The following is a 461,373-nucleotide window of genomic DNA, read 5'->3' as shown; positions in this document are numbered from 1 at the left end:
CCGCGCTTTGCATGGATTGCAGAATAGACATCAGGTCCATCGGCGTTGCCCCCAGGGCGTTCAGGGCGCGCACCACGCTGTTCAGGTTGGCGCTGGAGCGAACGCTCTGCAGTGACCCGCCGCTCTGGCGCATATCAATCTGCGTTTGCGGTGTCACCACGGTCTGACCACCACCAAATGGCGTGTTCGGCTGGCTCACGTTCGCGGAGCGGTTTACCGTCACGGAGAGGTTACCCTGCGCGACGGCACAGCTGTCCAGCGACACTTCCCGGTTCATTACGACTGAGCCGGTACGGGAGTTGATGATCACCTTGGCATCCTGTACCGGAACGTTCACTTCCATATTCTGGATATCTGCCAGCATGCGCACCTGGTTGCTGCTGCCCGTGGAGGTACGGATCTGCACGGTACGCGCATCCAGCGCCGTTGCATTACCGTAGCCGCGGCTGCGGTTGATGGTATCGGCAATTTGCTGCGCCATCGTGAAGTCTTCATTATTGAGCTGCAGGTTAATGGTATTGCCCGCGCCAAACTGGGTAGGCAGTTCACGCTCAATGATCGCACCGTTGGTGATACGTCCACCGTTAAGCTGGTTCACCTGCACGCTGCTTCCGCCTGCGGATGCACCCGCACCGCCGACCAGAATGTTACCCTGCGCCAGCGCATACACCTGGCTGTCGACGCCCTTCAGCGGGGTCATTAGCAGCGTACCGCCGCGCAGGCTTTTGGCGTTACCCATTGAGGAAACCACCACGTCAATGGTCTGCCCCTGACGCGCGAACGCCGGGTAGGACGCGGTGACCATCACCGCAGCCACGTTTTTCAGCTGCATGTTGGTTCCCGCCGGCACGGTAATGCCGAGCTGGGAGAGCATGTTGTTCAGGCTTTGGGTCGTGAAGGGCGTCTGGGTCGTCTGGTCACCGGTACCATCCAGCCCCACCACCAGGCCATAACCAATCAGCGAGTTCTCACGCACGCCCTGGACGCTGGTGAGATCGCGAATACGGTCAGCCTGGGCAAAGGTTGCCACCAGCGCGAGCGCCACGGCGAAGATCGATTTAAACATGGGTCACCTCGCTTACATCGGCGATAAATTAAGGAAGAAGCGCTGCAGCCAACCCATATTTTGCGCTTCATTGATATAGCCGTTACCGACGTACTCAATGCGCGCATCCGCCACCTGGGTGGACGGAACGGTGTTGGTGCCGCTGATGGTGCGAGGGTTAACCACGCCCGAGAAACGAATGAATTCAGTGCCCTGGTTGATGGCGATCTGTTTTTCACCCACAACGTGTAAGTTGCCGTTAACCAGCACCTGGTCAACCGTGACCGTCAGCGTGCCGCTGAAGGTATTGCTGGCGTTCGCGCCGCCTTTACCGTTAAAGGTGTTGCCGCCAGAGGCATCGACATCAGCACGCGCATTGCCAAACAGGCCCTGCAGATAGCGCGGTACGGTATCGAAGCCAAAATTCGTTTTGCCATCGCGGCTGGCATTCGCCGACGAGCTTTTGCTCGCGCTGACGTTTTCCTGCAGCACAATGGTCAATGTATCGCCGACATTACGCGGGCGGCGATCTTCAAACAGCGGCTGATAACCGTAATTAATCGGCTGCGCGGTCTGGAAAATGGAGCCGTTTACCACTGGCGCTGGGCCAGGAACGGGTTGGGCAGTCGTCGCACCCTGGACCAATGGTTTAGACGGGATCAAAGCACACCCGCTGAGGGTGACAGCCAGAACAGTCAGTATCGGATAACGAAACGCCGCGTTTTTTTGCATTGCCTTCATCTTCGAAAACAGGGAGCCGGTGCGGCGTTTACCGCACCGGACTACACCTTAGAGTTGCGTCAGTTTCTGCAGCATCTGATCGGTCGTCGACACTGCTTTACTGTTAATTTCATACGCGCGCTGGACCTGGATCATATTCACCAGCTCTTCCGCGACGTTCACGTTGGAGGTTTCAACATAGCCCTGATACAGCAGGCCCGCGCCGTTCAGGCCCGGGGTGCTCTCATTTGGCGTACCGGAGGATTGCGTTTCGGTGTAGAGGTTCTCACCAATGCTTTCCAGACCGGTGTCGTTCATGAAGGTGGTCAGGTTAAGCTGTCCAACCTGAACCGGCGCGGCCTGTCCCTGCTGGGTTACGCTGACCACGCCGTCACGTCCGATGGTGATGCTCAGGGCATTCGCCGGAATGGTGATCGCAGGTTGAACCTGGAAGCCGCCCGCCGTTACCAGCTGGCCGTTCTGATCGACCTGGAACGAGCCGTCGCGGGTATAGGCAGAAGTCCCGTCAGGCAGCTGCACCTGGAAGAAGCCCTGACCTTTGATCGCCACGTCTTTGCTGTTGTTGGTCTGAGACAGGTTGCCCTGGCTGTGCAGACGCTCGGTGGCGACCGGACGAACGCCGGTACCGATCTGCAGGCCTGACGGCAGCGTCGTCTGTTCAGAAGACTGCGCACCCGGCTGGCGGATGGTTTGATAAAGCAAATCTTCGAAAACGGCGCGCTGACGCTTGAAACCATTGGTGCTCACGTTTGCCAGGTTGTTGGCAATCACGTCCATATTGGTTTGCTGGGCGTCCAGGCCAGTTTTCGCGATCCATAAAGAACTGATCATAAGGAGTCCTGTTAACTCATAGCCAGAAGTTGGTTAGCCTTGCCCGCGTTTTCATCCACGCTGCTGATGATCTTCATCTGCATTTCAAAACGGCGGGCGCTGGCGATCATGTCGCTCATGGCGGCTACCGGCTTAACGTTGCTGCCTTCCAGTACGCCCGACATCACGCGAATGCTCGGATCGGCCTGTAACGTGGCACCGCGCGTCGCCTGAGCCGCCTGGGTCAGACGAAACATGCCGTCGTCGCCACGCTGTACGTCTTTACCTTCCGCTTTAACCAGCTTCAGACGTCCGACGGGCGCAACGGTATTGGCCGGATCGCCCGGGTTCAGCGCCGAAATGGTGCCGTCCGCGGCGATAGTCAGCTCCGAGCCTTCCGGCACGGTCAGCGGACCCGCTTCACCCATTACCGGGTGACCCTGAATCGTCAACTGGCCCGTCGCGCTCACCTGGATATTCCCGTTACGGGTATAACCTTCGCTGCCGTCCGCCGTTTGCACCGCCAGCCAGCCGTCCTGCTGCAGAGCAACGTCCAGCGGGCGTGAGGTGTAATCCATCTGCCCTGGCGTCATATCTGCGCCAGGGGTCGATGCGGTGACCAATGTACGGGTGGGCAGGGAGAGCCCTTCCACCGGGACCGCGCGCAGCGCATTAAGCTGCGCGCGAAAGCCCGGCGTAGAGGCGTTTGCCAGGTTGCTGGCGGTAACGGCCTGCTGATTGAGCGTCTGGCTTGCCGCGCCCATCGCGGTATATATTGCGTGATCCATTGCGCTTTCCTGTTAGCCGCTTAACGCAGGTTAACCAGCGTGTTGAGGATCTGGTCCTGGGTTTTGATGGTCTGCGCGTTCGACTGATAGTTACGCTGCGCGACGATCATGTTCACCAGTTCTTTACTCAGATCGACGTTTGAGGCTTCCAGCGCTCCGTTGGTCAGCGTGCCGAAGTTACCGCTTCCGGCAGTACCCAACAGCGCCACGCCGGAGGACTGCGTGGCAGACCAGACGTTGTCACCTTCAGATTTCAGACCTTCGTTGTTGGCGAAGTTTGCCAGCACGATCTGGCCCAGAACCTGGGTCTGTTCGTTGGAGTAGTTACCGACCACAGTGCCGTCGTCATTGATTTGGTAGCTCACCAGGTCGCCTGGTTTAAAACCATTCTGGCTGGTCGCGACGATATTGTTCGCACCGGTGTTCTGCTGCATGGAGTTAGCAAAACTCATGGCGAAGGTCGCTGGCGTCGCACCTGGGATGGTCGCGGTAGTGATGTTGATATTTCCACCGCCGGTCAGCGTACCGTTATTATCGAAGGTCAGCGTGGTGGCCAGTGCCGCCGTGCTGCCTGCGACGCTACCGTCCTGGGCATACACTTTCCAGGAGTTAGCAGGGGTCGCATCTTTGACGTAAAACAGGTTCATGTTATGCGCATTACCCTGGCTATCAAAGACGGTCACCGTACCTTTTTTGTTGTACGTGTCCGGGTTAGCCGGATCAAAGGCGGTGGTCGGTGCGGTATCGGTGGAGTTCAGGTTAATCTGCTGAGAAGCCGTGGTGGTGGACTTCGCGGCCATCAACGTGGTCGGGATATTAATGGCTTGTGGGTTCGCCCCGGTCTGAACCGTTGATGGCGTCCCGGCAACCGGATAACCGGTTAACTGCATCCCCTGCATGTTCACCAGGTTACGGTTTTCGTCCAGCTTGAACTGGCCGTTACGGCTGTAGAACACCGAGCCGTTTGCATCGACCATACGGAAGAAACCGTTCTGGCTAATGGCAACGTCCAGACCGCGACCGGTATTGGTAGTAGTACCGTCGGTAAAGTCCTGAGTGATGCCTGCGACCTTCACGCCGAGGCCGACTTTGGAACCGGCAAACATGTCTGCAAAGGAAGCAGAACCGGATTTAAAACCATAGGTCGCGGAGTTGGCGATGTTGTTGCCAATGACGTCCAGGTTGGTGGCCGCAGCATTCAGGCCGCTGACCGCTTGAGAAAAGGCCATGACTTACTCCTGATAAGTGTTAAGGCTTAGATAATCTGCCGAACTTCGTCGAGTGTGGTGGTACCAGAGGTACCCAAATCCAGTTTGTTGCCGTCGCTACCTTTAATTACGCCCTGGACCAGTGCGAACTGCAGCGGCTGTGCCACCAGTTGGGTGGTCCCTTTACTGGCGCTGATTGCCACTTTGTAGGAACCGTTCGGCGCTTTGGTGCCGTCGGTCAGTGTGCCATCCCAGGTAAAGGTGTGAACGCCCGCCTTCAGTTCACCAATTTCGATGGTGCGAACCACCGCGCCGGTTGAGTCGGTGATCGTCGCGGTCACTTTGTCAGCCGGCTGCTGCAGTTCAACGCCAAACGGCGTGGTGGTCGTGGTGGCATTGCCATCGGTGGTGCTGGTGCCCGCCAGGATCGTGGTACCCGGGATCATCACCCCGTGACCAATCAGGCTTGCCGCCTGCAGAGACTGGGCGCTGTTAATCTGCCCTGAGACGGAACCGAGGGTGGTGTTCAGTTTCTCAATGCCGCTCACGGTACTGATCTGCGCAAGCTGCGTGGTCAGTTCGTTGTTCTGCATTGGGTTAGTCGGGTCCTGGTTCTTAAGCTGAGCCACCAGCAGCGTCAGAAAGCTGCCCTGAAGATCGGCGGCGTTACTCCCCGTCAGGGAGTTAGAACCTGTCGAACTGTTCGTGTTGCTGACGCCCGAGTTCGTAGGATCATTCACATTTACGGCGATGGACATGCATGTCTCCTTTACTGGCCGAGAGTGAGTGTTTTGAGCATCATGCTCTTCACGGTATTAAGCACTTCGACGTTGGCCTGGTAGCTACGGGAAGCCGACATGGAGTTCACCATCTCACCCACCACATCCACGTTCGGCATTTTCACGTATCCGCTGGCATCCGCGAGCGGGTTACCTGGCTCATACACCAGCCTGTCCGGCGCCTGGCTCTCTACCACTTCCGAAACCTTCACGCCGCCCGTCGCCGCGCCTGGCGCAGCATCGACCTGAAAGACAACCTGTTTGGCACGGTAAGGCTGCCCGTCAGGTCCGGTCACGCTGTCGGCGTTCGCCAGGTTACTGGCGGCCACGTTCAGACGTTTGGACTGAGCGGTTAACGCCGAACCGGCAATATCAAAAATATTCAGCAAGGCCATCTATCAGTTGCCCCCCTGCAGGACGTTCATCATGCCTTTGATTTGTCCGCCGAGTACGGTCAGGCCCGTCTGGTATTTCAGGCTGTTGTCGGCAAACTGTGTACGCTCCCGGTCCATATCCACGGTGTTACCGTCGAGTGAGGGCTGATCGGGAATGCGATAAAGTAAATCGGTCGCTGGCGCGGTCATCGCCTGAGCAGGAATATGGCGAGAGGATGTCATGGCGAGTGCAACACCCGTTCCTTCGGCACGTCCACGCTCCATCACCTTTTTGAGCTCACTGGAAAAATCAATATCGCGCGCCTGATACCCCGGCGTATCGGCGTTCGCGATGTTGGCGGCTAAAATCTCCTGCCGCTGGGCGCGTAAATTGAGCGCTTCCTGCTGAAAACGTAACGCGGCGTCGAGTTTATCGAGCATGTCTCCTCCGCTGATGGCAAAATTTCAGTTCACAGCTTAAATCTCACCCGGTCTCCCCTATCGACGGAATAAGCGCAAAATGCGTCGCTATTTATTCCGTTGATGCAAAACCACTGCAGGTAGAATTCACTCAACTCTGGAAACGGTGGAACTTGCGATGCAAACGTTAAAACGTGGCCTGGTGGCGACTTTCTTGCTGTTTAGCCCTCTGGTGCAGGCTGAGGGTTTACAGGAGCAGTTAACGACCTTTTTTGCTGAAAAACTGGCAGGCTTTAGCGATGACGTTAACGTTAGCGTGCGCACGCCACCGAATCTGTACCCGACGTGTGACCAGCCGTCATTCAGCGTGGTGGGGTTCACCAGGCTGTGGGGAAATGTGAACGTGCTGGCACGCTGCGCCAATGAAAAACGCTATTTACAGGTTGCAGTTCAGGCGACGGGCAATTATGTTGTCGCCGCCGTGCCCATTGCGCGCGGCAGCCTGCTGCAGGCAAACAGCGTGACGCTGAAACGCGGGCGTCTGGATCAGTTGCCTCCACGAACCATGCTGGAAATAAATCAGGCACAGGATGCCGTCAGCCTGCGCGATGTCGCACCCGGCCAGCCGATACAGCTCTCGATGCTGCGTCAGGCCTGGCGGGTAAAAGCAGGCCAGCAGGTGATGGTCGTGGCCAACGGAGAGGGCTTTAGCATCAACAGTGAAGGGAAAGCATTAAACAATGCCGCGGTGGCGCAAAACGCCCGCGTCAGAATGTCTTCAGGCCAGGTGGTGAGCGGAACCGTCGATGCTGATGGGAATATTCTGATTAACCTATAATCTTTTTAAAGATTTCGCGGCGCTTGCCGATAAATATTCAACTAATGATGATGTCAGGCGCAAACGCCGCGAACCCTCGATGAGGACAACACTATGAGCATTGATCGTACATCAGCCCTGAAGCCGGTAAGCGCTGTACAGCCTCGCGAAACGAATGACGCTGCTCCGCAAAAAGCGCGTCTGGAGAAGCCGTCAACGGCCAACAGCACCAGCGTGACCCTGAGCGACGCTCAGGCAAAACTGATGCAGCCAGGCAGCAACGATATCAACATGGAACGTGTTGAGGCGCTGAAAACGGCTATTCGTAACGGTGAACTGAAAATGGATACCAGCAAGATCGCTGATGCCCTGATTCAGGAAGCACAGAGTTTCTTACAGAGTAACTAAGCGTATGAGTCGACTGTCAGAAATACTGGATCAAATGACGGTTGTCCTGAACGACCTGAAAACGGTAATGGACGCTGAACAGCAGCATCTCTCTTCCGGTCACATCAACGGCAGCGCGCTGCAGCGTATTACTGAAGACAAAAGTTCGCTTCTGGCGACGCTGGATTATCTGGAGCAGCAGCGCCGCGCTGAGCAAGATCCTAAGCGCAGCGCCAATGACGATATTATTGAGCGCTGGCAGACCATTACTGAAAAAACCCAGCACCTGCGCGATCTTAACCAGCACAACGGCTGGCTACTGGAAGGTCAGATTGAGCGTAATCAGCAGGCGCTTGAGGTGTTGAAACCGCATAAAGAAACCGGACTGTACGGTGCGGATGGTCAGACAGCGACTGCGCGCATTGCGGGTGTTAAAAAGATTTCGATTTGATGCATAAGCGACAAATCATGCAGCGGGGAGCACCATAAGGTGAACTCCCCTTTTGGCGTTTATGCCGTACGGCGGGCAAACTCTTTCACTTTGAATCCCAACACGGCGAGCGTGGCAAAGTAAGCCACTACCCCAACGCCCACCACGGCCATCAGCCGCATCAGACGGTAGGGCATGGTACCCAGGGACCACTCCGGCATCACGTACAGCATGCCCAGTAACGCGGCAGACATCACCAGTACCGCAACGATCAGACGCACGAGGAAGCTTCCCCAGCCCGGCTGCGGCGTGAAAATATCCTGCTTACGCAGCTGCCAGTACAGCAGCCCGGCATTCAGACAGGCCGCCAGACCAATCGATAATGACAGACCTGCATGCTTCAGCGGGCCAATAAACGCGAGGTTCATCAGCTGCGTCATAATCAGCGTTACAATAGCAATTTTCACCGGCGTTTTGATGTCCTGACGCGAGTAGAAGCCCGGCGCCAGCACCTTGACGACGATCAGCCCCATCAATCCGACCGAGTAGGCAATTAGCGCGCGCTGCGTCATGGCGGCATCAAAGGCGGTGAATTTCCCGTACTGGAAGAGCGACACCGTCAGCGGTTTGGCCAGAATTCCCAGCGCCACTGCGCTTGGCAGGGCCAGCAGGAAGCAGAGACGTAAACCCCAGTCCATCAGGCGGCAATACTCATCGTGATTGCCGCTGGCAAAGCTTTTCGACAGCGACGGCAGCAGGATGGTCCCCAGCGCCACGCCCAGCACCCCGGACGGAAACTCCATCAGACGGTCTGCGTAGTACATCCAGGAAACCGAGCCGGACACGAGGAAAGAGGCAAAAATGGTGTTGATGATAAGCGAGATCTGGCTGACGGAGACGCCAAGAATGGCGGGCCCCATCTGCTTAATGACGCGCATCGCCCCGGCATCTTTGAGATTAATGCGCGGCAGCACCAGCATGCCAATTTTTTTCAGATGCGGCAGCTGATAGGCCAGCTGCAGCACCCCGCCCACGGTGACCGCCCAGGCCAGCGCCAGCACCGGCGGGTTGAAGTGCGGCGCGGCGAACAGAGCAAAACCGATCATGCTGACGTTAAGAAACGTCGGCGCAAACGCCGGGACAGAGAAGCGGTTCCAGGTGTTCAGGATCGCTCCCACCAGCGAGGCCAGCGAGATCAGCAAAATATAGGGGAAGGTAATACGCAGCAGCTGCGAGGTCAGGGCAAATTTATCTGCCGTATCGGCAAAACCGGGCGCGGTCACCATTATTACCCAGGGCGCTGCCAGCATCCCGATGACGGTTACCACAGCCAGGGCCAGCGTCAGCAACCCGGAGACATACGAAACAAATACGCGCGTCGCGTCTTCACCCTGCTTGCTTTTATATTCCGCAAGGATAGGAACGAACGCCTGGGAAAATGCCCCTTCAGCAAAAATACGGCGCAGGAGGTTCGGCAATTTAAACGCGACGAAAAAGGCGTCCGTTGCCATCCCTGCACCAAAGACCCTTGCCACAATGGCATCACGCGCAAAACCAAGCACGCGGGAGAACATGGTCATCGAGCTGACGGCTGCCAGCGATTTTAATAAGTTCATTAACGTGAATTTCCAGAACCATACGGATTTGTAGACCGGGTAAGCGTAAGCGCCACCCGGCAAAGCCAACAAGCGGCGCTTAGTCTAACCCGATTTCAACGAATTACTATCCGCAGATGTTACAGCGAGTTATTCACTCATGGCGTCGCGCCAGAGCCTTTCCACAATGCGCTGCGCCATAATGGCCTGCTCGCCGGACGTTTCAGGAACCGTCTGATTTTGCACACAGGTAATAAAGTGACGGGCGCATCCTGCAAAACCGCGCTGCTCCAGCGTACTCTGCCAGCCGGGTACCGGGAGCGCCACCACGCCGCTCCCCTTCTCCTCGCGCCACTCACGCATGTCCGTAATGTCGACCAGCGCGCCGTCGGTCACCGCCTGCACGGATTCACGCTGGCTACCGGCCCGACGGTGCATGCTGGTGGTCACCTGAAGATGCTCAACGGAAAAGTGGTGTTCCGCATAGACCATCTGCCCCTGATCGTTTGTCAGCAGAGTGCCGCTTTTCAGCTGTGCATTGCCGTCCGTCAGCCATAACGCCGTATCCACAACGTGAAGATAATCATCCAGCAGGGTAAAGCGCAAATCGTTCGGCCCGACGCTGTCGGTGCGGTGCTTATCCATCCGCAGCGAGGCAAGCGTGCCGGACTGCGCCTTAAGCTGCTGATAAAGCGGCGCGAAGCGGCGGTTGAAGCCCACCATCAGCGTCAGCTTTTTGCGCGCGGCAAGCTCAATCAGCCGTTCCGCGTCCTGAACATTTTCAGCCAGCGGTTTATCCACGCAGACGTGGACATCCGCGTTGAGCAGCTCGCTCACCACCTGATAGTGAGTTGCCGTTGAGGTATGGACAAAGACCGCATCGCACTCGCGGGCCAAATCCGGCAGGGAAGCGGCATACGGAATACGCCAGGTTTCGCAGATACGCTCTGCCTTTTCTCGGGTGGGTGACCATGCCCCTTGCAGGGTCCAGTCCGTCGCCGCACCTAAAACCGGTAGCCAGGCTTTTTGCGCGATACCGCCCAGCCCCACTACGCCTACGCGTAATTTTTTCACCGTTAATCTCCCAGATGTGCCAGCAATGCATCCAGACGCTGTTTCAGTCCGGCGACCTCTTCTTCCAGCGCCTCCACGCGGGCAGCCAAATCGTCATTTCCATCAGGAACATCGGTGATAATGGAATTAACTGAAATATCAATTTCACCGCTGAAGAGATGCATATAGCGGCTTTCACGCTTGCCCGGCTCGCGCGCCAGACGCACCACGTAAGGGCCGTCGTCACGTGAGGCCAGCCCTTCCAGGACCTGTTCAACTTCCTGCATATCCGCGAACTCGTGCATGCGGGAGGCTCGCGTGCGCAGCTCGCCCGGCGTTTGCGCCCCACGCAGCAACAGCGTGGTGATGACCGCCACTTCCGCACTGCTCAGCTTCAGGTCACCAAATTCGGAATTACAAAACCGCTGTTCGTATTTGGTGACGCGGTTGCCGAAGCCGCTGACGGTGCGCAGATAGTGGCGTTTTACCAGTGCATCCAGCACGTCCTGAACGTCATGCTCGCTCAGGTTCATGACCGGCTCGCGGTTGGTCTTCTGATTGCAGGCCATGGTCACGGCGTTGACGGAGAGCGGATACTGCTCCGGCGTGGTGACCTGTTTTTCGAGTAAGCACCCAATCACGCGCGCTTCTGTACCGTTTAGCTGATACTTCATCTTTTCTCCTTAACGACCTGCAGTCCAGTCCCGGGTGGTTAATGCCGTCAGAACGTGGTCGCGCCACTCTCCGTCTATCAGCAGATAGTCTTTGGCATAACCCTCTTTCTCGAACCCTAAACGCGCCAGCAAATTCCCGCTGCGCTGATTATGCGGCATATAGTTCGCCATAATGCGATGGATATGTTGCGTGCGTTGCATGTAGCGGATCGCCACCGTCAGCGCCTCATACATTAGCCCCTGCCCCTGCCATTTCTGGCCAATGGAGTAGCCCAGGTAACAGGCGTGAAACGATCCGCGCACCACGTTTGAAAAATTGGCGATCCCGATAATTTCTTTCTCTTCAGGATCCAGCAGCGCGAAATAAAACGCGCTGCCCTGCTTATGAAATTCCGTAATCATGCTGAGGCGCGCCTGCCAGCCGGAAGGGTAACAATGGCTCTCATCCCGAACGGGTTCCCAGGGTTTTAAAAACTGGCGATTCTCGGCGTAATAATCCGCCAGACGCCAGGCATCACGCTCATGCACCAGACGAACGACCAGCCTGTCCGTTGTCAGACGCACTTTTGGCACATTACTGCGATAGCCAAACATCGATACCACTCCTTCCCGTCACTTCTGCTGACCCATTAGCTTTACTATACCTGCGCCGGTGCCGTCTGTGAAAACAGTGACATACCATTTTGCCCGCTTTTCACATTTTTCGATGAGAACTCTCTATCAAAGCGCGCTTTTGATAAAAAAATATTGTCACGTGCAGGGGTGGGAAAAAACGCAGCGACACCGCAGAATGTTAGCGTGCTCACCATCCTATTTTCCCTGGAGGGAAAATGTCCCGCGTATCACAGGCCAGGAGCCTGGGTAAATATTTCCTGCTGGTCGATAACATGCTGGTCGTGCTCGGCTTTTTCGTCGTTTTCCCCCTCATCTCGATTCGCTTCGTCGATCAAATGGGCTGGGCGGCGCTGATGGTCGGTATCGCGCTGGGGTTACGTCAGTTTGTTCAGCAAGGCCTGGGCGTATTTGGCGGTGCCATCGCCGACCGCTTTGGTGCTAAACCGATGATCGTCACCGGCATGTTGCTCCGCGCGGCAGGCTTTGCCACGATGGCGATTGCCCAGGAGCCCTGGCTGCTCTGGTTCTCCTGCTTCCTCTCCGGTATCGGCGGTACCCTGTTCGATCCACCGCGCACCGCGCTGGTGGTGAAGTTGATTCGCCCGCAGCATCGCGGCCGTTTCTTCTCGATTCTGATGATGCAGGACAGTGCCGGAGCGGTTATCGGTGCGCTACTGGGAAGCTGGCTGCTGCAGTATGACTTCCGTCTGGTCTGTGCGGCTGGCGCGGTGCTCTTTATCCTGTGCGCGCTGTTTAATGGCCTGTTCCTGCCGGCGTGGAAGCTGTCGACGGTTAAAGCACCTGTCCGGGAAGGACTTGGCCGCGTCCTGCGCGACAAGCGTTTTGTCACCTATGTACTGACCCTGACGGGGTATTACATGCTTGCGGTGCAGGTCATGCTGATGCTGCCGATCATGGTTAACGACATTGCGGGTACCCCTGCTGCCGTTAAGTGGATGTACGCCATTGAAGCCGCACTTTCCCTGACGCTGCTCTATCCGATTGCCCGCTGGAGCGAACGGCGTTTTCGTCTGGAACATCGCCTGATGGCCGGCCTGTTTCTGATGACGCTGAGCATGATGCCGATCGGCCTGGTGAACTCTCTCCAGCAGCTGTTTATGCTGATTTGCACGTTCTATATCGGCTCTATCATCGCCGAACCTGCCCGTGAAACGCTGAGCGCCTCACTCGCGGATGCGCGCGCCCGCGGCAGCTATATGGGATTCAGCCGGCTGGGGCTGGCCCTTGGCGGCGCATTAGGTTACGCCGGTGGCGGCTGGTTGTTTGATGCCGGTAAAGCGTTACATCAACCCGAGCTCCCCTGGATGATGCTCGGCGCGGTAGGTTTTATGACGCTCCTTGCCCTGTGGTGGCAGTTCAGCCCGAAACGCAGCGCGAGCGGCATGCTCGAACCCGGCGCATAGCCGTTCCCTCGGGCGGGAACCTGTCTCGCCCCACTTCTCAGTTTTTTCTGCTGGTTTCTGCCATTTCACACTGACATACTGGCGTAACAGGACAGAAGCGCCGATTTTTCGTTGAGGAACACTATGAAGAAAATTGTTTTTGCTGCTGCATTAATTGTCAGCGGTCTGCTGGTTGGCTGTAACCAGCTCACGCAATATACCGTCAGTGAACAGGAAATTAATCAGGCGCTGGAAAAACATAACAATTTTTCTAAAGACATTGGCGTGCCGGGGCTTGCGGACGCGCATATCGTGCTCACGAATCTGACCAGCCAGATTGGGCGGGAAGAGCCAAACAAAGTCACCCTGGCCGGTGATGCGGACCTTGATATGTCATCCCTCTTTGGTAATCAGAAAGCCAACATCAAGCTCAAGCTGAAGGCCCTGCCCGTTTTCAACAAAGAGAAAGGGGCGATTTTCCTGCAGGAAATGGAAGTCGTCGATGCGCAGGTTTCGCCGGACAAGATGGCGCCGGTTCTGCAAACCCTGATGCCCTATCTGAACCAGTCGCTGCGTAACTACTTCAACCAGCAGCCCGCATACGTCTTAAGTGAAGACAAAAGTAAGGGTGAAGCCCTGGCGAAAAAATACGCAAAAGGCATAGAGGTGAAACCGGGAGAAATTATCATTCCTTTCACCGATTAACCTGAAGGGCGCTGCGGCGCCCTTTTTTTTACGGAAAAGTGTGCAAACGAAAACGTTTCCGCTTATGATTTGTGTCCGGCAAAAACAGCCATCCTTATGACTGATTCCTGACAAGCCGGAGCTTCCATGACTGCACAACCCCAGGTTCTTAAAATCCGCCGCCCTGACGACTGGCATATCCATCTGCGTGATGGCGATATGCTGAAAACCGTCGTGCCTTATACCAGCGAAATTTATGGCCGCGCGATTGTTATGCCTAACCTGGTTCCGCCAGTCACCACCGTCGATGCCGCGATTGCCTACCGCCAGCGCATTCTTGATGCCGTACCCGCGGGTCATGATTTTACCCCGCTGATGACCTGCTATCTGACCGATTCACTGGATCCGAACGAAGTGGAGCGCGGTTTTAACGAAGGCGTATTCACGGCGGCGAAACTCTACCCGGCGAATGCCACCACCAACTCCAGCCACGGCGTCACCAGCATTGATGCCATCATGCCGGTTCTGGAACGCATGCAGAAACTAGGCATGCCGCTGCTGGTCCATGGAGAAGTGACGCATGCCGAGATTGATATCTTCGACCGTGAAGCGCGTTTTATCGAAACCGTGATGGAGCCTCTGCGCCAGCGTCTTCCCGCACTTAAGGTGGTCTTTGAGCATATCACCACCAAAGACGCAGCAGAGTATGTGCGTGACGGCAACGAACTTATCGCCGCCACCATTACGCCACAGCACCTGATGTTTAACCGTAACCACATGCTGGTGGGCGGGGTGCGCCCTCACCTGTACTGTCTGCCTATCCTCAAGCGCAACATCCACCAGCAGGCGCTGCGCGAGCTGGTTGCCAGCGGGTTCTCCCGCGCGTTCCTTGGCACCGATTCCGCGCCTCACGCCCGCCATCGTAAAGAGGCGAGCTGCGGCTGTGCAGGCTGTTTCAACGCTCCAACGGCACTTGCCAGCTACGCGACCGTATTTGAAGAGATGAACGCCCTGGAACATTTCGAAGCGTTCTGCTCCCTCAACGGCCCGCGCTTCTACGGCCTGCCGGTCAATGACTCCTTCATTGAACTGGAGCGTAAAGCGAGCCACGTTGAGGAGTTCATTGCGCTGACGGATGACACGCTGATCCCATTCCTGGCCGGTGAAACCGTAAACTGGACGGTAAAACGTTAAAAAACCGAAGCCCCTTGTTGTCAAACCCATAATATACCTGTATAAATAAACAGTATATTACACAGGGGGCATTTATGCGTATTGAAGTCACCATAGCCAAAACTACCGTTCTGCCTGCCGGCGCGCTTGATGCCCTGGCAGGCGAACTATCCCGTCGTATTAACAACACTTTTCCCGACAACGCGGGTGCCGTAACGGTGCGTTACGCCGCGGCAAACAACCTGTCCGTCATTGGCGCTGCGAAAGAAGATAAAGATCGCATCAGCGAGATCCTGCAGGAAACGTGGGAAAGCGCAGACGACTGGTTCATCACTGATTAACACTGCTCCCTCATTGTGTTTTTTGCCGGGTCGCCCCGGCTTTTTTTCGTCTGAACATTCTGGAAGTTCAAATTAATTCGGTATCTTCTTTAAGAATCGTGAACAAGATGGTGTTTTATTGTTCGAACAATCCTAAAAAGCAGAAAAATGTGTTGCCAGCTGTTTATTTTTCCCTTCGGAACCCTTATTACTTGATATACTGAAGATGCTTTCAGAAAAACATGCATTGAACCTCAGAGCCGTTGTCTTCTAACACGCATTAAGGGGGTTATAATGGAAAAGAATAGTGAAGTGATCCAGACCCATCCACTTGTTGGCTGGGATATCAGTACCGTAGATAGCTACGATGCGCTGATGCTGCGTTTGCACTACCAGACCCCGAATCAACTCAACCGTGAAGAAGCGGAAGTTGGACAGACGCTGTGGCTAACAACAGACGTCGCCCGTCAGTTTATTTCTATTTTAGAAGCAGGTATTGCAAAAATAGAATCTGGCGACTATCAGGAAAATGAGTATAAGCGGCACTAACCGTATGCCCACTTTTCACTCAACAGGCACCCTCGCGGTGCCTTATTTATTTCTCCCTTGTCTAACCCCGCGTTGTTAATTACTCTGCTAATAAAACGTAAGTTTACGAGACGCATATGAGATACGACTTAATCATTATTGGTAGCGGCTCCGTGGGTTCCGCCGCCGGCTATTACGCAACGCAGGCAGGTCTGAACGTCCTGATGATTGACGCCCATCGTCCTCCCCATGCGGAGGGGAGCCATCATGGCGACACCCGCCTCATACGTCATGCGTATGGTGAAGGCGAGCGCTATGTGCCGCTGGTGCTTCGCGCCCAGACGCTGTGGGACGAGCTGGCGAAACAGACCGAAGAGCGTATTTTCGAGCGTACCGGGGTTATTAATCTTGGCCCGGCTCATTCGGAATTTCTCGCCGGCGTCGAACGCAGCGCGAAAGCCTTTAATCTTGAGGTTGAAAAGCTGGACGCGGCGGGCATTACGGCGCGCTGGCCTGAAATTACCGTCCCGGACGATTATACTGGCCTCTTTGAAGCCAACTCCGGCGTGCTGCATTGTGAAACGGCGATCAAAACGTGGATTGACCTTGCCGCAAAAGCCGGCTGCGCGCAGCTGTTTAACTGTCCGGTGGATGCCATCACGCATGACGCTGATGGCGTTACGGTGACCACCCTTGACGGCGAATACTCAGCGTCCCGCCTGCTGGTCAGTGCAGGAACCTGGGTCACGCGCCTGCTGCCGGACCTGCCGATCCAGCCGGTGCGCAAGGTCTTCTCCTGGTTCCAGTCGGATGGCCGCTACAGCGCGCAGAATAAATTCCCGGCCTTCACCGGGGAATTACCGAATGGCGATCAGTTCTACGGTTTCCCTTCCGAGAAAGACGCGTTGAAAATCGGTAAACACAACGGTGGCCAGGTTATCTCCTCTCCTGAGGAGCGTAAACCCTTCGGCGCCTTCCCACAGGATGGCTCAGAAGCCTTCACGTTCCTGCGTAATATTCTTCCAGGCGTCGGCGGCTTACTGTATGGCGCGGCCTGTACCTACGACAATACGCCGGATGAAGACTTTATCATTGATACGCTGCCTGGACATGACAACACCCTGCTTATAACCGGGCTGAGCGGTCACGGCTTTAAGTTTGCTTCCGTGCTGGGTGAAATCGCCGCCCAGTTTGCCCAGGGTATCACGCCGCAGTTTGATCTGGCGCCCTTCTCCCTCTCGCGTTTTAACGGATAATCGCCAACGGGCTCCGGACATCGGGGCCCGTTTCATTCACACTGCTATTGCGGAGCGTTATGCGCAGGATCGTTACCTTTCTTATGAATAATATTCGCGAGCATTTTATGCTCTATCTCTTATTGTGGGCGCTGCTGGCGATTATTGATTTTGTTTACATTGTATTTTATTGAAAAGCCACATTGACAATAATTGACATTAACTTAGGCTTATTGAAAATCTCAATTTCATCTTGCACGAAGACATTGAATTACCTTTATCGATCCTATTCAAAAGCGCTGAAATAAATAAAATAAAAATCAATATACATTTATTTCAGTTGCAATATCACGACTTCCCGTTCATTTTTACCCTTCGGTTTATTTGAAAATGGACATTCTGATGCAATTGCGTAACTCCTCCCGGCGCTACGGAATAATATCCATAAGTTTGCACTGGATATTTGCTATTGCCGTCTACGGTATGTTTGGACTTGGGCTCTGGATGGTCACGCTCAGCTATTACGATGGCTGGTATCACCAGGCGCCGGAGTTACATAAAAGCATCGGTGTTCTGCTGATGCTGGGGCTGGTTTTTCGCGTGGTCTGGCGACATATTTCCCCGCCGCCCGTAGCGCCGAAAACCCACGGTAAAATGACCCGCCTGAGTGCCGTTGCGGCGCATATCGCGCTCTATGCGCTGCTCTTCGCCATCCTGATTAGCGGCTACCTCATCTCGACGGCTGACGGTAAGCCGATCAGCGTCTTTGGTATATTTGACGTCCCGGCAACGCTCAGCGATGCGGGCGCGCAGGCCGACACCGCAGGGGTTGTTCACCTCTGGCTTGCCTGGAGCGTCGTGATCCTGTCCGTGCTGCACGGGCTGGCCGCCCTCAAACACCACTTTATTGATAAAGACGATACGCTAAAGCGCATGCTTGGCCGCTCGTCCGTTGACTCTGGAGTATAAAATGAAAAAACACCTGCTGGGTATCGCACTGGGTTCTCTGTTATTTACCACCGGTTCCGCGGTGGCGGCTGATTATAAAATTGATAAAGAGGGCCAGCATGCTTTCGTCAATTTCCGTATTCAGCATCTGGGATATAGCTGGCTGTACGGGACCTTTAAAGATTTTGACGGCACGTTCAGCTTTGACGATAAAAACCCTGCCGCCGATAAAGTCAATGTGACAATTAATACTAACAGCGTCGACACGAACCATGCTGAACGTGATAAACACTTGCGCAGTGCGGAATTCCTGAATGTGTCGAAATTCCCCCAGGCCACCTTTACCTCTACGGACGTGAAGAAAGACGGTGATAAGCTCAATATTACCGGAAACCTGACGCTTAACGGCGTAACTAAACCGGTCACCCTTGATGCTAAATTAATTGGTCAGGGGGACGATCCCTGGGGCGGGAAACGTGCAGGTTTTGAAGCCGCAGGTAAAATTCATCTGAAAGATTTCAACATCACAACGGATTTAGGCCCGGCGTCGCAGGATGTTGAGCTGGTTATTTCGGTCGAAGGGGTTCAGCAGAAGTAATCATTGCGCCCGGCACGGTGAACACCTGCCGGGCGTTATCATTATTCCGGGTCGGGGATACCCAGTTTGGTATTCAGACGGCCGCGTGATTTATTGAAAATCTTATTGCCGTTTTCACGTCCAGCGCGACGACGACGCTGCTCTTCTTCCGGCAGGATGCTCTCTTCACTGCACAGTTCGCTACAGCAGCCGTTAAACTTCTCGGCGCAGGCCGGGCACTGAATGAACAGCAGATGACAACCGTCGTTTTTACAGTTGGTATGGGTATCGCACGGCGCGCCGCACTGGTGGCAGTGGGCAATCACGTCTTCGGAAATACGCTCCCCCATACGCTCGTCAAAGACAAAGTTTTTCCCGATAAAGCGTACCGGTAAACCCTGCTCGCGGGCGCGGCGGGCGTACTCAATAATGCCGCCTTCAATGTGCCAGACCTTATTAAAGCCGTTGTGCTTCATCCACGCGCTGGCTTTCTCACAGCGGATACCGCCGGTGCAGTACATAACGATTTTTTTATCTTTATGTTCCTGCATCATCTTAACCGCTTTCGGCAGCTGCTCGCGGAAGGTGTCGGCCGGGATTTCCATCGCGTTCTCGAAGTGCCCCACTTCATATTCATAGTGGTTACGCATATCAATGAACACGGCATCCGGATCGTCCAGCATTGCATTCACTTCCGCAGCCTTCAGGTATTCACCGACATCCGCCGGGTTAAACTCAGGGTCGTCAATGCCATCCGCCACGATGCGTTCACGCACCTTCATGCGCAGCACCCAGAAGGATTTCCCGTCATCATCCAGCGCAATGTTCAGGCGTACGCCGTTGAGGGCCGGGTCGAACTGATAAAGAGAGTCCCGGAAGGCGTTCACTTTGCTTTCCGGTACGCTAATCTGTGCATTAATGCCTTCGCGGGCAAGATAGACGCGTCCGAAGACGTTCAGCGCCGTGAAAGCCTGATAAAGCGCATCGCGGGTCGCCTGCGGATCGTCGATGGTGAAATATTTGTAGAATGAGATGGTCGTGCGCGGTTCGGTTTCAGCCAACATACGCGCTCTTAACATCTCATTCGATACGCGGTTGTGTAACACTGGCATGGTGTACAGTCCTGGAATCGTTAGAGAGAATGAAAAATCGGTCGGCATCATATAGCAAACAAAACCAATTTACATCCACACAATTTACGCTACATTTCACACACCCTGATTAATCAGGCATAACAATTGCTGTATTCGTGCACGTTTCGAAAGTAGATATTTTGGCTATGTCTCAAAAAATGAGACACTAGCAAAACAGGACGTTTGAACACAGGACAGACATGACCCAGTTACCAAAATTTACTGCTGCGCTTTTGCATCCCCGCTATTGGTTGACCTGGCTTGGCATTGGCTTTTTATGGCTACTGGTACAGCTTCCCTACCCCGTTATTTTCCGGTTGGGCAAATCTCTGGGCCGTTTCGCGCAACTCTTTATGAAGCGCCGCGCCAGAATAGCGTACCGCAACCTTGAGCTGTGTTTTCCGCAGATGAGCGAATCAGAACGTCACGACATGGTGTCGAAGAATTTCGAATCCGTCGGGATGGGGCTGATGGAAACCGGTATGGCGTGGTTCTGGCCGGACAAACGCATGGCCCGCTGGAGCGAAGTGGCGGGAACCGGCATGGAGCCGGTGCATACGCTTCAGGCCAATAAGACGGGCGTTCTGCTGATCGGCGTCCATTTTCTGACGCTGGAAATCGGGGCGCGTATGTTTGGCATGCAGGCACCGGGCATCGGCGTTTATCGTCCAAACGACAACCCGGTCATCGACTTAATCCAGACCAACGGCCGCATGCGCTCCAACAAAAGCATGATCGACCGTAAAGATCTGAAGGGCATGATCCGCGCGCTGAAGTCCGGTGAAGTTGTCTGGTATGCCCCAGACCACGACTACGGTCCGCAATCCAGCGTATTTGTCCCCTTCTTCGCCGTTGAAGAGGCTGCCACAACCACCGGCACCTGGATGCTGGCGCGCATGTCCAAAGCCGCCATCGTGCCGTTTGTTCCCCGCCGTAAGCCGGATGGTTCGGGCTACGAACTGATCATGCTGGAGCCGGAGCTCGCGCCGCCGCTTGACGATGCAGAAACCACCGCGCGCTGGATGAACGGCATTGTCGAGAAGTGCATCATGCGCGCGCCGGAGCAGTATATGTGGCTGCACCGCCGCTTTAAAACCCGCCCAAAAGGCACGCCGTCCCGCTACTGATTTTCAGCATGCGGTCCTTCGGGCCGCATGCTGTTTTAGCTTTAAAAGCGCCTCCTCATTGCGGCAATCATAACCCAGGCGCATAATTAGCAGGCTTATTACTCTATGCCTCAGGTGCTCTGCACCTCATTATGCGGATTGTTATGTCACCCTCAGATGCCCCCATAAACTGGAAGCGTAACCTCACGGTTGCGTGGCTTGGCTGTTTCCTCACCGGCGCGGCGTTTAGCCTGGTCATGCCTTTCCTGCCGCTCTACGTCGAACAGCTGGGCGTAACGGGCCACAGTGCGCTCAATATGTGGTCCGGCCTGGTATTCAGCATCACGTTTCTCTTTTCCGCAATTGCTTCACCCTTCTGGGGCGGCCTTGCCGACCGCAAGGGGCGAAAAATCATGCTGCTACGCTCGGCGCTGGGGATGGCGATTATCATGGCGCTGATGGGCATGGCGCAAAACGTCTGGCAGTTTCTGATCCTGCGCGCGTTGCTGGGCCTGCTGGGGGGATTTATTCCCAATGCGAACGCCTTGATCGCCACGCAAATTCCTCGCCATAAGAGCGGCTGGGCGCTGGGGACGCTCTCAACCGGCGGCGTGAGCGGTGCCTTATTGGGCCCGCTGGCCGGTGGATTACTGGCGGATAGCTACGGGCTGCGGCCGGTCTTCTTTATCACCGCCAGCGTGCTTTTCCTCTGCTTTATCGTGACTCTGCTCTGTATTCGTGAAAACTTCACGCCCGTCGCCAAGAAAGAGATGCTCCACGCCAGAGACGTGCTGGCCTCGCTTAAAAACCCCAGACTCGTGCTGAGCCTGTTTGTGACGACCCTGATTATTCAGGTCGCAACCGGTTCGATTGCTCCTATCCTGACGCTGTACGTTCGCGATCTGGCAGGCAACGTCAGCAATATTGCGTTTATCAGCGGGCTAATTGCCTCCGTGCCCGGCGTGGCAGCACTGATTAGCGCCCCGAGGCTCGGGAAACTCGGTGACCGCGTTGGGCCGGAAAAGATCCTGATCTGTGCGCTGGTGATTTCCGTCCTGCTGCTTATCCCCATGTCGATGGTGCAATCCCCCTGGCAGCTGGGCGTTCTGCGCTTTTTACTGGGTGCCGCCGACGGGGCGTTACTGCCCGCCGTGCAGACCCTGCTGGTCTACAACTCCACGAACCAGATTGCCGGACGTATCTTCAGCTATAACCAGTCGTTTCGCGACATCGGTAACGTCACCGGACCGCTTCTCGGGGCTGGGATCTCCGCCAGCTTCGGTTTTCGCGCCGTCTTTATCGTGACGGCTGGCGTCGTGTTGTTCAATGCTATTTATTCGTGGTTCAGTTTATCCCGCGCGTTACGGCCCGTGACGGAATAAGACGAACGCCTGACGGCTTATTTTCGCATTCATACTTGCACAATCTGATATTCAGCTATTCTTTCCCTAAAACCATCTGAAAAACAGGGAGACACCGATGACCATGTACGCCACGCTGGAAGAAGCTATTGATGCCGCTCGCGAAGAGTTCCTCGCCGACAACCCCGGCGTTGAGGAAGAAAATGCTGACGTGCAACAGCTTAATATCCAAAAATACGTTCTGCAGGATGGGGATATTATGTGGCAGGCCGAATTCTTTGCCGATGACGGTGAAGAAGGGGAATGTTTGCCGGTCCTGAGCGGTGAAGGTGCGCAGGCCGTCTTTGATGGCGATTATGATGAAATCGAGCTACGGCAGGAGTGGCTGGAAGAAAATACCCTGCACGAGTGGGATGAGGGCGAATTTCAGCTCGAGCCGCCGCTGGATACGGAAGAAGGTCAAACCGCAGCCGACGAATGGGACGAGCGTTAATTTACGTTATTCGTACGGGCCGTGGCTGGCATCGACGGGCAGCAGCAGCGTGTCGAAAATCAGCGAGAACGGCAGATCGAGCACGGTCAGGTAGCGCCATGCGGAGTCGCGGACGTCCCACTTCACGCCCGGGTAGTACTGATTTCCGTGGCCTTGCCCTGGAATGGTGCGACTGATGATACTGCCACAGCCGCTGAGCAGGCATGCCATCATGACGACGATGATTATTCTCATGAGTAACCTCTAAAAAAATACCGGCGATTAAGCCGGTATTTTATCTGGCGGGTAGCGCTTCGCTTACCCGCCCTGCTTAACAACTTACTTCGCCTTCAACGCCAGCGGATTCAGCTTCAGTTCTTTATAGTAGTTTACCCACGAAGAGTATCTCTCCGGAGCGGACCACACCCGATAGTGAAGTCGCGCCATCGTGACCGGGTCGCTCAACAGCACCAGACGACGGTCGCGGTTGAGTTTTTCCGGGGTCTCGTTCAGCGCTTGCTCAACGTGACGATCGCGGGCAATCTCCAGCACGTGGCTGGCACGGTGACGTGCCGTCGCCATTGCCGTTGCCAGTGCGTTGAATGACGGGTTAAACACGGCGTGCATAAAGCCGTCATCCAGCGAGCGATTGCGGTTCTGCTCAAGATAGGTGTCGGTATCCACCAGCACCTGCGGCGGGGAGTACTCTTCCGGGATCAGGAACAGCTTCCAGCGTTTCGTGCGCAGCCCTACCGTTGAACGGCTGGAAATGACGGACACAAACGGCGACAGGATCAGCGAGAAGACAATCGGTGCCAGCCAGAACAGGAAGCGCAGATCCAGCCAGGCCATCCCGGCCGCCCACACCAGACCCAGCAGCAGCTGAGAACCGTGGCGCATGAAGGCTTCGCTCCATGGCGTGGAATCGTCATCACGCTGCGGTGAGTTCCAGACCACTTCCCAGCCCAGGAACGCACTGACCACAAACACGGTGTGGAACAGCATACGCACCGGTGCCAGCAGCACGGAGAACAGCACTTCCAGCAGCAGTGAAAGGGTCACGCGGAAGAAACCGCCGTACTCTTTCGAGCCTTTGCACCAGATCAGGATGATGCTGAGCAGCTTAGGCAGGAACAGCAGCACCATGGTGGAAGCAAACAGCGCAATCGCCAGCTCGGGACGCCACTGCGGCCACACCGGGAACAGCTGGCGCGGCTGCAGGAAGTATTGCGGCTCCGTCAGGGCATGGACGACCTGCAGCGCGGTCGAGAGCGCGAGGAACATAAACCATAGCGGTGCGGAGAGATAAGACATCACGCCCGTCAGGAACACCGCACGGTGAACCGGGTGCATCCCTTTTACCAGGAACAGGCGGAAGTTCATCAGGTTACCATGGCACCAGCGGCGGTCACGCTTGAGCTCGTCCAGCAGGTTCGGCGGCAGCTCTTCGTACGATCCCGGCAGGTCGTAAGCAATCCAGACGCCCCATCCGGCACGACGCATCAGCGCCGCTTCCACGAAGTCGTGCGACAGAATAGAGCCGGCAAACGAACCCTCACCCGGCAGCGGCGCCAGCGCACAGTGCTCAATGAACGGCTTCACGCGGATAATGGCGTTGTGACCCCAGTAGTGCGATTCACCCAACTGCCAGAAGTGCAGACCCGCCGTAAACAGCGGCCCGTAGACACGGGTGGCGAACTGCTGGCAGCGCGCATACAGCGTGTCCATACCGGACGCTTTTGGCGAAGACTGAATGATGCCCGCATTCGGGTTGGCTTCCATCAGACGCACCAGACCGCTCAGGCAGTCACCGCTCATGACGGAGTCAGCATCCAGCACGACCATATAGCTGTACTGGTTACCCCAGCGACGGCAGAAGTCATCGATGTTACCGCTTTTACGCTTCACACGACGGCGGCGGCGACGGTAGAAGATCTGCCCTTCGCCCTGCACTTCTGCAATCAGCTCCATCCACGCTTTTTGTTCTGCCACGCAGATATCCGGGTTGTAGCTGTCGCTCAGGATGTAAACGTCGAAATGCTCCGCGTTGCCGGTGGCCTTGACGGACTCCCAGGTCGCGCGCAGGCCCGCAAACACGCGGTCAACGTCTTCGTTACAGATAGGCATAATCAGCGCGGTACGGTGCTCAGGATTGAGGGCTTCATCCCCGACCGTTGACGCTGAAATGCTGTATTTGTCACGCCCCATCAGCAGCTGCAGGAAGCCCATCAGCGCGGTCCAGAAACCGGCCGATACCCAGCAGAAGAGGACAGCGAACAGCAGGAGGATGCCGCTCTGCAGAATATACGGCAGGAGCTGCATGAAGGAGACCCAGAGATCCTGGCCCATCATGTCCGTTGGGTTGATAAACGCCCAGCCCTGGTAAGGCAGGATGGTTTTCATGTACCAGGTCGCGACGACCGTCTGCGCCAGCGTCAGAAGCAGCAGGATGTAGCGACGGATGGTCCCCACGGTACGCCATTTCTGTTCGGACGCCTGCTCTTCTTTCGTCAGACGTGACAGATAGCGCGGCGTCACATCGCGCCCGCGCAGGCGATCCCAGAAGCGACCAACCGGGTTGGTGCGCCATGGATCGGGGAACATCGAGGAGCGCGTAGCCTTCGGCATCGCCTGAAGCTGATCGCGTCCTTCGTCGTCTTTAATCAACTGCCCTTCTGCCAGCGAGTCCGGCCATGCCTGCTCCAGACGCGCCTTTACTGACCCGAGCGGCGTATCATCATCACGGGAAAACTGACGATGTTCACCATCCAGCGCGGTGTGAACCGCGCGGATGTCGCTCTTAGGCAGCGCCGCTTTCTCAATATCCGTCAGCGGCATGGCATCAATATATTCAGATGTATTATTCATTGGCAGGTAGCTGGTAGCTCCAGGTTTCACTCAGCGGCTGATCGTTACTGACCAGCGCAGCACGCATTTCAGTGGTCTGTTTCGGATCTTTCACTTTCACGCGCAGGGTCAGGCGCCAGCCTTTGGTTACCGGGTTGTAACGCACGGCGTTCTCAACGATTTCACCGTTATCACCGATGCTGGCCTGAGCGGTAACCGCAGTATCCGGCGACAGTTTCTTCATATCCTGGCCTGCGAAGTCCACGACGAACGCCACGGTACCGTCAGGCTGACGGATAAGATTAGACTGCTTCACATCACCCGTTGAGCGGCGAGTCTGCATCACATACGCGTTATCCGGCGCATGCAGCTTATCTTCGTCGCGGCTGAAGGTAATGGTGTACTTGAAGTTCATCTCTTTACCGGCTTCCGGCAGCTGATCCGGCGTCCAGTAAGCGACGATGTTATCGTTGGTTTCGTCGTTGGTTGGAATTTCAACCAGCTCAACCTTACCTTTACCCCAGTCACCGTTTGGCGTGACCCAGGCGCTTGGACGCTGGTCATAGCGGTCGTCCAAATCTTCAAAGCGGGAGAACTGACGACCACGCTGCAGCAGGCCGAAACCTTGTGGGTTTTCCATCGCGTAGCTGCTAACGGCCAGATGTTTAGGGTTATTCAGCGGACGCCAGATCCACTCGCCGTTACCGGCATGAATAGACAGACCGTTGGAGTCGTGCAGTTCCGGGCGGAAGTTGGTTGCCGGCGACGGCTGGTTCGGCCCAAACAGGAACATACTGGTCAGCGGCGCAACGCCCAGTTTGCCCACTTTATCACGCAGGTAAACCTTGGACTGCACGTCAACTACCGTGTCGCGACCCGGCATAATCACAAAGCGATAGGCGCCGGTTGCACGCGGGGAATCCAGCAGCGCATAAATGGTCAGACGTTTGTCCGTTGGTTTTGGACGTTCAATCCAGAACTCGCGAAAACGTGGGAACTCTTCACCTGATGGCAGCGCGGTATCAATGGCCAGTCCGCGCGCAGAAAGCCCGTACACCTGTCCCGCGCCAATCACGCGGAAATAGCTGGCGCCAAGCATGCTGACGATTTCGTCGTTTTTATCTTTGCTGTTGATCGGGTAAAGCACCTTGAAGCCTGCGAAGCCCAGGTCTTTCACCGTATCTTTGTCGTGTTGCACATTGCCGAAATTGAAGTAATCCGGGCTGTATTTGATCTTACGTACCGCTGTCGCCGTCACTTCATTGATGGCAACAGGCGTGTCGAAGTACATACCCTGATGATAAAATTCAAGCTTGAACGGGGTCTTAATATTGCTCCAGTACGCTTTGTCGTGATTGAACTGGATCTGCTGATAGTCCGCATACTTCATGTCGCGGAAAACGGAGGGCAAGTTACTTTTCGGCGCTTCGTAGCTCTTGCCTGCCATCGATTTTGCCTGTTTTGCGACATCGTCGATGTTAAAGGCCAGTGCCGATGAGGTATACAGTGATAACACTACTGCAGCACCTAACCAACGCATTTTCATCATCTGTGGTTTATGTTTCATAATAAGTAAGCACTTCCCCCTTTGTGTGCTTATATCGATCCGATCCATTTTAATGGAAACTCAGGCAATCCGACAACATTATCACTGCTTTGTTCAGCTGCTGGCTCATGGAATAAGCAAATGAAAGAACCCGCTATTCACTTTGCGTGCTTATCCTGGAGACAGGGTGTCGGTCTTGGTGTAGGGTTGCCTTCGAATGTAACCATTATGAGTCTTAGGGATAAGACGAAAAGTCTGAGAATGCACAAAGTTATATGAGCACATCACCAACAGAACGTGAATATTTCCTCGACTCGATCCGGGCATGGCTGATGCTATTGGGGATCCCGTTTCACATCTCACTGATTTACTCCAGCCACACCTGGCATGTTAATAGTCAGATGCCCTCCTGGTGGCTGACGCTGTTTAATGACTTTATTCACGCCTTCCGTATGCAGGTGTTTTTTGTCATATCCGGCTATTTCTCTTACATGCTGTTTCTGCGCTACCCGCTCAAACGCTGGTGGAAGGTGCGCGTGGAGCGAGTGGGGATCCCCATGCTGACCGCCATTCCGCTGCTGACGCTGCCGCAGTTCATTATGTTGCAATACGTCAAGGGCAAGGCGGAGAACTGGCCAAATCTGTCCCTGTACGAAAAGTACAATACGCTGGTCTGGGAGCTGGTGTCTCACCTGTGGTTCCTGCTGGTCCTGGTGGTGCTCACAACGGTCAGCATGTTTATTTTCAGCCGCCTGCGCCATCATTTGAGTCATAAAGCCGACACCTACTTCGCCAACATCACGATGGGCAAACTGACGGTGCTCTTTTTGCTGCTCGGGATCGCCTATGCCGCCGTGAGACGAACCCTGTTTATCGTCTATCCGCCGATTTTGAGCGATGGGTTGTTTAATTTCGTGGTCATGCAATCGCTGTTCTACATTCCGTTCTTTTTAATCGGCGCGCTGGCCTTTATACATCCGAAACTTAAATCGCTGTTTACCACCCCGTCACCGTGGTGCGCGCTGGGGGCTACTCTCGCGTTCGCGGCCTATCTGCTGAACCAGCGCTACGGCAGCGGCGACGCCTGGATGTATGAAACGGAAAGCGTGATCACCATGCTGCTGGGCTTGTGGATGGTGAATGTGGTATTCGCGCTGGGCCACCGTTTGCTGAACTTCAAGTCCAGCCGCGTGACCTACTTCGTTAACGCATCGCTGTTTATCTATCTGGTGCATCACCCGTTGACGCTGTTCTTTGGGGCTTACATCACCCCACATATCGCCTCCAACACGCTGGGCTTCTTTACCGGCCTGGTGTTTGTGGTGGGGATTGCAATCCTGCTCTACGAAATCCATCTGCGGATCCCGCTCCTGCGTTTCCTCTTTTCAGGAAAACCACAGGCGAAAGCATCATAAACAACGCGGCGCACAAAGTGCGCCGCGTTTGCTTCAGGTGTCCAGTTCCTGCCCGCGCTGGGTCAGCAGCCGTTGATAAAGGTGCGTGGTTTCTTCATCAAAACAGACAAAGATAACTTTCTCCGGCATCGGTTTTAACGACAGATAGCGGTAAACAGTTTCGACGGCAATCGTTGCAGCGGCCGCTTTAGGGTAGCCATACACGCCGGTGCTGATAGCCGGAAACGCCATGGTTTTGTAACCGTTGTCGGCGGCAAGCCGCAGACAGTTTCGGTAAGCCTCTTCCAGAATACTCGCTTCGTGCCGATCGCCGCCGTGCCATACGGGGCCTACGGCGTGAATGACCGCTCTGGCAGGCAGGTCACCCGCGAGCGTAATCACCGCATGACCGGGAGGACATTCGCCCTGTTGTTGCCGTACGGTTTTACAGGCTTCCAGCAGCTGTGGGCCAGCCGCCCGGTGAATAGCCCCGTCCACTCCGCCCCCTCCCATCAGGGATGGATTGGCCGCATTGACGATGACGTCGACGTGCATTGTCGTAATATCACCATGGATAACTTCTATTTGCGGTTTCATAAAGCCCCTCTGCAACCCGCCTTTTTTGTAAGTGTATCGCAGTGGCGTCAGGGAGAAAAAACTATCAGAAAAAATCCTCTTCCGCCCAGGGACGGAAGAGTGAGCATTAGCGATACTGGATTTCGACAACTGCGAGCGTTTTTTCAGGATTAAGGTATTTCATGCTCAGCGTCGCCAGGTTTGAATCAGACGCCTTGCCGTTGAGCGCCTCTTCATAACTGACCATACGCGTTTGCATACGGTTATTTTCAGGGCATGACATGGCAAACTGTCGCTGTTGCGGTGTGACTTCACAGGGGTCTGCGACAATAGCACCGCGAAAATGAATCACACCGCCCTCAGCAAAGGTGGCTGAATATGCAGGGAAACTAAAAGCAGAAACGATCAGGCCCAGACCCGTCAAGAGCTGAGCGAAAGAGTTCTTCATTACAGGTACTCCTCAATGAAAATCGTCCTTGAGGGGTAAACGCGCTTCATTTATGACAAACGAAGTCTCACGTTAAGGAACATAATGACTTGCTCCCTGATATCAGCATAGCTCAACGGTACAGCCCCGCCACATTCTCAACTAATTGATTTAGCGAATAATTATAGCGAGCGCTCCGCTGGCGACCACTGCTGTGATAGATGAAGCGATTTACCATCAGAAACGGTGACAACGATTTTTACCGTGTCGCCTGCATGAATATTTAAACTCAACCGCATCAAATCAATCGTCTGATTAGCGGGGATAAAAAGTGTGTTTTGCTGTCGGGAAGAACTTTGTCCCCCCTGCCCTTCCCGCACTGAGACAATCTGGACCTGACAATCACACGGTTCCGTCAGCATGACCTGTGGAATAATGGTGGTCATATTTTCCTGCTGGGACGTTTTAAAGGTTATCTGACTGGAAAGTGCCGCAAGGAGAATTAAGGTATTCATGATGAACTCCCGAAAAAAAACAGGGCGCACGCCCTGTTTTTTTGTAGCACAGATTTCAGTATTAATACTGATAAGCTGATGCGTGGTTACCTAAACCAATCTGGGTAACGTTGACAGTAGAATTAGAGGCAGTTTGGTCAACAAGTGCACCGTTAAATCCACCGTACTGGCTCACATTCATCGTGGAGTCGTGACTGTTCCACTGATCAAGTGTTGCGCTGTTGGCAAAACCATTCTGGGTCAGAGAAATGGTGCTGTCATCGGAACCTTGTCCAACATCCGCGCCATTACCGCCACCACTCTGGCTAATAGACAGAGTTGAATTTCTGGCATTAGTCTGCAAGGCGACAGCTGAGTTACCGCCACCGCTCTGGTAAATATTCAGGGTTGAATTTGGGCCATAGCCGCCATGACCATGACCGTGTCCATGGCCCCAGCCACCTTGATCAATAAGACCGGCCATAGCACTACCAGAAACTACGATTGCTGCAAGAGCTGCCACTTTGATAAATTTCATGGTAAAACCCCCATCGGATTGATTTAAGTCGCCGCGAATAACTAACGTTGAATAACGCGAATGGCCATTTGCGACTGTTTTTGCACTACAACTGCGGTTTTCTGTGTACCGTACTGCGTGATGCTTGCTCTATTACCCGACCCTTTCTGGATAATTTTCGCACTATTTCCAAATCCGTCTTGCGTAATATCAGCATCATTCGCGAAGCCGCTCTGAGCGATATACGCAAAATTATAAGTCCCTGATTGATCAACTTGCGCCCTGTTACCTGACCCATCCTGGGAAACGATGGACAGTAATTTTGAACCGCCCTGGCGAACCTGCGCATCATTTAATACGCCCTGCTGACCAATAATGGCTGCCTGATTTAATGACAAACGGCTTAATTCATTAACCGCAAAGTTATATTCAGCGTTAGCCAAATCTGTATTCGCTGCGGCTACAAACCCAGGCACCCCCAGTAATGTAAACATCATAAATAACGATGTGTTTTTCATGTTGTCACCCTGGACCTGGCTATTTTAAATTTCCATCACCGTATAGCTATGGCTTCATGTTAGAACGACTTGTATTTTGTTAACGCGTCGTTACGGTGAAGAGTATGTCCGCTGAAACATTTTAAATATCTCACCCGCGCGGCTTATTTTTATTTATCAGGTCACCACAAAGTCGTAATTTTCAGAAAAAATCACTTTAATCAGGCCAGCTTATTTTTTTATAACGCATTTCCTTAAAGCGGGTTGTACAACAGGGGAAAGGCTGTCCACGCTTCTTCCCGCGTTGTTTAAACGTAACGGCAGCAGAACATTTTTTCTCATCACGTGACACGAGACCTGTTTTCTTAAGCTCAAGCCTCGCTCATTAGAGGACTTAGAAATAATCAGTAACTCATACTTGATTAATGTGATTAAAAAATATCAAATAATGTTAATAATCAATCAAATAAAAATATTTGTATGATTTTTAAAATCTGTGCATCTATATTTATGTGTACAACTTTTTTATCAAATCCCGCCATTCAACACGACGTCATTTTACAAGTTAATATTGATTATTACATTTAGTTACATGTTTAACACTTGCTTTAAACTTCGTAAAAGCTAGATTGAAATTAGATGTACGAAATTGGTTTTATATTTACCTCCCTGCGGAGGTTATGGTTTGTTTCTACACACAGCAGTGCATCATCTGTCAGTATTTCTGGGGTCCTCTTTTAAACAGGAGGACGGCTGCCAGGTGCCAAAAAAAGTGGGGTTTCATCATGTATAATGAAGTCCATAGTTTACATGGTCATACATTACTGTTGATCACAAAACCTTCTTTGCAAGCGACCGCTTTATTACAACATTTAAAGCAAAATTTATCACTGAACGGGAAATTGCATAATATTCAACGTTCTTTCGATGATATTGCACCTGGCAGCATCATTCTTTTCGATATGATGGAAGCTGATAAAAAGCTTATCCATTACTGGCAGGATACTTTAAGCAGGAAAAACAATAATATCCGCGTGCTATTATTGAACACGCCTGACGAGTACCCGTTCAAAGATATTGAAAGCTGGCCGCATATCAATGGCGTTTTCTACGTCACTGAAGAAGAAAATCGGGTGGTAGATGGCCTGCAAGGTATATTGCGCGGAGAGTGTTATTTTTCGCAAAAGCTTGCCAGCTATCTCATCACGCACTCCGGAAACTATCGCTACAACAGTTCAGAGTCAGCGCTGCTCACGCACCGCGAGAAAGAGATCCTGAACAAATTGCGCATTGGTGCTTCAAATATTGAAATCGCCCGTTCGTTATTTATCAGCGAAAATACGGTAAAGACTCACCTTTATAATCTTTTCAAGAAGATAGCTGTTAAAAACCGAACTCAGGCGGTTTCATGGGCAAACGATAACCTCAGGCGTTAATCATATGAAGCGCACCTTGAGTTGGATTGCCGCAGCGGGCTTTCTGCTCGCTGCCGGGAACCTGCAGGCCGTCGAGGTCGAAGTTCCTGGATTGTTAACAGACCATACTGTCTCATCGGTCGGGCACAATTTTTACCGTGCTTTCAGTGATAAATGGGACAGTACCTATACCGGAAATATAACAATCAACGAGCGGCCCAGTGCACGATGGGGAAGTTGGATAACAATAACGGCTAACCAGTTCGTTATATATCAAACATTTTTATTCCCCACGAAAATAGACTTCGATAAAAACGTAGCCTTAGCGCTGGCACAATCAGAAGACGCTATTAATCGCCTGCAAATAGATAAAGCCCTATTAAGCACCCGCGATTTAGCAAAAGACGAGTTCTAGCGAACCGATATCCGGAGGCTGTCATGCGTATTGCATATGCAGTTGTTTCGATAATGCTGATAACCCCTATAAGCTGGGCCGGGAATATGACGTTTCAGTTCCGTAACCCCAACTTTGGCGGTAACCCTAACAACGGCGCGTTCCTGCTGAATGAAGCTCAGGCGCAAAACTCCTATAAAGATCCCAGCTTTAAGGATCTTGGCGTGGATACACCCTCCGCGCTGGATAACTTCACTCAGGCTATCCAGTCGCAGATTTTGGGTGGTTTGCTGACCAACATTAATACCGGCAAACCCGGCCGAATGGTGACGAATGACTTTATTGTCGACATCGCTAACAGGGATGGACAGCTCCAGCTGAACGTTACCGATCGTAAAACCGGAAAAACCTCCACCATTCAGGTTTCCGGCCTGCAAACTAACTCAACTGACTTCTAAACAACCACAAAATAAGGACAACGATCATGCAGCGCTTCCTGATATTTGTTGCAGTGTGCTTATTGAGCGGTTGTTTAACTGCTCCACCTAAAGAAGCTGCAAAACCAACATTAATGCCTCGGGCCCAGAGTTATCGTGATTTAACGCATTTACCTTCCCCTACGGGGAAAATATTTGTCTCCGTGTACAACATTCAGGATGAAACCGGACAGTTCAAGCCTTATCCGGCAAGTAACTTCTCCACGGCAGTGCCGCAAAGCGCCACCGCCATGCTGGTTACCGCGCTCAAGGATTCGCACTGGTTTATTCCTCTGGAACGCCAGGGGTTACAGAACCTGCTGAATGAACGGAAAATTATTCGTGCCGCACAGGAAAATGGCACCGTCGCGGACAATAACCGGACGCCTCTGCAATCGCTGGCGGCGGCAAACGTGATGATTGAAGGATCGATTATTGGTTACGAAAGTAACGTTAAATCGGGCGGTGCGGGTGCACGTTACTTCGGTATCGGCGCAGATACCCAGTATCAGCTCGACCAAATCGCCGTAAACCTGCGTGTAGTCAACGTCAGCACGGGCGAAGTGCTCTCTTCGGTGAATACCAGCAAAACCATACTGTCTTATGAAGTGCAGGCCGGGGTGTTCCGCTTCATCGATTACCAGCGTTTGCTGGAGGGTGAAATCGGCTACACCTCTAACGAACCGGTTATGATGTGCCTGATGTCAGCCATTGAAACCGGCGTGATCTTCTTAATCAACGACGGTATCGATCGCGGGCTGTGGGATCTGCAAAACAAAGCAGACGTGCAGAACCCGATACTGGTGAAATACCGCGATATGTCAGTACCTCCGGAATCCTGACAGGAAGCGTATAAAAAAGGCGAGATACCTATCTCGCCTTTTTTTATTCACTCACCGCAGTGATGTTTTGCGCTTTGTCCCGCCGGGATGCCAGCCAAAGACCGCTGTTTTTCATGGCATAGCCAAACAGCAACCCCAGCGCCAGTGAAGGGACAACCAGCTTCCAGTCACCCTGCCCTGCAAAGGTCGCGCACGCTCCCATAAAGGTGCCCGGCACAAACGAAAGCAGCAGATGCTTAGCCTGAATGCACATCAGGAAGGCGACGACGCCCGTCATGATATACCCCAGCATCTCCAGATGCGGCGCCAGCGCGCTGCCTTTCATGATCACCAGCGCCCAGATAACACCGCTCATCAGCGTGCAGCCTGAAATAAACAGCCCTTTGACGCCGCCCTGCGGGCAGGCGAAGTAGGCCGTGCAGCCGAGGAACCCGGCCCAGCTGAGCAATCCGAGAGACACGGCCACCCAGCCCCACAGCCCGGAGAGAATGCCCGTCGTTAATGCGATACAAAGTAATATGTTCATGGTGCGCATCTTAGCAGAAGCGCACCATGGAAATGAGATCATCCGCACATTACGTGCAAATCAAAATGAGACGTTGCAGAATTTATGTGATCTAAATCACTCCTCATTCTCTTCTTCCAGCTCATCCCACATCGCCGCGATCGCGTCGCGGGTCAGCGGAGCCAGCGTTCTCCAGAATGGCGAGGTGGCATGCGCTTCGACCTTACCCAGGAACGTCCCGACCCACGGCAGCAGATACGTTTCGAACAGGGTTTCGATGGCTTCGTTCTCATCATCTCCGGCGTTGTCTTCGATCCAGGATGCGGCCAGCAGCAGCGTACCGATATGGTCCGCAGGCGTATCGGTTAGCGGCATACCGCGGGTGGAGAGGAAAGCGCGGACTTCCGCTTCCGTTGCACCTTCCTGCCAGGCAGAACGGTATGGCGACACGCGGCACTCATCACCGACGAACAGCGCATTGTAATCCGTCGCAATCTGCTGCATATCGCAGCTTTTTTGCAGACGTTCCAGTAAATCATCCTGTTCCAGCGGCCAGTTCTGCGCCAGCTTACCTTCACGAATTAACGTAAAGAGCGGCACCAGCAGCGGGTCTTGCGGCTGGCGATAATAGAGCGTACCCAGCACGCGACAAAGGATGGAGAACTCATTCATTTTTTTATTCCATTACACAATTAAAGATCGGCAAATTCGGCAATCGGCTCCATTCCGCGCGACTCGAGGAAATCGAGCATGCGGCGCGGGGTCACGTTCAGGATTTGCGCTTCCGGGAAGTTAACGTCATTCAGTACTTTCAGGCACTCGCTGAAATCACCCAGCGTAAACGCGGTATGGGAATCTGAGCCCAGCGCCACCATGCCGCCCGCATCGCGAACGGCGGCCGCCACTTCGCGGCAGTTAGCTTCACTGCCCTTACGCGAGTGAACAAAGGAGGAGTTGTTAATCTCCAGCGCCACGCGATGCTGCGCAGCCGCCTGCGCCACAGCCTGAATATCAATCGGGTACTTCGGGTTACCCGGGTGGCTAATAATATGCACATTGCCGCTGGCAATAGTGGCAATCATCGCCGCAGTGTTGGTCTCTTTATCCTGGGGCGCAAAGACCGGCTCGTGAAAACCGGCAAGAATCAGGTCAAGGGAGGTCAGCATCGGGCCGGTGCAGTCGATCTCACCGTCGGTATTTTTGATGTTCGCCTCAATGCCGCGCAGTATCCCAATGCCGTCCACCAGACGTGGCCAGATCCGCATATTCACAAAATGCCAGTAGTGCGGCGCATCCGCCATGTCCGGGCCATGATCGGTGATCGCAAAAAGCGTGATGCCTTTGAGCTTCGCCTGGGCGATATAATCATGGAGGTTGCTATACGCGTGGGTACTGGCGACGGTGTGCATATGCAGGTCAACGGGATACATCTCTCTCTCCTCTGCGGTTTTTTCAAAGGATAGCAGTTATCAGCGGCGAATATTAGCAAAAACCCGGCGAACGCCGGGTTTCCGTTAGTAACCTCGTTGTCTGTCGACCTGCCCGGTCACCGGGTTGCCCTTTTCCATTTCACTGATGGTATGCGATATATACGCCACCGCTTCAGCCGGACGCGTCACGGCGGCCACGTGCGGGGTCATCGCCACGCGCGGGTGCGCCCACAACGGGCTTTCCGCCGGCAGCGGCTCGCGGCTGTAGACATCCAGCATGGCACCTTTTAGCTTTCCGCTGTCCAGCGCCTTCAGCAGATCGGCCTCGACCAGATGCACCCCGCGCGCCAGGTTCATCAGGTAGCTCTCATCGGCTAACTGGCCGAGCAGGGCTTCATTGATGATCCCCACCGTTTCCGCCGTGTTTGGCAGCAGGTTGATGAGCACGCGCGTGCCGTTCAGAAAGGCCGGGAGTTCATCCGTTCCGGCAAAGCTCTCCACGCCCGGATAATCTTTGCGGCTGCGGCTCCAGCAGCGCAGCGGGAAACCCCACGGGGCGAGGGCTTCAGCCACTTTTGAGCCCAGCACGCCGGCGCCGAGAATGCCGATGGTAAACTCATCGCGCTGGTAATCCGGCAGCGGCTCCCAGTGGGCCTGCTGTTTAAAGGCCTGATAATCGTCGAAGCGGCGGAACCAGTGCAGCACCTGGCTCACGGCATACTCCTGCATCTGCTGGCCCATCCCCGTATCTTCGAGGCGGAACAGCGGAATATTGTCAGGCAGCATTTCTGGATGCGCTTTCAGTTTACTGAGTATCGAATCCACGCCGGCTCCCAGGGCAAAAACGGCCTTCAGCTTACGGCCCTGCAGCATTTCTACCGGCGGATGCCAGACCAGCGCGTAGTCAGCATGTTCGTTATCACCGCGCTTCCACTCGCGAACGCGTGCGCCGGGTAACGCCGCCGTAAGCGCCTTGATCCAGTAAGCCGTATCGAACGTGGGGTGATAAAAGAGTATATCCATAGTCATTCCTGCCTTTTATTGCGCTGATTTATTTTGCTTTTTAACTGGATTGTCAGCATAACAAATTTATTGCGCGTCTGTGTTGCTGATAAAAAAGGCGCTTTCAGCACATTTAAGAATCAGGTTGCCTGAAGTTTGTCTAAACGCGCTAAATTACTGAAAAAGTGAGTTGACGGCAGTTCGGCTTTTCCTTACATTAGCGCCCGTCCCGGTAACAACGGGATGACAATATGGTGAGGTGTCCGAGTGGCTGAAGGAGCACGCCTGGAAAGTGTGTATACGGCAACGTATCGGGGGTTCGAATCCCCCCCTCACCGCCATATTTAAAGAAGAGCTCGCATGAAAATGCGGGCTTTTTTTTTGCATGTTGTACACATGCAGGGGGGATGAGAATCCCCGACCGGGGTTCGACAACTGGCGACAGCCAGTTGGACAGACTGAGAGCGTAGCGAACAGGCTGCCCGCAGGGCGAGCGAAGCGAGTCAATCCCCCCCTCACCGCCATATTTAAAGAAGAGCTCGCATGAAAATGCGGGCTTTTTTTTTGCATGTTTTACACATGCAGGGGGGATGAGAATCCCCGACCGGGGTTCGACAACTGGCGACAGCCAGTTGGACAGACTGAGAGCGTAGCGAACAGGCTGCCCGCAGGGCGAGCGAAGCGAGTCAATCCCCCGGCGCTATATGCAGCTCGGTGCGGCCTGAGCCCCTCACCCTGCCCCTCTCCCCAGGGGAGAGGGAAGTGCTACTCCTCCACCATCTTCGCATACTCTTCCGTCAGAAAATCCACCAGCGTTCTGACGGACGGCAGTAAACCGCGTCTGGAGGGATAAACGGCGTGAATCACTTCCCGCCTCGGTTCCCACGCCTCAAGCAGCCGAACCAGCTCCCCCGATGCCAGCTGATCCTTCACCATCAAAATCGGCAGCTGCACCACGCCGATGCCTGCCATCGCAGCTTCCCGAAGCGCGAGCATATCGGTGGTGATCAGCCGGGGATAATAATGGATCTCCGCTCTGGCGCCGCCGGGGCCGGACAGTTCCCATTTATGGATATGTTTACCCTCATTCATGCTTAGTCCGGGCCAGGCGCTGAGTTCAGACGGGGCAACCGGTTCTCCCATGCGTTGAATCAACGCCGGACCGGCGACCAGACAATGGCCCCTGTCAGCCAGCACCCGTAACACCAGGTCGCTATCATCAAACGGCCGCGGGCGCACGCGGATCGCGATATCCACCCCCTCACCCACCAGGTCAACCCGCCGGTTAGTCGCCTCGAGCTGAAGATTGATCCCGGGGTAGCGCGCCATAAAACGCGCCAGCATCGGGCCAACGTGGACATGCAGCAGCGTTATTGGGCATGTGATCCTGACGATGCCCCGCGGTTCAGCCTGCAGCGCCGCCACGGCTTCCTCCGCGGCCTCCGCTTCCACCAGCATCGCTTTACAGTGCTGATAGAAGGTCTGCCCGACCTCGGTCACCGTGAACTGTCGGGTTGTTCTCTGGATAAGCCGCACGCCAAGGCGCTCTTCAAGCTGCGCTATCCGGCGGCTTAGCCTGGACTTGGACAGGTCAAGCGCCCTTCCCGCCGCCGCAAAGCCACCGTACTCGACCACCTTCACAAACCAGACAAAGTCATTGAGATCCTGCATAAATCCTCATCGTTCCATTTTCAGAACAGTGAATGCCATTTTCACTATCTACCGGGATATTAATGCTGAATATAAGCTAATTACATCAACAGAACATCAGGAGTTAATCATGAAAAACGTAACAGGCGTTTATACCGCTCCTCGTCAGCACTGGGTTGGCGATGGTTTCCCGGTACGTTCAATGTTCTCTTATCAGACGCACGGCGAGCCGCTCAGCCCGTTCCTGCTGCTGGACTACGCGGGCCCATACACCTTTCCGGCAGATGGTGCGAAACGCGGCGTAGGCCAGCACCCTCACCGCGGTTTTGAAACGGTCACCATTGTCTATTCCGGTGAAGTGGAGCACCGCGACTCTACGGGCGAAGGCGGCGTAATCGGCCCCGGCGACGTGCAGTGGATGACCGCAGGCGCAGGCATTTTGCACGAGGAGTTCCACTCCAGCGCGTTCTCGCAGAAGGGCGGGGAACTGAAAATGATGCAGCTTTGGGTCAACCTGCCGGCGAAAGACAAGATGGCGACGCCGGGCTACCAGAGCATCACGAAGGACGCGATCCCGGTGGTAACGCTACCGGACAACAGCGGCACCCTGCGGGTGATTGCCGGCCGCTACGACACGGCTACCGGCCCGGCGCACACCTTCTCGCCGCTGAACGTCTGGGATATCACCCTGAATCAGGGCAGTCACGTCACGCTCAATCAGCCCGAAGGCTGGAGCACAGCGCTGGTTGTGCTTGAAGGCAGCGTCTCGGTGAACGGTACGGCTCAGGCGGGTGAAGCCCAGCTGGTCGTCCTGAGTCAGGAAGGCCACAAACTGCACCTGGAAGCCAGCAGCGATGCAAAAGTGCTGCTGATGGCCGGCGAGCCGCTGAATGAACCTATCGTGGGCTACGGCCCGTTTGTGATGAACAGTAAAACCGAAATTAACGAAGCCATTCGTGATTTCAACTCCGGCCGCTTCGGCCAAATCCGATCGTAATAAAGGAGAAGAAAATGTCTACACCTGCGAACTTTAATGGCGCACGTCCGGTTATTGATGTGAACGATGCGGTGATGCTTCTTATCGATCACCAGAGCGGCCTGTTCCAGACCGTTGGCGATATGCCAATGCCGGAACTGCGCGCCCGTGCGGCAGCGCTGGCAAAAATCGCAACACTAGCGAAGATCCCGGTGATCACCACCGCGTCCGTTCCGCAAGGGCCGAACGGACCGCTTATTCCGGAGATCCACGCCAACGCGCCGCATGCGCAATATGTTGCCCGTAAAGGCGAGATCAACGCCTGGGATAACCCGGAGTTTGTGGCGGCGGTAAAAGCGACCGGACGCAAGACGTTGATTATTGCAGGCACGATCACCAGCGTCTGCATGGCCTTCCCGTCGATCAGCGCGGTGGCAGACGGGTATAAAGTCTTTGCGGTGATTGATGCCTCCGGTACCTACAGCAAAATGGCTCAGGAGATCACCCTGGCGCGCGTGGTGCAGGCCGGCGTAGTGCCGATGGACACGGCGGCGGTAGCCTCTGAGATCCAGCGGACGTGGAACCGTGAAGATGCCGCAGAGTGGGCTGAGGTATACACCCACATCTTCCCGGCTTACCAGCTGCTGATTGAGAGCTACGGCAAAGCGCAGGAAGTGGTTAAAAACAGCGAAGTGCTCGATTCACAGCGTTAATCCCCTGCTCCACGGCGTAAAAACCGTGGAGCTGATTATTGCTTAACCGAACAGGCACTAAAGCTGAAAATATGCTTGACCGTGTTAGCGCAACTCCCTATAGTAGCGCCCCGTTGCCCCCCAAGCGGTCAGGCAGCAAAACAATATGGTGAGGTGTCCGAGTGGCTGAAGGAGCACGCCTGGAAAGTGTGTATACGGCAACGTATCGGGGGTTCGAATCCCCCCCTCACCGCCATATTTGAGATGAGAGCTCGTACGAAAGTACGGGCTTTTTTCTTTTGGATCGCCACCAGGGGATTCGCCCCCTGGAACTCCCGCGTTCTTCATGCCTGGTGGCGCTGCGCTTACCCGGCCTACGGTCAGGGTTTTTGTAGGTCGGGTAAGCGCAGCGCCACCCGACATTATGCCAGCACAAAAAACAAAGCCCGGTTTCCCGGGCCTTGAACACAACAGCAAACTCAATAATACGCTTGCAGCGTGCGCTGACAGAGCGCCGAGCGCACGCAGTCATCTTTGGTGAAGCGTACCACCCCAATCATCTCATCTTCCTCAAAACGTGACATGGCGTCGCTCAGTCCGGATTTCACGCCGGACGGCAGGTCACACTGGGTAATATCGCCGTTAACGATAACCGTCACGTTCTCCCCGAGGCGCGTTAAAAACATCTTCATTTGCGCAGCGGTCACGTTCTGAGCCTCGTCAAGAATGACGACCGCATTTTCAAATGTACGTCCGCGCATATAGGCGAACGGCGCGATTTCCACCTTGCCAATCTCTGGTCGCAGGCAGTACTGCATAAAGGATGCGCCCAGACGTTTCACCAGTACGTCATAGACGGGCCTGAAGTACGGGGCAAACTTCTCCGAAATATCGCCGGGCAAGAAACCGAGATCTTCATCAGCCTGCAGTACCGGACGGGTAACAATAATGCGCTCCACGTCCTTATGGATCAGCGCTTCCGCCGCTTTAGCCGCGCTAATCCAGGTTTTCCCGCATCCGGCTTCACCGGTTGCAAAGATGAGCTGTTTACTCTCGATAGCATTCAGGTAGTGCGCCTGAGCCTCATTGCGCGCCACAATTGGAGAATTATCACGGCTGTCTCGGGCCATGCCAATTGCTTCTACGCCACTCATCTGCACAAGCGAGGTGACCGATTCTTCTTCACGCTGTTTATGGCTACGTGAATCCCGTCTCAGCACACGTTTTGCTTCGCGACGAGCTTTGATCACTGCTTTTTGTCTTCCCATGGATAGCACCTTGAGTTGTTGGTATTCATCACACGCGCCAGCTTCGGCACGATTATGCGCACGAACATCAGAGGGTTGGCTTCCTTGTAAGCCATTGCTTGCTTTATCGGATGACGATACGGAACAGCTACGCGCACCGTTCTGCACGTCGGTCGAATCAGATTCTTGAGGAAGGGGGGAGAATTTAGTGGTGAGGAAATCGCTGCCGGAGTCTGAGCCTCCGCGCCGGGTGCTGCGGTTGTTATATTTACCTTGTCCAGTACAGGACGCAACCATTCGCGATCTCCATAGTGATACAGCATCACTGCCGGGAACTACCGCTGTCTTATCTTAAGTACATCAGGAGTTATCATAAATGCAACATTTATTTTACCTGAATGCAACTTTTAAGACTGCCCCTACAGTTGAAATCAGTCTCATATAGAAATATTACAGAAATATAACAGCAGGATAGTCATATGAAAAAATAATGTCCCCGCGTACGGTTGCGGGGACAATTATCAGGCTTCAATAAGACCCTGAGCGAGATACGCGTTGCTGTCGCGCACGCCTGGCAGGGCGAAGAAATAGCCGCCGCCGATAGGTTTAATGTACTCTTCCAGCGCTTCGCCGTTTAAGCGCTTCTGCACGGTCAGGAAGCCTTTTTCCAGATCGTGCTGATAGCAGACGAACAGCAGCCCCATATCGAGCTGGCCGGCGTTGGTCACCCCGAGGGAGTAGCTGTATCCGCGGCGCATCATCAGGCTGGACTGCGTCTCTTTGGTGCGCGGGTTGGCCAGCCGAATATGGCTGTCCAGCGCAATCACATCGCCGTTCGGGTCGCTGGCGTAGTCGGGTACGTCATGCTCGTTCTTCATGCCGAGCGGCGCGCCGCTTTGCTTATCGCGACCGAAGATCGTCTGCTGCTCTTTGAGCGGCGTACGGTCCCAGAACTCGACGTGGAACTGAATGATCCGCACCGCCTGATAGCTTCCCCCCACCGCCCATGCCGGTTCGCCCTGATTTGCGGTTACCCACACCACGTCTTTCATCAGTGCAGCATCGCTGCTATCAGGATTAGCGGTACCGTCTTTAAAGCCCAGCAGGTTCACCGGCGTCTCTTTCCCCTTGCTGCGGGCGGCATGGTCAGAGATAAACCCTTCCCGCTTCCAGCGCACGCTCAGCAGATCCGGCGTGTGCTTGATGATATCGCGAAGGGCGTGGATCACCGTGTCCTGAGTATTGGCGCAAATCTGCAGGAGCAGGTCGCCGTGGCAGAGGGCGGCGTCCAGCGAGTCGTTCGGGAAGCGCGTCATTTTTTGCAGCGCTTTCGGCTTCTGTTTTGCCAGGCCGTAGCGTGCATCAAACAGCGACTCACCCAGCGAAACGGTAATGGTCAGGTTATCCGGGGCGATAAACGGCCCCAGAATGCCGGAGTCCATCGGCGGCAGGCGCGGGTTCGGCGTATCGGGCGCCGGTCCGCCGGCGGTGAGAAACGCGATGCGCGTCGTCAGCAGGCGGAACAGGCGCGCCAGATCGGCTTTATCGCTGGCCAGCGAATCAAAGGCCACCAGCATCATCGACGCCTGCTGTGGCGTCAGTATGCCCGACTGATGCTCGCCATAAAACGGCTGCGTCTCCATGCGGGCATTAGGTGACAGCGTGCCGGGCGCGCTTTGCGGCTTCGCCGCATGCGCTACCGGACACCCGCCAGCCAGAGCAAGCGCGCCACCCAGCGCCCCCACCCCTTTTAACAATCGACGACGTGAAGGCTCAATCGCGTCGTTCTCACTATGCTTGTTCATCGTGCTTAGTCCAGACCCAGTACGCCACGCAGCAGAGAGAGATCTTCCGCCAGGGCGGTAATTGGGCCTTTCAGCGCGTTACGGTCGGCATCGGTCAGCTTGTCGTAAGTTTCAAACCCGTCTTTGGTACGGTACTTCGCCAGAATGGTGTCGACTTTTTTGAAGTTGGCATCCACTTTAGCCAGCAGTTCACCGTTCTCTTTCTGCAGCTGAGGACGCAGCAGGTTCACAATTTTCTGCGCGCCGTCGACGTTAGCCTGGAAGTCCCACAGGTCGGTATGGCTGTAGCGATCCTCTTCGCCGCTGATTTTGCTCGCGGCCACTTCTTCAATCAGACCGGCCGCGCCGCCCACCACTTTTGACGGCGGGAAGGCCAGCTCGCTAATACGCTTTTGCAGCTCCAGCACGTCGCTGTTCAGCTGATCGGCATATTTCTCCATTCCTTTGGTGGAGTTGTCGCCAAACAGGGCTTTTTCCAGTCGGTGGAAGCCGGTAAATTTCGGATCGGCGGCTTTCTGCTCGAAATCATCTTCGCGGGCATCAATGCTGCCATCGAGGTCAGAGAACAGCTCGGCAATCGGCTCGATACGCTCGTAGTGCTGACGGGTTGGCGCATAGAGGGATTTCGCTTTTTCGATGTCACCGGCTTTCACCGCATCGGTGAAGACTTTGGTGCCCGCAACCAGGTCCGCCGTCTCTTTGGTGACGTAGGCTTTATAGGCGGTGATGGCCTCGCCCAGACTCAGCAGCGCTTCGCCCTTCGCGGCATCCTTCGTGGCGTTGCCCTTGACGATCAGCTTACCTTTCGGATTGGTCAGCAGGCCGCAGGTCATGTCGTATTCACCCGGCTGCAGGTTGGCGGTCATCTTCTGGCTGAAGCCAGGGGCGATGTTTTCACGCTCTTCCACCACCATTACGCCTTTGAGGATCTCCCACTCCAGCGCCTTCTGGCTGTGGTTCTGGATGATAAACTGGGTTTTGCCGCTGTTGACCGTGAGGGTCATCGGCTCGCACTGTTTATCATTGACGGTCACTTTGACCTGAGGAACATCAGCGCCCCAGGCAGAGAATGAAGAAGCGAACAGCGCGGCAATGCCTGCGCATAACGCACTACGACGGAACTGAATTGCCATGACTCTTCCCTTTAAAAGTATGTTGTAACTAAATCAACTATTATGGCGTAACGCGCGACGCCTGCGTGCCGGCACGCGGCGGCATGGCAAACAGCACCAGCGCCGGAACCAGATAAATAAAGTACATCGCCACTTCGCTGACGCTCGGCGTTTCCTGATAGCCGAAGATACCTTCAAGCAGGGTGCCGGTCAGTGAGTGCGTAGAGAGAACGTTGCTGAGGTCGAAGGCCACGTCCTGGAAATGGTTCCACAGGCCCGCTTCATGGAAGGCGCGGATCGCCCCCGCCGCCAGACCCGCAGCCACCAGCAGAATAAACAGGCTGGTCCACTTGAAGAAGGCGCCCAGGTTCAGGCGAATACCGCCCCAGTAGAGCAGGAAACCGAGCACCACCGCCGTGGCAAGCCCCAGCATCGCACCCAGCGGTGGCCAGATCCCCACATCCTGCTGAAACGCCGCCAGCAGGAAGAAAACAGACTCCAGGCCTTCACGCGCGACGGCGAAAAAGACCATCATAATGAGCGCCCAGCCGTGGTTATTGCCCTTTTGCAGCGCGTTATCCACCGCCTGCTCCAGCTGCACCTTCACGTTGCGCGAAACCTTACGCATCCAGAACACCATCCAGGTAAGGATCGCTACCGCAATCACGGCGACGATACCCTCAAACAGCTCCTGCTCTTTCTGCGGGAATTCCCCGGTGGTTTCGTTGATGAGGATACCCAGGCCCAGGCAGAGCGCCGCGGCGAGAAATACCCCGACCCACATGACGCCAATCCAGCGCCCGCGCTGGGTTCGCTTCAGGTAACTGGCGATGAGGCTAACGATAAGGGCGGCTTCGAGCCCTTCACGTAACATAATGAGAAATGGAACAAACATGCCGACACCTTAAATGTTTATCGCGGTCAACTGATGCAAAGAAAGGTAAATTCTTGTGATAGTGATTATCATTACGGCAGAAAGAAACACAAGCGAAATATGTGGGGTTTTGATGACGAGTTGTAAACGCCCAGCCTGATAATAGTTACCTACGTTACGTTCAAGTTTATAAGTTATAACGAAAATGCCCATTTACGCTGATTCAGGGCTGTGGCTAAATGTCCGCCTCAAACACCTGGTGAAAATAAATTATGTTTAAAATTGTCCATTTCCTGCTGGCGCTGGTCATTATTCTTGCGCTTGCCTGGCTGGTGAGTTTCGACCGCCGAAAAATTCGCATTCGTTTTGTTTTACAGCTGATTGTCATAGAAATTGCCCTGGCGTTCTTTTTCCTGCACGCCGAAAGCGGGTTATTCCTGATTAAATACGTCTCGGGATTTTTTGAGTCGCTGCTTAAATTTGCCGGCGAAGGCACCAATTTCGTCTTTGGCGGAATGGGGGAAAAAGGGCTGGCGTTCATTTTCCTCGGCGTGCTGTGCCCGATTATTTTTATTTCCGCGCTGATTGGTATTCTTCAGCACTGGCGAATTCTGCCGATTTTTATTCGGGTAATCGGCACGCTGCTGTCAAAACTGAACGGTATGGGCAAGCTGGAATCCTTTAACGCGGTGAGTTCGCTGATCCTCGGCCAGTCGGAAAACTTCATTGCCTACAAAGGCGTGCTGGGCGATCTCTCCTCTCGTCGTCTGTTCACCATGGCGGCCACGGCGATGTCGACGGTCTCCCTGTCGATTGTCGGCGCGTATATGACCATGCTCGACGCCAAATTTGTCGTCGCGGCGCTGATTCTGAACATGTTCAGCACCTTTATTATTCTCTCCGTCATCAACCCGGCGCGCCCGGAAGCGGAGCCGGATATCCGGCTTGAAAAACTGCATGAATCGCAGAGCTTCTTCGAGATGCTCGGCGAGTATATTCTGGCCGGTTTTAAAGTGGCGATGATTATTCTGGCGATGCTGATTGGCTTTATCGCCCTTATTAGCGCCGTTAACGCCCTCTTCTCCAGCGTATTTGGCATGAGCTTCCAGCAGATCCTGGGCTATGTATTTTATCCCCTGGCGTGGCTGGTGGGGATTCCGCTGAGCGATGCCTTAAACGCGGGCAGCATTATGGCAACCAAACTGGTGGCGAATGAATTTGTGGCGATGATTGAGCTGCAAAAAATAGCGCATCAGATGTCCCCGCGCGGGCTGGGTATTTTATCCGTCTTCCTGGTGTCGTTCGCGAACTTCGCCTCCATCGGCATTGTGGCCGGAGCGATTAAGGGGCTGAACGAACAGCAGGGGAACGTGGTATCGCGTTTCGGTCTGCGTCTGGTATACGGCGCGACGCTGGTGAGCCTGCTGTCGGCGAGCTTTGCGGGGTTGGTGCTGTGATGTAATGCCCGGCGGCGCTTCGCTTGCACGGGCCTACGATACAATAACGGCGGGTTATCCCGCCGTTTTTATTAGAACTGCACGCACACCGGCTGGTCGACGCGCATCACCGACTCCTGCGCGAAGCGGGACTTATAAATCCCGCGCAACGCTTCGATGTTCTTCTCGCTCTGCGCATCTTTTCCGTGGATCAGCATCAGCGCTTTGCTGGGCTCGCGCGCCACTTTTCCGTCGTTCCCCAGCCACTGCCCGCGCGCGTCAAATACCGTTAAGCCATCGCGAAAGCGTGGCGTCACGTCCTGGTCAACAAACTGCTGCCATTCGTTGCCGGTAATCTGCGCCCCGGCCGGACGATTCAGTCCGAAATAGAGCGTGGTCTGCTGCATCTGGTTTTCCGCTTTGCAGGTTTCCACCGCAGCGTGCTGCGATGGCGCGGTGCAGCCAGCCAGCATCAATAATGCCGCCGCCATTAACCCTGTTTTGATTATCATGTCTCGCTATCCTCATTGTTATAAGCACAGCGATATCAACGTAAATTGCAGAATTTAGCAAGAGAGGTTTATTCCCTCTCCCCTGCGGGGAGAGGGTTAGGGTGAGGGGGAAATTATTCAGGCTGCAGCTTAGACGGCGGCGCGGAGTGGTAATGCGCGTCTGCTTCAGCAAAGCGTTTCTGCATGGCGGCAGACGGCGCTTTACCCAGCAGGCTGAAGACCACGATGCCAATGCTGCCGAAGATGAAGCCAGGGATGATTTCGTACAGGCCCAGCCAGGCGAACTGCTTCCAGACGATAACGGTCACCGCACCGATAATCATCCCCGCCAGCGCGCCGTTACGGGTCATACGTGACCACAGGACGGAGAACAGCACCACCGGACCAAATGCCGCACCAAAGCCCGCCCATGCGTAGCTCACCAGACCCAGCACGCGGTTATTCGGGTTGGCCGCCAGCGCGATGGCAATCAGCGCCACCACCAGCACCATAAAGCGCCCTACCCAGACCAGCTCTTTCTGGCTCGCGTTTTTACGCAGGAAGGCTTTGTAGAGGTCTTCGGTGATTGCGCTGGAGCAGACCAGCAGCTGGCAGCTCAGGGTGGACATCACCGCCGCGAGGATCGCGGAGAGCAGAATACCGGCAATCCACGGGTTAAACAGAATCTGCGCCAGCTCGATAAACACGCGCTCGGCGTTCTGATTCACCGCGCCCGCCTGCGCGGGGTTATTGCTGAAGTACGCAATACCGAAGAAGCCTACCGCACACGCGCCCGCCAGACACAGAATCATCCACGTCATGCTGATGCGACGCGCATGGACGATGGTATGGTGAGAATCCGCGGCCATAAAGCGTGCCAGGATATGCGGCTGACCGAAGTAGCCCAGGCCCCAGCCCATCAGCGATACGATGGCGACAAAGTTCAGCCCTTTCAGCATGTCGACGTTTTCGATGCTCTTCTGCTTGATCACTTCCAGCGAATCGCCAAAGCCGCCAACGGTAAAAATCACAATCACCGGAGTCAGGATCAGGGCGAAAATCATCAGGCTCGCCTGCACGGTGTCGGTCCAGCTGACGGCCAGGAAACCGCCCACGAAGGTATAGAGGATGGTCGCCGCCGCACCGGCCCACAGGGCGGTTTCATAGCTCATGCCGAAGGTGCTTTCGAACAGGCGCGCGCCGGCCACGATGCCGGAGGCACAGTAGATGGTGAAGAACAGCAGGATAACCACCGCAGAGATAATGCGCAGGATGCGGCTGTTATCCTCAAAGCGTCCGGTGAAGTAGTCCGGCAGCGTCAGGGCGTTATTGTTGGCCTCGGTATGCACGCGCAGACGGCCCGCCACCAGCTTCCAGTTGATCCATGCGCCCACGGTCAAACCGATGGCGATCCAGCTTTCGGAGATACCGGAGATGAAAATCGCGCCCGGCAGCCCCATCAGCAGCCAGCCGCTCATGTCCGATGCGCCCGCAGAGAGTGCGGTGACCATCGGGCCTAAACTGCGTCCGCCCAGAATGTAGTCGTCAAAGTTTTTCGTTGAACGCCACGCTAAAAACCCTATCAGGATCATGCCAAAGATATAAACGAGAAATGTCACCAGCATCGGTGTGCTAATTGCCATTCAAATTCTCCAAAAGTGTCGAGCGACAACCGTCCGGGTTGCCTTGTTATATAATCACCGGAACGAGGTGACGGTATCTTGTGTTTCGGTTGGGCGCGCTATCCTGCCGTATGCGCCTTCCGCTGACAAACGATTTAACACTGCATTTACATCAATTTCATCCCTGGTTTGATACGAGTTTCCTATAGGTTGCACTCGCTCACGCTTTTGCGGGTTGCACCTTTTAAAAGTGTTAACTCCCGCATAAAAACAGGCTTCCCGTACAAATGTCAGCGCGTTTTTCCAGCTAACCATTCTTTAACAATCCATTCATTTCATGGGTTGCAAACCAGGTCACATTTAACACGGTTGCACAAAGTTGCAACATGGTGGATATTTCACGCTAACGACCAAACACGATCAAAGAACAACAGGAGCTTTGGCATGGGTATGACCACCATGGGGGTTAAGCTGGATGACGCAACCCGCGAACGGATTAAGACTGCAGCAACCCGCATTGACCGCACGCCGCACTGGTTAATTAAGCAGGCGATTTTTAACTATCTCGAAAGACTCGAGAGCGATGAGGGCCTGCCGGAGCTGCCTGCCCTGCTGGCCGGCGCGGCCAATGAAAGTGAGGAGACCCCGGCCGCTGGCGACGAAAACCACCAGCCGTTCCTCGAATTCGCCGAGCAGATCCTGCCGCAGTCCGTCAGCCGTGCCGCCATTACCGGCGCATACCGTCGCGCCGAAACCGACGCCGTACCGATGCTGCTGGAACAGGCCCGCCTGCCCGAGGCGGTTGCCGCCCAGGCGCACAGCCTGGCGTACCAGCTTGCCGACAAGCTGCGCAATCAGAAAACCGCGACCGGCCGCGCCGGCATGGTTCAGGGCTTGCTGCAGGAATTCTCCCTCTCGTCACAGGAAGGCGTAGCGCTGATGTGCCTGGCGGAAGCGCTGCTGCGTATTCCGGATAAAGCCACCCGCGACGCGCTGATCCGCGACAAGATCAGTAACGGCAACTGGCATTCACACATTGGTCGCAGCCCGTCGCTTTTCGTCAACGCCGCGACCTGGGGCCTGCTGTTTACCGGCAGACTGGTCTCGACCCATAACGAAGCCAACCTCTCCCGCTCCCTGAACCGCATTATCGGCAAGAGCGGCGAGCCGCTGATCCGCAAAGGCGTGGACATGGCGATGCGCCTGATGGGCGAGCAGTTTGTGACCGGGGAAACCATTGCCGAAGCGCTGGCGAACGCCCGCAAGCTGGAAGATAAAGGTTTCCGCTACTCCTACGACATGCTGGGCGAAGCGGCCCTGACCGCCGCCGACGCGCAGGCCTACATGGTCTCTTACCAGCAGGCGATCCACGCTATCGGTAAAGCGTCCAACGGTCGCGGTATTTATGAAGGCCCGGGCATCTCCATTAAGCTCTCCGCCCTGCACCCGCGCTACAGCCGCGCGCAGTACGACCGGGTGATGGAAGAGCTCTACCCGCGCCTGAAGTCCCTGACCCTGCTGGCGCGCCAGTATGACATCGGCATTAACATCGACGCCGAAGAGGCCGACCGCCTGGAGATCTCCCTCGATCTGCTGGAAAAACTGTGCTTCGAGCCGGAGCTGGCGGGCTGGAACGGCATCGGCTTCGTGATCCAGGCTTACCAGAAGCGCTGCCCGTTCGTCATTGATTACCTGATTGACCTTGCAAGCCGCAGCCGTCGCCGCCTGATGATCCGTCTGGTGAAGGGCGCCTACTGGGACAGCGAAATCAAACGCGCCCAGATGGAAGGTCTGGAAGGCTATCCGGTGTATACCCGCAAGGTTTACACCGACGTCTCTTACCTCGCCTGTGCGAAAAAGCTGCTTGGCGTGCCGAACCTGATCTATCCGCAGTTCGCCACCCACAATGCCCACACCCTGGCGGCAATCTACAGCCTGGCGGGACAGAACTACTATCCGGGCCAGTACGAGTTCCAGTGCCTGCACGGCATGGGCGAACCGCTGTACGAGCAGGTCACCGGTAAAGTGGCTGACGGCAAGCTGAACCGTCCGTGCCGTATTTACGCCCCGGTGGGAACCCACGAAACCCTGCTGGCATACCTGGTGCGTCGCCTGCTGGAAAACGGCGCGAACACCTCCTTCGTTAACCGCATCGCCGACACCACGCTGCCGCTGGACGAGCTGGTCGCCGACCCGGTGCTGGCCGTAGAGAAGATGGCGGCGCAGGAAGGCCAGATTGGCCTGCCACATCCGAAGATTGCCCTGCCGCGCGAGCTGTATGGCGCAGGCCGCGTCAACTCGGCGGGTCTGGATCTCGCCAACGAACACCGTCTGGCGTCGCTCTCCTCTGCCCTGCTCAACAGCGCGCTGCAGAAGTGGCAGGCGAAGCCGATCCTGGAACAGTCCGTTGCTGACGGCGAAATGCAGCCAGTCATTAACCCGGCGGAGCCAAAAGATATCGTCGGCTACGTGCGTGAAGCCACCGAAGCGGAGGTGGATCAGGCGCTGGACAGCGCGGTGAATAACGCCCCTATCTGGTTCGCCACGCCGCCGCAGGAGCGTGCCGCCATTCTGGAACGCGCCGCGGTGCTGATGGAAGATCAGATGCAGTCGCTCATCGGCATTCTGGTGCGCGAAGCGGGTAAAACCTTCAGCAACGCCATCGCCGAAGTGCGCGAGGCCGTCGATTTCCTGCACTACTACGCCGGTCAGGTGCGCGATGATTTCGATAACGAAACCCACCGTCCGCTGGGTCCGGTCGTCTGTATCAGCCCGTGGAACTTCCCGCTGGCGATCTTCACCGGCCAGATTGCCGCCGCGCTTGCAGCAGGCAATAGCGTGCTGGCAAAGCCGGCAGAGCAGACCCCGCTGATTGCCGCACAGGGCATCAACATTCTTCTGGAAGCCGGCGTGCCTGCGGGCGTGGTTCAGCTGCTGCCGGGCCGCGGTGAAACCGTCGGCGCCAAACTGACCTCCGATAACCGCGTGCGCGGCGTGATGTTTACCGGCTCAACCGAAGTGGCCTCTCTGCTGCAGCGCAATATTGCCACCCGTCTGGATGCGCAGGGTCGCCCTACTCCGCTCATCGCGGAAACCGGCGGCATGAACGCCATGATCGTTGACTCCTCCGCGCTCACCGAGCAGGTGGTGGTCGACGTGCTGGCCTCCGCCTTCGACAGCGCCGGTCAGCGCTGCTCCGCCCTGCGCGTGCTGTGCCTGCAGGACGACGTGGCCGACCACACGCTGAAGATGCTGCGCGGCGCGATGGCCGAATGCCGCATGGGCAACCCGGGCCGTCTCACGACCGACATCGGGCCGGTGATCGACGCGGAAGCCAAAGCCAATATCGAAAACCACATTCAGGCCATGCGTGCGAAAGGCCGTCCGGTGTTCCAGGCGGTGCGTGAAAACAGTGAAGATACCCGCGAATGGCGTACCGGCACCTTTGTGCCGCCAACGCTGATTGAGCTGGCGAGCTTCGACGAGCTGAAAAAAGAGGTCTTCGGCCCGGTACTGCACGTGGTGCGCTACAACCGCAACAACCTGAACGCGCTGATTGACCAGATCAACGCCTCCGGCTATGGCCTGACGCTCGGGGTGCATACCCGTATCGACGAGACCATCGCACAGGTCACCGGCAGCGCCAAAGTGGGCAACCTGTACGTTAACCGCAACATGGTCGGCGCGGTCGTGGGCGTGCAGCCGTTCGGCGGCGAAGGCCTTTCCGGCACCGGTCCGAAGGCGGGCGGTCCGCTCTACCTGTACCGCCTGCTGGCGAACCGTCCGGAGAACGCGCTGGGGGTCACCCTTGCACGCCAGGACGCGAACTATCCGGTGGATGCGCAGCTGAAAACCGTGCTGACGCAGCCGCTGGAAGCCCTCATCACATGGGCGGAAAAACGTCCTGAACTGCGTAGCCTCGCGCAGCAGTACGGCGAGCTGGCGCAGGCAGGCACGCAGCGTCTGCTCCCGGGGCCAACCGGCGAGCGCAACACCTGGACGCTGATGCCGCGCGAGCGCGTGCTGTGCGTGGCGGATAACGAGCAGGACGCGCTGGTGCAGCTGGCCGCAGCTATGGCAACCGGCTGTGAAGTGCTGTGGCCGGAAGATGCGCTGCACCGCGATCTCGCCAAACAGTTGCCGAAAGCGGTTTCTGCCCGCATTCACTTCGCCAAGGCCGATGCGCTGCTGGCGCAGCCGTTTGATGCGGTGATCTACCACGGTGATTCCGACCAGCTGCGCGAACTGTGCGAGCAGGTTGCGGCCCGCAGCGGTGCCATCGTTTCCGTGCAGGGCTTTGCGCGCGGGGAAACGAACCTGCTGCTGGAGCGTCTGTACGTTGAACGCTCGCTCAGCGTCAACACCGCGGCGGCAGGCGGTAACGCCAGCCTGATGACAATAGGCTAACGCTGTGCTAATAAGGCTCCGGAGACGGAGCCTTATTTTCTTGGGGAGTGTATGAAACGATATCTTATCGCAGGCGCAGCACTGCTGCTGAGCGCCAGCGCGCTGGCCGACGAGTGCGACAAGGCGACCACCCAGCTTGAACTGAACACCTGTAGCGCGCAGCAGTACCAGGCTGCCGATAAAAAGCTCAACCAGACGTATCAAGCCGCCATCAAGCGTGCGGCAGCCCCTCAGCGCGACCTGCTGAAAAAAGCGCAGCAGGCGTGGATTGCCCTGCGCGACGCGGACTGCGCGTTTATCGGTTCGGGTACGGAAGGTGGCAGCGTTCAGCCAATGATTGTTAACCAGTGCCTGGCGGAGAAAACCGCGGAGCGCGAAGCGTTTCTGGCCTCGCTGATGCAGTGTGAAGAGGGCGACTTAAGCTGTCCTCTCCCGCCGGGCTGACGAGGCACGGAACTATTCCCTCTCCCCTTGGGAGAGGGTTAGGGTGAGGGAAACTAACGCACGCGGATCCCTTCGATAATCATCCGCTGCACGTTTTCCAGCGTGCTGTGGAAAAACGCCTCGTCCTGGAGCGTTTTACCGGTCACCGCCTCAACCTGGGCCGCAAAATCAGCGTAATGCTGGGTGGAGGCCCAAATCATAAAGATCAGATGATGCGGATCGACCGGGGCCAACTTTCCGCTGGCGACCCATCCGGCGATAATGGCCGATTTATCGTCCACCAGCTGCTTTAAATCTCCGGTGAGCTCCGCCTGCAACAAGGGCGCGCCCTGCAGCATCTCCAGACAGAACAGCCTAGATGCCTGCGGGTAATCGCGCGACACCTCCAGCTTCAGGCGAATGTACTCTTTGATCGCCACCAGCGGGGCCAGCTCTTCGCGAAACGCCTTGAGGGGTGCCAGCCAGATATCAAGGATCTGCTGCATCACCGCAATATAGAGCGCTTCTTTCGACGGGTAATAGTAGAGCAGATTGGTTTTGGACACCCCGGACTGCTCCGCCACTTGCTCCAGGCGCGTGCCGTGAATACCAAACTGTGAAAAAGTCTCCAGTGCCGCGCTGAGGATGGCCTGTTTCTTGGCGCTCACGGCCTGCGAACGTTTACCCGGTGTTTTCACTGCGCCTTGTGTCATTCCCGCTCTCCTTATTCTGCGTTGCCCTCAGCATAGCAAAACCCCCGTCTCGCCACGATATCCTGCACTCCAATCGCGCATGAGTGCCTGTTTTCTGTGCAATGTTTTTGACCATTTAGTCCACTTTTACACGCATCAACTCACCAACCTCTGATTAACACACTAATAACACTGCCATTTTCAAAAGTGGCACTGCCTTTGCAAAAACGTATTCACCTGCAATGTAGTGAAGAGAGGTTCGTGATGAAAATTGGCGTATTTGTACCCATCGGCAACAACGGCTGGCTAATCTCGACCACCGCACCGCAATACATGCCCACCTTCGAGCTGAATAAGGCTATCGTGCAAAAAGCGGAGCACTACCACTTCGACTTTGCGCTCTCAATGATCAAGCTGCGCGGCTTTGGCGGCAAAACCGAATTCTGGGATCACAACCTGGAGTCCTTCACCCTGATGGCCGGGCTGGCCGCGGTCACCTCGCGTATTCAGATTTACGCGACTGCCGCCACCCTCACCCTGCCTCCGGCCATCGTGGCGCGCATGGCCTCGACCATCGACTCCATCTCCGGCGGGCGCTTTGGCGTCAACCTGGTGACCGGCTGGCAAAAGCCGGAGTACGAGCAGATGGGTCTGTGGCCGGGTGACGACTACTTCTCGCGTCGCTACGACTACCTGACCGAATACGTGCAGGTCCTGCGCGACCTGTGGGGCACCGGTAAAAGTGACTTCAAAGGTGACTTCTTCACCATGAACGACTGCCGCGTCAGCCCGCAGCCGTCAGCGCCGATGAAGGTGATTTGCGCCGGGCAGAGCGACGCGGGAATGGAATTCTCGGCCAAATACGCCGACTTCAACTTCTGCTTCGGTAAAGGCGTGAACACGCCTGCCGCCTTCGCCCCGACCGCCGCGCGCATGAAAGAGGCCGCCGACAAAACCGGGCGCGACGTGGGCTCCTACGTGCTGTTTATGGTCATCGCCGACGAGACCGACGACGCCGCGCGCGCGAAATGGGAGCGCTATAAGGACGGTGCCGACGAGGAGGCCCTGAGCTGGCTCACCGAGCAGAGCCAGAAGGATACCCGCTCCGGGGCAGACACCAACGTGCGCCAGATGGCCGACCCGACCTCCGCCGTCAATATCAATATGGGTACGCTGGTCGGCTCGTACGCCAGCGTCGCCAGAATGCTCGACGAAGTGGCGGCCGTTCCCGGGGCGGAAGGCGTCCTGCTGACCTTCGATGATTTCCTCACCGGCGTGGAAACCTTCGGCGAGCGCATCCAGCCGCTGATGCAGTGCCGCGCCCACATCCCTGCCGTTACCAAGGAGGTGGCGTAATGACAACCCTTAACGCTCGCCCGGAAGCCATTACCTTTGCGCCAGAGCAGAGCGCGCTGATCGTAGTGGATATGCAAAACGCCTACGCCAGCCAGGGCGGCTATCTTGACCTGGCGGGGTTCGACGTCTCCGCCACCCGTCCGGTGATTGAGAACATCAACACCGCCGTTGCCGCCGCGCGCGCCGCGGGCATGCTCATCGTCTGGTTCCAGAACGGCTGGGACGACCAGTACGTCGAGGCTGGCGGCCCCGGCTCGCCCAACTTCCACAAGTCGAACGCCCTGAAAACCATGCGCAAGCGGCCCGAACTGCAGGGCAAGCTGCTGGCAAAAGGCGGCTGGGACTATCAGCTGGTGGACGAGCTGGTTCCGCAGGCGGGCGATATCGTCCTGCCGAAACCGCGCTACAGCGGCTTTTTCAACACGCCGCTCGACAGCCTGCTGCGCAGCCGGGGCATTCGCCACCTGGTGTTCACCGGCATCGCCACCAACGTCTGCGTGGAGTCGACCCTGCGCGACGGCTTCTTCCTCGAGTATTTTGGCGTGGTGCTGGAAGACGCGACTCATCAGGCCGGGCCGGAATTTGCCCAGAAGGCGGCCCTGTTCAATATCGAAACCTTTTTTGGCTGGGTCAGTAACGTCAATGATTTCTGCGACGCCCTGACTCCCCCGCTCGCCCGTATCGCCTGAGGAGACACCTGATGCCAAAATCCGTAATCATTCCGCCGGGCACCAGCACGCCCATTGCCCCGTTTGTCCCCGGCACGCTCGCCGACGGCGTGGTGTATGTCTCCGGCACGCTGCCATTTGATAAAGACAACAACGTGGTGTTTATCAACGACCCAAAGGCGCAAACCCGCCACGTGCTGGAGACGATCAAAACCGTGATCGAAACGGCGGGTGGCACGATGGAGGATGTGACCTTCAACAGCATCTTTATCACCGACTGGAAAAACTACGCCGCGATTAACGAAATCTACGCCGAGTTCTTCCCCGGCGATAAGCCGGCCCGGTTCTGCATTCAGTGCGGGCTGGTGAAGCCTGAGGCGCTGGTTGAGATCGCCACCGTTGCGCACATCGCGAAGTGAGGCAGCCATGAAACTCTCCATCTCTCCGCCCCCGTATGATGGCGCGCCCGCGGTGGTCCTGATTGCCGGTCTCGGCGGCAGCGGCAGCTACTGGCTGCCCCAGCTCTCCGTGCTGGAACAGGAGTATCAGGTGGTCTGTTATGACCAGCGCGGGACGGGCAATAACCCGGACACTCTGCCGGAAGGTTACAGCCTTGCCCAGATGGCGGACGAGCTGGCCCGGTCGCTGGCGGATGCCGGGATTGCCCGCTACAGCGTCGTGGGCCATGCCCTGGGGGCGCTGGTGGGCCTGCAGCTGGCTCTCGACAGGCCTGATGCCCTTACCGCGCTGGTGTGCGTCAACGGCTGGCTGACCCTTAGCGCACACACGCGCCGCTGCTTTCAGATCCGCGAGCGCCTGCTGCATTCCGGCGGCCCGCAGGCGTGGGTCGAGGCGCAGCCGCTGTTTCTCTACCCGGCAGACTGGATGGCGGTCCGCGCCCCCCGTCTGGAGGCCGAAGAGGCCCTGGCGCTGGCCCATTTTCAGGGAAAAAACAACCTGCTGCACCGGCTCAGCGCCCTGAAAAAGGCCGACTTCAGCCGCCATGCCGCGCGCGTCCGCTGCCCGGTACAGATTATCTGTTCCGCCGACGACATGCTGGTGCCGTCCGTCTGCTCGTCCGAGCTGCAGGATGCGATCCCGCACAGCCGCAGCGCGGTGATGCGCCAGGGCGGGCATGCCTGCAACGTCACCGAGCCGGACATTTTTAATACCCTGCTGCTGAACGGGCTTGCCAGCCTGCTGCACAGCCCTGAACACGCTTTATAAGGAGCAGTAATGAGCGAAGCCATTAATCCCACCGCGCGGGAGACGCTGTTCACCGGCGCACGCACCCACAACAGCTGGCTGGATATGCCTGTCAGCGACGACGCGCTGCGCGAGATCTACGACCTGATGAAATGGGGGCCAACGTCCGCCAACTGCTCCCCGGCGCGGATAGTGTTTGTGCGAAGCGCAGAGGGAAAAGAGAAGCTGCGCCCGGCGCTCTCCAGCGGCAACCTGGAGAAAACGCTCACCGCCCCGGTCACAGCCATTGTCGCCTGGGACGGTGAATTCTACGAGCGCCTGCCCGCGCTGTTCCCGCACGGCGATGCCAGAAGCTGGTTTACCACCAGCCCCGCGCATGCCGAAGAGACGGCCTTTCGCAACAGCTCGATGCAGGCCGCCTACCTGATCCTCGCCTGCCGTGCCCTGGGGCTGGACACCGGCCCGATGTCGGGCTTTGACCGACAAAAAGTCGACGACGCCTTTTTCACCGGCACCACGCTTAAAAGCAATCTGCTGATCAACATTGGCTACGGCGATACAACCAAACTGTACGGACGCCTGCCGCGTCTGGACTTCGACGATGCCTGCGGGCTGGCGTAAAGGAGCGATCGTCATGACACCGGATAAACAAACCTTTCGCGACGCCATGGCCTGCGTCGGCGCGGCGGTCAATATCATCACCACCGACGGCCCGGCGGGGATGGCAGGCTTCACCGCCAGCGCGGTGTGCAGCGTCACGGATTCACCGCCCACTCTGCTGGTGTGCCTGAACCGCGGGGCGTCCGTCTGGCCAACGTTTAGCGAAAACCGCACCCTTTGCGTGAATACCCTGAGCGCCGGACAGGAGCCGCTGTCCAATCTGTTTGGCGGGAAAACGCCGATGGAAGAACGCTTTGCCGCCGCCCGCTGGCAGACGGGCGACACGGGCTGCCCGCGGCTGGAGGACGCGCTGGCCTCGTTTGACTGCCGCATCAGCCAGGTGGTGAGCGTCGGTACCCACGACATTCTGTTTTGCGACATTGTTTCGATTATTCGCCACCCCGCGCCGCAAGGGCTGGTGTGGTTTGACCGCGGCTACCACGCGCTTATGCGACCCGCCTGTTAACCCGCCTTAAGGAGACAGACCATGTTCGGATTTCCCCACTGGCAGTTGAAATCGACCTCCACAGAAGCAGGCGTGGTCGCGCCGGATGAACGCCTTCCGCTCGGGCAGACGATGGTGATGGGCGTGCAGCACGCGGTTGCCATGTTTGGCGCGACGGTGCTGATGCCGATGCTGATGGGACTCGATCCCAACCTCACTATTTTGATGTCAGGCATCGGCACGCTGCTGTTCTTTTTTGTCACCGGCGGGCGCGTGCCCAGCTATCTTGGCTCCAGCGCCGCCTTTGTCGGCGTGGTGATTGCCACCACCGGGTTTACCGGCCAGGGGCTTAACCCTAACCTGAGCGTGGCCCTCGGCGGCATCATCGCCTGCGGCCTGGTGTACACCCTGATTGGTCTCGTGGTGATGAAGATCGGCACGCGCTGGATCGAACGCATGATGCCCCCCGTCGTGACCGGCGCCGTGGTGATGGCGATAGGCCTGAACCTCGCGCCGATTGCGGTGAGGAGCGTCTCCGCCTCGCCGTTTGAAAGCTGGATGGCGGTAATCACCGTGCTGTGCATCGGTCTGGTGGCGGTCTTTACGCGGGGGATGATCCAGCGGCTGCTGATTCTGGTCGGGCTGATCGTTGCCTGTCTGGCTTATGCCCTGCTGGCGAACGTTTTTGGCCTCGGCAAGCCCGTTGATTTTACGCTGCTTCATCAGGCCGCCTGGTTCGGCCTGCCGAAGATCACCTCCCCCACCTTCAACACGCAGGCGATGATGCTTATCGCGCCCGTCGCCGTTATCCTGGTGGCGGAGAACCTGGGCCACCTGAAGGCCGTAGCGGGAATGACCGGACGCAGCATGGACCCGTACATGGGCCGCGCGTTTGTCGGTGACGGTCTGGCGACCATGCTCTCGGGATCGGTGGGCGGCAGCGGCGTCACCACCTATGCCGAAAATATCGGCGTGATGGCGGTAACCAAGGTCTATTCCACGCTGGTGTTTGTGGCGGCGGCGGTGATGGCGATGCTGCTCGGCTTCTCACCGAAGTTCGGCGCGCTGATCCATACCATTCCGTCACCGGTTATCGGCGGCGCATCGATTGTGGTGTTTGGGCTGATCGCCGTGGCCGGGGCGCGCATCTGGGTGCAGCACCGCGTCGATCTCAGCCAGAACAGCAACCTGATTATGGTGGCGGTCACGCTGGTGCTGGGCGCAGGCGACTTCGCCCTGACGCTGGGCGGATTCACGATTGGCGGGATTGGCACGGCGACCTTTGGGGCAATTCTGCTGAACGCCCTGCTGAGCCGCCGGGAAGCGACCGCGCCGCAGGGCGAGGTAGTGCATCAGGATTCGTGATTTAACGTCGCGCTGTCATCTCCTGGCAGCGCGTTTTTCTTACGCTTGAGCTTCAACTCGCTCACCAGCACTCCGGCAACGATAAATGCCGCGCCGACGAGGGCCAGCAGCGGCAAACGCTCGCCGGCGAGTCGCCCGAAAATGCCTGCCCAGACCGGCTCACCGGTGTAGATCACCGTTGCCCGCGTCGGCGACACGCTGCGCTGCGCCCAGTTCATAGTAACCTGAATAATGGCGCTAAAGATGCCCAGCCCCAGTGCGACCACAACCAGCCCGGTGGACATAGGCGGTACGGACTCGCCTGCCGGCACCATCGTCGCAAACGCCACCAGCGACGCCGTGGCGAGCTGCACCACCGTCACGCGCTTGACGTCCACCTTGCCCGCCCAGGCGCTGATCAGAATAATTTCCGCCGCAATGGCTATCGCCCCTACAAGGGTAATGATCTCGCCCGGCCCCAGCGCCAGCAGGTTGTTTTCCGGCCCGGCCAGCAGGATCAGGCCGATAAACGCCAGCACGATCCCGATGCAGGACATCAGCCCCGGGAGCCGCCCCAGGCACAGCCATTGCAGCAGCGGCACCAGGGGCACATACATGGCGGTGATAAACGCAGATTTACTGCTGGAGATGGTCTGTAATCCCCAGGTCTGCAGGCTGTAGCCCATCGCTATCGCCACCCCAATCGCTACTCCGGCCTTGAGCTCTTTTAGCGTCAGCCCGCGCAGGGTTTTAAGCGATATCAGCGCCACGGCAATCGCCGCCGTCGCAAAGCGCAGGCCGACAAAGAAGAAGGGATCGCTCAGGGTCACCGCGTACTGGACGGCCAGAAACGTCCCGCCCCAGAACATGGTGATGAGAATCAGGATGGCTTCCTGCGGCTTAACGGAGAATTTGAAACGGGAAACAGACATGCGGCACTCGCAGTTAACAACAATTCTCTAGTGTGCGTTGCCTTTGGTTACAGTTCAATGTTGCAGAAATAAAAAAACCGCCGGGATATCCCGGCGGCAGGGGTTCAACCCGGCGTGTTACTTGCTGCTGCCGTGGCTGTTTTTACCCCCTTTCTTGCCAGCTTCAGATGCGCGTTGCGGGTCATTCTTGAAGTTGCCCCCGCTATGCTGGCCACCTTTACGGCCTGCTTCTGATGCTCTTTCACGGTCTTCTGCGAAATTACCTGAACCACCACGATGGTTTGCCATCTCTAACCTCCAGAATGTGAAACATTAGACATCATATTGCATTCAGTAAAAGAGGATTCTTTCACCTCGCGACACAAGGGCAGTGCCTTTATCTGCGCCGCGTGAAACTAAGCTTAGTGGAATGCCGCTATCCGGCAAGCCGCAGGTAATATTCTGCAACATGAACTCAGTCTTTCGGGTGAGATAACGCGTCGGTGATTCATAAACCTTTCTTATCGTTTTAAAAATCCGCCGCCGAAAAGTTGTTTCATTTTGCTACAAAGCCTTTTGGTTACCATATTGTTATAAATCAAAGAAATGGCGTTCATTTTTGCAGTCTGGCCGTGATGACATATCTTTAAATGAGCGCAGCGATCCGCTGTCAGAAAAAAACCAACGAGGAGTGAAGCAAAATGGCAAAAGTTCTGGTGCTCTATTATTCCATGTATGGACACATTGAAACCATGGCTCACGCGGTAGCAGAGGGTGCAAACAGGGTGGACGGCGTAGAGGTTGTGGTGAAGCGCGTACCGGAAACCATGCAGGCTGAAGCCTTCGCGAAGGCCGGGGGGAAAACGCAAAATGCCCCGGTTGCCACCCCGCAGGAACTGGCTGACTACGATGCGATCATCTTTGGCACCCCAACCCGCTTCGGCAATATGTCCGGCCAGATGCGTACCTTCCTCGACCAGACGGGCGGCCTGTGGGCCTCAGGCGCGCTGTACGGTAAACTCGCCAGCGTTTTCAGCTCCACCGGAACCGGCGGCGGCCAGGAACAGACAATTACCTCCACCTGGACTACCCTTGCTCATCACGGGATGGTGATCGTGCCGATTGGCTACGGCGCACAGGAGTTGTTTGATGTGTCTCAGGTACGTGGCGGCACGCCGTACGGCGCAACCACCATTGCCGGCGGCGATGGCTCCCGACAGCCGAGCAATGAAGAGCTCGCTATCGCCCGTTACCAGGGTGAACACGTCGCGGGCCTCGCCAAAAAACTGAACGGCTAACCCAACAGGAGGACAAGCATGCCAACTCAAGAATCTAAAGCCCACCACGTGGGCGAATGGGCAAGTTTACGCAACACCTCTCCGGAGATCGCCGAAGCCATTTTTGAAGTCGCGAAATATGACGAGAAACTGGCAGAGCAGATTTGGGAAGAAGGCAGCGATGAAGTGCTGGTGCGCGCCTTCGAAAAGACGGACAAAGACTCGCTCTTCTGGGGCGAACAAACCATCGAACGTAAAAACGTCTAAGCATTTCCCCCCCGCCATGCGGGGGGGCTCTCTTATTTCGCCGCGTTGTTCATGACCGCATTGAATTTATCGACGGGACAGAAGCCGTTCGCATCTACCGGACAGTCTTTCAGCTCCAGCGTCACGCGCTGCGCAGGCGACTGCAGCGACAGCACGCTGGCGTTACGCAGCTGCTCCGAGCTCTGGTAGACATACTCAATTTTCATCAGCTCGCGGTTGGCATTTTTGTCATGCCAGCGCTGGAAGACAATCTTGCCGCCAATCGGGGTACGTTCCTGCTGGTCATGCAGCTGATACGGTTTGAAATCCAGAGCGGTGAGCAGGGAAGCAATGTTCGAATCATGCCCCACCAGCAGTGTGATCTTAGGCGCTTTCACCTGCTCGGTGACCAGGGTTTTATCAATGTACTTCACCAGCGGTTTCGCCACGTTTTGCGCCACTTCGGTAGAGGTAAACAGCGAGTCCTGATAGCCGTTCTTCAGCTTCGACAGCACGCGCCACTGCTGGTCGGTCTTGATTTCGCCCCAGGCCACCTGGTCGGCCGGGAAGCCTTCGTAATACTGCAGCGTGAACGCATCCACCAGCGAGTTACCCACCTTCAGCGGTCCGGATACGCCGGGCTCTTTTTCATAGTCGGCGCTGAAGGTATCCTTCGCGTCCGCCAGCGAGCAGACCTTTTTCTCTTTACACGACGGCGACTCCGCGTAGTTTGTCATCTGCTCCAGCAGCTTATAGCTGTCTGCAAGCTGCATTTTCTGCCGCTCGGCCTCCATCGCCTTCAGCGCTTTGTCGCGGAATTCAGGGGAGTTATCGGTAATCACCGGGTTAAACGTCGGGTCCATGGTGCCCATTTTTTCCTGATGGTGCACGGGAACGTCGCAGCCCGGGAACGCGCCGGTAATGAAGAACTGCGCGGTGGCGACGGTGCGCTGCAGGCTGTTGGCGTAGGCATAAACGCTATCCGCTGGAGGACATTCTCCGGTGGTTACCATTCCCTGCTGCGCCAGCCACTCTCGCATGTAATGGCCCATATAGACTTCCAGCACGCCGCCTTTGGTGGTGAGCTGACCGCCCGGCACTTCCCACTCCGGCCATTGCTTCGGCGTGGACTGCTCCAGCACGCTGCCGTTATTGGCGAGCGGCGCGCGCAGGTTGTGACGGCTCATGATTAAAACTTGCTCCAGCTGATATCCATCTGGCGTCTCCTGCGCCTGTGCGCCAAAGGTCACTGAAAGGGTACCTGCGACTGCAACTGCGAGTAGTGCTTTTCTCATCCCTTATTCCTCACGCGTTTTATTGTTGCGACGAGTGTGACACATTCGTGACAGTTTTTTCGGGAAGCATTTCTCAAACTGATGATTAACGTGCTTACGGTGTGTGCCAATTAGTTTTATAATAAAACCATACCCTACCGGAGAATTGACCGTGAAACGTACCCGCCTTGAAGAGAGCACCTGCCCCGTCGCCCGTTCGCTGGATATCATCGGCGACTGGTGGTCGCTGCTGATCGTGCGCGACGCGCTGCGCGGGATTAAACGCTTCGGCGAGTTCCAGAAAAGCCTCGGTATCGCAAAAAACATGCTGACCGCGCGGCTCAAGCTTCTGGTTGATGAGGGCATCCTCACGCTGCGCCCCGCCTCTGACGGCAGCGCCTGGCAGGAGTACGTCCTGACCGATAAGGGACGCGCCCTGCAGACGGTGCTGGTTGCCCTGTCGCAGTGGGGCAATGAATTTTTGTTCGCTGAACACGAATGCGGCACCGTGCTGGTCGACGCCGAACAGCGCAAACCCCTGCGCAAGCTGGCACTTATCGCCGACGACGGGCGCGAGCTGACGCCTGAGCAGATCGTGGCAAAACTCCCCTCCTGATCGCGCCCGACGGCAAAAGCACAAAATGGCCACCAAAATGGTTGCATTATAAAACCAAATAGCAGAGAGTTTATTAAGTTTCATATTGAAACCAAATAACCCACTCAGCTTTGAGGTAACACACGATGACTACGCAAATCACCACCGCCCTGATTACGGGTGCCTCTTCCGGAATTGGTGCCGTTTATGCCGATCGTCTTGCCGCACGCGGGGTCAACCTGGTGCTGGTCGCCCGTCGTGAGGAACGGCTGCAGGCGCTGGCCGCCGAACTGCGCGAACGCTATGGCGTGGTGGTCGATGTTCTGGTGGCCGATCTGACGGATGAAGCCGGGATCCGCGCCGTAGAAGAAGAGCTCCGCAGCAATACCGCCATCGATACGCTGGTTAACAACGCGGGCACCGCGCAGATGGCGCCGTTCCTCGCGGGTGATGTGGCCCAGCACCAGGCGATTAACACGCTGAACACCACGGCGCTGATGCGCTTAACCTACGCTATCCTGCCGCGCCTGGCGCAGAATAACCGCGGCACGCTGATCAATATTGCGTCCGTGCTGGCCCTGCACGTGCGTGCGGGCAGCGCGCTCTACAGCGCCACCAAGGCGTGGGTGCTTAGCTTTACCCGCGGGCTGCAGGAAGAGTTTGCCGAGAGCAATGTGCGCATTCAGGCCGTGCTGCCTGCCGCCACCGCGACGGAGATCTGGAGCCATTCAGGCGTCACGGTGAACGATCTGCCGGAAGGATCGGTGATGACCACCGACGATATGGTGGATGCGTCGCTGGCGGGTCTGGATCAGGGCGAACCGATCACCATCCCGCCGATGCATGACGCCGGCCTGTGGGATCGCTACGAAGCGGCGCGCCTTGAGCTCTTTAACAGCGCGCGCACCGGCATTCCGGCACCGCGCTACGTGAAACGGTAGCCTAACGCTCCAGCTGGTCGCCGTACTCACTCATCCAGGCGGCCAGCGGAGAAAGCGCATCCTGAAGGGTTAGCCCCAGGTCGGTTATCTGATACTCCACGCGCGGCGGGATCTCCGGATAGACCGTCCGCGTCACCAGCCCGCGCTGTTCAAACAGCCGAAGCTGCTTCGTCAGCTCTTTTTGCGTAATCGGCGCTGCCGCCCGCAGCAGATCGCCAAAGCGAACGGGCGTATTGAACACAATCAGGCGATAGAGAATAGGGATCGCCCATTTACCGGAAATCAGGTTCACAAACTGCGTCATCGGGCAGGTATACGCCTCAGATTTTTTTTCGCAGGCCACGTCCAGCATTTCTGCCATAGCACACCTCTTGCCTCGTTAGTATCCATTTGGTACCTGGTTTCCTTTCGATACTAACGTTTCTATAGTGCTTTCTCCAGAGACATTTCAGGAGAAAAACATGGGTCGTTTAACAGATAAATATACGCTGATTACCGGCGGCACCAGCGGCATCGGTCTTGCCACCGCGCAGGCGTTCATCGCCGAAGGCGCACGCGTTGCCGTCACCGGGCGCAACCCGGACACCCTCGCCGAAGCAGAGCGCATTCTGGGCGATAAGGCCTGGGTGATCCCGGCCGATGCGGGAGATATTGCGTCGCAAAAAGCGCTGGCGGAGACCCTCGCCGCCCGCTGGCCGCGCCTGGACGCGGTGTTTCTCAACGCCGGCGACGTGACGCACGCCCCGCTGGAAGCGTGGCAGGAGGATGTCTGGGATCGTCTGATGGGCATCAACCTGAAGGGACCGTTCTTTTTAATTCAGGCGCTGCTGCCGCTGCTGAATAATCCGTCCTCGGTGATCCTCTGCGGCTCCGTCAGCGCGCGCATCGGCCTGCCCACCAGCAGCGTATATGCCGCGAGCAAGGCCGCCCTGCTGTCGCTGGCGCGTACGCTGTCGGCGGAGCTGCTGCCGCGCGGGATCCGCGTCAACGGCCTGAGCCCCGGCCCGGTGGAAACCCCGGCCTTTACCAAAACGGGCTTAAGCGAGGAGGCGCTTAACGCAATGATGTCAGAGGTCATTAAGCTGGTGCCGCTCGGCAGAATGGGCTCGACGACGGAGCTGGCAAAAGCCGCGCTCTATCTGGCCTCCGACGAGTCCAGCTTCACGGTGGGCACGGAGCTGCTGGTGGACGGCGGGATGGGAAGTCTGTAACTCAAAAGGCGCTGATGCCGGTGACAATGCCGACATACAGCGCCGCCCAGACGGCGGCAGAGAGCAGGCTAACCCCGTAAACCTTCGCCACACTGAGCCTGAGCATGCCTGCCGCCAGCGGCACGATATAGCGCAGCACCGCCAGGAAGCGCGCGGTGAACAGCACCAGCACACCGTTTTTTTGCAGCTGATGCTGCACCCGCAAAAATTTACCGGCGTGCTTTGCGGTGAAGCGGGTCACCCATCGCGTGTGCCCCATCCGCTGACCGATGTGGTAGTTTAGCCCCGATCCCACCGTTGCCCCCATCACCACGGCCAGCCACGCCAGCGCCGGATGCATGCTCGCCTGGCTGACGGTGATGCCCGTCAGCAGCATCACCGAGGCGGGAGGCAGCACGGAGGAGATCAGCACCGTCGATTTACTCAACGCCATCATAAATAACAGCGCGAAAAGATGTGCCGGATAGAGCGCAAAGTGATTCAGCAAAGTATCAAGCCACGTCATTTACCCTCCCCCGATGTAAATATCACTCTTCATTTAAAATGAATTAACTTAAATAAACCCTCAACATCTTATTAATAAGATTCTTCTAAACCGTTCTTAAACATTATTTAAATTTCCGAGCGGCAAAATTAATTAAGCGTATTATCCCTCTCGTTTTACAACGATCTCGTTATGGCGAGGCTCCTGTACAAATACACGTTATCGCTCTGGTGGGTTCGAGAGAACCGGCACAGGGTAAAACAGGCACTGTCGAATCAAGGCTTTGTCAGTATAACTTCCCTCGCGGGATACGGTGTACAGTGCTGAACCCAGGACGTGGGGATCTCCTCTTCGACATGCCCTGTCTTGCTCGCCCCTGAGAGATTTTATTATTCAAAGGGAATTCACTATGTCTTACGCTATTCATAACCAAAACCTGGCATTCAATGACAGCGCTATCGCGCAATATATGAATACCGATTTTATCGTCCTCGATATTTCATTATGCGTGGCGCTGGCGCGCGAGCAATTCTTCGAAAAATTAAAAGACGATGATATCCCGTCGCATATTTTTATTGAAGACAATGGCCGCCTGGCGGGCATGATTGCCGTGCGCAAACTGCTGCAAACCGCCGATACGGTACAGCCGGTGAAATCGCTGATGATTTCGCAGTTTTTGCAGGTCAAACCGGAGGATGAGCGTGCCGATGTCGCCGGACTGCTGGCGCACGGCGGCGCGGATGTGGTGCCGGTGGTCACCCACGGCAAGCTCGTCGGCTGCCTGACCGAGCGCGAGATCGCCCATCTTCTGGAAGATGACGTCACCGAAGATGCTCAACTTCAGGGTGCAACGCTGCCGCTGGAAAAGCCGTATCTGGAAACCAGCGCCTTTAGCCTGTGGAAAAAACGCTCCGTCTGGCTGCTGCTGCTGTTTGTCGCCGAAGCCTATACCAGCTCGGTCATTCAGCATTTCGAGGAGGCGCTGGAGTCCGCCATCGCGCTGGCGTTCTTTATTCCGCTGCTGATCGGCACGGGCGGCAACAGCGGAACGCAGATCACCTCTACGCTGGTGCGCGCCATGGCGCTGGGGGAAGTCCACCTGCGCGACGTCGGACGCGTGCTGCGTAAAGAGATGACCACCTCGCTGATGATTGCCGTCACGCTCGGTATCGCCGGGTGTATTCGCGCCTGGATGATGGGTATCGGCCTGGAGATCACGCTTATCGTCAGCCTGACGCTGGTGTGTATCACGCTCTGGAGCGCGATTGTGTCGTCCGTGATCCCGATGGTGCTTAAGCGCTGCGGCATTGACCCGGCGGTCGTCTCCGCGCCGTTCATCGCGACGCTTATCGACGGTACCGGGCTGATTATCTACTTTAAAATCGCGCAATATACGCTGGGGCTGGAGTAATCCTGCGAGCACCTCTTTCCTGCGATTGAGGTGCTCACTGTGCTACACATCACCCAGTTGATGCGCAATCTCGCGCAGCTGCTGGGCCAGCGCCTGGAGGTTTTTTCCCTTCTCCCCTTTCGGCCCGGTAGACTGTCGCACCACCAGACGGGCAGGTAAAATCGAGGACATGCGCAGGGCACTCTCTTCGCCGCTGTCCAGAATGCGGCGCACCGCCTCTTTACCCTGCAGATCTAGATCGAGTGAGACCGTCGTCAGCGCAGGGTAGAAGAACGAGCTTTCATAGGTATCATCGTAGCCAATCACCGACTTCTCGCCCGGAATGGAAATCTGCTGCTGGTGGAACGCGCTCAGTACGCCCAGCGCCATCTGGTCGTTTGCCACCAGCACGGCGGAAAACTGCGGCGTTTCGCGCAGCATCTGCAGCGCACCGGCATACCCGCTCTGCGCATCCCAGTTGCCGCGGATCACCGAGGCAGGCTCCAGCCCGTAACCCTTCAGGGTTTCGATCCAGCTTTTTAGCCTCAGCTGTGCCGACACAGAGGACTCCGGCCCTGCCAGCAGGGCGATGTCGCGATGGCCCAGCTCGTAAAGGTATTTAACGCTGGCGCGGGTCCCGTCCGCCGGGTTAAACGAAACGTTAAACACGGAGCTGTACGGGTCGACGTCCAGGAAAAGACAGACGATATCGTCGTTGTCGGCAGCAATTTTCTGCGCCTCTTCGGCCTCCAGCGGCACGTTAATGATCACCTTGCTCACCAGCTGGGACTTCAGCTCGTTGATAGAATCTTGAATGCTTTGGTTGACGTTCTCATCGATCATCGAGATCAGCACCTGGTATCCCTCCACGTTCGCATAGCGTTTTACCGCTGCGGCCACCTGAGAAGGCGCGTGCAGAGCCAGCGAAATGGTCACCAGCCCGACGGTCTGACTCTGCTTGCCGACCAGCTGCTGGGCCAGACGATTCGGCACATACCGCAATAACGCTATGGATTTCTCCACCTTGTGACGCGTGGCTTCGGATACATTGGCAGATTTATTCAGTACCCTGGACACGGTCTGATAGGAGACGCCCGCGTGGCGTGCGACGTCCTCTAACGTTGCGCTTTTCGACTTCATGGTCCGGTTCCTTATGTTGTTATGCGCTGATTGTAACAGGGGCGCTGATAAAAAACGCTTACCGCCCTCATCTCGCGGGCACAACACATCAAAAAAGTATGACGCTCACAATGCCACAATTTGTGGCTCAGCTCATCACTCGTAACAAAATAGTCTATTTTATTTGCAGTTAATCACACATTTAGGATCGTGTAATTGCCAGAAAACAGGTTTAGGCATTTTATGACAGCGGATTTGTGAACGTATTACAAAACAATAAGAGGGTTACAATGAACACGACGATCCGCTCTGTATCCGTTGCGTTGGCTGCCGCGCTGGCATCTCCATCGCTGCTTGCCGCGTCTTCGGTACCGATTGATTTTCATGGCTATCTTCGCTCCGGCGTGGGCGTCTCACGGGATGGTGGGATGGAGGAGTGGCAGAAGAACAAAATTGGCCGTCTGGGTAACGAAGCCGATACCTACGGCGAGCTGGAGCTGGGCTCAGAGGTCTACAAAAAGAACGACGTAAGCTTTTATCTCGACAGCATGGTGAGCATGGTGTCTGACGGTTCAAACGATAATGAAACCACCTTTGGCGACGATGCCCAGTTTGGCCTGCGTCAGCTTAACCTGCAGATCAAGGGGCTCATTCCGGGCGATCCCAACGCGGTGATCTGGGGTGGGAAGCGCTATTACCAGCGACACGACCTGCATATCATCGACACCAAATACTGGAATATCTCGGGATCCGGTGCAGGTATTGAGAACTATACGCTCGGCCCCGGCGCGGTCTCCGTGGCGTGGATCCGCGGCGATGCCAACGACGTGGACTACCGCGTTGACGGTGATAACGACGTGAACATCAACTATATCGATCTCCGCTATGCGGGCTGGAAACCGTGGGCAGGCGCCTGGACCGAAGTCGGCATCGACTACGCCATGCCAAACCCGACCAACAAACAGAAAGAGTACGGCGGGCTGTACGAGGCCGATAACGGCGTGATGGTCACCGGTGAGATCAGCCAGGATATGTTTGGCGGCTATAACAAGCTGGTGCTGCAGTACGCCAATAAAGGTCTGGCCCAGAACATGGTGTCACAGGGTGGCGGCTGGTACGACATGTGGAACTATGTGAACGATGCCAGCGGCTACCGCGTGATCAATACCGGCTTAATTCCCATTACCGACAAGCTCTCTTTCAACCACGTGTTGACCTGGGGTTCAGCGGACGATACCACGCAATATACCGATAAATCGCGCCTGATTTCACTTGTCGGCCGCGCGCAGTACCAGTTTACCGAGTATGTCCGCCTGATTGGCGAAGTGGGTGGTTTCTACCAGAAAGACACCTACACCGACGGGTCTGACTACAAGCAGAGCGGCGAGAAATATACCATTGCCCTGGGCCTGGCCGATGGCCCTGACTTTATGTCGCGTCCGGAATTGCGCGTGTTTGCTTCTTACCTGAATGATTCCGAAAAAGGGAAATCCTTCGAGGACGGCACGGCCAACAATACCTGGAACTTTGGTGTGCAGGTCGAAGCCTGGTGGTAAGTCTTCATTTTTAAAATGCGTTAATCATTATTGTATCTCCAGCTAATTGCAGCGTATATCTCTGCTCAGGGATAGCCATTACTTTGGCTATCCCTTTTTTATATTTACTGATTAAAATGTTCGTCTAATAATTTCCGTAATGTATCAGACTGCCTGCCGAATATAGCGTGCACCTGCTGACCGATAATAATCACCCCCAGCGCCCCCTCATTCTGTAACGCCTGTGAATCGACCTTATTTAAATCTTTTACCGTCACGCGCAGGCGAGTAATACAGGCTTCGACGTGCTCGATATTATCGTCGCCGCCAAATGCCGGAATTAAACGCTGGGTAATTTGACTGTCCATAATACGCCTCTCTGTTATGCAGATAAAAAAATGCCTGCTCGGGGAGCAGGCGTTTTGTGCTTTTTTGCCCGGGCGGTGCAGTCTGATGCCCTCACCCCACCCCTCTCCCACAGGGAGAGGGAGAAAATCAACTACGCTTTACGCCTGAGCACCCGACAGTCCCACGGCAGCAGCACGGTATCGCCCGCTGCGGCGGCATCGGTTATGCAGTCGGTATACCCTTGTGGCAGCGTGATGTACTGCTGCTGTGCCGTGTAGTTCTGCACAAACACCCAGGTGGTTTCGCCATCCGTGCGCGCCGTGGCAACCACGCCCGGCGGGAGTTCACCCTCGATGGCGCACGGCAGCGCCAGTTCGCTGATAATCCCGGCAAAGAAATCGCGCTGGAACGGCAGATCGTTGCGCGAAGCGACGTGCCACGCCTTGCCTTTCCCAACGCGGTTGACCGTTACCGCAGGGCGACCGGCGTAGAAATCATCGCGGTAGGTCGCCAGCACCTGTGCGGACTCCACGTGGATCAGCTCGCATAAATGCCGCACCTGATACGGCCCCTGCAGGCCCGCCGCATTGCCCGCCAGCCCCTGAATCAGGTTGCGCTCCCCCTCGCCCAGGCAGTCGATCTCTTCCGCCCAGATGCCCAGAAGCTTGCGCAGCGGCCCGGGGAAACCGCCCAGATGACAGAGATCGGTCTCATCCACCACGCCGGTCCAGTAGGTCGTCACCAGATGCCCGCCATTGGCCACAAAGGCTTCTGCCCGCTCGGCAAACCCTTCGCGTACCATGTAAAGCATCGGGGCAATCACCAGCGCGTAGTGGCTCAAATCGCCGTCAGCGTCAATGACGTCCACCGCGATGCCTTTTTCCCAGAACGGACGATAGTGCTCGTTGACGGTTTTTTCGTACTCCATTCCCATATTGCGCGGACCTTCGGCATCGTCCAGTGCCCAGCGGTTTTGCTGGTCAAAGATAATGGCCACGCGCGCGTCGGTGCGGCACCCCACCACCTCAGGCAGACGCGCCAGCATCTCGCCCAGACGCGTCACTTCACGCCCGACGCGGGTATCCAGATGCCCCACGTGGTCGATCACCGCACCGTGGAATTTCTCCACCGACCCGCGGCTTTTACGCCACTGGAAGTACTGCACCGAATCCGCCCCGTGCGCCACCGCCTGCATCGACGAGAGGATATGCATCCCCGGCTTTTTCAGCTTGCTGGTTGGCTGCCAGTTGGTGGTGCTCGGCGTCGACTCCATCAACACGAAGGGCTTACCGCCCTTCAGGCTGCGCATCATGTCGTGATACATGGCGGTGTAGCAGGCAAGCGCCGTTTCGTCTTTCTCCCTGTGCCACATCGGGTAGCTGTCCCAGGAGATAAAGTCGATCGCCTTCGCAAGCTGCCAGTAGTCGTAGTCGTAGAAATACTCCATAAAGTTGGTGGTCACCGGCAGTTGTGCATTGGCGGCCTTCAGCGGCGCCACCTCATGCTGGCAAAAATCGGTGACCTGCGCGGTATTGAAGCGGCGCCAGTCGAGATTCAGGCCGTGAATCGACACTTCCCCCTGCGGCGCGGGGGACTCAATCTGCGACCAGTCGGTGTAGGTATGGCTCCAGAAGGTGCTCCACCACGCGTGGTTCAGCGCGTCGAGGGTTTTGTAACGCGCCTTTAGCCAGTCGCGGAAGCGTTCCTGGCACAGGCTACAGTGACATTCGCCGCCGTACTCATTGGAGATATGCCAGCCCAGCACCGCCGGATGGTGTGAATAACGCTCCGCCAGCAGGCGGTTAATGGTGAAGGTCTTCTCGCGGTACACCGGCGATGACATACAGTGGTTATGCCGTCCTCCGTGCAGCGCGGGCACGCGGTTGCGCCCGACGCGCAGCACCTCAGGGTATTTTTGCGACATCCACGCCGGACGCGCGCCGCTTGGCGTCGCCAGGAAAATATGAATACCTGCCGCATAGAGTTTTTCAATAATATTATCCAGCCACGCAAAATCATATTCCCCTTCACGCGGCTCCAGCTTTGCCCAGCTAAATATGCCCACCGACATGACATTGCATTTCGCCTGCTGCATCATGGCAATATCTTTTTCAATAATACCGGGATAATTCTCCCACTGCTCCGGGTTATAGTCGGCGCCATGCAATAATGCCGCGACCTTTGGGCTTAAAGGCGCAAATTTATTCATATTAAAAACGTCCTGAATGAAGATAAAATTATTTAAATACTGTTATTGACGGCAGCACTTTTCCCTGGCAATCAAATAACGCCTGATTCTCGCGGGCATTCCCCTCTTTCCATTCGTCATGGATATATTTCATGCCGGTTTTGGTGGCCCACGTGGTGCCCGGAACGGCAATCCAGGTCGGTTCCCAGTAAAAGATGCCCTTGCCGCGATGGTCCGGAACATCAATAACGGACTGCATTAAATCGTGAATATAATCGTACTGGCCCTGAACGGTGCCCGGATAGCCGCCGTCTTTTTCTTCTTTCGGCTGGAAGCTGTTCTCGGCGTTATCGCAGTTCTCCAGTGTGTAGCCGTAGGCCGCTTCCACCACAATCACGTCTTTGTTATAGCGCCTGCTGATGTCATCCATGTTGGCCTTCAGCGCGCTAATGGGGCCGTTCCAGTAGGTGTACATCGACAGGCCGATGATATCGAACGGCACGTCGCGCTTCGTGATTTCATCAAACCACCAGCGGAAGGTGTCATTTTTGGTGCCTTCGGCCAGATGGAGCATGATTTTCACCTGCTCGCCATCGGTCAGATTCTCTTTTAGCCCGCCAATCGCGGCGTTGAGCAGCCCGGCCAGGCGGTCAAATTCGCCGCCGCCCTGCCCCCAGCTTTTCCCTTCCGGCCACAGCATGCCGCCGTTAATTTCGTTTCCTATCTGCACCATGTCCGGCAATATGCCCTCTTTCTTAAAGCGGGCGATCGTGTCGCGGGTATAGTCATGAATAGCCGTTTTCAGCTGCGGGTAGTCCATCTTCTCCCAGGCTTTTGGCTTGAACTGTTTGCCCGGATCGGTCCAGAAATCGCTGTAGTGGAAATCAAGCAGCAGCTTCAGGCCCTGCGCCTTTACGCGCTTCGCCAGCGCGAGGCTGTTTTCGAGATTATTACTGCCGCCGCCGTAGGTGTTGCCGTCGGCATCCTGCGGGTCTACCCACAGGCGCAGGCGCACGGTGTTCACGCCGTTAGCTTTGAGGATCGCAATCGCGTCCTGCTGCTGGCCGCTCTGGTTATAAAATTTGACGCCGTGTTGTTCGGCTTCCAGCAGCGTCGAAATATCCGCGCCCTTGATAAAGTCCGCGGGCATGGCGTTAAAAGGACGCGTTTGCACCCCGTCCGCAGCAAACGCGCTCGCGGCCAGGCCACATGAGAGGCAAACGGCAAGTAAAGCAGGTTTGAGTCTTTTCATGATTATCCTTTGGTACTCCCGGAGGTCAGGCCGGAGACGAAGTATTTTTGTAATGCCAGATAGAGGATCGCTACCGGCACCGCAATCAACACCGCGCCTGCCGCGTAGGTGGTGTAGCTGGCACCCATTTTTTGCGCCACCAGGTTATAAAGCCCGATGGGTAAGGTGTATTTGTCCGGGGTGCGCAGAATGGTGCTGGAGAGGATGAAATCCCCCAGCGGCCCGGTGAAGGAGAACAGCGCCACCACCGCCACAATCGGCTTCGAGAGCGGCATGATAATTTCGATGAAAATCCGGAAGTTGCTGGCCCCGTCCATGCGCGCGGATTCATCCAGATCTTTCGGAATGGCGTCGAGGTAGCCTTTCATCAAGTAAGTGTTCATCGGGATCATGCCGCCCACGTAGATCAACACCAGCGCCAGATGGCTGTTGATGAGGCCCAAAAGCTGCGACAGCACGAAGATGGCAATCAGTGCCGAGAACTGGGGGATCATCTGCAGGAGCAGGAACAGCATCAGCCCGTTCTGGCGTCCCTTAAAGCGAAAGCGCGAAAAGGCATAGGCGGTAAAGCTGACGCTGATTAAGGTCAGCACCATGGTCAGGAAGCTGATTTTCATCGAGTTCCAGTACCAGGTCATGTAGTTCACCTGGCCGTTGAACAGGTCGGCGTAGTGCTGCACCGAGAAGTTCTCGGGAATAATTGAGGAGCTGAGCAGGCTATTACCTGCGTTAAACGACGCGCCGACCGTCCACACCAGCGGGTAGATGATAATCGTCGACACCAGCACGATAACCAGCCAGGAGAGCGAGAGGCGTACCCACTTCTCACGTTTAATACTTTGTGATTGAGCCATTGTTACGTTCCTTACGCCATGTCGTCATTTTTGAACGATTTCGTGGCGCGGAACTGCCACAGCGCCAGGCCGACGACAAAGATCGACAGCAGGATAGTGATGGTCGCCGCAATCGCATATTGCGAAGAGGACATCGTCAGTTTATAGATCCACGACACCAGGATATCCGTCCCACCCGCATTCGACCCCACCACCGCCGGACCGCCGTTATTAAACAGGTAGATGATGTTGAAGTTATTGAAGTTGAAGGTGTATTGGGTGATCAGAATCGGCGCAATAGAATAAAGCACCAGCGGCAGCGTGATGGTGCGCAGCTTGGTCGCGCTGCTGGCCCCGTCCATGGTGGCGGCTTCGTACAGATCGTCAGGGATCGCCTGCAGCACGCCGGTGGTCATGGCGAAAACAAACGGGAAGCCGAGCCAGGTCTGCATCATAATCAGCGCCGTTTTGGTCCAGAACGGATCGGTCATCCACGCTTTTGGCGCGATGCCGAAGAAGGCCAGTATGGCGTTGTTGATCACCCCAAAGGAGTCGTTAAACATTCCGGCAAACACCAGAATGGTGACAAAGCCCGGCACCGCCCAGGGCAGAATAAAGATGGTGCGGATTAGCGGCTTAAAGCGCAGATCTTTCTGGTTCACCAGAATAGCCAGCAGCACGCCCACGGTACACTGCAGCGTGGTGGCGAGCAGCGTCCAGACCACCGTCCACTGCAGGACGTCAAAGAAGGTTGAGCGCCAGATGGAGAGCGTGAAAATATTGATGAAGTTCTTAAACCCAACCCAGTCCACCAGCTTAGCCGGCGGCGTGTGGTAGAGGTTGTAGTTGGTAAAGGCGATGGCAAAGCCGAAGAGGATCGGGAAAACCACCACAAACACCAGCAGGATAAAGCCGGGGGTGATCATCAGATACGGAAAGCCGTCGCTCAGCAGCATCTGATACTGCTTGCGCACGCTGTTTAGCCGTAAGCCTTCATCGCGTTTTCGACCGTTGACCCAGGCATCGCGCATCGACAGGTAATACACCATCACGCCAAATGCGGCGATCAGTACGCTAATGATCCCTTCTGCCAGCAGGAAGATGGAGTTATCCCGCGGCACTTCCTCCCCCAGCGTCACCAGCCCCCACAGCCCTTCGCGCAGAAAATCGGCAAATACGCCGATAAAACTGGCCAGCAGCACAAGGAAGACGATCCCTTTCAGCCACTGACGATGGTAGAACTGGCCGAAGCCGGGGATGACCGCCAGCAGCAGGCCGGTCCAGGCGTGACGCCCGGCCCCGTGCGGTCTGGCAAAATTTTCCGGGATGATACTCACAGACAACTCCTTTCAATAAAACGGGAGAGCGGCCTCCCGTTCTGCGACGTCAGAAAATTACTGGTTGCTGGCCTGCATGGCTTCGATTTGCATCTGGACCTGTTTCTCTGCGCTGTCCAGCGCGGCTTTGGGATCCTGTTTGCCGGTCAGGCTCAGCTCCAGCGCGGCGTTGGCCGGCCCCCAGACTTCGCCCATTTCAGGAATGCCCGGCATGGCGGTGGCGCGCGCCGCCTGCACCGCGACGGCACTCGCTTTTTCATCGTTTTTGATAACCGGATCGTCAATCATTGCGGTCAGCGGCGGGATCTCGCGCGTGGCGATGTAGCGCGTTTTCACGTACTGCGGCTGATTGATGAATTCGATAAATTTCTGCGCCAGGGCTTTGTCTTTGCTCCACGTGGAGACAACGTAGCCTTTCACGCCGAGGAAGGAGCTCATCGGCTTGCCGTCCGGCAGCGTGGGCAGCGGCGCCACGCCGTAGTTGATGCCTGCCGCTTCATACGGCTGGAACGCCCACGGGCCGTTGATGACGGCTGTCGCTTTCTTCTCGGTGAACAGGGAGTCGATAGCGTTCAGGCCGTTATCACCGACTATACCGGCCGGGAAGATCCCGTCGGCGTAGAATTTTTTCAGGTACGTCACGGCTTCTACCGCGCCCGGCTTGTTCAGGCCGACGTCGCTGGCGTTATAGCCGCCCTTGTCGTTTTGACCGAAGATGTAGCCGCCCATCGGGGAGATCGCCCCCCAGCTGTAGTAAATCTGGTCGAACTTGGCGAGCAGGCCGTACTGGTTTTTTGCGCGCTGCTGTTTCGAAAAGTCATACCAGTCCTGCAGCGAGTTGAGCGGCTTGTCGATGAGGTCTTTGTTGTAGATCAGCACCAGCGTCTCAACCGCTTTCGGCACGCCGTAGAGGGCGTTATCCATTTTGAAGGCGTTAATCGAGGCCGGGGTGTACTGTTCGGTCTGCTTAGCCTCCAGATTCAGGGGGGTCAATAATCCTTGCACGACGGCGCCGCCCAGCTGATCGTTAGGAATAACCAGCACGTCCGGGCCAATGCCCGCCGGGCCGTCCAGGCGCAGTTTTTCCAGCTGCTGGGCGTAAGGGGTTTCCTGCACGTTGACCTTAACGTCGTACTGTTTTTCAAAGTCCGCGACCGCATCTTTAATACCGGACGACTTCTTGATGTCTTCCCAGACGTTAAGCTGCGCGGTGGCATGTACCTGCACCGCGAGCGTAGAGAGGATCAGAGCGGCAAGTAGGTTCTTTTTCATTATCAACCTCATGTGAAGGTATAACAATTTTATGGTTGTTATGACATTTAATGCCTTATCTGCCGCATTCAGAACTCCGTAAAATCAGATGCTGCACGTATGACATCAAATATCTTTGGTTTGGTATACGCTACCCTTCACATCATGATAACTCTACAAAAAACTGTAAGTTGTGTGATCGTCATAACATTAATGGAAAATCTGTATAGGGCGCATGAATGCTGGAAGTTATAGTCAATCCAGACAAATTGCACCGTCCAGCTATGTTGAATCATTTTGTTATACGTAAAACATAGACAGCGGTTTACTCGGGGAACACTGATGTCAAACATACAGTTGAGGAACGTCACCAAGCGCTTTGGCGACACCGTCACCTTGCACAACGTGAATCTTGAAATTGAAGACGGGGAATTCGCCGTCTTTGTTGGCCCTTCCGGCTGCGGTAAATCGACCATGCTGCGCATGATTGCCGGTCTGGAGGAGATTAGCGAAGGTGAAGTCTTAATCGGTAATGAGGTGATGAATGACGTCGCGCCTTCCCACCGCGGCGTGGCGATGGTCTTTCAGTCCTACGCGCTCTATCCGCATATGACGGTGGCCGAAAACATGGGCTACGGGCTGAAGGTGAATAAAGTGCCGAAAGAACAGATCCGCCATCAGGTCGAGATGGTCGCCAAAACGCTGCAGCTCTCCCACCTGCTGGACCGCAAGCCTAAACAGCTCTCCGGCGGCCAGCGCCAGCGCGTCGCGATTGGCCGCGCTATCGTGCGGAACCCGCGCGTCTTTATGTTCGATGAGCCGCTTTCCAACCTGGATGCCGAACTGCGCGTGGAGATGCGCCTGCACCTCGCCCGCCTGCATCAGGAGCTGAAAACCACCATGGTGTATGTCACCCACGATCAGATTGAGGCCATGACGCTGGCCGATAAAATTGTGGTGATGAACTACGGCAAAGTGGAGCAGATGGGCGCGCCGATGGAGCTCTATTACAAACCGGCGAATAAGTTTGTCGCCGGGTTTATCGGCTCTCCGAAGATGAACTTTCTGCCGGCGACCGTTGAGGCCTGGCAGCCGGGCAAGCTCACCGTCAGATTGTCGCAGCAGAAGTCGCTCACGCTCGCGATAACCACCACGCCGCTGCAGCCGGGCAGCCAGGTTACGCTGGGCATCCGTCCGGAGCATTTAACCACTGACCTTCACCGCGGCACGCGGCTGGAATTTAGCTGTGAAGTGGTGGAGCGGCTGGGGAACAATACTTACCTGTTTGGACAATGCTACGGCCATGACAACGTGAAGATCTTGCTGCCGGGCGACGTGAAGTTTGCGCCCTGGCAGAAGATAGACGTGGCCTTCGACGATCGCCACTGCATGGTCTTTGACGAGCAGGATGTCCGGGTGAGCGCGGATATCGAAGATGCGGTGCGTTCGGTGGCTTAACGCGCGCCACCGTCAGCCAGCTTTCTCACCGCCCGCCCAAACGCCTCAATCGCCAGGGCAACATCCTCAGCCATCACCGATTCCGCCGGATGGTGGCTGATGCCCCCTTTGCAGCGCACAAACAGCATGCCGACCGGCCAGCGTTCTGCCAGCGCGATGGTGTCATGCCCGGCGCCGCTGGGCAGCGATAACGAACGCCCTTGCACCGACGTAACGGCGTCCCCCAGCAGATGCTGCAGGCGCGCATCGCACGGCGTGGCGGCGATCCGGTAATACTCCTCGGCGCCGAAGCTCATCCCGCGGCGGGCGGCTATCGTCTGCGCCTGCGCCAGCAGTTCCGCGAGCAGCACGTCAAGCGTGGCATCCTGCGGGCCGCGAATATCCAGCGAGAGCGCAACCTCGCCGGGGATCACGTTGACCGCACCGGGCAGGCAGCGCAGTTCACCCACCGTCGCCACCAGATTGCCGCCCCGCTGTCGGGTGGTATTTTCGATCAGCACCATCCACTCGGCAGCGGCGGCCAGGGCATCCTTACGGTGATTCATCGGCACGGTACCCGCGTGTCCGGCTTCCCCGGTGAAGCGGCAGCTGAGGCGGCGCGCGCCGTTAATGGCCTCCACCACCCCCAGCGCCAGCCCTTCCTGCTCCAGACACGGTCCCTGTTCGATATGCAGCTCCAGACAGGCGCTGAAATCGTTCTGATGGCGTGCCGCCAGCGCCACGCGAGCGGGGTCGAGCCCGGCCTGCACCATCGCCTGCGCCACGCTGATGCCACCGGCATCACACGTCTCCAGCCAGCCCTGCGGCCAGGTGCCCGTAATGCCCCGGCTGCCTAGCAGGGTGATCCCAAAACGGGTGCCCTCTTCGTCGCCAAACCCGACAATCTCGATCGCCTGGGCCAAATGCCGCCCCTGCTGGTGCAGGCTGTCCACCACCTCAATGGCGGTGAGCACGCCGAGCATGCCGTCGTAGTGCCCGGCATTGCGCACGGTATCGAGATGCGAGCCGAGCAGCACCGCCTGCGCCCCTTCCTGCGCGCCCTCATAGCGTCCACAGATATTGCCCACGCTGTCCTGCCAGACGGTCATTCCCGCCTGGCGCATCCACTCGCCGACCAGCTGGTTGGCCTGCAGATGCTGCGTGGAGAGATATACCCTCGTCAGCGCATCCGGGGTTTCGCTGATGGCGGCCAGCGCGTCGGCACGCGCCATCACCCGTTCTGCCGCCGGGTTCATTGCGGCGTCTCGCGGCGATAGTGGTCCCACGCGGCCTGCATGGCGGCACCCTGCGTGGTGGTGAACTTAAGGTAGTTCAGCACCGACTCCAGCGCGCTCAGGGTGGTCATCACGCAGTCCTTGCGCGCGTTATAGCCCATGGTGCCAATGCGCCACACCTTGCCGTGCAGCGGGCCAAACGAGGTGCCGATTTCAATCCCGAAATCCTCCAGCATCAGCTTGCGCACCTGGTCGCCGTTGACGCCCTGCGGTATGACCACGCCCAGCACGTTGTTCATCTTGTGCTTCAGATCGCCGAAGGTCTCCAGCCCCATCGCCTGAATGCCCTTCAGCAGCGCATCACCGTGCAGCTTGTGGCGGGCGATGCCGTTATCCAGCCCTTCCTGCAGGATCAGCCGCGCGCATTCGCGGGCGCCGAACAGGGCGGTGGTGGCTTCGGTGTGGTGGTTCAGGCGCTCCGGCCCCCAGTAGTCCATCACCATGCCGAGATCGAAATAGTTGGAGTAGATCATCTCCTCGTCGCCGTCGCGGTGGGCGTCGGTGCGAATGCCTTCCTCAACGCACTTGCGGCGGCGGATCGCCTCCTCCATGCGCGCGCTCAGGGTGATCGGCGACGTGCCCGACGGGCCGCCGAGGCACTTCTGCATCCCGGCCGAGACGGCGTCCAGCCCCCAGGCGTCGGTCTCCAGCGCGTTGCCGCCGAGCGACGCGGTGGCGTCGGTGTAGAACAGCACGTCGTAGCGGCGGCAGATGGCCCCAAGCTCCGCGAGCGGCTGCAGCATGGTGGTGGAGGTGTCGCCCTGCACGGTCAGCAGCAGGCGCGGGCGAATACGCTTAATCGCATCCTCAACCTGGTCCGGCGTGAACACCTCGCCCCACGGCACCTCAATGGTATGCACCTCCGCGCGGCAGCGGCGGGCAATTTCGCACAGCAGGTGACCGAAGCGGCCAAAGACCGGCACCAGCACCTTATCTCCCGGGCGAATGGCGGAGACCAGGACGGCTTCAATTCCCGCGCGGGAGGTGCCGTCCACCAGCATCGTCCAGCGGTTCTCGGTGCGGAACACCCCGCGGTAGAGCGCCATCACCTCATTCATGTAGTGGGTCATGGCCGGATCGTACTGACCGATCAGCTGACTCGACATGGCGCGCAGCACGCGCGGGTCGGCGTTGATCGGGCCCGGCCCCATCAGCAGGCGCTGGGGCGGATTGATTTGCGGAAATTGTGCGATATCCATTGTTAAGTCCTTATCAGTTGAGGCCGCGCACGGAGGAGATGAACTGCTTCAGTTCCGTGGTCTGCGGGTTGGCGAACAGCGTTTTGCTGTCGCCCTGCTCCCAGACTTTCCCCTGGTGCATAAACACCACGCGGTCGCCCACTTCGCGGGCAAAATTCATTTCATGGGTAACAAGTATCAGCGTCATCCCCTCGGCGGCCAGCTGCTCCAGCACCTTGAGCACTTCGCCCACCAGCTCCGGGTCAAGCGCGGAGGTGATCTCGTCACAGAGTAAAACTTTCGGCGACATGGCCAGCGCCCGGGCAATCGCCACGCGCTGCTGCTGGCCGCCGGAGAGGCTCGACGGGTAGTAATCCAGACGGTCACCGAGGCCGACTTTTTCCAGCATGCGCTGCGCCAGCTCGCGGCATTCGGCGGCGCTTTTCTTCAGCACCCGACGCGGGGCCAGCATCACGTTTTCCAGCGCCGTCATGTGCGGGAACAGGTTGAAGCTCTGGAACACCATCCCGACCGAGCGGCTGATTTCACGCGCCTGAGAATCCCGGTTGGTAATGGTCATGCCGCCGAGCTTGATGCTGCCGTCCTGATACCCTTCCAGCCCGTTGATGCAGCGCAGCAGCGTGCTTTTGCCCGATCCGCTGCGCCCGATAATGGAGATCACCTGGCCCATGTCGATATCCAGATCGACGCCCTTGAGCACGTGGTTTTCGCCGTAGTACTTCTGCACCTGATTAATGGTGATGAGAGGCATTGAATTTCGTCTCCAGATAGCGGCTGTAGCGCGACAGCGGATAACACAGAATAAAGTAGCCGAGCGCCACCAGCGCAAAGACCTTAAACGGCTGATACGTCACGTTGGTCAGCATGGTCCCGGCCTTGGTCAGCTCGATAAAGCCGATGATCGACGCCAGCGCGGTGCCTTTGATCACCTGCACGGCAAAACCGACCGTCGGGGCGATGCCGATGCGCAGCGCCTGCGGGGCGACCACGCGAAACAGGGTCTGGCCAAAGGTCAGCCCCAGACAGCGCGACGCTTCCCACTGCCCTTTTGGCAAGGCGCGAATACTGCCAAACCAGATGTCGAGCAGAAACGCGCTGGTGTAGAAGGTTAACGCCAGCGAGGCGGCGGTCCACGGCGAAACGTCGATGCCGAACAGCGCCACGCCAAAGAAGGCCAGAAACAGCTGCATCAGCAGCGGCGTGCCCTGAAACAGCTCAATGTAGCCCCGGATGATGTGCTTCACCGTGCGTCCGCCCGTCAGGCGCAGCAGCAGGAGCGGCAGCGTCACCAGCGCGCCGCCGACAAATGCCACCAGCGACAGCAGCACCGTCCAGCGCCCGGCCAGCAGCAGGTTGCGAATAATGTCCCAGTCGGTAAAAGTGGTCATCATGCCTGTACCCCCAGCCATTTGCGTCCTGCCGCCATCATCAGCTGGCGCAGGGTAATCGACAGCGCCAGGTAAATGCCGGTGGTCACCAGATAGACCTCAAAGCTTAAAAACGTTCTGGACTGGATCAGGTTGGCGGCAAAGGTCAGCTCTTCATACGAGACCTGCGACACCACCGACGAGCCGAGCATCACGATGATGCACTGGCTCACCAGCGCCGGGTAAATGCGCTGCAGCGCGGGCGGCAGCACCACGCGGATAAAGGTCTGCAGGCGGGTCAGCCCCAGCACGCGTCCGGCTTCCCACTGCCCTTTCGGCGTGACCTGAATGCCCGCGCGGATAATCTCGGTGCTGTACGCGCCGAGGTTGACGACCATCGCCAGCAGCGCCGCTTCCCCCGCCGTCATCTTCAGCCCCAGGTTCGGCAGGCCGAAGACGATGAAAAACAGCTGCACCACAAACGGCGTGTTGCGGATAATCTCCACGTACGCGCCCCAGATCCGGCTGTACCACGTTGGGCGCGCGCTGCGGATCGCTGCCCCGAAAATGCCTGTTGCCAGGCCGCCCACGGTCGCCATCACCGTCAGCTGAATAGTGACCCACAGCCCCGCCAGCAGCTCCGGCCAGTGCGGCCAGAGCGCGGAAAAATCAAGTTGCTCCGTCATCGGCTCAGGCGCCAAGGTTGGCCGGCAGCGGAGCCTTCAGCCACTGCTCGGACAGGCCGTTCAGCGTGCCGTCCTTAATGCCCTGCTCAATCAGCGCGTCCACTTTTGCCTTCAGGGCCGGTTCGTTCTTCTTCAGGCCAATAAAGCACGGCGAGTCTTTCAGCATAAAGCTCGGGACCGGGGCTTTAGCCGCGTTCTGGCGCGAAATGGCCGCCACCACGAGGTTGCCGGTTGCCACGTACTGCACCTGGCCGGAGAGGTAGGCGGAAAGCGTGGTGTTGTTGTCTTCGTAGCGCTTCACGTCCGCGTCTTTCGGCGCCAGGCCGGTCAGCACCATGTCCTCCACCGCCCCGCGCGTCACGCCGATGGTTTTTCCGCTCAGCGCGGCGGCATCTTTCAGCTCGGCACCTTTCGGGCCAAACACGCCGAGGAAGAACGGCGCGTAGGCGCGGCTGAAGTCGATCACCTTCTCGCGCTCCGGGTTTTTACCGAGGCTTGAAATGACCAGATCCACCTTATCGGTTTGCAGGTACGGCACGCGGTTGGCGCTGGTCACCGGCACCAGCTGCAGCTTGAGCTTCATCTGTTTGGCCAGATAGCGCGCCATGTCGATGTCATAGCCCTGCGGCTGCAGATCGGTCCCCACCGAGCCAAACGGCGGGAAGTCCTGCGGAACGGCAATGCGGAGGGTGCCGCGCTTCTCGATATCCTGAAGCTGGTCTGCCTTCGCGGGCAGCTGTGTGAAGAGACATGCGGCCCCGGCCAGTGCAATCAACAATTTTTTCATGGTGCTTCCCCGTAACGTTAACATGAAACAAAAGATTCTTTGAATGTGATTTTGCAACTAATGTGCCAGATAAGGCGAAGCGGGGGAATATTCTTGTAAAGCCTGATAAAACGCGCACGAGGCGATAATGCTCTCCATTTTCGCCCCGCCTGGTTGCACCATTTCAATGCAAAGCACCAGCCTGATGCCCCATTATCGTTGTTCGAGCTCGTCCAGCTGCTGGTAGAGAGAGGCAATCTCGTGAATGCGCGGACGGCCTTTATCGAGGATCTCATGCAGAAAAGCGTTCGCCAGCAGATTGATCAGGCTGTTGACCGAGGAGTAGCTGTCATAGGCCGAGACGCTGTCCAGCGGGGCGCACAGCCGCCAGCTCGCCAGCGGAAACAGGCTGTGGGCCTGCGGCTCGCACATCAGCAGCACCGGAATGCCGCTGCTCTGAAGCTGCTGCATCAGCGGCCGGATAATGCGCGGGCGGCGGCGAAAGGCCATCATCACCACCAGATCGTCCGGCGTTAAATCCACCAGCTCCTCGCTCAGGCTCTGCCCCGGCTGCGGCAGGACCAGCACCTGACCGCGCGCCTGCAGCAGCTGCTGGCGCAGGTGCAGCGCCGCCGGATAGGCGTTACGCATGCCGATAATGACGATGCGCCGTGCCTTCACCATGCAGGCCATGGCGTCGGCAAACTGCTGCGCATCGAGGGCATTGACCCACTGGGTCAGGTTCGCCATCTCTTGCTTATAGTGGCGTGCCAGCAGCGTATTGCCCTGCACCGCATCGCGGTTATCGGTGAGCGGCATCCCGCTCTGGCGCAGGGTGCGCAGCTCGTCGCGCATGTCCTTATATTTCTCATAGCCCAGACGCTTAAACAGACGGCTGACCGTGGCTTTCGACACCCCGCTCAGCTGCGCCAGCTCGGCGCTGTTGTAGCTAATCAGGTCGTCAAAATGATCGAAAATAAAATCCGCCACCCGCTGCTCCTGCGGCGACAGCGACGGGTATTGTGCCTTCAGACGTTCATCCAGTTGTTCCATAGCGCCTCTGTAACTTTTGTTTCACCACATTGTACCTTTCATTATATGTGCCAGTTTACTGAAACTTTTCTTTCAGAACTGGAACAGCTTTTGCAGCGCCTTGTGACCTTCAGGGTTATGAGGATTCTCTATGCACAGTAATGTCTCCACACGCGGGATGGCCGTTGCGCCCCACCATCTTGCCAGCCAGAGCGCGCTGGCGGTGCTGCGCGAAGGCGGCAGCGCGATAGAGGCGATGGTGGCGGCTGCGGCCACCATCGCCGTGGTTTATCCGCACATGAACGGCCTCGGCGGCGACGGCTTCTGGCTTATCGTTCCCCCGCAGGGCGACCCAATCGCCATTGACGCCAGCGGCGCGGCGGGCTCTCTGGCTACCCTTGACGCCTACGGTGATGTAGCGCAAATACCCCATCGGGGTCCCCGCGCGGCGCTGACCGTCGCCGGAACGGTGAGCGGCTGGGACGAGGCGCTTAAGGTCTCGCGCGAGATGACCGGCAAGGCGCTGCCGCTGGCCCGCCTGCTGGCCGACGCCATTGAGTACGCGCAAAACGGCACGCCGGTCACGCCGTCTCAGGCCCATGCCACGGCGAGCAAATTCGACGAGCTGAAAGATATCCCCGGTTTTGCGGAAACCTGGCTGGTAGACGGTAAGCCGCCAGAGGTTGGCAGCCGCTTTTATCAGCCGGCCATGGCGTCTACCCTGGCGCGCCTTGTGGAAGACGGTCTGGATAGCTTCTATCGCGGCCCGCTGGCAGACGTGCTGGCACAGGGCATGGAGACGCTGGGCCTGCCCGTAACGCGGGACGATTTACACGCGCACGCTGCCCGGCGCACCGCGCCGCTGGGGCTACAGCATCAGCAGGGTGAGATCTTTAACCACGCCCCGCCGACGCAGGGGCTGGTCTCGCTGGCGATACTCGGCATCACCGATCGTCTGAACATGGCGGAGGCCGACGATGCCGACATCATTCACCGCATCGTTGAAGCCACCAAGCTGGCCTTTGGCCTGCGCGATGCCCACATCACCGACCCGCGCGTGCTGAAAACCGATATTCAGGGCCTTCTGGACTCCGCATCCCTTCAGGCGCTAGCCGACAGGGTTGACGACGGCCGCGCCGCCCCGTGGGGCAGCGGCAAAGGCCCCGGCGATACGGTGTGGATGGGGGTGATGGATAACAGCGGGCTCGCCGTGTCGTTTATCCAGAGTATCTATCACGAGTTCGGCAGCGGCGTGGTGCTGCCCGATACCGGTATCGTCTGGCAGAACCGCGGCGCGTCTTTCAGTCTCGATCCCAATCATCTTTTAGCCCTCGCGCCGGGCAAACAGCCCTTCCACACCCTGAACCCGGCGGCGGCGCGTCTTAAGGACGGGCGCGTGATGGTCTACGGATCGATGGGCGGTGACGGACAGCCGCAAACCCAGGCCGCGCTCTTTACCCGCTACGCGATCCAGGGCGTGCCTTTACAGGAAAGCGTTTCCCGCCCGCGCTGGCTGCTGGGTCGCACCTGGGGACAAACCTCGGACACGTTAAAGCTTGAAGGGCGCTTTAGCGCTGAGACGGTCTCGCAGCTCCGCGCGCGGGGACATGAGGTAGAAATGTTCCCGGACTTCAGTGAAGCGATGGGCCACGCGGGCGCGATTGTCCATCACCCCAACGGGCTGTTTGAAGGGGCATTTGACCCGCGCAGCAACGGCGCGGCCGCCGGATTCTGAGGAGAAAAAATGACGACACAACAACCCGACTGGCAGGCATATCTTGCGCAAATGGAGTCCGTGCTCGGCGTGACGCTGGACGATGCCCGCCGCGCCGAGCTGCAGTTGCAGTTCAGCCGCATTGCCGCCCTGGCCGCCCCGCTGATGGCGCTGCCGCTCGATGACCGTCTGGAGATCGCAGGAGTATACAAAGCATGAGGCTACACGAGATGAGTATTGGCGACATTCAGCAGGCGCTCAGCGCAGGCGAGCTGAGCGCCCGCGAGATTGCTCGCCAGACGCTGGAGGCAATTGCGCGCGTTAACCCGCAGATCAACGCCTGGACCGCCGTGACGGAAGAACGCATGCTCGCCGAGGCCGAGAGCATCGACACCCTGCGCCGCGAGAAGCGCCCCCTCCCGCCGCTGGCGGGCGTGCCCTACGCGGTAAAAAATCTGTTCGACGTTGCCGGCCATACCACCCTCGCCGGGGCCAAGCTGTTCAGCCAGCGTCCTGCCGCAGCCGCTGACAGCTTCGCGGTGCGCCAGCTGCGCAGCGCGGGCGGGCTGCTGAGCGGCATGGTGAATATGGACGCCTACGCCTACGGCTTCACTACCGAAAACAGCCACTACGGCACGACGCGTAACCCGCACGATCTGGCGCGGATTGCGGGCGGCTCGTCGGGCGGTTCGGCCGCCGCCGTGGCCGCCGGGCTAGTGCACTTTTCGCTCGGTACCGACACCAACGGCTCGATTCGCGTCCCGGCCTCCCTGTGCGGCATCTATGGCCTGAAGCCCACCTTTGGTCGCCTGTCGCGATCCGGCAGCCATCCGTTTGTCGCGAGCCTGGATCATATCGGTCCCTTTGCCCGCCGGGTGTGCGACCTGGCGTCCGTGTACGACGCGCTGCAGGGGCGTGACGGCAGCGACGGTTTTCAGGCTGAGCATCCGCGCGAGCTGACGCGCCCCCTGCTCGACCGCGGCCTTGACGGCCTGCGCTGCGCGCTGCTCGGCGGCTACTTCACCACCTGGTGCGACGCGGATGCCAGAGACGCCGTGGCGCGGGTGGCGAAGGCGCTCGACGTGCAGGATGAGCTGCAGTTTCCGGACGCCGAGCTGGCGCGCTCGGCAGCGTTTATCATCAGCGCCTCCGAAGGGGGAAACCAGTACCTGCCCGCGCTTCGCCGCGAGCCCGAGCGTTTTGAGCCGCACTCCCGCGAACGGCTGCTGGCAGGCGCAATGATCCCCTCCGCCTGGTACATTCAGGCCCAGCGGTTTCGCGCACACGCCCGGCAGGCGTTTAAAACCCTCTTCGCGCAGGCCGACGTGCTGATCGCCCCGGCAACCCCGTGCAGTGCGACGCTGGCGGGTGAGCAGACCATGGAGATTAACGGCCAGCCGCTCCCCATTCGCGCCAGCATGGGGATGCTGACCCAGCCGATATCCTTTTTGGGCCTGCCCGTGACCACCGTTCCGCTGCGCACCGCCCAGGGTGCGCCGATTGGCCTGCAGCTGATTGCCGCGCCGTTTAACGAACAGGCCTGCCTGCGCGTCGCGCGCGCGCTGGAGGAGAGTGGAATCACCGATGCCCGCCCGGCGGAGGTGGCCGCATGATGAATCACGATGACATTAACCTGCCGTGGGTGGTTGCCGAGGTGACGGCCGCGTTTTACCGCTATGAAGACGCGCTGGTGAGCAACAACGTTGCGGTGCTGGACGAGCTGTTCTGGCACGACAAAAACACGGTGCGTCTCGGGGCGGGTGAAAACCTGTACGGGATTGATGAAATCCGCGCCTTTCGCGCGGCGCGCCCGTCCGCCGGGCTACAGCGAACGCTGCGCCACACCGTCATCACCACCTTCGGCGAGGATTATGCCGTGTGCAGCACCGAGTTTACCCGGGAGGGCACGGAACGCATTGGCCGTCAGCAGCAGACGTGGGTGCGGTTTGCCTACGGGTGGCGCATCGTGGCGGCGCAGGTGAGTTTGATGGCATAGTCGTAGGCCGGGTAAGGCGCAGCCGCCACCCGGCAAAACACGGCACAATTATTTCTGAAACGGATGCACTTCCCGCCAGTGGTCGGCAATCTGCTGGCGGGTACAGACCCACACCCGCTCATGCTGCTGCACGTAATCCAGGAACCGCTGCAGCGCGCGAAAACGCCCCGGCCGCCCGAGCAGGCGGCAGTGCATGCCGATGGACATCATCTTCGGCGCGCTTTCCCCCTCTTCGTACAGCACGTCAAAACTGTCCTTCAGATACGTATAAAACTGCTCGGCGGTATTAAACCCCTGCGCGGTGGCGAAGCGCATGTCGTTTGCATCCAGCGTGTAGGGCACAATCAGGTGCGGTTTGCGAGTGCCGTCGCTGCAGGCCACTTCCGTCCAGAAGGGTAAGTCGTCGCCGTAGTAGTCGCTGTCGTAGTCGAAGCCGCCGTACTCCACCACCAGCTGACGGGTGTTGGGGCTGTCGCGACCGGTGTACCAGCCCGTCGGCGGCTTGCCGAACAGGTCGGTCAGAACGTGTACCGCTTTGTGCAGGTGTTCGCGCTCCTGGCTGATATCCATGTTCTGATAGTGGATCCAGCGCCAGCCGTGGCTGACCACGTCGTAATCCGCCGCTTTGATCGCCTCGACGATCTCCGGGTGACGCGCCAGCGCCATCGCCACGCCAAAGACCGTCAGCGGCAGGCCGCGCTTTTGAAATTCACCGTGGATCCGCCAGAATCCGGCGCGGCTGCCGTATTCGTAGAGGGAGTCCATCGACATGTGTCTGTCCGGGTAGCTGGCCGCGCCGATGATATCCGACAGGAACTGCTCCGACCCGGCATCGCCGTGCAGAACGTGGTTTTCCGCCCCTTCCTCATAATTGAGCACAAACTGCACCGCGATGCGCGCCTGATTCGGCCACCGCGCGTGCGGCGGGTTTCCCGCGTAACCGCGCAGATCCCGCGGGTAATCCTGTTCAAAATGCGCCATAGCCACCCCTTAATTTAAAATGGATTTAATGCCTGAAATTGTCCGCTTAACGCTTTTTTCTCCGGGAAGGCCAGATCCCCGTGCTTGCTGGTGGAGAGCCCCAGCGCCACCAGCGATTCCACCATCTTCACCGCCGCGCTGACGCCGTCGATCACCGGCACGCGCAGCTCGCGCGTCAGCTCCTGCGCCAGCGTCGCCATGCCGCCGCAGCCCAGCACGATGGCGCCGCAGCCATCCTCTTTCAGCGCCTGTATACAGCGCGCGCGCACCTTCTCCTGCGCCAGACCGCTGCCGTCTTCCAGCGCCAGCACCGGGAGATCGATAGCGTGCAGCGCCGCGCAGCGATCGTGAAAGCCATATTGGTGCAGCAGATGACGAGCAATAATCAGCGTGCGCGGCAGCGTGGTAACCACCGAAAAGCGCGTCGCCACCAGCGTCGCCATATGCATGGCGGCTTCCGCAATCCCTACCACCGGCCCCTGCGCCAGCTCGCGCGCCGCCAGCAGGCCCGGATCGCCAAAGCAGGCGATGACGTGACCGTCCACGCCCTGCTCTCTGCCAAGCCTGACCTGTTCGAGAACCCCCACGGCGGCGATGGCCTCATCAAAGTGGCCTTCTATAGACGGCACGCCCGCGCTCGGGCAGACCGTGAGAATTTCCGTGCCCGGCGCCGCCACCGCGCGGGACGCCGCGCCGATGGTTTCCGTCATCGCGAGGCTGGTATTGGGGTTGATCACTTGTATACAGACAGACATTACGACTCCTTGTGGCCGGCAAACAGCCGGGCAAAATCAGGCAGGCACTCGCCCGCCCGCTCGAAGCAGAGGCTGGCGACGATATGTTCAAAATGGTGCATTAAGGCATCGCTGAGCGGCTGAAGCGCCTTCTGGCGCAGCAGATCCACAAGCTGTTCGTGATCGTTGCAGCGGCAGCCCTGACGCCACGGTGCGCCCCAGGTGGCAATCACCAGCGAGGAGCGCTGGCTCAGGCTGGTCACCATCTCCGTCAGCACCTGGTTGCCGGAGATGGCCTGCAGCTGAATGTGAAAATTAGCGGAGTGGCGAATGGCCGCCGGGCCGTCGTACGCCTCGTGCGCCTGCTGCTCCTGGCGAATAATGGCCTCCAGCGCGGCAAGATGCGGCGGCTGACAGTGCGCCAGCACGTCCGGCAGGTTGGCAACCTCCAGCAGCGCGCGGGTGCGGAAGATGTGCTGCGACTCTTCGACCGTCGGGCTGGCAACGTGTGCACCACGTTTGGGCGTTAAGGTGACCATTTGCACAGCCGCGAGTCGTTGAAGCACCTTGCGGATGCCCGTGCGGCTCACGCCAAAGACCTCGGCCAGCGCCTCTTCCGGCAATTTACTCCCCGGCAGCAGCTGATGTTCGACAATCGCGGTCATTAGCGCCTGAAAGATCGATTCGTCTTTGTCATGCAGCTCTGGCGCGGCCTGCAAGGCATTTATGTTGTTCATTAACCACTCCGTCTTTTACCTTTCATTATCGAATCGTATACATAAAAATAAAATATTGCATACAAAATTTATTATTTTGGCCTGGATCCTGCAACACCGTTTGCACTCCCACTCAACGGGTTTTCATTCACAGGAGCAGGTTTCATGCCAAACAGTCAAAACGCGCAGCAGGGTACGGCCGCTGATTCCGGTGCGGTTTACAGCCCACGTCTTTGCAATGAGGATCTGGCGCCGACGCGTGACCAGAACTGGAGCTGGTACAACATCTTTTCGTTCTGGATGTCGGACGTCCACAGCATGGGGGGTTACGTTGTCGCCGCGAGCTTCTTTACGCTCGGGCTGGCAAGCTGGCAGGTGCTGCTTTGCCTGCTGGTGGGGATTTGCATCGTGCAGCTGTGCGCCAACCTGGTGGCCAAACCGAGCCAGATGGCGGGCGTGCCTTATGCGGTGATCAGCCGTCAGGCGTTTGGCGTCTTCGGGGCCAATATTCCGGCAGTGATCCGCGGGCTGATTGCCTTCGCGTGGTATGGCATTCAGACCTATCTGGCCGCCAACGCCCTGATGCTGGTGGCGCTGAAGTTCTGGCCGTCGCTCTCTTCGCTTACCACCGGCGCGTTCCTGGGCCTGTCGCATCTGGGCTGGATCTGCTTTGCCATTATGTGGGTCCTGCAGGCGATGGTCTTCTGGCACGGCATGAGCGCCATTAAGCGCTTTATCGATATCGCCGGTCCGGCGGTCTACGTGGTGATGCTGGCCCTTGCAGGCTGGATTGTATACAAGACCGGTTTTGACGGCATTTCCTTCACCCTCGCCAGCAAATCCCTGAGCGCGGGCGAGCAGACCTGGCAGATGATCACCGCGACCGCGCTGGTGGTTTCTTACTTCTCCGGGCCGCTGCTCAACTTTGGCGACTTCTCCCGCTACGGCAAAAGCATGGGCGAGATCCGCCGCGGCAACCGCTGGGGCCTGCCGTTTAACTTCCTGCTGTTCTCGATTGTTACCGTGGTGATTGTCTCCGGTACCCAATCGCTGTTTGGCCGCATGATCACCGACCCGATTGAAACCGTCAGCCGCGTGGGTAACGATCTGGCGGTGGCGATTGGCCTGCTGACGATGATCACCGCCACCATCGGGATCAACATCGTCGCGAACTTCGTCTCCCCGGCGTTTGATTTCTCTAACTGCTCGCCGCAGAAAATCAGCTTCCGCACCGGGGGCATGATTGCCGCCGTTGGCTCAATTCTGCTAACGCCGTGGAACCTGTTCAACTCGCCGGAGCTTATCCACTACACCCTCGACGTGCTCGGGGCCTTTATCGGCCCGCTGTTCGGCATTCTGATTGCCGACTTCTACCTGATTAAACGCGGCAAGGTGTCGGTCGACGATCTGTTCGACGACACGCCAAAGGGCAAATACTGGTACCGCAACGGCTTTAACCCGAAAGCCATTGGCGCGCTGCTCCCGTCCGTTGCCGTGGGTTTGGTGATCAGCTTTATCCCGGCCCTGCATGAGGTGGCGAACTTCAGCTGGTTCATCGGCGTCTTCCTCGGCGGCATGACCTATCGCTGGCTGGCGCGGGAAGATCGCGAGACGGCAGGCGCGACGTCGTTCAGCTCCCGCGTGGCGACGCAAAAAGAGTAACCCCCTCCCTTTGGGCCGCAGCTTATCTGCGGCCCGTTCATTCTGGCACCGTTCTTGCTGCGCCTTATCACTCCGTGATGTACACAATAAGGCAGGAACCATGATGGATTACCAGACAGCGATCCGCGGCGCATTTTTTGACATTGCCCAGGCATGCGACAGCGCAGACGAGATTGCCCGGCACGCCCGCTATCTTGAGGACGGGGTGCTGTTTATACAGAACGGAAAAATTCTGGCGCACATGGCGTGGCAGGAGGGCGAGCAGTATCTTGACCCTCATAAAGGCTATACCGACCTGCGCGGTAAGCTGCTGCTGCCCGGCTTTGTCGACACCCATGTTCATTACCCGCAAACGGAGATGATCGGCGCCTTTGGCGAACAGCTGCTGGAGTGGCTGACCACCTACACCTTTCCGGTGGAGAGCCAGTTTGCCGATGAAGCCTACGCGAAAGAGATCGCCGAATTTTTCATTCAGCAACTGGTGAGCAACGGCACCACCACCGCGCTGGTGTTTTGCACGCTGCATCCGGAATCGGTCGAGGCGCTGTTTACCGAAGCCCTGCGCCTGAACATGCGACTAATCGCCGGCAAGGTGATGATGGACAGACACGCGCCGGACTACCTGAGCGAAGACGCGAAGCAGAGCTACCGGCAGACGCGGGCGCTGATCCAGCGCTGGCACCACCGGGGGCGGCTGGGCTATGCCATTACCCCGCGCTTTGCCCCGACGTCATCCCCCGAGCTGCTCGCCGCGGTCAGCCTGCTCAGAGAGGAGTTCCCGGATACCTGGCTGCAGACCCATCTGAGCGAAAACCCCAACGAAGTGGCCTGGGTGAGCGATCTCTGGCCGGAGCACGAGCGCTATCTGGACGTGTATCACCACTACGGCCTGACCGGCGAGCGCAGCGTATTTGCGCACGCGATCCATCTTCACCACAGCGAGTGGCAGTGCCTGCATGACACCGGTTCGGCGGTGGCGTTTTGCCCCACCTCTAACCTGTTTCTCGGCAGCGGGCTGTTTCGCCTGCCCGCCTGCTGGCAGCACGGGGTGCGGATGGGCATCGGCACCGACGTCGGTGCGGGCACCACCTTCAGCATGCTGCGCACCCTGGGGGAGGCCTACAAGGTGGGGCAGCTCCAGAGCTACCGCCTGCGCGCCAGCGAGGCGTTTTACCACGCCACGCTGGGCGGCGCGCGCGCGCTCAGGCTCGACGATAAGATTGGCAACTTCGCGCCCGGCAAAGAGGCGGATTTTGTAGTTATCGACCCCGACGTGACGCCGCTGCAGCGCCTGCGCAATCGCCGCTGCAAGGATATTTACGAGCAGCTTTTTGTGCTGATGACCCTGGGCGACGAGCGCAACATCAGCGAGACCTGGGTCAACGGCGAGCGGGTATGGTCAACTGCCCCGGTAGGTTGACCACCCGCCGGGCGCAATCACAAACGGCAGGTGGAAGTGCTCGTCTGCCGTTTCTCCCGTCATAAAATCAATTTGCGCGCAGGGGTAGAGCGTGTCGCGACCGGTGTCGCGAAACCACGCGCCAATCTCCGCCACCAGCCGGTAACGGCCTGCGGGCAGAGAAGGAACAAACGCGGGGATGCGCCCCTGCGCGTTGGTCACGCCCGTGGCGAGCGTCTTCCCCTCCTGTTGAAGATGAACCGTCACACCCTGCGCCGGTTTGCCCGTCGAGATATCCAGAATATGCGTGCTTAACGTACTCATTCGCTAATGACTCCTTCCAGCCGTAGCAGCGTAATTTCCCGCAGCTGTTCCAGCGCGGCACGGACTTCCTGCGCGTCGCTGTTCTCCAGCCGCGCGTGCAGCGCCTGCAAAATGTCCTCACCGCTGCGGCCTTTCGCGCGAATCAGAAAAACCCGTCCAAAGCGGGCTTCATAGCGGGCATTGCCCTCGCGCAGCGCCTGCGCAAGGGCGGCATCGCGGTCATTCACCTCGCCCTGTTCCTGGCGCGACAGCGCCGCCTCTGCCCCTGCACCCGCGGGCTTTTCTCCGATGCGCGGATGGGCGCTCAGGGCTTGCGCTAGCGCCGCGTCGTCCCAGCGCTGCGTCAGGGCCTGCGCCGTAAGGAACAAGGCGTCCCGGCTTGGGTAAGGCCGCCCGCGCACCAGCGCGTCGGCCCAGCCCGGGATCGCCACGCAGGGGTGGAGCAGCGCCACCGCGTCGCCGTCCGGAAGATGATTAAAGTCGTGCAGTGCGATCATAGCGTCTCCTGTGTTGTCCTTTCCCGGGTCGTTGCACAAAGCACGCCACTCTTGCCGCAGGGGTGAAACAGTTGATTCCGGATGGGTAAACCGGAAATTTTTGATTCATAAAAAGGCACGCTCACCGCGTTTGCGCACCTTAGCAGTGCAAATGCCTCTCCCACAACGCCGTTTTACCGGCTCTGCAGCCTGGTACGCAAATTGCTGAATGACGTTACACCCTGCAAAAGGAGAGAAGCATGAGAGCAATCGTCATTGGCGCGGGTATTGGCGGCCTGAGCGCCGCCGTCGCGCTGAAGAAAGCCGGCATCGACTGTACCGTATTCGAAGCCGTAAAAGAGATCAGGCCCGTCGGGGCGGCCATCTCCATCTGGCCTAACGGCGTGAAATGCATGCAGCACCTCGGCATGGGCGACATCATCGAGACCTACGGCGGGCCGATGCGCTTTATGGCCTACAAGGATTACCGGCGCGGCGAGACCCTGACCCGCTTTAGCCTTGCCCCGCTGGTTGAGCGTACCGGAGGGCGTCCCTGCCCCGTCTCGCGCGCTGAACTCCAGCGCGAAATGCTGGACTTCTGGGGTCGCGACAGGGTGCAGTTCGGCAAGCGCGTGGAACACGTTCATGAAGACGACGCGGGCGTGAGCGTGACCTTTACCGACGGCACCACGGCAACCGGTGATTTTCTGATTGCCGCTGACGGCAGCCACTCGGCTGTTCGCCCTTACGTGCTGGGCTATACCCCGGAGCGCCGCTACGCCGGTTACGTCAACTGGAACGGGCTGGTGAAGATTGACGAAGAGATCGCCCCGGCGCACCAGTGGACCACCTTCGTTGGCGAAGGTAAACGCGTGTCGCTGATGCCCGTCTCCGGCGGGCGGTTTTATTTCTTTTTTGACGTGCCGCTGCCTGCTGGCCTGGCGGAGGATCGCACTACCCTGCGCGCCGACCTCACGGGCTACTTCCGCGGGTGGGCGCCGCCGGTGCAAAAGCTTATCGCAGCGCTCGATCCCGAGACCACCAACCGCATTGAAATCCACGACATTGAGCCGTTCGACAGCCTGGTGCGCGGCAACGTCGCCCTGCTCGGCGATGCCGCGCACAGCACCACGCCGGATATCGGCCAGGGCGGCTGTGCGGCGATGGAAGATGCCGTAGTGCTGGGTCAATGCCTGCGCGAAAACCACAGCGTGACGCTGGCGCTGCGGCAGTACGAAGCGCTGCGCTGCGACCGGGTGCGCGACCTGGTGCTGAAGGCGCGTAAGCGCTGCGACGTCACCCACGGCAAAGATATGGCCCTGACGGAAGCCTGGTATCAGGAACTTAAAGAGGAGACCGGAGAGCGCATCATCAACGGTCTGCTCGACACCATTCAGGGCGGCCCGCTAGGCTGAACGAGGGATAACAATGAAAAAAGAACCGACGCCACCCGCCCACTGCACGTTTGAGCCAGAGGACTGGCTGCGCCTGGCGAAATGCTGGCATCCGGTCGCGCGCGCCTGCGACATCGGCCCGGCACCGGTTAAGGCGACCCTGCTGGACGAACAGCTGGTGATTTACCGGATCAACGACCAGGTCGTGGTCGCCCGGGACGTCTGCCCGCACCGCGGCGTGCCGCTGACGCTCGGTTTTCACGACGAGCACGGCATTATCTGTCCCTATCATGGCTTACGCTTCGGGGAGGACGGGCGCTGCAACCGTATTCCGTCCAGCCCCGACCAGCCCGTTCCGGCGAAGCTGAACCTGATTAACTATGCCGTGGAAGAGCGCTTCGGCCTGATCTGGACCTGCCTGGCGTTTGACCCGGACAATCCTGCACCGCTACCGACCATGCCGCACTGGGATGACGACGGATTCCAGCAGATCAACTGCCCGGCGTTTGAGGTAAATGGCTTTGCCGGACGCCAGGTGGAAGGGTTTCTGGACGTGGCGCACTTTGCCTGGATCCACACCGATACCTTTGCGGATCCGGATAACCCGATCGTGCCGGCCTACCAGCCGCAGGAGACGCCATTCGGCTTCGTGGCGGATTACTGGAGCTCGGTGAGCAACTACCCCGCCAGCTCGGACGTGCAGGCGCCAGAAGGTTTCCAGTGGTTACGCCACTTTGAAATGCACCTGCCGTTTACCGCCACCCTGACGATTCATTTTCCTGGTGAATCCCGGCTGGCGATCATGAACGCCGCGTCGCCCGTTTCATCACGCGTGACCCGCATGTTTGCCCCTATCGCCCGCAATTTTGACCTGCATATTCCGGTGGAGGATGTCCATGCCTTTAACCTGCGCATCTTTGAAGAAGACCGCCTGATGGTCGAAACCCAGCGCCCGGAAAACCTGCCGCTGGATCTCACCCTGGAAGCCCATATCCCGGCGGATAAAAGCTCGATTGCCTACCGGCGTGGGCTGAAGAAGATGGGCTTTGGCGAGTTTTTCCTGGTCTGACGGAGGCACGTGATGAGCACTATGTTGAGCGTTATCGTTGACGGGCTGTGGCGCGAGGGCGATAAATCCCTCGCCGTCAGGCTGGTGGCCGACAACGGCGAAGCGCTGCCGGCGTGGCAGCCCGGCGCGCACGTTGACGTGCACCTGCCCTGCGGGCTTATTCGCCAGTACTCCCTGACCGGGGCTTGCGAAGATGAGGGCTATCTTATCTGCGTGGGGCGGGAAAGCGCCTCGCGCGGCGGGTCGCGCTACGTGCACGAGACGCTGCGTCCCGGGCAGAAGCTTATGATATCGGCTCCGCGCAACCTGTTTCCGCTTCGCCAGGCAGAGCGGGTTTTGCTGCTGGCGGCGGGGATTGGCATTACGCCGCTGTATGCGATGGCCCTGCAGCTGAGGGCCGCCGGAACGCCGTTTACGCTGCACTACTATGTCAGAAACCGGCAAAATGCGGCGTTTGCCCGCGCGCTTTCCGGGTGCGATGCGTGCGTCATCCACACCGACAGCCCGCGCACCGCGCTGGCCGGGCATATCCCGATGGCTGAGGCGGGGCTTCACGCCTGGGTCTGCGGACCCGCAGGGTTTATGGAAAAAGTGCGTGAAGTCGCCACGGCGAAAGGTTGGGATGACGACCGTCTTCACAGCGAGGCGTTTCAGCTCGCAGCCCCTGCCGCAGGCGGTGAATCCGGCGAGATCTTTACGGTCAAGCTGGCCTCCACCGGGGAGCGCTGGCCTGTGCCTGCCGATAAAACCATCGCCCAGGTGCTGCAGGAACATGGCGTGGAAGTTCCCCTCTCCTGCGAGATGGGGATCTGCGGAGCCTGCCTGACGCCGGTGATCGACGGCGTGGTGGATCACCGGGACAGCGTGCAGTCGGAGGCGGAAAAAAGCGCGACGGAGCAGCAGGTGGCGCTGTGCTGCTCGCGGAGCCATTCGGGGGAGCTGGTGATCGGGCTGTAAACCACCTGCACAGTCTTTCTTGCCGGGTGGCGCTGCGCTTACCCGGTCTACATTGCGCAGATTTTTCAATTGGTTGCACGTTTTATTGTAAGCCCGTGCAAGCGTAGCGCCGCCGGGCGAAACTCACAAATCGCATTTTGCCAGCCCGAAAACGGGCTCGCTATCCTGCCACGCGTACTCAATATGACTGGCCTGCTCGCGCGCCAATGCTGCATTGCCCTGTAATCGCGCCGCCAGGGTAAAGGCAAAATCAAACACGTTGCCCAGCCCACGGCCGCTTAGCAGATTGCCGTCCTCCACCACGTCGGCATCGACGTAAATGCCATCGCTGACCGTTTTCCACAAATCGCCGGAGCAGACATAGCGGCGCCCCTTGAGCAGTCCGTTGCCCCCCAGCACGCGGGCGGCGGCGGAGCAAATCGGGCAGATATATTTGCCCGCTTCATCATGGCGGCGAACGAAGGCGATCGCCTCCGCGCTTTTCGCCAGGTTGGCGCTGCCTTCCGGGCCGCCCGGTAACACTACGGCGTCAAAGGTTCGATCGAGGCTGGCCTTCAGGGTGCTATCCGCCATCATTGAGATGGCGTGATAGCTCACCACTTCGCGACCCTCGCCGCAGGCAATCGTCTGCACCGCAATATTCAGGCGGCGCAGGATATCGATGGTGACAATCGCTTCCCCCTCTTCAAACCCGGGGGCTAATAGCACGGCTACGCTTTTCATCTTGCTCTCCATGGCTTCAGGGTTACCAGTACGGGTGCCAAATCTGTCGCAGACGCGCCAGCAGCTCTAAATAGAAATAGTCCCCCCAGCTACAGCACTGATCGACGCCCTTACCGCTGCCCATATGGTAAACCGAGTGCTGCAGCAGCCCTTCGGTCGGATCGTCGTCGTGAGCAAGGTAGTTATCGGTCAGCGACAGCGCAATACGCAGCGCCATCTCTTCATAATACGCGCGGTTTGCGTCGAGCGTCGGCAGCGCCTTCACCAGCTCCAGCAGGCCGCAGGCGGCAATCGCCGCCGCTGAACTGTCGCGCACGGCGTCGGTACCGAGCAGCGCCAGATCCCAGTGGCAAACGTCATCTTCCGGCAGGCGGTTGAGGAAGTAATGCGCCAGGCTGCGCGACAGCTCAACCATCTGCTTATCGCCGGTGTGCTGATAGCTGAGCAGGAAGCCGTAAATGCCCCATGCCTGGCCGCGTGACCAGCACGAGGTATCGCTGTAGCCCTGATGGGTGTTGCCAAAGCGCGGCTCGCCCGTCTGCACATCCATATACCAGGTGTGATAGGTCGAGGCATCTTCACGCACGATATAGTTCGCTGCCTGCCCGGCGTGAGCCGTCGCCGCCTGCGCATAGCGCGGATCCCCGGTCTGTTCGCTGGCCCAGTACAGCAGCGGCAGGTTCATATTGCAGTCGATGATCATTCGCCCCTGCTGCTCCGGGTCGTTTAAATCACCCCATGCCTGAATAATTCTGGCCGTCGGGTTAAAGCGCTCCATCAGGCGATCGGCAGCCAGCAGGGCCGACCGGCGAGCGGCTTCGTTGCCGGTGAGCCGCCAGGCGCTGATGCAGGAGAGCGAATAGAGGAACCCGAGATCGTGCGTTGCGGTGTCGATACGCTGCTCAATGCGCCGGGCGAACGACGGTAAATAGCGCTCGGCGGCTTCACGATAGTGCGCTTTGCCGGTCATCTCCCACGCCAGCCACAGCTGGCCAGGCCAAAAGCTGGTGGTCCACTCCACGTTTTCGGTGCGCGGCCAAACGCCCTTCTCGCAGGCTTCGCCGGGGAACTTATCGCCGAAGGCGACAATATTGTTGTCGAGCTTGCGCGTCACGCGGCTCAGCGCCGCTTCCAGCTTCTGGCTCAGCGCCAGGCGATCGACCTGATGCAGTTCGATTGGCCGCAGCGCTTCGGTGATAACAGATTTGGTCATAACAACTCCTGAATTAATGTTTGGCCGGTTCAACCGGGGCGGTATCTAAAGCCGGAGCAAAGGGCCGTGAGGCATCGCGCGTCGACTGGCAGCGCGACAGCGTAAAGGCGGAAATCAGCGTAAATATCAGGGCGCAGCAGCCCATCAGCAGATAGGTATGCTCAAAGCCTATCCTGTCGTACAGGTAGCCGGCAGGCGGAGCGACCACAATCGAGCCAACGTAAATCATCGCCTGGTAGCCCAGCAGGTACATCGTGGCGTTAACCCGACGGTGGAAATGTTCGGCGATGTATTTGAAGACCGAAATCAGCAGCAGGGCGATCTCGACGCCATAAAACGGTTTGATGATGGAGATAACAATCGGGTCGCTGGTCAGTCCGGAGGCGATCAGCCGTGCTCCGACCACGCAGCCGCAGAACAGCAGGCCGCGCTTCGCGCCGTAGTGGTTCACCAGCCACGGGATAAACATCATCATTACGAACTCCATCCCCGACTGGACGGTGCTCAGGTAGCCGTACCAGGCATTTCCCTGCTCTTTGGTGGCGAAGAACGACACGAAGTAGCGCGGGAACTGCTGTTCGGCGATAAACATCATCCACGCCACACCGGCGACGTAGAGGCTGAACATCCAGAATTTGCGGTTTTTCAGCAGCATCAGCACATCGGCAAAGACGATCTTATTAGCGGAAATAACGTTGTTATTGCGCAGCTGCTCATCGCCGATTTTGAGGCTCATCAGCACCAGCAGCATCAGCACCGAGGTACCGCTGCTGAGCAGAAAGTTGGCCAGCGGCGTGAAGTTAAACAGCAGCCCGGAGACCGAAGCCGCCATCGCCCAGCCCAGCGAACCCCACATTCTGATGCGGCCAAACTCCAGCCCGTACAGGCGGCTAAAGCGGTCGGCGTAGGATTCAGACGCCGCCACCCCGGCGTACCAGCCCAGGCTCAAATACAGCGCGCCGAGGATAATTCCCGCCATCGCGTGGCTTTGCAGCAGCGGCTGGTACGCCAGCGCGAAGAACGGCGCCATCAGCGCAGAAATGGCGCAGACAAAATAGAGCAGCCACTTGCTCATGCCGATTTTGTCCATGATGTAGCCGTACACCGGCTTCAGGACCACCGCGAAGACGCCGTTGATGGCGAACACGCTGCCGATGGTGACGCTGTCGAGCCCCACTTTCTGGCTCAGCCACAGGGCGTACAGGCCAAAGCTGGATGACCAGGTGAAGAAGTAGAGAAAAATAAAGGTACTCATTTTGTACTGCGCGGCGCGTACGGACGATGATGTGCTCATAGCGATGCCTCCGGGGCCAGAACGAGCGTTGTTTCCTGTCGTGCCGTCACGAAGCGTACCGCGTCATCGCTCGTGAAGGCCTGCGGGCAGCATTGCGGATCGAAGTCGGCGGCGTTTCCCGCCCACACCGCGCTTATTAACACATGCGTGCCGGGGTCGAGTTCGCCGCGCAGCAGCGGCACCGCCGCGCGCTCGGCGAACAGCAGATTGCTGTTTGGCGGCGTCAACACCGTCTCGCCGCGGCGGGCGTGCGGATGTAAACAGAAGATGGCCGATACGTCCCGGGCATTGCGTAACCAGCAGGCGCCGTCACTCTCGTGTGCCTGCGGCGGCGGGCGGTTCGCCAGGCTAAAGCCCCCCTCCGCGCAGTCCAGCGCGCGCCGGGTATTGATGCGATGGACGCGCAGCTGCCAGTCGCCCAGCGCCAGCAACCAGCTCTCAATCACCACGTCGCGCCACGGCAGCCAGAGGCTGTAAATGGTGCCGTCAGCGGTGACCACGTGCTGGCATTCGCGGCGGCCACGCCAGTAGTTGTCCTTTTCGGCCAGCAGCAGCATCGAATCAGGCGCGGCATGGTTCAGGCCGTAGCGCCCGCGTTCAATGGTGAAGCCAAAGCGGGTGGAATAGGCAAACTTGCAGTATTTCGCTTCGGTATTCACAAAGTTGTTCAGCTCCAGCTGGCCGGAAGTCAGCATCCACAGGTGATCGGCCTGATGCACCACCACCTGATCAGCGTGGGCTATCGTGTGCTGCGCGGGCAGCGTTGGCAGCGGCAGCTCAGCCGCCTGCCAGAAGGCATCGCCCTCATCTAATGCCAGCACCAGCAGGGTCTTCAGGCCCCAGTACGGCGAACCCGGCGCGTTGTAGTCTTCCGCCATCGCCAGATTCGGGTAGCTGTAGCCAACGCTCAGCACGCCGTCGCGGTCGAATATCGGCTGCTTCAGCCACCAGCGCAGATGGCGCAGGACAATGCCCTTGATCACGCCGGGCGAAAAGACCTCCAGCCCGGCGAAGGCCGCCGCGCTCCAGAACGCCGCCCCGGCAAAGCGGTAGGTCAGGCTACGGCCAAACGGGATCGCCGCGCCGTCTTCGGCAAAGAAATGGATGAAGTCAGAGGAGAAACGCGCGGCCCGCTGACGCAGCGTTGCGCAACGCGTTGGATCGACATCGACCATGAGCTTCGCGTAAATCAGGCCATAGAAATGGAAGCCCATCGAGATGTAATAGTCGCGCGGCCGGCCCGGGCCATCGGAGTACCAGCCGTCGCCGAGATAGTAGTGCTCCATGGCAGCAAAATGGTCTTCCAGCGCCTGTTGGTTGGTGGGCATGCCGCAATAATGGAAGCCGACCTGAACCAGAATCGGAAAGAAGTGCCAGTTGTTATCGGGGATCTCCTGGGTCTCGCACTGCTTTAGCCAGCGCCATAAATTCGCTTTTTCCGTCTCAGTGAAGTGTGCCAGTACGGTTTCGCCCGCCAGCGCCAGCAGCAGCCCGTAGGCCGCCATCTCGACAATTCGCTGGTCGTAGGGCGCGACGTCGCCCCAGTAATCGGCGTGCTGCGGATTGGTGCCGTTTTTTATCGCCTGTAAATAGAAAGTGAAGCGCTGCGGCTCACTGCCGCCGGCCAACAGCGGCGTCACGCCCCACAGCAGGCGGGAAAAGGTTTCCATACTCGCGACCTGCTGGCCGTAGTGAGCGGTAAAGTTCGCTAAATCAATGCGGCTGGCGTCATTTTTAAAATAAGGTGCCACCGCGTTCAGCATGTCGTTGACCAGCCGTTTCACCTCTTCCCGGCTTTTCAGTGGATTGTCCAGCTTAATGTTTTCAGGTTGCACAGGGTCCTCCCGCATTACACGAGGGTAGAGATAAGTTATTGTTATTAGGCTTTTTTAAAGCCAGGCGTGCGACGTCTGAATGAAGAGTAACTGCTTTTATTCCCGGCGCTGAGTGAGCAGACTCACAAAATTAAACCGCCATTTCATTTTTACTGGATTTTGTCGATCGGGAGGGGGATAAATTACAAATGATGGCCTAAAAATTTAAATCTGTTGTCCTGGAGGCAAAATGGGTGAAACGCAGCTGCTGGAACGCATTACGCTCGATCGGCAGGCCATTTCTTTTAACCGCATGTACACCACCAGCGCGATTTACTACCACTGGCATCAATGTGTTGAATTACTCTATATTTCCAGCGGCTACGGCATCGTGGTGGTGGATAATCAGCACTACACCGCCCGTCCGGGGCGATTATTTATCTTCCCGCCCTTCCGTCTGCACAAAGTGCAGGTCGATCATAGCGAGAAAAACCCCTATCACCGCACCACCATGCACATTGAGCAATCGGTCGTCGAAAGTGCGCTCAGCGCCTTCCCGCGCCATCAGGCCCGGTTCGCCGCGCTGGCCGCCAGCAATATGCCGGCGCAAATTTACGATCTCAGCGAGCACGCGGCGTTTATCGAGAGGATCCTTGAACAGTATCAGCGCCTGGAGGGCAACGAGCAGACCGTGGCCTGCGAGGTGGCATTTCTGGTGATGCAGCTCATGACGTTTCTGCCCGAGCAGCCGCTGCCCTACCCGCCGCGCCAGCAGACCGTCGCCTCGCGGATTATGAGCTGGGTCGAAGCCCACTATGCCAGCAAGTTTTCGCTCGACCAGCTAGCCCACGACCTGGGGCTTTCGCGCAGCTATACCTCACGAATTTTCCGCCAGCAGACCGGCGGTAGCATCCACGAATATTTGCTGACCCGGCGGATAAAAAGCAGCTGCGATCTCTTGCGTTACAGCGATGAGAGTATTGACGCCATTGCGCTGGCAGTCGGGTTTAGCGAGGTGACCTATTTCATTACCTGCTTTAAAAAGATGATGCGCCAGACGCCGCTGCAGTATCGACGAAGTCACCTCAGCGCCAGAACGTCCTGTTGCCGTAGTTGAACGTCATTAACAGATCGAGTGGGTTTTCTGTGCATAAAAAAACCCAGGTCGCATAACGACCTGGGTTTCAAATTTGGCGGAAGCGTAGAGATTCGAACTCTAGAACCCTTTCGGGTCGCCGGTTTTCAAGACCGGTGCCTTCAACCGCTCGGCCACGCTTCCAAAGTGAGGCGCACTATAAACATCTATTAGCGCCTTGTAAAGCAGGAATTTTTCTATTTTTACCCACAGGCGTTTGACTGCGCAAAAAGTCACCCGGTCGCGTCTCCGGCCCCGCCTGCGCTCTCTTGTACATACCGTAACACAGCAACGCTCATCCTTTTAAATCGCTCTGGTATAGAATGCCCGAAAAAATAAACGGCCATTTGTTGTGTAATTGTTGTAAATCTGATTACCCACAGATTGTAGAAATTACTGCCATGTAGTCTTACTGGTTGATGATGAAAATCAAAAATACGCTTTGCTTACATATCCTGATGGCGACCCTGGCCATATTGTTTCTCTGTGTTCATCCGTTAGTGACGAGCGTCAACCCACCGCTCACCTTCCAGCCGCTGATTAAATCAATGGCGGGCACGCCTAAAGAACAGGCGGAAAAAATTGCTACCATTTCTCATGCCTTAGAAGGAAATGCTATTTTCTTCATTGGCGCCTCTGAGGTTGCCACCTCAGAAGATGAACATTACGCAGTATATAATTACTTTAATAAGCAATTGCATAAACCCGTTGTGGCGTATGGCGATGCGTTTGTTGATGACGAAACGCAATTTTTACTGTTCTCACGTTTTAAAAATAGCCTTAACGCAAACAGTAAAGTTGTTTTACTTCTGGCGCCCGACAGTTTTTATTCAAAAGGTCTGCCCCCTGCTATCTATGCAGATAATTTCCCGGACTCTGTTTTTAATCCTCTGATGAAGGATCCGCAGGCGCGCCCGTTACTGGTTAATTATTTAAAACATATTGATGCGAAAGAGATAAGCCATTTAACCTTTGGCCAAATGCGCGTCTTTGGCTGGCACCCTGGTCTGATATGGGACGAACTGAGTTTCCAGTTTGCCAACGTCTGCACCCTGATTAAAAACGACTGGCTGGCCCTGCTCCACGTAACGCCCGCGACGGTACGGCCCTGGCCGCAGCAGTCAACAGCCCACATAGCGCCTGACTGGGATAAAGAACTGGCGAACGCGCGCGCGTTAAATAAAAAACGCCAGCAGAGCGCGTCCACCCTGTGGATGGACAAAGCGATTTACGAAGAGGACGGTAAGCCGCAGCAGTGGGATGACACGCCGGTGGTGCCTGCGCAAATCGCCGCGTTCCGGAAAACCGTCCAGCTGCTGAAAGCGCGTCACGTACAGGTCATTGCTATCGTCGACCCGGTCAACCCCTGGGCGCTTTACAATACCGATACCTTCCGCCCGGTGGATAAGCAAATTGAAACCATTCTGGAAGACAACCAGATCCCTTATTTAGATATGTACGCAATGCCTTATCAGAACGGCTGGAACTGGGATCGTTTGCACCCTTCCGAACTGGCCTGGGTTCCCATGATTCGCTTTATTGCACAGAGCTTTAAATAATGAAAATTGCGATCCGTCTTTTTTTCCTTTATCTCCTGCTGGCGATCACCATCGTCGCGTGGACCTCTGTTGATGACAGCATGAGCATGCAGCTGCACTTTGAATATCAAAAGTTCTGAGGCCGAATGATGTACAGCTCAGGCATGTTTTTTGTCTATTTATTTTCATCCGCGCTGGCGTTTGCGCTGGTTAATCGCGTATTGCGTCATCGCCTGACCGGGTTGTCGGCGCTGTCGGTAATCACGGCGTTCGGCTGGGGTTATATATTTCAGGGGGATTATATTGTCCCCGCGGCCGTTTTTATCACCTTTTATATGCTCGCGACCTTTAAAGAGAAAGGCTGGTTAAAAACCTGGCAGGCAATCTTTTTAACGCTGCTGCCCTTATTTTTAGTAAAGCTGCATTTAAATAACCACTGGGGAATGATCGGCCTCTCATTTATGACGTTCCGCGCGGTGGACGTATTGCTCTATCGCAGTAAAAAAGAGGGGCAGAATTTCCTGCACTATTTCTGCTATCTGTTTATGCCCTTTATTATCCTGGCCGGCCCCATGTACCGCTGGCGGACATGGATGAGCGACGTCAGCAAGCCCGTATTTTCCCTTAACCGCGAGCAGTTTTTGGAGGCGCTAGAGCAGATCGTTACCGGCATTATCCAGAAGTTCCTGTTTGCCATGCTTGTCGATACGTTCGTTGTGCAACCGTGGAGCCATAAGCCGTTTACGCTGGCCGTGGGCGTGGTGATGTCGATTGCCTATAGCGCCTACCTTTACTTTGATTTTGCGGGTTACAGCAATATGGCCATCGGTGCAGGCCGCCTGTTTGGGCTGAACATTCCGGCAAACTTCAATATGCCTCTTCTGGCAAAGAACCCGCAGGATTTCTGGCGCCGCTTCCACATCAGCCTGTCTGAATGGCTGCGCGATGTGGTCTTTATGCCGGTGTACATGAACCTGATGAAGTTCAACTTTTTCCGCCAGAACAAAACGCTGGCGCAAAATACCGGTATTTTTTGCACCCTGTTCTGCATGGGCGCCTGGAATGGCCTGGAGCGCCATTACGTCATCAGCGGCGCGCTGTTCGGCGCGATTTCCGTCGCGCATAACATGCTGCTGTGGTCAGCCAAACGCAGCCCGGCGTTACACCGTGGATTGCAGTATCCGGCTGTCGCATTTTTGGGGCGAATTCTGACGCTGGGAAGCGCCGCGGGCTCCCTTTACATCTTCAGTGGAATGTCACCTCTATGAAAAATCACTCCGATCTTCAGGAACTGCAGGATTTCTTGCGTGCGGCATTATGCGACCCGGCCTGTCCGCAGCAGCTGGCCATCAGCGGCAGCGACGAAACCTTAAGCTGGCTGCAGCTCTGCGCAGCCGTCACGGACTGGGCGCAGCGCTATCGGCGTTGCCCGGCTGCTGCAGGTACGCCGGTCGTCTTGTACGGGCACCAGCAGGCCGAATTCGCCGTGGCAATTTACAGCTGTCTGCTGCACAACATTCCGTACATCCCGGTGGACTGCATTTACCCGCAGGAGCGCCTGCGCGAGATCTGTCATCTGGCCAATGCCCCTTACTATTACGACGTCGCGACCCGGCAGTTCATCGCCACCGGTGAAGCGGGCAAGGTGCTTGAGGAGCAGGATCTGGCCTATATCATGTTTACCTCAGGCAGTACCGGCAAGCCTAAAGGCGTACAGATTGGACGTGAAAGCGTATGGCACTTTATGAAATGGGTCAGCCGGGACTTTTCACTGCCGGAAAAACCGGTGCTGATGAACCACGCGGTGTTCAGTTTTGACCTTTCCCTGATCCCTTTACTGGCGAATCTGGCGATGGGTGGGCACATCGTGCTGAACGCCAAAGACGCTATTCAGCAAGCGAACTGGCTGGCACGACTGAAAACCAACGCGGTCTCCGCCTGGGTTTCCACCCCTTCTTTTGCCTACCAGCAGCTGCTGTCCCCGCAGTTCAACAGTGCGTATTTGCCGGCGCTCAACGTATTTATCTTCATTGGTGAAGTGCTCAATAAAGCGCTGGTTAAACAGTTACGCCGCCGTTTCCCGCTGGCCAAAATCATTAACTCCTATGGCCCAACGGAAGCGACCATCGCAACAACCGTCGTTGAGATAACGGACGAGATCCTCAACAGCGACAGCGCCGTGCTGCCGGTGGGGGTCATGATGCCCGAAAGTAAAATGGAAATTTCTCCAGAGGGTGAGCTGATTATCTGGGGTAAAAACGTTATGCGCGGCTACCTCGGCCTGCCGCAGGAGAATGCGGCAAAATTACTGCACCGCGAAAATGAAGCGTTTCGCGGCTACCGGACCGGCGACCTGGGGTATGACGCGGGGCTCATCTATTGCCAGGGGCGCAACGATAGCCAGGTCAAGCTGAATGGCTACCGTATTGAAATCAACGAGATCGAAAACCGCCTGCTGGCCATGTCCGGCATCAGCGAAGCGGTGGTTCTGCCGCTGATGAAATCCTGCGGCAGCTTGCTGCGCATTGCCGCGTTCTGCGTGACGGAGCTGCCACCGGATACGATCAAAACCTCGCTGTCGAAGGTGGTTCCGCACTACATGGTGCCTTCACAAATTATCGTAAAAGACGCTTTGCCGCTGAATCCTAACGGCAAAATTGACCGCAAGCTGCTGGACGCTTACGCCCGCACACATTAACGACCCCAGGAAAAATTATGGAACAAGAAATTCTCGCCCTGTTCGAAAAAGTGTTATCCCGTAAGGTAGGGTTTCACGATGAGCTGATTGCATCCGACATTCTCGACTCCATCCTGGCGGTCGATGTGGTGCTGGAAGTGCAGGACGTTTACGGCTGTATGATCCCGCCAACCGACGTGGCGACGGTGCTGAAAACCCCGGCGGACCTCGCCCGCTATATCGAAGAAAACCGCTGACCCGCTCTGCGGGCTCTGGAGGATCGCTCCCGAGCCCGTCATCCGTGCTCCCCTCAGGCCTTAATTTCACGAAAATGAAACCGACTGCTTTAACTATTTCACCTACACTTTAGGGGTACTGTCGGTACGGGAAACATAAAAAAGCCAACTTAATTAAGGCATTACTGATTCGCCGTGCGCTCAGCCGGCGCTCGTTTTGTCTTTAACAGAGGAGTCTGCGGTATGGCATTCGTAACAACGAAAGACGGCGTCAACATTTACTACAAAGACTGGGGCCCTAAAGAGGCTCAGCCTATTGTCTTCCACCACGGCTGGCCGCTGAGTGCCGATGACTGGGATAACCAGATGCTCTTCTTCCTTGCGGAAGGCTATCGCGTTATCGCTATCGATCGCCGCGGTCATGGACGTTCGGATCAGGTGAGTGAAGGGCATGATATGGATCACTATGCGTCCGATGCGTCGGCGGTTGTTGAAAGCCTGGACTTACGCAATGCCGTGCACGTGGGCCACTCCACCGGCGGCGGTCAGGTCGCCCGCTACGTGGCGAAGTACGGGCAGCCGCAGGGGCGCGTCGCCAAAGCGGTACTCGTCAGCTCCGTCCCGCCTCTGATGGTCAAAACCGACGCTAACCCTGGCGGCACGCCCGTCGAGGTTTTCGACGGCTTCCGCAAAGCGCTGGCGGCTAACCGCGCCCAGTTTTACCTCGACGTCGCCAGCGGTCCTTTCTACGGGTTTAATCGGGATGGGGCAGACGTTTCGCAGGGTACGATCCAGAACTGGTGGCGTCAGGGAATGATCGGCAGCGCCAAGGCCCACTATGAGGGGATTAAGGCGTTTTCAGAAACCGACCAGACGGAAGATTTGAAAACCATCACGGTTCCCGTTCTGGTGATGCAGGGCGACGACGATCAGGTCGTGCCGTATAAGAACGCCGCCCTTCTGCAGGACAAGCTGCTGGCGAACAGCGTACTGAAAATTTATCCGGGCTTCCCGCACGGGATGCATACCACCCATGCGGATACCATCAACGCCGACATCCTGGCCTTTATCCGCTCATAAACGTCGCGTTCAACGCCACCCAGAGGTGGCGTTGTTTATTACCTCTTAGCGCTTCTGCGCAACCAGTTGGATCATGTTGAAATAGGCCCCGGCGCCCGCGTCCATAATGGGCACCATCATCTCCTGGGCTATCTCGCATTGCATAAACTCATCCCACGCCTGCTGGCAGGTGTCCATTTCCCGCACGGTGGTCAGAATCGCACCGGGCTCTTTTTCCCACAGCGCTTTCCACCAGCAGAGCGGATAGAAATACCACTCCGGGGTCCAGAAAGGTTTAACCACCTCCGGGAGATGCGTTTCGCTGTACTCTCCGATAAACCCGGGAACGGCAACCGCAATATGTCCTCCGGGTTTCAGGAAAGGTAGCAGCATGCCCAGCATGGCGTCATTGTTGCCAAAGTATTGCCAGGCATCCACGCTGACGATCAGGTCAAAGTAGTCATGCGCAAAAGGGATCGCTTTTGTGGCATCAACCAGAAGCGGAAAGATTTTCCCGTCCAGACCCCGTTCACTGAAGCGCGCCGCATTTTCACCCGGCGTAATCCACAGATCGGCGGCAAACACCGTGGCGTCATATTTTTCGGCGAGCAGGATAGAAGAGATCCCTTTCCCGCAGCCGAGATCGAGAATGCGCATCCCGGGAGTAATTTGCAGTTGAGCAACCAGCTCCTCGGTAAGCCGCATGGCGTTTGGGCCCATCATGGTGTCGAGCAAAAAAGCGCGGTCATAGCTATCTGTGTAAGGTGTATTCATCACTGCTCCTTAGCGATTATCCAGCTGGGCGCGAACGTTGTTCAGCCCGGTGGTGTTGATGCGGTAAGGCTGCCCGTTCACGGATCGGATCAGCTTTTTAGTACGGAGTTTTTTGAAGACGTTAAGCGTGCAGTCGCTCAGCACCACCCCTTCTCGGGTATAGCACTCAACGGACGTGACGCGGCCAGAACTGTCGCGGACGTGCTCAATACGTCCACCTTTGGCGAGAACGTGTAAGGTACGTTGTTCCTGACGGGATAAATTCATACTGGAAAACCTGTGTAATCATCATGCGTAAAAACGTGCCCACACCCAAAGGTGCGTGCGTAAGGTTTAAGCGCAGCGATAACCAGTCCGTCCTGAAGAGGGCGGGAAACTGATTATCTGATGAAAACATTCTCCAGCATCAAAGCCTCGGTAAGAGATGAATAGATATTTACGCGGTGAATGATAACGCCTGGTTTTTACAGGGGAATAGCGGGAGGTTAAAAGTGTGATCTGGATCGGTCCGTGAAATCGTCTTTACTCCCTTTTACTGCCAGACTGGGGCATCTTACTGAACGCTGACTGGAGCTTTTTAATGCCTGACTATACCGTGGTTGAAACCGTCCCCGCTGCGGAGGCCTTTTGCCGCCTGCGCGAAATCTCGGGTCTTAGCCCTCGCCCGCTGGAGGCGGCCCGAAAAGCGCTGCCCGGCAGCTGTTATGGCATGCATATTCTGTTTGAGGGTAAACCGGTGGGTATGGGGCGAATCGTAGGGGACGGTGCGTTGAATTTCGATATTGTCGACGTCGCCGTCGATCCCCTTCATCAGGGGAAAGGGCTCGGCAGAGTCATTATGGAAACGCTGGTTGCCTGGCTGGATAACCATGCCTGTAAAGGGGCGTACGTTTGTTTAATGGCGGATGTGCCCGAGCTTTATGCAAAATTTGGTTTTACGCTGGTTCGCCCGGCAAGCGAAGGAATGGCCAGAGTCTGGTGAAGGGTAAATCCGCGGTAGGACAAAAAGAAAAACCCCAGGTTCACGAGTAACCTGGGGTTTATATCTGGCGGAAGCGCAGAGATTCGAACTCTGGAACCCTTTCGGGTCGCCGGTTTTCAAGACCGGTGCCTTCAACCGCTCGGCCACACTTCCTAAGTGAGGCGAACTATAAACACCTCACCGCGCGCTGTAAAGAGTCGCGCCATTCGTTCGCTGTAAAAATAGTCAAAACGTGTTTAATCGGTTGAACTGACGACACATCGACGATTTTATCAGCACAGGCTTAGTGCTTTTTAATGTACATGTCCTTCGTGAAATAGTACCCCAGCTTATCCGGCGTAAATCCGCCCACCCACGGTTTTACCAGGTGCGTGCGGACGTAGTGATAAACCGGAATGGCCGGCACATCGCGTCCCAGCAGATCTTCCGCCTGCTGGTAGTACTTACCCCGTTCCTCGGCTGTTTTGGCTTTTGCAGCATTCACCAGCGCCCCGTCGTATTCCGGATTGCTGTACTGGCTGGTATTTTCGCTGTCGCCGGTGCGGAAGTTGTTCAGGAAGGTCGCCGCGTCGTCATAATCGGCAATCCAGGCGTAGCGCACCGCATCGAAGTTGTGGGTATGCATGGTGTCCAGCATGGTTTTCCACTCCTGATTCTGCAGCTTTGCCTCCACGCCAAGGTTTTTCTTCCACATGGAGCTGGCAGCAATGGCGATACGCTGGTGCGATTCAGAGGTGTTATAGAGCAGGTTGAAGCTCAGAGGATGGCTGGCGTTATACCCGGCCTCGTTCAGCAGCTTTTTCGCCTCAGCGATACGCTTGTCCAGCGGCCAGCTGGCGTAATCCGGGTTCTGTAGCTTAACGCCGCCGATATCCGGCTGGCTGATGAGCCACGCTGGGCGCTGCCCCTGCCCTAAGACTTTCCCGGCAATGATGTCTTTATCCAGCGCCATGTTCAGCGCCTTACGCACGCGCGCGTCGTTGAACGGCGGCCGGGTAGTATTGAATTCGTAGTAATAGGTCGCCAGCTGCGGAGAGACATCCAGCTGGCTGCCCAGGGTTTTCTTCAGCTGAGCAAACTGGTTAATCGGCACCGTATACACAATATCAATCTCGCCCGCTTTGAAGCGGTTCACGTCCGAGGCCTCGGACGTGATGGGCAGATAAGTGACCTTGTTAATCACGGTATGCGCGTTATCCCAGTAGCGCGGGTTACGTTCCGCCACAATGCGTTCGTTGACCACCCACTGCGACAGCTTGTACGCCCCACTGCTGACGAAATGCTCCGGCTTGGTCCACTTATCGCCGAAACGACCAATCAGCACTTTATCCACCGGCACCAGCGACGGGTGCGCCAGCATCGCGAGGAACGCGGCGTTTGGCTGGGTGAGCGTCACTTCCAGCGTGGTGTCGTTAATCGCTTTTACGCCCAGCGTGTCGGGCGCTTTTTTCCCCTGAGCGATATCGGCCGCGTTGGCGATATGCATGTTGCCCGGATAGCTCGCGTACGGCGAAGCGGTTTTCGGGTCGATCAGGCGCTGCCAGCTCCAGACGACATCCTCTGCGGTAATCGCCGTGCCGTCGCTCCAGGTGATGCCCGGGCGCAAATGGAACGTCCAGACGGTGTTGTCCTTGTTCTCCCATTTTTCTGCCAGCCTCGGCTGGACTTCGCCTGCCGGGGATACGCTCACCAGCCCTTCGAATAAATCACTGATAATATTGAATTCGACATCGCTTTCGACTTTGTGCGGGTCGAGCGAGGCCGGTTCACTGCCGTTATTCCTGACCAGTTCCTGCTTATCGGCCAGCGCGGTTCCTGCCGGCACGTTCGCCGCCCAGGCTGCCGTGCTGGCGCACAGGATCCCGGCAGTGAGTAAAGAGAGCGTAAAGTGAGTGCGTGCTTGTGGTTTCATTTCCTTCGCCTTATTGTCTGTTTTATGACGATCCGGAAATAACTCTTAGCGCCCGAACGGTAATAACGCAATATTTTTCAGTAACCTATAAGAGCTTGATCTGGTAAATACTTTTAAACCGCTGTTCATCCTGGTGAAATGAACTTTCGCAGAAGAAACCACCACCTCCGGCGCTAAGGTGCTGAGTAAAGATGGGTAAAACCACTTTGAGACTGACGCGCCGTTTCCTATTCTTTCCGTTAATTACATCTGTCATAAGAGAGTGACTCATGGATCGTATAATTACTTCTTCGCGCGACCGCACATCGCTACTCAGCACCCACAAGGTGCTGCGCAATACCTATTTCATGCTCAGCCTGACGCTGGCATTTTCAGCGATCACCGCAACCGCCAGCACCGTGCTGATGCTACCATCCCCGGGGCTGATCCTGACGCTGGTGGGCATGTACGGTCTGATGTTCCTGACCTACAAAACCGCTGACAAACCGGTCGGTATTCTGTCTGCGTTTGCCTTCACCGGCTTCCTGGGCTACATCCTGGGGCCAATGCTGAACGCGTATCTGTCTGCCGGAATGGGCGATCTTATCGGTATGGCGCTCGGCGGTACCGCGCTGGTGTTCTTCTGCTGCTCGGCCTACGTGCTGACCACGCGTAAGGATATGTCCTTCCTCGGCGGCATGCTGATGGCGGGTATCGTGGTGGTACTGGTGGGTATGGTGGCAAACATCTTCCTGCAGCTGCCGGCCCTGCACCTGGCGATTAGCGCCGTGTTTATTCTGATTTCTTCCGGCGCGATCCTGTTCGAAACCAGCAATATCATTCGCGGCGGTGAGACGAACTATATCCGCGCCACCGTGAGCCTTTACGTGTCGCTGTACAACATCTTCGTCAGCCTGTTGAGCATCCTGGGCTTCGCCAGCCGCGATTAAGCCGACCAGCTGAAACAAAAAGGAGAATGCCGCTGGCATTCTCCTTTTTTTATGCCCTACTCGCCCCGGCAAATATAGGTAGGGTATCGCCGGTCCTGAATCAGCCACACGGAAGGCGCAAGCTCAGAGATCGTCAGGTAGTAGCGTGCGGTCGGATACGCGAAGCTACCCCACTGTTCATCCGGCGTATTGTCATTGTGCCTCCGCCAGGTTTTGGTGTAGCTCAACACAATGACCTTATCATCGTCCCGCTGCTCCCAGGTAAAATCCACATCCCTGTCAACGATCAAGTTTTGTCCGCCAGCCCTTGCCGCGCCTTTATAGCTGGTCACTCCTGTTCCATCGCGATGAAAATAGAACTGGGCAACGGCATTGACCTTCACTTCACTGGCCTTTCCCTCATTGCGCGTAAAGTTAAATTCCGTACCGCAGGCCAGCACATCCTTTTTAACCGTACACCCGGAATAGTAAAACAGCGCCAGGGCACCACCGATCAGAACACCGCCCAGCCCAAAAAGAAGTTTTATTTTCATTTTTGTGCCCCGCTTTTATAACGTATGGTCTTACACAGGCTGGATTGGCTGGCCGGGCAGGCGCCAATGAACACCTCATCTGCTGCGGAAATAGAAAAACGGGCGCTGAAATAATAAATGTCGTATTCCTCGCGTTCGCACGCCACGTTACTGGCCTCCAGCCGCTCCGCTAATTTCGATAACACCAGCGGTCTTCCGTGATCGTTAATAATCCAGATGCTGCAACGCGCGATTTTTTCCTTAACCGGCTTGAGTTTCGCCGGAACGAAAATCCCCTGCTGGCGGCTAAAGTAGAGGGGCGTCCCCAGCACAGCGACGATCAATACGGCCACAATCACCCATTTTCTCATGGACGCGCGTCGAGACTTTACCTCTTGTGGAACGGACGAGAGCTGAGGAGCGGCGGATTGACTATTCTCTCCGGGTTGAAAAATCACATCGGCCTCAAAACGGAATCCGTAACGGGGCACGGTCACGATAAATTCGTGCCCTTCCCCCAGAGACTGGAAGCTTTTACGTAATTCGCTAACCGCTTTATTGAGGTTATTTCCCGATGGCGTAAAGCCAAATTCCTCCCACACCCGAGCGATTAATTCCTCCCGACTCAGGTCGCGTCCTTTGTGTTTAATAAATTCCTGCAAAAGCCGAACGGCTGGCGCCGAAAGCGTTAATACAGTTTCTGGTTGTCCAACAAGACTTATTGCATGTGCTTCAGGATCGAATAACAACGAATTATTGCATATAAAAAACATCTTTTATTCTCGGCTGTTACCGCATGCTTTTTTATCCCTGGTACATCGACATGAAAACCGCCTCCTGATCTGCTTATTTTTTCATCAGAAGGAATTTTCTTACCATCCCTGGTCACGGTATTTTCGCTTAACTATACAACCTTAAAGCCAGAAAATCAGGATAAAAACCTGTATTTAACGAGTTAATTAATACAAATTTTCACAAACCGCTGTTCTGGTTAAAGTTTCCCTGCCCTGAAGCGATACGAAAGCAGACGGTGACCTGGTGTTAACGCGCCGCCGAAGAACTCAGAGCAGGCAGACTGAATGTGAAACAGAAAAATAGAGTGAACGTGAAAACAGCCTTTTATGTCGCCGCGCTGTCATTGCCATTTTTCTCAGAAATGACACTGGCCAACATGAGCGTGTACCCCATGGAACTTAACGTGGATAAGTCCGGTGCGGCGCAAATTAAGGTGGCTTCGAAAACGGATGATATTCAGTTCATTCGGGTGAGGCAAAAGAAAATTCTTAATCCCGGCACCGCCCAGGAAAAAGAGATTGATGTGGCCTCGTGGAAAGAAGGCGGCGTTGTTGTCACGCCCGAAAAATTTGCCCTTGCGGCAGGCGCAATGCGCGTGGTTCGTCTGGTATCGCTAACGCCACCGGAAAAAGAGACCACCTGGCGCGTCTATTTTGAAGGCGTTAAGCAACCCGACAGCATTATTCCGGGCAAGGCAGAAACCCCTGCAGCGACGGCGACGCTGGGCGTCAATGTCATTTGGGGTGCCTTGATCCACCTGGCGCCAGAAAAAAGCGTGGTTTCACTGTCGTTTGACCCTCTCAGGGGAACGATAAAAAACAACGGCACGCTGCGCGTGCCGCTTAGAGAGATTGGTTTTTGTGATGCAAATTCATCGTGTAAATGGATTAAAGAGGACGCGACGATTTATCCGGAGACCGAGCGGAAATTAAAAACGCTCACGGCGATACAAGGCCAGAAATATAAATTCCGCTACTTCAACTGGGTGAATAAAACCGCTGAAGAAGCTGATTTACCCGTCGTGCATTAACACGACGTCAATGTAAAACCCCATGTGGGTTGTTTAAAGAGCCAGGGTGCTCATTTGTAAATATGGAGATATCAATGCGTAAGTATTTTAAACCCCTGATGATTGTTGCCGCGATGACCGCGTCCGTTAGCGCGCTGGCAATTCAAAAAGACATTACCGTTAACGCCAGCGTTGATTCACAGCTGGATATGACCCAGGCCGATAACACGCCGCTTCCGGCAAGCATCGATATGCAGTACCTGCCGGGTCGTGGTCTGGAAAGCTACCGCCTGAATACCAAAGTATGGTCTAACTCCGCCACCAGCAACGTGAAAGTCCGTCTGGTGAGCGCCGCGAAGCTGGCGAACGCTGACGGCGCTGAGACCATCCCTATGACGGTGAAGCTGGGCGATAAAACCCTCACCACCGCAGATGTTGAATATACCGGTACTGAACTGTTCCCGGGGAGCATTGAAAACGGCTCAGCGGTACTGCCGCTGACCATTTCTCAGACCACCAAAGGCATTCTGAAAACCGGTCAGTACAGCGGCGTAGTCAGCCTGATGCTGACGCAGGCGACCACCACGGAAGGCGGTGCGTAACACCACAGCACCTAAGGAATAACGTCAGAGGGTGCCCACCCTCTGACGTCAGGATGATGTCGAGGCTCGTTCATGGCGTTTCACAGAAATACTCTCCTCTTTGTTGCTTTGTTACCCGCATCCATCCAACTCGCCTGTGCCGGGATGGCCGTCCCGCCGGGTTTTGAAGATCTGGCGAAAACGCAGCGCCTGTGGACCGAGGTGAACCTCTACGGCGAATCGCTTGGCCTTTTTGAAACGGATATCACGCTTGAAACGGTGAGTTTTGTCGCGCCTGACACCGTGGTTGCGGCCATCAAACGCCGCTTCAATGACGATCCTGCCCTCGTTGCCACCGTGTCAGCCGCGCTGGCCGTTCCGCTTGCCCGTAACGGCAACCTGGCGTGCAGCAGCAACGGCTCCGCAGCAGGATGCGATTACATAGACACCGACCGCGCGGCCATTATCTATGACGAGAATAACGCCCGCATTGGCCTGTTTCTGGACAAGAAATTTCTGCCTAAGCCGACATCGGACAACCAGTGGTATCAGCCCACGCAGGACACCGAAAATGCGCTGATCCATCAGCAGAATATTAATTTTGTTGCCGACAGGGATTATCAGTCAGCCACCGTGCAGGGCAATGGCGCGCTGGCGCTCACGCAGGACGGCTATGTTAACCTCGACTGGACCTGGCTTGGGCAGCGTTCAAGGCACCAGCAGGAACAGGAGATCACCGTCAACAACGCCTGGTTCCGACAGGATATTCTGCGTCAGTACTACGTCCAGGCCGGCGAGATGGATACCCGCGATCTGTTCAGTAATGCCGGCGGAAATATCAACCTCAGCCAGCTGCCGCTGGGCAAGATTCGTGGTCTGCGCACGGGTTCAACGCGGGCGTGGATCAATCCGGTGCAGCAGTCTAAGGGAACCCCTGTCACCGTGCTGCTTTCCCACGACGCGCGTATTGACGCTCGCCGCGGCAATCAGCTGCTGGCGAGCTTCTACCTGAATGCCGGGGCGCAAACCCTGGATACGCGATCGTTCCCGGACGGGAGCTACACCGTGACGCTCTCCATCTATGAAAATAACCGGCTGACGCGCACCCAGCAGGTGCCGTTTACCCGAACCGGCATTACGCCATTTGACCGCGTCGAGTGGTTCCTGCAGGCGGGCGAAACCGACAATAGCGATCGGAACGAAGAACGCAGCGCGGTTGCGCAGGCGGGCGTACGTGTGCCCGTCACCCCGACGCTGGCGCTGACCAGCGGTGCAACGATAAAGAAGAACCAGCGTTTTCTGGAAAATGCGCTCGACTGGAGCCGGGGCTTCAACGCAGGCCCGATCGACGGCGTGCTGAGTACCCGGTTTAGCTACCTTTACGGCAGCGAAGGTCAACGCGGCAATATTCAGCAAATCAGCTACAACGACGGCTTTTCGCTGAGCCTCTACCGCAACGCGCTATCAGCGGAGAACTGCAACACCCAAAGCGCGGGGTTTGACGCCGTGAACGGCTGCTATCGCACCCTCTCGGTGATGTTCTCCGTTCCTGTTGGCGCCTGGTATGCGAGCCTCGGGTATTCGGATAACCGCAATGAAGGACGGTACGTTTCACGCCGGGAGCTGCCGGACAGCGACGATCGCCACGATGCGGGTTTGCCGTGGGAATCAGTCTATATGTCCCGCACGCGCACGCGCGCCTGGCAGGGTGGGCTGAGCAACGCGTTTAGCACCCATGGCCTGAACATTAACAGCAGCATTAACCTGTTCATGCGTAACGATGACTCCCGGGAAGGCAGGGATAAAGGTGGCTACCTGAGCGTGAGCCTGTCCATGGCGCATAACCGTCAGGGCGATGCGTCAAGCTACACCTCCCTGGGCGCAACGTGGCAGCACCAGCAGCGCGAAAAAAATCAGCTGAGCTACAACGTGGCGCATAACTGGTATGCCGATGCGCGCGGGGAAAATGAGTATGGCCTGAGCGCGTCGGGCATTAACAGCGATTCGCTGAACGCCTCAGCCTATACGCGCCAGGGCGGACGATACGGCAACGGCAGCCTGACCGTGAGCGATGCCTGGGATCGTCAGGACAACCGCCATACGCTAAGCAGCAGCGGCAACTACAGCTCGACCCTTGCGCTCTCGCGCTCTGGCCTGTGGCTGGGCCGCTGGAGCGACGGTCGTCCCGCTTCAGCCGTCGCGGTTAACGTTGCCACACCGGAAGATTCTCAGGATCCGAGCGTCGCCGTGTCGCTGGATAACGGCGGCAGCGCAGACATTCCGGGCAACAGCCGCGCGCTTTTCGCCGTGCCGGGCTATCAGCAGACAACGTTGACGATAAACGAATCGCTGGATGTCTCGCGGGGAGCCAGCAGCGAAATTACGCAGGGCTCAGGCAGCAGAACGCTGTTTATGGTGCCGGGCAAACTGCTGCGTCGGGATGTGCAAACCTCCGCCAGCTACACCTGGCTCGGCCAGTTAACCGACGAGCGTCATTTGCCGTTTATCGGCGGCGTGCCGCTGAACGTGAACGGCTGGAGCGACCTTGGCAACGGCGGGTTTAGCGCCCAAAGCGACGCCCTGCTGCATAACCTCTACCTGGTGCGTCAGCAGCAGTTTTATCAGTGCGCGCTGAACGTGAAGAGTATGCGCGACGTCGTGCGCTACGTCGGGTCGATCCCCTGCCGGGAATTAACCTTCTCCGCCCTGCCGGATGCCGTCCAGCAGCAGGCGCAGCTGATGCTGGCCGGACGAACGACCCCAGCCAGCCCGACCGCCATGAACGCCGACAACCTCACGAAAGGGAAATGATGTGATTAAGCACCTCTTTATTTTACTGTTTTTAAGCCTGTGGGCCGGCCAGACGCTGGCGGGCGCCCCCGCGGGACGCAACACCAGCGCGGGGATCAGCTTCGACCGTACGGCACCGCCAGCGCGTTTTGATATCTGGCTTCATGAATCGGGCGGCTATGACGCTGCCGACCCGCAAAAGTGGGGCCGCAATACCCTGACCTGTCAGTCCCGGACCGACACCACGTACGGGGCCTGCATGACCGCCCCGGTTTGGTTCTCGGCGAACCCGGCCGCGCCCTATGCCATCAATTTACGTTTTACGCATTCCCTCACCGGCAAGACGGTGGATATCAAGGTGTATGGCGATCACTACATGTTTATCAACAATAGAGTGTTCACCTTTGCGAGCTTTGTCACGGGAGGGACGGCGGACATTCCGAACTGGAACAGAGAGCCCTACTTCGATTTCTATATCGTGAAAAGCGAGCTGGATAAGCTCGCCCTGCCGGGGATCTGGACCGCAACGCTGAAGCAGGACCTGCGTCAGTGGGGGAGCGCCGACTGCGGCGGGAACTTCAATGACGTGAATGTTGGCTGTCCTGGCTATCTTACCATCGCCAGGTGGCAGGCCAATATTCGCATTGAGGTGGTCGACCCGGGTAATCAGCAGATCTATCTGCCGGCCTTTCCGCACTCAACGCCCGTCGTTAACCTCAACCTGACCAACTTCCCGGGGCGTCCCGGGGGCAGCGAGATCCAGGGGGAAAACTCGCTGGATATGTGCCTTTACGACGGCAAAAACAGTACCAGCACCCGCGCCTATCTTCGCTTTGAGGATGACGGACTCCCCTCAGCGGATCGTGCCGAAGGCGCGTTTTCTATCAGGCGGCGCGGTGGAAGCCAGACCGACGCGCGGGATCGACTCGATTATCGGGTCTCCGTCACTAATCCCATCACAGGCGCAACCGAAACCGTCGCGAACGGTAAAACCCTGGTCTGGCAAGGTACCCACGATCCGCAGTATCTGCGCCAGGTCGTGCTGCCCGGCGGGCGCGAGAGCGTACTGTGCATTCCTGCACCTATTATCCTGAAAACCCCTGCGTTTGCCGCCAGCAGCAAAAACGCGGGTGACTACACCGGCACGCTGCGCGTTATCTATACGCCCAGCACGTTATAACGAGGTCATCGTGAGTTACGCCATTCTCGACAATAATCGATTTTACGCCGAGGGGTTGCGCTATGCGCTGCTGCGTCGGGGCGTTCAGTTAGAGATCCAAAGCGACACCGTAAAATGGCAGCCAGCGCTGCTTACCCGTCGCGTGCTTGTCATCCGCTGCCGCTTTTCCGTAGCGGCAACGCATCAGTCGCTGATCAACATTTTGCTCAGGCTGGAAGCCGCCCGCTGGAAAGGGAGTCTTTATCTGGTGTGCAACGAAAAGGGGTGGGCGCTGGCGACGCATTTACGCAAGCGTTTCGGTACGTTAACCCTTTATATCATCGATGACAGGATCGCCGTTGCGGATGCGGCATATCTGCTGGCCAAAGAGCCCCGCCGCGTTCGAAGCCTGGACTGCTGCCTTACCGTGCCTGAATTCAACGTGCTCGATCTCATGCTGACCGGGTTGCCGGTACGCCACATTGCCATCGTGACGCACATGTCAGAGAAACAGGTTTCATCCCATAAGTGCAACGCGCTGAAGAAGCTCAACGCCAACAATCTGCTGCAGCTGCTCCTGTAGGCCGCGGTTTATCCTGAGGCCGCTTTTTTGCTACACTGTCGCCGATTTTTTCACACACGACAGAAGACTATGTTCATTTTTGCAGGCCAGGAAATTGAGACCGATAGCGAAGGCTATCTGAAAGATACGACGCTCTGGAGCGAACCGCTGGCGGAGAAAATCGCGGAAAACGAAGGGATTGCCCTTTCTCCCGAACACTGGGAAGTGGTGCGTTTTGTCCGTGAGTTCTATCTTGAATTCAACACCTCTCCGGCCATCCGCATGCTGGTCAAAGCGATGGCCAATAAGTTCGGTGAAGAGAAAGGCAACAGCCGCTATCTCTATCGTCTTTTCCCGAAGGGTCCGGCAAAACAGGCCACCAAGATTGCCGGCCTGCCTAAGCCGGTGAAGTGCATTTAATAGCGAATACCGAAGTTCATGTATTCCCGACCGGGTTGATGCGGTTCCGTGAGGACCTTATCAACCCGCGCGCTGCGCGGCCCACCCGCTTTCAGCCACGCCACCAGCTTGTCAACCTGCTCCGCTTCGCCACAGGCGACCACCTCAACGCTGCCGTCATCCCTGTTTCGCGCGTATCCCGTTAGCCCAAGCTCAATCGCTTCGCGCTGGGTACTGTAGCGGAATCCGACCCCCTGAACGACGCCGTGAACCCAGGCGATGGTGCAGACTTTAGACATATTTCTTCTCCTTAACGTAGCGTTTTCGGCAAACAGCCATAGTGTTGCCGGAAGCGGGCGGTGAAACGAGAGCTGGAAAGATACCCACATTGTAATGCGATTTCGCCAATCGGTAATCGGGTTGACTGCAGCTGTGACAAAGCAACGGCCATTCTCACCTCCTCCACAATCTGGCGAAAACTCTGCGACTCTTCACGTAGCCGTCTGCGCAGCGTCGACACGCTCAGGGCCAGACGGCTGGCGACATCCTGCGCGGTCCAGGCTCTGGCGGGCGACAGCAAAATAAACTGTCGCACCTGCTCGGTCAGGTTATTGTTTCGCTCAATAAGCAGCGGACCTGCCGCGCCGTCATGCAGCAATGCCAGCAAAAGCCCGAAGGCCTGATGCTTTTGCAGCGCCTCCGGTAAATCCTGACGCACGGCGTGCAGCAGGTTATCCCACATAAACGCCAGCCCCTCGCTCAGCGGGGCGCAGAGCGAATGCAGCGTCGTGCGCGGCCAGGATTTCAGGTAATGCGCTTTGAACTCGGCAACAATTTCCGGCGATAACATCAGCAAGTCCGAGTGAAACAGACCGTTTGCAGGCTGGTTGATAATCTCCATCGCCGTATTGGCAGGGATAATGATGAGCTCATCCCGGGTTGCCACCAGGCGGTTGTCGTCCTGCACAATCACCTTACTGCCGTGAGTGATGTGACAAATCGCCGGAAAAAAGAGTTTAACCTGGTGCAGGCGATGCATTTTGCTGGCACTCACTTCACCCGCAGTGAGATGTTTATGTCGAAAATGAAACTCCTGCACCCCGCCATCCTTATCTGCTGTAGGTTGCTGTTAACTGAGCCTTTGCCAGAACGTGACTGTTGAGCATAAAGCCGACCAGCGCGCCGCTGGCATTTTTATCGACGGGCAGTTTATCCACGTCCAGCGCCCAGACGGTAATCTGATAGCGGTGAGGCTCATCCCCTGCGGGGGGACATGCGCCGCCGAATCCAGAATACCCGAAATCATTACGCCCCTGCACAACGCCTGGGGGTAATTTTTCGCCGTTCGGGTTACCCGCATCAGCGGGCAGCATCTGCGTCTTCACGGGAATGTTGGCTACGGTCCAGTGCCACCAGCCGCTGCCGGTAGGCGCATCCGGGTCATAGACCGTGACGGCAAAACTTTTCGTACCGGCGGGCGGATTGGTCCATGCCAGCTGCGGTGAGGTATTCCCACCGTGGCAGCCAAATCCCTCAAACACCTGCCGTTGCGGTAACCGCCGTTCGCCGGAAATATCCTGACTGGTCATGCTGAAAGGCGTTGTGGCTAAAACCTGAAAACTCATCGCCGCGAGAGCGGCTATTGCCATTACACTGCGTTTTTTCATGGGGATTTCCTTTGCTGAACCGGAAGTCCACTGTATATCCTGCCGCAGTACCGTAATGTGCCTAAGCGATTTGATTTTGTGCCGAAACGCTCAACGGCATCCGCAGATGATTGCGCCTTGCTGAATGTGGTAATCTACGCGCCATTTCCTGAAACCGACAGAACAGCAAATTATGAGTGTACGTTTAGTGTTAGCCAAAGGGCGCGAGAAGTCATTACTGCGCCGTCATCCCTGGGTCTTTTCCGGCGCAGTTGCCCGTATGGAAGGCAAAGCCAGCCTCGGTGAAACCATTGATATCGTTGACCATCAGGGGAAATGGTTAGCGCGAGGCGCTTACTCGCCAGCGTCCCAGATCCGTGCCCGCGTCTGGACCTTCGATAAAGATGAAACCATCGATATCGACTTCTTCGTTCGCCGCCTGCAGCAGGCGCAGCAGTGGCGCGAATGGCTGGCAAAACGCGACGGGCTGGACAGCTACCGCCTGATTGCCGGTGAGTCCGACGGTCTGCCGGGCGTCACCATTGACCGCTTCGGTCACTTCCTGGTGCTGCAGCTGCTGAGCGCCGGGGCGGAGTATCAGCGTGCCGCGCTGATTAGCGCGCTGCAAACCCTGTTCCCGCAGTGCGCCATTTACGACCGCAGCGATGTGGCGGTGCGCAAAAAAGAGGGCATGGAGCTGACGCAAGGCCCAGTGACCGGCGAACTGCCGCCTGCCCTGCTGCCGATTGAAGAGCACGGCATGAAGCTGCTGGTGGATATTCAGGGCGGGCATAAAACGGGGTATTACCTCGACCAGCGCGACAGCCGTCTGGCTACGCGTCAGTACGTTGCCGACAAACGCGTGCTGAACTGCTTCTCCTATACCGGCGGTTTCGCCGTTTCAGCGCTGATGGGCGGCTGTGCCCAGGTTGTCAGCGTGGACACCTCGCAGGAAGCGCTGGACGTGGCAAAACAGAACGTCGAGCTCAACAAGCTGGACTTGAGCAAAGCCGAGTTTGTTCGCGATGACGTCTTCAAGCTGCTGCGTAAATATCGCGATGGTGGCGAGAAGTTCGACGTCATCGTGATGGATCCGCCAAAGTTTGTGGAAAACAAAAGCCAGCTGATGGGCGCCTGCCGCGGGTATAAAGATATCAACATGCTGGCCATCCAGCTGCTGAACCCGGGCGGGGTTCTGCTCACGTTCTCCTGCTCCGGCCTGATGACCACAGATTTATTTCAGAAAATCATCGCCGATGCCGCAATAGATGCTGGCCGTGATGTACAATTTATAGAGCAGTTCCGTCAGGCCGCCGATCACCCGGTGATTGCTACCTATCCGGAAGGGCTCTATCTGAAAGGGTTTGCCTGTCGCGTCATGTAACTTGAAAAGAGAAATATTGCCCGCACATAACGTGTAAGTCGTATTTCCCGGGAGGTGACTATGATTGCCAGCAAATTCGGTATCGGCCAGCAGGTCCGCCACACTTTGCTAGGGTATTTGGGTGTGGTCGTGGATATCGACCCGGAGTATTCCCTTGATGAACCGTCAGCAGACGAGCTGGCGGTGAACGCAGAGCTTCGCGCCGCGCCCTGGTACCATGTGGTGATGGAAGGTGATGATGGACAGCCCGTCCACACCTATCTGGCCGAAGCGCAGCTAAGCAGCGAGCTGCAGGAAGAGCATCCGGAGCAACCCACGATGGATGAACTTGCTCAGACTATCCGCAAACAGTTACAGGCCCCGCGCCTGCGCAACTAAGCGTGTAAAAAAAGCCCGATGAACGGGCTTTTTTTTATTACTTCGCCAGCCCCAGTCGGGGGATATCGATCGCCGGACAGCGATCCATGACGACGTTCAACCCCGCATCCCGCGCCAGCACGGCGGCCTGCTCGTTAATCACGCCCAGCTGCATCCACAGCGTTTTCGCCCCTACGGCGATAGCGTCCTGCGCCACTTCCCATGCCGCCTCGGAATTGCGGAAGACATCGACCATATCAATTTTTTCCGGCACCTCAGCGAGCGTGGCGTAACCCTGCTGGCCCAGTAAGGTTTTCCCCGCCACTTTTGGCGACACCGGGATAACGTGATAACCCTGATCGAGAAGGTATTTCATCACCCGATAGCTTGGACGATCGGGTTTGTCGCTCGCGCCCACCAGCGCAATGGTGCGCGTGGATGTCAGAATCTCGGCAATATCGTTCTCTTTCATGGTTTTCCTCCTGGCTTTTTTAAAAGTGTACGCCAAACCGCAGATCTCAACCATCCATCCCATACAGATGTATGAGGGCAAAACGGCGAAATATGTCTATATGTTAGTAAACGTGATTATCGAAAAATTTAGATACATTAATGCGGCGACAGGATTTCTGACGGGAGCCTTCTATGAAAACCGGTATTGCCACTGCTCTGATTGCGTTAGTGATGCCGGCCTGCGTTTTTGCGACCACGCTTCGGCTCTCTACCGACATCGATCTCCTGGTTCTGGACGGAAAAAAGGTCTCCAGCTCGTTATTGCGCGGTGCAGACAGCATTGAGCTGGATAACGGGCCGCATCAGCTGGTATTCCGGGTAGAAAAATCGATCGGGCTGGCTAATCGTGAGCAAAGGATATATATCTCCCCACCGCTGATTGTCAGCTTTAATACCCGGCAAATCAGTCAGGTGAACATTACCCTGCCTCGACTTGAAACGGAGAAAGAGTCTGCGGCCTTTGACGCTGCGCCGCGCGTTGAGCTGCTGGATGGCGATGCAATGCCGATTCCGGTAAAGCTGGATATTCTGGCGTTGACGACCTCACCGAAAGGCGTGGATTACGAGGCCGCGACACAGTCCTACAACAAAGCGGGTAAACGCGCCTCGCTTCCGCAGTTTGCCACCATGATGGCTGACGACAGTACGCTGCTATCCGGCGTGTCTGAGCTGGACGTTATTCCTCCCCAGTCCCAGACCCTGACGGAACAGCGCCTCAAATTCTGGTTCCAGCAGGCCGATCCCGATACGCGAGCCCGGTTTTTACAGTGGGCAAAACAACAACCTTCATCATAAACCACATTTTTTACGCCTTACTCTTGCAGCGTCAGACGGTTCCCGTCATCGTGTAGTCAGTTAACCTGATGGATATGATTATGGAACTGACAACACGCACGCTGCCGGAACGCAAACACATTGCTCTGGTTGCGCACGATCACTGTAAACAAATGCTGCTTAACTGGGTTCGCCGCCATCAGCCTTCGCTGGAAAAGCACGCCCTGTCGGCGACCGGCACAACCGGTAACCTGATCCAGCGCGAAACGGGTCTGGAGGTGAATGCGATGCTGAGCGGCCCGATGGGCGGCGATCAGCAGGTAGGCGCGCAGATTTCCGAAGGAAAGATTGATGTGCTGATCTTCTTCTGGGACCCGCTGAACGCGGTGCCGCACGATCCGGATGTCAAAGCGCTGCTGCGCCTGGCGACGGTGTGGAATATCCCGGTGGCGACGAACCTGTCGACGGCGGATTTCATCATCGAATCGCCTCAGTTTAACTCACCGGTTGATATTCTGATTCCGGACTATCAGCGCTATCTTTCCGACAGATTGAAGTAGCTTTTTTTGCCGGGTGGCGGCTACGCCTTACCCGGCCTACCCATCCTTGCCCGGCGGCGTTATGGCTTCCGCGCCACCGGCACATCAATACTCTTCAGAATATCGACAAACGCGGATGGCTCCTCTTTATTAAACAGCAGCCACACGCGATGCCGCGCGCGGGTCATTGCCACATACAGCAAACGCCGCTCTTCGGCATCCGGGAAGTCTTCCGGCACCGGCAGCAGGGCCTGCTCCATGACCGACTCACGGGCCGGAGCCGGGAAACCGTCGCTGCCCTCTTTCAGCCCCAGCACAATGACATAGTCGGCCTGCTGCCCTTTGCTGGCGTGAATGGTCATAAACTCAAGCTGCAGCTTTGGCCAGCGGGTGGCGGCTTTTTCCAGCGCCGCGGGTTTGAGGTGGTGATAACGCGCCAGCACCAGGATACGTTCATCAGGCTTCGCATAGCCGCTGAGCTTGTCCAGCAGCGGCTCCAGCTGGTCATCCGCCAGCAGGGTGACGGCTTTTTTATCTCCCGGCCGCAGGCTATTGAGCGGCTTTGCCAGCTGATGCGGGTTCTGCTGGATAAAGCGGTTGGCGATTTCCCCAATCCGTGAGTTGAAGCGGTAGGTGGTATCCAGATCGCTGCGATCCCCTTCGCCAAAATAGTGGTGAAACGCGGTCGTCAGGGAGAGCTGCGCCCCGCTGAAGCGATAGATGGCCTGCCAGTCGTCCCCAACCGCAAACAGCGACGTATGTTTATTTTGCGCCCGCAGCGCCGAGAGCAATGCGGCACGCTGCGGAGAGATATCCTGGAACTCATCCACCAGAATATGTTTCCACGGGCTGACAAAACGCCCCTTCTCAAGAATGATAATGGCCTGATGGATCAAACCGGAGAAATCAACGGCATTTTCCGCTTTCAGCGCGGTTTTCCAGGCCTTCAGCAGCGGTGCCATCAGCTTGACCCGCTTCGAAAACAGATCGCGGATCTCCTCCGGCGCGCCCTCAATCATCTCCGCCTGCGATCCGCCGTGCATTCGCATCAGGCTGACCCAGCGGTCAAGCCGCGAGCCTAACCGACGCGCCAGCTTGTCATCCTGCCAGAAGCTGCCCTCTGGCACCTCCCAACTGAGCTCCTCCTCCAGCCACTGCCGCCATCCTTTCGCCTGCGCCTTTTTCTCACTGCACTGCTGGCGCCACGTTTTGATAAACAGAGCCTGCCGCGCCTGCGTGTCGTTTTCCAGTTTACTGATGGAAGGTACTTTTTTACTGCCCTGCTGAATAATGTGCAGCGCAAGCGCGTGGAAGGTCCTGGCGGTGATATCCCGGGTGTGCAGGCGTTCCTGAATTCGTTCGTCCATCTCCTGAGCTGCCTTGCGGCCAAAGGCCAGAAGCAGGATTTGATCGGCGACCGCTTCCCCGGTCGTCAGCAGCCAGCCTGCACGCGCCACCAGCACCGACGTTTTACCGCTACCGGCACCCGCAAGCACCAGCAGGGATTGCTCGCCGTTAACCACCGCGCGCGCCTGGGCCGGGTTAAGCGGTGAAGATTCCACCGTACTGAAAAAATCGGCGTATCGGGTGAGCATGGCGTCCGTCCACGCCTGATTGTGGGCAAGCCGGCTTTTATCCCTGTCATTCAGCCAGGCCTGACACTGGCGCCAGGCATCGCGACAATTGTCAAACTCATCGAGACGCGTCACCGATAACGGCAGCGCCGCGAGCGCCTGCCTGATTTTTTGCTGTAACCCGGAGGTCTGCTGGCGGGTCAGCCACGCGTGCTGCGCGTTGCTTTGCGCGATATCGTCCAGCACCTGTTGCAGCACCTGGGCGGCAATGACGCTCATGTCCTGGCTCCACTGCTGCCAGAGCGCGTTCAGGTGGTGATGAAAACGCTGGGTTTCCGCCCACTCGGTGCCGTGAAGACGCACGACTTTATCGTCAGGCAGAACGAACTCCAGCTCGCCCCACACCAGCCCGCGTTTGCAGTGGATAGCCAGAAGCTGATTAAACGGAATAAGGTATTCGTGGCGTTCTCCGGAGACTTTCACCCCGGCATTAAGGAGAACAACCCTGTCGTAAGGGTGTTGCGCCAGGCGTTTGCCTAACGAAGTTGCTTTCAGTTCCATGTCCCGCCAAATCCACGAAGAGATAATTTACCTGACAGTTTAACTGCCAGTTTTAAGGTGCTCCAGCCTAAAAAAACGTTACAATCATTGGGCGTTAATTTTATCGAAAGGAAGTGAGGGTTTATGCGTACCGTTCTGAATGTGTTGAATTTTGTGCTGGGCGGTTTTGCCACCACCCTTTCCTGGCTTTTTGCCACGCTGGTGAGCATCGTCCTGATTTTCACGCTTCCCCTGACCCGTTCCTGCTGGGAAATCACAAAACTCTCCTTGATCCCCTACGGGAATGAAGCCATCCACGTTGACGAGCTGAATCCGGAGAGCAAAAACGCCCTGATGAACACGGGCGGGACCCTGCTGAACATTCTTTGGCTGATTTTCTTCGGCTGGTGGCTGTGCATCATGCATATTTTTGCGGGTATTGCGCAGTGCATCACGATTATTGGTATTCCGGTGGGGATCGCAAACTTTAAGATCGCCGCTATCGCTCTTTGGCCCGTCGGGCGCAGGGTTGTTCCGGTAGAAGTGGCTCAGGCGGCGCGTGAAGCAAACGCGCGTCGTCGTTTTCAGTAAATAAGGACTGGCCGCGTTTATGCTAAGCCCACTGCTTCGCCGTTATACCTGGAATAGCACCTGGCTTTATAACGTCAGGATATTTATCGCGCTTTGCGGCACGGTTGCCCTGCCCTGGTGGCTGAATGATGTCAAACTCACCATTCCGCTTACGCTGGGGGTGGTGGCCGGGGCGCTTGCGGACCTGGACGATCGTCTGGCCGGGCGTTTACGTAACCTGGTCATTACGCTCATCTGCTTTTTTATTGCGTCAGCTTCCGTTGAGCTGCTTTTCCCGTGGCCCTGGCTGTTTGCCCTGGGTCTTACGCTCTCAACCAGCGGGTTTATTTTGCTGGGCGGCCTTGGGCAGCGCTATGCCACCATCGCGTTTGGCGCATTGCTGATCGCCATCTATACCATGCTGGGCGTGTCCCTTTACGACCAGTGGTACCAGCAGCCGGTTCTGCTGTTGCTGGGCGCCATCTGGTATAACCTGCTGACGTTAACCGGACATCTTATCTTCCCGGTTCGCCCCCTGCAGGATAACCTTGCCCGCAGCTTTGAGCAGCTAGCCCACTATCTGGAACTGAAGTCCCGGCTGTTCGACCCGGATATCGAAGAGGAAAGCCAGGCACCGCTCTACGATCTGGCGCTGGCAAACGGTCAACTGGTCGCCACCCTTAACCAGACAAAAGCCTCTCTGCTTACCCGTCTGCGCGGCGATCGCGGTCAGCGCGGAACGCGACGGACCCTACACTACTATTTTGCCGCGCAGGACATTCATGAACGCGCCAGCTCCTCACACGTTCAGTATGCCGCCCTGCGCGAGAAGTTCCGCTACAGCGACGTGATGTTCCGCTTCCAGCGCCTGCTGTCCATGCAGTCCCAGGCGTGCCAGCAGCTCTCGCGCTCCATTCTGCTGCGCACGCCCTATCAGCATGACCCGCGCTTTGAACGCGTATTTAGCCATCTTGACGCGGCCCTTGACCGCGTTCAGGCCAGCGGAACGTCGCCGGAAAACATCAAAGCACTGGGATTTCTGCTCAATAACCTGCGGGCGATTGATGCTCAGCTGGCGACCATTGAGTCCGAGCAGGCAATGGCGCTTCCGGGCAGCGAGGTGGACAATCAGCTTGCTGATGACAGCGTGCACAGCGTTAGCGATATGTGGCTACGGCTGAGCCGCAACTTTACGCCGGAGTCGGCTCTTTTTCGCCACGCGGTGAGAATGTCACTGGTGCTGTGCGTGGGTTATGCCTTTATTCAGATAACCGGGCTGCATCACGGCTACTGGATCCTGTTGACCAGCCTGTTCGTCTGCCAGCCGAACTATAACGCTACGCGGCATCGTCTTGCGCTGCGTATTATCGGCACGCTGGTCGGCGTCGCGATTGGGCTACCTGTGCTCTATTTCGTGCCCTCCATTGAAGGCCAGCTGATTCTGATCGTGATCACCGGCGTGCTGTTCTTCGCGTTTCGCAACGTGCAGTATGCGCATGCCACCATGTTCATCACGCTGCTGGTGCTGCTCTGCTTTAACCTGCTGGGTGAAGGGTTTGAGGTCGCCCTGCCCCGCGTGATCGATACCCTGATTGGCTGCGCTATTGCCTGGGCTGCGGTCAGCTTTATCTGGCCGGACTGGCGTTTTCGTAATTTGCCGCGCGTGGTAGAGAGGGCGATGAACGCCAACTGTCGCTACCTTGACGCCATCCTTGAGCAGTATCATCAGGGCCGCGATAACCGTCTGGCATACCGCATAGCACGTCGCGATGCGCACAACAGCGACGCAGAACTGGCCTCTGTTGTCTCTAACATGTCAACGGAGCCTCGCGCCACGGCAGAGATACGTGAGACCGCTTTCCGCCTGCTTTGCCTGAACCATACCTTCACCAGCTATATTTCGACGCTGGGTGCCCACCGTGAGAAACTCACCAACCCCGGTATCCTTAACCTGCTGGATGACGCCGTCTGCTATGTCGATGACGCGCTTCATCACCGACCAGCCGATGAACCACGCGTTCAGCAGGCTCTGGATGAACTGGCTCAACGCATTGCGCATCTGGACCCGGGAAACGACAGCAAAGCGCCGCTGGTTCTGCAGCAAATAGGCCTGCTCATCGCTTTGCTGCCTGAAATTTGCCGGCTGCAACAGCAAATCGCTACCTGGAAGAGTGATTATCCTGCGGCTCAGGCAGCCCATTAAACCACTCCGTCAGCTCCCGGCGAATGCCTGCCGGGAGCGCCGCCTCATGCAGGCCTTCAATAGCCCCTTCAAGTGCGAAGAGCACTTTAATACTGAGCGCTTTATTTTTAGCCCGCATTTTCAGCCAGCTTGCCCTGGCACCCAGCGTCCGGAGTGTTTCTTCATTGGTAATGCCTGCTTCAAAAAGCAAGACTTCAAGCTGAAACGTCAGGTTCGGCAGATCCTTAAGCCGGTTTCGTTGATGGCGCAGGTAGCGCTCTTTTCTTGCTGCACTGAGCGCGAACGAGGAGAGCTGGAGCAGTCGCTCCCTGTCCTGCCATAATCCGTCATCCACGCGATAGTAATTGAGCAGCACCGGACGGCCTCGCTTCATCAGCGTCAAAAAAGAGGCAGCACTTTTTACACAGTACTTCGCACTCTCCTCACAGGCGCGAAGATAAAGCTCGCCATCTGACACCATGGCAAAAACTGCATCATCCACCGCCAGGGTGTAGCCGCCAAACAGCGCCCGATGATGAATTTCGCCCAGCGGAGAGAGGTATTCTTGTGATTTATAAATCCGTTCATAAGATATCTTTTTCATGATATTTCCTTTTAAAATCATTCACTAACAACGAAATTTCTTACTAGCGGATCCGTTAGCAGGAAAATAGGCAACTTATCGCCGTTGAGCAAGATGATTTTTCGACGGGCATCAAGATTGAATGAATTTTGCGAGTCGCTTTCCGAAAATGAGGTTGATCTTTATGCATACAGGGGTTACTGTATATCCATACAGTAACTACAGGGCTGGAATGAATATGCACACTTCAGGCTATGCAAATCGCGCAACCTCTCTCTCTTCTGCCGCAGGCAATGTCGCGCAGAATTCCGTCGAGCGTGTTTCCACAGGGCTTATCAGTGAAGTGGTTTACCGTGAAGACCAGCCCCTGTTGACGCAGCTTCTGCTGTTGCCGTTATTACAACAGCTCGGTCAGCAATCGCGCTGGCAGCTTTGGCTTACGCCTCAGCAAAAGCTGAGCCGTGAGTGGGTTCAGTCCGCTGGCCTGCCGCTGACGAAGGTCATGCAAATTAATCAACTCTCGCCTTGCGACACCGTTGAGTCGATGATCCGCGCTTTACGCACCGGAAATTACAGCGTGGTGATTGGATGGTTATCGGAAGAACTGACGGAAGAGGAACATTTCCGTCTGACTGAAGCGGCCGAAGAAGGGAGTGCGATCGGGTTTATTATGCGTCCAGTTCGATCGGATTCTTACCGCAGAGGACAACTTTCTGGGCTAAAAATTCACTCAAATTTGTATCATTGAGTGAAATTAAGATTTTTCCTGGAATTTTTTTTGACCTCAGGATGCGGTTTTAGTTCCCGGCCTCAAAATTGCGGCAAGGCTTGTCTGGTGCGGTTCTCCTTAATTTTATTGCACAAAATTCGTTCACGAAATGTTAAATAATAGGTATACGGAACTTTTTTTTTCATATGCCTGACGGACTTCACACTTGTAAGTTTTCAGCTACGTTGTAGACTTTACATCGCCAGGGGTGCTCGGCCTAAGCCGAAGATATCGGTAGATTTATATTTGACCACGCCCCCCGGTGAAGGATTTAACCGTGATTCTCTCTTGAGACTTTCATGGCGAATTTTGGATGATAACGAGGCGCAAAAAATGAAAAAGACAGCTATCGCGATTGCAGTGGCACTGGCTGGCTTCGCTACCGTAGCGCAGGCCGCTCCGAAAGATAATACCTGGTATGCAGGTGGTAAACTGGGCTGGTCTCAGTTCCACGACACCGGCTGGTACAACAGCGCAAACAACAATGATGGCCCGACTCACGAGAGCCAGCTTGGTGCAGGTGCGTTCGGTGGCTATCAGGTTAACCCGTATGTTGGTTTTGAAATGGGTTACGACTGGTTAGGTCGTATGCCATACAAAGGCGACACCGTAAACGGCGCTTTCAAAGCACAGGGCGTTCAGCTGACCGCTAAACTGGGTTACCCAGTAACTGACGATCTGGACGTGTACACCCGTCTGGGCGGCATGGTATGGCGCGCTGACTCCAGCAACAGCAACGCTGGCGACGACCATGACACCGGTGTTTCCCCAGTATTCGCTGGTGGCGTTGAGTGGGCTATGACCCGTGACATCGCTACCCGTCTGGAATACCAGTGGGTTAACAACATTGGTGACGGTGCTACCGTTGGCGTTCGTCCAGACAACGGCATGCTGAGCGTAGGTGTTTCCTACCGTTTCGGCCAGCAGGAAGATGCAGCACCAGTTGTTGCTCCAGCGCCGGCTCCAGCTCCAGAAGTACAGACCAAGCACTTCACTCTGAAGTCTGACGTTCTGTTCAACTTCAACAAAGCTACTCTGAAACCAGAAGGCCAGCAGGCACTGGATCAGCTGTACACCCAGCTGAGCAACCTGGATCCTAAAGACGGTTCTGTAGTGGTTCTGGGCTTCACCGACCGTATCGGTTCTGACGCTTACAACCAGAAACTGTCTGAGAAACGTGCTCAGTCTGTTGTTGATTACCTGATCTCTAAAGGTATCCCAGCTAACAAGATCTCCCCACGTGGTATGGGCGAATCTAACCCAGTTACTGGCAACACCTGTGACAACGTGAAAGCTCGCGCTGCACTGATCGACTGCCTGGCTCCAGATCGTCGCGTAGAGATCGAAGTTAAAGGCATCAAAGACGTTGTAACTCAGCCAGCGGCATAAGTTATCGTCTTATAAAAAAACCCCGCAATGCGGGGTTTTTTATTGTCTGAAGAAAATAAAAATCTACTTTTTACCCAACAGAGCCTGAAGATCGTTCTTCAGTGTCGACATCTGGTTGGCGTACTTCTCTTTATGTTCGGCATCCTCAATCAACTGCACGATAGTTTCAGACAGCGTTTTGCCACGGCGTTGCGCCAGCCCCGCCAGGCGTTGCCAGACAACGAACTCCAGATCGATTGATTTTTTGCGCGTGTGCTGATGCTCAGCGTTAAAATGCCGTTTGCGTCGCGCGCGGATAGTTTGCTTCATCCGGTTTAACAGCGCTGGATTGATGTGTTTTTCAATCCAGCCGTTAACCTGTACCGGTTCATTTTCGAGGGTCAGCAAAATATCCACGGCCTCTTGCGCAGCGCTGGCTTCGATGTAGCAGGTGATCAGCTCCCCTTCACGGTGCTTTTTGACCAGGTACTTCCATTTCCAGCCGCTTTCGAGATTTTCCAGTTGTTGATATTTCATTGCGATCTCAGTGTTACCACGTAACTCTGTTCAGAATATCAGTTTTTTAGCAATCTGCTGAAAAGAAATCATATCCTGTGGGTGAATGCAGCCAATCCCCCTCTTGAAATCCCCAATCCTGCTTGGGTAGAGCCCCCCGCTTACGGTATACTCCACGCTTTTACATCTGACTAAAAAACATCAACTTTGACCATTACGAAACTTGCATGGCGTGACCTTGTTCCGGATACCGAAAGTTATCAGGAACTGTTTGCACAGCCAGATCTCGCAAAAGAAAACGAATTCATCCTTAGCGATACGCAGCCACGTTTGCATTATGCGCTGGAGCAGGTGTTAAGCCCGTGGGCAACAGCGCCCTTCATGCTGCTCAAAGCCCCGGAAGAAGCGGAATACCTGACGCTGCTTGGGAACGCCGTGCGCCAGCTGCAGCCGGAATCGAACGCAGTCTATGGCGGCCAATATCGTATCGCGGGACATGATGTCACTTTCGAACCATCCGCTCAGGCTGATGGCCGTTTTGCCGCTAAGGGCGAGGTGATTACCGCTAACTGGGTCGAGGCTGAACAACTCTTTGGTTGCCTGCGCCAGTTTAACGGCGAACTGTCGCTGCAGCCGGGGCTGGTACATCGTGCAAATGGCGGTGTCCTCATCATTTCATTGCGCACTCTGCTCTCGCAGCCGCTGCTGTGGATGCGTCTGAAAACCATCGTACACCAGCAGCGTTTTGACTGGGTCGGCTACGATGAGTCTCGTCCTCTGCCTGTCTCTGTTCCGTCTATGCCGCTGTCGCTGACCGTCGTGTTGACAGGTGACCGTGAATCTCTGGCGGACTTCCAGGAAATGGAGCCGGAGCTGGCTGAGCAGGCGGTGTATAGCGAATACGAAGACAACATCCAGATTGCCGATGCCGACGATATGGCGCAGTGGTGCCAGTGGGTGATGGCCGTTGCTGAACGTTTTGCATTGCCAACGCCAGCGGCTGACGCCTGGCCCGGCTTGATTCGCGAAGCGGTGCGCTATACCGGTGACCAGGAAACGCTGCCACTCTGCCCGCTCTGGATTGGCAAACAGCTGCGTGAAGTGGGCGTTATCAGCGGTAACGGTGCTTTCAGCGGAGAACAGCTCACCCAGATGCTGGCTCAGCGAGAGTGGCGAGAAGGCTATCTTGCTGACCGAATGCAGGATGAAATTCTGCTGGAACAAATTCTGGTAGAAACCGAAGGCGAACGTGTGGGGCAGATCAACGCCCTGTCGGTGATTGAATTTCCTGGCCATCCGCGCGCGTTCGGGGAACCGTCCCGAATCAGCTGCGTTGTACATATTGGCGACGGTGAGTTCACCGATATCGAACGGAAAGCCGAGCTGGGCGGAAACATTCATGCGAAAGGCATGATGATCATGCAGGCGTTTTTGATGTCAGAGCTGCAGCTCGAGCAACAGATCCCCTTCTCTGCCTCGCTGACGTTTGAGCAGTCCTACAGCGAAGTGGATGGCGATAGCGCCTCTATGGCAGAGCTGTGCGCCTTAATCAGCGCCCTGGCGGAAGTGCCGATCAATCAGAACATCGCCATCACCGGTTCGGTGGATCAATTCGGTCGTGCTCAGCCAGTAGGTGGCCTCAACGAAAAAATTGAAGGTTTCTTCTCCATCTGTCAGCAGCGCGGTTTAAACGGCAAGCAGGGTGTAATCATTCCTGCTCCCAACGCACGCCATTTAAGCCTTAGCCAGGATATTCTGGATGCCGTTGAACAGGAACAATTCGCCATCTGGGCCATCGAAGGAATTGAGGATGCACTACCCTTACTGACAAACCTGGTATGGGATGGCGAAGGGCAGACCACCCTGATGCAGACTATCCAGGAGCGAATTGCTCAGGCGACGCAGCAGGATGCTCGTCATCGTTATCCATGGCCGTTACGCTGGTTGGGCTGGTTCAGTTCGAACTGATCGGACTTGTTCAGCGTACACGTGTTAGCTATCCTGCGTCCTTCACTAAAATAAGGCTTATTGAGAACATGGTAGATAAACGCGAATCCTATACAAAAGAAGATCTTCTTGCCTCTGGTCGCGGTGAACTGTTTGGCGCTAATGGCCCTCAGTTACCGGCCCCGAACATGCTGATGATGGACCGTGTCGTGAAAATGACCGAAACCGGCGGCAACTTCGATAAGGGTTACGTAGAAGCAGAACTCGATATTAACCCGGACCTGTGGTTCTTCGGTTGCCACTTTATTGGCGATCCGGTAATGCCTGGCTGTCTGGGCCTCGATGCAATGTGGCAGCTGGTTGGCTTCTATCTGGGCTGGCTGGGTGGTGAAGGTAAAGGTCGCGCGCTGGGCGTGGGCGAAGTGAAATTCACCGGCCAGGTTCTGCCTACAGCGAAGAAAGTGACCTATCGTATTCACTTCAAGCGCATCGTTAACCGCCGTCTGATTATGGGCCTGGCGGATGGCGAAGTGCTGGTAGATGGTCGTCTGATCTATAGCGCGAGCGACCTGAAAGTGGGTCTGTTCCAGGACACTTCCGCGTTCTGATACTGCTTTCGAGACCCCGGAAAGGCGAAACCTCCGCAATGCGGAGGTTTCTTTTTTTAAAGAGACGTTATCAGGCTATGAGTGCCCTGTCGCCGATGGCTTCTCGCCAGCCTCCAAGCCATTGTGACCTTTGATTTATCGTCTGATAAGGACACATTTCTTTAGAACGTCCAGCGATGCCGGCCTGATAACCACGTTGATGAGCCCGTTCCAGGCGATCTCGTTTCTGTCTCTTCATGCCTCGTTTCCCTCATTCTTTTGTCTGGTGGAAAGAAAACAGTGTCTGCACTAAATGCACAGGCACAGATAACGAATACCCCGAATTAGTCGCATCGTCAATGTTCAAAATTCATACGGGTGTCATATTTGTGAGCTAGCCGGAAGATCATTTGTACAAAAATTGTGATGCGGCACAAGTAACGAACTGAAGTGAAAACGAAAAAAAAACCGCAATCAGCGACAGTCCAATTGCGGTTTTTGATGATGAATTTTACTTATGGCAGCCGGGAAATTTCCCTTGCGATACTGGCCGACTCCTGTGCCCAACCCTGAGCCAGCACTTTCACCATTTCGTCATAGCCATCTTTCTGCTGTTTGAGTTCCAGATGGAAAGGACGCTTAATCAGCTGTCCCTGATGATTCAGCAACCACTCTCCGCTGATCACCACCGCACCGTCATAGCGGCCGTGGAAGCCCGTTACCGTGACGTTCAGCGTATCCTGATCGTTGCCCAGCGGCTGCGAAGCGACAACCCAACCCGGAAGCTGGCTGCCCAGATTGGCCACCAGCGTGTTGCGCAGCTGCTGATCCAGCGGGCTGGCCCACAGATTGTTCGTCGCAATCACGTATTTAACGTCGCTGGTCTGATAGACCACACCGTTTCCTGCCAGATAATCCGGCACGGCAACCTGTTCAACCCACAGCTGACGGTTTCCCTGGCTGGCCGTGCTTTGTCCACTGCTCTGGGTAGCCACGGGCAGCTGATAGTAGCTCTTGTTATCTACACCTGAACTGCACGCCGTTAACAGCAGAGCGCCAACCATCACTAGCCATTTATTCATTCTTTTGCCCTCTTCGGCTCAGGATCCTTTTTATCTTTCGCTTCGAACACCAGCGCGTTGCTCTTCTCGTTGAGCGTTTTAAGAACTGGCTGCAGTTCACGCAAGACCTGATCGAGACGCTGCATATCCGCCACCATCTTGTTGTATGCCGCTGAGCCTGGCTGGAAGCCTTGCATACTGCGGTTCAGTTCACGCAGCGTTTTCTGCATGTCCTGCGGCAGCTGCTGCATACTCTGGCTTGCCGTGATCTTGTTGATGTTATCCAGCGTGGTTTGCAGACGGCGCATCGTTGCCTGGCTTTCGCTCAGCGAGTTCGTCGCTGCTTCAATCATCGGATTCAGTGGCAGATTGTTAATCTTATCCAGTGTTTCCATCAGACGCTGCTGGATCTGGGCCAGACCACTGCTCACCGTTGGGATAATTTTGTAACCACCAAATTCACGGATACCGGTAATCGGCGGCGCTTTTGGATAGAAGTCCATATCCACATACAGCGCACCGGTCACCAGGTTGCCAGTTTTCAGCGACCCGCGCAGCCCGCGTTCCATCAGTTGGGTGATATGGGTGGCAATATCCTGATTTTCGCCAATCTGATTAAGCAGACGCTCCGGCTCAATACGGATCAGTACCGGAATGCGGTAATCATCATCCAGCACCTGTTGAAGCCCCGGAACGAAGAACGGAACTTGTCCAACCGTACCGAGACGAATGCCGCGGAACTCAACGGGCGCCCCCGGCTGCAGGCCGCGAACCGAGTCTTTAAAGAACATCAGGAAATCAACGTGATCGGTATAGAGCGCATCCTGAATGCTTCGCTGATCGTCAAACAGGCGGAAAGCGGTGTTCTCAGCAACCGGCTGCCCCAGATCCAGTCCTTCCGGCACGTCAAAGCTGACGCCGCCGCCAAACAGCGTGGTCAGCGAGCCCATTTCAACGCGCATGCCTGCCGAGGTCAGATCCACCGCAATACCGCTATCTTTCCAGAAACGGACGTTGCTGGTGACCAGGCGATCGTTTGGCGCATTAATGAAGAGCTGATAGCTGATCGCACGTTTCTGCGGATCGAACGTGCTTTTCTCAACCGATCCGACGCGGTAGCCGCGGAACAGAACCGGATCCCCCGCCGTGAGCTGGCCCGCTTTTTTGCTGTCGAGGATCACGCGGATACCCTTAGCGTCAGGCGGTGCGAGCGGCGGTGAATCCAGAAGCTGGTATTTAGCTGGCTGGTTACCCTTAGCGCCTGGCTGCAGCTCAATGTAGGCGCCCGACAGCAGCGTCCCTAAGCCGCTAATCCCTTCGCGCCCTACCTGCGGTTTAACCACCCAGAAAACCGAGTCGCCGTGCAGCAGTTTTTCCATGCCGGCATTAAGGCGCGCCTTAATCTCCACATGGGTTAAATCGTCGGTCAGGGTTGCGCTTTCGACCACGCCCACATCCACGCTACGGCTTTTGATGGTCGTTTTACCGCCCTCAATCCCCTCGGCATTGGTGGTAATAAGCGTGACTTCCGGTCCCTGATGGCTGTAGTGATAAAACAGGATCCATGCACCAATCAGCGCCGTCACGATGGGGAAAATCCACACCGGTGACCAGTTCTTGACCTTCTGCACTTTCGCCTCTCCACTCTTATTTTCCATGCTCTTACTCTTCCTCATGGCTTGATTCAGGCTCTCGATCCCACGATAAACGAGGGTCGAAGGTCATGGCCGCAAACATGGTCATAATCACGACCAGCGCAAACATTAAAGCCCCCATCGCGGGATAAATACTCATTAAACCGCCCATCCGCACCAGCGCAGAGAGAACGGCAATAACAAACACGTCAATCATTGACCAGCGTCCGACAAACTCGACAACTTCATAAATCAGGTGCATGCGTTCGCTGTCGCGTTTTCCGTGGCCTTTCGCATCCCAACAGAGCCAGGCGATCGCGATCATTTTTAAGGTTGGCACCATAATACTGGCGATGAAAATCACGCCGGCGACCGGATAGGATCCCTCGCCCCACAGCAGTATCACCCCGGCGAGGATCGTCGAGGGCATTTTGTCGCCGAGCAGATCGGTAATCATGATCGGCAAAATATTGGCCGGCAAATACAGCATGATGGACGTGACCAGCAGCGCCATGGTCCACTGCAGACTATTTTTACGGCGCACGTGACCTTTGGTTTCGCAGCGCGGACACACGTCGAGATCGGCAGGCAGCACGGCAGTACAGCACGGGCAGGAGCGCAGTCCCTGACGAATACCCGGTACGCCGACTTTCACCGTTTGCGAAAGCGTGGGAGCCGGGGCGATATCGTCCCACAGCCAGCGCCGGTCCACGCACTGGAATGCACGCAGCTGGAGGACACAGTACAAACACCAGGGAATAAAGCTACTGCCGATCCCCACGTCACCGTACGCCATCAGCTTCACGAAGCTGACCAGAATACCCGCCAGGAAAATCTCGGCCATCCCCCAGCTTTTGAGCTGAAAAAGGATACGCGCGAGTTTGATTTTGAGTGACGACGGCATCCTGACGCGGTTTACCAGCATCAGGATAACGACCAGGCAAAAAGCCGGGACTATCTGGACGAAGAGCAGAAAAAAGGTGCCAAGGCTGGCGTAATCTTCTGAGAACATCACGCCCGGGATTTCGAGCAAATCGACCTGGCTGGTCATTCCTCCCACCTTCATATAGATGAACGGGAAGAGGTTGGAGAGCAGCAGCATGAATAATGCTGCCAGAGCGTAAGCAGTGGGACGCTGCCTCGGCACGTCCCACTCGGTTGTCAACGTTGCGCCGCAACGTGGGCACAGGGCTTTATGTCCGTGACCAAGCTCTGGCAACGCCACGAGCATATCGCATTGCGAGCATAATATATGCCTGTCGGCATGGTGCTGGTCACACATATTTTATCCCTGCTTATGCGCCGTTTTTCAGAGACTCAAGGTACTCCCAGCGCTCAAAGGCTTCCTCCAGGGCTTTTTCAGCCGCGGACAGTTCAGCCAGTACTTTTTGAGTATAGTCATGCGATTGGGTAAAGAATGACGCATCGGCAACCTGTTTTTGCAGGTCCTCAAGCGCCGCCTCCAGCTCTTCAAGACGCTGCGGTAGCCCCTCCAGTTCGCGCTGCAGGTTATAGCTTAGTTTAGCCGATGTTTTCTTGACAGTTTCTGCTTTTGTTACAGCAGGTTCGGAACTTATTTTGGACTTTGACTGTTTCTGCGCCAGAGACTGCGACTGCTGCCCTTTTGCATCGTGATAACCGCCCACGTATTGGCCAATTCTGCCCTCACCTTCGAAGATCCAGCACTCGGTCACGGTGTTATCAACGAACTGGCGATCGTGGCTGACCAGCATCACGGTCCCCTGATAACCGTCAATCAGCTCTTCCAGCAGTTCCAGCGTTTCGACATCCAGGTCGTTCGTTGGTTCATCGAGGATCAGCAGGTTGCTTGGCTTCAGGAACAGACGCGCCAGAAGAAGACGATTTCGCTCACCGCCTGACAGCGCGCGCACCGGCGTCATTGCACGTTTCGGATGGAACAGGAAGTCCTGAAGATAGCCCAGCACATGGCGAGGCTTACCGTTTACCATGACCTCCTGCTTACCTTCGGCGAGGTTATCCATCACCGTTCTGTCCGGATCCAGCTCCGCACGGTGCTGATCGAAGTAGGCCACTTCGAGTTTCGTGCCGCAGTGAATGCGCCCGCTGTCGGCCTGAAGCTGGCCGAGCATCAGCTTCAACAGCGTGGTTTTACCGCAGCCGTTCGGGCCAATCAGAGCGATTTTGTCTCCGCGCTGGACCTGTGCCGAGAAGTCTTGCACCAGCACTTTGCCGTCAACCTGGTAGTTAACGTTTTCCATTTCGAAGACAATCTTGCCGGAGCGGGAGGCTTCTTCAACCTGCATTTTGGCGCTGCCCATCACTTCACGGCGTTCGCTACGCTCGCGGCGCATTGCCTTCAGGGCACGCACGCGTCCTTCGTTACGGGTGCGACGGGCTTTGATGCCCTGGCGGATCCAGACCTCTTCCTGCGCCAGCTTGCGGTCGAATTCCGCATTCTGCAGCTCTTCCACGCGCAGGTTTTCTTCTTTCTCCAGCAGATACGTATCGTAATCGCCAGGATAGGTGACCAACTTACCGCGATCGAGATCGACAATGCGCGTCGCCATGTTGCGAATAAACGAACGGTCGTGAGAGATAAAGATGATGGTGCCGCTGAAGGTTTTCAGGAACCCTTCCAGCCAGTCAATCGCTTCGATATCCAGGTGGTTCGTCGGTTCGTCGAGCAGCAGCACTTTCGGCCCGCTGACCAGCGCGCGGCCCAGGGCCGCTTTACGCAACCAGCCGCCGGAGAGCGCGGACAGTTCCATATCCGGTTCCAGACCGAGCTGCGCCAGCACTTCATTAATGCGGTTTTCAAGTTGCCACAGACCGTGGTGATCGAGCATCTCCTGCACTTTCGCCAGTTCGTTAAGGTTCTTGTCGCTCGGGTCAGTCATCACCAGATGCGAAATCTCGTGATAGCGCTTCAGGTATTCGGCCTGCTCAGAGATACCTTCCGCCACGAAATCGTACACGCTGCCGGTCACGTGACGCGGAGGATCCTGCTGCAAACGGGAGACAATCAGATCCTGCTCGTAAACAATACGCCCGTCATCCAGGCCCTGTTCGCGGTTGAGGATCTTCATCAGCGTCGATTTACCCGCGCCATTACGGCCTACCAGACAAACGCGCTCGTTATCTTCGATATGCAGCTCTGCATTATCGAGAAGCGGTGAGTCGCTGAAAGAGAGCCACGCGCCGTGCATACTAATTAAAGACATTTATTTTTCCTTTCAGACCGCGGTAATCAACCAGCAGTTATGAATTTGACGGTTACGGGCAAAGTCCTGAGACAGCGTTTTTTGGCTGATTTCTTGTGCTTTCAGTCCCAGGGCGGCTAAGCCGTCATGATCCATACGGAAACCGCGTTTGTTGTTCGAGAACATAATGGTGCCGCCTTTACGCAGCAGGCGCTTCAGGTCGGTCATCAGGCGCAGGTGATCGCGCTGCACATCAAAGCTGTCTTCCATACGCTTGGAGTTAGAGAAGGTCGGCGGATCGATAAAGATCAGATCGAACTGCTCGTCGGTATCACGCAGCCAGCCCAGCACGTCGGCCTGCATCAGACGATGCTGACGCCCGGTTAAGCCGTTAAGGCGCAGGTTGCGCTCCGCCCACTCCAGATAGGTGCGGGACATATCCACCGTGGTGGTGCTCCGCGCCCCGCCCAGACCCGCATGCACGCTGGCGCTGCCGGTATAGGAGAACAGGTTGAGGAAGTCTTTGCCCTTGCTCATTTGGCCGAGCATGCGGCGAGCAATACGGTGGTCGAGGAACAGGCCGGTATCAAGGTAGTCGGTCAGGTTTACCCACAGGCGGGCGTTGTATTCGCCCACTTCGATAAAGTCACCCTTCTCGCCCATCTTCTGATACTGATTTTTCCCTTTCTGACGCTCGCGGGTTTTCAATACCAGCTTGTTTGGCGCGATACCGAGTACGGCGATGGTCGCCGCAATGACGTCCAGCATGCGCTGACGCGCTTTTTGCGCATCAATGGTTTTCGGCGGGGCATATTCCTGGATCACTACCCAGTCCGCATAGCGGTCAACCGCCACGTTGTACTCCGGCAGGTCAGCATCGTACAGGCGATAGCATTCAATTCCTTCCTGCTTCGCCCATTTCTCATATTTCTTCAGGTTCTTGCGAAGACGGTTGGCGTAATCTTCCGCCACGCCAGATGGCTTGCTGTCCGCCGCTTTCTCCGCCAGATGGTAGTTTTTCTGCACGCAGTCCAGCGGGCCATTTTTCGCCTTAAACTGGCGATCGGCACGCAGCTGCAGGCAGCTCAACAGTTCCGGTGAGGCGCTAAACAGGGAAAGATTCCACCCGCCGAAATAGTCTTTCATGTTGCGGCCCAGCAGGCTGTGCAGGGCAATCAGCGCAGGCTCGCTGTCCAGACGCTCGCCGTATGGCGGGTTGCTGATCACGGTACCGTACGGGCCTTTTGGCAGCGGGTTGGTCAGATTCGCCACGTCTTTCACCTCGAAGGTGACCAGCTCGCCGATGCCCGCACGGCGGGCGTTGCTGCGCGCGCGTTCAATCACGCGAGGGTCGCTGTCCGAGCCGTAAAAATGGGAGGTGTACTCCGCCAGGCCTTTACGCGCGCGGGTCTGCGCATCGTCTTTGACCTCTTTCCAGAGTGCTTCATCGTGCTGCGCCCAACCTTTGAAGCCCCAGTGCCCGCGGTGCAGCCCCGGCGCGCGGTCGGTGGCGAGCATGGCCGCTTCGATCAGCAAGGTACCGGAACCACACATTGGGTCGAGCAGCGGCGTGCCCGGCTGCCAGCCGGAGCGCATCACAATGGCGGCGGCCAGGGTTTCTTTGATTGGCGCCATACCGGTGCGATCGCGGTAGCCGCGCAGGTGCAGACCCGCTCCGCTCAGATCGAGGGAAATACTCGCGGTATCGCCGTTGAGCCAGACGTTGATACGCAGATCGGGATTTTCACGATCGACGTTTGGCCGTTCTTTATTTTTACGGGTAAAGCAGTCCACAATGGCGTCTTTGACGCGCAGGGCGCCGTACTGGCTGTTGCGGATCTCATCGTTCACGCCGTTGAAATGCACCGCAAAGGTGGCATTCGGGGTGAAGATCTCTGTCCAGTCGATCATCTGTACGCCGGTATACAGGTCAAGGTCGCTATAGACCTTGCATTCCTTCATCGGCAGCATGATGCGCGACGCCAGACGGCTCCACATCAGGCTCTGGTAAATAAGCCGCGTGTCGCCCTCAAAATGGACACCACCCTGAACTACCTGGCACTCTTGCGCGCCCAGGGCTTCCAGTTCAGTTTTTAACAGCTCTTCCAGCCCACGGGCCGTACTGGCAAACAGAGAATTCATATCGTCACTTTTACTCTTAGAAAATTGTCGCGCATTATAGCTAATATGGCGTGTATGTCATAAAGTTGAAGGCTTATTTTCATTCGAGGGACTGTGCAGTGGCGACGTTATCCAGGCTTTTTATTCATCCGGTGAAATCCATGCGCGGCATCGGCGTCTCTCACGCCCTGGCCGACATGAGCGGATTTGCCTTCGATCGTATTTTTATGGTCACCGAGCCGGACGGTACGTTCATTACCGCACGCCAGTTCCCGCAGATGGTTCGCTTTACCCCTTCCCCGCTTCATGACGGTTTGCACCTGTCCGCACCGGACGGTTCCAGCGCGGTGATCCGCTTTGCTGATTTTGCGCCTGTCGATGCGCCAACGGAAGTGTGGGGCAATCATTTTACCGCGCGCATCGCCCCGGAGGAGATTAACCGCTGGCTCAGCGGCTTCTTTTCCCGCGACGTGCAGCTGCGCTGGGTTGGGCCTGAGCTGACGCGCCGCGTTAAGCGCCATGACGCGGTTCCGCTCTCGTTTGCCGATGGCTTTCCCTTCCTGCTGACTAACGAAGCCTCACTGCGTGATTTACAAGGCCGCTGCAAAGCCAGCGTGCAGATGGAACAGTTCCGTCCCAATATTGTGGTGACGGGTGCCGACGCCTGGGAAGAAGACACCTGGAAAGTGATCCGCATCGGCAGCGTCATTTTCGACGTGGTGAAGCCTTGCAGCCGCTGTATCTTTACCACCGTCAGCCCGGAGAAAGGGCTGAAGCACCCTTCCGGCGAGCCGCTGAAAACGCTGCAGTCATTTCGTACCGCGCAGGACAACGGCGACGTCGACTTCGGTCAGAACCTTATTCCGCGCTCCAGCGGCGCGATCCGCGTCGGTGATGAGGTAGAGATCCTTGCCCGAGGGCCTGCAAGGGTGTACGGCTCAGGTCAGGAGGAGGAGTTCGTTGACGTTGAGACGCCGGTCAGCTCGGCGGTCGATATTCACTGGCAGGGTAACGTCATTCGGGGGAATAACCAGCAGGTGTTACTTGAGCAACTGGAACAAGCGGGGATCCGCATACCCTATTCCTGTCGCGCGGGGATCTGTGGCTGCTGTCGAATCAAGCTGGTAGAGGGCGAGGTCAGTGCGCTGAAAAAATCAGCGATTGCAGAAGACGGGACTATTCTGTGCTGCAGCTGTATTCCAAAAACATCGGTACAGCTGGAGGCTTAAACGGCCTGTTCCAGGCTAAAGGCATCCACGCGAAGCTGGGGCTTCAGCCTGTCGTTCATCACCTTAATGGCATCTCCAAGCTGCATCGTCCGCCCGGCAATCGTCACGCCGGGCTGGGCCAGCAAACAGAGCGCAGCATTTTCGCCAGGCTCTACCACCAGCAGGCTCACCTCTTCTGCCGTATCGCTCAGATTTACGCTGGCCGCATCGCCCGTTGCCGGGGTCCAGCTCAGCCCGTGCGCAAGGAAATGCCAGCTTTTGGGCATTTGCGGTTTCAGAAAACGGATAGCCACCAGGGCATTTAATACCAGTTCGGCACGCTGCTCTTTAGAGAGAACCAGATCGCGGCATTTTTCCTCAAAGGAGAAATAAAGCGCAGCGTCATCAACGCAAAAGCCTGACGGGGAAAACGCGTCCGGGGTAAGCATTCGGCGAGCAAAACGAGAGCGAAACAACATGCCATTGGCTAAATCGAGCATCATTCGATCATGCTCTTCGCAAAAATACCAGCGCCAGTTATCGTCAGGTTTAATTCGCATGTTTCTCTCCCGTCCCCGAAACGTCCTGTACTAAAAATGTCCTGTTCGCCGCTTCGTTTATAACACCATTAATAAAAGACTATAATGTCTAAATAAGCAACAGTGACGGAATATAAAACAACCAGGGCTGGAAATAAAGCCCTGGTTGTCTGATTAGGAGAAAAGATTAGATATGAGTAACGATTTCTTTAATCAGCTGCGGCCCTTTAAAAATAAAGCCGGAATAGATTTGTACCAGTGACGCACCCGCCGCCATCTTCTCGCGTGCAGCAATCACGGAGTCAATGCCGCCAACGCCAATAATCGGCAGACGCCCGTTTAATTCCGCAGACAGTGCGCGAATAATTTCGGTGCTTTTTAATTGTACCGGACGACCGCTTAACCCACCCGCTTCGTCACAGTTTTTCATTCCCTGAACGAGAGAGCGATCGAGCGTGGTATTGGTTGCAATTACGCCATCAATATTATGGCGAACTAAACTGTCGGCAACCTGGATCAATTCTTCAGCAGAAAGATCCGGGGCGATCTTAACCGCCACCGGAACATATTTATGGTGGATCGCCTGCAGCGCATTTTGTTTATTTTTAATGGCGCTCAGAAGATCGTCCAGCGCTTCGCCATATTGCAAGGAGCGCAGACCTGGGGTATTGGGTGAGGAAATATTCACCGCAATATAACCGGCATAGGCGTAGACTTTTTCCATACAAATCAGGTAGTCATCTTTACCCTGCTCAACCGGCGTATCTTTATTTTTGCCAATATTGATGCCTAATATCCCATCGAAATGCGCTTTTTTGACGTTCTCAACAAGATGATCAACACCGTGGTTGTTGAAGCCCATCCGGTTGATCAGCCCTTCGGCCTCGACCAGGCGGAACAGGCGCGGCTTGTCATTTCCCGGCTGCGGGCGCGGGGTGACGGTACCGATTTCGATGGAGCCAAAGCCCATCGCGCCCAGGGCGTCAATGCACTCGCCATTTTTGTCCAGACCGGCCGCCAGACCCAGCGGGTTTTTAAAGGTCAGACCCATGCACTGCACAGGTTTTTCCGGCACATTCTGACGCACCAGAGCGGCCAGCGGCGTTCCGGTAATGCGACGTAATTGCTGGAATGTAAATTCATGAGCGCGCTCAGGGTCGAGCTGGAAAAGGGCTTTACGAACGAAGGGGTAGTACATGAACTCTCCTGGATTCCCGGTGTGCAAACCGGGAGGGGATTATGGGCGATCCCGGCGCGAAAGGGAATTGACCTGCGGCAAAAAAAGCAGCGTAAAACGCAAACGTTTACCTGTCGGGATACTTCTTATGCTGTTTTTCGCATTTTAATTGCAGATAAATCATTTAGTGGAATAACCGCGCGGTGTCACACTCCTGAAAATTGTTATGAATGTTAGATAAAAGCAAACAATTGGTTATAAGGAGGAAGTATGCGCGTCATTACCCTGGCCGGAAGTCCACGATTCCCTTCGCGTTCCAGCGCCCTGCTGGAATATGCCCGTGAAAAGCTCAATGCCCTGGATGTGGAAGTGTGCCACTGGAACCTGCATAACTTCGAACCTGAAGATCTGCTTTATGCCCGTTTTGACAGCCCGGCGCTCAAAACCCTCATTGAGCAGCTTAAAGGCGCTGACGGCTTAATTGTGGCAACGCCTATTTATAAAGCCTCTTTTTCCGGTGCGCTGAAAACCCTGCTTGACCTGCTTCCCGAACGCGCACTGGATGGCAAAGTGGTGCTGCCCCTTGCCACAGGCGGCACGGTGGCCCATTTACTGGCGGTGGATTATGCCCTGAAGCCGGTCCTGAACGCGCTGAAAGCACAGGAGATCCTCCACGGCGTCTTCGCGGATGACTCCCAGGTCATTGACTATCAGCACAAGCCTCACTTTACGCCAAATCTGCAAACCCGCCTCGATAACGCCCTGGAAACCTTCTGGCATGCCCTGCACCGCAGGGATATCCAGGCTCCGGCGTTTGGTCAGCCTCAAGGAGTCGCTCATGTTTAAAACATTAACCCGCATCGGGCTGGCAGGTTTGATGGCGCTTACGTCGCTGGCCCACGCCGCAGATACGGCACCTGAAAGTTTACGCATTGGCTATCAGAAAGGCAGCGTGAGCATGGTGCTGGCAAAAAGCCACCAGCTTCTGGAAAAACGCTTCCCGGACACCAAATTCTCCTGGGTTGAGTTTCCCGCTGGCCCCCAAATGCTGGAGGCCCTGAACGTTGGCAGTATCGATATCGGCAGTACGGGCGATATTCCGCCGATATTCGCCCAGGCCGCCGGAGCGGACCTCGTCTACGTCGGCGTTGAGCCGCCCAAACCGAAGGCTGAAGTGATTCTGGTCCCTGAAAATAGCGACATTAAAAGCGTCGCCGATCTTAAAGGTCATAAAGTCGCGTTCCAGAAAGGTTCCAGCTCGCACAACCTTCTGCTGCGCGCCCTGCAGGAAGCCGGGCTCAAGTTCACCGACATTCAGCCCGTCTACCTGACGCCTGCCGACGCGCGCGCCGCATTCCAGCAGAAGAACGTTGATGCCTGGGCCATCTGGGATCCGTACTACTCCGCCGCACTGCTGCAGGGTGGGGTTCGCGTGCTGAAAGACGGCACCACGCTGAAGCAGACAGGTTCGTTCTACCTTGCCGCAAGACCGTATGCGGAAAAGAACGGCGCATTTATTCAGGGCGTCCTTGATACCTTTACCCAGGCCGATGCGCTTACCCAGAGCCAGCGTCAGGAGAGTATTGCTCTGCTGGCAAAAACCATGGGCTTACCTGAACCGGTGATCGCGAGCTATCTCAGCCACCGTCCACCAACCACCATTACGCCCGTGGACGCGCACGTCGCCGCACTTCAGCAGCAAACCGCTGACCTCTTCTATCAAAATCACCTGGTTCCTAAGCAGGTGGATATTCGCGAACGCATCTGGCAACCCGCTGGCAAAGAAGGAACAAAATCATGAGGCTGAATCTTTTCTGGTTTTTACCCACCCACGGTGATGGACACTATCTTGGTACAGAAGAGGGTTCACGCCCGGTTGACCATGGCTATCTGCAGCAGATTGCGCAGGCGGCGGATCGAATCGGTTTTACCGGGGTGCTGATCCCGACCGGACGGTCGTGTGAAGATGCCTGGCTGGTTGCCGCGTCGATGATCCCGGTCACCCAGCGTCTGAAGTTCCTGGTTGCGCTGCGCCCGAGCGTCGTCTCGCCTACCGTGGCGGCGCGTCAGGCGGCAACCCTGGACAGACTGTCGAACGGTCGCGCCCTGTTTAACCTGGTAACGGGCAGCGATCCGCAGGAGCTGGCGGGCGACGGCGTGTTCCTCGACCACACCGAGCGCTATGAAGCCTCCGCCGAATTCACCCGCGTCTGGCGACGCCTGCTGGAAGGGGAAACCGTCACCTTCGAAGGCAAGCATATTCACGTTCGCGACGCGAAGCTCTACTTCCCGCCGGTGCAGCAGCCGCGCCCGCCCCTCTACTTTGGCGGATCGTCGGATGTGGCGCAGGACCTGGCGGCGGAGCAGGTCGATCTTTATCTGACCTGGGGCGAACCGCCCGAGCTGGTGAAAGAAAAAATTGCTCAGGTACGCGCCAAAGCGGCCGCCCATGGCCGCAAGGTGCGCTTCGGCATTCGCCTGCACGTGATTGTGCGTGAAACCAATGAAGAAGCCTGGCAGGCGGCCGACCGTCTGATTTCCCATCTGGATGACGAGACCATCGCGAAAGCCCAGGCCGCGTTTGCCAAAACAGACTCGGTCGGACAGCACCGGATGGCGTCCCTGCACAACGGCAAGCGCGAGAATCTGGAGATCAGCCCGAACCTGTGGGCGGGTGTCGGCCTTGTGCGCGGCGGTGCGGGCACGGCGCTGGTGGGCGACGGTCCGACCGTGGCAGCACGCATTAATGAATACGCAGACCTGGGGATCGACAGCTTTATTCTCTCCGGTTATCCGCACCTGGAAGAGGCCTACAAAGTGGGCGAGCTGTTATTCCCGCATCTGGATGTTGCCATTCCGGAAATTCCGCAGCCACGGCCGCTTCAGCTTCAGGGCGAAGCCGTGGCGAACGAATTTATCCCGCGAAAAGCCGCGCAAAGCTAAGGAGTGACCATGTCTGCCACCTCACAAAAATGGCTGCTGCGCGCCGCGCCGTGGTTTTTACCCGTCGGCATTGTGGCTATCTGGCAGCTCGCGTCGTCCACTGGCTGGCTGTCGAGCCGTATTCTGCCCTCCCCGGAGGGCGTTGTAGAAGCGTTCTGGTCGCTGAGCGTCAGCGGCGAGCTGTGGCAGCATCTGGCGATCAGCTCCTGGCGCGCGGTGATTGGTTTTTCCATCGGCGGCAGCATCGGGCTGGTGCTGGGTCTGGTAAGCGGCCTTTCCCGCTGGGGCGAGCGGCTGCTGGATACGTCCATTCAGATGCTGCGCAACGTGCCGCATCTGGCGCTGATCCCGCTGGTGATTTTGTGGTTTGGTATTGATGAAAGCGCCAAGATCTTCCTCGTGGCGCTGGGCACGCTGTTCCCGATTTACATCAACACCTGGCACGGCATCCGCAATATCGATCGCGGCCTTGTCGAGATGGCGCGCAGCTACGGCTTATCAGGCTTCGCGCTTTTTACCCACGTCATTCTTCCCGGCGCCCTGCCCTCCATTATGGTCGGGGTGCGTTTTGCGCTCGGCCTGATGTGGCTGACGCTGATTGTTGCGGAGACCATCTCAGCCAACTCCGGCATTGGCTATCTGGCGATGAACGCCCGCGAATTCCTGCAAACGGACGTGGTTGTGGTCGCCATTATTCTTTACGCCCTGCTCGGCAAACTCGCCGACGTCAGCGCCCAGTGGCTGGAGCGTAGCTGGCTGCGCTGGAATCCGGCCTACATCACTCAGGAGGCGAAAGCATGAACACGTCCCGACTGACTCAGGGTACACCGCTGCTGCTCAGCGGCGTGACCAAACGCTACGGTGAAAACACCGTTCTTAACGGGCTGGATCTGCACATTCCAGCCGGGCAATTTGTGGCCGTTGTCGGGCGCAGCGGCGGCGGCAAGAGTACGCTGTTGCGTCTTTTAGCGGGGCTGGAGTCCCCCAACGGCGGCGAAATTCTGGCCGGCACGACGCCGCTTGCCAATATTCAGGACGATACCCGCATGATGTTTCAGGACGCCCGCCTGCTGCCCTGGAAGTCCGTCATCGACAACGTCGGGCTCGGCCTGAAGGGCAGCTGGCGCGATGAGGCCCGTCAGGCGCTTGCGGCCGTAGGGCTGGAACACCGTGCGGGCGAATGGCCTGCGGCGCTGTCGGGTGGACAGAAACAGCGCGTGGCGCTGGCCCGGGCGTTAATCCATCGCCCCGGCCTGCTGTTGCTTGATGAGCCGCTCGGCGCGCTGGATGCCCTGACGCGGATCGAAATGCAGGATTTAATTGGCTCCCTCTGGCAGAAACATGGTTTTACGGTGTTGCTGGTCACCCATGACGTGAGCGAAGCCGTCGCAATGGCCGATCGGGTGCTGTTAATAGAAGAAGGAAAAATTGGCCTGGACCTGACGGTCGATCTTCCTCGCCCTCGTCGCGTCGGTTCGGCAAGACTGGCGGAGCTGGAGGCAGAAGTGCTGGATCGGGTGATGAAACGTGGGGTGAATGAGCGCGCGTTGATTAAAGCTAATGCCTGATGCCCTCACCCCGGCCCTCTCCCACAGGGAGAGGGCGGGTTAAGCTTTCTATCAGGCCAGCGCCTTAGCAATCTTCTCGTACAGATCGCCAGACAGATTTTCCAGTCCTTTCAGTTGCTCAAGCGCGGCACGCATCTTCGCCTGACGCTTCGCGTCGTAGCGCTTCAGGCGGATCAGCGGCTCAATCAGGCGCGATGCCACCTGCGGGTTACGGCTGTTCAGCTCGGTCAGCATTTCCACCATAAACTGATAACCGCTGCCATCTTCGGCGTGGAACGCGGCCGGGTTGCTGCTGGCAAACGCACCAATCAGAGAACGGACACGGTTTGGGTTGCTCATGGTAAACGAACGATGCTTCAGCAGTCTGCGGACGGTGCTGAGTGCATCTTCCGCCGGGCTGGTTGCCTGCAGAATGAACCACTTGTCCATCACCAGGCCATCCTGATGCCACTTGTCGTCGTACTCCTGCATCAGCGCATCGCGGCAAGACAGTTCGGCGGCGACGCTTGCGCCCAGCGCCGCCAGCGCGTCGGTCATGTTATCCGCGTCGTGATACTGTTTGCTCACCAGCGTGTTCGCCAGTTCGGTTTCACCAAACGCCAGATAGCGCAGGCAGGTGTTACGCAGGGAACGTTTACCGATGTCCGCATGCTCCACGCGATACGCGTCAAGCTTATTGGCGTTGTAGATTGCGAGGAACTCATCGGCCAGCTCGGTCGCCAGCGTGCGGGTCAGCGCTTCACGCACCGCCACGATGGCAATCGGGTCGATGATATCAAACAGTTCGGCGATTTCGCTGGCGGACGGCAGCGTCAGGATTTCAGCCGCCAGTGCCGGATCAATCGTCTCATCCAGCAGGATCGCGCGGAACGCGTCAGCCACGTGAACAGGCAGCGACAGCGGCTGGCCCTGCTGATGGCGGTTCACGTTCAGCTTGATGTAAGTTGCGAGCAGGCTTTGCGCCGCATCCCAGCGGGAGAAGTCGTTGCGCGCATGACGCATCAGGAACGTTAGCTGCTGATCGCTCCACTTGTACTCCAGCTTCACTGGCGCAGAGAATTCGCACAGCAGCGCCGGCACCGGCTGGAAGTAGACGTTATCGAAGATAAAGGTCTGCTCGGCCTGAGTCACGTTCAGCACGTGGTGTACCGGGTGGCCACCTTTCTGCAGTGGGATGACTTTGCCTTCGTTATCGTACAGCTCAATGCTGAACGGAATGTGCAGCGGATATTTCTCTTCCTGCTCGGCGGTCGGCGGCGTGCGCTGGCTGATGGTCAGGGTGTACTGCTCGGTTTCCGGATTGTAATCGTCTTTGACGGTGACAACTGGCGTACCGGCCTGGCTGTACCAGCGGCGGAAATGCGAGAGATCGACATTAGAGGCATCTTCCATCGCCTGAACAAAATCGTCGCAGGTGGCCGCGCTGCCGTCATGACGCTCAAAGTAAAGCTGCATCCCTTTCTGGAAGTTCTCTTCCCCCAGCAGGGTGTGGATCATACGGATAATTTCAGCGCCTTTCTCATACACCGTCAGGGTGTAGAAGTTGTTCATCTCAATGACTTTATCCGGGCGGATCGGGTGCGCCATTGGGCTGGCATCTTCCGCAAACTGCAGGCCGCGCATCGTACGCACGTTGTTGATGCGGTTCACCGCGCGTGAACCCAGATCGGAGCTGAACTCCTGGTCACGGAACACAGTCAGGCCCTCTTTCAGGCTCAGCTGGAACCAGTCGCGGCAGGTGACGCGGTTACCGGTCCAGTTATGGAAATACTCGTGTCCGATGACGCGTTCGATATCGAGATAATCTTTATCGGTGGCGGTATCGGTACGCGCCAGCACGTATTTGGAGTTAAAGACGTTGAGGCCTTTGTTCTCCATTGCGCCCATGTTGAAGAAATCGACGGCGACGATCATATAGATGTCGAGGTCATATTCGAGGCCAAAGCGCTCTTCGTCCCACTTCATGGAGTTGATGAGCGAGGTCATCGCCCACGGTGCGCGGTCCAGGTTGCCGCGGTCAACAAACAGCTCCAGCGCCACCTCACGACCCGAGCGCGTTTTGAAAGTGTCGCGCAGCACGTCGAAATCACCCGCCACCAGCGCAAACAGGTAGCACGGTTTCGGGAATGGATCTTGCCACTGAACCCAGTGACGGCCATTTTCCAGCTCCCCTTCTCCCACGCGGTTACCGTTGGAGAGCAGGAATGGGTAGAGCGTTTTATCGGCGATGATTTTGGTGGTGAAGCGCGCCAGGACGTCCGGGCGGTCCAGATACCAGGTGATGTGGCGGAACCCTTCCGCTTCACACTGGGTGCACAGCGCCACGCCAGACTGATAAAGCCCTTCCAGCGCCGTGTTGGCGGCAGGGCTGATTTCATTCACGATGCGCAGCGTAAACTGTTCCGGCAGGTTGTCGATGACCAGCTGGTTGTTTTCTTCTTTATAGTCAGACCACGCTTCATCATTAATATGCAGGGAGACCAGCGTCAGGTCTTCACCATCCAGACGCAGCGGTACGGCGGTTGCGCTGTGGCGCGTTACCTGGCTCACCGCCGTTACAACGGTTTTAGTGGCATCCAGGTCAAACGTCAGGTCGATATCGCTAATCAGGTAATCCGGCGCACGGTAGTCGTGGCGGTATTTGGCTTGTGGCTGTTGTGTCATAGAAAACCTTATGCATCGTTTGTCGAGTAACGTTTCAATATATTCCTGTTGTGTAAAACGCGCTATGCAGAATGTTCATCTTTTCAGGTACAAAACCCTTTTTTGCTACATTTATATAACACGGGGCACAAAATGCCCTCGACCATAAAACGCGCTTATGTTGTGATCGGGGTTCAATAAATCACTAAACAAGGTATACTCCGGAGTTGTTTATTGTACTAAACGCTCCTGTGAGAGGATGCTACTGCGCACCTATGACTCAATTCGCTTCCCCTGTTCTGCATACGTTGCTGGATACCGACGCGTATAAACTGCATATGCAGCAAGCCGTTTTCCACCACTACTATGACGTGCATGTCGCGGCGGAATTCCGCTGCCGTGGCGACGACTTGCTCGGTATCTACGCAGACTCGATTCGTGAACAGGTCAATGCTATGCAGCATCTGACGCTGCAGGACGACGAATATCAGTGGCTCTCTGGCCTGCCTTTCTTCAAAACCGACTATCTGAACTGGCTGCGCGATTTCCGCTATAAGCCGGAACAGGTCGCCGTGGTTAACGATAATGGCAAGCTGGATATTCGCCTTGAAGGCCCGTGGCGGGAAGTGATCATGTGGGAAGTGCCGCTTCTGGCGGTGATCAGCGAGCTGGCCCACCGCTACCGTTCGCCGGAAACGGGCGTAGAGCAGGCGGTTGCCTCGCTGGAAAACAAACTCGCTGCCTTCTCCACGCTGACCGAAGGGCTGGACATGTCCCGCTTCCGCCTGATGGACTTTGGCACCCGTCGCCGTTTCTCTCGCGACGTTCAGGAGGCCATCGTTAAACGTCTGCAGCAGGAGCCGTGGTTCGTGGGCACCAGCAACTACGATCTGGCCCGTCGCCTCAACCTGACGCCAATGGGCACCCAGGCGCACGAGTGGTTCCAGGCGCATCAGCAGATAAGCCCCGACCTGGCTAACAGCCAGCGCGCGGCACTGGCCGCATGGCTTGAGGAGTACCCGAATCAGCTCGGGATCGCCCTCACCGACTGTATTACGATGGACGCCTTCCTGCGCGACTTTGGTCCCGAGTTCGCTGAGCGTTACCAGGGGTTACGCCATGATTCCGGGGATCCGGTTGAATGGGGCGAGAAGGCCATTGCCCATTACCATAAACTCGGGATTGACCCGATGAGCAAGGTGCTGGTCTTCTCCGATAACCTCGACCTGGCGAAAGCGGTCGAACTCTATCGCCATTTCAGTACCAGAGTAAACCTGAGCTTTGGGATTGGTACTCGTTTGACCTGCGACATTCCTCAGGTAAAACCTCTGAATATCGTTATTAAGCTGGTGGAATGTAACGGCAAGCCGGTGGCAAAACTCTCCGATAGCCCGGGTAAAACCATCTGCCATGACAAAGCGTTTGTCCGCGCGTTGCGCAAAGCATTCGATCTCCCCCAGATCAAAAAAGCCAGTTAAGCACTTAAGGGAGCCTTGATGGCTCCCCCTCTCCTTATTTTTTCTTAAATCTTCTCTTTTGATTGCGAAATTTGCTTGTCTGATAGCGGATGGCAGGTAACATAGATATCCCCCCATAAGGGTGGACAAGTGTTTATTTTTTCCGACTATTAACAGAGAGAATATTATGAGCGTTGTGCCTGTAGCCGACGTACTCCAGGGCCGTGTCGCCGTTGACTCAGAAGTCACCGTGCGCGGATGGGTGCGTACCCGCCGAGATTCTAAAGCTGGCATCTCCTTCCTTGCCGTCTATGACGGTTCCTGCTTTGATCCTGTACAGGCCGTCATTAATAATTCTCTGCCCAATTACAATGATGACGTTCTGCGCCTGACGACGGGGTGTTCCGTAATTGTGACCGGCGTGGTTGTGGCATCACCGGGCCAGGGTCAGAGTTTTGAAATTCAGGCCTCTGCCATTGAAGTCACCGGCTGGGTTGACGATCCGGACACCTATCCGATGGCGGCAAAACGTCACAGCATTGAATACCTGCGTGAAGTCGCACACCTGCGCCCGCGCACCAACCTGATTGGTGCAGTGGCGCGCGTGCGCCATACGCTGGCTCAGGCGCTGCATCGTTTCTTTGATGAGCAGGGTTATTTCTGGGTGTCTACCCCGCTGATCACCGCTTCTGATACCGAAGGTGCAGGTGAAATGTTCCGCGTCTCAACGCTGGACATGGAAAACCTGCCGCGCACGCCAGAAGGTAAAGTGGACTATGACAAAGACTTCTTCGGTAAAGAAGCCTTCCTGACGGTATCTGGCCAGCTCAACGGCGAAACCTATGCCTGCGCACTGTCCAAAATCTACACCTTTGGCCCAACCTTCCGCGCCGAAAACTCCAACACCAGCCGTCACCTGGCGGAATTCTGGATGCTGGAGCCTGAAGTGGCATTCGCCAACCTGGACGATGTTGCCGGCCTGGCGGAAGCGATGCTGAAGTATGTCTTCAAAGCGGTTCTGGAAGAGCGTCCGGACGACATGAAATTCTTCGCTGAACGCGTAGACAGCGATGCGGTGGCCCGTCTGGAGCGTTTCGTCTCTGCTGACTTTGCCCAGGTAGACTATACCGACGCGGTGGCGATCCTCGAGAAATGCGGCGAGAAGTTCGAGAACCCGGTTTACTGGGGCGTTGACCTTGCGTCTGAGCACGAGCGCTATCTGGCCGAGAAACACTTCAAAGCGCCGGTTGTCGTTAAAAACTACCCGAAAGACATTAAGGCCTTCTATATGCGCCTTAACGAAGACGGTAAAACCGTGGCAGCGATGGACGTCCTGGCGCCGGGCATTGGTGAAATCATCGGTGGCTCTCAGCGTGAAGAGCGTCTTGACGTGCTGGACGCGCGCATGGAAGAGATGGGGCTCAACCCAGCGGACTACAGCTGGTACCGCGATCTGCGCCGCTACGGCACCGTGCCGCATGCCGGTTTTGGTCTGGGCTTCGAGCGTCTGATCGCCTACGTTACGGGCGTTCAGAACGTACGTGACGTGATTCCATTCCCGCGTACTCCACGTAACGCCAGCTTCTAAGCAACAAAACAGAAAATGGCCAGCATATGCTGGCCATTATTTTATTCTGCATTGTCAGTTTTCGTCAGCGTAAAGTCAGCATCTTTAAACCTTCACCCCGTCACAACCACTAGCTGTTACGTTTTGTTTCCGTGAAATATCCAGCCACAAAAAATAAACCCCATTCTTATTGCGATTATTTCACTCTCAAGCAATAGCACAAATTTCAACCACTTTTTCAGCCATCCAGAAGTCTTTTTTGGGACATAAGAAAAAACGAGTCGTTTAACGTCTGTTTATATGAATTGCCTTTATCCAAATTAATCATAAGGAATTCATATATATAGGAATCACACTGTTTCTTAATTCGCCAATGAGGTCTGAAGTTTGAGATGGTTCACAAAGTTCCCAGAAATACATATTTGGTTACACATATTTTCTTACTGTTACTTAATCTTGAGAATTGTAGCACTTTGAGGCTAGCGAAACGCTTCGGTGAATGGAAAGATGCCTGACAGATACATAAAGACACCAAACTCTCATCAATAGTTCCGGAAATATTTATTGACAGAATTTATTGACGGCAGTGGCGAGTGTCATAAAAAAACCAATGAGGGTAATAAATAATGATGAAGCGCAATATTCTGGCAGTGGTTATCCCTGCTCTGCTGGTAGCCGGTGCAGCTAACGCTGCAGAAATCTATAACAAAAACGGCAACAAACTGGATCTGTACGGCAAAGTGGTTGGCGAGCACGACTTCGTGACCTCCGGTGACAACACCGACAGCAACGACGCTACCTATGCGCAGATCGGTTTCAAAGGTGAAACTCAAATCAATGACCAACTGACTGGTTACGGTCAGTGGGAATACCGTGCTCTGGCAAGCCAGGCAGAAAGCAACCAGACTCAGCGTACCCGTCTGGCGTTCGCTGGTCTGAAAGCCGGTGATGCAGGTTCAATCGACTACGGCCGTAACTACGGTATCGTATACGATGTAGAATCCTACACCGATATGGCCCCATCCTTCTCTGGTATGACCTGGGCTAACTACTCTGATAACTTCATGACCGGCCGTAACTCTGGTCTGCTGACCTACCGCAACTCTGACTTCTTCGGTCTGGTTGATGGTCTGAGCCTGGGTCTGCAGTATCAGGGCAAAAACGAGCGTACCGACGTTAAAACCGCTAACGGTGACGGTTTCGGTACCTCTCTGGGTTATGATTTCGGCGAAGGTTTCGGCCTGATCGGTGCATACAGCAACTCTGACCGTACTAACTTGCAGACCGCTGACGGTAAAGGTGACAAAGCTGAAGCATGGGCAGTTGGCGCGAAATACGATGCGAACAACATCTACCTGGCAACCACCTACGCTGAAACCCGCAACATGACCCGTGAAGCTGACGGCTCATTCGCGAACAAAACTCAGAACTTCGAAGTGATCGCTCAGTACCAGTTCGACTTCGGTCTGCGCCCTTCCGTGGCCTACGTTCAGTCTAAAGGTAAAAACCTGTCACAGCGTGGCACCTTCTCTGGCGGCGATGCTGACCTGCAGAAATTTGTTGAACTGGGTGCAACTTACTACTTCAACAAAAACTTCAACGTCTATGTTGACTACCAGCTGAACCTGATCGACGACACCGACTACTCTCGTAGCGTGGGTATCGTGAACGGTAAAGACGACCAGGTTGCAATGGCTGTTACCTACCAGTTCTAATCAGAACACCACTTTGTTATATGCTTAATGAACAGGGCTTCGGCCCTGTTTTTTTATGCCTGACAGAAAATAATGGCGACTTTTGAAAAGCCGCACGCTTTTCGTCGCAAACGGTTGGCATTTTGTAAATCTACCGTTAACCTGATAGCGGATTTCACTTCTGTAATCACAATGGAACTTCGTCATGTTTGAGAACATTACCGCCGCTCCTGCCGACCCGATTCTGGGCCTGGCCGATCTGTTTCGTGCCGACGACCGCCCTGGCAAAATCAACCTGGGTATTGGTGTATATAAAGATGAAACCGGCAAAACTCCGGTACTGACCAGCGTTAAGAAAGCTGAGCAGTATCTGCTGGAAAACGAAACCACCAAAAACTACCTCGGTATTGATGGTATCCCTGAATTTGGTCGCTGCACCCAGGAGCTGCTGTTCGGTAAAGGCAGCGCAATCGTCAGTGACAAACGTGCCCGTACAGCGCAGACCCCTGGCGGTACCGGCGCGCTGCGCGTGGCGGCGGATTTCCTTGCGAAAAACACTTCTGTGAAGCGCGTCTGGGTAAGCAATCCAAGCTGGCCGAACCACAAGAGCGTCTTCAATTCCGCGGGTCTGGACGTGCGCGAATACGCCTACTACGACGCGGCAAGCCACTCTCTCGACTTTGACGGCCTGCTGGCAAGCCTGAGCGAAGCGCAGTCAGGCGACGTGGTGCTGTTCCACGGATGCTGCCACAACCCAACCGGAATCGATCCGACCCTTGAGCAGTGGGAACACCTGGCGAAGCTGTCCGTAGAAAAAGGCTGGCTGCCGCTGTTTGACTTTGCCTACCAGGGCTTCGCCCGTGGTCTGGAAGAAGATGCAGAAGGCCTGCGCGCGTTCGCAGCCGTGCATCAGGAGCTGATTGTTGCCAGCTCCTACTCCAAGAACTTCGGTCTGTACAATGAGCGTGTGGGTGCCTGTACGCTGGTTGCGGCAAACGAAGAGACCGTTGACCGCGCGTTCAGCCAGATGAAATCGGTTATTCGCGCGAACTACTCTAACCCACCGGCACACGGTGCGTCTGTTGTTGCCACCATCCTGAGCAACGATGCGCTGCGCGCGATCTGGGAACAAGAGCTGAACGATATGCGCCAGCGTATTCAGCGCATGCGCCTGCTGTTTGTGAACACCCTGGCGGAGAAAGGCGCCGATCGCGACTTCAGCTTTATCATCAAACAGAACGGCATGTTCTCATTCAGCGGCCTGACCAAAGAGCAGGTTCTGCGCCTGCGTGAAGAGTTTGGCGTGTACGCCGTTGCGTCTGGCCGCGTGAACGTTGCGGGCATGACGCCTGACAACATGGCGCCACTGTGCGAAGCGATTGTCGCCGTACTGTAATTTGCGCCCATAAAAAAGCCTGCGTTATGCAGCTTTTTTTATTCGGGTTACCAGACAGGCATCTCATCCTGAAGGAACGGGTTATGGAGCCGTTCATAGCCCAGCGTCGACATCGGACCGTGTCCAGGGATAAACGTCACATCATCACCCAGCGGCAAGAGTTTCTGTTTAATCGACTGAATCAGCTGCCCGTGATCGCCGCGCGGAAAATCGCTGCGTCCTACGCCACCTTTGAAAATCACATCGCCGGAAATCAGCAGACGGGACTGGTCATCAAAGAAGACAATATGGCCTGGCGTATGTCCAGGACAATGCAACACCTGTAAAGTCACATTCCCTACGTTAACGCGCTCTCCCTCGTTCAGCCAGCGATCGGGCGTCAGGGGCTGACACTCATCAAGGCCAAACATGCGGCTTTGGGCGGGTAACCCCTGCAGCCAGAACTCATCTTCGTTTTCCGGACCAATCACCGGCACACCATAATGTTGCGCCAGTTCCGCCGCTGCGCCAACATGGTCAAGGTGACCATGCGTCAGCAAAATTTGCATCAGCGTGACACCGCTGTCAGCGACTTCCTGCTTGATTTTCTCAGCGTCGCCACCGGGATCGACAAGCGCGGCCAGTTTAGTTTGTTCGCACCAGATGAGTGAACAATTCTGGGAGAACGCGGTAACCGGAATAATACGATAGTTCATACTGCTCCTGTATTTCGTTATTACCAGTGCCGAACCGGACCGGTATCAATATGCACAAAGTTGCTGCTGGGGTAATATCCTACACCACCTGCACGCATAGATAACGCAGCTTTGCGAATATTGGCTAACGAAACGCCTTCAATATGGAAATCCATTGCCTGTCCCTTCGTGTGATAGCTCTTTTTAGCTACCCCGCGACTGTGGGCGCGCAGTTCATTATTGGTATCAACTGAGCGATAACCAGAAATAAGCTGCACCGGCTTGCTGGTGCCCAGCAGGCCCTGAAGGCGGAAAAGCTGATCAAACAGTCCTGGATCGATGGCTTTTATTTTATTCGCGCGGAAATCACGGAAAAAATGGTTAAGTCTTGCTAATTCATCCTGAATATAGCCTCTGCCATCAAAGAACTCCGCTTTTAGCGACTCACCGGTATGAAGATTGTTGAGCGTTAAAACTCGCGGACGAGGTGTCGAGAGGGTGGCAAATGCTGGCGTCGGCAAGATGGCCGCTGCGCCAAGCGCAACACCACCTAACGCCAGCAGTTTGCGGCGATTAGCGTCAAATTTGTCCATGATAATCAGGTCTACAGGTAAAAGAAATCGTAATATGCTTAGCGCACGAAGGGCACCTTAACTGGCAAAACCGGGTACGTCAAGGCGCCCAACCCCAGTGAATACGCGGCTTACAGCGATATTGCCCCGTATTCACCCTAACTTACGACAATCTTTTTCCCCGAACTGCTTCATTTACCTGATTAATTGTTCCGCTTTTGGCAAAATTTGTGCGCCGGATCGCGCGGTGAGATCATAATTGTAAATATCTGTACGATACTGCGTCCGCCCGTCTTCGCCCACGAAAGCGGTCAAATAGTAAAGATTGACCGGAATATTGTGCCGAATATTCACGTAACGCGTATCCCCCTGCTTCAGGGCATCCGAGATACGCGTATCGTTCCAGCCCGCATCCTGCAACAGCATATTGGCCAGCTCTGAGGCTTTATTGACGCGCACGCAGCCAGAACTCAGCGCGCGAGTATCCTTCTGGAACAGGTTGTGGTTCGGGGTATCGTGCAGATAAATAGCGTCTGAACTCGGCATATTGAACTTGTAGCGCCCAAGCGAGTTATGCGCCCCGGGAGCCTGCTGGAAACGGAACGGCAGATTTGACGCCGTGATCGTCGACCAGTCGACCATATAAGGATCGATGGCCTCTTTGCTGTTCCATCCACGCATCACCGTATAGCCATGACGTTCCAGATAACCCGGATCGTTCCAGACCTTCGGCAGAATGTCTTTCCGCGCCAGGGTGGGCGGTACGTTCCACGGCGGGTTAACCACCACGTTATTTAACGCACTGCTCATCATCGGCGTTTTACGATCCGGACGTCCGACAATTACGCGCGACGCCAGCACTTCGCTACCGTTCTGGTAATAGACCAGTGAATACGCCGGAATGTTAACCATAATACCGGTTGAGAGCGTACCCGGCAGCAGGCGCAAACGCTGGATATTCAGCGCCAGCACCCCTGCCCGCTGCGCAGGCGACACGTTCAGCCAGTCACGCGTTGTCTGGCCGATGACGCCATCGGCCCCCAGTCCCTGAACGGCCTGGAACTGTTTAACTGCCGCAACCAGCTCGCGGTCGTATGCTGCGGGTTTATTGCTGACGGTGACCGCTTTTTTCTCTTTCACCGGAGCTGACGGACTAACCACTGCATTTTGCGGATCGTCGCCGGGCAAGGCAATATGTGGCCCGCCGTCCAGAATACCGGAACGCGCCAGGATCTCGCGCAGGGCAGGAACATCGCTGCTCCACTGCCCCGGACGCAGCGTCGTGGTACCGCGCATTTGCGGCCACGGGCGCGAGTCCCCCACCAGCGCAAGAAGCGACTGGTGCAGGGTGGCATATTGCGGATGTGCCGGTGCGAGGCTGGCAATAAAGCGCGGCAGCTCTCCATTATCCAGGGCTAACTGCCACTGGTTAATGACCGACAGCGCTGGCGTCGCCAGCTTGTAAGGCTTATCGCTGTATAACCAGCGGTTACCGTTGACAGGAATTCCGGCGACAAACTGAAGGTAACCCATCATGGCATCTGACAGCACGATATCACGCGCCTGGCCGGTCACGGACGGATCGGTCAGCAGTTCAACCCAGGCGGTAAATTGCGGCTGCAAACCGGCGATAGCGACCTCTGCCAGCTGCTGCTGGAACGCACGAACCGCATCGCGATTGTCCCACATAGGCTTCATGTCGCGTGCAGCGTAGAGCAGCGTCAGCTGGTTGAGATACGCAGGTTGGTAACCTGAAGGCAGCCCCGCCAGAAGCTGTTGCTGGAGTGATTGAATGTTTACGCCTTCCGGCAGTGGCTGAATACCGGCCATGACAGCCGTCGCCGGGGATTGCTCCAGCGGTTGAGACAGCGACGTCGGCTGCGCGCCTGTCGTTGCAGAGCTATCAGTTGGTACAATTTCAGGCTCATCGGCCTGTGCAGTTAACAGTGGAGCAAACATCACTGCCAGGCACAAACTCAGTGCAGACAGTTGAAGACCACGAACTTTCTTTAGCAACATCCCTTGCCCCCTGTTTTCTAACGACATGCCCATCACGCTGGGGCTTTTCTTCATTATAGGAAGGCTAAAACAGTGTTGCCTTACCTTATGTAAAGAAGTTTAAAGATAACGCAGCGGAGGGAATAAGTTAAGCGCTAAGAGAAAAGCCCCGCGACGCGATTGTCGCGGGGGGAAGATTTACTCTACAGTGAGAGAGGTGGTGATGTCGTAGGCCAGTAAATTGTTATCATTATGCCACTCCGTTCCTTTGAACGTGATGTGGCCAGTATAACGTCCTGGAGAGAGTGTGGGGTTATCATTCGCACTGTATTTAATAACCGGTGTACTCCAGGCAATGTTATAACAGGTTACGGCGTTGTTAAATGCGAAGTTGCCACATCCTCCTGTTCCTCGTTGCCCCTTAAATATAACATTAACCGTTTCACCCTGTTCGTTTGTCATTGGTACCGTCAATGTTGAAGACGCACCAATATTACCGTTCCATACTAACGAAGTAGGTCCCTGAGTATCACCAGTCACCTCAAAGCCAACAGATGCCGTTGTCGTCGATACTGCATCATTGCCGGTATAACTTGAACTGCTTCCCGTTATATTCCAGTCAACATATAGCGTATCAACAAAGGAAACCTGATTATTCCTGATGCTTGTACCATTAACCGTTGCAGTAACAGTAGCAATCCCAACAGAACTCCCTTTCAATGTCACTGTTGCGCTACCTGAGCTGTTCGTCGTCGTTTCCTCTGCCGCCAGCGTGTTCAGGTTGGTTGTCCAGGCGACAGTTTGCCCTTCAACAGGGTTGTCATTGGCATCAGTCACTACTGCGGTGTAGGTTACTCCTGTACTGTTAATTACGGGATTGATCATATTCGGTGTCAGAGAAATTAGCTTTGCCGTTTTCACATCGCCAACGAACTTCGCGGCCCCATCCGTTTTCGCCCCGCTGGTATTGGTCGCTGGAGTGGCTGTCACCTTTACGTCACCGGTTGTCAGCGACGTGCCTTTGGTGGTCGCGTTGCCGTTTGTATCCGTGTCGCTGCTGGTTGGTGTTAATGTCACGCCGTCCAGACTGGCGCTCCAGTTCAGCGTCGTGCCGGTCAGCACGTTACCGTTGGCATCCGTTACCGCAGCAGTCCAGGTGATTTCGGCTGCCCCATCAGCCACCACCTGCGGTTTATCCGCCGTGATACCGGTTACCTTCGCCGTTGCCTGGTTACCAATCACCCGTAGGGCCTGAACCTGACTGCTGCTACCGGTTGTCGCCGTGACGTCAATGTTGCCCGCTTTCAGGCTGGAGAAGGTCACTGCCGCTTTTCCGTCAGCGCCGGTTACCGACGAGTTAGTACTAAAGCTGCTGTTGCTTTCGCTGCTGCTCCAGTTCACCACTGTACCGGAGACCGGATGTTGCTGTGCATCCAGGACCAGCGCCGTCAGCGTCACCTTGTCTTTATCCGCCACGATATCCGTGGTTTTGTCTGCCGTGAGCGATGCTACCTGCGCCGTACTGCTGTCCGCCGTGAAGCTCAGGTCTGACGCCGTCTTGCTGGAGCCGTTAGCACTCGCCGCAACGGCGTATTTTTCCACCGCATCCGAGGTGATCTGCACCTGAGCCACACCGCTGGCATTGGTTTTGCTGCTCTCTGCTGACAATTTCCCGCCCGCTGGAGAGGCAGCCCAGTTTACGTCTGACGCCGACAAAAGGTTGCCGTTGGCATCCGTAACCGTCGCACTGACGGTGATAGCATCCGCACCGTTTGCCAGAGCAGAAGCCTTGTCGCTGGTAATCGCAGAGACCATGGCGGTGGAGGCGTCCGCGACAAATGTCGCTTTATCAGCCTGCTTCGCCGTCGCCTCACTGGTCTGGGCGGTCATCACGACATCCCCCGCTTTCAGCGATGTCACAGCGATCTGCGCCGTGCCGTCAGCACCTGTGGTGCTTTGCGTATTGCTCAGTTTCGCTGCGGCATTATCCGCCGACCAGCTAACCGTCGCGCCCTGTACGGCATTCCCCTGTGCATCCCGCACCGTTGCGGTATAGGTGATGCTGTCTGCGCCGTTGGCCGTGGCCTGGTTTTTATCCAGCGTCAGCAGATTGACGCTGGCGCTGCTGCTGTCAGCGACAAAGGTTATCTGCCCGGTTTCTTTTGCTGGCGTCCCGGAAACTGCTGCCGACACGGTAACGACACCGGTTTTTGCCGACTTCAGCGTCCAGGTCGCGTTCCCCTGACTGTCGGTTACCGAGGTACTGCTTTTAACTGAGGTGCCATCCGTCTTCACCGCGCTCCAGTTTACCGTCACACCGCTTAACGGATGGTTGTAGCTGTCGAGTACCTGTGCGGTCACCGTATCGCTATCGATATTATTCGCAACCACCTGACTTTTTTCACTGTTGATACTGGCAACCTTCGCCGACGCGGTATCACCGGTGAAGCTGAGAGTATCGGTTTTCAGCGCTTCTGCCTGATTATGCTGGGCCGTCACCACCGTGGTAATGATATCGCTGCTGGTCACCTGAATCTGGACCTGGCCCTGCTCGTCCGTGACTGACTGCGCCACAGAAAGTTGCGCTTTATCGTTATCTGCACTCCAGTTGATTTGCTCGCCTTTCACCGGGTGCCCGGACCGATCGACAACGCTCGCCGTCAGGGTGATAGCCGTTTTGCCATCCGCCAGTACGCTATTGGTTGAAGACGAGAGTTTTTCCAGGTGCGCCGTACTGGTATCGGCAATAAAGCGCAAGTCAGAGAGCGCCTTCGTGGTGGCGTTAATGCCTGCCGTCACGCTGTAGGTCTCCACATTCTGCGACGTCAGCGTGACCGTAGCGACGCCGCTGGCATTCGTAGTCGTCGTACTGGCGGAAAGATTGCCCGTTGCCGGATCGCTTTGCCAGCTGACCTCCGCATTTTGCAGCGGATTACCGTTAGCATCGATTACGGTCGCGCTCAGGACAATACCGTCCGTACCATTCGCCAGCGCTGACTGACGATCGCTGGTCAGCGAGGTCACCGTTGCGCTGCTGCTGTCTGCTGTAAAGGTCGCGCTTTCCGCCTGTTTCATCGCCGTGCTGCTGGTACCCGCGCTCACGATCACCGCCCCTGCTTTCAGAGAAGTCACCGTAATTTGCGACACCCCGCGACTGTCGCTGGTCGTCTGCGCTGCGCTGAGTTTCGCATCGCTGTCATCTGCCGACCAGTTTACCGTCGCGCCCGCAACCGTATTGCCCTGGGCATCAGTCACGGTGGCTTCATAGGTAATGCTGTCCGAGCCATTTGCCACAGCCTTCTGCTTGCTGAGTGTTATCTCACTCACCGTCTGCGTACTGGCATCGGCCACAAAGGCAATCGGATCTGTTTCCTGCGGTGAGGTACCTTTGACTTCTGCACTTACCGTGATGGTTCCTGTTTTCGAAGATTTCAGCGCCAGCACCGCATTTCCGCTGCTGTCAGTGGTCGACGTTTTGGTCGCCACTGGCGTGTCATCGGTTTTTTCCACCGTCCAGTTTACCGTCACCCCGGAAAGCGGATGGTTGTAATTATCCGTGACCTGGGCCGTCACCGTATCCGTGTCATTATTGTTCGCCACGACCTGCTGCTTTTCGCTGCTAATGGTGGTCACTTTTGCCGTCGACACATCCGCAGTAAAGGTCAGCGACGGCGTCTTCAGGGCATTGCCGCCTTCCAGCTGTGCCGTCACGACCGTGGTGATGAGATCCTTACTGCTTACCTGAATTTTCGCGGTACCGGTCTCATCAGTGGTGCTCTGCAATTCTGACAACACCGCCTGAGTATTATCCGCAGACCAGGTAATCGTGGCCCCCTGGAACGGCTGGCCGTACTGATCCGTTACATGCGCTGTTAGCACGATCGGCGTGCTGCCGTTAGCCAGCGCGCTGGTTGCAGACTGTTCCAGCGTGGCCAGCTGAGAAATGAGCACGGTGGCCTCTTCCGTTAGCTTCGCCGTGGCCAGCTTTGTGGTGCCGTCGATTAGCGGCTGAATCGTCAGCGTGTCCGGGGTAGTACCGCTGGTCAGGATGGCGGTATAAACACCACTGGCGCTTTCGCTAAAGCTGGCAATTTTTGGCGCCTTATCCGTCGCGGATGCCGCATTCGCGGTTTTTGCAGAAGATGTAAGGGTTGCCGTCAGACGCGTAGCTAAACCTGTTGCGGCTTCACCCGCGCTGGTTTTCAGCGTTACGCTCACCGTGGCGGTGGAAGCCCCATCCGCCGGTACCGTTGTCGGCGATACTGATGTCGTCGACTGAAGTGTGGTCACATCAACCCCATTCACCGTGACCTGCATCTGGTCCGGCTTTGAGGCATTACCGTTTTTATCCCAGGCGGTAGCGCTGAGCGTGTAGTTGTTACTACCGTTGCCCTGCCAGACCGGTAGCGTCAGCACGAACTGTTCCGGGCTGCCGCCTGTGCTAATTTTGCCGCCGTGGCTAAAGAAGCTGTCGCCCTGCCACTCAATACGATCAAGGCCATGTTTTGCCTTCACCCGAGCGGTAACCGTCTGCTTAGATTGCTCCGCGCCTTCCAGCTGCGGCGGAACTGACAGTGAAATCAGCTCCTGCTTACGGTATTCCAGAACAATATTATTGTTACGATCGACCAGATCCATGCGCCCGCCCTGAAGGGTGCGGCGCAGTGCCACCTGAGACGGATCGAGCTGCGCACTCAGCGGGACACCCGCTGTCCAGGTCACCCCAACGTTAATCTGGGTATCATTTTCGCCGCTCTTACCCATTTTCTGGTTGAGGCCCATCGTTACCATTGGAACCGGCGTGTAGTTCAGCCCAAGCGTGACGGCATACGGATCTTTCTGCCGATCGTCTTCGTCATCGCCAAACAGCCCGACACTGTCGCCAAAATACTGTTCATAAATGATATTCGCCCCTAGCTGAGGATAAGCAGGCAAATAGCCGGTCGCGCGGATATCAAAACCATTAGCCGCACGTTCGTCATAATCTTCGTAATGAGAAGATGACATCCAGTTACTCAGGCGTAAATAACCATTAGCGGAAACTTTAAGATAATCCCACCCCAGTTCAGTGCCTAAGCCAAGACGCTGATGTTGATTACCAGAAACCTGGCGATCATAAAATATGTTAGTTCCCCACATCCAGCCGTCATTAAAATGACGATACCCCAACCCGCCATTAATAATATTGCGATCATCATGACGACGACCACCCATTTGAGTAAAAAGCAGGTTCTCTTTTCCGTTATACAACGGCACCAGCAGATCCAGATCGGAATCACTAAGCGTGAAGTGTTCATCTGTACTGATGTTGACCCGGGCGGTGCCAAACTGGCTCAGCCACTCCTGCACGCTGGAGGCCGCCTTCCCGGTCGCGGCTGAAACTACCGCGCTGCCAAGCGCATCAGTAGCGTTGTCGCTGCTGAGAAGGGAGCCTGCCTGAACGGCAGCCTGCGCAACACTGCTTTCGTTTTGATCCGAATTGTTTGTGGGCTGCTGTTCCTGAGTGGATTTTACGTTTTCCGCGCTGGCATTGGATACGGGTGACAGATAGAGCAACGTGGAGGGCGGAAGCAACTGCAACACAATTTGTATGCAGGCAAATATTTTCCTGGTTTTTAATCTCATATTACTTGTCTCATGAATAACAAATTCCATCTCATTTTCATGAATATTATTATCCATTGGCACGCGACTCAACGGCCTCAAGCCAGGCGTAATACACGCCATCCCTGTTGGATTATTCAATCAATTCACGGTGAATATGGAAAGCAAATAAAATTTCTTAAAGCCCTTTCTGAGGCTCAACAATAATCACCCTGATGAATATAAATAAATAACGATTCTATTAAAAATTATCTTTCCTTAATTTAATATTTAGAATAATTCAGGGGGAATTATCGCTTCAGAAGAGTGCTTCAGGAATAGCAAAAAAAACGCAACCTCAAAGGGTTGCGTTTGTGGGGATAGGCTTTATCAGGAAGCGTCAGCAGTACCTGGCAATGACTCCGGCGGTTGCGGCGCAAAGCCGCGCAACCCGACCACGTGTACATGCTCGCTGTTCTGGAACACTTTACGCACCAGTTTGTAGGTAGTGCCTTTTTCAGGGCTGATGTTTTCCGGTGCCGCAATGATGAGCTGCATATCGAGACGTTCACACAGCTCAAACAGCGTGGCAATGGAGCGGGCATCCAGTCGCGCCGCTTCATCCAGGAACAGCAGTCGACATGGAGAGATGTCTTTACCGCGCAGACGACGCGCTTCATCTTCCCAGCTCTGTACGACCATCACCAGAATCGACATCCCGGTACCGATAGCCTCACCCGTCGACAGCGCGCCAGACTCCGCACGCAGCCAGCCGTCGGAACCACGGTTCACCTCAACTTCCATTTCCAGGTAGTTACGGTAATCCAGCAGCTCTTCACCGATGGTTTGCGGCGTACGCTGCCCCATATCAATCTGCGGGTTCAGGCGCTGATACAGCTTCGCCAGCGCTTCAGAGAAGGTCAGACGGTTGCTGTTGAACAGATCCTGATGCTGTTCGTGCTGCTCAGACAGCACCTCCAGCAGCGTCGCGTGGGCTTCACGCACGTTGACGTTGAGGCGCACGCTATTCACCTGACCAAACGACACGCTCTGCAGGCCCTGGTTCAGCTGGCGGATACGGTTCTGCTCGCGCTGAATGGTTTTGCGAATGATGTTCGCCACGCTGCGGGAGCTGATCGCCAGCTTCTGTTCACGGGAGGTCAGCTCCTCCGTCAGGCGTCCCAGTTCGATTTCCATCTGCTCGATGGCTTCCACCGGATCGTCGGTACGGATGATGTCCTGACGAATGCGCTCGCGCAGGTGCTGATAAACCGCCACGAAGAACTGAATTTTACGCTCAGGACGTTTCGGATCTTCTGACATACGCAGTACATCGCGCAGGTGTTCGTTATCTGCCACCGCCAGACGCAGCGCACCCAGCGCCTTATCCGACATAGAACGCAGCTCATCGGCAGAGAGGTAGGCCAGCTCGCGACGGTGCAGACGACGTTCGACGTTATTGTCTTTCACCATCCGCATCACCGCGCACCAGCCCGCCTTGGCGGTCACGACCTGCTCACGCATCTCAAAGTAGTCACGCTCCAGCTTGCGCAGGCGACGGGTCAGGTTATCCATTTCCGCTTCACAGAACGTCAGCGCTTTTTCCAGCTGGTTGCGACGCGCGCGGTTATTGCTGAGCTGAGCATGCAGCTCGTCACGACGAATACGCGCGCGCTCCTCTGCTCCGCTGTCGGCACGGACGCCGATGTCCTGAAGCTCTTTCTGCAGATCGTTTAGCAGCTCTTTCTTGGTGTCGAAGGAGCTTTTCAGCGAGGCCAGCACCTGATTGTACTGGCTCAGCTGCGCAGAGTGGCTGCGCATCGCTTCACGGGCGCGAGTACGTTCCGCTTCGGCCTGCTCAAGGCGCTGACGCAGTTTTTCATTCAGATCGCTGTTACCGCTCAGCATTTCAGCCGAATCAGAGTAGCCAAAGTGGGCGCGACGCTGCACAACTTCCGTCAGGGCAAACGCCTGCTGACGCGCTTCGCGCTGCACCTGCTGCGACCAGGCATAATCTTCTTTTAACTGCTCGAACTGTTCCGGATCGCTCTGAAGCACCGAAACAACCGGCTCCAGCTTCGCCAGCTGGTTGCCGTGCTGCTGTACGAAACGCGCGGCTTCCTGCGCTTCATCCAGACGCTCCTGGATCTCATCCACACGGTCCGCCAGCGTGTCGTCTGCCAGCAGATTCAGGCGCGGCAGAATGCGGTTAAGCGCGGCGACGCCCTCTTTCGCCTGCTCAAACTGGAGGCGACTCTGCTGGTTATCACTTTCATGACTGGCAATCGCACGTTCCAGCTCGCTGCGGCGGGTAGTGAGTTTGCGAATTTCCGCTTCAGGGTCGGCATCAAAGGCCACGGCCAGATGGCTACCGATAAAGCGACTAAACGCCTGGTGCAGACGCTGGGTTTTCTGCACGTCAAAGGACAGTGTCGCAAAGCGTTCGGACAGCGTTTCACGCTCGGCATGCAGGCTTTCAATGCGGCTTTCACGCGCGGCGCGGCCAAACAGCGGCAGTTCCGGGAAGCGGGAGTAACGCCACTGGCGATCGGCGATTTTCACCACCACCGCTTTTTCCAGTTCGTCGACGCTGAATACGCTGTCATCGAACGACTGCGGATCCCCTTCGATCAGATAGAGATCTTCCGGGCAATCTTCCAGGCCGGCAAGCTGCTCAGAAATGAGCGACAGATCCGGAACCACGATCGCGTTACGCGACGGACCATACAGCGCGGAGAAGTACGGGGCATCGTCAAGACCGACATCGTCATAAATCTCGGACAGCAGTACGCCGCCAAAACGCTCGGCCAGTGCATTCAGACGCGGATCTTCCGCGCCGCCCGGCTGGCTTAAACGCTCGATTTCTTCGTCGACATCACGCTTGCGCGCGCCCACTTCATCACGCTCAACAATGGCTTCGCGCTCGCGCTCCAGCAGCTGCTGCAGATATTCGGTCACTTCCTGGCTGGATTCGAACTGCTCGCCGCACTGCTCGCTGAGCTGATTCAGGCTGCTTTGGGCCGCCAGCCAAACCGGCGCTCGCTGTAGCAGCGCCTGGGAACGGGACTGAAGCTGCTCCAGCTCCTGACGCAGCGTCATACGCTGTTCGCTGGCGCTGGATACGGAATCTGAAAGCGCGGCAATACGGGCTTCCAGCTCCTGATGCAGGGCCTCAAGCTCGTCGAAATCGTAGCGTTTGCCCTGACGCTTGCAGAATTCCGCCAGCAGGCGCTCGGCTTCCTGCTGCTCGCGCAGGCGCTGTTCAAGCTCGTTCAGGCGCATACGCAGCGGCTGGACCTGCTCGGCCAGATGGCGCTGGTTAACGCCGTCGCGCAGAAGCTCACGGGCAACGTCCCACGCTTCGTTACGCGCCAGCGGGCCGTTAATTGCCGCCACCAGCTGATAGGCCTGCTCAAACTGGCTGTGCGCCGTTTGCGCGACGCTCATCTTCTGTTCGAGAGACAGCAGTTTCTCGGTGGCTTCCTGCTCTTTGGCCTGGAAGGTGTCCAGCCACTCGTCGGCGCTATCCGGCGTCAGGTCAGGCAGATGGCACAGCTCTTTGGCACGCTGTAACGCCTGCAACGCCTGAGTGTACTGAATCGCTCGCGTCTGCTGCACGTCAAGAGCCTGCTGGTAATCGGCAAGCTGGCTTTTCAGCTCATCCACTTCCAGCTCGGCCGCTTCCGCGCGGGCTTCGTTCTCTTCCTGCATATCGGCGGCTTCGGCCACCACTTCATTTTGCTCTTCGAGACGAATTTGCAGCTCGTCGAGATCCGCTTCATAGCGCTCGATTTTTTCCTGCTGACGCAGCGCGGTCTGCACCAGGTTCAGGTGATCGCTGGCGGCCTGATAGTCGGCTTCAAGGTCGCCCTCGGCACCGTTGTGCTCACCCAGCTCGCGCGCCATTTCGACGTGCTTATACTGCTCGGCCACCAGCTGTTTACGGGAGGTAAACAGCTCGCGACGGTACTCTAATGCCTGATCCAGATGCACGCGGCGCTCGTTGGCGTGGCGCATGTAGTCCGCCGCCACGTAGTTGGTGGCTTCGCTGATCAGGTGTTTAAACAGGTCGCGGTCAGACTGGGTAACGCGAATCGCTTCCAGCGTCATGCGGTTTTCACGCAGTGCCGCTTCCATATCCTGGAACGCCTTACGCACGCCGCTGTTTTCCGGCAGCAGGTAGTCGCGCAGGGAGCGGGTAATAGCGCTGGAGATCCCGCCGTACAGGGATGCTTCGATCAGACGGTAGTATTTGCTACGGTCTGAGGCGGTGCGCAGACGACGCGCCACCACGCCCAGATCGAACATCAGGGAGTGGTAGTCGGTGATGGAGTTGAACTGTTTGAACTGTACGCCTTCGATAGCTTCAAGCTTATCTTTCAGCTCCTGCAGCGTCAGCACGCGCGCCTGGCGTTCGTTCAGGGTTTCCGTCAGCAGCGCCGTCGGCTGCATGGAGGTCGGTAGCCCCTGAATGGCGAAGGGCTTAATATCGACCTTACGGTCGCGACCGGCAACCTGCTGCAGGCGCACGCCCACGACCACACGCTGATGGCGGGAGTTGATCACGTCCAGAACCGAATAACAGACCCCGGCCTTCAGCTTACCGTGCAGACCTTTATCACGGGAGCCGCTTGTGGCGCCCGCCTCGGTGGTGTTACGGAAGTGAAGCAGCGTCAGGTCCGGGATTAGCGCCGTGACGAAAGCCGCCATGGTGGTGGATTTACCCGCACCGTTACCGCCGGAGAGCGTTGTAACCAGCTCGTCCAGATCGAAGGTTCGGGCAAAGAAGCCGTTCCAGTTAATCAGCGTCAGTGAGCGAAATTTACCGCGTTCAATCATTATTCTTCCTCCCCGCTATCCGGCAGATTCTCTTCATGCTCGTCATTGAGCAGCAAATGGTTTTCCACCGGCATCGCTTCACCGTCGCGGATCATGCGAAGCTGCGCTTCACGCGCGTCATCGCCCGCACGCACATCGGCGCCGAAGCGGAAGACAGACTCCGTAATGCGGAACTTGCTGCTGTCGTGGCCCATAAACCAGACCATCCCCAGACGACGCAGACGGCTCAGGGAGGAACGAACCTTTTCCTGTAATTTCTGACGGTCAAGATCCGACCCCGTGGAGCGGTTGTTCACCAGCTTGAGCAGCTTGCTCTCATCCGCCAGCGTCAACAGCTCATCGTAAAGTTCCTGCTGGGTGAAGATACCTTCATTCGCCAGACGCTCGGGGCTGAGATAGAGATAGCAAAGAATTTTGCCGACCATCATATCCAGCTCGGAGAGCACGGAACGCGGAATCAGCGTAGTGGAGCGCGGGCGCAGGTAGAAAAACCCTTCCGGTGCGCGGATAAGCTCCACGTTGTAACGTGCGTAAAACTCTTCCAGATACTCCTGAAAGTCCATCAAAAAGGCGTGATTATCCAGCTCGTCTAAGCCAATGTGACGACCGGCACGCAGCTGGCTGTCCAGCGCCGGAAATAACGGATTCGCCAGCGCCTGTGCCAGCTTAACCGGCATCACTTGTTCAATATTTGTCAATGACATGCGCCTGTACCTTGGCTCCGTAATCGTTAATTGGCTGCCACTTCGGCGGCAGTCCGGTGAAATCTGCTTGCGCGACGCCCAGGCGCACCGCCTGGTCTACCACGATGCGGGCAATGTCGAAGTGGCGCGCGCGTGGATATTGCGCCAGATAATCGCGCACCACGAGCCCCAGATCCAGCGGCACTTGTCTGGTTTTGTAGACAGCGAGCTGCTCTTCGATCATCGCGGCAAGCTGCTCGCGAATTTCGTTAAATTCTTCATATTCCAGATCCGGCGGCAGTTCACCGGTCACCTCTTCATCGCGCAGGGCCATCTCTTCGTCGCGCATATCCAGCAGACGATCGGCACTGGCGTAGGTCAGCGCCCACGGCGCATCGAAATAGGTCTGCACCGACTGACGCAGACGCTGGGCAAAGACGCGGTTTTTATCCATATCAATCGCGGTACGGATAAATTTATGCACGTGTCGGTCGTAGCCGATCCACAGGTCGATCGACTGCTGGCCCCAGCTGATAATGCGGTCGAGTTTGCTTTGCAGGTCGAAGACCAGACGATCGATAAAATGCAGATCGTCATGCGCCAGGGTCGCATCCTGAATGCGCAGCAGGTTCGCCTGAAGCTTATCCCCTGCCGCTTCCAGCGTATCCTGAAGCTCACGCAGCGTGCCGGAAGTTTCTGACAGCAGAAGCTCACAGCTGGAGATGGCGGCACGCCAGTCTTTATTCAGCAACTGCGCGATATCGTCCTTCACCTGCTGCTGCTGTTCGTCCATCAGACGCTGGGTCAGATCGATACTGTCGAAGATTTCCGCCACCGAATATTTCAGCGGCGCGTAGACGTTACGGTGCCAGTGGAATTCGTCACCGTTTTCATCCGCGGCATCGGCGGCACGCTTAAGCTCACCCGCCACGATCGAGAGCTGCATGGAAAGACGCAGCGTGGAAAATTCACGCTGGCGAATATAGTAATCGGTGATCCCGATGCCCAGTGGCGTCAGGCGATAGATGGCGTTTCCTTCCGCCTGCTCGCTGGTAAAGCGGTTCAGCAGACGTTGACGCACCATATCGTTAATTGCGTTGTTGGCACGCACGCTAATGGTTTCGCTGGTTTGCTCAAACGCATCACTGACATGGCGGAACGCATCCACCAGTTCACCCTCGCTCATCTCACCATCCAGCCGTTCGCCGTTCAGCGTGGCAACCGCCAGCAGGAAAGAGAGTCTGTCTACCGGCAGCGAGATGGAGAAATCGTTTTTCCTGGCCCAGGCAACCAGTTCGGGGACTGTCTGGGAAAATTCACTCATAGGTTATCCTTGCATCTGCGGCTTGTGCGCGGTGACGTGAATATAGCGGCCAAGACTGACAAAAGGCTCCTGACGGCAATACCGCGTTTCTAATTCTGTTAAGGTGTCAAAACAGTCACGCTGTTTGTGTTTTTCACGCAGATAATCATGAAACACCCTGACGCCCGTCTTCCCGACGATCTTCCAGCCAATCGCTTCCAGCCAGCCATAAACCTGCTGCGGATCGCGCGGATAGTCCGGGGAAAGCGTGCGCTTTTTCTTTTTAGGCATCCCGACCTGAACATAGTCAAAGTTACCCGCAACCATGTTGTGCATCAGGAAGCCGTTAGCATTGTAGAACATCAGCGACAGCGTGCCGCCCGGGCGCAACATCGACCACAGGGTTTGCAACACGCTTTGCGGATCGGCAACCCATTCCAGCACCGCATGAAACAATATCAGATCAACCTGGGTTTCCAAATGCTGTGCAATGTCCTGAGCGGCGCATTGTATAAAATGCATGTTGTCGCTCACACCTTTCTCTTCTGCAGCACGCGTCGCGCGGGAGACCATTTCAGCAGAAAGATCGCAAAGCGTGACGTGATGACCGAGCCCGGCCATTTTTATCGCCGTTTGCCCTTCACCGCCACCTGCATCCAGCACGCGCAACGTTTGACCGCCGAAGGTCGCCAGAATGGTGTCCAGATCCTGCCAGAGGATCGTCTGACGGAGCTGTCCTTTAGTGGTGCCATAAATGTTGCGCGAAAACTTTTCCGCGATGTCATCAAAATTGCGATCCCGCATTGGGAGAGTTCCACTCGCTAACTGCAAAACCGCTATTTTGTCACACCCGCGCGGAGAATGAACCTCTCTGGTGTAATATCACCGTTAATCACCTGCTATATGGTCAAAAAAGGAACCAAAAAGGATGCTTTTTACCCTTAAGAAATACATTGGAGGGATGATGCTTCCCCTTCCGCTGCTGCTGCTCACGATCGCGCTGGGGCTGGGGCTGGTCTGGTTCAGTCGCTTTCAGAAAAGTGGCAAAACGCTTATCACGCTCGGCTGGTTTGTCCTGCTGCTGTTAAGCCTGCAGCCGGTCGCGGATGGTCTGTTACGCCCTATCGAAAATAAGTACCCGACGTGGCAGGGAAACCAGAAAGTGGCGTACATCGTGGTGCTGGGCGGCGGGTATACCTGGGATCCTGACTGGGCGCCCAGTTCGAACCTGATCAACAACAGCCTGCCACGGCTAAACGAGGGTATTCGCCTGTGGCTGGCGAACCCGGGCTCAAAAATGATCTTCACCGGCGCGGCGGCAAAAACAAATCCGGTAAGTACGGCTGAGGCGGGCGCCCGAGTCGCGGAATCCCTCGGCGTGCCGCGTACCTCAATCATCACCCTGGACAGCCCAAAAGATACCGAAGAAGAGGCTGCCGCGGTGAAGCAGGCGATTGGCGATGTCCCGTTCCTGCTGGTGACCTCCGCCTCACACCTGCCAAGAGCGATGATTTTCTTTGAAAAACAAGGCCTGCACCCGCTTCCCGCACCGGCAAACCAGATGGCCATCGACGCGCCGCTCAACCCGTGGGAACGGGCAATCCCGTCCCCCGCATGGTTGATGCATAGCGACCGCGTCAGCTATGAGACGCTCGGACGCCTCTGGCAGTGGCTGAAAGGTTCCTCAGGCGAGCCAGGGCAAGAGTGATTTTGTCGCCAGATCGAAGTTCGCGCGATTGAAACGTCCGGTATTGACCAGTTGCGCGACTTCGTCCCAGAGCAGATAGAGCCAGCGCCGCCAGAGGAATGCTTCTGCAACCGGCGCGCGCTGAAGGTAATGCCACAGCAAACCTTCCGCCGCCCCGCTGTCGCTGAGTCTGAACAACTCATATTCGCGCGGCGCCCAGAGCATGATCCCCGGTCCGACCATCGCCAGGAGCTGATCGCTGCGGGAGTCTTTAAGCATGCTGCGCAGGGTGAAATTACCGTGGACCAGCACGCAGTTGTCATTAAAACCCTCGAACAGCGCCGGCAGGCACTCGCGGGTGCGAAACAAGATACGTTTGTCCTGCATGGTTAAACCGGTGTTATTGAACTGGTTAAGCGTGCCCCACAGCACCTCAACCCGCTGGCGATACCACAGCGGCCACAGGTTTTCCTGCGTACTGTCGACAGGCCCCACGAGTCCACGGCTATCCTGACGATGCCAGGCCAGCAGCGCCTCAACAATCTGGTCTTTCAGCTGTTCCCAGCGCTCCGGCGTACGTGCCGGGGCTTCAACAGACACGCCGCGTAAACGCTCAATCAGCAGCACGTCCGGGCCGGGGTGTTCCTCATGCGTCATCACGCCGTATACCGTCGGCATACGGACCGTCCCTTCCCGCGCCAGCATCGACATTTTCCATGCAAGCTGCCTGGCGACGCCCGGCGAGGTAAAACTTCTGGCCATCAGCGGCATTGGGTTGCCCTGACTGTCGTACAGCGACCAGAGCGCGGTATCGGCCTTTTCACTCACGCATTCGACCCGACTTAACTTCTCACCAAGCAGATGGCTAAGTTCGGCACGCAGCTGTTCCATATGAGATTACCCCCATTAAGACTACTGCTTTTATAATGAGCGTCCTGGAGGAAGATGTCACCCGGAAGAGATCAATTATGGAGAAGAAAGGGAAAGGCGCGGGGAAAAGACATCCCTCCGAAAGGAGGGATGCAGGCGGTATTAGTGCAGTTCGGCGCGGACGCGCTCAAGATCTTCCGGCGTATCTACGCCCGTTCCAGGCACTTCGCTGGCAACGGCAACGTGGATTTTTTCGCCATACCAAAGCACGCGAAGCTGCTCCAGCATTTCGATATGCTCCAGCGGGCTCGGCGCCCAGGTGACATAGCGGCGAATAAAGCCGGCGCGATAGCCGTAGATCCCAATATGACGCAGGAAGGTATCACCAATGGTCTCTTTAGAGAGCGCAAAGCGATCGCGATCCCACGGAATCGTGGCGCGGGAAAAATAGAGCGCATAGCCTTCGGCATCCATAACCACCTTCACGGCATTCGGATTGAATGCCTCTTCCGCGTGGTGAATAGGTACCGCGAGCGTCGCCATACCGACCTGACGCTGAGCCAGGTTTTCTGCCACCTGACGGATAATGACCGCCGGGATCATCGGCTCGTCACCCTGCACGTTCACGATGACCGTATCATCACTGAAACCGCATTTCTCAACCACTTCCGCCAGCCGTTCAGTGCCGGACTGGTGATCGGCGCGGGTCATGCACACCTCACCGCCTGCGGCTTCAACCGCGCGGGCGACGTCCGGATGATCGGTAGCGACAATCACGCGCTCGGCACCGGATTCACGCGCCCGCTCAAGGACATGCACAATCATCGGCTTGCCGTTGATATCCACCAGCGGTTTACCCGGCAGACGCGTAGACGCGTAGCGCGCAGGAATAATGACAACAAAACTCATGGTTTGCTCTCTTCTGCCACCAGGGAACGGGCTTCATTTTCCAGCAATACCGGAATACCGTCGCGCAGCGGGAAGGCCAGGCTATCCAGCTTGCAAATAAGTTCTTGTTTGTCCTGGCTGTAGTAGAGTTTGCCGTTGCATACCGGGCAGGCAATAATTTCGAGTAAACGGTGATCCATAGTTCCTCCGTATGGGTAATCGCTAAATCTTAACACATTCCTTTTTCAGGGAGTGCCTGTTTCCCAGCCACTTCGACAGGATGTAAACAGCCCGTCGGGCACACGACCCAGCACCACGTTACCAGCACCCTGCCAGCGCGCAAATTCGCTAAGGGCGAACGTTAACCCTTTTTCCAGAGCCGCCGTCACCCTGACGCCCTCTTCCAGATAGAGGGCAATGATTTCAAGCGTGCCGGTCTTGCGGTGCATCTTGGCATCCATACGCCCAACCAGCTGACCCTTATGCAGCAGAGGTAGCACAAAATACCCATATTGACGCTTTGGCGCAGGGGTATAACATTCCAGCCGGTAGCTGAAATCAAACAGCTGCTCGGCGCGTTTTCTGTCCCAGACCACCGGATCGAAAGGCGACAGCACCGTACTGTGGGTTGCCTGCAGTTTCCCTTCTAGCGCCAGAGGCAAGAGCGGGAGAAGATCCTCATGCAGCCACATTTCACCCAGAGTTTCCACCATGACGGGAACGATTCGCCGTTCCTGCTGCCACTTTTCCAGCAGTGGTTTTAGGGCGGGCTGGCGCAGACGGTAATAATCTGCCAGCCATTGCGAACGGAAAATGCCCAGACTGCGGGCGCTGTTCTCCAGCATGATGGCCTCAGCCGCTTCCTGCGAGAGCAGGTCACGCTCGTCGTTCCAGTGCGGCATCACGCGATGCGTCAGGTCGTATACGCGCTGAAAATTACGCCGTTCAATCACCATCACTTTGCCTGACGTGAACAGCCCTTCGAGATGACGCTTGTGCGGCTTCCACTCCCACCAGCCGCTTCTGCCTTTACGGGGGTGTTCAAAATCGGCGGAGCGTACAGGGCCGTTTTCCTGAATATGCACGATGAGCTGCTCGATTTCAGCCGCGTGCTCCAGCATCCACGCCTGTCGGTACTTCCAGCCCATCTTATCCGGTGCAAGCATACGGTGGCGGACCAGCGCAAAATCGCTGCGGGGCAGGAAGCAGGCTTCGTGCGCCCAATACTCCATTAGCTCTCCCTTGCTGAGCGCCTCATCCAGCCACTGCGATGGATAACGTCCCAGACGGCTAAACAGCACCAGGTAAGGGCTACGCGCCACAATGTTAATGGTGTCGATTTGCAGTAGCGACATGCGCTGGACGGTAGAGAGAATATCGGCAGGCTTCGCGCGGCGGCGGGGCTTTTTGAGCAGCCCCTGCGCGGCAAGGTGTAAATGACGTGCGGCTGAAAGCGAGAGTTGCGGTAAAGACATGCGTTTTCCTGTCAGTCAAAGCGCCATCAGAACCGCGTAAGCGTTTATTTTACCAACGCAATCAGTTCCTTGAGCAAACGTTCCGGCTGCTCGCCGCTGAGTTCAGCGTCAACCGGCAGATACCACCAGTTTTCTTTCGCGAAGGCACGGCATTTCACCGCATCTTTTTCGGTCATGATCAGGGTTTGACCGGGCACGGTGAGCGCATCGATCTGCTCTTCCATCAGCGCCTGGTGGTCGGCCAACGGAACGCGTTTCTCAAGCCGTGCGCCACACTGTTCCAGCGTAGCGAAGAAACGCGGAGGATGACCAATACCGGCCATCGCCACCAGCGCCGGTAATTGAGAAACCGACCGACGTTCACCCGTCACCAGATTGACCGCCATGCCCGGCAGGAGATGCATGGGGATTTCACCCGATGTTGCCTCACCACCGTTCACAATCACCGCATCAACGGACTTCAGACGCGAAGCGCGTTCCCGCATTGGGCCCGCCGGCAGCCACCAGCCGTTACCGAAACGGCGAACCCCGTCGATCACCACAATTTCTTTATCACGCGCCAGGGCGTAATGTTGCAGACCATCATCCGTAATGATGATTTGCACCGCGTGCTCGGCAACCAGAGCCTGCACGGCGTCGCTGCGCACGGGAGAGACCGCAACCGGCGCGCCGGTACGCTGATATATCAGGACTGGTTCATCGCCCGCTTCAGCGGTTGTCGTTTCCGCCGTCAGAAGAAGGGGATACTGCGCCGCTTTACCGCCATAACCGCGAGAGACAACCCCGGGACGAATACCGCGTTTTTGCAGTTGTTCCACCAGCCAGATCACCACCGGCGTTTTACCGTTGCCGCCCGCCGTGAGATTACCGACAACCACAACCGGAACAGGCGCACGCCAGGCCCGCTTAAGCCCTAAACGGTAAAGCAGACGGATAATGCCGCTCACCAGACCATACAGCCAGGAGAGCGGCAAAAGCAGCAGCCACAGCGGGGATTCACCGGACCAGATGCGTGCAATCATTGTTGACCGAACTGCATCTTATGCAGCTGGGCGTAAACGCCGCGGTGCTCCAGCAGATCGGCATGGCTTCCGCGTTCAACAATGACGCCATCCTCAACCACGACAATTTCATCAGCCTGCTCGATAGTCGACAGACGGTGCGCAATCACAAGTGAGGTACGGTTCTTTTGCAGTTCATCCAGCGCGGACTGGATAGCGCGTTCAGATTCGGTATCCAGCGCGGACGTCGCTTCGTCCAGGATCAAAATTGGGCTATCGCGCAGCAGCGCGCGCGCAATCGCAATACGCTGGCGCTGGCCACCGGAGAGGAGCACGCCGTTTTCACCAATGATGGTATCCAGACCGTTATCCATCTTATTGATAAAGTCCATTGCGTAGGCCATACGCGCGGCGTTCTCAATCTGCTCGCGGCTGTACTCATCAGTGCGTGCGTAAGCGATGTTGTTGGCGACCGTATCGTTAAACAGATGCACATTCTGAGAGACCAGCGCAACCTGGTTACGCAGCGACTGCAGGGTATACTCTCGCAGATCGTGACCATCCAACAGGATTTCACCTTCATCGATGTCGTAGAAACGCGTAATCAGGCTGGCAATAGTCGATTTACCCGAACCAGAACGCCCCACCAGCGCAACGGTTTTACCCGCCGGAATAGTCAGGTTGATATTACGCAGCGCAGGCACTTCGCGGCCTGGATAGGTAAAGGTCACGTTTCGGAATTCAACGTCTCCATTTGCACGCTCAACCACGCGCGTACCTTCATCCTTTTCCTGCTCGGAATCCAGAATGCTAAACAGGGTCTGGCATGCGGCCATCCCGCGCTGGAACTGCGCGTTCACGTTTGTGAGCGATTTTAGCGGACGCATCAGGGCGATCATTGAGGAGAAGACCACGGTAATGGTACCCGCCGTCAGCGTCTCCATTACGCTCGGGAAGCTTGCCGCATAGAGAACGAACGCCAGCGCCAGAGAGGCAATGAGCTGAATAATCGGATCAGAGATTGAAGAGGCTGACACCATTTTCATTCCCTGCAGACGCATTTTGTTGCTGACTTTATCGAAGCGCCTGGTTTCGACTTCCTGACCGCCGAAAATCAGAACTTCTTTATGGCCTTTCAGCATCTGTTCCGCGCTGGTCGTGACCTGCCCCATCGTGTTCTGCATGTTCTTACTGATATTGCGGAAGCGCTTAGACACGACGCGGATAGCGATGGAGACAATCGGAGCCAATACGATCAGGATGAGCGACAGCTGCCAGCTGTAATAGAACATCATGATAAACAGGCCGATGATCGATGCGCCTTCGCGCACAACGGTAATCAGCGCGCTGGAAGAAGAAGAGGCAACCTGCTCTGAATCATAGGTAATACGCGACAACAGCGTTCCGGTCGACTGTTTGTCGAAGAATGCAACCGGCATGCCCATCATGTGGCCGAAGAGACGGCGGCGCATGGACATAACCACTTTTCCTGATACCCAGGAGATACAGTAGCTTGAGATATAGCTGGAGATACCGCGTAAGATCATCAGCCCGATAACCACCAGCGGCATCCATAGCAGCACTGAGCGATCCGTTTTACCAAAACCGTCGTCCAGTAACGGTTTGAGGAGCGATAGCATAAAAGTATCGCTGGCTGCGTTGAGGATTAACGCTACGCCCGCCACGATCAAGCCTGCTTTGAAAGGGGCAATCATCGGCCAGAGTCGGCGGAACGTTTGCCACGTGGAGAGATCTTTGTCGTTATGCATTCAAAAAACCAGCATTCGTTGAAATAGCCGCATATTCTACCCGTTATCTACGGGCGCGCCAAACCACTGATGATACCAAAAGGGTAAATATTGCTCTCGCAAGCGCCGGATTTGCCAGTGATGTTGCGAGAATGTCACCGATATTTGTCCAGAATGAGGGGTATCGTGCCAGATATATCCCTCTTTTCGATAGCGTCGGACAACTTTTGCCGACGGAAATCGCCATGCGTTATAGCGGGCCGCTGAATCCAGAGCGATCTGTCCTGCCACCCGCTGTACCAGCGGCAACGACGAAGAGGTATTGCTGCCATGATGAGGAACCTGTATGAGCGTGGAGGTCATATGACGCCAGTAATGGCTAAGCATAGCCTGTTCCGCCTGCGCTTCAATGTCGCCTGTGAGCAGCACACTCTGCTCACCGTCGTCGACTTTTACCACGCAGGAAGCGTTATTCCCCTGGGAGCGGGAATTTTCAGGCGGCCAGTGGACGGTAAAGGTGAGCCCCTGCCATTCCCAGCGCTGTCCTCTAAAACACGGACGGTGTCCTGCCTGACGTAATGCGCTTCTTATCCACGCGTCTGGCCATGCTTTTTTGAGCGATGCCAGTCCCCCCGCATGATCGAGATGGTCGTGACTGAGAATAATGCCTTCCGGCCGCAGGTGATGCCAGCGAAGCCACGGAATAATTAACCGCTGCGCGCTATCTCCGCCCGGCCAGGCAAGCCCGGTATCATAGAGAATGGCTTTTCCATGTCGTTCAATAACCATTGCCAGTCCCTGCCCCACGTCAAGCATATGTAGCGTCCAGTGATTGCTTTTTGCCGTTCGCCACAGGGGAAATGCCATCAGGACACTTCCTGCCAGACAAACGGCAGGAACGGTTTTCCAGGCGCGGAAACGCCAGCCAATGACGCTAAGCCAGGGCAGTAATGTCATGTATTGCCAGCGTTGATCCACATTTTGCCAGCCATCAGGCAGGCGCATCAGCAGCCAGAAAAGTCCCGCAAGTGACCTATCGGCTGCAAACCAGATGGCGCTTTCTACTGCCGCAAGCGGCAGCAGATGGAGCAGCATACCGAGCAGGATCAGCGGCACGGAGACAAACGTCACCAGCGGAACGGCAAAGAGATTAGCGACCAGAGAGGAGATGCTGACGCCATGGAAAATCAGCACCTGTAATGGCATGAGCAGCAGCAACATGCCGACCTGCAGATAAATCAGGTTCAGCAGCGGCCTTAACCCGCGTGCCCGATGCCAGTGAGGAAGAGGCAGCCACTGAAACCAGAAAATCAGCGCGGCGACGGCAAATGCTGACAGGGCCAGGCTCTGCGAAAGTATCGCTAATGGATCGCTCATCAGGATAGCCGCGATACAGCAAAACCATACCTGCCAGGGAGACCACTGACGGGCAGCGATCCGCAACGTCGCGAGCACGGCAAGCGCGATGACCGTTCGCAACGCTGGAGGTTGCAAACCGGTAAGCCAGGCGTAGAAAGCAGCAAAGAACAATCCGGCCAGAAGAGGCATTTGCCAGTGTATCCGGTGGCCAGGTAATAAAAACTGGAATCCACGCGCCAGTAACCAAACGATGGATGCTGCCAGCGCGATATGCAGACCCGAAATCGCCATGAGATGCAGCGTGCCGGTTTCACGCATCAGGTCTTTTATTTCCCGGGACACATCCAGACGTTCACCCATCCCTAAGCCAAGAATAACCGATCCCCATTGATAAGCAGAAAGTCGGTTTTGCAGTGACATCAGATATTGGGCTCGCAAGCTGCAGCGCCCATCGACGAGTTCTGCATGGGTGAATCGCCCACTCAGCGTTTGATGTTGAGCAAAAGCGATTCGCTGGGCGTCATAACCTCCGTCGTTCAGTTCGCCATGAGCAGGCCTGAGTCTGAGGGTCATGGCCCAGCGCTGACCTGCACACGCTGTCTGTGGCAGATAATTGCCATACAACGTTACGCCAGTGGATGCCCACCAGCGTTGCCCATCAACGCTGAGAATTTTTCCCTGATGCAGGGTTGCGCCATCGGTCGCGGTGATTTCGACCTCTGCCTGCACCGCACCGGAGGTTAAATGCGCCATCGGCCAGACGCTCTCTTGCGCGGCAAGAATACCCCATACACAAAATAGCACCCCGATCCCAACATACTTCAGTCGGGCTTTTCGCAGTGCAGCCAGCCCTACCCCAGCCACAATCATCATACACACGATACGACCCGATGGCAGTTCAGGTAACCAGAGTAAAGGAGTTATCGCCAGAATGGCGCAGATACTCAGCGCGGGTATGCCCATTACTACCTCCCTGTTTCAGAGGGGCAGTATGTAAGCCGACGGCTCGCGTTGTCAGGTGAGAAGAATGCGTTTTACAGCAAGCGCTGTAAGGTTTTTATCGGTTTGCAGAAGCTGAAACGAAAAATGCGGGGCATCTTCAGATGCGATAACGTTAAGTATAAAAAAAGCACCCGCAGGTGCTTTCTTTCAAACCCAGTTTAACCCGATGGTTAAACTCAGTTGCCGTAAATATTGGCGCGATCGCGCAGTTCTTTACCCGGCTTAAAGTGCGGAACGTACTTACCTTCCAGTTCGACTTTATCACCAGTTTTCGGGTTACGCCCGGTGCGTGGAGCACGATAGTGCAGAGAAAAACTACCGAAACCGCGGATTTCAATGCGCTCGCCCTGGGCAAGAGTGGAAGCCATATGCTCCAGCATCTCTTTTACGGCATCTTCCACTGCCTTAGCAGGGATATGCGGTTGCTGACTGGCAAGTCTTTCAATCAATTCTGACTTGGTCATGATTCCTCCGGTTCCTTTCAAACCAATTAGCTGAACAGCTCATTAAACAAGGGCGGCCGTAGCCGCCCTTTGTTATTGATTACAGGACGAATCCTGCAATCTGTCAAGTTTGCTCCTCATCCTTCGCACTGTAAATATGTTACAGGTCAAATGATGCTGAGAACCTGATATTACTCGCCTTTAGCTGCTTTGAAAGCTTCAGCCATTGCGTTGTTAGAGAAGTTTGCATCTTCCTGTTTGTTAACAGTTGCGATTGCATCTTTCTCATCAGCTTCGTCTTTAGCACGAACAGACAGGCTGATTGCACGGTTCTTACGGTCAACACCGGTGAACTTAGCTTCAACGTCGTCGCCTACGTTCAGAACCAGAGTGGCATCTTCAACACGGTCACGGGAAGCTTCAGAAGCGCGCAGGTAACCTTCAACGCCGTCAGCCAGTTCTACGGTTGCGCCTTTAGCGTCAACTGCAGTCACTTTACCGTTTACGATTGCGCCTTTCTTGTTCAGTGCAACCCAGTTGTTGAACGGATCTTCTGCAAGCTGTTTAACGCCCAGGGAGATACGCTCACGCTCTGCGTCAACCTGCAGAACAACTGCAGCGATTTCGTCGCCTTTTTTGTATTCACGAACTGCTTCTTCGCCTGCAACGTTCCAGGAGATGTCAGACAGGTGAACCAGGCCATCGATGCCGCCGTCCAGGCCGATGAAGATACCGAAGTCAGTGATAGACTTGATTTTACCTTCAACACGGTCACCCTTGTTGTGGGTTTCCGCGAACTGCTGCCATGGGTTGTTTTTGCACTGTTTCAGGCCCAGGGAGATACGACGACGTTCTTCGTCAATATCCAGAACCATCACTTCCACTACATCACCAACGTTAACAACTTTGGATGGGTGGATGTTTTTGTTGGTCCAGTCCATTTCGGAAACGTGCACCAGACCTTCAACGCCTTCTTCGATTTCAACGAAGCAGCCGTAGTCAGTCAGATTGGTTACGCGACCAGTCAGTTTAGTACCTTCTGGGTAACGCTTAGCGATAGCTACCCATGGATCTTCGCCCAGCTGTTTCAGGCCGAGGGATACACGAGTACGCTCACGGTCGAACTTCAGCACTTTAACAGTGATTTCGTCGCCCACGTTCACGATTTCGCTTGGGTGCTTAACGCGTTTCCACGCCATGTCGGTGATGTGCAGCAGGCCATCAACGCCGCCCAGGTCAACGAATGCGCCGTAGTCAGTGAGGTTCTTAACGATACCTTTGACTTCCATGCCTTCCTGCAGGTTTTCCAGCAGCTGATCGCGTTCTGCGCTGTTTTCGGATTCGATAACGGCACGACGGGAAACAACAACGTTGTTACGCTTCTGGTCCAGCTTGATTACTTTGAACTCAAGCTCTTTGCCTTCGAGGTGCAGGGTGTCACGAACTGGACGAACGTCTACCAGTGAACCTGGCAGGAACGCACGAATACCATTCAGCTCAACAGTGAAGCCACCTTTAACTTTGCCGTTGATAACACCGACCACAGTTTCAGCTTCTTCGTAAGCTTTTTCCAGCGTGATCCATGCTTCGTGACGTTTAGCTTTCTCACGAGAAAGCAGGGTTTCACCGAAGCCGTCTTCTACTGCGTCCAGAGCAACGTCAACTTCGTCACCTACCTGGATTTCCAGCTCGCCCTGGGCGTTTTTGAACTGCTCTGCCGGAATGGCGGACTCAGATTTCAGACCAGCGTCAACCAGTACTACGTCTTTGTCGATAGCAACAACAACACCGCGAACGATGGAACCCGGGCGGGTTTCGATTGTTTTTAAGGATTCTTCAAACAGTTGAGCAAAAGATTCAGTCATGTTTAATCTTCAGGTTAATATTAACGTCCACCTGGCTCCGTGCCGGATGGGGTTGTTTCACATACCCGCCGTCAATCCATTGCAGCGGGGGTACTACTAAATCGGTCGCGATTACGCGAGTGCCAGTTTTTGGCGCGCATATTGTAGCGCTTTTTCAATCACTTGCTCAATAGTTAAACTGGTTGAATCCAGAACTAATGCATCTTCTGCAGGAACAAGTGGGGCGACGGCGCGGTTACGATCGCGGTCATCGCGCTCTTTTATCTCGGATAAAAGGCGATCAAAGTTAACACTAAACCCCTTTTCCTGCAACTGAAGCATGCGGCGTTGAGCACGTTCTTCCGAAGAGGCGTCAAGGAAAATTTTCACAGGCGCATCAGGGAATACCACGGTTCCCATATCACGTCCGTCAGCAATCAGACCCGGGGCGTCACGGAAAGCGCGCTGCCGACGTAAAAGCGCCTCGCGAACGCGCGGGAATGCCGCCACCTGGGAGGCGGCATTCGCCACTTCCTGCGTACGAATTTCGCCGCTCACGTCTTCCCCTTCAAGGATGACTTCCAGGTTGCCATCGGTCGACACGAAACGCACGTCCAGATGCGCAGCCAGCGGAACCAGCGCCTCTTCAGACGCCACATCCACGTGATGATGCAGCGCAGCCAGAGCCAGCACGCGATAGATTGCTCCCGAATCTAAAAGATGCCATTGCAATGCTTCCGCCATCGCTTTGCACAGAGTACCTTTCCCTGCGCCACTTGGCCCATCAATGGTGATTACCGGGGCAACTGCCGTCATCTTTTTCTCCTTAAATAAGGCATACCGTTTACATGAACGCCGCGCATTATACGCGCCAACGTGCGCAACTGTTACCTTTGCGTGCAAATTACGGAATGATTGAAGCAGAGTGTAGAAGAAATGAGCGGAGGTGTTCGTAATGAAGCGTTAGGAAATGCCGCATCGGGTGATGCGGCAAAGCGTTATCAGGCCAGCGTGCTAATGCGTGCCAGCTGTTCGAAGTAGTCCGGGAAGGTTTTCGCCGTACATTTCGGATCAAGAATCGTGACAGGCGTGTCGGACAGCGCCACCAGCGAAAAGCACATCGCCATACGGTGATCGTTATAGGTTCCGATTTCCGCAAACTGGAGTTTTGCCGGCGGGGTCACGCGAATGTAGTCTTCGCCCTCTTCCACCTCTGCCCCCACTTTGCGCAGCTCTGTCGCCATCGCGAACAGGCGGTCCGTCTCTTTTACGCGCCAGTTATAGATATTACGCAGCGTGGTGGTGCCTTTGGCGAACAGTGCCGCTGTAGCAATGGTCATCGCCGCATCCGGGATATGGTTCATGTCCATGTCGATGGCGTTCAGCTCGCCGTGAGTACAGGAGATGAAGTCATCGCCCCAGGTCACAACGGCCCCCATTTTCTCGAGCACATCGGCAAAGCGGATATCACCCTGCACGCTGTTACGGCCAATACCGGTCACTTTTACCGTGCCGCCTTTAATGGCTCCTGCGGCCAGGAAATAGGAGGCAGATGAGGCATCCCCTTCAACGAGATAGTTGCCCGGAGACTGGTACTGCTGCCCCCCGCGAACCACAAAGCGCTGATAGGCCTGGTTTTCAACCTCGACGCCGAAGGTCTTCATCAGGTGCAGTGTGATATCAATGTACGGTTTGGAAACCAGATCGCCCTTAATGGTGATAAGGGTATCCTGCGGTGCCAGCGGAGCGGTCATCAGCAGCGCCGTCAGGAACTGGCTGGACACACTGCCATCCACCTCAACGTTTCCGCCGGTAAAGCCCCCGCGCAAACGCAGTGGCGGATAATTTTCCTGCTCCAGATACTCAATCTGTGCGCCCCCCTGGCGAAGGGCATCCACCAGATGGCCAATCGGACGCTCTTTCATGCGAGGTTCGCCGGTCAGCACAATGTTGTTGCTCCCCAGACACAGGGCTGCCGCCAGCGGACGCATCGCCGTACCGGCGTTGCCCAGGAACAGTTCAAGCTCTTCACCCGCGTGCAGCGCGCCGCCATTGCCGGTCACTTCGCAGCGAGTACGATCGTCAGACAACGTGTAATGAACTCCCAACGCTTTCAGCGCATTGAGCATATGGCGCACGTCATCGCTGTCCAGCAGGTTTGTAAGGACGGTGGTGCCGTTTGCCAGAGCTGCCAGCAGCAGAGCGCGGTTCGAGACACTTTTTGAACCAGGCAGATTGATGGTGCCATCTACCCGCGCGATAGGTTGTAACGTCAGGGATTCCATGAAACTTAACTCTCAACTCAACATAATAAAAACCCCGCAGCAGCGCTGCGGGGGTGAAAACAGCGCAATTAACCGTGGCGACGTTCGAAATCGATCATGAAATCAGTCAGGGCTTTAACGCCTTCCAGCGGCATCGCGTTATAGATAGAGGCACGCATGCCGCCGACAACGCGGTGGCCCTTCAGCGCATGCAGGCCTGCCGCGAAGGACTCTTCCAGGAACACTTTGTCAAGGTTGCTGTCCGCCAGCTGGAACGGCACGTTCATGCGGGAACGGTTAGCCTTCGCCACATCGTTGCGGTAGAAATCGCTCTTGTCGATTACGCCGTACAGCAGTTCGGCTTTCTGCTGATTCACTTTGTCCATCTGCGCCACGCCGCCGTTTTGCTTCAGCCACTTGAAGACCAGGCCGGAAAGGTACCAGGCGAACGTTGGTGGGGTGTTGAACATAGAGTCGTTATCGTTCAGCACGGTGTAATCGAGAATCGACGGGCAGGATTTATGCGCTTTACCCAGCAGGTCTTCACGCACGACGACGATAGTCAAACCGGCCGGGCCGATATTTTTCTGTGCGCCCGCGTAGATGACACCGTAGCGGCTGACATCAATTGGCGCAGACAGAATGGTGGAGGAAAAGTCGGCGGCAACCACGACATCGCTGCCGAAGTTTGGCGTCTCGTCGATGGCAATCCCGTCAATGGTTTCGTTCGGGCAGTAGTGCAGATACGCGGCGTTATCTGAAAGCTGCCACTCGCTCATTGGCTTCACGGCGCGCAGACCGTCAACGGTTACTTTGGCGTCAATAACATTCGGCGTGCAGTATTTATGCGCTTCTTTAACGGCGCTTGCCGCCCAGTAACCCGCATCAACGTAGTCGGCCGTCGTTTTGTCACCAAGGATATTCAGCGGTACGCCAGCAAACTGACCGCGCCCACCGCCGTGACAGAACAATACTTTGTAGTTCGAGGGGATATTCAGCAGATCGCGAAAATCCTTTTCTGCCTCTTCCGCCACCTGAATAAACTCTTTACCCCGGTGGCTGATCTCCATCACCGACGTCCCCAGACCATTCCAGTCACAAAGTTCCTGTTGAGCCTGTTTAAGCACGTCTGCCGGTAACATCGCCGGACCTGAACTGAAATTAAAGACTTGAGCCATTTCCCCTCACCACGCTAAAAGCCATAAGTTATAACTGTGGATATCGGTTTTATCATTCAGTGACACGCGCCGCAATGTCTAAAACTTATGACCCGTGAAATGTGCCCTGCGTCACACAAAACAATCTGCCGCCTCGCTAAGACAAAACCGACAAAATGGCTGTCAGGCAATGCGTTTAGCACGGCTAACCTTCGTCCATTCCGGATTTGCACAGCGAGGGCATAATTGACGATCCCCCGGCTGCATTGCGATCACGTGGCTACACCTCACGCAGGCATACTCGCCCGGTTCAGGTACGGTTCTGAAACGCTCGATAAGCATATCCGGCAGGATACACAGTCCCGGCTTCACCTCGTCGTCAGAATAGTAATAGACGCTGATTTGACCGTTAGTTTCCATTATTGCCAGACGCACCTGCCCGAGCTGTTCAACGCTATTCAGACGAAGCTCCATAAAGAACTCAAACTCGGTCATATTGGCGCTCTGTACATTTTCCCAGGCCAGCTGTCCGTCCTCGACGATAACGACCGGCTTCCCTTCAAGCAGATCCTCCAGCTTTTCGCTTTTCGACATCAGCCACATCACCAGGCGGTAAAGCAGCGCCAAAGAGACAAAAACGATAAACACCGGCACCATCGGGACATCATCATAAAAGGCAACGTCCCCCGCCGCTGAACCCAGCGTCAGGATGATCAACACCTCAAAGAGCGACATCTGCCTTACGCCGCGACGGCCCGTAATCTTGAGAAACAGAAAGACCAGGACGAAGGTATACAGACTGCGCAGAGCGACTTCGCCTAAAAACTCAGGAGGGACTTTATCAAACGCCATCCGCTGGAGATCAAACGCTTTCATTTTTCTATGCCTTAACAGTAGGTTACAGAATGTAAGCATAGCTCAGGCTTTTATTTTCGCCGAAGATAGCACCCGTCACGCAAAACCCGTATCATTGCGCGCTTTACGTACGATAAAAGTGAACGCCATGACTCAAACGTTTATCCCCGGCAAAGACGCCGCACTGGAAGATTCCATCGCTCGCTTCCAGCAAAAACTGACCGACCTGGGTTTTAACATCGAAGAAGCCTCCTGGCTCAATCCGGTGCCTCATGTCTGGTCCGTACATATTCGCGATAAAGACTGTGCCCTGTGCTTTACCAACGGTAAAGGCGCGACAAAAAAAGCGGCACTGGCCTCTGCGCTGGGTGAGTATTTTGAGCGTCTGTCCACCAACTATTTCTTCGCTGACTTCTGGCTGGGCGAAACCATCGCTAACGGCCCGTTCGTTCACTATCCAAATGAAAAATGGTTCCCGTTGACCGAAGATGACGAACTGCCGGAAGGTATTCTCGACGCTCGCCTGCGTGCCTTCTACGATCCAGACAGCGAACTGACGGCCAGCATGCTGATCGATCTGCAGTCCGGTAACGAAGATCGCGGTATCTGCGCCCTGCCGTTTACCCGTCAGTCTGATGAGCAGACCGTCTATATCCCGATGAACATCGTCGGTAACCTGTATGTGTCCAACGGCATGTCCGCCGGTAACACCCGCAATGAAGCGCGCGTACAGGGCCTGTCTGAAGTCTTCGAACGCCACATCAAAAACCGCATCATTGCCGAATCCATCAGCCTGCCTGAAATTCCGGCCGACGTGCTCGCGCGTTATCCTGGCGTGGTGGAATCCATTGCTAAGCTGGAGGCGGAAGGCTTCCCTATCTTTGCGTATGATGGCTCGCTGGGCGGTAAATACCCGGTTATCTGCGTTGTGCTGTTTAACCCAACGAACGGTACCTGTTTCGCCTCCTTCGGCGCACATCCTGACTTCGGCGTGGCGCTGGAGCGTACCGTTACCGAGCTGCTGCAGGGCCGTAGCCTGAAAGATCTCGACGTGTTCACCCCGCCAACGTTTGACGACGAAGAGGTGGCCGAGCATACCAACCTCGAAACCCACTTCATTGACTCCAGCGGTTTGATCTCCTGGGATATGTTCAAGCAGGACGCAGACTATCCGTTCGTGGACTGGAGCTTTGCCGGTACAACCGAAGAAGAGTTCGCCACGCTTATGGCTATCTTCAAAGCCGAAGACCAGGACGTTTATATCGCCGACTACGAGCACCTTGGCGTCTACGCGTGCCGCATTATTGTTCCCGGCATGTCCGACATCTACCCTGCCGAAGATCTGTGGCTGGCGAATAACAGCATGGGCGCGCATCTGCGCGAAACGCTGCTGGCTCTGCCGGGCAGCGAATGGGAGAAAGAAGATTATCTGAACCTGATCGCCCAGCTGGACGAGGAAGGCCACGATGACTTCACGCGCGTGCGTGAACTGCTGGGTCTGGCGACCGGTAAAGATAACGGCTGGTACACCCTGCGTATCGGTGAGCTGAAAGCGATGCTGGCCCTGGCGGGTGGCGATCTGGATCAGGCCCTGGCCTGGACCGAGTGGACCATGGAGTTCAACCAGTCGGTCTTCTCTGCCGAGCGCACCAATTATTATCGCTGTCTGCAAACGCTGTTGCTGCTCGCACAGGAAGAGGATCGCGAGCCGCTGCAATATCTGAATGCTTTCGTGCGTATGTACGGCGCCGAGGCCGTAGAAGCAGCCAGCGCGGCCCTGAGTGGCGAAGCGCCGTTCTATGGTCTGCAGGCTGTTGATAGCGATCTGAAAGCCTTCCCTGCGCATCAGTCGCTGCTGAAGGCTTATGAAAAGCTGCAGAAAGCAAAAGCCGCTTACTGGTCAAAATAAGCGCATATAACATTACCAGCTGTAGGTGTATTCAATCGTCTGGGCTATATTACGGGGCAATTTCATTGCCCCGTTTTTTTATTTTCTTCGGCAATGATTGTTGAATGTAATAATAAAGTTAAACGTGAGTAAATATAATAATATTTACCTGGGCTTTACTGTTACTTTTTATGGTAAATACTCCATATTAATTAACTGTCTCAGAGGTGGTCGAACGAAAAAATTCAACTCTTTTCATAACTTTTAAAATTTATTTTTATACGGATAATCAAACACTTACCCCGCATTTGTCGTAAAACCATACACACTGCGGGCCTATAAGCCAGGCGAGATATGATCTATATCAATTTCTCTTCTATAATGCTTTGTTAGTATCTCGTCGCCGACTTAATAAAGAGAGAGTTAGTGTGAAAGCTGACAACCCTTTTGATCTTTTACTCCCTGCTGCGATGGCGAAAGTTGCCGAAGAAGCGGGTGTCTATAAAGCAACGAAACACCCGATGAAGACGTTCTATCTGGCGATCACGGCTGGTGTGTTCATCTCTATCGCTTTCGTCTTCTACATCACCGCCACCACCGGTACTGCCGGAATGCCTTTCGGCATGGCCAAACTGATTGGCGGCATTTGCTTCTCACTGGGTCTGATTCTTTGCGTTATCTGCGGTGCCGACCTCTTCACCTCAACGGTGCTGATTGTCGTGGCAAAGGCCAGCGGAAGAATTACCTGGGGTCAGCTGGCACGTAACTGGCTTAACGTCTACGTGGGTAACCTGGTTGGCTGTCTGCTCTTTGTTTTGTTGATGTGGCTTTCTGGCGAGTACATGACCGCCAACGGTGGCTGGGGCCTCAACGTCCTGCAAACCGCCGACCACAAAATGCACCACACATTTATCGAAGCCGTTGCTCTCGGCATCCTCGCTAACCTCATGGTCTGCCTGGCTGTATGGATGAGCTATTCTGGTCGTAGCCTGATGGACAAAGCCTTAATTATGGTTCTGCCGGTTGCGATGTTTGTTGCCAGCGGCTTCGAGCACAGTATCGCGAATATGTTCATGATTCCGATGGGCATTGTCATCCGCGACTTTGCGAGCCCGGAGTTCTGGACCGCAGTTGGTTCATCCCCGGAAAGTTTCTCTCACCTGACTATTATGAATTTCATTACTGATAACCTGATCCCTGTCACTATCGGGAACATTATCGGTGGGGGTCTGTTAGTTGGGTTGACATACTGGGTCATTTACCTGCGTGGCGACGATCATCATTGATGGTTTTCTCAGGCAGTAAATAAAAAATCCACTTAAGAAGGTAGGTGTTACATGTCCGAGCTTAATGAAAAGTTAGCCACAGCCTGGGAAGGTTTTGCGAAAGGTGACTGGCAGAATGAAGTAAACGTACGTGACTTCATTCAGAAAAACTATACCCCGTATGAAGGTGACGAATCCTTCCTGGCTGGCGCAACTGAAGCGACCACCAAGCTGTGGGACAGCGTAATGGAAGGCGTTAAACTGGAAAACCGCACTCACGCGCCAGTTGATTTTGACACCTCCGTTGCTTCCACCATCACTTCTCACGATGCTGGCTACATCAACAAAGCCCTTGAGAAAATCGTTGGTCTGCAGACTGAAGCACCACTGAAACGCGCAATCATCCCGTTCGGTGGTATCAAAATGGTTGAAGGTTCCTGCAAAGCGTATAACCGCGAGCTGGACCCAATGCTGAAAAAAATCTTCACCGAATATCGCAAAACCCACAACCAGGGCGTATTCGATGTTTACACCAAAGACATTCTGAACTGCCGTAAATCTGGCGTTCTGACTGGTCTGCCAGATGCGTATGGCCGTGGCCGTATCATCGGTGACTACCGTCGCGTTGCGCTGTACGGTATCGACTTCCTGATGAAAGACAAATACGCGCAGTTCGTTTCCCTGCAGTCTGACCTGGAAAACGGCGTAAACCTGGAAGCGACTATCCGTCTGCGTGAAGAAATCGCTGAACAGCACCGCGCGCTGGGTCAGATCAAAGAAATGGCGGCTAAATATGGCTGCGATATCTCTGGTCCTGCAACCAACGCTCAGGAAGCTATCCAGTGGACCTACTTCGGCTACCTGGCCGCTGTTAAGTCTCAGAATGGTGCAGCAATGTCCTTCGGTCGTGTATCCACCTTCCTGGATGCCTACATCGAACGTGACATCAAAGCAGGCAAAATCACCGAGCAAGACGCTCAGGAAATGATTGACCACCTGGTCATGAAACTGCGTATGGTTCGCTTCCTGCGTACCCCTGAATACGATGAGCTGTTCTCCGGTGACCCAATCTGGGCAACTGAATCCATCGGTGGTATGGGCGTTGACGGCCGTACGCTGGTGACCAAAAACAGCTTCCGCTTCCTGAACACCCTGTACACCATGGGTCCTTCTCCGGAGCCGAACATCACCGTTCTGTGGTCTGAAAAACTGCCTCTGAACTTCAAGAAATTCGCCGCTAAAGTGTCTATCGACACCTCTTCTCTGCAGTACGAGAACGATGACCTGATGCGTCCGGACTTCAACAACGACGATTACGCTATCGCTTGCTGCGTAAGCCCAATGGTTGTTGGTAAACAAATGCAGTTCTTCGGTGCGCGTGCAAACCTGGCGAAAACCATGCTGTACGCAATCAACGGCGGCGTTGATGAAAAACTGAAAATGCAGGTTGGTCCTAAGTCTGAACCAATCAAAGGCGACGTTCTGAACTTCGACGAAGTGATGGAGCGTATGGATCACTTCATGGACTGGCTGGCTAAACAGTACGTCACAGCACTGAACGTTATCCACTACATGCACGACAAGTACAGCTACGAAGCCTCTCTGATGGCGCTGCACGACCGTGACGTTATCCGCACCATGGCGTGTGGTATCGCTGGTCTGTCCGTTGCTGCTGACTCCCTGTCTGCAATCAAATATGCGAAAGTTAAACCAATTCGTGACGAAGACGGCCTGGCTGTAGACTTCGAAATCGAAGGTGAATACCCGCAGTTTGGTAACAACGACTCTCGCGTAGATGACATGGCGGTTGACCTGGTAGAACGTTTCATGAAGAAAATTCAGAAACTGACTACTTACCGTAACGCTATCCCGACTCAGTCTGTTCTGACCATCACCTCTAACGTTGTGTATGGTAAGAAAACCGGTAACACCCCAGACGGTCGTCGTGCTGGCGCGCCATTCGGCCCAGGTGCTAACCCAATGCACGGTCGTGACCAGAAAGGTGCGGTTGCCTCTCTGACCTCCGTTGCTAAACTGCCGTTTGCTTACGCGAAAGATGGTATCTCTTACACCTTCTCTATCGTGCCAAACGCGCTGGGTAAAGACGACGAAGTGCGTAAAACTAACCTCGCGGGTCTGATGGATGGTTACTTCCACCACGAAGCGTCCATCGAAGGTGGTCAGCACCTGAACGTGAACGTAATGAACCGTGAAATGCTGCTCGACGCGATGGAACACCCTGAGAAATATCCTCAGCTGACCATCCGTGTATCTGGCTACGCAGTACGTTTTAACTCCCTGACTAAAGAACAGCAGCAGGACGTTATCACCCGTACTTTCACTCAGTCCATGTAACTGGAATTGACTGAAATCACGCGTTAAAAAGCGTACAATAAAGGCTCCACGTCAGTGGGGCCTTTTTAGCACCCTCTCCACCTCAGTCTCTTTTGTCCGCTATCTATACTCTATGGATATCAGCCAAAACAGACTTAAACACAGCCGGCTTTGAGCTGTGCATACACAGGCCCCGGACGGGCCGATGCTGGAGATATCACCGCAATGTCAACTATTGGTCGCATTCACTCCTTTGAATCCTGTGGCACCGTCGATGGCCCGGGTATCCGCTTTATTACCTTTTTCCAGGGCTGCCTGATGCGCTGCCTGTACTGCCACAACCGTGACACATGGGACACCCACGGCGGGAAAGAAGTGACCGTCGAAGATTTGATGAAAGAGGTGGTGACCTACCGCCACTTTATGAACGCGTCCGGTGGTGGCGTGACGGCGTCCGGTGGCGAGGCCATTCTTCAGGCCGAGTTTGTCCGCGACTGGTTCCGCGCCTGCCACAAAGAAGGTATCCATACCTGTCTGGACACCAACGGTTTTGTGCGCCGCTACGATCCCGTTATCGATGAATTGCTCGAAGTGACCGATCTGGTCATGCTCGATCTCAAACAGATGAATGATGAGATCCATCAGAACCTGGTTGGCGTCTCCAACCACCGCACACTGGAGTTCGCCAAATACATTGCCGATAAAGGCATTAAAACCTGGATCCGCTACGTGGTGGTCCCTGGCTGGTCAGATGATGACGACTCCGCGCACCGCCTGGGTGAATTTACCCGCGACATGGGCAACGTCGAGAAAATCGAACTTCTGCCCTATCACGAGCTGGGTAAACATAAATGGGTGGCAATGGGCGAAGAGTACAAACTTGATGGCGTGAAGCCGCCGAAGAAAGAGACGATGGAACGCGTGAAAGGTATTCTTGAACAGTACGGCCATAAGGTTATGTATTAAAGAAAAGCCCGGTGAAAACCGGGCTTTTTTATATTCTATTTAAAGACGCCGTTAATAACGGACGTCACAATGGCTGTACTCAGCGCAATTAAGACCAGATCGTCACCCACGACCCGCCATTCATAGCCAGGATAGGAGGGAAGCTGGCCCAGCATAGAAGCCGGCACGGTTTTCTTCGCAATGCCAGGAGGCAGTGGTTTTCCGCGTGCAAGGTTTTTCGCAATGCCTGGAGGCAGTGATTCATACCCCGTTAACCCATAGTTCAGAGCCAGATGGCGTGCGTGATCGAAGCTCACGCGAGCGTTAACATCATCACTGACGCTTTTATTCGATTTACCCGGATTTTCTGTACTGTTTTTATTGCCATGGGTACCGGAATTTCCGTTACCATGATTCCCGGAATTGCCATGATTACCACCATTACCTTGCCCGCCACCGTTTCCGTGACCATTGCCATTCCCGTTTCCGGGATTAGCCATGACCGGAGCCGTTGCAAACGTTAAAGACAACACTACGGCAAGTGCGGTAGTGGAAAAACGACGAATAGACATGATTGCTGCCTTATAGTGGTAGGACTCACCTGAATTATCGCCTGGCGCAATAAACAAACAATAAGTAAAACTCTCAGTTGTGACAGTGACAAAAAAGCCAGTCGATGACTGGCTTTTAGTTAATCAGGCATGTGCCACAGGCGTTGGGTGTTCACCCGCTTTGCGCAGCAGCATCAGGAGATAAATAAAGGACACGCTGGCGATCATAATAAACAGCAAATTGTCGGAATAATTCTGCATCAGCATTGCGGTAAACGTCGGCCCTAATAAACTGCCGATGGTATAGCTCAGCAATAGCGCCTGGTTCATCGCCACCAGCTGGTGATGTTCAACTTTCTCACAGGCCCAGGCCATCGCGACCGGATAGAGCGTAAAACCGGCAGCCCCAAGAATAAACAGCGCAGGCGCCATTGCGGCGTTGCTGAGCATGGCAAGGCAGCCCATGATCACCACGAAGACCTGAACGCGCAGCACCAGCAGGCGACCGAAGCGGTCCGCCATACGGCCAATCGGCCACTGGCCGACAATCCCCGCACTCACCATGACCGCCATCCAGAAGCCAATCCCGGAATCGCTGACGCCCTGATGATTCAGATAGAGCGGCATCAGGCCATAGAGCGAGCCCAGCACAATACCCGAGATAATGCAGCCGTTAACGCCCAGACGCGCCTGACGGAGCCTCAGCATCGGCCAGACGTGAGTCGCTTCCTGATGCTCGCTGTTCTGGTTCACAATGCGCGTGAAGAGCAGCGGCAGGATTGCGGCCAGCACCATGCCCGTCACCCACGGCAGAACGCTCATCAGGTCAGTTGGCAGCTTGCTGACCATCAGTTGCCCCAGCACGGTACCCACGTAGTAAACCATCATATAGGCTGCCAGCAGGCGCCCGCGGTTACGCGAGGTACCGCTACACATCAGCGCACTTTCAACGACCACCCATATCATCGCGCAACCTACGCCAGCGATAAAGCGCCATGCCATCCAGCTCCAGAAGCCGACCATCAGGCCCAGCCCCGCACATCCGGCGGCGAAAATCAGCGAAGCCAGATAATAACTGCGGTTAAAGCCAAAGCGCTTGATCAGGCTACCGGTTAATAATGTGCCCAGCAGGTTCCCGGTAAAAAAGGACGAGCTGACCATACCCACCTGCCAGGTCGGTAAGTTTTCATGGGCAAGCCACAGCGGCACGAGCGTATTTAACACTGCGATCGCCAGGGTCAACAGTAGCAGGCCACAGAGCAGCAGAAGCACTGGCCGGGTATAGGTGGTCATGGATTAAAAACCGTGAGGAAGTTCAGATTTCGTGCGCATCATGCCACTGGCAAAAACAAAGTCAATCCACTGATTTAGCCGCCTCGCACAATATGTTCCCTGTCGATTTAAAAAACTTATCCTGCTAATGCCACGCCTGCTATAGATATTAATTATGTATCTGTTTTTGTTTATTAATGACCAAAATTAAAACAAAACGTCAGTCGAAAAATTTCATGATCGAAAAAAGAAAAAGCCGGGCGCTGGGGCCCGGCTTTGTATACTCAAATAAAAGGTTAACTGGCGATAGCCATACCCACTGTCATATGCAGGCCATAAAACACGCCGCGGCCAATCAGTTCACCCGCCAGCACCAGCACAAAGGCCAGCGACAGCAGCGGCAGCGCGGGCTGATAACCTTTAAGCTGAGGGGCGATCCAGAATACCAATGCCGCAACCAGCAGAACGATACGCCAGGCCATCAGAGAACCGTAATCCGGCACCAGAGCAGACGCCTGCTGAATCGAGCTGTGAATGGTTGCCAGTTCGCCCCCCTGCATCAGGGCAACGACAGCGCTTACCACCAGCGCCAGCAGCGAAACGGCAGGCAGCAAACGCATTGCCCACCCGTCGACACCCGCGACGCGCAGCAGCAGGTAGCCCAGCAGCGGTCCGCCGATAAACATCGTCAGGAAGAAGCTCATTGGCGTCCAGACGCTGTACCAGGTGGGGACCGTGTCGATGGTGTTATAAACGCGCACCATCATCCACACGAACACCACGCCCAGCACCATGGTCACGATCAGCCACAGGCTGCGCAGACCCGCAGGCAATTTCTTCAGCGCGGCCAGCAGCCAGCCAAGCCCACCGACGGCAAAGAAAATTGCCCCGCTGGCAATCTCATTACTGAGAGACGAGGCGCCTACGCGGTTCAGGGAGTTAAACGCGCGCATCGGTGAGCCCAGGTGCAGCGTAGAGGCGATAAAGCCAATTCCCATGAGAACCCACAGCCCAAACATGCTCATCACTACACGCTGCTGCTGTTCGGCATTCAGATTGCCTTTCAACAATGCCAGCGCGAGCACAATGAAGCCACCTGCCACGCACTGACCAAAGACCGTGAAGATCATCAGCGGCCATTCATGCCATCCACTTCCCATCTCACACCTCCTTCGGATTTGCCAGGTAGCCGGTGGTATCACCTGTAGGACGGCTGTTGGCGTTAGGTTTAATGACAATACTCGGCTTCGTGAAGTGTGCAGACGGCAGCGGTGCCACTGCGGCAAGCTGACCGTGTTTTTGACGCAGCTCTTCAATCGGGCCAAAGTCCAGCGCGCGCAGCGGACAGGACTCGACGCAAATCGGCTTTTTGCCATCCGCTACGCGGGTGTGGCACCCGTCGCATTTGGTCATATGACCCTTCGCGGCGTTGTACTGCGGCGCACCGTACGGACAGGCCATATGGCAGTAGCGACAGCCAATGCAGACATCTTCATCGACCACCACAAAACCGTCTTCACGCTTGTGCATCGCTCCGCTCGGACAAACCTTCGTACAGGCAGGATCTTCACAGTGGTTACAGGCAATCGACAGATAATAGGCAAAGACGTTCTGATGCCAGACGCCGTTATCTTCCTGCCAGTCGCCCCCGGCGTATTCGTAGATGCGGCGGAAGCTCACGTCCGGAGTCAGGTCTTTATAATCTTTACAGGCCAGCTCGCAGGTTTTGCACCCGGTGCAACGGCTGGAATCAATAAAAAATCCATACTGGGTTGTCATCGGTTACTCCTTAAACCTTTTCAACCTGGACAAGGTTGGTGTGGGATGGATTGCCTTTCGCCAGCGGCGATGGACGCTGCGTGGTCAGTACGTTAATACTGCCAGCCTGATCGATGCGGTTGGCATCCGGGCTGTACCAGGCGCCTTCCCCCAACGCGACAACGCCGGGCATCATGCGCGGTGTCACTTTGGCTTCAATATGGACCTCGCCGCGGCCGTTAAAGATCCGCACGCGGTCGCCATTGCTGATGCCGCGCGCTTTGGCATCCATCGGGTTGATCCACATCTCCTGTCGGCAGGCGGCTTTCAGTACGTCGACATTACCGTAGGTGGAGTGAACGCGCGCCTTATAGTGGAAACCGGTCAACTGCAGGGGGAATTTCGCCGTCAGCGGATCGTTGTAGTTCTCAAAACCCGGTGTGTAGATCGGCAGCGGATCGATAACGTCCCCTTCCGGCAGCTCCCAGGTGGAGGTGATTTTAGCCAGCTCTTCAGAGTAGATTTCGATTTTGCCCGACGGCGTGGTCAGCGGATTCGCCTGTGGGTCTTCGCGGAAGGCTTTGTACGCCACATGGTGCCCTTCCGGGTCGCGCTGTTTGTACATTCCCTGCTGGCGGAAGGTATCGAAGTCCGGCAGATCGGGGATCGCTTTACGGGAGAGCTCATGGAGATGGCGCATCCACCCTTCCTGAGTACGTCCCTCGGTAAACTGCTGCTCAACGCCAAGACGTTTCGCCAATTCGGAGGTCATCTCATAGATGGTTTTGCATTCGAAGCGTGGCTTGATGGCCCGATCGGTGAAAATCACGTAGGACATATTGCCGCAGGAGGCATCCAGCGCAAAATCCATCTGCTCAGAGGCGGTGCAGTCAGGCAGCAGAATATCGGCATATTTTGCCGAGGAGGTCATGTGGCAGTCGATGACCACAATCATCTCGCACTTCTTGTCGTCCTGCAGGATTTCATGGGTACGATTGATTTCAGAGTGCTGATTGATGAGACAGTTGCCGGCGTAATTCCAGATCATCTTGATCGGCACGTCCAGCTTGTCCTTGCCGCGCACGCCGTCGCGCAGCGCCGTCATTTCCGGGCCGCGTTCAATCGCGTCGGTCCACATGAACATGGAGATGCTGGTTTGCACCGGGTTTTCCAGAGTCGGCATCCGTTCAAACGGCAGCGAATACGAGCCTTCACGCGCGCCGGTATTACCGCCGTGAACACCGACGTTTCCCGTCAGTATGGAGAGCATGGAGATGGCGCGGGTCGCAATTTCGCCGTTTGCATGGCGCTGTGGCCCCCAGCCCTGGCTGATGTAGGCCGGCTTCGCCAAACCGATTTCACGCGCCAGCTGAACAATACGTTCGACCGGAATACCGGTGATGGTGGAGGCCCACTCCGGCGTTTTCGCCACGCCGTCGCTGCCCTGGCCAAGAATATAGGCTTTGTAATGACCGTTAGCCGGCGCGCTGGCTGGCAGGGTTTTCTCGTCATAACCGACGCAGTATTTATCCAGGAACGGCTGATCGACGAGGTTTTCGGTGATCATCACCCACGCCAGCGCAGAGACCAGTGCCGCATCGGTACCAGGACGAATAGGGATCCACTCATCTTCACGCCCAGCACCGGTATCGGTATAGCGCGGATCGATGATGATCATCCTGGCATTAGATTTAGCGCGGGCCTGCTCCAGATAATAAGTCACCCCGCCGCCGCTCATACGCGTTTCACCCGGGTTATTACCGAACAGGACGACCAGCTTACTGTTTTCGATATCGGACGGGCTGTTGCCGTCTGCCCAGCCACCGTAGGTGTAGTTCAGACCTTCGGCAATCTGTGCGGAAGAGTAGTCACCGTAGTGATTAAGATAACCACCGCAACAGTTCATCAGGCGCGCGACCAGCGTTTTACCCGGCGGCCAGGAGCGGGTCAGCGTCCCGCCGAGCGTCCCGGTACCATAGTTCAGATAGATGGACTCGTTGCCATACTCTTTGATTAAGCGCTGCATATTGGTGGCGATGATATCGTAGGCTTCATCCCAGCTGATTCGCTCGAACTTCCCTTCCCCACGCTTGCCCACGCGCTTCATCGGGTATTTCAGGCGGTCCGGGTTATACACGCGACGACGCATGGAGCGTCCACGCAAACAGGCACGAACCTGATGTAGCCCTTCGTAGCTATCGTCACCGGTATTATCGGTTTCAACATATTTGATTTCGCCGTCCACCACATGCATACGCAGCGGACAACGGCTACCGCAGTTTACGGTACAGGCACTCCACACCACTTTTTCCGGCGAAGTGGCCGCGGACAGCGCATCTGCCGCCGACGCCAGTCGGGTGAAGGGAAGCGTGAAGGCGCTGCTGGCTACGGCCAGGCCGCCTATTGCCGTGGTTTTCATCAACCCACGGCGAGTGACCTCGGCAGCCATTAATGCTTCAGGCGCGTTGATTTTCATAGAGACTCACTTTGGTTGCTCACAAAGAAAAGAGAGGCGGTGCAAACCGCTATATAGTTTTATATATATCGAATTTCTTGGTTATCAGCTTTTTATGCTGACTTTCATTCGCAGCAGTATTACTACTTTAGTGGGAGGGGGTATTGCGTCGTATCAATTCAGAGGCATAAAAAAAGCGCCCGCAGGCGCTTTTTTGTTTTGAGGCAAATAATTAGCCAATGTACTGCTGGCCTTTCATGTATGGACGCAGCACTTCAGGGATCTCGATGCGGCCATCTGCCTGCTGGTAGTTTTCCAGCACGGCAACCAGCGTACGGCCAACAGCCAGACCAGAACCGTTCAGGGTATGCACCAGACGGGTTTTCTTGTCAGATTTGCTGCGGCAGCGTGCCTGCATGCGACGCGCCTGGAAATCCCAGACGTTAGAGCAGGAGGAGATTTCACGGTAGGTGTTCTGCGCAGGTACCCACACTTCCAGATCGAAGGTTTTGCAGGCGCCAAAGCCCATATCACCCGTGCACAGGGCCATACGACGGTACGGCAGACCCAGCAGCTCCAGCACTTTCTCCGCGTGACCGGTCATCTCTTCCAGCGCGTCCATAGATTCTTCAGGACGGACGATCTGCACCATCTCAACTTTGTCGAACTGGTGCATACGGATCAGACCGCGCGTGTCACGACCGTAAGATCCTGCTTCAGAACGGAAGCACGGTGAATGTGCCGTCAGCTTAATTGGCAGGTCGTCTTCGTCGATGATCTCATCGCGCACGAGGTTGGTCAGCGGTACTTCCGCCGTTGGGATCAGCGCGTAGTTGCTGCTGTCCGCTTCCTCGTCCAGCGGACGGGTGTGGAAAAGATCGCCGGCAAATTTCGGCAACTGACCCGTACCGTACAGCGTATCGTGGTTGACCAGATACGGAACATAGGTTTCGCTGTAGCCGTGCTGTTCGGTGTGCAGATCCAGCATGAACTGCGCCAGCGCGCGGTGCAGATGGGCAATCTGGCCTTTCATCACCACGAAGCGAGAACCGGTCAGCTTCACCGCTGCCGCAAAGTCCAGGCCCGCGTGCATTTCGCCCAGCGTCACGTGATCGCGCACTTCGAAGTCAAACTCACGAGGCGTGCCCCAGCGTTTCACTTCAACGTTGTCGTTTTCATCTTTACCGACAGGAACGCTGTCGTCAGGAATATTCGGGATAGCCAGGGCAATATCACGAATTTCGGCCTGAAGAACATCCAGTTCAGCTTTCGCCTGATCCAGTTCTTCACCCAGTTTGTTCACTTCCAGGCGTAATGGCTCAATATCTTCCCCGCGCGCTTTCGCCTGGCCGATGGATTTCGATCGAGAATTACGCTCTGCCTGCAGATTTTCAGTTTGTACCTGCAGAACTTTACGACGCTCTTCAAGAGCGCGCAGCTTATCTACATCCAGCTTAAAGCCCCGGCGTGCCAGTTTTTCAGCGACTGCGTCTGGCTCATTACGCAGCAGATTGGGATCGAGCATGCTTATCCTGTGCTTATCGAATTAAATAGGAAAATGTGACCACAGCCTGCGGCCACAATATAACGGGTATACATTGCCAACATTACCGCAACGACTGAGCTAACGGTAGCGTTTTATAGGGCTATTTTGATCCTGTCCGGCAAGCCAGGTGAGCTTTTCACCAATCTTGCCTTCAAGACCTCTGTTTGTGGGGTGATAATAGCGCGTTTGTGCCATCTCCTGCGGGAAATATTCCTCACCGGCAGCATAGGCATTGGGTTCATCATGAGCGTAACGGTACTCCTGCCCATAACCCATCTCTTTCATCAGTTTGGTCGGCGCGTTACGCAGGTGAACCGGCACATCGTAGTCCGGACGTTCACGCGCGTCGGACATCGCCGCTTTAAACGCGGTGTAGACGGCATTGCTTTTCGGCGCACAGGCCAGATAAACAATCGCCTGCGCAATCGCGCGTTCGCCTTCCGCTGGGCCTACGCGTGTGAAACAGTCCCATGCCGACAGCGCGACCTGCATGGCGCGAGGGTCAGCATTGCCGACATCTTCTGAGGCAATCGCCAGGCAGCGGCGCGCAACGTACAGCGGATCGCCACCGGCAGTGATAATGCGGGCGTACCAGTACAGGGCCGCATCCGGCGCGCTGCCGCGCACGGACTTGTGCAGCGCCGAGATCAGGTCGTAAAAACGGTCGCCTTTATTATCGAAGCGCGCGCTGCGCTCCCCGGCAATTTCGGTGAGCAGTTCCTGCTTCAGCACCCGCTTGCCGGCATCGTCGACCTCGGCCATATCGGCCATCATCTCCAGCGTGTTCAGCGCCCGACGCGCATCACCGTTGACCAACTCCGCAATCGCACGCCGCGTGTCGTCAGGCAGAACAATGTCCTGCCCACCGTAGCCGCGCGCTTTGTCATCCATCGCCTGGGTGAGAACTTTTTCGATATCCTCAGTAGTCAGTGATTTGAGCAGGTAAACGCGCGCGCGGGAAAGCAGCGCTGAGTTCAGCTCAAACGACGGGTTTTCGGTGGTCGCGCCGATGAAGAAGATCGTGCCATCTTCAATGTGCGGCAGGAAGGCATCCTGCTGGCTTTTATTAAAGCGGTGGACTTCGTCCACGAAAAGGATAGTTCGACGCCCGGCATTGCGGTTTTGTCGCGCACGCTCGATCGCTTCGCGGATCTCCTTCACGCCGGACGTCACTGCCGAGATGCGTTCAACGTCCGCGTTTGCATAGCGGGCGATCACTTCGGCGAGCGTAGTTTTGCCGGTGCCAGGGGGCCCCCAGAGGATCATCGAGTGGAGATGCCCGGCCTCAATGGCGCGCGGCAATGGCTTACCGGCAGCCAGCAGGTGTTGCTGGCCGATGTACTGCGCTAAATTTTCTGGCCGCATGCGAGCGGCCAGAGGTTGAAACGCGTTATCTGAAAAATCGAGCGACAGATTGCTCACTCACGCCTCTTACTTACGTTGGTCGTCCACCGTTACGCCCTGCGGCGGGGTAAAGGTGAATTTCGATGCATCAACGGCGCCGTTCTGCTGAGATTTGAGCTGGTAGCTGCTGCGCTGATCGTCCTGCTCAACCGCGCCGAACTGATTAATGGTACCGTTAGTGCTTACGTTAATGGTGAACTGCTTCAGGTTACCGTTGCTGCCTTTCGGCGTCAGAACGAACTCGTCACCGGTCTGCTTAATATTGTACTGCTGCCAGTCGCTGGACTGGTTGCGGGCAATCAGCATAAACGGCGTATTGCTGGTGGCATCTTTCAGCCATGTCGCGGTTGCCTGCTCAACGAACGGGTTAAAGAACCACAGCGTTTTACCGTCAGATACCAGGATACTCTCATCCGGCTGGGTCATGTGCCAGTTAAACAGATTTGGGCGTTTTACCCACAAATCTCCCTGACCTTCCTGCACCGCATTGCCGCTGCCGTCAGTCACTTTTTGCGTGAAGCTGGCGTGGAAGCTGCTTACTTTATCCAGTCGGCTTTTAAGGTCGCTGGCTGCATCAGCCCAGACGCTGCTGGCGACAAAACTGGTGAGTAATGCACAGGCGATGGCGATTTTTTTCATTGTTATTCCTTAAAATACGTCTTCCCGATATGGGGTTTCCGTCTTCTATTCTGGACCTGCCCGAAGGCAGGCGACAGAAGAAAATGCTTAATTTTGGCTGATTTACCCTTCTTTGCAATCGCTGAAGGTTAATCAAACGGCGGCGGAGCCAGCACCTCACGGTTACCGTTATGCCCCTGCTCGCTCACAATGCCCTGCGCTTCCATCTGTTCGATGATACGCGCCGCGCGGTTATAGCCGATTCGGAACTGGCGCTGTACGCCAGAGATGGACGCTTTACGTTTTTCGGTAACAAAGTTAACTGCCTGATCGAATAACGGATCCAGCTCTTCCCCACCGTCGAAGCCACCGCCGCCGCCTTCGCTTTCCGTGTCGCTGGTAATACCGTCAACGTATTGCGGGCGACCGCGCGCTTTCCAGTCCTGCACCACGGCGTGAACTTCCTCATCGCGGACGAACGCACCGTGAACACGCACCGGAGAGGTGGAGTTCGGGCCGGAATAGAGCATGTCACCCATCCCAAGCAGCGACTCAGCGCCGCCCTGGTCAAGGATGGTACGGGAGTCGATTTTACTTGATACGGTAAAGGCGATACGCGTCGGGATGTTCGCTTTGATAAGGCCGGTAATAACGTCCACGGAAGGACGCTGCGTCGCCAGCACAAGGTGAATACCGGCCGCACGCGCTTTCTGCGCCAGACGGGCAATCAGCTCTTCCACTTTCTTACCGACGGTCATCATCAGGTCGGCGAATTCATCGACCAGCACGACAATATAAGGCAGTTTTTCCAGCACCGGATGCTGGGCATCCATGCTATCACCCGGCTTCCAGTAAGGATCAGGAATCGGACGCCCCATGCGCATCGCCTGGGCGATTTTCTCGTTATAACCGGCCAGGTTACGCACGCCCAGCGCAGACATCAGCTTGTAGCGGCGCTCCATCTCATTGACGCTCCAGCGCAGGGCGTTGGCGGCATCTTTCATATCGGTCACAACTTCGGTCAGCAGATGCGGGATACCTTCGTAGACCGACAGTTCGAGCATTTTCGGGTCGATCATGATGAAACGCACATCTTCCGGCTGCGCTTTATAGAGCATGCTGAGGATCATGGCGTTCACACCGACGGACTTACCGGAACCGGTGGTACCGGCAACCAGCAGGTGAGGCATTTTCGCGAGATCTGCCACGACCGGATCGCCAGCGATATCCTTACCCAGCACCACGGTCAGCGGGGACGGGTTATCGCGGAACTTGGTGTTATCCAGCACTTCACGCAGGTAAACGGTCTGACGTTTCTTGTTCGGCAGCTCAAGACCAACATAGGGCTTACCCGGGATCACTTCCACCACACGTACCGCCACGGTCGACAGGGAACGCGCCAGGTCTCGTGACAGGTTAGAAATACGCGCGGCTTTTACGCCAGGCGCCAGATTCAGTTCAAAACGCGTGATCACAGGGCCCGGCGAGTAGTTCACCACGTCCGCCTTGATGCGGAAGTCAGCCAGACGGGCTTCGACCAGACGCGCCATTTGTTCGAGCGCGAAGGTATCGACCGGCTCCACTTCTGACGGCGGCGGCGTTAACAGATCCAGCGACGGCAGCGGTGTGCTTGGACGCTGCAGCGGACGGCTGTCACCGTTACGCATCAGCAGCGGGTGAATCAGGCTCTCCTGCGGCTGAGGCGCAGGCTGCTGGAACTGCGGCGGCTGCTGCGGCTGCGCGTAAGCCTGCGGAGCCGGCTGCTGAGGCTGTGGGGCATAGGACTGCTGTGCAGGAGCGGGTTGCTGGCGCACAGGTTCAACGTCCGGCATCACGCTAGGGGTAAATAACGGCTCGCTCGGGCCATCATCCACCAGATCTTTCATCGGCGAGAATTCAAAATCCGACAGCGAGAACGGATTTGCGCCCGCAGGTTGTTCACCGGAATAGCGCTGCTGCTGGGTAGCGGCAAACTGGCGCGCTAATTCGGCTTCTGCCGCGTCATCTTCGTCTTCCAGCACAGGCTCATCGTGCTGATATTCCTCACCGTAGCGTTGATTCTGCTGCGCAGCAAACTGGCGGGCCAGCTCGTCCTGCTGCATTTCATCGACGTCATCTTCGTACTCAGGCGCGCGCGCTTTCTCTTCGGCCATGCGCTGGGAAGGCAGCTTGATACCATAAGAGGCAAGCTCTCGGCGGGTTGGAACGCGAACGCGGTTTGGGCGAGGCAGTTGCGGACCAATCCCCTCCTTCACCTGAGGACGTGGTGCGCCCCCTGTTGCAAGGCTAAAGACAGGTGCAGCCACGGCAGCGGCCGCGGTAGCCTGCTTCACGCTTTCCGCTACGGGTGCAACAACAGGCGTCGGGTCGACCGGCGGAACTGAAACTGAAGGCGCTTTCGAAACGGGTTCCTGCACCGGTTCAGGCACCGGCTGGTACCAGGCCGCCAGCTGCTCGCGTTCACGCGCTCGTCGCTCTTCGACTTCTTCAAAATAGTACAGCGGTGGACGGGCGGGCTTCACCTCTTCCACGATTTCGGGCTCAGGCTCAGGCTCAGGCTGCGGTGCGGCATAAGGCTGCACAGGTTCAACCGGTTCAGGTACATACTCCTGATACGGTTGGGCCACAGGCTGCTCGTCTTGTGGATAGCTTTGTGGTTCATACGCAGGCTGCGGCGGCTGATAAGGTTGCTGCCACTGCTCCTGCTGCACGGGAATATAGCTTTCTGGTTCAGGCGCAATGACCGGTTCCGGGGTGTGAACACCCGGGGCAGTCTGCCAGTCAACCTGCGGCTGCTGAATAACGGAGTCCGGCGGTGAAACCGGCGCAGACGGCATCACGGCTTCAACAGGCGCGGCATAGGCCTGCGCAGCGGTCGTCGCGGCTGCGGCGGCTGCAACCGGCTCGGTGACCGAGTGGCCGTTTAACAGCGGATCGTATTCGTCAAAGTCACCGGGCGTGGCACGATTGCCGGAGAAGAGCACATCGTCAGGATCGACGGCAGCACCCGCAGCGCGGTACGCCACCTGCTCGTCTTCATCCATGCGTTTACCCGAGAAGAGCGCCGCATCGGTTTTACGGCCTAGCGGGTTAGCAAATTTCTCCGCAACACGCTGGCGACGCGCCAGCGCGCCGCGCAGAATTCGAGCACGACGAGACTCGCGACGCTGCACAGGCGCATCGTCTTCCTCTTCATCTTCGTATTCATCTTCATCAACCCACGTATCGTCACGGCGGGTACGGTTGCTGGCGAAGGTCAGAATAGTGAGGATAAAACTGCCAATTTTCTCGGCAATGCTTACCCAGGACCAGCCGGTGAATAACGTCAGCCCCGCCGCCCAGATGCACAGCAGCGCCAGCGTGCCGCCGCTGCTGTGAAGCATCGGCTGCAGCGCAGAACTCAACAGGCTGCCAATCACCCCGCCCGAGGCGAAGTACCAGATATCATCCGCATTGATCGCCGCCAGACCACATGAGGTGAGGATCAGCGCCAGCGCGCCAATCAGGCGCAGCGATACGGCGAAATAGTCGATGTAATCATCGTTCTGACGATGACGCCACGCAAACCAGCATCCGCCAATGATAATGACCGGAAGGGTGTAGGCCATCACACCGAAAATGAAAAATAGCGTGTCCGCAAGCCAGGCACCGGGTACGCCGCCTAAGTTATGAATAGGCTCATGCCATGCAGTTTGTGACCAGCTGGGATCTGAGGGGTTGAAACTGAGTAAGGCTGCCATCAGCCAGACGGCAAAAAGGGCAATAACAATCAGCAAAGCCTCGAGGAGACGACGTCCGCTGCTTAGCTTCGATAGTGTGACTTCTTTGTCTTCAGTGTATTCCTGGCTCAAGAAAGGCTCTCCAGGTATCAGGCATATCCTGCCTGTTTGCTAAAACGGACAACAGCGCCGGGACTCCCCGGCACTGTTGCTGTATGGATTAACAGGAGTGTAATCAAACTACGCTGATTTTGCACCTGTTCCGTGTTAGCGCGTCTTAATAACCAGACGATTGCTCTGTTTGACCTCTTCCATCACCACATATGTACGGGTGTCGTTCACGCCTGGCAGACGCAGCAGGGTTTCCCCCAGCAGCTTACGGTAGGCGGACATATCAGGCACACGGGTTTTCAACAGGTAGTCGAAATCACCGGAAACCAGGTGACACTCTTGAATTTCTTCAAGTTTTTGTACAGCGGCGTTAAATTGCTCAAACACATCCGGCGCACCACGATTCAGAGTAATCTCAACAAATACCAGAAGTGAGGCATCCAGATAATGCGGGTTCAGCAGAGCCGTATAGCCCTGAATAAAACCCTGTCTTTCCAGTCGGCGCACACGCTCAAGGCACGGCGTCGGGGAAAGTCCCACACGTTTTGAAAGCTCGACGTTGGAAATACGCCCATCCTTTTGCAATTCATTAAGAATGTTACGATCGATACGGTCGAGATCTTTGCCAGGGCGCTTCTTGCTATCTACCATTATTATTGTCTCTCTGTATTCCTTCCCTACTCCTGCCTGGACCCTGTGCACATCACTGTTCAGAGCCTGTACCCGTTAGTCATCACATCGCCTGGTTTTGTATTAGACGCGATGCGGATTCGGGTTCTGTTGGTAAGAAGACCGTTGCCCGAAGGCAGTCACCGACATCACGCATGGCGTCTGTCCACGCCATGCGTAGATTTCACTGACCCGGTAAAAATGGCATTTACGTGCATGCCTATGCGGCATACGGTTAACGCGGTTTTTTTTCTTCCTTGAATGTTTTCGCAAAAGCGCAGGGGATTGTCAAAGCAAAACATCGTTTTTTAGTACAACATGCCGGATATTCATTACGGCAGGGTATTAATCCTCATTTTATTGCCTTACAAACGACCGATTTTCAGGCGAAAGACTGATGTTATCGCGCGTCATTCATCGTCAGTGGCTATTACACGGATTGATAACAAAATTGCTGCGCTCTTTTTTTACGACAACAAATTCCCTACAATCCAGCCAAATGTCTGCCAACAACAATGGGGATCTCATGGGCACGGCCAAACACAGTAAGCTGCTAATCCTTGGTTCTGGACCTGCGGGATATACCGCAGCGGTCTATGCTGCACGCGCTAATCTGCAACCGGTACTCATCACCGGCATGGAAAAAGGCGGTCAGCTGACCACCACCACCGAAGTGGAAAACTGGCCAGGCGATCCGAACGACCTGACCGGGCCGCTGCTGATGGAACGTATGCACGAGCATGCCGCCAAATTCGAAACCGAAATTCTGTTCGACCACATTAACAAGGTCGATCTGCAGAACCGTCCGTTCCGCCTGACGGGTGATAGCGGCGAATACACCTGTGACGCGCTGATCGTCGCCACCGGTGCCTCTGCGCGTTACCTCGGTCTGCCATCCGAAGAAGCGTTCAAAGGCCGCGGCGTCTCTGCCTGCGCAACCTGTGACGGTTTCTTTTACCGCAATCAGAAGGTCGCGGTCATCGGCGGCGGCAACACCGCAGTCGAAGAAGCGCTGTACCTGGCGAACATTGCCTCAGAAGTGCATTTGATCCACCGTCGCGACACTTTCCGCGCGGAGAAGATCCTGATCAAACGCCTGATGGATAAAGTGGCAAGCGGCAACATCGTGCTGCACACCAACCGTACCCTCGAAGAAGTCACGGGCGATCAGATGGGCGTTGCCGGTCTGCGTATCCGTGATACTCAAAACAGCGACAACGTAGAAACGCTGGAAGTGGCGGGCCTGTTTGTGGCAATCGGTCACAGCCCGAACACCGCCATCTTCGACGGTCAGCTGGAGCTGGAAAACGGCTACATTAAAGTGCAGTCCGGCATTCACGGTAACGCGACCCAAACCAGCATCCCGGGCGTGTTCGCGGCCGGCGACGTAATGGACCACATTTATCGTCAGGCGATTACCTCTGCGGGCACCGGCTGTATGGCCGCGCTGGACGCTGAACGCTACCTCGATAGACTGGCTGAACAAGGTAAATAATCTTTACAAGTCAGTAACAAACGTAAATAAAGGCGGCGATAAGTCGCCTTTATTGTCTCCCCGTTGTAACATTGCGCTGCCCAACTTCTAATAACGTCACCTGCAAAGTACGCAATGGAAAAAACCCGTCAACAAGAGTTAACACGCTGGCTGAAACAGCAAAGCGTTATTTCCCGCCGCTGGCTTACGATTTCCCGTCTCCTGGGATTCGTTAGCGGTCTGTTGATTGTTGCCCAGGCATGGCTGCTGGCCCGCATTCTTAATCACATGATCATGGAGAACATCCCACGCGAGGCACTCCTGCTGCCCTTTATTGTCCTGATCCTGATTTTTATCCTGCGCGCCTGGGTGGTGTGGCTGCGTGAGCGTGTCGGTTTCCACGCCGGACAGCATATCCGCTACGAGATCCGCCGTCAGGTGCTCGACAGGCTTCAGGAAGCCGGGCCCGCGTGGATCCAGGGAAAACCGGCCGGAAGCTGGGCGACGCTGATCCTTGAGCAGATTGACGATATGCACGACTACTATGCGCGCTATCTGCCGCAGATGGCCCTTGCCGTCTTTGTTCCGCTGCTGATTGTGATTGCCATCTTCCCGGTGAACTGGATGGCTGCGCTGATTCTGATGGGCACCGCCCCGCTGATCCCGCTATTTATGGCGCTGGTCGGAATGGGGGCAGCGGATGCCAACCGCCGTAACTTCCTGGCACTGGGTCGCTTAAGCGGCCATTTCCTTGACCGTCTGCGCGGCATGGAGACGTTACGCATTTTTGGCCGCGGTGAAGCGGAAACCGAAAACATTCGCCAGGCATCCCAGGACTTCCGCCAGCGCACCATGGAAGTGTTACGCCTCGCCTTCTTGTCCTCAGGCGTACTGGAATTCTTTACCTCGCTGTCGATTGCCCTTGTGGCGGTCTACTTCGGCTTCTCCTATCTCGGCGCGCTCGATTTTGGCCATTACGGCACCGCGGTAACCCTTTCCGCCGGTTTCCTGGCGCTGATTCTGGCTCCGGAGTTTTTTCAGCCGCTTCGCGATCTGGGGACCTTCTATCACGCCAAAGCGCAGGCGGTTGGCGCAGCCGACAGTCTGAAAACCTTCCTGGAAACGCCGCTGGCGCACCCTGAGCGGGGCGACGTGACGCTGAATGCTAAAGAGCCTGTGACTCTTGAGGCGAGTGATTTTTGCATCCTCTCGCCTGAAGGTAAGGTGCTGGCAGGCCCGCTGAACTTTACCCTGCCAGCCAGAAAGCGCGTGGTGCTCGTCGGCATCAGCGGTTCAGGGAAAAGCTCGCTGCTGAATGCGCTATCCGGTTTTATGGCCTACACCGGCTCACTGCGGATAAACAAAACCGAACTGCGCAACCTCGATCCTGATGCCTGGCGTAAACAGCTCAGCTGGGTAGGACAAAACCCGCAGCTACCGGCTTCTACGCTGCGCGAGAACGTGCTCCTGGCACGCCCGGATGCGCGTGAAGATGAACTGCAATCGGTTCTCGACCGCGCCTGGGTCAGCGAGTTTCTGCCGCTGCTTCCGCATGGGGTGGATACCGTCGTCGGCGACCAGTCCGCCGGGCTGTCGGTCGGACAGGCGCAGCGTGTGGCCGTTGCCCGCGCGCTGCTGAACCCATGCCAGCTGATGCTGCTGGATGAGCCCGCAGCCAGCCTGGACGCACACAGCGAGCAGCGCGTAATGGAGGCCCTGAATGCCGCCTCCCTGCAGCAAACGACCCTGATGGTCACCCACCAGCTTGAGGGCATTACCGACTGGGATCAGATTTGGGTCATGGAAAATGGCCGTATCGTCGAGCAAGGCGATTACGCCTCTCTTGTTGCCGCGCAGGGGCCGTTTGCCACCCTGCTGGCTAACCGTCAGGAGGACATCTGATGCGCGCTCTGCTGCCCTATCTTGCGCTCTATAAACGCCACAAGTGGATGCTGACGCTGGGAATTGTGCTGGCGATTGTGACGCTGCTCGCCAGCATTGGCCTGCTCACGCTTTCTGGCTGGTTCCTGTCGGCCTCTGCCGTTGCTGGGTTCGCTGGGTTATACAGCTTCAACTATATGCTCCCGGCTGCAGGCGTTCGCGGAACGGCCATCACCCGTACTGCCGGGCGCTATTTCGAGCGACTGGTCAGCCACGACGCCACTTTCCGCGTGCTGCAGCACCTGCGCATTTACACCTTCAGCAAACTGCTGCCCCTCTCCCCTGCCGGACTGGCGCGTTTTCGCCAGGGTGAGTTACTTAACCGCGTCGTTGCAGACGTCGATACGCTGGATCACCTTTACCTGCGCGTGATCTCTCCGATAGTGGGCGCGTTTGTGGTGATTGTGGTGGTCACGCTGGGACTGTCCGTGCTGGATGTTTCCGTTGCGCTCACGCTGGGCGGGATCATGCTGTTGACGCTCATCATTCTTCCGCCGCTGTTCTACCGCGCCGGCAAATCCACCGGCGAAAACCTGACGCGTCTGCGCGGGGATTACCGCCAGCAGCTAACCTCCTGGCTTCAGGGTCAGGCCGAGCTGACCATTTTTGGTGCCAGCAAGCGCTACCGCGCGCGCATGGAAAGTACCGAGCTGAACTGGCATGAAGCTCAGCGCCGCCAGTCGGAGCTGACGGCCTTTTCCCAGGCACTGATGATGCTCATCGGCGGCATGGCCGTAATTGCCATGCTGTGGCTGGCTTCCGGTAATGTCGGGGGTAATACCCAGCCTGGCCCCCTGATTGCTCTCTTCGTTTTTTGTGCACTCGCCGCGTTTGAAGCGCTGGCACCTGTGACGGGCGCCTTCCAGCACCTGGGGCAGGTCATCGCCTCTGCCCTGCGCATCACTCAGATTGCCGAGCAGGAACCTGAAGTCACATTCAGCGCCAGTCAGACAGAGGTGCCAGAGCAGGTTGCGCTCGCGCTTAATGATGTCACCTTTGCCTACGACAAGCAGGCCCAGAACGCGCTGGACGGCATCACCCTCTCCGTAAACGCAGGGGAGCGGATTGCGATCCTCGGGCGTACCGGCTGCGGTAAATCGACGCTGTTACAGCTGCTGACGCGCGCCTGGGATCCGCAGCGCGGCCAGATTCGTTTCAATAATACGTTGCTGACAGATTTCAGCGAGCAGGCACTGCGCAAGACCGTCAGCGTCGTTCCGCAGCGCGTGCATCTGTTTAGCGCTACCCTGCGCGATAACCTGCTGCTGGCAGCGCCGGAAGCCTCTGATGATGCGCTTCGCGCCATGCTGGAACAGGTCGGCCTGCATAAGCTGCTGGAGGACGATGGGTTAAACAGCTGGCTGGGTGAAGGAGGCCGTCAACTCTCCGGTGGGGAACTGCGTCGTCTGGCGATTGCGCGGGCGCTGCTGCATGATGCCCCGCTTATGCTGCTCGACGAACCTACTGAAGGACTGGACGCCACCACCGAGAGCCAAATCCTTGATTTGCTGGCAAATGTGATGAGCGGTAAAACAGTGCTGATGGTCACGCACCGCCTGCGCGAGCTGGCGAGTTTTGATCGGATAATTGTGATGGACAACGGACACATTATTGAGCAAGGTAGTCACACAGAACTGTTGGCGAAACAGGGTCGCTACTACCAGTTTAAACAGCGTCTGTAGACTATATTTGTAGCGTCCTCACTCGCGTACTGGAGTTCTGCTGTCATGCGCCTGGTCCAGCTTTCTCGTCATAACATCGCGTTCCCTTCTCCAGAAGGGGCGCTGCGTGAGCCCAATGGGCTGCTGGCACTTGGCGGTGACCTCAGTCCTGCGCGGCTATTGATGGCTTACCAGCGCGGTATCTTTCCCTGGTTTTCCCCCGGCGACCCGATTTTATGGTGGTCTCCCGATCCGCGTGCCGTGCTGTGGCCAGAGCAGTTTCATCTGAGCCGCAGCATGAAGCGTTTCCATACGAAATCCCCCTACCGCGTCACCCTCAACCACGCCTTTGGTCAGGTGATTGAAGGCTGTGCCGAAGACCGCTATGAAGGGACATGGATAACCCGCGATATCATTACCGCTTACCATCAGCTCCATGAGCTTGGCTACGCCCACTCCATCGAAGTATGGGAAGGTGGCGCACTCGTCGGCGGCATGTACGGCGTGGCGCAAGGGACGCTGTTTTGTGGCGAGTCGATGTTCTCGCGCGCGGTTAACGCATCGAAAACCGCGCTGATGGTCTTCTGCCAGGCGTTTGCCCAACGCGGCGGACGCCTGATCGATTGCCAGGTGCTCAACGAGCATACGGCCTCTCTGGGGGCTGTTGAAATCCCGCGTCGTCAGTACATCGAGCATCTGGACGCCAGCCGTCAGGAGAAGCTCCCGCGCGACTTCTGGATACCGAGAACGCTCTTTATGCCCAATGCCTAAATGTTTTCCGCATATTTTTTTTGAGGGTGTTATAATTATGCCGCAGAGTAGCTTCTGCCTGTTGCCCCGCCGCCGTTTGGGACCCTCGCTTCAGATAACGTCCTGACGTTTATCCTGTTGTCTCCCCTTTACGAATGCGCTTCCTGTTCGGTTGTACCGTGACGCTTGGGCAATGCGCCGAAACTGTTTTGCTGCGTTTTAATCGCGCAATTCTTTACTTAATTGATGAATTTCGGCATTATCTTGCCGGTTCAAAACTTGGTAGTGATACCCCAGAGGATTAGATGGCCAAAGAAGACAATATTGAAATGCAGGGTACCGTACTTGATACGTTGCCTAATACCATGTTTCGCGTAGAGCTGGAAAACGGTCACGTGGTAACTGCGCACATCTCCGGTAAAATGCGCAAAAACTACATCCGCATTTTGACGGGCGACAAAGTGACTGTTGAACTGACCCCGTACGACCTGAGCAAAGGCCGCATTGTCTTCCGTAGTCGCTAATTGTTTTCGCCTGTAATGGCAGATGAATATTTAAAAGGTCGGGATAATCCCGGCCTTTTTTATTTGTGGCTTTAATGTGGCCGTGCGGAAAGATGTATTTTAGTGCGGCCTGACGCCCTCACCCTGACCCTCGCCCACGAGGAGAGGGAGAAAACAGGCACAAAAAAGCCGGGTTAAATAACCCGGCTTTTTATTTAAGTTACATCAGTGAGCCGCTTCCGGCTTGTGCTTCGCCGCGCTCTGGAAATCGTACGTCAGTTCGTTCTTCGCCTGGTCCAGCGCCACGGTCACCTGGCCGCCGTCCACCAGCGAGCCAAACAGCAGCTCGTTCGCCAGCGGTTTCTTCAGGTTGTCCTGAATCACGCGCGCCATCGGACGGGCACCCATCGCACGGTCGTAGCCTTTCTCGGCCAGCCAGTTGCGGGCCTCCTGGCTCACTTCCAGCGACACGCCTTTCTGATCCAGCTGAACCTGCAGCTCGACGATGAACTTATCCACCACCTGATGGATCACCTCGGTAGACAGGTGATCGAACCAGATAATGTTGTCCAGACGGTTACGGAACTCCGGCGTGAAGATCTTCTTGATCTCTTCCATCGCATCGGTGCTGTTATCCTGGTGGATCAGGCCGATAGATTTACGCTCGGTTTCACGCACCCCGGCATTGGTGGTCATCACCAGCACCACGTTGCGGAAGTCCGCCTTGCGCCCGTTGTTGTCGGTCAGCGTCCCGTTGTCCATCACCTGCAGCAGGATGTTGAACACGTCCGGGTGCGCTTTCTCGATTTCATCGAGCAGCAGTACCGCGTGTGGATGCTTGATCACCGCGTCGGTGAGCAGACCGCCCTGGTCAAAGCCCACGTATCCCGGAGGCGCACCAATCAAACGGCTGACGGTGTGACGCTCCATATACTCGGACATATCAAAGCGCAGAAGCTCAATACCCAGCGCTTTGGAAAGCTGAACCGTTACCTCGGTTTTACCCACACCGGTCGGGCCGGCGAACAGGAAGGAACCGACAGGCTTGTGGTCATGCCCCAGTCCGGCACGGGCCATCTTGATCGCTTCGGTTAAGGCCTCAATGGCTTTATCCTGCCCAAAGACCAGCATTTTCAGGCGGTTGCCGAGGGTGCGCAGCGTGTCACGATCGCTCTGAGAAACGCTCTTCTCAGGGATACGCGCAATGCGGGCCACCACGGACTCAATATCCGCCACGTTAACGGTTTTCTTACGCTTGCTCGCCGGCATCAGGCGAGCACGCGCCCCGGCCTCATCAATCACGTCAATCGCCTTATCCGGCAGATGACGGTCGTTGATGTATTTCACCGCCAGCTCCACCGCCGCACGCACCGCTTTCGCGGTATAACGCACGTCGTGGTGCGCTTCGTACTTCGGCTTCAGGCCGTTGATGATCTGCACCGTTTCCTCGACGGACGGTTCGGTCACATCGATTTTCTGGAAGCGGCGCGCCAGCGCGCGGTCTTTCTCAAAGATGTTGCTGAACTCCTGGTAGGTCGTGGAGCCAATCACGCGGATCTTGCCGCTGGAGAGCAGCGGTTTAATCAGGTTCGCGGCATCCACCTGGCCACCGGAGGCCGCACCTGCGCCGATGATGGTGTGGATTTCATCGATAAACAGGATGCTGTTGGTATCTTGCTCCAGCTGCTTTAACAGCGCCTTGAAGCGTTTTTCAAAATCTCCGCGGTATTTGGTGCCCGCCAGCAGCGAGCCGATATCCAGCGAATAGATGGTGCAATCGGCAATCACTTCCGGCACGTCGCCCTGCACAATGCGCCAGGCAAGCCCTTCGGCAATCGCGGTTTTACCTACGCCAGATTCCCCCACCAGCAGCGGGTTGTTCTTGCGGCGACGGCACAGCACCTGGATCGCGCGCTCCAGCTCTTTATCGCGACCAATCAGCGGATCGATACCGCCAACGCGAGCAAGCTGGTTAAGGTTGGTGGTGAAGTTTTCCATACGATCCTCCCCGCCTGCTTGCTCTTCATTGTTATTGACCTGATTGCTGGAATCCGATGCCTGGTTAGGCTCGTCTTTACGCGTTCCGTGAGAAATAAAGTTAACCACGTCGAGTCGGCTGACTTCGTGTTTGCGCAGCAGGTAGGCAGCCTGTGACTCCTGCTCGCTGAAGATGGCGACTAAGACGTTTGCGCCAGTCACTTCGCTACGTCCGGAAGACTGGACGTGGAAAACCGCGCGCTGCAGCACGCGCTGGAAGCTGAGCGTCGGCTGCGTGTCGCGCTCCTCTTCACTGGCTGGCAGCACCGGTGTGGTTTGTTCGATGAAGGCTTCGAGTTCCTGACGTAGCGCCACCAGATCCACGGAGCAGGCTTCCAGCGCTTCGCGGGCAGATGGGTTGCTAAGCAGTGCGAGCAGCAGGTGCTCGACGGTCATAAACTCATGTCGGTGCTCACGCGCTCTGGCGAAAGCCATGTTTAAACTGAGTTCCAGTTCTTGATTGAGCATAGGCACCTCCCCCAATTTTATGCCTTATCAGGCCTTTTCCAGCGTACACAGCAACGGATGCTCGTTCTCCCTCGCATAGTCGTTCACCATCGCCACTTTGGTTTCCGCCACTTCGGCTGTGAAGATGCCGCAGATAGCTTTGCCACGATAATGAACGGTAAGCATCAGTTGCGTTGCACGTTCTACATCATAAGAAAAGAACTTTTGTAGCACGTCAATAACAAATTCCATCGGCGTGTAATCATCGTTCATTAACATAACTTTATACATAGATGGCGGTTTTAGCGCGTCACGCACTTTCTCTTCCGCCAGCTGGTCAAAATCCAGCCAGTCGTTGGTCTTACCCATTTTGCATAACCACTTTGAATCTACCTCAGATGTTAGATAACAATCATCTATTACTGTCATCCGCGATGTCTGTCACAAACTGTTGCAATAGCGTTAACTGCTTCAAACTTTGGTTGATTATTGTCCCATCTCCAGCGCCAAACGCTTGACGACTTCTTTCGTTTCTCTAAATTGTACAAGCGTGAGATGGCGAGGTTTTGAACAGCCCCCACTCCACCACCGGTTCATTCCATCTTAACTTATAAGATTTACGAAGGATGTCGAAGCATGGAAATGGGTACTGTTAAGTGGTTCAACAACGCCAAAGGGTTTGGCTTCATCTGCCCCGAAGGCGGCGGCGAGGATATCTTCGCTCACTATTCCACCATTCAGATGGATGGTTACAGAACGCTCAAAGCCGGGCAGTCCGTCCGGTTCGATGTACACCAGGGACCTAAAGGCAATCATGCAAGCCTCATCGTACCCATCGAAGCAGAGACGGTTGCATAGCTCTCTGTTTTATTGTGTACATCCCGCAGTCAAAATGCCAGCCCGATCGGCTGGCATTTTTATTTTCAGCCTATTCGCGAGCCAGCGCATCCACCGGATCCAGCCGCGCCGCATTGCGGGCGGGCAACCAGCCAAACAAAATGCCGGTAAAGGTTGAACACAAAAAAGCGGTAATAATGGCAACCGGCGAGAAGCCAATTTCCCAGCCGGGTAAAAAGAGCTGGAGCGCAAACGCGATCATCATTGAGAGCGCAATACCCATCGCGCCCCCCACCAGACACACCAGCACCGCTTCAATCAAAAACTGCTGCAGGACATCGCTGGCTCTGGCCCCGACCGCCATGCGGATGCCAATCTCTCGGGTGCGTTCGGTCACCGACACCAGCATGATATTCATCACCCCGATGCCGCCAACGACCAGCGAAATGACCGCCACCAGCGTGAGGAACAGCTGAAGAGTACGTGTGGTCTTTTCCGCCGTTTTCAAGAGGCCGTCCATATTCCAGGTGAAGAAATCTTTCTTCCCGTGGCGCAGGGTTAACAGCCGCTCAAGCTGCTGCTCGGCCAGCGCGCTGTCGTAGCCCTCCTTCACGCGCACGGTGATGGAGTTAAGCCAGGACTGCCCCATAATCCGCCCCGAGATGGTGGTATACGGCAGCCAGACGCGCAGGATCTTGCTGCTGCCAAACATTGACTGTTTCTCTTCCGCCACGCCAATGACCGTGGCAGGCATGTTGCCGACCAGGATCACTTCCCCCACCACATTCGCTTTATTGGGGAAGAGCTGCCTGCGCGAGTTAGCGTCCAGCACCACCACCTGCGCCCTGCCCGCCAGCTGCTCAGCGTTAAAGGTGGCCCCTTCGCTGAAGGTCATACCGTAGACCTTGAAGTAGTCCCCGCTGACGCCGTTAGCGCTGGCGGCAACGTCAACATTGCCCACGCGCAGCCGCAGGTTTTGCGAAACGGCAGGCGTAGCGGAGTTCACCCACGGCTGCTTCTGAATCGCCGCCAGATCGTCATATTTCAGCGCCTGCTGATACTGCGGTTCGTCGTCGCCAAAGTCTTTGCCGGGATAGACGTCAATAGTATTGGTGCCGATGGCACGGATATCTGCCAGTACTAACTGCTTGGCCGCGTCGCCCACCACCACAATCGACACCACCGAGGCGATACCGATAATGATGCCGAGCATCGTCAGCAGGGTGCGCATTTTGTTGGCCGCCATTGCCAGCCAGGCCATGGTCAGCGCCTCACGAAAGCCGCTGGAGAACTGCCCCCAGCCGGTTGATGCCGGTAGCGCTTCTTTCGGCGCAGCTGCCCTGGCGTGGCGTGGCGGCGGGTTACTGACCAGCTCACCGTCGTGGATCTCAACGATCCGCTCCGCCTGCGCCGCGACCTGCGGGTCGTGGGTAACGATGATGACCGTGTGCCCCTGATCGCGCAGCTGATGCAGGATCGCCATCACCTCCTCTCCGGAATGGCTGTCGAGCGCGCCGGTTGGCTCATCCGCGAGGATCACCTGCCCGCCGTTCATCAGGGCGCGGGCAATACTCACGCGCTGCTGCTGTCCGCCGGAAAGCTGCGAGGGCTGATACTCCACCCGCTCCGCCAGACCCAGGCGCGTCAGCAGCATCTGCGCGCGCTCGAGGCGTTTTTTCCGCTCGACGCCGGCATACACCGCAGGCACCTCAACGTTCTGCGCCGCATTGAGGTGAGAGAGCAGATGGTAACGCTGGAAGATAAAGCCAAAGTGTTCGCGACGCAGCTTTGCCAGCGCGTCGCCGTCCAGGGTGGAGACGTCCGTGCCGGCCACGCGATAGGAACCGCTGGTCGGTTTATCCAGGCACCCGAGAATGTTCATCAGCGTCGATTTACCGGAACCCGACGCCCCGACAATCGCCACCATCTCGCCGGCTTCCACGCGCAGGGAGATGCCTTTCAGCACTTCCACCGGGCCATCGCCGGAGGGATAGCTGCGACGAATGTCGTTCAGTTCAAGCAGCGCCGTCATTTAGCGGCTCCGGGCAGGCTTTCGCTGGTGACAACCTCCTCGCCCTCGTCCAGCCCTTTCACTACCACCACATCGGTGTCGTTGCGCGCGCCAATCACCACTTCACGCTCGCGCGTTTCCCCGTTGCGCAGCACTTTCACTTTATAACGGCTCTCCCCGGCGGATTCACCCAGCGCAGAGAGCGGAATGGTCAGCACGTTCTTCACGCCGGTCAACTGGATATGCACCTGGGCGGTCATATCCAGACGCAGCACGCCCTGCGGGTTCGGCACTTCAAAACGGGCATAGTAGAAGATGGCGTCGTTAACCTTTTCCGGCGTTGGCAGGATGTCTTTCAGCACGCCTTCGTAGCGCGTCTGCGGGTCGCCCAGCACCGTAAACCAGGCATTTTGCCCCGGTTTAAGATGGATAACGTCCGCTTCTGAGACCTGGGCCTTGACCAGCATGGTGCTCATGTCCGCCAGCGTCAGGATGTTTGGCGCCTGCTGGGCGGCAATCACCGTCTGGCCCTGCAGCGTGGTGATCTGGGTGACCTCACCGGCCATCGGTGCGACGATTTTGGTGTAGTCGAGGTTGGTTTTCGCCGTATCCAGCGAGGCCTGATTGCGTTTGATTTGCGCGTCGATAGTGCCAATCTGCGCCTGTTTTACCGCCAGCTCAGTGGTGGCCGTATCCAAATCTTGTTTCGAAATGGCCTGGGTTTTCGCCAGCGCCTGCTGGCGGGTCAGCGTGACCTGGGCAAGATTACGCTCTGCCTGCGCCTGCGCACGCTGCGCGCGCAGCTCCATCAGCGTGGCTTCCACTTCCCTAATCTGGTTCTCAGCCTGTTCAGGATCGATAACGCCAAGCAGCTGGCCTTTTTTCACCTTGTCGCCAATCTCGACCGACAGCGTTTTCAGCTGGCCGCTCACCTGGGCGCCAACGTCAACCTTGCGCAGGGCATCAAGCTTGCCCGTCGCGAGCACGTTTTGCTGCAGTTCGCCCGGGCGAACAATTAATGTCTGATACTGTGGTAGAGGCGCATTAAGCACTTGCCATAGCCAGTACCCACCGGCTAAAACCGCGACCGCCAGCAGCAGAATCAGCGTTCTGCGTTTTCCCTTGAGGTTCATAAATATTCCAAATAAATGTTCTGGCATTGATAAAAGTTGATTCTATCTAAACGACTACTCAACGAAACCCCTGTTCTCTGAAATCGCCATAATTTGTTGACGAGACGTTGATATTGCCCCTGATGAAATAAAGATCTTCCAAAAGGATCAGGATCTATCATGTCTTCCATCGTCGATACACCTTTTTCAAACCTGCCGCAGCCTACATCCGGCTGGCAGCTCTTCAAAAACCTGGCTCTCGGCAAGATCGCTCCCGGGCTGGCGTGGCAAAAAACCGCCTATCGACGCAAGTTCATGCTACGGTCGTTAACGACACCGCTCAGCACCGCCCGGCTATTGTCCGAGCTGGCGAAGCATCCTCGCCTGATGCAAATGCTCCAGGTTCAGCCTGGTCTCCCCTGCCGCCTTCATCGTCCGTGGCTGACGGTGAATATGGATCGACAGCGTGCGCTGGAATCGTTGTCCTGGCACTATCAGACGATAAGCCGCCAGCTACCGCCGACGCTCATCAATGGTTATCTTTCAAAGCAGGGCGTGGTTCTGCTGACTTTAACCGGAAAAGATGAGCAGCAATTTACCATCCGTCTGTGCGCTGATGCATTTATGGATAAAGAGGGAGAAGCCACCCTCGTTTTCTGCGACAGCCAAAACACGGTGCTGGCGGAAATGACCTTTACGCTATGCCAGTTCGAAGGAAAATCGACGCTGTTCATTGGCGGTTTGCAGGGCGCAAAAGCGCACGTTCCTCATGAGCTGATCCAGGGCGCAACGAAGGCCTGTCATGGCCTGTTCCCGAAACGCCTGCTGGTCGAAGCCGCCATGACGCTCGGCACCGCTTTCCCGGTAGAGCAGATTGTTGCCGTCAGTAACGCCACCCATATCTATCGCAGCTGGCGCTATCGCAAGAAAAAAGAGGGGAAACTGTTGGCCGATTACGACAGTTTCTGGATCTCCATCGGGGGAGAAAAACAGGATAACGGTAACTTTATGCTGCCGCTTGCCATGCCGCGTAAACCCATGGAAGAGATTGCGAGCAAAAAGCGGTCCGAATATCGCCGCCGCTACGAGCTGCTGGATAGCCTGATTCAGCAGGTGATTCAGGCAACTCAACGCTAATCCGCTTTCCCGCGTGCCAGCCACAGCACGCGGGAGAACATCTTGCGCAGCAGCGTCGGTACCGCCTCCACGCCCCGCCTTCCCGCTTCCGTCGCCACTTCAATGGCTAAATCCGGTTTTGAAGAACGATGAATGGCTTTGGCGATGACGCGCCGCATGTTCATCGGGACATCGACCGGCACCATCGCAATTCGGTGGAAAACGTCGTCAAACCCCTGACGATACATAAAGTGCTCCATGTCCATCGCGGGCAGCATGGTTAAATGGTCGCGCTCTTCTTCTCGCTCGTTATTCAGCAGGCCACGCACGGTCGAGGCATATTTTTTGCCCGCCTCATCGCCGTCGACCAGCACGTGCCACTCGATCCCCATCCGGCGGGCAAATTTTATCAGCGGCTTTAATCCCGACTGGGCGAATTCAATCACCTTAATGCCTTCCGCATCAAAATGGTGGCCGCACTGGCGCGCCAGCTCGTTGATGACCCAGGTTTCGGTTTCCCCCTCCACCAGCAGCCAGCAGCGGGCAAAAAGGGACGACGCCCGGTTAAAGCGAATATGGAACGCAATGCGCCGCCCGTCTTCCGCGCTCAAACCACCGGGCCCCAGCCGGAAAGCGGAAACGCGGGAAGATTCACGCACCAGACGACAGACGTGCTCTACCGGCGTCAGCGATAATAACTCACCGGAATTGGTGGTGGTAATACGCTGGAGCGGCAGTAAATTCAGCAGATGCCATGCCACGGAGAGCATGATGGGATGCAGGCGCGTTTCGGGATCTTCCACCAGCAGAAGCGGTCGGGCGTCCCGGTCAAGTCGAACGGTGCCTTTGGCCTGCAGAAGCGTTGAAAACAGTCCCAGCAAAATCACCCGGTGCGTACGCCCGCCGGGCCGGTCGATCATCCGGTTAATGATGTCCAGATAGCGCCAGCTTCGCTGCTCATCGTGAGAACGTCGGCGCATCAGACGATGGCGTGACGCCGACGTCCCCTGCTCGGAAAAATAGTGTTCCAGGAGCTGTACCATCGCGGACAATCCCTGACGGATTTGGCCATCGGTCAGATTCTGCGGGCGCGACACCAGCTCTCGCGCCAGGAAATCCAGCTCGCGGGCCGTCACTTCCACTTCAGGCATATTCGGTACGGTACCGTTACGAATGCGCCGCATAAAACGCGCATCGCGCAGGCGTAATACCGGCGTCAGGCGGATCAGGTGGCGAGCCAGATCGTCGATATTGTCCAGCGGGATGGGGTTGGCTTTCTCATCGAGAAAATCACGCAGGGTCAGCACCCCTTCGTTCTCCGCCATCTCCCCTTCCAGCCGATAGAAAATCCGGTGAAAGCCATCATCGCATGGCACCCAGCAGGGCGATAGCGGGCGGAAGCGGCGCACGCGGTGACGGCCGGGCTCGGATTCCCGGAACGTCAGAATGATATGCAGATGCTTCTCGCGCCCCGTGACGTCGCCGGGCGGGAACCAGAAATCGTCGCGAACGAAATGATACAGGTCGTCTTCGGGCGAAAGCAGTAACGTCAATGCATCCAGCAGGCTGGACTTACCCCACGCGTTCTCGCCGATCAGGACGTTGTTTTGCTCAAGCTGGAGCGACAGACGGTTAATACCGCGAAACCCGACTATTTCCACACGTTCGAGAAGCATAAATCCCCCGACAAATGACCACTTTTTCCTTCAAGTTATCAGCAGTATAGCGGGAGGATGGTGGTGACGACAGTACAACATCCACCCATTGAAAAATGAGCTATGCTCTATTTACCGCCGGCTCGAACAAGGAATGACATCACATTGCCTGAAATCAAACCAATCTAATTTATTTAAGTGGCGAAGGGGTGTTGTTATTTTTTAAAATAGAGACTCTTTGAGTCGTCATCCCTTTTTGACGATATAACCCACACGCAGGAACGCGTGTGGTAAATTATTTAGAGGTGGTTATGTTTAGAAAATTAGCAGCAGAATGCTTTGGTACATTCTGGCTGGTATTTGGTGGCTGCGGTAGCGCCGTTCTGGCAGCAGCATTCCCGGAATTAGGCATTGGTTTTGTCGGCGTCGCGCTGGCATTTGGTTTAACCGTTTTAACCATGGCCTTTGCCGTGGGTCATATTTCCGGCGGCCATTTTAACCCGGCTGTGACGTTAGGTTTATGGGCAGGCGGTCGTTTCCCGGCGAAAGAGGTAATCGGTTATATCGTCGCCCAGGTGGTTGGCGGTATTATTGCCGCTGCCGTTCTGTACGTGATTGCCAGCGGTAAAGCCGGTTTCGACGCGGCAGCCAGTGGTTTCGCCTCTAACGGCTTCGGCGAGCACTCTCCGGGTGGCTATTCCATGCTGTCTGCCATCGTGATTGAAATTGTGCTGACCGCAGGCTTCCTGCTGGTGATCCACGGCGCAACTGACAAACATGCGCCAGCCGGTTTTGCGCCGATTGCCATTGGTCTGGCATTGACGCTCATCCACCTGATTTCTATTCCGGTCACCAACACCTCCGTTAACCCGGCGCGCAGTACCGCAGTCGCCATCTTCCAGGGCGGCTGGGCGCTGGAGCAGCTGTGGCTGTTCTGGGTGATGCCAATCGTCGGCGGTATTCTGGGCGGCGTGCTGTATCGCACCCTGCTGGAAAAACGCGATTAATCTTTCCCTCCCTCTCCCTGCGGGAGAGGGCCGGGGTGAGGGCAACAGGCCGCACACACAGGCCGGGTAAGCGTTAGCGCCACCCGGCTTTTTTTTGCCGCTTTACTGAACAGCCTTTATTGGGTAGTGTCTCTGGCGCTTAACAGATACTCAAAAGGACCGGCTGTTCATGTTTTCAGGACTCCTCATCATTCTGCTGCCCCTGATCGTGGGCTACCTTATTCCGCTGCATCGTGAATCCGCATTAAGGCTTATTAATCGATTCCTGAGCTGGATTGTCTACGTTATTCTTTTCTTTATGGGGATAAGCCTGGCCTTCCTGGATAACCTGTCCGCGAATTTACTCTCCATCCTCCATTATTCCGTCGTCACCGTGGTGGTTATTTTGCTGTGCAATATTGCCGCACTGTTCTGGCTGGAACGCACTATTCCCTGGAAAAATAACCATCAACAGGAAAAACTCCCTTCCCGTATTGCGATGGCGCTGGAATCATTAAAACTCTGCGGCGTCGTGCTGCTCGGTTTTCTGCTGGGCCTTACCGGATGGTCATTTTTACAGCACGCCACGGAGGCCAGCGAATATACCCTGATCTTCCTGCTGTTCCTGATTGGTATTCAGCTGCGAAATAATGGCATGACGCTGAAACAGATTGTCCTCAACCGCCGGGGAATGATAGTCGCCATTGTCGTCGTCGCCAGTTCAATGGTCGCAGGCGTGATTAATGCCGTTATTCTCGACCTGCCGCTGAAAACCGGCCTGGCCATGGCGTCAGGTTTTGGCTGGTACTCCCTCTCCGGTATTCTTCTGACCGAATCGTTCGGTCCGGTCATTGGCAGCGCCGCTTTCTTCAATGACCTTGCGCGCGAATTGATTGCCATCATGCTGATCCCGGGTCTGGTACGCCGCAGCCGCTCTACCGCGTTGGGGCTGTGTGGCGCGACGTCGATGGACTTTACCCTGCCGGTATTACAGCGTTCAGGTGGGCTGGAGATGGTGCCCGCCGCTATCGTTCACGGCTTTATTTTAAGCCTGCTGGTTCCCGTTCTGATGGCCTTCTTCTCAGCCTGATACTGCTTTGGCGGTAGCGAACCTGCCGCCAAAATTGCGCTAAATCAATCTCCCTCTATTTTGTGGCAGAAAGCCCTTTTCACCGTTCCGGCACGAGCATAACCTTAAACATGTATATTAAATATAACTTTAACAGGTGTGATTATGTTTTGTGTGCAATGTGAACAAACCATCCGTACTCCGGCAGGCAATGGCTGCTCTTACGCACAGGGTATGTGCGGCAAAACCGCAGAAACATCTGACCTGCAGGACCTGCTGATTGCTGCCCTGCAAGGCCTTTCCGCATGGGCATTCAAAGCCCGCGAGTTCGGCATCGTCGACCACTACGTTGACAGCTTCGCCCCGCGCGCATTTTTTTCCACGCTGACTAACGTCAACTTCGATTCCCCGCGCATCGTCGGGTATGCCCGCGAGGCTATCGCCCTGCGTGAAGCGCTGAAGGCACAGTGCCTGAAGGCGGATGCCGGCGCCCGCGTGGACAACCCGATGTCAGAACTCCAGCTGGTGAGCGACGATCTGGGCGACCTGCAGCGTCAGGCGGCAGAATTCACCCCAAACAAAGACAAAGCGGCAATTGGCGAGAACATTCTCGGCCTGCGCCTGCTGTGCCTGTACGGCCTGAAGGGCGCTGCGGCGTATATGGAGCACGCGCACGTTCTGGGTCAGTACGACAATGAGATTTACGCGCAGTACCACAACATCATGGCGTGGCTGGGTACCTGGCCTGCCGATATGAACGCGCTGCTGGAATGCTCAATGGAAATCGGCCAGATGAACTTCCGCGTGATGAGCATTCTGGATGCCGGTGAAACCAGCACCTACGGCCACCCAACGCCCACCCAGGTCAACGTCAAGGCGACCGAAGGCAAGTGCATCCTGATTTCCGGTCATGACCTGAAAGATCTCTACAACCTGCTGAAGCAAACCGAAGGCACCGGCGTTAACGTTTATACCCACGGCGAAATGCTGCCGGCGCACGGTTACCCGGAGCTGCGTAAATTTAAGCATCTGATCGGTAACTACGGCAGCGGCTGGCAGAATCAGCAGGTCGAGTTCGCCCGCTTCCCTGGCCCTATCGTGATGACCTCTAACTGCATCATCGACCCTACCGTCGGCGCGTATGATGACCGCATCTGGACCCGCAGCATCGTCGGCTGGCCGGGCGTGAGCCACCTCGAAGGTGACGATTTCGGCCCGGTGATTGCGCAGGCGCAGCAGATGGCGGGCTTCCCGTACAGCGAGATCCCGCACCTCATCACCGTGGGCTTCGGTCGTGAAACCCTGCTCGGCGCCGCAGATTCGCTGATTGACCTCGTCAGCCGCGAAAAGCTGCGCCACATCTTCCTGATTGGCGGCTGCGACGGCGCGCGCGGTGAGCGTAACTACTTCACCGATTTCGCCACCCGCGTGCCGGAAGACTGCCTGATCCTGACGCTTGCGTGCGGTAAATACCGCTTCAACAAGCTGGACTTCGGCAACATCGAAGGCCTGCCGCGTCTGGTGGATGCCGGTCAGTGTAACGATGCTTACTCGGCGATCGTTCTTGCCGTTACCCTGGCGGAAAAACTGGGCTGCGGCGTAAACGATCTGCCGCTGTCGCTGGTGCTTTCATGGTTTGAGCAGAAAGCGATTGTCATCCTGCTGACCCTGCTTTCTCTCGGCGTAACCAACATCGTGACCGGCCCGACGGCGCCGGGCTTCCTGACGCCGGACCTGCTGGCGGTGCTGAACGAGAAATTCGGCCTGCGTTCCGTGACCAACGTTGAAGATGATATGAAGCAGCTGCTGAGCGCGTAAGGAGTTATTCATGACCATGCCAACCTCACAATGTCCGTGGCGGATGCAGGTTCACCACATCCATCAGGAGACGCCGGATGTGTGGACGCTGTCACTGCTGTGCCACGACTACTATCCCTACCGTGCAGGCCAGTATGCGCTGGTCAGCATTCGCAACGCGGCGGACACCCTGCGCGCCTACACGATCTCCTCAACGCCGGGCGTGAGCGAGTACATCACGCTCACCGTCCGCCGTATTGATGACGGCGCAGGCTCGCAGTGGCTGACCCGGGACGTGAAGCGCGGGGATTATATCTGGCTGTCCGACGCCCAGGGCGAGTTCACCTGTGACGACAAAACAGACGATAAATTCCTGCTGCTGGCGGCGGGCTGTGGCGTGACGCCGATTATGTCGATGCGCCGCTGGCTGGCGAAAAATCGCCCTCAGGCCGACGTGCAGGTGATCTTCAGCGTGCGTTCACCGGAAGACGTGATTTTTGCCGATGAATGGCGCAACTATCCGGTGACGCTGGTGGCAGAACACAACGCGACGCACGGTTTTGTCGCGGGGCGCCTGAGCCGCGAGCTGCTGCAAAGCGTGCCGGATATCGCGAACCGTACCGTGATGACCTGCGGCCCGGCGCCGTACATGGCTATCGTGGAAGAGGAAGTGAAAGCGCTCGGCGTGACCCGCTTCTTCAAAGAGCAGTTCTTCACGCCGGCAGCGGAAGCGGCAACCAGCGGCATTAAGTTCACCAAACTTCAGCCAGCGCAAACCTTCTTTGGCCGCGTGGGCACCACGCTGCTGGAGGCGCTGGAAAGCAACAAGGTGCCGGTGGTCGCAGCCTGCCGTGCGGGCGTGTGCGGTTGCTGTAAGATGAAAGTGGTCTCCGGTGACTACACCGTCACCAGCACCATGACGCTGACGGATGCGGAAATTGCCGAGGGTTATGTGCTGGCGTGCTCATGTCATCCGCAGGGGGACCTGGTCCTCGCATAAACGATAAACGTTAATTGTTCGATCGTAGGCCCGGTAAGCGTCAGCGCCACCGGGCTTTTTGTCGGGTGGCACTGCGTTTACCCGACCTGCAACCACCCTATCGCCACGCGGTACCTTTCCCCACCGCGTACCGCCCTGCCCCTAAAAACGCGACGGCCAGCGAGCCGATAAAGAAGTACACCAGGCTTTCAATCGCCCAGGCCCCTACGGCATCCAGCGCAAAGGTTTTGCCCGTGCCCACCATCAGCCATGCCACGATCATCGTAAAGGCCAGCACCAGCGCCGCCGGGCGCGTAAAGAGGCCGACAATAATCAGGATCGGTGCCACCACTTCGCCAATCAGCACGCCGTAGGCGATAAACCCCGGCAAGCCTTTTTCCACCAGCATGCCGCTGATAAACCCCACGCCGCCGAATAGCTTGTGCAAACCGTGAAACAGCATCAGCCCGCCGACGGCAAGTCGTAACAAGAGTTTGCCGAGATCGTCGCACGATAGCTTTTCATTAACAGCAATTAACAATGATTTAACCATTTGAAATGATTCCTGTTTTCACCCAATGTCCAGCCAGATTATGCCGAAGCAAGACCTTTGAAAACCACCTTTTAATGAGGGGGAAAACCGGGCAAGAAAGAGACTTTCTTCTAAGCTTGTAAGCGATATCACAAAAAGGAGATGGACACCCATGAAACAAACCGTGGCTGCATACATAGCGAAGACCCTCGAACAGGCGGGCGTAAAACGTATCTGGGGCGTCACCGGCGATTCCCTTAACGGACTGAGCGACAGCCTCAACAAGATGAAAACCATTGAATGGATGCCCACCCGTCATGAAGAGGTCGCCGCCTTTGCCGCCGGTGCCGAAGCGCAGCTCACGGGTGAACTGGCCGTCTGCGCCGGGTCCTGCGGGCCGGGCAACCTGCATCTGATCAACGGTCTGTTCGACTGCCACCGCAATCACGTGCCGGTGCTGGCAATTGCCGCCCATATTCCCTCTTCCGAAATCGGCAGCGGCTATTTTCAGGAGACGCATCCGCAGGAGCTGTTCCGTGAATGCAGCCACTACTGCGAGCTGGTTTCATCCCCGGAGCAGATCCCGCAGGTGCTGGCAATCGCCATGCGCAAGGCGGTGCTGAACCGCGGCGTATCGGTGGTCGTTATCCCGGGCGACGTGGCCCTCAAGGCTGCGCCTGATGGGGCCAGCACGCACTGGTACCACGCGCCACAGCCGGTGGTTACGCCTGCCGAAGAAGAGCTGAAAAAGCTGGCTCAGCTGCTGCGCTACTCCAGCAATATCGCCCTGATGTGCGGCAGCGGCTGTGCAGGCGCGCACAAGGAGCTGCTTGAATTTGCCGGCAAGCTGAAATCCCCGATTGTTCATGCCCTGCGCGGCAAAGAGCACGTCGAGTACGACAACCCCTATGACGTGGGCATGACCGGGCTGATCGGTTTTTCCAGCGGTTTCCACACCATGATGAACGCCGACACGTTAATCCTGCTCGGCACCCAGTTCCCGTATCGTCCGTTCTATCCGGCGGATGCCAAAATCATTCAGATTGATATCAACCCGGCCAGTATCGGGGCGCACAGCAAGGTCGATATGGCGCTGGTGGGCGACATCAAATCCACCCTTGCCGCCCTGCTGCCGCTGCTGGAAGAAAAAACGGACCGCAAGTTCCTCGATAAGGCGTTGAGCGACTATCGCGATGCCCGCAAGGGGCTGGACGATCTCGCCAAACCGAGCGACAAAGCCATTCACCCGCAGTACCTGGCCCAGCAGATCAGCCATTTTGCTGACGACGATGCCATCTTTACCTGCGACGTGGGCACGCCAACCGTCTGGGCGGCGCGCTATCTCAAGATGAACGGCAAACGCCGCCTGCTCGGCTCGTTCAACCACGGCTCGATGGCCAACGCCATGCCGCAGGCGCTGGGGGCAAAAGCGACAGAGCCAGAGCGTCAGGTGGTGGCAATGTGCGGCGACGGCGGGTTCAGCATGCTGATGGGGGATTTCCTGTCGGTCGTACAAATGAAGCTGCCGCTCAAAATCGTGGTCTTTAACAACAGCGTGCTGGGCTTTGTGGCGATGGAGATGAAGGCCGGCGGCTATCTGACGGACGGCACCGAGCTGCACGACACCAACTTCGCGCGCATCGCCGAGGCCTGCGGCATTACCGGTATTCGCGTGGAGAAAGCCTCTGAGGTGGATGAAGCCCTGCAGCGCGCCTTCTCCATCGACGGTCCGGTGCTGGTGGATGTGGTCGTCGCCAAAGAGGAGCTGGCGATCCCGCCGCAGATCAAGCTTGAGCAGGCCAAAGGCTTTAGCCTGTATATGCTGCGCGCCATCATCAGCGGGCGCGGCGATGAGGTGATCGAACTGGCAAAAACCAACTGGCTCAGGTAAAACATCTGGCATCGCCTTTTTAATAATAAGGACATGCCATGATCGATTTACGCAGTGATACCGTTACCCGCCCGAGTCGCGCCATGCTCGAAGAGATGATGGCCGCCCCGGTCGGGGACGACGTCTACGGCGATGACCCGACGGTAAACGAGCTGCAGCGCTACGCGGCTGAACTGAGCGGCAAGGAAGCGGCCCTGTTCCTGCCCACCGGCACGCAGGCTAACCTGGTCGCGCTGCTCAGCCACTGCGAGCGCGGTGAAGAGTACATTGTCGGCCAGGGTGCGCATAACTACCTGTATGAAGCAGGCGGCGCGGCGGTGCTCGGCAGCATTCAGCCGCAGCCGATTGACGCCGCGCCGGACGGCTCGCTTCCTCTCGACAAGGTCGCCGCAAAAATCAAAGCCGACGATATCCACTTCGCCCGCACCAGGCTGCTCAGCCTTGAAAACACCCACAACGGCAAAGTCCTGCCGCGCGAATACCTGAAAGCGGCGTGGGAGTTCACCCGCGAGCGCAAGCTCGGGCTGCACGTGGACGGCGCGCGCATCTTCAACGCCGTGGTGGCGTACGGCTGCGAGCTGAAAGAGATTACGCAATACTGTGACTCGTTCACCATCTGCCTGTCGAAAGGGCTGGGCACGCCCGTGGGTTCCCTGCTGGTCGGCAGTGCGGACTACATCAAGCGCGCCAACCGCTGGCGCAAGATGACCGGCGGCGGCATGCGCCAGGCCGGCATCCTGGCGGCGGCGGGTCTGTACGCGCTGAAGAATAACGTCACGCGTCTGAAGGACGATCACGACAACGCCGCGTGGATGGCGTCGCAGCTGCGAGAAATTGGCGCCGACGTGATGCGCCACGACACCAACATGCTGTTCGTTCGCGTGGGCGATGACCACGCCGCTGCGCTTGGCGAATATATGAAAGCGCGTGGCGTACTGATCAACGCGTCACCCGTTGTGCGTCTGGTGATGCATCTCGACGTGAGCCGCGAACAGCTGGCGGACGTGGCGAAACACTGGCAGGCCTTTTTACAGCGTTAAGGAGCATCACGTGCCGCAGCGTATTCTGGTGCTTGGCGCCAGCGGATATATCGGTCAGCATCTGACCACGGCGTTAAGCCAGCAGGGACATCAGGTGCTGGCAGCGGCACGCAACACCGAGCGCCTGCAAAAGCAAAACCTGTCCGGCGTGACCTGCCACAACGTCGACCTCAACTGGCCAGTCGCGCTGCCAGCGCTGCTGGACGGGGTCGATACGCTTTACTACCTGGTCCACAGCATGGGTGAAGGCGGCGATTTTATCGCCCACGAGCGTCAGGTGGCGATGAACGTCCGTGATGCTCTGCTGCAAGTGCCGGTTAAGCAGGTGATCTTCCTAAGCTCGCTGCAGGCTCCCGAAAACGAGCAGTCCGACCATCTGCGCGCGCGCCAGCTGACCGCTGACACCTTGCGCGGTGCGAACATTCCCGTCACCGAACTGCGCGCCGGCATTATCGTCGGCGCCGGGTCCGCCGCCTTCGAAGTGATGCGCGATATAGTCTACAACCTGCCGGTGCTCACGCCGCCGCGCTGGGTCCGTTCGCGCACCACGCCGATTGCGCTGGAGAATCTCCTGCATTATCTGGTGGCCTTGCTGGATCATCCGGCGGATCAGCACCGCGTGCTGGAGGCCGCCGGCCCGGAAGTGCTGAGCTACCAGGAGCAGTTCGAACACTTTATGCGCGTCAGCGGCCGCCGCCGCTGGCTGATCCCCATCCCCTTCCCGACCCGCTGGATCTCAGTGTGGTTTTTGAATGTGATTACTTCTGTGCCCCCGACGACCGCCAAAGCGCTGATCCAGGGGCTGAAGCACGACCTGCTGGCAGACGATCGCGCGCTTCGCGCCTTAATTCCCCAGGCATTGATCCGCTTTGACGATGCCGTGCGCAACACGCTCAAAGAAGAAGAGCAGCTGGTGAACTCCAGCGACTGGGGTTACGACGCCCAGGCGTTTGCCCGCTGGCGGCCGGAGTACGGTTATTACCCGAAACAGGCGGGCTGCACGGTGGAAACCACGGCCAGCCTGGCCGCGCTGTGGGAGGTGGTGAACCAGATTGGCGGCAAAGAGCGGTATTTCTTCGGCAACCTGCTCTGGCAAACCCGCGGGGCGATGGATCTGCTGGTGGGCCACCGGCTGGCAAAAGGCCGCCCTGCTCGCCCGTATCTTGAAGTGGGCGATGCGGTCGACAGCTGGAAGGTCATCATCGTCGAACCGGAAAAACAGCTGGCGCTGCTGTTCGGCATGAAAGCCCCCGGGCTGGGCCGTCTTTGCTTTACCCTGAAAGACAAAGGCGATCGTCGTGAACTGGACGTCCGCGCATGGTGGCATCCGCACGGGATGCCCGGTCTGTTCTACTGGTTGTTCATGATCCCCGCGCACCTGTTTATCTTCCGCGGGATGGCAAAGCGGATTGCGCAACTGGCAGAACAAAAGACGGAAAAGATCTAAATAAAACTCTCTTTCTTTCACCTTTCCCATTGCATAGCGCCGTAATTCACGAAAGAATGCGCACGAAATTCTTTTCAACACAGTGGATTGATATGAAGGTACTGGTTACCGGGGCGACCAGCGGCTTAGGCCGAAATGCGGTCGAATTTCTGCGCAACAAGGGCATCAGCGTCAGGGCTACCGGTCGCAACGAAGCGATGGGGAAGCTGCTGCAAAAAATGGGCGCAGAGTTCGTCCATGCCGACCTGACGGAGCTGGTTTCCTCTCAGGCAAAAGTGATGCTCGCCGGTATCGATACGCTGTGGCACTGCTCCAGTTTCACCTCCCCGTGGGGTACCCAGGAAGCCTTTGATCTCGCCAACGTGCGGGCAACCCGCCGTCTGGGCGAATGGGCTGTCGCCTGGGGCGTGCGTAACTTTATTCATATCTCGTCTCCGTCGCTCTATTTCGACTATCACCACCATCGTGACGTGCAGGAAGATTTCCGTCCGGCCCGTTTTGCCTGTGAGTTTGCCCGCAGCAAGGCGGCCAGCGAAGAGGTGATTGACCTGCTGGCGCAGTCGAACCCGCATACCCGCTTTACGGTGCTGCGCCCGCAGAGCCTGTTCGGGCCTCACGACAAAGTGTTTATTCCGCGTCTGGCGCAGATGATGCACCACTACGGCAGCGTGTTGCTGCCGCGCGGCGGCGATGCCATGGTGGATATGACCTATTACGAAAATGCGGTCCACGCCATGTGGCTGGCGAGCCAGCCGGACTGCGATAAGCTGATTTCCGGTCGCGCCTACAACATCACCAACGGCGAGCCCTGCACGCTTCGCAGTATTGTGCAGCGCCTGATCGACGAGCTGCAGATCAACTGCCGTATCCGTTCGGTGCCTTATCCGATGCTGGATATGATCGCCCGCAGCATGGAGCGTTTTGGCAGTAAAACGGCCAAAGAGCCGGCGCTGACCCACTATGGGGTATCAAAGCTTAATTTTGATTTCACGCTGGATATTTCGCGCGCGGAGAATGAGCTGGGGTATAAGCCGATTGTGACGCTGGATGAAGGGATTGTACGCACGGCGGCGTGGCTGCGGGATCATGGGAAGTTGCATCGGTAGTCAGTCAGGTGCGGCCTGATGCCCTCACCCCAGCCCTCTCCCACAGGGAGAGGGAGAAAACACGAAAACGGCAACCCGAAGGTTGCCGTTTTGCTTTTACAGAGCCGTCCAGGCTTCAGACCATGCCAGACCTGCGCCTGGTTCATAGTATGCCGGGGCGTTGTTACACCAGCCGCTGTACGGGAACGGTTTGCACTGGAACAGTTTACCGTGGTTGTTCACGATATCGCCTGCCTTGTACTTGCTGTTCGCGCTCCATGCTGCGTAATCGCCGGAAGTACCCTCATCCTGAGACGGAGCCGCTTCTTTCGCTTTCACGTTCAGCAGGTAGGTGGTGCTGTTGCTCAGCTCACCATCACTAACGGTCAGGCTCACTTCGTACTGCTGAGCCGTCGCCGCTTCTGGCGCGGTAAAGGTCACAACCGCTTTGTCATCGCCGGTAACGGTCTGGCCGTCCTGGGAACGCCAGGTGTAGGTCAATTTGTTACCGTCTTCGTCGGTAGAACCTTCCGCGCTCAGAGAAACCTGCGCACCCGCTTCAACGGCACCGATTGGACCCGCAATCTGCGCCACTGGCGCATGGTTTACCGCTGCTGGCGTTTCATCCGGTACTGGCGTTGGAGTTTCGTCCGGCACCGGCGTCGGCGTAACAGGGATTTTATCCGGCGTGGTTGCTGAACCATCGTCATTCACGATATTCACTTTATAGAATTTCTGTACACACCTGGTGTAATCGCCGTCTTTAAACGCGCTGAATGGCGTCTGGTAGCCCACCAGCTGGCAAGAGTAGGTTTTGCCGTCAGGCGTATCCGCGCTCCATCCCCAGTCCTGTTCCCAGTAGATCTTCAGTGCGCCCGCGCCGCCTTCGTCGAACTGCTTCATGTTCGCACACCCCAGCACTTCGTCAGCCGGTACAGGCACTTTCAGGTAGTTGGCGAACTCTTTGTAGTACTTGATGCGGTTTTGGGACTGCGCAATTTCCGTCGGGCCACCGCACTCAACGCCGCCGTTGATGATCTGGGTGGTTACGCCGAAGCCAGGGACCAGGCCGTTAGCCTTGTCGCGATCGTTCGGCTGCCAGGTGCCGTCGATAACCTGCAGCATGCTTGGTTTTGGCGGCTGTGGGTAGGCAAAGAAGAAGATCGCACTCGCCAGGTTCAGCCAGGTGTCCGCCACCAGCTCTGGTTTTTCCAGCAGAACTTTAACGTCGCCGTACATCGCTTCGGAGAACGGACCGTAGTTATAGTTGTAGGACAGCTGCTTCGCGCCGCGGCCGAAGTAGCTCAGGAAATCGCCGTCTTTGTCTTTACCGCACGGCCAGGTCTGACCCTGCCAGACGTCGGTATTACATTCGCCGTTATAGCCGCCCTTCTGGCCTTCGCTCCAGCCCATTTCGCGCACGTAGACCAGCGCCTGACGCCATTCGGCTTCCGGGCGCCAGCTTTCGTGACCGCCGGTTTCCTGCGCAAAGTGGGCAAACATGGTTGCCAGCGCTTTACGGCAGATGGCATCGCTGTCGCGGCCGTCTTTGTAGGTGTCGCACAGCGCCGGGAATTTACCCACCGCTTTTAGGAAGTTGCTGTAGCTGTAGTCCTTCGCACGCAGCGGGAACAGGTATTCCCAGTCGCTCTCTTTCAGGATCCCTTCAACGCGTTTAACGTTAGCCGGGTTGGACGCGCGGCCTGGCTCAATCTGCTCAACTGAAGCGTTGTCCAGCGTGCGGATGGTATCCTTCACGGACTGCATCAGGGGGAAATCAGTCAGCTCTTTTTCCTTTTTCGCCAGATCGCTGGCTTTCATGGTGTAAGGCTCGCTGCTTTCTGCCTTCAACATGGTGGCCTGAGCCATAACAGGTGCAATGCATGCACCCGCAATCAACACGCTCAGTAATGTCCTTTTATTCATTTCGGTTATTCCTGTTAATTCGATGGTTTAAAATAAAATCCCAGTTTATTTATTAATCCATTAATTAATAAACTTCTCACAGCTGTTTTTCACTTTCTGAAGCCTACTTAGCGGTACGCTTCAAAAAAGAAAAAACTCACCAGTCATTTCTTTCGCGTGCAACAGATTTTAATTGCTGATACCTGGCCCAGACTTTATGGGCATACACCATACGCTTTGGATAATTTTCTTTTTTAATCCCGGCGTTATAGGCGCCCACGGCTTCCCAGTTATATCCGTAGACGTTAATCATGCCTGACAGAATTGATGCGCCCACCATAATGGAGGTACAAGGTTCAGTCATCAGTCTACGTTCGCTGATACCGTGTCGTTCAAGCTCCGCGAAGTGCGAGCTGTTTATTTGCATTAATCCTACGTCATGCGTCCCGTCATGATTTGTCCCGACGGCGTAGGGATTCATTCCTGATTCCACATTCGCAATGGCATAAAGTAAATAAGGGTCAACATGATAATAATGCGCTGCTTTATCCCAGCAATTCGCCAATGCGCTTTGGCTTAATATTAATAACAGCAACAGTAATCGCTTCATTATTCACCTGCGGTGGTACGTTTTATTTCTCCTCAAACACGTCCTGTTAAATATTTTGGTTACAGACCACACCCGAAGCGGGGTGTGGTCTGTAATTGTGGGCGGATATCACACCCACAATTTCAGGTTCAGAAGATTATTTGCAGTCAGCTGACGCGCCTTCTTTCATCCATACATCGCTGTTACCTGGTTTGTCGCCCTGAGTCCACCATTTTGCGCGGTACTCGAAGCCCTGGTAAGTCGTCTTGTCGCCGCCGTTGTAGACGGTGTCAGCACGCCAGTTCATTTTCACCTGGCTGACCAGTTCCCATGCATCTGCACCAAAGCCTGGTTTGTTGCCCTGAGTCCAGTACTTCGCTTTCCAGACCAGATTATCAGCGCTTACCATATCGCCGTTGTTGTAGACTTTGCTGGAGTCCCATGCCGCATATTTGCTGGCATTGGCATCAACCGGGTTATCGCAGCTGCCCGTTGCCGTCCCTTCGTCTGACGGAGTAGTCCCTTCGTCAGCCGGATTGGTGTCTTCGTCAGGTACCACAGGCGTTGCCTTCGGCGTGACGGTAACCTGTACGTTAGACTGTACGCTGGTTTTACCATCGCTCACCACCACGCTCAGGGTGTAAGTCGATTCTGAGCTCACTTCTGGCGCAGCGATCTGTACGCTTGAGGTATTGGTACCCGTGGCGTGCATATCGGATGGGATGCTCCAGGTATATGTCAGCGCATCACCGTCTGGATCTGCAGCCTGCACGTTCAGGGTATAAGACTGGCCTGCTTCCAGGGTCACAGCCTGCATCTGGTTAACCACTGGTGTCTGGTTTGCCTTCGGAGCTTTGTTCAGAACCTGAACGTCAGCGGTGCTGCTCAGGCCTTTCGTATCGGTTACGGTCAGACGGAATGCCAGCGTCTGATTGCTGGTGACCGCGCCAACGGAGAAGGTCGCTTTCGCTTTGTTGCTGTTGGTCAGCGTGACGGATGGACCAGAGATCTGGGTCCATTTGTAGGTGATTGCATCGCCATCAGGATCGGTAGACGCTGAACCATCCAGGGTAACGCTTGCCGGACCGGTCACGGACTGATCCGCTGCAGCCGCAACTGGCGCATGGTTGGTCACAACAGGCTCTGGCGTTGAGCTACCCAGCAGGCTTTCGTTCATCGCGTTCAGGATATCGCCGTTATCGGAATCGATAGACCAGGAGAACAGACCCCCCAGGTTTTTCGCCAGCACGTACTTACCTTTCGCAGTCGTTGAACGGGCATCTTCATAAGAGATCAGGTCCCCGGTGGATTTGTTAAAGACGTACGGTGCTTCCGCATCCGCGTCATAACCGTATTCCCAGCCTGGCTTGCCTTTGTACTCGTTCACAATCTGACGATAGTCAACCACGCCCGGTTCCCAGGTGCCTTTCACCGCGCCCGTTGCGGTACCGGTGAACGGATTATCGCCGGTATAGCCGTGTACACCTGTCCAGCCGCGGCCGTACATGCCCGCACCCACAACGATCTTGCCTGGCTGTACGCCCTGCTCCAGCAGCGCGTCAACGCCGTTAGAGGTGGTGTAGTTAGTCTCCGGACGCCATGCTGGTGCATGCAGCGCCGCCTGGTGACCCAGCTCGGTGTTGCTCCATGCACCGTAGAAGTCGTAGCTCATGAGGAAGATATGGTCGAGGTACTGCTGGACGGTGGTGTAGTCCACGTCTTCAATCTTATCTTTACCGGAACCAATTGCCGTGGTCAGCTCATAGGTGCGACCGGTTTCCGCTGACAGTTCGTTCAGCATGGTGCGCAGATCGTGCATCAGCGCGGTGTAGGTGGTTTTATCCTGCTGAGCGTTACCCAGCGCTTCGTTCACGCCGCCGCCGCCCGGGAATTCCCAGTCGATATCCACGCCGTCAAAGAATTTCCAGGTTTTCAGGAAGTCTTTAACAGAGGCAACAAAGCGTGCGCGGATGGCGGTATCGTTCATTTTGTAGAACGGATCGGACATGGTCCAGCCGCCGATGGATGGCAGCACTTTCAGGTCTGGATGCGCTTTTTTCAGCGCCATCAGCTGGCCGAAGTTACCTTTGTACGGGTCGTCCCAGTTAGACACGCCGGACTGCGGTTTCTGCAGCGCTGCCCACGGGTCGTGGATCGCCACGGTGAAGTCCTGGCGGCCAGCGCACGCGCGCTGCAGCGCGGCGAAGCTGTTGCCGTTTTCAACGGTTTTCAGACCGTCGTTAATGCCGTCACCGCCACAGACTGGGATGAAGCCGTACAGGATGTGGTTCAGGTTAGAGGCCGGGATTTTATCAACCGGGAAGTTACGTCCGTAGACGCCCCACTCAGGGAAGTAAGCGCCAACCACTTTATCGGTATGTTTTGCGAACGTTTTGTTATTTTCCTGCAGAGCGGTATTCAGCGGCAGCAGGTGGCTACCGTCGGTATCCGCAACGATAATCAGCTTGCTTGCGCTTTTGGAACATCCGCTGGCGTTACAGAGTTCAACCTGCTCCTGATAGCGGCCACCTTTTTTCACCTTGAAGGTCGCGGAACCGGATGCACCGGCTGCGCCAGACCATACGGTCTGACCGTCGAGCAGAACTTTACCGGTTGTCGGCGCATCGCCGCTCCAGACGTTCCACTCAACTTTCACGTCCACACCATCGTTGTGCACTTTGACGAGCGTGCCGTAATCCTGCGCGGCCTGGTCTATTTCAACGAGGGCAAACTTATCATTACCACTGCTGATTGAAGGCGTACCTGGCGCTGCGGCGAACGCGGTGCCGGAGACAGCCGCAACAAAGAGTGCCAGATATTTAGGCTTCATAAATTTCATTATTAATTCCTGATAACATTATTTGTGAAAATTTAAATAACCATGTATTCCATATAACATGGGCGAGTCGTGAATAAGCTATTTCAATAAAACAGCGGATAATATTTATTTGTACAAAACATGTAGTACGCGAAAATACCCTCCCTATAAAAACATGAGCGATAATTCTTACAGCTTATGTTTATTAGAATACTGCGAGAATTTAAAAAAATCCTGTCATTCCCTTGTCGAAAAAATTTCAGAAAAAACTTGACCGCGCAAATCAGAATGTGAATTGCAGAGTCTGAAGCATAAAAATAGCCAAACCAGCCAGTGACAACATGGGACCAAACGGAATAACGCTATTTTCTTTAACCGCTTTATAAAAAAGAAAATACAATGCGATACCGCTTAATGCTGCCGCCAGCAATAATGAAGGCAATGCCTGCCAGCCGCACCACGCCCCGAGCGCGGCCAGCAGTTTAAAATCACCGTAGCCCAATCCCTCACGACCGGTGGTCAGGCGAAACGCCCAGTAGATCAGCCACAGCGACAGGTAACCCGCCGCCGCGCCGTACAGGGCATCCGACAACGGTAGGGCCTGAAAAATCGCATGATTTAACAGCCCCGCCCACAGCAGAGGCTGCGTCAGACAATCCGGCAGCAGCAGGTGCTTCGCGTCTATCGTCGCCAGCGGCAGCAGCCCGCACCAGAGAACCCACAGCGAAATCAGCGCGGCCGCAGACGGGGCGAACGCCGCCGTCAGGGCAAAAAACAGGGCGCTGGAAAGCTCAAGCAACAGCAGGCGCAGCGGGATCGCGGTCTGGCAGCAACGGCAGCGTCCGCGCAGGCAGCACCAGCTCAGTACAGGAATGTTTTCCCACCAGGAGAGCGCGTGGAAACACGCGGGGCAGTGGGATGCCGGAAACAGCAGGTTTCCGGCGCCCTCCTCTTCGTTGATGAGTGGAGGAATGCGTTCGACCACCACGCCAAGAAAGCTGCCGATAATGCCGCCAAGCGCGCCGCTCAGGAGGCACAGGGCGGGCATCTGGCTGCCCTGAAGCAGCGTCAGCGGGCTCATGCCGCTTTCGTCCACGAGAGTTTAATCTGCGCCTTCACGTCGCTGAGGCGATCCACCGGGGTAAGATCCATTTTTTCCAGGCGCACGCCGGAGGTTAAGTTCACCTCTCTGAGCCAGTTCTTCAGTTCATACACGTTTATCCGCTCGATATTAAACGACATAGATTGACCGTCCTGCTGAATATTGCTCAGCGCAACGTGGATCTCTTTGGCGCTCTCTTCCACCACGCTTCGTGGGTTACTGGTTTTTAATACTTTGGCCTGAAGGTGGTTTTTATTAATTTCCTCACGCATCCAGTTCAGGGTCTGCTTTTGTTTCTGCAGCGTGCTTTGCTCATTTTTAATAATATTATCTAGAGGCGCTATTACCCCGTACCAGATAATGGCGCAGCAGAGCGCCGCGCCGCACAGCTTAAACAGATTACGCTCGCGCGGGCTGTAGCGCAGATAGCGAGCTTTTAATTGGCCAATTTTCTCTTTCATTTATATTTCCCTGTGATGATAGCGGTATAAGGCGCTTCACTGGAGACCGGCTGCAGCGTAAAGTCGAAAATGTCGCTCGCCTTATTAACGAACGCCTGCAGCGCCGTGGGATCCATCGAACTGATGTTCAGCGTGAGCTGATTCTGCGCGTCGTCGTATCCCACTTCGCTCAGCTCGACAGAAGGGAGCGATTGCTTAACCTGATCCAGCGCGTCCAGCTGAAGAAAGAATCCTTTCTTCTCTTTCTTAATGTTCTGCCCGAAGTGGTATTTCAGGTTAGTGGTCTGGCGCAGCGTCGGGAAGTAGTGCTGGGCCAGCTCAACCATCTGCCGCTGGGCCAGATTTTCCTGGCTGCTCAGCATCCAGGCCATGCCGACGCGGGGGCCAATCAGCAGCCCCAGGCTCAGCAGTGCCGCGGCGGCAATGGCCGATTTCGCATGGCGGAAACCGGCGCGCTCGCCTTTGGCTGAAAATTCACCGTGCAGCAGATTGGCTTTGCAGCGCTTCCACTGCGGCTGGATCAGCACCAGCGGATGCTGCCAGGCCAGCTGCTCATCCACCTGCACGCCCGCTGGCGCATCGCCGTAGCAGACAATGTCGCCTGTGCGCTGCTGGCTCAGCAGCAGCGGCAGCAGCGCGGCGTCGGTTTCACAGGCACCAAACGGCGAGTAGCGCATCCAGTAGCCGCTGTCGGTGGAAACCAGCGTGCTCCCGCCCTCGGCCACCGGCAGAAGGATCGCATCCGGCAGCACCTGCACTACCGTCAATCCGGCATCGGCGCAGCGGTCAAGCCAGTACTGCAGACGCGCAGACTCAATGGCCACCGCGTCAACGTCCCGCCCTTTCTTGTTGAGCACCGTCCAGTGAAGCGTGTCCACGTCGCCAATCAGCGTCTCCTCTGCCAGCCAGGAGAATTCGACGCTGCCTTTTTTAGGCAGTGTGAAGTGACGGAATATCGTTTCGCTGGCCGGGAGTAACAGACATACCCGTGCGGCGAGCGCGTGACCGGCGAGTTCCGCCAGTGACGCCAGTCCCTGGCGTTGTCCCACCTGGTCGCTACCGGACTCGCACCACATTATGTTCCCGTCCTCGTGCGTGTCGGGACGAATAAAAAGCACCTGTTTCATAGAGTTCGTCTTGTGTTATTCAACCATTCGGTAGCGACGTTGCCAGGTAATCACCTTCCCGGCTTCATTATCAACATGAAGCTGGCTGACGACGCGCAGCGTTAAATCATCGGTATTGCCGGTACTGTTGACCCGGAAATAATGACTGTTCACCGCAAGTAACGCCTGAACCTGCTTGAGGGCGTCTTTGGTCTGCGGATAATTTGTCTCAAGCTCTTTCAGGAACGCCTCCATCGACTCCCAGCCCTCTTCGGGGCGGGAAGCAATCAGGCGGGCGGCCTCGTCCTCGCTCAGCGAACCGATAAACAGCGCGGCCAGCAGCGGCGCCTGTTCCCCGGTCAACGTATTCACGTCCACCTTGCTGGCGCTGTCGGGCAAGGCGCACAGCACTTTGCTGACCTTGCCCCAGGCCGCCTGCGGAAACGCGGGCAGCAGCTTGATCTCGCCCGGAATGCGCATCATCTGATTCGCGGGCTGCCGCGCAGGCTCCACACCCGCCCAGGCATCCGTCTCCAGCCCCTCTTTTGCCGTGGTGATATCGCCGTCGAGATAGTCCAGCAGCTGCTGGTAAATCTCTTCAGCGTCCCCCGCAGAAATGCCGCTGTCGGTCAGAAGCTGCTCGACGATGCGCTCCTTCACCGGTTTTTCCGGCAGGGCGCCTGCGGTCTGTACCGCGGGCGTCTGATCCGCCGCCAGCAGGTTATTGACGTTAAAGCAGGTCTGGGCATCCTCAGCCTGGCTCACCACAGTGTAATTTTCACCGTCGGTTTCCACCGGATCTGCCCATTCGCCCTTCGGCGAGAGCCCTTGGCTCTCGCCGCTGGCATACGTCTGGAGCCGATCTTCTATTGTTTTTTGCTGGCTCTGAATGGTCCAGCGCAGCTGCTGCTGGCTCACCTGATAGCGGGTTTTCTGCAGATTGCGGCAGAACTGCTGGCTGATTTTGGCCGCCAGGGCCGACATCATGACCAGCAAAATTAGCACCACCAGCAGCGCGACACCGCGCTGTTTCCGAACCGATTTTCCGTTCATTTGTTTTCTCCTGACGGGGCCGGTGTCGGCTGGGCTTGCGCAGGCGTCGCCGCATCGGTCGGCGCCGCTGGCGATTGTTCTGCGGGTGCCGCTGGAGCAATCGGCAGGTCCCCCGGGGTGGTAAACACCCAGCGCCAGGTATCGCCGTTCTCCATGGTCAGCAGCACCTCTACGCCCTCCGGCTGGTGCGCCGTGTCGGTCCATTTGTCCAGCCAGCTCGCTTTCCAGAAACGCCACGACATCGCTTTAATATCGCTGAGGATCGGCACCTTTTCCGGCTCCGCATCCGCCGGGCCGTCGATGACCGGCCAGATATCCCGCCACAGCGTTTTATCTTTTAACCGCCAGCGCACGCGCTCCAGCTGAACCTCTCCGCTCACGCCGTTCAGCGTGGTCAGCGCCAGGCCGTCTTTGCTCTGGACAAATACGTCAGGCTCGTTGCGCGGGGCGCGCGCCTGAAGCTGGAAGAAATCCCGCTCCAGCAGGTTATAGGCACGCTGAAGCTGGTTTAAGCGAGTCGCCGCCACGTCGGTGGCGTTCGACGTACGCATCGCCCCGTCAAGGATTTGCCAGGCAAGCAGGCTGATGACCGCAAAGATGGTCAGCGCAATCATGATCTCCAGCAGCGTAAAGCCCTGCTGACGCTGAGCGTGCTTACTCATTTTGCCTCTCCGGGTTCCATCACCTGCAGGGTAATCACCGGCTTATCTTCATCGCCCTCGGCATACACCCGCAGCTCATCGGCAAAGCGATTTTCCGCGGTTTTTACCCGCTGCTTGCGCCAGGTCCAGTTTCGTCCGCCCATCGTCTCCGTGCCCGTCTGCAGGGCATCGGGGAACGGCGCGTTATTCAGTTTTGCCTCCGCCAGCTGGTTTTCCGCCACCCAGCTCGCCTGCAGCGACTCGCCCAGGCCATGGGTGAAGCGCACGTTCAGCGAGACGGAGTTCATCAGCGCCAGCGCGGCGGTGGAGAAGATGACCAGCGCGACCATCACTTCCAGCAGGGTCATCCCCTGTTCTTTGCATTTAGTCATCGTTCTCTACCGATACCGGTGATGCCCCCTGCGACACCACGCTAAAGCGCTGCTTTTTGTCGACACTCTGCAGTGAAAGCGTGAAACGACTGATTTCGCCGTCCGGCAAAAAGACAATCTGCGGGGCGGTGTCAGTCGTGGCAGCAATGCGCTGAGGCGACAGCGAGACGTGCATCTCTTCCGGGAACTGGCCATGGGTGACGATGCGCCCGGCGGTCAACGGCTCCCAGTGACGCTCACCGTCTTTTTTGGCCCATGTCACCAGCTGATATTCAGACGTGGTGACCACCAGCCCGACGATATTGCCGTCCATCACCGCACGGTCTGAACCATATTCAACGAGGGCTTTTAACTGTTGACCGAAAATATCCGCTCCGCTGCGCGAGGGAATAGTCGACACCACCATCATGGCGCAGCTGGCAAATATCACCAGCGCCAGAATAATTTCCAGCAAGGTAAACCCACGTTGCTTATTCATTACTTCTCTTTTTTATCTAAAGACCAGTTGGTAATATCATCAGCCGTATTGGCTTCGGCATCCGGACCCGCAGAGAAAACATCTACCGCGCCATGTTCACCAGGGCTGACCAGAATATAATCATTGCCCCACGGATCTTCCGGCAGGCGGCGAATATAGCCATCGTCACGGTAGTTTTTCGGGATAGGCGCGATTTCAGGTTTGGTCACCAGCGCCTGCAGCCCCTGCTCTGTTGTGGGATAACGGTGGTTATCCAGCTTGTACATATCCAGCGAACCTTCCAGCGCCACGATATCGCTGGTGGCTTTCTGGGCATCAGCCTTTTCTTTATTCCCCATTAAATTGGGCACCACCATACTGGCAAGGACGCCAAGAATAACGATGACCACCATTAATTCGAGCAACGTAAACCCGGCCTGACGTTTCAGGCTATTTCTTTTTAAGGACATATTTAACCCACCATATTATTGAGCTGAAGAAGCGGTTGTAATATTGACAGTACGATAAATAAAACGACTGTCGCCATTGTCACCACCAGTGCCGGTTCAAAGACCGACAGTGTTAACGTAATGCGATGCTGTAATGCCGACTCCTGGTTTTCCGCGGCGCGAGCCATTAATGAACCTAATTCCCCGCTCTCTTCGCCGGAGGCAATCATGTACAGCATGGTTGGCGGGAAAAGCTTCGCCTGGTCCAGCGCGTTATACAGGGACGCCCCCTGACGCACGGTATCTGCCGCCTGCTCCAGCACCTGCCGGGCATAGAGGTTTTCGATCCCGTCCATCGCGATATACATCCCCTCGAGCAGCGGAACGCTGCTGGCCTGCAGAATGCTGAGCGTGCGGATATAGCGCGCGCTGTTGATGGCACAGACCAGCTTTTTGATCGGCGAGCCGTTCACCAGCCAGCTGTTCCAGCGAAAACGGTTCGCCTTTTTCTTCACCCACGCCTTAAAGCCGACAGCCGCGCCAAACAGGCCTCCGGCAATATAGATCCCGTACGCCTGCAGAAAATCGCTCACCGCGATCAGCGTGCGGGTGGTGATCGGCAGTTGCTGCTTCATATGCACGAACTGCTCGATCACCTGCGGCACCACCGCCACCAGCAGGATGCTGATAACCGCTACGGCGACCACCGTCAGGGTAATCGGGTAGACCATCGCCTGGGTGAGCTTGCTTTTCATCTTCTGACGCTGCTCGTTGTACTCCGCCAGCTTCTCCAGCACGTCGCCCAGGTGGCCGGTTTTCTCCCCGGCCATCACCAGCGTGCAGTAGAGCTTGTCGAAGGTGCGCGGGAACTGGCTGAAGGCGTCAAAGAGGGTATGGCCTTCCACCACTCTCTCGCGAATGTCGACCACCATCGCCGCCAGCTTTTTGTCTTCCGTCTGCTTCGAAATTGCCTTCAGGGCACTTTCCAGCGGCAGCGACGCATTGACCAGCGTCGACAGCTGACGGGTAAACATCGACAGCACCGGCACAGAGAGTTTGGCTCCAGTTTTGGCTTTTGCGCTGGCCGCGTTTTCATCGGTTTCGGTGATGGTGAGCGGCATCAGCTTCTGCTCGCGCAGCGACTGGCGAACCTGCTTTGGTCCTTCCGCCTGCAGCGTGCCGCGCTGGGTTTTTCCTGCGGCATCGGTGGCGGTCCACGCGTAGAAAGCCATTATTCATCGCCTCCACGCTCGGCGGTCACGCGCATCACCTCTTCCAGCGAAGTGACGCCGCTGATGACCTTCATCAGGCCGTTTTCGCGCAGGCTGTAGGCCTGTTTAAAAAGCTCGGTTTCAATGGACATTTCATCTTTGTCTTCATGAATGGCCCGGCGCATGGTGCTGTCGACCACCAGAAACTCGTGAATGCCCGCGCGTCCCTGATACCCGCTCTGGCGGCAGTGCTCGCAGCCGACGGCGCGATAGATGGCCTTCGGCGGCGTATCCATAAAGCTAAACAGCGCTTTTTCATTGTCATCCAGCGGACTGGTGGTACGGCAGTGCGGACACAGTCGACGCACCAGACGCTGGGCAATGACGCCGAGTAGCGACGAACCGATCAAAAAGGACTCGAGGCCCATATCCCGCAGGCGGGTGATGGCCCCCGCCGCACTGTTGGTGTGCAGCGTAGACATGACCAGGTGACCGGTGAGCGACGCCTGCACCGCAATTTGCGCGGTTTCGCCGTCACGAATTTCCCCGATCATCACCACGTCCGGGTCCTGACGCAAAATAGCGCGCAGGCCGCGGGCAAAGGTCATGTCCACGCGCGGGTTGACCTGCGTCTGCCCCACCCCTTCCAGCTCGTATTCAATCGGATCTTCGACGGTAAGAATGTTGCGTTCATGCCCGTTCAGCGCCGACAGAATGGCGTACAGGGTGGTACTTTTACCGGAACCTGTCGGTCCGGTGACCAGGATAATGCCGTGGGGGCGACCAATCAGCCCTTTCAGTTTTTCCAGCTCTTCATCGATGAGTCCGAGCTTGTTGATGTCCGGCTTCAGATTGCTCTTATGGAGCAGACGCATGACCACGCGCTCGCCGTACTGTGACGGAATGGTCGACACGCGCACGTCGATCGCCTTGCGGCCGATGCGCAGGGAGATACGGCCATCCTGCGGCAGACGCTTTTCGGCGATGTCGAGCTTCGACATCACTTTAATACGCGACACCAGCAGCGGCGCGAGCTTGCGCGCAGGCTGCAGCACCGGGCGCAGCACGCCGTCAACGCGAAAACGGATGCTCAGCGTGCGCTCAAAGGTTTCGATATGGATATCCGATGCGCCGTCTTTCACCGCCTCGCCGAGAATGGCGTTGATCAGGCGGATCACCGGCGAGTTTTCGTCGTTATCCAGCAGATCTTCGTTGTCCGGGATCTCCTCGGTTAACGCCATCAGATCGATATCCGCATCCATGTCGTCCACCAGCTGCTGCGAGACGCCGCTGTTCTGCTGCCAGATTTTGGCCAGCATTTCATCGAACGCGTCAGCGCTCAGCGTCTCGGGCACGAAGGCGCGCCCCAGCACCCGGCGCATCTCCAGCAGGGCGAACGCGGGCACATCGTCGCGGATGTAGACCGCGTCGTTCCAGTACAGGATGCCGTTGTCTTTCGCGAAGCTGCTGGTGCAAAGCTGTTTCGTCAGTTCATCCACGCGTCACCTCCGCTTATTCTTTGAACGGGTTGCGGGACGCTGACGATGATGTCGTCGGTGCCGTTACGCCCACCGGCATTGAGCGGCTCTGCTTCGGATACGCCGGCAGAACCGGGTTATCGCTGTTTTCGAGAATGCCGAGTTTTTGCTCTTCCATTCGCTGCTGCTGACGCGCGCGGATCTGATCGTATTTCTCTTTCGTCGCCGCGCTGTAGTTGTCGTCATCACGCAGCACGGTGGTGTGGATAAACACCATCAGGTTACGTTTCGACGTGTCCTGCGAGGTGTAGCGGAACAGCTGGCCCACCAGCGGCAGATCGCCCAGCAGCGGCACTTTCGAGACGTTCTGCTTATTGACGTTCTCCATCAACCCGCCCAGCACGACCGTCTGGCCACTGTGGACCATCACTTCGTTATTGATGGTACGGGTGTTGAAGGTTGGGCCAAGGCTGGCGTCTTCGGTGGCGCTGGCGTCAACGCTGGAGACTTCCTGCTCAATCTTCAGGTGGATCATGTCCCCGTCGTTGATCTGCGGAACAATCTTCAGCTTGGTACCGACGGTTTTACGCTCAACCGAGTTAAACACGTTGTCGCCGCTGGTGGTCTGGGAACCGGACAGCACCGGCACATCCTGACCGACGTTGAACGACGCTTCTTTGTTATCCAGCGTCACCACGCTTGGCGTGGAGAGAATGTCGTTTTTACCGGTGGTCGACAGCGCGGTCATCAGCGCACCAAAGTCGCCGTTAAAGAAGCCGGTCGCCAGGCCCGTAAAGGAGGCGCCTTTGATCGTACCGTTTTTGATCTGGCTGATCGGCAGACCGGTCGAGCCAAACTGCACGCCGCCGTGCTTGCCGGTCCACTGCACGCCGAGATCCATGCCGTTACCGTCCTGCACTTCAGCAATGATGGCTTCCACCAGCACCTGCGGACGGCGAATATCCAGCTTGTCGATCACCTTCTCCAGCGAGTTCATGACGTTTGGCTGAGCGGTGATCACCAGCGAGTTGGTGGACTCATCGGCCGTAATGTTCAGGTCGCTTGACGACGTTGAGGCGGTTTTGCTTTTCGGCGTCCCGGCTTTGTCTTTCAGCTGCTCGCCAATACCGGTCAGCACCGGCACCACTTTCGAGGCGTTGGCGTATTTCAGGTAGAAGACGCGGGTGTTGCCCTCGTTATTCTGCTCGCGATCGAGCTGGCCAATCAGCGAACGGGTACGCGCACGCGCATCTTCGGTGCCGCTGATCACCAGGCTGTTGGTTTCGTCATCGGCCACCACTTTGGTCGCCAGCTGCGGCGCGTTCTGCCCTTTCTGCTCTTCGTTGTTGAGGTTGTTCAACATATCGGAAAGCTCTTTGGCGGACGCATAGCGCAGCGGCACAATTTCACGACGCTGCATGCCGGAACGATCCACGCGCTCAACCAGGTCCACCAGGCGGTTCACCACCGAGGCTTTGCCGGTTAACAGCAGCACGTTAGAGGGTTCAAAATGGACCACGTTCCCGATACCGGAGGCGTCATTCAGCTGACGCAGCAGCGGGGCCAGCTCGCGCACCGGCACGTTTTCCATACGCACCACGCGGGTGATGATCTCATCCCCTTTGCCCGGGTTTTTGCTGTCGGCCACCGGCACGCCGGCGGTACGCGCCACGCTTGAACGCACCACTTTGACCATGCCGTTATCCATCGGGATAACCGACAGACCATAGAGATCCAGCACGCTCAGGAAGAACTGATAATATTCCTCTTCCGACAGCACGTTATAGGTTCTCACCGACACGGTGCCCTGAACGGACGGGTCGACGAGAATGGTTTTATTCAGATTGCGACTTACCGTATCGATAAATTCGCGAATATCGGTATTTTTAAAGCTGGCGCTAAAGTTGGCTGCAAGCAGCGAACTGGAATATAACGACAATGCGGTCAGCGCCACGCACGCCCACGGAAATTTCTTCATGATGTACACTTGTTAATTGTTTAAAACATTAACCCGAATATTTTCAAGGTGAGCGTGCCGCCTGACGACGACCTCCGCCTCTTTCATTTTCGACCAGTTGGCGATGATATTTTTCGCCTGCGCTTCTTTCGTCATATCGACGTCGTTGACTTTCACTACCACATCCCCTTTTACCAGCCCTGTATCGCTGTAAAAAGGAGACGCATTCCGTGGATTAATATTAAAGCCTTCCAGTTGGCCCTTTTCGATTAACGGTTTTAACACCAGATAATCATCGAGATGCAGACTGTCAGCGCCGGCATCTTTTTTCGATTTGGTGACCGGGCCGCTGTCAACACCTCCCTTAAAATACGCCGGTTGCTTGAGGGCCAGCGTCTGTTTCGCCCCCTCGTACTGCACAACGACGTTATCTTTATTAATTTCATCCACATAGGCGTCATCGAAACCCACCAGCGACTCTCCTTCCCGGTAGCTCTGCTGCCCGGCAGGGGTCTTGATCACGGCAAACGACAGCCAGGATTCATCGCTGCGAATAATGCCTTCGATTTCTGCGGATAACGGCGCTTTTACCGCAGCGGGCGCGTCGCTTTGACGCACTGCGGCAGTGAAAAGTCCAAAGTTTTTTTCAGCGTCACGGTTTTTTAGCGCTGGCTTATCCGCATTCGCTAACTTATTCGTAACTTTCTTATAATCTTTATAAACGACGTAACCCTGCTGGCTGCAAAATATCAGCATGACAAGCATAATGCAGGGCGTCATTACACGGGAAAGGAGTGCGTTCCTCATTATTTATCCGGCCTTTTAGCAAAGCAGTCATTCGCAGCGACGTGCTGCATCACTTAGTGAGTTAATAATAATCAGCGCCCTGAATGCCGACCATCTGCTTTGCTATTAACTTTCATGAAGAAATTTATTGACCGGAAAAAAGAGGAATGTTAGAGCCTGATGGCAGGTTATTTTTACTCTGGTGTTAAATTGACCCGGACGGGTGCATCCCGTACTTTTCGCCCATTGCTATTAAAGAGAAGAGACGGTCAGTCGCTATGTATCAGAGTCATTTTAAATTCAGTACCCCTCCGTTCAGAAACATTACCCGCAAATCGGGCGATTTTCTGGTGCCTTATCATCAGGATGTGTTCAATCTTCTGAAAGAGAAAAGCCAGCAGGCAGGGATCACCGGGCTCTTTTACCACGACAGTGAACTGCTGGGGCAGTTCAGCGATGCGCTGAAGAGCAGCAGCACCGTCGTCTCAATTAACGCGTTTCCAAAGCTAAGCGCCAGCAGCCTTCTTTATAAGCTCAACCCGTCGGCGAAAGAGAACAAAAATAAGCTGCAGGCCGTGGATGCCGTGCTGCGCCAGTGGCGGGATAGCCGCGCAACGCAAAAGGTGCTGGTCATCACGCACGCGGAGGCGATGAAGAACAACAGCTATGATGTGCTGGCCCTGCTGCTGACGCGTGCCCAGGAGCTGGACGTGCGTTTGTCGGTCATCCTGATGGGCAGTGAAGATCGGGAGACGATGCTGACGGACTCCGCGCTGCAGGAATTTGTTCTGACCAGCCACACCCTGCGCAACCTGACCTGCCGCGAATTCCTGAGCTACGTTGACGCCCAGTGCCAGGAGCACGGCGCTGACGCCTCCCCGCTGACGCCCGCTCGCGTGAAAAAGATCCACGCCCTGACCAAAGGCAACGTCAGCAAGCTGAACGAGCTGGCGCATCTCTCCATGCTGGCCGCGTGGACCGAACGCGCGCCAAACGTCGGACCGCGCCATTTGCGTCTGGCCACCGGTGAAGTCCTTCCGGCACCGAAACGCGGTAAAGCGCTGGCCTCCATCGGACTGTTCGCCTCCGTGCTGTTCGCCGCCTGCGGCTGGATGATGACCTCATCCATCACGGCAAAACTGCCGGTTGCGCTGCCGGTACCGGCCACCTGGAAACAGCCAGTTAAAACGCCAGACGCACCGGTATTGCCGGTTATCGAACATGAAGTGGTAAACCAGCCTGATGCTATGCATCAGCTTTACGCCATGTGGGGGTATGACGCGTCAGCCGACGACGCGCTGTGTCAGAATGCGGCAAAAGTGAACCTGATGTGTAAACAGGGCAATGCCTCCCTGGACTCGCTGGCGAATGACGGTTATCCGTGGGTCAGCGAAATGAAAACGGGCGATCATATTAACTACGCCGTGGTGGCGCGGGCAGGGAAAGAGTCCCTCGACCTGCTGATGAACAATCGCACCTGGCAGGTGAGCCGCACCTGGTATAACCAGCACGCAACGGGCAATTATACCGTCCTGCATCGCCTGACGCCGGAAGGCAAAGACGAAATCACCGCCGCCAGCGGCAGCAAAGATCTTGAATGGCTGGATCGGCAGCTGAGCGTGGCGCTGGGCGAAAGCGAAACGCACGATAAAAACTGGACGGCGGAGCTGATGAAACGCACCCGCGAATTCCAGCAGAAAATGCACCTTCGCGTTGACGGTATTCCGGGCGAAGAGACGCTGATGCAGCTGATGCGCGAAACCCATACCACGCCGAGCGTATTGATCCAGACAACCCAGGCCAACCCGACTACGCAAGAGAAACACGCATAATGTCTACCATCTGCCTTGCTGCCCAGCGCAGCTATACCACCGGGGAGCCGGTCTGGTTCTCATGGCGTTTACCGTCATTCAGTAAAATCCTCAGCGTGACTGCGCTGTGGTGTCTTGGGCTGTGTGCACCGATCGTAGCCGGCCTATATGCGCACGTTTACTGGAATTTGCAGCACCCGGTACCCGTAATAAAAAAGGTGAGCGCGGTGAAACCGGAAACCACGCTTTCTGATATGCATTACGTATACGTGACCAAGCCCTTCCCGCATCCAAAACCCCAGCCGGTAAAAATGCAGGAAAATTTGCCGCCGATGGACAGTATGCCCATTAATAGCGACGACAATGACTGGCAGCAGGCCCCCGATAGTGCGTTACCGGATAGCCCGGCCACGCATGACACCTCGCGCGATACCTTGCCCGGCACCGAGGCACACGAAATGGCAATGAAATCGGATGATGACGGCTCGTTAAAAGCGTTGTTTATACAGGCGTTAAAACAGCAGCAGGAGGATATGTCGAAGGGAAAAATGCCCGCGCCACCGGTTGATGAAACGCAGAAGGCGTCTCCTTCTGTCATAAAAGGAGACGCCGGAGGGGATTAATATTTTTCAGGTAAGGCAGACAGGCTGAGAAGTCGCCCTTTTTCCACCACAATATATTGCCCTTTTTTCAGGTCTGAGAGGATTTTAATAATGGTACTGCGCGCCAGGTTAGTGTATTCCTGAATGTAATCATAAATATTAATATCTCGCTGATGCTGTACAATCAGCTCGTTAATTTCAATCAGGAATTCACGCACCACGGAATAGGCGCTGCGGGCAACTAAAACGTCATCACGCTTGCTGAGCATACAGATATACCATGCCAGCACTTTGGTTAAATCTGGCCACAGATCGTGCTGGGTCATTAAACGGTGGAATTCTTCTTTATTTATTGAGCGGACAACCGCATTGCTGCGAACCACGCCGTGCATATGTGTAGAGTTATAAAAAATGGCGGAGACACCAAAAATACACTGCCCCTGCAGGGTGAAAATACATAAATCATCAGAGGAACGACGAAATTCAACTTCGCCACTGACAATGATATGAATATCATCTGATTTTTCCGTTGATATTTTTTGCCATTTTCTTAATGTTTTCTCCTCATATCCTGAGGTTGCTTCAATAATGGCTGCCATTTCATTGTGGGGGCGCGTGCTTTTACCAAAAATAGTTAACATTGTTATACCTAATTAAGATGTTTAAAGAAGAAAGCTTTCGACAAATATTGATGTTGCCGTACAGTTAATTTTGTATTCTTTTAAAATTAAAAAAAACCAAACCAGCGCTGGTTTTTTTAATTGATTCATGTCGTGAATCGATGAGTCCATCTTAATTGAGGGCGATTTTAAATCAATTAACTTAAAATGAATTGAGAATGTACTTAAGATTAATCTGAAGCGCATGAATAGCTAATCTTTCGTTTCGGGGCATTCCGAAGAATTACCCCTGCCCGTATTTCTCTAAAAGTGCTTCGGCAATGGCCATCGTTTCTACATCAGCAACGCCGTTCCACAGCTGCGGCCTGAAGTGCATCTGGAATGCCATAATGATGCGCTTCTGCTGGGCGGCAGTGCTGTTGTCGGGCACCTCGTAACCATATCGCGCGAGTAAATCCAGCAGCGCTGCGGTGTCCACCGGCTGCCAGGGCGGTCGCCCGTTAATATAGAACGCGACGCGTCCGGCGTCGGGCCAGGCGCCAATGCCCTGCTGCGCCAGCTCGCGCCAGGGGAACAGCGGGCCGGGATCGTCTTTGCGCTGCGGCGCAATGTCCGCATGGGCCACCACGTTCTCAGGTTTGATGCTGTAGCGGGCGATAATCTCTTTGGCGAGCGGCACCAGCGCCGCGATTTGCGCAGGTTCAAACGGCGTAAAATGCTTCACCCCGGCCGTTTTCTGCCAGCCCCGGTTCTCCAGCTCAATACCCACCGACGTATCGTTAATCCGGTTGGTACCGCGCCAGAAGCTGATCCCCGCATGCCAGGCCAGTTCGCTTTCAGGCACCAGCTGCCAGATGCGCGGCTTACCGTCCGGTGCGGGAGGGTTGGCAGGGATCAAATAGTGAGAGCTGACGTTTTTATCCGTCAGGGTGGCCAGCGAGCTGTCAAAATCGTCCGCGGTGTAGTGGATAACCAGCACCTTTATGCGCGGGTAAGCCGCCTGCGCCTGATAACGCGTGTCCAGCTCGTAGGCACCTTTATCGATAATCCCTTTTTCCGTGACGCACCCTGCCAGCATCAGCGCCAGCAGGAGCGTGGCAAACGCACGTCTCATCGGAGGGTTTTCACCGCCGTACCGCTTACGCTCACCATCAACATGCTGGCATCTTTCCCGACCGTTTCGTAGTCGATATCGATACCCACGACCGCATCAGCGCCGAGGGCTTCCGCCTGCTCGCCGAGCTCCTTGAAGGCAATCTCGCGCGCTTTGCGCAGCTCTTTTTCGTACGCGCCGGAGCGGCCGCCAACGATATCGCGGATACCGGCAAAAAAGTCACGGAAGATGTTGGCGCCGAGAATCGCTTCACCGGTAACCACGCCGCAGTACTCGGTGATGGTCTGCCCTTCCAGGGTTGGCGTTGTTGAAAACTGCATGGTTTCTCTCCTTCTTTAGCGTTCAATGCCTTAGGCACAGCATTATCGGTTCGTTACGCTATGATTGAAAGGATAGTTAATAAATAAGGAAATCAACATGCGCTATTCTGCTTTAACACTTTTCGTGCCCTGCGCGCTGGTGCTCAGCGCCTGTACCACCACGGTCACGCCAGCCTTTAAGGATATCGGTACCCGCAGCGGCCCCTGCATTGAGGGCGGCCCGGACGCCGTGGCGCAGCAGTTCTATGATTATCGCATTCAGCACCGCAGCAACGATCTCACCGGCCTTCGCCCCTATCTGAGCGATGGGCTGGCAAAACTGCTTAACGACGCCACCCGCGATCCGCAGCACAACGCGCTGCTGAAATCCGACCCGTTCTCCAGCCGTACCACGCTGCCAGACAGCGCAGAAGTGGCCAGCGCGTCAACCATCCCGAACACGGATGCCCGCAATATTCCGCTGCGCGTGAAGCTGACGCAGGGTACCCAAACCTGGCAGGATGAAGTGCTGATGATCCGCGAAGGTCAATGCTGGGCGGTGGACGATGTGCGCTACGTTGGCGGCAGCGTTCACGCCCCGGCAGGCACGCTTCGCCAGTCGATTGAGAATCGCTAAACCCGCCGGTACCACGCGGTTACCCCCGTAAAATGTGCGGCATTTCTTGCGGAATGCCGACATTTATACTCGCCGACCTTTCCGTTCGCTATTTTGTGCTATGTTTAAGTAGAAACACGGGTTATATTTAACTTTTAACGCAGAAATATTGCATAACTATTCTGTCAACGGTACTATCTGCGGCCTCAATTGCTATAGATTGCCTGGATGAGTAAAGACTGCCCCGATGAGTATTAAACTAAACGGCATTAACTGCTTCTACGGCGCACACCAGGCGCTGTTTGACATCACGCTGAACTGCCCGGAAGGCGAAACGCTGGTTTTGCTTGGCCCAAGCGGTGCAGGCAAAAGCTCCCTTCTGCGCGTCCTTAATCTGCTTGAAATGCCCCGTTCAGGTACGCTGGCGATTGCCGGTAACCACTTTGATTTTGCGAAAACGCCCTCTGATAAAGCGATTCGCGAACTGCGTCAAAACGTCGGCATGGTCTTCCAGCAATACAATCTCTGGCCGCATCTGACCGTACTGCAAAACCTGATTGAAGCCCCGTGCCGCGTGCTGGGGTTAAGCAAGGATCAGGCGATAGCGCGTGCTGAAAAGCTGCTGGAGCGTCTGCGCCTGAAGCCCTACAGCGACCGCTATCCGCTGCACCTTTCCGGCGGTCAGCAGCAGCGTGTGGCGATTGCCCGCGCGCTGATGATGGAGCCTGCGGTACTGCTGTTTGATGAGCCGACGGCCGCGCTGGACCCGGAAATCACCGCCCAGATCGTCAGCATCATTCGCGAGCTGGCGGAAACCAATATTACGCAGGTTATCGTCACCCACGAGGTGGAAGTGGCGCGTAAAACCGCCAGCCGCGTGGTGTACATGGAAAACGGCTATATCGTTGAGCAAGGTGATGCGAGCTGCTTCGCGAATCCGCAAACGGATGCCTTCAAAAACTATTTATCTCATTGATTGTGTCAGGGGAAATATAATGAAAAAAGTATTACTTGCCGTGCTGCTTGCTGGCGTTACCCTTTCCGCTACCGCAGCCCAGACCATTCGTTTCGCCACGGAAGCGTCTTACCCTCCGTTTGAGTCTATTGATGCAAACAACAAAATTGTTGGCTTCGACGTGGACCTGGCTAACGCCCTGTGTAAAGAGATCGACGCGACCTGCACCTTCAGCAACCAGGCGTTCGACAGCCTGATCCCAAGCCTGAAGTTCCGCCGCATCGACGCCGTGATGGCCGGTATGGACATCACCCCCGAGCGTGAAAAGCAGGTGCTGTTTACTACCCCTTACTACGACAACTCCGCCCTGTTCATTGGTCACAAAGGTAAATTCACCTCTGTCGATCAGCTGAAAGGCAAAAAAGTCGGCGTGCAGAACGGCACCACGCACCAGAAATTCATCATGGATAAGCATCCGGAAATCACCACCGTTCCGTATGACAGCTATCAGAACGCGAAGCTGGATCTGCAGAACGGCCGTATCGATGGCGTATTCGGTGATACTGCTGTCGTGACCGAGTGGCTGAAAGCGAACGACAAGCTGGCGCCAGTGGGCGACAAAGTGACCGATAAGGATTACTTCGGTACCGGTCTGGGGATTGCCGTTCGTCAGGGCAACACTGAGCTGCAGCAGAAATTCAACGCTGCGCTGGAAAAAGTGAAGAAAGACGGCACCTACGAAACCATCTACAAAAAATGGTTCCAGAAGTAATTCCTGATGAATGAAATTTTTCCTTTAGCAAGTGCCGCCGGGATGACCGTCGGCCTTGCCGTTTGCGCACTGATTATCGGCCTCGTGCTGGCGATGTTCTTTGCGGTGTGGGAATCAGCAAAATGGTTCCCCGTCGCCTGGACAGGCTCCGCGCTGGTCACCGTGCTGCGTGGGCTACCGGAAATTCTGGTGGTCCTGTTTATCTATTTCGGCTCCTCTCAGCTGCTGCTCACGCTGTCTGATGGCTTTACCCTCAATCTCGGTTTTGCGCAGATCCCGGTGCAAATGCAGATTGAAAACTTCGACGTCAGTCCGTTCCTGTGCGGCGTGATTGCCCTCTCCCTGCTCTATTCCGCGTACGCGTCGCAAACCCTGCGCGGTGCGCTGAAGGCCGTACCGCAGGGGCAGTGGGAGTCAGGTCAGGCGTTAGGTTTGTCGAAATCAGCGATTTTCTTCCGTCTGGTGATGCCGCAGATGTGGCGCCATGCCCTGCCGGGCCTCGGCAACCAGTGGCTGGTGCTGCTGAAAGATACCGCGCTGGTGAGCCTGATAAGCGTTAACGATTTGATGCTGCAAACCAAAAGCATCGCCACCCGTACTCAGGAACCCTTTACCTGGTACATTGTGGCGGCAGCTATCTACCTGGTGATCACGTTGCTCAGTCAGTACATCCTCAAGCGTATTGACCTGCGAGCGACGCGCTTTGAACGGAGACCAGGCTGATGCTTGAATATTTTCCCGAGCTGATGAAAGGGCTGCATACCAGCCTCACGCTGACCGTGGCGTCCATTATCGTGGCCCTGATCCTGGCGCTTATTTTCACCATCATCCTGACGCTGAAAACGCCGGTTCTGGTGTGGATTGTGCGCGCTTACATCACCCTGTTTACCGGTACGCCGCTGCTGGTGCAGATCTTCCTGATTTACTACGGCCCGGGGCAGTTCCCGTCGCTGCAGGCGTATCCGGTTATCTGGCATCTGCTCTCTGAGCCGTGGCTGTGTGCCCTGATTGCCCTTTCGCTGAACAGTGCGGCCTATACCACCCAGCTGTTCTACGGGGCGATTCGCGCCATCCCTGAAGGGCAGTGGCAGTCCTGCGGGGCGCTGGGCATGAGCAAGAAAGACACGCTGGCGATCCTGCTGCCGTACGCCTTTAAGCGCGCCCTCTCCTCCTACTCCAACGAAGTGGTGCTGGTGTTCAAGAGTACGTCTCTGGCCTACACCATCACCCTGATGGAAGTGATGGGGCACGGACAGCTGCTGTATGGACGCACCTATGACGTGATGGTGTTCGGCGCGGCGGGTGTGGTCTACCTGGTGGTTAACGGCCTGTTGACGCTGATGATGCGCCTGATCGAGCGTAAAGCGCTGGCGTTTGAGCGCAGAAATTAACCAGGAAAGTGCATAAATCTGTATAGCAAAGGCGGGTAACCTGATGGGTTATCCGCTTTTTTTTGTGTTAGATACAATATTTAATCATATTTATTGCATATAAATTCATTAACTGGCATTGTACATCCATGCCGCAGACACGGCGCATAATGACAAGATAGACAGACGGGAGCATTACAATGAAAAAGTTAGTTCTGGCCGCATTACTGGCAACGTTCGCCGCTGGCGCATCCGCTGCGGATAAAATCAATTTTGGCGTTTCCGCCACCTATCCGCCGTTTGAATCACTGGACGCCAGCAACCAGATCGTCGGTTTCGATATCGATCTGGCGAAAGCGCTGTGCAAACAAATGCAGGCCGACTGCACCTTTACCAACCATGCTTTCGACAGCCTGATCCCGTCGCTGAAATTCAAAAAATACGATGCGGTGATCTCCGGGATGGACATCACGCCTGAGCGCAGCAAACAGGTTACGTTCACCGACCCGTACTACGCCAACTCGGCGGTGGTGATTGCGAAGAAAGGGGCTTATAAGTCCTTCGACGAGCTGAAAGGCAAACGCATCGGAATGGAAAACGGCACCACGCACCAGAAATACCTGCAGGACAAACATCCTGAAGTGAAAACCGTGGCCTATGACAGCTACCAGAACGCGATTATCGATCTGAAAAATGGCCGTATCGATGGCGTATTCGGCGACACCGCCGTGGTGAACGAGTGGCTGAAAACCAACCCTCAGCTGGGCACCGCCACGGAAAAAGTGACCGATCCACAATACTTCGGCACGGGTCTGGGTATCGCGGTACGTCCGGATAACAAAGCTCTGCTGGAAAAACTGAACGGCGCGCTGAAAGCGATTAAAGCCGACGGTACGTACCAGAAAATCAGCGAGCAGTGGTTCCCGCAGTAATGGTTTTTGCCGGATGACGGCTGCGCCTTACCCGGCCTACGGGGGGAGTTGTAGGCCGGGTAAGCGCAGCGCCACCCGGCACTCTCTCACAACGGCACGAAGAACCTGAATCGCGCCCCGCTCACCGACTCCATCAGCCTGATCCCGCCTCCGTGCAGCTCCAGCATCCTTTTCACAATCAGCAGCCCTAACCCGCCGCGATTCTCCCGCGAGGCCTGGGTCGTCAACGCCGACGGCCGCTGGAACAGATCGTCACGCAGCGCGGCATCAACGCCCGTTCCGCTGTCCGCGACTTCGACCTGCAGCTGTTGATTCTCCTGCCAGACCGCCAGGCGAATTTCCCCGCCGGTTGGCGTATGGCGCATCGCGTTATCCAGCAGATTAGTCACCACGCGCTCAATCATTGATACGTCGGCAAACACCTGCGGCAGCGGTCCCGGCACGTCGATATGCAGATTCACCTCGCGCGTGCGGGCGGTGAGCTCAAACTTCTGCGCCACGTCGGAAATCAGCTCTCCCATCGCGAAACGCTCGCGCTGCGGCTTAATACCGCCGTGCTCCAGGCGCGCCAGCTCAAACAGCTGCTGTGAAAGATGGCGTACCTTTTGCCCCTGCCGGAGCGCGGTAGCGAGATACTGCTGGTGCTCCTGCGGCGTCAGGGTCGCGGATTTTAGCGACAGGGTTTCCAGATAGCCGAGCAGCGAGGTGAGCGGCGTGCGAAGATCGTGCGAAATGTTAGCGATAAACTCCCGGCGCTGGCGATCGCTGTCGGCCAGCTGGTCCCACTGTTGGGTGATTTTACGTGCCAGCTCGATAAAGCTGTTGCGCAGGAGCGCCACTTCATCCTTTGCCGTCGCATCCGGCGTCTCTACGGCCAGCTGCCTGATTGCGCTCATGCTGTCCCGATCCAGCCCGGCGACCTCGACCGTCAGCTCTTTTACCGGGCGCGTGACCCAGTACCAGACCAGCAGGCCCGCCAGCAGGCCAAACAGCGCGACCCACAGCAGCGACCACAGCACCGTGCTCCACAGCGCCTTATGCCAGGCCATCTCCGCCAGCGCGTTCGACTCCTCGCCCTGCAAAATAATATACAGATAGCCTTTTAGCTCGCCGTCCTGCCGCAGCGGCGTGGCGCTAAAGACTTTTTTATTCTGGCTGCGCGGGTCGTCGCCCAATACCGGAATAGCGGTACCGCTCAGGAAAGTCTGAACCGGCGCCAGGTCGATTTTTTGCCGCTGAATGTGGCCCGGCGGTGCGGCATCGGCCAGGATATCGCCGTCCGGGGAGACGACGTACAGCTCAACGCTCGGATTAAAGGTCATCAGCCGGTCAAACAGCGGCTTGAGTGACGTTCGGTCGACCCTGCCCTGCGCGTCCAGAATCGGTTCGCGCTGGACTATCTGCTGCGCCAGCCCGCCCGACAGCCGCTGCACCATCGCGTTACCGTACTGCGTACTGCTGTAGAGCTGTACCGCGCAGGCAACGGTGGCGCAGAGCATCATCAGCAGGATAAACAGCAGCGTCAGCCGCTGGCTCAGACTAAAGCGGCGCATCATGGTGCGGCTCCGCAAATTTGTAGCCCTTGCCCCAGACGGTGCGAATAATCTCCGGCTCGGCGGCGTCCTTCTCAATCTTGATGCGCAGGCGGTTAATGTGGGTGTTAACGGTGTGCTCATAGCCTTCGTGCTGATAGCCCCAGACCTGCTCCAGCAGCGCTAACCGGGAAAACACCTCGCCGGGATGACGGGCAAAGAAGTAGAGCAGCTCGAATTCACGCGGCGTGAGATCCACCACCTGGCCGTGAAGCAGCACGCTGCGCGCCAGCGGATCGATGGTCAGACCGTGAGCCTGAATTTGACCGTCGGTTTGCGCCTGCCCCATCGCCTGCTGGCGGCGGAACAGCGCTTTGATGCGCGCAATCAATTCCTGCACCGAGAACGGCTTAGCCAGATAATCATCGGCGCCGGTTTCCAGCCCCGTAATGCGGTCGGTTTCGCTGCTGCGGGCGCTGATGATAATGACCGGCAGGTAGCGCGTCATCTGACGGATGCGGCGGCAAATCTCCAGACCGTCAACGTTGGGCAGCATCAGGTCGAGGATCACCGCATCCCACGGCTGTTTTTCAAGACGCTGCAGGGCGTTGCCCCCGTCGGGCTCGTGGGTGATGGCGTAGCCTTCATCTTCTAAATTGAGTCGCAGAAGCGCCGCGATATCGTGGTCGTCTTCCACCAGCAGGATCTGCTTCATGGGTAAGCCTTATTCATTTCTTATGACGTAAGCTTACCTGATTTCGCAGGGATGAAGAGTTCACATTTTGTTTAAGATTTTACGAGCAACGTCAGCACTTCATAATGCGCGGTATGCGGGAACATATCGAAAAGCTGAACGCGTTCAATGCGGTAGCCCGGCAGGCTGGCGATATCCTTCGCCATGGTCTGAGCGTTACAGCTGGAATAGATGATGTACTCTGGCGCCATCTGACTCAGATAGTCGCACAGCGCCTTTCCGATGCCGCGGCGCGGCGGGTTGACCAGCACCAGCTCCGGCACGTTGCCCTGGCCGGTCGCAAACTGGGTGGAGTCCAGCGCCTGGAAGTGCAGGTTCGTCAGACCCAGCTCGGCGGCGGACTGCCTGGCGCAGGCAATCGCTTCGGCGGAGATCTCAATCCCGGTGAGCTGCATTTCGGGCGTGGCGCAGTGCAGGCCAAAGCCGCCCACGCCGCAGAACAGGTCCCACATATGATCGATGCTCAGCCCGCGCACCCAGTCGCGGGCGGTAGCGTACAGGCTGCTAGCCACGGTTGGGTTAGTCTGGAAGAAGCTTTGCGGGCGGATCCACAGCGGCACGCCGTTGAAGTTTTCGGCCAGCGCGTGCTGTTCGGTGAAGAAGATCTCTTTCTCCCCTTCCATGATTGCCATATGCACCGGCTGAATGTTTGCGGTAATCACCTTCAGCTGAGGAAGCTGCTCCTGAAGCCACGGCAGCGCAGCGCGAAGCTGTTCCAGCTTGGTTTCGGAGCGCAGCACGAAGCGCAGCATCATGCCGCCGTCAATCTGGCTTTCGGTCAGGAGGAGATATTTCAACTCGCCGCGCCTGCGGGCGACGCTGTATGGCGTTAACCCTGCACGCGCAATAAACGGTTTGAGCGCGGCAAAGACGGGCTCAAAGGAGGCGGGATACAGCGGGCAGTCGGTTAAATCTTCCGGCGTGCCGTCGCGGTGCAGCATCCCCAGCAGCGGTTTCTCCACGCTGCCGCTGACCACCATCTTGGCTTTATTACGAAAGCCCTGCTCCGGGCCGCTGACGGGCGCGCACCACTCGCCCACCGCGTGAGCTGCCAGCAGCTGTTGCAGGTCGGCCATTTTGGCGGTGAGTTGTTGAGAGACCGGCTGTTCTATCCACTGACAGGAGCGGCAGCGTCCGGCGTCAAAGAGTGCGCACTGCATATGAAAACCTTAAGAATCACGAGGGCTGCGATTATACACATTATTGCAGACGGAAGAACCGCCGACTGGACGCCGGAACGAAGAGTAGGCAGAGCACCAGCATGTCCGGAAGCTTTTGCATCACCAGCGACTGGAAAATTTCCCGCCGGGAACCGCCGGGAATGCTAAACAGTTCAGGATATCCGTAGCCCAGCGATGCCGCCCACAAATAACCCGCAGCAATGATTTGCGTCAGCAGATAGATCCAGCGCGCCCAGTTGCGCCCTTTGACCAGCGAGAATGCACAGTAGATTTCAATAAACACCAGCACCAGGCTGCTCAGAAAAACCAGCGTCAGATTCCACGTCTGTACGCTGCGGTGAATGAATTCACCGATGCCGCGGGCGCCTAAAGTGTTCAGAATCATCAGCACGTCCAGACAGCGGATCATAATAATGGCGAGCGCCGCCACCTGCACCAGCGCAGGAACGTTTGGACGAGCATGCGTATGACGTGTTTTTTGAAAGAATCCCAATGTTTTACTTCCCTGAAAAACAGTGCCGCGTCATGCGCGGCACTTCACTGGAAATTTTAAATGCTTCAGCCGCGTCTTGCACGCTGGATATCACGTACCCGCTGCTTTTCCGCGCGCGCCATCAAATACCAGGCGAAAAATCCGACAATTCCGACCACGCCGAGGATGATAGAGGCCAGGGCGTTAATCTCCGGGTTCACCCCCATGCGCACGCTGGAGAAGACCAGCATCGGCAGCGTTGTCGCCCCCGGACCGGAGACAAAGCTGGCGATAACCAGATCGTCGAGCGACAGGGTAAACGCCAGCAGCCAGCCGGAGATCACCGCAGGCATAATCATCGGCAGCGTGATGATGAAGAAGACCTTCAGCGGCGTCGCGCCGAGATCCATCGCCGCCTCTTCAATGGAGCGATCCAGCTCGCGCAGGCGCGAGGAGATCACCACCGCCACGTAGGCGGTACAGAAGGTGACGTGGGCCAGCCAGATGGTGAGCATGCCGCGATCCGCCGGCCAGCCGATGGCGTGCGCCAGGGCAACGAACAGCAGCAGCAGCGACAGGCCGGTGATCACATCCGGCATCACCAGCGGCGCGGTGATCATAAAGGCAAAGCCGTTCGAACCGCGAAAACGCCCGAAGCGCACCATCACCAGCGCAGCGATGGTGCCCAGAACACAGGCCATCGTGGCCGCCAGGGCGGCAATGGTCAGGCTCAGCCCCACCGCGCTCATCATCGCGTCGTCGTGGAATAGCTCGCTGTACCAGCGCGTCGACCAGCCCGCCCAGACCGTCACCAGCTTGGAGCTGTTGAAAGAGTAGATCACCAGCATCAGCATCGGCGCATACAGGAAGGTAAAGCCGATCACGAGGATCGCAATTCGCCACGGGGAGCGCACTACCGGTAAGTTGTTCATCCGTGATCTCCCATCTGTTTCTGCTGATGCTTGTGGAACCACATGATCGGCACGATCAGCAGCAGCAGCATGACAATCGCCACCGCCGACGCCACCGGCCAGTCGCGGTTATTGAAGAACTCCTGCCACAGCACGCGGCCAATCATGATGCTGTCCGGCCCGCCGAGCAGTTCCGGGATCACAAACTCCCCCACCGCCGGAATAAAGACCAGCATTGATCCGGCGATAATGCCGCCTTTGGTCAGCGGGACAATGACGCTGAAGAAGGTTTTTAACGGACGGGCCCCGAGATCGAGCGACGCTTCCACCAGCGAGTAATCAATACGCGTTAGCGCCGTGTAGATCGGCAGCACCATAAACGGCAGATAGGCGTATACAATGCCGATATAGACCGCGAGGTTGGTGTGCAGGATGGTCAACGGCTGGTCGATCACCCCGAGCCACATCAGAAAGTTATTCAGTATGCCGTTGTTTTTCAGGATCCCCATCCACGCGTAAACGCGGATCAGGAACGAGGTCCACGACGGCAGGATCACCAGCAGCAGCAGGATGTTCCGCGTCGACGGCTTACTGTGCGCCACGGCCCACGCCAGTGGATACCCCATCGCCAGGCAGCAGAGCGTCGAGATCGCCGCCACCTGCAGCGACTGCAGATACGCTTCGAAATAGAGCGGGTCGTCCGTCAGCTGCAGGAAGTTGCCGAGATTAAGGGTCAGCGTCAGCTGCCCGTCGGCCCAGTCCAGCAGGTTGGTATACGGCGGGATTGCCCGCGCCATTTCCGCCAGGCTGATCTTGAAAACAATCAGGAACGGCAGCAGGAACAGCAGGATCAGCCAGATATACGGCATGGCGATCACCAGCTTGCGGCCGTGGTTCATCTGCATGCGCGTCAGCCAGCTGGCAACGCCGCCCGGTTTACCTGCGCGGGCTGGAGGTTCAAGTGTACTCATTGGCCGCTCCTTATACCGTCAGCACAACGCAACTGTCAGCATCCCAGCACAGGCGCACTTCGTCGCCCCATGTCGGCTGGCCCTTGCGATAGCGATGTTCGTTCTGTAGCTGCGCGCTGAGCATCTGCCCGCTTTTCAGGCGAACGTGGTAGATGGACAGATCGCCCAGATAGGCAATGTGGACAACTTCGCCCACGGCAAAGTTGTAGCCATCGGCAGGCGGATCGTCACACAGCATGATCTTCTCTGGACGCAGCGCCACGTAGACCGGCACGTTATCCACCACGGAGTTATCCGGATCGACCTTCAGCGGATGCTGCAGCCCCGGCGATTCGATGACCAGACCATCCTCCTGACGATCTTTCAGCAGCCCTTCAAAGACGTTAACCGAGCCGATGAACTCCGCGCTGTAGCGGGTGGTCGGGTGCTCATAAATCTCCTCCGGCTCGCCGATCTGCACGAACTTGCCGCGGTTCATGATCGCGATTCGTCCGGCCATGGTCATCGCTTCTTCCTGATCGTGGGTGACCATCACGCAGGTCACGCCCACGCGCTCGAGGATATCCACCACTTCGAGCTGCATGCGGTCGCGCAGTTTTTTATCCAGCGCGCCCATCGGTTCGTCGAGCAGCAATAATTTCGGACGTTTTGCAAGACTGCGGGCCAGCGCCACGCGCTGACGCTGGCCGCCAGAGAGCTGGTGCGGCTTACGCTTCGCGAACTCCTGCATGTGCACCAGGCTCAGCATTTCGGCCACGCGCGCGGTAATTTCGGCCTTCGGCAGCTTGTCCTGCTTCAGTCCAAAGGCGATGTTCTGCTCCACCGTCATGTGCGGGAACAGCGCGTAGGACTGGAACATCATGTTAATGGGGCGCTGATACGGCGGCACGCTGGAGAGATCCACGCCATCAAGCATAATCTGCCCGGCCGTGGGCTGTTCAAAACCGGCCAGCATGCGCAGCAGGGTCGATTTACCGCAGCCAGATGCCCCAAGAAGGGCAAAAATTTCGCCTTTGTAGATAGTCAGGCTGACGTCGTCCACGGCATGCTGGCCATCAAAAGATTTGGTGAGGTTACGAATTTCAAGCAGCGGGGTCAGCGCTTTACGGACTTTCGCCTGCGGGCGGGGGATCGCGTCATTCACGGGGTGTTCTCCGGTAGAGATCAAAACTGGTGCAGGCGCACCAGAACGGTGCGCCTGTTGCCGGGGTCGCTAACGCTTGCCCGGCCTACGACTCACGGTAACTTATTTACCGCTCTTCACCTTGGTCCACGCGCGGGTACGCACGCGGTCAATTTTGGGATCCTGAACTTTCAGGGTGAACAGCTTGGCAAACACGTCTGCCGGTGGATAAATCGCCGGGTTATTGCGGATCTCTTCGCTCACCAGCGGCACCGAGGCCTTGTTACCGTTCGCGTAGTAAACGTGGTCGCTGATGTGGGCAATCACGTCCGGACGCATCAGATAGTTGAGGAACTGATAGGCTTCGTCTTTGTTCTTCGCATCAGCAGGCATCGCGAAGACGTCGAAGAACGCCAGCGCTCCCTCTTTTGGAATGAAGTAAGAGACGTTCACGCCGTTTTTCGCCTCTTTCGCGCGGTTAGCCGCCTGCCACACGTCACCTGCCCAGCCGATTGCAACGCAGATGTCGCCGTTTGCCAGGTCGTTGATGTACTGTGAAGAGTGGAAATAGCGAATATTTGGACGCAGCTTCAGCAGCAGATCGGTCGCCGGGCCGGTGTAGTCATCGGCCTTGCTGCTGTTCGGATCTTTGCCCAGGTAGTTCAGCACGGTGGCGAAAATCTCCTCCGGCGCATCGAGGAAAGAGACGCCGCAGCTTTTCAGCTTCGCAAGGTTTTCCGGCTTCAGCACCACGTCCCAGCTGTCCAGCTTGACGTCCGGACCCAGCGCCGCTTTCACTTTGTCGACGTTAAAGCCGATACCGGTGGTCGCCCACAGATAAGGCATCGCGTATTTGTTGTCCGGGTCGTGCTTGGCCACCAGCTTCAGAACTTCGGGATCGAGATTTTTCCAGTTCGGTAACTTGCTCTTGTCCAGAGGCTGGAAAACGCCTGCCGTCAGCTGACGCTCGAGGAAGCTTGCGGAAGGCACCACGAGGTCAAACCCGGTGCTGCCCGCCATCAGTTTTCCTTCCAGCACTTCGTTGGAGTCGAAAACGTCGTAGACCACTTTAATGCCGGTCTCTTTTTCAAAATTCGCGACCGTGTCCGGCGCAATATAGTCAGACCAGTTGTAAACGTGCAGCGTTTTTTGTTCCGCAGCGAGCGTGCCGGCAGAGACGGCCATCAGAGCACCCGCAACCAGACCCGATAACCATTTTTTATTCAAGGCGATCATATCGTTATTCCTTCTGAAAGCTCGTTAACAAACGAACTAAAACTGTGCAATCTGAAGATATGCAATAATCATGCATAGTTTGTCGCTCTGCCCGAAATAAAAAGAAAGCTCTTTACCCGGCAGCTTCCGCTCGCTTTTTTAAGCATCGCAAGAATAACTGTAGCCCGTGTCTCCGGCTATAGCCCGGCCGAAAAAACGCCTTTTATCAATTTTTTATGCAGGTAATGTCTACGTGATAAGCCGAAACGGCCTTCAGGGAGGTGAAAAATTCTTTAAAGGAAGGTTAAAGGCAGCAGAAAAAATGGCCTTCTGCAGCCGCTATGGCAGCGACTGCGCAAAAGTCAGACAGGCTTAGTGAAGAAAATTGGGAGATGCATCATTATTCTCTGCATCATCTTCTGCGCTATACAGCAGATGATGCGCGTTGGCTTCCATCATAACCATCGAAATTTGCTCTTCGCTCAAGCGCATAAACCAGGCGAACTGCTTGAACGACAGCCCTGCCCCGGAGAATAAAGACTGGCAAACGACCAGTTTTGGCAGATTATCATCCTGTATGTCGAGAAATGCTTTCACCGTCAAAGAACTGGCGTTGATCGCTGACAGGTCGGAGGCCAGCGCCAGCAGCGCCGACGGCTTCACTTCGGCCAGCGCGGAGAAAAGGATCACGTCGTTAATGAGATCGATTTTGGCATCAAAAATACCGTCGAAATTCTGCATATGAGGCAGATGCAGCGCCTGGCAGGAATCACATTCAAAGAACGTAATACCGGCATCATCGAGCCATTGACGTAACGTATCCAGTGTTGGTACGACCTGTAAATCCATCGCTGTGCAGCCTCTCTAGTAAAAACTTTGCATAGGGTACTTAAAAAGTGCGCTGTAATCCATTTAACCACCCGTTTTAAGACAGTAACCCGGGGTGGCATGACGCTCGATCCATGCGATCATTTTACCCGCGATATCGACCCCGGTGGTTTTTTCCACGCCTTCCAGCCCCGGCGAGGCATTTACCTCCATGACCAGCGGCCCGCGCGTCGCCCTCAGAAGGTCTACGCCCGCCACGTCCAGCCCCAGCGTTTGCGCCGCTTTTACGGCAATCTCCCGCTCCCGATCGCTGATACTGGCGACCCGCGCCACGCCGCCGCGGTGAAGGTTGGAGCGGAAGTCGCCCTCTTTTGCCTGGCGCTCAATGGCCGCCACCACTTCGTTACCGACCACGAAGCAGCGAATGTCGCATCCTTTCGCCTCTTCGATGTACTCCTGCACCAGAATATGGGCATTCAGCCCCCGGAAGGCATCAATCACGCTTTCCGCCGCCTGCCGCGTTTCCGCCAGCACCACGCCAATGCCCTGCGTGCCTTCCACCAGTTTGATCACTAACGGTGCCCCGCCCACCATGTCGATGAGATCGCTGGTGTCGTCCGGCGAATGGGCAATCCCCGTGACGGGGAGATCGATCCCCTGACGGGCCAGCAGCTGCAGCGAGCGCAGCTTGTCGCGGGCGCGGGAAATGGCGACGGACTCATTGAGCGGATAGCTGCCCAGCATTTCAAACTGGCGCAGCGCGGCGGTGCCGTAATAGGTTATCTGCGAGCCGATGCGGGGGATCACCGCATCAAAGTGCGGCAGCTTGCGGCCTTTGTAGTGGATCGACGAGGCGGCCGGGTCGATGTTCATATAGCAGGACATCGGGTCGAGGATCTCAACCTGATGCCCGCGTTTCGCCGCCGCTTCTCGCAGGCGCTTACATGAATAGAGCGTTCCATCCCGGGACAATATGGCAATTTTCACCCTGCACCTCGCTAAAGACATGGAAAAAGCCTGCGTATCATATACGCAGGCAGGCGCAGGATAAATGGACTATCGCGTCGCCCAACCCTGTTTGTGCAGATAATCGAGAATAAACGGGCGATTTTCTTTAATGATGGTGCGGCGAATATGGTCAGTCCAGGTATCGCGACGGTTATTGCTGCCGCGCGTCATGTAGTAGTTCGCCAGCTCGTCGTCATAGTGATTCAGCACCTCCTGGTCGACCGGCTGGTAGTGGTTTTCATGCACCAGCATGGCGGCAGGAATGCGCGGCTTCAGATCCGGGTTATCCGCCGGCCAGCCGAGGCACAGGCCAAAAAGCGGCAGCACATGTTTTGGCAGCTTCAGCAGCTCGGTGACGCTTTCAATGTTGTTACGCAGGCCACCAATGTAAACGCCGCCTAACCCCAGCGACTCCGCCGCCGTAAAGGCGTTTTGCGCCATCAGCGCGGTATCCACCACGCCCAGCAGCAGCTGTTCGGCCAGACCCAGCTCGGCCTCCGGGCAGATCTGCAGGTGGCGGTTAAAGTCGGCGCAGAACACCCAGAACTCCGCGGCCTGGGCCACGTGCTTTTGCCCGCCGGTCAGCGTGACCAGCTGCTCGCGCATGGCCGGGTCGGTAATGCGGATAATGGAGCTGCACTGCAGGAAGCTGGAGCTGGAGGTCGCCCTTGCGCTGTCAATAATCGCGGCACGCTGCGCCTCGGTTATCGGCTCATCGGTGAAGTGGCGAATGGAACGGTGGGATGTGAGCAGGTCTATGGTTGGCGTCATCTTGTCTCTCTTTGTCTTGCTTAAACCGTATGGCAGCCAGTATAGGCAATGATTTGCGCGGTGTAATTGGCGAAACATAGCCTTACTGTATCAATGCGACAGGCGAAACCTTCTTTAATGACGGCAGGTTATCGGGCACTATATGTGCTATTCGCCGTCAGGCTTGTTTTTTGAGGAGAGAGAAATGTTTGCAGTAATTTTTGGTCGTCCAGGGTGCCCTTACTGTGTGCGCGCGAAAGAGCTGGCTGAGAAACTGACCGAAGAGCGCGATGACTTCAACTTCCGCTACGTGGATATCCACGCGGAAGGCATCACCAAAGCGGATCTCGAAAAAACCGTCGGCAAGCCGGTTGAAACCGTACCTCAGATCTTCCTCGATCAGAAACACATTGGCGGCTGCACTGACTTTGAAGCCTACGCCAAAGAAAACCTGGGCCTGTTTGCCGCTCAGTAATGCGAAGACGCCCTCACCGCGAGGGCGTTTTTATTGCGGATGTTTGCGCCGGTGCAGCAGGCTGCGCACAAACAGATAGCAAAGCGCCCCCAGCGCACACCAGAACACCCCGCTCAGTAACCACGCCAGCTCCTGCCACAGACTTCTTGTCGGGACATACATCAGTCGCATCATCAGCAGGCACAGCGGTGCTGCCAGCATGGCCCCAAGTAGAGGTTTGATCACCTCTCCTTTACGCGAGAGAAAACTGGCCGCAGCCCCCGGCAGCGTGAAAAAGAGCAAACCCAGTTCCGGATGGCCGGACGCCCTGAATGCCCCCTTCACATTAAAAGCGAGCGACATGCATACGACCGTGAACAGCAAAAAGCAGCTGATCACCCCCGCCCAGTTTCGTTTAATGTTCAAACTATCCTCCTGACTTATCTCTATCAAATACACATTCGTCGGGTAGACGCCCAGTCAGATAAAGCAATGCGGCAATCCTTGCCAAAGCACACACAGGGTGATGCGATAATAAGTGGCTGTCAGTAGCTAATGCGATTAAACTACACGCCAGCTAATGTTTTAGGGAATAAAGCAGGAAACAGGGAGCGTTAACGCCTTTCCCTGACCCAGAAAACAGTAGCCCAAAAAGTCCTTTCATTCAACAACTTACTGGTAAACAAGAAGTTAGCCTCCGTGAATATAAACGTCGCAGACTTGTTAAATGGGAATTACATCCTGTTATTATTTGTGGTACTGGCGCTGGGTCTTTGCCTGGGTAAATTGCGCCTGGGTTCAGTTCAACTTGGTAATTCCATTGGCGTTTTAGTCGTCTCCTTATTATTAGGCCAGCAGCACTTCAGCATTAACACGGACGCGCTCAACTTAGGTTTTATGCTGTTTATTTTTTGCGTTGGCGTGGAAGCGGGGCCGAACTTTTTTTCAATTTTCTTCCGCGACGGCAAAAATTATCTGATGCTGGCGCTGGTGATGGTCGGCAGCGCGCTGCTGATTGCGTTAGGACTGGGCAAACTGTTTGGCTGGGATATCGGGTTAACGGCCGGTATGCTGGCTGGCTCCATGACCTCCACCCCCGTACTGGTGGGGGCCGGTGATACCCTGCGCCATTCCGGCATGGCCGGCGCGCAGCTCTCGACCGCCCTCGACCACCTGAGCCTGGGCTATGCCCTGACCTATCTGATTGGTCTGGTGAGCCTGATTGTCGGCGCGCGCTACCTGCCAAAACTGCAGCATCAGGATCTGCAGACCAGCGCCCAGCAAATCGCCCGCGAGCGCGGCCTGGATACCGATTCCAAACGTAAAGTCTATCTCCCGGTGATCCGCGCTTACCGCGTCGGACCCGAGCTGGTGGCATGGGCAGACGGCAAAAACCTGCGCGAGCTGGGGATTTACCGCCAGACGGGCTGCTACATCGAACGTATCCGCCGCAACGGCATTCTGGCGAATCCGGACGGCGACGCGGTGCTGCAGATGGGCGACGACATTGCGCTGGTCGGTTACCCGGACGCCCACGCCCGTCTTGACCCGAGCTTCCGTAACGGCAAAGAGGTGTTCGACCGCGACCTGCTCGACATGCGCATCGTCACCGAAGAGATCGTGGTGAAAAACCATAACGCCGTTGGCCGCCGTCTGGCGCAGCTGAAGCTGACCGACCACGGCTGCTTCCTCAACCGCGTGATCCGCAGCCAGATTGAAATGCCGATCGACGACAACGTCGTGCTCAACAAAGGTGACGTTTTGCAGGTGAGCGGCGACGCACGACGCGTGAAAACCGTTGCTGACCGCATCGGCTTTATCTCCATCCACAGCCAGGTTACCGACCTGCTGGCCTTCTGCGCCTTCTTTATTGTTGGCCTGATGATCGGGATGATCACCTTCCAGTTCAGCAACTTTAGCTTCGGCATCGGTAACGCCGCCGGGCTGCTGTTCGCCGGGATCATGCTGGGCTTCCTGCGAGCGAACCACCCAACCTTCGGCTACATTCCGCAGGGCGCGCTGAACATGGTGAAAGAGTTCGGTCTGATGGTCTTTATGGCGGGCGTTGGCTTAAGCGCGGGCAGCGGCATTGGCCACAGCCTCGGTGCCGTCGGCTGGCAGATGTTGGTTTCCGGACTTATCGTCAGCCTGGTACCGGTCGTTATTTGCTTCCTGTTCGGTGCCTACGTGCTGCGCATGAACCGCGCCCTGCTCTTCGGGGCGATGATGGGGGCGCGCACCTGTGCGCCGGCCATGGAAATCATCAGCGACACCGCGCGCAGCAACATCCCGGCGCTGGGGTATGCGGGCACGTACGCCATCGCGAACGTACTGCTGACGCTGGCGGGTACGCTAATCATCATCATCTGGCCGGGACTCGGATAACTCCTAAGTTTGCGCGTGGTTGAAAAAATTTTCGTTACGTGCAGAACTTTTTTATCAGGGGGCAGTCATAACTAGTGCCACTGCTTTTCTTTGATGTCCCCAATTTGTGGAGCCCATCAACCCCGCCGTTTTGGTTCAAGGTTGATGGGTTTTTTGTTGCCTGAAATTCCCCGCCCTCAAATTTCACCTTCTCTCTTGCCACTAAAACACATATGATTAAACGTATATAAAAATCACCCCTGCAGGAACTCCTATGCTCCACCCCCTTCAGCTCTTCAAAACCCTCTCCGACGAAACGCGGCTCGCCATCGTCATGCTGCTCCGCGAAGCCGGTGAGCTGTGCGTCTGCGATCTCTGCTCCGCCACCGCCGAATCTCAGCCGAAAGTCTCCCGCCATATGGCCCTGCTGCGCGAGTCCGGGCTGGTTATCGACCGTCGTGAGGGGAAGTGGGTCTATTACCGTTTGTCCCCGAACATGCCTGCGTGGGCGGCAACCGTTATCGATACCGGCTGGAACTGCCTGCGGGAAGAGACGCGCCTGAAGCTGAAAAACCGACTTCCGGGATCGTGCCAGGAAAAACACATTCACTAAAACAGATATAATGGAGTAGAAGATGTTTCTGGCAGGGGCTATTTTTCTGTTTACGCTGGTACTGGTCATCTGGCAGCCCAAAGGGCTCAGTATCGGCTGGAGCGCCACCATCGGCGCCGTGCTGGCGCTGGCCAGCGGCGTGATTCACATTAGCGATATTCCGGTCGTGTGGAATATCGTCTGGAACGCCACGGCAACGTTCATTGCCGTCATCATCATCAGCCTGCTGCTGGATGAGTCCGGTTTTTTCGAGTGGGCGGCTCTGCACGTCGCCCGCTGGGGAGACGGTCGCGGGCGATTGCTGTTTACTTACATCGTGCTGCTGGGCGCAGCCGTGGCGGCGCTGTTTGCCAATGACGGCGCGGCGCTAATCCTGACCCCTATCGTTATCGCCATGCTGCTGGCGCTGGGGTTCAGCAAGCAGGCCACGCTGGCGTTTGTGATGGCGGCAGGCTTTATCGCCGATACCGCCAGCCTGCCGCTGATTGTATCGAACCTGGTCAACATCGTATCGGCAGACTTCTTTAAGCTGGGGTTCAGCGAATACGCCTCGGTGATGATCCCGGTTGATGTCGCCGCGATTGCCGCAACGCTGGTGATGCTGCATCTGTTCTTTCGCAAGGAAATCCCCCCGGAATATGACCTGGCAAAACTCCGTGAGCCCGCTCGGGCCATTCACGACCACCCGACGTTCAGAACGGGCTGGATCGTGCTGCTGCTTCTTCTCGTCGGCTTCTTCGTGCTTGAACCTCTCGGCATTCCGGTCAGCGCCATTGCGACCATCGGCGCGCTGATTTTATTCGCTGTCGCAAAGCGCGGACATGCGATAAACACAAGGAAAGTGCTGCGCGGCGCTCCGTGGCAGATCGTTATCTTCTCGCTGGGGATGTATCTGGTGGTTTACGGCCTGCGCAATGCCGGGCTGACGGAGTTTCTCTCAGGCGTACTGGATAGCCTGGCCGGACACGGGCTGTGGGCCACCACGCTGGGAACCGGGTTCATCACCGCGTTCCTGTCATCCATAATGAACAATATGCCCACGGTGCTGATTGGCGCGCTCTCCATTGAGGGCAGCACGGCTTCGGGACTGATCAAGGACGCGATGATTTACGCCAACGTGATTGGCTGCGATCTGGGGCCGAAAATCACGCCCATCGGCAGCCTCGCCACCCTGCTCTGGCTCCACGTGCTGGCGCAGAAAAACATGACGATTACCTGGGGCTACTATTTCCGGACGGGCATCATGATGACGCTGCCGGTCCTGTTTGTGACGCTCGCCGCGCTGGCGCTCCGTCTCTCCTTCACACTGTAATGAGCCACTGATATGAGCCACATCACCATTTACCACAACCCGGCCTGCGGCACCTCGCGCAACACGCTGGAGATGATCCGCAACAGCGGCGCGGAGCCAGAGATCGTTCTTTATCTGGAAACCCCGCCGTCGCGCGATACGCTGACCACCCTGATTGCCGATATGGGCATTTCAGCGCGGGGGCTACTGCGTAAAAACGTGGAGCCCTATGAACAGCTCGGCCTTGTCGAAGATAAGTTCACCGACGACCAGCTTATCGATTTTATGTTTCAGCACCCAATCCTGATTAACCGCCCTATCGTGGTGACGCCGCTGGGCACGCGCCTGTGCCGCCCGTCTGAAGTCGTCCTCGACATCCTGCCGGACGCGCAAAGAGGGGCGTTTACGAAAGAGGATGGCGAAGCCGTCGTGGACGCCAGTGGGAAACCCATCGGCCGCAAGTAGGTCTGTCTGGGGCACGGGGGTGCCTAACGACCGCCCTCGCCCGCAATCCTCCCCACCATCGCCCGGATCTCTTCGCGGGTTAAGGGCGCCCGGTCGGTCACGTAGTGCAGCGTCATCCCTTCGATAAACGCGTCCAGCGCGCGGGTGGTGACCGGGTCGAACCACTGCTCCAGCGTGGCCTGGCTCATCTTCATCCAGTCCTGCATCACCGTTTTAAGCGCCGCGCTGCGGTGCATAAAGGCGTAAAGCTGATACATCAGCGCCATGTTGTGCGGCGTGGTCACCTGCGAGCTGTGGATCAGCGTGGTGATGGATTCGCACGCCATTTCCGGCCCGGTAACGCCCGCAAAGAAATCCCGGTACTGCTGCGACATCTGCCGGGTAAACCACGTGAAGGCCTCCTCCAGCAGCGGCTCCATGCCGTCGAAATAGTAGGTCATCGACCCCAGCGGCACGCCCGCGCAGGTGGCGATTTTACGGTGCGTGACGGCGTGAATACCGTGCTCAGCGATGGTATCGAGCGTTGCCTGCAGGATCTTCTCCCGGCGATGCGGATCGTTCGGTGGTCTGCTCATAAATTCCTCACGTGGTTTGTGTACAAATGTACACAAACTTGCTAGTGTTGTCGCTATTGTTGTACTTCTGGTGCTACCCCAATGACGCTGACCTCTCCCCGTAAAGCCCTGCAGCTACGCCTGTGGGCGCTGTTTATGTTCTTCTTTATTCCCGGCCTGCTGATGGCCTCCTGGGCCACGCGTACGCCCGCCATTCGCGATATTTTGTCCGTCTCTACCGCTGAGATGGGCATCGTGCTGTTCGGCCTGTCGATAGGCTCAATGAGCGGCATCCTCTGCTCCGCGTGGCTGGTGAAGCGCTTCGGTACGCGAGCGGTGATCCGCACCACCATGTGCTTCGCGGTGGTCGGGATGTTCGTGCTGAGCGCCGCGCTGTGGTGTGCCTCGCCGCTGCTATTCGCCCTGGGGCTGACGGTATTTGGCGGCAGCTTCGGCTCGGCAGAAGTTGCCATCAACGTTGAAGGGGCGGCGGTCGAGCGCGAGATGAACAAAACCGTGCTGCCAATGATGCACGGCTTTTATAGCCTCGGCACGCTGGCCGGTGCCGGCGTGGGGATGGCGCTGACGGCCACTGGCGTGAGCGCCAATCTGCATATCCTGCTGGCGGCGCTGGTGTGCATCATTCCGATTCTGACCGGCATCCGGGCGATCCCGGACGGTACCGGCAAAAACTCCGCTGACGAACAGCATTCGGCCGAAAAAGGGCTGCCCTTCTACCGCGATTTCCAGCTGATGCTGATCGGCGTGGTGGTGCTGGCAATGGCGTTCGCGGAAGGGTCCGCCAACGACTGGCTGCCGCTGCTGATGGTGGACGGCCACGGCTTTAGCCCGACCTCCGGCTCGCTGATTTACGCCGGGTTTACGCTGGGGATGACCGTCGGGCGCTTCACCGGCGGCTGGTTTATCGACCGCTACAGCCGCGTGGCGGTAGTGCGCGCCAGCGCCCTGCTCGGCGGCCTGGGCATCGCGATGATCATCTTTGTGGATGTGGACTGGATTGCCGGCGTCTCGGTGATCCTCTGGGGACTGGGCGCGTCGCTCGGCTTCCCGCTGACCATTTCGGCCGCCAGCGACACCGGCCCGGATGCCCCGACGCGCGTCAGCGTGGTGGCGACCACGGGCTATCTCGCCTTCCTGGTCGGGCCGCCGCTGCTCGGCTTCCTCGGTGAGCATTACGGGCTGCGCAGCGCCATGCTGGTGGTGTTAGGGCTGGTCATCATCGCGGCGCTGGTGGCGCGTGCGGTAGCAAAGCCGGAAACGAATCAAACGACACTGGAGAAGGGATATGAGCGTTAAACTGATCGCCGTCGACATGGATGGTACTTTCCTGAGCGATGCCAAGACCTACAATCGCCCGCGCTTTCTGGCGCAGTACGCCCGGATGAAGGCGCAAGGCATTCGCTTCGTGGTTGCCAGCGGCAACCAGTACTACCAGCTCATCTCCTTTTTCCCGGAGATTGCGCATGAAATCGCGTTCGTCGCCGAAAACGGCGGCTGGGTCGTGAGCGAAGGTGAGGACGTCTTTAACGGTGAACTGTCGAAAGCCCATTTCGACACCGTCGCGAACGTGTTAAGCGACGTGCCGGGGATTGAGATCATCGCCTGCGGAAAAAGCAGCGCGTACACGCTGAAATGCTATGACGAGGGCTTTAAGGATATCGCGGCGAAGTACTACCACCGCCTCGAAATGGTCAGCGACTTCGACAACCTGAACGATATTTTCTTCAAGTTCGGGCTCAACGTGTCTGACGAGGAAATCCCGCGTATTCAGGCGCTTCTTCACGAAAAGCTCAGTGACATCATGGTGCCCGTCACGACCGGTCACGGCAGCATCGACCTCATCATCCCCGGCGTGCATAAAGCCAACGGCCTGCGGATCCTGCAACAGCGCTGGGGCATAGACGACAGCGAAGTGGTGGCCTTCGGTGACAGCGGCAACGACGTGGAGATGCTGCGCCAGTCAGGGTTCAGCTTTGCGATGGCGAATGCCAGACCGCATATCAAAGCGGTAGCGCGTTTTGAAGCGCCGCACAATAACGACGAAGGCGTACTGGATGTAATTGAGAAGGTGCTGGATGGAGAGGCGCCGTTTAATTGACTCTGTGCGTTCTGGTGCCCTCTCCCCAAAAGGGAGAGGGAAAAGAGATCAAGGTTGCAGGGCGTTTCCGACGCGCTTGTCTTTCAGGAACACCACCATCAGGCCAACCCACAGCGCGCCGTTGGCGAGGTTAAACAGGCTGAACAGACCGTTGCCGCCCATCGCGTAAGCATGCTTGCTCACCTCGATACCGACGGTAAAAATCAGCATCTGCAGCATCCCCATCGCCGCTGACACCGTACCTTTACTCATCTCGCTGGCAAACAGCGTCAGGCGCACCAGCCCGGCGTTCGCCACGCCGATGCCGAAGGCGTAAATGCTCAACCCCGCCGTCATCCACAGATAGGCATGGGATGACGCGACGGTCGCTACTGCAGCCAGAATCAGCCCTGCCGCAATCGGCCAGCCGCCCATGATAATCAGAGAACGCACGGTGCGGCGTGACGTCAGACGCGCCAGCACCAGGTTACCGATAATCAGCGCGCCAAAAATCGGCACCTGCAGCAGGCCGTATTCGTAGCTGCTGAGCTTTTCACCGCTGATGATAATGACCGGTGACTGGGCAATCCACGCCAGCAGCGGCAGGCTAACGAACCCTGTCGCCAGCGCCCCCGCCACAAAGCGGCCATTTTTCAGCACTTCTTTATAATCCCGCCCCAGTTCTTTCAGCGAGAGTTTCTCGCCGATGCGGGTGGCCGTTTCCGGCATCGCGCGGTGCAGGCCAAAGTAGGCGATAGCGGCGAGAACCGCAAAAAGCACGAACATCCCTTCCCAGGGCGCAACGTGCACCCACGCGGCCCCCACCAGCGGCCCCAGCAGCGGAGCGATCAGCGCCACGTTCGCCATCAGCGCGGTAATTTTGATGCATACCGCCTCTTCAAACGACTCCTGAATGGCGGCATACCCCACGGCACCGATAAAGCACAGGCTCACCCCCTGCAGGAAACGCAGCAGGGTAAATTGCTCTATATTTTGCGCCAGCAGCGTGGCGAGACAGGTCACGATGAACCACACCACGCCCGTCAGCATCACCGGACGACGGCCAATGCGATCCGACAGCGGGCCTAACAGCCACTGCAAAAACATGCCGCCTGCCAGATAGGCGGTCATGGAGGTCGGAACCCACTCGATTCCCGCGTTGTACTGCGCCACGACGGTCAGCATACCGGGCTGGATCATATCGTTGCCGATATAGGTTGAGAATTCGTAGAGCACCAGACACAGAGGGAAAAGCAACGCCTGACGACCCAGACGTGAACCAGAAGAAGAACGGTTTAACATGCAATCTCTTTATAATGACAAAATCGCGACGAGTTTAATGAAATGCGGCAGCCCGAGATAGTGAATTATCGAGGATAAACAGAAATAAAGCACATATCGTCTTCGTTTAAGGTTTCCTTAAGTTGACAGATTTATGATACCCCGATTACTCGTCAACGACCCCAAATTATGGCACTCACCTCCAGCCGTTCAGAATTGTCTAACTTACAGACAAATAAGACAAAACGACTTTACCGCTTACCGTCCCGCTTTTATGGTTATCAGCTTTTCGTGCTGATAGCGCTTGCCGTGGTGTTTACGTGGCTATCGCGCGATGAAGCGCTCGACAGATGGATAACCGGCTTTTGGTACGACGCGGCGACGCAGAGCTTCCCGCTGCAGAAAGACCACCTGCTGGATCTGCTGAACCATCGCCTGGCGAAATACGTCGCCATCGCCTTGGGTGCTGTGGCGCTGTTTTACGGTGCATACAAGCGTAACGCAAGGCTGGTCACCGCGGCGCTGCTGATGGGCGTTGGCGCGCTGGTGGTGGGCATTTTGAAAAGCGTGAGCCATCACAGCTGCCCGTGGGATCTGGTGGAATATGGCGGGAAAGCTATGTCTTATCCCCTGTTCAGTTCCGTCCCTGCGGACAGCGGTCCGGGGCGCTGTTTCCCGGGCGGTCATGCCTCGAGCGGCTTTATGGTGATGGGGCTATTTTTTGCCTTCTGGCGCGAGCGTCCGCGTCTTGCCTGGTGCTTCGTCGCGCTGGGCGTGGTGTTAGGTCTGGCGATGGGTTACGGCCAGGTCATGCGCGGGGCACATTTTTTCTCTCACAACCTGTGGGCTGGGTGGTGGGTCTGGTTTTCCCAGGTGGTGGTCTATGGCCTTATTTCCACCCGGTTTGCTAAAGAGTGATAACGCTATGTTAGAGAGTCTGAATTATCAGCTGTTTTATCTGATCAACGCCACGCCGGCCTCGCCCGAGTGGACAATCGACTTTGCCACCTTTCTGGCGAAAGATCTGATCAGCATCGTGCCTGTGCTGGCAGCCATCCTCTGGCTGTGGGGACCCCGTAGCCAGGTGAAAGCGCAGCGCCAGCTGGTGATCAAAGTGGCGATGGCGCTCGGAGTTAGCGTACTGCTGAGCTACATTCTGGGTCACGCCTTCCCGCACGATCGTCCTTTTGTCGATCACGTCGGCTATACCTTCCTGCACCACGCGCCGGATGACTCTTTCCCGAGCGATCACGGTACGGTTATCTTTACCTTCGCGCTGGCCTTCCTGTTCTGGCATCGCCTGTGGTCGGGTGCGGTGCTGATGGTGGTCGCCGTGGCCATCGCCTGGTCTCGCGTTTACCTGGGCGTCCACTGGCCGCTGGATATGGTAGGCGGTTTCCTGGTGGGGCTGATTGGCTGCGTGAGCGCGGCGATTCTGTGGAGTCTCTTCGGTGAAGCGCTCTACCGCGGGCTCTCTACCCTCTATCGCGCCATTTTCGCTATCCCGATCCGCAAAGGCTGGATACGTGACTAACCCCGACCTGACAGGTTACACTTGAACCCCCGCCCTGCGGGGGTTCACTTTTTTATCCCGAGGAACTATGGAAACACGTCGCGATGACCGCATTGCTCAGCTGCTACAGGCGCTGAAGCGCAGCGATAAGCTGCATCTTAAGGAAGCCGCCAACCTCCTCGGCGTCTCAGAGATGACCATTCGTCGGGATCTGAACAGCGACAGCGCGCCCGTCGTGCTGCTGGGCGGGTATATTGTGCTTGAACCGCGCAGCGCCAGCCATTATCTGATCAGCGACCAGAAGACGCGCCTGGTTGAAGAGAAGCGCAAAGCCGCGCGGCTTGCGGCTTCGCTGGTACAGCCGCACCAGACGCTGTTTTTTGACTGCGGAACCACCACGCCGTGGATTATCGAAGCCATTGACAGCAGCATTCCCTTTACCGCCGTGTGCTACTCCCTGAATACCTTTCTGGCGCTTCAGGAGAAACCCGAGTGCCGGGTGATCCTCTGCGGCGGTGAGTTTCACGCCAGCAACGCGATCTTTAAGCCGCTTAACCTCCAGGACACACTCAGCAATTTATGTCCGGATATCGCGTTTTATTCCGCCGCGGGCGTGAACGTGCGTCAGGGCGCGACCTGCTTTAACCTGGAAGAGCTGCCGGTGAAGCACTGGGCGCTAAGCGCGGCGCAGTACCATGTGCTGGTGGTTGACCACAGCAAGTTTGGCAAGGTGCGTTCGGCGAGAATGGGCGAGCTGGCGCAATTTGATGCCATCGTTAGCGATTGCCGTCCGGATGACGACATTGTGGCGCATGCGAAGGCGCAGCAGGTGAAGTTGATGTATTGAGAGGGGTGCGGCCTGATGCCCTCACCCCGGCCCTCTCCCACAGGGAGAGGGAGAAAACCCATAAGGTTTAGCTAAACCAGCTGCCAAACCATCCGTGGAATTTCATCATCACGAAGTCCCACATCCGGCTGAAGAAGCCGCCCTCTTCTACCGCTTCCATCACGATCAGCGGACGCTGTTCAATCGACTTACCGTTAAGCTGGAAATCAATCGTCCCGACGACCTGGCCTTTTTTCAGCGGCGCGGTGAGCTGCGGATCGGTCAGGGTGTAGCTGGCCTTCAGGTTTTTCAGCTGGCCGCGCGGAATGGTCACCGAGCCCGCTTCACCCGCGCCCAGATTTACTTCGCTCTTGTCACCAAACCAGACGCGCTGGCTGACGAACGTGGCATCCGGTTTAATCGGCGTCACGGTTTCATAGAAGCGGAATCCCCAGGTCAGGAGCTTTTCTGATTCGTTAAAACGGATGCGGTCGGTTTTGGTCCCCAGCACTACCGAGATCAGGCGCATATCGCCCTGCGTCGCGGAGGCCACCAGGTTGTAACCCGCGCCGGCCGTGGTGCCGGTTTTCATCCCGTCCACGTTGACGTTGCTGCTCCACAGCAGGCGGTTGCGGTTCGGCTGGCGGATTTTATTGAAGGTAAACTCTTTCTCTTTGTGGATGGCGTATTCATCCGGCACGTCGTGAATAAGCGCTTTTCCCAGCAGCGCCATGTCGCGCGCGGTGCTGAACTGGCCCGGGGCATCCAGGCCGTGAACGGTTTTAAAGGTGGTGTTGGTCAGGCCCAGCTTTTGCGCGTAGCCATTCATCAGGCCGATAAATGAATCCTGACTGCCCGCGACGTAATCCGCCAGCGCGATACAGGCGTCGTTGCCGGACTGGATAATCACCCCTTTATTTAAATCCGATACGGAAACCTGATCGCCCGGCTTCAGGAACATCACCGATGACCCGCGCAGCGCCGGGTTGCCGGTCGCCCAGGCGTCCTTTCCAATGGTGACCATATCGTCAAGCTTGATCTTGCCCGCTTTTAACGCCTGGCCTACCACATAGCTGGTCATGATTTTGGTCAGGCTTGCCGGGTCGAGTTTCTCATCCGCGTTGCCTTCCGCCAGCACTTTACCGCTGGAGTAGTCCATCAGGATCCAGGCGCGCGCATCGACAGGCGGCGCTTCTGGCGCAGCCTGCTCAGCTGCGTAGAGAGTTGGTGCAAACAGGAAAAGAAGCGCAGAGCCTGCCGCCAGGCTGCGCAGAGAAGTCATTTTTCGCGTCATAAATGCCACCCGAGTGTCCATTCAAAAATTACGTCACATCACCGTGTCGCAAGAAGCGATGAGTAATAGCGCACTAAAACGGTTAAAGAAACCCAACCAGGGTAAAGTTATTAAAGTTTATGCAATAACATTCAGATACGCTTTGATTAAGGCGTTTTTTTTGTCTTCTGTTGCGTAATTGTTAGGTTTATCTCACCATGGCGAAAAGCTGACTCGGATTCACATCTCATCGGGAGTAAATATGATTACGCTGTGGGGCAGGAATAATTCGACCAACGTGAAGAAAGTGCTCTGGACGCTGGAAGAGCTGGATTTACCGTTCAATCAAATCATGGCCGGGCTATCGTTTGGCGTGAATAAAGAGGCCGACTATCTGGCCATGAACCCGAACGGCCTGGTGCCGCTGCTGCGCGATGATGAAACAGACGCCACGCTTTGGGAATCCAACACCATTGTCCGTTACCTGGCCGCGCAGTACGGGCAAGGTCGTCTGTGGGTCGAAAACCCGGCCCGCCGTGCCCAGGGCGAAAAGTGGATGGACTGGGCGAACCAGACGCTTTCACCCACCCACCGCGTGATCCTGATGGGGCTTATCCGCACGCCGGAAGCCGAACGTGACTATCCCGCCATTCATGCCGCGCAGGATGCCTGCGAAAATCTGTTTGCGATGATGGATGACGAGCTGGCGAAGCACGCCTGGTTCTCCGGTGACGCGTTCGGCACAGGCGATATCGCCGTGGCGCCGTTCGTCTGGAACCTCACCAACATGGGCCTGAAGTGGACGCCGCGCCCTCACCTGGAGCGCTGGCTTAACCAGCTGAGCGAGCGCCCGGCGTACCGTAACGTCGTGATGATCCCGGTAACCTGATTACGCGCCGGACGGGCTGACTTTCAACAGCTGCCCGTCCGTCTCATCCGTCAGGACGTACAGATACCCATCCGGCCCCACCCGCACATCGCGAATACGTTGATCCCGGTCGCCCAGAATGCGCCCGTCCTCCGTCACCTTGTTACCCTCCACGCTCAGCACGATCACGTCCTTCTCCTTCAGCGCGCCGATAAACAGCTTGTTTTTCCACTGCGGGAAAACGTCTCTGTTGTAAAACGCCATGCCGCTCACGGCGGGTGACACTTTCCAGACGAACAGCGGTTTTTCGGTTCCCTCAACGTGCTCGCCTTTGGCTTCCGGAATTTTCAACCCGCTGTAGTTAATGCCGTGTGTCGCCAGCGGCCAGCCGTAGTTTTTCCCTTTCTCCGGAATATTAATCTCATCCCCGCCGCGCGGGCCGTGCTCGTTCAGCCACAGCGTGTCGCTCCAGGGGTTCATCGCCATCCCCTGCGGGTTGCGAATACCGTAGGACCAGATTTCAGGCCGCGCGCCCGGAGTATGCACAAAGGGGTTATCCGGCGGCACTTTGCCGTCTTCGGTGAGGCGCACCACTTTACCCTGTAATTTGTCAAGGTCCTGCGCCGTGGGCCGCTGGTTGTTCTCGCCGAGTCCGATAAAGAGAGAGCCTTTGCCGTCGAACACCAGTCGCCCACCAAAATGGTTACCGGTAGAGAGTTTCGGCATCTGGCGGAACACCACCTGGAAAGCCTCAATGCGCGTATAGTCGTCGCTTAACCGGCCATAGCCCACCGCCGTGCCGGCTTTGCCGTCATTCCCAGCTTCGGCGTAGCTGAGCCAGATGCGGCGCGATTGTTTAAAATCCGGCGCGAGAACCACGTCCAGCAATCCTCCCTGGCCGTTTGCCCAGACCTTCGGTACCCCGACAATCGGATCGGAAAGCCCTTTTCCGGCCTGCCAGCGTTTGAGCTGACCGCCCCTGAGGGTCACCAGCAGCCCTTGGTTGTCCGGCAGGAACGCCAGGGACCAGGGGTGATCGAGTCTGTTTTGCAGCACCTCGACCCTGACCGCCTCGGGCGCAGCAAGCAGCGAAAAGGGGAATAACAACGCAGGCAGGAAAATCAGCGAGGATCGATGCATAACGCGCTCCTTTATAGGCATATGGCATAAAGGTTAGCCACTGCGTCCGGGGGCGTTACCACTTTTACAAAAGCTTAATCAGAAGGGGGAGTTGCCTCCCCCGGGATCAGTGTTGTTCAAGCTTCTCGTGCTCGTTCAGACACATGATGCATAGAGAGAGCGTGGTCAGGCAGTTTTCAAGCTTCTCCGCGTTAACAGCGATAAAATTCGGGCAGTCGTGGCGTCCGTTCATCAGACACACCCCTGCGATGGAGAGCACCTCAGCGGCGCGGCGCAGCGCTATCAGCTCGCTTTCACCGTATTTCGCTTTCAGGGTCGGTGCTTTTTCACGCATGAAATTGCAAAGTTCAAACAGGTTATCACGCAGATGTTCGCTTTCGCTGACTGACATATACCCTTTTGCCTTCCTCAACTGCAGGTACGCGGCCAGGTCGATTCGGGCGTTGATCAGCTTGTTCAGCAGATCGCGTTTTAGTCTGTCAACGGTCATGCTCTTTCCTCCTCTGTCAGCCATGGTGCATAGTCAGGATAAGTACATTTTTTGTACAGTTTAATGCCTGGGATCAATTTTTATTAACTGATTAACATTATTTACAATGTTACAACGTCCGCCCGGCGCATCCGCCTTGCAAAGAGTGTATAAATCCCCCGCGATACGCTGTAAAATCCCGCCCTGATAACTCCATAATTGATGAATTTTTAACCTATGAGCAATGTTACGCACCAGCCGAAAATCGGCTTCGTCTCCCTGGGCTGCCCTAAAAACCTGGTGGATTCCGAACGCATCCTGACCGAACTTCGTACCGAAGGCTATGACGTGGTGCCAAGCTACGACAATGCCGATATGGTGATCGTCAACACCTGCGGCTTTATCGACAGTGCGGTTCAGGAGTCTCTGGAAGCCATCGGTGAAGCCCTGACCGAAAACGGCAAAGTCATTGTCACCGGCTGCCTGGGCGCGAAAGTGGATCAGATCCGCGAAGTGCATCCGAAGGTGCTGGAGATCACCGGCCCGCACAGCTACGAGCAGGTGCTGGAACATGTTCATCACTACGTGCCAAAACCCAAGCACAACCCGTTCCTGAGCCTGGTGCCGGAACAGGGCGTGAAGCTGACGCCGCGCCACTACGCGTACCTGAAAATTTCCGAGGGCTGCAACCATCGCTGCACCTTCTGCATCATCCCGTCCATGCGTGGCGATCTGGTGAGCCGTCCGATTGGCGAAGTGCTGGCGGAAGCCAAACGTCTGGCTGACGCGGGCGTGAAGGAGCTGCTGGTCATCTCCCAGGACACCTCGGCCTACGGCGTGGACGTCAAACACCGCTCCGGCTTCTACAACGGCGAGCCGGTGAAAACCAGCATGGTCGGCCTGTGCGAGCAGCTGTCTAAACTCGGTATCTGGACGCGTCTGCACTACGTCTATCCTTACCCGCACGTTGACGACGTGATCCCGCTGATGGCGGAAGGCAAAATTCTGCCGTATCTGGATATTCCGCTGCAGCACGCCAGCCCGCGTATTCTGAAGCTGATGAAACGTCCTGGCTCCGTTGATCGCCAGCTGGCGCGCATCAAGCAGTGGCGTGAAATCTGCCCTGACCTGACCCTACGTTCCACCTTCATCGTCGGCTTCCCGGGTGAAACCGAAGAAGATTTCCAGATGCTGCTCGACTTCCTGAAGGAAGCGCGTCTGGACCGCGTCGGCTGCTTCAAGTACAGCCCGGTAGAAGGCGCAACCGCCAACGAGCTGGCGGACCAGGTGCCGGAAGAGGTAAAAGAAGAGCGCTGGAACCGCTTCATGCAGCTTCAGCAGCAGATCTCTGCTGAACGCCTGCAGGAGAAAGTGGGCCGCGAGATCATGGTGATCGTTGACGAAGTGGACGAAGAAGGCGCGATTGGCCGCAGCATGGCGGACGCCCCGGAAATCGACGGCGCGGTATACCTGAACGGCGAAACCAACGTTAAGCCGGGTGATATTATTCGCGTGAAAGTTGAAAACGCGGACGAGTATGACCTGTGGGGTAGCCGGGTTTAACCAGCCCTGTGAATAACGCCTGATAGCGCCACGCTTATCAGGCCTACGGTTTTGTCGGCCCGGCAAGCTTGCGCCGCCGGGCATTTTTTCAATCAATACGCTTTTGTGGCGAGCCTTACAGGGATAATCGGGTTTCGTTTTTTTGACTCAGCATACTTAAAAAGCGGAATAGCTCGTGATCGTTTTTCAGACTGAATTTACGCATTACATTGTATTTATGTGAAGCTACTGTTTTATAGCTGATATGCAAGCTTGTCGCGACCTCCTGCACCGAACGTCCCTGATATAATCTGACCATAATCTCGCGCTGTTGAAAAGATAATTTAAAATTATTACACCCCTGGCACGTTTTATGACAGGGAAAAGCCTCACGCATTAACCAATTTTTCCAGGCAATAGTGAATTTCTGGGTGATGCTACTCAGTGATTCCCGGCGCTGGATAAAGATCATATCTTCAAAGCAAGCGGGCGACCTTTTGCACGTATCAATGTCATCCACCAACCCAATAATTATGCCCTGACGCCTCATTTTCAGCCCCGGAATACAGGTATAGCGTTCACCATTACGCAGAGAAAGAATAATGACATCAGCGTTAGCAATATTTTCGTGAGTATAGTCAGTAAAAAATTCCGGGGTTCGCATAAAATGCTGACCAAAAAAGTCACTCAGAAAATATTTCATGCCGTAGTGAAACATCAAATCGGACTCGTTAATTAAAATTTTTAACATTATAAATTCGGCGTATAGCGGATAAAATATTGCTCTTCAGGCCACATAAATCCCTGAAGGTAATGGCTTCCACCATCTTTCGCAATGTCAAAATGTCGACTATTTTCCACTCCCTCCACCAGTACAGACGAAACGTATTGGGCACAGTGACTGATAAACTGGCTTAAGGAGGAGGATTCTTGTAGCACGATGCTTTTATCAATCTTAACGCCGTCGAATCGAATAAGTTCATCATCTAAATAGCTAAAATGGTCAGGCAAAATATCATCCAACCAAAGCTCTGCGCCCATAGATTTGACCATCCTGACGTGTGCGTTAAAGTACTGGCGTTCTGATACTGACAGAGAAATAAATTCTTGCGGATCCTGCACTTCAAGAGCGATACCCACCCGCAACCAGGGGAGGAGGTATTCTACAGCCTGTGAAGAGCAGAGTAGTCGGGCGGGAACATTTAAATAATAGCGTTTCCGGTTATTCATTCTATAAATAATCTGCAACTGCCAGCATAGAATATTCAGGCAGGATTGCTGGGATTGCGAAGCAAAGTACTGTTCATGGTTAATACCGGGTTGCAGTAAACTTAAAATCTCCCAGGCGATAATCATTTTTTCTGCAACGGAATAGATCGGTTGAAAGCGTATTCCGTGGACCGCGTTTTCAAAGGGTAATTGATAAGACATAGGCACCTTTAAAATAAATATTCCCGCCGGGGAGCAGACTACTGCCAGGTAAAATCAACGTTCATTACCGCCTGGAACGTACCGGCGGTTGCGCTGCCCTGAGGCGTGAACATTCTGGCCGACAGCGGGAATGAAGCTGAACGCGTGCTGATAATGACGTTTTGATCCAGCGAATCGCCCGGCGCAATTGTCTGGCTATGGTCGCGACTGGCGATACGTAGCGCGATCTTTTCGCTGGTGCCGCTGTTTTTCCAGGCGGTGGCGTCGTCGGAGTCGGGCGTTCCGCTAAGCGTGGCTGTCACCCTGGTTGTTCCGGCCGGACAGTTCGTTAACAGCAGGTCAAAGTTCTGCCACTCCCCGCCTTCCCCTGCCATTTGCAGGTCCCGACGTTGCAGACTGCCCAACTCTACGGTTTTATTCACCGTGTCGGTATCGACCGTACAGGGGCTGGCAACCACATTTCCGGAAACCGAGATCGACGGTTCTGCCTGAGCCATCGCAGAGAATAACGTTACGCAGAAAGCTATTTTCATGCCGGACGTAAACATAGAGATCACCTTATTACCCCGGCGAACCGGGGCATATTGCATGTTATTGGTAGGTAATGGTTGCCGTCACCACGGATTTAATGGTGCCCGGCGTTGCTCCGCCTGCGCTGGAATAGGCTCTGGCTTTCAGCGACACGGTGACGGTGCGATCGCTTTGCACGGTTTGGGTAATGGAGGTGCCATTGCCTTTATAGTTACCGGTGCTGGTTTGAATTAGCGCTACCGCCACGTTGCCTGCCGTTCCGGTGTTTTTGTAGTAGTTGGTTCCCGCCACCGGATCGCTGGTCCCTGAGAATGCGGTCAGCACGCTGTTGGTGCCTGTCGGGCAATCCGTAAATTTAATATCAAACGGCACGTCCGGTGAGGAAGACCCCGCCGCAGCCAGGGTTGTCGCCTGGATATTGCCGAGATCGACATCAATATTCGTTGCGCCGCCGTTAACCACGCACGGCGAGGCCACCACGTTGCCGGTAATATTCAAGGTGACGGTATCACCCGCGAACGCGCCGTGACTTGCCATCATTAAGCCGAGCGTAGCCCCGGCGATAAGGGATAATTTCGCCATTTTTTTTGATTCCTTTTATTTACTGATAGGTAAGATCAAGGGTTGCAGATGCGTTAGCTTTACCCGTCGATACACTTGTTTTGGTCTGATAATAACGGGCCGTTATCGGGAATGTTTCCTGTCCGCCGGTTGATTGCTTCAGCACAATACGGTTATTTAAAACCAATGGTGAACCGTTATATAAAAGCTGAACACCTACTCCTTTGGCTACGTCGGCATTACCCTGGCCGGTTAAGGCTAATACGCTGGTCGTACTCACGTCCGGGTTTTGGGTGCCTTGTAACATGACGTTAATATTGGCTCCAGCATCGCAATTAAGACCAAGGCTTTGCGTATTTTGTGCATTAGCAGGCACGGTTCCCACTGCTGTACCAAATGATGATGACGGAATATCACCAATAGGGAATACCAGTGACGGCGTAGTTATTGAACAGGCAACCTGTGTAATACTGCCTGTACCAAAAGAGATAGCGATCTCAGGATACCACTTACCTGTCAGCCCTCCCTGCATTACCCTTTCCCCAGCTATTGCCGCAGCAAACTGGCCAGTCAACCTCGAGGAAGTAATATTGCCAATTTTAACTAATTTAAAATAAGGCTGTAAACTGAGTGAAGGCGCACTGGACAGTGAACTGCCGTAGCCCATCAATCCCTGCCAGTCGGTTCCTGAATAGGGGTAACACCCCTGGGTTATGTAGCATGAAGCAGTACCGCCTGGTGAGTTACCCGTTCCACCGATCTCAATCCCTACTCCTGGCACATTGGTTTTATAGATAACGATATTACCCTCATTAAAAGCCGCTCTGGAGAGATAGGATTTAATGCCAATAAATACCACTTGGTTATTCACGGAGCAACTATAGTCAGTTTGACTGGCACCATAAATCACCCCGGTTATAGGTTGTCCAATAGCTAGATCGCGCTGTACGATAACATCACCATAATTTATAACATAATTACCGCCTACGACATTGCAACTGCTTGACGCCATTACCTGCTGTGAGGTAAACACTATCAAAATAAGCGCAGTAAACCGAAGCGCTATCACTAAAGCATTTAGAAATTTCATTTTCAGCCTCTGAATATGTTTGAAGCTTCACATTATTTAACGTGATATTTAAGCTCGTTCATTTTTCACTTATTAAGATGCAATCTTATTTATAATTTCATTTACACTGAACATTTACTTTCGAAATTCCATTTACTGAAGATTGATGCGGCAAGGAGTAATGGGTAATACATTGCTGATCAGTATTTTCACCCCATTTCAGCTGTAATGTACCGTTGTTATTCATCCCCGTCAGATAAACCTGCCCACCGTCACCTACAATAAAACTTTTATTCTCTCCAGCCAGCGTCGCTATTGCCCCAAACGGCACCGGCTGGCCATTGGCTTGCGTAAGCGTCATCAACACCCGCATCCCCACGTCCGCCACATAGTCCGCCCTCACCACCGCGCCGCGGGTCGGAATAACCGTCTTGTTAGTCAACTCCAGCTCCACATCGTCCGGCAGCGTCTCGGTCATCAGCGCCACGTCGTTTTTACGGTATGGCGTCAGGTTGCTGACCGTGGTATAGCCGCGCCAGTCGGTTTTTGCTCCGCTCTGGTTTTGAATGCTCACCCCTTTCGCCCCCGGCGCCTTCACCAGCACGTTGGTTTCACCCAGTGGCTGGGAGAACGTTACACCGTCGGCATGGGCAAGGATCCCGCCCTGCAATCCGTAGTTCAGGCGATCGCTGTCCTTGTCGTAGCCATACCCCGCCGACACTTCGCCGTAGGTGCCTTTAAAGTCAGCGTTGGCGTTGCCGGTATAGCCCACACCGTCCGTGCCGAACCCCTGCTGAACGTTCCAGTTCAGGGCGTTGTTTTCCAGCGCCGTGCCGTTCAAACCGACGTTATGCGTGGTGCCGTTGTTCTTGCTGGCGTTCATGCTGTAGTTGGCCCAGGTGCGCGGGAGGAATTTCTCCAGCGGCACGCTGACGTTCAGCGCAATCTGCCGATCCTTATCGTAGCTAGTGGTGTGCCCGTAGCTGTCGGTGCTGCCATTTTTGCTGTAGGTATAGGTGACCCCATAAGTCACGCTGTTCCAGGCGTTGTTATACCCGACGCTGTAGGATTCCATGGTCTTGCCGGAATTCCAGTAATCCTCACGCACCAGGCTCAGCATCAACGAGCCCAGGTTCTGGCCGATGTTCTGGCTCATGGTCAGCTCGGCGCGGTTGCGACGACGGTCCTGCAGCGCGCTGCTGTCGCCGTAGGAGTCCAGTACCTCCTGCATGCCGTAGTAGCCGCTGGTGGAGTAGCGGTAACCGGCGATAGCGAAGTTTGTTCCCGTCTCAACAAAGTTCTTACTGTAGCGGATCCGCCAGGACTGCCCCTGACTCTTCGCCATACCTTTTGGGGTGCCCCACGACTGGGTCACGTCGGTGGAGAGCGCACCGATGACGCCCATGTTTTTACCGATGCCGGCTGCCAGGGACTGGTACTTGCTCGACTCCTGGAAGCCGCCGTATACCGTCAGGCCATAGGGCAGACCGTAAATTCCGGTCATCTGGCTTAACGGCGTTTTCTCCACGTCGCTGTTATACGAGCGGTACTGACCGCCTGTCACTGCATACTTGAAGCGCCCTTCACGCTGCAGCACCGGCAGGGACGCAAAGGCCACGGTAAAGTGCTGCTCGCTGCCGTCGCTCTCTTTCACGGTGACGTTGAGATCGCCCGCGCCGCCGGTTGGGTACATATCGGTAATTTCAAACGCACCCGGTGCCACGTAGCTCTGGTAAATCTGATACCCGTTCTGGCGAACGATCACCTGCGCGTTAGTCCGCGCAATACCGCGCACTACCGGGGCATAGCCTTTCAACGAGTCCGGCATCATGTCGTCATCAGAGGCCAGCTGCGCCCCGCGGAACGGGATACTGTCGAACACATCCGCCGGGGAGGAGCTGTCGCCGGTGGTTAGCTGCGCTTTCAGAGGAATAATCGCCCGCTGGCCGTAGGTGTAGACCGTATCCCACTTGTCGCTGCCGTTCCCGTCGCGGCTCCAGGTGGTGTAGTTACGGATCCGCCACGGGCCAATGTTGATCCCCGGACGCAGGTTGGCGTACTGGCTGTTGGTGTCGCTGCCGTGGCCGCTGCGTGACCAGTTGTTGGAGCCGCTCAGGCTGTAGTTGAGCATCGCGGCGGTGATCCCTTCGTCCCACATCTCTGGCGGCACGTAGCCGCGCGCCTGCGGCGACAGCGCAGCCTGCGGAATACTGATCACCAGACGCTGGGCGCTGAACAGAAACTCGGCCGAGGCCTGCGGGATGGCGGTTAATTTCGCACACTCACCGCCAGAGGCCAGCTCAGGGAACAGTTCGGTTTTTACGCCCCAGCTTTTCAGCTGCGCAACGCTCAGACACGGCTGCAGTTTTTCCTCACCATCCGCGCCCTTCACCGCATCAAATTTAATCTCGCGGGTATCGACAATCTGCTCACCTATGATGACGTCCACGCGATAGGTGCCCGGTAGCTGCGAGCCGGATTCAAATGCCGACAGGTCGGCTCCCTTCATGCCAGGGTTATCCAGCTCGATCAGCTCCGGGTTAAAATAGTCGCGGGCATGAGCGCCAGGTGAGGTCGCCCCCAGGGCAAAGGCGATTAAAAACGCCAGGCGTGCAGGTTTGAATAATTTGTCCTGCTTATTTTTGCTCATCACAACCTTACTCCATCCGTACAAAACAGGCGTTCTTTACCCCAGCGAATTACAACGAGGCGTTGTGCACGTTTCCGGTACCACCGTAGTCGTTAATAATTTTGAAGGTCACCGCCCCGCCGCTGACGCCTTTCGGCAGATCAAAACGCGCGCTTGAACCTGGCAGAACGTAGGAAACGTCTTCTACTTTTTTACCGTTGACGTTAATTTCATTGAAGTTCATTACCAGGCTGGTTGGGTTGGTTACCTGAATCTGGTTGCCGCTGCGTTGCCAGGTTAATTTATCCGCCTGTTCTTCCGGAATAACACCTTTCAGCGCCGTCGGACGATAAATCAGCTTAATGCGCGTTTTCACCGCAATTTGTAACGTATTATCTTTCGGGGACGCGGCTGGAATGGCTTTGATATTCAGCCAGTAGAGCGACTCTTTATCCTGAGGCAATGCCCCGGCGAGAACGATACGCTCAACGTTCTGCTGGTCTTTATCCAGACGATACAACGGCGGTGTAATAATAAAAGGTGCTTTCTCAGCACCCCCATTTGGCGTTTCGACCCACGACTGAATTAAATACGGCATCGTGTCGGGGTTATTTACGCTAATAGAGGACTCCTTTTTATTGCCGTCATAAATTACGCGCGTCCCGCCAATTACCACACCAGCATTGGCTGCTGAAAGACCAGCAGAAAGAATCACACAGGCAATGAGAGATTTACTCAGAAAGTGCATTTTATACCTCGATAAAAAAGGGGCCGACAGACCGGCCCCATCTATTTCCGGTAGGGGAAATTAGTTGTAAACCACAGAGAAGTTAGCTACGGAGTTAGCTGGACCAGCAGTAACGGTATCTGAGGTAGATTTATACTGAGCGTAGAAATCCAGGGTGTTATCAGCAGTCTCGACCAGAGGGTAGCTGTAACCGTTAGAACCGTGCAGCGGCAGCTGTGCCTTGTCAGCAGACATCAGGTTGATAGCCACACCGGTCGCCGCGCCAGCTACGGAGCTGTCAACAGCCAGCAGTTTAGAGTCAGTCGCATCAGGCGTACCGTCGAAACGTACGGATGCAGAAGTCACAGTAGCCGGGCAATCTTTCAGCACGATGTTGAATTTAGTAGCAGCAGTCACGTCGCCCGCAGCAGTAAATTCAGACTTGTTGTATTTGCCCAGTTCAACGGTCTGATTCTGAGAACCAACGTCAACGGTGCACGCAGCGTCCAGAATTTCACCGTTGAAGTTAACGGTGCCCGCAGCAGCGAATACGTTAGACATAGACAGTGCAGCGGTAGCAACGATAGCAGCAGCGATAACATTCTTTTTCATAACTATATTTCCTTAATAACTCTGTAAATTACCGAAATTCAGGCGAAAGCATCCAATGGCCGAGAGCCATATATTTTTTGCGCCAGATATCTCTTTTCCGAAGTGCAGTAAGCGGAACGCAAAGATATTTATTCGATAACTTTGTTTTCACCTGCTCACTTGCTGAAATCAAATTTATATAAACTTACGTATGTTCACAATACGTTTTTAGGCCAACCGTAGACTTTAAATACAACATAAATTTAACACCCTAAAATTCGAGTAAATCCGCCACACGAAAGATTTTGCACATATGTTAATAAAACAGTCCATAATGGCATCAATCTTATATTTATTTCTCTTATTTCCAGTTCGATAATCCCTTACGCATCTTTACGAATAAAAGATCGTCTGGAGTTAAGATAATGAATACAAAAATCACAACCGGTGAAAACCCGGGAATAACATCTGCCCTGGCGGCAAAGCCCGTCGCCGATATCAATAACATCATCGAGCACGTATCTCCGTTTGCAACACGGTTTAATGCAAATAAAGGCGAGATTTTACGTTATTATTCCGGTAATAAACGCACCTGTTATTTACTCCATAATGGCAGCGTCACGCTGAACCGCAGGGGGGATGGTATGGTGCTGAATTCCGAGCACGACACTTTTGTTCTGGGAGTGAGTAATCAGTACTCTCAGTCAGAAAACCTCTATCTGCGCGTCTATGAAAACGCGGAAATGAGCCGCCTGTCGCTGGAGCGCTTTAATCTGCTGGTCGAGAGTTGTGGGCTGTGGGAGAGCCTGTGCAAGCTGCTGATCTATACCGCTTCTCGCGTCTATGAACACTGCACCCTGATTTCACAAATGTCCTCTTACGAGATTATTCGTTTCCAGTTGCAGGAGCTGATGAACGAATCGGAGCGGATCCGCACCAGCATAACCGCCGCCAACTACATTCAAAACCGCACCTATCTGTCGCGCAGCGGCATCATGCGCATCATCGCTGAGCTTCGGGAGGCCGGTTATATTGAGCTCAACCGCGGTATATTAATCGCGATCAACCACTTACCTTTAAAATATTAAATTTCTGTCGTGGGCCCGACCTGAAACAGCACTATACTTGCCTTCAAATAACACGCGTATTTGACAGGCAAAAGTATGGCTAAAGGAACATCTGAATCGTTGATTTTGCGCACATCAGATTATACTCCCCTGCTGCTTGATTATCTTAAGCAAGACGCCGAGGTAAAACACATTCTTCCCCGGCGTCGTTTAAGTATGCAGGTGGGTAACGATCGTTTCTGCTATCTCATTCTAAAAGGTCGCGTGACCTGGCATCGCCAGAGTGACGATCTGGCGATGGTGACCGTCACTGCCCCCTCTCTGGCCGGGATTGGCAATTTGCAGCAAATGCAGATGGATGGCTATATCAAAACGCAGGTCGCCTGCGACATCGCGATCCTTAAAATGGCGACAGTCTACGACATTATCCGTGCGAACCAGCTTTGGGAGCCTCTGGCGAAGCATATGATGACCATTGCCGGTAAGTTATTTGAGTCCAGCGAACAGCTGTCTGCTCCCTCAGCCTATGATATCGTCCGTGCGCAGCTTAACGAGCTGTTCAATGAAGCGCCTGGCGTCAGAAACACGATTACTGCCGAGCGTTATATCCGTGACAAAACGCATCTGTCGCGCAGCGGCGTGATGCGCATTCTGGCGGAGTTAAAAGCCGGTGGATATATTGAAATGCAGCGCGGCGTCCTGGTGAATATCGTGAAGCTGCCGGAGAAATACTAAAGATCCGGTGCTATTGAACAGGGGCATCCGTGCGCAATATGAACACCGGAAAGGAACCATTACCGCCCATCGGGGGAGGGGGCAAGCAAAAGCCTACCCCTTAATCCGCGGATCCAGCGCGTCGCGCAGCCCGTCACCCAGCAGGTTAAACGCCAGCACCGTCAGGAAAATCGCCAGACTTGGGAAGATCGCCACGTGCGGTGCAATCACCATATCTGCCCTCGCCTCGTTCAGCATCGCGCCCCACTCCGGCGTGGGAGGCTGAGCCCCTAATCCCAGAAACGAGAGGCTGGCAGCCGAGATTATCGACACGCCGATACGCATGGTGAAATAGACCACGATGGACGACACCGTACCCGGCAGGATATGGCTGAACAGGATCGTGGCGTCGCTGGCCCCCATACTGCGGGCAGATTCGATAAAGGTCTGCTGCTTCAGCACCAGCGTGTTGCCGCGCACCAGGCGCGCGAACGCCGGAATCGAAAAGACCGCCACCGCGATAATAACGTTCGCCATGCCGCTGCCCATTATCGCCACCACCGCTATCGCCAGCAAAATGCCGGGAAAAGCAAACAGCACGTCGCAGATGCGCATGATGATGCGGTCCCACCAGCCTTCGTAATACCCGGCAACCAGACCCAGCACGGTACCGATGGCCGCGCCGATCAGCACCGCGAAAACCCCGGCGGCAAGAGAGATCTGCGCCCCGACCAGCACGCGGCTGAAGATATCACGCCCGAGGGAGTCCACGCCGAACCAGTGCAGCATTGAGGGCCCGTCGTTCAGACGGTCATAGTCAAAATAGTTTTCCGCATCAAACGGCGCTACCCACGGCGCAACGATCGCCACCGCAATCAGCAGCAGCACAAACAGCCCTGCCGCCATCGCGACCGGCTGACGGCGAAAACGCCGCCAGAATTCGGACCTCGGCGTGCGGATATGTTCCGGTTTGAGCCCCGGCATAGCGTTTAAAACGGCCTGACGTCGCCAGTTCAACAATCGCATCTTACTTGTACCTGATGGCCGGGTTAATGGCAGCGTAGAGCACGTCCACCACTAAGTTGATAAGGATAAACTCCAGCGAGAAAAGCAGGACTTCCGCCTGAATGACCGGGTAGTCGCGCATCTCGACGGAATCGACCAGCAGGCGTCCCAGCCCCGGCCAGTTGAAGACCTTCTCCACGACGATAGAGCCGCCCAGCAGGAAGCCAAACTGCAGCCCCATCATCGTCACCACCGGGATCATCGCATTGCGAAACCCGTGCTTAAGAATGACCCACTTCTCGCTGACCCCTTTCGCCCGCGCGGTGCGGATATAATCCTCGCTCAGCACGTCAACGAACGAGGCGCGGGTGAAGCGGGCCATCACCGCCGACACGGCAGCCCCCAGCGTCATCGAGGGCAGAATGTAATGCTTCCAGGTATCGGCCCCGACGGTCGGCAGCCAGCCCAGTTCGACGGAGAAGATCTGCATCAGCAGCATCCCCAGCGCAAACGCCGGGAAGGAGATACCGGTCACCGCCAGCGCCATGCCGAGCTTGTCCGGCCAGCGGTTGCGCCAGACGGCGGCGACAATCCCGGCGCCAAGCCCAAACACCACCGCCCAGCTCATGCTGGCAATCGTCAACCAGAACGTCGGCATAAAGCGGCTGGCAATCTCCTCCGACACCGGACGCCGCGACACCATTGAGATACCAAAGTCGCCCTGCAGAACGTTGCAAATATAATGGAGAAACTGGATATACAGCGGCTGGTCGAGGCCAAGCTGTTTACGCACCAGATCAATAACGGTGGCGTCCGCTTCTGGCCCCGCAACCAGACGCGCCGGATCGCCCGGCAGCATATGGACAAACAAAAACACCAGGACCGCCACAATCAGCAGCGTCGGGATAAGCCCCAGCAGGCGTTTACAAACATAGTTCAGCATGAGGTTTATTTTAAATCCGCATCGTCAAAGCTAAAACCGGTGTCCGGCATAATGTAGAACCCGGTCAACGCTTTGTTATGGGCTGATACCAGCTTCTCTACCACCAGCGGCACCCACGGTGACTCTTTCCAGATAATATCCTGCGCGTCTTTGTAGAGGCGTGCCTTCTCTTCCGGTTTAGTGGTTTTCAGCGCATCGGCAAGGTCTTTGTCCACCTGCGGATTACTGTAGAACGCGGTATTGAACAGGGTTGGCGGCCAGTTCTGCGAGGCAAACAGCGGCGACAGCGCCCAGTCGGCTTCGCCGGTCGAGGCCGACCAGCCGGTGTAGAACATTCGCACCCCGCTCTCTTTCTGCCCTTTGCCCTCCACTTCAGCCGCACGCTGTCCGGCATCCATTGCGGTCACCTGCGCCTTGATGCCGACCTGCGCCAGCTGCTGCTGGGTAAACTGCAGCACCTTCTGGGCGGTACTGTGGTTATGCGACGACCACAGCGTGGTGCTGAAGCCGTTCGGGAAGCCCGCCTCTTTCAGCAGCTCGCGCGCTTTGGCCGGATCGTACGGCCACGGCTGATAGCTCTGGGCATACGCGATAGCCGGCGGCAGCACGCCGGTGGCCGGGGTGGCATAGCCGGCAAAGGCGACCTTCACCAGCGCCTGGCGGTTAATGGCGTAGTTGATGGCCTCGCGCACCTTCGGGTTATCAAACGGCTTTTGCGTGACGTTCATGCTGATGTAGCGCTGCATAATCGACGGGCTGGCGACCAGCTCCAGCTTGCTGTTTTTCTGCAAAATCGCGGCCTGCTCATACGGGATCGGGAAGGCAAACTGCGCCTCGCCGGTTTGCAGCATCGCCGCGCGGGTGTTGTTGTCCACCACCGGACGCCAGGTGATGGTGTCCAGCTTCGGCAGCCCCTGCTGCCAGTAGCCGCTGAACTTCTTCACCCTCACAAAGTCGGTCTGATTCCAGGTCACCAGTTCATACGGGCCGGTCCCCACCGGGTGGAAACCGATCTCTTTACCGTATTTTTTCAGCGCGGTAGGGGAGATCATCGCCGTTGCCGGATGCGCCAGAATATTGATAAACGCCGAGAACGGCTCTTTCAGGGTGATTTTTACCGTCGCCGGGTCAACCACCTCGGTGCTGGCGATGTTTTTATACAGGTTATAGCGTTTGAGGCTATTTTCCGGATTGCTGGCGCGGTCGAGGTTGACCTTTATCGCTTCAGCATTGAAATCCGTGCCGTCCTGGAACTTCACGCCGGAACGCAGCTTGATGGTATACACCAGCCCGTCGTCCGAAACGGTATAGCTCTCCGCCAGCACATTTTTCAGCTTCATCTCTTTATCCAGGCCAAAAAGCCCCTGGTAGAACGATTTCGCTACCGCCTGCGACAGCGTGTCGTTGGCGTCATACGGATCGAGCGTGGTGAAATTAGAGCCGACGGCAACCACCACGTCTTTGGCGGCGAACGCGGGGGCAGCGGCCAGGGCTGCCGTCACGCTCGCGGCTAACAACCATCTACGCGCTACAAATGTAACCATTGTGTTCTCCTGCCTGTTATAAGTTATAACCGTGAAAAAGCGTTGTCCTGACGCGGAGGCGCCACAAAATGCCCCGGCCCGACCTCGCGCAGCGTGACGCGCTCCACGACCTCGCCGCGTTTACGAATATTGCTCGGCATTTCATCCTGCAGCAGCACGCGCTGGCCGTGGCGATGCGCCGGATCGGCGACCGGAACCGCCGCGATGAGCTTGCGGGTATACGGGTGCTGCGGGTTCTCGAAGACCGCTCTTCGCGGCCCGATCTCCACGATCTGCCCCATGAACATCACCGCCACGCGATGGCTGATGCGCTCGACCACCGCCATATCGTGCGAGATAAACAGAAAAGCGATGCCCATATCCCGCTGTAAATCGAGCAACAGGTTGATGATTTGCGCCCGGATAGAGACATCCAGCGCCGAAACGGACTCATCGGCAATCACCACTTTCGGGTTCAGCGCCAGCGCGCGGGCAATGCAGATCCGCTGCCGCTGACCGCCGGAAAACTCGTACGGATAACGCCAGGCGTGTTCCGGCTTCAGGCCAACGCGCTCCAGCAGCCAGGCCACGCGACGCTGCGCCGCCTCGCCGTCGAGCAGGTTATGCACCCGCAGCGGCTCCATGATCGAGTACCCCACCGTGTGGCGCGGGTCGAGGGAGGCATACGGATCCTGGAAAATAAACTGAATATCCCGCCGCACCGCCTGCAGCCTGCTGTCCGGCAGGGTATCAATGCGCTCGCCGTTAAAGGTAATGCTGCCTTCCTGTGATTCCACCAGGCGGAGCAACGCGCGCCCGGTGGTGGACTTACCGCAGCCGGACTCCCCCACCAGCGCCAGGGTTTCGCCAGGCCATAAATCAAAACTGACGTTTTCCACCGCATGCACTTCGCGCTTCACGCGGTTCAACACGCCGCTGCGCAGCGGAAAACGGGTGACCAGATCGCGCACTTCCAGAATGGGCTTACCCGGCACCACCGTGTCCTGCTCGCGCTCCTCTTCCTCCTGCCCCGCCGCATCGAGAGAAATCAGCGGGAAGCGGCGCGGTAAATCGCGGCCATTCATCGCCCCAAGGCGCGGAACCGCCGCCAGCAGCGCTTTGGTATAAGGATGGACGGGCGCGTGAAAAATCTGCTCAACCGGGCCGGTTTCCACCGCGTTGCCCTTGTGCATAACCAGCACGCGATCGGCGATATCGGCGACCACGCCCATATCGTGGGTGATGAATATCACCCCCATCTCCATCTCCTGCTGCAGCACTTTGATGAGCTGCAGGATTTGAGCCTGAATCGTTACGTCCAGCGCCGTCGTCGGTTCATCGGCGATCAGCACCGCCGGACGGCAGGAGAGCGCCATGGCAATCATCACCCGCTGGCGCATGCCGCCAGAAAGCTGATGGGGATAGCGCCCAAGAATGGCCTGCGCCTCAGGAATGCGCACCAGCTCCAGCATCCGTCTGGCTTCACGAAGCGCCTCATCGCCGCTCAGGCCCTGATGCAGGCGGATGGACTCGGCAATTTGTTCCCCCACCGGGAAAACCGGATTGAGGGAAGTCATCGGCTCCTGGAAGATCATGGCAATATCCGCCCCGCGCACGCCCTGCATCTGCGAGCCGGTCAGCTCGTTTAGGTCAATGACCTGACGGTTGCGGCGGCGCAGGAGCATTTTCTTGCTGCTGATTTGCCCGCCAGTCTGCTCCAGCAGGCGCATCAGCGCCAGCGCGGTGACCGACTTACCGGAGCCGGACTCGCCAACAATCGCCAGCGTCTCGCCGCGCCTGAGCGAGAACGATAAATTCTGTACTGCAGGGATGAACTGCCGCTCTTCCTGAAACGCAATATTCAGCTGATGGACAGCCAGCACTTCGCGGTTGTCCAGCTCTTCACTGTGCGGCACGCGTTGCCCCCTTATTCACGATAGATCCCCGTGCTCGGCTCATCGCCGGCATATCCCCAGGCGCGATACATCCCTTCGCTGTTAAACGGCAGGGCCACGTTGCCCTCGCGATCCACCGCAATGAGCCCGCCGACGCCGCCCAGGGCAGGCAGTTTCTCCATCACTACCCGCTCGCAGGCCTCACTGAGGCTTAAACCGCCGTAATCCATCAGCGCGGTGATGTCGTAGGCCGCGAGGGTGCGAATAAACACTTCCCCGGTTCCGGTACACGACACCGCCGCCGTGGCGTTGTTGGCATAGCACCCGGCCCCCGGCAGCGGGCTGTCGCCGACGCGCCCGGGTAGCTTGTTGGTCATGCCGCCCGTTGACGTCGCCGCCGCGAGGTTTCCGGCCTTATCGAGCGCCACCGCGCCGACCGTCCCCATTTTGGTGGTCTCATCGAGCGGTGCGGAATGATCCAGCTGCGTCATACCCGCCGAACGGGCCTCCAGCAGTTGCTGATAGCGCGCCTCGGTGGAAAAAAGATCGGGCGATACCGGCGCCATCCCGTGCTCGAAGGCAAACGCCTCCGCCCCGGCGCCGGTCAGCAGCACGTGCGGGCTCTCTTCCATCACCAGACGCGCCGCCAGCACAGGATTACGCAGGCGACTGACGCCGGCCACGGCCCCCGCGTTCAGGGTGATACCGTCCATCACGCAGGCGTCCAGCTCGTGCGTTTCATCCCGGGTAAAGACCGACCCGATCCCCGCATTAAATAGCGGGCACTCCTCCAGCAGGCGCACCGCCTCGGTAACCACGTCAAGCGCGCTCTCGCCCGCTTCCAGCATTTTCTGGCCCGTTTCGACAATGGCGTACAGCGCGTCAATGTAGCGCTTTTCCTGTTCGGGACTGAGCTGTGCACGGGTGATTGCCCCGGCGCCGCCATGAATTGCGATTACCGCATTAACCATTCGCATCACCCGTTAGCCTGATTCGCGGCTTTTTCTATAAATATCATTATCGTCGATGAAACTTCAGATGATTTTTGAATATAGAAAGACGCAACTGTGATGTAAAGCGTACACCCTCCGGGTCATACTGTTAGTGGCACTTTTCTGCCATAATGGACGCTTTCGTTGTTACTGTGCAGGAGCCCACCATGGATTTTACCGCCGGACTGATGCCGCTTGAGACGGCACTCACGCAGATGCTTGACCGACTTTCCCCGCTGCAGGACGTAGAAACGTTACCCCTCGTGCGCTGTTTTGGGCGTATTGCCGCGCGCGATATTGTCTCCCCGCTTAACGTACCGGGATTCGATAACTCAGCCATGGACGGTTACGCGGTGCGCCTGGCGGATCTCCAGACGGGTAACGCCCTGCCGGTGGCGGGTAAAGCCTTTGCGGGTCAGCCGTTTAGCGGTGAATGGCCTGCGGGCACCTGCGTGCGCATCATGACCGGCGCGCCGGTTCCCGCTGGCTGCGACGCCGTGGTGATGCAGGAAGAGACCGAACAGACCGACGATGGCGTGCGTTTTACCGCGAACGTTAAAGCGGGCCAGAACATCCGTCGTACCGGCGAGGACATTACCCTCGGCGCGACGGTCTTTGCCGCCGGACAGAAGCTGACGGTGGGTGAACTGCCGGTGCTGGCGTCGCTCGGCATTGCCGAAATCGACGTTATCCGTAAGGTGCGCGTCGCCGTTTTCTCCACCGGCGACGAGCTGCAGCTTCCGGGCCAGCCGCTGCAGGATGGCCAGATTTACGACACCAACCGTCTGGCGATACACCTGATGCTGGAGCAGCTGGGCTGCGAGGTGATTAACCTCGGCATTATTCCTGACGATCCGGAAAAACTGCGCGCCGCGTTTATTGAAGCGGATCGGTCTGCCGACGTGATCATAAGCTCGGGCGGCGTCTCGGTTGGCGAAGCGGATTACACCAAAACCATTCTTGAAGAGCTGGGCGAAATCGCCTTCTGGAAGCTGGCCATCAAGCCGGGCAAACCGTTCGCCTTTGGCAAGCTCACACACGGCTGGTTCTGCGGCCTGCCGGGTAACCCGGTCTCTGCGGCACTCACCTTCTACCAGCTGGTGATACCGCTGCTGGCGAAGCTTTCCGGCAACCGCGCCAGCCCGCTGCCGGAACGCCAGCGCGTGCGTGCCGCCACGCGCCTGAAAAAATCCCCGGGCCGTCTCGATTTCCAGCGCGGCATTCTGACGCGCAACGCCGAAGGTAAGCCTGAAGTGAGCACCACCGGACACCAGGGCTCGCACATTTTCAGCTCCTTCAGCCAGGGCAACTGTTTTATCGTGCTGGAGTGCGAGCGCGGCAACGTGGAAGCGGGCGAATGGGTTGAAGTTGAAAGCTTTAACCACCTGTTCGGAGGCTGACATGACGGTGGAGCTGAGCGACCAGGAGATGATGCGCTACAACCGCCAGATTGTGCTGCGCGGGTTTGACTTCGAGGGTCAGGAAGCGCTCAAGGCGGCCAGCGTGCTGGTCGTCGGTCTGGGCGGTCTGGGCTGCGCCGCCGCGCAGTACCTTGCCGCGGCGGGCGTAGGCAGGATGACGCTGCTGGATTTCGATACCGTGTCGGTGTCTAACCTGCAGCGCCAGACGCTGCACAGCGACGCGACGGTTGGCCAGCCGAAGGTAGACTCTGCCCGCGCGGCGCTGGCCCGCATCAACCCCAACGTTCAGTTTACCCTGATTGACGCGATGCTGGATGACGACGCGCTGTTTGCGCAGATTGCGCTGCACGATCTGGTGCTCGACTGCACCGATAACGTGGCTATCCGCAATCAGCTAAACGCGGGCTGTTTTGCGCATAAAACGCCGCTGGTTTCCGGGGCGGCGATCCGCATGGAGGGGCAAATCAGCGTCTTCACCTACGCGGAGGGTGACCCCTGCTACCGCTGCCTGAGCCGCCTGTTTGGCGAGAACGCGCTGACCTGCGTCGAGGCGGGCGTGATGGCGCCGTTAGTCGGCGTGATCGGGTCACTGCAGGCGATGGAAGCGATTAAAGTCCTGGCGCATTACGGTACGCCGGCGGCGGGGAAAATGGTGATGTACGACGCGATGACCTGCCAGTTCCGCGCGATGAAGCTGATGCGTAATCCGGGATGTGAGGTTTGCGGAAGTTAAAGCAAACGGCAACCTTGAGGTTGCCGTTTTAGTGTGTGCTCCCTCTCCCTGTGGGCTGAGGGATCCCCAGTAATTTTTTTAACCGGAAGCGATGAATGTTGCTTCAGAAAAATGAATGGCTTACAGCGATGCCCTGGTCCGGCTGTAAATCGCCGAAGCGTTTCCGTAGGGCCGGGGCGAGGCGCAGGGATGCGCCGAGAGGGCGTGGCCTGCAGGGATGCGGGCTCATGCCCGACCCGATAGCCTGAAGGAATAAGCTGAGGGCACCGCGAAGCGGCGATTTACCGCCGGGAGCCCGGGTCGCCAGGGTGGTGGCGATTGAGCCACCCTGGCACGTTCACCGGTCATGTCGTTACAGAGTAGCAAGGAACATGAAGTGAACGGAATGACCTCCACAGCCGTATGTTCCCCCTCACCCCAGCCCTCTCCCTCAAGGGAGAGGGGGTCGTCCGTGAAGGCATTATTTTGTGGGGAACCCTCACCCCACAGGGAGAGGGAGAAAATTGTAGGCCGGGTAAGCGCCAGCGCCAGCCGGCAAACCCGTCAGATAGTCGTCCGTCCAAACGCCCCCTGCCAGTCCTGCTCAAACTTCACAATCGCCGCATCCACGGCGGGTGAAGTAATAAACTGCTGCGCCACGTCCAGCGGCAGCGTGATGGACTCGCAGCCTGCCAGCAGGCAGTCCAGCGCCTGACGCGGCGTTTTAAAGCTCGCGGCCAGCACTTTTGACTGCGGTGCGTGCAGCGTCAGCAGCTGTTGCAGTTCAACCACGGTCTGGATCCCGTCCCCGCCCTGTGCGTCCACGCGGTTAACGTAAGGCGCCACATATTCCGCTCCCGCCAGCGCGGACAGCATTCCCTGCGCGGCGCCGTAAACTGCCGTGCCCAGCGTCGGGATCCCTTCTGCTTTCAGCATCTTGATTACCGCCAGCCCTTCTGCCGTCACCGGTACTTTCACCACCAGGTCGTTAATGATGGCGCGCAGCTTACGCGCGTCCTCCACCATGCCTTCCGCGGTAGTCGCCATCACCTGGGCGAACAGACGGCCTTTGCCACCCAGCGCGTCGTGCAGGGCCGGCAGCAGCTCGTCGAGCGGCGTTTTACCGGCCGCAACGATGCTTGGGTTGGTGGTCACGCCCGCCAGCGGGAAGATACGCGCCAGCTTTTTGACTGCCGCAACGTCGGATGTGTCGAGATAAAGTTCCATGATGTCACCCTCAAAATTAGCCTGCACTTACCCTATCACGACAAAACCTGCTCAAGAGTTGACCTGCATCAAGATAACTTTCATTCGAAAGTAATTTAATCTTCATATGCAAGATGAGAGGCAAAAACATGATCTTCAATATTCAGCGTTACTCTACCCACGATGGACCCGGTATTCGTACCGTGGTGTTCCTGAAAGGCTGCTCGCTGGGCTGTCGCTGGTGCCAGAACCCGGAAAGCCGCTCCCGCAGCCGGGACGTGCTGTTTGATGCCCGCCTGTGCCTGGACGGCTGCGACCTGTGCCAGCAGGCGGCTCCGGGCTGTATCGAACGCGCGCTGAACGGAATGGTCATCCATCGTGAGAAGCTTGACGATGAGACGCTCAACGCCCTCAACGACTGCTGCCCGACGCAGGCGCTGACCGTCTGTGGTGAAGAACAGCAGGTCGAGGAGATCATGGCGACCGTACTGCGTGATAAGCCTTTTTACGACCGCAGCGGCGGCGGCATCACCCTCTCCGGCGGTGAGCCGTTTATGAACCCGGAGCTGGCGCACGCGCTGTTTAAAGCCAGCCACGAACAGGGGATCCACACCGCCGTCGAAACCTGTCTTCACGTACCGTGGCACTATATCGAGCCCTCTTTACCGTACGTCGATCTGTTTCTCGCCGACCTGAAGCACGTCGACGGTGAGGTGTTCAAGCAGTGGACGGACGGCTCGGCTAAGCGGATCCTGGACAACCTGAAACGCCTGGCCGCTGCCGGGAAAAAAATCACCATCCGCGTGCCGCTGATCCAGGGCTTTAACGCCGATGAAGCCTCTGTTACCGCCATTACCAATTTCGCTGCCGACGAGCTCGGCGTCGACGATATTCATTTTCTGCCGTACCACACGCTGGGCATGAACAAATACACCCTGCTCGGCCAACCTTACTCTGCCCCTGACAAACCGCTGGATAACCCTGCACTGCTGGACTTCGTGCAGCAGTACGCCTGCCAGAAAGGGTTAACCGCGACCTTACGAGGATAAACTTATGACGACCCTGAATCTCAACACCCTCAGCGAGCGCATTAAAGCGCACAAAACGGCCCTCGTACATATCGTCAAGCCGCCGGTTTGTACCGAGCGCGCGCAGCATTACACCGAAATGTATCAGCAGCACATGGACAAGCCGATCCCGGTGCGTCGCGCCCTGGCGCTGGCGCATCACCTGGCCGAGCGCACCATCTGGATCAAACACGATGAGCTCATCATCGGTAACCAGGCAAGCGAAGTGCGCGCCGCGCCGATCTTCCCGGAATACACCGTCTCCTGGATTGAGAAAGAGATCGACGATCTGGCGGATCGCCCGGGCGCGGGCTTTGCGGTGAGCGAAGAGAACAAGCGCGTCCTGCATGCAATCTGCCCGTGGTGGCGCGGCCAGACGGTGCAGGATCGCTGCTACGGCATGTTCACCGACGAGCAGAAAGGCCTGCTCGAAACCGGCATTATCAAAGCCGAAGGCAACATGACCTCCGGCGACGCGCACCTGGCGGTGAACTTCCCCCTGGTGCTGGAGAAAGGTCTCGACGGCCTGCGCGCCAAAGTGGCCGAGCGCCGCTCGCGTATCAACCTGACGGTGCTGGAAGACCTGCACGGCGACCAGTTCCTGAAGGCGATTGATATCGTGCTGGAGGCGGTGAGCCTGCACATCAAACGCTTTGCCGATCTGGCGCGTGAAATGGCCGTGACCGAAACCCGCATAAGCCGCCGCAACGAACTGCTGGCCATGGCGGAAAACTGTGACGTAATAGCCCACGAGCCGCCAAAAACCTTCTGGCAGGCGCTGCAGCTGTGCTACTTCATCCAGCTGATCCTGCAGATTGAGTCCAACGGCCACTCCGTGTCGTTTGCCCGAATGGACCAGTATCTCTATCCGTTCTATCGCCGCGACGTGGAGCTGAACCAGAGCCTCGACCGCGAGCACGCCATTGAGCTGCTGCACAGCTGCTGGCTGAAGCTGCTGGAAGTGAACAAGATCCGTTCCGGCTCGCACTCCAAGGCCTCTGCCGGCAGCCCGCTGTACCAGAACGTGACCATCGGTGGCCAGAAGCTGGTCAACGGTGAGCCGATGGACGCGGTCAACCCGCTCTCCTACGCGATTCTGGAGTCCTGCGGTCGCCTGCGCTCCACCCAGCCAAACCTGAGCGTGCGTTACCACGCGGGCATGAGCAACGACTTCCTCGACGCCTGCGTGCAGGTGATCCGCTGCGGCTTCGGGATGCCAGCGTTCAATAACGATGAAATCGTGATCCCGGAATTCATCAAGCTCGGCGTCGAGAAAGAGGACGCCTATGACTACGCCGCGATTGGCTGCATCGAGACCGCCGTCGGCGGCAAGTGGGGCTATCGCTGCACCGGCATGAGCTTTATCAACTTTGCCCGCGTAATGCTCGCCGCGCTGGAAGGCGGCCGCGATGCCACCAGCGGCAAGGTGTTCCTGCCGCAGGAGAAAGCGCTCTCTGCCGGTAACTTCGATAACTTTGAGGAGGTGATGGCGGCGTGGGATACCCAGATCCGCTACTACACCCGCAAATCCATCGAGATTGAGTACGTGGTGGACACCATGCTGGAAGAGAACGTCCACGATATTCTCTGCTCGGCGCTGGTGGACGACTGCATTGAACGCGCGAAAAGCATCAAGCAGGGCGGCGCGAAGTATGACTGGGTCTCCGGCCTGCAGGTGGGCATCGCCAACCTCGGTAACAGCCTGGCGGCGGTGAAGAAGCTGGTGTTCGAGCAAGGCACTCTCGGTCAACAGCAGCTGGCGGCCGCGCTGGCGGATGACTTCGACGGCCTGACCCACGAACAGCTGCGCCAGCGCCTGATTAACGGCGCGCCGAAGTACGGCAACGATGACGACAGCGTGGATATGCTGCTGACCCGTGCCTATCAGACCTACATTGAAGAGCTGAAGCAGTACCACAACCCGCGCTACGGCCGCGGCCCGATTGGCGGTAACTACTACGCGGGCACCTCTTCTATTTCCGCAAACGTGCCGTTTGGCGCAGCGACAATGGCCACCCCGGACGGACGCAAAGCGCACACCCCGCTGGCAGAAGGCGCAAGCCCGGCTTCCGGTACGGACCATCTCGGCCCAACGGCGGTGATTGGCTCAGTCGGTAAACTGCCTACCGAGGCGATTCTCGGCGGCGTGCTGCTTAACCAGAAGCTGAACCCGTCGACGCTGGAAAACGACAGCGATCGCCAGAAGCTGATGGTGCTGCTGCGGACCTTCTTCGAGGTGCATAAGGGCTGGCATATTCAGTACAACATTGTTTCCCGCGAAACCCTGCTGGAAGCGAAAAAACACCCTGACCAGTATCGTGACCTGGTGGTGCGCGTGGCGGGCTACTCGGCGTTCTTCACCGCCCTGTCGCCGGATGCGCAGGACGACATTATTGCCCGTACCGAACATACGCTGTAACGGTGCATCCCCTAAGGGGAAATGCGCAGGCTGATGCCCTCACCCCGGCCCTCTCCCACGGGGAGAGGGAGAAAACACTCAAAACGGCAACCCTGGTTGCCGTTTTGCTTTTACTTTCGAATGAAATTAAATTTGTGCTCCCCGTCACCTTGTTATTAGAATGTTTCAAAACGCAGTGACCCAGGAGCGCAATGTATGACCGTAAAAGTTATCGTCACCGATATGGACGGAACTTTCCTTGATGATGCCAAGCAGTACGATCGAGACCGCTTTCAGGCACAGTTTGAGCAGCTTAAAGCCCGTAATATTGAATTCGTTGTCGCCAGCGGCAACCAGTATTACCAGCTCATCTCCTTCTTCCCGGAACTGAAAGAGCAGATCTCCTTCGTGGCGGAAAACGGCGCGCTGGTGTTCGATCGCGGCGAACAGATTTTTCACGGCGAGTTGACCCGTCATGAATCGCAAATCGTCATTGGTGAACTGCTGAAAGACAAAGGGCTGAACTTTGTGGCCTGCGGTCTGGAGAGCGCCTACGTCAGCGACAAAGCGCCGGACACGTTCGTAGCGCTCATGTCAAAGCACTATCACCGCTTAAAGCGCATCAGCGACTATCACGATATCGACGACGTGCTGTTTAAGTTCTCCCTGAACCTGCCGGACAGCGATATTCCGAGCCTGGTAGATAAACTGCACGTGTCGCTCGACGGCATCATGAAGCCGGTCACCAGCGGCTTCGGTTTTGTCGATTTGATTATTCCTGGCCTGCACAAAGCCAACGGCATCAGCCGGCTGCTGAAGCGCTGGGACGTGTCCCCGCAGGCGTGCGTGGGTATCGGCGACAGCGGCAACGATGCGGAAATGCTGAAGCTGGTGAAATACTCCTTTGCGATGGGCAACGCGGCAGAAAGCATCAAAGAGATCGCCCGCTACGCCACCGACGATAACAATCATCAGGGCGCGCTGAACGTCATTCAGGCCGTTCTCGACGCCCATTCCCCGTTCGAGGCGTAATCCTCTCCTCGCCGGAGCCTTGCTCCGGCTCTTCTCTTCTTTTCCATCCTGTGGCGCACATCAAGTTTTTAAACTTGCATTAACTTATTTTTAACTTAAAGTATCACTTGTAGACACTTTTACTTTCGAATGAAAGATGCGAGGCAGTTATGACCTTTACCAGTGAAACCTTGCCGACGGATCACAAAGCGGCAATCCGTCAGTTAAAACGCGAGTTGCGCGCGCAGATCGGCGACGTGCAGGCGGTATTCAATAAGCTCAGCGATAAGATTGCCACCCGCGTGGCGGAAATTAACGCCCTCAAAAATAAAGGCGAACCCGTCTGGCCGGTGATCCCGTTTACCGATGTGAAAAACGGCACCATTACCGACGCTCAGCGCGAGGCCGTTAAACGCCGCGGCTGCGCGGTGATTAAAGGTCACTTCCCGCGCGAGCAGGCCCTGGCGTGGGATCAGTCGATGCTCGACTACCTCGATCTCAACAAGTTTGACGAGGTGTACAAAGGTCCGGGTGATAACTTCTTCGGCACCTTAACGGCCTCTCGCCCGGAGATTTACCCGATCTACTGGTCGCAGGCGCAAATGCAGGCGCGCCAGAGCGAAGAGATGGCACAGGTGCAGTCGTTCCTGAACCGTTTATGGACATTCGAGAGCAACGGCAAACGATGGTTCGACCCGGACGTGAGCGTGATTTATCCGGATCGCATTCGTCGCCGTCCGCCGGGAACCACCTCGAAAGGGCTGGGTGCGCACACCGATTCCGGCGCGCTGGAGCGCTGGCTGCTGCCGGCCTATCAGCAGGTGTTTGCCCGCGTGTTTGACGGCAACGTCGATAAATACGACCCGTGGAACGCCGCGCACCGCACTGAAGTGGAAGAGTACACCGTGGATAACACCACCAAATGCTCCGTGTTCCGCACCTTTCAGGGCTGGACGGCGCTGTCGGATATGATCCCCGGACAGGGCTTGCTGCACGTCGTGCCCATCCCGGAGGCTATGGCCTATATTCTGCTGCGTCCGCTGCTGGACGACGTGCCGGAAGACGAGCTGTGCGGCGTCGCGCCGGGGCGCGTGCTGCCGGTATCCGAGAAGTGGCACCCGCTGCTCATCGAAGCGTTAAGCAGCATTCCGGCGCTGGACGCGGGCGATTCGGTGTGGTGGCACTGCGATGTGATCCACTCCGTTGCGCCGGTTGAAAACCAGCAGGGCTGGGGCAACGTGATGTACATTCCTGCCGCGCCGATGTGCGAGAAAAACCTCGCCTATGCGAAGAAGGTCAAGGAAGCGCTGGAAACCGGCGCGTCGCCAGGGGATTTCCCGCGCGAAGATTATGAAAAGAGCTGGCAGGACCGCTTTACCGTGGCCGACCTGAACATCCACGGCAAGCGCGCGCTGGGCATGGCCTAACTGTCATACAGCCCTTCCCGCTCAACGGCGGTGCGTCGTTTCCCCTGACGTATCCGCCGAACCGACTCCCGCACGGTCAGCGTGCCGTTAAGCAGCAACGTCCCCACCGGCGCGTCCGGGCGCATCAGCCGCTGCTGGAGCATATGCACCGCTTCCGTTCCCAGCTCATCGCGCGGGACATGCACTGCCGTCAGGGGCACATCCTGAATCGCCGCCAGATTAAACCCGTCAATGCTCATCACCGAGACGTCCTGCGGCACGCGCAGACCGTGGTTTTGTAAGGCGCTGATGGTGCCCGCCGCCATAAAGTCGCCGCCGACCAGAAACGCAGTCGGTAAATCCTTTCCCTGCATTTCACTGAGCCAGCCGCTGACCATATGTTCCGTTTCGCGCGCGCTGAAGCTCGGCACCACCAGCAGATCGCGTTTGTCGTTGAACGTCAGGTTGTGGGATTGCCACGCATCGCGGATCCCCGACAGGCGCTGCTCCATGGTGTAGCGCCGCAGGCAGAGCACCGTCATCACCTCGCGGTGCCCCATCTCGAACAGGTATTCCGCCGCCCGCTCGCCAATGGCGCGATGATCCGGCGCGATGGCCGGCAGGCGCATATGGCGGTCGCGGCAGTTGATCAGCATGCAGGGTTTACCAACATCCACCGCCAGATCGTGGATATGCGGATCGTCGATACCGAGCAGAATGGCGGCCTGCGTATCCGGCTCGTTCATGCGCGCCAGAAAAAGCTGCGCGTCGCTGTCGTTCTCTTCCAGCGCGCAGTAGCGTAACCGCACTTCATGGGAGGCCAGCCCTTTCCCCACGCTCTGGATCACGCGGTAGTAAAAGATGTCGGACCGCTCGTCAAAGGCGCGCTGGGGGGCAAAAACCACCAGGCTATTGAGCAGCAGTCGCCCCGCCGCCATTGCGTCCATTACCCCCAGCTCCCGCGCGCACGCCAGCACCTTTGCGCGCGCTTTTTCGCTGGTGTTTGCTTTGCCCGCCAGCACCCGCGACACGGTGCTGATGGAGAGCTGCGTTCGAGCGGCAATTTCGGTGATTTTTAGCCTTTTATCCATTTTGTGATCTGGCTCCATTTGCGAAATGAAAAAATTTTCATAGCGTATCCGTCAGGCAATAACTGACATAAAAGCCATCATGCCAGAGGGTTGAGGTCAGTTATGAGAAATTTTGCACAAAATCCACTATTGCCCGCTCATTTTCTCCCTTAAGGTGAACTTGTCACACAACTTCCATACTAGTTGTATAGCAACTTAAGCAGTTTAAACGGATAGAAATCAAAGCCATAACAATCCGTGTGACGCCTGAACCTCCGTCCCCTTACCGTCCGTCTTGTGGAGAGTAAAATGAGTCAGGACATCAATAACACCGTTGCGACAAGCAAAACCCGTCGCGTCATCAAGAACCTGCGCTGGTACGTGCTGGTGCTGTTCTTACTTGGCGTCACCGTTAACTACATCACCCGAAACTCACTCGGGATCCTCGCCCCGGAACTGAAAGAGAGCCTCGGGATCACCACCGAGCAGTACTCCTGGATCGTCGGCGCCTTCCAGATCGCCTACACCATTTTCCAGCCCCTGTGCGGCTGGCTGATTGACGTTATCGGCCTGAAGATTGGCTTTATGGTCTGCGCCGGGGTCTGGGCGTTGATGTGTATTTTCCATGCGGGCGCCGGAAGCTGGCTGCACCTGGCGATTCTGCGCTTCTTTATGGGTGCTTCTGAGGCCGCCGCTACCCCAGCGAACGCCAAAACGATCGGCGAATGGTTCCCGAAATCAGAACGTCCCGTTGCCGCCGGCTGGGCGGGCGTGGGCTTCTCCATCGGCGCGATGCTGGCCCCGCCTATCATCTACTTTGCTCACGCCTCGTTTGGCTGGCAGGGCGCGTTTATGTTCACCGGCGTGCTGGCGCTGCTGTGGGTGATCCTGTGGTGGGCGTTCTACCACAACCCGGAACAGCACCCGAACCTGAGCAAGGACGAGCTGGCGTTTATCAAGCAGGATAACGAACCGCCTGCGGTGAAACTGCCCTTCCTGACCGCGCTGAAAACCGTCTCAAAAAACAAGCGTTTCTACGGTATCGCCATCCCGGCCTTTATGGCGGAACCGGCCTGGGCGGTGCTGAGCTTCTGGGTGCCGCTGTACCTCGCCAAAGAGCACGGCATGGATCTGAAGCAGATTGCGATGTTTGCCTGGCTGCCGTTCCTCGCCGCCGATCTCGGCAGCGTGGCGAGTGGCTACCTGACGCGTCTGTACACCCGCCTGTTCGGCTGCTCCCGCGTGAACTCGGTCGTTGCCAGCTCTGTGACCGGTGCGTTCCTGATGATCTCTCTTGGCATCGTGGCCATTACCCGCGACCCGTATATCACCATCGTGCTGATCTCCATCGGCGGTTTCGGGCACCAGATCATCTCCTGCATGCTGAGCGCCCTGGTCGTGGAGTCGTTCGACAAAGGCCAGATGGCGACGGTCAACGGCATGCGCGGCTCGGCGGCGTGGATCGCCAGCTTCCTGTTCTCGCTGTTAATCGGCGTGACCGCCGACAAAATCGGCTTCAACCCGCTCTTTATTGCCATGGGCTTCTTTGACCTGATTGGCGCTGTCTTCCTGGTAGCATTTATTGCTGAACGTCGCGCCAAGCGCGCCTGATAGTGGATGTATTGCATATGAAAAGCCTGAAAAACTGGACCATAGATAAACAGTCAGCAAACCATCTGGAACTGCTGGTCGATAATCAGCACCGCCTGTGCCTGTATGTGCTGGAAGAGAACCTGTTCCGCGTGCTGATCAAACGCAAAGGCGAGCTGGCGCTGGATCGCACCTGGAGCATCGCGCCGGAAAAAGACGTGCCGTGGGAAGGTCGCCGCCGTGACGATTTAAGCGGTTTCACCTGCCCGGCCTGGACGCTGGCGCAGCAGGACGACACGTTAACCGTGGCAACCGAACGGCTGCGCGTGACCGTCCACCAGCCGCTGTGGCTGGAGTGGCACTACCGCAATGACGCGGGCGAGTGGCAGCCGCTGGTCAACGACCGTCCGACCAGCGCTTACCTGCTGAATGCCCACGGTGACGGCGTGGCGCATTACCTGAGCCGTCGTAAGGACGAGCGTTTTTACGGTCTGGGTGAGAAAGCGGGCGATCTGCAGCGCAACGGCAAACGCTACGAGATGCGTAACCTCGACGCAATGGGCTATAACGCCGCCAGCACCGACCCGCTGTACAAGCACATTCCGTTCACCCTCACCCGCCGCGATGACGTCAGCTACGGCCTGTTCTACGACAACCTGAGCAGCTGCTGGCTGGATCTGGGCAACGAGATAGACAACTACCACACCGCCTACCGCCGCTGGCAGGCGGAAGCGGGCGATATCGATTACTACATCTTTACCGGCAAGCGCGTGCTGGACGTCACCAAGTCCTTCGTGCGCCTGACCGGAAAAACGCTGTTCGGGCCAAAATGGAGCCTGGGCTACAGCGGCTCGACCATGCACTACACCGACGCGCCGGACGCGCAAAATCAGCTGATGAACTTCATCCGCCTGTGCGAAGAGCACGCCATTCCGTGCGACTCGTTCCAGCTCTCTTCCGGCTATACCTCGATCAACGGCAAGCGCTACGTCTTTAACTGGAACCATGACAAGGTGCCGCAGCCGAAGGTGATGAGTCAGGCGTTCCACGACGCGGGGCTGAAGCTTGCGGCAAACATCAAGCCGTGCCTGCTACAGGACCATCCGCGCTATAGCGAAGTGGCGGAGAGCGGCCTGTTCATTCGCGATTCAGAAACCGATGCCCCAGAACGCTCCAGCTTCTGGGATGACGAAGGATCGCACCTCGACTTTACCAACCCGCAGACGGTGCAGTGGTGGCAGAACGGCGTCACCACGCAGCTGCTGGAGATGGGCATCGATTCCACCTGGAACGACAACAACGAATATGAAGTCTGGGACGGGGAAGCACGCTGTCACGGCTTTGGCAAGGAGATCGCCATCAAGCATATTCGCCCGGTGATGCCGCTGCTGATGATGCGCGCCTCGCTGGAAGCGCAGCAGCGCTTTGCCCCGGAGAAGCGTCCGTATCTGATCTCCCGCTCCGGCTGCGCCGGAATGCAGCGCTACGTTCAGACCTGGAGCGGCGACAACCGCACCAGCTGGCAGACTCTGCGCTATAACATCCGCATGGGGCTGGGAATGAGCCTGTCCGGGCTGTTCAACGTCGGTCACGACGTCGGCGGTTTCTCCGGCGACAAGCCGGACGCCGAGCTGTTCGTGCGCTGGGTGCAGAACGGCGTGATGCATCCGCGCTTTACCATTCACTCGTGGAATGATGATTGCACAGTAAATGAGCCGTGGATGTACCCGGGCGTGACCCCTGCCATTCGCGGTGCGATTGAGCTGCGCTACCGCCTGCTGCCGTATCTCTACACCCTGCTCTGGCAGGCGCACGCCGACGATGAACCGATGCTGCGCCCGACCTTCCTTGACCACGAGCACGATGCGCAGACCTTCGAAGAGTGTGATGACTTCCTGCTGGGCCGCGACCTGCTGGTCGCCAGCGTCGTGGAGGCCGGTCAGCGCGAGCGCCGCGTCTGGCTACCGGATAACGAAACCGGCTGGTACGATTTTTATACTCACGCGTGGTTCGCCGGTGGGCAATCGATCGTCCTCGACGCGCCGCTGGAAAAACTGCCGCTGCTGGTGCGCGCCGGTGCCGGCCTGCCGCTCAGCGAGCGTATCACCCACGTATCCGCAGAAAAAGACGACACCCGCGAGCTGAAGCTGTTCCCGGTAAAAGGCGTCGGGACAACTTCTGGCATGCTGTTTGAAGATGACGGCGAAAGCTGGGGCTATCAGAACGGCAATGCGCTGTGGGTTGAATGGGAAATGGTGTGCGACGGCGCAACCATTAACCTCAAGGTGAACGCGCGCGGGGATTATCGTCCGGCGTGGAAAGTGCTGAAGGTGTCGTTACCGGCGGGGGAAAAACGTACGCTGCTGGTGAACGGGGTTGAAGGGAGCGAGTGGGTGATGTAGCGCGGCCTGATGCCCTCACCCTAACCCTCTCCCGCGGGGAGAGGGAACAGAACGTTGGCCGGGTAAGGCGAAGCCGCCACCCGGCTTTTTTTTAGTTCTCGATACCTTTACTGCGCAGGTAATCTTCGTAGTTTCCGGTGAAGTCCACCACGCGCTCTGGCGTAATTTCAATCACGCGGGTCGCCAGCGAGCTGACGAACTCACGGTCGTGAGAGACGAAGATCAGGGTGCCCTGATACATCTCCAGCGCCATGTTCAGCGATTCGATAGATTCCATATCCAGGTGGTTAGTCGGTTCGTCCATCACCAGGATGTTTGGTTTTTCCATCATCAGCTTGCCGAACAGCATGCGGCCTTTTTCACCACCGGAGAGCACTTTAGCCGGCTTTTTGATGTCGTCCTGGCTGAACAGCAGACGCCCCAGAATGCTGCGCACCGCCTGCTCGTCGTCGCCTTCCTGCTTCCACTGGCTCATCCAGTCGAATACCGTCAGATCGTTTTCGAACTCATACTCGTGATCCTGCGCGTAGTAACCGATCTGCGCGTTTTCAGACCACTTCACGGTGCCGTTGTCCGGCTGCAGTTCACCCACCAGGGTTTTCAGCATGGTGGATTTACCGACGCCGTTGGCGCCCAGAATGGCAATCTTCTCGCCCACTTCCAGCAGCAGGTTGAAGTTTTTAAACAGCGGGCCGTTCTCAAAGCCTTTTGCCAGGGCTTCCACTTCCAGCGCGTTACGGAACAGCTTCTTGTCCTGCTCGAAGCGAATGAACGGGTTCTGACGGCTGGAGGCTTTGACTTCGTCCAGCTTGATTTTGTCGATCTGACGCGCACGCGAGGTCGCCTGACGCGACTTAGAGGCGTTGGCGCTAAAGCGGCTGACGAAGGACTGCAGGTCAGCAATCTGCGCTTTCTTCTTGGCGTTATCCGCCAGCAGACGTTCACGCGCCTGGGTGGCCGCCGTCATGTATTCGTCGTAGTTGCCCGGGTACACGCGCAGCTCGCCATAGTCCAGATCCGCCATGTGCGTACAGACCATGTTCAGGAAGTGACGGTCGTGCGAGATGATGATCATGGTGCTGTCGCGGTCGTTCAGCGTCTGCTCCAGCCAGCGGATGGTGTCGATATCCAGGTTGTTCGTCGGTTCGTCGAGCAGCAGGATGTCCGGGTTAGAGAACAGCGCCTGCGCCAGCAGGACACGCAGCTTCCAGCCTGGCGCAACTTCGCTCATCGGGCCGTAGTGTTGTTCAACGGGAATGCCGACGCCGAGCAGCAGCTCGCCCGCGCGCGCTTCCGCAGAGTATCCGTCCATTTCGCCGTACTGTGTTTCCAGGTCGGCAACTTTATAGCCGTCTTCTTCGCTCATTTCAGCCAGGGCGTAAATGCGATCGCGCTCCTGCTTCACTTCCCACAGCTCCGCGTGCCCCATGATCACCGTATCAAGTACGGTGAACTCTTCGAAGGCGAACTGATCCTGACGCAGCTTACCGATGCGCTCGTTAGGATCGAGCGAAACGTTGCCGAGCGTCGGCTCCAGGTCACCGCCGAGGATCTTCATAAAGGTGGATTTACCGCTACCGTTGGCACCAATGAGGCCGTAACGGTTGCCGCCGCCAAATTTGACGGAAATGTTTTCGAACAGCGGCTTACTGCCAAACTGCATAGTGACGTTGCTGGTAACTAACACGGGGAGATTCCTGCGAAAAGTGTGATAAACACGGCATTATGCCACAATTCCGAATTGAGATCCCGTGTTGCGGCAATCCACTAAACTTTAACAAAATCGAAAAAAATGTGATTTCGTACACATCTGAATTCCCTGTTAGCGGGAATGCACATATAATGCGCTCCCATCACAGATTCAGACTTATCAACTCATCGCCTGAATGGCTTAGATACCTCGCACAACATGAACATGAAATTAACAACGCTTTTTGCGGCGGCGTTAGCCGTAGTAGGTTTTTGTAAGACCGCTTCTGCGGTGACGTATCCGCTGCCGACCGACGGTAGCCGTCTGGTGGGACAAAACCAGGTGGTCACCGTTCCGGAAGGTAACTCTCAGCCACTCGAGTATTTCGCTGCGCAGTACCAGCTGGGCCTGTCTAACATGCTGGAAGCGAACCCGGGCGTAGACCCGTATCTGCCGAAAGCGGGTACCGTGCTGAATATTCCTCAGCAGCTGATCCTGCCGGATACCGTTCACGAAGGTATCGTGATTAACAGCGCGGAAATGCGTCTGTATTACTATCCGAAAGGCACCAACACCGTTATCGTGCTGCCAATCGGTATCGGCCAGTTGGGTAAAGACACCCCGCTGAACTGGACCACCAAAGTTGAGCGTAAGAAAGCGGGCCCAACCTGGACGCCGACGGCCAAAATGCACGCGGAATACATCGCTGCAGGCGAACCGCTGCCAGCCGTCGTTCCTGCAGGCCCGGATAACCCAATGGGTCTGTACGCGCTCTACATTGGCCGTCTGTACGCCATTCACGGTACCAACGCCAACTTCGGTATCGGCCTGCGCGTGAGCCACGGCTGCGTGCGTCTGCGTAACGAAGACATCAAGTTCCTGTTCGAAAACGTGCCGGTCGGTACGCGTGTGCAGTTCATCAACGAACCGGTGAAAGCGACGTCTGAGCCAGACGGCAGCCGCTACATCGAAGTGCACAACCCGCTGTCTACCAGCGAAGATCAGATCAACAACAACGAAGTCGTACCAGTTACGCTGAACAGCGCGGTGCAGGCTGTAACCTCTCAGCCAGACGTGGAAACGGCGATTGTCGATCAGGCTGTACAGAACCGCTCCGGTATGCCGGTGCGTTTGAACTGATAGCGAAACATTAAAAAAGCGGGCCTCGTTGCCCGCTTTTTTTTACCCGTTATTCACGATAACGATCCCGCCGTGGTCGTAACGATAGTGACAGTGGGCATACTCCAGCGGTGTGCCATCCTCCAGATAGATCACCTGCTCGACCTCCAGCACCGGGTCGCTCTCTGCACAGACCAGATGCTGCATGTCCAGCGCACTCGGCTTTAACGCCCGCACCACCCGGTACGACCCCATAATTTTCAGCCCCAGCGTCTCCTGGAGATACTGGAACACCGAACCTTCAAGATGGCTTTTCGTCAGCCCGGGCACCAGATTCATCGGCATTACCGTTGAATCAAGCGACATGGGTTCTCCGTTGAGCAAACGCAGACGGATAAAGTCATACACGGGCGCATCGGCGTTAATCATCAGCGACGCCTGTTCTTTCTCGTTCGGGAAGCGCAGCTCAAAATGGACCACCTGGCTGGTTACCTTACCCAGGTGTTCCCAGGTTTTAGTGGCGCCAAAGTAGTCGCTGCCGGAAAGATCCCACTGCGAGAGCTGGAGAAAATTTTTGCGGATGAACGTCCCCTGCCCCTGGCGGGTGTAGACCAGCCCTTCGACGATCAGCTGGCGCATGGCCTGCTGAATGGTCATCCGGCTGGAGTTGAACTCCGCCGCCAGCGCAAACTGGTCCGGCAGCGGTTCGTTGGCGGCGTACTGCTGGCTGATGATGCGTTTCTTAATTTCCCGCGCTATGGTGATGTACTTCGCCGCCATCGTCCTTCCTTCTAGTTAGTTTTCTATCCCGCTGTTTTTTAATGCCACTCTCTCGGCAATCTTGAGGAAAGGCAGGTAGAAGAATACACCAAATACGATGATTGCCAACTGCACCACCACCGCCCGCCAGTCCCCCGCCGTGGCCAGCCAGGCGCTCAGAATTGGCGGCGTGGTCCACGGGATCATCACCACGCAGCGCGACATTAACCCCAGCGTGGTACAGAGCCAGGCGAAGTAAATGCCGATGGCGGGCAGCAGCACAAACGGGATCATCAGCGGCAGGTTAAACACAATCGGCAGGCCGAAGATCACCGGCTCGTTGATGTTGAATAAGCCCGGTGCCAGCGACAGACGCGCCACCTGCTTCGCCGACTTTTGTCGGGAGAAGATAAAGATGGCGATCAGCAGCGATATCGTGCTGCCCGTGCCGCCCACCATGCCAAACGTCGGCACGAAGATGTTGTTGATGATGTGCGGGATCGGCTGTCCGTTGGCAAAGGCCAGCATGTTCTCGTTGGTGTTAATCAGCAGGAACGGCTCCAGCACCACGCTGTTCACCACCGACTGGTGAATACCCAGCGTGAACAGGAAGTTACCAAAGCTGTAGATGAAAATCGTCCCCGGCAGGCTGGTGTTGATCAGCCGCAGGGGCTGCTGGATAAAGGTCGTAATAAGATGGATCAGGTCCGTGTGCAGCACGTTTGCCAGTATGGCCGCCAGCACTGCGAACAGCGAAAGCGTGAGAATGGTCGGGATCAGCGCGGTAAAGGATTTGCTCACCGCCGGCGGCACGTTTTCCCCGAGGGAAATGTGCAACGCCTTCAGCCGCGAAATGGCGATAAACACTTCCGTGGAGAGCAGGCCAATCAGCACGCCGGCAAAAATCCCGGTGGAGCCAATATTGGCGAACGTCAGCACCTGGGTGACGTTCACCGCGGTATTGCCGCCGACGGGCGTAACCTGAAGGCGCATCGGCATCATGATAATAAAGCTACTGACGGCAATAACCACTGCCGAGACCGGATTGTCGAAATCTTTGTTGCGCGCCAGCGACCAGGCAATCATCGGCGCCAGCAGCAGCGCGGCGATGTTCAGCGTGCCGTTGATAATCGCCTCGCCCCACACTTTGAAGTGTGCCAGCGTGTCGCCGTCAAAAATCCACGGGAATACCACGTTGTTCACCAGCACCGCCAGACCGGCGAGGATGAAAATCGGCATCACCGTGGCGAAGGCGTCGCGCAGGGAGCGCAGGTGCACCTGGTTTGCCAGGCGCGCCGAGAACTCTACAAATTTGTCGACAAAGGACTGCATATGCGGTGTTATTTTTGTTTCAGACATAGCGGATAGTTCCCATCAATCAGTCACAAAAACGGCCCGGCAGCGTACGGCTTACATCTCGCGTCCGTTGGTATGGATAACCTGTTTTAACCACGCATAGCTCTTCTTCGGCACGCGCTTCAGGTCTTTCAGGTCGTGGTTTTCCCGGTTGACATAGACCACGCCATAGCGCTTACGCATGTCGCCCTGGGAACTGAGAATGTCGATTAAGCCCCAGCCAAGGTAGCCAATGACCTCCGCCCCGTCCTCGAACATCGCCTCCTTCATGGCATCGATATGCGCCCGGTGGTAGTCGATGCGGTAGGTGTCATCAATCGGGTTCACGCCGTCCCAGGATTCAATCACCCCAATGCCGTTCTCAATCGGGAAGACCGGCATCCGCCAGTCGTTGGCGTAGCGGGTGATGATGGTGCGAAAGCCCAGCGGATCGATCTGCCAGTTCCACTCGGTGGCCTTCAGGTATGGGTTATTTTTCTCGCCGTGAAGCAGGTAATAGTTCACCGGCGTGCCTTCCGGGATCGCATCGCTGTCCAGCGTTTTGCTGGCGTAATAGCTGAAGGCCATATAGTCGTTTTTTGTACGGGCGAACAGCGCCAGGTCCTCAGCGCGGTAGATATCGCCAAAGCCTTCCTGCTCCACCACCGCCATCACCGCCGGGCTGTAGCCCTGCCCGGCAAAGACGCGCAGCAGGTTCTGGTTGAGGAACTCGTCGTACTGCTGGGCGCAGAAGATATCGCGCGGTTTGCAGGTTGCCGGATAAATCAGCTGGTGAGCCAGCATGCCGCCCATCAGCTGGCCCGGTTTAGTCTGGTGCAGGTATTCGGTCAGCGACATGTGCGCCACCATGGTGTGATGCTGCAGCTCGTACAGCTCGCGCAGGGTTTTCTCGCCTTTCATGTAGCCGGAAATGCGGAACGCTTCCGGCATATGGAAAATGTTTTGCTCGTTGAAGGTCAGCCAGTACTTCACGCGGTCGCCATAGCAGTCGATCATCTTTTTGCCGTAGCGGATAAAGGCGTCCATTACCCGGCGGTCATTGAAGCCGTTGTACTCCTGCGCCAGCGCCAGCGGCATATCGAAGTGGTAGAGACAAACCATCGGCTCAATGCCGCGAGCGATCAGATCGTCGATAAAACGGTCATAAAACGCGATGCCCTCGTCGTTAAACTCGCCGTCACCCTGCGGGCAGACGCGGCTCCACGAGATCTGAAAGCGGTAGCAGTTCATGCCCAGATCCTGCATCAGATCGAAATCTTCCCGGTAGCGGTGGTAGGAGTCGGTGGCGACTTTCCAGTCGGAGATGTTCTCCCCGGCCTCCCGTATGTCATATACCGACATCCCCTTCCCGCCCTCATTCCAGGCACCTTCCGTCTGCATGCTGGATACCGAGTTGCCCCATAAAAAGTTGGCCGGCAGCTGATTGTTCATGTTCTCTCCCTATATGACTAGTCATTTAAAATTTCATGACTAGTCATATAGGCGAAGATGAAAAGACGATCAAAGAGGAGGATCGTTTTTTGTGAGATGGATTGAAATAATGACCAGGGAAGTAGCCCCGGTAAGCGAAGCGCCACCGGGGAGGAAGGGATATTACTGTTCGAGCTGATTACGGCGATATTCACCCTGCCGCTCCAGCATCCAGCCCGGATATTCGCGCGGCAGCGCGCTGACCGCATCAAGCTGTTTAAGCTCGTCTTCGCTTAAGCGGATCCCGGTCGCGGCAATATTGTCGTCCAGCTGATCGATACGTTTGGCACCGATAATGACGCTGGTCACCGCGTTCTGGTGCAGCAGCCACGCCAGCGCGATTTGCGCCACGGAGACGCCTTTATGCTCGGCAATGGTGCGCATCACGTCCACGCAGTCGAAGGCGCGATCTTTATCCACCGGCGGGAAGTCAAACTCCAGACGGCGACTACCGGCTTCACCCTGCCCGTCGCGGCCATATTTTCCGCTCAGCAGACCGCCCGCCAGCGGGCTCCAGACCATCAGCCCGACGCCTTCGCTCTGCATCATCGGCACCAGCTCGCGCTCAAGATCGCGTCCGGCGATAGTGTAATACGCCTGAAGCGATGCGAAACGCGCCAGCCCAAGACGTTCAGAAATACCGAGCGCTTTGGCAATCTGCCACGCCGCCCAGTTGGACACGCCGATGTAGCGCACGTGGCCGTGCTGCACCAGGTTATCCAGGGCATAAAGCGTCTCTTCGATCGGCGTGGCGGGGTCAAAACCGTGAAGCTGGTAAAGATCGATATGATCGAGCTGCAGGCGGCGCAGGCTCTCCTTCACGCTGCTGATGATGTGATAGCGCGAGCTGCCGCGCGAGTTCACCCCTGCGGTACCCGTTTCGCCAAACACCTTGGTGGCGACCACCACATTTTCGCGCGGGACGTTCAGGTTTTTCAGCGCCTGCCCGAGGATCGTCTCCGAGCGCCCTTCCGAATAGACGTCGGCGGTGTCGATAAAGTTGATGCCCGCGTCCAGCGCGCGGCCCACCAGCTGCTCGGCTTCGTTTTGCTTAAGCTGACCAATCTTGCCCCACATGCCGTCTTCACCGCCGAAGGTCATGGTGCCGAGGCACAGTTCAGAAACAAACAGTCCGGTGTTGCCCAGTTTTTGATAACGCATAAGTGATTCCTCGCATGTCGATTGGGTACCCGATAGTTATACCCGCCCCTCAACCATCGCGAATGTGGCGTTCCTGTCCGTTTCTTGCCCAATCCTCTGAATGTTTATCCGCGCGGGGCGTCGCCAAAGACGCTGTAATCCGGTAACTGCACCTGCTGATACGGCTCCCAGCCGCCGCCGAGCGCTTTATAGAGCGCGACCAGGTCGAGCGCGCTTTGCACCTGAGCCTGCGCGCGCTGCTGCTGGGCCTGCGCAAGCTGCCGCTGGGCGTCCAGCACGTCGATAAAGCTGGCGATGCCCTGCCGGTAGCTGTCGCTCGCCAGGTCGAACGCGTTTTGCAGCGCGTCGATGGTCTTCGCGAGGCCCGCTTCGCGCTGCTGGTCGGTTCGATAGCTCACCAGCGCGTTTTCCACATCCCCGAGCGCGGTCAGCACCGTCTGGCGATAGTCCAGCACCGCTGCGCCCTGCTGCGCCCGCGCGACCTTCACGCTGGAGACCAGCCGTCCGCCCTGGAAGATGGGAATGGAGACCTGCGGCCCGAAGCTGTAGAAGTGGCTGCTCCAGTCGGTCAGCCAGTTGGTTTCGCTGTTGCGCAGGCCAAACTGGCCGGAAAGCGTAAAGCTCGGGAACAGCTCGGCCACCGAGACGCCGATTTGCGCCGTGGCGGCGTGAAGGTTCGCCTCCGCTTCGCGCACGTCCGGACGACGGCGCGCCAGCGTCGACGGAATGCCCGTTTGCACGATATCAGGCAGGGCAGGCATCGGCTGCACGCTTTGCAATTCCGCATCCAGCGCGCCGGGCGGCTTGCCGAGCAGGATCGCCAGACCGTTCATCGCCTGCCGCTCCTGCGCCTGATATTGCGGAAGCTGTGCTTCGAGATTGCCCAGCTGCGCCCGGGCGTTTTCCACGTCCATCTGCGGCGACAGCCCGCCGCGCTGGCGGCTTTCGGTCAGATCCAGCGTCTGCTGGGCGCTTTTTATCTGGGTATTCAGCGTGGCGATAATGCTCTGCGACCCGCGCAGCTGCAGCCAGGCGCGCGCCACTTCCGCTTCCAGCGACACCAGCGCGTCGTTACGCTGCTCTATCGCTGCCTTCTGCTGCGCTTCTGCCGCCTCCACCTGTCGGCGCACCTTGCCCCACAGGTCGATTTCCCACTGGGCGTCGAAGCTTCCCTGATAAAGGTTAATCGGCTGCGTCAGCGGGCCTAACGCGCCCCGCAGTTCAGGATCGACATTATCAAGCCGATCGTACACGCCGTGGGATTTCAGCTCCCCTTCCAGGCCGAGCTGCTGGCGCGTCGCCTGCAAATTGCCGTTCACCGACGGGTAAAACGCCCCGCCCGCCTGATTAATCTGTTCGCGCGCTCCCGCGATGCGCAGCACCGTTTGCTGCAGCGTCAGGTTTCCGGCGATGGCGCGTTCAACCAGGCTATCGAGCTGCGGCGAGCCGAAGGTTTTCCACCAGCGCGGGTTGGTCGCGGCGGAGGTGGTTTGTGATTTCACCGTGCTGTCGCCCTTATCGTTCCAGTGCGTGACGGCGGGTGGCGCGGGCTGCTGGTAGTCTGGCCCGACGGCGCAGCCCGCCAGCAGCATCATTATCATCAGAGGGTGGAAACGTCTGTGTATCATCAGTGTGCTCCTGCACTCCCCTCGCTCTTAACCGGCGAGAGCAACAAACAAAACGGAATCAATAACAAGGCTACCGCGCTCAGAATGGTGAAGACGTCGATGTAGGCCAGGAAGCGCGACTGCTCAATCATGGTCTGGTACATGCGTCCGGTGGCAATTCCGGTGGGGTCCCCTACCTGGGTGGTGAAGTTCTGGATTGCCTGGGCGCTTTCGCGTATCGCCTGCTGAAACTGCTCGTTTAGCGGCGAGGCGTGGTACGCAAGGTGCGCGCTGTGCGCCTGAGAGCGCTCGGTAATCGCCGCCGTCGACAGCGAAATCCCAACCGAACCCGCAACGTTACGGAACATGGTGAACAACGCTGCGGCATCGGCGTTCAGCCGCCTTGGAATCGAAATAAAGGCAATGGTAGTCAGCGGAACAAACAGGAACCCCAGCCCTATCGACTGGGCGCTGCGGAACAGCACCAGAGTTTCGAAGTCAATATCCGGCGTCAGCGTACGCGACCAGAAGAACGACACCGCCAGACAGGTAAAGCCAAAGGCAATAATCCAGCGCGTCTGTACCACCGGCATCAGCTTCAATACCAGCGGGATAGTTAAGACGATCAGCACCGCTCCGGGCGACAGCACCAGCCCGGACCAGGTAGCGGTGTAACCCAAATCCTGCTGCGCCAGCTGCGGGATCACTACCGAACTGCCGTACAAAATCATCGCCATCCCGGCCATCAGCAGGCTGGAGACAGCGAAGTTGCGGTCCTTCATGCAGTGCAGATCCACCACAGGCTTTTTGGCATACACCAGCCAGTAGATGGCGCCGATAATGCCGACAAGCGTCAACACGGCGAAAGTACGAATAAAGTTCGAGTAGAACCAGTCTTCATCTTCCCCCCGGTCCAGCATCACCTGCAGGCAGCCCAGCCCCAGTGCGATCAGGCCAATGCCCGTCCAGTCGATGGTCAGCTTCTCTTTCGATTTACTCTCCCACGGCGGATCTTCCAGCAGCTGGTAGATCGCCAGCACCGTCACAATCCCCACCGGGATATTGATAAAGAACACCCAGCGCCAGGAGTAGTTGTCGGTGATCCAGCCCCCCAGCGTCGGGCCGAGGACCGGCGCAACGATGATGGCGATGGAGGACAACCCAAAGGCTTTGCCCCTGTCTTCCGGCTTAAAGTAGTCGAGTAAGACCGACTGCTGCGTAGGCTGGAGTCCACCGCCAAAAAAGCCCTGCATCACGCGGAACAGGATGATCTGCCATAGCTCGGTGGCGATCCCGCACAGGAACGAGCAGACGGTAAACATGACGATGCAAATCAGGAAGAACTGCTTGCGGCCGAACACCCGGCTCAGAAACGCCGAGATGGGCAGCACAATGCCGTTCGCCACCAGATAGCTGGTTAACACCCAGGTGGATTCGTCATAGCTGGACGAGAGTGAACCCGCCACGTGGGGCAACGCAACGTTGACGATGGTGGTGTCGAGGATCTCCATAAACACCGCCAGGGTGACAACAATCGCCACCGCCCACGGATTGCTGGCGGGCTTCCAGCTGTCGTGGCTGCGATCCGTCATTCCACCGTCACCTTCGGCGCAACCGACAGCCCCAGCGGCAGCGGTTTGTTTGGATCCAGGCCTTTATCGATGACGATTTTGACCGGTACGCGCTGCACAATTTTAACGAAGTTGCCGGTGGCATTTTCTGCCGGGAAGGCAGAGAAGCGCGAGCCGCTGCCCTGCTGGATACTGTCTACATGGCCCTCAAGCTCCATATCCGGCCATGCGTCAACGGACACGGTGACCTTATCACCCGGCTTCATGCGCTCGAGCTGCGACTCTTTAAAGTTCGCCACCACCCACACGTTTGGAGAAACCAGCGAGAAAAGCGCCGTTCCCGCCTGCACCAGGGTACCGGGCTGCACGTTGCGTTTGGTGACAACGCCGTCGAACGGGGCGCGGACTTCGGTATAGGAGAGGTTCAGATTGGCCGTTTCCAGCTGGGCTTTAGCCTGATCGACCTGACGCTCGCGCGCTTCAACGTTGGTTTCCTGCTGGCGGATTTGCAGCTGAACCTGTTCCGCCACTTCCAGCTGCGCCTGGGCGCTGGCCAGCCCCGCCTGTGCGCTACGCAGCTGTGCGTTCGCGGAATCAATACTTTGCTGGGTGGTCGCACGCGGGTCGACGCCGCGCTGGCGACGGTATTCTGCCTGCGCGTTCGCCAGATCGGCCTGCGCTTTCAGCACCTGCGCTTTGGCCTCGTCACGCTGGGCGGGATACTGGACTTTTGAGAGCGCCAGCTGCGCCTGGGCCTGGTGCAGCTGGGCGATGGCCAGCCCAAGCTGGGCCTGCGCCTGATCGCGCTGTGCGGTAGTATCGCGCGGATCGATGACCACCAGCAGATCGCCCTTTTTCACGCGCTGGTTATCGCGCACGCGCAGCTCGGTGACGTAGCCTGCCGTTTTGGGTGCAATCGTCACCACGTCGCCGTCGGTAAAGGCGTCGTCAGTTGTCTCTTCGTTACGGGTTAAAAACCACCAGACCAGCGCCACAACGACCATTACCACCACGACAATGCCGAGGATAATTAACGGTTTTTTGCCTGGGCGCTTACGCTCATTATTGTTTTTGTCCTGCTCGTCAGCAGGCGGATTTTGATCTTCAGCCATAGTTCAGCAACGGTCCTGTCAGTGAGCGGCATCACACTATGCCGTTCACTAAAGCTAGGACGTTGCTATACGTTTGCCAGGAAAAACTGACAAATTGCGCACTATATGAGAAGGAATAGTCCGAAACCGATCGCCGCGGCCCATACCAGCATCGGGATAGACCAGAGATGGAAGCGCCACCAGATACGACGGTCGTTAGCCATGCGCAGGGCTATCAGGTTTGCCAGCGAACCGGGCAGCAGGCCAAACCCACCGATGTTAACGGCCCAGGCCAGCAGCGTATCCGGCGGAACATAGTTGAGCAGCAGAATGGTGGAAGGCACGTTGCTGATAACCTGCGACAGGCCAATCGCCGTCAGCCACAGTCCCGGCTGAGACAGCGTACTGACGCTGTGCAGCACGTTTTGCAGCACCGGAAGCTGGATAAGAAGATGCACATCAATAAACATCGCCATAAAGACCAGCAGAAGCGTCCAGTCCACGCTCACCAGCACGCGGCGCGCCAGCACGACAAACCCCGCCGCAACGAGCAGGACGCCCGCCAGCTCATACTTCAGCTCCAGCGCGAACAGAAAGACGATGTATAAGCCAAGGCAGCTCCAGACCAGACGAGGCTGCCACTGCGGACCGGTTGTTCCGCTGTGGTACTGCAGTTTTTTATCCGGAAACGCAAACCAGCAGACCGCCAGCAGCGACAGCATCATCACCAGCGCCAGAGGGGCCATCTGCCAGGTGAACGCGGCGAACGACAGTCCGGAACGTCCCCAGAGAAGGATATTTTGCGGGTTGCCAATAGGCGTCAGGAGTGAGCCGGCATTGACGGCCAGCGCTTCAAAGATGATCAAGCGGCTGACCGGGATCTCGCACAGTTTACGCAGCGTTAGCGTGAGGGGCACGATGATAAACAACGCCACATCGTTGGTCAGAAACGTCGACAGCACCGCGGCGGAAAAAACCATAAACAGCGACAGCCTGCGCTCGGTGGCAAAGCGGCGCACCATTTTACGTCCCAGCACGTCAAAATAGCCGCTCAGCTCGACCCCTTTGGTGAGCATCATTAAGCCGCTCAGGGTAATGATGGTGCGCCAGTCAATGGCGGCAGGCCAGGCGCGCGGTGCAAACGGCACAAAGAGGCTTAATGCTGCGCCAATGAGTAATAAGAGATGGAAGAAACGATCGCGAGCCAGAGCCTGCAGTCCAGGGATTTTCATTCAGCGGAGGGACCATATTTAAGCGTAAATTCACGAAACTTCACCAGCGTCTCTTCACTGACGTGGTGCTCCATTCCTTCCGCATCCCGGCGGGCGATCTCCGGGCTGACGCCCAGCACCAGTAAAAAATTCTCGACAAGCTGATGGCGCTCGCGGCTCTCCTGCGCGAGCTTCTCCCCTTCTGGCGTCAGAAAGACACCGCGCCAGGGGATCATTTCAATTAAGCCCACGGAGGCCAGACGTTTTAACATTTTAGCGACAGTCGGTTGCGAAACCCCCAGCCTGGCGGCCATATCGACCTGACGCGCTTCCCCGACCTCACGGATCAGATCGGAAATGAGCTCAACATAATCATCAATCAGTTCACGCCGGTGCGCTTCACGGACCTGGCGAAAACCTTCGACATGTTCTTCAACATTCACCAGTTGCGTCGTTTTCCTCATTGTTGGCTTACCTGCGCGACGGTTCATTGTACTTCCTCAGTGGGGTGACGCTTCCAGCGCCCGGTATCGAGAGCGCACATTGTAAACCATAGCTCTGCAAGCACAAAAAATTAACGAAATAGCCATAGCTATACAACATAGCCTGTGCTATATCTGTATGTAATGCAGTCACCCTTCACGGATCGAAGGGATCAAAAATCAGGAGGTCTTATGAACGAATTCAAGAGGTGTATGACCGTGTTTACCCACTCTCCCTTTAAAGTGCGCTTGATGCTGTTGAACATGCTGTGCGATATGTTTAACAACAAACCGCATCAGGACGACAAACCTTCCCATTAAGCGGCGTTGCGGTACGCCGCGTCATTTTCCCGTCACAATCTCGCTGTAAACTGGCTCCTGGCCGCCTTATTCCCGATCTTTTTTACGGATTTGCAGTCCCCTTCGCAAAACATCTGCTTAGCAACTGTTGATATTATTTACCGCTCGCACTATCTTCTTGCAGCCCTGCACAATTTGCGGCTCGCTGAAGCGGACCCTATTCCCTCTCCACGCACTGTCAGGCAGGTTATGACCCTTGACGCCAGGGTGAGCACATGGCGTTTTCATCCATGATAGTGACCTATGAATTTAACCCTGATAGATACCGTTGTGACCCGCAGCCGGGCCTTAAGCCCGTGGACGGGTTTTTACTTTTTGCAGTCATTGCTGATTAACTTTTCGCTGGGTTACCCCTTTAGTCTGCTCTACGCGGTGGCTTTCACCTGCGTGCTGCATGTGCTGTGGCGAGCCGCACCGCGCGTGCAAAAAGCAGTAATCGGGATCTGTTCGCTGGTTGCTGCACTCTATTTCCCGTTTGGTCAGGCGTACGGCTCGCCAAACTTTAATACCCTGCTGGCGCTGCACTCGACCAATGTGGAAGAGTCGACGGAGATCCTGACTATTTTCCCGTGGTACAGCTACGTGGTCGGGCTCTTTATCTTCGCGTTGGGCGTTATCGCCATCCGCCGCCAGTCGGGCGAGAAAAAAACCTGGGGCAAGACCGAAATACTCTGTCTGGTGTTCAGCATTGCCGTGGCGTTTGTCGCCCCCATCCAGAATATTCCCTGGGACGGTAAGCTAAGGCTCATCAATATCGGCTATCCGGTTTTCCGCTTCGTGAAAGACGTCGTTGTAAATAATAAAGAGGTGCTCGACGAGCAGGCGCGCATGGCTGAGCTTTCCAATATGAAAGACACCTGGAACGTGCTGGCCGTGAAGCCGAAATATCACACCTATGTGGTGGTGATTGGCGAGAGTGCACGTCGCGATGCGATGGGAGCGTTTGGCGGACACTGGGATAACACCCCGTTTGCGAATACGGTTAAAGGCACCCTGTTTACCGATTATGTCGCGGCCAGCGGCTCGACGCAGAAGTCGCTCGGCCTGACGCTTAACCGCGTGGTGGATGGCAAGCCGCAGTATCAGGATAATTTTGTGACCCTGGCAAACCGCGCGGGTTATCAGACATGGTGGTTCTCCAATCAGGGGCAGATTGGCGAATACGATACGGCCATCGCGAGCATTGCTAAGCGTGCTGACGAAGTGCAGTTCCTGAAGAGCGGCGACTTTGAAGCGGACAAAAACACCAAAGACGAAGCGCTGTTGAAAATGACGGCGCAGGTGTTCGCCACCCCGCGCACTCAGCCTCAGCTGATCGTCCTGCACCTGATGGGGTCACACCCGCAGGCCTGCGACCGAACTGGCGGGAAGTATGCGGAGTTCGTGCAGTCCAAAGAGACCTCGTGCTATCTCTACACCATGACGCAAACCGACGACCTGCTGAGCAAACTGTACGAGCAGTTACGCAACACGGGTGACAGCTTCTCCATGGTCTATTTCTCGGATCACGGGCTGGCGTTCAAGGAGCGCGGTAAAGAGGTGCAGTATCTGGCCCACGATGACAAGTTCCAGCAGAACTTCCAGGTACCGTTTATGGTGCTGTCGAGTGATGATAAAACGCATCGCGTTATTAAAGCGCGTCGTTCAGCTAATGATTTCCTGCAGTTCTTCTCGCAGTGGACGGGGATTACTGCCGGGCAGATAAAAAATGCTTACCCGTTTGTCTCAAATAAGAAAGCCCCCCCAGTGTACGTTACCAACTTCAAGTTACAGAAAGTTGACTACAACCATCTGGGTACGGATATGTTTGATATTAAGAGTAAGTAAACTCTGCCGACTCATGCGGCCTGATGCCCTCTCCCGCGGGGAGAGGGAACAAACACTAAAAACGGCAACCTGGGTTGCCGTTTTGCTTTTATATTCCATAAAAAAATCCGCCACATTGGGCGGATTTATTATAGGCTCACCGAAGTGATTAGAAGCGGTAACCTACGCCCGCGATCCAGGTGCCAACGTCAACGTTGCGGATACGGCTCTGCTCATAAGAGAAGTCCAGAGCAACGTCCTGGATTGGGTTGAACTGCAGGCCTGCGCCATAGGAGAAGCCATAGTCGCTGTTGCTTGCAGTGCGGTTCAGACCTTCGTTTTCGGTCTGCTGGAATTTACCGTAGCCAACACCTACAACACCGTAGATGCTTGCCCAGTCATTCAGACGGTAAGCTGGACCAGCAGTGATACCGTAGTACTGGCCTTTGTTGTATGCGCCGTTTTCAGAACGATCTTTCTCGGTGTAGGTGAAAGAACCGATCACGCCCAGTGGGTTGTTATCCTGCTCGTAGCGATACTTCAGGTTGAAGCCGTTAGCTTTGTTCATCACGCCCTGATAGTCGCTCTGAGCGTAACCACCAGTAACAGTAGAAGTAGCAGCTACAGCGGTACCTGCGGAAACAGCCAGTACAGCGGCCAGTGCTGAAAGACATGCAATTTTTTTCATAACCACCTCAAATGTGCTTCAAGTAAGTCCGTAAGCTTTAAATATATCAAAAAAATTTGCGAAACTCTTTGTGATTCGTGATGTCTAATGAAACCTTTCCTGTAACAGAACGTTTCCAGCCTCAGCTATCTCTTTCAAATCACATGCAATTTTCACTACTAAATGCGCATAGTGCGCGCACGCGCCGTTACATTCATCCAGATTATTCCTAATCTATCAGGCGATAAATCCACCAGCGCTTAACCATTTTACGGATTTCACGAGGTTTTTTTTCAACAGCGCCTCAACCGTTGCCGCTTATTTCCTTTACACTGCAACCTTTACTTCATTTGACATAAGCTGACAGGAGAAAGGATGCCTGGGTTATCCCGCACGTCGTCGGTCTGGTTGCCGGTAGCCGTCATACTCATTGCCATGTTGTCCATTCAAAGCGGTGCTTCGCTGGCAAAATCGCTTTTCCCACTGGTTGGCGCGCCTGGGGTTACCGCCCTGCGTATCGTGCTGGGTACGGTAATACTGGTGCTCATTTTCAAACCCTGGCGTCTGCGCTTTAAAAAGGAGCAGCGTCTGCCTCTGCTGTTTTATGGGCTCTCCCTCGGGGCGATGAACTATCTGTTCTACCTCTCCATTCAGACAATACCGCTGGGGATTGCCGTCGCGCTGGAGTTTACCGGCCCGCTGGCCGTGGCGCTTTTCTCCTCACGACGTCCGGTTGATTTTATCTGGGTCATATTAGCCGTGCTGGGCTTATGGTTCTTGCTCCCGCTGGGCCAGAACGTCTCTGAGATCGATCTCACGGGCGCAGCGCTGGCGCTGGGTGCAGGTGCCTGCTGGGCTATCTATATATTAACAGGCCAGCGCGCAGGGGAAGAGCATGGACCGGCAACGGTCGCGTTAGGTTCACTCATCGCCGCTATCGTCTTTGTGCCCATCGGCATGGCGCAGGCGACGGCATCTATCTGGCAATGGTCCGTTATGCCCGTCGGGCTGGCGGTCGCGATTCTCTCCACCGCGCTCCCCTACTCTCTGGAAATGATTGCCCTTACGCGCCTGCCGACACGCATTTTTGGCACGCTGATGAGCATGGAGCCTGCACTTGCGGCGATTTCCGGGATGGTATTCCTCGGCGAAACCCTGACATTGACCCAGACGCTGGCGCTCTGCTCAATTATCGCCGCATCAATGGGCTCGACGCTCACCATGCGTCCTGAACCAAAAGTTGAGAAGGTGGATATCAACTAAGGCCATATATTCTGCATGGCTTGCGTGCCATGCAGAATAAAGGCCAGAATGTGGGGCATAATAATTTCTTACACACATTGTCATATTCGCGAAATATCCTTCCACGCTTACGCTCACCACAGACAATTAAGATTGATCTGTATCAATTTATAAAAAATCTATTAGTATCAATGCATTAAATTCTCAACCCTCATTTCGCTATTAAACCGATAGGCACAGCCAGACCGCAGAGAAAAAATCTGGTGCTATACTTAGTTTCGAAATTACCTGGGACATAAACATCAAGAGGATATGAGATTATGAGTACCGCTAAACTGGTGAAAACGAAAGCGTCTAATCTGCTTTATACCCGTAACGATGTATCGGATAGCGACAAAAAAGCGACCATTGAGTTGCTGAATCGCCAGGTGATCCAGTTCATCGATCTTTCGCTGATCACTAAACAGGCCCACTGGAATATGCGCGGTGCAAACTTTATTGCCGTTCATGAAATGCTTGATGGCTTCCGCACAGCACTGGTTACCCACCTTGATACGATGGCTGAACGCGCTGTTCAGCTAGGCGGCGTCGCGCTGGGTACCACGCAGGTGATCAACAGCAAAACGCCCCTGAAGAGTTATCCGCTGGATATCCATACCGTTCAGGATCACCTGAAAGAGCTTGCGGACCGCTACGCGATTGTGGCCAATGACGTGCGCAAAGCGATCGGCGAAGCCAAAGATGAAGATACTGCAGATATTTTCACCGCCGCCTCCCGCGACCTGGATCAGTTCCTGTGGTTTATCGAATCAAACATCGAATAATTCATAAGAATTATCTCTTAAACCCTCGCCCTTCGGTGAGGGTTTTGCACATCTATGGTGCACAGTTTTTGCCTGCATGCCTGCAAAAGTGAACGAAATGTAATAATCACCTCACACAACCGTTAATGAAAGATTGTTTTTTCGTCAGAATTTCCGCTAAATGTCTCTCCGTCAGTTGCCCCAAACGAAGCGCACCAAAACAGTGCTCCACTTTGGTGCAATTAAACCTCATTGCCTCCTTTATTGTGCAATGCATGACATCATCCCCTTTGCAAAACAATAACTTGTAAAGTTGGCACGATTTTTTCATTGTGCCACCTGTTCTCGCAGGGGATCGCCCCGTGGATATAAAAGGAAATGCTATGAAGTCTGTATTAAAAGTTTCACTGGCTGCACTTACCCTGGCTTTTGCGGTGTCTTCTCAGGCTGCCGACAAACTGGTTGTGGCGACCGACACGGCGTTCGTTCCGTTTGAATTCAAACAGGGTGATAAATACGTTGGTTTTGATGTGGATCTGTGGGCCGCTGTCGCCAAAGAACTCAAACTGGATTACACCCTGAAGCCAATGGACTTCAGCGGCATCATCCCGGCACTGCAAACCAAAAACGTCGATCTGGCGCTGGCGGGTATCACCATCACCGATGAACGTAAAAAAGCGATCGACTTCTCTGACGGCTACTACAAAAGCGGCCTGCTGGTGATGGTCAAAGCCGATAATAACGACGTAAAAAGCGTGAAAGATCTCGACGGCAAAGTGGTTGCGGTGAAGAGCGGCACCGGTTCCGTTGATTACGCAAAAGCGAATATCAAAACCAAAGACCTGCGCCAGTTCCCGAACATCGACAACGCGTATATGGAACTCGGCACCAATCGTGCTGACGCTGTTCTGCACGACACGCCTAACATCCTGTACTTCATCAAAACGGCGGGCAACGGCAAGTTCAAGGCCGTGGGTGAGTCTCTGGAAGCGCAGCAGTACGGTATCGCCTTCCCGAAAGGCAGCGAGGAGCTGCGCACGAAAGTTAACGGCGCGCTGAAAACGCTGAAAGAGAACGGCACCTATAACGAAATCTACAAAAAATGGTTCGGCACCGAGCCTAAATAATAAGACGTAAAAATGACGTTCACTCGGGGGCGACCTTTCGCCCCTGCTATTTTTGTAACACGGTAACAGTAACAGGAAATTATCATGCAGTTTGACTGGAGCGCCATCTGGCCTGCCATTCCACTCTTGCTTGAAGGCGCTAAAATGACCCTGTGGATTTCGGTCCTGGGTCTGGTTGGCGGGTTGATTATCGGTCTTGTCGCCGGTTTCGCCCGCACCTACGGCGGCTGGATTGCAAACCACATCGCACTGGTTTTCATCGAAGTGATCCGCGGCACCCCTATTGTCGTGCAGGTCATGTTCATCTACTTCGCCCTGCCAATGGCCTTCAATGACCTGCGCATCGACCCGTTCAGCGCAGCGGTCGTCACCATTATGATCAACTCAGGGGCCTACATTGCGGAAATCACCCGCGGTGCGGTGCTGTCGATTCATAAAGGTTTCAGTGAAGCCGGTCTGGCATTAGGTCTTTCTCGTCGCGAAACGATCCGCCACGTTATTCTGCCGCTGGCGCTGCGCCGCATGCTGCCGCCGCTCGGTAACCAGTGGATCATCAGCATTAAAGATACGTCGCTGTTCATCGTTATCGGCGTGGCTGAGCTGACCCGTCAGGGGCAGGAGATCATTGCCGGCAACTTCCGCGCGCTGGAAATCTGGAGTGCGGTAGCCGTTGTCTACCTGATCATTACTCTGGTTCTGAGCTTCGTTCTGCGTCGTCTTGAAAGAAGGATGAAAATCCTGTGATTGAATTTAAAAACGTTTCCAAGCACTTTGGCCCAACCCAGGTGCTGCACAATATTGATTTGAACATTAAGCAGGGTGAAGTGGTGGTCATTATCGGGCCGTCCGGCTCCGGTAAATCCACGCTGCTGCGCTGCATCAACAAGCTGGAAGAGATCACCAGCGGCGATCTGATCGTCGACGGCCTGAAGGTCAATGACCCAAAAGTGGATGAGCGTCTGATTCGTCAGGAAGCGGGCATGGTGTTCCAGCAGTTCTACCTGTTCCCGCACCTCACGGCGCTGGAAAACGTGATGTTTGGCCCGCTGCGCGTGCGCGGGGCGAGCAAAGCGGCGGCGGAAGCGCAGGCAAAAGATCTGCTGGCCAAGGTCGGCCTGGCCGAACGTGCGCACCACTACCCTTCCGAGCTGTCCGGCGGCCAGCAGCAGCGCGTGGCGATTGCCCGCGCGCTGGCGGTGAAACCGAAGATGATGCTGTTTGATGAGCCGACTTCCGCGCTCGACCCGGAGCTGCGCCACGAGGTGCTGAAAGTCATGCAGGATCTGGCCGAAGAAGGGATGACGATGGTTATCGTGACCCACGAAATCGGCTTTGCTGAGAAAGTAGCGTCCCGCCTGATCTTTATTGATAAAGGCCGCATTGCTCAGGACGGTAACCCGCAAGAGCTTATTGCTAACCCGCCAGGGCAGCGTCTGCAGGAGTTCCTCCAGCACGTCTCCTGATCCCTCGCGTCATACCGAGCCGGGCCCTGCCCGGCTTTTTTACGCCAGATTGTTCCCAAAAATTCCCCTCCGCGCCTCGACTTCTATACTTATCATTTTGTTCGAGATTTTCACCGGAGGGCGCCGTGCCGTGGATCCTGTTGCTGTTGATAAGCCTGTTTAGTGCGCCATCGTTCGCCGTCGCGATCCCCGGCGTCACCACCGGAACCACCGCGACGACGAACAGCACGCCGCCACCGGAGCCCGATGCCGAACAAAAAAAAGCCGCCTATGGCGCCCTTGCCGATGTTCTTGAGAACGACACCTCCCGGCAGGAGCTCATAGATCAGCTGCGAAAAGTAGCCGCCACGCCGCCGCAGGAGCAGGTGCCTGACATTACTCCGCCACAGGAGGAGCAAAAAACGGTGCTGGAAAACGTCACCGACGTGAGCCGCCACTATGGTGAAGCGCTCTCGTCACGCTTTGCCCAGCTCTATCGCAACCTGATTGGCTCACCGCACAAGCCCTTTAACCCACACACGTTTACCGCCGCCGCCACGCAGTTCCTGATGCTGGCGGGCGCGGTATTTCTTTTTTACTGGCTGGTACGCCTGTGCGCGTGGCCGCTATACCGCAAAATGGGACAGTGGGGGCGCAGGAAAAATCAGGAGAAAAGCAGCTGGCTCCACCTGCCGTTGATGATCGCCTCAGCGTTTATCATCGATTTACTGCTGCTGGCGTTGACGCTGTTTTTAGGCCAGATGCTGGCCGACAGGCTGAATGCAGGCAATAAAACCATCGCCTTCCAGCAATCGCTTTTCCTGAATGCCTTTGCGCTGATTGAGTTCTTCAAGGCGCTGCTGCGGTTACTCTTTTGTCCGCACGTCCCGGCACTGCGTCCTTTCTCCATACGGGATGAAAGCGCGAAATACTGGGCACTGCGTCTGAGCGTGCTCAGCGGGCTGATTGGCTACGGCCTGCTGGTGGCCGTGCCGATCATCTCCAACCAGGTGAACGTCCAGTTTGGCGCCCTGGCAAACGTGATTATCATGCTCTGCATTACCGTCTGGTCGCTGTACCTTATCTTCCACAATAAAAAGACCATCACTGAGAGCCTGCTGCATCTGGCCGATCGTTCCCTCTCATTCTTTAGCCTCTTTATTCGCGCGTTCGCCCTGGTGTGGCACTGGCTGGCAAGCGCCTATTTCATCGTGCTGTGCTTCTTCTCGCTGTTCGATCCGGGAAACAGCCTGAAATTTATGATGGGGGCGACGTTCAAAAGCCTGGCCATTATCGGTATCGCGGCGTTTGTATCCGGCCTGCTGTCGCGCTGGATATCGAAGACCATTATCCTTTCACCGCAGGTTCAGCGCAATTACCCTGAGCTGCAAAAACGGGTGAACGGCTGGATGTCGGTATCGCTCAAGGTATCACGCATTCTGACCGTCTGCGTGGCGATTATGCTGCTTCTGAATGCGTGGAGCCTGTTTGATTTTTGGAACTGGCTGCATAACGGCGCAGGCGAAAAGACCGTTGATATTTTAATTCGTATCGCCCTGATCCTGTTCTTCTCCGCCGTCGGCTGGACGCTGCTGGCGAGCCTTATCGAGAACCGCCTGGTATCGGATATTCACGGCAGGCCGCTGCCCAGCGCCCGTGCCCGGACGTTGCTGACTTTGTTCCGCAACGCGCTGGCGGTGATTATCAGCACCATCACCATCATGATTGTGCTGTCGGAAATCGGCGTAAATATCGCCCCGCTGCTGGCGGGGGCCGGTGCGCTGGGGCTGGCGATCTCCTTCGGCTCGCAAACGCTGGTGAAGGATATTATTACCGGCATCTTTATCCAGTTTGAGAACGGGATGAACACGGGGGATCTGGTCACGATTGGGCCGTTAACCGGCACGGTAGAGCGGATGTCCATACGCTCCGTCGGCGTGCGTCAGGACACCGGCGCGTACCACATCATTCCCTGGTCTTCGATCACCACCTTCGCCAACTTCGTGCGCGGTATTGGTTCCGTGGTGGCGAACTACGATGTGGATCGTCATGAGGATGCAGACAAAGCGAAGCAGGCGCTGCGGGATGCGGTAGAGGAGCTGATGCAGATGGATGATATTCGCGGGCTGGTGATTGGAGAGCCGTCGTTTGCCGGCATTGTCGGGCTGACGAACACGGCATTTACCCTGCGCGTGTCGTTCACCACGCAGCCGCTAAAGCAGTGGACAGTGCGCTTTGCCCTCGACAGCATGGTGAAAAAACACTTCGATCTGGCGAACGTGCGAATGCCGGTGCAGACGTATCAGGTGTTGCCGCCGCCCGCCTCGCCGCTCCCGCCGCAGGAGCCGACGCTATAACCGAGCCGGGTGGCGGCTTCGCCTTACCCGGCCTACAACGGGGTGCTATTTGCGACGTTTGCTATCGTCCATAAACGACCAGGCGATAAAGCGGCTCTGTTTCTGGCCCTGCGCCATCTCTTTTTTCACCACTTTTACGGCGCCCGCTTCGGTCAGCGCGCGATAGAGTGGCGGCAGGTTATCCCCACGGGAGACCAGCGTCGTGAACCACTTCACCTGGCGACCAAACTGCTTGCTTTCCGCAATCATGCGCAGGATAAACGCCACTTCGCCACCTTCACACCATAGCTCCTGCTGCTGTCCGCCGAAGTTCAGCGCGGCGTCTTCAGCCTGACCCAGGTTGCGGCGCTTGCGCTCGCTGCCCGCCCGGGCAGATGCTGCCGAATCATGGAACGGCGGATTGCACATCGTCGCGTCATAGCTTTCGTTTTTGTGAATAATGCCGTTGAAAATCGCGGCCGCATCTTTCTGACGGCGCAGGCGAATGGCGCGGCTTAAACCCGGGTTTGCGCTGATAATCGCCTGGGCGCTGGCAAAGGCCTCGTCACCGATTTCGCTCCCGGTAAAGCGCCAGTGATATTCATGCGCGCCGATCAGCGGGTAAATCAGGTTCGCCCCGGTACCGATATCCAGCACGGAGGCCTGCTCGGGAACCGCTCCGTCACGATCGTCTGCAAGGAGATCGGCAAGATGATGGACATAATCAGCGCGGCCCGGCACGGGCGGGCAGAGAAAACCTTCCGGAATATCCCACTCAGCCACACCGTAAAAATGCGCCAGCAGGGCTTTGTTGAGCATTTTAACCGCCTGCGGGTCAGCAAAGTTGACTGACGGTTCACCCGCAGGGGTCTGGACAATGTAGTCCTGCAGCGGAGGGCAGCTCAGGCATAACGCATTCATGTCGTAGCGGCTGCGGTGGCGATTTCGCGGGTGCAATCCCGGCTTTTGGGAAGTCATGGCATTCTCCTTTAAACAGCGGCGTAAGATACCCTTTGCTGGCCCAACGGTAAATCTTTCTCTGTAACGCTTAAAAAACCGCCATAAATCAAACACCTTTATGTCTATGATCTGTCAGCAAATTGTCAATTAATATCGTTCAAAAAATAAGCAGATCATCATCAAATATTTGCGCTAAGTCACACTCGTCCGGCTTCTAAACTTAAAGGGAATCACCTGTTGTTTCCTCATGAGGATGTGATTATGAAAAAGTATCTGACCCTTGCTGTTCTCGCCGGTGCCCTGGCAGCCGCATCATTCTCCGCCATGGCCGTTCAGTCTCTTAACCAGAGTGCCGATACCAGCCAGCTGCGCCCCGCGGGTACCGTCTCGGTAAGCCGCGCAAGCAATCTTGACGATCTGCAGGATAAGCTGGCTGAAAAAGCCCGCCAGGAAGGCGCTAAAGGATTCGTGGTGAACTCCGCGGGTGGAGATAACCACATGTACGGCACGGCGACCATCTATAAATAACCCCCCTTCTTCTGCCAGACTGCATCTGCCCAACGGATGCAGTTCTCTCCTCTCGCCTTGACTGTTCATTTTTTGACCCCATAGTGAAGTGTATGGCTTATACAGAGGATGGAGCACATCATGGCTTCCGGTTGGGCAAATGACGACGCCGTAAACGAACAGATCAACAGTACAATTGAAGATGCGGTTGCACGCGCTCGCGGTGAAATTCCGCGCGGGGAAAGCTTATCTGAATGCGAGGAATGTGGGGAACCTATTCCTGAGGCGCGCCGAAAAGCCATCCCCGGCGTACGGCTTTGCATTACCTGTCAGCAGGATAAAGATTCAAAAAACCAATCACACTCAGGATATAATCGCAGAGGTTCGAAAGACAGCCAGTTACGTTGACTTTCCTTTACGTAAGCTAACCGCGTAACCGCTTTGCTTTACGCTCACGAATTTTAGCCAGACGCGTGGCAAAACGTGCCGTTCTTGTCGCTTCTGTAAAGCGCATCAACAAGAAGTGTAAAGCGGTGCGCTGAATTTATTAATATTCAATAAGTTATTTGTCATTCAATTTTTTTGAGCAACCACGTCAATTCTCTTCGATTTTATCTTCCGCGGAAAAACGTGATACTTATCACATCGACGGAACATCGTCCCCTTAACAGAATAACCTGCGAGAGATTAACTATGAAAACCATCAAATATGCTGTTGCTGCTGTTGCCCTGTCCGCTCTGTCTTTCGGCGCTTTCGCTGCGGAGCCTGTTTCATCTGCCCAGGCGCAGAACATGAATAAAATCGGTGTGGTAAGTGCAGAAGGCGCGACCACGCTGGACGGTCTGGAAGCCAAACTGGCTGAGAAAGCTGCTGCTGCCGGTGCAAGCGGATACAGCATCACCTCCGCGAACACCAATAACAAGCTGAGCGGTACTGCGGTTATCTACAAATAATCGACTGAATGAATGCTTTACCCTCGCCATACCCTCTGGTGAGCTGCTCCAACCCTCATTGACCCTGTTGTTGTTACCCTTGCTTGCCCGTCCGCCACTGGACGGGCTTTTTTTTACTTAAAAAGCGTCATTAACGCGCTTCAGCCCGGCTTCGACCGAGTCAGCTTCGCCTGTGGCGAGCAAACAACAGGCCATCTGGAGCTTGATCGAATGCGGAACAGGCACATTCCCGGCAAGGCACTGCTCAACCCAGTGTGCCGTGGTATGCGGATCTTTCGCCTCAGGCAATATCACACCGCTATTCTCTTCCCCACGCTCAAGAATGGCGCGCGTACCCGCAGAATCAATCAGCATCACCTGAGGGCAGCGCTGCGGGTTAGCATAAACCTCGCCTTCGGTGCCGTGCATCAACAATGCTCTGCCGCCAATGTCGTCAAAAAATTGCCCCACGCGCGCCACGTATTCCGGGTGCGAAACGCTGGAAAGGCGCAGGGCGTTATCCTCGCCAAACGGCGTTGCCAGCTTCGCCAGGGTATGCGCGCTGTTACGCACGCCCATGCGCCAGCGCATATCGAGCTGCTTTTCCAGCGGCGGGCAAAGCGTTCCCACCGGGATGTAAACCGGTTGATGACCGTCCAGCTTCGCCTGCGCCTGGCCGGCATGTCGCGTTGGCTCGATACCTAACATTCCAAAAATCGTTTCGGTCAGCACGCGCGTGGGATCTTCGCTTACGCCGTGCACCACCACCGGGAACCCCAGCTTATGTAATAAAATAGCCAGCAGCGGGGTCAAATTGGCCTGCTTACGCGCACCGTTATAGCTGGGGATAACGATCGGCATCGGTTTTGCCACCGGCGGCGTTAAGCGCAGCGTTTGCGCCTGCATGGCTTCATAGAAACCGCGCATCTCCGCTTCACCTTCACCTTTAATACGTAGCGCAATAAGGATACCCCCCATTTCCAGATCGGGCACATCACCGTTCAGCATGTGGGTGTACAGGGCACGGGCCGTTTCCTGATCCAGGTCACGGGCGTGGTTCTTTCCTCGCCCCACCTCTTTGATAATTTTACGATAATCCACGACATCTCTCCTTGCGGCTCTTTGCAGTTACTATAGCCCTGATAAATACCTGCCGGGTAATCATTTTCCTCTCCCTGAAGCCTGCGAAGACGCTTTGAGGATAAAAGTGGTCTGAAGATAAATTGAGCAAAAAATAATTCTCAGCGATAGTTCACACCGAATTAATCAGCCACGTGATGATTAATGTCAGAAGTGTCACACTTTCATTCAGAGGATTAAAATGAAAAAAATTATTATTGCGGGCATCGCTGCCGGGATGGCGTGTGCTTCGGTTTCTGCATTTGCATCCAGCGGTGAAGGCCAAATTAATTTCACAGGTGAAATTATTGACTCTGCATGCACGGTGGTAAATGGCTTAGCTAACCCACTTAATGTTTCATTAGGTAAGGTTGCTAAATCTGCATTTACCGGAAGTGGTTCGACGACGTCGACAACCCGCTTTAGTATTCAGCTAAAAGATTGTCCTGATACGGTCACCAGCGCCTCGGTGACCTTTGGGGGAACACCGGATAGCAGCAATAACGATGTCCTTGCTGTGACATCCGGTACGGGTACGGCGACGGGCGTGGGTGTTCAGTTGCTGGATAAATCGGAAAACCCGCTGAGTTTATATACGGCTTCCGCCGCGTACACTCTCACCTCAGGGACAACAACGAACGACCTGGAATTTGGTGCACGCTATATTCAGACCGGTGGCACTATTACTGCCGGGCTGGCGAATGCCGCATCAACTTTCACCATCGTTTACAACTAATAAAACAGATATTAGCTACCCCGGTGGCTAATATCTGTTACTTCTTGATTACGGTATCACAATGCGAAAATATCTTCTGCTCTCCTCATTTTTATTAATCACCTCTGCCGCTCACGCCGGAATTACCATCGGCGGCACGCGCGTGGTGTACCCGGAAAATAAAAAAGAGTCGTCTATTGGGATCGCCAACCCGGACAACCTCGACTACCTGGTGCAGTCGTGGGTAGAAACAGAAGACAACGCGCGCGAGAAAGCGCCGTTCCTGATTACGCCACCTCTGTTCCGCCTTGATGCGAAGCAGGACAACGTTCTGCGCATCATCAGAACCGGGGGGAATTTACCTGCCGATCGTGAATCGCTGTTCTGGTTGAATATTAAATCTATTCCCTCTTCCGCGCGCAATGAAAACACGAACACGCTGCAGATAGCGATTAAAACCCGAATTAAGCTCATTTATCGCCCGGCGAGGATTACCGGTAAGCCAGAAGATGTCACTGCGCAATTATCCTGGCACACGCAGGGTAACCAGCTCATTGTCGAAAACCCTACGCCGTTTTATATTAATTTCCAGGAGATAAAGCTGGACGGTAAAAAAGTCGGCAAAGTCACCTATGCCAAACCCAAAGCCGAAACGCACTTTTCCGTACCGGGAAATATTACCGCACGCTCTGTGAGCTGGAAAATCATTAATGACTACGGCGGCATCAGCCAGTCATATACCGCGCAAATTAAATAATCATCCAGGGATTACTGGAAATCATTATGAGCTGGGAATACACCACCAAACCGCCTAAACAACACGGACGCTCAATGCTTATTGCACTGGGCTGTACCCTGCTGGGCGTTTGCGTGCAAAAAGTTCTGGCCGAAGATTATTTCAACCCGGCGCTGTTGGATATCGACAACCCCAGTCAGGGAAAGACGGATCTCAGTATTTATGAGATCGGCCCCGGCCAGGCGCCGGGTAAATATCACGTCGACGTCTTCGTGAACAATAATAAAGTGGCAAGCAAAGAGATTGAGTTCACGCTGAAAAAAGATGCCAGCGGAAAGTCAACTCTGCAGCCGTGCCTGAGCGCGGCCCAGCTAAAAAGCTTCGGTATTAAAACCGACAAATTCGTGCAGGATGACAAGGCCCAGTGTATTGACCTGAGCGTTATCCCTTCCGCCAGCGCCACGTTTCACGTTAATCCACAGCAGCTGCTGTTAAGCATTCCTCAGACCGCCATCACCCAGGTGCCGCGCGATTACGTCGACCCGCAGGAGTACGACGAAGGGATAAATGCCCTGCTGCTGAATTACAGCTTTACCGCCGGGGACAACCACGGCAAAGGCGAAAATGGTACCGACCAGCGCAGTGAGTTTCTTAACCTGCGTCCGGGGCTTAACCTCGGGGCGTGGCGCTTGCGTAACTACTCCACCTGGAGCAAAACCCGCGGTGACGGTGACGCAGAAAGTGAGTTTTCGTCGGTCTATACCTATGCCGAGCGCGATATTATCGCCCTCGGCAGCAGCGTCAAATTCGGGCAAAGCTCTTCACCTTCGGACGTGTTTGACAGCATCTCTTACACCGGAGCGCAAATCGCTTCGGATGACGACATGCTTCCTGACAGCATGAAGGGTTTTGCACCGGTGATCCGCGGAACGGCGCACAGCAACGCCCAGGTCATCGTCCGCCAGAACGGTTACGTCATCTATCAGAACTATGTCGCCCCCGGCGCGTTTGAGATTAACGATCTCTACCCCACCGGCGGCAGCGGCGATTTGAACGTTACCGTTAAAGAGACGGACGGCAGCGAACAACATTTCGTGGTGCCCTACGCGTCGGTGCCGGTATTGCAGCGTGAAGGCCGCTTTAAATACAGCCTCACCGCAGGTCGCTATCGCAGCTACGACAGCGACGTCGAAAAAACGCCCTTCATGCAGGGCACGGCAATCTACGGATTGCCTTACGGCTTTACGGCCTACGGCGGCGTGCAGGCCAGCCAGTACTACGATGCGCTGGCGCTGGGATTCGGTAAGAACATCGGCGATTTCGGCGCGTTTTCGGTGGATGTCACCGACGCGAAATCGGAGATGCAGGACCAGGATCCGACTCATGGCCGCTCCTGGCGCATCCGCTACAGCAAAGATTTTGCCATCACCGGCACCCATTTTTCCATGGCTGGCTATCGCTATAACAGCAAGGGATTTTACACCCTGCAGGACACCCTGGATTCCCATACCCGCAACGACGACTGGCAAATGCCGGACACCCGACGCAGCCGCGAAGAGGCCACCGTCGATCAGTCTCTGGGCGGTTCATTCGGTTCGCTGACCTTAAGCCTGGTCAAAGAGAACTACTGGAACTCAAGCCAGGGAATGACCTCAATGAACCTGGGTTACAACAACTCGTGGCACGGCATCAGCTACGGCCTGAGCTACGGACTGGATAAAAACACCCGTGACGGCAGCGACGACGACAACGAAAAAACCAGCGAGCAGACCATCGCCTTCAACGTCTCCGTTCCTCTTGACCGCTGGCTCAGCAACACCTGGGTGAACTACAACCTGAACAGCACGAAACACGATACCACCCAAAGCGTGGGCCTGAACGGCACCGCGTTGGCTGGCAACAACCTCAGCTGGGGCGTTCAGCAGGGCCACAGCCAGAGCAGCGGCGACAGCACCAGCCTGAATGCCGATTACAAAGGCACCTACGGTGAAGTGGGCGCGGGCTATTCACAGGATAACCAGCAGCAGCAGCTTAACGTCGGCCTTCAGGGGAGCATGATCGCCCATGCGCACGGCGTCACGCTGGGTCAGCCGATGGGCGAGACGGCCGCGCTGGTCGAAGCGCCGGGTGCGGACGACACCAACATCAGCAATCAAACCGGCGTGAATACCGACTTCCGCGGCTATGCCATTGTGCCTTACGTGTCGCCGTATCGTCATAACACCCTTGCGCTCAACACGGAAACGCTGCCGGAAAATGCGGACGTTGACCAGGCAGCCAAAACCGTGACGCCTACGCGCGGCGCCATCGTGCGCGCCCATTACGAAACGCACGTTGGCAGCCGGGTACTAATGACCCTGAAACGCGCCGATGGACGTGCGATCCCGTTCGGTGCGACGGCATCTCAGGCCCATCAGGACGGCGAGTTTATCGTGGGTGACGGTGGGCAGGTTTATCTGACCGGCATGCATGAAAAAGGGACGGTTGACGTTAGCTGGGGGAAAACCGCCGACAGCCACTGCACCGCAGCCTATCACCTGCCGGCAAAAGACGATGGTGCAGTGCTTAGCATCACGGCGCAGTGCGTATGACCCTTTCCGAGGAAAAAATGAACATGTTTAAATATGCCGTTGCGCTGGTTGTCTTCGTCGCAAGCGCGTGTCTGATACCGCACGCGCATGCGACGACAACCTGCGATAGTACCGATCTGCCTTATACCTTTAATCCTGGCACGTTGTCTGTTCCCACGACTCTGGGTATTGGCGGCGTGATCCCAGGCTCTACGAAGGCCCATACCGTCAACGGTAGCTGTACGGGCACCCTCCCTAATCACACCATCGTATCGTGCTATTACGGTTCTGGAACGGAAGTCGAAGGAATGCCTGGCGTTTACTCAACGGATGTTGAAGGCGTAGGCATCGAACTCGTAAACAGCAGCGGACAGATCGTACGCGGTGAGGGTACAGACTGTAATTCAACGGCGACCCCCATCGGCACGGTCAATAGCGACCAGACCTTTTCATTCAATTACACGGAAAGGCTAATCAAAACGGCGCAGCATATTGGCACCGGTACCCTGACCACGTTTCAGGGGCGATACGGGTTTGGGGTCTATACCTCTGCCGGAATTGGTTCCACGACGAATAATAAAAGCTATTACTCCGCAACTATCGCGGAAAGAACGGCCACCTGTTCCATCGACCCGCTCAATCTGACGGTCACACTCGGCGATTTCCCGGTCTCGCAATTTACCCATGTAGGTAGCTACACGGCCTGGAAGTATTTCAACATCACCGCCACCTGTACGGAAGCGGTAAACCTCACGGCCTCGGTGACCAGCGCCAATGGTCTTAACAGCCAGTTTGATGACGTTCTGAACCTGACGCCGGGGAGCGACAGCGCCACGGGCGTGGGGATAAGGATGTTGCTCGATGGCGTTGATCTTAAATACAACTACCCGATCCCGGTTGGCGGAAGCACTGAACCCAATGTGCCGGATGTTATCCCCTTCGCCGTGCAGTATTACCAGACGGATGCCACCGTCACGGCCGGAAAAGCCAACACGATTGCCACCATCGATATGGAATACCAGTAACGGAGCGATGATGAACAGGTTACTCTTTTTACTCGCTCTGATGAGCCTCTCTGCCGGCGCAACCGACCTTACGATCAATATCGAAGGGAATATTTACGACACCACCTGCCAGGTAGACAGCGCCAGTCAGAACATGGTGGTGGAGCTTGGGCAGGCCGTCGCCAGTGATTTCAAGGATATCGGTGATACGGGGGAATGGAAAAACTTTGACCTGACCCTGTCAAAGTGCCCGCCGAGTCTGATGCTGGCCACGATTACCGTGAATGGTCAACCCGATGCGCAGCATCCTAATAAATTCGCCAACACGGGTACGGCTACCGGGGTTGCTCTTGAATTAGCTGACCGAACGGATTTTATTACGCTAGCCCCTCAATCGAGTTTCAATGCCGTGATCGACAGCACAACGCATACTGCCGATTTCCCGTTGGCTGCACGCTATTACGCTACCGCCATGCCCGTGACTGCCGGCACGTTCGAGAGCGTTGTTCAGGCCACCTTTACTTACCAGTAGGACCGCGCCCCTTAGCACGGATGCTTTTTTTACGCCCGGCGGTCGGCTTTGCCGGGCATTTTTTCACTTCGGGCACGTCGGGCTGTTCAATCGGGAACACCGGCAGTGCGTTCAGCAACCGCTGACCGTAGTTCTTCGTCAGCAGACGCTTGTCGTAAATCACAATCTCGCCCCAGCAGCCGTGGCTGCGAATCAGACGCCCGACCTGCTGAATCAGGTTAAACGACGCCGCCGGCAGGCTTTGCACCTCAAACGGATAGCGGTTGAGGCTTTTCAGCCACTCCCCCTCGGTGATCACTACCGGGCTGTCGATAGGTGGGAAGGCGATTTTATGAATATGCACCTGCGTCAGATAATCACCTTTCAGATCCAGACCTTCGGCGAACGACTGTAACCCCACCAGCACGCTGCGCTCGCCGTTATCGATCCGCTTGCGGTGCGTTTCCACCAGCCGGTAGCGCGGCTGATCGCCCTGTACCAGCAGAAGCAGACGCAGATCGGTGACGTGCTCCAGGAAGCGCTGCATGGCGCGTCCGCTGGCAAACAGCACCAGCATGCCGGGGTATTTTTTGCTCTCGACCTGTTCGCGGAAGTAGGCTGCCATCTCCGCAATGTGCTGCTCTTCGTTTTCCATTAGCGGCTCATACTTCATCCGCGGGATCACCAGCTTGCCCTGCTCGCAGTGGTTAAACGGCGAGTCCAGCGCCACAAAGCGGTCGCCCGCTTTCTCTCTCAAGCCGCTCATCTCCTGCAGCCGCGAGAAGCTGTTAAGGGAACGCAGGGTCGCAGAGGTGACCACCACGTGCGGCACGCTGCGCCAGATCAGCTTTTCCAGCTGATCGGCCACGCGGATGCCCACGCAGTGGAAAAAGAGGTGCACCTGCCCGTCGCGCACGTCGCGGGTGGCCCATTTAGTGACCGGCGCGCCGGAGGCCTGTGCCATCGAGGCCAGCCGCCAGAGCTTGCTCTGCGCTTCAAACATCCCCAGCGCGCGGTTCATCTGCAGCAGAATGCGGTGCAGCCGCACCACGTCGTGGGTGCCGGTTTTCTCGCTGAGATCGTTTAAGAACATCTCTGCCAGCCCGCGGAGCTTTTCCAGATGCTTCGCCAGCTGCTGGCAGATCTCCATGACCTCTTCCGGCAGTTCTCCCATCGCGAAGCGGTGTTCCGCCTCCTGGCCTGCCGGAAGATAAAGATTCAGGATGTTGTTCAGCGACGCGATAAGGCTGTAGACCTCTTCGCAGTGGTCGCTCAATCGCTCGGGCACCGCCAGCGGCGGCGTGGTTTTTGGACGGAACTGCTCCATGCAGGTCGCCACCAGCTTGCAGAAGAGATCGAGCTGCAGGCGGAACCAGGGGGCGGTAATTTCGGCGCTCATCTCCAGCGCGTCGCGCGCCACGTCCGGCAAATGGTGGCCTTCATCGAGCACCAGCAGCAGGTTTTTGGGCTCCGGCAATACGGCTTCGCTCTCCAGGGCGGCCATCACCAGCGCATGGTTGGCGACCACCACTTCCGCTTCCTGAATCTCGCGCCGGGCGACAAAAAACGGGCACTCCCGGTAGTAGTGGCAGTTGCGGTTCAGACAGCTCGCCTTATCGGTGCTAAGCCTGCGCCACAAATCATCGCTAATGGCCTGACGGGTGTGATCGCGCAGGCCGTCCCACTTATAGCCGTCGAGCTCGGCTTTGAGCTTTGCACACTGCTCCTGCTCGGCCTTGTTGTTCGGCGTCAGTTCGTCGTCAAGAAACGCCAGCAAATCTTGCTGATTAGGCTCACTGCTGGCGAGCGCCGCCAGGTTACGCGGGCACACGTAGCGCCCACGCCCAAACGCGGCGGTGAAACGCAGGTCGGGGATAATTTTACGCAGCAGCGGCAGGTCCTTACTGAAGATCTGATCCTGTAGCGCCACGTTGGCGGTGCTGACCACCAGCGTTTTTTGCTCTTCCCGCGCGATGGCAATGCCCGGGATAAGATACGAGAGGGTTTTCCCGACGCCCGTCGGGGCTTCAATCGCCAGATGTCGTCCGTCGTCCCCGGCGAGCGTTTTTGCCACGTCAGCAATCATCTGCCGCTGTGGCGCTCGGGGGATAAAATCGGGGATCTGCTGCTGTAGCGCCTTGTACCATGCGCCAATTTGCGCTTTGAGCGCCGCGGTTAACGCCATCTTAAACCTGGAATACTGTATAAACAGCCACTATTGTGGCACTTTCTGTTGGCTGCCGCAAAAAGAAAAGCCCGGCTTTACGACCGGGCTTCCAGATTACTGCGGGTTAGCAGGTTTACGCGGGCGGCGTCGGCGCTGCCCTTCCCCTGCCGGCTTGCCTTCGCCGCTGCGCCACGGGTTTTCGCCGGCGGGTTTAGCATCGCTGTTGCGACGCGGAGGTTTGCCCGATGACTTCGGCGCACCGCCATCAGCACGACGCGGCTGCTGACCGCGACCGCCGCCGCCCTGACCGCGACCACCCTGACGACCATTCTGAATCGGCTCCGCCTTAATGGACGGATCCACTTCGTAGCCCGGGGTTTCGATGCGCGGAATCTCTTTCTTCAGCAGGCGTTCGATATCGCGCAGCAGCTTGTGTTCATCCACGCAGACCAGAGAGAGCGCCTCGCCGGTTGCCGCCGCGCGGCCGGTACGGCCAATACGGTGAACGTAGTCTTCCGGCACGTTAGGCAGCTCGTAGTTCACCACGTGCGGCAGCTCTTCAATATCCAGGCCACGGGCGGCAATATCGGTCGCCACCAGCACGCGGATGTCGCCAGACTTGAAGTCCGCCAGCGCACGGGTACGCGCGCCCTGGCTCTTGTTGCCGTGGATCGCCGCGCTGCGGATGCCGTCTTTGTTCAGCTGCTCCGCGAGGTGGTTAGCGCCGTGCTTGGTGCGGGTAAAGACCAGCACCTGCTGCCAGTTGCCCTGACCGATCATCTGGGAGAGCAGTTCCCGCTTGCGCTTTTTATCAACAAAGTGAACGTGCTGCGTCACCTGCTCAGAGGCGGTGTTGCGACGCGCCACTTCCACTTCCAGTGGGTTATGCAGCAGCTTTTCCGCCAGCGCCTTGATCTCATCGGAGAAGGTCGCGGAGAAGAGCAGGTTCTGACGGCGCGCAGGCAGCTTGGCCAGCACGCGACGAATATCGTGGATGAAGCCCATGTCAAGCATGCGGTCGGCTTCGTCCAGTACCAGAATTTCAACCTGATCCAGCTTAACCGCGTTCTGGTGTTCCAGATCCAGCAGACGGCCCGGCGTTGCCACCAGCACGTCCACGCCGCCACGCAGCTTCATCATCTGTGGGTTGATGCTGACGCCACCGAAAACTACCAGCGAGCGAATGTTGAGATAGCGGCTGTAGTCACGCACGTTCTCACCAATCTGCGCGGCCAGCTCACGGGTAGGAGTCAGGATCAGGGCACGAACCGGACGACGGCTTTTGGCGTGCGGCTGGTTTTTTACCAGCAGTTCCAGCAGCGGCAGGGTAAAACCGGCGGTTTTGCCGGTACCGGTCTGGGCGCTCGCCATCAGGTCACGGCCCTGCAGAACGGCAGGAATAGCCTGCTGCTGGATTGGGGTTGGCTCAACGTAGCCCTGCTCTGCGATCGCGCGCAGAATTTCCGGGTTCAGGCCAAGGGAATCAAAAGACATAAAAACTCCGAACCGCCCCGACCATCACAGGTGTAGTTTTCAGGGAGATATAACGAATAGGGGAGGACAAAAACCACAATGTCGCGAAGGGGCGGAGTGTAGCAGCTTTTGTGACGTGGCGCATAAAATATCCCTCAGTTCCCTCGACGAGGGCGAGAAACAGGCATAGTCTTAATCAATCGATTGATTAATTTTTAATGCCGCTATGAATACGACCCCGACGACATCAAAAGGTGAACAGGCCAAAAGCCAGCTTATTGCCGCCGCGCTGGCGCAGTTTGGCGAGTACGGGCTACACGCGACCACGCGGGATATCGCGGCGCAGGCCGGGCAGAACATTGCGGCCATCACCTACTATTTTGGCTCAAAAGAGGATTTGTATCTCGCCTGCGCCGAGTGGATCGCCGATTTTATCGGCACGCAGTTTCGCCCACACGTTGAGGAAGCCACCGCGTTGCTCAGCCAGCCGTCGCCCGATCGCGAGGCCGTTCGGCAGCTTATTCTCAAGGCCTGCCACAATATGATCCGCCTGCTCACGCATGACGATACGCTAAACCTGAGCAAGTTTATCTCCCGCGAGCAGCTCTCCCCCACTGCCGCCTATCAGCTGGTACACGATCGGGTCATTGACCCGATGCATACCCACCTGACCCGGCTGATCGCCGCCTGTACCGGGCAGGATGCCAACGATACCGAAACAGTTTTGCATACCCACGCCCTGCTGGGTGAAATCCTGGCCTTCCGCCTGGGCCGGGAAACCATCCTGTTACGCACCGGCTGGACACAATTTGATGAGGATAAAGCCGCGCAGATTAGCCGGGTCATCACCTGTCATCTCGATCTGATCCTGCAAGGCCTAACGCAAAGGAGCCTGAAGTCATGAAAAAACCTGTCGCCATCATTCTGGTGGTTGTTGTTTTACTTGCTGCGGGAGTCGGCGGCTGGCTGTGGTATCAAAGCCACCAGGACCGGGGCCTGACCCTGTACGGTAACGTTGATATTCGCACGGTGAACATGAGCTTCCGCGTCGGCGGGCGTCTCGCCTCGCTGAACGTTGACGAAGGCGATGCCATCAAAACGGGGCAGACGCTGGGTATGCTGGACAAAGCGCCCTTTGAAAATGCACTACAGCAGGCCAAAGCTGGCGTCTCCGTCGCCCAGGCACAGTATGACCTGATGCTGGCTGGCTATCGCGATGAAGAAATTGCCCAGGCAGCGGCTGCGGTCAAACAGGCGCAGGCGGCCTATGACTACGCGCAGAACTTCTATGCCCGCCAGCAAGGGCTGTGGAAAAGCCGCACCCTTTCCGCTAACGATCTGGAAAATGCCCGTTCCTCGCGAGATCAGGCGCAGGCGACGCTGAAGTCTGCCCAGGACAAGCTGAGCCAGTACCGCACCGGTAACCGCCCGCAGGATATTGCCCAGGCCAAAGCCAGCCTTGAACAGGCGCAGGCGCAGCTGGCCCAGGCGGAACTGGACCTGCACGACACCACCTTAATCGCCCCGTCTGACGGCACGCTGATGACCCGCGCCGTGGAGCCGGGCAGCATGCTCAGCGCGGGCAGCACCGTCTTAACGCTCTCCCTGACCCGCCCGGTGTGGGTACGCGCTTACATTGACGAGCCGAACCTCGGGCAGATGCAGCCGGGCCGCGAATTGCTGCTCTATACCGATGGTCGTCCGGACAAGCCGTATCACGGCAAAGTGGGCTTTGTCTCCCCTACCGCCGAATTCACCCCGAAAACGGTTGAAACACCGGACCTGCGAACCGACCTGGTGTATCGCCTGCGCATCATCGTGACCGATGCGGACGACGCGCTGCGTCAGGGTATGCCCGTAACCGTAACAGTCAGCGACGGGGAACGACATGAATGACGCGGTTATCCAGCTCCACAATCTGGTCAAACGCTTTAAGGGAATGGACAAACCGGCCGTCGCGCCGCTGAACTGCACCATCCAGAAAGGCTACGTGACCGGGCTGGTCGGCCCGGACGGCGCGGGCAAAACCACGCTGATGCGCATGCTGGCCGGTCTGCTGAAGCCGAATGAAGGATCGGCCCGCGTGCTCGGGCTTGACCCGATCGCGGATGACGGTGCGCTCCACGCCATGCTCGGCTATATGCCGCAGAAGTTTGGCCTGTATGAAGATCTGACGGTGATGGAAAACCTGAACCTGTATGCCGATCTGCGCAGCGTCACCGGCGAAACCCGACAGAAGACCTTCGCCCGCCTGCTGGAATTCACCTCACTTGGCCCGTTCACGGACCGGCTGGCGGGCAAGCTCTCCGGCGGGATGAAGCAGAAGCTGGGCCTGGCGTGCACGCTGGTGGGCGAGCCGAAGGTCCTGCTGCTGGATGAGCCCGGCGTGGGCGTTGACCCGATTTCTCGCCGTGAACTGTGGCAGATGGTGCACGAGCTGGCAGGCGACGGGATGCTGATCCTCTGGAGCACCTCCTACCTCGACGAAGCCGAGCAGTGCCGGGACGTGCTGCTGATGAACGAAGGCGAACTGCTCTATCAGGGCGAGCCGACAACGCTGACGCAAAGCATGGCCGGGCGCAGTTTCCTGCTGCATAGCCCCCAGGAGTCCAACCGCAGGCTGCTTCAGCGGGTGCTGAAACTGCCGCAGGTAAGCGACGGGATGATTCAGGGCCGCTCGGTGCGGGTGATCCTCAAAAAAGAGGCCACCGTCGACGATATTCGCCGTGCGCCGGGCATGCCTGAGATCGAAATGGAAGAGACGGCGCCGCGTTTTGAAGATGCGTTTATCGACCTGCTGGGCGGCGCGGGCACGTCGGAATCCCCCCTCGGCGCCATCCTGCACACGGTGGACGGTACGCCGGGCGAAACGGTGATCGAAGCCAGGTCCCTGACCAAGAAGTTCGGGGATTTCGCCGCCACCGACAACGTCAATTTTGCGGTGAAGCGCGGCGAGATTTTCGGCCTGCTCGGGCCGAACGGCGCGGGAAAATCCACCACCTTTAAGATGATGTGTGGCCTGCTGGTTCCCACCTCCGGCAAGGCGCTGGTGCTGGATATGGATCTGAAAGTCAGCTCCGGCAAGGCGCGCCAGCATCTGGGCTATATGGCGCAGAAGTTCTCCCTGTACGGCAACCTGACCGTCGAGCAGAATCTGCGCTTTTTCTCCGGCGTGTACGGCCTGCGCGGGCGGGCTCAGAGCGAAAAAATCCGCCGCATGAGCGACGCCTTTGGGTTAACCAGCATTGCCTCCCACGCCACCGACGAGCTGCCGCTCGGCTTTAAGCAGCGGCTGGCGCTGGCCTGCTCGCTGATGCACGAGCCCGATATTCTTTTCCTTGACGAGCCGACATCCGGCGTTGATCCCCTCACCCGCCGCGAGTTCTGGCTGCATATCAACAGCATGGTGGAAAAAGGCGTGACCGTGATGGTCACCACGCACTTTATGGACGAGGCGGAGTACTGCGATCGCATCGGGCTGGTGTACCGCGGCAAGCTGATTGCCCACGGTACCCCGGACGACCTGAAAGAGCAGGCCGCCGACGATGAGGTTCCGGACCCGACCATGGAGCAGGCCTTTATCACCCTCATCCACGACTGGGATAAGGAGAATGCTCATGCGCAATAACGCGATTTCGTGGCGCAGGGTACGCGCGCTGTGTATCAAAGAGACGCGTCAGATCGTGCGCGACCCCAGCAGCTGGCTGATTGCGGTGGTGATCCCCCTGCTGCTGCTGTTTATCTTCGGCTACGGGATCAACCTCGACTCAAGCAAGCTGCGGGTCGGGATATTGCTGGAGCAGCAGAGCGAAGAGGCGCTGGACTTCACCCACGCCATGACCGGCTCGCCCTACATCGACGCCACCATCAGCGATAACCGCCAGGAGTTAATCCAGAAAATGCAGGCCGGGAAAATTCGCGGGCTGGTGGTGATCCCGGTGGATTTCGCCGCCAATATGGCGCGTGCCGGAGCCGATGCCCCGATCCAGGTCATTACCGACGGCAGCGAGCCGAACACCGCAAACTTCGTGCAGGGCTACGCGGAGGGGATCTGGCAGCTGTGGCAGATGCAGCGGGCGGAAGATCGGGGCGAAGAATTTAAACCGCTGATCGACGTGCAGACGCGCTACTGGTTTAACCCGGCCGCCATCAGCCAGCACTTTATTATTCCGGGCGCGGTGACCATCATCATGACGGTCATTGGCGCGATACTGACCTCGCTGGTGATCGCCCGCGAGTGGGAGCGTGGCACCATGGAGGCCCTGCTTTCAACCGAAGTGACGCGCGTCGAGCTGCTGCTGTGCAAACTTATTCCCTACTACTTCCTCGGCATGCTGGCGATGCTGCTCTGTATGCTGGTGTCAGTCTTTATCCTCGGCGTGCCGTACCGCGGCTCGCTGGTCGTGCTGTTCTTTATCACCAGCCTGTTTTTACTCAGCACGCTGGGCATGGGGCTGCTCATCTCCACTATCACCCGCAACCAGTTTAACGCCGCGCAGGTGGCCCTCAACGCCGCTTTTTTACCGTCGATCATGCTGTCCGGGTTTATCTTCCAGATAGACAGCATGCCTGCCGCAATCCGCGCCGTGACCTATGTTATTCCGGCCCGCTACTTTGTAAGCACGCTGCAAAGCCTGTTCCTGGCGGGGAATATTCCGGTGGTGTTGATTATCAACACGCTGTTTTTGATGGCGTCTGCGGTGATGTTTATTGGGTTGACGTGGATGAAAACCAAACGGCGTCTGGATTAAGGAGCGAACATGTTTCACCGTTTATGGACATTAATACGCAAAGAGCTGCAGTCTCTGCTGCGCGAGCCGCAGACGCGCGCCATTCTGGTCTTGCCGGTGCTGATCCAGGTTTTACTGTTCCCGTTTGCCGCCACCCTTGAGGTGACCAACGCCACCATCGCCATTTACAACGAAGACAACGGCAAACATTCCGTCGAGCTGACGCAGCGCTTTGCCCGAGCGAAGGCCTTTACCCACATCCTGCTGCTGAAAAGCCCGCAGGCGATCCAGCCCACTATCGACACCCAAAAAGCCCTGCTGCTGGTGCGGTTCCCGGCGGATTTCTCCCGTAATCTGGACACCTTCCAGACCGCGCCGATGCAGCTGATCCTCGACGGGCGTAACTCCAACAGCGCCCAGATAGCGGCCAACTATCTGCAGCAGGTGGTGAAGGATTACCAGCAGGAGCTGATGGAGGGTAAACCTAAACCCAACAACAGCGAGCTGGTGGTGCGTAACTGGTATAACCCGAACCTGGACTACAAGTGGTTTGTGGTGCCGTCGCTGATCGCCATGATCACCACCATCGGGGTGATGATCGTCACCTCTCTCTCCGTTGCCCGCGAGCGCGAACAGGGCACGCTGGATCAGCTGCTGGTTTCCCCGCTCGCCACCTGGCAAATCTTCGTCGGTAAAGCGGTGCCGGCGCTGATTGTCGCCACCTTCCAGGCCACCATCGTGCTGGGCGTGGGTATTTGGGCCTATCAGATCCCTTTCGCCGGTTCGCTGGCGCTGTTTTACTTCACGATGGTGATTTACGGACTGTCGCTGGTGGGGTTTGGGCTGCTGATCTCGGCGCTTTGCTCGACGCAGCAGCAGGCGTTTATCGGGGTGTTCGTCTTTATGATGCCCGCCATCCTGCTCTCGGGGTATGTCTCGCCGGTGGAGAATATGCCGGTATGGCTCCAGGATCTGACGTGGATAAACCCGATTCGCCACTTTACGGATATCACCAAGCAGATCTATCTGAAGGATGCGAGTCTGGATATTGTCTGGGGAAGTTTGTGGCCGCTACTGGTCATCGCGGCCACGACGGGCTCAGTGGCGTACGCGATGTTTAGACGCAACATTGCGTAGCTTTTTCTCTTTGGTCAGCAATGAGACCACCGCAGGCCCTGCAAGAATAGCCAGACCCGCCAGGGCCAGCAGCAGGTTGTTTTGCAGCACCCGCGACAGCAGCCAAAGCACAATCATCGCGGCCCCAAAGTACCAGGTGGTGGTGAGCTCTTCGAGCACATCGCCCACCTCGCGCCAGCGCGCTTCATGGTGACGCTGTAAGAACAGCATCGACAGCACGGTGACGCCATAAAGGACGCATAGTCCCAGGCCAACACGCACCAGCGTGCCGCTCATCCAGCCCATCACCAGTACGGCCACGACCAGTAAATGCAACATTATCTGCCAGCAACTCAGGCCAGTTGCGACACGAACACGTTGTTGCCACTTCATGGCTTCTCTCCTGAAGGATTTTTCTCTGCTTAATCAGACTACCGCACTTTACGGAAAATTCCGTAACGCCGCATCTTTTTGTGACGCCGACTACACTTTATTTTCATTGGGATAGTCACTCAGGAAGGAGCTTATGACGAAAAAAATGCAGCATTTCTCGCTTAAGGTGCTGACGATAAACATTCATAAAGGCTTCACAGCATTTAACCGCCGCTTCATTTTACCGGAGCTGCGCGACGCGGTGCGCACCGTTAGCGCGGATATTGTCTGTCTGCAGGAAGTGATGGGCGCGCACGAAGTGCATCCGCTCCACTTTGAGAACTGGCCCGACACGCCGCACTATGAATTTCTGGCCGACACCATGTGGAGTGATTACGCCTACGGCCGCAACGCGGTCTATCCGGAAGGGCATCACGGCAACGCGGTGCTGTCCCGTTACCCGATTGAATATTACGAAAATCGCGACGTTTCCGTCGGGGAGAGCGAAAAACGCGGGCTGCTTTACTGCCGCATTGCGCCGCCCGATCTTGCCCTTCCCATCCATGTCGGCTGCGTTCATCTCGGCCTTCGCGAAGCCCATCGTCAGGCGCAGCTGAACATGCTGGCCGAATGGGCCAATGCGCTTCCCGAAGGTGAACCGGTGGTGGTGGCCGGCGATTTCAACGACTGGCGACAGCGGGCAAACCATCCGCTGAAGGTGGATGCCGGACTGGAGGAGATTTTCACCCGGGCGAACGGCAGGCCTGCGCGCACCTTCCCGGTCCGTTTCCCGCTGCTTCGGCTTGACCGGATCTATGTGAAAAACGCCCACGCCAGCAGCCCGACCGCCCTGGCGCTCCTCAACTGGCGGCATCTTTCCGACCATGCCCCGCTCAGCGCGGAGATCCACTTATGAAATGTTCCTGGCAGGAAGGCAACCGGATCACGCTGCTGGTCAACGGGGATGAGTACTACCCGGCCGTATTTAAAGCGATTGATAACGCTCAGCAGAAGGTGATCCTCGAAACCTTTATCTGGTTCGAAGACAACGTTGGCAAGCAGCTGCACAGCGTGCTGCTGCGCGCCGCCCGGCGCGGCGTCAAAATTGAAGTCCTGCTTGATGGCTATGGCTCGCCGGACCTTAGCGATGCGTTCGTCAATGAACTGACCGCCGCGGGCGTGGTGTTCCGCTACTACGATCCCGGCCCTCGCCTGCTCGGCATGCGTACCAACCTTTTCCGCCGGATGCACCGCAAAATTGTGGTGGTGGATGAGACGGTGGCGTTTGTCGGCGGCATTAACTACTCCGCTGAACATATGTCCGACTACGGCCCGGAAGCGAAGCAGGATTACGCCATTCGCATTGAAGGCCCTGTGGTTCAGGACATCTTGCTGTTTGAGCTGGAGAACCTGCCGGGTAAAGAGGCCGTTCGCCGCTGGTGGAAACGCCGCCATCGCCCGGAAGAGAACCGGAAGCCCGGCGAAGCGCAGGCGCTTTTCGTCTGGCGAGATAACGGCGAGCACCGGGACGACATTGAACGGCATTATCTTAAGATGCTCGCCAACGCGAAGCGCGAGGTCATCATCGCCAACGCCTACTTTTTCCCGGGCTATCGCCTGCTGCATGCCATGCGCAATGCGGCCCGGCGCGGCGTGCGCGTGAAGCTGATTGTGCAGGGCGAGCCGGATATGCCCATCGTCAAAGTCGGGGCGCGGCTGCTGTATAACTACCTCGTGAAGGGCGGCGTACAGATTTACGAATATCGCCGTCGGCCGCTGCACGGCAAGGTCGCGCTGATGGACGATCACTGGGCCACCGTGGGCTCCAGCAACCTCGATCCGCTGAGCTTATCCCTCAACCTTGAAGCCAACCTGATCATTCACGATCGCCAGTTTAATCAGACCCTGCGGGATAACCTGCAGGCGTTAATCGTCAACGACTGCGTGCGCGTGGATGAATCCATGGTTCCCAAACGCACCTGGTGGAACCTCGGCATCAGCGTGGTAGTGTTCCACTTCCTGCGTCACTTCCCGGCGATGGTCGGCTGGCTGCCGGCGCACACGCCGAAGCTGGCGCAGGTGGACCCGCCGGTACAGCCCGAAATGGAAACCCAGGACCGTATTGAAGCGGAAGACGGAGGCAAACCCTGATGTCGAAATCACATCCGCGCTGGCGGCTGGCAAAAAAGATCCTGACCTGGCTGTTTTTCATCGCCGTTGCGGTTCTGCTGGTGGTCTACGCGCAGAAGGTTGACTGGGAAGAGGTGTGGAAAGTTATCCGCAACTATAACCGGATGGTGCTGCTGGGCGCGACAGGGCTGGTTATCGTGAGCTATCTGATGTACGGCTGCTATGACCTGCTTGGCCGCGCCTACTGCGGCCACAAGCTGGCCAAGCGTCAGGTGATGCTGGTGTCGTTTATTTGCTATGCCTTCAACCTGACCCTGAGCACCTGGGTCGGGGGGATTGGCATGCGCTATCGCCTTTACTCGCGCCTGGGGCTGCCTGGCGGGACGATTACGCGCATTTTTTCCCTGAGCATCACCACCAACTGGCTGGGCTATATTCTGCTTGGCGGGGTGATATTTACTGTCGGCGTGGTACAGCTGCCCGCGCACTGGTATATCGACGAAACCACGCTGCGCATACTGGGCATCGTACTGCTGCTGATTATCGCCGTGTATCTCTGGGCCTGCGCGTTTGCAAAGCGCCGCCATATGACCATCAAAGGGCAAAAGCTGGTATTGCCTTCGTGGAAGTTCGCGGTGCTGCAGATGGCCGTCTCCAGCGCCAACTGGATGGCGATGGGGGCGATTATCTGGCTGCTCATTGGTGAAGACGTGAATTACTTCTTCGTGCTGGGCGTGCTGCTGGTGAGCAGTATCGCGGGCGTAATTGTGCATATTCCGGCGGGGATCGGCGTGCTGGAAGCGGTGTTTATCGCACTGCTTGCGGGGGAGCATGTCTCTCAGGGAACGATTATCGCCGCCCTGTTGGCATACCGCATGATCTATTACTTCCTGCCGCTGGCGCTGGCAACGGTCTGTTATCTGGTGCTGGAGAGTCGGGCGAAGAAGCTGCGGGCGAAGAACGAAAAGGTAATGGCGAAATAAAAGCAAAACGGCAACCTTGTTGCCGTTTTTAGTGTTTGTTCCCTCTCCCGTGGGAGAGGGTCAGGGTGAGGGCACCAGACCGCACCACCACCCGGCAAAACAACCTTAACGTCGATTGCCTAAAATCCGCAGCAGCATCAGGAACAGGTTGATGAAGTCCAGGTACAGCGTCAGCGCGCCCAGGATCGCGTATTTGCGCAGGTTTGAACTGTCGCGTACGTCAATCTGCTCGCCGATGTTTTTCAGCTTCTGGGTGTCATACGCCGTCAACCCAACGAAGATCACCACCCCAATGTAGGTCACGGCCCACATCAGCGCTTCGCTCTTGAGCCACAGGTTCACCAGCGACGCCAGCACAATCCCGATCAGCCCCATAAACAGCATGCTGCCGAAGCCGCTCAGATCGCGCTTCGTGGTGTAGCCGTAGAGGCTCATCGCGCCGAACATCCCGCCGGCCACCACGAAGGTGCTGGCGATGGAGGAGTAGGTGTAAACGATGAAAATGCTGGAAAGCGTCAACCCCGTCAGCGCCGAATAGAGCATAAACAGGGTTGTTGCCATTCCGGCACTCAGCTTTTGCACCAGACCCGAGAGCACAAACACCAGCGCCAGCTGCGCGATGATCAGCCCAAAGAAGGTGATTTTGCTGGAGAAGATAAACATCATCAGCTCAGGCGTGTTCGCCGCATACCACGCGATAAATGCGGTAAGCAGCAGGCCGACCGTCATCCAGCCGTACACCTGAGCCATATACGTCTGCAGGCCGCTACGGGTCTGCTGTACTATTGAATCGGAACGCGGAAATCGGTCCATGATTCACTCCTGATTAAGATTAAGTGGATACTCACGTTAAGAGTAACACATCCACGTAAACCGACTACCAACGGCTGGCGGCCTGTTTATCGCTGTCGCGGGATTCAACCCACCGTTCACCTTCCGGTGTCGCTTCACGCTTCCAGAACGGCGCTCTGGTTTTGAGGAAATCCATAATGAACTCCCCTGCCGCAAACGCGCTGCTGCGGTGTGCGCTGGTCACCCCGACGAAGACAATCTCCTCGCCGGGCCACATCTCACCGATGCGGTGAATCACCGTGACGCGGCCAAGCGGCCAGCGGCCCCGAGCCTCATCGACAATCTCCGCCAGCGATTTCTCGGTCATGCCCGGATAGTGCTCCAGCGACAGCGCCTTCACGCTGTCGCCGAGGTTGTGGTTGCGCACCTTGCCGGTGAAGGTCACGACCGCGCCATCTTCGTCACGCTCCGCCAGCCAGCTGTATTCTGTCCCGACGCTGAAGCGCTCGGGACCGACCAGAATTCGGGTCTCAGCCATCTTAACCCCCCGTTACCGGTGGGAAGAAGGCCACTTCATCCCCCGCCTTCAGCGGATGCGTGAGTTCCACCAGCGTCTGGTTAACGGCGGCCAGCAGCTTGCCTTCGTCCAGCGCCAGCGCCCAGCGGTCGCTTTGTGCCGCCAGATGCGCGCGCAGGGCAGCGACGTTTTCGAAGGACGCATCCAGCGTCAGGCTGTCGGTATTGACCAGCTCGCGCACCTGGGCAAAAAAGAGCACCTTAATCATGGCTGTCCACCTTAAAATCACCGGATTTGCCGCCGCTTTTCGCCAGCAGGCGCACCGGGCCAATGACCATATCTTTCTGCACTGCTTTGCACATGTCGTAGATGGTCAGCGCGGCGACGGAGGCCGCCGTCAGCGCTTCCATCTCAACGCCGGTCTTCCCGGTTAAGCGGCAGAGTGACTCAATGCGCACGCGGCTGTGCTCCGGCTGCGCCTGCAGGTTCACTTCCACCTTGCTCAGCATCAGCGGATGGCACAGCGGAATTAAGTCCCAGGTGCGTTTCGCGGCCTGAATGCCCGCGATGCGCGCGGTCGCAAACACGTCACCCTTGTGGTGACTGCCGTCAATAATCATCGCCAGCGTGTCCGGCAGCATAGTGACGAACGCTTCGGCGCGCGCCTCGCGCACCGTTTCCGCTTTGGCGGAAACGTCCACCATATGCGCTTCGCCAGCGGCGTTAATGTGGGTCAGTTGAGACATAGCTTATTTCTTTAAATGGGGATGGAAGTTACATGGACGGGTACGGGCATCCAGCTGCGGGGCGATAATGTTTTCCCACGCGGTACGGCAGGCTTTAGTCGAGCCCGGCATAGCGAAAATCAGCGTGTTGTTTGCCACGCCCGCCACCGCGCGCGACTGCAGCGTGGAGGTACCAATCTCTTCAAAGGAGAGCATACGGAACACTTCACCGAAGCCTTCCACTTCGCGATCGAACAGCGGGAGCAGCGCTTCGGGCGCCTGATCGCCTGGGGTAAAGCCGGTGCCGCCGGTAATCAACACCACCTGCACCTCATCACTGGCGATCCACTGCGAAACCTGCGCGCGAATGGCGTAGCGGTTTTCTTTGACGATCGCCTTATCGACAACCTGATGTCCCGCGTCATGGGCCGCCTCGCGCAGCCAGTGGCCGGAGGTATCATCCTCTTCGCCACGGCGGTCGGAAACGGTAAGAATGGCAATACGTGTCGGGATAAATTCTGCGCTTACCTGACTCATCTTCTGATTCCCTCTTAAGCCTGATTACCCGCCAATGTAGGACAGGTTCTGAGTAATGCCGGTGTTGCCCTGATGCAGGAAGTGGGTCTGTTTTTTATGCGTCAGAGCCTCTGAGATACGCGCTTCAAGCGCGCTCTGCTGGGCATCATCTTTCAGCAGATCGCGCAGTTCGACGCCGCCGTCGCCGAACAGGCACAGATGCAGCTTGCCCACGGAGGAGACGCGCAGACGATTACAGCTGGCGCAAAAGTCTTTCTCATAGGGCATGATCAGCCCGATTTCCCCGTCGTAGTCCGGGTGGCAGAAGACCTGAGCCGGGCCGTCGCTGCGCTGGCGAATCTGATGGATCCAGCCGCGCTTCAGCAGCTCGTCGCGCAGCACCATGCCGGAGATGTGATGGCGGCGGAACAGCTCACTCCCCTCGCCCGTCTCCATCAGTTCGATAAAGCGCAGTTGAATGGGGCGGGATTTGATCCACGCCAGGAAGGTGTCCAGCTGATGATGGTTGACGTCGCGCATCAGGACCGTGTTGACTTTGACCTTCTCGAACCCGGCGCTAAACGCCGCGTCGATGCCGTCCATCACCTGGCGAAATTTATCCTGGCCGGTAATGGCGTGAAACTGGCGGGCATCCAGGCTGTCCACGCTGACGTTGATGGCGGTCAGGCCGGCATCACGCCAGGCGGCCACGTCGCGGGCCATACGGTATCCGTTGGTGGTTACCGCAATCTGGCGGATACGCTCGTTTTCACGCACGGCGGCAATGATGTCGGGAAAATCGCGACGCAGCGAAGGTTCACCGCCGGTCAGACGCACTTTTTCGGTGCCGAGCTCAGAGAAGGCGCGCGTGACGCGGCGCACTTCATCCACGGAGAGAAAGCCGTTATTGGTGACGCTGCCCGGTTTGTAGCCGTCGGGCAGGCAGTAGGTGCAACGGAAGTTGCACACGTCGGTAATCGACAGACGTAAGTAATAAAACTTACGCGCGAAAGCATCAGTAAGTTGTGAAGCCATGTACACCTTTCCAGATATGGGAGGCACAGTCATTTCTTTCTGTACCCTGGTGGCATATTCGCCACGGCCAGAGCGCCATATCTTTCGACACAGGCACAAAGGCTAGAGTGTATGTTTTCAAATTTGAAAACGTGGTTATGGCGATAGTAGCGCGTAAATCCACTCTTCGCTATTCTCGCTTAACGCTATATAAACAACTACATAACGACATGATTGTGTATTTTCACTACAGAATACGCAAAAACAGCATCTTCGCATTGATATGCGTCATTTTGCGTCCGGTGAGGCATCGTCTTTTAGGGGTAGTTAGGGTAGTGTTACGCACATTGAACGTGATAAGGAATATGTATGCGCAATCGCACTTTTGCGGATCTTGACCGTGTGGTCGCACTCGGCGGAGGCCACGGTCTGGGCCGGGTGATGTCCTCTTTGTCTTCACTCGGCTCAAGGCTGACAGGGATCGTGACCACAACGGATAACGGCGGCTCTACGGGGCGCATCCGACGTGCAGAAGGGGGGATCGCCTGGGGCGATATGCGCAACTGTCTGAACCAGCTGATTACCGAACCGAGCGTTGCATCCGCAATGTTTGAGTACCGTTTCGGCGGTAATGGAGAACTTTCCGGGCATAACCTCGGAAATTTAATGCTTAAAGCTCTGGATCACCTGAGCGTGCGCCCGCTGGAAGCCATCAATTTGATACGAAATCTGCTGAAAGTGGATGCGTTCCTGATCCCGATGTCTGAGCAGCCGGTCGATCTGATGGCCATCGACGCGGAAGGTCATGAAGTTTACGGCGAAGTGAATATCGATCAGCTCATTCTGCCGCCGAAAGAGCTGATGACCTACCCAAGCGTTCCCGCCACGCGCGAAGCGGTTGAGGCCATTGCTGAAGCGGATGTGATCCTGATCGGTCCGGGCAGTTTTTACACCAGCCTGATGCCCATTTTGCTGGTGAAAGAGCTGGCCCAGGCGCTGCGCCGCACCCCTGCCCCGATGGTCTATATCGGTAACCTGGGCCGTGAACTGAGCCCGGCAGCCGCAAGCCTGTCGCTGGCGGACAAGCTGAGCCTGATGGAGCAGTACGTCGGGAAGAAAATTATCGACGGCGTGGTGGTGGGACCGAAAGTCGACGTGTCCGGGATTGGGGATCGTCTGGTGGTGCAGGAGCCGCTGGAGGCCAGCGATATTAAATATCGCCATGACCGCCATCTGCTGCGCGAAGCGCTGGAGAAGGCGATTCAGGCGCTGGGTTAGGCTCGTCTTGTGCGGCCTGATGCCCTCACCCCGGCCCTCTCCCACAGGGAGAGGAAGAAAACACGCCGCTTTAGCTACGACGCGGCGATGAAAAGATCCCGCAGCTGATGGAGCTGGTCGCGGATCTGCGCCGCCTCTTCGAACTCCAGGTTCTGCGCGTGCTGCATCATCTGTCCTTCCAGCTCGTGGATTTTCTGCTGCAGCGCTTTCGGCGTCAGCACGACGGTATCTTCTTCCACCACTGAACGCGCCTTGCCGCGGCCTTTCGTTTTGGTCTTCGCAATGTTCTGACCCAGCGCCAGAATATCGACCACCTTCTTGTTCAGCCCCTGCGGAGTAATGCCGTGCTCTTCGTTGTAGCGCTGCTGTTTCTCGCGACGGCGCTCCGTTTCGCCAATCGCTTTCGCCATCGACGGGGTGATTTTGTCACCGTACAGAATCGCTTTGCCGTTGACGTTACGCGCGGCGCGGCCAATGGTCTGGATCAGAGAGCGCTCAGAACGCAGGAAGCCCTCTTTATCGGCATCCAGGATCGCCACCAGCGAGACTTCCGGCATATCCAGACCTTCTCGCAGCAGGTTGATCCCCACCAGCACGTCAAACTCGCCCAGACGCAGGTCGCGAATAATCTCCATTCGCTCCACGGTATCGATATCCGAGTGCAGATAACGCACCTTCTCGCCGTGCTCTTCGAGGTACTCGGTCAGGTCTTCCGCCATGCGCTTGGTGAGCGTGGTCACCAGCACACGCTCGTTGATGGCGGAACGGGCACGGATCTCGGAAAGCAGATCGTCCACCTGCGTCGCCACGGGACGCACCTCGATAATCGGGTCCAGCAGCCCGGTCGGACGCACCACCTGGTCAACCACGTCCTCGCCGGATTTTTCCAGCTCGTAGTTGCCCGGGGTCGCCGACACGTAGATGGTCTGCGGGGCCAGCGCCTCGAATTCTTCAAACTTCATCGGACGGTTATCCAGCGCCGACGGCAGGCGGAAACCGTACTCCACCAGCGTTTCTTTACGCGCGCGGTCACCGCGATACATCCCGCCAATCTGCGGGATAGTGACGTGGGATTCGTCGATCACCAGCAAACCGTCTGCAGGAAGATAGTCAAACAGCGTCGGCGGTGGCTCGCCCGGCCCGCGGCCGGAGAGGAAACGGGAATAGTTTTCGATGCCGGAGCAGTAGCCCAGCTCGTTCATCATCTCCAGATCGAACTGGGTACGCTGGCTCAGGCGCTGCTCTTCCAGCAGCTTGTTGTTCGCCAGCAGCACCTTACGGCGGTCTGCCAGCTCCACTTTAATCTCTTCCATCGCCTGCACGATACGCTCGCGCGGCGTCACGTAGTGCGTTTTCGGGTAGATGGTGAAACGCTGAATCACCGACTCAATGTGCCCTGTCAGCGGGTCGAACAGCGAGAGGCGCTCGACCTCTTCGTCAAACAGCTCAACGCGCAGCGCCATATCGTCCGATTCCGCCGGGAAGATGTCGATCACCTCACCGCGCACGCGGAACGTCCCGCGCTGGAAGGCCTGGTCGTTACGGGTGTACTGCAGCTCCGCGAGACGGCGCAAAATCGCCCGCTGATCGATGATCATCCCCTGCGTCAGGTGCAGCATCATCTTCAGATACAGATCCGGGTCACCCAGACCGTAGATAGCGGAAACCGATGCCACGACGACCACATCGCGACGCTCAAGCAGCGCCTTCGTGGCTGAAAGACGCATCTGCTCAATGTGCTCGTTTACCGAAGCATCTTTTTCAATGAAGGTGTCGGAGCTCGGGACATAGGCTTCGGGCTGGTAGTAATCGTAATAGGAGACGAAATATTCCACCGCGTTGTCCGGGAAGAACTCTTTCATCTCGCCGTAAAGCTGTGCGGCCAGGGTTTTATTGGGCGCCAGCACCATCGTGGGGCGCTGGAGGTCAGCGATCACGTTAGCAATGGTAAACGTTTTGCCGGAACCGGTTACCCCCAGCAGCGTCTGGTGTGCCAGCCCATCTTCCAGCCCCTCTTCCAGACGGCGGATGGCCTCGGGCTGATCCCCCGAAGGACGGAAAGCAGAATTCAATTTGAACGGTTTACTCATGGGCGACAACCTGATGACGTTATAAGCGGCAGGTGAGTAATTTTACTCGTTGTGGCCAGGAATGCCAGTAAAAAACACTGGATGAAAAACCAGTAGCATGTCACGATATTTAGAGTAGCGCCTGAATGATTAGCGCGATAGCGGCCAAAATTTCGACTGTGACAACATAAAACACCAGTCAGGACAGGTTATCCCCAGAACTTTTTCTTTTTTAACATTTGTCAAGCCAGGTAATGATAGTTTTATGGCTACGGGTGACACTTTCATGACGGGAATTGCTTTTATCTAACCAGTTAAATAATAAACGATATTTTCTAAAGCCGCGTTTCGCGCCAATTTGGGCGAAAGCCGCGTCTCCTCTCGCTTATCGCGTGTTTTCTAACTCTAATGCACATGGTTATCCACAGGAATAGTGGATAACTGCTTCCAGCCCATACAGACTGGCGCTCGGCAAATTCCCGGATTTTCCCACGAACCGGCAGGAAAAAATTTTTATAGCTATTTTTTGATGATTAACAGTTGAGTCATTCATAACCAATCGACGAGATCTTGCTCACATTTTCATCATTTCTGGCCCTGCACCACAACTCACCACCGCCGGCACCGTCGATGTGCAATCCCTCTGGTTTTATACCGCTCTCCTGTAACTTATTCCTAAAAAAGTCGCTTTTTTAGTCACTTTGCGCTTTGTGGCAGGGGTTTTGCACAATCCAGAACGTGCCTCACCTACACACATTTTTAAGGAGAGAAAGATGTTGAGTCTGCGTGCAGTGAACCAGTTTTACGGAAGCCAACATACGCTATGGAACGTGGATTTAGATTTTCCGCAAGGGATGTGTACAGGCGTTGTTGGCCTGCCGGGAATGGGGAAAACCACCCTCATGAATTGCATCGCCGGGAAAGTGCCCGTCGAAAGCGGTACCATCATCTGGCATGAGGCAGGCGCGCCGCCGCGTGATTTGCTAAGCCAGGTGCCAGAACAGCGGACGGGGCCGGGGATTGGCTATGTCCCGCAGGACAGGCGGATCTTCTCCCAGCTGACGATTGAGGAGAATTTGCATATCGCCATGCGGGCGATGGGCAAGCCCGACGCGGAAGCAAAAAGTGAGGTTTACGACCTGTTCCCGGAGCTCTACGCGCTGCGTCAGTCCCGGGGCAATACCCTTTCGCCAGACGACCAGTACCAGCTGGCCCTGGCCAATGCGCTGGTAAACCGTCCGCGGATGCTGATTCTGGACGAGCCCCTGCACGGCGCAGGTCACGGTTTCGCCCATAAGCTGGGGCAGCTGCTGGTGCGCTTAAACCGAGAGCTCGGGATGACGGTGCTGCTGGCTGAACAGCAACTGTCGTTTATTCGCCGGTTCGCGGATCGTTTTTGCATGCTTTATCGCGGGCGTAACGTGGCCCATGGCCACGTTAACGAACTGGACGATGAGCTTATTGCCCACTGGATGTCGCTGGAAGCAAGGCGCTGAGGTCAAGATAGCGCCCGGTTTCGGCACGTTCGGCATCCTCCGCAAGCCACGGGATCTCCCCGAGGAATGGGGCAGGAAGAACCCGCTTGAGCGTTGCCAGGTACTCCTGATGCCGCTTGCCGGGGGCAACCACGTCGTTAGCTATCCAGCCCGCCAGGCGCAGCCCTGCCTGCGAAACGGCCTGCGCGGTCAACATGGCATGGTTGATACAGCCGAGCTTCACCCCTACGACCAGAATGACCGGGAGCTGCTCGCGCTGCACCCAGTCGGCAAACGTCTGCTCCTGCGAGAGCGGCGTAAACCAGCCGCCTGCGCCCTCCACCAGAACCCAGTCCGCCTGGCTTTCCAGCGCGCGTAATCCGGCAGAGAGCACGGCGAAATTAATGGGACGACCTTCGTCGGCGCTGATGATGTGCGGCGACGTGGGTTCGGCAAAGGTATACGGATTCACCGCTGAATAGGCGAGCTCAAGCGTGCTGTTCCGCTGGAGCGCCAGCGCGTCGGTGTTGCGTAACCCTTCCGCCGTCATCTCGCTGCCGGAAGCTACCGGCTTATACCCGGCGGTATTTTTCCCAAGCTTTCGCGCCGCCTGCAGCAGCGCCGCGCTGGCAACCGTTTTACCCACTTCCGTATCCGTTCCGGTGACAAAATAGCGTTCAGTCACGTTCGATAACCCCATGAAAAAGTTGATAAGAGAGCGGGAAATGTCCCCGTTCCTGCGGCCAGGCCAGCTCCAGACGCTGCAATTGACCCCGGGTGAGCGGTTTTTTCTCGCGCCCGGTATGCAGATGCGTGGCGCCTATGCCCTTCAGCGAGCGCATGGCGCTGAGCGCGTCGCTGAAATTGAGGGTGATGGTCTGAACCGCGCTGCGATAGCGCCGACCTGCCAGCGCCTGAGTGACCCGCTCGTGTGATAAAAACCGGTTGGCGTGCGGCTGGCGATCTACCGCCCTCCAGGCCTGATTCAGCTCCGGTAACGAGCTTTCCAGCAGCGTGGTAAACGCCACGCTCCCGCCCGGGCGCGCCACGCGATAAAGCTCGCTTAAGGCCTGCGGCAGGCTGCTGCACCATTGCACGGCGAGATGGCTCCAGACCAAATCGAATTGCGCGTCCGCCAGCGGAATCGCTTCGATATCCGCGACCAGATAGCGGTGTGCAGCCTGCTGCTGACGTGCCTCCGCAAGCATGTCGGATGACAGGTCGAGAGCCGTAACATGGCTTCCCGCTTCGCGCCAGTAGCGGCTATTCCCGCCGGGACCGCACCCGGCGTCCAGTACCTGGCTAAAACGCGTTTCACCGAGCAACGCCAGCAGCCCCTCTGCGCTCTGACGCTGAAGCTCATCGTGCCGGGAATAGCTGCGCGCGGCACGGCCAAATGCCGCCGCAATGGCCTGCTTATTGACTGGCGACATGCAGCGCCTCCAGAAGGGCATCAATATCCTCTGCTTCGTGCGCCGCCGTGAGCGTCAGGCGCAGGCGGGCAGTACCCGGCGGCACGGTGGGCGGACGAATGGCCGTCACCCACATTCCCCGCTCGCGCAGCGCGTGCGCCAGCGCGAGCGCCAGGCTGTTTTCACCGACGATCGCCGGCTGGATCGCACTCTGCGAATCGGTGCTCCGGAAGGGAAGCTGCGCCAGGCCCTGGCGAAAACGCTGAATATGGTCAGCCAGACGCGCCCGGCGTTCATCGCCTTCTGCGCTGCGGATCACCGCCAGGGACGCTGACAGCGCCACGGCCTGCGCGGGCGGCATGCTGGTGCTGTAGATCAAATGCCGGGCAAACTGCAGCAGATAATCGGCGACGGGCTCGCTGCACAGCACGGCGGCGCCGCTCACGCCAAAGCCTTTGCCGAAGGTGACAATCAGCAGCTCCGGCTTCACGTTTTGCAGATGCGCGCTGCCGCGCCCTTCGTCGCCCATCACGCCAGTGCCGTGGGCATCATCAACCAGCAGCCAGGCGTTTTGCCGCTTTGCGGCGTCGTGCAGCGCGGCAAGCGGCGCGCTGTCGCCATCCATGCTGAACACCCCTTCCGTGACCGCCAGCTGCTGCCCGTTACAGGGCTTATCCAGCAGCGCAGCGAGTTGCCCCGCATCGTTATGGGCGAAGCGGCGCAGCTGAGCCGGGCTTAAATTTGCCGCCTCCAGCAGGGAGGCGTGGCTTAAGCGGTCGGCGACAATGCGGTCGTCCTTGCCCATCAGGGCTGCAATCACCGCCTGATTGGCCGCAAAACCCGAGATAAACAGCAGCGCGCGCGGGTAGCCCAGCCAGTCGGCAAGCGCCTCCTCCAGCGCCCGGTGCGCCGTGCTGTATCCGCTGACGTGCCCGGAACCGCCGCTGCCCACGCCGTATCGCTCCGCGCCCTGCTGCCAGGCGCGGATAATGGCCGGATGCTGGCTCAGCCCGAGATAATCGTTGCTGGAGAAGTTACAAAAACGCCGGTTCTCACGGGTAAGAAAACGGCCTGCGCCGTTTTCGACTACCCTGCGTACGCGAAACGCCTCTGCCGCCCGCCGCTCGTCGAGCGCGGAATGGATACGTGCCTCCCAGGTCATACGGCTGCCGCGTTGTAGAACTGGTCGGTGTCGGCGTTGAAAATTTGCTGTTCCAGCTGCTGCTGTTGCTCGTTATCGCCGGTCATAACCCCGGTCTGATGCGGGTTCAGCCCCAGCTTGCGGAACAGCTGAACGTCTTTGTCCTCTTCCGGGTTCGGCGTGGTCAGCAGCTTGCAGCCGTAGAAGATGGAGTTGGCCCCGGCCATAAAGCACATCGCCTGGGTCTGCTCGCTCATCTGTTCACGGCCCGCAGAGAGGCGAACATAAGAGGTCGGCATCATGATGCGCGCCACCGCGATGGTGCGGATAAAATCAAACGCATCCACGTCGTCATTATCCGCCAGCGGCGTGCCTTTGACCTTCACCAGCATGTTGATCGGCACGCTTTCCGGCGGGGTCGGCAGGTTCGCCAGCTGCAGCAGCAGACCTGCGCGGTCTTTCACCGTTTCACCTAAGCCCACGATGCCGCCCGAGCACACCTTGATCCCCGCGTCTCGGACTTTATCAAGCGTATCCAGGCGCTCCTGATAGGTACGGGTGGTGATGATGTTGCCGTAAAACTCCGGCGAAGTGTCGAGGTTGTGGTTGTAGTAGTCCAGCCCGGCCGCCGAGAGGCGCTGCGCCTGCTCGTCGTTCAGCGTGCCCAGCGTCATACAGGCTTCGAGGCCCATCTCCTTGACGCCCTTCACCATCTGCTCCAGATACGGCATGTCGCGATCGTGCGGGTTCTTCCACGCCGCCCCCATGCAGAAGCGGGTCGAGCCGGCGTTTTTCGCCTTGCGCGCGGAGTCGAGCACCTGTTCAACCTCCATCAGCCGTTCGGATTCCAGGCCAGTTTTGTAGCGCGCGCTCTGCGGGCAATATTTGCAGTCTTCCGGGCAGGCGCCGGTCTTGATCGACAGCAGCGTGCTGACCTGAACGTGGCGAGGATCGAAGTGCTGACGGTGCACCTGTTGGGCTTCGAACATCAGCTCAAGGAAAGGTTTATTGAATAATTCAGTAACTTGCGACATCGTCCAGCGTGCGTGGTGAGCCATTGGGCTTCTCCAAAGGGTTTTGTTAATTTTCGGTTCGGTTTATACTCGTAAACCTAAAACTTTTCAAAATGGTTTACAAGTCGATTATGACCCAGGACGATCTCGCCTTCGACAAGCAGCATATCTGGCACCCTTACACCTCCACCACCCGCCCCCTGCCCGTCTATCCGGTGGCTTCGGCCCACGGCTGCGAACTGCACCTCGCCAGCGGCGAGCGGCTCGTTGACGGCATGTCCTCCTGGTGGGCGGCCATTCACGGGTACAACCACCCGCGCCTGAATGCGGCGATGAAGGCGCAGATTGACCAGATGTCGCACGTGATGTTTGGCGGAATCACCCATCAGCCCGCGGTGGATTTGTGCCGTCGGCTGGTGGCGATGACGCCTGACTCGCTGGAGTGCGTGTTCCTGGCCGATTCCGGCTCCGTGGCGGTGGAAGTGGCGATGAAAATGGCGCTGCAGTACTGGCATGCGTTGGGCGAAACGCGCCAGCGGTTCCTCACCTTCCGCAACGGCTATCACGGGGATACCTTTGGGGCGATGTCGGTCTGCGATCCGGACAACTCCATGCACAGCCTGTGGAAAGGGTATCTGCCGGAAAACCTGTTTGCCCCTGCCCCGCAGAGCCGCTTCGACGGCGAGTGGAACGAGATGGACATGGTCGGCTTCGCGCGGCTGATGGCGGCGCATCGTCATGACATCGCCGCCGTCATTCTTGAACCGATCGTGCAGGGCGCAGGCGGAATGCGGATGTACCACCCGGAATGGCTGAAGCGTATTCGCAAGATGTGCGACCGCGAGGGCATTCTGCTGATTGCCGATGAGATCGCCACCGGCTTTGGCCGCACCGGCAAGCTGTTTGCCTGTGAACATGCGGGTATCGCCCCTGACATTCTGTGCCTGGGTAAAGCGCTCACCGGCGGCACCATGACGCTCTCCGCCACGCTGACGACCCGACACGTTGCCGATACCATCAGCGACGGCGAAGCGGGCTGCTTCATGCATGGCCCAACGTTTATGGGCAACCCGCTGGCCTGCGCGGTCGCGAGCGAAAGCCTTGCGATCCTGGAGAGCGGCGAGTGGCAAACGCAGGTTGCGGCGATTGAATCGCAGCTGAAAGAGGATCTGAGCGCCGCCTCGGGGGCGAGTTTCGTGGCGGACGTGCGTGTGCTGGGCGCCATCGGGGTGATTGAAACCACCCAACCGGTGAATATGGCCGCGCTGCAGCGCTTCTTCGTGGACCAGGGCGTGTGGGTACGGCCCTTCGGCAAGCTTATCTACCTGATGCCGCCGTATATCATTACGCCCGCTCAGCTGCGCAAGCTCACCGCCGCCGTCGTCGAAGCCGTTAACAACCCCGCGCATTTCACGATTTAACCCTATGCGTTACACTTCCTGTACGAGTGATTAGCGAGGGTAAACCGTATGAAAATCATCAGTAAAGATCTGCGCGACGGCGAAATACTGCCGGAACGCCACGTATTCAACGGCATGGGATATCAGGGAGACAATATCTCCCCGCACCTGGCGTGGGACGAGGTTCCGGCCGGCACCAAAAGCTTTGTCGTCACCTGTTATGACCCGGATGCGCCTACCGGCTCCGGCTGGTGGCACTGGATCGTGGCGAACCTGCCTGCCGATACGCGCGTCCTGCCGCAGGGTTCCGGCTCTGACCTGGTTGCCCTGCCTGAAGGCGCCATTCAGACGCGCACCGATTTTGGTAAAGCGGGCTACGGCGGCGCGGCGCCGCCAAAAGGCGAAACCCACCGCTATATCTTCACGGTGCACGCGCTGGATGTGGAGAAGATTGAGGTGGACGAAGGCGCGAGCGGCGCAATGGTAGGGTTTAACGTGCATTTCCATACGCTCGGGAGCGCGTCGATTACGGCAATGTATTCGTAACAGTGCGGGCTGATGGCCCCTCACCCCAGCCCTCTCCCCAAAGGGGAGAGGGTGTTCAATTCCCCTCGCCCCTTTGAGGAGAGGGTTAGGGTGAGGGGGAAAAATCACAGCACCGAAGGTAACAACCCCACCAGCCGTCCCTCTTCCAGAAGCTGCATCGCCTTATCAATATCCGGCGCAAAGAAGCGGTCATCATCGTAATGCGAAACGTGCTCGCGCAACGTCTGACGCGCCTGCTCGAGCAGCGGGCTGGATTTCAGTCCTTCACGCAGGTCGATACCCTGACACGCCGCCAGCCATTCCACCGCCAGCACGCCACGGGTGTTGGAGGCCATCTCCCAGAGGCGACGCCCGGCGGCAGGCGCCATAGAGACATGGTCTTCCTGGTTGGCAGAGGTTGGCAGGCTATCCACGCTGTGCGGGTGCGACAGGGCCTTGTTCTCGCTTGCCAGCGCCGCCGCGGTCACCTGGGCAATCATAAAGCCCGAGTTAACCCCGCCGTTACGCACCAGGAACGGGGGCAGCTGGGACATATGTTTATCCATCATCAGCGCAATGCGGCGCTCGGACAACGCGCCGACTTCGGCAATCGCCAGCGCGATATTATCCGCCGCCATTGCCACCGGCTCGGCGTGGAAGTTACCGCCGGAGACCACCTCGTTTTCCTGGGCGAACACCAGCGGGTTATCGGACACCGCGTTGGCTTCCACCAGCAGCACCTCCGCCGCCTGGCGCAGCTGGGTCAGACACGCGCCCATCACCTGCGGCTGGCAGCGCAGGGAATACGGATCCTGCACCTTGTCACAGTTGTGGTGTGAATCCGCGATTTCACTGCTGTCGGTAAGCACGTGGCGGTACATGCTGGCCGCATCAATCTGCCCGCGCTGGCCGCGCACGTCGTGGATGCGGGCATCGAACGGTCGACGCGAGCCCAGCACGGCTTCGGTGGTCAGCGCACCGCACACCACCGCCGAGGCAAACAGGTCTTCAGCTTCAAACAGGCCGCGCAGCGCGAAGGCGGTCGACGCCTGCGTGCCGTTAAGCAGCGCCAGCCCCTCTTTCGCCGCCAGCGTGATCGGGGTTAATCCCGCTTTTTTCAGCGCCTCTTTCGCGGGGAGCCACTCGCCCTGCCAGCGCGCTTTGCCTTCACCCAGCAGCAGCAGCGACATGTGCGCCAGCGGTGCAAGATCCCCGGAAGCGCCGACGGAACCTTTCGCCGGGATCCACGGATAGACTTCCGCATTCACCAGCGCCATCAGCGCCTGGATCACGCACAGGCGAATGCCGGAGAAGCCGCGCGCCAGGCTGTTGATTTTGAGCACCATCATCAGACGGACAATCTCATCGTCCAGCGGCTGGCCGACGCCCGCCGCGTGTGACAGCACCAGCGAGCGCTGTAAATTTTCCAGATCGTGTGTCGCGATGCGGGTCTGCGCCAGTAGCCCAAAGCCGGTGTTAATGCCGTAGGCCGTGCGCCCTTCGGCAACAATGGCTTCGACGCAGGCAACGCTGTCGTTAATGGCGGCGTGGGCGCTTTCATCCAGCGAAAGGGTAACCGGCTTGCGCCAGACGCTACGCAGCTGTTTGAGGGTCAGCGATCCGGGAGTAATGGTTAACGCGTTCATGCAGGCTTTCCTTGTGTGGCAGGGATCATCGGCAGGTTTAGCCCCTGCTCTTTGGCACAGTCAATCGCAATGTCATAGCCGGCATCGGCGTGACGCATCACGCCGGTTGCCGGGTCGTTGTGCAATACGCGGGCGATACGCGCGGCGGCTTCATCGGTTCCGTCACAAACAATGACCATCCCGGAATGCTGGGAGAAGCCCATTCCTACGCCGCCACCGTGGTGCAGCGATACCCAGGTCGCGCCGCTGGCGGTATTCAACAGGGCGTTCAGCAGCGGCCAGTCGGAGACCGCATCGGAGCCGTCGCGCATGGCTTCCGTTTCGCGGTTCGGGCTGGCGACGGAGCCGGAGTCCAGATGGTCGCGGCCGATAACAATCGGCGCGGAGACTTCGCCGCTGCGTACCATTTCGTTAAAGGCCAGGCCCAGCTTTTGCCGCCACTCCAGCCCTACCCAGCAGATACGCGCCGGTAAGCCCTGGAAGTTAATGCGCTCGCGGGCCATGTCCAGCCAGTGGTGAAGATGCTCGTCATCCGCGACGATCTCCTTCACTTTGGCATCGGTCTTGTAGATATCTTCCGGATCGCCGGACAGGGCAACCCAGCGGAAAGGACCGATGCCGCGGCAGAACAGCGGGCGGATATAGGCCGGGACGAATCCCGGGAAGTCGAAGGCGTTATTCACGCCCATCTCTTTTGCCATCTGGCGGATGTTGTTGCCGTAATCAAAGGTCGGAACGCCCATCTGGCTAAAGGCCAGCATGGCGGAGACGTGTTCTGCCATGGAACGTTTAGCGGCAAGCACCGTGCCTTCCGGGTCGGTTTCCGCTTTCTGCTGATAAGCTTCCCAGGTCCAGCCTTTTGGCAGGTAACCGTGCAGCGGGTCATGGGCGCTGGTCTGGTCGGTCACGAGATCCGGGCGCACGCCGCGGGCGACGAGTTCAGGAAGAATGTCCGCCGCGTTGCCGCACAGGGCAATCGAGACCGCTCTGCCTTCAGCGGTGTATTTTTTGATGCGCGCCAGCGCATCGTCCAGGCTGGTCGCCTGCTCGTCGACGTAACGGGTACGCAGGCGGAAATCAATACGGCTCTGCTGGCACTCAATGTTCAGCGAACATGCGCCGGCAAGCGTGGCGGCCAGCGGCTGCGCGCCGCCCATGCCGCCGAGACCCGCGGTCAATACCCAGCGGCCTTTCAGCGAGCCGTTATAGTGCTGGCGGCCGGCTTCCACGAAGGTTTCGTAGGTGCCCTGCACAATCCCCTGGCTGCCGATGTAGATCCAGCTGCCCGCGGTCATCTGGCCATACATCGCCAGCCCTTTGGCGTCGAGTTCGTTGAAATGTTCCCAGGTGGCCCAGTGCGGCACGAGGTTAGAGTTGGCGATCAGCACGCGCGGCGCGTTCTTGTGCGTTTTAAACACGCCCACCGGCTTGCCGGACTGCACCAGCAGGGTTTCGTCGTGTTCGAGTTCGGTCAGGGACTTTACAATTGCGTCATAGCATTCCCAGTTGCGCGCGGCGCGGCCTATGCCGCCGTAGACCACCAGCTCGTGGGGGTTTTCCGCTACCTCAGGATCAAGGTTGTTCATCAACATGCGCAGCGGTGCTTCGGTGAGCCAGCTTTTGGCGGTAAGCGTGGTGCCGCGCGCGGCGCGGACATCCTGCTGGCGGTATTTACCTGACGACATTGTGTGCTCCTCATACGGGACAGTGATGCATTTAGATATACTTGTATAGACAAGCACGCACAAGGTCAGATTTAACAAAAAAGATACAATTTTGTTATATTGCGTTAGCTATCACGCTTTTAAAACTTATGACATAAAGTGGCCCTGTAGCCGGTACCGATTCCCCGGGAAAAGCAGCCGGGCATGCGACACGATGTGCGACGAGGACCAGGTGCGACGGCGGATCAGCAGGCACGGATCGTGTTCTTTAATGCGCAGCCGTTCGCACTCCTGCGGCGTTGCGCGCACGGCTTCCACAATGTGCTCCCCTTCCGTCAGCGGTGCGACAAGCGAGAGATACGCGTGCGGCGTGGTTTGGGTGTAATCCTGGTCCAGATAGTCCGGTATCCGCTCAGCGTTAACGCAGCGATCTTCAATTTGTACCGGAATGTCGTTTTCGAAATGCACCATCACGGAGTGGAAGATACGGCTTCCCTCCTTGACGTTAAGCTCTGTGGCCTGCTCGGCGCTGGCCTGGGTTTCCTCAAGCACCAGCACCTCACAGCGGTGCTGATGGTTACGCGCGGCAATCTCGTCCGCAATGCTGCGGATTTCAAACAGGGCGGACTGGCCTTTCGGCTCCGCCACAAACGTCCCGACGCCCTGCAGACGCACCAGAAGGCCTTCGTCGGTCAGTTCGCGCAGCGCCCGGTTGACGGTCATCCGGCTAAAGCCAAACTGCGCCACCAGGTCGGCCTCCGACGGAATGCGGTCGTGCGGCCGCCAGACGCCGGTGGCGATTTTTTCGCTTATCGCCTGCTTCACCTTCTCGTAGAAAGGTGCAGGAGGGCTCGACTGCGGCAGCGGTGAGCGTGAAAACATCATGACTCCTTAAACGGTGTTATGCCCACCAGTGAGCAATTTGCCAGGCCAGACGGGCGGCGAGCTTTGCGCCCTGTCCGTCCCGATCGTACTGCGGGTTAAACTCTACCAGATCGGCAGCCTGTAGCTTACCGCTTCGACAGATATGTTCGATGATGGGCAGGAGATCCAGGGCCGGTATGCCTAACGCTGCCGGTGCGGAAACGGCGGGCATTTCGCTGGCGGGCAGGACGTCCAGATCGATTGTCAGGTAGACGCGATCGGCCTGCGCCAGCACCTTTTCCAGGGAAGATAACGCGTCGCGTCTGAAATGGAGATCTTCCACCAGCGTGACGTTCAGGCGTTCAGCCTCATCCCACAGTGCCTGCGTGTTCGCCGCCCGGCTCACGCCAAGGCAGGCGTAGCGAAATTCCCGACCGCGTGCTTCACAGTAGTTTGCCAGCTGGCGAAACGGGGTGCCGGACGTCGCGCGGTCAGCCCTGCGCAGGTCAAGATGTGCATCCAGATTAATCACCGCCACGCGCTCGTTGGGGAAGGCATCCAGAATGCCCCGGCCGTGCGCCCAGGCGGTTTCGTGCCCGCCGCCAAAGACCAGCGTGCGCATGTCGGACTGCTGGCAGGCCGTGACGGCATCGGTTAACGCCTGCTGCGCCGCTTCCAGCTCGTCACCTTCAACGTACACCGAGCCCATATCCGCCAGCCGATCGTGTCCCTGATGGCTGGCCATATTTGCCAGCGCTTTTCGCAGCATATCCGGTGCCTGCACGGCGCCGGGCCTGCCCTGATTGCGCTTGACCCCTTCATCACACTCAAAGCCCATCAGCGCAATGCCGGATGGCCGAGGAGCAAACTGCGCCTGCTGTCGTATCGTCTGAAAAATACGCTTTGCGCTGCTGGCCTCGGCGCTGTCGTCGCGCCCCTGCCAGACCGTTTCGGCGACGGGCCGCCATAGCTTCATACTGCCTCCCCACGGAAAATACGTTGATACAGCGGATTGCGTCCCGGCTCGTAGACCATCTCCACCGGATGGTGTGCATCCCAGACGATGAAATCAGCGACAAACCCTGCCCGCAGCTGCCCGTGGGTTGCGCCACGGCCCAGCGCCTGCGCGGCATGGCGCGTGACGCCAGCCCAGGCCTCTTCAGGCGTCAGGCCAAACTGGACGCAGGCCATGTTCATCGCCAGGTGCAGGCTCGCAAACGGGCTGGTGCCCGGGTTATAGTCGGTGGCAACGGCCATCGGCACGCCCTGTTTTCTGAGCAGTTCCACCGGCGGACGCTGGCGCTCCTGAAGAAAATAGAACGCACCGGGTAGCAGTACCGCCACCGTCCCGCTTTGCGCCATCGCCTGAACGCCTGCGTCATCGAGGTATTCGATATGATCGGCCGACAGCCCGTGATATCGGCTGACCAGCGCCGCTCCGCCCAGATTTGAAAGCTGCTCCACATGACCTTTCACCGGAATGCCGAGCGCAGTCGCCGCCTGGAAGAGGCGCTCGGTTTGCGACGGCGTAAAGCCGACGTTTTCACAAAACACGTCCACCGCTTCAAACAGCTCTTTTTGCCACAGTGCGGGCATAATCTGCTCGCAGACCAGCGTGAGATACGCATCCGGATCCTGTCGGTATTCCGCCGGCACCGCGTGCGCAGCCAGCAGCGTTGGGCTGATATCGATCGGGTTATTGAGGCTCAGCTGGCGTGCGACCTGCAGCATCTTCTCTTCGGCGTCGGCGTTTAGCCCGTATCCGGACTTGATCTCAACCGTAGTGACGCCTTCATTCATCAGCCGCTGCAGCCGCTGCTGCGCCAGTTTAAGCAGGGTTTCTGGAGCGCTGCTGCGCGTCGCCGTCACGGTAGCGTTAATCCCGCCCCCCTGCGCGCTGATGGTTTGATAAGAGACGCCGTTCAGACGCTGCTCCCACTCCGCCGCGCGATCGCCGCCGAATAACAGGTGGGTATGGCAGTCAATCAGGCCCGGCGTCACCAGACGCCCCTGAAGATCGACGCAGTGACGGTGCCCGCCAGGAATATCAGATTCAGGGATCACGGCAACAATGGTGTGGCCGCGCACGACAAGGGCGTGTTGCTCTTTTAGTCCATAAGGCGCACGGACATCCGGAGCCATTGTCGCCAGTCGCGCGTTTCGCCATATTACATCGTCGGGATGAAGCTGCTGCATGGGGCATTCCACTTGTCATGGGTTGTATAGACATTTATTTTCATCTGCTGTCTGCTGTCAACCGACTTTGTGGAAATTGTTATTTATTTGTGATCACTTACCTGCCGCTCCAGGGCTAAAAATGCAACTTTTACCCTTTTTATCTTCCCGTTTCGCTCAACTTAGTATAAAAAAGCAGGCTATTTCGTCTATCCCGTTTAAGACTTGCATACCCAGGAGCTTCACCTTGAATATTTCCAGGATTTCCCGTCTGGCGTTAGCACTCGCCTTTGGCGTGACCTTATCCGCATGCAGTTCAACCCCACCGGATCAGCGACCTTCTGAGCAGGTCGCACCGGGTACTGCCTCCCGCCCGGTGTTGTCCGCTGATGAAGCGAAGAACTTCGACCGTGCCCACTACTTCTCGGCGATGGATCCAAACGCTGCGCCGTGGACGCCGTCTTCTATTAACCTGCCTAAACAGCCTGACTTCGTCGTTGGCCCGGCAGGTGCGCAGGGCGTAACGCATACCTCTATTCAGGCCGCGGTTGATGCTGCGATTACTAAACACAGCGCGTCTCGTCAGTACATCGCGATCCTGCCTGGCGAATATGAAGGCACCGTGTATGTTCCGGCGGCACCGGGCAGCATTACGCTGTACGGTCTGGGCGAAAAAGCGATCGACGTAAAAATTGGCCTGGCGATTGACTCTGAAATCGACAGCAACACCTGGCGTCGCCTGGTGAACCCGGCCGGTAAATATATGCCCGGCAAACCGGCGTGGTATATGTTTGATAACTGCCAGAGCAAGCGTTCCGCCACCATTGGCGTGATGTGTTCCGCGGTATTCTGGTCTCAGAATAACGGTCTGCAGCTGCAGAACCTGACCATTCAGAATACCCTGGGTGACAGCGTTGATGCCGGCAACCACCAGGCCGTTGCGCTGCGCAGCGATGGCGACCAGGTTCAGATCAACAACGTGAACATTCTGGGCCGCCAGAACACCTTCTTCGTGACCAACAGCGGCGTGCAGAACACCCTGCAGAATAACCGTCTGACCCGTACGCTGGTGACCAACAGCTACGTTGAAGGTGACGTGGATCTGGTGTCCGGTCGCGGCGCGGTGGTGTTTGATAATACCGATTTCCGCGTGGTGAACTCACGGACCCAGCAGGAAGGCTATGTGTTTGCGCCAGCAACCCAGTCTAACCTCTTCTACGGTTTCCTGGCCGTGAACAGCCGCTTTAACGCTGCCGGTGACGGCGTGGCGCAGCTGGGCCGCTCCCTGGATGTGGACTCTGCAACCAACGGTCAGGTCGTGATCCGCGACAGCGTGATTAACGAAGGCTTCAACATGGCGAAGCCGTGGGCTGATGCCGCAATCTCTAAACGTCCGTTCTCCGGCAATACCGGCGCGGTGGATGATAAAGGGAACGTGCAGCGCAACCTGAACGACGCTAGCTTCAACCGCATGTGGGAATACAACAACCGCGGTCTGGGTAGCAAAGTGGTTGCTGAGCCTAAGCAGTAATCTGTTTTTTTGCCGGGTGGCGGCTTCGCCTTACCCGGCCTACAGAGATAAAAAAACCTCGCATGTGCGAGGTTTTTTGCTTTAAGCCGCTTAGTGAGCGTTAACCACCACCCACATCGGCCCCTGGCCGACGGCGTAGCGCCCTTTCTCTTCCAGCAGGCCCTGCTCGCCTTTGATTTCGTACAGCGCGATGTGGTGGGATTTCTGCCCTGCCGCAATCAGGTATTTACCGCTGTGATCGATGTTAAAGCCGCGCGGCTGGGTTTCCGTTAGCTGGAAGCCCTCAATGGCCAGCACGCTGCCGTCCTCGGAGACGCTGAAGACGGTAATCAGGCTGGAGGTACGGTCACAGGCGTACAGATGACGGCCATCCGGCGTAATGTGAATATCAGCCGCCCAGCGCGTGTCGGAGAAGTCAGACGGCATCATATCCAGCGTCTGCACGCATTCAATCTGGCCGTTAGGATCTTTCAGTTCCCATACGTCCACCGAGCTGTTCAGTTCATTGACCACGTAGGCGTACTGCTGGTTCGGGTGGAAGACCATATGACGCGGGCCCGCGCCTTCAACGGTAGTGACTTCAGCAGGAGTCTGCGCCGCCAGGTGGCCATCGTCGCTCAGGGTGAACAGGCAGATACGATCCTGCTTCAGCGCAGGCACCCACAGCGTGCGGTTATCCGGCGTGATATTCGCCGAGTGGCAGCCTTCCAGCCCTTCCACCACATCCACGGTTTCGACAGGAATGCCGTCTTCCAGACGCGTTACGCTGACGCAGCCCGCGTTATACGAGCCGCTGAAGACAAAGTTGCCTTTACGATCTGTAGAAATGTGGGTTGGGCTGCCCGGCAATGGCGCTTCGGCAGTGTACGTCAGCGCGCCGTCGTCCGGAGAAATGCGATAGGCCAGCACGCGAAACTCCGGGCGCACACCCACGTACAAGAAACGTTTATCCGGGCTGATAACCATCGGCTGCACCTGGCCTGGCACATCAACAACCTGAACCAGCGTGAGTGTCCCTTCGGTATTTAAACGCCAGACGTGGATCTGCTGGCTTTCAGGACTGGCGGTATAAACGGTTTGTTTCATGAATATTCACTCCTCACTGCGCATGAAAGTAATTAACTTTTGACGGTGAATGCTGAATTGTCGACAGGAATTTTGAAGCATTCGCCTCTCGGTGTACCATCCCATCAAAACGTAAATTCAATATTAACCCGGGAAAACAGATGACCTCGCGTGTGATTGCTCTGGATTTAGACGGTACCTTACTGACGCCGCAAAAAACCCTTCTCCCCTCTTCCCTGGACGCGCTTAAGCGCGCGCAGGAAGCGGGATATCAACTCCTTATCGTAACGGGTCGACATCACGTTGCCATTCACCCTTTTTATCAGGCACTGGCGCTAGATACACCTGCAATTTGCTGTAATGGCACTTATTTGTATGATTATCAGGCAAAAAAGGTTTTGGAATCCGACCCGCTGCCGGTTCCTCAGGCGCTGCAATTGATTGATCTTTTGGATGAGCATGACGTTCACGGCCTGATGTATGTGGACAATGCGATGGTCTACGAGCGCCCAACCGGCCACGTGGTGCGCACCAGCAACTGGGCGCTGTCCCTGCCCGAAGCGCAGCGTCCGGTCTTTACCCAGGTTTCCTCACTGCGTCAGGCAGCCCAGGACGTTGAGGCTATCTGGAAATTCGCCCTGACGGATGAAGACACCACCAAACTGAATGCGTTCGCGAAGCACGTCGAGGAGACGCTGGGTCTGCAGTGCGAATGGTCCTGGCACGACCAGGTCGATATTGCCCGCAAAGGCAACAGCAAAGGCAAGCGTCTGACGCAGTACGTGGCGTCACAGGGCGGGTCGATGCAGGATGTCATTGCCTTTGGCGATAACTACAACGACATCAGCATGCTGGAGGCCGCCGGTACGGGCGTGGCAATGGGCAACGCCGATGATGCCGTGAAGGCGCGCGCCAACGTGGTGATTGGGGATAACACCACCGACAGCATCGCGCAGTACATTTATACCCATCTGCTGTAATCAGGTGGTGATAGAGACGCTCTTGATTTGCGCGTAAAGCCACAGGCCGGGTTTGATCCCTAACTCATCCCTGGCCCACGGGCTGATGCGCGCCCAGAGCGTTCTGCTACCCACCTCAAGCTTCACTTCCACCTGACCGTTATCATCAAAACACTCCGCCACTTTGGCGCGGAGAATATTTCGGATACTGGTCTGCAGCGGGGGCTGTAACACCAGCGAGACATCCGACGCCTGAATGCGGATCCGCAGGGCTGACTGCAGCGGTTTATCGATCCGGTTAACCCACAGATGCTGATCGCCCAGCGCCAGCGCGGTCATTGCGTAATGCGGATGATGTTCCAGAACGCTCACTTTCAGAATGCTGCTCTGCTGCTCTTTTGGCAGCCAGGGATGCATCACGCTGCTGCCCCATACCTCTTCCAGCTTGCCGAAGGCCTTAACGCTGCCCGCTTCCAGCACCAGCACGTTATCGGCCAGATGCAGGATCTCATCCAGCGAATGGCTGACGTAGAGCATTGGAACGTTAATTTCACGCGTCAGGCGCTGCAAATAGGGCAGGAGCTCACGTTTACGCGGAATATCCAGCGAGGCCAGCGGTTCGTCGAGCAACAGCAGCTCCGGCGCGGTGAGCAGCGCGCGGCCGATCGCCACACGCTGTTTTTCTCCGCCGGAAAGCGAGGAAGGCAGTCTGTCGAGCAGAGGTTCGATACCTAAAAGCGTTACCAGCTTCTCAAACTGCGAAGCCATGCTTTTCGCCATGCCGTAGCGCAGGTTGCCGCGCACGCTGTAGTGCGGGAATAAGCGCGCATCCTGGAAAACATAGCCAATACGGCGTTTATCTGGCGACAGATACACCTTGTTTTCCACGTCGTTTAAGACGCGGTTGTTCAATACAATCCGTCCTGACTGCGGGCGGGTCAGGCCGCTTATCGCATTGATCAGCGACGTTTTCCCCGCCCCGGACACGCCAAAGATGGCGGTGATGCCGCTTGCAGGCAGCGTCTCGCTAAGCGTCAGGGTATGGTTTCCCAGCGTCTGGGTAAAATGAAGCTCAAGCATGTCTATTTCCCCATCCGCTCACGACTGAGTCTCGCCAGCCATTCCGACACCAGCAGCGATGCCAGGGCTAACACAATTGAGATGATGCACAGTCGCGCCGCGGCACCCTCTCCCCCTGGCGTCTGAATCAGGGTATACATGGCCGACGGGATGGTTCGCGTCTCGCCGGGAATATTCGACACAAAGGTGATCGTGGCGCCAAACTCGCCGAGCGAGCGGGCGAAGGCCAGCACCGTGCCGACAATAATGCCCGGCAGCGTCAGCGGAAGCGTGATGGTGAAAAAGACGCGCCAGCGACCGGCGCCCAGCGTGCGGGCCGCCTGCTCAAGCTTCATATCCACGCCTTCCAGCGCGAGGCGGATCGCCCTCACCATCAGCGGGAATGACATCACCGCCGCCGCCAGTACCGCACCGCGCCAGCTAAACGCAAACGTCAGCCCAAACCAGTCGTACAGCTTCTCGCCGATAAAACCGCGTCGCCCCATCGAAATCAGCAACAGATAGCCGACCACCACGGGCGGCAACACAAGCGGAAGATGAAGCACGCTGTCGAGCAGCGCTTTGCCGGGAAAACGACAGCGCACCAGCAGCCAGGCAAAGAAGATCCCAAAGGGCAGGCTCAGCGCAACCGCCAGGGAAGAGACTTTCAGGCTCAGCAGAACAGCCTGCCATTCAGGATCGGTCAATATCATCAGTGAGTCGTAAATCCATAACGTTTAAAGATTGCGGACGCTTGTGGGCCCTTCAGGTAATCACGGAAGGCCGTTACGGTCGCATTATTATGTCCATCAACAATCGCAACAGGGTATTCCACTTTCTTGTGGGAGTCTTCCGGGAAGGTTGCGACTACTTTAACCCCCTTGCTGGCAACAGCATCAGAGCCATACACAATGCCCAGCGGGGCTTCATTGCGCTCCACCAGCGCCAGCGCGCCGCGAACGTCTTCCGCCGGCGCCAGCTTCGGCGACAAGGTCTCCCACGCGCCCAGCTTTTGCAGCGCTTCTTTAGCGTAAATCCCGGCCGGAACGTGCTCCGGGTCTCCCACCGCCAGACGGCCGCCGTTCAGAAGGCGGGTCCAGTTTGTCTCTTTGTTGATGGTGAAGTCGGCCTGCGCGCTGGCTTTTGGCGCCACGACGACCAGGCTATTGCCCAGCAGCGTTTCGCGGGTTGCCGCATCCATCGATTTCTTCTCCACCGCGTAATCCATCCACTTCTGGTCAGCCGAAATGAACAGATCCGCCGGTGCGCCCGCTTCTATCTGACGCGCCAGCGTAGAGGAAGAGGCAAACGAGGAGACCACCTCGACGTTTTTCTCTTTTTTATACGCTGCCGCGATATCCTGCATTGCGTTGGTCAGCGACGCCGCCGCAAAGACCGTAATTTTACCGTCGTCCGCCAGCGCGTGGCCGGTAAGTGAAAGCGTCAGCGTTGCCCCTGCGAAAAGGCGTACCCATGTACGTGCCATTTGTAACTCCTGTGAGTAGCGTTATATACATATTAATATAACGGTAACGACAGGGAGATCCCAGCGTTTAATCGTACCGCTCAAGGGGTAAACCGGGTGTTGCGTTAAATGATATCGGCGAAAGTGAGAAAATCTTGAGAGCAAAACGCCCGGACAAGCCGGGCGTTTTGTGGGGAATCAATGCTGCTTTTTAGCCTGGTCTCGGTGACCAATGTTCGAAAAGACGTTGAACACTTCACCCAGGCCGTAGATGGCACCGAGGATGATGGCCATCACTACTGGTACCATGATCACGGCGAATACCAGACTTTTCAACAACTCTAACATGGTTTTCTCCAGATATTGTGAACGGCTTATTCTACCCTTTCAAGTGAGAAAAACATCCCCTTTTGTGCGGTACCCTTTGCGCCCTGCACCATTTGGGTCACAATACTCTTTTTGCCAGGATACTGTTATGCAGGCCGAAATTCTCCTCACTCTCAGACTTCAGCAAAAGCTTTTCGCCGATCCGCGACGTATCGCCCTGCTTAAACAAATAGAACAAACGGGCTCGATTAGCCAGGGGGCGAAAAATGCCGGGATTAGCTATAAAAGCGCCTGGGATGCCATCAACGACATGAACACCCTGAGCGAGCAACCGCTGGTAGACAGAGCCACAGGCGGCAAAGGCGGCGGTGGCGCAATCGTAACGCGCTATGGCCAGCGCCTGATTCAGCTTTACGATCTCCTGGGCCAGATCCAGCAAAAAGCGTTCGATGCGTTAAGCGATGACGATAACGTGCCGCTGGACAGCTTGCTGGCTGCCATTTCCCGCTTCTCGTTGCAAACCAGCGCCCGCAATCAGTGGTTTGGTACGGTGACGGCGCGCGATAATCTCCAGGTACAGCAGCATATTGAGATCCTGCTTGCCGATGGCACCACCCGTCTGAAAGCCGCGATAACGGCACAAAGCGCAGAACGGCTTGAGCTGGATGAAGGTAAAGAGGTGCTGGTGCTGCTGAAAGCGCCGTGGGTCAATATCACGCGCCATCCCAACGAGGTAAAGGCAGCAGATAACCAGCTACAGGGCGCAATCAGCCATATCGAACGCGGCAAGGAGCAGTGCGAAGTGCTGATGACCCTGGCAGACGGGCAACGGCTTTGCGCGACGGTCCCACTCAGCGAGGCAGAGGATTTAGAAGAAGGTGCTGTCGTCACCGCCTGGTTCAACGCAGACCGGGTGATTATCGCCACATTGTGCTGAGCGCATTGACAATCGCACCAACAGTGCGTATCCCTGATATCTATTGCTGCAAAAACAGGGATAAATCATGTCATCATTGCATATTTCGCAAGGCACGTTTCGTCTTAGCGATACCCGAACGCTGACGATTGCTGATTTGACGCTACGCGCGGGTGAAAGCTGGGCGTTTGTCGGCACTAACGGCAGCGGTAAATCTGCGCTGGCCCGCGCGCTGGCCGGCGAGCTCACTCTCCTTAAGGGTGAATATCAAAATCACTTTACGCGCCTGACGCGTCTGTCATTTGAACAGCTACAAAAGCTGGTCAGCGACGAGTGGCAGCGCAACAACACCGATTTACTCAGCCCTGGTGAAGAAGATACTGGCCGCACGACGGCGGAAATTATTCAGGATGAAGTGAAGGATCCCGCCCGCTGTCAGCGCCTGGCAGAACGGTTCGGCATCACCGCCCTGCTGGACCGGCGCTTTAAATACCTTTCTACCGGCGAGACGCGAAAAACGCTGCTTTGTCAGGCGCTGATGAGCGAGCCTGAGCTGCTGATCCTCGACGAACCGTTCGACGGGCTGGACGTGCAGTCCCGTGCGCAGCTGGCGTCCCTGCTGGAGTCGCTTAACCAGCAGGGCTATACCCTCGTGCTGGTGCTTAACCGTTTTGATGAAATTCCGGATTTTATCCAGCACGCAGGCGTACTGGCCGACTGTAATCTGACCGAGACCGGTGAAAAATCGGCGCTGCTGAGTCAGGCGCTCATTGCCCAGCTCGCCCATAGCGAACGGCTTGACGGTATTACCCTTCCGGAACCCGACGCCCCTTCGGCCCGCCACGCGCTTGATCCCCACCAGCCGCGCATCGTGCTGCGCGATGGGGTGGTCTCTTATGACGATCGCCCGATCCTTAACCACCTCAGCTGGACGGTCAATCCTGGCGAGCACTGGCAGATTGTCGGCCCCAACGGCGCGGGAAAATCAACGCTGCTGAGCCTGATAACCGGCGATCACCCACAGGGCTACAGCAACGATCTCACGCTGTTTGGCCGGCGTCGCGGCAGCGGCGAAACCATCTGGGATATCAAAAAGCACATTGGCTACGTCAGCAGCAGCCTGCATCTGGACTACCGGGTCAGTACCACGGTACGCAACGCGATCCTTTCCGGCTATTTTGATTCCATCGGTATTTATCAGGCGGTGTCGGACAAACAGCACAAGCTGGTCCAGCAGTGGCTGGATATACTCGGCATGGACAACCGGGTCGCTGACGCGCCGTTTCATAGCCTGTCGTGGGGGCAGCAGCGCCTGGCGCTTATCGTCCGCGCGCTGGTGAAACATCCTACGCTGCTCATTCTGGATGAACCGCTGCAGGGACTGGATCCGCTAAACCGCCAGCTGATCCGCCGCTTTGTCGATGTGCTGATTGGCGAAGGCGAAACGCAGCTGCTGTTTGTTTCACACCACGCCGAAGATGCCCCCTCCTGCATCACCCATCGCCTGGAGTTTGTTCCGGACGGTGAACACTATCATTATCTGCAAAGCAAAATCGATTAATCCCCGGAGGGCCACGCCCTCCGTTTTTCAGATAACCTGCACTAAGACATCTCTATCCCATTGATCTACAATGCCCCATTGCGGTTGAAAATCGGATTTTAAAATCAGTGTAAACGATTCCACTATTTTATCCCATGTCACACTTTTCGCGTCTCTGTTATGCTATGGTTATTACATACCATAAGCCCAATGGAGCTAAATATGCGAGTTCTGGTAACAGGTGGTAGCGGTTACATAGGTAGTCATACCTGCGTGCAGCTGCTGCAAAACGGCCATGATGTCATCATCCTTGATAACCTGTGCAACAGTAAGCGCAGCGTGCTGCCTGTGATTGAGCGTCTTGGCGGTAAACAACCTACCTTCGTGGAAGGCGACATCCGCAACGAAGCGCTGATGACCGAGATCCTTCACGACCACGCCATTGAAGCGGTGATCCACTTCGCCGGCCTGAAAGCCGTCGGTGAATCCGTTGCAAAACCGCTCGAGTATTACGACAACAACGTCAACGGTACGCTGCGTCTCATCTCCGCCATGCGTGCGGCCAACGTCAAAAACTTCATCTTCAGCTCGTCCGCCACCGTCTACGGCGATCAGCCCAAAATTCCTTACGTTGAGAGCTTCCCTACCGGTACGCCGCAAAGCCCGTATGGCAAGAGCAAACTGATGGTGGAACAGATCCTGGCCGACCTGCAAAAAGCACAGCCGGAGTGGAGCATCGCCCTGCTGCGCTACTTCAACCCGGTCGGCGCTCATCCGTCTGGCGATATGGGTGAAGACCCGCAGGGCATTCCAAATAACCTGATGCCGTATATCGCCCAGGTTGCCGTGGGCCGCCGCGACTCGCTGGCGATTTTTGGTAACGACTACCCAACCGAAGACGGTACCGGCGTGCGCGACTACATCCACGTGATGGATCTGGCCGACGGCCACGTTGCGGCGATGCAGCAGCTGGCCAACAAGCCGGGCGTGCATATTTACAACCTCGGTGCCGGGGTCGGCAGTAGCGTGCTGGATGTGGTTAACGCCTTCAGCAAAGCCTGCGGCAAGCCGGTGAACTACCACTTTGCTCCGCGCCGTGAAGGCGATCTCCCGGCGTACTGGGCCGATGCCTCCAAAGCCGATAAAGAGCTTAACTGGCGTGTTACCCGCACGCTTGATGAAATGGCACAGGATACCTGGCACTGGCAGTCGCGCCATCCACAGGGTTATCCGGACTAAGGATCCGTCATGACTTCGTTTAATCCCGTCGATCACCCGCATCGTCGTTTTAACCCGTTAAGCGGGCAATGGATTTTGGTTTCTCCGCATCGCGCCAAGCGCCCCTGGCAGGGGGCGCAGGAAACGCCTGCGAAACAAACGCTGCCGCAGCACGACCCGGACTGCTTCCTGTGTCCGGGCAATACGCGCGTGACGGGAGATAAAAACCCGGATTACAAAGGCACCTTTGTTTTCACCAACGATTTCGCTGCTCTGATGACCGACACCCCGGACGCACCGGAAAGCCACGATCCGCTGATGCGCTGCGAAAGCGCGCGCGGTACCAGCCGCGTGATCTGCTTCTCGCCCGACCACAGCAAAACGCTGCCGGAGCTGAGCGTTGAAGCGCTGAAAGAGGTGGTGAGCACCTGGCAGACGCAAACCGCAGAGCTGGGCGAAACGTACCCGTGGGTGCAGGTCTTTGAAAACAAAGGCGCGGCCATGGGCTGCTCCAACCCGCATCCGCACGGTCAGATTTGGGCGAACAGCTTCCTGCCCAACGAAGCCGAGCGTGAAGACCGCTTGCAAAAAGCGTATTACGCGGAAAACGGTTCCCCAATGCTGGTCGATTACACCCGCCGCGAGCTGGCCGACGGTAGCCGCACCGTGGTGGAAACCGAACACTGGCTGGCCGTCGTGCCTTACTGGGCAGCCTGGCCGTTTGAAACGCTGCTGCTGCCGAAAGCGCACGTACAGCGCATCACCGATCTCAGCGACGCGCAGCGCGACGACCTTGCTCTGGCGCTGAAAAAGCTGACCAGCCGTTATGACAACCTGTTCCAGTGCTCCTTCCCATACTCAATGGGCTGGCACGGCGCACCGTTTAACGGGGAAGAGAATCAGCACTGGCAGCTGCACGCCCATTTCTATCCGCCGCTGCTGCGCTCTGCGACGGTGCGTAAATTTATGGTGGGCTATGAAATGCTGGCGGAAACCCAGCGTGACCTGACGGCGGAACAGGCGGCAGAACGTCTGCGCGCCGTTAGCGACGTCCACTATCGCGAATCAGGAGTCTAAAAATGAGTCTGAAAGATAAAACACAATCCCTGTTTGCTGAAAAATTTGGCTACCCTGCCACCCATGTTATCCAGGCGCCTGGCCGCGTCAACCTGATTGGTGAACACACCGACTACAACGACGGCTTTGTTCTGCCCTGCGCCATTGATTACCAGACGGTCATCAGCTGCGCGAAGCGCGACGACCGTAAAGTCCGCGTGATTGCCGCGGATTACGGTGATGAGACGGACGAGTTTTCCCTCGATGCGCCGATCGTGACGCACGACAGCCAGCAGTGGTCTAACTACGTGCGCGGCGTAGTGAAGCATCTGCAGAAGCGTAACAAGAACTTTGGCGGCGCGGATTTAGTTATCAGCGGCAACGTGCCGCAGGGTGCGGGCTTAAGCTCCTCTGCGTCTCTTGAAGTCGCCGTGGGCACCGTCTTCCAGCAGCTTTATCACCTGCCGCTGGACGGCGCGCAAATTGCGCTGAACGGCCAGGAAGCAGAAAACCAGTTCGTGGGCTGTAACTGCGGCATCATGGATCAGCTGATCTCGGCGCTGGGCAAAAAAGAACACGCTCTGCTGATCGACTGCCGTTCACTTGGCACCAAGGCCGTTCCTCTGCCGAAGGGCGCGGCTGTCGTGATCGTCAACAGCAACTTCAAACGCACGCTGGTAGGCAGCGAATACAACACGCGCCGCGAACAATGCGAAACGGGCGCTCGCTTCTTCCAGCAGCCTGCCCTGCGCGACGTGACGCTTAATGAGTTCAATAAGGTGGCACACGAGCTGGATCCGGTCGTTGCCAAACGCGTTCGTCACGTACTGACAGAGAACGCCCGTACCGTTGAGGCTGCGTCCGTACTGGCGAAAGGCGACCTGAAACGTATGGGTGAACTGATGGCGGAATCACATGCCTCGATGCGCGACGATTTTGAAATCACCGTTCCGCAGATCGACACCCTGGTGGACATCATCAAAGCCACCATCGGCGACAAAGGCGGCGTGCGCATGACCGGCGGCGGCTTCGGGGGCTGCATCGTTGCCCTGGTGCCGGAAGAACTTGTACCCGCCGTCCAGCAGGCGGTAGAAAAACAGTACGAAGCGAAAACGGGAATAAAAGAAACCTTCTACGTGTGTAAAGCATCACAAGGAGCCGGACAGTGCTAAATGAAACACCTACCCTCGCACCGGATGGTTTGCCGTATCGCCTGTTAACCCTGCGCAACAGCGCAGGGATGGTGGTTACGCTGATGGACTGGGGAGCCACGCTGCTTTCCGCCCGCGTTCCCATGCCGGATGGCAGCGTACGCGAAACCCTTCTCGGCTGCGCCTCGCCTGAGCAGTATATCAATCAGTCCGCCTATCTGGGCGCGTCCGTAGGCCGCTATGCTAACCGCATCGCGAAAAGCCGCTTTGAGCTCGACGGTGTGCATTACGCCCTGCTCCCAAGCCAGGGTGAGAACCAGCTGCACGGCGGCCCGGAAGGCTTTGATAAACGCCGCTGGAAAATTGTCCGTCAAAACGACGGCGAAGCGCTGTTCTCACTGGATTCGCTTGATGGCGACCAGGGATTCCCGGGAAATCTTATCGCCTCCGCACGCTTTACGCTTACCGACGACAACCGTATCGCCATTGAATACCGTGCGACGGTCGACAAGCCATGTCCGGTTAATATGACCAATCACGCGTACTTCAATCTGGACGGTAACCAGTGCGACGTACGTAACCACACGCTGCAAATCCTTGCGGATGACTATTTGCCGGTTGACGAGACGGGCATTCCGTATCAGGGCCTGAAATCCGTGAGCGGCACCAGCTTTGACTTCCGCAGCGCGAAAACCATCGCCCAGGATTTCCTGAGTGATGACGATCAGCGCAAGGTGAAAGGTTACGACCACGCTTTCCTGCTGCAGGCAAAAGGCGATGTGAAACAGCCTGCCGCACAGGTCTGGTCTGCGGATGAGAAGCTGCAGATGACGGTATATACCACCGCCCCTGCCCTGCAGTTCTACTCGGGCAACTACCTTGGCGGCACGACGGCGCGCGAACACGATGAGTACAGCGACTGGCAAGGCCTGGCGCTGGAGAGCGAGTTCCTGCCGGACAGCCCGAACCATCCGGAATGGCCGCAGCCAGACTGCGTGCTGCGCCCGGGTGAAGAGTACGTGAGCGTGACGGAATACCATTTTATTCCGCATTGATTTTCAGCCCTCCCATTGGAGGGCTTTTTTCTGCCCGCTTTGCTGAAAATAGCGCCGATCGCAGACAAAATCATAACCCTGGATTCACAAGCATCTTACACTCAGAGACTATTTTCGCTATGGTTAGGGTTAAGCGTTGCTGGTGGCACGACCACGGCAATATAATGAGAATTGTTATCATTCTACAAATGCTTGAGGAGTAAGAGATGGCTATTACTAAGCTGGTTCTGGTGCGTCACGGCGAAAGCCAGTGGAACAACGAAAACCGCTTTACCGGTTGGTACGACGTTGATCTGTCCGAGAAAGGCGTAAGCGAAGCAAAAGCAGCAGGTAAACTGCTGAAGGAAGAAGGCTTCAGCTTTGATTTTGCTTACACCTCTGTGCTGAAACGTGCCATCCACACTCTGTGGAACGTTCTCGACGAACTGGATCAGGCCTGGCTGCCGGTTGAGAAGTCCTGGAAACTGAACGAGCGTCACTACGGTGCGCTGCAGGGTCTGAACAAAGCAGAAACCGCTGAGAAATACGGTGACGAGCAGGTTAAACAGTGGCGCCGCGGTTTCGCAATTACGCCACCGGAGCTGACCAAAGATGACGAGCGTTACCCGGGCCACGACCCACGCTACGCGAAACTAACCGATGCTGAGCTGCCAACCACCGAAAGCCTGGCGCTGACCATCGACCGCGTTGTGCCTTACTGGAACGAAACCATTCTGCCACGCCTGAAAAGCGGCGAGCGCGTGATCGTCGCTGCTCACGGTAACTCCCTGCGTGCGCTGGTGAAATACCTGGACAACATGGGTGAAGACGAGATCCTCGAGCTGAACATCCCAACTGGCGTACCGCTGGTGTATGAGTTCGACGAAAACTTCAAGCCAATCAAACATTACTATCTGGGTAACGCGGAAGAAATCGCGGCGAAAGCAGCGGCTGTCGCGAACCAGGGTAAAGCGAAGTAATTTTCGCAAGACATAAAAAAAGCGCGGAGCCTTCCGCGCTTTTTTATTTCTGCATCCGCATTAACCGCGACGCGCTTTTACCGCGTTCGCCAGCTGACGCAGAATCGTGTCGGTATCGTCCCAGCCGATACAGGCATCCGTGACGCTCTTACCGTAGACCAGTGGTTCGCTGCCTTCCAGGTTCTGGTTACCTTCAACCAGATGGCTTTCGATCATCACGCCAATCACCGCCTTCTCACCGCCGGCAATCTGCTGACAAACGTCTGCCCCCACTTCCATCTGCTTTTTGAACTGCTTGCTGGAGTTGGCATGGCTGAAATCGATCATCACCTGCGGTGGCAGCCCGGCTTTTTCCAGCCCGACCTTCACTTCTGCGACATGTTTTGCACTGTAGTTTGGCTCTTTGCCGCCGCGCAAAATGATATGGCAGTCGCCGTTGCCGCTAGTGTTAACGATGGCGGAATGACCCCATTTAGTCACCGACAGGAAGCAGTGCGGTGCGCCAGCAGCATTGATGGCATCAATAGCTACCTTTATCGTGCCATCCGTGCCGTTTTTAAAACCAACCGGGCAAGAGAGGCCGGAAGCCAGCTCGCGGTGAACCTGAGATTCCGTGGTGCGGGCACCTATTGCGCCCCAGCTCATCAGGTCTGCCAGGTATTGTGGCGTAATCATGTCCAGGAACTCACCCGCGGCGGGCAGTCCGCTGTCGTTAATCTCCAGCAGCAGCTTGCGCGCGATGCGCAGACCGTCGTTGATCTGGAAGCTGTTATCCATATGCGGATCGTTAATCAGCCCTTTCCAGCCCACGGTGGTACGCGGTTTTTCAAAGTACACGCGCATCACGATTTCCAGCTCGCCTTTCAGTTCTTCACGCAGGGTGAGCAGACGGGCTGCGTACTCTTTCGCGGCTGCCGGGTCGTGGATAGAGCACGGACCAATGACCACCAGAAGACGATCGTCATTACCTTTCAGGATCTTATGGATCGCTTTACGAGCATGAGAAACCGTGTTTGCGGCATTTTCAGTGGCGGGGAATTTCTCAAGGAGTGCTACAGGAGGTAATAACTCATTGATCTCTTTAATACGTAAATCGTCGTTCTGATAATTCATTTTCTTTCCAGCTCTGCCATATCTTTAGTAATGAAAGCAATCCTTTCAATCTATCTTGTCGACCAGGAAGTGTAAACACGGTTTTACACTTCACGCAGATAATTCCTGGAATTAGCCTAAAAATCGCCACAAAATAGCGAAAAACGAGATCTCACCTAAGCTTTTTAACTGTAACAACCATTTTTACACGCTTAAACGCGATTCCCTACTGACGTAAGTCGGTAAGGCGGGATCTTTCGCCTCTGAAAAAGATGCACTGTTGGAGAATGTTATCCAGCGTAACGACAAGAACAGGAGCACCATGATGAAAATGACAAAACTGGCAACCCTCTTCCTGACTGCCACACTCACCCTGGCAAGCGGCAGCGTCCTTGCTGCGGAAACGAGCTCATCGGGTAATGGCGATGCTAACGCGGCTGCGTCAGCAGGCCAGGTGGCCCCTGATGCCAAACAGAATGTCGCCCCGAACAATGTCGATAATAGCCAAATTAATACCGGGAACACGAACACCGGCGGCACGATGCTTCACCCTAATGGTACCGACTCTGGCACCATGAATCATGACAATATGAGCAAGGATGAGGTTCACAAAAACACGATGTGTAAAGACGGCCGTTGCCCGGACGCGAATGACAAAGTGGGCGATGATGCCAATACCAAAACCGATGGCACGACCCAATAATCCGTTGCGATCGAAAGAAAAAGGAGAGCTCAGGCTCTCCTTTCTTTTTGGAGCAACCCATTAAAAACGCTACACTAAAAACAATAATAAATCAGGAAAGCAGACATGGCGCACACCCATTCACACTCACATACCCCGGGCAACGACAACGCAAAAAGACTGATGCTGGCCTTTGGCGTCACGGCAACGTTTATGGTCATCGAAGTCATTGGCGGGCTGGTTTCCGGCTCTCTGGCGCTTCTGGCTGATGCCGGACATATGCTGACAGATGCAGCAGCGCTGCTCTTCGCTCTGCTGGCCGTCCAGTTTGCTCGTCGCCCTCCAAATGCGCGCCATACCTTCGGCTGGCTGAGGCTGACCACCCTTGCCGCGTTTGTTAACGCCATTGCTCTGGTGGTTATTACCGTTCTTATCGTCTGGGAGGCCGTACAGCGCTTCAGGCACCCTCAGCCGATTGCCGGGGCGACAATGATGGTGATTGCCGTGGCAGGGCTGGTGGCGAATATTCTGGCATTCTGGATTTTGCACCGCGGCAGCGGGGAGAAGAACCTCAACGTGCGGGCGGCCGCCCTGCACGTGCTGGGCGATTTGCTCGGTTCAGTCGGGGCGATCGTGGCCGCACTGGTGATCCTTTATACTGGCTGGACGCCTGTCGATCCGATTCTGTCCGTGCTGGTATCGTGTCTGGTGTTGCGCAGCGCCTGGCGGCTGCTGAAGGAGAGCGTCAATGAACTGCTTGAAGGGGCTCCGGCCTCCCTGGATATCGACGAGCTGAAGCGCAACCTGCGCCGTTCTGTCCCGGAAGTCCGCAACGTCCATCATGTTCACGTCTGGCTGGTAGGGGAGAAACCGGTCATGACGTTACACGTCCAGGTCATTCCGCCGCACGACCACGATGCGCTGCTTGAACGCATCCAGCACTTCCTTGAACATCATTACGAAATTGGCCACGCCACCATCCAGATGGAGTATCAGCCCTGTAACGGGCCGGACTGCCACCTTAACGAGGCGCAGTCCGGCCATTCACATCATCATCACCACTAGCTGGAAAGCGCGTGAGAGCCACGCTCACGCGCGCTGTTAATCCACATCCGGCTACCGTTCAGCGCGATGAAGGTCAGAAGCAGATATTCCAGCGACATGGCATAGACGCCCTGCAGAGCAAAAATCACCACGCTGATAACGTTAATGATGACCCACAGCAGCCAGTTCTCAACGTATTTGCGGGTCATCAGGATCATTGCCGCAATCGACAGTACCATCATGCAGGAATCCCAGAACGGGAAGGCATCCGGCTGGAGCTCCGGCATCGTCACATTCAGGCCGATACCGGACATGACCGTAACGGCAACGCGGGTCAGGAACGCAAACACCGGGTTGATATAGACGGTCATTAAACCAATGGCCACCACGCAGGCGGCAAGCCAGGCGATGGCTTTTGGCAACGGCAGCCAGCGGATTTGAAGCTCGGCCTCCTGCTGGCTGTTCTGACGCGACCACGCGTACCAGCCGTAAATATTGGCGGCAAAGAAGAACAGCTGCAAAAGCAGGCTGGCATAGAGCTGGATCTGGAAGAAGATAATCGCAAACAACGTGACGTTAATGAGCCCGAACGCGTAGTTGCTGATCTTCTCCAGGCTGGCGAGCCAGATACACAGTAATCCCGCCAGCGTGCCAACGGCCTCAATCCATGACAGGTCATAGCCACCTGCACCAATCGGTATATGAACCAGAATGTTCTGTGTGCTAAAAAAATCCATCTTTTCCCCTGGGCGTATTGAATTAAGTACGTAGTGTAGCCGCAAAATCCAGCATGCGGTTAAGCGGAATTAACGCACCTTCACGCAGAGCAGCATCCACATGAATTTCATGCGCTGCACCGCCGGTCTCAAGCCCTTCGGCAATGGCCTTCAGGCCGTTCATTGCCATCCACGGGCAGTGTGCGCAGCTGCGGCACGTTGCCCCCTCGCCTGCCGTTGGCGCTTCGAGAAGCTCTTTTTCTGGCACCGCCTGCTGCATCTTGTAGAAGATACCGCGATCGGTCGCCACGATAAGCTGCCTGTTAGGCAACGTTCTGGCAGCGTTAATAAGCTGGCTGGTTGAACCCACGGCATCCGCCATGTCGACAATCGACTGCGGTGATTCAGGGTGAACAAGAATGGCGGCGTCAGGATAAAGCGCCTTCATGCGGGCCAGCGCCTGAGTCTTGAATTCGTCGTGCACAATGCAGGCGCCCTGCCAGCAGAGGACGTCAGCCCCCGTCTGCTTCTGGACATAATTTCCGAGATGGCGGTCAGGCGCCCAGATAATTTTCTCACCCATACTGTCCAGGTGTTCAATCAATTCAACGGCGATGCTTGACGTGACCACCCAGTCTGCCCGCGCTTTTACCGCCGCGGAGGTGTTGGCATAAACCACCACGGTCCGGTCAGGATGGGCATCGCAGAACGCGGTGAATTCGTCAATCGGGCAGCCGAGATCCAGTGAACACTCCGCATTAAGCGTTGGCATCAGAATGGTTTTTTCAGGGCTGAGGATCTTTGCCGTTTCGCCCATAAAGCGCACGCCTGCGACCAGTAGCGTGGAAGCCGGATGTCTTGCACCGAAGCGCGCCATCTCCAGTGAGTCAGAAATACAGCCGCCGGTCTCTTCCGCCAGCTGCTGAATTTCCGGATCGGTATAGTAATGGGCCACCATCACCGCATCTCGCTCTTTAAGAAGACGCTTGATCTTCTCGCGGTAGAATTGCTTTTCATCCTGGCTCAGCGGGACAGGTTTTGGCGGAAACGGATAGATTGCGGCTTCAGGATCAAACATCACGCTCATTATGGCTTCTCGTTTTACTGGCTTAACAATATTGCCTTTCTTTTGCCTTACATAGCAAAACGCACGGCAATTGTGTTTTGTATACTAAACAATATAGCGAATTTGAGAAGAAAAGTCACCGGGTATAGGTACACATAGCATTTGTCGGGTGGCGGCTTCGCCTTACCCGACCTACAGGAGAGGATTCTGAAACTTCAGATAGCAAAAAGGCGCCTTTAGGGCGCCTTTCTACACTGGTGGGTCGTGCAGGATTCGAACCTGCGACCAATTGATTAAAAGTCAACTGCTCTACCAACTGAGCTAACGACCCCTTGCGGGATTTTTTTCTTCGAAGTGGTGGGTCGTGCAGGATTCGAACCTGCGACCAATTGATTAAAAGTCAACTGCTCTACCAACTGAGCTAACGACCCATTCGGGTGCTGACTTCGAAGATTTTTTACTCGGTACCACTTTTAAGTGGTGGGTCGTGCAGGATTCGAACCTGCGACCAATTGATTAAAAGTCAACTGCTCTACCAACTGAGCTAACGACCCGAGTGGTGGGTGATGACGGGCTCGAACCGCCGACCCCCTCCGTGTAAAGGAGATGCTCTACCAACTGAGCTAATCACCCACTCTGTACTGCCGGTATTGCGTTAAGTGGTGGGTCGTGCAGGATTCGAACCTGCGACCAATTGATTAAAAGTCAACTGCTCTACCAACTGAGCTAACGACCCACTTTTACGCTGTTTTCACGTTGTTTGATATCCCGTGGCAACGGCGGCATATATTACTGATTTAAGAATTCAGCGCAACAAAAATTTCGATGAAGATCACTTAACTGCTTAGTAATCATGCTGCACGACCAGAAATAACGCGATTTCTGGTCATGCGATAATCATCCCATCGAATTCAGACGTTTTTGCGCCTGCTTAGCACCTTCGGTGCCCGGGAATTTTGCAACCACCTGCTGATAAACCGCTTTGGCTTTCGCAGTGTCGCCTTTGTCCTGCATGATAACGCCCACTTTGTACATCGCATCAGGCGCTTTTGGCGATTTCGGGTAGTTTTTCACCACGGAGGCAAAATAAAACGCCGCATCGTCCTTTTTACCCTTGTTGTAATTCAGCTGACCGAGCCAGTAATTCGCATTTGGCTGATAAGTGGAATCAGGGTATTTCTTAACGAAGCTCTGAAACGCAGCAAGCGCCTCATCCTGACGAGATTGATCCTGCACCAGGGCAATGGCAGCGTTGTAATCCGTATTCGCGTCACCGCTCTGTACAGGCGCGCCTGCTGAAGCAGATGCATCCGCTGCCGGTGCAGATGTCGCCGCACCACTCTGATCGCCTGCTGCTGGCTGTGCTTGTGCTGCACCACCACCGCTGCTCAGGCTATCTATCTGCAACAAGATTTGCTTTTGACGTTCCACAACCTGGTTAAGCTGATACTGGCTTTCCTGAATCTGTCCGCGGAGAGAGTCAATATCGCTTTGGTTATCAGAAAGTTGTTGCTGGAGTTGGGTTAAAAGCTGGCTGTGAGCGTTAGAAATACGCTCGAGTTGGGTGACCCGGTCTTCTACCGAGCCTGAGCCGACACTACTGATTGGTGCCTGAGCAAAAGCGGCCCAGGGGGCCGCTATTCCAACCAGTAACGACAGACTCAACAGATGATGTCTGAAGTTACTGCTCATGCAATTCTCTTAGTAAACCAGTACGGCACGACGGTTTTTGGAGTAAGCCGCTTCGTCGTGACCCAGTACTGCAGGTTTTTCTTTACCGTAAGAAACGATGGAGATCTGGTCAGCAGAAACGCCTTTACCCTGCAGGTACATTTTAACAGCGTTAGCACGACGTTCACCCAGGGAGATGTTGTACTCTGGAGTACCACGTTCGTCCGCGTGACCTTCTACGGTGACTTTGTAAGATGGGTTGCTACGCAGGAAGTTAGCGTGAGCGTCCAGCATCGCAGCGAAGTCAGAACGGATGTCGTATTTATCCAGATCGAAGTAAACGATGTTGTTCTGCTGCAGCTGCTGCATCTGAAGACGCGCTTGCTCTTCAGAAGACATGTTGCCATTGCCGTTCGCGTCCATACCGGTGCCGGCACCCATCATGCCTTCGCCGCTCTGGTCATTGCTGGCGTTCTTGTTAGAAGAACACGCTGCGATTGCCATTACAGGCAGAGCGATCATCAGCCCCTTCAGCACTTTGTTCAGTTGCATTTCTATGATTCCTTTAGTAATCAATTAATTATTATTTACAGATACGGCGACCAGGCAGGTGATTTTACCTGTCCATCAGTTGCCGGAATACGCGCTTTGAAACGCCCATCTGTAGAAACCAGATTCAGCACAGATCCCATCCCCTGAGAAGAGCTGTAGATTACCATAGTGCCGTTAGGTGCCAGACTTGGCGTTTCATCCAGGAACGTTGACGACAGAACTTGAACGCCACCCGCTACCAGATCTTGTTTGGCAATGTGCTGCTGCCCACCGTTGGAGCTCACCATTACCATAAATTTACCGTCGCTGCTCACGTCTGAGTTCTGGTTCTGAGAACCTTCCCAGGAAATACGCTGCGGAGCACCGCCGTTAATGTTCACTTTATAGATTTGTGGACGGCCAGCCTGGTCAGAGGTAAATGCCAGGTTTTGACTGTCCGGGAACCATGATGGTTCGGTGTTGTTGCTACGACCATCGGTCACCTGACGGATCTGGCCAGAGCCAATGTCCATCACGTAGAGGTTCAGGCTACCGGTTTTAGACAGCGCAAAGGCCAGTTTAGACCCGTCCGGAGAGAACGAAGGCGCACCGTTGTGACGAGGGAATGACGCCACCTGACGAACAGCACCGTTGGCCAGCGTCTGGATAACCAGCGCAGAACGTCCGCTTTCGAAGGTTACGTAGGCCAGCTTAGAGCCATCCGGAGACCAGGCTGGAGACATCAGAGGCTGGGAAGAACGTTTCACCAGGAACTGGTTGTAGCCATCGTAGTCAGATACGCGCAGCTCATACGGGAACTGACCACCGTTGGTCTGGACCACATAAGCAATACGTGTACGGAATGCACCTTTGATGCCGGTCAGTTTTTCGAATACCCCATCGCTGGCGGCGTGTGCCGCATAGCGCAGGTACTGTTTAGTGACCTTGTAAGAGTTCTGTGCCAGAACGGTACCTGGTGCACCGCCGGTATCAACCAGCTGCCAGGCCACGTTGTAAGAACCGTCCGGGTTAGGAGTAACCTGACCCACAACCACGGCATCAATACCCAGTGCAGACCATGCCGCAGGCTGGACTTCCTGCGCGCTACCCGGCTGCTGAGGCAGACGAGAACGATCTAACGGGTTGAATTTACCGCTGTTACGCAGGTCAGCCGCCACGATGCCACCGGCATCTTCAGGTGCAGCGCCAGGACCGGCCCACTGGAACGGAACAACACCGATTGGGCGTGCCGAGTCGTTCCAGTCAGTAATATCGATGCTGACCGTTGCATGTACTGTTGCAGTTAACAGTACTAAAAAACCAAAAGCTAATCGTAATGCCTGCTTCATCATATCTCCCTTATCCGAACAATAAGTCCTGGATAATTTAGCAGAAGGTTAACAAACTCATATACACAAAACTATCAGAACCCGTTAACGGGGGTACCGTTACCGCTCTGCTTATGGCTTAAAGTTCAGCGAGGCATCTTTAAATACCTCGTAGACAGCCTGAGTAGGTGGCTTAGGCAATTTGGCCTGGTTAACCGCCACAAGCGCGGCCTGGCATAATGCTTCATCCCCACCTTCTGACTCAACGCTCTTCACCAAACCGTCAGGAGCCAGCTTAATATGCAGCCTGCACGTTTTCCCGGTATACAGTGATTTATCGTTAAGCCTGCTGGATATAGCCGCAGCTATCTGGTTCTTATAGTCATTGATCTCAGCGCCAGTAGCACCGTTACTCTTAGTGTTACCACTTCCCGTCGGCGCTGCGTTGTTTCCTTTTGCACCACCGCCAGTTTTCGGCGCATTCTTACCTGAACTCAGGTCGCCCAACAGATCGTCAACACCGGCAGCAGCGGCGGCTTTTTCAGCGGCGGCAGCTTTTTTCGCAGCCGCTTTTTCAGCCGCGGCTTTCTTATCGGCAGCGGCCTTCTCAGCTGCAGCTTTTTTATCAGCAGCGGCTTTTTCTGCTGCTGCCGCTTTTTCTGCAGCAGCTTTCTCAGCGGCAGCCGCTTTCTTCGCAGCCTCGGCAGCAGCTTTCTTCTCTGCTTCCTGAGCGGCTTTCTTCGCGGCTTCTGCTTCAGCTTTCTTCTGAGCGTCAGCAGCGGCTTTCGCTTCGGCTTTCTTCTGAGCATCAGCAGCCGCTTTCTTCGCAGCTTCCGCTTCGGCTTTCTTCTGGGCATCAGCAGCGGCTTTTTTCGCGGCTTCCGCTTCAGCTTGCTTCTGAGCATCAGCAGCCGCTTTCTTCGCCGCTTCGGCCGCTAATTTTGCCTGGGCATCAGCCTGCGCTTTGGCGTCCGCTGCGGCTTTTGCTGCCGCCTCTTCCGCCTGCTTCTGCTGTTGCTGGGCTTGTTTCGCTGCGGCTTCCGCTTGTTTCTGCTGTTCTGCCTGCTCTTTCGCGGCTTCCTGTGCCTGCAAACGTTCTTTCTCAAGCTGCTTCAGACGTTCCTGCTCGGCGGCCTGCTTTTCACGCAGTTCTTCCGCTTGCTGTTGCGCCTGTTTTTCACGCTGCTCTTCCGCCCGTTTCGCACTCGCCTGCTGCTGTTGCTGGCGATTATAGTTCTGCACTACCGCACCGGGATCCACCATCACGGCATCGATGGAGGATCCCCCACCGCCGCCTGAGGCATCAATGTGCTCATCGAACGAACTCCAGATCAGCGCTGCAAAGAGAATAACGTGCAGCACTGCGGAGACGATTATCGCTCGCTTAAGCTTGTCGTTCTGTTCGGTTGCCTTTGACACTATCGGTTCCCAAAAACTACGCGGATGATCAAATAGGTTGAGTCATTAAGCCAACTGACTTAACACCCGCACTATGTAGCAAGTTCAGCGCTTTAATAATTTCATCGTATGGTACGTCTTTCGCGCCACCGATTAAGAAGACCGTTTTCGGATTTGACTCCAGGCGACGCTGCGCTTCAGCAATAACCTGCTCGGGTGGAAGCTGATCCATACGATCTTTTTCTACCACTACGCTGTATTGCCCTACGCCGGAAACCTCAATGATAACCGGAGGATCGTCATTGGTGCTCACCGCCTGTGATTCTGTCGCATCCGGCAGATCCACTTCCACACTCTGGGTAATGATTGGCGCTGTCGCCATAAAGATCAGCAGCAGTACCAACAGAACATCCAGCAGTGGAACGATATTGATTTCGGACTTGAGCTCGCGACGACCTCGTCCACGCGATCTGGCCATGGTTTACCCCTTGTTGCTCTCGGTGCTGGTAAACGCCTGACGGTGCAGAATCGCAGTGAACTCTTCCATAAAGTTGTCGTAGTTCAGTTCCAGTTTGTTCACGCGCTGGTTCAGACGGTTATACGCCATAACCGCCGGGATTGCGGCAAACAGACCGATAGCGGTCGCAATCAGTGCTTCTGCAATACCCGGGGCAACCATCTGCAACGTCGCCTGCTTCACCGCGCCAAGCGCGATAAAGGCGTGCATGATCCCCCAAACGGTACCAAACAGACCGATATACGGGCTGATGGAACCTACCGTCCCGAGGAAAGGAATATGCGTTTCAAGGTTTTCCAGCTCACGGTTCATCGAGATACGCATCGCACGCGAGGCACCTTCCACGACCGCTTCCGGCGCATGATTGTTTGCGCGGTGCAGGCGGGCGAACTCTTTGAAGCCGCTATAGAAAATTTGTTCGGAGCCAGTAAGGTTTTCACGGCGTCCCTGGCTTTCCTGGTACAGACGAGAAAGCTCAATACCCGACCAGAACTTATCTTCAAACGCTTCAGCTTCACGGCCAGCGGCATTGAGGATACGCGTTCTCTGGATGATGATGGCCCAGGATGCGATTGAAAAACCAATCAAAATCAACATGATAAGTTTAACCAGAAGGCTTGCCTTCAGGAACAAATCAAGGATATTCATGTCAGTCACTGCTTAAACTCCGCGACAATAGACTTAGGAAGCGCACGAGGCTTCATTATGGTTGGATCAACACAAACAATCAGTACTTCAGCTGAGTTCAGTACGGTGTTCTCTGCGTTGACTATCCGCTGCGTGAAAACCAGTGAGGTCCCGCGCATTGATGTAATTTCAGTTTGGACTTCGAGCATATCGTCGAGTCTGGCAGGCGCAAAATACTCAAGCGTCATCTTGCGTACCACGAAGGCAACTCGCTCAGCCAACAGCACCTGTTGACTAAAGTGATGATGGCGCAGCATCTCTGTGCGTGCCCGTTCATAAAAAGCAACGTAGCTGGCGTGGTAAACCACACCACCGGCATCGGTATCTTCGTAATAGACACGAACCGGCCATCGAAACAGCGTTGTATTCACTTTACATCCCAGTAATGCAACAAAAGTTAGAGCTTTTAAACTTCGCTACTATACGCGCGGGAATGATGGTTTGGAATGGGAGAAAGTAAACGGAGAGTAAATTTTTATGGGCTCGGGTAAGCCCATAACGTTAACGGACATTTCTTATTCAGAAGAAGAAGAAAATCAAACCGGCGAGAAGCACCAGATCGGCAATGAGCGGGCAAAAAATTCCCTGCCAGTGAACGGCTTTCGGACGAAAGCCCACGCCGTGGATCACACCTGCGCACACCGCCCACATAATGAGGAAGCCGTGCCAGATTTCAAGCTCGCTGGTTTTCGCTGCAAAGCGCGAAGGGTCCCAGAAGATACAACCTGCCAGCAGTAATGCCATCACTAAAGAAAGCGCCCGTAACGGGCGCTTATCCATTACCGCGTAAAGTTTCGCGATAATATTCATCAGTGTTTTTCTTCACCCGCTTTGGTCGCTTCCACGTGCTCAAGCGCCAGGGCAGTGATGACACCAAATGCACAGGCAAGAAGCGTCCCTAAAATCCATGCGAAATACCACATATTCAGCTCCTAACTTAGTACATAGAGTGGGTGTTGCTTTCGATATGTTCTTTGGTGATACGACCGAACATTTTCCAGTAACACCAGATGGTGTAGGCCAGAACAATCGGAACGAACACGCAAGCAACATACGTCATCAGGTTCAGCGTCATATGGCTGGAGGTCGCATCCCACATGGTCAGGCTAGCATTCAGCATGGTGCTGGATGGCATGACGAATGGGAACATTGCGATACCCGCCGTCAGGATGATGCACGCCAGCGTCAGTGAAGAGAACACGAACGCCAGAGCGCCTTTCTCCAGACGAGACGTCAGCACGGTCAGCAGCGGCAGCAACACGCCCAGAGCAGGAATAGCCCACAGCACTGGCGTCGTGTTGAAGTTCACCAGCCATGCACCCGCCTGACGCGCCACTTCTTTGGTCAGCGGATTAGACGGCGCAGTGTGGTTGATCGCAGACGTCACCACGTAACCATCAATGCCGTACACCACCCACACACCGGCCAGGGCGAAGCAGACCAGCGTAACCAGCGCAGCAACCTGAGCCGTCGCGCGAGAGCGCAGGTGCAGTTCACCCACAGTACGCATCTGCAGATAGGTTGCGCCCTGAGTGATGATCATCGCCACGCTCACAACACCGGCCAGCAGACCAAACGGATTCAGCAGCTGGAAGAAGTTACCGGTGTAGTAAAGACGCATATATTCGTCCATGTGGAACGGTACGCCCTGCAGCAGGTTACCGAACGCCACGCCGATCACCAGCGGTGGAACGAAGCTACCGATGAAGATGCCCCAGTCCCACATGTTGCGCCAGCGGGTGTCTTCAATCTTGGAACGGTAGTCGAAACCGACCGGACGGAAGAATAAAGAGGCCAGCACCAGAATCATCGCCACATAGAAACCGGAGAACGCAGCCGCGTAGACCATCGGCCAGGCAGCGAACAGCGCGCCGCCTGCGGTGATCAGCCACACCTGGTTACCGTCCCAGTGTGGGGCGATGGAGTTAATCATGATTCGACGCTCGGTGTCATTACGACCGAGGAAGCGGGTGAGCATCCCCACCCCCATGTCGAAACCATCCGTGACGGCAAAACCGATCAGCAGAACGCCGACCAACAGCCACCAGATAAAACGCAATACTTCATAATCGATCATTTGATGACTCCTGTCTTAGCGTGCCGGCTGAGTAGTCGCAGTGGACTGCTCGTAGTGATAGCGACCGGTTTTCAGGCTGCTTGGGCCAAGGCGCGCGAACTTGAACATCAGGAACAGTTCAGCCACCAGGAACAGGGTGTACAGACCACAAATCAGCAGCATGGAGAAGATCAGGTCGCCCGCTGTCAGGGACGAGTTCGCAACCGCCGTTGGCAGCACCTCACCGATTGCCCATGGCTGACGGCCATACTCCGCAACAAACCAACCGGATTCGATCGCGATCCACGGCAGTGGAATACCGTACAGCGCGGTGCGCAGCAGCCATTTTTTCTCGCCGATGCGGTTACGAATTACGGACCAGAAGGACGCCGCAATGATCAACAGCATGATGATGCCGCAGCCCACCATGATACGGAATGCAAAGTACAGTGGGGCAACACGCGGAATGGAATCTTTGGTGGCCATCTGGATCTGTGCTTCCGTCGCATCAGAAACGTTCGGGGTATAACGCTTCAGCAGCAGACCGTAACCCAGATCTTTCTTCACGTCGTTAAACTGGTCGCGAACAGCCTGGTCGGTAGAACCGGCACGCAGCTGTTCCAGCAGCGAGTAGGCCTTCATACCGTTACGGATACGCTCTTCGTGCTGAACCATCAGCTCTTTCAGACCCGTCACCTGCTTATCAACAGAACGGGTTGCGATGATACCCAGCGCGTATGGGATCTGAATAGCGAAGCGGTTTTCCTGCGCGTCCTGATCGGGAATACCGAACAGCGTAAAGGCAGCAGGTGCCGGTTGCGTTTCCCATTCAGCTTCGATGGCAGCCAGTTTGGTTTTCTGCACGTCACCCATTTCGTAACCGGATTCATCACCCAGAACGATAACAGAGAGGATTGCAGCCATACCGAAGCTTGCAGCGATAGCAAAGGAACGCTTAGCAAACGCGAAATCACGACCACGCAGCATGTAGTAAGAGCTGATGCCCAGCACAAACATCGCGCCGCATACATAGCCAGAGGCTACGGTGTGAACGAATTTAACCTGTGCAACCGGGTTCAGGACCAGCTCGGCAAAGCTGACCATCTCCATACGCATGGTTTCGAAGTTGAAATCAGACGCGATTGGGTTCTGCATCCAGCCGTTCGCCACCAGGATCCACAGCGCGGACAGGTTCGAACCTAATGCAACCAGCCAGGTCACTGCCATATGCTGGACTTTACCCAGACGGTCCCAGCCGAAGAAGAACAGACCTACAAAGGTGGATTCGAGGAAGAAGGCCATCAGACCTTCAATGGCCAGCGGCGCACCGAAGATATCCCCTACATAGTGGGAGTAGTAAGACCAGTTAGTCCCGAACTGGAACTCCATGGTCAGACCGGTTGCCACGCCCAGCGCGAAGTTGATACCAAACAACTTGCCCCAGAACTTGGTCATATCTTTATAAATCTGTTTGCCGGAGAGAACGTATACCGTTTCCATGATGGCCAGCAGGAACGCCATACCGAGCGTCAGTGGCACAAACAGGAAGTGGTACATCGCGGTCAAGGCAAACTGTAAGCGCGACAGTTCGACTATATCTAACATCATGACTCCTTGCTCATCGCATGAAGACTCCGAGAGTGAACCCCACCAGAGAGAGATCCACACGCATGCCCCAATACAAATTATTCGCATCCTTGTCGTCGTTATTACCCTGAAGGAGGATAAAAACGATGACGTGAGGTTACAAATACGTTAATAAAAAATTCAAATTGATCCCGCAAATATAATACGCTGCAAAACCCTTACAATAAACAGGTTTTTATTGAATCATATTTACGTTTTTCGACGGCGATCAATTTATAGCAAAATTACCACTTTTCGGCCATTTTGATCGGGGACAATTTAGCGCTTTTCAGTGACTTTTTCCAAGGATTAAACTTTGATTTAAATCAAAAACAACCATTGTTGTTAACCATGTTTAATCGTAGTAAGAATGGTAAAAACCATGTTAACGATATGTGCATGCAAAGATGTGATTGGTTATCGAAGACGGGAAAAAATATAAACAGAAGTGATTTTAATTAACGCGTAAGAAAAGCCTCATTTCGCTGCGCGACAAACAATAAAGCATAGTCGGGCCGGGTTATTTTTTCATTGTATTTATGCAGCCATTCGCAATTACATTTATTTTACTTTTATCACTCCATAACTTAACACCGCTGTGTGACTATTGACTGAAAAAAGGCCGCAAACAGTGCAGCCTTTTAACGATATCAGCGGTTCTCAGGCAAGAAGAATGCTAAAGGTTCGCGACTGTCCCGGCATGAATGCCCCGACAATGCCCTCGTCTTCACCGTGGCCCATCAGCCGTTCATTCATGTCCGTTTCGCAGCACCGTTTCACCGTCGGATTCACAGATAGCGTCGCGTCACATGCGCTGGAAGCCGAAGGGTTGAACAGGCGGAGAATGAGCTCATTACGATCTTCAGCCTTTTTGAACGCACTGAGCACGCAACCCGTGGGCGAAAGCGCTAACAGACTGTAACTTTCCGGCGTGATAAACGACGCGCGATTCAGTTTCATCGCATCCCAGGGAATTTTGTTATAGCACTGCACTGGCGTTAACCACGATTTAGCCTGCTGGGCAACGCCCGCGTTTTCCGGCGTGCCGCTGAAGCTGAAAAGGCTAAAGCGACAGGTTAACGGCCCGCGCACCTGAGAGTCAGGAACAGGCATTTTGATCCCAGAAGGTCTGCCTGGACGCAACAGCAAATCTTCTTTCCCGAGCAGCCCCACGCCGCGCAGCAAGGTTAAGGCGAAGGCTTTTTTGTCATCGCCCACCACTTCAAACTCGCGCAGTCCCTCGGTGAAGAGCGCCAGCCCGTTGCGCTTTTCCTGCAGGACGGCATAGTTGAGTAAATTCCAGACGGGAACCGGCGCTTCTTTCCAACCCTCTTCAAGCCAAGTCGCCATCGCCGCGTCCTGCACCGGGCGAGTGAGCGAGCCAAACTGCGTATCTGCTAACACCTCCTGGGTCGCAAACGGCGTTGGGATCAGCACGCGAACGCGGTGGTCGTCGGCCTGATTATCCAGCCGCACCGCCACATCAACACGCCTGCTGTTATGGCTAAGCGTGATTTCAAACTCAGCGTCCAGATAGCCGTTTCGCTGACGCGACGCGCGTTCGGCCAGATTAGCCGGAACGGCAATTCGATGACGGATAGCCGCCCTGCTCTGCCAGCCTTCATGCGTGACCGCAACTTCGTGCTCGCCCTGCGCTGAAGTGAGTCTCCACTCTTCCCGCGAAGGCGAGTAGTCGTACTCATCGCCATCATCCGAGCTCTCTTCGATTTCCAGCACGCGGTCATAAATAAGCCCGCTTTCTTTATCCCGCAGGCGCAGCGTACCGTCATCGTTTAAGTCAATTTGCCAGAAGGCATTTTCAAGTAAGGATTCGGTATTTTTCACCGCCGGGAGCACCTTCCCGGCCACGTTCGGTTCGATATACAGCGTACGGTAGCCCATCGACGGCAGTATCTGGCTGAGCTGAATATCAAACTCCATAAACGGTTCGTAATTGCCGTAATGGACAATCTGCCGGTCAATAAGGCCGGGGTCGAGTTCGCGCGCGCTGCGGATGAAATAGGGGATCTCGTTGCCTTTTTCATCCCGCAGTCTGAACTGGCTGGCCCGCAGCCGAATCGTGGTATTCATTACCTCTTCACGCGGCCAGGGCATCAGGTTAAACATCACCAGCTTATCGGCGTCGCTTTGCGGCATGTTGTCGACAATCTTGCGCATATAGAAACGCGCCAGGTTGTCAGCCATGTCCTCAGCCAGTTCAAAGCGGGAGACAATCTCGCGATGCACCTTATCGCTGCAGCAGCAGCCGATGCTGTCGTGAGCGTGGTTTTTGAGGATCTCTTTCCACATCTTCTCCAGCAGGCCGTGGTGGTAGTCGAAGCCCAGCGTCCAGGCAAGCGTCGCCAGCGGCTCGAGGATATTGACAATTTTGTTCTCAATACGCGCGTGGGCGATTTTAATGTCCATGCGCGTGGAGCCGATGGTCCGGTGAACGCGCATGTATTTCCCGTCGATAAACTCCCCTTTAAGCGTCGCCAGCTCATCACGGTGCGCGTCGATATAATCAAACACGTCTTCGAAACGACTCATCACAAATTGACGCTGGGGATAGATTTCACGAAGCTTATCCATCACCGCGAAAATGTTCTGCTGCAGCGGCATCTGGTCGTGACCGTTGGGCAGTAATATCTCTTTGGTAACGGAGGCGTTTTCCAGTACCCCGAAATAGCTGTCGAGCCGTTTTCTCAGCCCTGCTTCGTCCTCCGGTAAGTACTTACCAATCGCGTAGCCCAGCGGCAGCACCTGCGCCGTCACTTCACTGCCGTCCTGGCTCTGCCAGAGAAACTCGGTTTTGTCGGTCCCGTGTCGTTCAGAACAGCCGCGCCAGAACATCGTGCGGGTAATGCCAAACCCGTTATAGATATGCGGTAGCTGGCCGGACATACCAAACGAATCCGGCAGATAGCCGATCCTCATCGGCTCGCCGAATGCCATACAGTCGCGCATGCCGTACATAAGGTTGCGGACAATCGACTCGCCGCTGACAATCGTGGTATCGGTCTGGGTGTACCAGGGCCCGATAATCAGCTTTCCTCGCTCCACCAGCGCTTTCACCCGCGGGCGGTTTTCGGGCACGACGGCAAAATAATCCTCCAGCACCGCCGTCTGTCCATCGAGGACGTAGTATTTGTACTCATCATCCTGCTCCAGACGGGTCAGGATCTCTTCCATATTATTGACCAGAAGAATACGCGACTCTTCGGTGGTGAAGTACCACTCACGGTCCCAGTGCATATGCGGCGTGATATGAACGCGAGATACGGCTTTCATCTTCGTTTCCTGTTTGTGCGTTTTTACGATAAGGCGTCTTCAGTGACGTAGCTGCCCTTTTTTACCGCCTGGCGTCGCCAGAGCAGCAGAACAAAGGTGGAGATAGCGGTACCCACCAGCGCCGCGCCAAACCAGCCCGCCGCCGCAACCACACCGCTCAATCCGGCATCGTGAAGTAAAAAGAGAGAGAAAATACCGGCCCCCGGCGTGGACAACCCGATCTCCATCGCGCCAACAGCCGCGCCTGTTACCATCGAGCCGAGTACAAATGAGCCAATAACGCGAAGCGGATCTTCAATCGCCATCGGAATGGCCCCTTCGGTAATGCCCGCGAGGCCAAGCAGCCAGGTAGATTTACCGGTTTCAATTTCAAACGATCTGAACAGCTTCGGTGCCAGCATCGTTGATGCCGTGACGGTGAAGGCTGAGACCATTTTGACGGAAGCAAAGATCGCATAGGGACCGTAAACCCCGTTCGCCATCGCCCCCAGGCAGAACGCGTAAGAGGCTTTGTTGACCGGGCCACCCAAATCAAATGAGCACATAAACCCGAGGATCGCCCCCAGAAGAAGCGCATTCGCGCCGGACAGACCGTTAAGCCAGGCGGTGAGCGTAGTATTAAGCCAGGCCACCGGCTCACCGACCACGAACAGCATCAGGCTGCCCGCCCCCAGTACGCCAATAACCGGATAGAGATAAAAGGTTAAAAAACCGTTGAAACGGCTACTCAGGCGAATGTGATTTTTCACCCAGCGCATCAGGTAACCCGCAATCAGCCCGCCGATGATAGCCCCCAGAAAACCGGAGCCGATCATATTGGCCGCAAGACCGGCCGCAAAGCCCGGCGTCAGCGCGGGTTTATCCGCCAGCGAGTAAGCGGTATAGGCTGCCAGAACAGGGACCATTAAAATGCCCAGCATGCCGCCGCCAAGCTTGCGGTACATCCACAGCCATGAGTTTTCCTGGTCGAACAGGTGCTGCAGGCCCAGAATTTGCGCCAACAGCACCGATACGGCCAGCACCGTACCGCCGGCGACGATCAGCGGCACCGCAAAGGAGATACCGCTAAGGAGCGCCTGCTTAAGCTCCGTCTTAACGCTCTTTTTTTCTGCCTGTCCGGGAAGGGCTTCAGACGAAGACGGTAATGCCAGCGCGCGCTTAATCAGCGCTTCAGCATGACGCAGGGGTTCCGCGACGGGTACAGAGATGGCGGGGATCCCCTGAAAACGCTCGCTCTCTTTGATCGCCACTTCTGCGGCAAAGATACACGCTTTGGCCTCCTGCAACAGCTGCGCGGTGATGCGCCCCTCAATGCCGTTCGCCCCTTGCTTTTCGACCACCACGTTGACGCCCAGCTTACGTCCCGCTTTTTCCAGGTACTCGGCTGCCATATAGGTATGGGCAATCCCGGCCGGACAGGCGGTGACGCAGATGACGGTTGGTGCATTCACCAGAGTGGCAACCTCGTCTTCCTGCGAGCCACCGTTCAGCGCATCAAGCAGATCCTCTGCCGTCTCTGCGGACATGACGCGCTCCCGAAGTGCATCATCGGCCAGGCGAGACGTCAGTGTCGTCAGCACCTGGATATGCGTGGATCCCGCTTCAGCAGGCGGGATGGCAAGCAGGACGATGAGCTCAACGTTTTCAGGGCCGTCCACCCCCTCCCACTCCAGCGGTTCGCTCAGCGTAGCAACCGCAAAAGCCGCTTCGTTCACCGCGCTCGATTTACCATGCGGGACAGCCAGCCCTTCCCCCAGTGCGGTCGGGCCCTGAGATTCACGACGGTAGACCTCCGCCAGAAATGCATCGCCATCGGTAATTTTGCCCAGCGCCACCAGCCGCATCGTAAGCTGGCGAATAGCCTCATCACGGCTGACATAGTGTGCCTGCACGCAGACAGCGCTGGAGTGGGTCAGAGTCGTCAGGTTCATAAGATCCTCACACGTAACTTGTTATTGTCTGGCGGCAATTGTGGCAGGCAATGCAATACATTTATGTGATCACTTTCACTAACAATGCAAATTTGTATTTAAATTGTATTATTTACAAATTTTCCGCTGAAGGCATAATTCCGTGAAAAGGTATTAGAAAGGCAGATTCTATGGGTAACAAACCGATGTACCGGCAGATAGCCGACGCGCTTCGCGAGAAAATCAATACGGGTGAGTTAAAACCTGGCGATGCGTTACCGACGGAATCCAGCCTTCAGGAGGCGTTCAACGTGAGCCGCGTAACGGTGAGACAGGCGCTGAAGCTGCTTACGGAAGAGCAGATCGTCGAGAGCATTCAGGGCAGCGGCACCTACGTAAAAGAAGAGCGCGTTAACTACGACATTTACCAGCTCACCGGCTTTTACGAAAAGCTGGCGGACCGAAACGTCGATACGCACAGCGACGTCAGCGTCTTCGAAGTGGTGAAAGCCGATGAGAGGCTCGCAGCAAGGCTGGCGATCAACCCGGACGATAAAGTCTGGCACGTCAAACGCGTCCGCTTTATCAAACAAAAACCGGTGAATCTGGAAGAAACGTGGATGCCGCTGACGATGTTCCCCGACCTCACCTGGGAAGTGATGGAGAATTCGAAATACCACTACGTTGAGCAGATCAAAAAGCTGGTTATCGATCGCAGCGAGCAGGAGCTGGTGCCGATCGTGCCATCAGAAGAGGCGATCGCCGCGCTGTCGCTCGATCCGGCAAAGCCGATCCTGGAAAAAGTCTCGCGCGGGTTTCTGAAGGACGGACGGGTATTTGAATACAGCCGCAACGTATTCAATACCGACGATTACAAGTTCACGCTTGTCGCCAAACGCAGGCAATAAAAAAGGCCGCTTTTCAGCGGCCAACCATGTCGAAACGGACATTTTTATACTGCAACGCCCCCCTTGCGGGGAGCAGAGAGGACTTACTTAATGATGGATTTCAGTGCTTCGCCGATATCCGCCAGGCTGCGAACGGTCTTCACGCCTGCGGCCTCCAGCGCTGCGAATTTCTCATCAGCCGTACCTTTACCGCCAGCGATGATTGCGCCTGCGTGACCCATACGTTTACCTTTCGGAGCGGTCACGCCCGCGATGTAACCCACAACAGGCTTGGTCACGTGATCTTTGATGTAAGCAGCGGCTTCTTCTTCAGCGCTACCACCGATCTCACCGATCATGACGATCGCTTCGGTCTGCGGATCTTCCTGGAACAGCTTCAGGATGTCGATGAAGTTAGAACCCGGGATTGGGTCACCGCCGATGCCCACACAGGTGGACTGGCCGAAACCGTAGTCAGTGGTCTGCTTAACCGCTTCATAGGTCAGCGTACCGGAACGGGAAACGATGCCCACTTTGCCCGGCTTGTGAATGTGGCCCGGCATGATGCCGATTTTGCATTCGCCTGGGGTGATCACGCCCGGACAGTTCGGGCCGATCATGCGCACGCCTGCTTCGTCCAGCTTCACCTTCACGGTCAGCATATCCAGCGTCGGAATACCTTCGGTGATGGTGATGATCAGTTTGATGCCTGCGTCGATCGCTTCCAGAATGGAGTCTTTGCAGAACGGAGCCGGAACGTAGATCACGGTCGCGGTTGCGCCCGTCGCTTCTACCGCTTCACGCACGGTGTTGAACACCGGCAGGCCCAGGTGCGTGGTGCCGCCTTTGCCTGGCGTTACGCCGCCAACCATCTGCGTACCGTAGGCAATCGCCTGTTCGGAGTGGAATGTCCCCTGGCTACCGGTGAAGCCCTGGCAGATAACCTTGGTATCTTTATTAATTAAAACTGACATTATTTCCCCTCCACTGCGGCAACAACCTGCTGAGCTGCATCCGTCAGACTTTTCGCTGCAATAATATTCAGGCCGCTGTCAGCCAGTTTTTTCGCGCCGAGTTCAGCGTTGTTCCCTTCCAGACGCACAACAACCGGTACGTTAACACCCACTTCTTCTACCGCACCGATGATGCCGTCGGCAATCAGGTCGCAACGCACGATGCCGCCGAAGATGTTCACCAGAACGGCCTTCACGTTATCGTCAGAGAGGATGATTTTGAACGCTTCGGTTACGCGCTCTTTGGTTGCACCACCGCCTACGTCGAGGAAGTTTGCTGGCTCACCGCCGTGCAGCTTAACAATGTCCATGGTGCCCATTGCCAGGCCCGCACCGTTAACCATGCAGCCGATGTTGCCATCCAGCGCAACGTAGTTCAGCTCCCACTGTGCAGCCTGCGCTTCACGCGGGTCTTCCTGAGACTGATCGCGCATTTCACGCAGATCGGACTGGCGGAACAGCGCGTTGCCGTCAGCGCCCAGCTTGCCGTCGAGGCAGATCAGGTCGCCCTGGGTGGTGATCACCAGCGGGTTAATCTCGATCAGCGCCAGATCGCGCTCCAGGAAGATGTTTGCCAGCCCCATGAAGATCTTGGTGAACTGCTGAACCAGCTTGCCTTCCAGACCCAGTTTGAACGCCAGCTCGCGACCCTGGTAAGGCATTGGACCTGCCAGCGGATCGATAGCCACTTTGTGGATCAGGTGCGGGGTCTCTTCCGCCACTTTTTCAATTTCCACGCCGCCTTCGGTAGACGCCATGAACACCACGCGACGGGAGCTACGGTCAACAACCGCGCCCAGGTACAGCTCTTTCGCGATGTCGGTCGCCGCTTCAACCAGGATCTGGTTAACCGGCTGGCCGTTTGCATCCGTCTGGTAGGTCACCAGACGTTTGCCGAGCCAATGTTCAGCAAACGCGCGAATTTCTTCTTTGCTCTTAACAACCTTCACACCGCCCGCTTTACCACGGCCACCAGCGTGAACCTGACACTTAACTACCCACGGGCCGGCACCGATTTTAGATGCAGCTTCTTCTGCTTCACGCGGGGTAGTACAGGCATAACCCACCGGAGCCGGTAAGCCATACCGGGCAAACAGCTGTTTGGCCTGATATTCATGTAAGTTCATGTGTTCTATCCATCCTTCAGGGTAATCGTTATCTTCAAACCTGTAGACCGGCGCGGTCTTTGCGCCGGCCTACAGGGCAGGTGATGCTAAAAGTAACTAGACGTCCAGCAGCAGACGCGTTGGATCTTCCAGCAGCTCTTTAATGGCTACCAGGAAGCCCACGGACTCGCGGCCGTCAATCAGGCGGTGGTCGTAAGAGAGCGCCAGGTACATCATTGGCAGGATCTCAACTTTACCGTCAACCGCCATAGGGCGATCTTTAATGGCATGCATACCCAGGATCGCGCTCTGCGGCGGGTTAATGATCGGGGTAGACATCAGTGAACCGAATACGCCGCCGTTGGTAATGGTGAAGTTACCGCCGGTCAGGTCGTCTACGGTCAGCTTGCCGTCGCGGCCTTTAACAGCCAGCTCTTTGATATTTTTCTCAATATCAGCCATACCCAGGGTATCGACATCGCGCAGAACCGGGGTTACCAGGCCACGTGGAGTAGAAACCGCCATGCTGACGTCGAAATAGTTGTGGTAAACCACGTCATCGCCATCGATAGACGCGTTCACTTCCGGGTAGCGTTTCAGCGCTTCAACAACCGCTTTCACGTAGAAGGACATAAAGCCCAGACGGATACCGTGACGTTTTTCAAACGCGTCACCGTACTGCTTACGCAGGTCCATGATTGGCTTCATGTTTACTTCGTTGAAGGTGGTCAGCATCGCGGTGGAGTTTTTCGCTTCCAGCAGACGCTCGGCCACACGCTTACGCAGGCGAGTCATTGGCACACGTTTTTCGCTGCGGGCGCCCAGAGCAGGCTGCGCTGCTGGTGCTGCCACAGGGGCTTTCGCTTCTGCCTGAGCAGGCGCTTTCGCCAGGTGTTTGTCGATGTCTTCGCGGGTCAGACGCCCGCCCACACCGGTACCCTTGATGGCGGCCGGATCAAGGCTGTGTTCAGCCAGCAGGCGACGGATCGCCGGGCTGAGCGCGTCGTTAGACTGTTCTTCCAGAGAAGCCTGCTGGCGCTGAGCCGGCGTAGAGGCTTTCTCTTCAGATTTCGCGCTGGACTCTTTGCCGGCGCTGTTGCCTTCGCGCAGGCGACCCAGGATCTGACGAGAGGTCACGGTCGTGCCTTCATCTTCCAGGACTGCATCCAGAATGCCATCCGCCGATGCCGGTACTTCCAGTACCACTTTGTCAGTTTCGATTTCTACCAGCACTTCATCGCGCTTAACGGCGTCGCCTGGTTTTTTGTGCCAGGTGGCGACGGTCGCATCTGCTACAGACTCAGGCAGGTCGGGAACAAGAATATCTACGCTACTCATTATGTATCCTTTAATTAATCGACGTTCAGCGCGTCATTGACCAGATCTTGTTGCTGCTTCTGGTGAACGGACATATACCCTACCGCCGGAGAGGCGGAGGCCGGGCGACCTGCGTAACGCAGGGCAGACCCAAATGGAATCACTTCACGGAAATGATGCTGGCTGCAGTACCATGCGCCCTGGTTAAGCGGCTCTTCCTGGCACCAGACAAAATCATGTACGTGAGCATACTGTTTCAGCACTTCCTGCATCGCCTGATGCGGGAATGGATAAAGCTGTTCGATACGCACAATGGCGACATCTTTCTGATCGTTCTTGCGGCGCTGTTCCAGCAGGTCGTAATAAACCTTACCAGAACACATTACGACACGCTTAACGCCCTTCGGATCCAGCTCGTCAATTTCACCGATAGCTGGCAGGAAGGTGCCGTTGGCCAGTTCATCCAGGCTGGAGACCGCCAGCGGATGACGCAGCAGGGATTTCGGCGACATCACCACCAGCGGACGACGCATACCGCGCAGCGCCTGACGACGCAGCATGTGGTACACCTGAGCCGGGGTGGACGGCACGCAGACCTGCATGTTCTGCTCAGCGCAGAGCTGCAGATAACGTTCCAGACGCGCGGAGGAGTGCTCCGGACCCTGACCTTCATAACCGTGCGGCAGCAGCATCACCAGGCCACACATGCGGCCCCACTTCTGCTCGCCGGAGGAGATGAACTGGTCGATAACCACCTGCGCGCCGTTGGCGAAGTCACCGAACTGCGCTTCCCAGATGGTCAGGGTGCGGGGTTCCGCTGTGGCGTAACCGTATTCGAATGCCAGCACCGCTTCTTCAGACAGCACGGAGTCCCAGACCTTGAACTGGCCCTGACCGTTGTGCACGTGCTGCAGCGGGGTGTAGGTTGAACCGTTGGACTGGTTATGAACAACCGCGTGACGGTGGAAGAAGGTACCGCGGCCCGCATCCTCACCGGACAGACGAACAGGAATGCCTTCGTCAACCAGCGTTGCGTAAGCCAGCGTTTCCGCACCGCCCCAGTCGAACAGCTTCTCGCCTGCCGCCATGGCCTGACGGTCACCGTAGATTTTCGCTACGCGAGACTGCATTTCGATAGCGTCCGGTACGGTGCTGATGCGTTTAGCCAGCTCCTGCAGGCGCTTCATTTCAACCTTGTTCGGGTAGCTCTCATCCCACTCGTGGTTGAGGTACGGCGACCAGGTAAAGGAGTGCATGTTCATCGGGCGCAGCTCTTTCACCACGCATTCACCCGCATCCAGCGCGTCGCGGTAGAGGTTGACCATTTCGGTCGCATCTTCCAGCGTCGTCACTTTGTCGCTTTCCAGCTTGTCAGCATAGATTTTGCGCGGCGTCGGGTGTTTTTTGATTTTCTGATACATCAACGGCTGGGTTGCACTTGGCTCATCCGCTTCGTTGTGGCCGTGACGGCGATAGCAGAACAGATCGATGAACACATCGCGTTTAAAGGTATTACGGAAGTCCAGCGCCAGGCGGGTCACGAAAGCAACGGCTTCCGGATCGTCCGCGTTAACGTGGAAGATCGGCGCCTGAACCATCTTACCGATGTCGGTGCAGTACGGAGTAGAACGCGCATCCAGCGGGTTAGAGGTGGTGAAGCCCACCTGGTTGTTGATCACAATGCGAACGGTCCCGCCCACTTCATAACCACGCGCTTTCGACATGTTCAGGGTTTCCTGAACCACGCCCTGCCCTGTAACCGCCGCATCACCGTGGATGGTGATTGGCAGCACTTTATTGCTGCTCGGCTCGTCCAGACGATCCAGACGCGCGCGCACGGAACCGATAACTACCGGGCTGACGATTTCCAGGTGCGACGGGTTAAACGCCAGCGCCAGGTGAACCAGACCGCCTTCGGTTTCGATATCCGACGAGAAGCCCATGTGGTACTTCACGTCGCCGGTGCCGAGATGTTCTTTATGTTTGCCCGCGAATTCGTCGAACAGGTCCTGCGGTTTTTTACCCAGCACGTTGACCAGTACGTTCAGACGACCACGGTGCGCCATGCCCAGTACCACTTCACGGGTACCGCTCTTGCCTGCATGACGAATCAGCTCTTTCAGCATCGGCACCAGCGCATCGCCGCCTTCCAGCGAGAAGCGTTTTGCGCCCGGGAATTTCGCGCCGAGATAACGCTCAAGCCCTTCCGCTGCGGTCAGTTCGTTCAGGAAGCGTTTTTTCTCGTCAGCCGAGAAGGTCGCGTGGCCCGCTACGGATTCGATACGCTGCTGGATCCAGCGTTTCTCTTCGGTAGAGGTAATGTGCATGTATTCCGCGCCGATGGAGCCGCAGTAGGTTTGCTTGAGCGCGTCAATCAGATCGCCCAGCTTCATCGTGTCTTTGCCGATGGCAAAGGAACCTACGTTAAAGCTTTCCTGGAAATCGGCCTCGGTCAGATCGTGATATGCCGGATCGAGATCGGCCACACGGTCTTGTTTCCACAGTCCCAGCGGATCGAGATTCGCATGCTGGTGACCGCGGAAGCGATAAGCGTTGATAAGCTGCAGGACTTTAACCTGCTTCGCATTGGTGTCAGGGTCGGAAATCGCAGAAGAGTAACGTGAGGCATCCTTCGCCAGACGACGGAAATAATCACGTGTTTTGGAATGGAATTGATCCGGTTTGACTCCCGTACCAGGCAACTGCTGGAACATGGAACGCCAGTTTGCGTCCACTGAGTCAGGATCGGTTAAGAAGTCTTCATAGAGCTGTTCTATCCAGCTCTGGTTGGCACCAGAGAGGTAAGAAGAGTCCAGCCAGGCTTTCATTGCGCCGTTCTGCATCGTGATCCCTTAAGCATTTTTATGCTTACTTTCGCCGTAGAAACTACCACGCACACACCGTGTACGTGCCGGGGTTCACCTGCGAGCTCTTTTCATTTGGCCCGCGAAGGAACCTTTAGAAACTGTCTAGACTTCAGGGCAGTTTTTAAAGGTTTCTGCAATCTGTTCCCTCTCCCTTTGGGAGAGGGTTAGGGTGAGGGGAACAGCGCTCCCCTCTCACTACTTACGCACTGCGCTGCAGCAGCATCGACTTAATATGGCCGATGGCGCGCGTCGGGTTCAGCCCCTTCGGACACACACTGACGCAGTTCATGATGCTATGGCAGCGGAATACGCTGAAAGCGTCACTCAGTCCTTCCAGACGGCTATCGGTTTCGGTGTCGCGGCTATCGATCAGGAAGCGATAGGCAGCCAGCAGACCAGCCGGGCCGATAAACTTGTCCGGATTCCACCAGAACGACGGGCAGGACGTAGAACAACATGCGCAGAGAATACACTCGTACAGCCCATCGAGTTTTTCACGCTGCTCAGGAGACTGTAAGTGCTCGCGAGCGGGTGGATTTTGCCCATTATTCAATAAGTAAGGCTTAATCTTCTCATATTGTGCATAGAATTGCCCCATGTCTACCACCAAATCACGCACGACCGGCAGGCCTGGCAGAGGACGGATAACAATTTTCTGGCCAGGACGCTGCAGCGCTGAAATTGGCGTGATGCAGGCCAGGCCATTTTTGCCGTTCATGTTCACGCCGTCAGAGCCACAAACCCCTTCACGGCAGGAGCGGCGAAACGACAGTGTCGGATCTTTTTCTTTCAGCTGGATTAAGGCATCCAGCAGCATCATGTCGCGACCTTCTTCCGCTTCCAGGGTGTAGTCCTGCATACGCGGAGCGTCATCAACATCCGGGTTATAACGATAAACTGAGAATTCGAGTTTCATTATCCTGTCTCCGCATTAGTAAGTACGAATCTTCGGCGGGAACGCCGGACGCAGTTTCGGTTCCATGTTGACGCTACGACGCGTCATGGATTCCGACTCTGGCAGATACAGGGAATGGCACAGCCAGTTTTCATCGTCACGATCCGGGAAGTCGAAGCGGCTATGCGCGCCACGGCTTTCGGTACGGAAGTTTGCCGACATCGCGGTTGCGAACGCGGTTTCCATCAGGTTATCCAGCTCCAGGCACTCAACGCGCTGGGTGTTGAACTCGCTGGAGGTATCGTCCAGACGGGCATTTTTGAGACGCTCGCGGATCGCTTTCAGCTGCTCAAGACCTTTGGCCATCGCGTCACCTTCGCGGAATACCGAGAAGTTGTGCTGCATGCATTCCTGCAGCGCTTTACGGATTTCCACCGGATCTTCGCCGTTACGGTTGCCGTTCCAGCGGTTGAGGCGCTCAAGAGAGGCATCGATTTCGTCGTCGGTCGCATCACGCAGCGCGCCCTGCTCGGCAATGGATTCCTGGAGATGCAGACCCACTGCACGACCAAACACCACCAGGTCCAGCAGGGAGTTGCCGCCCAGACGGTTTGCGCCGTGTACGGATACGCAGGCAATCTCGCCTACCGCGAACAGGCCAGGGATGACCACGTCTTCGCCCTGCTCGTTCACGGTCAGCGCCTGGCCGGTCACTTTGGTCGGAATACCGCCCATCATGTAGTGACAGGTAGGGATAACCGGAATCGGCTCTTTCACCGGGTCGACGTGGGCGAAGGTGCGGGACAGTTCCAGGATGCCCGGCAGGCGGGATTCCAGAACGTCTTTACCCAGATGGTCAAGTTTCAGCTTCGCGTGTGGACCCCATGGGCCGTCACAGCCGCGGCCTTCACGGATTTCGATCATGATGGAACGCGCCACCACGTCACGACCCGCCAGGTCTTTCGCATTCGGGGCATAACGCTCCATGAAGCGCTCGCCGTGTTTGTTCAGCAGGTAGCCACCTTCACCACGGCAGCCTTCCGTCACCAGAACGCCTGCACCGGCGATACCGGTTGGGTGGAACTGCCACATCTCCATATCCTGCACCGGCACGCCCGCGCGGATGGCCATACCGACACCGTCACCGGTGTTGATGTGGGCGTTGGTGGTGGACTGATAAATACGGCCTGCACCGCCGGTCGCCAGCACGGTAGCGCGGGCTTTGAAGTAAACGACTTCACCGGTTTCGATGCACAGCGCGGTACAACCTACCACTGCGCCATCGGCGTTTTTCACCAGATCCAGCGCGTACCACTCGGAGAAGATGGTGGTGTGGTTTTTCAGGTTCTGCTGATACAGGGTGTGCAACAGCGCGTGACCGGTACGGTCAGCCGCTGCCGCGGTGCGTGCCGCCTGCTCGCCGCCGAAGTTTTTCGACTGGCCGCCAAACGGACGCTGATAGATGGTGCCATTTTCCAGACGGGAGAACGGCAGACCCATGTGATCCAGCTCCAGAATCGCTTCCGGGCCGGTTTTACACATATATTCGATGGCATCCTGGTCGCCGATGTAATCGGAACCTTTTACCGTGTCGTACATGTGCCATTCCCAGTTATCTTCATGGGAGTTACCCAGCGCAACGGTAATACCGCCCTGCGCAGACACGGTATGGGAACGGGTCGGGAAAACTTTTGAGAGCAGTGCACAGGTCTGGCCGCTCTGGGAAATTTGCAGCGCGGCACGCATACCTGCGCCACCCGCACCAATGACTACAGCATCAAATTCTCTGACTGGCAGTTTCATTACACACCCCACACCACAACGAATCCATAAATAACGTAAACCACCAGAGCAACAACAATGGCCAGCTGCAGAGGGAGGCGAATCGCCAGAGGTTTAACGTAATCGGTCAACACCTGCCACATGCCAATCCAGGCATGAATAAGGATAGAGAACAGCGCCAGCAGGGTGAACACTTTGGTGAAGGCAGATCCGAAGAACCCACTCCAGATTTCCCACGTCAGCGTGCCGCTGGTTGCGAAGAAACCGATCATATAGATGATGTAAAGGGTGAGAACGATGGCGGTAGCACGGACCAGAATGAAGTCATGTACGCCGTTGCGTCCTAATGCGGAGGCGTTGCTTACCATACGAGAACTCCTGCGAGAAGTGAAAGCACGACTGTAATCACAAATGAAATGTTAGCGGAGCGTTTCCCGGCTTCGAACGTTTCTTCCAGGTAACCGAAGTCCATCAGCATATGGCGAACACCCACAACAACGTGGTACGCCAGCGCGGTCAGAATGCCCCACATGATGAATTTCACGAAGAAGCTGTTCATGATGGCAGAGGCCTGGAGGAATCCTTCAGGAGAAGAGAGGCTGGTGCCCAGTAACCACAGCAGAATACCGACCGCCACAAACGTAATCACACCGGACACACGGTGCAGAATGGACGCTATTGCTGTTACAGGGAACCGGATCGTTTTGAGATCCAGATTGACAGGTCTTTGTTTTTTCACATTTCTTATCATGAATAACGCCCACATGCTGTTCTTATTGTTTCCTTCCTCCGGACTGCGATGCGGGTCAAGCAGCGTTCCTTTTCTATAACTGCGCGTCATGCAAAACATTGCTTCCAAATGCTAAAACGACACGTTACAACGCTGGGTGGCTCGGGATTGCAGGGTGTTCCGGAGACCTGGCGGCAGTATAGGCCGTTCACAAAATCATTACAATTAACCTACATACAGTTTGTCGGGTTTTCTCTGGAACAGTGATCAGGGTCACGATAACAACATCTTTTTAATTTTTAATCATCTGATTTGACAAATGTTAAACAATATTGTTACAAACGTCATCAGAAAAGGCATATAATGCGCAAAAGTTATGAGGTCTCTCTTTCACCTGACAAATAGTTATGTAACAGTGTGATGGTATTGACCGAAGTTATCAGGACAGTTATTAGTGATATACAGGTTTGAATAATTCGGACTGCAAAAACGCTGATTTGCTGTTGTTTCACTGATATTTCATTCGTTTACCTGCAAGGCGCCATAGCTCTGTACCCTGGTTTGTCCTCGTGAGCTGAGCGGTAAGCCAAATAACAATCTGGTAACGGTGATTAACAGCTGAAAGCAAATCCGGTAAAGCGCAGTCTTAAGCATAAGGCGCTAAGGAGACCGTAAATGGCTGATACAAAGGCAAAACTCACCCTAAATGGTGATGATGCTATTGAACTGGATGTGCTAAAAGGCACGCTCGGTCAGGATGTTATTGATATCCGTACGCTGGGTTCTAAAGGGGTTTTCACCTTTGACCCAGGATTTACCTCTACCGCATCTTGCGAATCCAAAATCACCTACATTGACGGTGACGAAGGTATCCTGCTCCATCGCGGCTTCCCCATCGATCAGTTAGCCACCGAATCCAACTATCTGGAAGTGTGCTACATCCTGCTGAACGGCGAAAAACCGACGCAGGCGCAATACGATGAATTCAAAACCACCGTGACCCGTCACACCATGATCCATGAGCAGATTACCCGTCTGTTCCATGCGTTCCGTCGTGACTCTCACCCGATGGCGGTGATGTGCGGTATTACCGGTGCGCTGGCGGCGTTCTACCACGACTCCCTTGACGTGAATAACCCACGTCACCGCGATATCGCGGCGTTCCGCCTGCTGTCCAAAATGCCAACCATGGCGGCGATGTGTTACAAATACTCCATCGGCCAGCCGTTTGTGTATCCGCGTAACGACCTCTCCTACGCGGGTAACTTCCTGCGCATGATGTTCTCCACGCCGTGCGAAGAGTACGAAGTGAACCCGGTGCTGGAACGCGCGATGGACCGTATACTGATCCTGCACGCTGACCACGAACAAAACGCTTCGACCTCCACCGTCCGTACCGCAGGCTCTTCAGGCGCGAACCCGTTCGCCTGTATCGCTGCGGGCATCGCCTCCCTGTGGGGACCGGCGCACGGCGGCGCGAACGAAGCGGCACTGAAGATGCTGGAAGAGATCAGCACCGTTGAGCACATTCCTGAGTTCGTGCGTCGCGCGAAAGACAAGAATGACTCCTTCCGCCTGATGGGCTTCGGTCACCGTGTTTACAAAAACTACGACCCGCGCGCGACCGTCATGCGTGAGACCTGCCACGAAGTGCTGAAAGAGCTCGGTACCAAAGATGACCTGCTGGAAGTGGCGATGGAGCTGGAGCACATCGCGCTGAACGACCCTTACTTCATCGAGAAGAAACTCTACCCGAACGTCGATTTCTACTCCGGTATCATCCTGAAAGCGATGGGCATTCCGTCTTCCATGTTCACCGTGATCTTCGCGATGGCGCGTACCGTAGGCTGGATTGCGCACTGGAACGAAATGCACAGCGAAGGCATGAAAATTGCTCGTCCTCGTCAGCTGTACACCGGCTACGAGCAGCGTGATTTTAAGTCTGATATCAAACGCTAACAGACGTTGGGTGTGGCCTGATGCCTCACCCCGGCCCTCTCCCACAGGGAGAGGGTAAAAATATTAAAAACGGTAACCTCAGGGTTACCGTTTTCTTTTATTTCTGGCAGTGCGGGCACCAGTAAAACGGTCGTGAAGAGAGCATTATCCTGTCGATAATGCCGCCGCACCTTTCGCATTTCTTTCCCGCCCGATGAAACACCTTAAAGCGGAACAGCGCCCCGTGATGCGTGTTCTCATCCACCACGCCGCGCGTGTTATACGAGAGCCGCGGAATATCCAGCAGCGCATGGGATAATGCCTCCAGCTGTTCATCGCTTAGCTGAGACGCTTTGTGCTGCGGTGCCAGCCCCACTTCCCACAGAATTTCTACCCGCAGATAGTTACCCAGCCCTGCCAGAAACGCCTGATCGAGCAGTAACCCGGAAAATTGCCGGTTGCGGAATTTGGGGGATAACAAGCGGGCTTTGACATCGCTCGGCGTCAGGCGCATGTCCAGCACGTCCGGCCCGACACGCTGTAAGAACGGGTGAGTGAGCAGTTGCTCCGGGGTTAACATTTCAATATCCGACGCGCTGTAAAGCAGGATGGCTTTATCCGCCGTTTGCAGCCTGACGCGCAGTACGCGGGTGGTTTGCGGCTGCTCGTCCGCCTCCACCACTCGCCAGACGCCGTAAAGCTGGTTATGGCTATATAACGTCAGGTTATGGGAAAAGTGCGTCAGTAACGCCTTGCCGCGTGTTTCAATATGCGTCACCGTTTGACCCACGAGCTGGGCTTCAAACGCTTTCAGTTGAGGAAAAGCAAACCAGACGTTCGTCAGGGTTTTGCCCTTTATCGCCGCCTCGAGGCTATCCGCCGCGCGGCGGATCTCCGGGCCTTCAGGCATTTTTCTGTCCTTATCGTGAGTGTCAGGCGCTGACGAGGATCCCCTGCTCTGCAAAGGCCGCCCGTAAGCGGCGCGCGAACTGCAGCGCATGCTCGCCATCACCGTGTAAACAAACCGTATCCGCCTGCACGCTGGCCGTAGAGCCATCCGTCGCGTTGACCGTGCCCTCCCGCACCATCTGAAGCGTCTGCGCCAGCGCCTGAGACTCATCGGTGATTAACGCGCCGGGCTGGGTTCTCGGGACCAGGCTGCCATCGGGCAAATATCCTCTGTCCGCAAACACTTCCTGACGCGTGGTTAACCCCAGACGCTGCCCGGCGCGGATTAGCTCGCTGCCCGCCAGGCCAACCAGTATCAGCTGCGGATTACAATCCCGTACCGCGCGGGCAATGGCGTCCGCAAGAGCGGGATCTTTCGCCGCCTGATTGTAGAGCATGCCGTGCGGCTTCACGTGGCGTAACACGCCCTGCTGGGCGCGTACAATCGCCTCCAGCGCGCCAATCTGGTACAGCACCTGGGCGTAGACCGTCTCCGGCGGCAGGTTCATCGCGGTGCGGCCAAAGTTTTCCCGGTCGGGGAAGCTCGGGTGAGCACCAATCGCTACGCCGTTTTTAAGGGCATTGCGCACGCTCTCCAGCATGATCCGCGCATCACCCGCGTGAAAGCCGCAGGCGATATTGACCGAGGAGACCAGGGTCATCAGCTCGGCATCCGCGCTGCCGCCCTCGCCCAGATCGGCATTCAAATCAATCTTTACCATCGAGCCTCCACGCCAGCTGTTCCAGATAGCGCTGCCGATCCTGACGCGCCTTCAGCGCCTCCTCCAGCGAACATTGCACGAAGTGGATCGGCTGTCCCAGGGGAATTTGCGCCAGATGGTAGCGATCGGCTTCAATAATGCAGGCAATACGCGGATAACCGCCGGTCGTCTGCGCGTCGTTCATTAACACAATAGGTTGACCGTTACCCGGCACCTGAATGACGCCGGGCAACAGACCGTGGGAAAGTAATTCTCGGTCCGTCGTACGGGTTAGCGGCTGTCCCTGCAGGCGATACCCCATGCGGTTACTTTGCGGGCTGAGCTTCCACGGCGAGCGCCAGAAGGACTCTTTAGAGGCCTCGTCAAACTCATGATATTCCGGTCCCGGTAAGGCGCGGATCTGGTTACCCCAGAGGAGCTGCTTCACGCCCTGAGTCGTCGAGAAGCGACGCGCGGAGGGCTTGATCGCCAGACGATCGCCATCGCGCAGCAAGCGCCCTTCGTGACCGCCAATACCGGCTTTCTGATCGGTACTGGATGAGCCCAGCACCTCCGGCACGTCAATCCCGCCCGCGACCGCAAGATAGCTGCGTACCCCGTGCAGAGGACGCTTAAGCGTTAAACGCTGCCCGGCTTTCGCCCGCAGCCGCCAGCCGGTCCAGACCGCTTTGCCATCAAGCGTGGCATCGCACCCGGCGCCGGTTAACGCAAACCAGGTCTCGTGACTAAACTCAATGACGCACTGCCCTAGCGTAATTTCGAGCGCCGCCGTATTGCCGGGGTTGCCCACCAGCACGTTAGCAATCTCCAGCGCGGGCCTGTCCAGCGCGCCACAGTAGCTCACGCCGGACTGGCGCATGCCAAAGCGGCCCGCATCCTGAACGGAGGTGTAAAGCCCGGCGCGAATAAGCGTTAACATACGCCCTCCTTCTGCGGGATAAAGCGGAGGGTATCGCCAGGACGCAGGAGGACCGGCGATGCCTGCCCGGGTTCAAATAACGGCGTGGACGTGTGTCCGATAAGCTGCCAGCCGCCAGGCGAAGCCAGTGGATAAATGCCGGTCTGCTCGCCGCCAATCGCGACGGTGCCAGCCGGCACGCTCAGCCGTGGCTCCGCGCGACGCGGCGTATGCAGCCTCGGGGAAAGTCCGCCAAGATACGGAAAGCCCGGCTGAAATCCTAAAAACCAGACCACGTAGTCAACGGAGGCGTGTAGCTCAACAACCTGCTTTTCCGTTAACCCGCAGTGCTCGGCGACCACGCAGAGGTCGGGCCCCTGCGCACCACCGTACACCACCGGGATCTCAACCGTTCTGGAGTCAGGCTCCAGCGCCTCACTCTCTTCCCACCAGCGCTGCAAACGTTCGATTGCATCCAGAGCCAGCGTATGCGGGCTACGCAGAACGACGGTAATGTTATTCATGCCCGGAATGGCCTCAACCACTTCAGGCATGTCGGCCAGACGCTGGGTCAGCCGCCAGATACGCTTCTGTGTGGCCAGCGTAACGGGCGGCTCCAGCTCCAGTACCACTGCGGTTTCACCCAGAAGATAACAACGCGCTCGCTGCACTTAACTACCTCTCATCAGGCCGGATTGGGGATATCAATAAAGGTCACATCCAGATCGGTATTTTCCGTCAGCCACTCGCTGAGGGCGCGAATGCCGCCTCGTTCGGTTGCATGGTGACCAGCCGCGTAAAAATGAAGCCCCTGCTCGCGGGCGGAGTGAACCGTCTGCTCAGACACTTCACCCGTAATAAACGCGTCGACACCGAAGCGCGCGGCGCTATCGATAAAGCCCTGCCCGCCCCCGGTGCACCAGGCCACACGCTTCACCAGATCCGGGCCGGTGTCGCCGCACCACAGGGGACGACGCCCGAGGCGCGCTTCGATCCATGAGGCCAGCTCCAGCCCGGGAACCGGCATTGCCAGTTCGCCCCACGGCACCAGCGGTTCGATTTCCCCCATCACGGTAATACCCAGCAATTGCGCTAGCTGCACGTTGTTACCCAGTTCCGGGTGCGCATCCAGCGGCAGGTGATAACCGTACAGGTTGATGTCATTTGCCAGCAGCGTTTTCAGGCGGTTGCGCTTCATGCCGCGAATAATCGGTGATTCGTTTTTCCAGAAATAACCGTGGTGGACAATCACCGCGTCGGCGTCCTGACGAACAGCCTCGTCCAGCAGCGCCTGGCTTGCCGTCACGCCAGTGATAATTTTTTGCACCGTCTCACGTCCTTCAACCTGAAGCCCGTTTGGGCCGTAATCGCTGAAGGCGGTGCTGTTCAGTTTTTCGTTGATCAGGCTTTCCAGTTCGCTATTTTTCATCATCACTCTCTCAAGCTTTGCGGGCGGCTTCATAGGCCGCCAGCGTGGCGACGCGCGCCTGTTTATGGTCAACAATCGGACGGGGATAATCGAGCTTCACGCCCTGTTTATCCGCCCATGTCCACGGGTCGTGGATCGCTTTCGCAGGAACATTCCTGAGCGCGGGCAGCCAGCGACGAATGAAGTCACCGTCTGCGTCAAATTTTTGCCCCTGGGTGGTGGGATTAAAAATCCGAAAATAGGGAGCCGCATCGGTGCCGGTCGAGGCGGCCCACTGCCAGCCGCCGTTGTTCGCCGCCAGATCGCCATCGATCAGCTGAGAAATAAAATAGCTCTCCCCGGCACGCCAGTCGATAAGCAGATCTTTTACCAGAAAGCTGGCGGTAATCATCCGCAGACGGTTGTGCATCCAGCCGGTTTCATTTAGCTGGCGCATCGCGGCGTCCACAATGGGGTAGCCCGTTTCACCTTTCTGCCACGCCTGGAAGAGCGCCTCATCGTGCTGCCATGTTACGTTATCGGTCCACGAAATGAATGGACGATGTTTACATAAATCAGGGTGATACGTCATCAGATGGCGATAGAACTCGCGCCAAATCAGTTCGTTAAGCCACACCGATCCGGGCCCACCTTCCAGCGCCTGAGGCTGCTCGGCCAGCAGACGTTGCAAACACTGGCGAGGAGAAAGCACGCCCAGCGTCAGGCACGCGGATAAGCGGCTGGTTCCTTCAACGGCCGGGAAGTCCCTGCGTGCGTCATAGTCGCCCGCGCCCTGCTTGCAAAACTGGCGCAGCTTCGCAATGGCGGATTTCTCGTTGGCGGGGAACAGAAGCGCATCGAACGCCGCCTGGGGATAAGTAAACGTCAGTTCCGGCAGGTCCGTTATGGCCTCCCCCCGAACTGCGGGCGCGGCCACGCACTCCGGCAGCGCCTCTTTAAGACGTTTAACAAAGGCGTTTTTAAAGGGCGTAAACACCTTGTACATCTCATGATTGCCGGTCATGACGCTGCCCGGCGCCAGCATCACGCTGTCATCAAAGCCCTGGCACTGCACGTCCTTCAGCGATGCCTCCAGCTGACGATCCCGCTGGCGCTCGTTCAGTTCGTACTGATAGTTATAAAAAAGATGCGTGACATGGTGCTGCTGACACACCTCCTGCACCGCCAGAAGCTGCGCGGCAAAGTCGCTGACCTCTTTATAAATCAGCGGAATGCCTTTTTCGGCAAGCGAGCATTGCAGTTCGTTCAGATGCGCGTTGAGATAAGCGGCCTGTCGGGGCGCCATATCATGCTGCTGCCACTGTCCGGGCGAGGCGATAAACAGCGCCAGTACCCTGGCATCCTGAGAGCGGCAGGCAGCCGCGAGAGCGATGTTGTCATGCACGCGCAGGTCCGCGCGAAACCAAACCAGATGGGTGGGCATAAAACTCCAGGCAAATATCCATTATGTCCGTAAGGGCACGCCACTAAAGGAAAAAGCGGCGGGCTTTTAATGTACTTTGCCATGAAGTGTAGACGGGATGAAATAAAAAAGGCCGCCCGAGGCGGCCTTAACGCTACTTGTCCTGCGCTATCGTGGTCAATGCAACAAACCCGGTCGGTTCATCACGCTTAACAACAAGTACGCTGGCGACAATGAACGCAATGCATATATAGCGTTTCATTATGCGGTCCCTGCAGCTAACCGCTCCACCGTTCACCACCGGTGATAAGTCGGTGGACACAAGCTCTGTGTGGAGCCTGACTCACGGTTGTGGAAATACCTCTCCCGTGACCGGTGCCCATTTGCGAGATGGCGGAAAGGGACGCTGCATAGTAATCTCCGCGCGAACGAAGCGTAATCCATTGAAATTGTTTTTAAGAATATATTTAGGATCTAAGCGTTTGAATCTTCAGCTTGCAGAAGTATGCTTGAAAACCTCTGTGTGAGAGCTTGATAACCCACCCAACGGACCGCGAATCCTGAGGGACAAAAAAACCGCCACATTACTGTTGGCGGTTTTTTTATTGCTGCGTGTAGTCTTAGTATCAGTAAAAATCGCAGGTCGCTTTCTCGGCCTGGTCCATCCACACCGGCTTCTCGCTGGTTTTCGCCCAGACGCGGTGCAGATAGCTGTAAAAACGTGCACGATCTTTCCAGAACAGCATCACCGGCAGAGCCAGCACGCCAGCCACTACGGCGAAAGTGCGACGCATGAACACGATATGAGCCGGATACTCTTTATAAAGATCCATATTTTCTCCCCTATAGTTGGCCGGAAACGTCATCCGGAAAATTCAAAATCTGTGACCTGGCTAAAATAATATCGCTTTGTTTGTAATTTTACTACTCATCCGACCACTTATTTTTGCCCGTTTAGTGAAAATTTACATTCACGCCGTAATTAAGTTACAAAAAAGTTAACGATTTACTTATCAATAGTTAAATTGTGGGCTTTCTCATTTTTATACTTTTTTTACACCCGCCCTTCTCATTTTTGCGAAATCTTTGCGCAGGAAATCCTACCGTTAGCACAACAACAAAAGTCACCCGGAGGTGGATTGTGAGTGCAGGTCTTATTGCCGGCATCGTGCTGGTGTTCCTGTTACTGGGCTATCTGGTTTATGCCCTGATTAATGCGGAGGCATTCTGATGGCTGCTCAGGCGTTTTTGCTTATCGCCAGCTTCTTAGTGGTCCTGTTCGTCCTGGCCCGGCCACTGGGAACAGGGCTGGCACGGCTTATCAACAACGTCCCTTTGCCCGGCACGGGAAGCGTTGAGAAAGGGATTTGGCGCGTGCTGGGGATACGCGATCGGGAGATGAACTGGCGCGAATATCTGATTGCCATTCTGCTGCTGAATATCGTTGGGCTCATTGTGCTCTTTGCCATGCTGATGCTGCAGGGCAGCCTGCCGCTGAATCCGCAACAGTTACCGGGCTTGTCCTGGCATCTTGCGCTGAACACGGCCGTCAGTTTTGTCTCCAACACCAACTGGCAGTCCTATTCCGGTGAAACAACGCTGAGCTACTTTAGCCAGATGGCTGGCTTAACCGTGCAAAACTTCCTCTCTGCCGCCAGCGGTATCGCGGTGATCTTCGCGCTAACGCGCGCGTTTGCCCGCCAGAAAGTGAGTACGCTGGGCAATGCCTGGGTGGATCTGACGCGCATTACGCTGTGGATCCTTCTGCCGATTGCGCTGCTGATCGCACTCTTCTTTATTCAGCAGGGCACCCTGCAAAACCTGATGCCTTACGCGCCATATACCTCGCTGGAAGGGGCAAAACAGCTCCTGCCGATGGGGCCGGTGGCTTCGCAGGAAGCCATCAAGATGCTCGGGACAAACGGGGGTGGTTTCTTCAACGCCAACTCGTCGCATCCATTTGAAAACCCTACTGCCTTGACCAACTTTGTGCAGATGCTGGCGATTTTCCTGATCCCCGCCGCGCTCTGCTTTGCCTTTGGCGACGTGGTCAACGATCGCCGTCAGGGGCGCACCCTGCTCTGGACCATGTCACTTATCTTTGTGGTCTGTGTCGCGCTGGTGATGTGGGCCGAATGGCAGGGGAACCCGCACTTCCTGACACTGGGTGCCGATAGCGCAATCAACATGGAAGGTAAAGAGAGCCGCTTCGGCATTCTCGCCAGCAGCCTGTATGCGGTGGTCACCACGGCGGCCTCGTGCGGCGCAGTCAATGCCATGCACGATTCCTTTACGGCACTGGGTGGCATGATCCCGATGTGGCTGATGCAGATTGGCGAGGTTGTGTTTGGCGGCGTGGGCTCGGGTCTTTACGGCATGCTGCTGTTCGTGCTGCTGGCGGTGTTTATAGCCGGTCTGATGATTGGCCGCACACCGGAATATCTGGGTAAAAAAATCGACGTTCGCGAGATGAAATTAACCGCGCTGGCGATTCTGGTCACCCCTGCCCTTGTGCTGCTCGGCACCGCGCTGGCGCTGATGACCGAGGCCGGACGCAGCGGCATCTTTAACCCGGGTATTCACGGCTTTAGCGAAGTGCTGTACGCCGTCTCCTCGGCTGCCAATAACAACGGCAGCGCCTTTGCTGGCTTAAGCGCCAACTCACCGTTCTGGAACTGCCTGCTGGCGTTCTGCATGTTTGTGGGTCGCTTCGGGATCATTGTGCCGGTCATGGCGATTGCCGGATCGCTGGTGAATAAAAAAATTCAACCGACCACTACCGGGACATTACCGACCCACGGCGCGCTGTTTATCGGCCTGCTGACGGGCACCGTGTTGCTGGTCGGCGCCCTGACCTTTATCCCCGCCCTCGCGTTAGGCCCGGTCGCGGAATACCTCTCTTTACGCTGATTTTGCGGAGAAATTGTCATGAGTCGTAAACAACTGGCCCTGTTCGAACCGTCATTAGTTCGCCAGGCGCTCATGGATGCGGTGAAAAAGCTGAGCCCCCGCGTGCAGTGGCACAACCCGGTGATGTTTATCGTCTGGGCGGGAAGCGTCCTCACCACCGCCCTGGCAATTGCCATGGGAACGGTCCACATGCCGGGAAACGCCCTGTTTACCGCCGCCATCAGCCTGTGGCTGTGGTTTACCGTACTGTTCGCCAACTTTGCGGAAGCGCTGGCGGAAGGCCGGAGCAAAGCCCAGGCCAACAGCCTGAAAGGGGTAAAAAAAACCGCCTTCGCTCGCAAGTTACGTGAGCCGAAATACGGCGCGCAGATGGATCACGTTCCGGCGGATGAACTGCGTAAAGGCGATGTGGTGCTGGTGGAAGCCGGTGATATTATCCCTTGCGACGGGGAAGTCATTGAAGGGGGCGCATCGGTGGACGAAAGCGCCATTACCGGGGAATCCGCGCCGGTCATCCGTGAGTCCGGCGGCGATTTCGCCTCCGTGACGGGCGGGACGCGCATTCTCTCCGACTGGCTGGTTATCCAGTGCAGCGTGAACCCGGGCGAAACCTTCCTCGACAGAATGATCGCCATGGTAGAAGGCGCCCAGCGTCGTAAGACACCCAACGAAATTGCTCTCACCATTCTGCTGGTGGCGCTGACCATCGTCTTCCTGCTGGCAACGGCGACGCTATGGCCGTTCTCCGCCTATGGCGGCACCGCGGTCACCATCACTGTTCTGGTGGCTCTGCTGGTCTGCCTGATCCCAACCACCATTGGCGGCCTGCTGTCTGCCATCGGCGTGGCCGGGATGAGCCGCATGCTTGGTGCCAACGTCATCGCCACCAGCGGGCGCGCGGTGGAAGCCGCCGGTGACGTGGATGTCTTGCTGCTGGATAAAACCGGGACCATTACCCTCGGTAACCGCCAGGCGTCAGATTTCTTACCCGCACCGGGCGTGGATGAGAAAACGCTGGCGGATGCGGCACAGCTCTCCTCGCTTGCCGATGAAACCCCGGAAGGCCGCAGCATTGTGATTCTCGCCAAGCAGCGCTTTAACCTGCGCCAGCGCGACGTGCAGAGCCTGCACGCCACTTTTGTACCCTTCACGGCGCAAACCCGCATGAGCGGCATTAACATTCAGGATCGGATGATCCGTAAAGGCTCTGTCGATGCTATCCGTCGCCACATTGAGGCCAACAACGGCCACTTTCCACCGGAAGTGGACAGCCTCGTCGAGAGCGTGGCCCGTCAGGGGGCAACGCCGCTGGTGGTGGCCGAGGGGGCACACGTCCTGGGAGTTATCGCCCTGAAGGATATCGTCAAAGGGGGCATCAAAGAGCGCTTTGCCCAGCTGCGAAAAATGGGGATCAAAACGGTGATGATCACCGGGGACAACCGTCTTACCGCGGCGGCGATTGCCGCCGAAGCGGGTGTAGATGATTTTCTTTCCGAAGCAACGCCGGAAGCCAAGCTGGCATTGATTCGTCAGTATCAGGCGGAAGGCCGTCTGGTGGCCATGACCGGTGACGGTACCAACGATGCCCCCGCCCTCGCGCAGGCCGACGTGGCGGTAGCGATGAACTCCGGTACGCAGGCCGCAAAAGAGGCGGGCAACATGGTTGACCTCGACTCCAACCCAACCAAGCTGATTGAAGTGGTGCACATCGGCAAGCAGATGCTGATGACGCGCGGTTCGCTGACCACGTTCAGCATCGCCAACGACGTGGCGAAGTATTTCGCCATTATTCCGGCCGCGTTTGCCGCGACCTATCCGCAATTAAACGCGCTGAACGTGATGCATCTGCACTCTCCGTCCTCGGCCATTCTCAGTGCGGTGATTTTTAACGCCCTGATTATTGTCTTCCTGATCCCACTGGCGCTGAAGGGCGTGAGCTATAAGCCGCTCACCGCAGCCGCCATGCTCCGCCGCAACCTGTGGATTTACGGCCTGGGCGGGCTGGTGGTGCCTTTCATCGGTATCAAGGTTATCGACCTGCTGTTGACGCTGTTTGGCCTGGTTTAAAAGGTGAATCAAATGACGATGTTACGCCCCGCTATACTTCTGTTTATTCTGCTGTCTCTCATTACCGGCGGGCTGTACCCGCTGGTGACCACCGCGCTGGGCCAGTGGTGGTTTAAGGATCGGGCCAACGGCTCGCTGATTATGCAAAACGGTGAAAACCGCGGTTCACGCCTGATTGGACAGAACTTTACGGATCCCCGCTACTTCCAGGGACGCCCTTCCGCCACTGCCGAAAGCCCGTATAATCCGATGGCATCCGGCGGCAGTAACCTGGCGGGCAGCAACCCTGAGCTGGATAAAGCCGTCGCAGGGCGCGTGGCTGCCCTGCGCGCCGCTAATCCGCAGGCCAGCCGTGACGTTCCCGTGGAGCTGGTGACCGCCTCGGCCAGCGGGCTGGACTACAGCCTGACGCCGACAGCGGCGGCATGGCAAATTCCGCGCGTCGCCGCCGCCCGTCAGCTGACCGTCGAACAGGTTAGCCAGCTGGTTGCCGAGCACACGCAAAAGCCGCTGGTCAGCTTCATCGGCATGCCCGTGGTGAATATTGTTGAGCTGAATCTGGCGCTGGACGCGCTAAGGAAAAACTAAATGACCGACGAGCCCATGCGCCCGGATCCGGACAGGCTGCTCGAACAGACGGCTGAAGCCCATCGCGGCAAACTGAAAATTTTCTTTGGCGCCTGCGCAGGCGTCGGGAAAACCTTCGCCATGCTGACGGAAGCCCAGCGGCTCCGGGCGCAGGGGCTCGATATTCTGATCGGCGTGGTAGAAACCCACGGACGTAAAGAGACGGCATCGCTGCTGAAGGGGCTGGCCACCCAGCCGCCCCGACGCATCAACCACCGCGGTCGGTTAGTCACTGAATTCGATCTCGATGCCGCCCTCGCCCGCCGCCCTGCCCTTATCCTGATGGACGAGCTGGCGCACAGCAATGCGCCAGGCTCGCGCCATCCCAAGCGCTGGCAGGACGTTGAAGAGTTACTTGAGGCCGGCATTGATGTTTTCACGACGGTTAACGTTCAGCATCTGGAAAGCCTGAACGACGTGGTGAGCGGCGTCACCGGCATTCAGGTGCGCGAGACGGTGCCCGATCCCTTCTTTGATTCCGCCGATGAAGTCGTGCTGGTTGACCTGCCCCCTGATGATTTGCGCCAGCGCCTGCACGAAGGAAAGGTTTATATTGCCGGCCAGGCCGAGCGTGCCATCGAACATTTCTTCCGTAAAGGTAACCTGATTGCCCTGCGCGAGCTGGCCCTGCGTCGTACTGCCGATCGCGTCGACGATCAGATGCGCGCCTGGCGCGACCTGCAGGGACAGGAACGCGTCTGGCACACGCGAGACGCCATCCTGCTGTGCGTGGGGCACGGCAGCGGCAATGAAAAGCTTGTGCGCACCGCGGCCCGGCTGGCGGCTAAATTTGGCAGCGTCTGGCACGCGGTGTATGTCGAAACGCCGCAGCTGCACGCCCTGCCCGAAAACCAGCGCCGCGCTATTCTGAGTTCGCTGCGCCTGGCGCAGGAGCTGGGTGCCGAAACCGCCACCCTTTCCGACCCCCAGGAAGATAAAGCCATCCTGCGCTACGCGCGCGAGCATAACCTGGGCAAAATCGTGATTGGCCGTCGCCAGCACCGCCGCTGGTTTAGCCGGGAATCCTTTGCCGACAAGCTGGCCCGCCGCGCGCCGGATCTGGACCTGGTGATCGTGGCGCTGGATGACAAACCCACGCCCTTACCGACTCGCGCGCCGGACAGCCGCACCTTCAGCGATAAATGGCGCATTCAACTCCGCGGCTGCCTTGTCGCCGTCGTGCTCTGCACCCTGATTACCGTGATTGCCAGCCAGTGGCTAATAGCGTTTGACGCCGCCAACCTGGTGATGATTTACCTCCTTGGCGTGGTGGTGGTGGCGCTCTTTTACGGACGCTGGCCGTCGGTGCTGGCGACGGTTATCAACGTCATCAGCTTCGATCTGTTTTTTATTGCCCCCCGCGGCACGCTCGCGGTGTCGGACGTGCAGTACATTCTCACCTTTGGCGTGATGCTCACCGTCGGGCTGGTGATCGGGAATCTGACGGCAGGCGTGCGCTATCAGGCACGAATTGCCCGCTACCGCGAACAGCGCACGAGGCACTTATATGAGATGTCAAAATCGCTGGCGGTTGGCCGTACCCCGCTGGATATTGTGCAGACCAGCGAGCAATTTATCCGCTCGACGTTTCATGCCAGCAACCTGATTTTACTCCCGGACGAACACGGCAGGCTGCGCCCGCTGACGTCGGCCTCAGGCATGACCCCCTGGGACGAGGCCATCGCGCGCTGGAGCTTTGATAAAGGTTTACCTGCGGGCGCAGGGACCGACACCCTGCCCGGCGTGCCTTATCAAATTCTGCCGCTGCGCAGTGCCGATAAAAATCAGGGGCTGGTCATCGTTGAGCCCTCCAACCTGCGCCAGCTGATGATCCCCGAACAGCAGCGGCTGCTCGAGACCTTCACCCTGCTGGTTGCCAGCGCGCTGGAGCGGCTGGCCCTCACCGCCAGCGAAGAGCAGGCCCGGCTGGCGAGCGAGCGTGAAAGCATTCGTAACTCGCTGCTGGCGGCGCTCTCTCACGATCTGCGAACCCCGCTCACCGTCCTGTTTGGTCAGTCAGAAATCCTGACGCTGGACCTGGCGGCGGAAGGCTCAAAGCACGCTCCTCAGGCCAGCGAAATCCGCCAGCACGTGCTTAATACCACGCGCCTGGTGAACAACCTGCTTGATATGGCGCGTATTCAGTCAGGCGGCTTTAACCTCAAAAAAGAGTGGCTTACGCTTGAAGAGGTGGTGGGCAGCGCCCTGAAAATGCTCGAGCCTGGTCTCGGTGGACGACATATCGCGCTGAACATGCCCGAACCCCTGACCCTGATTCACGTTGATGGCCCATTGTTCGAACGGGTGCTGATCAACCTGCTGGAAAATGCCGGCAAATATGCGGGCGCCAGCGCGCGGATTGGCGTGGATGCGACGGTGGGCGATGGCACGCTTCATCTTGACGTCTGGGATACCGGTCCGGGCATTCCTGCCGGGCAGGAGCTGGCTATTTTTGAAAAGTTCGCGCGCGGCAATAAGGAGTCGGCTATTCCGGGCGTCGGGCTGGGGCTGGCGATTTGCCAGGCGATTATTGACGTTCACGGCGGGTCCATTTCCGCAGAGAATCGTCCGGAAGGCGGCGCACGTTTTTGTGTTACACTTCCTCTGGAAACCCCGCCAGAACTTAATGAATTACCAGAGGATTTGTGATCAACGTTCTGATTGTTGAAGATGAGATCGCCATTAGCCGGTTTCTGCGCGCTGCGCTGGAAGGAGACGGTCTGCGCGTTCATGACGCAGGTACGCTTCAACGGGGTTTAATTGAAGCCGCCACCCGCAAGCCGGACCTGGTGATCCTCGATCTTGGGCTGCCGGATGGCGATGGCATCGACTTCATTCGGGAAGTCCGCCAGTGGAGCCAGATGCCGATTCTGGTGCTCTCCGCCCGCACTGAAGAGACGGATAAAATCGCCGCGCTGGATGCCGGGGCGGATGACTATCTGATAAAACCTTTTGGCATCGGCGAGCTGCAGGCCCGCCTTCGCGTGGCGCTGCGTCGCCACAGCGCAACCACGCCAGCCGACCCAGTCTATACGTTTAGCGATATCCGGGTTGACCTTGCCGCGCGACGCATTGTGCGCGGTGAAGAGGAGATCCATCTCACGCCAATCGAGTTTCGCCTGCTCGCCGTGCTGCTCAACAACCACGGTAAGGTTCTCACCCAACGCCAGCTGTTAAATCAGGTGTGGGGACCTAACGCTGTAGAACACAGTCACTATTTGCGCATATATATGGGGCACCTTCGTCAGAAACTCGAAGTTGACCCCGCGCGCCCTCGCCATTTATTAACTGAAACCGGTATCGGTTATCGGTTTATGCTCTGAATAATTATTCATTTTATTTTTAATAAAAACAAAATTACTCATAAAATATTTTCAAAAATAGCCACGCCGTTATTTTCCAGGGCTGTTTTGTCTATTTAAACATTGGCAATACAACCTGTTAACTCATCATCAACAAATCAGAATTTTGATCTGCGATATTCATATAAACCGAATATTTATTTCTGATTTGATCGATTAACGGTGATCTACCTCACGGTTAATCGCCTTTTCCTGGATAAAATGACCATGCTTTCAATTACTGAAAGGAAAATGAATCATGGAAAACAACAATCGCTTGATGCCCCATATAAGGCGGACAATACATATCATGATGTTTGCCCACCGAAACTGCTTTGACTTTCACCTCTTTAACGCCCGGTAGTCCTTCGACTTCTGGCGCACTCGCTTACAGGTCATCCTTAAATACATTATTTTACAGGCTATTGCCTGTGAACCCGTGCGCTCATTCATCTTGATTCAGACTCATCCGCACCGGGCGGACTGAATTTCAATCATCAAAAAAGCAATTGACTGATTTTAATCAGCGGCCACCCTTTGCTTTTTTTTCCGGAAAATTATCGATTTCTTTCTAGCAAGAAATCGAGGGACGCATATTACCTAAAATAAAGAGAGAAAGATGAAAAGTTTAAAAATTGCAGCCAGCCGTGCCTGCCCGGATTGCTTTACCACCCAGCGTGAACTGGTGGATGTACGGACCTCGGATTATATTGACGTTGCCGCCGTTGTTCTGGCGGTCAGCGATATTACTGACGGCATCCTGGAAGAAATAGAAGCCACCGGCTTTGGCATTCCTGTTTTTGTCGCGACGCACAAAGAAGAGATCATCCCAGCAGATTATTTATCGCGCATTCATGGCGTATTTGATTATTCAGACACCAGCAACGACTTTTATGGACGCCAGCTGGAAGCCGCTGCCCAGAAGTATGAAACCCAGCTGCGTCCGCCGTTTTTCCGCGCCCTGGTCGACTACGTGAAGCAGGGCAACAGCGCGTTCGACTGCCCGGGCCATCAGGGTGGGCAGTTCTTCCGCCGTCATCCTGCCGGTAACCAGTTTGTCGATTTCTTTGGTGAGACGCTTTTCCGCTCCGACCTGTGTAACGCCGACGTGGCGATGGGCGATCTGCTGATCCATGAAGGCGCGCCGTGCATTGCGCAGCAGCATGCGGCCAAAGTCTTTAACGCCGATAAGACCTACTTCGTGCTGAACGGCACCTCGTCATCCAACAAAGTGGTGCTTAATGCCCTGCTCACTCCGGGCGACCTGGTACTGTTCGACCGTAACAACCATAAATCCAACCACCACGGTGCCCTGCTCCAGGCAGGCGCTACGCCGGTCTATCTGGAAACCGCGCGCAATCCTTACGGCTTCATTGGCGGCATTGACGCCCACTGCTTTGAAGAACGTTATCTGCGCGAGCGGGTCGCAGAGGTGGCACCTGGCCGTGCACGCGATGCGCGTCCGTTCCGTCTGGCGGTGATCCAGCTGGGTACCTACGATGGCACCATCTATAACGCCCGTCAGGTGGTGGATAAGATTGGTCACCTGTGTGACTACATCCTGTTTGACTCAGCCTGGGTGGGTTACGAGCAGTTTATTCCGATGATGGCCGACTGCTCTCCGCTGCTGCTGGAGCTAAACGAAAACGACCCGGGGATCCTGGTTACCCAGTCCGTGCATAAACAGCAGGCAGGCTTCTCGCAGACCTCGCAAATCCACAAGAAAGACAGTCATATCAAAGGCCAGCAGCGCTATGTCCCGCACAAGCGGCTGAATAATGCCTTTATGATGCACGCCTCCACCAGCCCGTTCTATCCGCTGTTTGCCGCGCTGGACATCAACGCCCGGATGCATGAAGGCCAGAGCGGCCGCAACATGTGGATGGACTGCGTGGTGAACGGTATCGAGGCGCGCAAGCTGATCCTGGAGAACTGTCAGTATCTGCGCCCGTTCGTGCCGGAAACGGTGGATGGCCGTCCCTGGGAAAGCTGGGACACGGCGGACATTGCGACCGATCTGCGCTTCTTCCACTTCGTGCCGGGTGAACGCTGGCACGCCTTTGAGGGCTACGCTGAGCACCAGTATTTTATCGACCCGTGCAAGCTGCTGCTGACCACGCCGGGCATCAACGCCCGCACCGGGGAATATGAGGACTTCGGCGTACCCGCCACCATCCTCGCCAACTTCCTGCGTGAAAATGGCATCGTGCCGGAGAAATGCGATCTCAACTCGATCCTGTTCCTGCTCACCCCTGCGGAAGATATGGGCAAACTACAGCAGCTGGTGGCGCAGCTGGTGCGCTTCGAAAAACTGCTCGAGAGCGATGTGCCGCTAAAAGAGGTCCTGCCCTCTCTCTATAAACAGCATCCTGAGCGTTACGCGGATTACACCCTACGCCAAATCTGCCAGGAAATGCATGACCTGTACGCCCGCCACAACGTGAAACAGCTGCAAAAAGAGATGTTCCGCAAGTCTCACTTCCCGCGGGTGATGATGAATCCGCAGGACGCGAACTACGCCTATCTGCGCGGTGAGGTTGAACTGGTGTCCCTGCGCGACGCGGAAGGCCGCATCGCCGCCGAAGGCGCTCTTCCTTATCCGCCAGGGGTGCTGTGCGTTGTCCCGGGGGAAGTCTGGGGCGGCTCCGTGCTGCGCTACTTTGCCGCGCTGGAAGAGGGCATCAACCTGTTACCGGGTTTTGCGCCGGAGCTACAGGGCGTATACGTCGAGGAGTGTGACGGTCAAAAACAGGTTCGCTGCTACGTCATTAAACAACCCGCCGCTCAGCCATCTCTGCTGAAAGGAGAAAAATTATGAGCAAGTCCAATAAGATGGGCGTGGTGCAACTCACCATCCTCACCATGGTCAACATGCTGGGATCCGGAATTATCATGCTGCCCACCAAGCTCGCCGAAGTGGGAACCATTTCGATTATCTCCTGGCTGGTAACGGCAGTCGGTTCAATGGCGCTGGCGTGGGCATTTGCCAAGTGTGGGATGTTCAGCCGTAAGTCTGGCGGGATGGGGGGCTATGCCGAATACGCCTTTGGCAAGTCGGGCAACTTTATGGCCAACTATACCTACGGGGTGTCGCTGCTGATCGCTAACGTGGCGATTGCCATCTCCGCCGTGGGTTACGGCACGGAGCTGTTTGGGGCCACACTTAGCCCGGTACAGATTGGTTTAGCCACCATCGGCGTGCTGTGGATCTGCACCGTGGCCAACTTTGGCGGCGCGCGCATCACCGGGCAGCTCAGCAGCATCACCGTCTGGGGCGTGATTATCCCGGTAGTCGGTCTGTGCATCATCGGCTGGTTCTGGTTTAGCCCGACGCTGTACGCCAACTCCTGGAACCCGCACCACGTGCCGTTCTTTAGCGCTGTCGGGTCATCAATCGCCATGACGCTGTGGGCCTTCCTCGGTCTGGAATCCGCCTGTGCAAACGCGGAAGTGGTAGAGAACCCGGAAAAGAACGTCCCGATTGCCGTTCTGGGCGGAACGCTGGGTGCGGCGGTGATCTATATCGTGTCAACTAACGTTATTGCCGGCATCGTACCGAACATGGATTTGGCTAACTCCACGGCGCCGTTCGGGCTGGCCTTCGCGCAGATGTTCACCCCGGAAGTCGGGAAGGTGATCATGGGTCTGATGGTGATGTCCTGCTGCGGTTCGCTCCTCGGCTGGCAGTTCACCATCGCGCAGGTTTTCAAATCTTCGGCTGACGAAGGTTACTTCCCGAAAATCTTCTCCCGCGTGACCAAAGCCGATGCGCCGGTGCAGGGCATGCTGGCGATTGTCATCTTCCAGAGCGGATTGTCGCTGATGACCATAAGCCCGTCGCTGAACAGCCAGTTCAACGTGCTGGTCAACCTGGCGGTTGTGACAAATATCATTCCTTATATTCTGTCGATGGCGGCGCTGGTGATTATTCAGAAAGTCGCGAAGGTGGAACCACGCAAGGCGCGAGCGGCCAATATCGTGGCGCTGATTGGGGCAATCTACAGCTTCTATGCGCTCTACTCATCCGGCCAGGAGGCGATGCTGTATGGCGCGATGGTGACCTTTATGGGCTGGACGCTGTACGGTCTGGTGTCACCACGGTTTGAATTGAAGAATAAACATAGTTAGGTAAAAGCAAAACGGCAACCCTGAGGTTGCCGTTTTTAATGTTTTCTCCCTCTCCCTGTGGGAGAGGGACGGGGTGAGGGCATCAGCCCGCACCAAACACCACTTACGCGTTTTTCAGCACTTCGCTGACAATCTCTACCGCTTCTTTCTCAATCTGCTGGCGATGCTCAGCGCCGAGGAAGCTCTCGCAATAGATTTTATACGCATCTTCCGTACCGGATGGACGCGCGGCGAACCAGCCGTTGTCGGTCATCACTTTCAGACCACCAATGGATGCGCCGTTGCCCGGTGCCGCCGTCAGACGCGCGGTGATCGGGTCACCCGCCAGGGTGCTTGCGCTGACCATTTCCGGAGAGAGTTTCGACAGGGCCGCTTTCTGGGCTGACGTCGCGCCAGCCTGAATGCGGTTATAGCTTGGCGCACCAAAGCGTGCCGCCAGGTCATTGTAATGTTCCTGCGGGTTTTTACCGGTGACCGCGGTGATCTCCGCCGCCAGCAGGCACATGATGATGCCGTCTTTATCGGTTGACCACGGGGTGCCGTCGAAGCGCAGGAATGACGCACCGGCACTCTCTTCACCACCGAAGCCGAAGCTGCCGTCGTGCAGACCGTCAACAAACCATTTAAAGCCAACCGGCACTTCCACCAGCTTGCGACCCAGCGCGTCGACCACGCGGTCGATCATGGCTGAAGAGACCAGCGTTTTACCGACGGCCACCTCTTTGCCCCACTGCGGACGGTGCTGGAACAGGTAGTTAATCGCGACGGCCAGATAGTGGTTCGGGTTCATCAGCCCGGCAGGGGTGACGATACCGTGACGGTCATAATCCGGGTCGTTAGCAAACGCCAGGTCGAATTTGTCGCGCAGCGCCAGCAGGCCCGCCATCGCACACTCTGAGGAGCAGTCCATACGGATCGCGCCGTCTTTATCGAGGTGCATAAAGCGGAAGGTCTGATCGACGTGATCGTTCACGATGGTCAGGTCCAGCTTGTAATGCTCGGCGATACGTTTCCAGTATTCAATACCGGAGCCGCCCAGCGGATCCACACCCAGCTTCAGGCCAGCTTTCTGAATCGCCGCCATATCAACGATGTCCGCCAGCCCTTCCACGAACGGCTGAACCAGATCCTGCTCTTTAACGTGTCCGGACGCCATGGCGGCATCCAGGGAGATGCGCTTCACGCCTTTCAGATCGTCTGCCAGCAAGGCGTTCGCACGGTCTTCCACCACTTTGGTGACGTTGGTGTCTGCCGGGCCACCGTTAGGTGGGTTGTATTTGATGCCGCCGTCTTCCGGTGGGTTATGGGATGGCGTGATAACGATCCCGTCTGCCAGCGCGCCACCTTTTTTATTGTGCACCAGGATTGCGTTAGACACCGCAGGGGTTGGGGTGAAACCGTTGTTCTCCTGAACAATCACATCAACGCCGTTTGCAGCCAGCACTTCCACCACAGAGATGAACGCCGGTTCAGACAGCGCATGGGTGTCTTTCCCCACGTAGCACGGACCGGTAACGCCATTTTTAGCGCGCTCTTCCGCAATGGCCTGAGCAATGGCCAGAATGTGCGGTTCGTTAAAGCTGTGGCGCGCCGCGCTCCCGCGGTGACCAGATGTACCAAACTTCACTGCGTGTTCTGCGTTGCCCACGACCGGTTTCAGCACGTAATACTGCGCGGTCAGCTGAGCGACGTTAATCAAATCGCTTTGTTGTGCAGGTTGGCCTGCACGGCTGTGATTTGCCATTACCGGGTCCTTCTGATGCAAGGGTTAAATTGTACCGCAAACCTTTTCAATCAATTCCGCCGGGAACTGCATGGACTGCATGATATGTTCAATCATGCTGCACTTGCGGCCCGTATTGGTATTGGTGATCACCCAGTACGGGGTGCCAGGAACATGTTTTGGTTTGGTTTGGTTGCCATTTTGCAGCAGCGTCTGCTCGTCACCCGCGAAATAGACGCGAGTACGACCGTGCAGCGACTCGGTCGCTTCAGCAAACGCTTTGTTATCCAGTGAATAAAGTGTAGACAGCACCAGCATAAAGCGGTTAACCGCCTTTTTCTGCTCCGCATATTCATCGGACAGCAGCAGCTCGCGCATCGCGCGCACTTTATCTTTTGCCGGCGTCACGGCAGGTTTAGCCTGTGCAGCAACGCTCGGCTGAGACACGACATCTTTGGTGACTGGGGTTGCAGGCTGTGAAGCGGCGGAAATTTTAAGCATGCGCCGTAAAATGTCGGACGCGCTCTCCCCGATATGCCGCGTCTGGCTGGCAATATACTGATAGAGTTCGTCATCAACTTCGATTGTTTTCATCTTAATCCAGTGCGATTTCTTATCTGAATACAAGTCATTGGGATTATAGGGTCAAATCCCAACAGCGGATAGCGTCAAACCCGGTTGGCAGCAAAAGTCAGATTAAACTGGAACCTTGCAGCCGGGCGGCAGAATGGTCAACATGATACCCTAACCTGACATACGTAAAAAAAGAACTTTGCCATGAAATTGAATACCCGAGCGCAAACTGCACAATCGCCGAACAATAATTCTCCCATCGTACTGGTTCACGGGCTTTTTGGCAGCCTGGATAACCTGGGCGTGCTGGCGCGCGATCTGGTTACCGACCACGATATTTTACAGGTCGATATGCGCAATCACGGTCTTTCCGGGCGTTCAGACGAAATGACCTACGCCGCGATGGCACAGGATCTGCTGGATACGCTGGACGCCAACGGCCTGCAGAAGGTAACACTCATCGGGCATTCAATGGGCGGCAAAGCGGTAATGGCCCTGACGGCGCTTGCGCCGGAACGTATTAACGGCCTGGTGGTAATTGATGTCGCGCCCGTGGATTATGACGTCCGCCGTCACGACGAGATTTTTGCTGCCATCAATGCGGTCACTGAAGCGGGCGCTGCGACCCGCCAGCAGGCGGCTGCGGTCATGCGTGACCATCTTGATGAAGAAGGCGTCGTGCAGTTCCTGCTGAAGTCGTTTGTTGACGGACAATGGCGTTTTAACGTGCCGGTGCTCTGGGCGCAGTACAATAATATCGTGGGCTGGGAAACGGTACCTGCCTGGCCACACCCTACCCTCTTCATTCGTGGCGGTAACTCTCCTTATGTTACCGACGCGTACCGCGACACCTTGCTGGCACAATTCCCGCAGGCGCGCGCCCACGTGATTGCCGGGGCCGGACACTGGGTTCATGCTGAAAAACCTGATGCCGTGTTGCGCGCCATTCGCCGCTATCTTGCTGATACTGCAAATTGATTAAAAAGAGAGCGACTGGAAGGCTGCGGGCTTCCAGTCGTTGGCGTGCCGTTTTTGGTGATGTATGATGGCGCGCTTATCGCCCGGGCATTAGCAGGGCGGCGTGTTTCCCCCGAAGTCTCAGAATCATGGCCAAAGAACAAACGGACCGTACGACACTAGATCTGTTCGCGAATGAGCGTCGACCGGGACGACCCAAGACGAATCCGCTCTCGCGCGATGAACAGCTGCGTATCAATAAACGCAATCAGCTTAAACGCGATAAAAATCGTGGGCTTAAGCGTGTCGAACTGAAGCTTAACGCCGACGCCGTCGATGCGCTTAACGAGCTGGCTGACGCGCGGAATATCAGCCGCAGCGAGCTCATTGAAGAGATGTTGATCGCCCAGCTTGAGACGTTACGCAGCCAGGCATAAGTCTGAAAATCCCCTTTATCGCCCTTTTCATGTAGCACAGAGTGCAGTCCTGCGCGATAGCTGTTTCCGCAGGGTTGCCAGTTCTGCTATTATTGCCCTTATCCGTGGCCAAATTGCGCCACCATACTATTAAGTTTCAAGAGGTTATTTTACTCATGGCAATCATCGGCATTTTCTTTGGCAGTGATACCGGCAATACCGAAAATATCGCAAAAAACATTCAAAAACAGCTCGGTAAAGACGTTGCTGATGTGCATGACATCGCCAAGAGCAGCAAAGAAGATCTCGAAGGCTATGACATTCTTCTGTTGGGTATTCCAACCTGGTACTACGGTGAAGCCCAGTGCGACTGGGATGATTTCTTCCCGACGCTGGAAGAAGTCGACTTCAACGGAAAGCTGGTCGCCCTGTTTGGCTGCGGCGATCAGGAAGACTACGCCGAGTACTTCTGTGACGCGCTGGGGACTATCCGCGACATCATTGAGCCGAATGGCGCAGCGATCGTTGGCCACTGGCCAACTGCCGGTTACCACTTCGAAGCGTCTAAAGGCCTGGCCGATGACGATCATTTCGTGGGTCTGGCCATTGATGAAGACCGTCAGCCAGAGCTGACGGCAGAGCGCGTTGAGAAATGGGTTAAGCAGATCCGTGAGGAACTGCACCTGGACGATATTCTTAACGCCTGATTTCTTCCGCGGCGCAGCGGCGGCTGCGCCAGTGCTCCAGGTCAAACCGATTAAATTAATCGCTACAATCTTTTAACTTTTTCGTCCAGACCTGTACAATGTCTCCCTGATAAACGTGGTTTTCCTTTGAACAAGTTTGTTGGTGATACCACGTTTTTATAAGCATATTTTGCCTGAGACTTGCAGTTTTCATTTAGCCATGGCAGTTCTATAATGAGACGCATTATCCCGGGTGCATTTTCTGTCACTTCCTACAGAAGTGAATCGTTTAGCAACAGGACAGATTCCGCATGACTGACAACAATACCGCATTAAAGAAGGCTGGCCTGAAAGTTACGCTTCCTCGGTTAAAAATCCTCGAAGTGCTTCAGGGTCCAGACAATCACCATGTCAGTGCGGAAGACCTCTACAAACGTCTTATCGACATGGGTGAAGAGATTGGGCTGGCTACCGTCTATCGCGTGCTGAACCAGTTTGACGACGCGGGCATTGTTACCCGTCATAATTTCGAAGGCGGTAAATCTGTTTTCGAACTGACCCAGCAGCAGCACCACGATCACCTGATCTGCCTCGATTGCGGCAAGGTCATTGAATTTAGCGATGATTCCATTGAATCACGTCAGCGTGAAATCGCCGCGCGTCATGGCATCCGCCTGACCAACCACAGCCTGTACCTTTACGGTCACTGCGCTGAAGGCGACTGCCGCGAAGATGACCACGCGCACGACGCAAAATAATCAGTATTCA

The 461,373-nt window shown here is 56.4% G+C and carries 425 protein-coding genes, 9 tRNA genes, 1 other RNA gene, 2 pseudogenes and 2 riboswitches (1 of these 439 cut by a window edge); of the genes and pseudogenes, 191 read left to right on the top strand and 246 right to left on the bottom strand.

Going from position 1 to position 461,373, the window contains the following annotated elements; genetic code table 11:
- The 8 genes in view from M2433_RS08995 to flgB are tightly spaced (at most 57 nt apart) and all read right to left on the bottom strand, a layout consistent with a single transcriptional unit that may run on beyond the window.
- Positions 1-1,066 carry the 5' portion of a flagellar basal body P-ring protein FlgI gene (locus tag M2433_RS08995; protein ID WP_029740346.1) on the bottom strand. 32 nt of this gene lie to the left of the window's left edge, so the window shows 1,066 of its 1,098 coding nt (coding positions 1-1,066); the start codon lies at positions 1,064-1,066; its stop codon lies off the left edge, out of view.
- 12 nt (positions 1,067-1,078) lie between these two features.
- Positions 1,079-1,777 (bottom strand): flagellar basal body L-ring protein FlgH, encoded by a 699-nt coding sequence (gene flgH, locus M2433_RS08990; protein ID WP_023335267.1) that lies wholly within the window; start codon positions 1,775-1,777, stop codon positions 1,079-1,081.
- A gap of 57 nt (positions 1,778-1,834) precedes the next feature.
- On the bottom strand, positions 1,835-2,617 hold the full coding sequence (gene flgG / locus M2433_RS08985) for a flagellar basal-body rod protein FlgG (RefSeq protein WP_008500810.1): 783 nt from the start codon (positions 2,615-2,617) through the stop codon (positions 1,835-1,837).
- Positions 2,618-2,628: 11 nt separating this feature from the next.
- Entirely contained in the window at positions 2,629-3,384 is a 756-nt protein-coding gene (locus tag M2433_RS08980; RefSeq protein ID WP_029740347.1) for a flagellar basal body rod protein FlgF, read from the bottom strand.
- 20 nt (positions 3,385-3,404) lie between these two features.
- Positions 3,405-4,613, bottom strand: a complete 1,209-nt coding sequence (flgE, locus tag M2433_RS08975) for a flagellar hook protein FlgE (RefSeq protein WP_429056935.1) — start codon at positions 4,611-4,613, stop codon at positions 3,405-3,407.
- 26 nt (positions 4,614-4,639) lie between these two features.
- On the bottom strand, positions 4,640-5,350 hold the full coding sequence (gene flgD, locus M2433_RS08970) for a flagellar hook assembly protein FlgD (RefSeq protein ID WP_429056933.1): 711 nt from the start codon (positions 5,348-5,350) through the stop codon (positions 4,640-4,642).
- An 11-nt stretch (positions 5,351-5,361) separates the two neighbouring features.
- On the bottom strand, positions 5,362-5,766 hold the full coding sequence (gene flgC, locus M2433_RS08965; protein ID WP_223563090.1) for a flagellar basal body rod protein FlgC: 405 nt from the start codon (positions 5,764-5,766) through the stop codon (positions 5,362-5,364).
- Between the two features lie 3 nt (positions 5,767-5,769).
- On the bottom strand, positions 5,770-6,186 hold the full coding sequence (gene flgB / locus M2433_RS08960) for a flagellar basal body rod protein FlgB (protein WP_008500815.1): 417 nt from the start codon (positions 6,184-6,186) through the stop codon (positions 5,770-5,772).
- 157 nt (positions 6,187-6,343) lie between these two features.
- On the opposite strand from flgB, the gene flgA reads away from it, so the two are divergent.
- The 3 genes from flgA to flgN all read left to right on the top strand — a co-directional run bounded on the left by flgA (position 6,344) and on the right by flgN (position 7,820).
- On the top strand, positions 6,344-7,003 hold the full coding sequence (gene flgA, locus M2433_RS08955) for a flagellar basal body P-ring formation chaperone FlgA (RefSeq protein WP_429056929.1): 660 nt from the start codon (positions 6,344-6,346) through the stop codon (positions 7,001-7,003).
- 93 nt (positions 7,004-7,096) lie between these two features.
- On the top strand, positions 7,097-7,390 hold the full coding sequence (flgM, locus tag M2433_RS08950) for a flagellar biosynthesis anti-sigma factor FlgM (protein WP_047349008.1): 294 nt from the start codon (positions 7,097-7,099) through the stop codon (positions 7,388-7,390).
- 4 nt (positions 7,391-7,394) lie between these two features.
- A complete protein-coding gene (flgN, locus tag M2433_RS08945; RefSeq protein ID WP_008500818.1) occupies positions 7,395-7,820 on the top strand; it encodes a flagella biosynthesis chaperone FlgN in 426 nt (141 codons plus the stop codon).
- A 59-nt stretch (positions 7,821-7,879) separates the two neighbouring features.
- Here flgN and murJ read toward each other — a convergent pair whose 3' ends face one another.
- The 4 genes from murJ to rimJ all read right to left on the bottom strand — a co-directional run bounded on the left by murJ (position 7,880) and on the right by rimJ (position 11,715).
- Positions 7,880-9,415 (bottom strand): murein biosynthesis integral membrane protein MurJ, encoded by a 1,536-nt coding sequence (gene murJ / locus M2433_RS08940; RefSeq protein ID WP_059311041.1) that lies wholly within the window; start codon positions 9,413-9,415, stop codon positions 7,880-7,882.
- Positions 9,416-9,544: 129 nt separating this feature from the next.
- The gene (locus M2433_RS08935) at positions 9,545-10,468 is read right to left on the bottom strand and encodes a Gfo/Idh/MocA family protein (protein WP_429056923.1); all 924 of its coding nucleotides are present in this window, start codon (positions 10,466-10,468) and stop codon (positions 9,545-9,547) included.
- 2 nt (positions 10,469-10,470) lie between these two features.
- Entirely contained in the window at positions 10,471-11,121 is a 651-nt protein-coding gene (locus M2433_RS08930; RefSeq protein ID WP_429056921.1) for a YceH family protein, read from the bottom strand.
- A gap of 9 nt (positions 11,122-11,130) precedes the next feature.
- Entirely contained in the window at positions 11,131-11,715 is a 585-nt protein-coding gene (gene rimJ / locus M2433_RS08925) for a ribosomal protein S5-alanine N-acetyltransferase (protein ID WP_008500822.1), read from the bottom strand.
- A gap of 236 nt (positions 11,716-11,951) precedes the next feature.
- On the opposite strand from rimJ, the gene mdtH reads away from it, so the two are divergent.
- The 9 genes from mdtH (at position 11,952) to M2433_RS08880 (ending at position 18,625) form a co-directional block, all read left to right on the top strand.
- Complete coding sequence (mdtH, locus tag M2433_RS08920; protein WP_429056918.1) at positions 11,952-13,160, top strand: multidrug efflux MFS transporter MdtH; 1,209 nt, start codon at positions 11,952-11,954, stop codon at positions 13,158-13,160.
- Positions 13,161-13,283: 123 nt separating this feature from the next.
- Entirely contained in the window at positions 13,284-13,844 is a 561-nt protein-coding gene (locus tag M2433_RS08915) for a lipoprotein (RefSeq protein WP_047349013.1), read from the top strand.
- 126 nt (positions 13,845-13,970) lie between these two features.
- A complete protein-coding gene (gene pyrC / locus M2433_RS08910) occupies positions 13,971-15,017 on the top strand; it encodes a dihydroorotase (RefSeq protein WP_429056915.1) in 1,047 nt (348 codons plus the stop codon).
- A gap of 74 nt (positions 15,018-15,091) precedes the next feature.
- Positions 15,092-15,337, top strand: coding sequence for a DNA damage-inducible protein I (dinI, locus tag M2433_RS08905; protein WP_008500826.1), 246 nt, complete (start codon positions 15,092-15,094; stop codon positions 15,335-15,337).
- Positions 15,338-15,610: 273 nt separating this feature from the next.
- Entirely contained in the window at positions 15,611-15,865 is a 255-nt protein-coding gene (gene bssS / locus M2433_RS08900; RefSeq protein WP_008500827.1) for a biofilm formation regulator BssS, read from the top strand.
- Positions 15,866-15,981: 116 nt separating this feature from the next.
- Entirely contained in the window at positions 15,982-17,100 is a 1,119-nt protein-coding gene (gene solA, locus M2433_RS08895; RefSeq protein WP_429056911.1) for an N-methyl-L-tryptophan oxidase, read from the top strand.
- A 59-nt stretch (positions 17,101-17,159) separates the two neighbouring features.
- Positions 17,160-17,273 (top strand): DUF2770 family protein, encoded by a 114-nt coding sequence (locus M2433_RS08890; protein WP_429056910.1) that lies wholly within the window; start codon positions 17,160-17,162, stop codon positions 17,271-17,273.
- Positions 17,274-17,481: 208 nt separating this feature from the next.
- Complete coding sequence (locus M2433_RS08885; protein ID WP_429056908.1) at positions 17,482-18,048, top strand: cytochrome b; 567 nt, start codon at positions 17,482-17,484, stop codon at positions 18,046-18,048.
- A gap of 1 nt (position 18,049) precedes the next feature.
- Complete coding sequence (locus M2433_RS08880) at positions 18,050-18,625, top strand: YceI family protein (RefSeq protein WP_063431618.1); 576 nt, start codon at positions 18,050-18,052, stop codon at positions 18,623-18,625.
- A 41-nt stretch (positions 18,626-18,666) separates the two neighbouring features.
- Here the strand turns inward: M2433_RS08880 and M2433_RS08875 are convergent, their stop codons facing one another.
- Positions 18,667-19,716: a rhodanese-related sulfurtransferase gene (locus tag M2433_RS08875; RefSeq protein WP_429056906.1), complete on the bottom strand. Its 1,050-nt coding sequence runs from the start codon at positions 19,714-19,716 to the stop codon at positions 18,667-18,669.
- Positions 19,717-19,937: 221 nt separating this feature from the next.
- Between M2433_RS08875 and M2433_RS08870 the strand changes: the two genes are divergently transcribed.
- The 3 genes from M2433_RS08870 (at position 19,938) to M2433_RS08860 (ending at position 22,697) form a co-directional block, all read left to right on the top strand.
- On the top strand, positions 19,938-20,864 hold the full coding sequence (locus M2433_RS08870) for a Kdo(2)-lipid IV(A) acyltransferase (protein WP_429056904.1): 927 nt from the start codon (positions 19,938-19,940) through the stop codon (positions 20,862-20,864).
- Between the two features lie 143 nt (positions 20,865-21,007).
- Positions 21,008-22,225 (top strand): multidrug efflux MFS transporter MdtG, encoded by a 1,218-nt coding sequence (mdtG, locus tag M2433_RS08865; RefSeq protein WP_429056902.1) that lies wholly within the window; start codon positions 21,008-21,010, stop codon positions 22,223-22,225.
- Positions 22,226-22,322: 97 nt separating this feature from the next.
- Positions 22,323-22,697: a MysB family protein gene (locus M2433_RS08860; protein ID WP_020884694.1), complete on the top strand. Its 375-nt coding sequence runs from the start codon at positions 22,323-22,325 to the stop codon at positions 22,695-22,697.
- Positions 22,698-22,703: 6 nt separating this feature from the next.
- Here M2433_RS08860 and M2433_RS08855 read toward each other — a convergent pair whose 3' ends face one another.
- From M2433_RS08855 to mdoG, 3 genes are all read right to left on the bottom strand, one after another.
- A complete protein-coding gene (locus M2433_RS08855) occupies positions 22,704-22,931 on the bottom strand; it encodes a YceK/YidQ family lipoprotein (RefSeq protein WP_429056899.1) in 228 nt (75 codons plus the stop codon).
- A gap of 84 nt (positions 22,932-23,015) precedes the next feature.
- Positions 23,016-25,544, bottom strand: coding sequence for a glucans biosynthesis glucosyltransferase MdoH (mdoH, locus tag M2433_RS08850; protein ID WP_429056897.1), 2,529 nt, complete (start codon positions 25,542-25,544; stop codon positions 23,016-23,018).
- Positions 25,537-27,090: a glucans biosynthesis protein MdoG gene (gene mdoG, locus M2433_RS08845; protein WP_059311053.1), complete on the bottom strand. Its 1,554-nt coding sequence runs from the start codon at positions 27,088-27,090 to the stop codon at positions 25,537-25,539. The genes mdoH and mdoG overlap by 8 nt, the downstream gene beginning before the upstream one ends.
- A gap of 254 nt (positions 27,091-27,344) precedes the next feature.
- On the opposite strand from mdoG, the gene mdoC reads away from it, so the two are divergent.
- Positions 27,345-28,484 (top strand): glucans biosynthesis protein MdoC, encoded by a 1,140-nt coding sequence (gene mdoC, locus M2433_RS08840; protein WP_264439141.1) that lies wholly within the window; start codon positions 27,345-27,347, stop codon positions 28,482-28,484.
- Between the two features lie 33 nt (positions 28,485-28,517).
- Here mdoC and ymdB read toward each other — a convergent pair whose 3' ends face one another.
- The 5 genes from ymdB to csgB form a co-directional block, all read right to left on the bottom strand.
- On the bottom strand, positions 28,518-29,060 hold the full coding sequence (gene ymdB / locus M2433_RS08835) for an O-acetyl-ADP-ribose deacetylase (RefSeq protein WP_045908290.1): 543 nt from the start codon (positions 29,058-29,060) through the stop codon (positions 28,518-28,520).
- Between the two features lie 106 nt (positions 29,061-29,166).
- Positions 29,167-29,487 (bottom strand): type 1 fimbrial protein, encoded by a 321-nt coding sequence (locus M2433_RS08830; protein ID WP_429056892.1) that lies wholly within the window; start codon positions 29,485-29,487, stop codon positions 29,167-29,169.
- Positions 29,488-29,648: 161 nt separating this feature from the next.
- On the bottom strand, positions 29,649-29,981 hold the full coding sequence (csgC, locus tag M2433_RS08825) for a curli assembly chaperone CsgC (protein ID WP_429056889.1): 333 nt from the start codon (positions 29,979-29,981) through the stop codon (positions 29,649-29,651).
- A 61-nt stretch (positions 29,982-30,042) separates the two neighbouring features.
- Positions 30,043-30,498 (bottom strand): curli major subunit CsgA, encoded by a 456-nt coding sequence (gene csgA / locus M2433_RS08820; RefSeq protein ID WP_025755853.1) that lies wholly within the window; start codon positions 30,496-30,498, stop codon positions 30,043-30,045.
- 41 nt (positions 30,499-30,539) lie between these two features.
- Positions 30,540-30,995: a curli minor subunit CsgB gene (gene csgB / locus M2433_RS08815; protein ID WP_429056885.1), complete on the bottom strand. Its 456-nt coding sequence runs from the start codon at positions 30,993-30,995 to the stop codon at positions 30,540-30,542.
- A 764-nt stretch (positions 30,996-31,759) separates the two neighbouring features.
- On the opposite strand from csgB, the gene csgD reads away from it, so the two are divergent.
- Genes csgD through csgG form a run of 4 tightly spaced genes read left to right on the top strand, consistent with a single transcriptional unit; the run spans position 31,760 to position 34,101 of the window.
- Positions 31,760-32,410 carry a biofilm master transcriptional regulator CsgD gene (gene csgD, locus M2433_RS08810; protein WP_429056882.1) on the top strand — a complete coding sequence of 217 codons (651 nt, stop codon included), beginning with the start codon at positions 31,760-31,762 and terminating at the stop codon, positions 32,408-32,410.
- Between the two features lie 4 nt (positions 32,411-32,414).
- Complete coding sequence (gene csgE / locus M2433_RS08805) at positions 32,415-32,804, top strand: curli production assembly/transport protein CsgE (RefSeq protein ID WP_047349028.1); 390 nt, start codon at positions 32,415-32,417, stop codon at positions 32,802-32,804.
- Positions 32,805-32,827: 23 nt separating this feature from the next.
- Positions 32,828-33,241 (top strand): curli production assembly/transport protein CsgF, encoded by a 414-nt coding sequence (csgF, locus tag M2433_RS08800; protein WP_047349029.1) that lies wholly within the window; start codon positions 32,828-32,830, stop codon positions 33,239-33,241.
- A 26-nt stretch (positions 33,242-33,267) separates the two neighbouring features.
- Complete coding sequence (csgG, locus tag M2433_RS08795) at positions 33,268-34,101, top strand: curli production assembly/transport protein CsgG (RefSeq protein WP_023335235.1); 834 nt, start codon at positions 33,268-33,270, stop codon at positions 34,099-34,101.
- A gap of 43 nt (positions 34,102-34,144) precedes the next feature.
- On the opposite strand, the gene M2433_RS08790 is transcribed toward csgG, so the two are convergent.
- The 4 genes from M2433_RS08790 to ghrA all read right to left on the bottom strand — a co-directional run bounded on the left by M2433_RS08790 (position 34,145) and on the right by ghrA (position 37,059).
- Entirely contained in the window at positions 34,145-34,627 is a 483-nt protein-coding gene (locus M2433_RS08790) for a DUF1097 domain-containing protein (RefSeq protein ID WP_429056879.1), read from the bottom strand.
- 96 nt (positions 34,628-34,723) lie between these two features.
- Positions 34,724-35,278: a TorD/DmsD family molecular chaperone gene (locus M2433_RS08785; protein WP_047349032.1), complete on the bottom strand. Its 555-nt coding sequence runs from the start codon at positions 35,276-35,278 to the stop codon at positions 34,724-34,726.
- Positions 35,279-35,298: 20 nt separating this feature from the next.
- The gene (locus M2433_RS08780) at positions 35,299-36,036 is read right to left on the bottom strand and encodes a phosphatase (protein WP_429056876.1); all 738 of its coding nucleotides are present in this window, start codon (positions 36,034-36,036) and stop codon (positions 35,299-35,301) included.
- Positions 36,037-36,120: 84 nt separating this feature from the next.
- Positions 36,121-37,059 carry a glyoxylate/hydroxypyruvate reductase GhrA gene (ghrA, locus tag M2433_RS08775; protein WP_429056874.1) on the bottom strand — a complete coding sequence of 313 codons (939 nt, stop codon included), beginning with the start codon at positions 37,057-37,059 and terminating at the stop codon, positions 36,121-36,123.
- A 232-nt stretch (positions 37,060-37,291) separates the two neighbouring features.
- On the opposite strand from ghrA, the gene M2433_RS08770 reads away from it, so the two are divergent.
- Both M2433_RS08770 and M2433_RS08765 read left to right on the top strand, forming a co-directional pair.
- Positions 37,292-37,379 (top strand) — tRNA-Ser (locus M2433_RS08770).
- Between the two features lie 46 nt (positions 37,380-37,425).
- Positions 37,426-37,562, top strand: a non-coding RNA gene (locus M2433_RS08765) — RtT sRNA.
- Between the two features lie 241 nt (positions 37,563-37,803).
- Here M2433_RS08765 and M2433_RS08760 read toward each other — a convergent pair.
- The gene (locus M2433_RS08760; protein WP_429057932.1) at positions 37,804-38,709 is read right to left on the bottom strand and encodes a LysR family transcriptional regulator; all 906 of its coding nucleotides are present in this window, start codon (positions 38,707-38,709) and stop codon (positions 37,804-37,806) included.
- A 109-nt stretch (positions 38,710-38,818) separates the two neighbouring features.
- On the opposite strand from M2433_RS08760, the gene M2433_RS08755 reads away from it, so the two are divergent.
- From M2433_RS08755 to M2433_RS08745, 3 genes are all read left to right on the top strand, one after another.
- On the top strand, positions 38,819-39,685 hold the full coding sequence (locus M2433_RS08755) for a pirin family protein (RefSeq protein ID WP_429057930.1): 867 nt from the start codon (positions 38,819-38,821) through the stop codon (positions 39,683-39,685).
- Positions 39,686-39,699: 14 nt separating this feature from the next.
- Positions 39,700-40,377, top strand: coding sequence for an isochorismatase family protein (locus tag M2433_RS08750; RefSeq protein ID WP_025755865.1), 678 nt, complete (start codon positions 39,700-39,702; stop codon positions 40,375-40,377).
- 147 nt (positions 40,378-40,524) lie between these two features.
- Positions 40,525-40,612 (top strand) — tRNA-Ser (locus M2433_RS08745).
- A 223-nt stretch (positions 40,613-40,835) separates the two neighbouring features.
- Here M2433_RS08745 and phoH read toward each other — a convergent pair.
- From phoH to efeU, 4 genes are all read right to left on the bottom strand, one after another.
- Positions 40,836-41,624, bottom strand: a complete 789-nt coding sequence (gene phoH, locus M2433_RS08740; RefSeq protein ID WP_008503509.1) for a phosphate starvation-inducible protein PhoH — start codon at positions 41,622-41,624, stop codon at positions 40,836-40,838.
- Positions 41,625-42,124: 500 nt separating this feature from the next.
- Positions 42,125-43,408, bottom strand: coding sequence for an iron uptake transporter deferrochelatase/peroxidase subunit (gene efeB, locus M2433_RS08735; RefSeq protein ID WP_429053110.1), 1,284 nt, complete (start codon positions 43,406-43,408; stop codon positions 42,125-42,127).
- 5 nt (positions 43,409-43,413) lie between these two features.
- Positions 43,414-44,541, bottom strand: a complete 1,128-nt coding sequence (efeO, locus tag M2433_RS08730; RefSeq protein ID WP_429053111.1) for an iron uptake system protein EfeO — start codon at positions 44,539-44,541, stop codon at positions 43,414-43,416.
- A 40-nt stretch (positions 44,542-44,581) separates the two neighbouring features.
- Positions 44,582-45,415, bottom strand: coding sequence for an iron uptake transporter permease EfeU (gene efeU / locus M2433_RS08725; protein WP_429053112.1), 834 nt, complete (start codon positions 45,413-45,415; stop codon positions 44,582-44,584).
- Positions 45,416-45,666: 251 nt separating this feature from the next.
- Here efeU and M2433_RS08720 point away from each other — a divergent pair, with 251 nt between their 5' ends.
- Positions 45,667-46,851 (top strand): NupC/NupG family nucleoside CNT transporter, encoded by a 1,185-nt coding sequence (locus M2433_RS08720; protein WP_032638697.1) that lies wholly within the window; start codon positions 45,667-45,669, stop codon positions 46,849-46,851.
- Between the two features lie 71 nt (positions 46,852-46,922).
- On the opposite strand, the gene M2433_RS08715 is transcribed toward M2433_RS08720, so the two are convergent.
- Both M2433_RS08715 and putP read right to left on the bottom strand, forming a co-directional pair.
- On the bottom strand, positions 46,923-47,342 hold the full coding sequence (locus M2433_RS08715) for a DUF3574 domain-containing protein (RefSeq protein WP_429053113.1): 420 nt from the start codon (positions 47,340-47,342) through the stop codon (positions 46,923-46,925).
- Between the two features lie 113 nt (positions 47,343-47,455).
- Entirely contained in the window at positions 47,456-48,964 is a 1,509-nt protein-coding gene (gene putP, locus M2433_RS08710; RefSeq protein WP_429053114.1) for a sodium/proline symporter PutP, read from the bottom strand.
- 423 nt (positions 48,965-49,387) lie between these two features.
- Here putP and putA point away from each other — a divergent pair, with 423 nt between their 5' ends.
- Together putA and M2433_RS08700 are read left to right on the top strand one after the other, a co-directional pair.
- Positions 49,388-53,350, top strand: coding sequence for a trifunctional transcriptional regulator/proline dehydrogenase/L-glutamate gamma-semialdehyde dehydrogenase (gene putA / locus M2433_RS08705; RefSeq protein ID WP_429053115.1), 3,963 nt, complete (start codon positions 49,388-49,390; stop codon positions 53,348-53,350).
- Between the two features lie 51 nt (positions 53,351-53,401).
- Positions 53,402-53,794, top strand: a complete 393-nt coding sequence (locus tag M2433_RS08700; RefSeq protein WP_429053116.1) for a lysozyme inhibitor LprI family protein — start codon at positions 53,402-53,404, stop codon at positions 53,792-53,794.
- Positions 53,795-53,847: 53 nt separating this feature from the next.
- Here the strand turns inward: M2433_RS08700 and rutR are convergent, their stop codons facing one another.
- A complete protein-coding gene (rutR, locus tag M2433_RS08695) occupies positions 53,848-54,486 on the bottom strand; it encodes an HTH-type transcriptional regulator RutR (RefSeq protein WP_264439131.1) in 639 nt (212 codons plus the stop codon).
- Positions 54,487-54,729: 243 nt separating this feature from the next.
- Between rutR and rutA the strand changes: the two genes are divergently transcribed.
- From rutA to rutG, 7 genes are read left to right on the top strand one after another with little or no spacing between them, the layout of a single operon-like run.
- Positions 54,730-55,821: a pyrimidine utilization protein A gene (rutA, locus tag M2433_RS08690; RefSeq protein WP_429053117.1), complete on the top strand. Its 1,092-nt coding sequence runs from the start codon at positions 54,730-54,732 to the stop codon at positions 55,819-55,821.
- The gene (rutB, locus tag M2433_RS08685; protein WP_429053118.1) at positions 55,821-56,510 is read left to right on the top strand and encodes a pyrimidine utilization protein B; all 690 of its coding nucleotides are present in this window, start codon (positions 55,821-55,823) and stop codon (positions 56,508-56,510) included. Before rutA ends, rutB begins: the two co-directional genes overlap by 1 nt.
- An 11-nt stretch (positions 56,511-56,521) precedes the next feature.
- Positions 56,522-56,908 carry a pyrimidine utilization protein C gene (gene rutC / locus M2433_RS08680; protein ID WP_010429508.1) on the top strand — a complete coding sequence of 129 codons (387 nt, stop codon included), beginning with the start codon at positions 56,522-56,524 and terminating at the stop codon, positions 56,906-56,908.
- Between the two features lie 7 nt (positions 56,909-56,915).
- Positions 56,916-57,716, top strand: a complete 801-nt coding sequence (gene rutD, locus M2433_RS08675; RefSeq protein ID WP_429053119.1) for a pyrimidine utilization protein D — start codon at positions 56,916-56,918, stop codon at positions 57,714-57,716.
- Positions 57,717-57,725: 9 nt separating this feature from the next.
- On the top strand, positions 57,726-58,316 hold the full coding sequence (locus M2433_RS08670; RefSeq protein WP_429053120.1) for a malonic semialdehyde reductase: 591 nt from the start codon (positions 57,726-57,728) through the stop codon (positions 58,314-58,316).
- A gap of 13 nt (positions 58,317-58,329) precedes the next feature.
- Positions 58,330-58,821 (top strand): NADH-dependent FMN reductase RutF, encoded by a 492-nt coding sequence (rutF, locus tag M2433_RS08665; protein ID WP_029485030.1) that lies wholly within the window; start codon positions 58,330-58,332, stop codon positions 58,819-58,821.
- A 21-nt stretch (positions 58,822-58,842) separates the two neighbouring features.
- Positions 58,843-60,165, top strand: coding sequence for a pyrimidine utilization transport protein G (gene rutG / locus M2433_RS08660; RefSeq protein WP_429053121.1), 1,323 nt, complete (start codon positions 58,843-58,845; stop codon positions 60,163-60,165).
- Here the strand turns inward: rutG and M2433_RS08655 are convergent.
- Both M2433_RS08655 and M2433_RS08650 read right to left on the bottom strand, forming a co-directional pair.
- Complete coding sequence (locus tag M2433_RS08655; RefSeq protein ID WP_429053122.1) at positions 60,153-61,076, bottom strand: DMT family transporter; 924 nt, start codon at positions 61,074-61,076, stop codon at positions 60,153-60,155. The two genes, rutG and M2433_RS08655, sit on opposite strands and share 13 nt — an antisense overlap.
- A 117-nt stretch (positions 61,077-61,193) precedes the next feature.
- Positions 61,194-61,364 carry a general stress protein gene (locus M2433_RS08650; protein ID WP_023311077.1) on the bottom strand — a complete coding sequence of 57 codons (171 nt, stop codon included), beginning with the start codon at positions 61,362-61,364 and terminating at the stop codon, positions 61,194-61,196.
- Between the two features lie 392 nt (positions 61,365-61,756).
- On the opposite strand from M2433_RS08650, the gene wrbA reads away from it, so the two are divergent.
- Complete coding sequence (gene wrbA, locus M2433_RS08645; RefSeq protein WP_010429487.1) at positions 61,757-62,353, top strand: NAD(P)H:quinone oxidoreductase; 597 nt, start codon at positions 61,757-61,759, stop codon at positions 62,351-62,353.
- Positions 62,354-62,371: 18 nt separating this feature from the next.
- Complete coding sequence (locus tag M2433_RS08640; protein ID WP_047346821.1) at positions 62,372-62,599, top strand: YccJ family protein; 228 nt, start codon at positions 62,372-62,374, stop codon at positions 62,597-62,599.
- Between the two features lie 32 nt (positions 62,600-62,631).
- On the opposite strand, the gene agp is transcribed toward M2433_RS08640, so the two are convergent.
- Positions 62,632-63,873 carry a bifunctional glucose-1-phosphatase/inositol phosphatase gene (agp, locus tag M2433_RS08635; protein WP_429053124.1) on the bottom strand — a complete coding sequence of 414 codons (1,242 nt, stop codon included), beginning with the start codon at positions 63,871-63,873 and terminating at the stop codon, positions 62,632-62,634.
- A gap of 151 nt (positions 63,874-64,024) precedes the next feature.
- On the opposite strand from agp, the gene M2433_RS08630 reads away from it, so the two are divergent.
- Entirely contained in the window at positions 64,025-64,468 is a 444-nt protein-coding gene (locus tag M2433_RS08630; RefSeq protein ID WP_429053125.1) for a winged helix-turn-helix transcriptional regulator, read from the top strand.
- A 125-nt stretch (positions 64,469-64,593) separates the two neighbouring features.
- Entirely contained in the window at positions 64,594-65,388 is a 795-nt protein-coding gene (locus M2433_RS08625; protein ID WP_429053126.1) for an SDR family NAD(P)-dependent oxidoreductase, read from the top strand.
- A 1-nt stretch (position 65,389) separates the two neighbouring features.
- Here the strand turns inward: M2433_RS08625 and M2433_RS08620 are convergent, their stop codons facing one another.
- Positions 65,390-65,749: a winged helix-turn-helix transcriptional regulator gene (locus tag M2433_RS08620; protein WP_429053127.1), complete on the bottom strand. Its 360-nt coding sequence runs from the start codon at positions 65,747-65,749 to the stop codon at positions 65,390-65,392.
- 100 nt (positions 65,750-65,849) lie between these two features.
- Here M2433_RS08620 and M2433_RS08615 point away from each other — a divergent pair, with 100 nt between their 5' ends.
- Positions 65,850-66,599 (top strand): SDR family oxidoreductase, encoded by a 750-nt coding sequence (locus M2433_RS08615; RefSeq protein ID WP_429053129.1) that lies wholly within the window; start codon positions 65,850-65,852, stop codon positions 66,597-66,599.
- Position 66,600: 1 nt separating this feature from the next.
- Here the strand turns inward: M2433_RS08615 and M2433_RS08610 are convergent, their stop codons facing one another.
- On the bottom strand, positions 66,601-67,104 hold the full coding sequence (locus tag M2433_RS08610) for a DedA family protein (RefSeq protein WP_429053130.1): 504 nt from the start codon (positions 67,102-67,104) through the stop codon (positions 66,601-66,603).
- A 158-nt stretch (positions 67,105-67,262) separates the two neighbouring features.
- A riboswitch (M-box (ykoK) riboswitch) is annotated at positions 67,263-67,432 on the top strand.
- Positions 67,433-67,492: 60 nt separating this feature from the next.
- Here M2433_RS08610 and M2433_RS08605 point away from each other — a divergent pair.
- Entirely contained in the window at positions 67,493-68,494 is a 1,002-nt protein-coding gene (locus M2433_RS08605; RefSeq protein ID WP_429053131.1) for a magnesium transporter, read from the top strand.
- A gap of 42 nt (positions 68,495-68,536) precedes the next feature.
- On the opposite strand, the gene M2433_RS08600 is transcribed toward M2433_RS08605, so the two are convergent.
- On the bottom strand, positions 68,537-69,613 hold the full coding sequence (locus M2433_RS08600) for a LacI family DNA-binding transcriptional regulator (protein ID WP_429053132.1): 1,077 nt from the start codon (positions 69,611-69,613) through the stop codon (positions 68,537-68,539).
- Between the two features lie 269 nt (positions 69,614-69,882).
- Here M2433_RS08600 and M2433_RS08595 point away from each other — a divergent pair, with 269 nt between their 5' ends.
- Positions 69,883-71,148: a maltoporin gene (locus tag M2433_RS08595; protein ID WP_429053133.1), complete on the top strand. Its 1,266-nt coding sequence runs from the start codon at positions 69,883-69,885 to the stop codon at positions 71,146-71,148.
- Between the two features lie 104 nt (positions 71,149-71,252).
- On the opposite strand, the gene M2433_RS08590 is transcribed toward M2433_RS08595, so the two are convergent.
- The 6 genes from M2433_RS08590 to M2433_RS08565 form a co-directional block, all read right to left on the bottom strand.
- Positions 71,253-71,495: a glucose PTS transporter subunit EIIB gene (locus tag M2433_RS08590; protein ID WP_072250618.1), complete on the bottom strand. Its 243-nt coding sequence runs from the start codon at positions 71,493-71,495 to the stop codon at positions 71,253-71,255.
- Between the two features lie 131 nt (positions 71,496-71,626).
- Positions 71,627-73,684 carry a beta-galactosidase gene (locus M2433_RS08585; protein WP_429053135.1) on the bottom strand — a complete coding sequence of 686 codons (2,058 nt, stop codon included), beginning with the start codon at positions 73,682-73,684 and terminating at the stop codon, positions 71,627-71,629.
- A 28-nt stretch (positions 73,685-73,712) separates the two neighbouring features.
- Complete coding sequence (locus tag M2433_RS08580; protein ID WP_429053136.1) at positions 73,713-74,915, bottom strand: glycoside hydrolase family 53 protein; 1,203 nt, start codon at positions 74,913-74,915, stop codon at positions 73,713-73,715.
- Positions 74,916-74,917: 2 nt separating this feature from the next.
- Positions 74,918-75,769: a sugar ABC transporter permease gene (locus M2433_RS08575; RefSeq protein WP_042715482.1), complete on the bottom strand. Its 852-nt coding sequence runs from the start codon at positions 75,767-75,769 to the stop codon at positions 74,918-74,920.
- A gap of 11 nt (positions 75,770-75,780) precedes the next feature.
- Positions 75,781-77,085, bottom strand: coding sequence for a carbohydrate ABC transporter permease (locus M2433_RS08570; protein ID WP_429053137.1), 1,305 nt, complete (start codon positions 77,083-77,085; stop codon positions 75,781-75,783).
- 57 nt (positions 77,086-77,142) lie between these two features.
- On the bottom strand, positions 77,143-78,357 hold the full coding sequence (locus tag M2433_RS08565) for an extracellular solute-binding protein (RefSeq protein WP_429053138.1): 1,215 nt from the start codon (positions 78,355-78,357) through the stop codon (positions 77,143-77,145).
- A 321-nt stretch (positions 78,358-78,678) separates the two neighbouring features.
- Here M2433_RS08565 and M2433_RS08560 point away from each other — a divergent pair, with 321 nt between their 5' ends.
- A complete protein-coding gene (locus M2433_RS08560; RefSeq protein ID WP_429053139.1) occupies positions 78,679-79,794 on the top strand; it encodes an ABC transporter ATP-binding protein in 1,116 nt (371 codons plus the stop codon).
- On the opposite strand, the gene hpxK is transcribed toward M2433_RS08560, so the two are convergent.
- The 7 genes from hpxK to hpxU all read right to left on the bottom strand — a co-directional run bounded on the left by hpxK (position 79,791) and on the right by hpxU (position 86,139).
- Positions 79,791-81,029 carry an allantoate amidohydrolase gene (gene hpxK / locus M2433_RS08555; RefSeq protein WP_429053799.1) on the bottom strand — a complete coding sequence of 413 codons (1,239 nt, stop codon included), beginning with the start codon at positions 81,027-81,029 and terminating at the stop codon, positions 79,791-79,793. The genes M2433_RS08560 and hpxK overlap by 4 nt on opposite strands.
- Positions 81,026-82,267 carry a pyridoxal-phosphate-dependent aminotransferase family protein gene (locus M2433_RS08550; RefSeq protein ID WP_218308002.1) on the bottom strand — a complete coding sequence of 414 codons (1,242 nt, stop codon included), beginning with the start codon at positions 82,265-82,267 and terminating at the stop codon, positions 81,026-81,028. The genes hpxK and M2433_RS08550 overlap by 4 nt, the downstream gene beginning before the upstream one ends.
- Before the next feature lie 13 nt (positions 82,268-82,280).
- Positions 82,281-83,018 (bottom strand): amino acid ABC transporter ATP-binding protein, encoded by a 738-nt coding sequence (locus M2433_RS08545; protein WP_237846938.1) that lies wholly within the window; start codon positions 83,016-83,018, stop codon positions 82,281-82,283.
- Positions 82,999-83,655, bottom strand: coding sequence for an amino acid ABC transporter permease (locus M2433_RS08540; protein WP_429053801.1), 657 nt, complete (start codon positions 83,653-83,655; stop codon positions 82,999-83,001). The genes M2433_RS08545 and M2433_RS08540 overlap by 20 nt, the downstream gene beginning before the upstream one ends.
- Positions 83,655-84,320: an amino acid ABC transporter permease gene (locus M2433_RS08535; protein ID WP_047346834.1), complete on the bottom strand. Its 666-nt coding sequence runs from the start codon at positions 84,318-84,320 to the stop codon at positions 83,655-83,657. The genes M2433_RS08540 and M2433_RS08535 overlap by 1 nt, the downstream gene beginning before the upstream one ends.
- A 4-nt stretch (positions 84,321-84,324) precedes the next feature.
- On the bottom strand, positions 84,325-85,107 hold the full coding sequence (locus M2433_RS08530) for a transporter substrate-binding domain-containing protein (protein WP_429053140.1): 783 nt from the start codon (positions 85,105-85,107) through the stop codon (positions 84,325-84,327).
- 192 nt (positions 85,108-85,299) lie between these two features.
- Positions 85,300-86,139 (bottom strand): MurR/RpiR family transcriptional regulator HpxU, encoded by an 840-nt coding sequence (hpxU, locus tag M2433_RS08525; RefSeq protein ID WP_429053141.1) that lies wholly within the window; start codon positions 86,137-86,139, stop codon positions 85,300-85,302.
- A gap of 130 nt (positions 86,140-86,269) precedes the next feature.
- Between hpxU and M2433_RS08520 the strand changes: the two genes are divergently transcribed.
- From M2433_RS08520 to hpxZ, 4 genes are read left to right on the top strand one after another with little or no spacing between them, the layout of a single operon-like run.
- Positions 86,270-87,853, top strand: coding sequence for a gamma-glutamyltransferase family protein (locus M2433_RS08520; RefSeq protein WP_429053142.1), 1,584 nt, complete (start codon positions 86,270-86,272; stop codon positions 87,851-87,853).
- A 9-nt stretch (positions 87,854-87,862) separates the two neighbouring features.
- Positions 87,863-88,051: an oxalurate catabolism protein HpxX gene (hpxX, locus tag M2433_RS08515; protein WP_109081299.1), complete on the top strand. Its 189-nt coding sequence runs from the start codon at positions 87,863-87,865 to the stop codon at positions 88,049-88,051.
- Positions 88,048-89,445, top strand: a complete 1,398-nt coding sequence (locus tag M2433_RS08510; RefSeq protein ID WP_429053144.1) for an AtzE family amidohydrolase — start codon at positions 88,048-88,050, stop codon at positions 89,443-89,445. The genes hpxX and M2433_RS08510 overlap by 4 nt, the downstream gene beginning before the upstream one ends.
- A complete protein-coding gene (gene hpxZ / locus M2433_RS08505) occupies positions 89,442-89,828 on the top strand; it encodes an oxalurate catabolism protein HpxZ (protein WP_089598394.1) in 387 nt (128 codons plus the stop codon). Before M2433_RS08510 ends, hpxZ begins: the two co-directional genes overlap by 4 nt.
- A 48-nt stretch (positions 89,829-89,876) precedes the next feature.
- Here hpxZ and puuE read toward each other — a convergent pair whose 3' ends face one another.
- The 3 genes and pseudogenes from puuE to M2433_RS08490 all read right to left on the bottom strand — a co-directional run bounded on the left by puuE (position 89,877) and on the right by M2433_RS08490 (position 92,280).
- Entirely contained in the window at positions 89,877-90,776 is a 900-nt protein-coding gene (gene puuE / locus M2433_RS08500; RefSeq protein WP_429053803.1) for an allantoinase PuuE, read from the bottom strand.
- Positions 90,694-91,564, bottom strand: a pseudogene (gene hpxA / locus M2433_RS08495) (allantoin racemase). Before hpxA ends, puuE begins: the two are co-directional and overlap by 83 nt.
- Positions 91,564-92,280, bottom strand: coding sequence for a GntR family transcriptional regulator (locus M2433_RS08490; protein ID WP_429053145.1), 717 nt, complete (start codon positions 92,278-92,280; stop codon positions 91,564-91,566). Before M2433_RS08490 ends, hpxA begins: the two are co-directional and overlap by 1 nt.
- Positions 92,281-92,424: 144 nt before the next feature.
- Here M2433_RS08490 and M2433_RS08485 point away from each other — a divergent pair, with 144 nt between their 5' ends.
- Together M2433_RS08485 and guaD are read left to right on the top strand one after the other, a co-directional pair.
- Entirely contained in the window at positions 92,425-93,921 is a 1,497-nt protein-coding gene (locus tag M2433_RS08485) for an NCS1 family nucleobase:cation symporter-1 (protein ID WP_429053146.1), read from the top strand.
- A gap of 103 nt (positions 93,922-94,024) precedes the next feature.
- The gene (gene guaD, locus M2433_RS08480) at positions 94,025-95,341 is read left to right on the top strand and encodes a guanine deaminase (RefSeq protein WP_429053147.1); all 1,317 of its coding nucleotides are present in this window, start codon (positions 94,025-94,027) and stop codon (positions 95,339-95,341) included.
- Here guaD and uraH read toward each other — a convergent pair.
- Both uraH and uraD read right to left on the bottom strand, forming a co-directional pair.
- Positions 95,321-95,644, bottom strand: a complete 324-nt coding sequence (gene uraH / locus M2433_RS08475; RefSeq protein WP_429053148.1) for a hydroxyisourate hydrolase — start codon at positions 95,642-95,644, stop codon at positions 95,321-95,323. The two genes, guaD and uraH, sit on opposite strands and share 21 nt — an antisense overlap.
- Positions 95,641-96,141, bottom strand: a complete 501-nt coding sequence (gene uraD / locus M2433_RS08470; RefSeq protein ID WP_429053149.1) for a 2-oxo-4-hydroxy-4-carboxy-5-ureidoimidazoline decarboxylase — start codon at positions 96,139-96,141, stop codon at positions 95,641-95,643. Before uraD ends, uraH begins: the two co-directional genes overlap by 4 nt.
- Before the next feature lie 239 nt (positions 96,142-96,380).
- Between uraD and hpxO the strand changes: the two genes are divergently transcribed.
- Genes hpxO through M2433_RS08455 form a run of 3 tightly spaced genes read left to right on the top strand, consistent with a single transcriptional unit; the run spans position 96,381 to position 99,540 of the window.
- Entirely contained in the window at positions 96,381-97,535 is a 1,155-nt protein-coding gene (gene hpxO / locus M2433_RS08465; RefSeq protein ID WP_429053150.1) for an FAD-dependent urate hydroxylase HpxO, read from the top strand.
- A gap of 13 nt (positions 97,536-97,548) precedes the next feature.
- Entirely contained in the window at positions 97,549-98,583 is a 1,035-nt protein-coding gene (hpxD, locus tag M2433_RS08460) for a molybdenum cofactor-independent xanthine hydroxylase subunit HpxD (RefSeq protein WP_429053151.1), read from the top strand.
- Positions 98,584-98,595: 12 nt separating this feature from the next.
- A complete protein-coding gene (locus M2433_RS08455; protein ID WP_429053153.1) occupies positions 98,596-99,540 on the top strand; it encodes a PDR/VanB family oxidoreductase in 945 nt (314 codons plus the stop codon).
- A 123-nt stretch (positions 99,541-99,663) separates the two neighbouring features.
- Here the strand turns inward: M2433_RS08455 and M2433_RS08450 are convergent, their stop codons facing one another.
- From M2433_RS08450 to M2433_RS08435, 4 genes are read right to left on the bottom strand one after another with little or no spacing between them, the layout of a single operon-like run.
- Positions 99,664-100,263 (bottom strand): DJ-1/PfpI family protein, encoded by a 600-nt coding sequence (locus M2433_RS08450; RefSeq protein WP_429053154.1) that lies wholly within the window; start codon positions 100,261-100,263, stop codon positions 99,664-99,666.
- A gap of 22 nt (positions 100,264-100,285) precedes the next feature.
- The gene (locus M2433_RS08445) at positions 100,286-101,476 is read right to left on the bottom strand and encodes a glycoside hydrolase family 88 protein (RefSeq protein WP_429053155.1); all 1,191 of its coding nucleotides are present in this window, start codon (positions 101,474-101,476) and stop codon (positions 100,286-100,288) included.
- Positions 101,477-101,489: 13 nt separating this feature from the next.
- Positions 101,490-102,770, bottom strand: a complete 1,281-nt coding sequence (locus tag M2433_RS08440; protein ID WP_429053156.1) for an oligosaccharide MFS transporter — start codon at positions 102,768-102,770, stop codon at positions 101,490-101,492.
- A complete protein-coding gene (locus M2433_RS08435; protein WP_429053157.1) occupies positions 102,767-104,605 on the bottom strand; it encodes a DUF2264 domain-containing protein in 1,839 nt (612 codons plus the stop codon). Before M2433_RS08435 ends, M2433_RS08440 begins: the two co-directional genes overlap by 4 nt.
- 229 nt (positions 104,606-104,834) lie before the next feature.
- On the opposite strand from M2433_RS08435, the gene M2433_RS08430 reads away from it, so the two are divergent.
- Positions 104,835-105,701, top strand: a complete 867-nt coding sequence (locus M2433_RS08430) for a helix-turn-helix domain-containing protein (protein ID WP_429053158.1) — start codon at positions 104,835-104,837, stop codon at positions 105,699-105,701.
- Positions 105,702-105,775: 74 nt separating this feature from the next.
- Here the strand turns inward: M2433_RS08430 and M2433_RS08425 are convergent.
- Positions 105,776-105,863, bottom strand: a tRNA-Ser gene (locus M2433_RS08425).
- 278 nt (positions 105,864-106,141) lie between these two features.
- Between M2433_RS08425 and M2433_RS08420 the strand changes: the two genes are divergently transcribed.
- The 5 genes from M2433_RS08420 to M2433_RS08400 all read left to right on the top strand — a co-directional run bounded on the left by M2433_RS08420 (position 106,142) and on the right by M2433_RS08400 (position 111,250).
- Positions 106,142-107,278, top strand: coding sequence for a D-alanyl-lipoteichoic acid biosynthesis protein DltD (locus M2433_RS08420; protein ID WP_429053804.1), 1,137 nt, complete (start codon positions 106,142-106,144; stop codon positions 107,276-107,278).
- A gap of 128 nt (positions 107,279-107,406) precedes the next feature.
- A complete protein-coding gene (locus tag M2433_RS08415) occupies positions 107,407-108,525 on the top strand; it encodes an MBOAT family O-acyltransferase (protein WP_429053805.1) in 1,119 nt (372 codons plus the stop codon).
- On the top strand, positions 108,522-109,955 hold the full coding sequence (locus tag M2433_RS08410) for an AMP-binding protein (protein WP_429053159.1): 1,434 nt from the start codon (positions 108,522-108,524) through the stop codon (positions 109,953-109,955). The genes M2433_RS08415 and M2433_RS08410 overlap by 4 nt, the downstream gene beginning before the upstream one ends.
- 17 nt (positions 109,956-109,972) lie before the next feature.
- Positions 109,973-110,191 carry an acyl carrier protein gene (locus tag M2433_RS08405; protein ID WP_429053160.1) on the top strand — a complete coding sequence of 73 codons (219 nt, stop codon included), beginning with the start codon at positions 109,973-109,975 and terminating at the stop codon, positions 110,189-110,191.
- Positions 110,192-110,413: 222 nt separating this feature from the next.
- Positions 110,414-111,250: an alpha/beta fold hydrolase gene (locus tag M2433_RS08400; RefSeq protein ID WP_429053161.1), complete on the top strand. Its 837-nt coding sequence runs from the start codon at positions 110,414-110,416 to the stop codon at positions 111,248-111,250.
- Between the two features lie 45 nt (positions 111,251-111,295).
- Here the strand turns inward: M2433_RS08400 and M2433_RS08395 are convergent, their stop codons facing one another.
- Both M2433_RS08395 and M2433_RS08390 read right to left on the bottom strand, forming a co-directional pair.
- Positions 111,296-112,003 (bottom strand): SAM-dependent methyltransferase, encoded by a 708-nt coding sequence (locus tag M2433_RS08395; RefSeq protein WP_429053162.1) that lies wholly within the window; start codon positions 112,001-112,003, stop codon positions 111,296-111,298.
- A 9-nt stretch (positions 112,004-112,012) separates the two neighbouring features.
- The gene (locus M2433_RS08390) at positions 112,013-112,270 is read right to left on the bottom strand and encodes a YjhX family toxin (RefSeq protein ID WP_429053163.1); all 258 of its coding nucleotides are present in this window, start codon (positions 112,268-112,270) and stop codon (positions 112,013-112,015) included.
- 313 nt (positions 112,271-112,583) lie between these two features.
- Here M2433_RS08390 and M2433_RS08385 point away from each other — a divergent pair, with 313 nt between their 5' ends.
- Positions 112,584-112,985: a GNAT family N-acetyltransferase gene (locus M2433_RS08385; RefSeq protein WP_429053164.1), complete on the top strand. Its 402-nt coding sequence runs from the start codon at positions 112,584-112,586 to the stop codon at positions 112,983-112,985.
- 65 nt (positions 112,986-113,050) lie between these two features.
- Here the strand turns inward: M2433_RS08385 and M2433_RS08380 are convergent.
- Together M2433_RS08380 and M2433_RS08375 are read right to left on the bottom strand one after the other, a co-directional pair.
- Positions 113,051-113,138, bottom strand: a tRNA-Ser gene (locus tag M2433_RS08380).
- Positions 113,139-113,268: 130 nt separating this feature from the next.
- A complete protein-coding gene (locus M2433_RS08375; RefSeq protein ID WP_063431256.1) occupies positions 113,269-114,897 on the bottom strand; it encodes an ABC transporter substrate-binding protein in 1,629 nt (542 codons plus the stop codon).
- A 269-nt stretch (positions 114,898-115,166) separates the two neighbouring features.
- On the opposite strand from M2433_RS08375, the gene yccA reads away from it, so the two are divergent.
- Positions 115,167-115,826 carry an FtsH protease modulator YccA gene (gene yccA, locus M2433_RS08370; RefSeq protein ID WP_108416034.1) on the top strand — a complete coding sequence of 220 codons (660 nt, stop codon included), beginning with the start codon at positions 115,167-115,169 and terminating at the stop codon, positions 115,824-115,826.
- Between the two features lie 56 nt (positions 115,827-115,882).
- Here yccA and M2433_RS08365 read toward each other — a convergent pair whose 3' ends face one another.
- Positions 115,883-116,359 carry a hypothetical protein gene (locus tag M2433_RS08365; RefSeq protein WP_429053165.1) on the bottom strand — a complete coding sequence of 159 codons (477 nt, stop codon included), beginning with the start codon at positions 116,357-116,359 and terminating at the stop codon, positions 115,883-115,885.
- On the bottom strand, positions 116,356-117,111 hold the full coding sequence (locus tag M2433_RS08360) for a winged helix-turn-helix domain-containing protein (RefSeq protein ID WP_429053167.1): 756 nt from the start codon (positions 117,109-117,111) through the stop codon (positions 116,356-116,358). The genes M2433_RS08365 and M2433_RS08360 overlap by 4 nt, the downstream gene beginning before the upstream one ends.
- A gap of 308 nt (positions 117,112-117,419) precedes the next feature.
- Here M2433_RS08360 and M2433_RS08355 point away from each other — a divergent pair, with 308 nt between their 5' ends.
- The 6 genes from M2433_RS08355 to tusE all read left to right on the top strand — a co-directional run bounded on the left by M2433_RS08355 (position 117,420) and on the right by tusE (position 123,654).
- Positions 117,420-118,163, top strand: coding sequence for a fimbrial protein (locus M2433_RS08355; RefSeq protein WP_429053169.1), 744 nt, complete (start codon positions 117,420-117,422; stop codon positions 118,161-118,163).
- 74 nt (positions 118,164-118,237) lie between these two features.
- Positions 118,238-118,744 carry a CS1 type fimbrial major subunit gene (locus M2433_RS08350; protein ID WP_429053170.1) on the top strand — a complete coding sequence of 169 codons (507 nt, stop codon included), beginning with the start codon at positions 118,238-118,240 and terminating at the stop codon, positions 118,742-118,744.
- A 72-nt stretch (positions 118,745-118,816) separates the two neighbouring features.
- Complete coding sequence (locus tag M2433_RS08345; RefSeq protein WP_429053171.1) at positions 118,817-121,534, top strand: TcfC E-set like domain-containing protein; 2,718 nt, start codon at positions 118,817-118,819, stop codon at positions 121,532-121,534.
- Between the two features lies 1 nt (position 121,535).
- Complete coding sequence (locus M2433_RS08340; RefSeq protein ID WP_429053172.1) at positions 121,536-122,693, top strand: CfaE/CblD family pilus tip adhesin; 1,158 nt, start codon at positions 121,536-121,538, stop codon at positions 122,691-122,693.
- A gap of 10 nt (positions 122,694-122,703) precedes the next feature.
- On the top strand, positions 122,704-123,255 hold the full coding sequence (locus M2433_RS08335; protein ID WP_059310383.1) for a LuxR C-terminal-related transcriptional regulator: 552 nt from the start codon (positions 122,704-122,706) through the stop codon (positions 123,253-123,255).
- A 69-nt stretch (positions 123,256-123,324) separates the two neighbouring features.
- A complete protein-coding gene (tusE, locus tag M2433_RS08330) occupies positions 123,325-123,654 on the top strand; it encodes a sulfurtransferase TusE (protein ID WP_028012611.1) in 330 nt (109 codons plus the stop codon).
- Here tusE and yccX read toward each other — a convergent pair.
- Genes yccX through M2433_RS08315 form a run of 3 tightly spaced genes read right to left on the bottom strand, consistent with a single transcriptional unit; the run spans position 123,651 to position 125,300 of the window.
- On the bottom strand, positions 123,651-123,932 hold the full coding sequence (yccX, locus tag M2433_RS08325) for an acylphosphatase (protein WP_429053173.1): 282 nt from the start codon (positions 123,930-123,932) through the stop codon (positions 123,651-123,653). The two genes, tusE and yccX, sit on opposite strands and share 4 nt — an antisense overlap.
- A gap of 11 nt (positions 123,933-123,943) precedes the next feature.
- A complete protein-coding gene (locus tag M2433_RS08320; protein WP_429053174.1) occupies positions 123,944-124,732 on the bottom strand; it encodes a helix-turn-helix transcriptional regulator in 789 nt (262 codons plus the stop codon).
- Positions 124,733-124,742: 10 nt separating this feature from the next.
- Positions 124,743-125,300: a kinase inhibitor gene (locus tag M2433_RS08315; RefSeq protein WP_429053175.1), complete on the bottom strand. Its 558-nt coding sequence runs from the start codon at positions 125,298-125,300 to the stop codon at positions 124,743-124,745.
- A 172-nt stretch (positions 125,301-125,472) separates the two neighbouring features.
- On the opposite strand from M2433_RS08315, the gene rlmI reads away from it, so the two are divergent.
- On the top strand, positions 125,473-126,663 hold the full coding sequence (gene rlmI, locus M2433_RS08310) for a 23S rRNA (cytosine(1962)-C(5))-methyltransferase RlmI (protein ID WP_059310387.1): 1,191 nt from the start codon (positions 125,473-125,475) through the stop codon (positions 126,661-126,663).
- Positions 126,664-126,723: 60 nt separating this feature from the next.
- Positions 126,724-127,041, top strand: a complete 318-nt coding sequence (hspQ, locus tag M2433_RS08305; protein WP_008499919.1) for a heat shock protein HspQ — start codon at positions 126,724-126,726, stop codon at positions 127,039-127,041.
- 37 nt (positions 127,042-127,078) lie between these two features.
- Here the strand turns inward: hspQ and M2433_RS08300 are convergent, their stop codons facing one another.
- Entirely contained in the window at positions 127,079-127,492 is a 414-nt protein-coding gene (locus tag M2433_RS08300) for a CoA-binding protein (protein WP_047346875.1), read from the bottom strand.
- A 173-nt stretch (positions 127,493-127,665) separates the two neighbouring features.
- Here M2433_RS08300 and csgI point away from each other — a divergent pair, with 173 nt between their 5' ends.
- A complete protein-coding gene (csgI, locus tag M2433_RS08295) occupies positions 127,666-128,328 on the top strand; it encodes a curli synthesis inhibitor (protein ID WP_429053176.1) in 663 nt (220 codons plus the stop codon).
- A gap of 80 nt (positions 128,329-128,408) precedes the next feature.
- The gene (gene mgsA, locus M2433_RS08290; protein ID WP_429053177.1) at positions 128,409-128,867 is read left to right on the top strand and encodes a methylglyoxal synthase; all 459 of its coding nucleotides are present in this window, start codon (positions 128,409-128,411) and stop codon (positions 128,865-128,867) included.
- A 59-nt stretch (positions 128,868-128,926) separates the two neighbouring features.
- Here mgsA and helD read toward each other — a convergent pair whose 3' ends face one another.
- Positions 128,927-130,981 (bottom strand): DNA helicase IV, encoded by a 2,055-nt coding sequence (gene helD, locus M2433_RS08285; RefSeq protein ID WP_429053178.1) that lies wholly within the window; start codon positions 130,979-130,981, stop codon positions 128,927-128,929.
- Positions 130,982-131,104: 123 nt separating this feature from the next.
- On the opposite strand from helD, the gene M2433_RS08280 reads away from it, so the two are divergent.
- Both M2433_RS08280 and yccS read left to right on the top strand, forming a co-directional pair.
- Positions 131,105-131,551, top strand: a complete 447-nt coding sequence (locus tag M2433_RS08280) for a YccF domain-containing protein (protein WP_023311032.1) — start codon at positions 131,105-131,107, stop codon at positions 131,549-131,551.
- A gap of 19 nt (positions 131,552-131,570) precedes the next feature.
- Complete coding sequence (gene yccS / locus M2433_RS08275; protein WP_059310390.1) at positions 131,571-133,733, top strand: YccS family putative transporter; 2,163 nt, start codon at positions 131,571-131,573, stop codon at positions 133,731-133,733.
- Here yccS and M2433_RS08270 read toward each other — a convergent pair.
- Positions 133,690-134,316: a TfoX/Sxy family DNA transformation protein gene (locus M2433_RS08270; protein WP_429053180.1), complete on the bottom strand. Its 627-nt coding sequence runs from the start codon at positions 134,314-134,316 to the stop codon at positions 133,690-133,692. The genes yccS and M2433_RS08270 overlap by 44 nt on opposite strands.
- Positions 134,317-134,533: 217 nt before the next feature.
- Between M2433_RS08270 and sulA the strand changes: the two genes are divergently transcribed.
- Together sulA and ompA are read left to right on the top strand one after the other, a co-directional pair.
- Positions 134,534-135,043, top strand: coding sequence for an SOS-induced cell division inhibitor SulA (gene sulA, locus M2433_RS08265; protein ID WP_059310392.1), 510 nt, complete (start codon positions 134,534-134,536; stop codon positions 135,041-135,043).
- A gap of 354 nt (positions 135,044-135,397) precedes the next feature.
- On the top strand, positions 135,398-136,453 hold the full coding sequence (gene ompA / locus M2433_RS08260; RefSeq protein ID WP_123138579.1) for a porin OmpA: 1,056 nt from the start codon (positions 135,398-135,400) through the stop codon (positions 136,451-136,453).
- A gap of 63 nt (positions 136,454-136,516) precedes the next feature.
- Here ompA and matP read toward each other — a convergent pair whose 3' ends face one another.
- Positions 136,517-136,969 (bottom strand): macrodomain Ter protein MatP, encoded by a 453-nt coding sequence (gene matP, locus M2433_RS08255; protein ID WP_008499929.1) that lies wholly within the window; start codon positions 136,967-136,969, stop codon positions 136,517-136,519.
- A 186-nt stretch (positions 136,970-137,155) separates the two neighbouring features.
- Here matP and M2433_RS08250 point away from each other — a divergent pair, with 186 nt between their 5' ends.
- Together M2433_RS08250 and fabA are read left to right on the top strand one after the other, a co-directional pair.
- Positions 137,156-138,916, top strand: a complete 1,761-nt coding sequence (locus M2433_RS08250) for an AAA family ATPase (RefSeq protein WP_429053182.1) — start codon at positions 137,156-137,158, stop codon at positions 138,914-138,916.
- 68 nt (positions 138,917-138,984) lie between these two features.
- Positions 138,985-139,503, top strand: coding sequence for a 3-hydroxyacyl-[acyl-carrier-protein] dehydratase FabA (fabA, locus tag M2433_RS08245; RefSeq protein WP_047347377.1), 519 nt, complete (start codon positions 138,985-138,987; stop codon positions 139,501-139,503).
- A 70-nt stretch (positions 139,504-139,573) separates the two neighbouring features.
- Here the strand turns inward: fabA and rmf are convergent, their stop codons facing one another.
- The 6 genes from rmf to rlmKL all read right to left on the bottom strand — a co-directional run bounded on the left by rmf (position 139,574) and on the right by rlmKL (position 147,501).
- Positions 139,574-139,741, bottom strand: coding sequence for a ribosome modulation factor (rmf, locus tag M2433_RS08240; protein WP_013097261.1), 168 nt, complete (start codon positions 139,739-139,741; stop codon positions 139,574-139,576).
- A gap of 256 nt (positions 139,742-139,997) precedes the next feature.
- A complete protein-coding gene (gene pqiC, locus M2433_RS08235) occupies positions 139,998-140,564 on the bottom strand; it encodes a membrane integrity-associated transporter subunit PqiC (RefSeq protein WP_429053183.1) in 567 nt (188 codons plus the stop codon).
- On the bottom strand, positions 140,561-142,201 hold the full coding sequence (gene pqiB / locus M2433_RS08230) for an intermembrane transport protein PqiB (RefSeq protein ID WP_429053184.1): 1,641 nt from the start codon (positions 142,199-142,201) through the stop codon (positions 140,561-140,563). The genes pqiC and pqiB overlap by 4 nt, the downstream gene beginning before the upstream one ends.
- Before the next feature lie 4 nt (positions 142,202-142,205).
- Positions 142,206-143,459, bottom strand: coding sequence for a membrane integrity-associated transporter subunit PqiA (pqiA, locus tag M2433_RS08225; RefSeq protein WP_429053185.1), 1,254 nt, complete (start codon positions 143,457-143,459; stop codon positions 142,206-142,208).
- 13 nt (positions 143,460-143,472) lie between these two features.
- Entirely contained in the window at positions 143,473-145,380 is a 1,908-nt protein-coding gene (locus M2433_RS08220) for an ABC transporter ATP-binding protein (protein ID WP_429053186.1), read from the bottom strand.
- 12 nt (positions 145,381-145,392) lie between these two features.
- Positions 145,393-147,501: a bifunctional 23S rRNA (guanine(2069)-N(7))-methyltransferase RlmK/23S rRNA (guanine(2445)-N(2))-methyltransferase RlmL gene (rlmKL, locus tag M2433_RS08215; RefSeq protein WP_059310398.1), complete on the bottom strand. Its 2,109-nt coding sequence runs from the start codon at positions 147,499-147,501 to the stop codon at positions 145,393-145,395.
- A gap of 98 nt (positions 147,502-147,599) precedes the next feature.
- On the opposite strand from rlmKL, the gene M2433_RS08210 reads away from it, so the two are divergent.
- On the top strand, positions 147,600-148,709 hold the full coding sequence (locus M2433_RS08210; RefSeq protein ID WP_429053187.1) for a YcbX family protein: 1,110 nt from the start codon (positions 147,600-147,602) through the stop codon (positions 148,707-148,709).
- Here M2433_RS08210 and zapC read toward each other — a convergent pair.
- Together zapC and pyrD are read right to left on the bottom strand one after the other, a co-directional pair.
- The gene (gene zapC, locus M2433_RS08205) at positions 148,706-149,248 is read right to left on the bottom strand and encodes a cell division protein ZapC (protein ID WP_047346889.1); all 543 of its coding nucleotides are present in this window, start codon (positions 149,246-149,248) and stop codon (positions 148,706-148,708) included. The genes M2433_RS08210 and zapC overlap by 4 nt on opposite strands.
- 166 nt (positions 149,249-149,414) lie before the next feature.
- The gene (gene pyrD, locus M2433_RS08200; RefSeq protein ID WP_429053188.1) at positions 149,415-150,425 is read right to left on the bottom strand and encodes a quinone-dependent dihydroorotate dehydrogenase; all 1,011 of its coding nucleotides are present in this window, start codon (positions 150,423-150,425) and stop codon (positions 149,415-149,417) included.
- 249 nt (positions 150,426-150,674) lie between these two features.
- On the opposite strand from pyrD, the gene ssuE reads away from it, so the two are divergent.
- Genes ssuE through ssuB form a run of 5 tightly spaced genes read left to right on the top strand, consistent with a single transcriptional unit; the run spans position 150,675 to position 154,915 of the window.
- A complete protein-coding gene (ssuE, locus tag M2433_RS08195) occupies positions 150,675-151,250 on the top strand; it encodes an NADPH-dependent FMN reductase (RefSeq protein ID WP_047346891.1) in 576 nt (191 codons plus the stop codon).
- Complete coding sequence (locus M2433_RS08190; protein WP_047346892.1) at positions 151,243-152,205, top strand: sulfonate ABC transporter substrate-binding protein; 963 nt, start codon at positions 151,243-151,245, stop codon at positions 152,203-152,205. The genes ssuE and M2433_RS08190 overlap by 8 nt, the downstream gene beginning before the upstream one ends.
- Positions 152,202-153,347 (top strand): FMNH2-dependent alkanesulfonate monooxygenase, encoded by a 1,146-nt coding sequence (gene ssuD, locus M2433_RS08185; protein WP_429053189.1) that lies wholly within the window; start codon positions 152,202-152,204, stop codon positions 153,345-153,347. Before M2433_RS08190 ends, ssuD begins: the two co-directional genes overlap by 4 nt.
- Before the next feature lie 9 nt (positions 153,348-153,356).
- Positions 153,357-154,148: an aliphatic sulfonate ABC transporter permease SsuC gene (gene ssuC, locus M2433_RS08180; RefSeq protein WP_429053190.1), complete on the top strand. Its 792-nt coding sequence runs from the start codon at positions 153,357-153,359 to the stop codon at positions 154,146-154,148.
- Positions 154,145-154,915 carry an aliphatic sulfonates ABC transporter ATP-binding protein gene (ssuB, locus tag M2433_RS08175; protein WP_429053191.1) on the top strand — a complete coding sequence of 257 codons (771 nt, stop codon included), beginning with the start codon at positions 154,145-154,147 and terminating at the stop codon, positions 154,913-154,915. Before ssuC ends, ssuB begins: the two co-directional genes overlap by 4 nt.
- 51 nt (positions 154,916-154,966) lie before the next feature.
- Here the strand turns inward: ssuB and pepN are convergent, their stop codons facing one another.
- Positions 154,967-157,579: an aminopeptidase N gene (gene pepN, locus M2433_RS08170; protein ID WP_429053192.1), complete on the bottom strand. Its 2,613-nt coding sequence runs from the start codon at positions 157,577-157,579 to the stop codon at positions 154,967-154,969.
- A 254-nt stretch (positions 157,580-157,833) separates the two neighbouring features.
- On the opposite strand from pepN, the gene pncB reads away from it, so the two are divergent.
- From pncB to M2433_RS08150, 4 genes are all read left to right on the top strand, one after another.
- Positions 157,834-159,036: a nicotinate phosphoribosyltransferase gene (gene pncB / locus M2433_RS08165; protein ID WP_429053193.1), complete on the top strand. Its 1,203-nt coding sequence runs from the start codon at positions 157,834-157,836 to the stop codon at positions 159,034-159,036.
- 166 nt (positions 159,037-159,202) lie between these two features.
- Positions 159,203-160,603 carry an asparagine--tRNA ligase gene (gene asnS / locus M2433_RS08160; RefSeq protein WP_063430730.1) on the top strand — a complete coding sequence of 467 codons (1,401 nt, stop codon included), beginning with the start codon at positions 159,203-159,205 and terminating at the stop codon, positions 160,601-160,603.
- A gap of 605 nt (positions 160,604-161,208) precedes the next feature.
- On the top strand, positions 161,209-162,297 hold the full coding sequence (locus M2433_RS08155; RefSeq protein WP_059310407.1) for a porin: 1,089 nt from the start codon (positions 161,209-161,211) through the stop codon (positions 162,295-162,297).
- A gap of 184 nt (positions 162,298-162,481) precedes the next feature.
- The gene (locus M2433_RS08150) at positions 162,482-163,672 is read left to right on the top strand and encodes an amino acid aminotransferase (protein ID WP_429053194.1); all 1,191 of its coding nucleotides are present in this window, start codon (positions 162,482-162,484) and stop codon (positions 163,670-163,672) included.
- A 47-nt stretch (positions 163,673-163,719) separates the two neighbouring features.
- Here the strand turns inward: M2433_RS08150 and M2433_RS08145 are convergent, their stop codons facing one another.
- The 8 genes from M2433_RS08145 to cmoM all read right to left on the bottom strand — a co-directional run bounded on the left by M2433_RS08145 (position 163,720) and on the right by cmoM (position 180,128).
- Positions 163,720-164,367, bottom strand: a complete 648-nt coding sequence (locus M2433_RS08145; RefSeq protein ID WP_429053195.1) for an MBL fold metallo-hydrolase — start codon at positions 164,365-164,367, stop codon at positions 163,720-163,722.
- Between the two features lie 20 nt (positions 164,368-164,387).
- Positions 164,388-164,939 carry a YcbK family protein gene (locus M2433_RS08140; protein ID WP_014169403.1) on the bottom strand — a complete coding sequence of 184 codons (552 nt, stop codon included), beginning with the start codon at positions 164,937-164,939 and terminating at the stop codon, positions 164,388-164,390.
- A 174-nt stretch (positions 164,940-165,113) separates the two neighbouring features.
- A complete protein-coding gene (ldtD, locus tag M2433_RS08135) occupies positions 165,114-166,937 on the bottom strand; it encodes a L,D-transpeptidase (RefSeq protein WP_429053196.1) in 1,824 nt (607 codons plus the stop codon).
- 177 nt (positions 166,938-167,114) lie between these two features.
- Entirely contained in the window at positions 167,115-172,499 is a 5,385-nt protein-coding gene (locus tag M2433_RS08130; protein WP_429053197.1) for an Ig-like domain-containing protein, read from the bottom strand.
- 390 nt (positions 172,500-172,889) lie between these two features.
- Complete coding sequence (gene mukB / locus M2433_RS08125; RefSeq protein WP_429053198.1) at positions 172,890-177,338, bottom strand: chromosome partition protein MukB; 4,449 nt, start codon at positions 177,336-177,338, stop codon at positions 172,890-172,892.
- A complete protein-coding gene (gene mukE, locus M2433_RS08120) occupies positions 177,338-178,042 on the bottom strand; it encodes a chromosome partition protein MukE (RefSeq protein ID WP_429053199.1) in 705 nt (234 codons plus the stop codon). The genes mukB and mukE overlap by 1 nt, the downstream gene beginning before the upstream one ends.
- The gene (mukF, locus tag M2433_RS08115) at positions 178,023-179,345 is read right to left on the bottom strand and encodes a chromosome partition protein MukF (protein WP_023335133.1); all 1,323 of its coding nucleotides are present in this window, start codon (positions 179,343-179,345) and stop codon (positions 178,023-178,025) included. Before mukF ends, mukE begins: the two co-directional genes overlap by 20 nt.
- 3 nt (positions 179,346-179,348) lie before the next feature.
- Complete coding sequence (cmoM, locus tag M2433_RS08110; protein WP_047346904.1) at positions 179,349-180,128, bottom strand: tRNA uridine 5-oxyacetic acid(34) methyltransferase CmoM; 780 nt, start codon at positions 180,126-180,128, stop codon at positions 179,349-179,351.
- Between the two features lie 124 nt (positions 180,129-180,252).
- Here cmoM and elyC point away from each other — a divergent pair, with 124 nt between their 5' ends.
- Positions 180,253-181,032: an envelope biogenesis factor ElyC gene (gene elyC, locus M2433_RS08105; RefSeq protein WP_429053200.1), complete on the top strand. Its 780-nt coding sequence runs from the start codon at positions 180,253-180,255 to the stop codon at positions 181,030-181,032.
- Here the strand turns inward: elyC and M2433_RS08100 are convergent.
- The 13 genes from M2433_RS08100 to M2433_RS08040 form a co-directional block, all read right to left on the bottom strand.
- The gene (locus tag M2433_RS08100) at positions 181,009-181,902 is read right to left on the bottom strand and encodes a YcbJ family phosphotransferase (RefSeq protein WP_063955677.1); all 894 of its coding nucleotides are present in this window, start codon (positions 181,900-181,902) and stop codon (positions 181,009-181,011) included. The genes elyC and M2433_RS08100 overlap by 24 nt on opposite strands.
- A 141-nt stretch (positions 181,903-182,043) precedes the next feature.
- On the bottom strand, positions 182,044-182,790 hold the full coding sequence (kdsB, locus tag M2433_RS08095) for a 3-deoxy-manno-octulosonate cytidylyltransferase (RefSeq protein WP_429053201.1): 747 nt from the start codon (positions 182,788-182,790) through the stop codon (positions 182,044-182,046).
- Complete coding sequence (ycaR, locus tag M2433_RS08090) at positions 182,787-182,969, bottom strand: protein YcaR (protein WP_006174474.1); 183 nt, start codon at positions 182,967-182,969, stop codon at positions 182,787-182,789. Before ycaR ends, kdsB begins: the two co-directional genes overlap by 4 nt.
- A gap of 45 nt (positions 182,970-183,014) precedes the next feature.
- Positions 183,015-184,244 carry a winged helix-turn-helix domain-containing protein gene (locus M2433_RS08085; RefSeq protein ID WP_429053202.1) on the bottom strand — a complete coding sequence of 410 codons (1,230 nt, stop codon included), beginning with the start codon at positions 184,242-184,244 and terminating at the stop codon, positions 183,015-183,017.
- A 44-nt stretch (positions 184,245-184,288) separates the two neighbouring features.
- Positions 184,289-185,266, bottom strand: a complete 978-nt coding sequence (gene lpxK / locus M2433_RS08080) for a tetraacyldisaccharide 4'-kinase (protein ID WP_429053203.1) — start codon at positions 185,264-185,266, stop codon at positions 184,289-184,291.
- Positions 185,263-187,014 (bottom strand): lipid A ABC transporter ATP-binding protein/permease MsbA, encoded by a 1,752-nt coding sequence (gene msbA / locus M2433_RS08075; RefSeq protein WP_429053204.1) that lies wholly within the window; start codon positions 187,012-187,014, stop codon positions 185,263-185,265. Before msbA ends, lpxK begins: the two co-directional genes overlap by 4 nt.
- Positions 187,015-187,050: 36 nt before the next feature.
- Positions 187,051-189,315, bottom strand: a complete 2,265-nt coding sequence (locus M2433_RS08070; protein ID WP_429053206.1) for a ComEC family protein — start codon at positions 189,313-189,315, stop codon at positions 187,051-187,053.
- Positions 189,316-189,530: 215 nt separating this feature from the next.
- On the bottom strand, positions 189,531-189,818 hold the full coding sequence (ihfB, locus tag M2433_RS08065) for an integration host factor subunit beta (protein ID WP_008499965.1): 288 nt from the start codon (positions 189,816-189,818) through the stop codon (positions 189,531-189,533).
- A gap of 170 nt (positions 189,819-189,988) precedes the next feature.
- Positions 189,989-191,662 (bottom strand): 30S ribosomal protein S1, encoded by a 1,674-nt coding sequence (rpsA, locus tag M2433_RS08060; protein WP_014169387.1) that lies wholly within the window; start codon positions 191,660-191,662, stop codon positions 189,989-189,991.
- 111 nt (positions 191,663-191,773) lie between these two features.
- On the bottom strand, positions 191,774-192,457 hold the full coding sequence (gene cmk / locus M2433_RS08055) for a (d)CMP kinase (RefSeq protein WP_134349231.1): 684 nt from the start codon (positions 192,455-192,457) through the stop codon (positions 191,774-191,776).
- Between the two features lie 185 nt (positions 192,458-192,642).
- The gene (aroA, locus tag M2433_RS08050; protein ID WP_429053209.1) at positions 192,643-193,926 is read right to left on the bottom strand and encodes a 3-phosphoshikimate 1-carboxyvinyltransferase; all 1,284 of its coding nucleotides are present in this window, start codon (positions 193,924-193,926) and stop codon (positions 192,643-192,645) included.
- 68 nt (positions 193,927-193,994) lie between these two features.
- Positions 193,995-195,083 (bottom strand): 3-phosphoserine/phosphohydroxythreonine transaminase, encoded by a 1,089-nt coding sequence (gene serC / locus M2433_RS08045; RefSeq protein WP_429053210.1) that lies wholly within the window; start codon positions 195,081-195,083, stop codon positions 193,995-193,997.
- 162 nt (positions 195,084-195,245) lie between these two features.
- Positions 195,246-195,938, bottom strand: a complete 693-nt coding sequence (locus M2433_RS08040; RefSeq protein WP_429053211.1) for a DUF421 domain-containing protein — start codon at positions 195,936-195,938, stop codon at positions 195,246-195,248.
- Positions 195,939-196,065: 127 nt separating this feature from the next.
- Between M2433_RS08040 and ycaO the strand changes: the two genes are divergently transcribed.
- The 4 genes from ycaO (at position 196,066) to pflA (ending at position 202,370) form a co-directional block, all read left to right on the top strand.
- A complete protein-coding gene (gene ycaO / locus M2433_RS08035) occupies positions 196,066-197,826 on the top strand; it encodes a 30S ribosomal protein S12 methylthiotransferase accessory factor YcaO (protein WP_429053212.1) in 1,761 nt (586 codons plus the stop codon).
- A 407-nt stretch (positions 197,827-198,233) separates the two neighbouring features.
- Positions 198,234-199,091 (top strand): formate transporter FocA, encoded by an 858-nt coding sequence (focA, locus tag M2433_RS08030; protein WP_008499974.1) that lies wholly within the window; start codon positions 198,234-198,236, stop codon positions 199,089-199,091.
- 51 nt (positions 199,092-199,142) lie between these two features.
- Positions 199,143-201,425, top strand: coding sequence for a formate C-acetyltransferase (pflB, locus tag M2433_RS08025; RefSeq protein WP_023335122.1), 2,283 nt, complete (start codon positions 199,143-199,145; stop codon positions 201,423-201,425).
- Positions 201,426-201,629: 204 nt separating this feature from the next.
- Entirely contained in the window at positions 201,630-202,370 is a 741-nt protein-coding gene (pflA, locus tag M2433_RS08020; RefSeq protein ID WP_045630022.1) for a pyruvate formate lyase 1-activating protein, read from the top strand.
- A 35-nt stretch (positions 202,371-202,405) separates the two neighbouring features.
- Here pflA and M2433_RS08015 read toward each other — a convergent pair whose 3' ends face one another.
- The 10 genes from M2433_RS08015 to lrp all read right to left on the bottom strand — a co-directional run bounded on the left by M2433_RS08015 (position 202,406) and on the right by lrp (position 216,434).
- Positions 202,406-202,921, bottom strand: a complete 516-nt coding sequence (locus M2433_RS08015; protein ID WP_429053213.1) for an anti-virulence regulator CigR family protein — start codon at positions 202,919-202,921, stop codon at positions 202,406-202,408.
- A 123-nt stretch (positions 202,922-203,044) separates the two neighbouring features.
- Complete coding sequence (locus M2433_RS08010; protein WP_429053214.1) at positions 203,045-204,193, bottom strand: MFS transporter; 1,149 nt, start codon at positions 204,191-204,193, stop codon at positions 203,045-203,047.
- A gap of 275 nt (positions 204,194-204,468) precedes the next feature.
- The gene (locus M2433_RS08005; RefSeq protein WP_429053215.1) at positions 204,469-205,332 is read right to left on the bottom strand and encodes a dimethyl sulfoxide reductase anchor subunit family protein; all 864 of its coding nucleotides are present in this window, start codon (positions 205,330-205,332) and stop codon (positions 204,469-204,471) included.
- A gap of 1 nt (position 205,333) precedes the next feature.
- Positions 205,334-205,951: a DMSO/selenate family reductase complex B subunit gene (locus M2433_RS08000; protein WP_021240882.1), complete on the bottom strand. Its 618-nt coding sequence runs from the start codon at positions 205,949-205,951 to the stop codon at positions 205,334-205,336.
- 10 nt (positions 205,952-205,961) lie between these two features.
- Positions 205,962-208,406, bottom strand: coding sequence for a dimethylsulfoxide reductase subunit A (dmsA, locus tag M2433_RS07995; RefSeq protein WP_429053216.1), 2,445 nt, complete (start codon positions 208,404-208,406; stop codon positions 205,962-205,964).
- 211 nt (positions 208,407-208,617) lie between these two features.
- Positions 208,618-209,910 (bottom strand): serine--tRNA ligase, encoded by a 1,293-nt coding sequence (serS, locus tag M2433_RS07990; protein ID WP_008499983.1) that lies wholly within the window; start codon positions 209,908-209,910, stop codon positions 208,618-208,620.
- Between the two features lie 99 nt (positions 209,911-210,009).
- Positions 210,010-211,353 carry a replication-associated recombination protein RarA gene (gene rarA / locus M2433_RS07985; RefSeq protein WP_429053218.1) on the bottom strand — a complete coding sequence of 448 codons (1,344 nt, stop codon included), beginning with the start codon at positions 211,351-211,353 and terminating at the stop codon, positions 210,010-210,012.
- A gap of 9 nt (positions 211,354-211,362) precedes the next feature.
- Positions 211,363-211,974, bottom strand: a complete 612-nt coding sequence (gene lolA, locus M2433_RS07980) for an outer membrane lipoprotein chaperone LolA (protein WP_047346922.1) — start codon at positions 211,972-211,974, stop codon at positions 211,363-211,365.
- Between the two features lie 128 nt (positions 211,975-212,102).
- Positions 212,103-215,804: a DNA translocase FtsK 4TM domain-containing protein gene (locus M2433_RS07975; protein WP_429053219.1), complete on the bottom strand. Its 3,702-nt coding sequence runs from the start codon at positions 215,802-215,804 to the stop codon at positions 212,103-212,105.
- A gap of 135 nt (positions 215,805-215,939) precedes the next feature.
- Positions 215,940-216,434, bottom strand: a complete 495-nt coding sequence (gene lrp, locus M2433_RS07970; RefSeq protein ID WP_000228469.1) for a leucine-responsive transcriptional regulator Lrp — start codon at positions 216,432-216,434, stop codon at positions 215,940-215,942.
- Between the two features lie 544 nt (positions 216,435-216,978).
- On the opposite strand from lrp, the gene trxB reads away from it, so the two are divergent.
- The 5 genes from trxB to infA all read left to right on the top strand — a co-directional run bounded on the left by trxB (position 216,979) and on the right by infA (position 222,802).
- Positions 216,979-217,947 carry a thioredoxin-disulfide reductase gene (gene trxB, locus M2433_RS07965; protein WP_429053221.1) on the top strand — a complete coding sequence of 323 codons (969 nt, stop codon included), beginning with the start codon at positions 216,979-216,981 and terminating at the stop codon, positions 217,945-217,947.
- 114 nt (positions 217,948-218,061) lie between these two features.
- Complete coding sequence (cydD, locus tag M2433_RS07960; RefSeq protein WP_429053222.1) at positions 218,062-219,828, top strand: heme ABC transporter permease/ATP-binding protein CydD; 1,767 nt, start codon at positions 218,062-218,064, stop codon at positions 219,826-219,828.
- Entirely contained in the window at positions 219,828-221,549 is a 1,722-nt protein-coding gene (gene cydC / locus M2433_RS07955) for a heme ABC transporter ATP-binding protein/permease CydC (RefSeq protein WP_429053224.1), read from the top strand. Before cydD ends, cydC begins: the two co-directional genes overlap by 1 nt.
- Positions 221,550-221,594: 45 nt before the next feature.
- Complete coding sequence (aat, locus tag M2433_RS07950) at positions 221,595-222,299, top strand: leucyl/phenylalanyl-tRNA--protein transferase (protein ID WP_429053225.1); 705 nt, start codon at positions 221,595-221,597, stop codon at positions 222,297-222,299.
- Between the two features lie 284 nt (positions 222,300-222,583).
- A complete protein-coding gene (gene infA / locus M2433_RS07945; RefSeq protein WP_002211347.1) occupies positions 222,584-222,802 on the top strand; it encodes a translation initiation factor IF-1 in 219 nt (72 codons plus the stop codon).
- Positions 222,803-223,006: 204 nt separating this feature from the next.
- On the opposite strand, the gene clpA is transcribed toward infA, so the two are convergent.
- Together clpA and clpS are read right to left on the bottom strand one after the other, a co-directional pair.
- Positions 223,007-225,286, bottom strand: coding sequence for an ATP-dependent Clp protease ATP-binding subunit ClpA (gene clpA, locus M2433_RS07940; RefSeq protein WP_008499992.1), 2,280 nt, complete (start codon positions 225,284-225,286; stop codon positions 223,007-223,009).
- 27 nt (positions 225,287-225,313) lie between these two features.
- The gene (gene clpS / locus M2433_RS07935; RefSeq protein WP_047346928.1) at positions 225,314-225,634 is read right to left on the bottom strand and encodes an ATP-dependent Clp protease adapter ClpS; all 321 of its coding nucleotides are present in this window, start codon (positions 225,632-225,634) and stop codon (positions 225,314-225,316) included.
- Between the two features lie 267 nt (positions 225,635-225,901).
- Between clpS and cspD the strand changes: the two genes are divergently transcribed.
- Complete coding sequence (cspD, locus tag M2433_RS07930) at positions 225,902-226,123, top strand: cold shock-like protein CspD (protein WP_008499993.1); 222 nt, start codon at positions 225,902-225,904, stop codon at positions 226,121-226,123.
- A 70-nt stretch (positions 226,124-226,193) separates the two neighbouring features.
- Here cspD and macB read toward each other — a convergent pair whose 3' ends face one another.
- Positions 226,194-228,134, bottom strand: coding sequence for a macrolide ABC transporter ATP-binding protein/permease MacB (macB, locus tag M2433_RS07925; RefSeq protein ID WP_429053226.1), 1,941 nt, complete (start codon positions 228,132-228,134; stop codon positions 226,194-226,196).
- Positions 228,131-229,246, bottom strand: coding sequence for a macrolide transporter subunit MacA (macA, locus tag M2433_RS07920; protein ID WP_429053227.1), 1,116 nt, complete (start codon positions 229,244-229,246; stop codon positions 228,131-228,133). Before macA ends, macB begins: the two co-directional genes overlap by 4 nt.
- A gap of 159 nt (positions 229,247-229,405) precedes the next feature.
- Here macA and M2433_RS07915 point away from each other — a divergent pair, with 159 nt between their 5' ends.
- On the top strand, positions 229,406-230,362 hold the full coding sequence (locus M2433_RS07915; RefSeq protein WP_429053228.1) for a VirK/YbjX family protein: 957 nt from the start codon (positions 229,406-229,408) through the stop codon (positions 230,360-230,362).
- Here M2433_RS07915 and M2433_RS07910 read toward each other — a convergent pair.
- Positions 230,359-232,017 (bottom strand): ATP-dependent endonuclease, encoded by a 1,659-nt coding sequence (locus M2433_RS07910; protein WP_429053229.1) that lies wholly within the window; start codon positions 232,015-232,017, stop codon positions 230,359-230,361. The genes M2433_RS07915 and M2433_RS07910 overlap by 4 nt on opposite strands.
- 290 nt (positions 232,018-232,307) lie before the next feature.
- On the opposite strand from M2433_RS07910, the gene aqpZ reads away from it, so the two are divergent.
- The 4 genes from aqpZ (at position 232,308) to hcr (ending at position 236,848) form a co-directional block, all read left to right on the top strand.
- Entirely contained in the window at positions 232,308-233,003 is a 696-nt protein-coding gene (gene aqpZ, locus M2433_RS07905) for an aquaporin Z (protein WP_025756038.1), read from the top strand.
- A 169-nt stretch (positions 233,004-233,172) separates the two neighbouring features.
- On the top strand, positions 233,173-234,072 hold the full coding sequence (locus M2433_RS07900) for a lysine exporter LysO family protein (RefSeq protein ID WP_429053230.1): 900 nt from the start codon (positions 233,173-233,175) through the stop codon (positions 234,070-234,072).
- A 144-nt stretch (positions 234,073-234,216) separates the two neighbouring features.
- Positions 234,217-235,869, top strand: coding sequence for a hydroxylamine reductase (gene hcp / locus M2433_RS07895; RefSeq protein ID WP_429053231.1), 1,653 nt, complete (start codon positions 234,217-234,219; stop codon positions 235,867-235,869).
- A 10-nt stretch (positions 235,870-235,879) separates the two neighbouring features.
- Positions 235,880-236,848 carry an NADH oxidoreductase gene (gene hcr / locus M2433_RS07890; RefSeq protein WP_429053232.1) on the top strand — a complete coding sequence of 323 codons (969 nt, stop codon included), beginning with the start codon at positions 235,880-235,882 and terminating at the stop codon, positions 236,846-236,848.
- 97 nt (positions 236,849-236,945) lie between these two features.
- Here hcr and M2433_RS07885 read toward each other — a convergent pair whose 3' ends face one another.
- Positions 236,946-237,380 carry a DoxX family protein gene (locus tag M2433_RS07885; RefSeq protein ID WP_429053233.1) on the bottom strand — a complete coding sequence of 145 codons (435 nt, stop codon included), beginning with the start codon at positions 237,378-237,380 and terminating at the stop codon, positions 236,946-236,948.
- Between the two features lie 151 nt (positions 237,381-237,531).
- Between M2433_RS07885 and poxB the strand changes: the two genes are divergently transcribed.
- The 4 genes from poxB to M2433_RS07865 all read left to right on the top strand — a co-directional run bounded on the left by poxB (position 237,532) and on the right by M2433_RS07865 (position 242,843).
- Positions 237,532-239,250, top strand: coding sequence for a ubiquinone-dependent pyruvate dehydrogenase (gene poxB / locus M2433_RS07880; protein ID WP_429053234.1), 1,719 nt, complete (start codon positions 237,532-237,534; stop codon positions 239,248-239,250).
- A 38-nt stretch (positions 239,251-239,288) separates the two neighbouring features.
- Positions 239,289-240,290 (top strand): low-specificity L-threonine aldolase, encoded by a 1,002-nt coding sequence (ltaE, locus tag M2433_RS07875; RefSeq protein WP_429053235.1) that lies wholly within the window; start codon positions 239,289-239,291, stop codon positions 240,288-240,290.
- A 10-nt stretch (positions 240,291-240,300) separates the two neighbouring features.
- Positions 240,301-241,737: a DUF2867 domain-containing protein gene (locus M2433_RS07870; RefSeq protein ID WP_429053236.1), complete on the top strand. Its 1,437-nt coding sequence runs from the start codon at positions 240,301-240,303 to the stop codon at positions 241,735-241,737.
- Between the two features lie 92 nt (positions 241,738-241,829).
- On the top strand, positions 241,830-242,843 hold the full coding sequence (locus M2433_RS07865; protein WP_429053237.1) for an NAD-dependent epimerase/dehydratase family protein: 1,014 nt from the start codon (positions 241,830-241,832) through the stop codon (positions 242,841-242,843).
- Between the two features lie 96 nt (positions 242,844-242,939).
- Here the strand turns inward: M2433_RS07865 and M2433_RS07860 are convergent, their stop codons facing one another.
- The 15 genes from M2433_RS07860 to gspC all read right to left on the bottom strand — a co-directional run bounded on the left by M2433_RS07860 (position 242,940) and on the right by gspC (position 259,206).
- Positions 242,940-244,748, bottom strand: a complete 1,809-nt coding sequence (locus M2433_RS07860) for a glycoside hydrolase family 19 protein (RefSeq protein ID WP_429053238.1) — start codon at positions 244,746-244,748, stop codon at positions 242,940-242,942.
- 136 nt (positions 244,749-244,884) lie between these two features.
- Positions 244,885-245,337, bottom strand: a complete 453-nt coding sequence (gene iagB / locus M2433_RS07855; RefSeq protein ID WP_429053239.1) for a type III secretion system invasion protein IagB — start codon at positions 245,335-245,337, stop codon at positions 244,885-244,887.
- Positions 245,338-245,473: 136 nt separating this feature from the next.
- Positions 245,474-248,155, bottom strand: coding sequence for a glycosyl hydrolase family 18 protein (locus M2433_RS07850; RefSeq protein WP_429053240.1), 2,682 nt, complete (start codon positions 248,153-248,155; stop codon positions 245,474-245,476).
- A 262-nt stretch (positions 248,156-248,417) separates the two neighbouring features.
- Positions 248,418-249,215 (bottom strand): prepilin peptidase, encoded by a 798-nt coding sequence (locus M2433_RS07845; RefSeq protein WP_429053241.1) that lies wholly within the window; start codon positions 249,213-249,215, stop codon positions 248,418-248,420.
- Positions 249,212-249,697, bottom strand: coding sequence for a type II secretion system protein M (locus M2433_RS07840; protein WP_429053242.1), 486 nt, complete (start codon positions 249,695-249,697; stop codon positions 249,212-249,214). The genes M2433_RS07845 and M2433_RS07840 overlap by 4 nt, the downstream gene beginning before the upstream one ends.
- Positions 249,694-250,824 carry a type II secretion system protein GspL gene (gene gspL, locus M2433_RS07835; RefSeq protein WP_429053243.1) on the bottom strand — a complete coding sequence of 377 codons (1,131 nt, stop codon included), beginning with the start codon at positions 250,822-250,824 and terminating at the stop codon, positions 249,694-249,696. Before gspL ends, M2433_RS07840 begins: the two co-directional genes overlap by 4 nt.
- A gap of 15 nt (positions 250,825-250,839) precedes the next feature.
- Positions 250,840-251,856: a type II secretion system minor pseudopilin GspK gene (gspK, locus tag M2433_RS07830; RefSeq protein WP_429053244.1), complete on the bottom strand. Its 1,017-nt coding sequence runs from the start codon at positions 251,854-251,856 to the stop codon at positions 250,840-250,842.
- A complete protein-coding gene (gene gspJ, locus M2433_RS07825; RefSeq protein ID WP_429053245.1) occupies positions 251,853-252,518 on the bottom strand; it encodes a type II secretion system minor pseudopilin GspJ in 666 nt (221 codons plus the stop codon). Before gspJ ends, gspK begins: the two co-directional genes overlap by 4 nt.
- Positions 252,515-252,889, bottom strand: coding sequence for a type II secretion system minor pseudopilin GspI (gene gspI, locus M2433_RS07820; protein ID WP_429053246.1), 375 nt, complete (start codon positions 252,887-252,889; stop codon positions 252,515-252,517). The genes gspJ and gspI overlap by 4 nt, the downstream gene beginning before the upstream one ends.
- Positions 252,882-253,367 carry a type II secretion system minor pseudopilin GspH gene (gene gspH, locus M2433_RS07815; protein WP_063955634.1) on the bottom strand — a complete coding sequence of 162 codons (486 nt, stop codon included), beginning with the start codon at positions 253,365-253,367 and terminating at the stop codon, positions 252,882-252,884. The genes gspI and gspH overlap by 8 nt, the downstream gene beginning before the upstream one ends.
- Positions 253,367-253,816: a type II secretion system major pseudopilin GspG gene (gspG, locus tag M2433_RS07810; protein ID WP_059310662.1), complete on the bottom strand. Its 450-nt coding sequence runs from the start codon at positions 253,814-253,816 to the stop codon at positions 253,367-253,369. Before gspG ends, gspH begins: the two co-directional genes overlap by 1 nt.
- A 2-nt stretch (positions 253,817-253,818) precedes the next feature.
- A complete protein-coding gene (gene gspF, locus M2433_RS07805) occupies positions 253,819-255,027 on the bottom strand; it encodes a type II secretion system inner membrane protein GspF (protein ID WP_429053248.1) in 1,209 nt (402 codons plus the stop codon).
- A complete protein-coding gene (gene gspE, locus M2433_RS07800) occupies positions 255,027-256,505 on the bottom strand; it encodes a type II secretion system ATPase GspE (RefSeq protein WP_429053249.1) in 1,479 nt (492 codons plus the stop codon). The genes gspF and gspE overlap by 1 nt, the downstream gene beginning before the upstream one ends.
- A 13-nt stretch (positions 256,506-256,518) precedes the next feature.
- The gene (gene gspD, locus M2433_RS07795) at positions 256,519-258,462 is read right to left on the bottom strand and encodes a type II secretion system secretin GspD (protein WP_429053250.1); all 1,944 of its coding nucleotides are present in this window, start codon (positions 258,460-258,462) and stop codon (positions 256,519-256,521) included.
- A 12-nt stretch (positions 258,463-258,474) separates the two neighbouring features.
- The gene (gspC, locus tag M2433_RS07790) at positions 258,475-259,206 is read right to left on the bottom strand and encodes a type II secretion system protein GspC (protein WP_429053807.1); all 732 of its coding nucleotides are present in this window, start codon (positions 259,204-259,206) and stop codon (positions 258,475-258,477) included.
- 299 nt (positions 259,207-259,505) lie between these two features.
- Between gspC and M2433_RS07785 the strand changes: the two genes are divergently transcribed.
- On the top strand, positions 259,506-261,059 hold the full coding sequence (locus tag M2433_RS07785; RefSeq protein WP_429053251.1) for a peptidoglycan-binding protein: 1,554 nt from the start codon (positions 259,506-259,508) through the stop codon (positions 261,057-261,059).
- Positions 261,059-261,661: a hypothetical protein gene (locus M2433_RS07780; protein ID WP_429053252.1), complete on the top strand. Its 603-nt coding sequence runs from the start codon at positions 261,059-261,061 to the stop codon at positions 261,659-261,661. Before M2433_RS07785 ends, M2433_RS07780 begins: the two co-directional genes overlap by 1 nt.
- Here M2433_RS07780 and M2433_RS07775 read toward each other — a convergent pair.
- From M2433_RS07775 to M2433_RS07765, 3 genes are all read right to left on the bottom strand, one after another.
- On the bottom strand, positions 261,658-262,281 hold the full coding sequence (locus M2433_RS07775; protein ID WP_429053253.1) for a helix-turn-helix domain-containing protein: 624 nt from the start codon (positions 262,279-262,281) through the stop codon (positions 261,658-261,660). The genes M2433_RS07780 and M2433_RS07775 overlap by 4 nt on opposite strands.
- 262 nt (positions 262,282-262,543) lie before the next feature.
- Complete coding sequence (locus tag M2433_RS07770; RefSeq protein WP_429053254.1) at positions 262,544-263,374, bottom strand: N-acetylmuramoyl-L-alanine amidase; 831 nt, start codon at positions 263,372-263,374, stop codon at positions 262,544-262,546.
- Complete coding sequence (locus M2433_RS07765; protein WP_023310944.1) at positions 263,371-263,694, bottom strand: heavy metal-binding domain-containing protein; 324 nt, start codon at positions 263,692-263,694, stop codon at positions 263,371-263,373. Before M2433_RS07765 ends, M2433_RS07770 begins: the two co-directional genes overlap by 4 nt.
- 97 nt (positions 263,695-263,791) lie before the next feature.
- Here M2433_RS07765 and M2433_RS07760 point away from each other — a divergent pair, with 97 nt between their 5' ends.
- From M2433_RS07760 to artJ, 6 genes are all read left to right on the top strand, one after another.
- Entirely contained in the window at positions 263,792-264,310 is a 519-nt protein-coding gene (locus M2433_RS07760) for a lipoprotein (protein WP_264439002.1), read from the top strand.
- Positions 264,311-264,536: 226 nt separating this feature from the next.
- The gene (gene artP, locus M2433_RS07755) at positions 264,537-265,265 is read left to right on the top strand and encodes an arginine ABC transporter ATP-binding protein ArtP (RefSeq protein ID WP_008500030.1); all 729 of its coding nucleotides are present in this window, start codon (positions 264,537-264,539) and stop codon (positions 265,263-265,265) included.
- A 19-nt stretch (positions 265,266-265,284) separates the two neighbouring features.
- Positions 265,285-266,016, top strand: coding sequence for an arginine ABC transporter substrate-binding protein ArtI (gene artI, locus M2433_RS07750; RefSeq protein ID WP_429053255.1), 732 nt, complete (start codon positions 265,285-265,287; stop codon positions 266,014-266,016).
- 6 nt (positions 266,017-266,022) lie between these two features.
- The gene (gene artQ, locus M2433_RS07745; protein ID WP_025756069.1) at positions 266,023-266,739 is read left to right on the top strand and encodes an arginine ABC transporter permease ArtQ; all 717 of its coding nucleotides are present in this window, start codon (positions 266,023-266,025) and stop codon (positions 266,737-266,739) included.
- Positions 266,739-267,407 carry an arginine ABC transporter permease ArtM gene (artM, locus tag M2433_RS07740; protein WP_059310672.1) on the top strand — a complete coding sequence of 223 codons (669 nt, stop codon included), beginning with the start codon at positions 266,739-266,741 and terminating at the stop codon, positions 267,405-267,407. The genes artQ and artM overlap by 1 nt, the downstream gene beginning before the upstream one ends.
- A gap of 179 nt (positions 267,408-267,586) precedes the next feature.
- Positions 267,587-268,318 carry an arginine ABC transporter substrate-binding protein ArtJ gene (artJ, locus tag M2433_RS07735; protein WP_407213009.1) on the top strand — a complete coding sequence of 244 codons (732 nt, stop codon included), beginning with the start codon at positions 267,587-267,589 and terminating at the stop codon, positions 268,316-268,318.
- An 86-nt stretch (positions 268,319-268,404) separates the two neighbouring features.
- On the opposite strand, the gene M2433_RS07730 is transcribed toward artJ, so the two are convergent.
- The 11 genes from M2433_RS07730 to nfsA all read right to left on the bottom strand — a co-directional run bounded on the left by M2433_RS07730 (position 268,405) and on the right by nfsA (position 279,084).
- Positions 268,405-269,874: a sensor histidine kinase gene (locus tag M2433_RS07730; RefSeq protein WP_429053256.1), complete on the bottom strand. Its 1,470-nt coding sequence runs from the start codon at positions 269,872-269,874 to the stop codon at positions 268,405-268,407.
- Positions 269,858-270,565 carry a response regulator transcription factor gene (locus M2433_RS07725; RefSeq protein WP_059310675.1) on the bottom strand — a complete coding sequence of 236 codons (708 nt, stop codon included), beginning with the start codon at positions 270,563-270,565 and terminating at the stop codon, positions 269,858-269,860. Before M2433_RS07725 ends, M2433_RS07730 begins: the two co-directional genes overlap by 17 nt.
- A 71-nt stretch (positions 270,566-270,636) precedes the next feature.
- Positions 270,637-271,764, bottom strand: coding sequence for a 23S rRNA (uracil(747)-C(5))-methyltransferase RlmC (gene rlmC, locus M2433_RS07720; protein WP_429053257.1), 1,128 nt, complete (start codon positions 271,762-271,764; stop codon positions 270,637-270,639).
- Between the two features lie 40 nt (positions 271,765-271,804).
- Positions 271,805-272,278, bottom strand: coding sequence for a YbjO family protein (locus M2433_RS07715; protein WP_416719467.1), 474 nt, complete (start codon positions 272,276-272,278; stop codon positions 271,805-271,807).
- A 65-nt stretch (positions 272,279-272,343) separates the two neighbouring features.
- Positions 272,344-273,189: a putrescine ABC transporter permease PotI gene (gene potI, locus M2433_RS07710; protein ID WP_429053258.1), complete on the bottom strand. Its 846-nt coding sequence runs from the start codon at positions 273,187-273,189 to the stop codon at positions 272,344-272,346.
- Positions 273,186-274,139 carry a putrescine ABC transporter permease PotH gene (gene potH, locus M2433_RS07705; RefSeq protein WP_429053259.1) on the bottom strand — a complete coding sequence of 318 codons (954 nt, stop codon included), beginning with the start codon at positions 274,137-274,139 and terminating at the stop codon, positions 273,186-273,188. Before potH ends, potI begins: the two co-directional genes overlap by 4 nt.
- A 10-nt stretch (positions 274,140-274,149) precedes the next feature.
- On the bottom strand, positions 274,150-275,283 hold the full coding sequence (potG, locus tag M2433_RS07700; RefSeq protein WP_048339039.1) for a putrescine ABC transporter ATP-binding subunit PotG: 1,134 nt from the start codon (positions 275,281-275,283) through the stop codon (positions 274,150-274,152).
- 102 nt (positions 275,284-275,385) lie between these two features.
- A complete protein-coding gene (gene potF, locus M2433_RS07695) occupies positions 275,386-276,498 on the bottom strand; it encodes a spermidine/putrescine ABC transporter substrate-binding protein PotF (RefSeq protein ID WP_047346966.1) in 1,113 nt (370 codons plus the stop codon).
- A gap of 351 nt (positions 276,499-276,849) precedes the next feature.
- Complete coding sequence (locus M2433_RS07690; RefSeq protein WP_003858385.1) at positions 276,850-277,326, bottom strand: YbjN domain-containing protein; 477 nt, start codon at positions 277,324-277,326, stop codon at positions 276,850-276,852.
- Between the two features lie 63 nt (positions 277,327-277,389).
- Complete coding sequence (rimK, locus tag M2433_RS07685; protein WP_429053260.1) at positions 277,390-278,292, bottom strand: 30S ribosomal protein S6--L-glutamate ligase; 903 nt, start codon at positions 278,290-278,292, stop codon at positions 277,390-277,392.
- 69 nt (positions 278,293-278,361) lie between these two features.
- On the bottom strand, positions 278,362-279,084 hold the full coding sequence (gene nfsA, locus M2433_RS07680; protein WP_429053261.1) for a nitroreductase NfsA: 723 nt from the start codon (positions 279,082-279,084) through the stop codon (positions 278,362-278,364).
- A 184-nt stretch (positions 279,085-279,268) separates the two neighbouring features.
- Between nfsA and M2433_RS07675 the strand changes: the two genes are divergently transcribed.
- The gene (locus tag M2433_RS07675) at positions 279,269-279,538 is read left to right on the top strand and encodes a GrxA family glutaredoxin (RefSeq protein WP_010429050.1); all 270 of its coding nucleotides are present in this window, start codon (positions 279,269-279,271) and stop codon (positions 279,536-279,538) included.
- Between the two features lie 30 nt (positions 279,539-279,568).
- Here the strand turns inward: M2433_RS07675 and M2433_RS07670 are convergent, their stop codons facing one another.
- Positions 279,569-279,943, bottom strand: coding sequence for an inner membrane protein YbjM (locus M2433_RS07670; protein ID WP_429053262.1), 375 nt, complete (start codon positions 279,941-279,943; stop codon positions 279,569-279,571).
- A gap of 273 nt (positions 279,944-280,216) precedes the next feature.
- Here M2433_RS07670 and M2433_RS07665 point away from each other — a divergent pair, with 273 nt between their 5' ends.
- From M2433_RS07665 to arsC, 4 genes are all read left to right on the top strand, one after another.
- Positions 280,217-281,902, top strand: a complete 1,686-nt coding sequence (locus tag M2433_RS07665; RefSeq protein WP_014169303.1) for an aspartate:alanine antiporter — start codon at positions 280,217-280,219, stop codon at positions 281,900-281,902.
- A 253-nt stretch (positions 281,903-282,155) separates the two neighbouring features.
- Positions 282,156-282,494 (top strand): metalloregulator ArsR/SmtB family transcription factor, encoded by a 339-nt coding sequence (locus M2433_RS07660; protein WP_429053263.1) that lies wholly within the window; start codon positions 282,156-282,158, stop codon positions 282,492-282,494.
- Between the two features lie 22 nt (positions 282,495-282,516).
- The gene (locus tag M2433_RS07655) at positions 282,517-283,806 is read left to right on the top strand and encodes an arsenic transporter (RefSeq protein ID WP_429053264.1); all 1,290 of its coding nucleotides are present in this window, start codon (positions 282,517-282,519) and stop codon (positions 283,804-283,806) included.
- Positions 283,807-283,818: 12 nt separating this feature from the next.
- Positions 283,819-284,250 (top strand): glutaredoxin-dependent arsenate reductase, encoded by a 432-nt coding sequence (gene arsC / locus M2433_RS07650; RefSeq protein WP_429053266.1) that lies wholly within the window; start codon positions 283,819-283,821, stop codon positions 284,248-284,250.
- A gap of 23 nt (positions 284,251-284,273) precedes the next feature.
- Here the strand turns inward: arsC and M2433_RS07645 are convergent, their stop codons facing one another.
- Positions 284,274-284,825, bottom strand: coding sequence for a TetR/AcrR family transcriptional regulator (locus M2433_RS07645; protein WP_429053268.1), 552 nt, complete (start codon positions 284,823-284,825; stop codon positions 284,274-284,276).
- A gap of 81 nt (positions 284,826-284,906) precedes the next feature.
- Between M2433_RS07645 and M2433_RS07640 the strand changes: the two genes are divergently transcribed.
- Together M2433_RS07640 and M2433_RS07635 are read left to right on the top strand one after the other, a co-directional pair.
- Positions 284,907-286,121, top strand: coding sequence for an MFS transporter (locus M2433_RS07640; protein WP_429053270.1), 1,215 nt, complete (start codon positions 284,907-284,909; stop codon positions 286,119-286,121).
- Positions 286,111-286,923, top strand: a complete 813-nt coding sequence (locus tag M2433_RS07635) for a Cof-type HAD-IIB family hydrolase (RefSeq protein WP_429053271.1) — start codon at positions 286,111-286,113, stop codon at positions 286,921-286,923. The genes M2433_RS07640 and M2433_RS07635 overlap by 11 nt, the downstream gene beginning before the upstream one ends.
- Positions 286,924-286,971: 48 nt before the next feature.
- Here M2433_RS07635 and M2433_RS07630 read toward each other — a convergent pair whose 3' ends face one another.
- The gene (locus M2433_RS07630) at positions 286,972-288,204 is read right to left on the bottom strand and encodes an MFS transporter (RefSeq protein WP_429053272.1); all 1,233 of its coding nucleotides are present in this window, start codon (positions 288,202-288,204) and stop codon (positions 286,972-286,974) included.
- A 168-nt stretch (positions 288,205-288,372) separates the two neighbouring features.
- Here M2433_RS07630 and M2433_RS07625 point away from each other — a divergent pair, with 168 nt between their 5' ends.
- From M2433_RS07625 to deoR, 3 genes are all read left to right on the top strand, one after another.
- Positions 288,373-289,101: a phosphatase PAP2 family protein gene (locus M2433_RS07625; RefSeq protein ID WP_063431145.1), complete on the top strand. Its 729-nt coding sequence runs from the start codon at positions 288,373-288,375 to the stop codon at positions 289,099-289,101.
- Between the two features lie 7 nt (positions 289,102-289,108).
- Positions 289,109-289,717 (top strand): undecaprenyl-diphosphate phosphatase, encoded by a 609-nt coding sequence (ybjG, locus tag M2433_RS07620; protein ID WP_429053273.1) that lies wholly within the window; start codon positions 289,109-289,111, stop codon positions 289,715-289,717.
- A 67-nt stretch (positions 289,718-289,784) separates the two neighbouring features.
- Positions 289,785-290,543 carry a DNA-binding transcriptional repressor DeoR gene (gene deoR, locus M2433_RS07615; protein ID WP_429053275.1) on the top strand — a complete coding sequence of 253 codons (759 nt, stop codon included), beginning with the start codon at positions 289,785-289,787 and terminating at the stop codon, positions 290,541-290,543.
- A gap of 67 nt (positions 290,544-290,610) precedes the next feature.
- Here deoR and dacC read toward each other — a convergent pair whose 3' ends face one another.
- Positions 290,611-291,816 carry a serine-type D-Ala-D-Ala carboxypeptidase gene (dacC, locus tag M2433_RS07610; protein WP_045890490.1) on the bottom strand — a complete coding sequence of 402 codons (1,206 nt, stop codon included), beginning with the start codon at positions 291,814-291,816 and terminating at the stop codon, positions 290,611-290,613.
- A 241-nt stretch (positions 291,817-292,057) separates the two neighbouring features.
- Between dacC and M2433_RS07605 the strand changes: the two genes are divergently transcribed.
- Positions 292,058-292,684, top strand: a complete 627-nt coding sequence (locus tag M2433_RS07605; RefSeq protein WP_429053276.1) for a glutathione S-transferase family protein — start codon at positions 292,058-292,060, stop codon at positions 292,682-292,684.
- On the opposite strand, the gene M2433_RS07600 is transcribed toward M2433_RS07605, so the two are convergent.
- Positions 292,685-293,803 carry a PQQ-dependent sugar dehydrogenase gene (locus tag M2433_RS07600; protein WP_429053277.1) on the bottom strand — a complete coding sequence of 373 codons (1,119 nt, stop codon included), beginning with the start codon at positions 293,801-293,803 and terminating at the stop codon, positions 292,685-292,687.
- Between the two features lie 106 nt (positions 293,804-293,909).
- Entirely contained in the window at positions 293,910-294,293 is a 384-nt protein-coding gene (gene bssR, locus M2433_RS07595) for a biofilm formation regulator BssR (protein WP_023310914.1), read from the bottom strand.
- Positions 294,294-294,509: 216 nt separating this feature from the next.
- On the opposite strand from bssR, the gene rimO reads away from it, so the two are divergent.
- On the top strand, positions 294,510-295,835 hold the full coding sequence (rimO, locus tag M2433_RS07590; RefSeq protein WP_429053278.1) for a 30S ribosomal protein S12 methylthiotransferase RimO: 1,326 nt from the start codon (positions 294,510-294,512) through the stop codon (positions 295,833-295,835).
- A 115-nt stretch (positions 295,836-295,950) separates the two neighbouring features.
- Here the strand turns inward: rimO and M2433_RS07585 are convergent, their stop codons facing one another.
- From M2433_RS07585 to M2433_RS07550, 8 genes are all read right to left on the bottom strand, one after another.
- A complete protein-coding gene (locus M2433_RS07585; RefSeq protein ID WP_429053279.1) occupies positions 295,951-296,565 on the bottom strand; it encodes a response regulator transcription factor in 615 nt (204 codons plus the stop codon).
- On the bottom strand, positions 296,565-297,245 hold the full coding sequence (locus M2433_RS07580; protein ID WP_429053280.1) for an EAL domain-containing protein: 681 nt from the start codon (positions 297,243-297,245) through the stop codon (positions 296,565-296,567). Before M2433_RS07580 ends, M2433_RS07585 begins: the two co-directional genes overlap by 1 nt.
- 38 nt (positions 297,246-297,283) lie before the next feature.
- Positions 297,284-297,793: a fimbrial protein gene (locus M2433_RS07575; RefSeq protein ID WP_429053281.1), complete on the bottom strand. Its 510-nt coding sequence runs from the start codon at positions 297,791-297,793 to the stop codon at positions 297,284-297,286.
- Positions 297,794-297,836: 43 nt separating this feature from the next.
- Complete coding sequence (locus tag M2433_RS07570) at positions 297,837-298,358, bottom strand: fimbrial protein (RefSeq protein ID WP_429053282.1); 522 nt, start codon at positions 298,356-298,358, stop codon at positions 297,837-297,839.
- 19 nt (positions 298,359-298,377) lie between these two features.
- Complete coding sequence (locus tag M2433_RS07565) at positions 298,378-299,427, bottom strand: fimbrial protein (protein ID WP_429053283.1); 1,050 nt, start codon at positions 299,425-299,427, stop codon at positions 298,378-298,380.
- A gap of 97 nt (positions 299,428-299,524) precedes the next feature.
- Complete coding sequence (locus tag M2433_RS07560; RefSeq protein WP_429053285.1) at positions 299,525-302,056, bottom strand: fimbria/pilus outer membrane usher protein; 2,532 nt, start codon at positions 302,054-302,056, stop codon at positions 299,525-299,527.
- A 49-nt stretch (positions 302,057-302,105) separates the two neighbouring features.
- Entirely contained in the window at positions 302,106-302,783 is a 678-nt protein-coding gene (locus M2433_RS07555; protein ID WP_429053286.1) for a fimbrial biogenesis chaperone, read from the bottom strand.
- A gap of 60 nt (positions 302,784-302,843) precedes the next feature.
- A complete protein-coding gene (locus tag M2433_RS07550; RefSeq protein WP_429053287.1) occupies positions 302,844-303,374 on the bottom strand; it encodes a fimbrial protein in 531 nt (176 codons plus the stop codon).
- 404 nt (positions 303,375-303,778) lie between these two features.
- Here M2433_RS07550 and M2433_RS07545 point away from each other — a divergent pair, with 404 nt between their 5' ends.
- Both M2433_RS07545 and M2433_RS07540 read left to right on the top strand, forming a co-directional pair.
- Complete coding sequence (locus M2433_RS07545; protein ID WP_429053288.1) at positions 303,779-304,441, top strand: helix-turn-helix domain-containing protein; 663 nt, start codon at positions 303,779-303,781, stop codon at positions 304,439-304,441.
- A gap of 75 nt (positions 304,442-304,516) precedes the next feature.
- Positions 304,517-305,155, top strand: a complete 639-nt coding sequence (locus M2433_RS07540) for a helix-turn-helix domain-containing protein (protein WP_429053289.1) — start codon at positions 304,517-304,519, stop codon at positions 305,153-305,155.
- A gap of 93 nt (positions 305,156-305,248) precedes the next feature.
- Here M2433_RS07540 and gsiD read toward each other — a convergent pair whose 3' ends face one another.
- The 5 genes and pseudogenes from gsiD to iaaA form a co-directional block, all read right to left on the bottom strand.
- Positions 305,249-306,160: a glutathione ABC transporter permease GsiD gene (gene gsiD / locus M2433_RS07535; RefSeq protein ID WP_059310695.1), complete on the bottom strand. Its 912-nt coding sequence runs from the start codon at positions 306,158-306,160 to the stop codon at positions 305,249-305,251.
- 1 nt (position 306,161) lies between these two features.
- Entirely contained in the window at positions 306,162-307,082 is a 921-nt protein-coding gene (gene gsiC / locus M2433_RS07530; RefSeq protein WP_047346983.1) for a glutathione ABC transporter permease GsiC, read from the bottom strand.
- A 5-nt stretch (positions 307,083-307,087) separates the two neighbouring features.
- Positions 307,088-308,626 carry a glutathione ABC transporter substrate-binding protein GsiB gene (gene gsiB / locus M2433_RS07525; RefSeq protein ID WP_429053290.1) on the bottom strand — a complete coding sequence of 513 codons (1,539 nt, stop codon included), beginning with the start codon at positions 308,624-308,626 and terminating at the stop codon, positions 307,088-307,090.
- A gap of 23 nt (positions 308,627-308,649) precedes the next feature.
- Positions 308,650-310,521 (bottom strand): glutathione ABC transporter ATP-binding protein GsiA, encoded by a 1,872-nt coding sequence (gene gsiA, locus M2433_RS07520; protein ID WP_429053808.1) that lies wholly within the window; start codon positions 310,519-310,521, stop codon positions 308,650-308,652.
- A pseudogene (gene iaaA / locus M2433_RS07515) lies at positions 310,508-311,471 on the bottom strand (beta-aspartyl-peptidase). Before iaaA ends, gsiA begins: the two are co-directional and overlap by 14 nt.
- 188 nt (positions 311,472-311,659) lie before the next feature.
- Between iaaA and moeA the strand changes: the two are divergent.
- The gene (gene moeA, locus M2433_RS07510; RefSeq protein ID WP_429053291.1) at positions 311,660-312,892 is read left to right on the top strand and encodes a molybdopterin molybdotransferase MoeA; all 1,233 of its coding nucleotides are present in this window, start codon (positions 311,660-311,662) and stop codon (positions 312,890-312,892) included.
- Between the two features lies 1 nt (position 312,893).
- Complete coding sequence (gene moeB / locus M2433_RS07505; protein ID WP_429053292.1) at positions 312,894-313,646, top strand: molybdopterin-synthase adenylyltransferase MoeB; 753 nt, start codon at positions 312,894-312,896, stop codon at positions 313,644-313,646.
- 543 nt (positions 313,647-314,189) lie between these two features.
- Here the strand turns inward: moeB and fsa are convergent.
- Complete coding sequence (gene fsa / locus M2433_RS07500) at positions 314,190-314,852, bottom strand: fructose-6-phosphate aldolase (RefSeq protein WP_429053293.1); 663 nt, start codon at positions 314,850-314,852, stop codon at positions 314,190-314,192.
- A 128-nt stretch (positions 314,853-314,980) separates the two neighbouring features.
- Between fsa and M2433_RS07495 the strand changes: the two genes are divergently transcribed.
- From M2433_RS07495 to M2433_RS07480, 4 genes are all read left to right on the top strand, one after another.
- Complete coding sequence (locus tag M2433_RS07495) at positions 314,981-315,880, top strand: glycyl-radical enzyme activating protein (RefSeq protein ID WP_429053294.1); 900 nt, start codon at positions 314,981-314,983, stop codon at positions 315,878-315,880.
- A 4-nt stretch (positions 315,881-315,884) separates the two neighbouring features.
- Positions 315,885-318,317: a formate C-acetyltransferase/glycerol dehydratase family glycyl radical enzyme gene (locus tag M2433_RS07490; RefSeq protein ID WP_429053295.1), complete on the top strand. Its 2,433-nt coding sequence runs from the start codon at positions 315,885-315,887 to the stop codon at positions 318,315-318,317.
- Positions 318,318-318,512: 195 nt separating this feature from the next.
- On the top strand, positions 318,513-319,328 hold the full coding sequence (locus M2433_RS07485) for a Cof-type HAD-IIB family hydrolase (protein ID WP_429053296.1): 816 nt from the start codon (positions 318,513-318,515) through the stop codon (positions 319,326-319,328).
- Positions 319,329-319,477: 149 nt separating this feature from the next.
- Positions 319,478-320,734, top strand: a complete 1,257-nt coding sequence (locus M2433_RS07480; RefSeq protein ID WP_429053297.1) for a DUF1479 domain-containing protein — start codon at positions 319,478-319,480, stop codon at positions 320,732-320,734.
- On the opposite strand, the gene M2433_RS07475 is transcribed toward M2433_RS07480, so the two are convergent.
- Positions 320,731-321,804 (bottom strand): LacI family DNA-binding transcriptional regulator, encoded by a 1,074-nt coding sequence (locus M2433_RS07475; protein ID WP_429053298.1) that lies wholly within the window; start codon positions 321,802-321,804, stop codon positions 320,731-320,733. The two genes, M2433_RS07480 and M2433_RS07475, sit on opposite strands and share 4 nt — an antisense overlap.
- A 288-nt stretch (positions 321,805-322,092) precedes the next feature.
- Between M2433_RS07475 and M2433_RS07470 the strand changes: the two genes are divergently transcribed.
- The gene (locus M2433_RS07470; protein ID WP_059310708.1) at positions 322,093-323,394 is read left to right on the top strand and encodes an MFS transporter; all 1,302 of its coding nucleotides are present in this window, start codon (positions 322,093-322,095) and stop codon (positions 323,392-323,394) included.
- Positions 323,395-323,411: 17 nt separating this feature from the next.
- On the top strand, positions 323,412-325,775 hold the full coding sequence (locus tag M2433_RS07465) for a TIM-barrel domain-containing protein (protein ID WP_429053299.1): 2,364 nt from the start codon (positions 323,412-323,414) through the stop codon (positions 325,773-325,775).
- A gap of 91 nt (positions 325,776-325,866) precedes the next feature.
- Here M2433_RS07465 and M2433_RS07460 read toward each other — a convergent pair whose 3' ends face one another.
- Positions 325,867-327,462 carry an ABC-F family ATPase gene (locus M2433_RS07460; protein WP_429053301.1) on the bottom strand — a complete coding sequence of 532 codons (1,596 nt, stop codon included), beginning with the start codon at positions 327,460-327,462 and terminating at the stop codon, positions 325,867-325,869.
- A gap of 222 nt (positions 327,463-327,684) precedes the next feature.
- Between M2433_RS07460 and ldtB the strand changes: the two genes are divergently transcribed.
- The gene (ldtB, locus tag M2433_RS07455) at positions 327,685-328,605 is read left to right on the top strand and encodes a L,D-transpeptidase (RefSeq protein ID WP_429053302.1); all 921 of its coding nucleotides are present in this window, start codon (positions 327,685-327,687) and stop codon (positions 328,603-328,605) included.
- Between the two features lie 42 nt (positions 328,606-328,647).
- Here ldtB and M2433_RS07450 read toward each other — a convergent pair whose 3' ends face one another.
- From M2433_RS07450 to mntR, 9 genes are all read right to left on the bottom strand, one after another.
- On the bottom strand, positions 328,648-329,364 hold the full coding sequence (locus M2433_RS07450) for a GntR family transcriptional regulator (protein WP_429053303.1): 717 nt from the start codon (positions 329,362-329,364) through the stop codon (positions 328,648-328,650).
- 15 nt (positions 329,365-329,379) lie between these two features.
- Positions 329,380-330,702, bottom strand: a complete 1,323-nt coding sequence (locus M2433_RS07445; RefSeq protein WP_429053304.1) for a PTS sugar transporter subunit IIC — start codon at positions 330,700-330,702, stop codon at positions 329,380-329,382.
- A gap of 51 nt (positions 330,703-330,753) precedes the next feature.
- Positions 330,754-332,130 (bottom strand): glycoside hydrolase family 1 protein, encoded by a 1,377-nt coding sequence (locus M2433_RS07440; RefSeq protein WP_429053305.1) that lies wholly within the window; start codon positions 332,128-332,130, stop codon positions 330,754-330,756.
- A gap of 162 nt (positions 332,131-332,292) precedes the next feature.
- On the bottom strand, positions 332,293-333,330 hold the full coding sequence (locus M2433_RS07435; RefSeq protein WP_429053306.1) for an aldo/keto reductase: 1,038 nt from the start codon (positions 333,328-333,330) through the stop codon (positions 332,293-332,295).
- A 104-nt stretch (positions 333,331-333,434) separates the two neighbouring features.
- Entirely contained in the window at positions 333,435-334,958 is a 1,524-nt protein-coding gene (locus M2433_RS07430; RefSeq protein WP_429053308.1) for an efflux transporter outer membrane subunit, read from the bottom strand.
- Complete coding sequence (locus M2433_RS07425) at positions 334,958-336,529, bottom strand: DHA2 family efflux MFS transporter permease subunit (RefSeq protein WP_429053309.1); 1,572 nt, start codon at positions 336,527-336,529, stop codon at positions 334,958-334,960. Before M2433_RS07425 ends, M2433_RS07430 begins: the two co-directional genes overlap by 1 nt.
- On the bottom strand, positions 336,526-337,620 hold the full coding sequence (locus M2433_RS07420; RefSeq protein WP_032661279.1) for an HlyD family secretion protein: 1,095 nt from the start codon (positions 337,618-337,620) through the stop codon (positions 336,526-336,528). The genes M2433_RS07425 and M2433_RS07420 overlap by 4 nt, the downstream gene beginning before the upstream one ends.
- A 101-nt stretch (positions 337,621-337,721) precedes the next feature.
- On the bottom strand, positions 337,722-338,831 hold the full coding sequence (locus tag M2433_RS07415; RefSeq protein ID WP_429053310.1) for an anion transporter: 1,110 nt from the start codon (positions 338,829-338,831) through the stop codon (positions 337,722-337,724).
- Entirely contained in the window at positions 338,828-339,301 is a 474-nt protein-coding gene (gene mntR / locus M2433_RS07410; protein ID WP_023335001.1) for a manganese-binding transcriptional regulator MntR, read from the bottom strand. Before mntR ends, M2433_RS07415 begins: the two co-directional genes overlap by 4 nt.
- 183 nt (positions 339,302-339,484) lie before the next feature.
- On the opposite strand from mntR, the gene mntS reads away from it, so the two are divergent.
- Together mntS and M2433_RS07400 are read left to right on the top strand one after the other, a co-directional pair.
- Complete coding sequence (gene mntS, locus M2433_RS07405) at positions 339,485-339,613, top strand: manganase accumulation protein MntS (RefSeq protein ID WP_014831181.1); 129 nt, start codon at positions 339,485-339,487, stop codon at positions 339,611-339,613.
- 282 nt (positions 339,614-339,895) lie between these two features.
- Positions 339,896-341,479 (top strand): phosphoethanolamine transferase, encoded by a 1,584-nt coding sequence (locus M2433_RS07400; protein WP_429053311.1) that lies wholly within the window; start codon positions 339,896-339,898, stop codon positions 341,477-341,479.
- Between the two features lie 148 nt (positions 341,480-341,627).
- On the opposite strand, the gene ompX is transcribed toward M2433_RS07400, so the two are convergent.
- Positions 341,628-342,146, bottom strand: coding sequence for an outer membrane protein OmpX (ompX, locus tag M2433_RS07395; protein WP_008501173.1), 519 nt, complete (start codon positions 342,144-342,146; stop codon positions 341,628-341,630).
- Positions 342,147-342,500: 354 nt separating this feature from the next.
- Between ompX and rhtA the strand changes: the two genes are divergently transcribed.
- The 6 genes from rhtA (at position 342,501) to ybiO (ending at position 349,096) form a co-directional block, all read left to right on the top strand.
- The gene (gene rhtA / locus M2433_RS07390) at positions 342,501-343,388 is read left to right on the top strand and encodes a threonine/homoserine exporter RhtA (RefSeq protein ID WP_429053312.1); all 888 of its coding nucleotides are present in this window, start codon (positions 342,501-342,503) and stop codon (positions 343,386-343,388) included.
- A gap of 299 nt (positions 343,389-343,687) precedes the next feature.
- The gene (dps, locus tag M2433_RS07385; RefSeq protein ID WP_010428924.1) at positions 343,688-344,191 is read left to right on the top strand and encodes a DNA starvation/stationary phase protection protein Dps; all 504 of its coding nucleotides are present in this window, start codon (positions 343,688-343,690) and stop codon (positions 344,189-344,191) included.
- 362 nt (positions 344,192-344,553) lie between these two features.
- The gene (gene glnH, locus M2433_RS07380) at positions 344,554-345,297 is read left to right on the top strand and encodes a glutamine ABC transporter substrate-binding protein GlnH (RefSeq protein ID WP_429053314.1); all 744 of its coding nucleotides are present in this window, start codon (positions 344,554-344,556) and stop codon (positions 345,295-345,297) included.
- Positions 345,298-345,381: 84 nt separating this feature from the next.
- Positions 345,382-346,041, top strand: a complete 660-nt coding sequence (gene glnP / locus M2433_RS07375) for a glutamine ABC transporter permease GlnP (protein ID WP_010428919.1) — start codon at positions 345,382-345,384, stop codon at positions 346,039-346,041.
- Entirely contained in the window at positions 346,038-346,760 is a 723-nt protein-coding gene (glnQ, locus tag M2433_RS07370; protein ID WP_429053315.1) for a glutamine ABC transporter ATP-binding protein GlnQ, read from the top strand. Before glnP ends, glnQ begins: the two co-directional genes overlap by 4 nt.
- A 125-nt stretch (positions 346,761-346,885) precedes the next feature.
- Positions 346,886-349,096, top strand: a complete 2,211-nt coding sequence (gene ybiO / locus M2433_RS07365; RefSeq protein WP_429053316.1) for a mechanosensitive channel protein — start codon at positions 346,886-346,888, stop codon at positions 349,094-349,096.
- A 45-nt stretch (positions 349,097-349,141) separates the two neighbouring features.
- On the opposite strand, the gene rlmF is transcribed toward ybiO, so the two are convergent.
- Entirely contained in the window at positions 349,142-350,053 is a 912-nt protein-coding gene (gene rlmF, locus M2433_RS07360) for a 23S rRNA (adenine(1618)-N(6))-methyltransferase RlmF (RefSeq protein WP_429053317.1), read from the bottom strand.
- A gap of 243 nt (positions 350,054-350,296) precedes the next feature.
- On the opposite strand from rlmF, the gene mcbA reads away from it, so the two are divergent.
- The 3 genes from mcbA (at position 350,297) to ybiJ (ending at position 351,496) form a co-directional block, all read left to right on the top strand.
- Positions 350,297-350,563, top strand: a complete 267-nt coding sequence (mcbA, locus tag M2433_RS07355; RefSeq protein ID WP_429053319.1) for a DUF1471 family periplasmic protein McbA — start codon at positions 350,297-350,299, stop codon at positions 350,561-350,563.
- Between the two features lie 120 nt (positions 350,564-350,683).
- Positions 350,684-350,950, top strand: a complete 267-nt coding sequence (locus M2433_RS07350; RefSeq protein ID WP_429053320.1) for a DksA/TraR family C4-type zinc finger protein — start codon at positions 350,684-350,686, stop codon at positions 350,948-350,950.
- Positions 350,951-351,235: 285 nt separating this feature from the next.
- Positions 351,236-351,496: a DUF1471 family protein YbiJ gene (gene ybiJ / locus M2433_RS07345; protein WP_047347013.1), complete on the top strand. Its 261-nt coding sequence runs from the start codon at positions 351,236-351,238 to the stop codon at positions 351,494-351,496.
- A gap of 117 nt (positions 351,497-351,613) precedes the next feature.
- On the opposite strand, the gene ybiB is transcribed toward ybiJ, so the two are convergent.
- Complete coding sequence (ybiB, locus tag M2433_RS07340) at positions 351,614-352,576, bottom strand: DNA-binding protein YbiB (protein WP_429053321.1); 963 nt, start codon at positions 352,574-352,576, stop codon at positions 351,614-351,616.
- A 220-nt stretch (positions 352,577-352,796) separates the two neighbouring features.
- On the opposite strand from ybiB, the gene M2433_RS07335 reads away from it, so the two are divergent.
- The 5 genes from M2433_RS07335 to M2433_RS07315 all read left to right on the top strand — a co-directional run bounded on the left by M2433_RS07335 (position 352,797) and on the right by M2433_RS07315 (position 358,151).
- Positions 352,797-353,330: a fimbrial protein gene (locus M2433_RS07335; protein WP_429053322.1), complete on the top strand. Its 534-nt coding sequence runs from the start codon at positions 352,797-352,799 to the stop codon at positions 353,328-353,330.
- 61 nt (positions 353,331-353,391) lie between these two features.
- Positions 353,392-354,066, top strand: coding sequence for a fimbrial biogenesis chaperone (locus M2433_RS07330; RefSeq protein WP_429053323.1), 675 nt, complete (start codon positions 353,392-353,394; stop codon positions 354,064-354,066).
- A gap of 26 nt (positions 354,067-354,092) precedes the next feature.
- Complete coding sequence (locus M2433_RS07325; RefSeq protein ID WP_429053324.1) at positions 354,093-356,636, top strand: fimbria/pilus outer membrane usher protein; 2,544 nt, start codon at positions 354,093-354,095, stop codon at positions 356,634-356,636.
- A 17-nt stretch (positions 356,637-356,653) separates the two neighbouring features.
- Positions 356,654-357,640 (top strand): fimbrial protein, encoded by a 987-nt coding sequence (locus M2433_RS07320; RefSeq protein WP_429053325.1) that lies wholly within the window; start codon positions 356,654-356,656, stop codon positions 357,638-357,640.
- Positions 357,641-357,650: 10 nt separating this feature from the next.
- Complete coding sequence (locus M2433_RS07315) at positions 357,651-358,151, top strand: fimbrial protein (RefSeq protein WP_429053327.1); 501 nt, start codon at positions 357,651-357,653, stop codon at positions 358,149-358,151.
- Here M2433_RS07315 and dinG read toward each other — a convergent pair.
- Complete coding sequence (gene dinG, locus M2433_RS07310; RefSeq protein ID WP_429053329.1) at positions 358,138-360,315, bottom strand: ATP-dependent DNA helicase DinG; 2,178 nt, start codon at positions 360,313-360,315, stop codon at positions 358,138-358,140. The two genes, M2433_RS07315 and dinG, sit on opposite strands and share 14 nt — an antisense overlap.
- A 96-nt stretch (positions 360,316-360,411) precedes the next feature.
- The gene (gene rhlE, locus M2433_RS07305; RefSeq protein ID WP_429053330.1) at positions 360,412-361,791 is read right to left on the bottom strand and encodes an ATP-dependent RNA helicase RhlE; all 1,380 of its coding nucleotides are present in this window, start codon (positions 361,789-361,791) and stop codon (positions 360,412-360,414) included.
- A gap of 205 nt (positions 361,792-361,996) precedes the next feature.
- On the opposite strand from rhlE, the gene cecR reads away from it, so the two are divergent.
- Genes cecR through M2433_RS07280 form a run of 5 tightly spaced genes read left to right on the top strand, consistent with a single transcriptional unit; the run spans position 361,997 to position 367,637 of the window.
- The gene (gene cecR / locus M2433_RS07300) at positions 361,997-362,674 is read left to right on the top strand and encodes a transcriptional regulator CecR (RefSeq protein ID WP_429053331.1); all 678 of its coding nucleotides are present in this window, start codon (positions 361,997-361,999) and stop codon (positions 362,672-362,674) included.
- Positions 362,671-363,666 carry a secretion protein HlyD gene (gene hlyD / locus M2433_RS07295; RefSeq protein WP_429053332.1) on the top strand — a complete coding sequence of 332 codons (996 nt, stop codon included), beginning with the start codon at positions 362,671-362,673 and terminating at the stop codon, positions 363,664-363,666. Before cecR ends, hlyD begins: the two co-directional genes overlap by 4 nt.
- Positions 363,659-365,398 (top strand): ATP-binding cassette domain-containing protein, encoded by a 1,740-nt coding sequence (locus M2433_RS07290; protein ID WP_429053333.1) that lies wholly within the window; start codon positions 363,659-363,661, stop codon positions 365,396-365,398. The genes hlyD and M2433_RS07290 overlap by 8 nt, the downstream gene beginning before the upstream one ends.
- Positions 365,388-366,521, top strand: a complete 1,134-nt coding sequence (locus M2433_RS07285) for an ABC transporter permease (protein WP_059310735.1) — start codon at positions 365,388-365,390, stop codon at positions 366,519-366,521. The genes M2433_RS07290 and M2433_RS07285 overlap by 11 nt, the downstream gene beginning before the upstream one ends.
- A 9-nt stretch (positions 366,522-366,530) precedes the next feature.
- Entirely contained in the window at positions 366,531-367,637 is a 1,107-nt protein-coding gene (locus M2433_RS07280) for an ABC transporter permease (RefSeq protein ID WP_182946564.1), read from the top strand.
- Here M2433_RS07280 and M2433_RS07275 read toward each other — a convergent pair.
- A complete protein-coding gene (locus tag M2433_RS07275; protein ID WP_014883088.1) occupies positions 367,599-368,009 on the bottom strand; it encodes a YbhQ family protein in 411 nt (136 codons plus the stop codon). The genes M2433_RS07280 and M2433_RS07275 overlap by 39 nt on opposite strands.
- A 133-nt stretch (positions 368,010-368,142) precedes the next feature.
- Here M2433_RS07275 and M2433_RS07270 point away from each other — a divergent pair, with 133 nt between their 5' ends.
- From M2433_RS07270 to M2433_RS07260, 3 genes are read left to right on the top strand one after another with little or no spacing between them, the layout of a single operon-like run.
- Positions 368,143-368,904 (top strand): endonuclease/exonuclease/phosphatase family protein, encoded by a 762-nt coding sequence (locus M2433_RS07270; protein ID WP_429053334.1) that lies wholly within the window; start codon positions 368,143-368,145, stop codon positions 368,902-368,904.
- Positions 368,901-370,139, top strand: a complete 1,239-nt coding sequence (gene clsB, locus M2433_RS07265) for a cardiolipin synthase ClsB (RefSeq protein WP_047347025.1) — start codon at positions 368,901-368,903, stop codon at positions 370,137-370,139. Before M2433_RS07270 ends, clsB begins: the two co-directional genes overlap by 4 nt.
- Entirely contained in the window at positions 370,139-371,101 is a 963-nt protein-coding gene (locus M2433_RS07260; RefSeq protein WP_429053335.1) for a lysylphosphatidylglycerol synthase domain-containing protein, read from the top strand. Before clsB ends, M2433_RS07260 begins: the two co-directional genes overlap by 1 nt.
- Before the next feature lie 105 nt (positions 371,102-371,206).
- On the opposite strand, the gene M2433_RS07255 is transcribed toward M2433_RS07260, so the two are convergent.
- From M2433_RS07255 to moaA, 6 genes are all read right to left on the bottom strand, one after another.
- Entirely contained in the window at positions 371,207-371,914 is a 708-nt protein-coding gene (locus tag M2433_RS07255; RefSeq protein ID WP_047347027.1) for a Bax inhibitor-1/YccA family protein, read from the bottom strand.
- Between the two features lie 64 nt (positions 371,915-371,978).
- Complete coding sequence (gene moaE / locus M2433_RS07250) at positions 371,979-372,431, bottom strand: molybdopterin synthase catalytic subunit MoaE (RefSeq protein ID WP_429053336.1); 453 nt, start codon at positions 372,429-372,431, stop codon at positions 371,979-371,981.
- Between the two features lies 1 nt (position 372,432).
- Positions 372,433-372,678, bottom strand: coding sequence for a molybdopterin synthase sulfur carrier subunit (moaD, locus tag M2433_RS07245; RefSeq protein WP_008501143.1), 246 nt, complete (start codon positions 372,676-372,678; stop codon positions 372,433-372,435).
- Positions 372,671-373,156 carry a cyclic pyranopterin monophosphate synthase MoaC gene (gene moaC, locus M2433_RS07240; RefSeq protein ID WP_429053337.1) on the bottom strand — a complete coding sequence of 162 codons (486 nt, stop codon included), beginning with the start codon at positions 373,154-373,156 and terminating at the stop codon, positions 372,671-372,673. The genes moaD and moaC overlap by 8 nt, the downstream gene beginning before the upstream one ends.
- Positions 373,157-373,159: 3 nt before the next feature.
- Positions 373,160-373,672: a molybdenum cofactor biosynthesis protein B gene (moaB, locus tag M2433_RS07235; RefSeq protein WP_429053338.1), complete on the bottom strand. Its 513-nt coding sequence runs from the start codon at positions 373,670-373,672 to the stop codon at positions 373,160-373,162.
- 24 nt (positions 373,673-373,696) lie between these two features.
- A complete protein-coding gene (moaA, locus tag M2433_RS07230; protein WP_429053339.1) occupies positions 373,697-374,686 on the bottom strand; it encodes a GTP 3',8-cyclase MoaA in 990 nt (329 codons plus the stop codon).
- A riboswitch (molybdenum cofactor riboswitch) is annotated at positions 374,674-374,808 on the bottom strand. Its footprint overlaps the gene before it by 13 nt.
- 226 nt (positions 374,809-375,034) lie before the next feature.
- On the opposite strand from moaA, the gene yvcK reads away from it, so the two are divergent.
- A complete protein-coding gene (gene yvcK, locus M2433_RS07225) occupies positions 375,035-375,943 on the top strand; it encodes a uridine diphosphate-N-acetylglucosamine-binding protein YvcK (RefSeq protein WP_252000675.1) in 909 nt (302 codons plus the stop codon).
- Between the two features lie 74 nt (positions 375,944-376,017).
- On the opposite strand, the gene uvrB is transcribed toward yvcK, so the two are convergent.
- Positions 376,018-378,033 (bottom strand): excinuclease ABC subunit UvrB, encoded by a 2,016-nt coding sequence (uvrB, locus tag M2433_RS07220; RefSeq protein WP_429053340.1) that lies wholly within the window; start codon positions 378,031-378,033, stop codon positions 376,018-376,020.
- 752 nt (positions 378,034-378,785) lie between these two features.
- Here uvrB and M2433_RS07215 point away from each other — a divergent pair.
- Positions 378,786-379,508 carry an ABC transporter ATP-binding protein gene (locus M2433_RS07215; RefSeq protein WP_429053341.1) on the top strand — a complete coding sequence of 241 codons (723 nt, stop codon included), beginning with the start codon at positions 378,786-378,788 and terminating at the stop codon, positions 379,506-379,508.
- On the opposite strand, the gene bioD is transcribed toward M2433_RS07215, so the two are convergent.
- From bioD to bioB, 4 genes are read right to left on the bottom strand one after another with little or no spacing between them, the layout of a single operon-like run.
- Positions 379,471-380,172 carry a dethiobiotin synthase gene (bioD, locus tag M2433_RS07210; RefSeq protein ID WP_429053342.1) on the bottom strand — a complete coding sequence of 234 codons (702 nt, stop codon included), beginning with the start codon at positions 380,170-380,172 and terminating at the stop codon, positions 379,471-379,473. The genes M2433_RS07215 and bioD overlap by 38 nt on opposite strands.
- Entirely contained in the window at positions 380,165-380,920 is a 756-nt protein-coding gene (gene bioC / locus M2433_RS07205) for a malonyl-ACP O-methyltransferase BioC (RefSeq protein WP_429053343.1), read from the bottom strand. Before bioC ends, bioD begins: the two co-directional genes overlap by 8 nt.
- The gene (gene bioF / locus M2433_RS07200; protein ID WP_429053344.1) at positions 380,904-382,061 is read right to left on the bottom strand and encodes an 8-amino-7-oxononanoate synthase; all 1,158 of its coding nucleotides are present in this window, start codon (positions 382,059-382,061) and stop codon (positions 380,904-380,906) included. The genes bioC and bioF overlap by 17 nt, the downstream gene beginning before the upstream one ends.
- Positions 382,058-383,098 (bottom strand): biotin synthase BioB, encoded by a 1,041-nt coding sequence (gene bioB / locus M2433_RS07195; protein WP_429053345.1) that lies wholly within the window; start codon positions 383,096-383,098, stop codon positions 382,058-382,060. The genes bioF and bioB overlap by 4 nt, the downstream gene beginning before the upstream one ends.
- Positions 383,099-383,184: 86 nt before the next feature.
- Here bioB and bioA point away from each other — a divergent pair, with 86 nt between their 5' ends.
- Together bioA and M2433_RS07185 are read left to right on the top strand one after the other, a co-directional pair.
- A complete protein-coding gene (bioA, locus tag M2433_RS07190; RefSeq protein WP_429053346.1) occupies positions 383,185-384,474 on the top strand; it encodes an adenosylmethionine--8-amino-7-oxononanoate transaminase in 1,290 nt (429 codons plus the stop codon).
- A gap of 48 nt (positions 384,475-384,522) precedes the next feature.
- A complete protein-coding gene (locus M2433_RS07185; protein ID WP_429053347.1) occupies positions 384,523-384,999 on the top strand; it encodes a kinase inhibitor in 477 nt (158 codons plus the stop codon).
- A gap of 104 nt (positions 385,000-385,103) precedes the next feature.
- Here M2433_RS07185 and hutH read toward each other — a convergent pair whose 3' ends face one another.
- The 5 genes from hutH to hutI all read right to left on the bottom strand — a co-directional run bounded on the left by hutH (position 385,104) and on the right by hutI (position 391,348).
- Positions 385,104-386,624: a histidine ammonia-lyase gene (gene hutH, locus M2433_RS07180; RefSeq protein WP_429053348.1), complete on the bottom strand. Its 1,521-nt coding sequence runs from the start codon at positions 386,622-386,624 to the stop codon at positions 385,104-385,106.
- The gene (gene hutU / locus M2433_RS07175) at positions 386,621-388,309 is read right to left on the bottom strand and encodes a urocanate hydratase (RefSeq protein ID WP_429053350.1); all 1,689 of its coding nucleotides are present in this window, start codon (positions 388,307-388,309) and stop codon (positions 386,621-386,623) included. Before hutU ends, hutH begins: the two co-directional genes overlap by 4 nt.
- 126 nt (positions 388,310-388,435) lie before the next feature.
- A complete protein-coding gene (locus M2433_RS07170; protein WP_047347043.1) occupies positions 388,436-389,170 on the bottom strand; it encodes a histidine utilization repressor in 735 nt (244 codons plus the stop codon).
- A 19-nt stretch (positions 389,171-389,189) separates the two neighbouring features.
- Positions 389,190-390,128, bottom strand: a complete 939-nt coding sequence (gene hutG / locus M2433_RS07165; protein WP_429053351.1) for a formimidoylglutamase — start codon at positions 390,126-390,128, stop codon at positions 389,190-389,192.
- Positions 390,125-391,348 carry an imidazolonepropionase gene (hutI, locus tag M2433_RS07160; RefSeq protein WP_429053352.1) on the bottom strand — a complete coding sequence of 408 codons (1,224 nt, stop codon included), beginning with the start codon at positions 391,346-391,348 and terminating at the stop codon, positions 390,125-390,127. Before hutI ends, hutG begins: the two co-directional genes overlap by 4 nt.
- Positions 391,349-391,574: 226 nt before the next feature.
- Between hutI and M2433_RS07155 the strand changes: the two genes are divergently transcribed.
- On the top strand, positions 391,575-392,858 hold the full coding sequence (locus M2433_RS07155; RefSeq protein WP_429053353.1) for a putative acyl-CoA thioester hydrolase: 1,284 nt from the start codon (positions 391,575-391,577) through the stop codon (positions 392,856-392,858).
- 90 nt (positions 392,859-392,948) lie between these two features.
- Here M2433_RS07155 and pgl read toward each other — a convergent pair whose 3' ends face one another.
- On the bottom strand, positions 392,949-393,944 hold the full coding sequence (gene pgl / locus M2433_RS07150; RefSeq protein WP_429053354.1) for a 6-phosphogluconolactonase: 996 nt from the start codon (positions 393,942-393,944) through the stop codon (positions 392,949-392,951).
- 140 nt (positions 393,945-394,084) lie between these two features.
- Between pgl and M2433_RS07145 the strand changes: the two genes are divergently transcribed.
- A complete protein-coding gene (locus tag M2433_RS07145) occupies positions 394,085-394,903 on the top strand; it encodes a pyridoxal phosphatase (RefSeq protein ID WP_429053355.1) in 819 nt (272 codons plus the stop codon).
- Here M2433_RS07145 and modC read toward each other — a convergent pair whose 3' ends face one another.
- The 4 genes from modC to M2433_RS07125 all read right to left on the bottom strand — a co-directional run bounded on the left by modC (position 394,904) and on the right by M2433_RS07125 (position 397,754).
- Positions 394,904-395,962 (bottom strand): molybdenum ABC transporter ATP-binding protein ModC, encoded by a 1,059-nt coding sequence (modC, locus tag M2433_RS07140; protein WP_429053356.1) that lies wholly within the window; start codon positions 395,960-395,962, stop codon positions 394,904-394,906.
- Between the two features lie 2 nt (positions 395,963-395,964).
- Entirely contained in the window at positions 395,965-396,654 is a 690-nt protein-coding gene (gene modB / locus M2433_RS07135) for a molybdate ABC transporter permease subunit (protein WP_032637160.1), read from the bottom strand.
- Positions 396,654-397,427, bottom strand: a complete 774-nt coding sequence (modA, locus tag M2433_RS07130; protein WP_429053357.1) for a molybdate ABC transporter substrate-binding protein — start codon at positions 397,425-397,427, stop codon at positions 396,654-396,656. The genes modB and modA overlap by 1 nt, the downstream gene beginning before the upstream one ends.
- A gap of 177 nt (positions 397,428-397,604) precedes the next feature.
- Entirely contained in the window at positions 397,605-397,754 is a 150-nt protein-coding gene (locus tag M2433_RS07125; protein WP_008501118.1) for an AcrZ family multidrug efflux pump-associated protein, read from the bottom strand.
- A gap of 127 nt (positions 397,755-397,881) precedes the next feature.
- Here M2433_RS07125 and modE point away from each other — a divergent pair, with 127 nt between their 5' ends.
- The 7 genes from modE to gpmA all read left to right on the top strand — a co-directional run bounded on the left by modE (position 397,882) and on the right by gpmA (position 405,628).
- Complete coding sequence (gene modE / locus M2433_RS07120; protein ID WP_429053358.1) at positions 397,882-398,670, top strand: molybdenum-dependent transcriptional regulator; 789 nt, start codon at positions 397,882-397,884, stop codon at positions 398,668-398,670.
- Between the two features lie 67 nt (positions 398,671-398,737).
- A complete protein-coding gene (gene modF, locus M2433_RS07115; protein WP_429053359.1) occupies positions 398,738-400,210 on the top strand; it encodes a molybdate ABC transporter ATP-binding protein ModF in 1,473 nt (490 codons plus the stop codon).
- Positions 400,211-400,411: 201 nt separating this feature from the next.
- Positions 400,412-401,428: a UDP-glucose 4-epimerase GalE gene (galE, locus tag M2433_RS07110; RefSeq protein WP_047347053.1), complete on the top strand. Its 1,017-nt coding sequence runs from the start codon at positions 400,412-400,414 to the stop codon at positions 401,426-401,428.
- A 9-nt stretch (positions 401,429-401,437) separates the two neighbouring features.
- Positions 401,438-402,484, top strand: coding sequence for a galactose-1-phosphate uridylyltransferase (galT, locus tag M2433_RS07105; protein ID WP_429053360.1), 1,047 nt, complete (start codon positions 401,438-401,440; stop codon positions 402,482-402,484).
- A gap of 2 nt (positions 402,485-402,486) precedes the next feature.
- Positions 402,487-403,635 carry a galactokinase gene (gene galK, locus M2433_RS07100; protein WP_429053361.1) on the top strand — a complete coding sequence of 383 codons (1,149 nt, stop codon included), beginning with the start codon at positions 402,487-402,489 and terminating at the stop codon, positions 403,633-403,635.
- Positions 403,629-404,669 carry a galactose-1-epimerase gene (gene galM / locus M2433_RS07095; RefSeq protein WP_429053362.1) on the top strand — a complete coding sequence of 347 codons (1,041 nt, stop codon included), beginning with the start codon at positions 403,629-403,631 and terminating at the stop codon, positions 404,667-404,669. Before galK ends, galM begins: the two co-directional genes overlap by 7 nt.
- A gap of 206 nt (positions 404,670-404,875) precedes the next feature.
- The gene (gene gpmA, locus M2433_RS07090) at positions 404,876-405,628 is read left to right on the top strand and encodes a 2,3-diphosphoglycerate-dependent phosphoglycerate mutase (RefSeq protein WP_033144959.1); all 753 of its coding nucleotides are present in this window, start codon (positions 404,876-404,878) and stop codon (positions 405,626-405,628) included.
- Between the two features lie 60 nt (positions 405,629-405,688).
- Here the strand turns inward: gpmA and aroG are convergent, their stop codons facing one another.
- Complete coding sequence (aroG, locus tag M2433_RS07085) at positions 405,689-406,741, bottom strand: 3-deoxy-7-phosphoheptulonate synthase AroG (RefSeq protein ID WP_025757217.1); 1,053 nt, start codon at positions 406,739-406,741, stop codon at positions 405,689-405,691.
- 304 nt (positions 406,742-407,045) lie between these two features.
- On the opposite strand from aroG, the gene M2433_RS07080 reads away from it, so the two are divergent.
- A complete protein-coding gene (locus M2433_RS07080) occupies positions 407,046-407,423 on the top strand; it encodes a YbgS-like family protein (RefSeq protein WP_047347058.1) in 378 nt (125 codons plus the stop codon).
- A gap of 105 nt (positions 407,424-407,528) precedes the next feature.
- Complete coding sequence (gene zitB, locus M2433_RS07075) at positions 407,529-408,467, top strand: CDF family zinc transporter ZitB (RefSeq protein WP_429053363.1); 939 nt, start codon at positions 407,529-407,531, stop codon at positions 408,465-408,467.
- On the opposite strand, the gene pnuC is transcribed toward zitB, so the two are convergent.
- The 20 genes from pnuC to mngA form a co-directional block, all read right to left on the bottom strand.
- Positions 408,464-409,183 carry a nicotinamide riboside transporter PnuC gene (pnuC, locus tag M2433_RS07070; protein ID WP_059310944.1) on the bottom strand — a complete coding sequence of 240 codons (720 nt, stop codon included), beginning with the start codon at positions 409,181-409,183 and terminating at the stop codon, positions 408,464-408,466. The two genes, zitB and pnuC, sit on opposite strands and share 4 nt — an antisense overlap.
- Positions 409,184-409,205: 22 nt before the next feature.
- A complete protein-coding gene (nadA, locus tag M2433_RS07065) occupies positions 409,206-410,249 on the bottom strand; it encodes a quinolinate synthase NadA (protein ID WP_429053364.1) in 1,044 nt (347 codons plus the stop codon).
- Positions 410,250-410,483: 234 nt separating this feature from the next.
- Positions 410,484-410,559 (bottom strand) — tRNA-Lys (locus tag M2433_RS07060).
- Between the two features lie 24 nt (positions 410,560-410,583).
- Positions 410,584-410,659: transfer RNA gene (locus M2433_RS07055), tRNA-Lys, on the bottom strand.
- Positions 410,660-410,706: 47 nt separating this feature from the next.
- Positions 410,707-410,782 (bottom strand) — tRNA-Lys (locus tag M2433_RS07050).
- 3 nt (positions 410,783-410,785) lie between these two features.
- Positions 410,786-410,861: transfer RNA gene (locus M2433_RS07045), tRNA-Val, on the bottom strand.
- Between the two features lie 27 nt (positions 410,862-410,888).
- A tRNA-Lys gene (locus M2433_RS07040) sits at positions 410,889-410,964 on the bottom strand.
- A 161-nt stretch (positions 410,965-411,125) separates the two neighbouring features.
- On the bottom strand, positions 411,126-411,920 hold the full coding sequence (cpoB, locus tag M2433_RS07035; RefSeq protein WP_429053365.1) for a cell division protein CpoB: 795 nt from the start codon (positions 411,918-411,920) through the stop codon (positions 411,126-411,128).
- A gap of 9 nt (positions 411,921-411,929) precedes the next feature.
- On the bottom strand, positions 411,930-412,451 hold the full coding sequence (pal, locus tag M2433_RS07030) for a peptidoglycan-associated lipoprotein Pal (RefSeq protein WP_003858578.1): 522 nt from the start codon (positions 412,449-412,451) through the stop codon (positions 411,930-411,932).
- 35 nt (positions 412,452-412,486) lie between these two features.
- The gene (tolB, locus tag M2433_RS07025) at positions 412,487-413,779 is read right to left on the bottom strand and encodes a Tol-Pal system beta propeller repeat protein TolB (RefSeq protein WP_063955533.1); all 1,293 of its coding nucleotides are present in this window, start codon (positions 413,777-413,779) and stop codon (positions 412,487-412,489) included.
- Positions 413,780-413,890: 111 nt separating this feature from the next.
- Complete coding sequence (gene tolA / locus M2433_RS07020; protein WP_429053366.1) at positions 413,891-415,177, bottom strand: cell envelope integrity protein TolA; 1,287 nt, start codon at positions 415,175-415,177, stop codon at positions 413,891-413,893.
- Positions 415,178-415,205: 28 nt separating this feature from the next.
- Positions 415,206-415,634, bottom strand: coding sequence for a colicin uptake protein TolR (gene tolR / locus M2433_RS07015; protein ID WP_003858589.1), 429 nt, complete (start codon positions 415,632-415,634; stop codon positions 415,206-415,208).
- Between the two features lie 3 nt (positions 415,635-415,637).
- Entirely contained in the window at positions 415,638-416,330 is a 693-nt protein-coding gene (tolQ, locus tag M2433_RS07010; RefSeq protein ID WP_008501101.1) for a Tol-Pal system protein TolQ, read from the bottom strand.
- Positions 416,327-416,731: a tol-pal system-associated acyl-CoA thioesterase gene (gene ybgC, locus M2433_RS07005; protein WP_003858593.1), complete on the bottom strand. Its 405-nt coding sequence runs from the start codon at positions 416,729-416,731 to the stop codon at positions 416,327-416,329. The genes tolQ and ybgC overlap by 4 nt, the downstream gene beginning before the upstream one ends.
- 148 nt (positions 416,732-416,879) lie before the next feature.
- Positions 416,880-417,170 (bottom strand): cyd operon protein YbgE, encoded by a 291-nt coding sequence (gene ybgE / locus M2433_RS07000; RefSeq protein WP_008501100.1) that lies wholly within the window; start codon positions 417,168-417,170, stop codon positions 416,880-416,882.
- On the bottom strand, positions 417,170-417,283 hold the full coding sequence (gene cydX, locus M2433_RS06995) for a cytochrome bd-I oxidase subunit CydX (RefSeq protein WP_003858598.1): 114 nt from the start codon (positions 417,281-417,283) through the stop codon (positions 417,170-417,172). Before cydX ends, ybgE begins: the two co-directional genes overlap by 1 nt.
- Positions 417,284-417,297: 14 nt before the next feature.
- Positions 417,298-418,437 (bottom strand): cytochrome d ubiquinol oxidase subunit II, encoded by a 1,140-nt coding sequence (gene cydB / locus M2433_RS06990; protein WP_429053367.1) that lies wholly within the window; start codon positions 418,435-418,437, stop codon positions 417,298-417,300.
- A 15-nt stretch (positions 418,438-418,452) separates the two neighbouring features.
- Positions 418,453-420,021 (bottom strand): cytochrome ubiquinol oxidase subunit I, encoded by a 1,569-nt coding sequence (gene cydA, locus M2433_RS06985; RefSeq protein ID WP_008501098.1) that lies wholly within the window; start codon positions 420,019-420,021, stop codon positions 418,453-418,455.
- A gap of 681 nt (positions 420,022-420,702) precedes the next feature.
- Positions 420,703-423,333, bottom strand: a complete 2,631-nt coding sequence (gene mngB / locus M2433_RS06980) for a mannosylglycerate hydrolase (protein ID WP_429053368.1) — start codon at positions 423,331-423,333, stop codon at positions 420,703-420,705.
- A 23-nt stretch (positions 423,334-423,356) separates the two neighbouring features.
- On the bottom strand, positions 423,357-425,264 hold the full coding sequence (gene mngA / locus M2433_RS06975; RefSeq protein WP_429053369.1) for a PTS 2-O-a-mannosyl-D-glycerate transporter subunit IIABC: 1,908 nt from the start codon (positions 425,262-425,264) through the stop codon (positions 423,357-423,359).
- Positions 425,265-425,434: 170 nt separating this feature from the next.
- Between mngA and M2433_RS06970 the strand changes: the two genes are divergently transcribed.
- A complete protein-coding gene (locus M2433_RS06970) occupies positions 425,435-426,151 on the top strand; it encodes a GntR family transcriptional regulator (protein ID WP_429053371.1) in 717 nt (238 codons plus the stop codon).
- A gap of 83 nt (positions 426,152-426,234) precedes the next feature.
- On the opposite strand, the gene sucD is transcribed toward M2433_RS06970, so the two are convergent.
- The 8 genes from sucD to sdhC all read right to left on the bottom strand — a co-directional run bounded on the left by sucD (position 426,235) and on the right by sdhC (position 435,876).
- Positions 426,235-427,104: a succinate--CoA ligase subunit alpha gene (gene sucD / locus M2433_RS06965; protein WP_006809578.1), complete on the bottom strand. Its 870-nt coding sequence runs from the start codon at positions 427,102-427,104 to the stop codon at positions 426,235-426,237.
- Positions 427,104-428,270 (bottom strand): ADP-forming succinate--CoA ligase subunit beta, encoded by a 1,167-nt coding sequence (gene sucC, locus M2433_RS06960; protein ID WP_047347067.1) that lies wholly within the window; start codon positions 428,268-428,270, stop codon positions 427,104-427,106. Before sucC ends, sucD begins: the two co-directional genes overlap by 1 nt.
- 96 nt (positions 428,271-428,366) lie before the next feature.
- A complete protein-coding gene (gene odhB, locus M2433_RS06955) occupies positions 428,367-429,587 on the bottom strand; it encodes a 2-oxoglutarate dehydrogenase complex dihydrolipoyllysine-residue succinyltransferase (protein ID WP_337015995.1) in 1,221 nt (406 codons plus the stop codon).
- Between the two features lie 14 nt (positions 429,588-429,601).
- Positions 429,602-432,409: a 2-oxoglutarate dehydrogenase E1 component gene (gene sucA / locus M2433_RS06950; RefSeq protein ID WP_429053372.1), complete on the bottom strand. Its 2,808-nt coding sequence runs from the start codon at positions 432,407-432,409 to the stop codon at positions 429,602-429,604.
- Positions 432,410-432,632: 223 nt separating this feature from the next.
- On the bottom strand, positions 432,633-433,349 hold the full coding sequence (gene sdhB / locus M2433_RS06945; protein ID WP_008501090.1) for a succinate dehydrogenase iron-sulfur subunit SdhB: 717 nt from the start codon (positions 433,347-433,349) through the stop codon (positions 432,633-432,635).
- Between the two features lie 15 nt (positions 433,350-433,364).
- Positions 433,365-435,131, bottom strand: a complete 1,767-nt coding sequence (gene sdhA, locus M2433_RS06940; RefSeq protein WP_133550017.1) for a succinate dehydrogenase flavoprotein subunit — start codon at positions 435,129-435,131, stop codon at positions 433,365-433,367.
- Positions 435,131-435,478, bottom strand: a complete 348-nt coding sequence (gene sdhD / locus M2433_RS06935) for a succinate dehydrogenase membrane anchor subunit (RefSeq protein ID WP_008501088.1) — start codon at positions 435,476-435,478, stop codon at positions 435,131-435,133. Before sdhD ends, sdhA begins: the two co-directional genes overlap by 1 nt.
- Positions 435,472-435,876: a succinate dehydrogenase cytochrome b556 subunit gene (gene sdhC / locus M2433_RS06930; RefSeq protein ID WP_020684965.1), complete on the bottom strand. Its 405-nt coding sequence runs from the start codon at positions 435,874-435,876 to the stop codon at positions 435,472-435,474. The genes sdhD and sdhC overlap by 7 nt, the downstream gene beginning before the upstream one ends.
- Positions 435,877-436,515: 639 nt before the next feature.
- Between sdhC and M2433_RS06925 the strand changes: the two genes are divergently transcribed.
- A complete protein-coding gene (locus M2433_RS06925; RefSeq protein ID WP_047347070.1) occupies positions 436,516-437,799 on the top strand; it encodes a citrate synthase in 1,284 nt (427 codons plus the stop codon).
- A gap of 97 nt (positions 437,800-437,896) precedes the next feature.
- Here the strand turns inward: M2433_RS06925 and nei are convergent, their stop codons facing one another.
- The 7 genes from nei to M2433_RS06890 all read right to left on the bottom strand — a co-directional run bounded on the left by nei (position 437,897) and on the right by M2433_RS06890 (position 444,010).
- Complete coding sequence (gene nei / locus M2433_RS06920; RefSeq protein WP_429053374.1) at positions 437,897-438,688, bottom strand: endonuclease VIII; 792 nt, start codon at positions 438,686-438,688, stop codon at positions 437,897-437,899.
- A gap of 22 nt (positions 438,689-438,710) precedes the next feature.
- Positions 438,711-439,448 carry a 5-oxoprolinase subunit PxpA gene (pxpA, locus tag M2433_RS06915; protein WP_429053376.1) on the bottom strand — a complete coding sequence of 246 codons (738 nt, stop codon included), beginning with the start codon at positions 439,446-439,448 and terminating at the stop codon, positions 438,711-438,713.
- A complete protein-coding gene (pxpC, locus tag M2433_RS06910; protein ID WP_429053378.1) occupies positions 439,435-440,367 on the bottom strand; it encodes a 5-oxoprolinase subunit PxpC in 933 nt (310 codons plus the stop codon). The genes pxpA and pxpC overlap by 14 nt, the downstream gene beginning before the upstream one ends.
- Positions 440,361-441,017 (bottom strand): 5-oxoprolinase subunit PxpB, encoded by a 657-nt coding sequence (gene pxpB, locus M2433_RS06905; RefSeq protein WP_429053379.1) that lies wholly within the window; start codon positions 441,015-441,017, stop codon positions 440,361-440,363. The genes pxpC and pxpB overlap by 7 nt, the downstream gene beginning before the upstream one ends.
- Positions 441,018-441,031: 14 nt before the next feature.
- Complete coding sequence (locus M2433_RS06900) at positions 441,032-441,775, bottom strand: type 2 GTP cyclohydrolase I (RefSeq protein WP_059310969.1); 744 nt, start codon at positions 441,773-441,775, stop codon at positions 441,032-441,034.
- Positions 441,776-441,785: 10 nt separating this feature from the next.
- A complete protein-coding gene (phrB, locus tag M2433_RS06895; RefSeq protein ID WP_429053380.1) occupies positions 441,786-443,198 on the bottom strand; it encodes a deoxyribodipyrimidine photo-lyase in 1,413 nt (470 codons plus the stop codon).
- A 605-nt stretch (positions 443,199-443,803) separates the two neighbouring features.
- Entirely contained in the window at positions 443,804-444,010 is a 207-nt protein-coding gene (locus M2433_RS06890; protein WP_014069366.1) for a YbfA family protein, read from the bottom strand.
- Between the two features lie 308 nt (positions 444,011-444,318).
- On the opposite strand from M2433_RS06890, the gene kdpF reads away from it, so the two are divergent.
- The 9 genes from kdpF to potE all read left to right on the top strand — a co-directional run bounded on the left by kdpF (position 444,319) and on the right by potE (position 456,250).
- Complete coding sequence (gene kdpF, locus M2433_RS06885; RefSeq protein WP_014069365.1) at positions 444,319-444,408, top strand: K(+)-transporting ATPase subunit F; 90 nt, start codon at positions 444,319-444,321, stop codon at positions 444,406-444,408.
- Complete coding sequence (gene kdpA / locus M2433_RS06880; RefSeq protein WP_429053382.1) at positions 444,408-446,087, top strand: potassium-transporting ATPase subunit KdpA; 1,680 nt, start codon at positions 444,408-444,410, stop codon at positions 446,085-446,087. Before kdpF ends, kdpA begins: the two co-directional genes overlap by 1 nt.
- Before the next feature lie 18 nt (positions 446,088-446,105).
- Positions 446,106-448,154, top strand: a complete 2,049-nt coding sequence (kdpB, locus tag M2433_RS06875) for a potassium-transporting ATPase subunit KdpB (RefSeq protein ID WP_429053384.1) — start codon at positions 446,106-446,108, stop codon at positions 448,152-448,154.
- 12 nt (positions 448,155-448,166) lie between these two features.
- A complete protein-coding gene (gene kdpC, locus M2433_RS06870) occupies positions 448,167-448,742 on the top strand; it encodes a potassium-transporting ATPase subunit KdpC (RefSeq protein ID WP_429053385.1) in 576 nt (191 codons plus the stop codon).
- Positions 448,743-451,430 (top strand): two-component system sensor histidine kinase KdpD, encoded by a 2,688-nt coding sequence (gene kdpD / locus M2433_RS06865; protein WP_429053386.1) that lies wholly within the window; start codon positions 448,743-448,745, stop codon positions 451,428-451,430.
- On the top strand, positions 451,427-452,104 hold the full coding sequence (kdpE, locus tag M2433_RS06860) for a two-component system response regulator KdpE (protein WP_429053387.1): 678 nt from the start codon (positions 451,427-451,429) through the stop codon (positions 452,102-452,104). The genes kdpD and kdpE overlap by 4 nt, the downstream gene beginning before the upstream one ends.
- A gap of 277 nt (positions 452,105-452,381) precedes the next feature.
- Positions 452,382-452,486 (top strand): leader peptide SpeFL, encoded by a 105-nt coding sequence (speFL, locus tag M2433_RS06855; RefSeq protein WP_429053388.1) that lies wholly within the window; start codon positions 452,382-452,384, stop codon positions 452,484-452,486.
- 255 nt (positions 452,487-452,741) lie between these two features.
- The gene (gene speF / locus M2433_RS06850; protein ID WP_429053389.1) at positions 452,742-454,940 is read left to right on the top strand and encodes an ornithine decarboxylase SpeF; all 2,199 of its coding nucleotides are present in this window, start codon (positions 452,742-452,744) and stop codon (positions 454,938-454,940) included.
- Positions 454,937-456,250, top strand: a complete 1,314-nt coding sequence (gene potE / locus M2433_RS06845) for a putrescine-ornithine antiporter (RefSeq protein WP_429053390.1) — start codon at positions 454,937-454,939, stop codon at positions 456,248-456,250. The genes speF and potE overlap by 4 nt, the downstream gene beginning before the upstream one ends.
- A gap of 103 nt (positions 456,251-456,353) precedes the next feature.
- Here the strand turns inward: potE and pgm are convergent, their stop codons facing one another.
- Entirely contained in the window at positions 456,354-457,994 is a 1,641-nt protein-coding gene (pgm, locus tag M2433_RS06840) for a phosphoglucomutase (alpha-D-glucose-1,6-bisphosphate-dependent) (RefSeq protein ID WP_429053391.1), read from the bottom strand.
- A gap of 24 nt (positions 457,995-458,018) precedes the next feature.
- Positions 458,019-458,567, bottom strand: a complete 549-nt coding sequence (seqA, locus tag M2433_RS06835; RefSeq protein ID WP_063143166.1) for a replication initiation negative regulator SeqA — start codon at positions 458,565-458,567, stop codon at positions 458,019-458,021.
- A gap of 183 nt (positions 458,568-458,750) precedes the next feature.
- Here seqA and ybfF point away from each other — a divergent pair, with 183 nt between their 5' ends.
- The 4 genes from ybfF to fur all read left to right on the top strand — a co-directional run bounded on the left by ybfF (position 458,751) and on the right by fur (position 461,363).
- Positions 458,751-459,524, top strand: a complete 774-nt coding sequence (gene ybfF / locus M2433_RS06830) for an esterase (RefSeq protein ID WP_429053392.1) — start codon at positions 458,751-458,753, stop codon at positions 459,522-459,524.
- A gap of 128 nt (positions 459,525-459,652) precedes the next feature.
- Positions 459,653-459,940 (top strand): LexA regulated protein, encoded by a 288-nt coding sequence (gene ybfE / locus M2433_RS06825; RefSeq protein ID WP_023334913.1) that lies wholly within the window; start codon positions 459,653-459,655, stop codon positions 459,938-459,940.
- Positions 459,941-460,095: 155 nt separating this feature from the next.
- Positions 460,096-460,626: a flavodoxin FldA gene (gene fldA, locus M2433_RS06820; protein ID WP_429053393.1), complete on the top strand. Its 531-nt coding sequence runs from the start codon at positions 460,096-460,098 to the stop codon at positions 460,624-460,626.
- 290 nt (positions 460,627-460,916) lie between these two features.
- Positions 460,917-461,363 (top strand): ferric iron uptake transcriptional regulator, encoded by a 447-nt coding sequence (gene fur / locus M2433_RS06815; RefSeq protein ID WP_023310771.1) that lies wholly within the window; start codon positions 460,917-460,919, stop codon positions 461,361-461,363.
- Positions 461,364-461,373 lie beyond the last annotated feature (10 nt).

This window comes from Enterobacter sp. AC1, assembly GCF_050434705.1.
Taxonomy (GTDB): domain Bacteria; phylum Pseudomonadota; class Gammaproteobacteria; order Enterobacterales; family Enterobacteriaceae; genus Enterobacter; species Enterobacter cloacae_L.
Note: the sequence above shows the minus strand (reverse complement) of the source record. Positions and strands in the feature narration are given on the sequence as shown.

Bases quoted from the DNA above. Each gene is read 5' to 3' on its own strand.
- rlmI (WP_059310387.1), top strand. From the start codon at position 125,473: ATGAGTGTACGTTTAGTGTTAGCCAAAGGGCGCGAGAAGTCATTACTG.
- hpxK (WP_429053799.1), bottom strand. From the start codon at position 81,029: ATGAACCCGGCGGCAGAACGGGTGATGGCGCGTGCCGACGCGCTGGCC.
- M2433_RS08640 (WP_047346821.1), top strand. From the start codon at position 62,372: ATGCCAACTCAAGAATCTAAAGCCCACCACGTGGGCGAATGGGCAAGT.
- M2433_RS07320 (WP_429053325.1), top strand. From the start codon at position 356,654: ATGAACATGTTTAAATATGCCGTTGCGCTGGTTGTCTTCGTCGCAAGC.
- kdpD (WP_429053386.1), top strand. From the start codon at position 448,743: ATGACCGACGAGCCCATGCGCCCGGATCCGGACAGGCTGCTCGAACAG.
- msbA (WP_429053204.1), bottom strand. From the start codon at position 187,014: ATGCATAACGACAAAGATCTCTCCACGTGGCAAACGTTCCGCCGACTC.
- pal (WP_003858578.1), bottom strand. From the start codon at position 412,451: ATGCAACTGAACAAAGTGCTGAAGGGGCTGATGATCGCTCTGCCTGTA.
- hlyD (WP_429053332.1), top strand. From the start codon at position 362,671: ATGAAAAAACCTGTCGCCATCATTCTGGTGGTTGTTGTTTTACTTGCT.
- gsiB (WP_429053290.1), bottom strand. From the start codon at position 308,626: ATGGTTACATTTGTAGCGCGTAGATGGTTGTTAGCCGCGAGCGTGACG.
- rutR (WP_264439131.1), bottom strand. From the start codon at position 54,486: ATGACACAAGGCGCAGTGAAAACACCGGGTAAACGTTCGCAGGCCGTG.
- galT (WP_429053360.1), top strand. From the start codon at position 401,438: ATGACTTCGTTTAATCCCGTCGATCACCCGCATCGTCGTTTTAACCCG.
- rlmC (WP_429053257.1), bottom strand. From the start codon at position 271,764: ATGCAGTGCGCACTCTTTGACGCCGGACGCTGCCGCTCCTGTCAGTGG.
- fsa (WP_429053293.1), bottom strand. From the start codon at position 314,852: ATGGAACTTTATCTCGACACATCCGACGTTGCGGCAGTCAAAAAGCTG.
- efeB (WP_429053110.1), bottom strand. From the start codon at position 43,408: ATGAACAAGCATAGTGAGAACGACGCGATTGAGCCTTCACGTCGTCGA.
- asnS (WP_063430730.1), top strand. From the start codon at position 159,203: ATGAGCGTTGTGCCTGTAGCCGACGTACTCCAGGGCCGTGTCGCCGTT.
- potI (WP_429053258.1), bottom strand. From the start codon at position 273,189: ATGAACAACTTACCGGTAGTGCGCTCCCCGTGGCGAATTGCGATCCTC.
- M2433_RS08005 (WP_429053215.1), bottom strand. From the start codon at position 205,332: ATGGGAAGTGGATGGCATGAATGGCCGCTGATGATCTTCACGGTCTTT.
- clpA (WP_008499992.1), bottom strand. From the start codon at position 225,286: ATGCTCAATCAAGAACTGGAACTCAGTTTAAACATGGCTTTCGCCAGA.
- tolR (WP_003858589.1), bottom strand. From the start codon at position 415,634: ATGGCCAGATCGCGTGGACGAGGTCGTCGCGAGCTCAAGTCCGAAATC.
- M2433_RS07290 (WP_429053333.1), top strand. From the start codon at position 363,659: ATGAATGACGCGGTTATCCAGCTCCACAATCTGGTCAAACGCTTTAAG.
- M2433_RS07785 (WP_429053251.1), top strand. From the start codon at position 259,506: ATGTATCAGAGTCATTTTAAATTCAGTACCCCTCCGTTCAGAAACATT.
- M2433_RS07640 (WP_429053270.1), top strand. From the start codon at position 284,907: ATGACGCTGACCTCTCCCCGTAAAGCCCTGCAGCTACGCCTGTGGGCG.
- M2433_RS08145 (WP_429053195.1), bottom strand. From the start codon at position 164,367: ATGAACTATCGTATTATTCCGGTTACCGCGTTCTCCCAGAATTGTTCA.
- M2433_RS08400 (WP_429053161.1), top strand. From the start codon at position 110,414: ATGGCATTCGTAACAACGAAAGACGGCGTCAACATTTACTACAAAGAC.
- M2433_RS08450 (WP_429053154.1), bottom strand. From the start codon at position 100,263: ATGAAAAGCGTAGCCGTGCTATTAGCCCCCGGGTTTGAAGAGGGGGAA.
- pflA (WP_045630022.1), top strand. From the start codon at position 201,630: ATGTCAACTATTGGTCGCATTCACTCCTTTGAATCCTGTGGCACCGTC.
- M2433_RS07860 (WP_429053238.1), bottom strand. From the start codon at position 244,748: ATGAATAAAAGGACATTACTGAGCGTGTTGATTGCGGGTGCATGCATT.
- pepN (WP_429053192.1), bottom strand. From the start codon at position 157,579: ATGACACAACAGCCACAAGCCAAATACCGCCACGACTACCGTGCGCCG.
- ybjG (WP_429053273.1), top strand. From the start codon at position 289,109: ATGTTAGAGAGTCTGAATTATCAGCTGTTTTATCTGATCAACGCCACG.
- dps (WP_010428924.1), top strand. From the start codon at position 343,688: ATGAGTACCGCTAAACTGGTGAAAACGAAAGCGTCTAATCTGCTTTAT.
- helD (WP_429053178.1), bottom strand. From the start codon at position 130,981: ATGGAACTGAAAGCAACTTCGTTAGGCAAACGCCTGGCGCAACACCCT.
- cmoM (WP_047346904.1), bottom strand. From the start codon at position 180,128: ATGCGGGATCGCAATTTTGATGACATCGCGGAAAAGTTTTCGCGCAAC.
- M2433_RS08365 (WP_429053165.1), bottom strand. From the start codon at position 116,359: ATGAAAATAAAACTTCTTTTTGGGCTGGGCGGTGTTCTGATCGGTGGT.
- cydA (WP_008501098.1), bottom strand. From the start codon at position 420,021: ATGTTAGATATAGTCGAACTGTCGCGCTTACAGTTTGCCTTGACCGCG.
- arsC (WP_429053266.1), top strand. From the start codon at position 283,819: ATGAGCCACATCACCATTTACCACAACCCGGCCTGCGGCACCTCGCGC.
- csgB (WP_429056885.1), bottom strand. From the start codon at position 30,995: ATGAAAAACACATCGTTATTTATGATGTTTACATTACTGGGGGTGCCT.
- rutC (WP_010429508.1), top strand. From the start codon at position 56,522: ATGCCAAAATCCGTAATCATTCCGCCGGGCACCAGCACGCCCATTGCC.
- yvcK (WP_252000675.1), top strand. From the start codon at position 375,035: ATGCGCAATCGCACTTTTGCGGATCTTGACCGTGTGGTCGCACTCGGC.
- hpxZ (WP_089598394.1), top strand. From the start codon at position 89,442: ATGATGAATCACGATGACATTAACCTGCCGTGGGTGGTTGCCGAGGTG.
- ybfE (WP_023334913.1), top strand. From the start codon at position 459,653: ATGGCCAAAGAACAAACGGACCGTACGACACTAGATCTGTTCGCGAAT.
- bssS (WP_008500827.1), top strand. From the start codon at position 15,611: ATGGAAAAGAATAGTGAAGTGATCCAGACCCATCCACTTGTTGGCTGG.
- moeB (WP_429053292.1), top strand. From the start codon at position 312,894: ATGACGGTGGAGCTGAGCGACCAGGAGATGATGCGCTACAACCGCCAG.
- rpsA (WP_014169387.1), bottom strand. From the start codon at position 191,662: ATGACTGAATCTTTTGCTCAACTGTTTGAAGAATCCTTAAAAACAATC.
- M2433_RS08610 (WP_429053130.1), bottom strand. From the start codon at position 67,104: ATGACGTGGCTTGATACTTTGCTGAATCACTTTGCGCTCTATCCGGCA.
- gspK (WP_429053244.1), bottom strand. From the start codon at position 251,856: ATGAACGGAAAATCGGTTCGGAAACAGCGCGGTGTCGCGCTGCTGGTG.
- flgB (WP_008500815.1), bottom strand. From the start codon at position 6,186: ATGCTCGATAAACTCGACGCCGCGTTACGTTTTCAGCAGGAAGCGCTC.
- aat (WP_429053225.1), top strand. From the start codon at position 221,595: ATGCGCCTGGTCCAGCTTTCTCGTCATAACATCGCGTTCCCTTCTCCA.
- odhB (WP_337015995.1), bottom strand. From the start codon at position 429,587: ATGAGTAGCGTAGATATTCTTGTTCCCGACCTGCCTGAGTCTGTAGCA.
- M2433_RS08150 (WP_429053194.1), top strand. From the start codon at position 162,482: ATGTTTGAGAACATTACCGCCGCTCCTGCCGACCCGATTCTGGGCCTG.
- pnuC (WP_059310944.1), bottom strand. From the start codon at position 409,183: ATGGATTTTTTTAGCACACAGAACATTCTGGTTCATATACCGATTGGT.
- M2433_RS08760 (WP_429057932.1), bottom strand. From the start codon at position 38,709: ATGCAGGATCTCAATGACTTTGTCTGGTTTGTGAAGGTGGTCGAGTAC.
- M2433_RS07470 (WP_059310708.1), top strand. From the start codon at position 322,093: ATGAGTCAGGACATCAATAACACCGTTGCGACAAGCAAAACCCGTCGC.
- fur (WP_023310771.1), top strand. From the start codon at position 460,917: ATGACTGACAACAATACCGCATTAAAGAAGGCTGGCCTGAAAGTTACG.
- M2433_RS08620 (WP_429053127.1), bottom strand. From the start codon at position 65,749: ATGGCAGAAATGCTGGACGTGGCCTGCGAAAAAAAATCTGAGGCGTAT.
- M2433_RS08715 (WP_429053113.1), bottom strand. From the start codon at position 47,342: ATGATAATCAAAACAGGGTTAATGGCGGCGGCATTATTGATGCTGGCT.
- sulA (WP_059310392.1), top strand. From the start codon at position 134,534: ATGCACACTTCAGGCTATGCAAATCGCGCAACCTCTCTCTCTTCTGCC.
- M2433_RS08530 (WP_429053140.1), bottom strand. From the start codon at position 85,107: ATGAAAAAATTGTTGATTGCACTGGCCGGGGCCGCATGTCTCTTCACA.
- M2433_RS07145 (WP_429053355.1), top strand. From the start codon at position 394,085: ATGACCTCGCGTGTGATTGCTCTGGATTTAGACGGTACCTTACTGACG.
- M2433_RS07255 (WP_047347027.1), bottom strand. From the start codon at position 371,914: ATGGACCGATTTCCGCGTTCCGATTCAATAGTACAGCAGACCCGTAGC.
- gspF (WP_429053248.1), bottom strand. From the start codon at position 255,027: ATGGCTTTCTACGCGTGGACCGCCACCGATGCCGCAGGAAAAACCCAG.
- fldA (WP_429053393.1), top strand. From the start codon at position 460,096: ATGGCAATCATCGGCATTTTCTTTGGCAGTGATACCGGCAATACCGAA.
- aroA (WP_429053209.1), bottom strand. From the start codon at position 193,926: ATGGAATCCCTGACGTTACAACCTATCGCGCGGGTAGATGGCACCATC.
- wrbA (WP_010429487.1), top strand. From the start codon at position 61,757: ATGGCAAAAGTTCTGGTGCTCTATTATTCCATGTATGGACACATTGAA.
- zitB (WP_429053363.1), top strand. From the start codon at position 407,529: ATGGCGCACACCCATTCACACTCACATACCCCGGGCAACGACAACGCA.
- ltaE (WP_429053235.1), top strand. From the start codon at position 239,289: ATGATCGATTTACGCAGTGATACCGTTACCCGCCCGAGTCGCGCCATG.
- M2433_RS07350 (WP_429053320.1), top strand. From the start codon at position 350,684: ATGGCTTCCGGTTGGGCAAATGACGACGCCGTAAACGAACAGATCAAC.
- M2433_RS07885 (WP_429053233.1), bottom strand. From the start codon at position 237,380: ATGGTTAAATCATTGTTAATTGCTGTTAATGAAAAGCTATCGTGCGAC.
- M2433_RS07660 (WP_429053263.1), top strand. From the start codon at position 282,156: ATGCTCCACCCCCTTCAGCTCTTCAAAACCCTCTCCGACGAAACGCGG.
- glnP (WP_010428919.1), top strand. From the start codon at position 345,382: ATGCAGTTTGACTGGAGCGCCATCTGGCCTGCCATTCCACTCTTGCTT.
- flgH (WP_023335267.1), bottom strand. From the start codon at position 1,777: ATGCAAAAAAACGCGGCGTTTCGTTATCCGATACTGACTGTTCTGGCT.
- M2433_RS07645 (WP_429053268.1), bottom strand. From the start codon at position 284,825: ATGAGCAGACCACCGAACGATCCGCATCGCCGGGAGAAGATCCTGCAG.
- cecR (WP_429053331.1), top strand. From the start codon at position 361,997: ATGAATACGACCCCGACGACATCAAAAGGTGAACAGGCCAAAAGCCAG.
- mgsA (WP_429053177.1), top strand. From the start codon at position 128,409: ATGGAACTGACAACACGCACGCTGCCGGAACGCAAACACATTGCTCTG.
- M2433_RS07840 (WP_429053242.1), bottom strand. From the start codon at position 249,697: ATGAAAGAGAAAATTGGCCAATTAAAAGCTCGCTATCTGCGCTACAGC.
- M2433_RS07675 (WP_010429050.1), top strand. From the start codon at position 279,269: ATGTTTGCAGTAATTTTTGGTCGTCCAGGGTGCCCTTACTGTGTGCGC.
- galK (WP_429053361.1), top strand. From the start codon at position 402,487: ATGAGTCTGAAAGATAAAACACAATCCCTGTTTGCTGAAAAATTTGGC.
- mntS (WP_014831181.1), top strand. From the start codon at position 339,485: ATGAACGAATTCAAGAGGTGTATGACCGTGTTTACCCACTCTCCCTTT.
- mdtH (WP_429056918.1), top strand. From the start codon at position 11,952: ATGTCCCGCGTATCACAGGCCAGGAGCCTGGGTAAATATTTCCTGCTG.
- agp (WP_429053124.1), bottom strand. From the start codon at position 63,873: ATGAGAAAAGCACTACTCGCAGTTGCAGTCGCAGGTACCCTTTCAGTG.
- solA (WP_429056911.1), top strand. From the start codon at position 15,982: ATGAGATACGACTTAATCATTATTGGTAGCGGCTCCGTGGGTTCCGCC.
- M2433_RS07555 (WP_429053286.1), bottom strand. From the start codon at position 302,783: ATGCACTTTCTGAGTAAATCTCTCATTGCCTGTGTGATTCTTTCTGCT.
- csgC (WP_429056889.1), bottom strand. From the start codon at position 29,981: ATGAATACCTTAATTCTCCTTGCGGCACTTTCCAGTCAGATAACCTTT.
- M2433_RS08860 (WP_020884694.1), top strand. From the start codon at position 22,323: ATGACCATGTACGCCACGCTGGAAGAAGCTATTGATGCCGCTCGCGAA.
- gpmA (WP_033144959.1), top strand. From the start codon at position 404,876: ATGGCTATTACTAAGCTGGTTCTGGTGCGTCACGGCGAAAGCCAGTGG.
- yccX (WP_429053173.1), bottom strand. From the start codon at position 123,932: ATGTCTAAAGTCTGCACCATCGCCTGGGTTCACGGCGTCGTTCAGGGG.
- M2433_RS08490 (WP_429053145.1), bottom strand. From the start codon at position 92,280: ATGAACAACATAAATGCCTTGCAGGCCGCGCCAGAGCTGCATGACAAA.
- efeU (WP_429053112.1), bottom strand. From the start codon at position 45,415: ATGTTTGTTCCATTTCTCATTATGTTACGTGAAGGGCTCGAAGCCGCC.
- mukB (WP_429053198.1), bottom strand. From the start codon at position 177,338: ATGATTGAACGCGGTAAATTTCGCTCACTGACGCTGATTAACTGGAAC.
- M2433_RS08655 (WP_429053122.1), bottom strand. From the start codon at position 61,076: ATGTCTGTTTCCCGTTTCAAATTCTCCGTTAAGCCGCAGGAAGCCATC.
- M2433_RS08360 (WP_429053167.1), bottom strand. From the start codon at position 117,111: ATGTTTTTTATATGCAATAATTCGTTGTTATTCGATCCTGAAGCACAT.
- M2433_RS06970 (WP_429053371.1), top strand. From the start codon at position 425,435: ATGGGTAACAAACCGATGTACCGGCAGATAGCCGACGCGCTTCGCGAG.
- speF (WP_429053389.1), top strand. From the start codon at position 452,742: ATGAAAAGTTTAAAAATTGCAGCCAGCCGTGCCTGCCCGGATTGCTTT.
- rimJ (WP_008500822.1), bottom strand. From the start codon at position 11,715: ATGTTTGGCTATCGCAGTAATGTGCCAAAAGTGCGTCTGACAACGGAC.
- M2433_RS08585 (WP_429053135.1), bottom strand. From the start codon at position 73,684: ATGAATAAATTTGCGCCTTTAAGCCCAAAGGTCGCGGCATTATTGCAT.
- gspD (WP_429053250.1), bottom strand. From the start codon at position 258,462: ATGAAGAAATTTCCGTGGGCGTGCGTGGCGCTGACCGCATTGTCGTTA.
- M2433_RS08270 (WP_429053180.1), bottom strand. From the start codon at position 134,316: ATGAAAAAGATATCTTATGAACGGATTTATAAATCACAAGAATACCTC.
- hpxU (WP_429053141.1), bottom strand. From the start codon at position 86,139: ATGGAACAACTGGATGAACGTCTGAAGGCACAATACCCGTCGCTGTCG.
- M2433_RS08395 (WP_429053162.1), bottom strand. From the start codon at position 112,003: ATGAATACACCTTACACAGATAGCTATGACCGCGCTTTTTTGCTCGAC.
- M2433_RS08540 (WP_429053801.1), bottom strand. From the start codon at position 83,655: ATGACCACTTTTACCGACTGGGACATTATTCGCAACCTGCTGCTGGCC.
- M2433_RS07170 (WP_047347043.1), bottom strand. From the start codon at position 389,170: ATGTTTTCACGCTCACCGCTGCCGCAGTCGAGCCCTCCTGCACCTTTC.
- M2433_RS07490 (WP_429053295.1), top strand. From the start codon at position 315,885: ATGACGACCCTGAATCTCAACACCCTCAGCGAGCGCATTAAAGCGCAC.
- M2433_RS07185 (WP_429053347.1), top strand. From the start codon at position 384,523: ATGAAAATCATCAGTAAAGATCTGCGCGACGGCGAAATACTGCCGGAA.
- M2433_RS08385 (WP_429053164.1), top strand. From the start codon at position 112,584: ATGCCTGACTATACCGTGGTTGAAACCGTCCCCGCTGCGGAGGCCTTT.
- macB (WP_429053226.1), bottom strand. From the start codon at position 228,134: ATGACGGCGCTGCTTGAACTGAACGACATTCGTCGCAGCTATCCCTCC.
- M2433_RS08350 (WP_429053170.1), top strand. From the start codon at position 118,238: ATGCGTAAGTATTTTAAACCCCTGATGATTGTTGCCGCGATGACCGCG.
- gspG (WP_059310662.1), bottom strand. From the start codon at position 253,816: ATGTCCTTAAAAAGAAATAGCCTGAAACGTCAGGCCGGGTTTACGTTG.
- M2433_RS08625 (WP_429053126.1), top strand. From the start codon at position 64,594: ATGACTACGCAAATCACCACCGCCCTGATTACGGGTGCCTCTTCCGGA.
- M2433_RS07545 (WP_429053288.1), top strand. From the start codon at position 303,779: ATGAATACAAAAATCACAACCGGTGAAAACCCGGGAATAACATCTGCC.
- M2433_RS08930 (WP_429056921.1), bottom strand. From the start codon at position 11,121: ATGAAGTATCAGCTAAACGGTACAGAAGCGCGCGTGATTGGGTGCTTA.
- flgE (WP_429056935.1), bottom strand. From the start codon at position 4,613: ATGGCCTTTTCTCAAGCGGTCAGCGGCCTGAATGCTGCGGCCACCAAC.
- M2433_RS07760 (WP_264439002.1), top strand. From the start codon at position 263,792: ATGCGCTATTCTGCTTTAACACTTTTCGTGCCCTGCGCGCTGGTGCTC.
- M2433_RS07770 (WP_429053254.1), bottom strand. From the start codon at position 263,374: ATGAGACGTGCGTTTGCCACGCTCCTGCTGGCGCTGATGCTGGCAGGG.
- clpS (WP_047346928.1), bottom strand. From the start codon at position 225,634: ATGGGTAAGACCAACGACTGGCTGGATTTTGACCAGCTGGCGGAAGAG.
- bioB (WP_429053345.1), bottom strand. From the start codon at position 383,098: ATGGCTCACCACGCACGCTGGACGATGTCGCAAGTTACTGAATTATTC.
- phrB (WP_429053380.1), bottom strand. From the start codon at position 443,198: ATGCCCACCCATCTGGTTTGGTTTCGCGCGGACCTGCGCGTGCATGAC.
- M2433_RS07570 (WP_429053282.1), bottom strand. From the start codon at position 298,358: ATGGCGAAATTATCCCTTATCGCCGGGGCTACGCTCGGCTTAATGATG.
- M2433_RS08650 (WP_023311077.1), bottom strand. From the start codon at position 61,364: ATGGCAAACCATCGTGGTGGTTCAGGTAATTTCGCAGAAGACCGTGAA.
- mcbA (WP_429053319.1), top strand. From the start codon at position 350,297: ATGAAAAAGTATCTGACCCTTGCTGTTCTCGCCGGTGCCCTGGCAGCC.
- M2433_RS07435 (WP_429053306.1), bottom strand. From the start codon at position 333,330: ATGCGTTATCAAAAACTGGGCAACACCGGACTGTTTGTTTCTGAACTG.
- M2433_RS07780 (WP_429053252.1), top strand. From the start codon at position 261,059: ATGTCTACCATCTGCCTTGCTGCCCAGCGCAGCTATACCACCGGGGAG.
- artP (WP_008500030.1), top strand. From the start codon at position 264,537: ATGAGTATTAAACTAAACGGCATTAACTGCTTCTACGGCGCACACCAG.
- iagB (WP_429053239.1), bottom strand. From the start codon at position 245,337: ATGAAGCGATTACTGTTGCTGTTATTAATATTAAGCCAAAGCGCATTG.
- ompX (WP_008501173.1), bottom strand. From the start codon at position 342,146: ATGAAAAAAATTGCATGTCTTTCAGCACTGGCCGCTGTACTGGCTGTT.
- nei (WP_429053374.1), bottom strand. From the start codon at position 438,688: ATGCCTGAAGGCCCGGAGATCCGCCGCGCGGCGGATAGCCTCGAGGCG.
- M2433_RS08040 (WP_429053211.1), bottom strand. From the start codon at position 195,938: ATGAAAGCGTTTGATCTCCAGCGGATGGCGTTTGATAAAGTCCCTCCT.
- M2433_RS07625 (WP_063431145.1), top strand. From the start codon at position 288,373: ATGGCACTCACCTCCAGCCGTTCAGAATTGTCTAACTTACAGACAAAT.
- M2433_RS08520 (WP_429053142.1), top strand. From the start codon at position 86,270: ATGCACAGTAATGTCTCCACACGCGGGATGGCCGTTGCGCCCCACCAT.
- modB (WP_032637160.1), bottom strand. From the start codon at position 396,654: ATGATATTGACCGATCCTGAATGGCAGGCTGTTCTGCTGAGCCTGAAA.
- efeO (WP_429053111.1), bottom strand. From the start codon at position 44,541: ATGGCAATTCAGTTCCGTCGTAGTGCGTTATGCGCAGGCATTGCCGCG.
- M2433_RS07865 (WP_429053237.1), top strand. From the start codon at position 241,830: ATGAAGGTACTGGTTACCGGGGCGACCAGCGGCTTAGGCCGAAATGCG.
- M2433_RS07080 (WP_047347058.1), top strand. From the start codon at position 407,046: ATGAAAATGACAAAACTGGCAACCCTCTTCCTGACTGCCACACTCACC.
- M2433_RS08485 (WP_429053146.1), top strand. From the start codon at position 92,425: ATGCCAAACAGTCAAAACGCGCAGCAGGGTACGGCCGCTGATTCCGGT.
- ssuC (WP_429053190.1), top strand. From the start codon at position 153,357: ATGTCTGCCACCTCACAAAAATGGCTGCTGCGCGCCGCGCCGTGGTTT.
- M2433_RS08015 (WP_429053213.1), bottom strand. From the start codon at position 202,921: ATGTCTATTCGTCGTTTTTCCACTACCGCACTTGCCGTAGTGTTGTCT.
- M2433_RS07480 (WP_429053297.1), top strand. From the start codon at position 319,478: ATGACCTTTACCAGTGAAACCTTGCCGACGGATCACAAAGCGGCAATC.
- M2433_RS07430 (WP_429053308.1), bottom strand. From the start codon at position 334,958: ATGATACACAGACGTTTCCACCCTCTGATGATAATGATGCTGCTGGCG.
- M2433_RS07330 (WP_429053323.1), top strand. From the start codon at position 353,392: ATGCGAAAATATCTTCTGCTCTCCTCATTTTTATTAATCACCTCTGCC.
- M2433_RS08455 (WP_429053153.1), top strand. From the start codon at position 98,596: ATGAGCACTATGTTGAGCGTTATCGTTGACGGGCTGTGGCGCGAGGGC.
- yccS (WP_059310390.1), top strand. From the start codon at position 131,571: ATGCTAAGCCCACTGCTTCGCCGTTATACCTGGAATAGCACCTGGCTT.
- moaB (WP_429053338.1), bottom strand. From the start codon at position 373,672: ATGAGTCAGGTAAGCGCAGAATTTATCCCGACACGTATTGCCATTCTT.
- moaA (WP_429053339.1), bottom strand. From the start codon at position 374,686: ATGGCTTCACAACTTACTGATGCTTTCGCGCGTAAGTTTTATTACTTA.
- csgG (WP_023335235.1), top strand. From the start codon at position 33,268: ATGCAGCGCTTCCTGATATTTGTTGCAGTGTGCTTATTGAGCGGTTGT.
- matP (WP_008499929.1), bottom strand. From the start codon at position 136,969: ATGAAATATCAACAACTGGAAAATCTCGAAAGCGGCTGGAAATGGAAG.
- mdtG (WP_429056902.1), top strand. From the start codon at position 21,008: ATGTCACCCTCAGATGCCCCCATAAACTGGAAGCGTAACCTCACGGTT.
- M2433_RS07270 (WP_429053334.1), top strand. From the start codon at position 368,143: ATGACGAAAAAAATGCAGCATTTCTCGCTTAAGGTGCTGACGATAAAC.
- mdoG (WP_059311053.1), bottom strand. From the start codon at position 27,090: ATGAAACATAAACCACAGATGATGAAAATGCGTTGGTTAGGTGCTGCA.
- sucD (WP_006809578.1), bottom strand. From the start codon at position 427,104: ATGTCAGTTTTAATTAATAAAGATACCAAGGTTATCTGCCAGGGCTTC.
- macA (WP_429053227.1), bottom strand. From the start codon at position 229,246: ATGAACCTCAAGGGAAAACGCAGAACGCTGATTCTGCTGCTGGCGGTC.
- hutH (WP_429053348.1), bottom strand. From the start codon at position 386,624: ATGAACGCGTTAACCATTACTCCCGGATCGCTGACCCTCAAACAGCTG.
- M2433_RS07275 (WP_014883088.1), bottom strand. From the start codon at position 368,009: ATGAAGTGGCAACAACGTGTTCGTGTCGCAACTGGCCTGAGTTGCTGG.
- seqA (WP_063143166.1), bottom strand. From the start codon at position 458,567: ATGAAAACAATCGAAGTTGATGACGAACTCTATCAGTATATTGCCAGC.
- ssuB (WP_429053191.1), top strand. From the start codon at position 154,145: ATGAACACGTCCCGACTGACTCAGGGTACACCGCTGCTGCTCAGCGGC.
- M2433_RS07475 (WP_429053298.1), bottom strand. From the start codon at position 321,804: ATGGATAAAAGGCTAAAAATCACCGAAATTGCCGCTCGAACGCAGCTC.
- galE (WP_047347053.1), top strand. From the start codon at position 400,412: ATGCGAGTTCTGGTAACAGGTGGTAGCGGTTACATAGGTAGTCATACC.
- M2433_RS08780 (WP_429056876.1), bottom strand. From the start codon at position 36,036: ATGTATCCCGTTGACCTGCATATGCACACCGTCGCCAGTACCCACGCG.
- ghrA (WP_429056874.1), bottom strand. From the start codon at position 37,059: ATGGATATACTCTTTTATCACCCCACGTTCGATACGGCTTACTGGATC.
- kdpB (WP_429053384.1), top strand. From the start codon at position 446,106: ATGAGTCGTAAACAACTGGCCCTGTTCGAACCGTCATTAGTTCGCCAG.
- M2433_RS07585 (WP_429053279.1), bottom strand. From the start codon at position 296,565: ATGTTAAAAATTTTAATTAACGAGTCCGATTTGATGTTTCACTACGGC.
- M2433_RS08855 (WP_429056899.1), bottom strand. From the start codon at position 22,931: ATGAGAATAATCATCGTCGTCATGATGGCATGCCTGCTCAGCGGCTGT.
- modA (WP_429053357.1), bottom strand. From the start codon at position 397,427: ATGGCACGTACATGGGTACGCCTTTTCGCAGGGGCAACGCTGACGCTT.
- M2433_RS08010 (WP_429053214.1), bottom strand. From the start codon at position 204,193: ATGACCACCTATACCCGGCCAGTGCTTCTGCTGCTCTGTGGCCTGCTA.
- M2433_RS07285 (WP_059310735.1), top strand. From the start codon at position 365,388: ATGCGCAATAACGCGATTTCGTGGCGCAGGGTACGCGCGCTGTGTATC.
- mngB (WP_429053368.1), bottom strand. From the start codon at position 423,333: ATGAAAGCCGTATCTCGCGTTCATATCACGCCGCATATGCACTGGGAC.
- bioA (WP_429053346.1), top strand. From the start codon at position 383,185: ATGACCCAGGACGATCTCGCCTTCGACAAGCAGCATATCTGGCACCCT.
- M2433_RS07260 (WP_429053335.1), top strand. From the start codon at position 370,139: ATGTCGAAATCACATCCGCGCTGGCGGCTGGCAAAAAAGATCCTGACC.
- M2433_RS08875 (WP_429056906.1), bottom strand. From the start codon at position 19,716: ATGCCAGTGTTACACAACCGCGTATCGAATGAGATGTTAAGAGCGCGT.
- hpxX (WP_109081299.1), top strand. From the start codon at position 87,863: ATGACGACACAACAACCCGACTGGCAGGCATATCTTGCGCAAATGGAG.
- M2433_RS07445 (WP_429053304.1), bottom strand. From the start codon at position 330,702: ATGTCTGAAACAAAAATAACACCGCATATGCAGTCCTTTGTCGACAAA.
- M2433_RS08390 (WP_429053163.1), bottom strand. From the start codon at position 112,270: ATGAATTTATCCCGTCAGGAACAACGTACCTTACACGTTCTCGCCAAA.
- ycaO (WP_429053212.1), top strand. From the start codon at position 196,066: ATGACTCAAACGTTTATCCCCGGCAAAGACGCCGCACTGGAAGATTCC.
- M2433_RS07575 (WP_429053281.1), bottom strand. From the start codon at position 297,793: ATGTTTACGTCCGGCATGAAAATAGCTTTCTGCGTAACGTTATTCTCT.
- M2433_RS08615 (WP_429053129.1), top strand. From the start codon at position 65,850: ATGGGTCGTTTAACAGATAAATATACGCTGATTACCGGCGGCACCAGC.
- ssuD (WP_429053189.1), top strand. From the start codon at position 152,202: ATGAGGCTGAATCTTTTCTGGTTTTTACCCACCCACGGTGATGGACAC.
- lpxK (WP_429053203.1), bottom strand. From the start codon at position 185,266: ATGATTGCACGCATCTGGTCCGGTGAATCCCCGCTGTGGCTGCTGCTT.
- M2433_RS07580 (WP_429053280.1), bottom strand. From the start codon at position 297,245: ATGTCTTATCAATTACCCTTTGAAAACGCGGTCCACGGAATACGCTTT.
- bssR (WP_023310914.1), bottom strand. From the start codon at position 294,293: ATGACCGTTGACAGACTAAAACGCGATCTGCTGAACAAGCTGATCAAC.
- M2433_RS08440 (WP_429053156.1), bottom strand. From the start codon at position 102,770: ATGAGCACATCATCGTCCGTACGCGCCGCGCAGTACAAAATGAGTACC.
- M2433_RS08575 (WP_042715482.1), bottom strand. From the start codon at position 75,769: ATGGCTCAATCACAAAGTATTAAACGTGAGAAGTGGGTACGCCTCTCG.
- M2433_RS08790 (WP_429056879.1), bottom strand. From the start codon at position 34,627: ATGAACATATTACTTTGTATCGCATTAACGACGGGCATTCTCTCCGGG.
- M2433_RS08980 (WP_029740347.1), bottom strand. From the start codon at position 3,384: ATGGATCACGCAATATATACCGCGATGGGCGCGGCAAGCCAGACGCTC.
- pqiB (WP_429053184.1), bottom strand. From the start codon at position 142,201: ATGGAAAATAAGAGTGGAGAGGCGAAAGTGCAGAAGGTCAAGAACTGG.
- M2433_RS07850 (WP_429053240.1), bottom strand. From the start codon at position 248,155: ATGAAATTTATGAAGCCTAAATATCTGGCACTCTTTGTTGCGGCTGTC.
- dacC (WP_045890490.1), bottom strand. From the start codon at position 291,816: ATGACGCGAAAAATGACTTCTCTGCGCAGCCTGGCGGCAGGCTCTGCG.
- M2433_RS08070 (WP_429053206.1), bottom strand. From the start codon at position 189,315: ATGGGCATACCCGCGCTGAGTATCTGCGCCATTCTGGCGATAACTCCT.
- kdsB (WP_429053201.1), bottom strand. From the start codon at position 182,790: ATGAGTTTTGTTGTCATTATTCCTGCGCGCTACGCGTCTACGCGTCTG.
- hcr (WP_429053232.1), top strand. From the start codon at position 235,880: ATGACCATGCCAACCTCACAATGTCCGTGGCGGATGCAGGTTCACCAC.
- bioF (WP_429053344.1), bottom strand. From the start codon at position 382,061: ATGACCTGGGAGGCACGTATCCATTCCGCGCTCGACGAGCGGCGGGCG.
- M2433_RS07845 (WP_429053241.1), bottom strand. From the start codon at position 249,215: ATGAGCCCGCTGACGCTGCTTCAGGGCAGCCAGATGCCCGCCCTGTGC.
- gsiC (WP_047346983.1), bottom strand. From the start codon at position 307,082: ATGCTGAACTATGTTTGTAAACGCCTGCTGGGGCTTATCCCGACGCTG.
- rmf (WP_013097261.1), bottom strand. From the start codon at position 139,741: ATGAAGAGACAGAAACGAGATCGCCTGGAACGGGCTCATCAACGTGGT.
- M2433_RS08565 (WP_429053138.1), bottom strand. From the start codon at position 78,357: ATGAAAAAGAACCTACTTGCCGCTCTGATCCTCTCTACGCTCGCGGTG.
- cpoB (WP_429053365.1), bottom strand. From the start codon at position 411,920: ATGAGCAGTAACTTCAGACATCATCTGTTGAGTCTGTCGTTACTGGTT.
- fabA (WP_047347377.1), top strand. From the start codon at position 138,985: ATGGTAGATAAACGCGAATCCTATACAAAAGAAGATCTTCTTGCCTCT.
- rlmKL (WP_059310398.1), bottom strand. From the start codon at position 147,501: ATGAATTCTCTGTTTGCCAGTACGGCCCGTGGGCTGGAAGAGCTGTTA.
- cydX (WP_003858598.1), bottom strand. From the start codon at position 417,283: ATGTGGTATTTCGCATGGATTTTAGGGACGCTTCTTGCCTGTGCATTT.
- M2433_RS07725 (WP_059310675.1), bottom strand. From the start codon at position 270,565: ATGAAGCAGATCCTGCTGGTGGAAGACGACCACGATATCGCGGCGCTT.
- yccA (WP_108416034.1), top strand. From the start codon at position 115,167: ATGGATCGTATAATTACTTCTTCGCGCGACCGCACATCGCTACTCAGC.
- dinI (WP_008500826.1), top strand. From the start codon at position 15,092: ATGCGTATTGAAGTCACCATAGCCAAAACTACCGTTCTGCCTGCCGGC.
- sucC (WP_047347067.1), bottom strand. From the start codon at position 428,270: ATGAACTTACATGAATATCAGGCCAAACAGCTGTTTGCCCGGTATGGC.
- M2433_RS07280 (WP_182946564.1), top strand. From the start codon at position 366,531: ATGTTTCACCGTTTATGGACATTAATACGCAAAGAGCTGCAGTCTCTG.
- artQ (WP_025756069.1), top strand. From the start codon at position 266,023: ATGAATGAAATTTTTCCTTTAGCAAGTGCCGCCGGGATGACCGTCGGC.
- sdhD (WP_008501088.1), bottom strand. From the start codon at position 435,478: ATGGTAAGCAACGCCTCCGCATTAGGACGCAACGGCGTACATGACTTC.
- uraH (WP_429053148.1), bottom strand. From the start codon at position 95,644: ATGAGTACGTTAAGCACGCATATTCTGGATATCTCGACGGGCAAACCG.
- potF (WP_047346966.1), bottom strand. From the start codon at position 276,498: ATGATCGCCTTGAATAAAAAATGGTTATCGGGTCTGGTTGCGGGTGCT.
- M2433_RS08885 (WP_429056908.1), top strand. From the start codon at position 17,482: ATGCAATTGCGTAACTCCTCCCGGCGCTACGGAATAATATCCATAAGT.
- M2433_RS07550 (WP_429053287.1), bottom strand. From the start codon at position 303,374: ATGAAAAAGAATGTTATCGCTGCTGCTATCGTTGCTACCGCTGCACTG.
- mdoC (WP_264439141.1), top strand. From the start codon at position 27,345: ATGAGCACATCACCAACAGAACGTGAATATTTCCTCGACTCGATCCGG.
- trxB (WP_429053221.1), top strand. From the start codon at position 216,979: ATGGGCACGGCCAAACACAGTAAGCTGCTAATCCTTGGTTCTGGACCT.
- flgM (WP_047349008.1), top strand. From the start codon at position 7,097: ATGAGCATTGATCGTACATCAGCCCTGAAGCCGGTAAGCGCTGTACAG.
- aqpZ (WP_025756038.1), top strand. From the start codon at position 232,308: ATGTTTAGAAAATTAGCAGCAGAATGCTTTGGTACATTCTGGCTGGTA.
- ybfF (WP_429053392.1), top strand. From the start codon at position 458,751: ATGAAATTGAATACCCGAGCGCAAACTGCACAATCGCCGAACAATAAT.
- M2433_RS08510 (WP_429053144.1), top strand. From the start codon at position 88,048: ATGAGGCTACACGAGATGAGTATTGGCGACATTCAGCAGGCGCTCAGC.
- M2433_RS08190 (WP_047346892.1), top strand. From the start codon at position 151,243: ATGTTTAAAACATTAACCCGCATCGGGCTGGCAGGTTTGATGGCGCTT.
- M2433_RS08915 (WP_047349013.1), top strand. From the start codon at position 13,284: ATGAAGAAAATTGTTTTTGCTGCTGCATTAATTGTCAGCGGTCTGCTG.
- M2433_RS08560 (WP_429053139.1), top strand. From the start codon at position 78,679: ATGTCAAACATACAGTTGAGGAACGTCACCAAGCGCTTTGGCGACACC.
- serC (WP_429053210.1), bottom strand. From the start codon at position 195,083: ATGGCTCAAGTCTTTAATTTCAGTTCAGGTCCGGCGATGTTACCGGCA.
- artI (WP_429053255.1), top strand. From the start codon at position 265,285: ATGAAAAAAGTATTACTTGCCGTGCTGCTTGCTGGCGTTACCCTTTCC.
- M2433_RS08410 (WP_429053159.1), top strand. From the start codon at position 108,522: ATGAAAAATCACTCCGATCTTCAGGAACTGCAGGATTTCTTGCGTGCG.
- mdoH (WP_429056897.1), bottom strand. From the start codon at position 25,544: ATGAATAATACATCTGAATATATTGATGCCATGCCGCTGACGGATATT.
- M2433_RS08140 (WP_014169403.1), bottom strand. From the start codon at position 164,939: ATGGACAAATTTGACGCTAATCGCCGCAAACTGCTGGCGTTAGGTGGT.
- M2433_RS08445 (WP_429053155.1), bottom strand. From the start codon at position 101,476: ATGACCAAATCTGTTATCACCGAAGCGCTGCGGCCAATCGAACTGCAT.
- artM (WP_059310672.1), top strand. From the start codon at position 266,739: ATGCTTGAATATTTTCCCGAGCTGATGAAAGGGCTGCATACCAGCCTC.
- flgA (WP_429056929.1), top strand. From the start codon at position 6,344: ATGCAAACGTTAAAACGTGGCCTGGTGGCGACTTTCTTGCTGTTTAGC.
- bioC (WP_429053343.1), bottom strand. From the start codon at position 380,920: ATGTCGCCAGTCAATAAGCAGGCCATTGCGGCGGCATTTGGCCGTGCC.
- M2433_RS08085 (WP_429053202.1), bottom strand. From the start codon at position 184,244: ATGTCTTTACCGCAACTCTCGCTTTCAGCCGCACGTCATTTACACCTT.
- M2433_RS07630 (WP_429053272.1), bottom strand. From the start codon at position 288,204: ATGTTAAACCGTTCTTCTTCTGGTTCACGTCTGGGTCGTCAGGCGTTG.
- gspI (WP_429053246.1), bottom strand. From the start codon at position 252,889: ATGACTAAATGCAAAGAACAGGGGATGACCCTGCTGGAAGTGATGGTC.
- cmk (WP_134349231.1), bottom strand. From the start codon at position 192,457: ATGACGGCAGTTGCCCCGGTAATCACCATTGATGGGCCAAGTGGCGCA.
- potH (WP_429053259.1), bottom strand. From the start codon at position 274,139: ATGAGTACACTTGAACCTCCAGCCCGCGCAGGTAAACCGGGCGGCGTT.
- M2433_RS08830 (WP_429056892.1), bottom strand. From the start codon at position 29,487: ATGAAGAACTCTTTCGCTCAGCTCTTGACGGGTCTGGGCCTGATCGTT.
- ssuE (WP_047346891.1), top strand. From the start codon at position 150,675: ATGCGCGTCATTACCCTGGCCGGAAGTCCACGATTCCCTTCGCGTTCC.
- M2433_RS08670 (WP_429053120.1), top strand. From the start codon at position 57,726: ATGAGCGAAGCCATTAATCCCACCGCGCGGGAGACGCTGTTCACCGGC.
- tolB (WP_063955533.1), bottom strand. From the start codon at position 413,779: ATGAAGCAGGCATTACGATTAGCTTTTGGTTTTTTAGTACTGTTAACT.
- cydB (WP_429053367.1), bottom strand. From the start codon at position 418,437: ATGATCGATTATGAAGTATTGCGTTTTATCTGGTGGCTGTTGGTCGGC.
- rutF (WP_029485030.1), top strand. From the start codon at position 58,330: ATGACACCGGATAAACAAACCTTTCGCGACGCCATGGCCTGCGTCGGC.
- mngA (WP_429053369.1), bottom strand. From the start codon at position 425,264: ATGAACCTGACGACTCTGACCCACTCCAGCGCTGTCTGCGTGCAGGCA.
- zapC (WP_047346889.1), bottom strand. From the start codon at position 149,248: ATGCGAATTAAACCTGACGATAACTGGCGCTGGTATTTTTGCGAAGAG.
- pgm (WP_429053391.1), bottom strand. From the start codon at position 457,994: ATGGCAAATCACAGCCGTGCAGGCCAACCTGCACAACAAAGCGATTTG.
- M2433_RS08605 (WP_429053131.1), top strand. From the start codon at position 67,493: ATGTCTTACGCTATTCATAACCAAAACCTGGCATTCAATGACAGCGCT.
- aroG (WP_025757217.1), bottom strand. From the start codon at position 406,741: ATGAATTATCAGAACGACGATTTACGTATTAAAGAGATCAATGAGTTA.
- M2433_RS06890 (WP_014069366.1), bottom strand. From the start codon at position 444,010: ATGGATCTTTATAAAGAGTATCCGGCTCATATCGTGTTCATGCGTCGC.
- M2433_RS07775 (WP_429053253.1), bottom strand. From the start codon at position 262,281: ATGTTAACTATTTTTGGTAAAAGCACGCGCCCCCACAATGAAATGGCA.
- pxpA (WP_429053376.1), bottom strand. From the start codon at position 439,448: ATGGTAAAGATTGATTTGAATGCCGATCTGGGCGAGGGCGGCAGCGCG.
- speFL (WP_429053388.1), top strand. From the start codon at position 452,382: ATGGAAAACAACAATCGCTTGATGCCCCATATAAGGCGGACAATACAT.
- mukE (WP_429053199.1), bottom strand. From the start codon at position 178,042: ATGTCATTGACAAATATTGAACAAGTGATGCCGGTTAAGCTGGCACAG.
- sdhA (WP_133550017.1), bottom strand. From the start codon at position 435,131: ATGAAACTGCCAGTCAGAGAATTTGATGCTGTAGTCATTGGTGCGGGT.
- M2433_RS07560 (WP_429053285.1), bottom strand. From the start codon at position 302,056: ATGAGCAAAAATAAGCAGGACAAATTATTCAAACCTGCACGCCTGGCG.
- pyrC (WP_429056915.1), top strand. From the start codon at position 13,971: ATGACTGCACAACCCCAGGTTCTTAAAATCCGCCGCCCTGACGACTGG.
- ycaR (WP_006174474.1), bottom strand. From the start codon at position 182,969: ATGGATCACCGTTTACTCGAAATTATTGCCTGCCCGGTATGCAACGGC.
- M2433_RS07325 (WP_429053324.1), top strand. From the start codon at position 354,093: ATGAGCTGGGAATACACCACCAAACCGCCTAAACAACACGGACGCTCA.
- M2433_RS08405 (WP_429053160.1), top strand. From the start codon at position 109,973: ATGGAACAAGAAATTCTCGCCCTGTTCGAAAAAGTGTTATCCCGTAAG.
- M2433_RS08595 (WP_429053133.1), top strand. From the start codon at position 69,883: ATGAACACGACGATCCGCTCTGTATCCGTTGCGTTGGCTGCCGCGCTG.
- gspH (WP_063955634.1), bottom strand. From the start codon at position 253,367: ATGAATAAGCAACGTGGGTTTACCTTGCTGGAAATTATTCTGGCGCTG.
- rutG (WP_429053121.1), top strand. From the start codon at position 58,843: ATGTTCGGATTTCCCCACTGGCAGTTGAAATCGACCTCCACAGAAGCA.
- flgN (WP_008500818.1), top strand. From the start codon at position 7,395: ATGAGTCGACTGTCAGAAATACTGGATCAAATGACGGTTGTCCTGAAC.
- flgD (WP_429056933.1), bottom strand. From the start codon at position 5,350: ATGTCCATCGCCGTAAATGTGAATGATCCTACGAACTCGGGCGTCAGC.
- gspL (WP_429053243.1), bottom strand. From the start codon at position 250,824: ATGAAACAGGTGCTTTTTATTCGTCCCGACACGCACGAGGACGGGAAC.
- artJ (WP_407213009.1), top strand. From the start codon at position 267,587: ATGAAAAAGTTAGTTCTGGCCGCATTACTGGCAACGTTCGCCGCTGGC.
- M2433_RS08280 (WP_023311032.1), top strand. From the start codon at position 131,105: ATGCGTACCGTTCTGAATGTGTTGAATTTTGTGCTGGGCGGTTTTGCC.
- M2433_RS07655 (WP_429053264.1), top strand. From the start codon at position 282,517: ATGTTTCTGGCAGGGGCTATTTTTCTGTTTACGCTGGTACTGGTCATC.
- M2433_RS07450 (WP_429053303.1), bottom strand. From the start codon at position 329,364: ATGGCGGCGAAGTACATCACCATAGCGCGGGAAATTAAGAAACGCATC.
- M2433_RS06900 (WP_059310969.1), bottom strand. From the start codon at position 441,775: ATGAAAAATAGCGAACTGGAAAGCCTGATCAACGAAAAACTGAACAGC.
- rimO (WP_429053278.1), top strand. From the start codon at position 294,510: ATGAGCAATGTTACGCACCAGCCGAAAATCGGCTTCGTCTCCCTGGGC.
- poxB (WP_429053234.1), top strand. From the start codon at position 237,532: ATGAAACAAACCGTGGCTGCATACATAGCGAAGACCCTCGAACAGGCG.
- M2433_RS08785 (WP_047349032.1), bottom strand. From the start codon at position 35,278: ATGAATGAGTTCTCCATCCTTTGTCGCGTGCTGGGTACGCTCTATTAT.
- M2433_RS07910 (WP_429053229.1), bottom strand. From the start codon at position 232,017: ATGCTTCTCGAACGTGTGGAAATAGTCGGGTTTCGCGGTATTAACCGT.
- ldtB (WP_429053302.1), top strand. From the start codon at position 327,685: ATGAACATGAAATTAACAACGCTTTTTGCGGCGGCGTTAGCCGTAGTA.
- M2433_RS07335 (WP_429053322.1), top strand. From the start codon at position 352,797: ATGAAAAAAATTATTATTGCGGGCATCGCTGCCGGGATGGCGTGTGCT.
- sdhC (WP_020684965.1), bottom strand. From the start codon at position 435,876: ATGTGGGCGTTATTCATGATAAGAAATGTGAAAAAACAAAGACCTGTC.
- M2433_RS07565 (WP_429053283.1), bottom strand. From the start codon at position 299,427: ATGAAATTTCTAAATGCTTTAGTGATAGCGCTTCGGTTTACTGCGCTT.
- M2433_RS07605 (WP_429053276.1), top strand. From the start codon at position 292,058: ATGATTACGCTGTGGGGCAGGAATAATTCGACCAACGTGAAGAAAGTG.
- nfsA (WP_429053261.1), bottom strand. From the start codon at position 279,084: ATGACGCCAACCATAGACCTGCTCACATCCCACCGTTCCATTCGCCAC.
- M2433_RS08880 (WP_063431618.1), top strand. From the start codon at position 18,050: ATGAAAAAACACCTGCTGGGTATCGCACTGGGTTCTCTGTTATTTACC.
- M2433_RS08345 (WP_429053171.1), top strand. From the start codon at position 118,817: ATGGCGTTTCACAGAAATACTCTCCTCTTTGTTGCTTTGTTACCCGCA.
- uvrB (WP_429053340.1), bottom strand. From the start codon at position 378,033: ATGAGTAAACCGTTCAAATTGAATTCTGCTTTCCGTCCTTCGGGGGAT.
- mntR (WP_023335001.1), bottom strand. From the start codon at position 339,301: ATGAACCGTCGCGCAGGTAAGCCAACAATGAGGAAAACGACGCAACTG.
- csgI (WP_429053176.1), top strand. From the start codon at position 127,666: ATGAAAACCGGTATTGCCACTGCTCTGATTGCGTTAGTGATGCCGGCC.
- cydD (WP_429053222.1), top strand. From the start codon at position 218,062: ATGGAAAAAACCCGTCAACAAGAGTTAACACGCTGGCTGAAACAGCAA.
- elyC (WP_429053200.1), top strand. From the start codon at position 180,253: ATGCTTTTTACCCTTAAGAAATACATTGGAGGGATGATGCTTCCCCTT.
- hpxD (WP_429053151.1), top strand. From the start codon at position 97,549: ATGAAAAAAGAACCGACGCCACCCGCCCACTGCACGTTTGAGCCAGAG.
- M2433_RS08755 (WP_429057930.1), top strand. From the start codon at position 38,819: ATGAAAAACGTAACAGGCGTTTATACCGCTCCTCGTCAGCACTGGGTT.
- pqiA (WP_429053185.1), bottom strand. From the start codon at position 143,459: ATGTGTGACCAGCACCATGCCGACAGGCATATATTATGCTCGCAATGC.
- M2433_RS08415 (WP_429053805.1), top strand. From the start codon at position 107,407: ATGTACAGCTCAGGCATGTTTTTTGTCTATTTATTTTCATCCGCGCTG.
- infA (WP_002211347.1), top strand. From the start codon at position 222,584: ATGGCCAAAGAAGACAATATTGAAATGCAGGGTACCGTACTTGATACG.
- gspC (WP_429053807.1), bottom strand. From the start codon at position 259,206: ATGCTTGTCATGCTGATATTTTGCAGCCAGCAGGGTTACGTCGTTTAT.
- lolA (WP_047346922.1), bottom strand. From the start codon at position 211,974: ATGAAAAAAATCGCCATCGCCTGTGCATTACTCACCAGTTTTGTCGCC.
- M2433_RS07690 (WP_003858385.1), bottom strand. From the start codon at position 277,326: ATGGATTTACAGGTCGTACCAACACTGGATACGTTACGTCAATGGCTC.
- ybgE (WP_008501100.1), bottom strand. From the start codon at position 417,170: ATGAATATTATCGCGAAACTTTACGCGGTAATGGATAAGCGCCCGTTA.
- M2433_RS07915 (WP_429053228.1), top strand. From the start codon at position 229,406: ATGTCTTCCATCGTCGATACACCTTTTTCAAACCTGCCGCAGCCTACA.
- M2433_RS08550 (WP_218308002.1), bottom strand. From the start codon at position 82,267: ATGGATATCGCACAATTTCCGCAAATCAATCCGCCCCAGCGCCTGCTG.
- csgF (WP_047349029.1), top strand. From the start codon at position 32,828: ATGCGTATTGCATATGCAGTTGTTTCGATAATGCTGATAACCCCTATA.
- pgl (WP_429053354.1), bottom strand. From the start codon at position 393,944: ATGAAACAAACCGTTTATACCGCCAGTCCTGAAAGCCAGCAGATCCAC.
- clsB (WP_047347025.1), top strand. From the start codon at position 368,901: ATGAAATGTTCCTGGCAGGAAGGCAACCGGATCACGCTGCTGGTCAAC.
- flgC (WP_223563090.1), bottom strand. From the start codon at position 5,766: ATGGCCTTGCTGAATATTTTTGATATTGCCGGTTCGGCGTTAACCGCT.
- M2433_RS08590 (WP_072250618.1), bottom strand. From the start codon at position 71,495: ATGGACAGTCAAATTACCCAGCGTTTAATTCCGGCATTTGGCGGCGAC.
- potE (WP_429053390.1), top strand. From the start codon at position 454,937: ATGAGCAAGTCCAATAAGATGGGCGTGGTGCAACTCACCATCCTCACC.
- rhlE (WP_429053330.1), bottom strand. From the start codon at position 361,791: ATGTCTTTTGATTCCCTTGGCCTGAACCCGGAAATTCTGCGCGCGATC.
- M2433_RS08155 (WP_059310407.1), top strand. From the start codon at position 161,209: ATGATGAAGCGCAATATTCTGGCAGTGGTTATCCCTGCTCTGCTGGTA.
- murJ (WP_059311041.1), bottom strand. From the start codon at position 9,415: ATGAACTTATTAAAATCGCTGGCAGCCGTCAGCTCGATGACCATGTTC.
- glnH (WP_429053314.1), top strand. From the start codon at position 344,554: ATGAAGTCTGTATTAAAAGTTTCACTGGCTGCACTTACCCTGGCTTTT.
- rutA (WP_429053117.1), top strand. From the start codon at position 54,730: ATGAAAATTGGCGTATTTGTACCCATCGGCAACAACGGCTGGCTAATC.
- flgG (WP_008500810.1), bottom strand. From the start codon at position 2,617: ATGATCAGTTCTTTATGGATCGCGAAAACTGGCCTGGACGCCCAGCAA.
- nadA (WP_429053364.1), bottom strand. From the start codon at position 410,249: ATGAGCGTGATGTTTGATCCTGAAGCCGCAATCTATCCGTTTCCGCCA.
- putP (WP_429053114.1), bottom strand. From the start codon at position 48,964: ATGGCAATTAGCACACCGATGCTGGTGACATTTCTCGTTTATATCTTT.
- dmsA (WP_429053216.1), bottom strand. From the start codon at position 208,406: ATGAAAATCAACGCGCCTGAAGCATTAATGGCTGCCGAGGTCACTCGC.
- M2433_RS07730 (WP_429053256.1), bottom strand. From the start codon at position 269,874: ATGATGCGCCGCTTTAGTCTGAGCCAGCGGCTGACGCTGCTGTTTATC.
- hutG (WP_429053351.1), bottom strand. From the start codon at position 390,128: ATGAAGCTATGGCGGCCCGTCGCCGAAACGGTCTGGCAGGGGCGCGAC.
- phoH (WP_008503509.1), bottom strand. From the start codon at position 41,624: ATGGGAAGACAAAAAGCAGTGATCAAAGCTCGTCGCGAAGCAAAACGT.
- ihfB (WP_008499965.1), bottom strand. From the start codon at position 189,818: ATGACCAAGTCAGAATTGATTGAAAGACTTGCCAGTCAGCAACCGCAT.
- deoR (WP_429053275.1), top strand. From the start codon at position 289,785: ATGGAAACACGTCGCGATGACCGCATTGCTCAGCTGCTACAGGCGCTG.
- mukF (WP_023335133.1), bottom strand. From the start codon at position 179,345: ATGAGTGAATTTTCCCAGACAGTCCCCGAACTGGTTGCCTGGGCCAGG.
- M2433_RS07440 (WP_429053305.1), bottom strand. From the start codon at position 332,130: ATGAACAATCAGCTGCCGGCCAACTTTTTATGGGGCAACTCGGTATCC.
- ldtD (WP_429053196.1), bottom strand. From the start codon at position 166,937: ATGTTGCTAAAGAAAGTTCGTGGTCTTCAACTGTCTGCACTGAGTTTG.
- M2433_RS08220 (WP_429053186.1), bottom strand. From the start codon at position 145,380: ATGTCTTTAATTAGTATGCACGGCGCGTGGCTCTCTTTCAGCGACTCA.
- moaD (WP_008501143.1), bottom strand. From the start codon at position 372,678: ATGATTAAGGTGCTCTTTTTTGCCCAGGTGCGCGAGCTGGTCAATACC.
- gspJ (WP_429053245.1), bottom strand. From the start codon at position 252,518: ATGAGTAAGCACGCTCAGCGTCAGCAGGGCTTTACGCTGCTGGAGATC.
- serS (WP_008499983.1), bottom strand. From the start codon at position 209,910: ATGCTCGATCCCAATCTGCTGCGTAATGAGCCAGACGCAGTCGCTGAA.
- M2433_RS07495 (WP_429053294.1), top strand. From the start codon at position 314,981: ATGATCTTCAATATTCAGCGTTACTCTACCCACGATGGACCCGGTATT.
- pncB (WP_429053193.1), top strand. From the start codon at position 157,834: ATGACTCAATTCGCTTCCCCTGTTCTGCATACGTTGCTGGATACCGAC.
- M2433_RS07485 (WP_429053296.1), top strand. From the start codon at position 318,513: ATGACCGTAAAAGTTATCGTCACCGATATGGACGGAACTTTCCTTGAT.
- M2433_RS08430 (WP_429053158.1), top strand. From the start codon at position 104,835: ATGGGTGAAACGCAGCTGCTGGAACGCATTACGCTCGATCGGCAGGCC.
- ymdB (WP_045908290.1), bottom strand. From the start codon at position 29,060: ATGAAACCGCAAATAGAAGTTATCCATGGTGATATTACGACAATGCAC.
- csgA (WP_025755853.1), bottom strand. From the start codon at position 30,498: ATGAAATTTATCAAAGTGGCAGCTCTTGCAGCAATCGTAGTTTCTGGT.
- M2433_RS08700 (WP_429053116.1), top strand. From the start codon at position 53,402: ATGAAACGATATCTTATCGCAGGCGCAGCACTGCTGCTGAGCGCCAGC.
- M2433_RS08600 (WP_429053132.1), bottom strand. From the start codon at position 69,613: ATGAAGTCGAAAAGCGCAACGTTAGAGGACGTCGCACGCCACGCGGGC.
- modE (WP_429053358.1), top strand. From the start codon at position 397,882: ATGCAGGCCGAAATTCTCCTCACTCTCAGACTTCAGCAAAAGCTTTTC.
- pqiC (WP_429053183.1), bottom strand. From the start codon at position 140,564: ATGAATAAATGGCTAGTGATGGTTGGCGCTCTGCTGTTAACGGCGTGC.
- M2433_RS07415 (WP_429053310.1), bottom strand. From the start codon at position 338,831: ATGAAAATCCCTGGACTGCAGGCTCTGGCTCGCGATCGTTTCTTCCAT.
- moaC (WP_429053337.1), bottom strand. From the start codon at position 373,156: ATGTCTCAACTGACCCACATTAACGCCGCTGGCGAAGCGCATATGGTG.
- moeA (WP_429053291.1), top strand. From the start codon at position 311,660: ATGGATTTTACCGCCGGACTGATGCCGCTTGAGACGGCACTCACGCAG.
- lrp (WP_000228469.1), bottom strand. From the start codon at position 216,434: ATGGTAGATAGCAAGAAGCGCCCTGGCAAAGATCTCGACCGTATCGAT.
- hcp (WP_429053231.1), top strand. From the start codon at position 234,217: ATGTTTTGTGTGCAATGTGAACAAACCATCCGTACTCCGGCAGGCAAT.
- M2433_RS08535 (WP_047346834.1), bottom strand. From the start codon at position 84,320: ATGACGGAGCAACTTGATTTTTCCGCGCTCTGGCCGCACTGGCCGGAG.
- rlmF (WP_429053317.1), bottom strand. From the start codon at position 350,053: ATGACTTCCCAAAAGCCGGGATTGCACCCGCGAAATCGCCACCGCAGC.
- kdpC (WP_429053385.1), top strand. From the start codon at position 448,167: ATGACGATGTTACGCCCCGCTATACTTCTGTTTATTCTGCTGTCTCTC.
- M2433_RS07600 (WP_429053277.1), bottom strand. From the start codon at position 293,803: ATGCATCGATCCTCGCTGATTTTCCTGCCTGCGTTGTTATTCCCCTTT.
- M2433_RS08720 (WP_032638697.1), top strand. From the start codon at position 45,667: ATGTTTAAAATTGTCCATTTCCTGCTGGCGCTGGTCATTATTCTTGCG.
- M2433_RS07635 (WP_429053271.1), top strand. From the start codon at position 286,111: ATGAGCGTTAAACTGATCGCCGTCGACATGGATGGTACTTTCCTGAGC.
- M2433_RS07900 (WP_429053230.1), top strand. From the start codon at position 233,173: ATGTTTTCAGGACTCCTCATCATTCTGCTGCCCCTGATCGTGGGCTAC.
- pflB (WP_023335122.1), top strand. From the start codon at position 199,143: ATGTCCGAGCTTAATGAAAAGTTAGCCACAGCCTGGGAAGGTTTTGCG.
- ybiJ (WP_047347013.1), top strand. From the start codon at position 351,236: ATGAAAACCATCAAATATGCTGTTGCTGCTGTTGCCCTGTCCGCTCTG.
- moaE (WP_429053336.1), bottom strand. From the start codon at position 372,431: ATGGCTGAGACCCGAATTCTGGTCGGTCCCGAGCGCTTCAGCGTCGGG.
- guaD (WP_429053147.1), top strand. From the start codon at position 94,025: ATGGATTACCAGACAGCGATCCGCGGCGCATTTTTTGACATTGCCCAG.
- M2433_RS07400 (WP_429053311.1), top strand. From the start codon at position 339,896: ATGAATTTAACCCTGATAGATACCGTTGTGACCCGCAGCCGGGCCTTA.
- sdhB (WP_008501090.1), bottom strand. From the start codon at position 433,349: ATGAAACTCGAATTCTCAGTTTATCGTTATAACCCGGATGTTGATGAC.
- modF (WP_429053359.1), top strand. From the start codon at position 398,738: ATGTCATCATTGCATATTTCGCAAGGCACGTTTCGTCTTAGCGATACC.
- M2433_RS08750 (WP_025755865.1), top strand. From the start codon at position 39,700: ATGTCTACACCTGCGAACTTTAATGGCGCACGTCCGGTTATTGATGTG.
- pxpC (WP_429053378.1), bottom strand. From the start codon at position 440,367: ATGTTAACGCTTATTCGCGCCGGGCTTTACACCTCCGTTCAGGATGCG.
- dinG (WP_429053329.1), bottom strand. From the start codon at position 360,315: ATGGCGTTAACCGCGGCGCTCAAAGCGCAAATTGGCGCATGGTACAAG.
- rutB (WP_429053118.1), top strand. From the start codon at position 55,821: ATGACAACCCTTAACGCTCGCCCGGAAGCCATTACCTTTGCGCCAGAG.
- M2433_RS07465 (WP_429053299.1), top strand. From the start codon at position 323,412: ATGAAAAGCCTGAAAAACTGGACCATAGATAAACAGTCAGCAAACCAT.
- M2433_RS07215 (WP_429053341.1), top strand. From the start codon at position 378,786: ATGTTGAGTCTGCGTGCAGTGAACCAGTTTTACGGAAGCCAACATACG.
- M2433_RS08580 (WP_429053136.1), bottom strand. From the start codon at position 74,915: ATGAAAAGACTCAAACCTGCTTTACTTGCCGTTTGCCTCTCATGTGGC.
- M2433_RS08420 (WP_429053804.1), top strand. From the start codon at position 106,142: ATGAAAATCAAAAATACGCTTTGCTTACATATCCTGATGGCGACCCTG.
- M2433_RS07125 (WP_008501118.1), bottom strand. From the start codon at position 397,754: ATGTTAGAGTTGTTGAAAAGTCTGGTATTCGCCGTGATCATGGTACCA.
- M2433_RS07425 (WP_429053309.1), bottom strand. From the start codon at position 336,529: ATGACGGATCGCAGCCACGACAGCTGGAAGCCCGCCAGCAATCCGTGG.
- rhtA (WP_429053312.1), top strand. From the start codon at position 342,501: ATGCCTGGGTTATCCCGCACGTCGTCGGTCTGGTTGCCGGTAGCCGTC.
- csgD (WP_429056882.1), top strand. From the start codon at position 31,760: ATGTATAATGAAGTCCATAGTTTACATGGTCATACATTACTGTTGATC.
- M2433_RS08315 (WP_429053175.1), bottom strand. From the start codon at position 125,300: ATGAAAAAACGCAGTGTAATGGCAATAGCCGCTCTCGCGGCGATGAGT.
- M2433_RS08890 (WP_429056910.1), top strand. From the start codon at position 17,160: ATGCGCAGGATCGTTACCTTTCTTATGAATAATATTCGCGAGCATTTT.
- sucA (WP_429053372.1), bottom strand. From the start codon at position 432,409: ATGCAGAACGGCGCAATGAAAGCCTGGCTGGACTCTTCTTACCTCTCT.
- M2433_RS07540 (WP_429053289.1), top strand. From the start codon at position 304,517: ATGGCTAAAGGAACATCTGAATCGTTGATTTTGCGCACATCAGATTAT.
- M2433_RS08545 (WP_237846938.1), bottom strand. From the start codon at position 83,018: ATGCCTCTCATCACCATTAATCAGGTGCAGAAGTACTACGGCGAAAAC.
- csgE (WP_047349028.1), top strand. From the start codon at position 32,415: ATGAAGCGCACCTTGAGTTGGATTGCCGCAGCGGGCTTTCTGCTCGCT.
- M2433_RS08375 (WP_063431256.1), bottom strand. From the start codon at position 114,897: ATGAAACCACAAGCACGCACTCACTTTACGCTCTCTTTACTCACTGCC.
- M2433_RS08100 (WP_063955677.1), bottom strand. From the start codon at position 181,902: ATGGAACAGCTGCGTGCCGAACTTAGCCATCTGCTTGGTGAGAAGTTA.
- M2433_RS08000 (WP_021240882.1), bottom strand. From the start codon at position 205,951: ATGACAACCCAGTATGGATTTTTTATTGATTCCAGCCGTTGCACCGGG.
- cspD (WP_008499993.1), top strand. From the start codon at position 225,902: ATGGAAATGGGTACTGTTAAGTGGTTCAACAACGCCAAAGGGTTTGGC.
- ompA (WP_123138579.1), top strand. From the start codon at position 135,398: ATGAAAAAGACAGCTATCGCGATTGCAGTGGCACTGGCTGGCTTCGCT.
- hutI (WP_429053352.1), bottom strand. From the start codon at position 391,348: ATGCAGCAGCTTCATCCCGACGATGTAATATGGCGAAACGCGCGACTG.
- gsiD (WP_059310695.1), bottom strand. From the start codon at position 306,160: ATGCGATTGTTGAACTGGCGACGTCAGGCCGTTTTAAACGCTATGCCG.
- M2433_RS07315 (WP_429053327.1), top strand. From the start codon at position 357,651: ATGAACAGGTTACTCTTTTTACTCGCTCTGATGAGCCTCTCTGCCGGC.
- M2433_RS06925 (WP_047347070.1), top strand. From the start codon at position 436,516: ATGGCTGATACAAAGGCAAAACTCACCCTAAATGGTGATGATGCTATT.
- hspQ (WP_008499919.1), top strand. From the start codon at position 126,724: ATGATTGCCAGCAAATTCGGTATCGGCCAGCAGGTCCGCCACACTTTG.
- M2433_RS08300 (WP_047346875.1), bottom strand. From the start codon at position 127,492: ATGAAAGAGAACGATATTGCCGAGATTCTGACATCCACGCGCACCATT.
- M2433_RS07765 (WP_023310944.1), bottom strand. From the start codon at position 263,694: ATGCAGTTTTCAACAACGCCAACCCTGGAAGGGCAGACCATCACCGAG.
- pyrD (WP_429053188.1), bottom strand. From the start codon at position 150,425: ATGTACTACCCCTTCGTTCGTAAAGCCCTTTTCCAGCTCGACCCTGAG.
- modC (WP_429053356.1), bottom strand. From the start codon at position 395,962: ATGCTTGAGCTTCATTTTACCCAGACGCTGGGAAACCATACCCTGACG.
- hpxO (WP_429053150.1), top strand. From the start codon at position 96,381: ATGAGAGCAATCGTCATTGGCGCGGGTATTGGCGGCCTGAGCGCCGCC.
- kdpA (WP_429053382.1), top strand. From the start codon at position 444,408: ATGGCTGCTCAGGCGTTTTTGCTTATCGCCAGCTTCTTAGTGGTCCTG.
- cydC (WP_429053224.1), top strand. From the start codon at position 219,828: ATGCGCGCTCTGCTGCCCTATCTTGCGCTCTATAAACGCCACAAGTGG.
- rutD (WP_429053119.1), top strand. From the start codon at position 56,916: ATGAAACTCTCCATCTCTCCGCCCCCGTATGATGGCGCGCCCGCGGTG.
- M2433_RS08870 (WP_429056904.1), top strand. From the start codon at position 19,938: ATGACCCAGTTACCAAAATTTACTGCTGCGCTTTTGCATCCCCGCTAT.
- hutU (WP_429053350.1), bottom strand. From the start codon at position 388,309: ATGTCGTCAGGTAAATACCGCCAGCAGGATGTCCGCGCCGCGCGCGGC.
- tusE (WP_028012611.1), top strand. From the start codon at position 123,325: ATGTTCATTTTTGCAGGCCAGGAAATTGAGACCGATAGCGAAGGCTAT.
- M2433_RS07420 (WP_032661279.1), bottom strand. From the start codon at position 337,620: ATGGCTGAAGATCAAAATCCGCCTGCTGACGAGCAGGACAAAAACAAT.
- uraD (WP_429053149.1), bottom strand. From the start codon at position 96,141: ATGATCGCACTGCACGACTTTAATCATCTTCCGGACGGCGACGCGGTG.
- putA (WP_429053115.1), top strand. From the start codon at position 49,388: ATGGGTATGACCACCATGGGGGTTAAGCTGGATGACGCAACCCGCGAA.